At 69.3% G+C, this 461,373-nt stretch carries 379 protein-coding genes, 6 tRNA genes, 3 rRNA genes, 14 pseudogenes and 1 riboswitch (2 of these 403 cut by a window edge); of the genes and pseudogenes, 267 read left to right on the forward strand and 135 right to left on the reverse strand.

Annotated features, from left to right (window positions below; genetic code table 11):
- Window positions 1-151, reverse strand: partial view of an esterase family protein gene (locus tag QQY66_RS35670; protein WP_301984449.1) — the 5' end (the start) only. It extends 1,058 nt beyond the left edge of the window; 151 of the gene's 1,209 nt are visible here — the first part of the coding sequence; it begins with the start codon at window positions 149-151; its stop codon lies beyond the left edge, outside the window.
- A 145-nt stretch (window positions 152-296) separates the two neighbouring features.
- Here QQY66_RS35670 and QQY66_RS35675 point away from each other — a divergent pair, with 145 nt between their 5' ends.
- Window positions 297-1,157, forward strand: a complete 861-nt coding sequence (locus tag QQY66_RS35675; protein WP_301984450.1) for a thioesterase family protein — start codon at window positions 297-299, stop codon at window positions 1,155-1,157.
- A 189-nt stretch (window positions 1,158-1,346) separates the two neighbouring features.
- Entirely contained in the window at window positions 1,347-1,667 is a 321-nt protein-coding gene (locus tag QQY66_RS35680; RefSeq protein ID WP_301984451.1) for a hypothetical protein, read from the forward strand.
- 64 nt (window positions 1,668-1,731) lie between these two features.
- On the opposite strand, the gene QQY66_RS35685 is transcribed toward QQY66_RS35680, so the two are convergent.
- The gene (locus QQY66_RS35685) at window positions 1,732-2,358 is read right to left on the reverse strand and encodes a TetR family transcriptional regulator (protein ID WP_301984452.1); all 627 of its coding nucleotides are present in this window, start codon (window positions 2,356-2,358) and stop codon (window positions 1,732-1,734) included.
- Window positions 2,359-2,478: 120 nt separating this feature from the next.
- Here QQY66_RS35685 and QQY66_RS35690 point away from each other — a divergent pair, with 120 nt between their 5' ends.
- From QQY66_RS35690 to QQY66_RS35700, 3 genes are all read left to right on the forward strand, one after another.
- Complete coding sequence (locus QQY66_RS35690; RefSeq protein ID WP_301984453.1) at window positions 2,479-2,646, forward strand: hypothetical protein; 168 nt, start codon at window positions 2,479-2,481, stop codon at window positions 2,644-2,646.
- Between the two features lie 32 nt (window positions 2,647-2,678).
- Entirely contained in the window at window positions 2,679-2,945 is a 267-nt protein-coding gene (locus tag QQY66_RS35695) for a DUF4190 domain-containing protein (RefSeq protein ID WP_301984455.1), read from the forward strand.
- Window positions 2,946-3,098: 153 nt separating this feature from the next.
- Window positions 3,099-4,268, forward strand: coding sequence for a cysteine desulfurase family protein (locus tag QQY66_RS35700; RefSeq protein WP_301984456.1), 1,170 nt, complete (start codon window positions 3,099-3,101; stop codon window positions 4,266-4,268).
- A gap of 24 nt (window positions 4,269-4,292) precedes the next feature.
- Here the strand turns inward: QQY66_RS35700 and QQY66_RS35705 are convergent, their stop codons facing one another.
- A complete protein-coding gene (locus tag QQY66_RS35705; protein WP_301984457.1) occupies window positions 4,293-5,036 on the reverse strand; it encodes an N-acetylmuramoyl-L-alanine amidase in 744 nt (247 codons plus the stop codon).
- 60 nt (window positions 5,037-5,096) lie between these two features.
- Here QQY66_RS35705 and mnmA point away from each other — a divergent pair, with 60 nt between their 5' ends.
- Entirely contained in the window at window positions 5,097-6,227 is a 1,131-nt protein-coding gene (gene mnmA, locus QQY66_RS35710) for a tRNA 2-thiouridine(34) synthase MnmA (RefSeq protein WP_301984458.1), read from the forward strand.
- A gap of 64 nt (window positions 6,228-6,291) precedes the next feature.
- On the opposite strand, the gene QQY66_RS35715 is transcribed toward mnmA, so the two are convergent.
- Both QQY66_RS35715 and QQY66_RS35720 read right to left on the reverse strand, forming a co-directional pair.
- Window positions 6,292-7,071 carry an alpha/beta fold hydrolase gene (locus QQY66_RS35715; RefSeq protein ID WP_301984459.1) on the reverse strand — a complete coding sequence of 260 codons (780 nt, stop codon included), beginning with the start codon at window positions 7,069-7,071 and terminating at the stop codon, window positions 6,292-6,294.
- A gap of 51 nt (window positions 7,072-7,122) precedes the next feature.
- Window positions 7,123-7,446, reverse strand: a complete 324-nt coding sequence (locus QQY66_RS35720; RefSeq protein WP_301984460.1) for a DUF427 domain-containing protein — start codon at window positions 7,444-7,446, stop codon at window positions 7,123-7,125.
- A 50-nt stretch (window positions 7,447-7,496) separates the two neighbouring features.
- On the opposite strand from QQY66_RS35720, the gene QQY66_RS35725 reads away from it, so the two are divergent.
- The 9 genes from QQY66_RS35725 to gatB all read left to right on the forward strand — a co-directional run bounded on the left by QQY66_RS35725 (window position 7,497) and on the right by gatB (window position 18,314).
- On the forward strand, window positions 7,497-8,036 hold the full coding sequence (locus QQY66_RS35725; protein ID WP_301984461.1) for a TIGR00730 family Rossman fold protein: 540 nt from the start codon (window positions 7,497-7,499) through the stop codon (window positions 8,034-8,036).
- A gap of 7 nt (window positions 8,037-8,043) precedes the next feature.
- Entirely contained in the window at window positions 8,044-8,742 is a 699-nt protein-coding gene (locus QQY66_RS35730; RefSeq protein WP_301984462.1) for an SDR family oxidoreductase, read from the forward strand.
- A gap of 31 nt (window positions 8,743-8,773) precedes the next feature.
- Window positions 8,774-9,781: a methionine synthase gene (locus QQY66_RS35735; protein WP_301984463.1), complete on the forward strand. Its 1,008-nt coding sequence runs from the start codon at window positions 8,774-8,776 to the stop codon at window positions 9,779-9,781.
- Between the two features lie 15 nt (window positions 9,782-9,796).
- Entirely contained in the window at window positions 9,797-12,025 is a 2,229-nt protein-coding gene (ligA, locus tag QQY66_RS35740; protein WP_301984464.1) for an NAD-dependent DNA ligase LigA, read from the forward strand.
- Window positions 12,026-12,294: 269 nt separating this feature from the next.
- A complete protein-coding gene (locus QQY66_RS35745; protein ID WP_301984465.1) occupies window positions 12,295-14,538 on the forward strand; it encodes a bifunctional diguanylate cyclase/phosphodiesterase in 2,244 nt (747 codons plus the stop codon).
- 206 nt (window positions 14,539-14,744) lie between these two features.
- The gene (gene gatC, locus QQY66_RS35750) at window positions 14,745-15,041 is read left to right on the forward strand and encodes an Asp-tRNA(Asn)/Glu-tRNA(Gln) amidotransferase subunit GatC (RefSeq protein WP_007384860.1); all 297 of its coding nucleotides are present in this window, start codon (window positions 14,745-14,747) and stop codon (window positions 15,039-15,041) included.
- Window positions 15,042-15,048: 7 nt separating this feature from the next.
- Window positions 15,049-16,548 (forward strand): Asp-tRNA(Asn)/Glu-tRNA(Gln) amidotransferase subunit GatA, encoded by a 1,500-nt coding sequence (gene gatA, locus QQY66_RS35755; RefSeq protein ID WP_301984468.1) that lies wholly within the window; start codon window positions 15,049-15,051, stop codon window positions 16,546-16,548.
- Window positions 16,545-16,784, forward strand: a complete 240-nt coding sequence (locus QQY66_RS35760; protein ID WP_301984469.1) for a hypothetical protein — start codon at window positions 16,545-16,547, stop codon at window positions 16,782-16,784. Before gatA ends, QQY66_RS35760 begins: the two co-directional genes overlap by 4 nt.
- Window positions 16,785-16,799: 15 nt before the next feature.
- Window positions 16,800-18,314, forward strand: a complete 1,515-nt coding sequence (gene gatB, locus QQY66_RS35765) for an Asp-tRNA(Asn)/Glu-tRNA(Gln) amidotransferase subunit GatB (RefSeq protein WP_301984470.1) — start codon at window positions 16,800-16,802, stop codon at window positions 18,312-18,314.
- 54 nt (window positions 18,315-18,368) lie between these two features.
- Here the strand turns inward: gatB and QQY66_RS35770 are convergent, their stop codons facing one another.
- Window positions 18,369-19,172 (reverse strand): cyclopropane-fatty-acyl-phospholipid synthase family protein, encoded by an 804-nt coding sequence (locus QQY66_RS35770; protein ID WP_301984471.1) that lies wholly within the window; start codon window positions 19,170-19,172, stop codon window positions 18,369-18,371.
- Window positions 19,173-19,360: 188 nt separating this feature from the next.
- Between QQY66_RS35770 and QQY66_RS35775 the strand changes: the two genes are divergently transcribed.
- The 8 genes and pseudogenes from QQY66_RS35775 (at window position 19,361) to QQY66_RS35810 (ending at window position 27,276) form a co-directional block, all read left to right on the forward strand.
- Window positions 19,361-19,648: a hypothetical protein gene (locus QQY66_RS35775; RefSeq protein ID WP_301984472.1), complete on the forward strand. Its 288-nt coding sequence runs from the start codon at window positions 19,361-19,363 to the stop codon at window positions 19,646-19,648.
- Between the two features lie 194 nt (window positions 19,649-19,842).
- Window positions 19,843-22,077 (forward strand): MMPL family transporter, encoded by a 2,235-nt coding sequence (locus QQY66_RS35780; protein ID WP_301984473.1) that lies wholly within the window; start codon window positions 19,843-19,845, stop codon window positions 22,075-22,077.
- Window positions 22,055-22,627, forward strand: coding sequence for a GNAT family N-acetyltransferase (locus QQY66_RS35785; protein WP_301984474.1), 573 nt, complete (start codon window positions 22,055-22,057; stop codon window positions 22,625-22,627). The genes QQY66_RS35780 and QQY66_RS35785 overlap by 23 nt, the downstream gene beginning before the upstream one ends.
- A gap of 35 nt (window positions 22,628-22,662) precedes the next feature.
- On the forward strand, window positions 22,663-23,250 hold the full coding sequence (locus QQY66_RS35790) for a hypothetical protein (RefSeq protein ID WP_301984475.1): 588 nt from the start codon (window positions 22,663-22,665) through the stop codon (window positions 23,248-23,250).
- A 196-nt stretch (window positions 23,251-23,446) separates the two neighbouring features.
- Window positions 23,447-23,632, forward strand: coding sequence for a hypothetical protein (locus QQY66_RS35795; RefSeq protein WP_301984476.1), 186 nt, complete (start codon window positions 23,447-23,449; stop codon window positions 23,630-23,632).
- A 131-nt stretch (window positions 23,633-23,763) separates the two neighbouring features.
- Window positions 23,764-26,820 carry a helix-turn-helix transcriptional regulator gene (locus QQY66_RS35800; protein WP_301984477.1) on the forward strand — a complete coding sequence of 1,019 codons (3,057 nt, stop codon included), beginning with the start codon at window positions 23,764-23,766 and terminating at the stop codon, window positions 26,818-26,820.
- A 29-nt stretch (window positions 26,821-26,849) separates the two neighbouring features.
- Window positions 26,850-27,044, forward strand: a complete 195-nt coding sequence (locus QQY66_RS35805; RefSeq protein WP_301984478.1) for a type II toxin-antitoxin system RelE/ParE family toxin — start codon at window positions 26,850-26,852, stop codon at window positions 27,042-27,044.
- A gap of 35 nt (window positions 27,045-27,079) precedes the next feature.
- A pseudogene (locus tag QQY66_RS35810) lies at window positions 27,080-27,276 on the forward strand (DUF6191 domain-containing protein).
- A gap of 9 nt (window positions 27,277-27,285) precedes the next feature.
- Here the strand turns inward: QQY66_RS35810 and QQY66_RS35815 are convergent.
- Together QQY66_RS35815 and QQY66_RS35820 are read right to left on the reverse strand one after the other, a co-directional pair.
- A complete protein-coding gene (locus QQY66_RS35815; protein ID WP_301984479.1) occupies window positions 27,286-28,494 on the reverse strand; it encodes a sorbosone dehydrogenase family protein in 1,209 nt (402 codons plus the stop codon).
- Window positions 28,495-28,607: 113 nt separating this feature from the next.
- Window positions 28,608-29,606, reverse strand: coding sequence for an aldo/keto reductase (locus tag QQY66_RS35820; RefSeq protein ID WP_301984480.1), 999 nt, complete (start codon window positions 29,604-29,606; stop codon window positions 28,608-28,610).
- A gap of 161 nt (window positions 29,607-29,767) precedes the next feature.
- Here QQY66_RS35820 and QQY66_RS35825 point away from each other — a divergent pair, with 161 nt between their 5' ends.
- The 6 genes from QQY66_RS35825 (at window position 29,768) to serA (ending at window position 39,805) form a co-directional block, all read left to right on the forward strand.
- The gene (locus QQY66_RS35825; RefSeq protein WP_301984481.1) at window positions 29,768-30,766 is read left to right on the forward strand and encodes a 2-hydroxyacid dehydrogenase; all 999 of its coding nucleotides are present in this window, start codon (window positions 29,768-29,770) and stop codon (window positions 30,764-30,766) included.
- 384 nt (window positions 30,767-31,150) lie between these two features.
- On the forward strand, window positions 31,151-34,192 hold the full coding sequence (locus QQY66_RS35830; RefSeq protein ID WP_301984482.1) for a bifunctional diguanylate cyclase/phosphodiesterase: 3,042 nt from the start codon (window positions 31,151-31,153) through the stop codon (window positions 34,190-34,192).
- Between the two features lie 224 nt (window positions 34,193-34,416).
- Window positions 34,417-36,273, forward strand: a complete 1,857-nt coding sequence (locus QQY66_RS35835; protein WP_301984483.1) for an acetolactate synthase large subunit — start codon at window positions 34,417-34,419, stop codon at window positions 36,271-36,273.
- Between the two features lie 22 nt (window positions 36,274-36,295).
- A complete protein-coding gene (gene ilvN / locus QQY66_RS35840; RefSeq protein ID WP_187821043.1) occupies window positions 36,296-36,820 on the forward strand; it encodes an acetolactate synthase small subunit in 525 nt (174 codons plus the stop codon).
- 118 nt (window positions 36,821-36,938) lie between these two features.
- Complete coding sequence (gene ilvC, locus QQY66_RS35845; RefSeq protein ID WP_301984484.1) at window positions 36,939-37,940, forward strand: ketol-acid reductoisomerase; 1,002 nt, start codon at window positions 36,939-36,941, stop codon at window positions 37,938-37,940.
- Window positions 37,941-38,215: 275 nt separating this feature from the next.
- On the forward strand, window positions 38,216-39,805 hold the full coding sequence (serA, locus tag QQY66_RS35850) for a phosphoglycerate dehydrogenase (RefSeq protein WP_301984485.1): 1,590 nt from the start codon (window positions 38,216-38,218) through the stop codon (window positions 39,803-39,805).
- A gap of 7 nt (window positions 39,806-39,812) precedes the next feature.
- On the opposite strand, the gene QQY66_RS35855 is transcribed toward serA, so the two are convergent.
- Window positions 39,813-41,351 (reverse strand): MFS transporter, encoded by a 1,539-nt coding sequence (locus QQY66_RS35855; protein ID WP_301984486.1) that lies wholly within the window; start codon window positions 41,349-41,351, stop codon window positions 39,813-39,815.
- 84 nt (window positions 41,352-41,435) lie between these two features.
- Here QQY66_RS35855 and QQY66_RS35860 point away from each other — a divergent pair, with 84 nt between their 5' ends.
- Window positions 41,436-42,014, forward strand: coding sequence for a TetR/AcrR family transcriptional regulator (locus QQY66_RS35860; RefSeq protein ID WP_301984487.1), 579 nt, complete (start codon window positions 41,436-41,438; stop codon window positions 42,012-42,014).
- On the opposite strand, the gene QQY66_RS35865 is transcribed toward QQY66_RS35860, so the two are convergent.
- The 5 genes from QQY66_RS35865 to QQY66_RS35885 all read right to left on the reverse strand — a co-directional run bounded on the left by QQY66_RS35865 (window position 41,968) and on the right by QQY66_RS35885 (window position 48,149).
- Complete coding sequence (locus QQY66_RS35865; RefSeq protein WP_301984488.1) at window positions 41,968-42,705, reverse strand: dipeptide/oligopeptide/nickel ABC transporter ATP-binding protein; 738 nt, start codon at window positions 42,703-42,705, stop codon at window positions 41,968-41,970. The two genes, QQY66_RS35860 and QQY66_RS35865, sit on opposite strands and share 47 nt — an antisense overlap.
- Window positions 42,662-43,621: an ABC transporter ATP-binding protein gene (locus QQY66_RS35870; protein ID WP_301984489.1), complete on the reverse strand. Its 960-nt coding sequence runs from the start codon at window positions 43,619-43,621 to the stop codon at window positions 42,662-42,664. Before QQY66_RS35870 ends, QQY66_RS35865 begins: the two co-directional genes overlap by 44 nt.
- Window positions 43,590-45,359: an ABC transporter permease subunit gene (locus QQY66_RS35875; RefSeq protein WP_301984490.1), complete on the reverse strand. Its 1,770-nt coding sequence runs from the start codon at window positions 45,357-45,359 to the stop codon at window positions 43,590-43,592. Before QQY66_RS35875 ends, QQY66_RS35870 begins: the two co-directional genes overlap by 32 nt.
- Window positions 45,356-46,843, reverse strand: a complete 1,488-nt coding sequence (locus QQY66_RS35880; protein WP_301984491.1) for an ABC transporter substrate-binding protein — start codon at window positions 46,841-46,843, stop codon at window positions 45,356-45,358. The genes QQY66_RS35875 and QQY66_RS35880 overlap by 4 nt, the downstream gene beginning before the upstream one ends.
- 88 nt (window positions 46,844-46,931) lie before the next feature.
- Window positions 46,932-48,149 (reverse strand): CdaR family transcriptional regulator, encoded by a 1,218-nt coding sequence (locus tag QQY66_RS35885; RefSeq protein ID WP_301984492.1) that lies wholly within the window; start codon window positions 48,147-48,149, stop codon window positions 46,932-46,934.
- Between the two features lie 106 nt (window positions 48,150-48,255).
- Here QQY66_RS35885 and QQY66_RS35890 point away from each other — a divergent pair, with 106 nt between their 5' ends.
- From QQY66_RS35890 to QQY66_RS35900, 3 genes are all read left to right on the forward strand, one after another.
- Window positions 48,256-49,182, forward strand: coding sequence for a proline dehydrogenase family protein (locus QQY66_RS35890; RefSeq protein WP_301984493.1), 927 nt, complete (start codon window positions 48,256-48,258; stop codon window positions 49,180-49,182).
- Between the two features lie 253 nt (window positions 49,183-49,435).
- Window positions 49,436-51,067, forward strand: coding sequence for an L-glutamate gamma-semialdehyde dehydrogenase (gene pruA, locus QQY66_RS35895; protein ID WP_301984494.1), 1,632 nt, complete (start codon window positions 49,436-49,438; stop codon window positions 51,065-51,067).
- A gap of 87 nt (window positions 51,068-51,154) precedes the next feature.
- Window positions 51,155-51,310 carry an alpha/beta fold hydrolase gene (locus QQY66_RS35900; RefSeq protein ID WP_301984495.1) on the forward strand — a complete coding sequence of 52 codons (156 nt, stop codon included), beginning with the start codon at window positions 51,155-51,157 and terminating at the stop codon, window positions 51,308-51,310.
- A 272-nt stretch (window positions 51,311-51,582) separates the two neighbouring features.
- Here the strand turns inward: QQY66_RS35900 and QQY66_RS35905 are convergent, their stop codons facing one another.
- A complete protein-coding gene (locus QQY66_RS35905; protein WP_301984496.1) occupies window positions 51,583-51,789 on the reverse strand; it encodes a DUF5988 family protein in 207 nt (68 codons plus the stop codon).
- A gap of 328 nt (window positions 51,790-52,117) precedes the next feature.
- On the opposite strand from QQY66_RS35905, the gene QQY66_RS35910 reads away from it, so the two are divergent.
- Complete coding sequence (locus QQY66_RS35910; protein ID WP_301984497.1) at window positions 52,118-52,249, forward strand: hypothetical protein; 132 nt, start codon at window positions 52,118-52,120, stop codon at window positions 52,247-52,249.
- 66 nt (window positions 52,250-52,315) lie between these two features.
- Here the strand turns inward: QQY66_RS35910 and QQY66_RS35915 are convergent, their stop codons facing one another.
- Window positions 52,316-53,887: a metallophosphoesterase family protein gene (locus QQY66_RS35915; protein WP_301984498.1), complete on the reverse strand. Its 1,572-nt coding sequence runs from the start codon at window positions 53,885-53,887 to the stop codon at window positions 52,316-52,318.
- Window positions 53,888-54,030: 143 nt separating this feature from the next.
- On the opposite strand from QQY66_RS35915, the gene QQY66_RS35920 reads away from it, so the two are divergent.
- Both QQY66_RS35920 and QQY66_RS35925 read left to right on the forward strand, forming a co-directional pair.
- Window positions 54,031-55,083, forward strand: a complete 1,053-nt coding sequence (locus QQY66_RS35920) for a 3-isopropylmalate dehydrogenase (protein WP_301984499.1) — start codon at window positions 54,031-54,033, stop codon at window positions 55,081-55,083.
- A 236-nt stretch (window positions 55,084-55,319) separates the two neighbouring features.
- Entirely contained in the window at window positions 55,320-56,408 is a 1,089-nt protein-coding gene (locus QQY66_RS35925) for a branched-chain amino acid aminotransferase (RefSeq protein WP_301984500.1), read from the forward strand.
- A gap of 62 nt (window positions 56,409-56,470) precedes the next feature.
- Here the strand turns inward: QQY66_RS35925 and QQY66_RS35930 are convergent, their stop codons facing one another.
- The gene (locus QQY66_RS35930; protein WP_301984501.1) at window positions 56,471-57,598 is read right to left on the reverse strand and encodes a serine hydrolase; all 1,128 of its coding nucleotides are present in this window, start codon (window positions 57,596-57,598) and stop codon (window positions 56,471-56,473) included.
- Between the two features lie 121 nt (window positions 57,599-57,719).
- Here QQY66_RS35930 and QQY66_RS35935 point away from each other — a divergent pair, with 121 nt between their 5' ends.
- The 4 genes from QQY66_RS35935 to QQY66_RS35950 all read left to right on the forward strand — a co-directional run bounded on the left by QQY66_RS35935 (window position 57,720) and on the right by QQY66_RS35950 (window position 61,943).
- Window positions 57,720-58,295, forward strand: a complete 576-nt coding sequence (locus QQY66_RS35935) for a hypothetical protein (protein WP_301984502.1) — start codon at window positions 57,720-57,722, stop codon at window positions 58,293-58,295.
- Window positions 58,296-58,301: 6 nt separating this feature from the next.
- The gene (locus QQY66_RS35940; protein WP_301984503.1) at window positions 58,302-58,472 is read left to right on the forward strand and encodes a hypothetical protein; all 171 of its coding nucleotides are present in this window, start codon (window positions 58,302-58,304) and stop codon (window positions 58,470-58,472) included.
- A gap of 285 nt (window positions 58,473-58,757) precedes the next feature.
- Window positions 58,758-60,362: a citramalate synthase gene (gene cimA, locus QQY66_RS35945; RefSeq protein WP_301984504.1), complete on the forward strand. Its 1,605-nt coding sequence runs from the start codon at window positions 58,758-58,760 to the stop codon at window positions 60,360-60,362.
- A gap of 93 nt (window positions 60,363-60,455) precedes the next feature.
- On the forward strand, window positions 60,456-61,943 hold the full coding sequence (locus tag QQY66_RS35950) for an ATP-binding protein (RefSeq protein ID WP_301984505.1): 1,488 nt from the start codon (window positions 60,456-60,458) through the stop codon (window positions 61,941-61,943).
- Between the two features lie 14 nt (window positions 61,944-61,957).
- Here the strand turns inward: QQY66_RS35950 and QQY66_RS35955 are convergent, their stop codons facing one another.
- From QQY66_RS35955 to QQY66_RS35965, 3 genes are read right to left on the reverse strand one after another with little or no spacing between them, the layout of a single operon-like run.
- Window positions 61,958-64,777 carry a hypothetical protein gene (locus QQY66_RS35955; RefSeq protein WP_301984506.1) on the reverse strand — a complete coding sequence of 940 codons (2,820 nt, stop codon included), beginning with the start codon at window positions 64,775-64,777 and terminating at the stop codon, window positions 61,958-61,960.
- A 6-nt stretch (window positions 64,778-64,783) separates the two neighbouring features.
- A complete protein-coding gene (locus QQY66_RS35960; protein WP_301984507.1) occupies window positions 64,784-64,975 on the reverse strand; it encodes a DUF397 domain-containing protein in 192 nt (63 codons plus the stop codon).
- Entirely contained in the window at window positions 64,972-65,793 is an 822-nt protein-coding gene (locus QQY66_RS35965) for a helix-turn-helix transcriptional regulator (protein ID WP_301984508.1), read from the reverse strand. Before QQY66_RS35965 ends, QQY66_RS35960 begins: the two co-directional genes overlap by 4 nt.
- Before the next feature lie 176 nt (window positions 65,794-65,969).
- Between QQY66_RS35965 and QQY66_RS35970 the strand changes: the two genes are divergently transcribed.
- From QQY66_RS35970 to QQY66_RS35980, 3 genes are all read left to right on the forward strand, one after another.
- Window positions 65,970-66,359, forward strand: coding sequence for an ATP-binding protein (locus QQY66_RS35970; RefSeq protein WP_301984509.1), 390 nt, complete (start codon window positions 65,970-65,972; stop codon window positions 66,357-66,359).
- A gap of 46 nt (window positions 66,360-66,405) precedes the next feature.
- Entirely contained in the window at window positions 66,406-69,417 is a 3,012-nt protein-coding gene (locus QQY66_RS35975) for a glycoside hydrolase family 3 N-terminal domain-containing protein (protein WP_301984510.1), read from the forward strand.
- Between the two features lie 84 nt (window positions 69,418-69,501).
- Window positions 69,502-70,848, forward strand: a complete 1,347-nt coding sequence (locus tag QQY66_RS35980) for a hypothetical protein (RefSeq protein ID WP_301984511.1) — start codon at window positions 69,502-69,504, stop codon at window positions 70,846-70,848.
- A gap of 162 nt (window positions 70,849-71,010) precedes the next feature.
- Here QQY66_RS35980 and QQY66_RS35985 read toward each other — a convergent pair whose 3' ends face one another.
- Both QQY66_RS35985 and QQY66_RS35990 read right to left on the reverse strand, forming a co-directional pair.
- On the reverse strand, window positions 71,011-71,793 hold the full coding sequence (locus QQY66_RS35985; RefSeq protein ID WP_301984512.1) for a serine protease: 783 nt from the start codon (window positions 71,791-71,793) through the stop codon (window positions 71,011-71,013).
- A 151-nt stretch (window positions 71,794-71,944) separates the two neighbouring features.
- The gene (locus tag QQY66_RS35990; RefSeq protein WP_301984513.1) at window positions 71,945-73,087 is read right to left on the reverse strand and encodes a Cmx/CmrA family chloramphenicol efflux MFS transporter; all 1,143 of its coding nucleotides are present in this window, start codon (window positions 73,085-73,087) and stop codon (window positions 71,945-71,947) included.
- A 253-nt stretch (window positions 73,088-73,340) separates the two neighbouring features.
- On the opposite strand from QQY66_RS35990, the pseudogene QQY66_RS35995 reads away from it, so the two are divergent.
- Window positions 73,341-73,727: pseudogene (locus QQY66_RS35995) on the forward strand (YdeI family protein); the annotation flags it as partial.
- 76 nt (window positions 73,728-73,803) lie between these two features.
- Here the strand turns inward: QQY66_RS35995 and QQY66_RS36000 are convergent.
- On the reverse strand, window positions 73,804-74,412 hold the full coding sequence (locus tag QQY66_RS36000; protein ID WP_301984514.1) for a YceI family protein: 609 nt from the start codon (window positions 74,410-74,412) through the stop codon (window positions 73,804-73,806).
- Window positions 74,413-74,814: 402 nt separating this feature from the next.
- Here QQY66_RS36000 and QQY66_RS36005 point away from each other — a divergent pair, with 402 nt between their 5' ends.
- Together QQY66_RS36005 and QQY66_RS36010 are read left to right on the forward strand one after the other, a co-directional pair.
- The gene (locus tag QQY66_RS36005) at window positions 74,815-76,410 is read left to right on the forward strand and encodes an acyl-CoA carboxylase subunit beta (protein ID WP_301984515.1); all 1,596 of its coding nucleotides are present in this window, start codon (window positions 74,815-74,817) and stop codon (window positions 76,408-76,410) included.
- 57 nt (window positions 76,411-76,467) lie between these two features.
- A complete protein-coding gene (locus tag QQY66_RS36010) occupies window positions 76,468-76,662 on the forward strand; it encodes an acyl-CoA carboxylase subunit epsilon (protein WP_301984516.1) in 195 nt (64 codons plus the stop codon).
- Between the two features lie 108 nt (window positions 76,663-76,770).
- Here the strand turns inward: QQY66_RS36010 and QQY66_RS36015 are convergent, their stop codons facing one another.
- The 8 genes from QQY66_RS36015 to QQY66_RS36050 form a co-directional block, all read right to left on the reverse strand.
- Entirely contained in the window at window positions 76,771-77,352 is a 582-nt protein-coding gene (locus QQY66_RS36015) for an ATP/GTP-binding protein (RefSeq protein WP_026243582.1), read from the reverse strand.
- Window positions 77,333-77,911 (reverse strand): DUF742 domain-containing protein, encoded by a 579-nt coding sequence (locus tag QQY66_RS36020; protein WP_301984517.1) that lies wholly within the window; start codon window positions 77,909-77,911, stop codon window positions 77,333-77,335. Before QQY66_RS36020 ends, QQY66_RS36015 begins: the two co-directional genes overlap by 20 nt.
- Before the next feature lie 94 nt (window positions 77,912-78,005).
- Window positions 78,006-78,419, reverse strand: a complete 414-nt coding sequence (locus QQY66_RS36025; protein WP_033321188.1) for a roadblock/LC7 domain-containing protein — start codon at window positions 78,417-78,419, stop codon at window positions 78,006-78,008.
- Window positions 78,420-78,429: 10 nt separating this feature from the next.
- Window positions 78,430-81,708 (reverse strand): nitrate- and nitrite sensing domain-containing protein, encoded by a 3,279-nt coding sequence (locus tag QQY66_RS36030; RefSeq protein ID WP_301984518.1) that lies wholly within the window; start codon window positions 81,706-81,708, stop codon window positions 78,430-78,432.
- 388 nt (window positions 81,709-82,096) lie between these two features.
- On the reverse strand, window positions 82,097-82,672 hold the full coding sequence (locus QQY66_RS36035) for an ATP/GTP-binding protein (protein WP_301984520.1): 576 nt from the start codon (window positions 82,670-82,672) through the stop codon (window positions 82,097-82,099).
- Window positions 82,653-83,048: a DUF742 domain-containing protein gene (locus QQY66_RS36040; RefSeq protein ID WP_210577342.1), complete on the reverse strand. Its 396-nt coding sequence runs from the start codon at window positions 83,046-83,048 to the stop codon at window positions 82,653-82,655. The genes QQY66_RS36035 and QQY66_RS36040 overlap by 20 nt, the downstream gene beginning before the upstream one ends.
- 112 nt (window positions 83,049-83,160) lie before the next feature.
- The gene (locus QQY66_RS36045; protein ID WP_030231800.1) at window positions 83,161-83,574 is read right to left on the reverse strand and encodes a roadblock/LC7 domain-containing protein; all 414 of its coding nucleotides are present in this window, start codon (window positions 83,572-83,574) and stop codon (window positions 83,161-83,163) included.
- 9 nt (window positions 83,575-83,583) lie between these two features.
- Window positions 83,584-87,315, reverse strand: a complete 3,732-nt coding sequence (locus QQY66_RS36050) for a nitrate- and nitrite sensing domain-containing protein (protein ID WP_301984522.1) — start codon at window positions 87,313-87,315, stop codon at window positions 83,584-83,586.
- A gap of 549 nt (window positions 87,316-87,864) precedes the next feature.
- On the opposite strand from QQY66_RS36050, the gene QQY66_RS36055 reads away from it, so the two are divergent.
- From QQY66_RS36055 to QQY66_RS36095, 9 genes are all read left to right on the forward strand, one after another.
- Window positions 87,865-88,053: a hypothetical protein gene (locus QQY66_RS36055; protein WP_301984523.1), complete on the forward strand. Its 189-nt coding sequence runs from the start codon at window positions 87,865-87,867 to the stop codon at window positions 88,051-88,053.
- 113 nt (window positions 88,054-88,166) lie between these two features.
- Entirely contained in the window at window positions 88,167-88,943 is a 777-nt protein-coding gene (locus QQY66_RS36060) for a fumarylacetoacetate hydrolase family protein (RefSeq protein ID WP_301984524.1), read from the forward strand.
- Window positions 88,936-90,429: a glutamate--tRNA ligase gene (gene gltX / locus QQY66_RS36065; protein ID WP_301984525.1), complete on the forward strand. Its 1,494-nt coding sequence runs from the start codon at window positions 88,936-88,938 to the stop codon at window positions 90,427-90,429. The genes QQY66_RS36060 and gltX overlap by 8 nt, the downstream gene beginning before the upstream one ends.
- A gap of 82 nt (window positions 90,430-90,511) precedes the next feature.
- Entirely contained in the window at window positions 90,512-91,243 is a 732-nt protein-coding gene (locus QQY66_RS36070; protein WP_301984526.1) for an HAD family hydrolase, read from the forward strand.
- Between the two features lie 91 nt (window positions 91,244-91,334).
- Window positions 91,335-91,406 (forward strand) — tRNA-Gln (locus QQY66_RS36075).
- A gap of 21 nt (window positions 91,407-91,427) precedes the next feature.
- Window positions 91,428-91,500, forward strand: a tRNA-Glu gene (locus QQY66_RS36080).
- A 29-nt stretch (window positions 91,501-91,529) separates the two neighbouring features.
- Window positions 91,530-91,602 (forward strand) — tRNA-Glu (locus QQY66_RS36085).
- A 20-nt stretch (window positions 91,603-91,622) separates the two neighbouring features.
- Window positions 91,623-91,694: transfer RNA gene (locus QQY66_RS36090), tRNA-Gln, on the forward strand.
- 43 nt (window positions 91,695-91,737) lie between these two features.
- Window positions 91,738-91,810: transfer RNA gene (locus tag QQY66_RS36095), tRNA-Glu, on the forward strand.
- 50 nt (window positions 91,811-91,860) lie between these two features.
- On the opposite strand, the gene QQY66_RS36100 is transcribed toward QQY66_RS36095, so the two are convergent.
- Complete coding sequence (locus QQY66_RS36100; protein ID WP_301984527.1) at window positions 91,861-92,505, reverse strand: MerR family transcriptional regulator; 645 nt, start codon at window positions 92,503-92,505, stop codon at window positions 91,861-91,863.
- Between the two features lie 326 nt (window positions 92,506-92,831).
- The gene (gene ndgR / locus QQY66_RS36105) at window positions 92,832-93,548 is read right to left on the reverse strand and encodes an IclR family transcriptional regulator NdgR (protein ID WP_007384919.1); all 717 of its coding nucleotides are present in this window, start codon (window positions 93,546-93,548) and stop codon (window positions 92,832-92,834) included.
- A 197-nt stretch (window positions 93,549-93,745) separates the two neighbouring features.
- Here ndgR and leuC point away from each other — a divergent pair, with 197 nt between their 5' ends.
- The 4 genes from leuC to QQY66_RS36125 all read left to right on the forward strand — a co-directional run bounded on the left by leuC (window position 93,746) and on the right by QQY66_RS36125 (window position 97,078).
- A complete protein-coding gene (gene leuC, locus QQY66_RS36110) occupies window positions 93,746-95,179 on the forward strand; it encodes a 3-isopropylmalate dehydratase large subunit (protein ID WP_301984528.1) in 1,434 nt (477 codons plus the stop codon).
- Between the two features lie 11 nt (window positions 95,180-95,190).
- Window positions 95,191-95,784, forward strand: a complete 594-nt coding sequence (gene leuD / locus QQY66_RS36115; RefSeq protein WP_301987611.1) for a 3-isopropylmalate dehydratase small subunit — start codon at window positions 95,191-95,193, stop codon at window positions 95,782-95,784.
- Between the two features lie 286 nt (window positions 95,785-96,070).
- Window positions 96,071-96,301, forward strand: coding sequence for a hypothetical protein (locus tag QQY66_RS36120; RefSeq protein WP_210577360.1), 231 nt, complete (start codon window positions 96,071-96,073; stop codon window positions 96,299-96,301).
- A 138-nt stretch (window positions 96,302-96,439) separates the two neighbouring features.
- A complete protein-coding gene (locus tag QQY66_RS36125; protein WP_301984529.1) occupies window positions 96,440-97,078 on the forward strand; it encodes an HU family DNA-binding protein in 639 nt (212 codons plus the stop codon).
- Window positions 97,079-97,153: 75 nt separating this feature from the next.
- Here QQY66_RS36125 and QQY66_RS36130 read toward each other — a convergent pair whose 3' ends face one another.
- Together QQY66_RS36130 and cofC are read right to left on the reverse strand one after the other, a co-directional pair.
- A complete protein-coding gene (locus tag QQY66_RS36130; RefSeq protein ID WP_301984530.1) occupies window positions 97,154-97,357 on the reverse strand; it encodes a cold-shock protein in 204 nt (67 codons plus the stop codon).
- Window positions 97,358-97,448: 91 nt separating this feature from the next.
- Window positions 97,449-98,087, reverse strand: coding sequence for a 2-phospho-L-lactate guanylyltransferase (gene cofC, locus QQY66_RS36135; RefSeq protein WP_301984531.1), 639 nt, complete (start codon window positions 98,085-98,087; stop codon window positions 97,449-97,451).
- A gap of 140 nt (window positions 98,088-98,227) precedes the next feature.
- Between cofC and QQY66_RS36140 the strand changes: the two genes are divergently transcribed.
- The 3 genes from QQY66_RS36140 to QQY66_RS36150 all read left to right on the forward strand — a co-directional run bounded on the left by QQY66_RS36140 (window position 98,228) and on the right by QQY66_RS36150 (window position 101,235).
- Window positions 98,228-99,004 carry a 1-acyl-sn-glycerol-3-phosphate acyltransferase gene (locus tag QQY66_RS36140; RefSeq protein ID WP_301984532.1) on the forward strand — a complete coding sequence of 259 codons (777 nt, stop codon included), beginning with the start codon at window positions 98,228-98,230 and terminating at the stop codon, window positions 99,002-99,004.
- A complete protein-coding gene (locus QQY66_RS36145) occupies window positions 99,001-100,011 on the forward strand; it encodes an NAD(P)H-dependent glycerol-3-phosphate dehydrogenase (protein ID WP_301984533.1) in 1,011 nt (336 codons plus the stop codon). Before QQY66_RS36140 ends, QQY66_RS36145 begins: the two co-directional genes overlap by 4 nt.
- 69 nt (window positions 100,012-100,080) lie before the next feature.
- Complete coding sequence (locus tag QQY66_RS36150) at window positions 100,081-101,235, forward strand: D-alanine--D-alanine ligase family protein (protein WP_301984534.1); 1,155 nt, start codon at window positions 100,081-100,083, stop codon at window positions 101,233-101,235.
- Window positions 101,236-101,253: 18 nt separating this feature from the next.
- Here the strand turns inward: QQY66_RS36150 and QQY66_RS36155 are convergent, their stop codons facing one another.
- Window positions 101,254-101,736 (reverse strand): DUF3515 domain-containing protein, encoded by a 483-nt coding sequence (locus tag QQY66_RS36155; protein ID WP_301984535.1) that lies wholly within the window; start codon window positions 101,734-101,736, stop codon window positions 101,254-101,256.
- 20 nt (window positions 101,737-101,756) lie between these two features.
- Entirely contained in the window at window positions 101,757-101,990 is a 234-nt protein-coding gene (locus tag QQY66_RS36160) for an Lrp/AsnC family transcriptional regulator (RefSeq protein WP_003997603.1), read from the reverse strand.
- A 206-nt stretch (window positions 101,991-102,196) separates the two neighbouring features.
- Here QQY66_RS36160 and QQY66_RS36165 point away from each other — a divergent pair, with 206 nt between their 5' ends.
- Entirely contained in the window at window positions 102,197-103,162 is a 966-nt protein-coding gene (locus QQY66_RS36165) for a thiamine-phosphate kinase (protein WP_301984536.1), read from the forward strand.
- On the forward strand, window positions 103,159-103,956 hold the full coding sequence (gene thiD, locus QQY66_RS36170; protein WP_301984538.1) for a bifunctional hydroxymethylpyrimidine kinase/phosphomethylpyrimidine kinase: 798 nt from the start codon (window positions 103,159-103,161) through the stop codon (window positions 103,954-103,956). Before QQY66_RS36165 ends, thiD begins: the two co-directional genes overlap by 4 nt.
- A 119-nt stretch (window positions 103,957-104,075) precedes the next feature.
- Here thiD and rpmB read toward each other — a convergent pair whose 3' ends face one another.
- On the reverse strand, window positions 104,076-104,261 hold the full coding sequence (gene rpmB, locus QQY66_RS36175) for a 50S ribosomal protein L28 (protein WP_003993230.1): 186 nt from the start codon (window positions 104,259-104,261) through the stop codon (window positions 104,076-104,078).
- A 255-nt stretch (window positions 104,262-104,516) separates the two neighbouring features.
- Here rpmB and QQY66_RS36180 point away from each other — a divergent pair, with 255 nt between their 5' ends.
- Window positions 104,517-106,253, forward strand: a complete 1,737-nt coding sequence (locus QQY66_RS36180; protein ID WP_301984539.1) for a DAK2 domain-containing protein — start codon at window positions 104,517-104,519, stop codon at window positions 106,251-106,253.
- Between the two features lie 20 nt (window positions 106,254-106,273).
- On the opposite strand, the gene QQY66_RS36185 is transcribed toward QQY66_RS36180, so the two are convergent.
- Entirely contained in the window at window positions 106,274-109,606 is a 3,333-nt protein-coding gene (locus tag QQY66_RS36185) for a tetratricopeptide repeat protein (protein WP_301984540.1), read from the reverse strand.
- On the reverse strand, window positions 109,603-111,432 hold the full coding sequence (locus tag QQY66_RS36190; RefSeq protein WP_301987612.1) for an HSP90 family protein: 1,830 nt from the start codon (window positions 111,430-111,432) through the stop codon (window positions 109,603-109,605). Before QQY66_RS36190 ends, QQY66_RS36185 begins: the two co-directional genes overlap by 4 nt.
- A gap of 168 nt (window positions 111,433-111,600) precedes the next feature.
- On the opposite strand from QQY66_RS36190, the gene QQY66_RS36195 reads away from it, so the two are divergent.
- The 8 genes from QQY66_RS36195 (at window position 111,601) to mutM (ending at window position 120,079) form a co-directional block, all read left to right on the forward strand.
- Window positions 111,601-114,867 (forward strand): helicase-related protein, encoded by a 3,267-nt coding sequence (locus QQY66_RS36195; RefSeq protein WP_301984541.1) that lies wholly within the window; start codon window positions 111,601-111,603, stop codon window positions 114,865-114,867.
- A gap of 73 nt (window positions 114,868-114,940) precedes the next feature.
- Window positions 114,941-115,564, forward strand: a complete 624-nt coding sequence (rsmD, locus tag QQY66_RS36200; protein ID WP_301987613.1) for a 16S rRNA (guanine(966)-N(2))-methyltransferase RsmD — start codon at window positions 114,941-114,943, stop codon at window positions 115,562-115,564.
- Window positions 115,565-115,590: 26 nt separating this feature from the next.
- On the forward strand, window positions 115,591-116,070 hold the full coding sequence (coaD, locus tag QQY66_RS36205) for a pantetheine-phosphate adenylyltransferase (RefSeq protein WP_301987614.1): 480 nt from the start codon (window positions 115,591-115,593) through the stop codon (window positions 116,068-116,070).
- Between the two features lie 158 nt (window positions 116,071-116,228).
- Entirely contained in the window at window positions 116,229-117,293 is a 1,065-nt protein-coding gene (locus tag QQY66_RS36210; protein ID WP_301984542.1) for an ATP synthase F0 subunit B, read from the forward strand.
- 144 nt (window positions 117,294-117,437) lie between these two features.
- Window positions 117,438-118,088 (forward strand): DUF177 domain-containing protein, encoded by a 651-nt coding sequence (locus tag QQY66_RS36215; RefSeq protein WP_301987615.1) that lies wholly within the window; start codon window positions 117,438-117,440, stop codon window positions 118,086-118,088.
- Window positions 118,089-118,090: 2 nt separating this feature from the next.
- Window positions 118,091-118,264 carry a 50S ribosomal protein L32 gene (gene rpmF / locus QQY66_RS36220; RefSeq protein WP_007493396.1) on the forward strand — a complete coding sequence of 58 codons (174 nt, stop codon included), beginning with the start codon at window positions 118,091-118,093 and terminating at the stop codon, window positions 118,262-118,264.
- Window positions 118,265-118,283: 19 nt separating this feature from the next.
- Entirely contained in the window at window positions 118,284-119,138 is an 855-nt protein-coding gene (gene rnc, locus QQY66_RS36225; protein ID WP_301987616.1) for a ribonuclease III, read from the forward strand.
- Between the two features lie 80 nt (window positions 119,139-119,218).
- A complete protein-coding gene (gene mutM / locus QQY66_RS36230) occupies window positions 119,219-120,079 on the forward strand; it encodes a bifunctional DNA-formamidopyrimidine glycosylase/DNA-(apurinic or apyrimidinic site) lyase (RefSeq protein WP_301984545.1) in 861 nt (286 codons plus the stop codon).
- Window positions 120,080-120,093: 14 nt separating this feature from the next.
- Here the strand turns inward: mutM and QQY66_RS36235 are convergent.
- Together QQY66_RS36235 and QQY66_RS36240 are read right to left on the reverse strand one after the other, a co-directional pair.
- Window positions 120,094-120,329 (reverse strand): annotated as a pseudogene (locus QQY66_RS36235) (winged helix-turn-helix transcriptional regulator); the annotation flags it as partial.
- 49 nt (window positions 120,330-120,378) lie between these two features.
- Window positions 120,379-121,476: a CAP domain-containing protein gene (locus tag QQY66_RS36240; RefSeq protein WP_301984546.1), complete on the reverse strand. Its 1,098-nt coding sequence runs from the start codon at window positions 121,474-121,476 to the stop codon at window positions 120,379-120,381.
- A 160-nt stretch (window positions 121,477-121,636) separates the two neighbouring features.
- On the opposite strand from QQY66_RS36240, the gene QQY66_RS36245 reads away from it, so the two are divergent.
- The 4 genes from QQY66_RS36245 to QQY66_RS36260 all read left to right on the forward strand — a co-directional run bounded on the left by QQY66_RS36245 (window position 121,637) and on the right by QQY66_RS36260 (window position 128,017).
- Window positions 121,637-121,918, forward strand: a complete 282-nt coding sequence (locus tag QQY66_RS36245; protein ID WP_301984547.1) for an acylphosphatase — start codon at window positions 121,637-121,639, stop codon at window positions 121,916-121,918.
- A 381-nt stretch (window positions 121,919-122,299) separates the two neighbouring features.
- Window positions 122,300-122,533 (forward strand): hypothetical protein, encoded by a 234-nt coding sequence (locus QQY66_RS36250; RefSeq protein WP_301984548.1) that lies wholly within the window; start codon window positions 122,300-122,302, stop codon window positions 122,531-122,533.
- Between the two features lie 217 nt (window positions 122,534-122,750).
- Complete coding sequence (gene smc, locus QQY66_RS36255; protein WP_301984549.1) at window positions 122,751-126,374, forward strand: chromosome segregation protein SMC; 3,624 nt, start codon at window positions 122,751-122,753, stop codon at window positions 126,372-126,374.
- A gap of 224 nt (window positions 126,375-126,598) precedes the next feature.
- On the forward strand, window positions 126,599-128,017 hold the full coding sequence (locus QQY66_RS36260; RefSeq protein WP_301984550.1) for a sugar porter family MFS transporter: 1,419 nt from the start codon (window positions 126,599-126,601) through the stop codon (window positions 128,015-128,017).
- Window positions 128,018-128,047: 30 nt separating this feature from the next.
- Here the strand turns inward: QQY66_RS36260 and QQY66_RS36265 are convergent, their stop codons facing one another.
- Window positions 128,048-129,028: an LLM class flavin-dependent oxidoreductase gene (locus tag QQY66_RS36265; RefSeq protein WP_301984551.1), complete on the reverse strand. Its 981-nt coding sequence runs from the start codon at window positions 129,026-129,028 to the stop codon at window positions 128,048-128,050.
- Window positions 129,029-129,336: 308 nt separating this feature from the next.
- Here QQY66_RS36265 and ftsY point away from each other — a divergent pair, with 308 nt between their 5' ends.
- Window positions 129,337-130,548 (forward strand): signal recognition particle-docking protein FtsY, encoded by a 1,212-nt coding sequence (gene ftsY, locus QQY66_RS36270; RefSeq protein ID WP_301984552.1) that lies wholly within the window; start codon window positions 129,337-129,339, stop codon window positions 130,546-130,548.
- Between the two features lie 66 nt (window positions 130,549-130,614).
- On the opposite strand, the gene QQY66_RS36275 is transcribed toward ftsY, so the two are convergent.
- Window positions 130,615-131,280 (reverse strand): bifunctional DNA primase/polymerase, encoded by a 666-nt coding sequence (locus QQY66_RS36275; protein WP_301984553.1) that lies wholly within the window; start codon window positions 131,278-131,280, stop codon window positions 130,615-130,617.
- A 434-nt stretch (window positions 131,281-131,714) separates the two neighbouring features.
- Here QQY66_RS36275 and QQY66_RS36280 point away from each other — a divergent pair, with 434 nt between their 5' ends.
- From QQY66_RS36280 to ffh, 5 genes are all read left to right on the forward strand, one after another.
- Entirely contained in the window at window positions 131,715-133,190 is a 1,476-nt protein-coding gene (locus QQY66_RS36280) for a hypothetical protein (protein WP_301984554.1), read from the forward strand.
- 305 nt (window positions 133,191-133,495) lie between these two features.
- Entirely contained in the window at window positions 133,496-134,839 is a 1,344-nt protein-coding gene (locus QQY66_RS36285) for an ammonium transporter (RefSeq protein ID WP_301984555.1), read from the forward strand.
- Window positions 134,836-135,174, forward strand: coding sequence for a P-II family nitrogen regulator (locus QQY66_RS36290; RefSeq protein ID WP_003997576.1), 339 nt, complete (start codon window positions 134,836-134,838; stop codon window positions 135,172-135,174). The genes QQY66_RS36285 and QQY66_RS36290 overlap by 4 nt, the downstream gene beginning before the upstream one ends.
- A 24-nt stretch (window positions 135,175-135,198) precedes the next feature.
- Complete coding sequence (locus tag QQY66_RS36295; protein ID WP_301984556.1) at window positions 135,199-137,649, forward strand: [protein-PII] uridylyltransferase; 2,451 nt, start codon at window positions 135,199-135,201, stop codon at window positions 137,647-137,649.
- A 159-nt stretch (window positions 137,650-137,808) separates the two neighbouring features.
- Complete coding sequence (gene ffh, locus QQY66_RS36300; protein ID WP_301984557.1) at window positions 137,809-139,359, forward strand: signal recognition particle protein; 1,551 nt, start codon at window positions 137,809-137,811, stop codon at window positions 139,357-139,359.
- A gap of 452 nt (window positions 139,360-139,811) precedes the next feature.
- Here the strand turns inward: ffh and QQY66_RS36305 are convergent, their stop codons facing one another.
- Entirely contained in the window at window positions 139,812-140,450 is a 639-nt protein-coding gene (locus QQY66_RS36305) for a TetR/AcrR family transcriptional regulator (RefSeq protein ID WP_301984558.1), read from the reverse strand.
- 122 nt (window positions 140,451-140,572) lie between these two features.
- Between QQY66_RS36305 and QQY66_RS36310 the strand changes: the two genes are divergently transcribed.
- The 3 genes and pseudogenes from QQY66_RS36310 to QQY66_RS36320 all read left to right on the forward strand — a co-directional run.
- Window positions 140,573-141,361: an SDR family NAD(P)-dependent oxidoreductase gene (locus QQY66_RS36310; protein WP_301984559.1), complete on the forward strand. Its 789-nt coding sequence runs from the start codon at window positions 140,573-140,575 to the stop codon at window positions 141,359-141,361.
- A gap of 90 nt (window positions 141,362-141,451) precedes the next feature.
- Window positions 141,452-142,048, forward strand: a pseudogene (locus tag QQY66_RS36315) (transposase family protein); the annotation flags it as partial.
- A gap of 272 nt (window positions 142,049-142,320) precedes the next feature.
- Window positions 142,321-142,518, forward strand: a pseudogene (locus tag QQY66_RS36320) (cell division protein FtsH); the annotation flags it as partial.
- A gap of 21 nt (window positions 142,519-142,539) precedes the next feature.
- On the opposite strand, the gene QQY66_RS36325 reads toward QQY66_RS36320, so the two are convergent.
- On the reverse strand, window positions 142,540-143,397 hold the full coding sequence (locus QQY66_RS36325) for a class I SAM-dependent methyltransferase (protein ID WP_301984560.1): 858 nt from the start codon (window positions 143,395-143,397) through the stop codon (window positions 142,540-142,542).
- Window positions 143,398-143,596: 199 nt separating this feature from the next.
- Between QQY66_RS36325 and proS the strand changes: the two genes are divergently transcribed.
- From proS to QQY66_RS36415, 18 genes are all read left to right on the forward strand, one after another.
- Entirely contained in the window at window positions 143,597-145,012 is a 1,416-nt protein-coding gene (gene proS / locus QQY66_RS36330) for a proline--tRNA ligase (RefSeq protein ID WP_301984562.1), read from the forward strand.
- A 251-nt stretch (window positions 145,013-145,263) separates the two neighbouring features.
- Entirely contained in the window at window positions 145,264-145,860 is a 597-nt protein-coding gene (locus QQY66_RS36335; RefSeq protein WP_301984563.1) for a hypothetical protein, read from the forward strand.
- Between the two features lie 386 nt (window positions 145,861-146,246).
- Entirely contained in the window at window positions 146,247-146,666 is a 420-nt protein-coding gene (gene rpsP / locus QQY66_RS36340; protein WP_301984564.1) for a 30S ribosomal protein S16, read from the forward strand.
- A gap of 2 nt (window positions 146,667-146,668) precedes the next feature.
- Window positions 146,669-146,908 carry an RNA-binding protein gene (locus QQY66_RS36345; RefSeq protein WP_007384965.1) on the forward strand — a complete coding sequence of 80 codons (240 nt, stop codon included), beginning with the start codon at window positions 146,669-146,671 and terminating at the stop codon, window positions 146,906-146,908.
- 88 nt (window positions 146,909-146,996) lie between these two features.
- Entirely contained in the window at window positions 146,997-147,542 is a 546-nt protein-coding gene (gene rimM, locus QQY66_RS36350) for a ribosome maturation factor RimM (RefSeq protein WP_301984565.1), read from the forward strand.
- Window positions 147,539-148,372, forward strand: coding sequence for a tRNA (guanosine(37)-N1)-methyltransferase TrmD (gene trmD, locus QQY66_RS36355; RefSeq protein ID WP_301984566.1), 834 nt, complete (start codon window positions 147,539-147,541; stop codon window positions 148,370-148,372). The genes rimM and trmD overlap by 4 nt, the downstream gene beginning before the upstream one ends.
- A 136-nt stretch (window positions 148,373-148,508) precedes the next feature.
- Window positions 148,509-148,859, forward strand: a complete 351-nt coding sequence (gene rplS / locus QQY66_RS36360; protein ID WP_031485105.1) for a 50S ribosomal protein L19 — start codon at window positions 148,509-148,511, stop codon at window positions 148,857-148,859.
- Between the two features lie 45 nt (window positions 148,860-148,904).
- Window positions 148,905-149,621, forward strand: a complete 717-nt coding sequence (gene lepB / locus QQY66_RS36365) for a signal peptidase I (protein ID WP_301984567.1) — start codon at window positions 148,905-148,907, stop codon at window positions 149,619-149,621.
- Entirely contained in the window at window positions 149,614-150,705 is a 1,092-nt protein-coding gene (lepB, locus tag QQY66_RS36370; protein WP_301984568.1) for a signal peptidase I, read from the forward strand. Before lepB (QQY66_RS36365) ends, lepB (QQY66_RS36370) begins: the two co-directional genes overlap by 8 nt.
- Entirely contained in the window at window positions 150,596-151,579 is a 984-nt protein-coding gene (gene lepB, locus QQY66_RS36375; protein ID WP_301984569.1) for a signal peptidase I, read from the forward strand. The genes lepB (QQY66_RS36370) and lepB (QQY66_RS36375) overlap by 110 nt, the downstream gene beginning before the upstream one ends.
- A gap of 69 nt (window positions 151,580-151,648) precedes the next feature.
- A complete protein-coding gene (lepB, locus tag QQY66_RS36380; RefSeq protein WP_301984570.1) occupies window positions 151,649-152,425 on the forward strand; it encodes a signal peptidase I in 777 nt (258 codons plus the stop codon).
- Window positions 152,426-152,429: 4 nt separating this feature from the next.
- Entirely contained in the window at window positions 152,430-152,939 is a 510-nt protein-coding gene (locus tag QQY66_RS36385) for an NUDIX hydrolase (RefSeq protein ID WP_301987617.1), read from the forward strand.
- Window positions 152,940-152,995: 56 nt separating this feature from the next.
- Entirely contained in the window at window positions 152,996-153,304 is a 309-nt protein-coding gene (locus QQY66_RS36390; RefSeq protein WP_003993268.1) for a DUF2469 domain-containing protein, read from the forward strand.
- A 77-nt stretch (window positions 153,305-153,381) separates the two neighbouring features.
- Entirely contained in the window at window positions 153,382-153,774 is a 393-nt protein-coding gene (locus tag QQY66_RS36395; protein WP_301984572.1) for a YraN family protein, read from the forward strand.
- A gap of 1 nt (window position 153,775) precedes the next feature.
- A complete protein-coding gene (locus tag QQY66_RS36400) occupies window positions 153,776-155,401 on the forward strand; it encodes a YifB family Mg chelatase-like AAA ATPase (RefSeq protein WP_301984573.1) in 1,626 nt (541 codons plus the stop codon).
- Entirely contained in the window at window positions 155,398-156,558 is a 1,161-nt protein-coding gene (gene dprA / locus QQY66_RS36405) for a DNA-processing protein DprA (RefSeq protein ID WP_301984575.1), read from the forward strand. Before QQY66_RS36400 ends, dprA begins: the two co-directional genes overlap by 4 nt.
- A 270-nt stretch (window positions 156,559-156,828) precedes the next feature.
- Window positions 156,829-157,671 (forward strand): RNA polymerase sigma factor WhiG, encoded by an 843-nt coding sequence (gene whiG, locus QQY66_RS36410; protein ID WP_301984576.1) that lies wholly within the window; start codon window positions 156,829-156,831, stop codon window positions 157,669-157,671.
- An 83-nt stretch (window positions 157,672-157,754) separates the two neighbouring features.
- Window positions 157,755-158,312, forward strand: coding sequence for a TetR/AcrR family transcriptional regulator (locus tag QQY66_RS36415; RefSeq protein ID WP_301987618.1), 558 nt, complete (start codon window positions 157,755-157,757; stop codon window positions 158,310-158,312).
- Window positions 158,313-158,407: 95 nt separating this feature from the next.
- On the opposite strand, the gene QQY66_RS36420 is transcribed toward QQY66_RS36415, so the two are convergent.
- The gene (locus tag QQY66_RS36420; RefSeq protein WP_301984577.1) at window positions 158,408-159,013 is read right to left on the reverse strand and encodes a M23 family metallopeptidase; all 606 of its coding nucleotides are present in this window, start codon (window positions 159,011-159,013) and stop codon (window positions 158,408-158,410) included.
- 272 nt (window positions 159,014-159,285) lie between these two features.
- Here QQY66_RS36420 and rpsB point away from each other — a divergent pair, with 272 nt between their 5' ends.
- From rpsB to QQY66_RS36475, 11 genes are all read left to right on the forward strand, one after another.
- On the forward strand, window positions 159,286-160,230 hold the full coding sequence (gene rpsB, locus QQY66_RS36425; RefSeq protein WP_301984578.1) for a 30S ribosomal protein S2: 945 nt from the start codon (window positions 159,286-159,288) through the stop codon (window positions 160,228-160,230).
- 195 nt (window positions 160,231-160,425) lie between these two features.
- Window positions 160,426-161,262: a translation elongation factor Ts gene (tsf, locus tag QQY66_RS36430; protein ID WP_301984579.1), complete on the forward strand. Its 837-nt coding sequence runs from the start codon at window positions 160,426-160,428 to the stop codon at window positions 161,260-161,262.
- Between the two features lie 186 nt (window positions 161,263-161,448).
- On the forward strand, window positions 161,449-162,207 hold the full coding sequence (gene pyrH, locus QQY66_RS36435; protein WP_301984580.1) for a UMP kinase: 759 nt from the start codon (window positions 161,449-161,451) through the stop codon (window positions 162,205-162,207).
- Window positions 162,208-162,337: 130 nt separating this feature from the next.
- Entirely contained in the window at window positions 162,338-162,895 is a 558-nt protein-coding gene (frr, locus tag QQY66_RS36440; protein ID WP_301984581.1) for a ribosome recycling factor, read from the forward strand.
- Window positions 162,895-164,043, forward strand: a complete 1,149-nt coding sequence (locus QQY66_RS36445) for a phosphatidate cytidylyltransferase (protein WP_301984583.1) — start codon at window positions 162,895-162,897, stop codon at window positions 164,041-164,043. The genes frr and QQY66_RS36445 overlap by 1 nt, the downstream gene beginning before the upstream one ends.
- Window positions 164,044-164,222: 179 nt before the next feature.
- A complete protein-coding gene (locus QQY66_RS36450) occupies window positions 164,223-164,672 on the forward strand; it encodes an SRPBCC family protein (RefSeq protein WP_301984584.1) in 450 nt (149 codons plus the stop codon).
- Window positions 164,673-164,715: 43 nt separating this feature from the next.
- Complete coding sequence (rlmN, locus tag QQY66_RS36455; protein WP_301984585.1) at window positions 164,716-165,861, forward strand: 23S rRNA (adenine(2503)-C(2))-methyltransferase RlmN; 1,146 nt, start codon at window positions 164,716-164,718, stop codon at window positions 165,859-165,861.
- 49 nt (window positions 165,862-165,910) lie between these two features.
- Window positions 165,911-166,029, forward strand: a riboswitch (TPP riboswitch).
- Complete coding sequence (locus QQY66_RS36460; RefSeq protein ID WP_301984586.1) at window positions 166,027-167,103, forward strand: thiamine ABC transporter substrate binding subunit; 1,077 nt, start codon at window positions 166,027-166,029, stop codon at window positions 167,101-167,103. (Overlaps the previous riboswitch by 3 nt.)
- 74 nt (window positions 167,104-167,177) lie before the next feature.
- Complete coding sequence (locus QQY66_RS36465) at window positions 167,178-168,779, forward strand: iron ABC transporter permease (RefSeq protein WP_301987619.1); 1,602 nt, start codon at window positions 167,178-167,180, stop codon at window positions 168,777-168,779.
- The gene (locus QQY66_RS36470; protein ID WP_301984587.1) at window positions 168,779-169,801 is read left to right on the forward strand and encodes an ABC transporter ATP-binding protein; all 1,023 of its coding nucleotides are present in this window, start codon (window positions 168,779-168,781) and stop codon (window positions 169,799-169,801) included. The genes QQY66_RS36465 and QQY66_RS36470 overlap by 1 nt, the downstream gene beginning before the upstream one ends.
- A 22-nt stretch (window positions 169,802-169,823) precedes the next feature.
- A complete protein-coding gene (locus QQY66_RS36475; protein ID WP_301984588.1) occupies window positions 169,824-170,621 on the forward strand; it encodes a maleylpyruvate isomerase family mycothiol-dependent enzyme in 798 nt (265 codons plus the stop codon).
- Window positions 170,622-170,694: 73 nt separating this feature from the next.
- Here QQY66_RS36475 and QQY66_RS36480 read toward each other — a convergent pair whose 3' ends face one another.
- The 6 genes from QQY66_RS36480 to QQY66_RS36505 form a co-directional block, all read right to left on the reverse strand.
- Window positions 170,695-171,396, reverse strand: a complete 702-nt coding sequence (locus tag QQY66_RS36480) for an LAETG motif-containing sortase-dependent surface protein (protein WP_301984589.1) — start codon at window positions 171,394-171,396, stop codon at window positions 170,695-170,697.
- 147 nt (window positions 171,397-171,543) lie between these two features.
- Window positions 171,544-172,668: an LOG family protein gene (locus tag QQY66_RS36485; RefSeq protein WP_301984590.1), complete on the reverse strand. Its 1,125-nt coding sequence runs from the start codon at window positions 172,666-172,668 to the stop codon at window positions 171,544-171,546.
- A gap of 146 nt (window positions 172,669-172,814) precedes the next feature.
- Window positions 172,815-173,222 (reverse strand): VOC family protein, encoded by a 408-nt coding sequence (locus tag QQY66_RS36490; protein ID WP_301987620.1) that lies wholly within the window; start codon window positions 173,220-173,222, stop codon window positions 172,815-172,817.
- A 108-nt stretch (window positions 173,223-173,330) separates the two neighbouring features.
- Window positions 173,331-174,713, reverse strand: coding sequence for a hypothetical protein (locus QQY66_RS36495; RefSeq protein WP_301984591.1), 1,383 nt, complete (start codon window positions 174,711-174,713; stop codon window positions 173,331-173,333).
- Entirely contained in the window at window positions 174,695-175,435 is a 741-nt protein-coding gene (locus QQY66_RS36500; RefSeq protein ID WP_301984592.1) for an ABC transporter ATP-binding protein, read from the reverse strand. Before QQY66_RS36500 ends, QQY66_RS36495 begins: the two co-directional genes overlap by 19 nt.
- A 231-nt stretch (window positions 175,436-175,666) precedes the next feature.
- Window positions 175,667-177,106, reverse strand: coding sequence for a gamma-aminobutyraldehyde dehydrogenase (locus tag QQY66_RS36505; protein WP_301984593.1), 1,440 nt, complete (start codon window positions 177,104-177,106; stop codon window positions 175,667-175,669).
- A 168-nt stretch (window positions 177,107-177,274) separates the two neighbouring features.
- On the opposite strand from QQY66_RS36505, the gene QQY66_RS36510 reads away from it, so the two are divergent.
- The 3 genes from QQY66_RS36510 (at window position 177,275) to QQY66_RS36520 (ending at window position 180,392) form a co-directional block, all read left to right on the forward strand.
- Entirely contained in the window at window positions 177,275-177,772 is a 498-nt protein-coding gene (locus QQY66_RS36510; RefSeq protein WP_301984594.1) for an Lrp/AsnC family transcriptional regulator, read from the forward strand.
- A 19-nt stretch (window positions 177,773-177,791) separates the two neighbouring features.
- Window positions 177,792-179,156 carry an aspartate aminotransferase family protein gene (locus tag QQY66_RS36515; RefSeq protein ID WP_301984595.1) on the forward strand — a complete coding sequence of 455 codons (1,365 nt, stop codon included), beginning with the start codon at window positions 177,792-177,794 and terminating at the stop codon, window positions 179,154-179,156.
- A 195-nt stretch (window positions 179,157-179,351) separates the two neighbouring features.
- Entirely contained in the window at window positions 179,352-180,392 is a 1,041-nt protein-coding gene (locus tag QQY66_RS36520) for a glycoside hydrolase family 5 protein (RefSeq protein ID WP_301984596.1), read from the forward strand.
- A gap of 51 nt (window positions 180,393-180,443) precedes the next feature.
- On the opposite strand, the pseudogene QQY66_RS36525 reads toward QQY66_RS36520, so the two are convergent.
- The 4 genes and pseudogenes from QQY66_RS36525 to QQY66_RS36540 all read right to left on the reverse strand — a co-directional run.
- Window positions 180,444-181,002 (reverse strand): annotated as a pseudogene (locus QQY66_RS36525) (hydrolase); the annotation flags it as partial.
- 71 nt (window positions 181,003-181,073) lie between these two features.
- Window positions 181,074-181,619, reverse strand: a complete 546-nt coding sequence (locus tag QQY66_RS36530) for a PadR family transcriptional regulator (RefSeq protein ID WP_301984597.1) — start codon at window positions 181,617-181,619, stop codon at window positions 181,074-181,076.
- Window positions 181,620-181,767: 148 nt separating this feature from the next.
- Window positions 181,768-183,783: an NADPH-dependent 2,4-dienoyl-CoA reductase gene (locus tag QQY66_RS36535; protein ID WP_301984598.1), complete on the reverse strand. Its 2,016-nt coding sequence runs from the start codon at window positions 183,781-183,783 to the stop codon at window positions 181,768-181,770.
- Between the two features lie 72 nt (window positions 183,784-183,855).
- Window positions 183,856-184,986 carry a serine hydrolase gene (locus QQY66_RS36540; RefSeq protein WP_301984599.1) on the reverse strand — a complete coding sequence of 377 codons (1,131 nt, stop codon included), beginning with the start codon at window positions 184,984-184,986 and terminating at the stop codon, window positions 183,856-183,858.
- A 267-nt stretch (window positions 184,987-185,253) separates the two neighbouring features.
- Between QQY66_RS36540 and QQY66_RS36545 the strand changes: the two genes are divergently transcribed.
- Complete coding sequence (locus QQY66_RS36545; protein ID WP_301984600.1) at window positions 185,254-186,924, forward strand: sigma-70 family RNA polymerase sigma factor; 1,671 nt, start codon at window positions 185,254-185,256, stop codon at window positions 186,922-186,924.
- Here QQY66_RS36545 and QQY66_RS36550 read toward each other — a convergent pair.
- On the reverse strand, window positions 186,869-187,633 hold the full coding sequence (locus tag QQY66_RS36550; RefSeq protein ID WP_301984601.1) for a glycerophosphodiester phosphodiesterase: 765 nt from the start codon (window positions 187,631-187,633) through the stop codon (window positions 186,869-186,871). The genes QQY66_RS36545 and QQY66_RS36550 overlap by 56 nt on opposite strands.
- A 44-nt stretch (window positions 187,634-187,677) precedes the next feature.
- Window positions 187,678-188,790, reverse strand: coding sequence for an adenosine deaminase (locus QQY66_RS36555; protein ID WP_301987621.1), 1,113 nt, complete (start codon window positions 188,788-188,790; stop codon window positions 187,678-187,680).
- Window positions 188,791-188,888: 98 nt separating this feature from the next.
- Here QQY66_RS36555 and QQY66_RS36560 point away from each other — a divergent pair, with 98 nt between their 5' ends.
- The 9 genes and pseudogenes from QQY66_RS36560 to QQY66_RS36600 form a co-directional block, all read left to right on the forward strand.
- Window positions 188,889-189,746, forward strand: a complete 858-nt coding sequence (locus QQY66_RS36560) for a DUF4190 domain-containing protein (RefSeq protein ID WP_301984602.1) — start codon at window positions 188,889-188,891, stop codon at window positions 189,744-189,746.
- A 293-nt stretch (window positions 189,747-190,039) separates the two neighbouring features.
- Window positions 190,040-191,569: a gamma-aminobutyraldehyde dehydrogenase gene (locus QQY66_RS36565; RefSeq protein ID WP_301984604.1), complete on the forward strand. Its 1,530-nt coding sequence runs from the start codon at window positions 190,040-190,042 to the stop codon at window positions 191,567-191,569.
- A 54-nt stretch (window positions 191,570-191,623) separates the two neighbouring features.
- Window positions 191,624-192,871, forward strand: a complete 1,248-nt coding sequence (locus QQY66_RS36570) for a spermidine/putrescine ABC transporter substrate-binding protein (protein WP_301984605.1) — start codon at window positions 191,624-191,626, stop codon at window positions 192,869-192,871.
- Window positions 192,868-194,022 (forward strand): ABC transporter ATP-binding protein, encoded by a 1,155-nt coding sequence (locus tag QQY66_RS36575; RefSeq protein WP_301984606.1) that lies wholly within the window; start codon window positions 192,868-192,870, stop codon window positions 194,020-194,022. Before QQY66_RS36570 ends, QQY66_RS36575 begins: the two co-directional genes overlap by 4 nt.
- Window positions 194,022-194,948: an ABC transporter permease gene (locus tag QQY66_RS36580; RefSeq protein WP_301984607.1), complete on the forward strand. Its 927-nt coding sequence runs from the start codon at window positions 194,022-194,024 to the stop codon at window positions 194,946-194,948. Before QQY66_RS36575 ends, QQY66_RS36580 begins: the two co-directional genes overlap by 1 nt.
- Complete coding sequence (locus tag QQY66_RS36585; RefSeq protein WP_301984608.1) at window positions 194,949-195,749, forward strand: ABC transporter permease; 801 nt, start codon at window positions 194,949-194,951, stop codon at window positions 195,747-195,749.
- 29 nt (window positions 195,750-195,778) lie between these two features.
- A complete protein-coding gene (locus tag QQY66_RS36590; protein WP_301984609.1) occupies window positions 195,779-197,206 on the forward strand; it encodes an FAD-binding oxidoreductase in 1,428 nt (475 codons plus the stop codon).
- Window positions 197,207-197,336: 130 nt separating this feature from the next.
- Window positions 197,337-197,780: a hypothetical protein gene (locus tag QQY66_RS36595; RefSeq protein ID WP_301984610.1), complete on the forward strand. Its 444-nt coding sequence runs from the start codon at window positions 197,337-197,339 to the stop codon at window positions 197,778-197,780.
- A gap of 188 nt (window positions 197,781-197,968) precedes the next feature.
- Window positions 197,969-198,260, forward strand: a pseudogene (locus QQY66_RS36600) (carbohydrate binding domain-containing protein); the annotation flags it as partial.
- Window positions 198,261-198,534: 274 nt separating this feature from the next.
- On the opposite strand, the gene QQY66_RS36605 reads toward QQY66_RS36600, so the two are convergent.
- The 3 genes from QQY66_RS36605 to QQY66_RS36615 all read right to left on the reverse strand — a co-directional run bounded on the left by QQY66_RS36605 (window position 198,535) and on the right by QQY66_RS36615 (window position 202,108).
- Window positions 198,535-199,380, reverse strand: coding sequence for a phosphatase PAP2 family protein (locus tag QQY66_RS36605; RefSeq protein ID WP_301984611.1), 846 nt, complete (start codon window positions 199,378-199,380; stop codon window positions 198,535-198,537).
- Between the two features lie 197 nt (window positions 199,381-199,577).
- Complete coding sequence (gene gabT / locus QQY66_RS36610) at window positions 199,578-200,912, reverse strand: 4-aminobutyrate--2-oxoglutarate transaminase (protein WP_301984612.1); 1,335 nt, start codon at window positions 200,910-200,912, stop codon at window positions 199,578-199,580.
- Window positions 200,913-201,010: 98 nt separating this feature from the next.
- On the reverse strand, window positions 201,011-202,108 hold the full coding sequence (locus QQY66_RS36615) for a hypothetical protein (protein ID WP_301984613.1): 1,098 nt from the start codon (window positions 202,106-202,108) through the stop codon (window positions 201,011-201,013).
- A gap of 174 nt (window positions 202,109-202,282) precedes the next feature.
- On the opposite strand from QQY66_RS36615, the gene QQY66_RS36620 reads away from it, so the two are divergent.
- From QQY66_RS36620 to QQY66_RS36630, 3 genes are all read left to right on the forward strand, one after another.
- The gene (locus QQY66_RS36620; RefSeq protein ID WP_301984614.1) at window positions 202,283-204,415 is read left to right on the forward strand and encodes an ATP-binding protein; all 2,133 of its coding nucleotides are present in this window, start codon (window positions 202,283-202,285) and stop codon (window positions 204,413-204,415) included.
- 118 nt (window positions 204,416-204,533) lie between these two features.
- A complete protein-coding gene (locus QQY66_RS36625; protein ID WP_301984615.1) occupies window positions 204,534-206,111 on the forward strand; it encodes a PucR family transcriptional regulator in 1,578 nt (525 codons plus the stop codon).
- Window positions 206,112-206,358: 247 nt separating this feature from the next.
- Entirely contained in the window at window positions 206,359-207,804 is a 1,446-nt protein-coding gene (locus QQY66_RS36630; protein ID WP_301984616.1) for an aldehyde dehydrogenase family protein, read from the forward strand.
- Window positions 207,805-207,901: 97 nt separating this feature from the next.
- Here QQY66_RS36630 and QQY66_RS36635 read toward each other — a convergent pair whose 3' ends face one another.
- Window positions 207,902-210,721, reverse strand: coding sequence for a glycoside hydrolase family 3 C-terminal domain-containing protein (locus tag QQY66_RS36635; protein ID WP_301984617.1), 2,820 nt, complete (start codon window positions 210,719-210,721; stop codon window positions 207,902-207,904).
- 288 nt (window positions 210,722-211,009) lie between these two features.
- On the opposite strand from QQY66_RS36635, the gene QQY66_RS36640 reads away from it, so the two are divergent.
- The 6 genes from QQY66_RS36640 to QQY66_RS36665 all read left to right on the forward strand — a co-directional run bounded on the left by QQY66_RS36640 (window position 211,010) and on the right by QQY66_RS36665 (window position 219,789).
- On the forward strand, window positions 211,010-212,701 hold the full coding sequence (locus tag QQY66_RS36640) for an extracellular solute-binding protein (protein WP_301984618.1): 1,692 nt from the start codon (window positions 211,010-211,012) through the stop codon (window positions 212,699-212,701).
- A gap of 27 nt (window positions 212,702-212,728) precedes the next feature.
- Window positions 212,729-213,772 (forward strand): sugar ABC transporter permease, encoded by a 1,044-nt coding sequence (locus QQY66_RS36645; RefSeq protein WP_301984619.1) that lies wholly within the window; start codon window positions 212,729-212,731, stop codon window positions 213,770-213,772.
- Window positions 213,769-214,704 (forward strand): carbohydrate ABC transporter permease, encoded by a 936-nt coding sequence (locus QQY66_RS36650; RefSeq protein WP_301984620.1) that lies wholly within the window; start codon window positions 213,769-213,771, stop codon window positions 214,702-214,704. The genes QQY66_RS36645 and QQY66_RS36650 overlap by 4 nt, the downstream gene beginning before the upstream one ends.
- Before the next feature lie 126 nt (window positions 214,705-214,830).
- Window positions 214,831-216,810 carry a beta-galactosidase gene (locus QQY66_RS36655; protein WP_301984621.1) on the forward strand — a complete coding sequence of 660 codons (1,980 nt, stop codon included), beginning with the start codon at window positions 214,831-214,833 and terminating at the stop codon, window positions 216,808-216,810.
- On the forward strand, window positions 216,807-219,011 hold the full coding sequence (locus QQY66_RS36660; RefSeq protein ID WP_301984622.1) for a glycoside hydrolase N-terminal domain-containing protein: 2,205 nt from the start codon (window positions 216,807-216,809) through the stop codon (window positions 219,009-219,011). The genes QQY66_RS36655 and QQY66_RS36660 overlap by 4 nt, the downstream gene beginning before the upstream one ends.
- A gap of 58 nt (window positions 219,012-219,069) precedes the next feature.
- Window positions 219,070-219,789: a hypothetical protein gene (locus QQY66_RS36665; protein ID WP_301984623.1), complete on the forward strand. Its 720-nt coding sequence runs from the start codon at window positions 219,070-219,072 to the stop codon at window positions 219,787-219,789.
- Window positions 219,790-219,819: 30 nt separating this feature from the next.
- Here the strand turns inward: QQY66_RS36665 and QQY66_RS36670 are convergent, their stop codons facing one another.
- The 3 genes from QQY66_RS36670 to QQY66_RS36680 form a co-directional block, all read right to left on the reverse strand.
- Entirely contained in the window at window positions 219,820-221,007 is a 1,188-nt protein-coding gene (locus QQY66_RS36670; RefSeq protein WP_301984624.1) for a sulfotransferase, read from the reverse strand.
- A gap of 144 nt (window positions 221,008-221,151) precedes the next feature.
- Window positions 221,152-223,203 carry a TIM-barrel domain-containing protein gene (locus tag QQY66_RS36675; RefSeq protein WP_301984625.1) on the reverse strand — a complete coding sequence of 684 codons (2,052 nt, stop codon included), beginning with the start codon at window positions 223,201-223,203 and terminating at the stop codon, window positions 221,152-221,154.
- A gap of 62 nt (window positions 223,204-223,265) precedes the next feature.
- Window positions 223,266-224,279 (reverse strand): LacI family DNA-binding transcriptional regulator, encoded by a 1,014-nt coding sequence (locus tag QQY66_RS36680; protein ID WP_301984626.1) that lies wholly within the window; start codon window positions 224,277-224,279, stop codon window positions 223,266-223,268.
- Between the two features lie 350 nt (window positions 224,280-224,629).
- Between QQY66_RS36680 and QQY66_RS36685 the strand changes: the two genes are divergently transcribed.
- From QQY66_RS36685 to QQY66_RS36695, 3 genes are all read left to right on the forward strand, one after another.
- Window positions 224,630-225,058, forward strand: a complete 429-nt coding sequence (locus QQY66_RS36685) for a hypothetical protein (protein WP_301984627.1) — start codon at window positions 224,630-224,632, stop codon at window positions 225,056-225,058.
- 400 nt (window positions 225,059-225,458) lie between these two features.
- A complete protein-coding gene (locus QQY66_RS36690; RefSeq protein ID WP_301984628.1) occupies window positions 225,459-225,605 on the forward strand; it encodes a hypothetical protein in 147 nt (48 codons plus the stop codon).
- 139 nt (window positions 225,606-225,744) lie between these two features.
- Window positions 225,745-227,685, forward strand: a complete 1,941-nt coding sequence (locus QQY66_RS36695; protein ID WP_301984629.1) for an acyl-CoA dehydrogenase family protein — start codon at window positions 225,745-225,747, stop codon at window positions 227,683-227,685.
- A 14-nt stretch (window positions 227,686-227,699) separates the two neighbouring features.
- Here QQY66_RS36695 and QQY66_RS36700 read toward each other — a convergent pair whose 3' ends face one another.
- The gene (locus QQY66_RS36700; protein WP_301984630.1) at window positions 227,700-228,155 is read right to left on the reverse strand and encodes a lamin tail domain-containing protein; all 456 of its coding nucleotides are present in this window, start codon (window positions 228,153-228,155) and stop codon (window positions 227,700-227,702) included.
- A 438-nt stretch (window positions 228,156-228,593) separates the two neighbouring features.
- Here QQY66_RS36700 and dxr point away from each other — a divergent pair, with 438 nt between their 5' ends.
- The 6 genes from dxr to QQY66_RS36730 all read left to right on the forward strand — a co-directional run bounded on the left by dxr (window position 228,594) and on the right by QQY66_RS36730 (window position 236,349).
- The gene (dxr, locus tag QQY66_RS36705; RefSeq protein WP_301984631.1) at window positions 228,594-229,799 is read left to right on the forward strand and encodes a 1-deoxy-D-xylulose-5-phosphate reductoisomerase; all 1,206 of its coding nucleotides are present in this window, start codon (window positions 228,594-228,596) and stop codon (window positions 229,797-229,799) included.
- 8 nt (window positions 229,800-229,807) lie between these two features.
- On the forward strand, window positions 229,808-231,100 hold the full coding sequence (locus QQY66_RS36710) for an RIP metalloprotease (protein ID WP_301987622.1): 1,293 nt from the start codon (window positions 229,808-229,810) through the stop codon (window positions 231,098-231,100).
- A gap of 168 nt (window positions 231,101-231,268) precedes the next feature.
- Window positions 231,269-232,426, forward strand: a complete 1,158-nt coding sequence (gene ispG, locus QQY66_RS36715; protein WP_301984632.1) for a flavodoxin-dependent (E)-4-hydroxy-3-methylbut-2-enyl-diphosphate synthase — start codon at window positions 231,269-231,271, stop codon at window positions 232,424-232,426.
- A 695-nt stretch (window positions 232,427-233,121) separates the two neighbouring features.
- On the forward strand, window positions 233,122-233,970 hold the full coding sequence (locus QQY66_RS36720; protein ID WP_301984633.1) for a GNAT family N-acetyltransferase: 849 nt from the start codon (window positions 233,122-233,124) through the stop codon (window positions 233,968-233,970).
- Window positions 233,971-234,006: 36 nt separating this feature from the next.
- Window positions 234,007-234,573 carry a GNAT family N-acetyltransferase gene (locus tag QQY66_RS36725; protein WP_210578958.1) on the forward strand — a complete coding sequence of 189 codons (567 nt, stop codon included), beginning with the start codon at window positions 234,007-234,009 and terminating at the stop codon, window positions 234,571-234,573.
- Between the two features lie 72 nt (window positions 234,574-234,645).
- A complete protein-coding gene (locus tag QQY66_RS36730; protein WP_301984635.1) occupies window positions 234,646-236,349 on the forward strand; it encodes a proline--tRNA ligase in 1,704 nt (567 codons plus the stop codon).
- 140 nt (window positions 236,350-236,489) lie between these two features.
- Here QQY66_RS36730 and QQY66_RS36735 read toward each other — a convergent pair whose 3' ends face one another.
- Genes QQY66_RS36735 through QQY66_RS36745 form a run of 3 tightly spaced genes read right to left on the reverse strand, consistent with a single transcriptional unit; the run spans window position 236,490 to window position 238,378 of the window.
- Window positions 236,490-237,380, reverse strand: a complete 891-nt coding sequence (locus QQY66_RS36735; protein WP_301984637.1) for an aminoglycoside phosphotransferase family protein — start codon at window positions 237,378-237,380, stop codon at window positions 236,490-236,492.
- 30 nt (window positions 237,381-237,410) lie between these two features.
- Window positions 237,411-237,872: a ferritin-like domain-containing protein gene (locus tag QQY66_RS36740; protein ID WP_301984639.1), complete on the reverse strand. Its 462-nt coding sequence runs from the start codon at window positions 237,870-237,872 to the stop codon at window positions 237,411-237,413.
- On the reverse strand, window positions 237,869-238,378 hold the full coding sequence (locus tag QQY66_RS36745; RefSeq protein ID WP_301984640.1) for a hypothetical protein: 510 nt from the start codon (window positions 238,376-238,378) through the stop codon (window positions 237,869-237,871). The genes QQY66_RS36740 and QQY66_RS36745 overlap by 4 nt, the downstream gene beginning before the upstream one ends.
- A gap of 194 nt (window positions 238,379-238,572) precedes the next feature.
- Between QQY66_RS36745 and rimP the strand changes: the two genes are divergently transcribed.
- From rimP to QQY66_RS36790, 9 genes are all read left to right on the forward strand, one after another.
- Window positions 238,573-239,082 (forward strand): ribosome maturation factor RimP, encoded by a 510-nt coding sequence (gene rimP, locus QQY66_RS36750; RefSeq protein ID WP_301984641.1) that lies wholly within the window; start codon window positions 238,573-238,575, stop codon window positions 239,080-239,082.
- 2 nt (window positions 239,083-239,084) lie between these two features.
- Complete coding sequence (nusA, locus tag QQY66_RS36755; protein WP_301984642.1) at window positions 239,085-240,083, forward strand: transcription termination factor NusA; 999 nt, start codon at window positions 239,085-239,087, stop codon at window positions 240,081-240,083.
- Window positions 240,084-240,184: 101 nt separating this feature from the next.
- Complete coding sequence (locus tag QQY66_RS36760) at window positions 240,185-240,496, forward strand: YlxR family protein (protein ID WP_301984644.1); 312 nt, start codon at window positions 240,185-240,187, stop codon at window positions 240,494-240,496.
- A gap of 147 nt (window positions 240,497-240,643) precedes the next feature.
- Window positions 240,644-243,760, forward strand: coding sequence for a translation initiation factor IF-2 (gene infB, locus QQY66_RS36765; RefSeq protein ID WP_301984645.1), 3,117 nt, complete (start codon window positions 240,644-240,646; stop codon window positions 243,758-243,760).
- A gap of 194 nt (window positions 243,761-243,954) precedes the next feature.
- On the forward strand, window positions 243,955-244,248 hold the full coding sequence (locus QQY66_RS36770; protein WP_301984646.1) for a DUF503 domain-containing protein: 294 nt from the start codon (window positions 243,955-243,957) through the stop codon (window positions 244,246-244,248).
- Between the two features lie 39 nt (window positions 244,249-244,287).
- Entirely contained in the window at window positions 244,288-244,734 is a 447-nt protein-coding gene (gene rbfA / locus QQY66_RS36775) for a 30S ribosome-binding factor RbfA (protein WP_301984648.1), read from the forward strand.
- Window positions 244,731-245,636, forward strand: a complete 906-nt coding sequence (truB, locus tag QQY66_RS36780; RefSeq protein ID WP_301984650.1) for a tRNA pseudouridine(55) synthase TruB — start codon at window positions 244,731-244,733, stop codon at window positions 245,634-245,636. The genes rbfA and truB overlap by 4 nt, the downstream gene beginning before the upstream one ends.
- Before the next feature lie 252 nt (window positions 245,637-245,888).
- Entirely contained in the window at window positions 245,889-249,293 is a 3,405-nt protein-coding gene (locus QQY66_RS36785) for a trypsin-like peptidase domain-containing protein (RefSeq protein WP_301984651.1), read from the forward strand.
- A 131-nt stretch (window positions 249,294-249,424) separates the two neighbouring features.
- Entirely contained in the window at window positions 249,425-250,384 is a 960-nt protein-coding gene (locus QQY66_RS36790; RefSeq protein WP_301984653.1) for a bifunctional riboflavin kinase/FAD synthetase, read from the forward strand.
- A 125-nt stretch (window positions 250,385-250,509) separates the two neighbouring features.
- Here the strand turns inward: QQY66_RS36790 and QQY66_RS36795 are convergent, their stop codons facing one another.
- From QQY66_RS36795 to eccE, 3 genes are all read right to left on the reverse strand, one after another.
- Window positions 250,510-253,473 (reverse strand): SCO5717 family growth-regulating ATPase, encoded by a 2,964-nt coding sequence (locus QQY66_RS36795; protein ID WP_301984654.1) that lies wholly within the window; start codon window positions 253,471-253,473, stop codon window positions 250,510-250,512.
- Window positions 253,474-253,657: 184 nt separating this feature from the next.
- Window positions 253,658-254,488 carry a hypothetical protein gene (locus tag QQY66_RS36800; RefSeq protein ID WP_301984655.1) on the reverse strand — a complete coding sequence of 277 codons (831 nt, stop codon included), beginning with the start codon at window positions 254,486-254,488 and terminating at the stop codon, window positions 253,658-253,660.
- On the reverse strand, window positions 254,488-255,801 hold the full coding sequence (eccE, locus tag QQY66_RS36805) for a type VII secretion protein EccE (RefSeq protein ID WP_301984656.1): 1,314 nt from the start codon (window positions 255,799-255,801) through the stop codon (window positions 254,488-254,490). Before eccE ends, QQY66_RS36800 begins: the two co-directional genes overlap by 1 nt.
- A gap of 385 nt (window positions 255,802-256,186) precedes the next feature.
- Here eccE and eccB point away from each other — a divergent pair, with 385 nt between their 5' ends.
- The 10 genes from eccB (at window position 256,187) to QQY66_RS36855 (ending at window position 266,620) form a co-directional block, all read left to right on the forward strand.
- Window positions 256,187-257,779 carry a type VII secretion protein EccB gene (gene eccB, locus QQY66_RS36810; RefSeq protein ID WP_301984658.1) on the forward strand — a complete coding sequence of 531 codons (1,593 nt, stop codon included), beginning with the start codon at window positions 256,187-256,189 and terminating at the stop codon, window positions 257,777-257,779.
- Window positions 257,780-258,022: 243 nt separating this feature from the next.
- On the forward strand, window positions 258,023-258,334 hold the full coding sequence (locus QQY66_RS36815) for a WXG100 family type VII secretion target (protein ID WP_301984659.1): 312 nt from the start codon (window positions 258,023-258,025) through the stop codon (window positions 258,332-258,334).
- Between the two features lie 107 nt (window positions 258,335-258,441).
- Entirely contained in the window at window positions 258,442-258,732 is a 291-nt protein-coding gene (locus QQY66_RS36820; protein WP_301984660.1) for a WXG100 family type VII secretion target, read from the forward strand.
- A 326-nt stretch (window positions 258,733-259,058) separates the two neighbouring features.
- Window positions 259,059-260,330, forward strand: coding sequence for a type VII secretion-associated serine protease mycosin (mycP, locus tag QQY66_RS36825; protein WP_301984661.1), 1,272 nt, complete (start codon window positions 259,059-259,061; stop codon window positions 260,328-260,330).
- Between the two features lie 78 nt (window positions 260,331-260,408).
- A complete protein-coding gene (locus QQY66_RS36830; protein ID WP_301984662.1) occupies window positions 260,409-260,756 on the forward strand; it encodes a hypothetical protein in 348 nt (115 codons plus the stop codon).
- Between the two features lie 42 nt (window positions 260,757-260,798).
- Window positions 260,799-262,241, forward strand: coding sequence for a hypothetical protein (locus QQY66_RS36835; protein ID WP_301984663.1), 1,443 nt, complete (start codon window positions 260,799-260,801; stop codon window positions 262,239-262,241).
- Between the two features lie 31 nt (window positions 262,242-262,272).
- The gene (mycP, locus tag QQY66_RS36840; RefSeq protein WP_301984664.1) at window positions 262,273-263,682 is read left to right on the forward strand and encodes a type VII secretion-associated serine protease mycosin; all 1,410 of its coding nucleotides are present in this window, start codon (window positions 262,273-262,275) and stop codon (window positions 263,680-263,682) included.
- A gap of 768 nt (window positions 263,683-264,450) precedes the next feature.
- A complete protein-coding gene (locus QQY66_RS36845; protein WP_301984665.1) occupies window positions 264,451-264,753 on the forward strand; it encodes a hypothetical protein in 303 nt (100 codons plus the stop codon).
- A 19-nt stretch (window positions 264,754-264,772) separates the two neighbouring features.
- Window positions 264,773-266,071, forward strand: coding sequence for a putative T7SS-secreted protein (locus QQY66_RS36850; RefSeq protein ID WP_301984666.1), 1,299 nt, complete (start codon window positions 264,773-264,775; stop codon window positions 266,069-266,071).
- A gap of 36 nt (window positions 266,072-266,107) precedes the next feature.
- Window positions 266,108-266,620: a hypothetical protein gene (locus tag QQY66_RS36855; RefSeq protein ID WP_301984667.1), complete on the forward strand. Its 513-nt coding sequence runs from the start codon at window positions 266,108-266,110 to the stop codon at window positions 266,618-266,620.
- A gap of 66 nt (window positions 266,621-266,686) precedes the next feature.
- Here QQY66_RS36855 and QQY66_RS36860 read toward each other — a convergent pair whose 3' ends face one another.
- Window positions 266,687-267,412: a hypothetical protein gene (locus QQY66_RS36860; RefSeq protein ID WP_301984668.1), complete on the reverse strand. Its 726-nt coding sequence runs from the start codon at window positions 267,410-267,412 to the stop codon at window positions 266,687-266,689.
- A 526-nt stretch (window positions 267,413-267,938) separates the two neighbouring features.
- Between QQY66_RS36860 and QQY66_RS36865 the strand changes: the two are divergent.
- The 3 genes and pseudogenes from QQY66_RS36865 (at window position 267,939) to QQY66_RS36875 (ending at window position 270,252) form a co-directional block, all read left to right on the forward strand.
- Window positions 267,939-268,784: pseudogene (locus QQY66_RS36865) on the forward strand (IS5 family transposase).
- A 128-nt stretch (window positions 268,785-268,912) separates the two neighbouring features.
- A complete protein-coding gene (locus QQY66_RS36870) occupies window positions 268,913-269,293 on the forward strand; it encodes a YrdB family protein (protein ID WP_301984669.1) in 381 nt (126 codons plus the stop codon).
- Window positions 269,294-269,359: 66 nt separating this feature from the next.
- Window positions 269,360-270,252 (forward strand): annotated as a pseudogene (locus QQY66_RS36875) (IS982 family transposase).
- A gap of 27 nt (window positions 270,253-270,279) precedes the next feature.
- Here the strand turns inward: QQY66_RS36875 and QQY66_RS36880 are convergent.
- The gene (locus tag QQY66_RS36880; protein WP_301984670.1) at window positions 270,280-271,122 is read right to left on the reverse strand and encodes a DUF6461 domain-containing protein; all 843 of its coding nucleotides are present in this window, start codon (window positions 271,120-271,122) and stop codon (window positions 270,280-270,282) included.
- A gap of 293 nt (window positions 271,123-271,415) precedes the next feature.
- Between QQY66_RS36880 and QQY66_RS36885 the strand changes: the two genes are divergently transcribed.
- Complete coding sequence (locus QQY66_RS36885; protein WP_367667023.1) at window positions 271,416-271,769, forward strand: hypothetical protein; 354 nt, start codon at window positions 271,416-271,418, stop codon at window positions 271,767-271,769.
- A gap of 859 nt (window positions 271,770-272,628) precedes the next feature.
- On the opposite strand, the gene QQY66_RS36890 is transcribed toward QQY66_RS36885, so the two are convergent.
- On the reverse strand, window positions 272,629-273,036 hold the full coding sequence (locus tag QQY66_RS36890) for an ATP-binding protein (protein ID WP_301984671.1): 408 nt from the start codon (window positions 273,034-273,036) through the stop codon (window positions 272,629-272,631).
- Window positions 273,037-273,270: 234 nt separating this feature from the next.
- Here QQY66_RS36890 and QQY66_RS36895 point away from each other — a divergent pair, with 234 nt between their 5' ends.
- The 4 genes from QQY66_RS36895 (at window position 273,271) to QQY66_RS36910 (ending at window position 275,555) form a co-directional block, all read left to right on the forward strand.
- Window positions 273,271-274,122, forward strand: coding sequence for a helix-turn-helix transcriptional regulator (locus QQY66_RS36895; protein WP_301984672.1), 852 nt, complete (start codon window positions 273,271-273,273; stop codon window positions 274,120-274,122).
- Window positions 274,123-274,130: 8 nt separating this feature from the next.
- A complete protein-coding gene (locus QQY66_RS36900; protein ID WP_301984673.1) occupies window positions 274,131-274,340 on the forward strand; it encodes a DUF397 domain-containing protein in 210 nt (69 codons plus the stop codon).
- A 206-nt stretch (window positions 274,341-274,546) separates the two neighbouring features.
- Window positions 274,547-274,756: a hypothetical protein gene (locus QQY66_RS36905; RefSeq protein WP_301984674.1), complete on the forward strand. Its 210-nt coding sequence runs from the start codon at window positions 274,547-274,549 to the stop codon at window positions 274,754-274,756.
- Window positions 274,757-274,937: 181 nt separating this feature from the next.
- The gene (locus QQY66_RS36910; RefSeq protein WP_301984675.1) at window positions 274,938-275,555 is read left to right on the forward strand and encodes a hypothetical protein; all 618 of its coding nucleotides are present in this window, start codon (window positions 274,938-274,940) and stop codon (window positions 275,553-275,555) included.
- Window positions 275,556-275,983: 428 nt separating this feature from the next.
- On the opposite strand, the gene QQY66_RS36915 is transcribed toward QQY66_RS36910, so the two are convergent.
- The gene (locus tag QQY66_RS36915) at window positions 275,984-276,571 is read right to left on the reverse strand and encodes a hypothetical protein (protein ID WP_301984676.1); all 588 of its coding nucleotides are present in this window, start codon (window positions 276,569-276,571) and stop codon (window positions 275,984-275,986) included.
- A 647-nt stretch (window positions 276,572-277,218) separates the two neighbouring features.
- Here QQY66_RS36915 and QQY66_RS36920 point away from each other — a divergent pair.
- Window positions 277,219-277,659, forward strand: a complete 441-nt coding sequence (locus QQY66_RS36920) for a hypothetical protein (protein WP_301984678.1) — start codon at window positions 277,219-277,221, stop codon at window positions 277,657-277,659.
- Window positions 277,660-278,042: 383 nt separating this feature from the next.
- On the opposite strand, the gene QQY66_RS36925 is transcribed toward QQY66_RS36920, so the two are convergent.
- The 6 genes from QQY66_RS36925 to QQY66_RS36950 form a co-directional block, all read right to left on the reverse strand.
- Complete coding sequence (locus QQY66_RS36925) at window positions 278,043-278,594, reverse strand: hypothetical protein (RefSeq protein ID WP_301984679.1); 552 nt, start codon at window positions 278,592-278,594, stop codon at window positions 278,043-278,045.
- Entirely contained in the window at window positions 278,591-279,181 is a 591-nt protein-coding gene (locus QQY66_RS36930) for a hypothetical protein (RefSeq protein WP_301984681.1), read from the reverse strand. Before QQY66_RS36930 ends, QQY66_RS36925 begins: the two co-directional genes overlap by 4 nt.
- A gap of 230 nt (window positions 279,182-279,411) precedes the next feature.
- Window positions 279,412-280,026, reverse strand: a complete 615-nt coding sequence (locus QQY66_RS36935) for a hypothetical protein (RefSeq protein ID WP_301984682.1) — start codon at window positions 280,024-280,026, stop codon at window positions 279,412-279,414.
- 65 nt (window positions 280,027-280,091) lie between these two features.
- A complete protein-coding gene (locus QQY66_RS36940; RefSeq protein ID WP_301984683.1) occupies window positions 280,092-280,619 on the reverse strand; it encodes a hypothetical protein in 528 nt (175 codons plus the stop codon).
- A 2-nt stretch (window positions 280,620-280,621) separates the two neighbouring features.
- Window positions 280,622-282,031, reverse strand: a complete 1,410-nt coding sequence (locus QQY66_RS36945) for a putative T7SS-secreted protein (protein ID WP_301984684.1) — start codon at window positions 282,029-282,031, stop codon at window positions 280,622-280,624.
- Window positions 282,028-282,354 carry a WXG100 family type VII secretion target gene (locus QQY66_RS36950; protein ID WP_301984685.1) on the reverse strand — a complete coding sequence of 109 codons (327 nt, stop codon included), beginning with the start codon at window positions 282,352-282,354 and terminating at the stop codon, window positions 282,028-282,030. The genes QQY66_RS36945 and QQY66_RS36950 overlap by 4 nt, the downstream gene beginning before the upstream one ends.
- A 130-nt stretch (window positions 282,355-282,484) precedes the next feature.
- Here QQY66_RS36950 and QQY66_RS36955 point away from each other — a divergent pair, with 130 nt between their 5' ends.
- The 7 genes from QQY66_RS36955 to QQY66_RS36985 all read left to right on the forward strand — a co-directional run bounded on the left by QQY66_RS36955 (window position 282,485) and on the right by QQY66_RS36985 (window position 288,095).
- Window positions 282,485-282,763 (forward strand): ribosomal protein L7/L12, encoded by a 279-nt coding sequence (locus tag QQY66_RS36955; protein WP_301984686.1) that lies wholly within the window; start codon window positions 282,485-282,487, stop codon window positions 282,761-282,763.
- A 470-nt stretch (window positions 282,764-283,233) separates the two neighbouring features.
- Window positions 283,234-283,596 carry a hypothetical protein gene (locus QQY66_RS36960; RefSeq protein WP_301984687.1) on the forward strand — a complete coding sequence of 121 codons (363 nt, stop codon included), beginning with the start codon at window positions 283,234-283,236 and terminating at the stop codon, window positions 283,594-283,596.
- Window positions 283,597-283,647: 51 nt separating this feature from the next.
- Window positions 283,648-284,475, forward strand: coding sequence for an HMG-box domain-containing protein (locus QQY66_RS36965; protein ID WP_301984688.1), 828 nt, complete (start codon window positions 283,648-283,650; stop codon window positions 284,473-284,475).
- A gap of 615 nt (window positions 284,476-285,090) precedes the next feature.
- Window positions 285,091-285,396, forward strand: a complete 306-nt coding sequence (locus QQY66_RS36970; RefSeq protein WP_301984689.1) for a hypothetical protein — start codon at window positions 285,091-285,093, stop codon at window positions 285,394-285,396.
- A 5-nt stretch (window positions 285,397-285,401) separates the two neighbouring features.
- Window positions 285,402-286,703 (forward strand): PspA/IM30 family protein, encoded by a 1,302-nt coding sequence (locus QQY66_RS36975; RefSeq protein ID WP_301984690.1) that lies wholly within the window; start codon window positions 285,402-285,404, stop codon window positions 286,701-286,703.
- The gene (locus QQY66_RS36980) at window positions 286,700-287,461 is read left to right on the forward strand and encodes a hypothetical protein (RefSeq protein ID WP_301984691.1); all 762 of its coding nucleotides are present in this window, start codon (window positions 286,700-286,702) and stop codon (window positions 287,459-287,461) included. Before QQY66_RS36975 ends, QQY66_RS36980 begins: the two co-directional genes overlap by 4 nt.
- Window positions 287,462-287,474: 13 nt before the next feature.
- Window positions 287,475-288,095 carry a hypothetical protein gene (locus QQY66_RS36985; RefSeq protein ID WP_301984692.1) on the forward strand — a complete coding sequence of 207 codons (621 nt, stop codon included), beginning with the start codon at window positions 287,475-287,477 and terminating at the stop codon, window positions 288,093-288,095.
- A gap of 574 nt (window positions 288,096-288,669) precedes the next feature.
- Here the strand turns inward: QQY66_RS36985 and QQY66_RS36990 are convergent.
- From QQY66_RS36990 to QQY66_RS37020, 7 genes are all read right to left on the reverse strand, one after another.
- Window positions 288,670-289,188: a hypothetical protein gene (locus QQY66_RS36990; protein WP_301984693.1), complete on the reverse strand. Its 519-nt coding sequence runs from the start codon at window positions 289,186-289,188 to the stop codon at window positions 288,670-288,672.
- A 309-nt stretch (window positions 289,189-289,497) separates the two neighbouring features.
- Window positions 289,498-291,384: an ATP-binding protein gene (locus tag QQY66_RS36995; RefSeq protein WP_301984694.1), complete on the reverse strand. Its 1,887-nt coding sequence runs from the start codon at window positions 291,382-291,384 to the stop codon at window positions 289,498-289,500.
- Window positions 291,385-291,447: 63 nt separating this feature from the next.
- Window positions 291,448-291,774 (reverse strand): hypothetical protein, encoded by a 327-nt coding sequence (locus tag QQY66_RS37000; RefSeq protein ID WP_301984695.1) that lies wholly within the window; start codon window positions 291,772-291,774, stop codon window positions 291,448-291,450.
- A 49-nt stretch (window positions 291,775-291,823) separates the two neighbouring features.
- Window positions 291,824-292,681 carry an immunity 49 family protein gene (locus tag QQY66_RS37005; RefSeq protein WP_301984696.1) on the reverse strand — a complete coding sequence of 286 codons (858 nt, stop codon included), beginning with the start codon at window positions 292,679-292,681 and terminating at the stop codon, window positions 291,824-291,826.
- Window positions 292,659-297,941, reverse strand: a complete 5,283-nt coding sequence (locus QQY66_RS37010) for a toxin glutamine deamidase domain-containing protein (RefSeq protein WP_301984697.1) — start codon at window positions 297,939-297,941, stop codon at window positions 292,659-292,661. The genes QQY66_RS37005 and QQY66_RS37010 overlap by 23 nt, the downstream gene beginning before the upstream one ends.
- 205 nt (window positions 297,942-298,146) lie before the next feature.
- Complete coding sequence (locus QQY66_RS37015; RefSeq protein ID WP_301984698.1) at window positions 298,147-298,797, reverse strand: hypothetical protein; 651 nt, start codon at window positions 298,795-298,797, stop codon at window positions 298,147-298,149.
- A gap of 84 nt (window positions 298,798-298,881) precedes the next feature.
- Window positions 298,882-299,538, reverse strand: coding sequence for a hypothetical protein (locus QQY66_RS37020; protein ID WP_301984699.1), 657 nt, complete (start codon window positions 299,536-299,538; stop codon window positions 298,882-298,884).
- Window positions 299,539-299,682: 144 nt separating this feature from the next.
- Here QQY66_RS37020 and QQY66_RS37025 point away from each other — a divergent pair, with 144 nt between their 5' ends.
- Window positions 299,683-300,111, forward strand: coding sequence for a hypothetical protein (locus QQY66_RS37025; RefSeq protein WP_301984700.1), 429 nt, complete (start codon window positions 299,683-299,685; stop codon window positions 300,109-300,111).
- 32 nt (window positions 300,112-300,143) lie between these two features.
- Here the strand turns inward: QQY66_RS37025 and QQY66_RS37030 are convergent, their stop codons facing one another.
- The 3 genes from QQY66_RS37030 to eccCa (QQY66_RS37040) form a co-directional block, all read right to left on the reverse strand.
- Window positions 300,144-300,464, reverse strand: coding sequence for a DUF397 domain-containing protein (locus QQY66_RS37030; RefSeq protein WP_301984701.1), 321 nt, complete (start codon window positions 300,462-300,464; stop codon window positions 300,144-300,146).
- A gap of 143 nt (window positions 300,465-300,607) precedes the next feature.
- Window positions 300,608-301,006, reverse strand: coding sequence for a hypothetical protein (locus QQY66_RS37035; protein ID WP_301984702.1), 399 nt, complete (start codon window positions 301,004-301,006; stop codon window positions 300,608-300,610).
- 196 nt (window positions 301,007-301,202) lie between these two features.
- Window positions 301,203-305,147: a type VII secretion protein EccCa gene (gene eccCa / locus QQY66_RS37040; protein ID WP_301984703.1), complete on the reverse strand. Its 3,945-nt coding sequence runs from the start codon at window positions 305,145-305,147 to the stop codon at window positions 301,203-301,205.
- A 271-nt stretch (window positions 305,148-305,418) separates the two neighbouring features.
- Here eccCa (QQY66_RS37040) and eccD (QQY66_RS37045) point away from each other — a divergent pair, with 271 nt between their 5' ends.
- The 6 genes from eccD (QQY66_RS37045) to QQY66_RS37070 all read left to right on the forward strand — a co-directional run bounded on the left by eccD (QQY66_RS37045) (window position 305,419) and on the right by QQY66_RS37070 (window position 312,526).
- Entirely contained in the window at window positions 305,419-306,876 is a 1,458-nt protein-coding gene (gene eccD / locus QQY66_RS37045; protein WP_301984704.1) for a type VII secretion integral membrane protein EccD, read from the forward strand.
- Between the two features lie 193 nt (window positions 306,877-307,069).
- Entirely contained in the window at window positions 307,070-307,357 is a 288-nt protein-coding gene (rpsO, locus tag QQY66_RS37050; RefSeq protein ID WP_210582679.1) for a 30S ribosomal protein S15, read from the forward strand.
- A 319-nt stretch (window positions 307,358-307,676) separates the two neighbouring features.
- Window positions 307,677-309,914 (forward strand): polyribonucleotide nucleotidyltransferase, encoded by a 2,238-nt coding sequence (locus QQY66_RS37055; RefSeq protein ID WP_301984706.1) that lies wholly within the window; start codon window positions 307,677-307,679, stop codon window positions 309,912-309,914.
- Entirely contained in the window at window positions 309,911-311,290 is a 1,380-nt protein-coding gene (locus tag QQY66_RS37060) for a pitrilysin family protein (protein ID WP_301984707.1), read from the forward strand. The genes QQY66_RS37055 and QQY66_RS37060 overlap by 4 nt, the downstream gene beginning before the upstream one ends.
- A 34-nt stretch (window positions 311,291-311,324) precedes the next feature.
- Entirely contained in the window at window positions 311,325-312,077 is a 753-nt protein-coding gene (gene dapB, locus QQY66_RS37065; protein WP_301984709.1) for a 4-hydroxy-tetrahydrodipicolinate reductase, read from the forward strand.
- A 5-nt stretch (window positions 312,078-312,082) separates the two neighbouring features.
- Window positions 312,083-312,526: a hypothetical protein gene (locus QQY66_RS37070; RefSeq protein ID WP_301984710.1), complete on the forward strand. Its 444-nt coding sequence runs from the start codon at window positions 312,083-312,085 to the stop codon at window positions 312,524-312,526.
- A 95-nt stretch (window positions 312,527-312,621) separates the two neighbouring features.
- On the opposite strand, the gene QQY66_RS37075 is transcribed toward QQY66_RS37070, so the two are convergent.
- Both QQY66_RS37075 and QQY66_RS37080 read right to left on the reverse strand, forming a co-directional pair.
- A complete protein-coding gene (locus tag QQY66_RS37075; RefSeq protein WP_301984711.1) occupies window positions 312,622-313,173 on the reverse strand; it encodes a hypothetical protein in 552 nt (183 codons plus the stop codon).
- A 91-nt stretch (window positions 313,174-313,264) separates the two neighbouring features.
- Window positions 313,265-313,504, reverse strand: coding sequence for a hypothetical protein (locus QQY66_RS37080; RefSeq protein WP_301984712.1), 240 nt, complete (start codon window positions 313,502-313,504; stop codon window positions 313,265-313,267).
- Between the two features lie 250 nt (window positions 313,505-313,754).
- On the opposite strand from QQY66_RS37080, the gene thyX reads away from it, so the two are divergent.
- From thyX to QQY66_RS37120, 8 genes are all read left to right on the forward strand, one after another.
- Window positions 313,755-314,495 carry an FAD-dependent thymidylate synthase gene (gene thyX / locus QQY66_RS37085; protein WP_301984713.1) on the forward strand — a complete coding sequence of 247 codons (741 nt, stop codon included), beginning with the start codon at window positions 313,755-313,757 and terminating at the stop codon, window positions 314,493-314,495.
- A 211-nt stretch (window positions 314,496-314,706) separates the two neighbouring features.
- Entirely contained in the window at window positions 314,707-315,606 is a 900-nt protein-coding gene (gene dapA / locus QQY66_RS37090; RefSeq protein WP_301984714.1) for a 4-hydroxy-tetrahydrodipicolinate synthase, read from the forward strand.
- Between the two features lie 153 nt (window positions 315,607-315,759).
- A complete protein-coding gene (locus QQY66_RS37095) occupies window positions 315,760-317,445 on the forward strand; it encodes a ribonuclease J (RefSeq protein ID WP_301984715.1) in 1,686 nt (561 codons plus the stop codon).
- A gap of 520 nt (window positions 317,446-317,965) precedes the next feature.
- A 16S ribosomal RNA gene (locus QQY66_RS37100) occupies window positions 317,966-319,492 on the forward strand.
- 298 nt (window positions 319,493-319,790) lie between these two features.
- A 23S ribosomal RNA gene (locus tag QQY66_RS37105) occupies window positions 319,791-322,911 on the forward strand.
- Between the two features lie 72 nt (window positions 322,912-322,983).
- Window positions 322,984-323,100, forward strand: a 5S ribosomal RNA gene (gene rrf, locus QQY66_RS37110).
- Together the 16S, 23S and 5S rRNA genes form the textbook arrangement of a ribosomal RNA operon.
- A gap of 114 nt (window positions 323,101-323,214) precedes the next feature.
- On the forward strand, window positions 323,215-323,877 hold the full coding sequence (locus tag QQY66_RS37115) for a DegT/DnrJ/EryC1/StrS family aminotransferase (RefSeq protein ID WP_301987623.1): 663 nt from the start codon (window positions 323,215-323,217) through the stop codon (window positions 323,875-323,877).
- 83 nt (window positions 323,878-323,960) lie between these two features.
- Window positions 323,961-324,036, forward strand: a tRNA-Thr gene (locus QQY66_RS37120).
- 47 nt (window positions 324,037-324,083) lie between these two features.
- Here the strand turns inward: QQY66_RS37120 and QQY66_RS37125 are convergent.
- Window positions 324,084-326,836, reverse strand: a pseudogene (locus QQY66_RS37125) (SpoIIE family protein phosphatase).
- A 374-nt stretch (window positions 326,837-327,210) separates the two neighbouring features.
- On the opposite strand from QQY66_RS37125, the gene QQY66_RS37130 reads away from it, so the two are divergent.
- The 10 genes from QQY66_RS37130 (at window position 327,211) to QQY66_RS37175 (ending at window position 342,131) form a co-directional block, all read left to right on the forward strand.
- Window positions 327,211-332,700, forward strand: coding sequence for a HAMP domain-containing protein (locus tag QQY66_RS37130; protein WP_301984716.1), 5,490 nt, complete (start codon window positions 327,211-327,213; stop codon window positions 332,698-332,700).
- A 318-nt stretch (window positions 332,701-333,018) separates the two neighbouring features.
- Window positions 333,019-333,702, forward strand: coding sequence for a two-component system response regulator (locus QQY66_RS37135; RefSeq protein WP_301984717.1), 684 nt, complete (start codon window positions 333,019-333,021; stop codon window positions 333,700-333,702).
- Between the two features lie 141 nt (window positions 333,703-333,843).
- On the forward strand, window positions 333,844-336,558 hold the full coding sequence (locus tag QQY66_RS37140; RefSeq protein ID WP_301984718.1) for a DNA translocase FtsK: 2,715 nt from the start codon (window positions 333,844-333,846) through the stop codon (window positions 336,556-336,558).
- 263 nt (window positions 336,559-336,821) lie between these two features.
- Window positions 336,822-337,655 carry a helix-turn-helix domain-containing protein gene (locus QQY66_RS37145; protein ID WP_301984719.1) on the forward strand — a complete coding sequence of 278 codons (834 nt, stop codon included), beginning with the start codon at window positions 336,822-336,824 and terminating at the stop codon, window positions 337,653-337,655.
- A 93-nt stretch (window positions 337,656-337,748) separates the two neighbouring features.
- Window positions 337,749-339,221 carry a 30S ribosomal protein S12 methylthiotransferase RimO gene (gene rimO, locus QQY66_RS37150; protein WP_301984720.1) on the forward strand — a complete coding sequence of 491 codons (1,473 nt, stop codon included), beginning with the start codon at window positions 337,749-337,751 and terminating at the stop codon, window positions 339,219-339,221.
- Window positions 339,218-339,955, forward strand: coding sequence for a CDP-diacylglycerol--glycerol-3-phosphate 3-phosphatidyltransferase (gene pgsA / locus QQY66_RS37155; RefSeq protein WP_301984721.1), 738 nt, complete (start codon window positions 339,218-339,220; stop codon window positions 339,953-339,955). The genes rimO and pgsA overlap by 4 nt, the downstream gene beginning before the upstream one ends.
- Window positions 339,952-340,497 carry a CinA family protein gene (locus QQY66_RS37160; RefSeq protein ID WP_301984722.1) on the forward strand — a complete coding sequence of 182 codons (546 nt, stop codon included), beginning with the start codon at window positions 339,952-339,954 and terminating at the stop codon, window positions 340,495-340,497. Before pgsA ends, QQY66_RS37160 begins: the two co-directional genes overlap by 4 nt.
- A gap of 109 nt (window positions 340,498-340,606) precedes the next feature.
- Window positions 340,607-340,987 (forward strand): helix-turn-helix domain-containing protein, encoded by a 381-nt coding sequence (locus QQY66_RS37165; protein ID WP_301984723.1) that lies wholly within the window; start codon window positions 340,607-340,609, stop codon window positions 340,985-340,987.
- Window positions 340,988-341,173: 186 nt separating this feature from the next.
- Entirely contained in the window at window positions 341,174-341,644 is a 471-nt protein-coding gene (locus tag QQY66_RS37170) for a Dps family protein (RefSeq protein ID WP_301984725.1), read from the forward strand.
- Between the two features lie 211 nt (window positions 341,645-341,855).
- Window positions 341,856-342,131 carry a hypothetical protein gene (locus QQY66_RS37175; RefSeq protein ID WP_301984727.1) on the forward strand — a complete coding sequence of 92 codons (276 nt, stop codon included), beginning with the start codon at window positions 341,856-341,858 and terminating at the stop codon, window positions 342,129-342,131.
- On the opposite strand, the gene QQY66_RS37180 is transcribed toward QQY66_RS37175, so the two are convergent.
- The 3 genes from QQY66_RS37180 to QQY66_RS37190 all read right to left on the reverse strand — a co-directional run bounded on the left by QQY66_RS37180 (window position 342,082) and on the right by QQY66_RS37190 (window position 348,863).
- Entirely contained in the window at window positions 342,082-342,846 is a 765-nt protein-coding gene (locus QQY66_RS37180; protein ID WP_301984728.1) for an SDR family NAD(P)-dependent oxidoreductase, read from the reverse strand. The two genes, QQY66_RS37175 and QQY66_RS37180, sit on opposite strands and share 50 nt — an antisense overlap.
- A 78-nt stretch (window positions 342,847-342,924) precedes the next feature.
- Window positions 342,925-343,764, reverse strand: a complete 840-nt coding sequence (locus tag QQY66_RS37185) for an Fpg/Nei family DNA glycosylase (RefSeq protein WP_301984729.1) — start codon at window positions 343,762-343,764, stop codon at window positions 342,925-342,927.
- Window positions 343,765-343,874: 110 nt separating this feature from the next.
- A complete protein-coding gene (locus QQY66_RS37190) occupies window positions 343,875-348,863 on the reverse strand; it encodes an ATP-dependent helicase (protein ID WP_301984730.1) in 4,989 nt (1,662 codons plus the stop codon).
- Between the two features lie 116 nt (window positions 348,864-348,979).
- Between QQY66_RS37190 and QQY66_RS37195 the strand changes: the two genes are divergently transcribed.
- Genes QQY66_RS37195 through QQY66_RS37205 form a run of 3 tightly spaced genes read left to right on the forward strand, consistent with a single transcriptional unit; the run spans window position 348,980 to window position 350,894 of the window.
- Window positions 348,980-349,942, forward strand: coding sequence for an AraC family transcriptional regulator (locus QQY66_RS37195; RefSeq protein ID WP_301984731.1), 963 nt, complete (start codon window positions 348,980-348,982; stop codon window positions 349,940-349,942).
- Entirely contained in the window at window positions 349,843-350,589 is a 747-nt protein-coding gene (locus QQY66_RS37200) for an AzlC family ABC transporter permease (RefSeq protein ID WP_301984732.1), read from the forward strand. The genes QQY66_RS37195 and QQY66_RS37200 overlap by 100 nt, the downstream gene beginning before the upstream one ends.
- Entirely contained in the window at window positions 350,586-350,894 is a 309-nt protein-coding gene (locus QQY66_RS37205) for an AzlD domain-containing protein (protein ID WP_301984733.1), read from the forward strand. The genes QQY66_RS37200 and QQY66_RS37205 overlap by 4 nt, the downstream gene beginning before the upstream one ends.
- A 6-nt stretch (window positions 350,895-350,900) precedes the next feature.
- Here the strand turns inward: QQY66_RS37205 and QQY66_RS37210 are convergent, their stop codons facing one another.
- The gene (locus QQY66_RS37210; RefSeq protein ID WP_301984734.1) at window positions 350,901-351,845 is read right to left on the reverse strand and encodes a hypothetical protein; all 945 of its coding nucleotides are present in this window, start codon (window positions 351,843-351,845) and stop codon (window positions 350,901-350,903) included.
- An 80-nt stretch (window positions 351,846-351,925) separates the two neighbouring features.
- Here QQY66_RS37210 and QQY66_RS37215 point away from each other — a divergent pair, with 80 nt between their 5' ends.
- The 4 genes from QQY66_RS37215 to recX all read left to right on the forward strand — a co-directional run bounded on the left by QQY66_RS37215 (window position 351,926) and on the right by recX (window position 355,790).
- Window positions 351,926-352,120, forward strand: a complete 195-nt coding sequence (locus tag QQY66_RS37215) for a DUF3046 domain-containing protein (RefSeq protein WP_301984735.1) — start codon at window positions 351,926-351,928, stop codon at window positions 352,118-352,120.
- A 60-nt stretch (window positions 352,121-352,180) separates the two neighbouring features.
- On the forward strand, window positions 352,181-353,431 hold the full coding sequence (locus QQY66_RS37220) for an AI-2E family transporter (RefSeq protein WP_301984737.1): 1,251 nt from the start codon (window positions 352,181-352,183) through the stop codon (window positions 353,429-353,431).
- A gap of 264 nt (window positions 353,432-353,695) precedes the next feature.
- Window positions 353,696-354,823 (forward strand): recombinase RecA, encoded by a 1,128-nt coding sequence (recA, locus tag QQY66_RS37225; RefSeq protein WP_301984738.1) that lies wholly within the window; start codon window positions 353,696-353,698, stop codon window positions 354,821-354,823.
- 4 nt (window positions 354,824-354,827) lie between these two features.
- Window positions 354,828-355,790 carry a recombination regulator RecX gene (recX, locus tag QQY66_RS37230; protein WP_301984740.1) on the forward strand — a complete coding sequence of 321 codons (963 nt, stop codon included), beginning with the start codon at window positions 354,828-354,830 and terminating at the stop codon, window positions 355,788-355,790.
- A 263-nt stretch (window positions 355,791-356,053) separates the two neighbouring features.
- On the opposite strand, the gene QQY66_RS37235 is transcribed toward recX, so the two are convergent.
- From QQY66_RS37235 to QQY66_RS37265, 8 genes are all read right to left on the reverse strand, one after another.
- Complete coding sequence (locus QQY66_RS37235; RefSeq protein ID WP_301984741.1) at window positions 356,054-356,473, reverse strand: rhodanese-like domain-containing protein; 420 nt, start codon at window positions 356,471-356,473, stop codon at window positions 356,054-356,056.
- Window positions 356,470-357,012, reverse strand: coding sequence for a cysteine dioxygenase (locus QQY66_RS37240; protein WP_301984742.1), 543 nt, complete (start codon window positions 357,010-357,012; stop codon window positions 356,470-356,472). The genes QQY66_RS37235 and QQY66_RS37240 overlap by 4 nt, the downstream gene beginning before the upstream one ends.
- Window positions 357,013-357,090: 78 nt before the next feature.
- Window positions 357,091-357,243, reverse strand: a complete 153-nt coding sequence (locus QQY66_RS50555; protein WP_367667024.1) for a putative leader peptide — start codon at window positions 357,241-357,243, stop codon at window positions 357,091-357,093.
- A gap of 50 nt (window positions 357,244-357,293) precedes the next feature.
- Entirely contained in the window at window positions 357,294-358,916 is a 1,623-nt protein-coding gene (locus QQY66_RS37245; RefSeq protein ID WP_301984743.1) for an FAD-dependent monooxygenase, read from the reverse strand.
- 182 nt (window positions 358,917-359,098) lie between these two features.
- Window positions 359,099-360,001 carry an amino acid ABC transporter permease gene (locus QQY66_RS37250; RefSeq protein ID WP_301984744.1) on the reverse strand — a complete coding sequence of 301 codons (903 nt, stop codon included), beginning with the start codon at window positions 359,999-360,001 and terminating at the stop codon, window positions 359,099-359,101.
- Complete coding sequence (locus tag QQY66_RS37255; RefSeq protein WP_301984745.1) at window positions 359,998-360,666, reverse strand: amino acid ABC transporter permease; 669 nt, start codon at window positions 360,664-360,666, stop codon at window positions 359,998-360,000. The genes QQY66_RS37250 and QQY66_RS37255 overlap by 4 nt, the downstream gene beginning before the upstream one ends.
- Window positions 360,667-360,741: 75 nt before the next feature.
- Window positions 360,742-361,587: a glutamate ABC transporter substrate-binding protein gene (locus QQY66_RS37260; RefSeq protein WP_301984746.1), complete on the reverse strand. Its 846-nt coding sequence runs from the start codon at window positions 361,585-361,587 to the stop codon at window positions 360,742-360,744.
- Window positions 361,588-361,669: 82 nt separating this feature from the next.
- Window positions 361,670-362,446 carry an amino acid ABC transporter ATP-binding protein gene (locus QQY66_RS37265; RefSeq protein WP_210576832.1) on the reverse strand — a complete coding sequence of 259 codons (777 nt, stop codon included), beginning with the start codon at window positions 362,444-362,446 and terminating at the stop codon, window positions 361,670-361,672.
- A 289-nt stretch (window positions 362,447-362,735) separates the two neighbouring features.
- Between QQY66_RS37265 and QQY66_RS37270 the strand changes: the two genes are divergently transcribed.
- Entirely contained in the window at window positions 362,736-363,422 is a 687-nt protein-coding gene (locus QQY66_RS37270; protein WP_301984748.1) for a response regulator transcription factor, read from the forward strand.
- A gap of 9 nt (window positions 363,423-363,431) precedes the next feature.
- Window positions 363,432-364,841: a HAMP domain-containing sensor histidine kinase gene (locus QQY66_RS37275; protein WP_301984749.1), complete on the forward strand. Its 1,410-nt coding sequence runs from the start codon at window positions 363,432-363,434 to the stop codon at window positions 364,839-364,841.
- Between the two features lie 189 nt (window positions 364,842-365,030).
- Here the strand turns inward: QQY66_RS37275 and QQY66_RS37280 are convergent, their stop codons facing one another.
- On the reverse strand, window positions 365,031-366,029 hold the full coding sequence (locus QQY66_RS37280) for a TAXI family TRAP transporter solute-binding subunit (RefSeq protein WP_301984750.1): 999 nt from the start codon (window positions 366,027-366,029) through the stop codon (window positions 365,031-365,033).
- Between the two features lie 108 nt (window positions 366,030-366,137).
- Between QQY66_RS37280 and QQY66_RS37285 the strand changes: the two are divergent.
- A pseudogene (locus QQY66_RS37285) lies at window positions 366,138-366,512 on the forward strand (hypothetical protein); the annotation flags it as partial.
- A gap of 197 nt (window positions 366,513-366,709) precedes the next feature.
- Here QQY66_RS37285 and QQY66_RS37290 read toward each other — a convergent pair.
- Both QQY66_RS37290 and QQY66_RS37295 read right to left on the reverse strand, forming a co-directional pair.
- Complete coding sequence (locus QQY66_RS37290; RefSeq protein ID WP_301984751.1) at window positions 366,710-367,963, reverse strand: cation:proton antiporter; 1,254 nt, start codon at window positions 367,961-367,963, stop codon at window positions 366,710-366,712.
- A 4-nt stretch (window positions 367,964-367,967) separates the two neighbouring features.
- The gene (locus QQY66_RS37295; RefSeq protein WP_301984752.1) at window positions 367,968-368,453 is read right to left on the reverse strand and encodes a cation:proton antiporter regulatory subunit; all 486 of its coding nucleotides are present in this window, start codon (window positions 368,451-368,453) and stop codon (window positions 367,968-367,970) included.
- Window positions 368,454-368,640: 187 nt separating this feature from the next.
- On the opposite strand from QQY66_RS37295, the gene QQY66_RS37300 reads away from it, so the two are divergent.
- Together QQY66_RS37300 and QQY66_RS37305 are read left to right on the forward strand one after the other, a co-directional pair.
- Window positions 368,641-369,585, forward strand: coding sequence for a sensor histidine kinase (locus QQY66_RS37300; RefSeq protein ID WP_301984753.1), 945 nt, complete (start codon window positions 368,641-368,643; stop codon window positions 369,583-369,585).
- A complete protein-coding gene (locus QQY66_RS37305; RefSeq protein ID WP_301984754.1) occupies window positions 369,585-370,268 on the forward strand; it encodes a response regulator transcription factor in 684 nt (227 codons plus the stop codon). The genes QQY66_RS37300 and QQY66_RS37305 overlap by 1 nt, the downstream gene beginning before the upstream one ends.
- A 46-nt stretch (window positions 370,269-370,314) precedes the next feature.
- Here QQY66_RS37305 and QQY66_RS37310 read toward each other — a convergent pair whose 3' ends face one another.
- On the reverse strand, window positions 370,315-371,898 hold the full coding sequence (locus QQY66_RS37310; protein WP_301984755.1) for a carboxylesterase/lipase family protein: 1,584 nt from the start codon (window positions 371,896-371,898) through the stop codon (window positions 370,315-370,317).
- Window positions 371,899-372,017: 119 nt separating this feature from the next.
- Between QQY66_RS37310 and miaB the strand changes: the two genes are divergently transcribed.
- Window positions 372,018-373,538: a tRNA (N6-isopentenyl adenosine(37)-C2)-methylthiotransferase MiaB gene (miaB, locus tag QQY66_RS37315; protein ID WP_301984756.1), complete on the forward strand. Its 1,521-nt coding sequence runs from the start codon at window positions 372,018-372,020 to the stop codon at window positions 373,536-373,538.
- An 84-nt stretch (window positions 373,539-373,622) separates the two neighbouring features.
- Window positions 373,623-374,354, forward strand: coding sequence for a class III extradiol dioxygenase subunit B-like domain-containing protein (locus QQY66_RS37320; RefSeq protein WP_301984757.1), 732 nt, complete (start codon window positions 373,623-373,625; stop codon window positions 374,352-374,354).
- 98 nt (window positions 374,355-374,452) lie between these two features.
- Here QQY66_RS37320 and QQY66_RS37325 read toward each other — a convergent pair whose 3' ends face one another.
- Window positions 374,453-374,725: an antitoxin gene (locus QQY66_RS37325; protein ID WP_301984758.1), complete on the reverse strand. Its 273-nt coding sequence runs from the start codon at window positions 374,723-374,725 to the stop codon at window positions 374,453-374,455.
- A 25-nt stretch (window positions 374,726-374,750) separates the two neighbouring features.
- Window positions 374,751-374,927 carry a gliding motility protein gene (locus QQY66_RS50560; RefSeq protein ID WP_367667025.1) on the reverse strand — a complete coding sequence of 59 codons (177 nt, stop codon included), beginning with the start codon at window positions 374,925-374,927 and terminating at the stop codon, window positions 374,751-374,753.
- A gap of 284 nt (window positions 374,928-375,211) precedes the next feature.
- Between QQY66_RS50560 and miaA the strand changes: the two genes are divergently transcribed.
- The 6 genes from miaA (at window position 375,212) to hflX (ending at window position 383,298) form a co-directional block, all read left to right on the forward strand.
- Window positions 375,212-376,150: a tRNA (adenosine(37)-N6)-dimethylallyltransferase MiaA gene (miaA, locus tag QQY66_RS37335; RefSeq protein ID WP_301984760.1), complete on the forward strand. Its 939-nt coding sequence runs from the start codon at window positions 375,212-375,214 to the stop codon at window positions 376,148-376,150.
- Window positions 376,151-376,258: 108 nt separating this feature from the next.
- Window positions 376,259-376,756 carry a hypothetical protein gene (locus QQY66_RS37340; RefSeq protein ID WP_301987624.1) on the forward strand — a complete coding sequence of 166 codons (498 nt, stop codon included), beginning with the start codon at window positions 376,259-376,261 and terminating at the stop codon, window positions 376,754-376,756.
- A 34-nt stretch (window positions 376,757-376,790) separates the two neighbouring features.
- Window positions 376,791-377,660, forward strand: coding sequence for a diaminopimelate epimerase (dapF, locus tag QQY66_RS37345; RefSeq protein ID WP_301984761.1), 870 nt, complete (start codon window positions 376,791-376,793; stop codon window positions 377,658-377,660).
- Window positions 377,661-377,939: 279 nt separating this feature from the next.
- Complete coding sequence (locus QQY66_RS37350) at window positions 377,940-380,057, forward strand: bifunctional (p)ppGpp synthetase/guanosine-3',5'-bis(diphosphate) 3'-pyrophosphohydrolase (RefSeq protein ID WP_301984762.1); 2,118 nt, start codon at window positions 377,940-377,942, stop codon at window positions 380,055-380,057.
- A gap of 120 nt (window positions 380,058-380,177) precedes the next feature.
- A complete protein-coding gene (locus QQY66_RS37355; protein WP_301984763.1) occupies window positions 380,178-381,641 on the forward strand; it encodes a M1 family metallopeptidase in 1,464 nt (487 codons plus the stop codon).
- A gap of 163 nt (window positions 381,642-381,804) precedes the next feature.
- Window positions 381,805-383,298, forward strand: a complete 1,494-nt coding sequence (gene hflX / locus QQY66_RS37360) for a GTPase HflX (protein ID WP_301984764.1) — start codon at window positions 381,805-381,807, stop codon at window positions 383,296-383,298.
- A 77-nt stretch (window positions 383,299-383,375) separates the two neighbouring features.
- Here hflX and QQY66_RS37365 read toward each other — a convergent pair.
- Window positions 383,376-383,631 (reverse strand): annotated as a pseudogene (locus QQY66_RS37365) (hypothetical protein); the annotation flags it as partial.
- Window positions 383,632-383,662: 31 nt separating this feature from the next.
- Window positions 383,663-384,877, reverse strand: coding sequence for a serine protease (locus QQY66_RS37370; protein ID WP_301984765.1), 1,215 nt, complete (start codon window positions 384,875-384,877; stop codon window positions 383,663-383,665).
- A gap of 279 nt (window positions 384,878-385,156) precedes the next feature.
- On the opposite strand from QQY66_RS37370, the gene QQY66_RS37375 reads away from it, so the two are divergent.
- The 4 genes from QQY66_RS37375 (at window position 385,157) to QQY66_RS37390 (ending at window position 392,774) form a co-directional block, all read left to right on the forward strand.
- Window positions 385,157-386,848 carry a diaminobutyrate--2-oxoglutarate transaminase family protein gene (locus QQY66_RS37375; protein ID WP_367667026.1) on the forward strand — a complete coding sequence of 564 codons (1,692 nt, stop codon included), beginning with the start codon at window positions 385,157-385,159 and terminating at the stop codon, window positions 386,846-386,848.
- 399 nt (window positions 386,849-387,247) lie between these two features.
- Window positions 387,248-389,161: an IucA/IucC family siderophore biosynthesis protein gene (locus QQY66_RS37380; protein WP_301987627.1), complete on the forward strand. Its 1,914-nt coding sequence runs from the start codon at window positions 387,248-387,250 to the stop codon at window positions 389,159-389,161.
- 464 nt (window positions 389,162-389,625) lie between these two features.
- Window positions 389,626-390,324 carry a GNAT family N-acetyltransferase gene (locus tag QQY66_RS37385; RefSeq protein WP_301987628.1) on the forward strand — a complete coding sequence of 233 codons (699 nt, stop codon included), beginning with the start codon at window positions 389,626-389,628 and terminating at the stop codon, window positions 390,322-390,324.
- Window positions 390,325-390,812: 488 nt separating this feature from the next.
- Entirely contained in the window at window positions 390,813-392,774 is a 1,962-nt protein-coding gene (locus QQY66_RS37390; RefSeq protein WP_301984766.1) for an ATP-dependent DNA helicase, read from the forward strand.
- A 137-nt stretch (window positions 392,775-392,911) separates the two neighbouring features.
- Here the strand turns inward: QQY66_RS37390 and lexA are convergent, their stop codons facing one another.
- Complete coding sequence (lexA, locus tag QQY66_RS37395) at window positions 392,912-393,691, reverse strand: transcriptional repressor LexA (RefSeq protein ID WP_301984767.1); 780 nt, start codon at window positions 393,689-393,691, stop codon at window positions 392,912-392,914.
- A 565-nt stretch (window positions 393,692-394,256) separates the two neighbouring features.
- On the opposite strand from lexA, the gene nrdR reads away from it, so the two are divergent.
- Both nrdR and QQY66_RS37405 read left to right on the forward strand, forming a co-directional pair.
- A complete protein-coding gene (nrdR, locus tag QQY66_RS37400) occupies window positions 394,257-394,811 on the forward strand; it encodes a transcriptional regulator NrdR (RefSeq protein ID WP_210576854.1) in 555 nt (184 codons plus the stop codon).
- 164 nt (window positions 394,812-394,975) lie between these two features.
- Entirely contained in the window at window positions 394,976-397,870 is a 2,895-nt protein-coding gene (locus QQY66_RS37405; protein ID WP_301984768.1) for a vitamin B12-dependent ribonucleotide reductase, read from the forward strand.
- Window positions 397,871-397,937: 67 nt separating this feature from the next.
- On the opposite strand, the gene QQY66_RS37410 is transcribed toward QQY66_RS37405, so the two are convergent.
- Window positions 397,938-398,471 carry a TerD family protein gene (locus tag QQY66_RS37410; RefSeq protein ID WP_301984769.1) on the reverse strand — a complete coding sequence of 178 codons (534 nt, stop codon included), beginning with the start codon at window positions 398,469-398,471 and terminating at the stop codon, window positions 397,938-397,940.
- Between the two features lie 148 nt (window positions 398,472-398,619).
- Between QQY66_RS37410 and QQY66_RS37415 the strand changes: the two genes are divergently transcribed.
- From QQY66_RS37415 to QQY66_RS37425, 3 genes are all read left to right on the forward strand, one after another.
- Complete coding sequence (locus QQY66_RS37415; RefSeq protein WP_301984770.1) at window positions 398,620-399,225, forward strand: YdbC family protein; 606 nt, start codon at window positions 398,620-398,622, stop codon at window positions 399,223-399,225.
- A gap of 118 nt (window positions 399,226-399,343) precedes the next feature.
- Complete coding sequence (locus QQY66_RS37420; RefSeq protein ID WP_301984771.1) at window positions 399,344-400,003, forward strand: histidine phosphatase family protein; 660 nt, start codon at window positions 399,344-399,346, stop codon at window positions 400,001-400,003.
- 12 nt (window positions 400,004-400,015) lie between these two features.
- A complete protein-coding gene (locus QQY66_RS37425) occupies window positions 400,016-400,921 on the forward strand; it encodes an ADP-ribosylglycohydrolase family protein (RefSeq protein WP_301984772.1) in 906 nt (301 codons plus the stop codon).
- A gap of 262 nt (window positions 400,922-401,183) precedes the next feature.
- Here the strand turns inward: QQY66_RS37425 and QQY66_RS37430 are convergent, their stop codons facing one another.
- Window positions 401,184-402,731, reverse strand: coding sequence for an MFS transporter (locus QQY66_RS37430; RefSeq protein ID WP_301984773.1), 1,548 nt, complete (start codon window positions 402,729-402,731; stop codon window positions 401,184-401,186).
- A 188-nt stretch (window positions 402,732-402,919) separates the two neighbouring features.
- Between QQY66_RS37430 and QQY66_RS37435 the strand changes: the two genes are divergently transcribed.
- From QQY66_RS37435 to QQY66_RS37445, 3 genes are all read left to right on the forward strand, one after another.
- On the forward strand, window positions 402,920-403,543 hold the full coding sequence (locus QQY66_RS37435; RefSeq protein ID WP_301987629.1) for a TetR/AcrR family transcriptional regulator: 624 nt from the start codon (window positions 402,920-402,922) through the stop codon (window positions 403,541-403,543).
- Between the two features lie 82 nt (window positions 403,544-403,625).
- Window positions 403,626-404,327: a ribonuclease HII gene (locus tag QQY66_RS37440; protein ID WP_301984775.1), complete on the forward strand. Its 702-nt coding sequence runs from the start codon at window positions 403,626-403,628 to the stop codon at window positions 404,325-404,327.
- A 68-nt stretch (window positions 404,328-404,395) separates the two neighbouring features.
- Entirely contained in the window at window positions 404,396-405,031 is a 636-nt protein-coding gene (locus tag QQY66_RS37445; protein WP_301984777.1) for a hypothetical protein, read from the forward strand.
- Between the two features lie 425 nt (window positions 405,032-405,456).
- On the opposite strand, the gene QQY66_RS37450 is transcribed toward QQY66_RS37445, so the two are convergent.
- A complete protein-coding gene (locus QQY66_RS37450) occupies window positions 405,457-406,086 on the reverse strand; it encodes a hypothetical protein (RefSeq protein ID WP_301984778.1) in 630 nt (209 codons plus the stop codon).
- 356 nt (window positions 406,087-406,442) lie between these two features.
- On the reverse strand, window positions 406,443-408,608 hold the full coding sequence (locus tag QQY66_RS37455; RefSeq protein ID WP_301984779.1) for a RecQ family ATP-dependent DNA helicase: 2,166 nt from the start codon (window positions 408,606-408,608) through the stop codon (window positions 406,443-406,445).
- 140 nt (window positions 408,609-408,748) lie between these two features.
- Between QQY66_RS37455 and QQY66_RS37460 the strand changes: the two genes are divergently transcribed.
- The 11 genes from QQY66_RS37460 to QQY66_RS37510 all read left to right on the forward strand — a co-directional run bounded on the left by QQY66_RS37460 (window position 408,749) and on the right by QQY66_RS37510 (window position 422,953).
- Complete coding sequence (locus QQY66_RS37460; protein WP_301984780.1) at window positions 408,749-410,419, forward strand: DUF4192 domain-containing protein; 1,671 nt, start codon at window positions 408,749-408,751, stop codon at window positions 410,417-410,419.
- A gap of 269 nt (window positions 410,420-410,688) precedes the next feature.
- On the forward strand, window positions 410,689-412,863 hold the full coding sequence (locus tag QQY66_RS37465) for a glycogen debranching N-terminal domain-containing protein (RefSeq protein WP_301984781.1): 2,175 nt from the start codon (window positions 410,689-410,691) through the stop codon (window positions 412,861-412,863).
- Window positions 412,864-412,994: 131 nt separating this feature from the next.
- Window positions 412,995-413,753: an NUDIX hydrolase gene (locus QQY66_RS37470; RefSeq protein ID WP_301984782.1), complete on the forward strand. Its 759-nt coding sequence runs from the start codon at window positions 412,995-412,997 to the stop codon at window positions 413,751-413,753.
- A gap of 112 nt (window positions 413,754-413,865) precedes the next feature.
- The gene (locus QQY66_RS37475) at window positions 413,866-416,034 is read left to right on the forward strand and encodes an ATP-binding cassette domain-containing protein (protein WP_301984783.1); all 2,169 of its coding nucleotides are present in this window, start codon (window positions 413,866-413,868) and stop codon (window positions 416,032-416,034) included.
- Window positions 416,035-416,197: 163 nt separating this feature from the next.
- The gene (locus QQY66_RS37480; protein WP_301984784.1) at window positions 416,198-417,085 is read left to right on the forward strand and encodes a FadR/GntR family transcriptional regulator; all 888 of its coding nucleotides are present in this window, start codon (window positions 416,198-416,200) and stop codon (window positions 417,083-417,085) included.
- A gap of 428 nt (window positions 417,086-417,513) precedes the next feature.
- On the forward strand, window positions 417,514-419,052 hold the full coding sequence (locus tag QQY66_RS37485; protein ID WP_301984785.1) for an RNA polymerase sigma factor: 1,539 nt from the start codon (window positions 417,514-417,516) through the stop codon (window positions 419,050-419,052).
- A 114-nt stretch (window positions 419,053-419,166) separates the two neighbouring features.
- Entirely contained in the window at window positions 419,167-420,063 is an 897-nt protein-coding gene (locus QQY66_RS37490) for a tyrosine-type recombinase/integrase (RefSeq protein WP_301984786.1), read from the forward strand.
- 454 nt (window positions 420,064-420,517) lie between these two features.
- Window positions 420,518-420,796 (forward strand): hypothetical protein, encoded by a 279-nt coding sequence (locus QQY66_RS37495; protein ID WP_301984787.1) that lies wholly within the window; start codon window positions 420,518-420,520, stop codon window positions 420,794-420,796.
- Window positions 420,793-421,110 (forward strand): hypothetical protein, encoded by a 318-nt coding sequence (locus tag QQY66_RS37500; protein WP_301984788.1) that lies wholly within the window; start codon window positions 420,793-420,795, stop codon window positions 421,108-421,110. The genes QQY66_RS37495 and QQY66_RS37500 overlap by 4 nt, the downstream gene beginning before the upstream one ends.
- A complete protein-coding gene (locus QQY66_RS37505; protein WP_301984789.1) occupies window positions 421,107-421,913 on the forward strand; it encodes a bifunctional DNA primase/polymerase in 807 nt (268 codons plus the stop codon). Before QQY66_RS37500 ends, QQY66_RS37505 begins: the two co-directional genes overlap by 4 nt.
- Window positions 421,910-422,953, forward strand: coding sequence for an AAA family ATPase (locus QQY66_RS37510; RefSeq protein WP_301984790.1), 1,044 nt, complete (start codon window positions 421,910-421,912; stop codon window positions 422,951-422,953). The genes QQY66_RS37505 and QQY66_RS37510 overlap by 4 nt, the downstream gene beginning before the upstream one ends.
- 170 nt (window positions 422,954-423,123) lie before the next feature.
- On the opposite strand, the pseudogene QQY66_RS37515 reads toward QQY66_RS37510, so the two are convergent.
- Window positions 423,124-423,332, reverse strand: a pseudogene (locus QQY66_RS37515) (hypothetical protein).
- A gap of 172 nt (window positions 423,333-423,504) precedes the next feature.
- On the opposite strand from QQY66_RS37515, the gene QQY66_RS37520 reads away from it, so the two are divergent.
- The gene (locus QQY66_RS37520; RefSeq protein ID WP_301984791.1) at window positions 423,505-424,431 is read left to right on the forward strand and encodes a hypothetical protein; all 927 of its coding nucleotides are present in this window, start codon (window positions 423,505-423,507) and stop codon (window positions 424,429-424,431) included.
- A 730-nt stretch (window positions 424,432-425,161) separates the two neighbouring features.
- Here QQY66_RS37520 and QQY66_RS37525 read toward each other — a convergent pair.
- A complete protein-coding gene (locus QQY66_RS37525) occupies window positions 425,162-425,833 on the reverse strand; it encodes a hypothetical protein (protein ID WP_301984792.1) in 672 nt (223 codons plus the stop codon).
- Between the two features lie 195 nt (window positions 425,834-426,028).
- On the opposite strand from QQY66_RS37525, the gene QQY66_RS37530 reads away from it, so the two are divergent.
- The 5 genes from QQY66_RS37530 to QQY66_RS37550 all read left to right on the forward strand — a co-directional run bounded on the left by QQY66_RS37530 (window position 426,029) and on the right by QQY66_RS37550 (window position 428,161).
- The gene (locus tag QQY66_RS37530; RefSeq protein ID WP_301984793.1) at window positions 426,029-426,277 is read left to right on the forward strand and encodes a hypothetical protein; all 249 of its coding nucleotides are present in this window, start codon (window positions 426,029-426,031) and stop codon (window positions 426,275-426,277) included.
- The gene (locus QQY66_RS37535) at window positions 426,274-426,789 is read left to right on the forward strand and encodes a DUF6879 family protein (RefSeq protein ID WP_301984794.1); all 516 of its coding nucleotides are present in this window, start codon (window positions 426,274-426,276) and stop codon (window positions 426,787-426,789) included. The genes QQY66_RS37530 and QQY66_RS37535 overlap by 4 nt, the downstream gene beginning before the upstream one ends.
- 11 nt (window positions 426,790-426,800) lie before the next feature.
- Window positions 426,801-427,649, forward strand: a complete 849-nt coding sequence (locus QQY66_RS37540; RefSeq protein WP_301984795.1) for a helix-turn-helix transcriptional regulator — start codon at window positions 426,801-426,803, stop codon at window positions 427,647-427,649.
- Window positions 427,650-427,739: 90 nt separating this feature from the next.
- The gene (locus tag QQY66_RS37545; protein WP_301984796.1) at window positions 427,740-427,943 is read left to right on the forward strand and encodes a hypothetical protein; all 204 of its coding nucleotides are present in this window, start codon (window positions 427,740-427,742) and stop codon (window positions 427,941-427,943) included.
- Window positions 427,940-428,161, forward strand: coding sequence for a hypothetical protein (locus QQY66_RS37550; RefSeq protein WP_301984797.1), 222 nt, complete (start codon window positions 427,940-427,942; stop codon window positions 428,159-428,161). Before QQY66_RS37545 ends, QQY66_RS37550 begins: the two co-directional genes overlap by 4 nt.
- Window positions 428,162-429,066: 905 nt before the next feature.
- Here the strand turns inward: QQY66_RS37550 and QQY66_RS37555 are convergent.
- Both QQY66_RS37555 and QQY66_RS37560 read right to left on the reverse strand, forming a co-directional pair.
- A complete protein-coding gene (locus tag QQY66_RS37555) occupies window positions 429,067-429,258 on the reverse strand; it encodes a hypothetical protein (RefSeq protein WP_301984798.1) in 192 nt (63 codons plus the stop codon).
- 197 nt (window positions 429,259-429,455) lie between these two features.
- Window positions 429,456-429,749 carry a hypothetical protein gene (locus tag QQY66_RS37560; RefSeq protein ID WP_301984799.1) on the reverse strand — a complete coding sequence of 98 codons (294 nt, stop codon included), beginning with the start codon at window positions 429,747-429,749 and terminating at the stop codon, window positions 429,456-429,458.
- A gap of 83 nt (window positions 429,750-429,832) precedes the next feature.
- Between QQY66_RS37560 and QQY66_RS37565 the strand changes: the two are divergent.
- Window positions 429,833-430,109 (forward strand): annotated as a pseudogene (locus tag QQY66_RS37565) (histidinol phosphatase); the annotation flags it as partial.
- A 63-nt stretch (window positions 430,110-430,172) separates the two neighbouring features.
- On the opposite strand, the gene QQY66_RS37570 reads toward QQY66_RS37565, so the two are convergent.
- From QQY66_RS37570 to QQY66_RS37615, 10 genes are all read right to left on the reverse strand, one after another.
- Window positions 430,173-431,567, reverse strand: coding sequence for a DUF6177 family protein (locus QQY66_RS37570; protein ID WP_301984800.1), 1,395 nt, complete (start codon window positions 431,565-431,567; stop codon window positions 430,173-430,175).
- A complete protein-coding gene (gene eccCa, locus QQY66_RS37575) occupies window positions 431,564-435,559 on the reverse strand; it encodes a type VII secretion protein EccCa (protein WP_301984801.1) in 3,996 nt (1,331 codons plus the stop codon). The genes QQY66_RS37570 and eccCa (QQY66_RS37575) overlap by 4 nt, the downstream gene beginning before the upstream one ends.
- Window positions 435,556-436,677, reverse strand: a complete 1,122-nt coding sequence (locus tag QQY66_RS37580) for a hypothetical protein (RefSeq protein ID WP_301984802.1) — start codon at window positions 436,675-436,677, stop codon at window positions 435,556-435,558. Before QQY66_RS37580 ends, eccCa (QQY66_RS37575) begins: the two co-directional genes overlap by 4 nt.
- Window positions 436,678-436,692: 15 nt before the next feature.
- The gene (eccD, locus tag QQY66_RS37585; RefSeq protein ID WP_301984803.1) at window positions 436,693-438,030 is read right to left on the reverse strand and encodes a type VII secretion integral membrane protein EccD; all 1,338 of its coding nucleotides are present in this window, start codon (window positions 438,028-438,030) and stop codon (window positions 436,693-436,695) included.
- 58 nt (window positions 438,031-438,088) lie between these two features.
- Window positions 438,089-438,379: a hypothetical protein gene (locus QQY66_RS37590; protein ID WP_301984804.1), complete on the reverse strand. Its 291-nt coding sequence runs from the start codon at window positions 438,377-438,379 to the stop codon at window positions 438,089-438,091.
- Window positions 438,380-438,438: 59 nt separating this feature from the next.
- A complete protein-coding gene (locus tag QQY66_RS37595; protein WP_301984805.1) occupies window positions 438,439-439,299 on the reverse strand; it encodes a pentapeptide repeat-containing protein in 861 nt (286 codons plus the stop codon).
- 1 nt (window position 439,300) lies between these two features.
- Window positions 439,301-442,087, reverse strand: coding sequence for a hypothetical protein (locus tag QQY66_RS37600; protein WP_301984806.1), 2,787 nt, complete (start codon window positions 442,085-442,087; stop codon window positions 439,301-439,303).
- Window positions 442,084-442,476: a DUF6507 family protein gene (locus QQY66_RS37605; protein WP_301984807.1), complete on the reverse strand. Its 393-nt coding sequence runs from the start codon at window positions 442,474-442,476 to the stop codon at window positions 442,084-442,086. Before QQY66_RS37605 ends, QQY66_RS37600 begins: the two co-directional genes overlap by 4 nt.
- A 53-nt stretch (window positions 442,477-442,529) precedes the next feature.
- Window positions 442,530-442,841 (reverse strand): pore-forming ESAT-6 family protein, encoded by a 312-nt coding sequence (locus QQY66_RS37610; RefSeq protein WP_301984808.1) that lies wholly within the window; start codon window positions 442,839-442,841, stop codon window positions 442,530-442,532.
- A 71-nt stretch (window positions 442,842-442,912) separates the two neighbouring features.
- Window positions 442,913-443,245, reverse strand: coding sequence for a hypothetical protein (locus QQY66_RS37615; RefSeq protein WP_301984809.1), 333 nt, complete (start codon window positions 443,243-443,245; stop codon window positions 442,913-442,915).
- A gap of 449 nt (window positions 443,246-443,694) precedes the next feature.
- Between QQY66_RS37615 and QQY66_RS37620 the strand changes: the two genes are divergently transcribed.
- From QQY66_RS37620 to QQY66_RS37670, 11 genes are all read left to right on the forward strand, one after another.
- Window positions 443,695-444,471, forward strand: a complete 777-nt coding sequence (locus tag QQY66_RS37620; RefSeq protein WP_301984811.1) for a class I SAM-dependent methyltransferase — start codon at window positions 443,695-443,697, stop codon at window positions 444,469-444,471.
- 5 nt (window positions 444,472-444,476) lie between these two features.
- Window positions 444,477-447,122 (forward strand): SUMF1/EgtB/PvdO family nonheme iron enzyme, encoded by a 2,646-nt coding sequence (locus tag QQY66_RS37625; protein WP_301987630.1) that lies wholly within the window; start codon window positions 444,477-444,479, stop codon window positions 447,120-447,122.
- 29 nt (window positions 447,123-447,151) lie between these two features.
- A complete protein-coding gene (locus QQY66_RS37630; protein ID WP_301984812.1) occupies window positions 447,152-447,385 on the forward strand; it encodes a hypothetical protein in 234 nt (77 codons plus the stop codon).
- On the forward strand, window positions 447,382-448,665 hold the full coding sequence (locus tag QQY66_RS37635; protein ID WP_301984813.1) for a hypothetical protein: 1,284 nt from the start codon (window positions 447,382-447,384) through the stop codon (window positions 448,663-448,665). Before QQY66_RS37630 ends, QQY66_RS37635 begins: the two co-directional genes overlap by 4 nt.
- 830 nt (window positions 448,666-449,495) lie before the next feature.
- Window positions 449,496-451,112 carry a hypothetical protein gene (locus QQY66_RS37640; protein ID WP_301984814.1) on the forward strand — a complete coding sequence of 539 codons (1,617 nt, stop codon included), beginning with the start codon at window positions 449,496-449,498 and terminating at the stop codon, window positions 451,110-451,112.
- A 436-nt stretch (window positions 451,113-451,548) separates the two neighbouring features.
- Window positions 451,549-453,096: a class I SAM-dependent DNA methyltransferase gene (locus QQY66_RS37645; protein WP_301984815.1), complete on the forward strand. Its 1,548-nt coding sequence runs from the start codon at window positions 451,549-451,551 to the stop codon at window positions 453,094-453,096.
- A complete protein-coding gene (locus QQY66_RS37650; RefSeq protein WP_301984816.1) occupies window positions 453,093-454,631 on the forward strand; it encodes a class I SAM-dependent DNA methyltransferase in 1,539 nt (512 codons plus the stop codon). Before QQY66_RS37645 ends, QQY66_RS37650 begins: the two co-directional genes overlap by 4 nt.
- Window positions 454,628-455,842 carry a restriction endonuclease subunit S gene (locus QQY66_RS37655; protein ID WP_301984817.1) on the forward strand — a complete coding sequence of 405 codons (1,215 nt, stop codon included), beginning with the start codon at window positions 454,628-454,630 and terminating at the stop codon, window positions 455,840-455,842. The genes QQY66_RS37650 and QQY66_RS37655 overlap by 4 nt, the downstream gene beginning before the upstream one ends.
- Before the next feature lie 25 nt (window positions 455,843-455,867).
- Complete coding sequence (locus tag QQY66_RS37660) at window positions 455,868-458,837, forward strand: type I restriction endonuclease subunit R (RefSeq protein ID WP_301984818.1); 2,970 nt, start codon at window positions 455,868-455,870, stop codon at window positions 458,835-458,837.
- 122 nt (window positions 458,838-458,959) lie between these two features.
- Window positions 458,960-460,198, forward strand: coding sequence for a DUF262 domain-containing protein (locus tag QQY66_RS37665; RefSeq protein WP_301984819.1), 1,239 nt, complete (start codon window positions 458,960-458,962; stop codon window positions 460,196-460,198).
- Window positions 460,195-461,373: the 5' portion of an AAA family ATPase gene (locus tag QQY66_RS37670; protein ID WP_301984820.1), read on the forward strand. Its footprint extends 300 nt past the window's final position; only the first 1,179 of its 1,479 coding nucleotides appear in the window; its start codon is at window positions 460,195-460,197; its stop codon lies off the right edge, out of view. The genes QQY66_RS37665 and QQY66_RS37670 overlap by 4 nt, the downstream gene beginning before the upstream one ends.

The raw sequence follows: 461,373 nt of genomic DNA on the forward strand, positions 1-461,373 counted from the left end.
TGCCCTGGGCGAACAGCAGCATCAGCATCCGGGCCAGCGCGCGCAGGGCTCGGGGGCCGCGGATCCGCGACCAGAGGACGAGCGGCAGCGCGATGGCGACGAGGGACAGCGCGACCAGGGTGTAGAGGAACGGGGTCCCGGTGAGGCTCATGTCCCTACAGAGGGGAAGGGACGGCCTGAGGTTGACGGACCAGTACGGACACTTACCGAGAAATTGTGCGGTCCTCACCAGGAGAGGACTGCCCGGGATCCGGGAAAAGCTACCGCTTAGTAGTTACCTGTTGTAGCGTTCAGCCATGCCAGAAGCAGCCTCCGCCCCGGCCGCACGGGCCACGATCGGCGACAGCGAGTTCGACCGCGACACCGCGCTCACCCCACGCGGACCCGGCCTGTACGACATCGACCTCTCCGCCGGCTGGACGATCCTCAACGCCGTCAACGGCGGCTATCTGCTGGCCGTCCTGGGCCGCGCCCTCGCGGACACGCTCCCGCACGGCGACCCCTTCACCATCTCCGCGCACTACCTCACCGCCTCCCGCCCCGGCCCCGCGATCGTCCGCACGGACATCGTCCGCACCGGCCGCACCCTCTCCACCGGCCAGGCCTCCCTCTTCCAGTACGACGACGAGGGCCGCGAAGTCGAACGCATCCGCGTCCTCGCCTCCTACGGCGACCTCGACACCCTGCCGGACGACGTCCGTACGACGGCCCTGCCGCCCGCGATCCCGCCCATGGGTCAGTGCTTCGGCCCCGAGGACGGACCGGCCCCGGCCTCCGGCAGGCCCGCGATCGCCGACCGGCTGATGATGAAGCTCGACCCCTCGACCCTGGGCTGGGCGCTCGGATCCCCGTCCGGCAAGGGCGAGATGCGGGCCTGGTTCGGGCTGGCCGACGGCCGGGACGCCGACCCCTTCGCGCTGCTCCTCGCGGTGGACGCGCTGCCGCCGACCGCCTTCGAGATCGGCCTCGGCGGCTGGGTCCCCACGGTCGAGCTGACCGTCCACGTCCGCTGCCGCCCCGCACCGGGCCCGCTGCGGGTGTCCATCACCACCCGCAACCTCGCCGGCGGCTTCCTGGAGGAGGACGCCGAGGTCTGGGACAGCGCGGACCGACTGGTGGCGCAGTCGCGGCAGTTGGCGCGCGTACGGCTCCGATGACGCTTCTGTCACGGGGCTGTACCAGCGAGTGGGCCCGTGCCTGTCGGGAAGCCGCAGGTCAGCGCGTTGAGTTGAGACGAGCTTTGCCGGATTGACAGGCCGCGTACAGGGCGGCCCCAAGGAAGCCCCAAGCGCCGTTGATTGAGTGCCCGCCTCAGGACTCCCTCATCGTTCTTGGAGTTGATTCTCATGAAGCGTGCGCGCCTCGCCCCCGCCGTGGCCCTGCTGGCACTGTCGCCGCTGCTGCTCACGGCCTGCGGCGGTTCGGACGACTCGTCGTCCACCTCGAACAGCGGCAACTCCGGCCAGCAGGCGGCCTGTCCGTCCGGCAACCCGTCCGGGATGCCGAGCGGCAACCCGTCCGCCATGCAGAGCGGTGCGCCCTCGGGTATGCCGTCCGGTGCTCCTGGCGGCGGGCAGGGTGCCGGCTGTGGTGGCGGCCCGGGCGGGGGCGGCATGCCCAGTGGTCAGCCGAGCGGTCAGCCGACCGCTCAGGCCACGAAGAGCTGACCACGGATCTCGTACGACGAAGGCGGCGCCCCCGGTGAACGGGGGCGCCGCCTGTCCGTGTGTGTCAGTCGAGCCAGTGCTGCCGGCCGATGCTGATGAGCCGCAGTTGCCGGGTCGCGACATGGGCGACGCGCTCGCGCTCCTCCGGCGGGGCGTCCAGGGCTTCCAGGAAGAGGGAGGCCGTGAACAGCATCTGGTCGACGTAGAGGCTGGCGAGCATCGACAGGTCGTCGTCCGTCCACCCCTCGGCCTGGGGGTCCTTGACCAACTGGGCCTTCACCTCCTCGGTGAACCGGGCCAGTTGGTCGCGGATCGCCTCGCGCACCGGCCGGACCCCGCCGCTGCGCTCACGGGCGATGAAGCGGATGTGGGCGGGGTGCGCCTCCACATGACCGACGATCAACTCGATGGCGCGGGCTATGCGTTCGTCGGGGTCGTCCGTCGCGGACACGGCCATCCGGATCGTCGGGTGCAGACTGCCGAGCGCCTCCTCGACCAGTGCGACGCCGAGGTCCGCGATGGAGCGGAAGTGCCGGTAGAAGGCGGTCGGGGCGACGCCGACCTCGCGGGTGACCTCACGCAGGCCCAGGCTGCTCAGGCTCTGCTCCTCCAGCAGTCCCAGGGCGGCGTCCAGGAGCGCCTGCCGGGTCTTCTGCTTCTGGGCCTGTCGGACGCCGAGGGTGTGACTCATGCCATGCAGTTAACAACTGTTCTCCGTAATTGGAAAGCCGCACGACGCGCTAGACTTGCAAGTCAGTGAACACTTGTAACCACAATCGTTCACTGAACCGTAACGGAGGGGAACCCACCCATGCTGTTCATCGTCGCCGCACTTCTGCTGCTGGGCGTCGTGCTGGGCACCGTGGCCCATGCACCGCTCACCTTCACCGCCGTCGCCGCCGTAGTGATCGCCGCCTGGCTCGGCATCTTCGCGCTCCGCGAGCGGCACGGCCGCCGGCGCGCGTCATCCGTCAACTGACCGCTCATCCAGCCCGTCGGGAGCTGACCACCATGCAACTCACCGCATCTGCAACCCCTCAGACCACCGCCCGCGACGCCGACGGCATGGCCGTCGCCGCCTTCATCCTCGGTCTCGTGGGCCTCCTCGTCCTCAACGTCTTCCTCGGCCCGATCGCCATCGCCCTGGCATCCGCAGCCCTCTGGCGCGGCACGGCCCGCAAGGGCCGCGCATACCTGGGCCTGGGCCTCGGAATCGCCGACCTCCTGGTCCTGGTGGCCTTCATGCAGGCGGACAACACGGTGTCGTGGAGTTTCTGAGGTAACGGCTCGAGATGCCGCTACCGCTGTGGGCAGGCGTTCCGCAGGGCGAAACGGTGGGCACAGCCTGCAGCGCCGGGCGCGTCGCAACGGGGTCCAGGCACAACCTGCGGCCCAAGCCCAACGCAGCGGACCCGTAGAATCGGCGTCACCATGGCATACCTCGACCACGCCGCGACCACCCCGATGCTCCCCGAGGCAGTCGAGGCACTCACCACGCACCTCGGCGTCACCGGCAACGCGTCCTCCCTCCACGCATCGGGCCGCCAGGCAAGGCGAACGGTGGAGGAGGCCCGCGAAACCCTCGCGGAAGCCCTCGCCGCCCGCCCCAGCGAGGTCGTCTTCACCTCGGGCGGCACCGAGGCGGACAACCTCGCCGTCAAGGGCCTGTACTGGTCCCGCCGAGACGCCGACCCGGCCCGCACCCGGGTCCTCGTGAGCCCCGTCGAACACCACGCCGTCCTGGACGCCGTCCACTGGCTCGGCGAACACGAGGGCGCCACGGTCGAGTACCTCCCGGTCGACCCCTTCGGCCGGGTCCACCCCGAGGCGCTGCGCGAAGCCATCGCCCGCAACCCCGACGACGTGGCCCTGGCCACCGTCATGTGGGCGAACAACGAGATCGGCACGGTCATGCCGATCCGCGAACTCGCCGAGACCGCCGCCGAGTTCGACGTCCCCCTGCACGCCGACGCCGTCCAGGCCTTCGGCCAGGTCCCCGTCGACTTCGCCGCCTCCGGCCTCGCCGCGATGACGGTCTCGGGCCACAAGATCGGCGGCCCGTACGGCATCGGTGCCCTGCTCCTCGGCCGTGAGTACACGCCCGTACCGGTTCTGCACGGCGGCGGCCAGGAGCGCCACGTCCGCTCCGGCACCCTCGACGTCCCGGCCATCGCCTCCTTCGCGGTCGCCGGCCGCCTCGCCGCCGAACAGCGCGAGTGGTTCGCACGGGAGATCGGCGGCCTGCGGGACGACCTGATCGAGGCGGTGCGTACGGCGGTCCCGGACGCGATGCTCGGAGGGGACCCCGCACGGGAGGGCCGCCTCCCGGCGAACGCCCACTTCACCTTCCCGGGCTGCGAGGGAGACTCGCTGCTCCTCCTCCTGGACGCCCAGGGCATCGAATGCTCCACCGGCTCGGCCTGCACCGCCGGCGTCGCCCAGCCCAGCCACGTCCTCCTCGCCACCGGCACCGACCCGGACCTCGCCCGCGGCACCCTCCGCTTCTCCCTCGGCCACACCTCCACGGAAGCCGACGTGGAGGCGCTGGCCAAGGCCATCGGCCCGGCGGTGGAACGGGCCAGGGCAGCCGGCCTCAGCTGACGTCGGACCGAGCTGACGCGGGAGTCAGCTGACGCCGGACCGCCCCTGAGCCCCGGCCTGGCCCTGGCCCGTCGTGCCGGCGCTCGCCCTGCGCACCAGCCGCATGTACCGGTCCCAGTCCCAGCCCTCACCAGGGTCGGTGTGGTCCGTGCCCGGCACCTCCACATGCCCGATGATGTGCTGCCGGTCGACGGGGATGCCGTACCGCGCGCATATCCGGGCCGTGAGGCGCGCCGAGGCTTCGTACATCTCGTCCGTGAAGTCCTCCGGCTTGTCCACGAAGCCCTCGTGCTCGATGCCGACGCTGCGTTCGTTGTAGTCGCGGTTCCCCGCGTGAAACGCCACGTCCAGCTCGCGGATCATCTGCGCGATGTGGCCGTCCTTGCGGACGATGTAGTGCGCCGCCGCCCCGTGCCCCGCATCCTGGAACACCTTCACCGCGCTGTCGAAGCTGCCTTGCGTGACATGGATGATGACCATGTCTACGCCGTAGTCGTCGGGCCGGTCCGCGCGCCGCCAGTTCGCCGAGGACGCCGCCACCCACTTCGCGCCCGTGTAGTCGACCGCGCCCGCCTTGCGCGGCTTCTCCACACCCGGCACCCGCCACCACAGGCGCCCCAGCTCGTCGCGCGCCAGCACGGCCGTGCCCACCGCGGCCGCGGCCAGGCCGGTCAGCAGCGCCCGCCGCCCGATGCGCCGGTCGCCGTCCCTGCCCCCGGAGTTCTCAGCCGTGGTCCCGGAGTCCTTGGTTGCTCTTCTCGCCCCCATGTGATCGTGAACGGATACTCGTCGGCCTTGGTTCCCGCGGGCCCTTACCCTGGAAGGGTTATGACTGAGACCCCGCAGCGCCCCCGCCCCCTCCGCGTACTCGCCGCCATGTCGGGCGGCGTGGACTCCGCCGTGGCCGCCGCCCGCGCGGCCGAGGCGGGCCACGACGTGACCGGCGTCCACCTCGCGCTCTCCGCGAACCCGCAGTCCTTCCGTACGGGCGCGCGCGGCTGTTGCACCATCGAGGACTCCCGCGACGCCCGCCGCGCGGCGGACGTCATCGGCATCCCCTTCTACGTCTGGGACCTCGCCGACCGCTTCCGCGAGGACGTGGTCGAGGACTTCGTCGCCGAGTACGAGGCGGGCCGTACCCCCAACCCCTGCCTGCGCTGCAACGAGAAGATCAAGTTCGCCGCCCTCCTGGACAAGGCCCTCGCGCTCGGCTTCGACGCGGTGTGCACCGGCCACTACGCCAAGGTGATCGTGAACGAGGACGGCGCCCGTGAGCTGCACCGCGCCTCCGACATGGCGAAGGACCAGTCGTACGTCCTCGGCGTCCTCGACGACCGGCAGCTCGCCCACGCGATGTTCCCGCTCGGCGACACCGTGACGACGAAGGACGAGATCCGCGCGGAGGCCGAGCGCAGGGGGCTTGCGGTGGCCAAGAAGCCCGACTCGCACGACATCTGCTTCATCGCCGACGGCGACACCCAGGGCTTCCTGGCCAACCGGCTGGGCAAGGCGGAGGGCGACATCGTCGACGAGTCGGGAGCGAAGCTCGGCACGCACGAGGGCGCATACGGCTTCACCATCGGTCAGCGCAAGGGGCTGAGGATCGGCCACCCGGCACCCGACGGCAAGCCGCGCTACGTCCTCGACATCTCCCCGGTGGACAACACGGTGACCGTCGGCCCCGCCTCCGCCCTCGATGTCACCGCACTGACCGCGATCAAGCCCCGCTGGTGCGGCGCGGCCCCCTCAGGCCCCGGCACCTACACGGCCCAGCTCCGCGCCCACGGCGGCGAGACCGAGGTATCGGCCGAGCTTGTCGACGGCTCCCTGGAAGTCACGTTCGTAGAGCCGGTCCGGGGCGTCGCCCCCGGCCAGGCGATCGTCCTGTACGACGGCACGCGCGTGGTGGGCTCGGCGACGATCGCGTCGACGACGCGGGCGAGGGCCGTACCGGCGTAACCCGCGCGGGACGTACCGCGTAACCGCCCTCCACGCGCGCGTGCCCCGTCGGCGGGTTGCCCGTCTACTGTGCGTAGAACTCGGCGAGCACCGGACCGAGAACCTGCGGATCCACCAGGTGCGTCTGCCCCTGAAGGCTCCGGTATGTCCCGTCGGGCACCCCCTCCGCGACCGCCCGCGCCGCCTCGCGCAGCCACGCGGGGCTCTCTCCGCCCGCGACGGCCAGGACGGGGACGGTGATCGCGGCCAGCCGGTGCCGGGGGACGAGTCCGTCGCCCATGACGGCGTTGTCGTACGCCAGGCTCGGTGCGATCGACTCCATGCCGGCCCAGATGGGGGACTGGCGGGCGCCCTGGATCATCTCCTCGGCAAGCCCGGTCAGCCTCAGGAACAGCTCGACGGCGTCCCCGCGCCTGCCCTCCGCCAGTGCCTGAGTCAGCCGCTCGGTGTACTCGGCGCGCTCCTGCGCACCGCCCTCGTACACCGCGAACGGCGTCTCGTACACCGCGACCTTGCTGACCGGCAGCCCGCTCGCCGCCGCTTCGAGGGCCAGCGCACCACCCGACGAGATGCCGTACAGCGCCGTCTGACCGCCGACCGCCTCGATGAGCGCCGCGAGATCCTCGACCTCGCGCTGCACCGCGTACGGCAGCGTGTCTTCGCTCTCGCCGCGCCCCCGGCGGTCGTACACGACGACAGTGAAGCCGTCGGAGAGCTGCCCGGCCAGCGGTGCCACCGTGTGGCCGGTGGACATCGCGCCGCTCACGAGGACGACCGCCGGGCCCCGGCCCGTGCGTTCGTATGCGATCGGGGTGCCGTCGCGTGAAAGCGTCTTTTTGTCCATGCCGGGAAGACTGCCACCCGGCGGTGAACTAGTCAGTCACGACACTGCTCCTCACACCACTTCGACGTCGTAGAAGCAGAGATGGTCCTTGATCCGGGAGACGTCCGGCTTGGGGTCGGGGTAGGACCAGACGAGGTCGGCCGCGTCGGGCAGCGACCAGTAGGAGGCGGTTCCCTTGAAGGGGCAGTAGGTGTGGGTCTGCGAGGGGGTCAGGAGGTCGAGGCGTACGTCCTCGGCGGGGAGGTAGTAGCGCGCGGGACAGCCGGTCTCGCGCAGGATCAACGGGCGGTCGGACTCCGCCAGTACCTGGTCGCCGCTGACCACCCGCACGCGCTGGGTGCCCTGTTCGATCGTGATCGTGTGTCCATCAGCCATACCGGGGAAGCACGCGCGGGGCGCCGGTTCTTCCCGCGTACGGTGACTCCATGCGAATCTGCGTCTTTCTCTCCGCCGCCGACCTGTCCGACCGTTACACGCGTCCCGCGCGGGAGTTCGCGAAGCTCATCGGCAAGGGCGGCCACACGCTGGTGTGGGGCGGCTCCGACGTCGGTCTCATGAAGGTGGTCGCCGACGGCGTGCAGGAGGCGGGCGGGCGGCTGCTCGGGGTCTCCGTGGACTTCCTCGCCGCCAAGGCGCGCCCGGGCGCCGACGAGATGGTCATCGCGAAGGACCTCGCCGAGCGCAAGAAGCTGCTCCTGGAGAAGGCCGACGCCGTGGTGATCATGGTGGGTGGTACGGGAACGCTGGACGAGGCGACCGAGATCCTTGAGCTGAAGAAACACGGGCACACCGACAAGCCGGTTGTCCTGCTCAACACCGCGGGCTTCTACGACGGCCTCAAGGAACAGTTCCGCCGCATGGAGGACGAGGGTTTCCTGCCCCGTCCGCTGACCGACCTGGTGTTCTTCGCGGAGGAGCCGGTGGGGGCGATGGCGTACCTGGAGGAGAGCCGGGGCGTGGCCTGATGCGACCATGGCGCACATGGCTACACATGTGATCACCGGGGCGGGCAGCGGCATCGGTTCGGCCGTCGCCCGCCGCCTCCACGCGCGCGGGGACGAACTCGTCCTGCACGCGCGCGACGCGGGCCGCGCGAAGGAACTGGCCGCTCAGTTCCCGGGCGCCAGGACACTGGTGGGCAACCTGGCGGACCCGGACAAGCTGAGCTGGGCCTTCTCCCACCAGACGCTGCCCGACCGGGTGGACTCCCTGCTGCACATCGCGGGCGTCGTCGACCTCGGCCCGGTCGGCGACCTGACCCCCAAGTCCTGGCGCCACCAGCTCAACGTCAACCTCATCGCCCCCGCCGAACTGACCCGCCACTTCCTGCCCCAACTCCGCGCCACCCGCGGCCACGTGGTGTTCGTCAACTCGGGCGCGGGCCTCAGGGCGAGCGCCGACTGGTCCGCGTACGCCGCCTCCAAGCACGGCCTGAAGGCCCTCGCGGACGCGTTGCGCAACGAGGAGCACGACAACGGCGTCCGCGTCACCTCCGTCTACCCCGGCCGTACGGCGAGCCCCATGCAGGCCAAGGTGCACCAGCAGGAGGGCAAGGAGTACGACGCCGCACAGTGGATCGACCCCGAGTCGGTGGCGACGACGATCCTGATGGCGCTCGACCTGCCCCGCGACGCGGAGGTCAACGACCTGACGGTGCGGCCGGGGCGCTGACCTCCGCCGGGCGGTTCCGTAGGCTTTCGGCGTGAGTGAAAACAGCCAGTTCACCTTTGGTCCCGCCACTGGCGTGGGCTCCATGCCCGGCGGCGATGCCCGCGAGGCCGCCAAGACCGTCACCGGGAGCTTCGACGACTTCCCGTTCCTGCCGGAGCTGCCCGCCCGCGGCCCCGGCGCGGACATGATCGGCCGGACCGCCGGGCTGCTCGTCGAGATGTACGCGCGCGTGGAGCCCAGCGGCTGGCGGATCGGGGACCGGCCGGGTCGGGACACCAAGCGGGCCCGGTCCTGGCTCGGCCAAGACCTCGACGCCCTGGAGGAGTTCACGCAGGGGTACGAAGGGCAGCTGAAGGTGCAGGCCGTCGGCCCCTGGACACTGGCCGCCGCGCTGGAGTTGAAGAACGGCGAGTCCGTACTGTCCGACCCGGGTGCCTGCCGCGACCTCGCCGGTTCGCTCGCCGAGGGGTTGCGGGAGCATCTCGCGGAGGTCCAGCGGCGCGTACCCGGCGCCCAACTAGTCCTCCAGATCGACGAACCCTCCCTCACCGCCGTGCTGCGCGGCCAGGTGAAGACCGCCAGCGGATACCGCACCCACCGGGCCGTCGACCGGCAGGTCGTCGAGGCCGCGCTTCGCGAAGTGGCCGGGGTTCACGAGGGCGGGCCGGTCGTGGTGCACTCGTGCGCACCGGACGTCCCGTTCGCCCTGCTGCGCCGGGCGGGCATGACCGCGATCTCCTTCGACTTCTCCCTCCTCACCGAGCGTGATGACGACACGATCGGTGAAGCGGTGGAAGGGGGCACCCGGCTCTTCGCCGGTGTCGTCCCGGGCACGGACGGCCCATTGTCAGACCTTGCCGGTAGCGTCATGGGTGTCAGGACGCTCTGGCGCAGGCTGGGGCTGTCTCCCGCGCTTCTCGCGGAGGCGGTCACGGTCACGCCGTCGTGCGGACTCGCGGGGGCTTCCCCCGACTACGCACGCAAGGCCCTCGCCCACTGCGTCCAGGCGGCGAGATCCCTCGCGGACAACCCAGAGTAACGGGAGGACAACACGGTGGCCGGCGACAAGCAAGCGGAGACGACGGTGCCCGCCGAGGCACGGGAGCAGCACGCGCAGCTCGCTGAGCAGATCGAGGAGCACCGTTTCCGGTACTACGTGAAGGACGCTCCCGTCATCAGCGACGCGGAGTTCGACCAGCTGCTGCGCACCCTGGAAGCGCTGGAGGAGGAGCATCCCGAGCTGCGCACACCGGACTCGCCGACCCAGAAGGTCGCCGTCGAGTACGAGACCGACCTCGCCGAGGTCGAGCACCGCGAGCGCATGCTCTCCCTCGACAACGTCTTCGACGACGAGGGCCTCGCAGCCTGGGCCGACCGCGTCGCCAAGGACGTCGGCACCCCCGACTACCACCTGCTGTGCGAACTCAAGGTCGACGGCCTCGCGGTGAACCTGACCTATGAGGACGGCCGGCTCACCCGGGCCGCCACCCGCGGCACCGGACGGATCGGCGAGGACATCACGCCGAACGTCATGACGATCGCGGAGATCCCGCACCGGCTGAAGGGCGACCGCGTCCCCCGGCTCGTCGAGATCCGCGGCGAGGTCTACTTCCCGATGGAGGCGTTCCAGGACCTCAACGCACGCCGCGTGGCCGCAGGTGAGAAGCCGTACGCCAACCCCCGCAACTCCGCCTCGGGTTCCCTGCGCCAGAAGGACCCCAAGGTCACGGCCACCCTGCCGCTCCACATGGTGGTCCACGGCATCGGCGCCCTGGAGGGCTTCGACGGCCTCACCCGCCTCTCCCAGGCGTACGACCTGCTGAAGACCTGGGGCCTGCCCACCTCCACGCACAACAAGGTGGTCGACGGCCTGGACGGCGTAAGGGAGTTCATCGCCCACTACGGCGAGAACCGCCACTCCGTGGCGCACGAGATCGACGGCGTGGTCGTCAAGCTCGACGAGATCGCGCTCCAGGGCCGGCTCGGTTCCACCTCACGTGCGCCGCGCTGGGCGATCGCGTACAAGTACGCGCCGGAAGAGGTCAACACCAAGCTCATCAACATCCGCGTGGGCGTGGGCCGTACGGGCCGGGTCACGCCGTACGCCCAGGTCGAACCGGTGACGGTGGCGGGCTCGGAGGTCGAGTTCGCCACCCTGCACAACCAGGACATCGTCAAGGCCAAGGGCGTCCTCATCGGTGACACGGTGGTGCTGCGCAAGGCCGGTGACGTCATCCCGGAGATCCTCGGTCCGGTCGCCGACCTGCGCGACGGCAGCGAGCGCGAGTTCGAGATGCCGGCCGAGTGCCCCGAATGCGGTACGGCACTGAGGCCGATGAAGGAGGGCGACGTCGACCTGCGCTGCCCGAACGCCCGCACCTGCCCCGCCCAGCTGCGTGAGCGCCTGTTCTACCTCGCCGGCCGCAAGGCGCTGGACATCGAGCACTTCGGCTATGTCGCCGCCGCCGCGCTCACCAAGCCGCTGGAGCCCTCCCCCACTCTCGGCTCCGCTCGAGCGGGGGGACCCCCACCGCCACCGCTTCTCGACGAGGGCGACCTGTTCGACCTCACCATCGAGCAACTGCTGCCCATCAAGGCGTACGTCCTCGACCAGGACAGCGGTCTGCCCAAGCGCGATCCGAAGACCGGCGAGGAGAAGATCGCCACGGTCTTCGCCAACCAGCAGGGTGAGCCGAAGAAGAACGCGACCGCGATGCTGGAGAACATCGCCGCGGCCAAGCAGCGCCCCCTCGCCCGTATCCTCACCGGCCTGTCGATCCGTCATGTCGGCCCGGTCGCCGCCGAGGCGCTGGCCCGCAACTTCCGCTCGATCGACCGCATCGAGCAGGCCACGGAGGAGGAGCTGGCGAACACCGACGGGGTCGGCCCGATCATCGCCGCCTCCCTCAAGGAGTGGTTCGCCGAGGAATGGCACCAAGAGATCATCCGTAAGTGGAAGGCGGCAGGTGTCCGTACGGAGGAGGAGGGCGCCGGCGAGGACCAGGGCCCGCGTCCGCTGGAAGGACTCACCGTCGTCGTGACCGGCACGCTCGAACACTTCACACGGGACGGAGCCAAGGAGGCGCTCCAGGACCGGGGAGCCAAAGTGACCGGTTCTGTATCGAAGAAGACGTCTTTCGTCGTTGTGGGTGACAATCCTGGTTCTAAGTACGACAAGGCGATGCAGCTGAAGGTGCCGGTTCTGAACGAGGACGGATTCAACGTCCTGCTGGAACAAGGGCCGGACGCAGCCGCCGAAGTCGCCCTCCCGGCAGAGGAGTAGCGGTTGAAGGCCGCCCGATCGGCGCATACCAGATGCATACGGGTGGCCGGGGCGCAATCGGGCAACCGTCGACGACCGCTGCCCGTGGAAGCCTTCTGCGGCCTACTGTTGAGGGGTGCGCCTGCCGTGCCCAGCTGCGGTTGGGGCATCTCCTTGCTCAGAGAGGGCCTTGAAGGGCGAGGGGAAGGGTTTTCTGACGCGGCGCCGCTGAGGGATGTCCGGCACCGGGCCGCGTGGCGTGGGCACCGCCGGCTGTGAGAGGGACGGGAATGGAACCGACCGAGAGCGCCGCCCCATACGCGCGGCTGCGCCTGCGCCGGGTCGCCGACGCATGGCGGGCGAGCCGATGGGGCGGGCGGTCCGGGGGGCGTCCGGACACGGGGGAGCGCACCGCCGGGCAGCGTCCCGCGGCCGACGCGAAGAACACCGCACAGCTCACCGCCGACCGGTCGCACAGCGCACTGCCGGGCACCGACGCGGAACGGCACACATCCTGGCCCGCACTGCCCGCCGCGGTCGTGGCGGCGGCCGGATTCGTCCTGGGCGGCGGCTTCTTCCGCGCCTTCACCCTGGATCACGCCCTCTTCCCGTCCGGCGCCGTCGGCTGGTCGCTCGCCGTGCTGACCGGCATCATCGTCGGCCATCTGGTCGCCCTCGGCCGCGCCCGTTGGTGGGGCGGCACCGGCTCCGGCGCCGCCCTCACCCTCGCCGTCCTGATGCTGTACGGCTGGGTGCCCGCCGGAATGGTCAGCCTCACCGTCGTCGTCCTGGTCGGCGTGGCCCGCCGCAACCGCTGGCGGCAGGGCCTGCTGCACGGCGCGGTGGACATCCTCGGCATCGGCGCCGGCGCCCTGGTCCTGGCCGCCTTCGGCCGGGTGCCGTCCGTCGAGACCCCCTGGAACCCCGACACCTGGACCTTCTACACCGCCCCCGAAGTCATCCTCGTCGCGGTCGCCTACCTCGCGGTCACCCGCACCCTGCTCTGGTATCTGCACGCCCCGCGCACCGGCGGCCTGCCCACGGTCGCCCGCACCGCCCTGGTCAGACAGGGCCTGGTCACGGTCGCGCTGCTCGGCATCGCACCACTCGTGTGTGTCGTGGCCGTGGCCAAGCCGGTGCTGCTGCCGCTGTTCTCGATCCCGCTCATCGCCCTGGACTTCACCCTCTGGATAGCCAGGGCCCGCGCCGAGGAGCAACTGCGCGACCCGCTCACCGGGCTGCCCAACCGGCAGTGGCTGCTGGAGCGCATCTGGACCGCGTTGGACGACGCCGAGCGCATCGGCGCACGGTCCGCCCTGATGCTGATCGACCTCGACCGCTTCCGGTCGGTCAATGACACGCTCGGTCATCTCGCCGGTGACCGGCTGCTGCTGCAGATAGCCGACCGGCTGCGGGTGGCGCTGCCGCGGGGGGCGGAGGCCGCGCGGCTCGGCGGGGACGAGTTCGCCGTATTACTGCCGGTCGCCGACTCCACGACGTCCGCGACCCGTATCGCCCGGGCCCTGGTCGCCGCGCTCAGCTCACCGCTCGACCTCGACGGACTCACCCTCGTCCTGGAGGCCAGTGCCGGAGTCGCCGTCTTCCCCGACCACGCGCTCGACGCGGAGGGCCTGCTGCGCCGGGCGGACGTGGCGATGTACCAGGCGAAGCGGGACCGTACGGGCGTAGAGGTCTATGAGTCCAAGCGGGACTCCAACACCCCGGACCGCCTCGGCCTGTTGGGCGATCTGCGGCGTGCGCTCGACGCGCACGAGGTGGAGCTGCACTACCAGCCCAAGGTCCGCTTCGACGGGCAGGTCGCCGGTCTTGAGGCGCTGGTCCGCTGGGTGCACCCGGAGCGCGGGAAGGTGCCGCCGGACGAGTTCATAGCGATCGCCGAGTCGTCCGGGCTGATGCCGCATCTCACGGAGTACGTGCTGGACACGGCGCTCGCGCAGGTCGCGCGGTGGCGGGCGCAGGGGCTGTACGTACCGGTCGCGGTGAACGTGTCCCCGCGCGACGTCCACACCCCCGGGTTCGCGGGTTCGGTGGCCGCACGCCTCGCCCGGCACGGCGTCCCGGCGGGCTCGCTCCAGCTGGAGATAACGGAACATGTGCTCCTGGAGGATCCGCAGCGGGCCGCCGACACCCTCGCCGGACTGACCGGGCACGGCGTGAAGATGTCGCTGGACGACTTCGGCACCGGGTACTCGTCGCTGGTGCATCTGCGGCGGCTGCCGGTGAGCGAGCTGAAGATCGACCGTTCCTTCGTCGCCCGGCTGGCCTTCGACGTCGAGGACGCGGAGATCGTGCGGTGCACGGTGGATCTCGCTCACTCGCTGGGTCTGCTCGTGGTGGCGGAAGGCGTCGAGGACGACGAGACGTGGGAGCGGCTGCGGGATCTGCGCTGTGACGCGGTACAGGGGTGGCTGGTCGCGGCGGCCATGCCGGCGGAGGAGACGACGGCGTGGTTGCGGGCGCGGGGGTCGCGGGGGTGGCAGCGGCCGCGGGCGGCGTTGCCTGCGGCTGACTAGGTTCTTTTGTCGCCGGCCCGCCGTGGGGGTTTTCGTCGTTGGCGGCTGCGGCGCCGTTGTGGCTTGTCGCGCCCACGCGGCGGAGCCGCATATCGATACAGCCCCGCGCCCCTGAAGGGGCGCTCTCGAAACCGTTTCACTGACATGGGTCCCCGCCCCATAGGATTGGCCCCAAACCACACGCACTCACCCCAGAGGATCGCTGCATGCCTGGCATCACGCGCGAGGAGGTCGCCCACCTCGCCCGGCTGGCGCGTCTGGAGCTGAAGCCCGAAGAGCTCGAGCACTTCGCGGGACAGCTGGACGACATCATCGGCGCGGTCGCACGCGTCAGTGAGGTCGCCGACCAAGACGTACCGCCGACCTCGCACCCGCTCCCGCTGACGAACGTCATGCGGGCGGACGAGGTCCGTCCGTCGCTCACCCCCGAGCAGGCGCTCTCCGGCGCCCCGGCCCAGGAGCAGCAGCGTTTCAAGGTGCCGCAGATCCTGGGGGAGGACTAAGACCACCATGACGGACAACAGCATCATCAAGCTCACCGCCGCCGAGACCGCCGCGAAGATCGCCTCCGGTGAGCTCACCGCGGTGCAGGTCACCGAGGCCCACCTGGCCCGTATCGAGGCCGTCGACGAGAAGGTGCACGCCTTCCTGCACGTCGACCGCGAGGGCGCGCTGGCCCAGGCCCGCGCCGTCGACGAGAAGCGGGCGGGGGGCGAGAAGCTCGGGCCCCTCGCCGGCGTTCCCTTGGCGCTGAAGGACATCTTCACCACCCAGGGCATCCCGACCACCGTCGGCTCGAAGATCCTCGAGGGCTGGATCCCGCCGTACGACGCGACGCTCACCAAGCGGCTGAAGGCCGCCGACGTCGTCATCCTCGGCAAGACCAACATGGACGAGTTCGCCATGGGATCGAGCACCGAGAACAGCGCCTACGGGCCTACCGGCAACCCCTGGGACCTCACCAAGATCCCCGGCGGCTCCGGCGGCGGTTCCTCCGCCGCGCTGGCCGCGCACATGGCCCCCCTCGCCATCGGCACCGACACCGGCGGTTCCATCCGCCAGCCGGCCTCCGTCACCGGCACGGTCGGTGTGAAGCCGACGTACGGGGCGGTCTCCCGCTACGGCATGGTCGCGTTCTCGTCCTCCCTCGACCAGGGCGGGCCCTGTGCCCGTACGGTCCTGGACGCGGCGCTGCTGCACGAGGTCATCGCCGGGCACGACCCGATGGACTCCACCTCGATCGACGCACCCGTCCCGCCGGTCGTCGAGGCCGCCCTGAGCGGCAGCGTCGAGGGCATGCGCGTCGGCGTCGTCAAGCAGTTCCGCGGTGAGGGCTACCAGGCCGGTGTCATCCAGCGCTTCGACGAGTCCGTCGCCCTGCTCAAGGAGTTGGGCGCCGAGATCGTCGAGCTGGACTGCCCGTCCTTCGACCTGGCGCTCTCCGCGTACTACCTGATCGCGCCCTCCGAGTGCTCCTCCAACCTCGCCCGCTTCGACGGCCTGCGCTACGGCCTCCGTACCGGCGACGACGGCGCGCACTCCGCCGAGGAGGTCACCTCCCTCACCCGCGAGGCGGGCTTCGGTCCCGAGGTGAAGCGCCGGATCATGCTCGGCACGTACGCGCTGTCGAGCGGCTACTACGACGCGTACTACGGCAGCGCCCAGAAGGTCCGTACGCTCATCACGCGTGACTTCGAGAAGGCCTTCGAGCAGGTCGACGTGATCGTCTCGCCGACGACGCCGACCACCGCCTTCCCGATCGGCGAGCGTGCCGACGACCCGATGGCGATGTACCTCGCGGACCTGTGCACCATCCCGACCAACCTGGCGGGCAACGCGGCCATGTCGCTGCCCTGCGGTCTCGCGCCGGAGGACAACCTCCCGGTCGGCCTGCAGATCATCGCCCCGGCGTTGAAGGACGACCGCCTGTACAAGGTGGGGGCAGCCGTCGAGGCCGCCTTCGTGGAAAAGTGGGGGCACCCGCTTCTGGAGGAGGCACCGTCGCTGTGAGCAAGCTGTCCAAGGCCAAGGACTTCAAGAAGTCCAAGTCCGGTACGTACCTGTCGATTGCCACCACCGCGTTCGGCGCGATCGGTGTCGCCAAACAGATCAAGAAGGCCCGCGCCGAGCAGGACACGCTCCGGCTGATCGACGCCACCGTCTCCGCGGTCGCGGTCGTCACCGGCCTCGCCATCCTGTACCGCGAACTGAAGCGGCTGGGCGACGACGACGTCCTGCTGGGCTGAGAGGGAAGTTTCACCGTGACCACCACGACCGACCTGGTGTCGTACGAGGACGCTCTCGCGTCGTACGACCCCGTCATGGGCCTTGAGGTCCATGTCGAACTCGGCACCAAGACCAAGATGTTCTGCGGCTGTTCGACCGCGCTCGGTGCCGACCCGAACACCCAGACCTGCCCGGTCTGCCTCGGCATGCCCGGCGCGCTCCCGGTCGTCAACGCGACCGGCGTCGAGTCCGCGATCAAGATCGGTCTCGCGCTGAACTGCGAGATCGCCGAGTGGTGCCGTTTCGCCCGGAAGAACTACTTCTATCCGGACATGCCGAAGAACTTCCAGACCTCCCAGTACGACGAGCCGATCGCCTTCAACGGCTATCTCGACGTACAGATGGAGGACGGCGAGACCTTCCGCGTGGAGATCGAGCGCGCCCACATGGAGGAGGACACCGGCAAGTCGACGCACGTCGGCGGCGCGACGGGCCGTATCCACGGGGCTTCGCACTCGCTGCTCGACTACAACCGCGCCGGCATCCCGCTCATCGAGATCGTCACCAAGCCGATCGTCGGCGCGGGCGAGCGTGCTCCCGAGGTGGCGAAGGCGTACGTCCGTGAGCTGCGCGAGCTCATCAAGGCGCTCGGTGTGTCGGAAGCCCGCATGGAGATGGGGCAGATGCGCTGCGACGTGAACCTGTCGCTGCGCCCGCACGGCCGGGAGAAGTTCGGTACGCGGTCCGAGACGAAGAACGTCAACTCGCTGCGTTCCGTGGAACGTGCGGCCCGTTACGAGATCCAGCGGCACGCGGCCGTCCTCGGCGGCGGCGGGACGATCATCCAGGAGACCCGGCACTTCCACGAGGACACCGGGTCGACGACCTCGGGCCGCGTGAAGGAAGAGGCCGAGGACTACCGGTACTTCCCGGAGCCCGACCTGGTGCCGGTCGCCCCGACCCGCGAGTGGGTCGAGGAGATCCGCGCCGGGCTGCCCGAGCTGCCGCTGGTGCGCCGCAACCGGCTCCGCGAGGAGTGGGGGATCTCGGCGACCGAGATGCAGGCGATCCTCAACGCCGGTGCGCTGGAAGCGATCGTCGCCACGATCGAGGCCGGTGCGGACGCCGCCTCCGCCCGTAAGTGGTGGATGGGCGAACTGGCCCGCAGCGCCAACGAATCCGGCAAGTCGCTGGACGAGCTGGCCATCACGCCGGTGCAGGTCGCCCGGGTCGCCGAGCTGGTCTCGAAGGGCGACCTGAACGACAAGCTGGCCCGCCAGGTCATCGAGGGCGTCCTCGCGGGCGAAGGCACCCCGGACGAGGTCGTCGACAAGCGGGGTCTGAAGGTCGTCTCCGACGAGGGCGCGCTCGGCCAGGCCGTCGACGACGCCATCGCCGGCAACCCGGGCATCGCGGACAAGATCCGCGGCGGCAAGGTGGCCGCGGCCGGCGCCCTGGTCGGCGCGGTCATGAAGGCGACCCGGGGGCAGGCGGACGCGGCTCGCGTCAAGGAGCTGATCCTGGAGAAGCTGGGCGTCAGCGAGGGCTGAGCCCACACTCGTAGTACGGCCCCGGAGGCAAGTCCTCCGGGGCCGTCGCCTTGCCTACTTGCGGCGCCCCACGAGCCGTACGAAGCCCAGCGCGCGGCCCTCGTCCACCCGCACCATCTCGCCGACCCGGCGGGCCATCGAGCGATGGAACTCCTTGGGGCTCTCCTCGGCGACCACGTCGCACCACAGCAGCCAGTCCCGCCAGCCCTCGTCCAGCCAGTCGGCCGCCTCCACCTCGACGGCGCCACCGCGTGTCCAGTGCCGTCGCCACCAGTCGGCGGTGTGGAAGCACCAGAAGTCGGGCTCCCAGTAGGGCTTGAGATGTTCCGGGGGCTCCGTGCCCTCCGGCTCCTCCCGCAGTGCGGGCACGACGACACCGATCCGCCCGCCGGGCTTCAACAGCCGTGCCAGGGTGGGCAGATACAGATCATTCGTACCGAAGTACTGGTACGCGTCGATGCTCACGATCGCGTCGAAGCTGCCCTCGGCGAACGGCAGGTCGTGTGCCTCCACGCGCACAGGCAGCACACGGTCGGCGAAACCGGCCTCGGCGATCCGCCGGGCGTTGTCGTCGGGGTCGATCCACAGGTCGGCGGCGGTGACCTGGGTGTCGTACTCCCTGGCCAGGAAGACCGAGGTCATGGCCCGGCCGCAGCCGAGATCGAGGACACGGGCGCAGGGGCGGAGGGTGTCCAGGCCGAGGGCGGGGGCCAGCCACTCCAGCAGCCACAGCGCGTTCGGGCCCATCTGGTTCTCGACGACCCAGCGGACGTCGTAGCTGTTGCTGCGCGGGTAGCGGGCGTGGGTCAGCCGCTTGGTGAGGTCATCGTGGGACGTCCTCGGGGTGATGTCTGGCATCGGTGAACGGGCTCCTTGAGTCCTGGGAAGCGGAGAGGGATACGGAGGAGCTCGGTCGGACGCTCAAACAATGCACCTGCTTCGGCCGGCGGCGAGGTGCCGCGAGAAGGGCGGACCTTCGGAAGCTAACAGCCGCATCCAGCACTCCGCACCCGATTTCTCAGCCGGAGGCGCTACGCTCGCGCGCCATGAACGGACGCGGTGAATCCGAGACCCCCGAGGACTCCGTGCAGGAGGTGCGACGGGCCCGCTGGACGGCGGCCGGGACCGGGGCGCTGCTCGCCCTCGCCGGTCTGGCCGCGTCGGCGCTCCGAGCCGGCGGCTCCGCGCCGACGGTCGTTCCGGCGGCGTACGCCTTCGGTGCGCTCGTGTGCGCGCTCGCGTCGGTCCTGGGGTCCCGGGGGCGTACCCGAAGGGCGTTGTGGCTGCTGATCATCGGGGCGATGGTGATGGCGCTGGGCGACCAGTTCGACTGAGGTGACAGAGCGGCCGTTACTGTCCTGTGATCTGCCTCCCACTCCTGTGAATAAGCCCACGAACGCGATAAACGATCACTTCTGCCTGCAAGAGTGGTCCTCGCATTGCTCATACGTTCTTTGCGGGCCGTTCACGTCCTGAACGACTGTTCCCGGTCAAAGATCCACAAATCGTCACCCCTGGGAGCACGTTCGTGGCAGCCCTTGCACGCTGGTGTGTCCAACGCCGCCTCGTCGCCGTTCTGCTGTGGCTCCTCGCCTTCGGCGGGGTGACCGCGGGCGCCGCCGTCGCCGGCGCCGCGTACTCGAACGACTACCAGGCTCCCGGCACCGAGTCCGGGCGCGCCACCCAGCTGCTGCAGGACGGCTTCCCCGAACTCGGCGGCGACAGTGACACCGTTGTCTGGCACACCGCGTCCGGCACCGTCCGCGCCGCCGACGTCGAACAGACCATGACCCGCACCCTGAACGAGATCGCGGAACTGCCCGGCGTGGCCACCGTGATCAGCCCGTACGACGGCCAGGGCGCGGCGCAGATCAGCGGCAACGGACGTACGGCCTACGCGACCGTCACCTTCGACGACCCGGTCGAGTCCATCGACAGGTCCGAGGCACAGGCCGTCGTCAGCGCCGCCAAGTCCGCGCAGTCCGACGGGCTTCAGGTGGAGCTGGGCGGCAGTGCCATCGCGCTGACCGAGTCGTCCGGCGGGCACCTCGCGGAGATCGTCGGGGTGGCGGTCGCCGCAGTCGTGCTGTTCCTCGCCTTCGGCTCGCTCGCCGCCTCGCTGCTGCCCATCGCCACCGCGCTGGTGAGCGTCGGCACGGCGTACGCCGGGATCGTGCTGCTCGGACATGTCATGACCGTGGCCGACTTCGCGCCCATGCTCGGCATGCTGATCGGGCTGGGCGTCGGCATCGACTACGCGCTCTTCATCGTGACCCGACACCGCCGCGGCCTGAAACGCGGGCTGTCCGTCACCGAATCGGTCACCGGCGCCGTCGCGACGACCGGGCGCGCGGTGGTCTTCGCGGGCGCCACGGTGTGCATAGCCCTGCTGGGCATGCTGATCCTGCGGCTGAACTTCCTGAACGGCGTCGCGATCGCCGCCTCGCTGACCGTGGTCCTCACGGTCGCCGCCGCCGTGACCCTGCTGCCCGCCCTGCTGTCCTTCATCGGCACACGGGCGCTCAGCCGTCGTGAGCGCCGCAGGCTCGCCGAGCACGGTCCCGAGCCCGAACTGCCGACCGGGTTCGCGGCTCGCTGGTCGGCCTTCGTGGAACGGCACCCCAAGAAGCTCGGCGCGGTCGCCCTCGCCGTGATCACGCTGCTCGCCCTGCCCACACTCGGGCTCCGCCTGGGCACCTCCGACCAGGGCAACAACCCCGGGACGACGACCACCAGGCAGGCGTACGACCTGCTGGCGGGCGGTTTCGGGCCTGGCGTCAACGGGCCGCTCACCCTCGTCACCGCCGTCGACGGAGCCGAGGACAAGCTCGCCCTCGACAACCTCGACGCCACCCTCCGCACCACCGAGGGCGTCGCGTCCGTGACACCGGTGACCTACAGCTCCGGCGGCCACACCGCGTATCTGACCGTCGTGCCGCAGTCCTCGCCGCAGTCGCAGAAGACCAGCGCCCTCGTCGACCGGCTGCGCACCGAGGTGCTGCCGCGTGCCGAGACGGGCACCTCGCTGGATGTGCACGTCGGCGGAGTGACGGCGGCCTACGACGACTTCGCCGAGGTCATCGTCGGCAAGCTGCCGCTGTTCGTGGGCGTCGTCGTCGGCCTCGGCTGTCTGCTGCTCCTGCTCGCCTTCCGGTCCGTCGGCATCCCGCTGAAGGCCGCCGCGATGAACGTGGCCGCCGTCGCCGCCGCGTTCGGTGTCGTCGTCGCGATCTTCCAGTGGGGGTGGGGGAGCGAGCTGCTGGGGCTGGGGCGGGCGGGACCGATCGAGCCGTTCCTGCCGGTCATCATGGTGTCGGTGCTGTTCGGCCTCTCCATGGACTACCAGGTCTTCCTGGTCAGCCGGATGTACGAGGAGTGGCTGGAGACCGGCGACAACCGGCGGGCCGTCCGTATCGGCCTCGCCGAGACCAGCCGGGTGATCAACTCCGCCGCCGTCATCATGATCTCGGTCTTCCTCGCCTTCGTGCTCAGCGGCGACCGCGTGATCGCCATGTTCGGCATCGCGCTGGCCGCCGCGGTCGCCCTCGACGCCTTCGTCCTGCGTACGTTGCTGGTGCCGGCCCTGATGCATCTGCTCGGCGGCGCCAACTGGTGGCTACCGCGCCCGCTGGAGAAGTACCTCCCGCGCATCAGCATCGAGCCGCCCGAGTCCCGCGCCGCCCATGAGAGGCTCGCCGACGTCGACGTCGTGGAGCAGCTGGAGAAGGAGCGGGATCAGGATGTACGCGATATCCCTGGGTGACGACGCTGAACTGCGGCCCCTGGAGCCCTGGCACGCCGAGGAGTTCCTGGCTCACCTGGAGCGCGGGCGGGAGTTCATCAACCAGTACGTCCCCTTCGGCTCCAAGGCCACGGACGTGCCGTCCGCCCGGCAGGCGCTCCAGCGGTACGCCGACATGCGCGCCGCCGACACCGGTTCCCTGCACGGCATCTGGCTCGACGGCAAGCTCGTGGGCGGCGTGCTCTTCCTGAACTTCGACGCCGAGCACGGCAACGGCGAGGTCGGCTGCTGGCTGGAGCCCGCCGGTACGGGCCGCGGGCTCGTCACGCGCGCGATGCGGGTCCTCATCGAGTTCGCCGTCGAGCAGCGCGGCATCCACCGGATCGAATGGGTGGCGGCCGCGGGCAACACGGCCAGCCTGAACGTGGCCCGGCGGCTCGGAATGACCCGCGACGGCATACGGCGGGAGGCGCACCCCTATCGTGGCGTACGGCACGACCTGGAGGTGTGGTCGATCCTCGCCCCCGAATGGCGTGAAGCACGCGCGCGTGCCACTGACAGCGATCATTAAGAGACTTCTCAGACAGGATCCGTACGGTGCGCAGCATGGGAACCAAGACAGACGACGAAACCGGTGTCGAGACGGGCACCGAGGCCACGACCGACCAGGAGAAGGTGGACGTCACCAAGGCCGACGAAGAGACCGGGACCGAGGGCGCGGCCGAGCCGTCCGACATCGAGTCCGCCGAGGACGAGGACGGTGACGAGCTGCCCGAGGCCCAGGTGAAGGAGTCGTCCGGAGTGGGTCAGGGCGTCGGCGCCATCGTCTCCGCCGCGCTCGGCGTGGTCTCGCTGACCGGCAGCTGGGTCGGCACGGTGGCCTCGGCGAGCGAGGAGATCCACGGCCAGCTGGAGATGCAGGCCGCGTCGAACGCGAGCGTCGCCACGCAGCTTCAGGCGGTCTACGGCGACGCCTGGGAGGCCACCGCGCTGTGGGGCGGGGCCTTCGCGCTGGTCGCGCTGCTCATCGGCGTCGCGGTCCTCGCCCGGCCGGCGTTCGGCGTCCCGGGCAAGCCGCAGCCGGTGTGGATCAAGTCGGTTTCCTGGGCGGGCGTCTCGCTCGGCGTCATCGGGCTGCTGCTCGCCGTCCTCACGTACACCGACGTCCTGGTCGGCCTGCCCTCCACGAGCTGAACCATCGCAGGTCCTGAGGGGTCTTAGGGCATCCGTAAGCACCTTACGGAGTTCCTGGGACCCCTCACGCACGTCTAAGGCACCGCCCACCGCCGAAGATGCGGAACTCTCCCGATGTGGCGGACCCCCCTGGGAGACGAAGGTTGAGGCATCGCAGAAAGCGAGACCCGAAACCGACTCTCACCAGGGAGACACCATGTACGAGTACGAGATGCTGCAGCTCCGTTCCGCCGAGCTCATCCGCCAGGCAGAGCGGGAGCGGCTTGCCCGCGAGGCCGTCCGCGCTCGCCGCGCCGCCCGCCGCGAAGCGGCCCGACGCACCGCCGAGCCGGACAGCCATACCCACCGCCCACGCCGGCACCGGTTCGCCCGGGTCGCATGAGCGCGGGGGAGGGCGGGGGTGCAGGGGCCGTACCGACCAGCGGTACGGCCCTCGCTCGCACTCCGGCTCGGACCACTGTCCCGACGACCACCTCGAAGAAAACCGGTCCCGCGTTGTCGGACCCCCGTGCGATGCTCGGGGCTGTGGAGACCAGGTCCGTAAGTCCCGTTTTCGTCGGCCGTGGTGACGAGCTGGACATGCTGAACGACGCGCTCGCCGGCGCCGCTGCCGGCGAGCCGCAGGCGTTACTGATCGGCGGTGAGGCCGGGGTCGGCAAGACGCGGCTCGTCGAGGAGTTCGCCACCGCGGCGTGCCGGCAGGGCGCGGTCGTCGCGCTCGGCGGCTGTGTCGAGATCGGCGCCGACGGACTGCCTTTCGCCTCCTTCTCCGCCGCCCTGCGTGCCCTGCGCCGCGCCCTGCCCGAGGAACTGGCCGCCGCGGCCGCCGGACAGGAGGAGGAACTGGCCCGGCTGCTGCCCGAGATGGGCGAGACACTCACCGCGCGGGCCACGAGCCGGGACGACGAGGAGGCCATGGCCCGCCTCTTCGAACTCACCGCCCGCCTGCTGGAGCGCGTCGCCGCCGACCACACCGTCGTCGTCGCGCTGGAGGACCTGCACTGGGCCGACGCCTCCGCCCGCCACCTCCTCGCCTACCTGTTCCGCACGCTGCGCACCGGCCGCCTCGTCGTCCTCGCCACCTACCGCTCCGACGACATCCACCGCCGCCATCCACTGCGCCCCCTGCTCGCCGAACTCGACCGGCTGCGCACGGTCCGCCGTATCGAACTCAGCCGCTTCAGCCGCGAGGAAGTGAGCCGCCAGATCGCCGGCATCCTCGCCGCCGAGCCCGACCCCGCCCAGGTCGACGAGATCTTCCAGCGCTCCGACGGCAACGCCTTCTTCGTGGAGGAACTCGCCGTCTCCGCCGCCGAGGGCTCTCGCACCGGGCTCACGGACTCCCTGCGCGATCTGCTCCTGGTCCGGGTCGAGGGCCTGCCCGAGAGCGCCCAGCGGGTCGCCCGGATCGTCGCCGAGGGCGGCTCCGCCGTGGAGTACCGGCTGCTCGCCGCCATCGCCGGGCTCGCCGAGGACGACCTGATCGAGGCGCTGCGGGCCGCCGTGAACGCCAACATCCTCAGCGCCGCCCCCGACAAGGACGGCTACCGCTTCCGCCACTCCCTGGTCCGCGAGGCCGTCGGCGACGATCTGCTGCCCGGCGAGCGCTCCCGGCTCAACCGCCGCTACGCCGAAGCCCTGGAGGTCGACCCCACGCTCGTCCCCGTCGACGAGCGCGTCATGCGCCTGGCCAGCTACTGGTACCACGCTCATGACGCCGCCAAGGCCCTGCCCGCCGTCCTCGCCGCCTCCGTCACCGCCCGCCGCCGGCACGCCTACTCCGAACAACTCCGGCTGCTGGAGCGGGCGATGGAGCTGTGGGACACCGCCCCCGAGGAGATCCGCGCCACGCTGCGCCCCGTCGACTACACCGAGGTCTATCCCCCCTGCGGCTGCGATCCCGCCACCACCCCGCTGCGCTCCCTCGACCTGATGGCCGAGGCCGCCGTCGCCGGGCGGCTGTGCGGGGAGCGGGAACGCGCCCTGAAGATCACCAAGCGGGCGATTCGGCTGCTGGAGGACGAGGGAGACTCCCTGCGCGCAGCCTGGTTCTGGAACCAGCGGGCCCGGCTGATCCAGGCCCTCGGCCGCGGCGACGGATGGCAGGAACTGGCCACCGCCCAGAACCTCGTACGCGGCCTGCCGCCCTCCGAAGTGCATGCCGAGGTCCTCTCCTCGGTCGCCAACTGGTCGATGCTGCACAACCCCGGCCCCGACGCGCTCACCGCCGCCGAACGCGCCGTGGAGTACGCCCGCATGGTCGGCGCCCGCGACATCGAGATGAACGCACGGCTGACCTTCGGCGGACTCATGATCGACTCCGGTGACATCGAGCCCGGGCTCGCCCAGGTGTACCGGGTCAAGGAGCAGGTGGCCACGCTCGGCGACGTCTCCGTGATGGGCCGCGCCTTTGTGAACCTGCCCTCCCACCTGGAAGGCATAGGCCGCTCACAGGAGGCCGTCGCCGTGCTCCAGGAAGGCGTCGATTTCGCCCGGGGACTGGGCCTGCCGGACACCGAGGCCTGGGTGTGGGGCAATCTCGCGGACTCCCTCCACTCCCTGGGCCGCTGGACCGAGGCGGCCGAAGCCGCCGACACTTCGGAGCGTGTCGGCCAGAGCGCAAAGCCCCGCGGCTTCCGCGCCAAGACGCATGCCCTGCTCGCGCTCGCCCGCGGTGACCTGGCCGAGGCCGGCCGCCAACTGTCCGCGGCCCGCGGGCACTTCGGCACCCACGACAACGTGCCCCAGCTCGAGCTGCCGCTGGTCCGCATCGCGATCGGCATCGCCGTCGCCGAGGGCCGCCTCCTCGACGCCCGCGCCGAACTCGAGCGCGTCCTGGACACCGGCTTCCCACCCGGCACCCAGCGCTACGCCTGGCCCCTGCTCCTCACCGCCGCCACCGCGGAGGCCGACGCCCGCGGCCTGTCCACCGCCGATGCGGGCCGGGCCGAGATCCTCGACCGCATCCGCACCGCCACCAAAACCTTGGCGACGAACGTCCCCGTCTGGCAGGCGTACGAACGCTGGGTCCGCGCCGAACTGCTGCGGGCCGAGGCGCGCGGCACCCCGGACGACTGGTCCGAGGTCGTCGCCGCCTTCGAATGCCTCGACCGGCCCTACCATCTCGCCCGCGTCCGGTACCGCCTCGCCGAGGCCCTGCTGCCGTCCGGCGGCGACGACGAACGTGACCGGGCCGCCGAGCTGCTCCGCCTCGCCCATGCCGTCGCCGACCACCTCGGCGCCCGCCCACTGGCCGACGCGACCGCCCTGCTCGCCCAGCGCGCCCGCCTCGCCCTGACCCACACCCCCAAGCAGCCGCTCGCCCCCGCCGACCCGGCCGACGCCCTCGGCCTCACCGGCCGGGAACGCGACGTCCTGCGCCTGGTCTCCGCCGGCCGCACCAACCGCCAGATCGCCGAGGAACTCTTCATCTCCCCGAAGACCGCCAGCGTCCACGTCTCCAACATCCTGTCCAAACTCGGCGTCTCGGGCAGGGGAGAGGCGGCGGCGGTGGCGCATCGGCTGGGGCTGTTTCCGTCGGGGCATGAGGACCGGCTCGCCGCGCGATAATGGAGGTCGGCCACTCGGGAGGAGCCGTCTTGTACCAGATTGAGTTCACCGAGCGTGCTGCGGCACAGCGAGATGCGCTCCCCGAGGACCGACGCAAGCTTCTGGAGCGCGGGCTCTTGAGACTCGCCGAGGACCCTTTCACGACGGTGTCGCAGGCCGTCAGCGGTGAGGACATCCGGATCGTCTCCGTGGCGGTCCTCGATCAGTCGCTCATAGACGAATAATCACCGCTGCCACGTGGCCCGGGGAAGGAAGAACCATGTTCAACGCCTTCGAGGAACTGTTCTCCCCGGGCCGCAAGCACACCCGTGACGAGCAGAACCGGCTGGAACTGACCCGGGAGGATGTCGGGGACGGGCCCCCGGGCGCGGTCCGATAGATCTTGCGTCCGGGAAGGTCGTCGTACGGCAGTCGACGCCGGATGAGGACGACACGGAGTCCGCCGCCGGGGAGTGAGAGGCGGGCCTACTTCACCTGCACCTCCAGGATCCGGTCGTCGCCGCCGGACGGGGAACCGCGCCCGTCGGTCTCACTGGTCACCAGCCACAGCTTGTCGCCGCCCGCCGAGACCACTGTGCGCAGCCGGCCGTACTCGCCTTCGAGGAAGGCCTGGGGGTCGGCCGAGGCCTCCGTGCCCTTGAGGGGGATGCGCCACAGGCGTTCGCCCCTCAGGCCCGCCATCCAGACGGAGCCCTCGGCGTAGGCGATGCCGCTGGGGGAGGCGTCCTCCGTGCCCCACTGGGCTATGGGGTTGTGGTAGGCGGAGTTGTCGGACTTGCCCTCGGCCTCCGGCCAGCCGTAGTTGTCGCCCGGCTTGATCGCGTTCAGCTCGTCCCAGGTGTTCTGGCCGAACTCCGCGGCGAACAGCCGCTGTTTGGAGTCCCAGGCAAGGCCCTGCACATTGCGGTGGCCGTAGGAGTACACGGGCGAGTTCGAGAACGGGTTGCCCGGTGCCGGGTCGCCCTCCGGGGTCAGGCGGAGGATCTTGCCGCCCAGGGAGTCCTGGTCCTGGGACAGCCCTTCCTCACCGCTCTCGCCCGTGCCCGCGTACAGCATCTTGTCCGGGCCGAAGGCGATCCGGCCGCCATTGTGGATGAAGCCCTTGGGGATGCCCCGGAAGATCGTGTTGGGCGCGCCGAGCTGTTCGCCGGACGGTTTCCCCTCCTCGTACAGCATGCGGACGATGCGGTTGTCCGAGGCCGAGGTGAAGTACGCGTAGATCATGTGGTCCGAGGCGTAGTCCGGGGAGAGCGCGAGGCCCATGAGGCCGCCCTCTCCCGCCGGGGACACCCCGGGCACCTCGCCCAGCTCGGTCTTCTTGCCCGTCTCCGTGTCGACCCGGGTGACCGTGGCCTCGTCGCGTGAGGAGACCAGCAGGTCGCCGTCGGGGAGCGGGGCCAGGCCCCACGGGGTGCTCAGGTCCTCGGTGACCGTGCGCACGACCTTCACCGAGCCCTTCGCGGGCGGGGTGGCCTCGGCGGCCTGTCCCGAGGGCGATGACTGCGGGCTCGTACCACCCGCTGAAGCGCTCTCCTCGCCGCCCGACGATCCCGAGCCTCCGTCGTCGGAGGAGCAGCCGGCCGTCAGCAGGAGTGTGGCGGCGGCCAATACGGCCGCCACAGCTCGACGTTGCACGATCATGGTCCCTTCGACGCGGCGAGTTCTACTTGTCATACACCGCTCGCGCCCCACAGGTTCCCGATCAGCCAATCCCGAATCACCCCAGGGCCAACCAAGCTCCGGACATCGGCACCAGAACGTCCCGAAACGTCCGCAACCCGCCGCGTTCAGTCCCAGGACCCCTGCGCCCCCGGCAGCTCCGCCACCTCCGCCAGGTCCCGCGCCGTGAGCCCCACCCCGGCCGCCGCCGCGTTCTCCGCCACCCAGCGCTCCTGCTTGGCGCCCGGCACCGCGACCGCATGGCGTCCCTGGGCCAGCACCCATGCCAGGGACACCTGGGCGGGTGTGATGTCCTCGCCATGGCGGCGCGCCACCCGGCGCAGACCGGCCACGATCGGCTGGTTCGCGGCCATCATCTCGGCCGTGAAGCGGGGGTGACGGGCCCGGACGTCGTCCGGTTCGAAGCCCTCGCCGGGTGTGAGCGTGCCGGTCAGGAAGCCGTTGCCGAGCGGCATCGCCGCCAGGAAACCGACGCCGCGCGCCTCGCACCACGGCAGCAGCGTCTCCAGCGCCTCCGGCGACCACACCGACAGCTCCGCCTGCACCGCGCTCACCGGGAAGACCTGCTGCACCCGCTGCAACTGCCGGACCGTCGCGTCGTGCAGCCGGGCCCCCGGCCGCCGCCCGGAGCGCGCGCCCACCGCGCACAGCCCCAACGCCCGTACCTTTCCGGCCTGGACCAGCTCCGCCATCGCGCCCCAGGTCTCCTCGACCGGAACCTCCGGGTCCGCTCGGTGCAGCTGGTAGAGGTCGATGTAATCGGTCTGCAGTCGCCGCAGCGACGCGTCGCACGCCCGCTTCACATAGCCCGGCCGCCCGTTGGCCACGACGTGCTGCTCGCCGACCAGCAGGCCGACCTTCGTCGACACGAAGGCGTCCTCGCGGCGCTCCTTCAGCACCCGCCCCACCAGCAGCTCATTGGTGAACGGGCCGTACATGTCGGCCGTGTCGAGCAGGTTCGTGCCCAGATCGAGCGCCCGGTGCACGGCCCTGAGCGACTCGTCGCCCCGCTGCCGCGAGCCGCTGTACGCCCAGCTCATCGGCATGCACCCGAGTCCGACGGCCCCCACCACGAGCGCCGCCGCGCCGATCGTCCTGCGCTCCACCTGCCCGTAACCCTCCCTCTTCCGCGCCCCCAACCTAACCTCTGAGCCCTCGCACCCCTGACCTAGGGCCTGTCCCGCGGATCCTGCCGCAGACGCGGGGCTGATCAGGCACCGCCGCCTCCCTCCGACCTGATCCGCCGGACAGGCCCTAGCCTCCTGGCATGACTGCTGACGTGTGGCTGCCCATCCCGCCGGAAGAGATCGAAGGGCTCCCGGAAGGGCCGAACTACCGCTACTGGAACGGTGGCGAGGACTTCCCCGCGGACCCTGCCGACTGCGTCTACTACGTGGTGCCCTATATGAAGGCGCCCGAGATCGGGCAGCGCCCGCTGCCCGAGATGACGTCCCTCCAGGTCGTGCAGACCCTGTCCGCCGGCATCGACCACGTCGAGCCGGGGCTGAGGCATCTGCGTTCCGGCGTACGGCTGTGCAACGCGCGCGGGGTGCACGAGGCGAGCACCGCCGAGCTCACGCTCACCCTGATCCTCGCCTCGCTGCGCGGTGTCCCCGACTTCGTGCGGGCGCAGGACCGGGGCGAGTGGCTCGGCGGGTTCCGGCCGGCGCTGGCCGACAAGAACGTGCTCATCGTGGGATACGGCTCGATCGGCGCCGCCATCGAGGACCGGCTCGCGCCTTTTGAGCTCGCGCGGGTGGCGCGCGTCGCGCGCTCTGAGCGCACCACGGCGCGCGGCCTGGTGCACCCGCTCACCGAACTGCCCGCCCTGCTGCCCGAGGCGGACGTCGTCATCCTGTCCACGCCCCTGACCGAAAACACCCGCCACCTGGTCAACTCCGACTTCCTGGCCCGGATGAAGGACGGCGCGCTCCTCGTCAACGTCGCCCGCGGCGCGGTCGTCGACACCAAGGCCCTGCTCGCCGAACTGGAGAGCCGTCGCATCACCGCCGCCCTCGACGTCACCGACCCCGAACCGCTGCCCCGCGAACACCCCCTGTGGCACGCGCCCGGCGTGCTCATCAGCCCCCACGTCGGCGGGCCCACATCCGCCTTCCTGCCGCGCGCCAAGCGGCTTCTCACGGACCAGTTGAGCCGTTTCATGAACCATGAGCCGCTGCGGAACGTGATCCTTACGACAGGCGCGACCGGCATACGCGCGACGGATGCCGCGAGCGCACAGGAGCCGGACGAAACGGGCGTGTAATCCGCTTCGAGTACCCTCCGCAATCCTCCGAACGCGGTACGTGCCCACATCGTCGCTGGTCGTCACGGAGCGTAGAGAGGCTATGTCCCTGAGTGACGAGACTGGTGTATCGTCCCGACAGGGGATGCGCCGCGCACCGTTCGGCGCCGGGGATGGACATTTCAGACTGTGAGGGGGGCGACGGGCGATGCACGGCCTATGGACGAACGATCCGACGCGGCGAGGCCGCCGGCGGCGACCCTGGGGCACCGCCGCGCGCAGACGCGGCCACCACGCCAATCACCACAGCCATCATCACCGCAGGCACAGCAGCCGCAGGAGGCATGCGCACCCGGCGCACTGGGACCCCCGGGACCCCGGAGCGGTGTGGACCGGGAGGGCCCGGTGACCTCGCCGCTGCCCACCACGACCACCCTCGACGGAGCGCTGCGCGCGCAGCGCCCGACGCGGGCGCTGCTGACCCGGCCACCGTCCTCCGGCGGCGCGTCGAGCCCGGTCCTCCAACTGTCACTGGCCCTGGTGTGCGCGGGATACGCCGTCGGTTCCGCGCTCGGCTGGGGCTCACACCAAGTCGCGCTGATCATGGGCGACTTCGGTCTGAGCGCCGCGGCGGCCGCCGCGGCCGTGTCCTGCTTTCTCTATGCCCGAAGCCGGCGCATCCGGTTTCGGCCCGCCTGGCTGCTGTTCGCACTCTCCTCGGCGATGGCAGCCCTCGGCAACCTGGTCTGGGGGTGGTACGAGGTGGTCCTCGGACAGCCCGTGCCCAGCCCCAGCTACGCCAACCTGTTCTTCCTCTGCTTCGCACCGCCCGCCATCGTGGGCCTGCTGGTCCTCGCCAAACGGCCGGTGACGAAGGCGGGCTGGGTCTGCCTGGGCCTCGACGCCTGGCTGATCGGCGGCTCGCTGCTGACGCTGTCGTGGAGCCTCGCGCTCGCCCAGGCGGCGAAGTCCGAGGGATCGAGCGTGGCGCACACCGCGCTGTCGCTGGCCTACCCGCTGATGGACATCGCCCTGGTCAGCATGGTGCTCGCGCTGCACTTCCGGCGCTCCTCGGGGAACCGCACCGCCGTGAACACCGCGATCGGCGCGCTCGCCCTGACCGTGATGTGCGACGCCCTGTTCACCTCACCGCTGCTGCACTACACCTACCGTTCCGGCCAGTTGCTGGACGCGGGGTGGTTCGCCGGCTCGCTGCTCCTGGCGTACGCCCCCTGGGCCGCACCGCGGCACGGGCAACCGGAGGACGAGGGGCACACGCGCGTGGTGCACGAGCACCTGCCCGGACAGCGTGGCGGCGGCCACCACCACACACCTCCGCAGGGAGGTGATCACAGCCGGTATCCGGCCGCCCGGCCCATCGCCGGTTCGCTGGCCGCCCTCACGCCGTATCTCGCCGCCGCGGTCTGCACCCTGGGGATCCTCTACAACGTCCTCAACGGCCGCAGCGTCGACCGCGTGGTGCTCCTCACCGGCGGCACGGTCGTGCTCGCCCTCGTGGTGCGCCAGGGCATCATGCTGCTCGACAACATCACCCTCACCCAGGAACTGGCGCAGAAGGAGAACCACTTCCGCTCCCTGGTGCAGGGCTCCAGCGACGTCATCATGATCGCCGCACCCAACGGCATCCTCCGGTACGTCTCCCCGGCCGCCGCCGGGGTCTACGGCCGCCCCGCCGAGGACCTCGTGGGTACGGAACTGGCCGATCTCATCCACCCGGAGGATCTGGGCTGCGTGGTGCACGAGGTGCGCCGCTTCCTCGCCGCCAGCCCGCTCGAAGAACCCACTACGCGCATCGAGTGCCGCTTCAAGGCCGGCGGTGGGGGCTGGCTCAATGTCGAGTCCACCGTCAACCGCCACCACGGCGGCCTCATCTTCAACAGCCGGGACGTGACCGAAAGAGTGCGCCTGCAGGCGCAGCTCCAGCACAACGCCGAACACGACCCGCTCACCGACCTGCCCAACCGCGCCCTGTTCACCCAGCGCGTCCAGCAGGCCCTGTCCGGCCGTCGCGCCTCCGACCGGGGCGCCGCACTCGCCGGTACGGCCGTCCTCTTCATCGACCTCGACGGCTTCAAGGCGGTCAACGACACCATCGGGCACCAGGCCGGGGACGAACTGCTCGTCCAGGCCGCCCGCAGACTCCAGGACGGCGTCCGCCAGGGCGACACCGCTGCCCGCCTGGGCGGCGACGAGTTCGCGGCCCTGATCGTCGGGGACGGCACCCGTGACCGCGCCTCCCGCGAACGTCACATACTGGAGCTCGCCGACCGCCTCAGGGTCACGCTCTCGCAGCCGTATCTCATCGACGGCAACGACGTCCGGGTCAACGCGTCCATCGGCGTGGCCTTCGCCGAGGCGGGCCTGGGCGCGGGCGAGATCCAGCGCAACGCCGACCTCGCCATGTACCGCGCCAAGGCGGCCGGCAAGGGCCGCGTGGAGTTGTACGCACCGCAGATGCAGCAGGACGTCGTACGGAAGGCGGAGCTGGCCACGCGCCTGCGGGCCGCGCTGCACGACGGCGAGTTCGCGCTGCTGCACCAGCCCGTCGTCTGTCTCGAGAACGGCCGGATCACATCGGTCGCCGCTCAGGCGCGCTGGCGATCTTCGCAGGGGGTGCTGTTCACCCCGGCCGAGTTCCTGCGGGTGGCCGAGGACAGCGACAAGACGCAGGAGCTGGGCCGCTGGGTGCTCGAGGAGGCCGTCGAGCAGGCAGCCGAGCGGGCCGCGACGGGGTCGGCCGTCCCGGTGACCGTACGGGTGAGTGCCCGGCGGCTGCTGGACCGGTCGATGCCGCTCGGCTCGATCGAGGCGCTGCTCACCCGGCACGGGCTGCCGTCCGGGGCGCTGGTGATCGAGCTGGCGGACACCGATCCGCGCGTGTCCCTGGACGAGCTGGAGCGACGTCTTGGGGTGTTGCACCGGCTGGGTGTCCGGATCGCGCTCGACGGCTTCGGCAGCGGATACGGGGCGATCACCGCGCTCAGGCGGCTCCCCGTCGACGTACTGAAACTCGACCGCTCGCTGGTCGAGGGCGTTGTCGAGTCGGCTCGGCTGCACAAGATCACCAGTGGGCTGCTGCGGATCGCCGGTGATCTGGGGCTGCAGTCAGTGGCGGACGGCGTGGACCTTCCGGAGCAGGTCGTGGCCCTGCGCGCGATGGGCTGCACACATGGGCAGGGCATGGCGTTCTCCGGTCCGCTGGACGAGTACCGGCTGCGCCGAGCGCTGGCTTCCGGCCACTATCCGGTGCCGCACGGCCCGGCCGAGCCCGCGTTCGCGGGTGGCGTGAGAGAACCGCAGTGGCGCCCCGGAGGTGAACGAACAATGGAAGGGGCCTCGGGGGTGTACACCGGTGGTGTCCCCGCTGTTCTCGGAGGCGGCAGTGCCCTTCGCTCACATAATGAGACTCCCGTCCCACCGCCTTGACATGCGGTGCGTGCCGGGGGGAGGGTCAGTGCCATGCGCACCCGAATTCTCGTACTTGGAAAGCGCGTCGGCTGAAGCTGAGCCCCAGACCGCTCAGCGACCCCTCCCGGCGCGCTCCCCTCGCTTGCCTTATGGCACGAGGGGTTTTTTGTTGCACAGGCACCTGTCGTACAGCAGCCGCACACCGCACGAACTTCGCAAAAACCCTCAGCATCGAGAAGAGAATGCCGATGACCGAGCAGGCCACCGGGGCCCATCATCCGCAGCCGCGGCCCCGTTCCGGAGGACACCAGTCCGCCCCCGAGCAGGTGACGGGTGCGCAGTCCCTCATCCGCTCTCTCGAGGAGGTCGGCGCCGACACGGTATTCGGCATTCCCGGCGGCGCGATCCTTCCGGCGTACGACCCGCTCATGGACTCCGCCAAGGTCCGCCACGTCCTGGTCCGCCACGAGCAGGGCGCCGGCCACGCCGCCACCGGTTACGCGCAGGCCACCGGCAAGGTCGGTGTCTGCATGGCGACCTCCGGCCCCGGCGCCACCAACCTGGTCACGCCGATCGCCGACGCCCACATGGACTCCGTGCCGATGGTCGCGATCACCGGGCAGGTCGCCTCCAAAGCGATCGGCACGGACGCCTTCCAGGAGGCGGACATCGTCGGCATCACCATGCCGATCACCAAGCACAACTTCCTGGTCACCAAGGCCGAGGACATCCCCCGGGTGATCGCGCAGGCGTTCCACATCGCCGCCACCGGCCGCCCGGGGCCGGTCCTGGTCGACATCGCCAAGGACGCCCTCCAGGCGCAGACCACCTTCTCCTGGCCGCCCAGCATGGACCTGCCCGGCTACCGGCCCGTCACCAAGCCGCACGCCAAGCAGATCCGTGAGGCCGCCAAGCTGATCACCTCCGCCAAGCGGCCCGTGCTCTACGTCGGCGGCGGCGTCCTCAAGGCGCAGGCCACCGCCGAGCTGAAGGTCCTCGCGGAACTCACCGGAGCGCCCGTCACCACCACCCTGATGGCGCTCGGCGCATTCCCCGACAGCCACCCGCTGCACGTGGGAATGCCGGGCATGCACGGTGCGGTCACCGCCGTCACCGCGCTGCAGAAGGCCGACCTGATCGTCGCCCTCGGAGCCCGCTTCGACGACCGCGTCACCGGCAAGCTGGACAGCTTCGCCCCGTACGCCAAGATCGTCCACGCCGACATCGACCCGGCCGAGATCGGCAAGAACCGCGCCGCCGACGTGCCGATCGTCGGTGACGCCCGCGAGGTCATCGCCGATCTGGTCCAGGCCGTGCAGAGGGAGCACAGCGAGGGCAGCACCGGCGACTACAGCGCCTGGTGGAAGGACCTGAACCGCTGGCGCGAGACCTACCCGCTGGGCTACGAGCAGCCCGACAACGGCTCGCTCTCCCCGCAGCAGGTCATCCAGCGCATCGGTCAGCTCGCGCCGCAGGGCACGATCTTCGCCGCGGGCGTGGGCCAGCACCAGATGTGGGCCGCGCACTACATCGAGTACGAGCAGCCCGCGACCTGGCTCAACTCCGGCGGCGCCGGGACGATGGGCTACGCGGTCCCGGCCGCGATGGGCGCCAAGGCCGGAGCCCCGGACCACACGGTCTGGGCGATCGACGGCGACGGCTGCTTCCAGATGACCAATCAGGAACTCACCACCTGCGCCCTGAACAACATCCCGATCAAGGTCGCCATCATCAACAACGGCGCCCTCGGGATGGTCCGCCAGTGGCAGACCCTCTTCTACAACCAGCGCTACTCCAACACCGTGCTGCACAGCGGCCCGGAGGCCGACGGCAAGCAGCCCAGCGCCGGCACCCGCGTCCCCGACTTCGTGAAGCTGTCCGAGGCCATGGGCTGCTACGCGATCCGCTGCGAGGACCCGGCCGACCTGGACAAGGTCATCGAGGAGGCGAACTCGATCAACGACCGCCCGGTCGTCGTCGACTTCATCGTCCACGAGGACGCGATGGTGTGGCCTATGGTCGCCGCCGGTACCTCGAACGACACGATCATGGCCGCCCGGGACGTCCGCCCCGACTTCGGCGACAACGAAGACGACTGAGCGAGAGAGACGTAAAAAGACCATGTCCAAGCACACGCTCTCCGTCCTGGTGGAGAACACGCCGGGCATCCTCGCCCGGATCGCCGCCCTGTTCTCCCGTCGCGGCTTCAACATCGACTCGCTCGCCGTCGGCGTCACCGAGCACCCCGACATCTCCCGCATCACCATCGTGGTGGGCGTCGAGGACCTGCCGCTGGAGCAGGTGACCAAGCAGCTCAACAAGCTCGTCAACGTGCTGAAGATCGTTGAACTGGAACCCGGTTCGGCCGTTCAGCGCGAACTCGTTCTGGTGAAGGTGCGCGCCGACAACGAGACGCGCTCCCAGATCGTCGAGATCGTCCAGCTGTTCCGCGCCAAGACCGTCGACGTCTCCCCGGAGGCCGTCACCATCGAGGCCACCGGCAGCAGCGAGAAGCTGTCCGCCATGCTCAAGATGCTGGAGCCGTACGGCATCAAGGAGCTGGTCCAGTCCGGCACGATCGCGATCGGCCGCGGTGCGCGTTCGATCACGGACCGGTCGCTGCGCGCCCTGGACCGGTCGGCATAACGACGGACACGGGCGGCCGGGGGACACCGGCCGCCCGTATACCGAGACCCGCAGACTTCCCTTCAGCCCGCCGTCATACGGTGGGACGCAACACCTGCACACAAGGAGAGAACCCAAAGTGGCCGAGCTGTTCTACGACGCCGACGCCGACCTGTCCATCATCCAGGGCCGCAAGGTCGCGGTCATCGGTTACGGCAGCCAGGGCCACGCCCACGCGCTGTCGCTCCGTGACTCGGGTGTCGACGTCCGGGTCGGTCTGCACGAGGGCTCCAAGTCCAAGGCGAAGGCCGAGGAGCAGGGGCTGCGCGTGGTGACCCCGGCCGAGGCCGCCGCCGAGGCCGACGTGATCATGATCCTGGTCCCGGACCCGATCCAGGCCCAGGTCTACGAGGAGTCCATCAAGGACAACCTCAAGGACGGCGACGCCCTGTTCTTCGGCCACGGCCTGAACATCCGCTTCGACTTCATCAAGCCGCCGGCCGGCATCGACGTCTGCATGGTCGCCCCCAAGGGCCCGGGCCACCTGGTGCGTCGCCAGTACGAGGAGGGCCGCGGCGTTCCGTGTATCGCCGCCGTCGAGCAGGACGCGACGGGCAACGCCTTCGCGCTGGCCCTGTCGTACGCCAAGGGCATCGGTGGCACCCGCGCCGGTGTCATCAAGACGACGTTCACGGAGGAGACCGAGACCGACCTGTTCGGTGAGCAGGCCGTCCTCTGCGGTGGTACGGCCGCGCTGGTCAAGGCCGGTTTCGAGACGCTGACCGAGGCGGGCTACCAGCCGGAGATCGCGTACTTCGAGTGCCTGCACGAGCTGAAGCTGATCGTCGACCTCATGTACGAGGGCGGCCTGGAGAAGATGCGCTGGTCCGTCTCCGAGACCGCCGAGTGGGGCGACTACGTCACCGGCCCGCGGATCATCACCGACGCCACCAAGGCCGAGATGAAGAAGGTCCTCGCGGAGATCCAGGACGGCACCTTCGCGCGTGAGTGGATGGCCGAGTACCACGGCGGTCTGAAGAAGTACAACGAGTACAAGCAGCAGGACGCCGAGTCCCTGCTGGAGACCACCGGCAAGGAGCTGCGCAAGCTCATGTCGTGGGTGAACGACGAAGACGCGTGAGCCGAGCGCTCCGCGACGGTGCGGCCGGTTTCGGGGCGCCGTCGCGGGGCTCTGCCCCTGACCCCGCTCCTCAAACGCCGGAGGGGCTGAATTGATGGACGCCACGTCCGGGTGATCCTTCCGCAGAGCCGTAAGACGACCTCCGCCGCGCCACTACACTGCCGTACTACATACGCGTCAGGCCCACAGCGTCGTGCGTCTCCACGCGGCCAAGCACCCCTCCACCGCATGCGGCCGTCGGGACGGCCGTCCGCATTGGACATGTGAGGACTCACGTGAGCTCGAACCCCGTCGTACTCATTGCTGAAGAGCTGTCGCCCGCCACCGTCGACGCGTTGGGACCGGACTTCGAAATCCGGCATTGCAACGGAGCAGACCGAGCCGAACTGCTCCCCGCCATCGCCGACGTCGACGCGATCCTGATCCGCTCGGCCACGAAGGTGGACGCCGAGGCGATCGCCGCCGCGAGCAAACTGAAGGTCGTCGCACGAGCCGGCGTCGGCCTGGACAACGTGGACGTCTCCGCCGCCACCAAGGCCGGCGTGATGGTCGTCAACGCCCCCACCTCGAACATCGTGACCGCCGCCGAGCTGGCCTGCGGTCTGATCCTCGCCACCGCCCGCAACATCCCGCAGGCGAACGCCGCGCTGAAGAACGGCGAGTGGAAGCGCAGCAAGTACACCGGCGTGGAGCTGGCCGAGAAGACCCTCGGCGTGGTCGGGCTCGGCCGCATCGGCGCGCTCGTCGCCCAGCGCATGTCGGCGTTCGGCATGAAGGTCGTCGCCTACGACCCCTACGTGCAGCCCGCGCGGGCCGCGCAGATGGGCGTCAAGGTGCTGTCGCTGGACGAGCTGCTCGAGGTGTCCGACTTCATCACCGTCCACCTGCCCAAGACGCCCGAGACCCTGGGGCTGATCGGCGACGAGGCGCTGCGCAAGGTCAAGCCGAGCGTGCGCATCGTCAACGCCGCGCGCGGTGGGATCGTCGACGAGGAGGCGCTGTACTCCGCCCTCAAGGAGGGCCGGGTCGCCGGTGCCGGTCTCGACGTGTACGCGAAGGAGCCCTGCACGGACTCGCCGCTGTTCGAGTTCGACCAGGTGGTCAGCACTCCGCACCTCGGTGCCTCCACCGACGAGGCGCAGGAGAAGGCCGGTATCGCCGTCGCCCGCTCGGTGCGCCTCGCGCTCGCCGGTGAGCTGGTCCCGGACGCGGTGAACGTCCAGGGCGGCGTCATCGCCGAGGACGTCAAGCCGGGCCTCCCGCTCGCCGAGCGCCTCGGCCGGATCTTCACCGCGCTCGCCGGTGAGGTCGCCGTCCGCCTCGACGTCGAGGTGTACGGCGAGATCACCCAGCACGATGTGAAGGTGCTGGAGCTCAGCGCCCTCAAGGGTGTCTTCGAGGACGTCGTCGACGAGACCGTGTCGTACGTCAACGCCCCGCTGTTCGCCCAGGAGCGCGGCGTCGAAGTGCGGCTGACCACCAGCTCGGAGTCCCCCGACCACCGCAACGTCGTCACCGTGCGCGGCACGCTCGGCAGCGGCGAGGAGGTCTCGGTCTCCGGCACGCTGGCCGGTCCCAAGCACCTGCAGAAGATCGTCGCGGTCGGCGACTACGACGTCGACCTCGCGCTCGCCGACCACATGGTGGTCCTGCGCTACGAGGACCGGCCGGGTGTCGTAGGCACCGTCGGCCGTATCTTCGGCGAGGCGGGCATCAACATCGCCGGCATGCAGGTGTCGCGGGCCGTCGCCGGTGGTGAGGCGCTGGCCGTCCTGACGGTCGACGACACGGTGCCCTCCGGGGTGCTGGCCGAGGTCGAGGCGGAGATCGGGGCGACGTCCGCTCGCGCGGTGAACCTGGCCTGAGGTTGTCTCAAACGCCGGACGAGCTGAGGTTTCTCGGCTCGTCCGGCGTTTCGCATGCCCGCTCCCGCAGCTCGACCCGCCGCAGCGTCACCGCCGCCAGCCCGGCCGCACCGGTGAGCACCACCGCTCCCGCGATCGCCGCGCCCTGCATCCCGCTGGTGAACGCCTCCCGCGCGGCCGTGGCCAGCCCCGGGGCCCGGTCGGCGACCGCCAGCGCTCCGCCCAGCGTCTCCTGGGCCACATCGGGTGCCGAGGCCGGGATCTCGTGGCGGTAGACCGCCGTACCGATGGAGCCGAGGACGGCCATGCCGAGGGCGCCGCCGAACTCTCCGGCGGTCTCCATCAGGGAGGAAGCGGAGCCCGCCCGCTCCACCGGGGCGGCGCCCATCGCCAGGTCCATGATCTGGGACATCACCACGACTCCGCCGACGGCGAGCACCGCGCACGCGGCCAGCACCAGCCACAGTGAGTCCGTACCGGCGAGGGACAGCAGTCCAAAGCCCGAGGCGGCGATCACAAAGCCCCCGGTGACGACATAGCCGCGGTCCACGCCCTTCTGCACCAGCTGGGTCGCGACCGGTGCCGCCGCACCGATCGGCACCGACGGCAGCAGCGCCCACAGGGCCGCCTCCAGCGCGCTCTTGTCGAGCACCGACTGCAGATACTGCGTGGTGAAGTAGGCCGAGCCCATCACCCCGAACATGCAGGCCAGGTTGAGGCCCACGGAGGGTGCGAAACCCCGTCCGCGGAACAGGGCCGGGGAGATCATCGGCGCCGCGGCCGTGCGCTGGCGGTGGACGAAGAGGGCCGCGAAGAGCAGGCCGACGGTGATCGAGACGACGTAGCGGACGTTCCAGCCCTCGGACGGGATCTCCTTCAGGCCGTAGATCACGGGGAGCACGGCCGCCATGGACAGCGGGATGCTCAGCCAGTCGAACCGGCCGGGAGAGGGGTTCCTCGACTCGGGGAGCAGGATCGGGCCGAGGGCCAGCAGCAGGGCCATGGCGGGCAGGTTGACCAGGAAGACCGAGCCCCACCAGAAGAACTCGACCAGCACCCCGCTCATCACCGAGCCGAGCGCGATCCCGGCCGTCATCACGCCGGACCACATGCCGATCGCCTTCGCACGCTGCCCGGGGTCGGTGAACATCGTGCGCAGCAGGGCCATCGTCGACGGCATCAGGGTCGCGCCGCCGATGCCGAGGAGCGCGCGGGCGGCGATCAGGGTCTCCGCGCTGTTCGCGTACGCCGCCACCAGCGAGGCGGTGCCGAAGGCGGCGGCGCCGATCAGCAGGAGTCGGCGGTGGCCGATGCGGTCGCCGATCGAGCCCATCGTCATCAGCAGGCCGGCCAGCACGAACGCGTAGATGTCGAAGATCCACAGCTGCTGGGTGCCGGTCGGCTCCAGGTCCGCGCTGATCGCCGGGATGGCGAAGTAGAGGACCGAGACGTCCATCGACACCAGCAGCAACGGCAGCATCAGCACGCCGAGCGCCGTCCATTCGCGGCGGCCGGCACGGGTGGGTGGAGTCGTGTTCGTTGTCATGCCGGTGAATGTACGCACGTCTTAAACGTTTGTCTATGACGGCTGTATAGGACGGGTGTATGGATCCGGGGTAATGTGGGCGTCATGGGACACCGTGAGGATCTGCTCGAAGGCGCCAAGCGCTGCCTGCTGGCGAAGGGATTCGTGCGCACGACCGCGCGCGACATCGTCAAGGAGTCGGGGACGAACCTGGCGTCGATCGGTTATCACTACGGCTCGAAGGGCGCGTTGCTGGTGCAGGCGTACGTGGCGCTGGTCGAGGAGATGGGCGACGCCTTCGAGGGTGACGGGACCGTCGGGAGTGCCACCGAGGCCGGCTCGGTCGACCGGTTCCAGGAGGTGTGGGCGAACATCATCGGCACCCTGAGGGATCCGATGTGGCGGCTCAGCACGGAGGTGATCACCATGGGCAACCAGTTGCCCGAGGTTCGCGATCACCTGGCGCGCGCCCAGCGGGAGGCCGGGCGCGGCCTGATCCCGCTGCTCATGGGCGGGCGTGAGGAGGATGTCCCGGACGAGACCGCGGACACCCTCGGCATGTTCTACGTGACCTTGATGACGGGCCTCATCGCCCAGTGGACCTTCGACCCCAAGACCGCGCCCGGCGCGGAGCAACTCACCGAGGGACTGCGTCAGGTGATCGAGGCCGCCACTCGGAAGTGACTCGCCCGTCCCGCATCTCCACGACCCGGTCCGCGAAGTGCCGTACCACCGCCCGGTCATGGCAGATGAACAGGTAGCCGAGGCCGAGGTCGTCCTGGAGGTCGGCGAGCAGGTTCAGCACGCCGGCGCGGACGGACGGGTCCAGGGCCGACACCGGCTCGTCGAGGACCAGCAGGCGTGGGTCGGAGGCCAACGCGCGGGCGATTCCGGCGCGTTGGCACTGGCCGCCGGAGAGTTCGTGCGGGTGGCGGTCGCCGTACGAGGCGTCGAGGCCGACCCGGTCGAGGAGTTCGGCCACCCGGGCGGGGCCGTCGGTGGCGGTCCAGCGGCCGTGGATCTTCAGGGGCTCGGCGATCGCGTCGCGGATGCGGTGGCGGGGGCTCAGGGAGCCGTACGGGTCCTGGAAGACCGGCTGCATCCGGGGGCGCAGAGGGCGCAGTTCGCGGTCCGTCAGGCCCGTCAACTCCCGTCCTTCGAAGTGCACTTCGCCGCCGTCGGGGCGGCGCAGCTGGAGCACGGCCAGCGCGGTGGACGACTTGCCGCAGCCGGAAGGGCCGTTCAGGGCGAGGGTCTCGCCCGCCTCCAGCGCGAAGGACAGGCGGTCCACCGCCGTGACCGTGCCGTAGCGGACGACCAGGTCGCGGACGTCAAGAAGAGGCACGGTGCGTCTCCTGGAGCAGGTCGGGGACATCGGCCCAGTGGTGGCAGGCGATCAGCCGCCCCTCAACCTGCTGGGGCTCCGGTTCTGTCTCGTGACACGCGTCCGCCGCGAGCGAGCAGCGCGGCGCGAAGGCACAGCCGGGCGGGAGGGCGCCCGGAGCGGGCGGGGTGCCCGGGAGGGCGGGGAGACGGCGACGCCTGGGTGCGCCGTCCGGGAGCGAGGCCAGCAGGCCCGCCGTGTACGGGGCCCGGGGACGCGTCAACACCTCGTCCGCCGGGCCGAGTTCGGTGACCCGCCCGGCGTACATCACCAGCACGCGGTCGGCGTGCTCCCGTACGACGTCCATGTCGTGTGTGACCAGCACGAGCGCCGCCCCGACCGCCTCGCGTTGCTCGCCGAGCACCCGGAGCACCTGGTCCCGGTGCTCCTCGTCGAGCGCGGTGGTCGGCTCGTCGGCGACGACGATGTCCGGTTCGTTGACCGTGGCCATCGCGATGACCGCGCGCTGACGCATGCCGCCGGAGTACTCGTGCGGATACGCCCGCGCCTTGCGTCCGGCATCAGGGATCCCCACCCGGTCGAGCGCCGCCACCGCCCGTGCCCGTGCCTCCTTGCGGGAGACGCGGGCCACCGACCGTACGGCGGCGGCGAGTTGGTCGCCCACCGGGTGCACGGGGGAGAGGGCGGAGAGGGCGTCCTGCGGGACGAGCGCGATACGGCGCCCGCGCTGGGCCGTGAGGTCGGGCCGGATCGTGCCGCTCGTCGTCGCCTCCGCCGGCAGCATGCCCAGCAGCGCCCGCGCCGTCAGCGACTTGCCCGCGCCCGACTCGCCCACCACGGCGAGCACCTCACGCGGGCGCACGTCGAAGGACACCCCGCGCACGGCCTCCACCCCGTCGAAGGCGATCCGCAGATCACGCACCGACAACAGCACGTCCGACTCCACCGGAGGCCTCCTTCCTGACACGGGTCACACGGTTCACACGGGTGACTTGCCTTCCCTGCGCATACGACGCTCCCGACACCGCGAGCCCCGCCAGCAGGGCCAGCGCCACGGCGGGCGCGAGCGCGGCCCACGGCGCCCGTTCCACGTAGGCGCGCGACTCGTCGAGCAGCAGACCCCACTCGGGCGCCGGCGGCTGCGCGCCCAGGCCCAGAAAGCCCAGCGAGGCCAGGGCGAGGGCCATGCCGGGCAGCCGCAGCAGGGCGTGCCGGGCGACCGGCGCGGCCACGGACGGCAGCACATGCCGGGTCAGGATCCACCACGGCGTCGCCCCGATGGCCCGCTGGGCGGTGAGGAACGCCGACGCGCGCACCTCCTGCACCAGCGCCGCCGCATGGGCGGCCAACGGCGGCCAGGAGATCAGCGCGACCGCGAAGGCCGCACCGCCGGTGCCGGGCCCGGCGGCAGCCGCGACCAGGATCCCGACGATCACCGGCGGCAGCGCGTTCGCGATGTCGGACGCGCCCGCCGCGACACCCGGCAGGAAGCCGAGGGCCAGCGCGAGCAGCAGGCTGGCCAGGCATACGGCCGCCGCCGTGCCGACCGTCGGAGCGGCTCCGTGCCCGAGCCGGGCCAGTACGTCACGGCCGAGTCCGTCGGTGCCGAGCGGGTGCGCCCAGGAGGGCGAGGCCAGCCGGGCGGCGGTGTTCACGGCGTACGGGTCGCGCAACAGGCCCCAGACGATGGCCACGGCAAGGACCGCGAACAGCGTCAACGGGATGGCCGGATGGGTACGGACCGGCCGGACCGGCGGCAGGGAGAGTTCGGCGTCACGCAGCGCGGGCCCCAGCAGCCGACGCCGCAGCAGAGCCGCGACGGCACCCGTCACCAGCCCCAGCGCCAGCAGGGCCAGCACCGCCCCCTGGAGCAGCGGCAGGTCCTGCGACTTGGCGGCCCCGAGCGCCGTACGCCCGATGCCCGGCACCGCGAACACCGTCTCCACCGCGACCGCACCCCCGGTCAGACCGACGGCGGCCATCCCGAACTGCGGTACCAGCGGCGGCAGTACACGCCGCAGGGCCGCCGCCGAGATGCGCGCCCTGCTCACCCCGGCGCCCCGCCACAGCTCCACCCACCGCTCGTCCAGCACGGCGGGCAGCGCGTCCGCGACCAGCCGGCCGAGGACGCCGCCCGCCGGGACGCCGAGGGCGAGCGCGGGCAGGACCATGTACTCCGGCCCCTGCCAGCCCGAGGTCGGCAGCCAGCCCAGCCACACCCCGCAGACCAGCAACGCCACGGTGGCCAGCAGGAATTCGGGTACGGCGGCCAGCATCGCGGCCCCCGCCCCGGCCGACCCCCGCCCCCGTACCAGCACCGGCGCGACCAGCACGCAGGCCAGCACCACCGCGAATCCGAAGGCCGCGCCCATCAGCCCCAGCGACACCTGGAGCCCGGCGGTCACCGACGGCAGGACCTCGGTGCCGGACACCCACGACAGACCGAGGTCCCCGCGCAGCAGATCGGAGGCCCAACTCCCCAGCAGCGAAAGGGGGCCGGCATCCAGCCCGAGATCTTGTCGTACGGCGTCCAGCGCCTCCTTCGTCGGCTCCTGCTCGGCGGAGCGGGCCCGCAGGACCGTCAGCGCGGGGTCCCTGCCGGAGAGCCAGGGCAGCAGGCCTACGGCGGCCAGGACCGCGACGAGACAGAGAACCCGGGTCACCCCGGCGGCGGTCGGCCTCACTTGACGTACGTGTCCGCCGTGACCAGCTCACGCTCGCGCGGGTCGTGCGCGGCGTCCACGACCCCGGCGGCGTCGCCCTGGATCACACGCTCGTGGAGCATCGGGACGGCGGCGTCGGTGGCCAGCACGGCGGCCTCGGCCGCGATGACGGCCTTGCGGCGCGCGTCGCCCACCGCGGTCTCGCCCGCGCTCTTCAGCGCCTTGTCCACGGAGTCGTCCGCGAGCTGGGAGAGGTTGAAGGAGCCGTCGGAGGCGAAGTCGCTGTAGAGGTACGCGGTCGGGTCGCCGGAGTCGAGGACGGTGGCCCGGGACAGGATGAACGCGTCGAACTCGCCCGCCAGCGCGTCGGATTCGATGTTGGCGTACTCCCGGACGTCCAGCTTCACCTTGAAGCCGGCCTTCTGGAGCTGCTGTTGCAGGGTGGCGGCGACCTCGGGCAGTTCGGCGCGGTCGGTGAAGGTGCCGATGGTGACGGTCTGGCCGCTCGCCTTCTTCGCCGCCGTCCGCTTCACCTCGGTGCGCAGGCCGGCGGCCCACGGCAGCGCGGGCCCGAGCAGCCCCTCGGCGACATCGGCGCGCCCCTCGTACACGCCCTTCACGATCGACTCGGCGTCGATGGCCTCGCGGGCGGCGGCGCGCAGGGAGGCGTCCTTGAAGACGCCCTTCTCGGTGTTGAGATACAGCGTGTTGGTCCGCGGCATCGGCACCTCGGTGATCAGCTCTTCGTCCAGGAGCGCCGCCTGCGACACCGGCACGGCCTCGACGATGTCGGCCTCGCCGCTGCGCAGGGCGGCGGCGCGGGCGGTGCCGTCCGGCACGAACTTCACGTCGATACCGGCGGCCTTGGCCTTCTCGCCCCAGTAGTCGTCATAGCGGTCGAGGGAGGCGGACACGGTGCCGTTGACCTTCGTCAGCTCGAAGGGGCCGGTGCCCGCGCCGAGGGGATCGACCGTCTTTCCGGTGTACGCCTTCGCGGCGAGGATCGACAGCTGGGGCGAGCTGAGCCGCTGCGGGACGAGGGGGTCCTCGTCGGCGGTGGTGACCGTGACGGTGTCGGAGCCCCGCGCCTTCACGGTCAGCTCGACGCCGTCGAGGATGCGGGGCTTGGGGGAGGCGGCGGCCGCGGCGGTGAGCGACCGCACGACGGCCTCGGCGTCGAGCTCGGTTCCGTCGTGGAAGGTGACGCCGTCGCGTATCTCGAAGGTCCAAGTCCGTCCGGACTGCTTCCACTCGGTGGCCAGCGCTGGTTCTGCGTCGCCCTCCGCGTCCAGCTTCACCAGCGTCTCCGCTGCCGACCAGCGCGACAGCTTGAAGGCGTCGTTGGAGAGCGGGGAGAGGCCCGAGCGGGGCGGCTGCATCATCGCGACGCGGACCCGCTTGCCGTCATCCCCGGCGGAGGCCCCCGAGCCCGAGAAACATCCGGTGAGCAGCGCGGAGGCGGCAGAGACCGCGGTGAGGGACAGCAAGCGGGCAGGGACGCGCACGGGGACACTCCGAGTAAAGGGGTGGTCAAAGGTTGAACGTGCGACGACCGTAGCATGATGACAATCGTTTTCAGAAGCGTGCCTGGATCTACAGCCTCGCCACTTTCAGCGCCATGTGCAGCAGCAGCCGGTCCTCGCCGTCGTCCAGGTCGAGGCCGGTCAGCTTCTCGACGCGGGACAGGCGGTAGTAGAGCGTCTGCCGGTGGATGCCCAGTTCGGCGGCGGTGCGGCCGGCCTGGCCGGCGCAGTCGAGGTAGACCTCGGCGGTGCGGGCGAGGTCGCGGTGGGCGGGGGTGAGGAGAGGGGTGACGGCCGGGTCGTGGGCGGTGTCCGGGGGCAGCGAGGTGAGCAGCCGGTACGGTCCGATGCGGTTCCACTCGGCCACCGGCCCGAACCGGGGTTCCGCGAGGGCGGCGCGCGCGGCTGCCGAGGCCTCCTGCCAGGCGGTGCCCAACTCGGCGAGACCGGTGCGCGGTTCGCCGACCCCGGCCGCGCCCGCCCCCTCCTGGAGCAGCCGCGTCGCTGCCGCGAGCGCCGGGGTCCGGGCGTCCGGTGACCGCAGCCGGACCAGTACGGCGAGGCTCTGGCCGGCGGTGCCCCACGGGACCGTGCACAACGCCGTCGCGTGCGGGACCGTACGGGCCGACGGGCCGTCGTCCGGGTCGGCCGACGGCCAGGGCGCGATGCATACGACGGTGTGCAGGCCTTCGCCGCGCGGGCCGAGGGCCGTACGCAGTGCCGCCACCGCCATGTCCCGCTGCCAGCCGCGCTCGGCGGTCAGCACTTCCCGCAGTTCCCGTGTGAGATCCGCGCCCGCCTGCGCCTCGTCGGCGAGCAGCGCGCCGATCCGTCCGGTCACGTCCATCGCGGCGGCGAGCTGCTGCTCGGTGGGGCCCGTCTCGCCTTCGAGCAGCCAGACGTAACCGAGGACGACTCCCCTATGGCGTACGGGGAGACAGATCCGTCCCCGGTGGACCCCCGCCTCCGGAGTGGGCGGGATACGGACCGGGGCGGTCGCGCGCGTGATGCCGAACCCCTCGAACCACGCCCGGACCGCCGCCGTCGAGCGCCGGGTCAGGATCGAGCGGGCACGCACCGGGTCCAGGGCGGACGCATCCAGCTCGTCCTCGCTGTCGTACGCGCCGAAGGCGATCAGCTCGAAGTCGCGGTTCTCCAGCGTCGCGGGGACGCCGAGCAACTCGGAGATCTCGTCGACCAGCTCCTGGTAGTCGTCCCCTCGGTTAAAAGATGGAGTGTCGGCTGTCACGGGGGCATTCTCCCGCAGAATCACCGGCCCTTCATACATCTGTCTGAGATCTGCGGCACGGATGCGTGACAGCTGTCGATGGCCGACGATCGGAGGGATCCTTAGGTTTCACGGTGGTTCTATCTGCTGTTTGTGGAGGTGCCCCGTGCTGGGTCCCGTGATTCTTGCCGCGTCGCGCAGCGACCGGATGCGACGCCTGATCTCGGCGGCCCCGGTGACCAAGCAGGTCGTCGACCGCTTCATCCCGGGCGAGACGGTCGACGATGTCGTGCCGATCATTCAGGACCTGACCTCCAAGGGTCTGGAGCTGACCATGGACGTCGTCGGTGAGGACATCACCACCCCCGAGCAGGCCGAGGCCGCCCGCGACGCCTACCTGACGCTCATCGACCGGCTCAAGGAGCTGGAGCTGGGCACCCGTGCCGAGATGTCCGTCAAGCTGTCGATGTTCGGCCAGGCGCTGGCCGGCGGTCACGGACTGGCGCTCGCCAACGTCCGTCCCGTCGTCGAGGCCGCCGCAGCCATCGGCACCACGGTCACCCTGGACGCGGAGGACCACACCACCCTCGACTCGATGTTCGCCATCCATGACGAGCTGCGGAAGGACTTCCCGCAGACCGGCTGCGTCATCCAGGCCTACCTCTTCCGCACCGAGGCCGACGCCCGCCGCCTCGCCGCGAACGGCAGCCGCGTACGGTTGGTGAAAGGCGCGTACAAGGAGCCCGCCGAGGTCGCCTACCAGCACAAACACGAGATCGACAAGGCGTACGTCCGCATCCTCAAGGTTCTGATGGAGGGCGACGGGTACCCGATGATCGGGTCCCACGACCCGCGCCTGATCTCCATCGCCCAGGAACTGGCCCGGCGCGCCGGGCGCAAACCCGACGAGTACGAGTTCCAGATGCTGTACGGCATCAGGAGCGACGAACACCGACGGCTCGCCGCCCAGGGCCACCGCATGCGCGTCTACACCGCCTACGGCACCGACTGGTACGGCTACTTCATGCGGAGGCTGGCAGAGAAGCCGGCCAACCTGCGTTTCTTCGCCCGCTCGATGGTCAGCAAGGGGTGATGCGCTGGATGAGCGGCGGCTGTCGGTCTCCGAGGAGTGTTCGGAGACCGACAGCCGCCGCCCCACGGCCGGCTGAGCCGGACCGGTTCCGTGGAAAGGAGTTACGGAACCTGTGACTCCGCCCCCCGAAGGGGCTTCTCACGAGCCCGCCGCGGCGAGTTCGTGATGGTCAAGCCCTGACCGCTGCTCACCATACGCAACCGCTTCAGCTCCCCCCGGCTGAAGCCCGGGAATCACTCGGAAGAGGTAACCCATGGACGCTGTGACCCAGGTCCCCACCCCCGTCAACGAGCCGGTGCACGGCTATGCCCCCGGCTCGCCCGAGCGTGCCCGGCTGGAGGCCAGGCTCAAGGAGCTGGCCGAGAATCCGGTCGACCTGCCGATGACCATCGGCGGCGAGAAGCGGATGGGCGGCGGCGAGCGGTTCGACGTCGTGCAGCCGCACAACCACAAGGCGCGCCTCGGCACGTACGGCAACGCCACCCAGCAGGACGCCCAGGACGCCATCGACGCGGCCCTCGCCGCCGCGCCCGCCTGGCGTGCGATGTCCTTCGACGACCGTGCCGCGATCATCCTGCGCGCGGCCGAGCTGCTGTCCGGCCCGTGGCGCGAGACGCTGGCCGCCTCCACCATGCTCGGCCAGTCCAAGACCGCCCAGCAGGCGGAGATCGACTGCCCCTGTGAGCTGATCGACTTCTGGCGCTTCAATGTCGCCTACGCCCGCGATCTGCTCGCCGAGCAGCCGGTCGCCAACTCCCCGGGCGTCTGGAACCGCCTCGACCACCGCCCGCTGGAGGGCTTCGTCTACGCGATCACGCCGTTCAACTTCACGGCGATCGCGGGCAACCTGCCGACCGCGCCCGCCCTGATGGGCAACGTCGTCGTCTGGAAGCCGTCCCCGACGCAGACCCACGCCGCCGTGCTGCTGATGCAGTTGCTGGAGGAGGCGGGCCTGCCCAAGGGCGTCATCAACCTGCTCACCGGCGACGGCATCGAGGTCTCCGAGGTCGCCCTCGAGCACCGCGACCTCGCCGGAATTCACTTCACCGGCTCGACCAAGACCTTCCAGTACCTGTGGAAGACGGTCGGCGCCAACATCGAGAAGTACCGCTCCTACCCGCGCATCGTCGGCGAGACCGGCGGCAAGGACTTCGTGGTCGCCCACCCGAGCGCCGACCCCGCGATCCTGAGGACCGCCCTCACCCGCGGCGCCTTCGAGTACCAGGGCCAGAAGTGCTCGGCGACCTCCCGGGCGTACATCCCGGCGTCGATCTGGAACTCCGGCTTCCGTGACGCGCTCGCGGCCGAGGTCGACGGCATCGCCATGGGCGACGTCACCGACCTGTCCAACTTCATCGGCGCGGTCATCGACGAGCGCGCCTTCGCCAAGAACAAGGCCGCGATCGACCGGGCGAAGGAGGACTCGGCATGCACGATCGTCGCGGGCGGCTCCTACGACGACTCGGTCGGCTACTTCGTCCGCCCGACGGTCGTCGAGTGCACGGACCCGGCCAACGAGGTCTTCACCACCGAGTACTTCGGCCCGTTCCTCGCGGTGCACGTCTACGAGGACGAGCGGTACGAGGAGATGCTGACCCAGATGGAGTCGGTCACCGACTACGCGCTCACCGGCTCGGTCATCGCGGGCGACCGCCAGGCCGCGGCGTACACGATGGACAAGCTGCGCTACGCGGCCGGCAACTTCTACATCAACGACAAGTCGACCGGCGCCGTCGTCGGCCAGCAGCCCTTCGGCGGCGGCCGTGCCTCCGGCACCAACGACAAGGCCGGCGCCCCGCAGAACCTGATGCGCTGGACCCTGACCCGCGCCATCAAGGAGACGCTGGTCCCGCCGACCGACTACACCTACCCGCACATGGGCTGACGGCCCCGGCGAAACTCCGCCCCCGTTCCGGATCCCCCCTCCGGAGCGGGGGCGGTTTCCATGCGCCGGTGGGCACACTGGACACCCATGGAGACCGTCACGACGGACGACGGCGTACGACTGTGGGCGAGCCGGTCGGGCCGGGGCGAGCCGCTGGTGCTGTGCCACGGCGGGCCCGGCCTGTGGGACATGTTCGAGGACGTGGCCGCCCTGCTCGCCGACACGGCCACGGTCGTGCGCTGAACGGGTCGATGCGCTGATCTACGTCAGCGGTACGGGCATCGTGCCGGAGTCGGACTGGCACGGCCCCTACGAGGAGAACTTCCTCGCGCGGCTCGGTGAGGATCCCGAAGCGGGCGCTGGAGCATGCCGGGCGGATGGCCGACCCCTGGTTCGGCGTCAACGCCGAGTGCAACACGGCCCTGAACGCCGAGAGCCGGCGCACCTGGGGCGCCCCTCAGCTGTACGACGCCTGCCGCGCTTCCGGGAAGCGGTGGTGTCGGCGCTGCGGTGACCTACTCGGCGATCTCCGTCCGCTCCCACCACTCGTACACGGGCACCCGGCCCTCCGTCGTGTCCTCGTGCCGCTCGGTCGCCCGGAAGTGCTCGTACCCACCGCGCAACTTGATCTTCACATCCATCCCCGGGGGCGGGGCCGGAACGATCCGCTCGGGCAGATCGTCCGGGCCGCCCGCGAGCAGTGCCTTGGCCGTGTCACTCATGAGGTCACGGGTTCCCGCTGCCGCGGGACGAAGTCGCGTACCGCGAAAAGGATCAGTCGTGTGGGGGACGGGGGTCCGGTGAAATCCCAGGTCAGCCCCGTGTGACGTAATCCGCCGTCTCAGATAGTAGGAAGTCCGAGTAATTGTGGAGACAGACGCTCCGTCCTCCCCTAACTTTGTAGGAGCCGAACGTCTCGCTCGATCAAGCGAATGGCGGACGTGAGCCGGGCCCCGTGCAGGCAACCCCTGCGGCCACCGCTCCCCGCCCCACCCGGCGTCTCGTAACCCCTGCCTGAACTCCAGGATTATTCGAAGGAGTCGATTTCTCATGGCCGAGACGACCGCCCGCCGTCGAGTCCGTCACCTCTCCCGCACGAGCGAGTCCGACCGCAAGAACGCGGCCGCCGCCCTCCAGCGCGCCCTCGACCGCCGGGACAACGGCGGCGCGACGGGCCACTGAGCCGACCTGCCGCGCAAAGAAACCCTCATACCGGGAGCCGCGCCCGTACGGGGTGCGGTGCGGGGCCTACGCTCCGCGCCGCACCTCGAAGTGGTCGATGCGCTCGCCGCTCGGCGCCAGCGCCGACACCTTCAGCCGGGGCGCCGCACCGCTCTCCGCCTCCACCGAGAGGAAGGAGAAGCCCCGGTAGCGCACCCGCGACCACTCCACGGTCTCCGCCTTGGCGAGCCGTGACTTGGTCCACTGGAAGGTCGTCACCGACTCGCGCTCGCGGACATGGCCCTCGTAGCTCTCCTCCGCGCCGACCGGAAAGCCGTACAGATCCTTGCCGCCGCCGCCCGCGGTGACGTACACGATCCCGTCCCGCGTCGGATCCGTCGACTCGCCGATCGGCACCGGCTTGCCGACCTCGCCGTTCTTGATGGCGTCCGTCCGCTCGTAGACATGGTTGTGTCCGTTGATCACCAGGTCCACCTCGTACCGCGCGAAGAGCGGCAGCCACTCGGCGCGCACGCCGCCGTCGGAGGCATGGGTCGACGTGGAGTACGCGCAGTGGTGGAAGAAGACGACGATGAAGTCGACGTCCGCGGACGACCGCAGTTCACGCAGCTTCTCGTCCAGCCACTTCGTCTGCCTGCCGTCCGTGTAGCCGAGGTTGGCCGGGATCTCGTACGACACGTCGTTCGCGTCCAGTGCCACCACGCCGACGTTTCCGTAGGTGAACGCGTACACGCCCGGGGCGGTGCGCGGGTCGAAGCCGTTGTCCGGGAGGGAGAAGCGGGCGGACTGGCCGCCGTAGCCGTCCGGCGAGTACCAGGCCTCCATGTCGTGGTTGCCGGTGGTCACCATCCACGGCACCGATCTGGCCACTGTCTCCGTCTGCTTGAGGAACAGGTCCCACTGTCCGGGGTCGTAGGAGTCCGACTCCTTGCCCCGGCCGTTCACGTTCGCGTAGCAGATGTCACCGGCGTGCAGATGGAACGCGGGGTCCTGGCGGAGCAGTACGTGGTCGTTGGCTTCCGCGTCCTTGCCCACGCCCTGGTCGCCGAACGCGGTGAAGACGAAGGTCTCCGGGGTCGCCGGCGCCGTGCGGAAGGAGCTGATCGTCGAGCGGCGGTCCGGGGAGGCCGGGTCGAAGCCGTCGTGGCCGACGCCGTAGTAGTACGTGGTGCCGGGGCGCAGGCCGTCCAGGGCCGCGTGCACGTAGTACTGCTCGAACGCCGGGCGCACGCCCTGGAGTTCGGGGGTGTGCAGATCGCGCACCTCGGCCTCGATCTTCCGGCTCAGCTCCTCGGGCCGGGTGCCGATGCGGACGTACGGCTTCTTCACCGCGGCCGGGACCTGCCAGGAGATCCGCATCTGGGTCTTCGCGTCGGAGCCGAAGGCGAGATGGCGGCCGAAGGGGGTGACGACGGAGCCGGGGACCTTCGGGGTGGCGGACTTCGTGGTGGCGAAGGGGGACGGCTTTGCCGTCGTCGTTCCCGATTCCGAGCATCCGGTGAGCAGTCCGCCCGCCACCGCGCCCGCCGTCACCAGCGTGCGGCGGCGGGTCATTCCGGTGCGCAGGTACTCGTGCTGCTCGGCCATGCTCATCCGGCGCGCGAGCTGCGGCGGAATACCGAAGTCGGGAAGGTCCATGGCTGTGAACTTCCCAGCGAAGCCCAACACCCGCCCTACGTACGGGTGAACGCAAACCGACGCCGCGGTGTTGCCGTCGGCCCGGGTGTCCGTATCCCGGACGCCTTGTGTCATCCCATGGGACGAGGAGTAGGGTGCTGCGCATGTCGGTAAGCTCTCGCATCCTCAATCTCGCAGTGATTCCCGGTGACGGCATCGGCCGGGAAGTCGTGGCCGAAGGCCTGAAGGTCCTCTCCGCCGTCCTTCCTGAGGATGTGAAGCTGGAGACCAAGGCGTACGACTTCGGCGCCAAGCGCTACCACGCCACCGGTGAGACCCTCACCGACGCGGACGTGGACGCCCTGAAGAAGCACGACGCCATCCTGCTCGGCGCCATCGGCGACCCGTCGGTCCCCTCCGGCGTGCTGGAGCGCGGCTTCCTGCTGAAGCTCCGCTTCCTCTTCGACCACCACGTCAACCTGCGGCCGTCGAAGCTGCTTCCGGGTGTGGACACGCCTTTGAAGGGTGAGCCGGCCATCGACTTCGTCGTGGTCCGCGAGGGCACCGAAGGCCCGTACACCGGCAACGGCGGCACCATCCGCAAGGGCACCGAGCACGAGGTCGCCACCGAGGTCTCCGTGAACACGGCCTTCGGTGTCGAGCGCGTGGTGCGCGACGCGTTCGCCCGCGCCCAGGCCCGTCCGCGCAAGAAGCTCGCGCTGATCCACAAGAACAACGTGCTGGCCTTCGCGGGTCACCTGTGGACCAACATCTTCAACAAGGTGGCCGAGGAGTTCCCCGACGTCACCACCGAGTACATGCACGTCGACGCGGCGACGATCTACCTCGTCACGCAGCCCGAGCGCTTCGACGTGATCGTCACCAACAACCTCTTCGGCGACATCATCACCGACCTCGCCGCGGCCGTCTCCGGCGGCATCGGCGTCGCCGCGAGCGGGAACATCAACCCGTCCGGCGAGTTCCCCTCGATGTTCGAGCCGGTCCACGGTTCCGCGCCCGACATCGCAGGCCAGGGTAAGGCCGACCCCACCGCCACGGTCCTGTCCGTCGCCCTGCTCCTGCGCCACCTCGGCTACGAGGCCGAGGCCGCCCGTATCGACGAGGCGGTCTCCGTCGACCTGGCCGAGCGCACCGGCAAGCCCGCCCGCAGCACAGCCGAGATCGGCGACGCGCTCGCGGTACGAGTAGCCGGCTGACCCGCCCGCTGCAACAAGCCGCCGGGTCTTCAAGTACCCGGCGGCTTTTCTATGTCCCCGCCGGGTGCCACCATCATCCTCTGGGTTGCATTCACGCCGATTTCTTCCACGGCCCGCGCTTGCGATAATCGAACGCGGAGCCGCCGTATGAGGGAATGCTCGGACGTCCTAGCACTGGCCACTGGCAGTACTGGCGTGAGCGCGGCCCGTCACACACAACCGGTGAAGGACAACTCATGACGACGCCCACGATCGAGCTCAAGCCCTCGGCCTCGCCACTCTCCGACGCGGAGCGTGCGGCCTTCCTGGCCAACCCCGGGTTCGGCCGCCACTTCACCGACCACATGGTGGTCATCAAGTGGACGGCGGGCCGCGGCTGGCACGACGGCCAGCTCGTCCCGTACGCGCCGCTCTCCCTCGACCCGGCCACCATGGTCCTGCACTACGCGCAGGAGATCTTCGAGGGCCTGAAGGCCTACCGCCAGCCCGACGGCTCCGTGGCCATGTTCCGCCCGGACAAGAACGCCAAGCGCTTCCAGGCGTCGGCCCGTCGCCTCGGCATGCCGGAGCTGCCGGTCGAGACGTTCATCGCGGCGTGCGACGCGCTGGTGAAGCAGGACGAGGCCTGGGTTCCGGCGCACGGCGGCGAGGAGTCCCTTTATCTGCGCCCGTTCATGATCGCCACCGAGGTCGGGCTGGGCGTGAAGCCGGCCGGCGAGTACCTCTTCCTGGTCATCGCCTCTCCCGCGGGCGCCTACTTCCCCGGCGGCGTGAAGCCGGTCTCCATCTGGCTCTCCGAGGACCGCGTCCGCGCCGTCCCCGGCGGCATGGGCGACGCGAAGACGGGCGGCAACTACGCGGCCTCCCTCCTCGCCCAGGCCGAGGCCGCCGCCAAGGGCTGCGACCAGGTCTGCTACCTCGACGCGGTCGAGCACAAGTGGATCGAGGAACTCGGCGGCATGAACCTGTACTTCGTGTACGGCGACCGGATCGTCACCCCTGCCCTCACCGGTTCCATCCTGGAGGGCGTCACCCGCGACTCCCTGCTCACCGTCGCCCGCGACCTCGGCTACACCTCCGAGGAGGGCCGCGTCTCCATCGACCAGTGGCAGCGCGACGCCGAGAACGGCACGCTCACCGAGGTCTTCGCCTGCGGCACCGCCGCCGTCATCACCCCCGTCGGCACCGTCAAGCGCGAGGGCGCCGAGTGGCAGCAGTCGGGCGGCGAGCCGGGCGAGGTCACGCTGAAGCTCCGTCAGGCGCTGCTGGACATCCAGCGGGGCGTCACGGAGGACAAGCACGGCTGGATGCACCCGCTGGGCTGAGCGCACACCGCGGACGTCGAAGCTCGCCCCGGCAGGTCGTGTCCGGGGCGGGCTTCGCGTTCTCAGGAACTCCCGGCCCGCATCCGGTCGAGGATGCCCTCGGTCAGCTCTCCCGCCCGGTCATCGAGGTTCCACTTCCCTTCCCGGTAGGCGTGGTTGCTCACCCAGAAGACGAGGACGCCGTCGCGCAGCGAGCGGCCGAGCAGCGCCAGTGACCAGTCGTTGCCGCCGTCGTGCCAGGCCAGCGGGCCGTCGGGGGTGTCGCTGATGGTCCAGCCGTAGCCGTACGAGTCGTCCGAGTCGGGCTCCGGCACATGCGGCTCGAACAGCTTGTCCCTGGCCCGCGCCGGCAGGATCTCGTCGCCCAGGAGGGCACGGTGCCAGCGGAGCATGTCGCCCGCGGTGGAGAGCATGCCGCCGTTGCCGCGCAGGTTCCAGTACGGCCCGTCGGCGGCCCAGGGGTGGTCGAAGGGCCTGCCCTGGCTCCGGCCCGCGCTGTCGTACTCCACGGCGACCAGATGCCGTGGCCACCGGGGCAGCACGTACCCGGTCCGGGTCATGCCGGCCGGGGCGAAGAGATGCCGGGACAGAAACGGCTCGTAGCCCTCCCCGGACGCCTTCTCGACGATCGCGGCGAGCAGGCTGTACCCGGTGTTGGAATAGGAGAACTCCGCTCCCGGCGCCGACCGGAGCTTCGATGCCAGCGCCCCGCGCACCAGTTCGTCGCGCGAGAGGGGGTCGTAGTCGTCGCCGAGCCCTTCGACCAGGCCCGACGTGTGGGTGAGCAGGTGCTCGACCGTGATGTCGCGCTTGTCGTCCGGCACCGGCCCGAGGTACCGGCTGATGCGGTCGCTCACCCGGAGCCGGCCCATCGCCTCCAGTTTCACGATCGCGGCCGCTGTGAACTGCTTGGTGACCGACCCGACGTCGTACACCGTGCGGCAGCTCGCGGGGGTGCCGGCGGCACGGTTCGACGCGCCGAACCCGGCGCAGTACGCGAGCTCGTCACCGTGTGCGGCGAGCACGGTGCCGCCGGCGCCCTTGGGCCAGGTGCGGTGGACGAAGTCGGCGACCGAGTCGCCGTCGTGCGGCGGCCGTGACTCGGCCGGGGGAGCGCCGAGCAGCAGCAGCGCCAGTACAGCGGCGGCCGCACCGGCGAGGCGGTGGCGGGAGCGGTGAGACGGACCCATGTGACCTCCAACGGCGGGAATCCGCACCGAGGTTGACCGCCGCTCTCGCCGTTGCTCAAGCTGTCAGGGCGTTCGAGTTTGTGCGAGCCTGTGTACGTCCAGCTCACCTGGGGGGATCACGATGACCACCGCACCGCCCACACCGCCCGACACCGACGCCGCCGCCTTCGTCGCCGCGCTGCGCCGCCTCAAGGCATGGTCGGGCCTGAGCTACCGCCGGCTGGAAAGCCGTGCGGCGGACGCGGGCCACGCCCTGCCGTACTCCACGGCGGCGACCATGCTCGGCCGGGAACGGCTGCCCCGTGCGGAACTCGTCGCCGCGTTCGTGGCGGCATGCGGGGTGCGCGGGGCGGAAGCCGAGGCGTGGGCGGACGCGCGCAGCCGCATCGCGTGCGGCGCGGCGGACGCGGGGAGCCCCGCCGGGCGTGCTGGGGTGGGCGGGGGGAGTCCCGCCGGGTGTGCTGGGGTGGGCGGGGGGAGCCTCGCCGGGCGTGCCGCGGTGGTGACGTCGCCGGCCTGGAGCGGGCCGAGGGAGGCCGTGCCGGTGCGGCGCCCGAGGCCACGGCGGTGGGCGCCGGTCGCCGCCGCCGTGCTCCTGACCGCCCTCCTCGGCGGGGCACTGGCGAGCGGCGGTCTCACCGACGACGAGGAGATACGGCAGTCGCGGACCGCCTACGACGTCATCGAGGCGCGCTGAGCCTTGGTGCCCTCGACGCCTTCGGCGGCCACCGGCGTACGAGCCGCCCGCGAGGTCAGCGCCAGTAGCCGATCCCTCCCACCGCACCCGACGCTGATCCCGGCCGACGGCACCAACGACGGCGCCGACGCGTTCGTACGTCACCCTGCGGTGATCAACCGGCTGTTCGCATCCTGAGACGGACGGTGAGCGCGGGGAAAGCTGTGCCAGACTGCCCCCGTGCTCTCGTTCGCCATGATTATTGGCAGCAGGCGCGCCGGTCCGCAGTGACCGCCACGTACGACCAGGTACGGGCGGACACCGTCGTCCTCGACCCGCGCGCAGACCTCTCGCACCCGCGAGGGGTTTTTCGCATTTCTGGCCCACCTACAGCCGGGAGCGCAGCGCGAGGGATCATTGGAGGACGGTGGAGCCGGTCATTCCGGTAACGACCGAGATCCATTCATCAGGAGCCAACAGATCATGACGGAAACCAGCGAGCTCGACGACTCGTTCCACGTCTTCGACACCACCCTGCGCGACGGCGCGCAGCGGGAGGGCATCAACCTCACCGTCGCGGACAAGCTGGCCATCGCACGGCACCTGGACGACTTCGGCGTGGGCTTCATCGAGGGCGGCTGGCCCGGCGCGAACCCGCGGGACACGGAGTTCTTCGCACGGGCGCAGGCGGATATCGCCTTCCAGCACGCCCAGCTGGTCGCCTTCGGCGCCACCCGTCGCGCAGGCGCCAAGGCGAGCGAGGACCACCAGGTCAGGGCGCTGCTGGAATCCGGCGCCCCGGTGATCACCCTGGTCGCCAAGTCCCACGACCGGCACGTCGAACTCGCGCTGCGCACCACGCTCGACGAGAACCTCGAGATGGTCCGCGACACGGTCTCCTTCCTGAAGGAGCAGGGCCGCCGCGTCTTCGTCGACTGCGAGCACTTCTTCGACGGCTACCGCGCCAACCCCGAGTACGCCAAGGCCGTCGTCCGCACGGCGTCGGAGGCCGGCGCCGACGTCGTGATCCTCTGCGACACCAACGGTGGCATGCTCCCGGCCCAGGTCCAGGCGGTCGTCTCGACGGTCCTGGCCGACACGGGCGCCCGGCTCGGCATCCACGCCCAGGACGACACCGGCTGCGCCGTCGCCAACACCCTCGCCGCCGTGGACGCGGGCGCGACCCACGTCCAGTGCACGGCGAACGGCTACGGCGAGCGCGTCGGCAACGCCAACCTCTTCCCGGTCGTCGCGGCCCTGGAGCTGAAGTACGGCAAGAAGGTCCTCCCCGACGGCCACCTCCGCGAGATGACCCGTATCTCGCACGCGATCGCCGAGGTCGTGAACCTCACCCCCTCCACGCACCAGCCCTACGTCGGCGTCTCCGCCTTCGCGCACAAGGCCGGACTGCACGCCTCCGCGATCAAGGTCGACCCCGACCTGTACCAGCACATCGACCCCGAGCAGGTCGGCAACACCATGCGCATGCTGGTCTCCGACATGGCGGGCCGCGCCTCCATCGAGCTCAAGGGCAAGGAACTCGGCGTCGACCTCGGCGGCGACCGCGAGCTGGTCGGCCGGGTCGTCGAGCGGGTGAAGGAGCGGGAGCTCAAGGGCTACACGTACGAAGCGGCCAACGCGTCCTTCGAGCTGCTGCTGCGTGCCGAGGTCGAGGGCAGGCCGCTGAAGTACTTCGAGGTCGAGTCCTGGCGCGCGATCGTCGAGGACCGCCCCGACGGCACCCACGCCAACGAGGCCACCGTCAAGCTGTGGGCCAAGAGCGAGCGCATCGTCGCCACGGCCGAGGGCAACGGCCCGGTCAACGCCCTGGACCGCGCCCTGCGGGTCGCGCTGGAGAAGATCTACCCGCAGCTCGCCAAGCTCGAACTCGTCGACTACAAGGTCCGCATCCTCGAGGGCAAGCACGGTACCCAGTCCACGACCCGTGTCCTCATCGCCACCTCCGACGGAGAGGGCGAATGGTCGACGGTGGGCGTCGGCGAGAACGTCATCGCCGCGTCCTGGCAGGCGCTGGAGGACGCCTACGCCTACGGGCTGCTGCGGGCGGGCGTGGAGCCGGCGGAGTGACGTAGGAGAGTGACCATCCGGACCCGGCCTCGTTTAGGGAAACATAGTTCCCGGAAGTGTAGTTCCCCTAACGCGGGTCCCCGGAGGTCGCTCATGCCGCGTAAGCCCGTTGTTCTCGCCAAGCCCTCGGACATGTTCGACCGCGCCTGGGAGTGGAGCGAACTGACGGCGTTCGCCACGGATGACGGCCCGGAAGCCACGATGGCCGTTGTGTCCGGGCGGCGCCGTCAGGGCAAGTCCTTCCTGCTCGACTCGTTGGCACGGGCAGCCGACGGCTTCTACTTCTGCGCGTACGAGGCCACGGAAGCGGAGTCTCTGAGGCGCTTCGGCGAGGAACTCGCGCTGTACACCGGTGCCGTGGCGCCCATGCGGTTCGACCGGTGGGAGCATGCTGTCGACGCTCTCCTCGCGCTCGGCCGCGACCGCCCCGTGCCTGTGATCCTCGATGAGTTCCCCTACCTCGCCCGCGCGACGCCGTCCCTGCCCTCCATCGTCCAAGTCGCTTACGGGCCGCGCCGCCCTGAACGCCTCCAGTCGCGGACCAGGCTGCTGCTGTGCGGCAGTTCGCTCTCGTTCATGGGCAAGCTGCTGAGCGGTACGTCGCCGTTGCGCGGCCGCGCGGGACTCGAACTCGTCGTCCACCCACTGGACTTCCGGCAGGCGGCTGCCTTCTGGGGCATCACGGATCACCGCCTCGCGCTGCTCGTCCACAGCGTCGTCGGCGGTACGCCTGCCTACCGCAGGGAATTCGTCCGCGACGACGTCCCGGACGGCCTCGCCGACTTCGACGCCTGGGTCTGCCGTACGGCGCTGTCCCCACGCTCGCCCCTCTACCGTGAGGCCCGCTACCTCCTCGCCGACGAGTCCGATCTCCGCGACCGGGCGCTGTACCACTCGGTCCTCGCCGCCCTGGCCGCCGGAAACGCGACGGCGGGCGGCATTGCCGGCTGCCTGGAACGGCCGACCAGCGACATCACCCACCCGCTGACCGTCCTCCAGGACTGCGGTCTCGTACGACGAGAAGTGGACGCATTCCGGCGCAACCGGAGCGTCTACCGGGTCGGCGAACCGCTGATCGCGTTCGACCATGTCATCGCGCGGCCCCGACTCCCGCTCCTGGACCGGGGGCTGGCGGAGCAGGTCTGGCACGACGCGCGAGACCGTTTCCAGTCGGGCGTCGTGGGCCCGCACTTCGAGCAGGTCTGCCGCGACTGGGTCCTCCACTTCGCCGCGCCGGAGACCTTCGGCGGGATGCCGATCGACGTCTCGTACGGCACGGTCGCCGACCCGCACACCCGCACCAGCCACGAGGTCGACGTCGTGGTGCGCGGAGCGGTGGGCCAGGACAACGGCGTGCTGCTCTCCCTCGGGGAAGCGAAATGGGACCGGATCATGGGCATCGGCCACCTCGACCGGCTCCGCCACATCAAGTCCCTGCTCGCGGGGCGCGGCCAGGACACCTCGGCGGTACGCCTGGCCTGCTACAGCGGCGTCGGCTTCACCGACGACCTGAGGGCCGCGGCCGACGCGGCCGGTGACGTGGTGCTGGTGGATCTGGGGCGGCTGTATGGCGGGGAGTGACGGGGCAGAGCTGGTCAGGTGATGGAGTGATGCACCGCGCAGGCCGTGCCGCGCGGCGGAGGGATCACGACCGTTGGCTGTGGCCCCCGGGCGGACACCGGTTCCAGCTCCCAGGCAGCGCGGATTCCGTCGACGACCGCGCGTGCGCTGTAGGGCGACACGGCCAGCTCCTGGCGGGCCTCGGCCAGCAGATCGAGGTGCCCGTCGGGGCGGCGCGCAGCCGTCGCCCGGCGCCGATTGAAGTCGGGTCGGCCGAAGACGTCCAGCAGAGTGAGTGAGAAGTACGCGTACGCTGTGGCCTCGTCGATGAGCCGACCCGACTCCTCGGGGAGGCCGACGACCTCATACGCAGCGAAGTGCCCCAGCGCGCCCCGCAGTTGGTCGGCCGGCTCCGGGCAGGGACAGGCGGCCCGGAGGTGCGCGGCGAGGCTGCGGAACGACCTGAGTACCCCTGCGGTGTCGGGCTTCCACTGCTGTTTGGCGAGCAGAGTACGGAAGCCGGAGAGCGTCTCGGACAGTTCCTCGATGATCAACGCCTGGGCGACGTCGGACAGTTCGCGCTGCTCCGTGGTCGTCTGGATCTTCATCAGCCGTCGGCCGTAGCGGATCAGGTCCCGGGGAATGCCCCCCGACAGCGTGTGGGCCAGGGCGATGTACGCCTCGCCGATGTCCTGCGCCCGCTTCAGCAGGATCCTCGTCGACTCGTCAAGCGTGCACGGGCGCACATGCAGTACGTCGTCCAGGGAGCTGTCGGTCACGTCACGGCTCGGCAGCCCGCGCCGGACGAAGGCAGCGCCCACGTCCTCGGCGACGGAGATCAGGTAGTGCACGTGCGACACACCGAGGATCGCCTTGATCTCGGCGAGGAACGCGAGGGCCTGGGTGTCCGTGCCGAGCCGGTCGACTTCGTCGATGGCGATGACGACCCGGTTGCCCTTGCGGTGCTCGTCCTTCGCGATCGTGCCGAGCAGCGCCCTGAACTCGGAGACGAGAACGGGGTAGTTGGGCGGTACGGAGGTGAGGGCGCCGGTGTGGGTGCCGCCGAGGGCGAGGAGTTGGGTGGCGCCGGTCGTCATGGCGGCGGTGGAGCTCTGGACCGTCTGCAGGCGGTAGAGGTGGTTGCGGCAGGCGGTGACGAGTCTGGGCGTGCTGCGCAGGATCGGCCGTGATCGGCGGGTGACTCTGTAGAGCAGCAGCCCGAGAAGGAACGCCCCCAGCCGGAACGGGGTTTCGTCGTCGGTGAGTATCGGGCGGAGCGGCTCGGCGGCAACGATCCACGCGAGGAGCAGGAAGGGGATCAGCACAACGAGTGGGCGGAGCAGCCGTTTGAGGCTCACGGACCATGTGCCGACTCGCAGCCTTACCCGTTCGATGGGTACGTACCTGTAGTACAACGTGCCCAACCCCGCACCCATGACCGAGGTCAAGTAGAGAACTGACAGGAATTTGGCACTGCGACTCGGTGCGTCGGGCGGGCTGTCGAAGTGATGCCGGAGGTCGGGGTCGAGGAAGAACGAAACGACCGGGGAGACTAAGAGCGCGGCGGTGGTCGCCGCGACTACCGCGGTACTGAGCCTCTTTGCCAGCCAGGAGAAGGAGCTGGAACGGCGCAGTTGCCACAGGAGCGCACCCGCGATGGCGATGAGCAGTGCGGCTTGCGGCGCTGAGCCGTCCGTGACGTCCCGGACGAAGCCGGTGGCCCGGTCGATTCCGGAGTCGACGTACTGCCATCCCCAGAGACCGTCTGGTGCTTCGATCGACTCCTTGGTGGCCGCGAACATGCCGAGACAGAGAAGGCCAGCGGCGGGCAGCGCATAGGGGAGCAGGCGCAACAGCCCGCTGAGCGGCCCCGCCACGCGGCGCCGTACGCGGTGGGCATACGACAGCCGCACCAACTCCGGTGCTTCGTGTCCTGCCCTGACGATGTACTGCCGACACACGCTGACGAACATCGAGGTCAGGAAGTCATGTGGGGCGTAAGAGGCGGGCGCGTGCGTGAACACCGAGAAGTCCCCCGGCCTTACGGCACTCCTTATGAGCGTCGTCTTGCCCACCCCGCGCGGACCGCTCAAGGCGATGGTGCCGTCCGCCAACTGGTCCATCTTCTGGCGCAGTTCGTCCGTGGAGCGGTTGTCGACGAAGTACGAGGTCTGGTGGTGGGAGCGCAGTCCCTCGTGGCCGCTGGTCACCAGGAGGGTGCCGAGGTCCTCACCGATGAGGTCCTCGACCGCGCGTGCCACCTGCTTCTGCAGCCCTTCGCGATGCAGCTCCGTGGCCCAGGCCAACCCACTCGCCCACTCCGCGAGCCACAGGACGGACGTGACGGGTGCCAACAGTGCGAGTCGGACCGCAGGGAACCATCTTGGGGAGGTACCTGTGGGAGGCGAGCTGGGTACGACTCGCCGTACGAAGGCCAGCGCCGGAACAGTGAACAGGAGGAAAGGAACGCCCGGGAACAGGTAAGGCGAATTGCCGGCGTACATGAGGAAGAGGGTCACGGCCCAGTAGGCGACCGCGCCGACGCGCCAAGGCTGGAAATCCGCGTTCTGCTTGATCTCGCGAAGTGACAGATATGCGGGCAGGGCCCAGTGGTACCGATCACTGTAACGACGGAAGTCCCGGTAGGACGAATGGTGGGGCGTCGGTTTGCCGCTGCCCAACACCCTCTCGACATACGGAGAGGAACACATCGCCTCCGCCACGGCCTCAGGTGTGACCTCCGGCCGCCGCTCCAGGAGTTCGCGCAGCCGAGGCTCCTCAAGACAGCCTCGAACCGCCTGCTTGAAGAACTCTTTCTCGGGCTCACTCGCCCACGCGTACTCCCCGTTGGCCATGGACGGCTACTCGTGTCTGTCCTGCCGCGCGAGCCCGAGGAAAGCGACCCAAGTGCCGGGGGCGACGGTGAGGGTGGGGCCGGTGTTCTTGGAGTCACGGACGTGGATGGCGGCGGGGTGGGCGGAGACCTCGATGCAGTCGCCGCCCTGGCTGCCGCTGTAGCTGGACTTGAACCACTGAAGTGCGGTGCTGCTCATCGGTCTCCTAGCAATCCGTGCAAGAGGCGCACGCTCTCATCCGGCGAGAGGGCCTGTGACCGCAGCATTCCATACTGGAGGTTGTAGTCGCTGACTTCATCCGGGTCATCGACGAGAAAGCTGGCGCGCTGGACTTCCAGATAGACAAGCAGTTCGTGCCCGGGTGTCTCAAGCAGCACCATGGGGCCGTCAAGACAAGCATGCGGCGCCCGATCCATCGGCATGATCTGAAAGCTCATGTGGATGGGCTCCGTGTACTCCAGGATCTGGCGGAACTGCTCCCGCATCACCTCCGAACCGCCGACCTGCCGCCGCAGGATGCTCTCCTCGATGATGAAGTGGCACACGGGAGGCCGCTCTCGCTCCAGGACCAACTGCCGCTCCATGCGGGCGTCCACCCACTGCTCGGCCGTCTCACTGCCGATGGCCGGGTACCGATAGTCGAAGACGGAGCGGCAGTAGTCGCGGGTCTGGAGCAGTCCGGGAATCGCCAGGCTCTGGTACGACAGGATCCCCACCGCCTCCTGCTCCTGATCCACCAGCGACTGCGCGAACTGCACCACCTTCTCCCGCACCGGCATCTGATCCACCAGCACGGCCAACACCCCACCCGTACCCAGCAGTTGATCGAGCTGCTCCGCCCGATCCGGCTGGAGCGCCAGCCTCCCCTGCTCGATCGATCTCACCGTGTCCACGCTGATGTTCGCCTGCTCGGCGAGCTGCTCCTGGGTGAGCCGGGCCTGCTTGCGGCAATGAGCCACGAGCACCCCCACCGCACGCCACGAACTGACCTTCCTGGGCTTCTTGGCCGTGTGCATGGCTGACCTCTTCCCCCGTCGACCCGCGAAGTCCTCGTAGTGAGGTCGTAGCAATCAGCACTACGACCTCACTCACTGCCTCAAGATAGTCACCACCTGTGACAGTCGCCCCATGAACCCCCCAACCCCAACTCCTCCGCGCGCGCACCGCCTTGTACCCCCGAGACCGCAGGTCGGTGGCCGTCGCCCGAGACCTCACCCGCATCACCCTCACGGAGTGGGGAGTGACCCACCGCCACGAAGACGTACTGCTCTGCGTGAGCGAACTCGCCACCAACGCCCTCCTGCACGGCGTCCCGCCGAACCGCTGCTTCCGCCTCGGTCTGAACCTCACCACCGACGGTGTCCTCCGCGTGGAGATCCACGACAGCGGCCCTGGCGAGGTCCGCACCCCGGACGCCGACCCCGAGTCGGAACACGGCCGCGGCCTGCTGTTGGTGGCCGCGCTGGCCGACAAGTGGGGCGTGGGGGAGCGGGATCCGGGCAAAGTCGTCTGGTGCGAGTTCAGGGTTGCCAGGTGCCTTGACGGCTCTCTGGGGCACCAGTTCACTCACGCCGTGAGGTAAGCCACGAGTGGACTACGAGAGCCAAGGGGGAAGCTCTATGCGTTCCATGCGAAGAACCGCCCTGCTCGTCTCCGCCGCCCTGCTGACCGGATTGCTGCCGCTGACCGCCGCGAGTGCGGCTGCCGGCGCCGATGAGCCCGCGCCCGTCCCCGTCGACCGCTTCGAGGGCGAGGTCCCCTTCGCGAGCCCGCCCGCCGAGGGCCTCTTCACCTGGGGCAGCGACACCGACGACCCGCCCACCCTCCAGCTCAGCCCAAGACCAGACGCCCCCGAGGGCGAGAAGGTCCTGTCCGGTACCTACGACATCAGCGGCTACGGCGGCTTCACCCACAGCTTCGCCTTCGACGAGCCCGCCCGCGACTGGTCGGCCAGTAAAGGCATCCGCTTCTGGTGGGACGGCCGGAACAACGGCAAGAAGATCGCCTTCGAGCTCAAGGACGGCGGCGCCAACGGCGAGACCTCCGAGCTGTGGACGACCTCTTTCACCGATGACTTCAGTGGCTGGAAACAGATCGAGATCCCCTTCACCGACTTCACGTATCGCACGGACTACCAGCCCGTCGGCGGCATCGACCAGGTCCTCGGCCTCACCGAGATGTGGGGATACGCCGTCACGCTCCCGGTCGGCGTCAAGGGCGACTTCGCCATGGACGGCATAGAGCTCTTCGGCAAGGCGGACCAGTCGCTGCGCGCGTCCGTCACGACCGGCGCCGCCGTGTACCCGGTGAAGGAGGGCGGCACGGCGGGCGTGAAGATCTCCGTCGTCACCACCGGGTCCGCTCCGATCGACGAGCCCGTGACGGTCGCCTACGAGACAGCGGGCGGCACCGCCGACCCCGGCAAGGACTACACCTCGGTCACCGGCACGATCACCTTCCCCGCCGGCACGGCCTCCGGCACGACCCGCACCGTCCAGGTCCCCACCCTCAAGGACAGGTCCGCCGAGTCCGCGGAGACGGTCCCGCTGAAGCTGACGGTCACCGATGCCAAGGCCCCGGCAGAAACCGCGCAGGTCGTCGTCGACGCGCACGGTCTGCCGTACCTCGACAGCAGGTTGCCGCTGAAGAAGCGCGTCGCCGACCTCCTGTCCCGGATGACCCTCGCGGAGAAGGCCGGTCAGATGACCCAGGCCGAACGCGGAGCACTCACCGCGCCGGGTGACATCGCGACGTACGACCTCGGCTCGCTGCTCTCCGGCGGCGGCTCGACGCCGACGCCCAACACCCCCGAGGCCTGGGCGAGGATGATCGACGGCTTCCAGCTCCGGGCGCAGGCGACCCGCTTCCAGATCCCGCTGATCTACGGCGTCGACGCGGTGCACGGCCACAACAACCTGGTCGGCGCGACGATCATGCCGCACAACATCGGTATCGGAGCGAGCCGCGATCCCCGACTCGCCCACAAGGCGGGCGCGGTGACCGCCGCCGAGGTCCGGGCCACCGGCATCCCGTGGGACTTCGCCCCCTGCCTGTGCGTCACCCGCGACGAACGCTGGGGCCGCTCCTACGAGTCCTTCGGCGAGGACCCCGCCCTCGTCGAGTCCATGGAGACGGTCATCCAGGGTCTCCAGGGCCGTGCGGACGGACGGGACCTGGACCGGAACGACAAGGTGCTCGCCACCGCCAAGCACTTCGTCGGCGACGGCGGCACCGAGTACGGCTCCTCCACCACCGGCACCTACACCATCGACCAGGGCGTCACCAAGGTCACCGAGCGGGAGCTGGAGGCCGTCCATCTCGCGCCGTACCAGGACGCGGTGGACCGGGGCGTCGGCACGGTCATGCCGTCGTTCTCCTCCCTCGACCTCCTCGGCGACGACGAGGGCCCGGTGAAGATGCACGCGAGCGCCGACATGATCAACGGCGTGCTCAAGGACCGGATGGGCTTCGACGGCTTCGTGATCAGCGACTGGCAGGCCATCGACCAGATCCCGGGCGACTACCCGTCCGACGTCCGTACGTCGGTCAACGCGGGCCTCGACATGATCATGGTCCCGTACGCGTACAAGGACTTCCACACCACGCTGGTCGACGAGGTCGAGGCGGGGCGCATCAGCGAGAAGCGGATCGACGACGCCGTCTCCCGCATCCTCACGCAGAAGTTCCGGCTGGGGCTCTTCGAACAGCCGTACGCCGACACCAGCGGCGCCTCCAAGATCGGTTCCGCCGGTCACCGGGCCGTGGCGCGCCAGGCGGCGGCCGAGTCGCAGGTGCTGCTGAAGAACGCCGGCTCCGTCCTGCCGCTGAAGAAGTCGCAGAAGGTGTACGTCGCCGGGTCCAACGCCGACGACATCGGCAACCAGACCGGCGGCTGGACGGTCACCTGGCAGGGCTCGTCCGGGGACATCACCGAGGGCACCACGATCCTGGAGGGGATGCGGAAGAACTCCGCGCAGCTGACGTACTCGAAGGACGCGTCGGCGCCGACGACCGGCCACGACGTCGGTGTCGTGGTCGTCGGCGAGACCCCGTACGCCGAGGGCGTCGGTGACGTCGGCAACGGCCACGACCTGGAGCTGACCGACGCCGACAAGGCAGCCGTGGACAAGGTGTGCGCGGCGATGAAGTGCGCGGTGCTGATCGTCTCCGGGCGCCCGCAGCTGATCGGCGACCGGCTCGGCGACATCGACGCGCTGGTGGCGTCCTGGCTGCCGGGCACGGAGGGCGACGGAGTGGCGGACGTGCTGTACGGCAGGCGGCCGTTCACCGGACAGCTTCCCGTGACCTGGCCGAAGTCGCAGGCGCAGCTGCCGATCAACGTCGGCGACTCGGCGTACGACCCGCAGTTCCCGTACGGCTGGGGCCTGACCACGCTGACGAAGGTCCCGCAGGGCGGGGCGACCACGCTGAAGGCGCTCGGGATCGCGGCGGCGGCGGCCGAGCGGGCCGGGGCGGACGAGGCGGGTCGTGCGCTGGTCACGAAGGCGAGGCTGATCGTCCAGCAAAAGGCGATCACGCCGGCCTCCGCCAAGCCCTTCGCCGAGGCGGACCGGCTGCTGACGCGGGGGCGGTACGGGACGGCGGTGGAGAAGCTGACCGCGGCCTACCGGGCGGGCTGAGCCCGTCGTGCGGCACCGGGTCCGGCGGATTTTGCCTCCGTCGGACCCGGTCCGTTTGCCCGATTCGTCAGGTAGCGTCGAAGTATGAGGACTCCGTTGCTCCGGGGCCTTGTGCGCTGGGCCCTCGTCCCGGTCGCCGCCACGCTGGCGGTGCTGACCGCCGGTGTGCCCGGCGCGTCCGCCGCCGCGGATCTGTCGACAGTCGCCGAGGCGCTGCGCGAGGACCCCGTCTATGTGGACCCCGCCGCCTCCGACCAGCTGTCGTCGGCGGACGCCGAGGCGCTCGCCGACAAGATCAGGGACGCCGACAAGCCCGTCTTCGTGGCGGTTCTGCCGGCTGATCAGCCTGAGAACGACCTCTTCATGAACCTCCGTACGGAGACCGGGATCACCGGCTTGTACGCGATCCGCAGCGGTGACCGCTTCGGTGCTCAGGCCGACTCCTCCGTGCTGCCCAACCAGGCCGTGGACAACCTGGTCACGGCCGCCGAGAGCACCGACGATCCCAAGGCCCAGCTGAACGATTTCGTCGACTCCGCCCTGCGGAACGTGGGCGGCTCGGCGCCGTCGTCCTGGGACTCCACGACGACGGACGACGGCGTGCCGGTCGCCGGTCTGGTCACCACCGGTGTGGTGCTGGCAGCGGGCGGTGCGGGCGCCTACGCGCTGGTGCGGCGCCGGCGGCTGATGCACGAGCGGGAGCAGCGGGCCGCGCTGGAGAGGCTGCGGGTCGTCGTCGACGAGGACATCACCGCCTTCGGCGAGGAGCTGGACCGCCTCGACTTCCACCCGGGCGAGCCCGGCGCGGACGACGCCATGCGGGAGGACTACGAGCACGCGCTCGACGCCTACGACAAGGCGAAGACGCATATGGCGGAGGCGGAGAAACCCGAGCACGTCCGTGCCGTCACGCAGTCCCTGGAGGACGGCCGCTTCTCGCTGGCCCGGCTGGCGGCCAGGCGGGAGAAGAGTCCTCTGCCCGAACGCCGTCCGCCCTGCTTCTTCGACCCGCGGCACGGTCCGTCCGTCGCCGACGAGACCTGGACGCCGTCCGGCGGCGCACCCCGCGAGGTGCCCGTCTGCGCAGACGACCGGTCCCGGCTGGCCGACGGCCGCGATCCGATGGTCCGCGAGGTGGACACCGACTCCGGCCGCCGCCCCTACTGGGACGCGGGACCGGCGTACGGCCCCTGGGCGGGCGGCTACTTCGGCGGCGGCATCCTGCCCGGCCTCCTGATCGGCACCATGCTCGGCAACATGATGGCCGCCCCCGCCTACGCGGCGGACTACGGCTCCGGCTACGGCGACTTCGGCACCGGCGGCTATGAGGGCGGCGACGTCTCGGGCGCCGACTTCAGCACGGACGACTTCAGCGGCGGCTTCGGCGGAGGCGACTTCGGGGGAGGCGGGGACTTCGGCGGCGGGTTCTGAAGACGCTCGGTTCGGAAGCGCCCCGAAGGGGCGCGGGGAACTGCGCGACAAGCCACGACGGACCCGCAGCCGACCGACAACCGATCGCGGCACCACCCGCGGAGCGAAGGGCCCCGGCGCACAGAGACACCGGGGCCCGTCAAGCCGTACGAGACAGGGAACTCAGAGCGAGGACGCGGCCGAAGCGATCGCGGAGGCGAAAGTGGAGACCTCGGTGTAGACACCCGGCGCGTTCGGGCGGGCGCACCCGATGCCCCAGCTGACTATGCCGACCTGGATCCACGCGTTGGACGCGTCACGGCGGAACATGGGGCCGCCGGAGTCGCCCTGGCAGGTGTCGACGCCGCCGGAGGCAAAGCCGGCGCAGATCTCCTCGTTCGCGACGAGGCCGCTGTAGCCGCTGTAGGTACGGCAGGTGGCGTCACTGACGAACGGCACGGTCGCCTTGAGCATGTACCGCTGCTGGCCGCCGCCCTCGCTGGCGGCGCCCCAGCCGGCGACGGTGAAGGTGCCGGTGTTGTACTGGTTGGTCGTGGCGATCTTCAGCGTGGGCAGGTTGATCGGCTGGGCGAGCTTGATGAGGGCCCAGTCCTTGCCGGTGCCGTTGTAGCCGGGTGCCCGGTAGACGTATGTCGAGCGGACCTGGACGCGGCCGGAGGTGGACTGGAGGTCCACGACACCGGCGGTGGCGGTGATGCTGGTGTTGCGACCGGTGGAGCCCACGCAGTGCGCGGCGGTGAGCACGATCTGCTGCGTGTAGAGCGCGCCGCCACAGCCCATGGAGAGCCGGACCATGAACGGGAACTCGCCCTGCGCGGCGCGGGTTCCGCCGACGACGGGCGCGGGCGCGGCCTGCGCCGCGGACACGGGCTGAAGGCTGACGACCGCGAGCACGGCCGCACCGGCGACCGCGCATCTCTTGAGGGTTTTGAGGAGAGTCTTCAACGTGACGCCTTCCGTGGGGGGTTGGCAATCGGCCGGCCCACGCCCATTCATGTCTGACATGAAGGTTCTGGCATGGACCGGTCAATTTCTGGTTGCTGGATTATGAGAACGCTGTGAGCGCGTGCACAAGGACCGAAAACCGGCCAACCACCTAGTTCCTCCGTGGCCTGATCGCGACGGCCACGATCAGCGCGACCGCCACCAGGGCCGCGCTGATCCACAGGGGCGACCGGTAGCCGAGCCCGGAGCCGATCGCCGTACCGCCGAGCCAAGGGCCCAGGGCGGCACCGACGTTGAACGCCGCCGTGGCGAAACCGCCCGCGAGCGTGGGCGCGCCGGACGCGGCATAGAGCGCCCGGGAGATGAGGGTGGACCCGACACCGAAGGCGAGCGCGCCCTGCACGAGGACAAGGCCGAGCACCGCGCCCGGGTTCCCGGCCCCGAGCGCGAACGCACCCCATCCGACGCCCAACGCGACACCGCCCGCCCCCAGCACCAGAGCGGGCCGCCGGTCCGCGAGCCGCCCGCCGACGCTCACCCCGACGAACGAGCCCAGGCCGAACAGCGCGAGCACGACGGGCACCGAGCCGCCCGGCAGCCCGGTGACGTGGGTGACCAGAGGCGCGAGATAGGTGAACGAACAGAAGGTCGCGCCGTTCACCAGGGCGCCCAGCAGCAGCGTGACCAGGAGCCGGGGACGGCGCAGCGTGCGCATTTCCAGGCGTAGCGAGGGACGCGTGACATCGGCGGCCCCGGCCGGCACCGACCTCGCGACCGCCGCCAGCGCCGGCACCGACAGCAGGGCCACCGCCCAGAACGCCGAACGCCAGCCCCACAGCTGACCGAGCAACGCACCCGCCGGCACCCCGATCACACAGGCGAGGGTGACCCCGCCCAGCAGCGTGGACGTGGCCCGCCCCTTGGCATCGGGCTCCACCATGTCGACGGCGGCCACCAGGGCCACGGCCAGGAACCCGGCGTTCGCGAGCGCGGCCACGACCCGTGTGGCGAGGAGCACGCCGAAACTGTCGGTGACCGCACCGACGACATGGACGACGAGAAAGGTGCCCAGAAATCCCAGCAGCGCTCCCCGCCGCGACCAGCGTCGGCCGAGCCCGGCCATCAAGGGCGCGCCGACGACCATCCCCACGGCGAAAGCCGAGGTCAGCGCACCCGCGGCGGGGACGGAGACGTGCAGATCCCGGGCGATGTCCGGCACCAGTCCGGACAGCATGAATTCAGAGGTCCCCTGGGCGAAGACGGCAACGCCCAGCAGAAGAAGAGCGAACGGCATGAAGAAACTCCGCAACCCGAAGTCGAAGTCGGACACGACACGTCGGACGGCAGTCCGGCGGCGTGACGACGCGACGACATGACGGATCGCGGCAGGCGACGCGGAGCGCGCCTGCTCAGCCCGAGGTCACGAACAGCCACCGGAGAGCCGGTGGCCGGAGTCTGGACGCTTCGGGGCTGGACACGAGACGCACGCTAGCAGCCCGCGCGAGGCCGGCTCCACCGGTTTTCCCGTCGGACCCCACCCCTTCGCCTCCGCCGCCGACGTCAATGACATGGCGTTCTGCCACGGCTGGATCACGGGTCAGCGCAGGGCGCTCGACGACTCGTACTTCCTCCAGAGGATCACTCCGCGCAGGCCGGGCAGCCTCTGGTCGATGGTCAACGTGCGGCGGGTGGCGGAACTGACCGCGGCCAAGGCGGACGGGCGTTGGGCGGCGGCGTACGAGTCGCAGCAGAACGCCGCCGTACCGGAGGACCTGGCGCGGGAACTGGAGCGGAACCCACGGGCCAAGGCCGCCTTCGACCGGCCCGGCAGGACGGACCGGTACCTCGTCATGCTCGGCCTCCTCCAGGCCCGTACGCCTGAGAGCCGAGCGGTCCAACTCGCCGCGGCGAACGCAAAGTTGGAAGCGGGCTGAACGCCGCACGCCCGCCCTCCCGCTACGACGGGTGGAGGGCGGGCGTCAGGAAACCCCGTTCAGGCCGAGCGCAGCGTCACGCGTTCTTGATCGCCGAGATGTCGAAGTTCAGCTTGATCTTGTCGGAGACCAGGACACCGCCGGTCTCCAGCGCCGCGTTCCAGGTCAGGCCCCACTCGGAGCGCTTGATCTCCGCCTTGCCCTCGAAGCCGACGCGCTCGTTGCCGAAGGGGTCCTTCGCGGCGCCGTTGAACTCCAGGTCGATGGTGAGCGGCTTGGTGACGCCGAGGATGCTCAGGTCGCCGGTGATCCGGTAGTCGTCGTCGCCGAGGGCCTCCGCCTTGGTGGAGCGGAAGGTCATCGTCGGGAACTCCTCGATCTTGAAGAAGTCGGAGCCCTTCAGATGCCCGTCACGGTCCGCGGAACCCGTGTCGACGCTGTCCATCTTGACGTCGATGGAGGCCGTGGACTGCGCCGGGTCGGTGCCGTCCAGGTGCAGCGAGCCGGTGAAGTCGAGGAATTTGCCCTTGACGTTCGTGACCATGGCGTGGCGGGCGACGAACCCGATCGAGGAATGTGCCGGGTCGATGGTGTAGTCGCCGGTCAGGGCGGCCAGGTCGGGGGCCGCCGCGGCGGTCTCGGAGGCGGTCTCGGTGGTGTCTTCCTTGCGGCCGAAGATGCCCATGATCTGCTCCAAGGGGGACGGGTCGCGGCTCCAAGGGAGACCACGGCCGATGATGTTGAATGTTCAACGAGGTCAACACGGCCGACCGTAGACCTATTCCGTTCGAGCTTCAATGTCTTCCGTGCCGTGTTCTTGAAACGCCGCCGGGCGGTCACCTCGGGTACATTCGACCGGCCGCCGAACCACGCCCGAATTTCACTCCGGCGATGGCATGTGCCACACATGAATGTGAGGTGGCTCTCGGCTGACGACTTTGTGCGACCTCTACAAGCCGGATCCCCTCTGACCAGTCGGAACGGCTGCATGTCGTCGAGGTTCTGTTCAGGGGTACCAGGAAAACGGGCCGGAGACTGTACGGAGTCGACGGCCCGGTTTCCTTGCTGTCCTTCGTAAGGTCGCTACATGACCGTTTTGGATGAGGCGCCGGGTGAGTCCACGAGCGAGCCGACCGACGCCCGCGGGCGTGTGGCCGAGCTGCACGAGATCCGGGCGCAGGCGGTGGCCGGGCCGAGCGAGAAGGCGACCTCGGCGCAGCACGCCAAGGGCAAGCTGACCGCCCGGGAGCGGATCGAGCTGCTGCTGGACGCGGGTTCCTTCCGGGAGGTCGAGCAACTGCGCCGGCACCGGGCGACCGGCTTCGGTCTGGAGGGCAAGAAGCCCTACACCGACGGTGTCATCACCGGCTGGGGCACGGTCGAGGGCCGCACGGTCTTCGTCTACGCCCACGACTTCCGCATCTTCGGCGGCGCGCTGGGCGAGGCCCACGCCACGAAGATCCACAAGATCATGGACATGGCCATCGCGGCCGGGGCGCCGCTGGTGTCGCTGAACGACGGCGCGGGGGCCCGTATCCAGGAGGGTGTCAGCGCGCTTGCCGGGTACGGCGGCATCTTCCAGCGCAACACCAAGGCGTCCGGGGTGATCCCGCAGATCTCCGTGATGCTGGGCCCGTGCGCGGGCGGCGCGGCCTACAGCCCCGCGCTCACGGACTTCGTGTTCATGGTCCGCGAGACCTCCCAGATGTTCATCACCGGCCCGGACGTGGTCAAGGCGGTCACGGGCGAGGAGATCACGCAGAACGGCCTCGGTGGCGCGGACGTACACGCGGAGACCTCCGGCGTGTGCCACTTCGCCTACGACGACGAGGAGACCTGCCTCGCCGAGGTGCGCTACCTGCTGTCGATGCTCCCGCAGAACAACCGCGAGAACCCGCCCCGGGTGGACTCCACGGACGCCCCGGACCGCCGCAGCGACGTGCTCCTTGACCTGGTCCCGGCGGACGGGAACCGGCCGTACGACATGGCGAAGGTGATCGAGGAGATCGTCGACGACGGCGACTTCCTCGAGGTCCACGAGCGCTGGGCCCGCAACATCATCTGCGCGCTGGCCCGGCTCGACGGCCAGGTGGTCGGCATCATCGCCAACCAGCCGCAGACGCTCGCCGGGGTCCTCGACATCGAGGCCTCGGAAAAAGCTGCGCGCTTTGTCCAGATGTGTGACGCTTTTAACATTCCGATCGTCACTTTCCTGGACGTCCCGGGGTTCCTCCCCGGTGTCGACCAGGAACACGGCGGGATCATCCGGCACGGAGCGAAGCTGCTCTACGCCTACTGCAACGCGACCGTGCCGCGGATCTCGCTGATCCTGCGCAAGGCCTACGGAGGTGCGTACATCGTCATGGACAGCCAGTCCATCGGTGCCGACCTGACGTACGCCTGGCCGACGAACGAGATCGCGGTGATGGGCGCGGAAGGCGCGGCCAACGTCATCTTCCGCCGGCAGATCGCCGATTCCCCGGACCCCGAGGCGATGCGGGCGCGGATGGTCAAGGAGTACAAGTCCGAGCTGATGCACCCGTATTACGCGGCCGAGCGCGGTCTGGTCGACGACGTGATCGACCCGGCGGAAACCCGCGAGGTCCTGATCAAGTCCCTGGCGATGCTGCACACCAAGCACGCAGACCTGCCCTCCCGCAAGCACGGCAACCCTCCGCAGTAACCCAGCGGACCCTCCGCGCTACCCGCGCGGAAACCTCTCTCACGGAGACTGAGACCTATGAACACCCCTGACATCCGCGTCGAGAAGGGCCACGCCGAGCCCGAGGAAGTCGCCGCCATCACGGCCATCCTCCTCGCCCGCGCCGCCGCCCAGCCGCCCACCGAGCCGACCCACCGAGGCCGCGCCAAGGCCGGCTGGCGCCGCCTGGAGCGCGAGCCCGGCTTCCGGGCTCCGCACAGCTGGCACGGATAGGCTGCGCCGCTGGGCCGGTTTCTGATCAGCCGGATCAGCCGGTTGCCGCATACGAGAAGGGCCCCTCCGCGAGGAGGGGCCCTTCTCGGTGTCTGCGACGGGGTGTTGCTACCGGAGCCGCGCCATCAGTGCGTGCTCCACGAGCGTGATCAGCGTCGACTTCGCGTCAGCCCGGTGACGGGCGTCCGTCGTGATGATCGGGGTGTCGGGGCCGATCTGGAGGGCCTCGCGGACCTCGTCCGGATTGTACGGCTGCTGTCCGTCGAAGCCGTTGAGGGCGATGACGAACGGGAGTCCGCTGTTCTCGAAGTAGTCGACCGCGGGGAAGCAGTCGGCGAGACGGCGGGTGTCGACCAGGACGACCGCGCCGATGGCGCCGCGCACCAGGTCGTCCCACATGAACCAGAACCGGTCCTGACCGGGGGTGCCGAACAGGTACAGGATGAGGTCCTGGTCCAGGGTGATGCGGCCGAAGTCCATGGCGACCGTCGTGGTCGTCTTGTCCCCGGTGTGGGTGAGGTCGTCGATGCCTGCCGAAGCAGACGTCATGACGGCCTCCGTGCGCAGCGGGTTGATCTCCGAGACGGCGCCGACGAACGTGGTCTTGCCCACGCCGAAGCCGCCAGCCACCACGATCTTCGCGGACGTGGTGGAGCGGGAAGGCCCTCCGCTAGAGCTTGCGAAGTCCACTGAGCACCCTTTCGAGCAGTGTCACGTCTGGCTGGCCGCCGGCGTTCTCGTCGCCGCCGGGCTGATGGATGGCGACCAGGCCCGCCTCCGCCAAGTCGGCGACGAGGATCCTGGCCACGCCGAGGGGGATCGTGAGGAGAGCCGAGACCTCGGCCACCGACTTGATCTCTCGGCAGAGGTTGCAGATCCGCTGATGCTCGGGCAGCTGGCCCTGCATCTGATGCGGCTGCGCGGTGGTGTGCACCAGTGCCTCGATGGCGAGCTGGTAACGCGGGCGCGTCCGGCCGCCGGTCATGGCGTACGGGCGCACCAGGGGGTTGTTCGACGCCCCGGCGGGCGCCTGCTCAGGGGCGCGGCGCTGCGGCTGCACCGGCTGGATGCGCGGCTGATGCGGCTGGTCGTAAGGCCCGGGACCCTGCGGCCCCTGAGGCGTGTACGGCTGCCGTCGCTGGCTCGGTGCGGAGGGGAAGTTGTACCGGTTCGCCGACCCGTCGTCCGGGCCCTGGGCAGGGCCGTATGACCAGTTGCCCGAAGACGAACCGCCTGGGGGTGTTGCCACTTTCTCCTCCTCCGACTGTGCCTGGCACCCATCACTGTGGAGCCGCGTCCCGAAACCTTACGGCCACGGGACGCCAAAACGCACCGTCTGACTGTTAGTTGAGAAGGCTCCCTTGGAGCTCCGCACGCAGATCAGGGGTCAGGACCGTACCGGCACGGTCCACCAGAAGCGCCATCTCGTACCCGACGAGGCCGATGTCCGCCTCCGGGTGTGCAAGAACTGCGAGCGACGAACCGTCGGAGATGGACATGATGAAGAGGAATCCCCGCTCCATCTCCACAACCGTCTGGTTCACACTGCCGCCCTCGAAGATGCGCGAGGCGCCGGCGGTCAGTGAGGTCAGACCGGAGGCGACCGCCGCGAGCTGGTCGGCGCGGTCGCGCGGAAAGCCTTCGGACATCGCCAGAAGGAGTCCGTCGGCGGAGACCACCACCGTGTGGGACACCCCGGGGGTGTTGTCCACGAAGTTGGTGATCAACCAGTTCAGGTTCTGCGCCGCCTGGCTCATCGGGCTCACACTAACGCTCCTGGTTGTAGGTGCTGTCAGGACCACTGTGTTGATTCCTAGTGGCCTGGCCGTTCGTTTCACTTCCCGCGCTGCGTCCCCGCTGGACACCGCGGCGCAGGTTGCTCAGCCTGCCCCGGACGTCCTCGGGAGCGCGGGAGACCTGTGGGCCACCCTGAGGGGTCGCTTCGGCGGTGCCCTCGACCAGGTTGGCCTTGGGTACCCGCCGCGGCAGGCCGGAGGCGGTCACTCCGCCCGCCTTGGGCTTACGGAGCTGTGCGGCCTGCTGCCAGCGCGCGTCGTTCGCCGAGCGCCAGTCGCCGTTGCCGCTGCCGTTGTTTTCCGGTGCGGAGGCCGGCTGCTCCTGGTTCACGGGCCGCGAGCCGTTGCCGTTCGCGGGGGTGGACCCGCGGCGGGGCAGTCCGGCGTCGGTCAGATCGTGAGACGCGGAGGGGGCCGGCCCCGGATGGTCGAAGCCTACGTGGTCGCTTTCACTCACGTCAGCGGCCTGCGCGGACTCCGGTTCCGGAGCGTACTCGGAGCCGTAGCCGTTCGGGTAGCCGTTCTGCTGCGGCCAGTCGTCCTGGTAGCGCCGCTCCTCGAAGGCCGAGAACGTCTCCGGCGCGGAGCCGCGGCCCGCCGAGGGGTCCTCCTGGACCGGCTCCGGATAGGAGGGCTCGGGGTAGCCGCCGTTCGACGAGAACGTGTCGCTCTGCGGCAGGCCCCCGTTCGGCGCGTAGTACGACTCGTCGTACGCCGGACGCTGCTGCTCCTCGTACGGCGTCTGCTGCGGCTCGTCGTACGCCGTCTGCTGGTCGTACGAGCCGGGCTGCTCGGGATAGCCGCCCTGGCCGCCCTCGTAGGGCTGCCGGTCGTCGAACGCGTCGGCGTACGAGGGGGCGGAAGCGTCCTGGGCGGGCTGTTGGCCCGGGTTCTGCGGGTTCTGGGTCTCCAGGGCCGCCCGGCGCTCCTCGCGCATCAGGGAGCGGCCTACGGGGTCCAGCTCGCGTATGTCGTCCGGGACCTCGGAGTAGCGGCTGTCGTCGAAGCCGAGTTCCGCGGCCGTGCGCAGCGGCTGGCGGTTGAAGTCCTCACCCTGGAAGCTGCGCTCCGGGATGATCTGGGAGACCGTGAACTCGTCCGGGGCGGACTGGTAATCGCCGCCACCACCGTGGGTGATCGCGTCGGGCAGCATGACCAGGGAGGTCGTACCGGCCTGCTCGCCGGAGGGGCGCAGCTGGACGCGGATGCCGTGCCGGTCGGACAGCCGGCCGACCACGAAGAGGCCCATGCGCTGGGAGATCGCGGCGTCCACGGTCGGCGGGTTGGCCAGCTTGTGGTTGATGTCCGCGAAGTCCTCGGCGGTGAGGCCGATGCCCTTGTCATGGATCTCGATCATGATGCGGCCGTCGGGGAGACGGGTCGCGGTGACGCGGACCTTGGTCTGCGGGGAGGAGAACGTGGTGGCGTTCTCAAGGAGCTCGGCCAGCAGGTGCACGAGGTCGGTCACGGCGCGGCCGTGGATCTCGGCCTCCGGGACACCGGACAGCTCGATGCGCTCGTACTGCTCCACCTCGGAGGAGGCGGCGCGCAACACGTCGACCAGCGGGACCGGCTGGTCCCAGCGGCGGCCGGGCTCCTCGCCGGCGAGGACCAGGAGGTTCTCGCCGTTGCGGCGCATACGGGTCGCGAGGTGGTCCAGCTTGAAGAGGTTCTCCAGCTGGTCCGGGTCGGCCTCGTTGTTCTCCAGGTCGGTGATCAGGGTCAGCTGGCCCTCGATCAGTGACTGGTTGCGGCGCGACAGGTTGGTGAAGATCGCGTTGATGTTGCCCCGCAGCAGGGCCTGCTCGGCGGCCAGTCGGACCGCCTCGCGGTGGACCTGGTCGAAGGCCCGGGCGACCTCGCCGATCTCGTCGGTCGAGTTGATCGGGATCGGCGCGACCCGGGTGTCGACGCGGCCGGGGTCGGTGCGCGAGAGCTGGTCGACCAGCATCGGCAGCCGCTGCTCGGCGATGCCGAAGGCCGCGTTGCGCAGCTGGCGCATCGAGCGGGACATCTGGCGGGCCACCATGCCGGCCAGGATGAACGCGGCGAGCAGGGCGACCACGACGGCGGCACCCACGATGAAGGTGTCGCGCTTGGCGTTGTCGGCGATCGTCGCGGCCTCGTTCACCGCGGTGTCGGCCAGGTTCGTCTCGATCTGGCGGTAGGCGTTGTACTTGAGGGTGTTGACCGCCCACCAGTTCTGGGCGGTGATGCCCTTCTCGCCGAGGGCCTCACGGACGGAGGGGTCCATGCTCTGCATCGTCGCGATCGCCGAGACCATGGTGGTCGGGTCCGACGGCGGCGGCACGTACTTCTCGCCCTGCGCGGCGGCGTCCGTGGCGGCCTGCTTGGCCATCGCCGCACCCTCGGCCTTGATCTGCGCCTCGGCGTCCTTGAGCTTCTGCGCGTCCGCCTCGGTACCACCGCCGATGTACTCCTCGACGGCGATGCCCTCCAGGTACGCATAGGAGGAGAGGGCGACGCGCTGCTTGCCGAAGCCCTCGGCGTCGGGGCCGGGCTTGATCAGCAGGTGCATGCCGATGGAGCGCTGCAGCGACAGGGCGGCCTTGGTGAGCTCGATGGCGTAGACGGTCCGGCCGTAGCTGGTGATGTTGCCGGTGCCCAGACCGAGCTCGTTGGCGAACTCGGTGAGGGGGTGCGCGACCTCGACGTAGCCCTCTTCGGTCTGCACGCCGGTGAGCTTGCTCGTGTACGCGGCCGCTCGCAGCTTGTCGAGCTTGGGCTCCTCGTCGCGGAACAGCTTCAGGCGGCGCTCCAGGCCGGCCTTCTGCGGCATGTTCTGGGCCGCTTCGTCGAAGGCGTCGGCGGCCTTGTCCGTGGCCCCGCGCGCCTTGGTGACGGTCGCCTTGTCCTCGGCGTTCTGTGCGCTGCCCTTCAGCAGGGGCGCCGCGGTGGTGTCACGCTCGATGTAGAGCGCGTCGGCGTAGTTCAGGGAGGCCCGGACCAGGCGCGCGGTGTTCTCCGCGTCCTCGGCCTCCTGCCAGGTGTCGATCGAGCTCTTCACCTGGAAGCCGCCCATGACCAGGCCGACCACCACGGGTATGAGCAGGATCGCGTTCAGCCGGGTCGGCACGCGCCAGTTGCGTGGGGAGAAACGGCCGCCGCTTGGAGCCGGCGGGGCCGTTGGCTCCGATCCGGGCACATGGGCGGGCGCCGCTCCGCGCGGCGGCGGGGTGAAGTTGCCCCGCGCCGACGACGGCTCGGGACCGTTCTTGCTTCGCCTCACTCGACCAACAACCTCTCGGCGGTCGGCACCTTCGTTGTGCCGCAGTGTCTCAGAGCCCTGTTCGCCATCGACTGATGAGTACGTCTTTGACTATTGGGCAGTTCAGGCATTCCAGCACGTGGCCGTGCGCTCTTCCAAACAGTGGAAAGCGATCATTACAAGCGATGTAAGCCCCAGATAAAACGGTCATAAAGAGCGAGCCCCGTCAAATGACGGGGCCTTTGTGTGCGCAGCGACACGAGTCGACCGCGACGCGTGGCGGTACCACCCGATTCCTCTGCCGAAACGTTATGAACACCGTGGCCGACCGTGTCAAAGGACACAGTCGGCTCCGGGACATCTACGACAACTGCCGTATGGCGCTTCCGACTTGAGTGTGGCCCAAGCGCTACCTCAGACGAGCCATGAGAGCGTGCTCGACCAGTGTGATCAGGGCACTCTTCGCATCCGACCGGTGTCGGGCATCCGTCGTGATGATCGGAGCGTCCGGACCGATCTGCAGCGCCTCGCGCACCTCTTCCGGAGCGTACGGCTGGTGTCCGTCGAAGCCGTTGAGCGCGACGACGAACGGCAGACCGCTGTTCTCGAAGTAGTCGACCGCGGGGAAGCAGTCCGCCAGGCGCCGGGTGTCCACCAGGACCACGGCACCGATGGCACCGCGCACCAGGTCGTCCCACATGAACCAGAACCGGTCCTGACCCGGCGTACCGAACAGGTACAGGATCAGGTCCCGGTCCAGCGTGATACGGCCGAAGTCCATGGCCACCGTGGTGGTGGTCTTGTCCCCGGTGTGGGTGAGGTCGTCGATGCCCGCGCTCGCGGACGTCATCACGGCCTCGGTGCGCAGCGGGTTGATCTCGGAGACGGCGCCGACGAACGTCGTCTTGCCGACGCCGAAGCCACCGGCCACCACGATCTTCGCGGAGGTGGTGGCCCGGCCTCCGTCAGAGCTTGCGAAGTCCACTGAGCACCCTTTCGAGCAGTGTCACATCGGGCGCGCCGGTGCTCTCGTCGCCGCCCGGCTGATGGATGGCGACAAGGCCGGCCTCGGCGAGGTCGGCGACGAGGATCCTCGCCACGCCCAGCGGCATGGCGAGGAGAGCCGACACCTCGGCGACCGACTTCACCTCACGGCACAGATGGCAGATGCGCTGGTGCTCCGGGAGGAGTCCCATGAGTGCTGCCGGGTCGGCCGTGGTGCTGATCAGGGCCTCGATGGCGAGCTGGTAGCGCGGCCTGGTCCGGCCGCCGGTCATCGCATAAGGACGAACCAGCGGCTCGTCGCCTTCGTCCCCGTACGGCTCCGCGTACGGATCATGAGAGGCGGTGGGCGGGGTCATGAATCCTCCGGGCGGGACAGCAAGTTGGTCAGTCGAGCCGTCTGACGGTGGCCGGTGGGGGGATTGTGTCGGCCGGACGGTGATTTGGTGAGACGGGTGGATCCGGGGCGGGTCAGTGGAGCAGACTGCCTTGCAGTTCGGCGCGCAGGTCGGGCGTGAGCACTGCGCCCGCGCGGTCGACCAGCAGCGCCATCTCGTAGCCGACCAGGCCGATGTCGCACTCGGGGTGGGCCAGGACGGCCAGGGACGAGCCGTCCGAGACGGACATCAGGAACAAGAAGCCGCGTTCCATCTCGACGACCGTCTGTGCCACGTCGCCCCCCTCGAAGATCCGGGAGGCCCCGGCCGTCAGCGAGGTGAGACCCGACGCGACGGCCGCGAGCTGATCGGCCCGATCGCGCGGGAAGCCTTCCGACAGCGCCAGAAGGAGACCGTCGGCGGACACGACGACGGTGTGGGACACCCCTGGGGTGTTGTCCACGAAGTTGGTGATCAACCAGTTCAGGTTCTGTGCCGCCTGGCTCATCTGCCTCAACTAACGCTCCTGCTGGTGAGTGGGGTTCGGGAAGCTGCCGGTCTGACCGCTACCGGCCTGGCGACCCTGCGAAATACCCCGACGGAGATTGGTCAGCCGGCCGCGTACGTCATCAGGCGCACGGGAGACCTGCGGACCGCTGTTGTGCTGTTGCTGCTGAGCCGTACCCGGGACGAGGTTCGCCCTGGGTACCCGGCGCGGCAGGCCGGAGGTGGTGACTCCGCCCGCGGCCGGCTGCCGTACGCGCTCTGCCTGCCGAATGAGGTCGTCATTCGGCGAGCTGCGCCAGTTGCCGGTTGCGGGACGCTGGGGTGCGGGAGCGTGCTGCGGCTGCGGCGGGGCGGCCGGCGGGGGAGCCGAGCCGTTGCCCTGCTGCGGTCCGTCCTGGCTGCCCTGACCGTGGAACCAGTTGGTCTCGAGAGTGTCGTACAGCGGCGTACGTCCGTCACCCGGGCCGGAAGCCGGCGGCAGGGCCTCGGGCTCCTGGCGGGTGGGCCGCTGCTGCGGACGCGGCGGTACGGGCGGACGCCCGGCACCGTAGCCGTTGGTGCCGTTGCCGTTCGCCGGGTTCTGCCGACCGGGCTGCGGGTAGCCGTAGCCGCCCGTGGAGCCGTTGTCGTACGCCTGCGGGACCGGCTGGTTCCCGGTCGGGCCGAAGACGTCCGGGCGGACGAACTGGCCCGTGTCCTGGCCGGAGCCGGGGTTCTGCGGAACCGCTCCGGGGCGCGGGAACTCACCGGAGTTCTGGTCCGGCCGGGCGAACTCACCGGTGTGGTGCGGGGCGCCGGCGCCCGGACGCGTGAACTGCCCGGTGTTCTGCGGCCCGTTCGCGCCCGGCTGCTGCGGGGCGCCGAAGTCCTGGCCACCGAAGTCCGCGGGGCCCTGCCGGTCGTCGATCCGTGGCATCGGCGCGGTCTGCGACGGGTCGCGCTGCTCGTCGTGCCCGCGCGGGGTGTCGAGCGAGGCGCGCGACACCGACGGCTGCGCGTTCTCGTCGCTCCAGCTCGGCGTGCGCGGCTGCTGCGCGTTGCCGCCGGGCAGCTCGGCCCGAGCCCCGCCCCGCGGCGGCAGCTGCGGCCGACGGCCACGACGCCCACCACGTCCGGATTCCTTGTTCGATACGGCGTCCTGCGCGTTCTGACCCTGCGACGGCCCGCCCGTGCCCGCGGCCGTCAGGCCCTGCGGGGCACCCGGCGCCTGGCCGCCGAAGCCGGCACCCGCACCGGCCGGAGCCGGCCGGCCGCCCTGCTGAGGCGCCGACGGACCCTGCGGCCCGCGCGCACCCGGCTCGGGACGGCCACCCGCACCGCCACCGCTGCCCGGCAGCGCGGCCCGCGGCCCTGGAGCGGCACCGAGCCGCCCACCGGGAGCACCCGCGTCGGCACCGAGAGCGCCGGCGCCCGCACCGGCGCCAAGAGCACCGCCGTCCTGACCCGCGCCTCCGCGACGAGCGGCCGCGACACCGGCGGCGGCCTGCGCTGCGGCCGGACCGCCGGAGGAACCGGAGCCCCCCTGACCGGGCTTGGGCTGCGGCTTCTTGCCGCCCTGGGCGACATCGACGGGCAGCATGACCAGCGCGGTCGTACCACCGGAGTCGGACGGGCGCAGCTGAATGCGGATGCCGTGCCGCTGCGACAGCCGGCCGACCACGAACAGACCCATGCGGCGGGAGACCGACACGTCCACGGTGGGCGGCGAGGCGAGCCGCTCGTTGATCGCGGCGAGGTCCTCGGGGGAGAGGCCGATACCGGTGTCGTGGATCTCGATCAGCACGCGGCCGTCGGGCAGCGCGTGACCGGTGACCTTGACCTTGGTCTGCGGCGAGGAGAACGAGGTCGCGTTCTCCAGCAGCTCGGCGAGCAGGTGCACGAGGTCGTTGACCACGCGGCCGGCCACTTCGGTGGTCGGCACGGAGGCCAGCTCGATGCGCTCGTACTGCTCCACCTCGGAGGCGGCGGCGCGGAGCACGTCGACCAGCGGGACCGGGCGGGTCCAGCGGCGGCCGGGCTCTTCACCGGCGAGAACGAGAAGGTTCTCACCGTTACGGCGCATGCGGGTCGCGAGGTGGTCGAGCTTGAACAGCGAGGACAGCTGGTCCGGGTCGGCCTCGCGGGACTCCAGCTCGGAGATCAGCGACAGCTGGCGCTGGATCAGACCCTGGGAGCGGCGCGAGAGGTTGGTGAACATCGCGTTGACGTTGCCCCGCAGCAGGGCCTGCTCGGCGGCGAGGCGGACCGCCTCGCGGTGCACGTCGTCGAAGGCCGCGGCCACCTTGCCGATCTCGTCCCGGGAGTGCACACCGACCGACTCGACGGAGGTGTCGACGTCCTGCGGGTCGGACTCGGACAGCTGCTTGACCAGCTCGGGCAGGCGGTCCTGGGCGACCTTGGTCGCGGTCTCCTGCAGCCTGCGCAGCGAGCGGATCATGGACCGGGCCACGACGAACGCGCCGACCAGCGAGACGCCGAGCACGAGCAGGATCAGCGCACCGGAGATGATCGCCTCGCGCTCCGACTCCTTGCGCAGCTCGCGTGCCTTCTGCTCCATCTGCCCGAGCAGCGTGGTCTCGATCAGTTCCATCTGGTCGATCTTGGACGAGCTGGCGTCGACCCAGTCCAGGTACGACCGCTTCTCCAGGTCGGCCAGGCCGTTCGCCTGGCTGAGCGCACGGTCGGCGTAGGTGTCGGCGGACTCGATCGTCGGGTTGCCGTCTTCGATCGGCTGGAGCAGCGAGGCGGCGCCGTCCGCTCCGTAGATGCTCCGGAAGCTCAGCAGCTCGGACTTCTCGCTCTCCAGCGCCGACTCGGCGTACAGCCGGTCGTTCTCCGAGAGGTTGCTGTTCGAGCTCTTGGGGTCTTGCGGCAGCGCCGCGGCGATGACCGCGCGCTGGACGGAGGCGTACTCCTTGGCGGAGGAGAACGAGGCCAGCGCACGGGTGCGCTGGATCATCTCGGGGTTGCTGGTGGCCTCCGCCATGTCCTGCGAGAGGTCGAGCAGGTGGGTGATCAGACGGTGGTAGGCCTCGACCGTCTGGGTGGAGTTGCGCTCGGCCTCGAAGGCGTTGTCGCGGATCTTCGCCAGGTTGCTCAGATCGCCGACCAGACCGACGAGGCTGTCGCGGACGCCGTGGAGGTTACCGTCCTTGCTGGAGGCGTCGATCTCTTCCGAGGCGTCGAGGAAGTTCTCCAGGGAGCGGTCGGTCTTGACCCGCAAGCCCTTGACCCCGACGTCGGTGGTCGCGTTCGCGCCGTGCGCGAGCGGGCCTGCCGTCTGGTCGCGCTCCTCCTGGAGCGCGGAGGCCAGTTCGGTGGCCTGCTTGGTCATGTCCGTCAGCAGCTTCATGTTGTCGAGCTGCTGGATGTCGTTCATGTTGTCGCTGATGCGCAGTGCGCCCAGCGAAGTGGCCGCAACCACCGGGAGCGCGAGCAGCGACACCAGACGCGTGGAGATGCGCCAGTTGCGCAGGGCTATTCGCGATCCGGGGCCGGAGGCGCCCTTCGGCGGCTTCACGGTCGGCGCCGCGGAGCCCGGAGTGCCCGGGGAGCCCGTGGCTCCGGTGGACGCCGTGGCGCCGGAAGCTGCGGACGCACCGGCACGCCCGCCGTCGCCGGACGCGGCTGGGCCCGGGTTCTGGGCGTGCTGGGGCGAGGAACTGCCGGCATTGGGGCCAGTCCCGCCGTGCGGCTCCGGCTCCGCCGAAGCACTGCCATCCCTCTTGAAACGTCCCTGCACTAGCGTCGCAACCTCTGGACCAGGCGCCCCTCCGCGTGAACGGAAGGACGGTGTCGGCGTCGTAGGGGGCGCCCTGAATTTGCGCCCCCCGATGGTCGTGAGTGACCGGCGCTGGCTCCCCCTTCTCGCCGCCACTCGGCGCTCGTCGCGCCCCCTGTGCGCCGGCTAGGTCCTGCGGCGGTCCGTGGAATTCCAGCACAGTGCAGGATCTCCAACAAGGCCCGTGGGTCAGGCTGTGACCTCCGTGACACCACGTGAGGGCTGTGTCACCGGACGTAGAAAGTGATCCGCCCCAAAGCGGACTTAACGCAACGAGTCACCGGTCAGCGGGGGAGTCCCAGTCGCCATGATCAGGAGCGGAATGCAGGCTTCAGGCCGCCAATGTCCGTTTCGTAGGGGTCGATTGCAGGCCTGAAATGACCGGTTTGCCCATGGATTCGTGAGCAAACTCACACGGTGATCAAGGGGTCTGGATGTCTTCGGAAGGGAAGCGCATGTTTAGCCTGACGCTTTACAACAGCAGCCCAACTGTGAAGGCACCTGACACCCGTGAAGACGACGATGATGTTCCGCACGATAGCCAACCCGCGGCGCACGACGCTGGCGCACCTCGAGGACGCCGACGACCTGCACACCCCGGACCACCCGGAGCACTCCGTCGACCTCCCCGCCCACACGGCCAACCCCCGCCGCACCGTCCTCATGGACATCCCGGCCCAGGCAACCGCCGCGCGGTAACCGGTCCGTACAACACCCAGGGCGCCCGCGACCACGCGCGAGGCGCCCGCCCTTTGCCGCGCTAGCCTGGAGCGTCAGACTTCAGTCAGTTCAGTCAAGGGGCCAAGCATCCCGTGCGCATCGCCAGATTCTCCATCGACGGGAACGTCGCCTTCGGCGTGGTCGAGGGTGACAAGCCGGACGAGCTCGTCCTGGACATCATCAAGGGCATCCCGTTCACGGACTTCGAGCTCTCCGGTACGAAGGTGCCGCTGAGCAAGGTGAGGCTGCTGCCGCCGGTGCTCCCCAACAAGGTCGTGGCCTTCGGACGCAACTACGCCGAGCACGCGCGCGAGCTGGGCAACGAGGTGCCCGACGCCCCGTTCGCCTTCTTCAAGCCGTCCACCTCGGTGATCGGCCCCGGCGACGAGATCCAGTACCCGTCCTTCTCCGAGGACCTCCACCACGAGGCCGAACTGGCCGTCGTCATCGGCCGCATGTGCCGCGAGGTCCCCCGTGAGCGCGTCAAGGACGTCATCCTCGGCTACACCTGCGCCAACGACATCACCGCCCGCGACGTGCAGAAACGCGAGAAGCAGTGGGCCCGGGCCAAGGGCTTCGACACCGCCTGCCCACTCGGCCCCTGGGTGGAGACCGACCTCGACCCCAGCGACCTCACCATCCAGCTCACGGTCAACGGCCAGCAGCGCCAGCTGGGCCGCACCACCGAGATGATCCACCCGATCGAGGATCTGATCGTCAACATCTCCGAGGCCATGACGCTGCTCCCCGGCGACGTGATCCTCACGGGCACCCCGGCAGGGGTCGGCCCCCTCGGCGTCGGCGACGAGGTCGCCGTCACCATCGAAGGCATCGGCACTCTCACCAACAAGGTTGTCAAGCGTGGCTAGCGCACCCGGCTCCCCCGTACGCGTCCGTTTCTGCCCCTCGCCCACCGGTAACCCGCACGTGGGCCTGGTCCGCACCGCCCTGTTCAACTGGGCGTTCGCCCGCCACCACGGCGGCAGCGGTGCTCGATTCGTATTCCGCATCGAGGACACCGACGCGGCCCGCGACTCCGAGGAGTCCTACACCCAGCTGCTCGACTCGATGCGCTGGCTCGGCTTCGACTGGGACGAGGGCCCCGAGGTCGGCGGCCCGCATGCGCCGTACCGCCAGTCGCAGCGCATGGACCTCTACAAGGACGTCGCGCAGAAGCTCATCGACGCCGGGCAGGCCTACTACTGCTACTGCTCCCAGGAGGAGCTGGACACCCGCCGCGAGGCCGCCCGCGCCGCCGGCAAGCCGTCCGGCTACGACGGCCACTGCCGCGAGCTGACCGCACAGCAGGTCGCCGAGTACCAGGCCCAGGGCCGCACGCCCATCGTCCGCTTCCGCATGCCCGACGAGACGATCACCTTCACGGACCTGGTCCGCGGCGAGCTGACGTTCACCCCGGAGAACGTCCCGGACTACGGGATCGTACGAGCCAATGGCGCGCCCCTGTACACGCTCGTGAACCCGGTCGACGACGCCCTGATGGAGATCACCCACGTCCTGCGCGGCGAGGACCTGCTCTCCTCCACCCCGCGGCAGATCGCCCTGTACAAGGCGCTGATCGAACTCGGTATCGCCAAGGAGATCCCGTCCTTCGGTCACCTGCCGTATGTGATGGGCGAGGGCAACAAGAAGCTCTCCAAGCGTGACCCGCAGTCCTCGCTCAACCTCTACCGCGAGCGCGGCTTCCTCCCCGAGGGCCTGCTCAACTACCTCTCCCTCCTTGGCTGGTCACTCTCCGCCGACCAGGACATCTTCACCATGGACGAGATGGTCGCGGCCTTCGACATCACGGACGTGAACCCCAACCCGGCCCGCTTCGACCTGAAGAAGTGCGAGGCGATCAACGGCGACCACATCCGCCTGCTGGATGTGAAGGACTTCACGGAACGCTGCGCGCCATGGCTGCGGGCCCCCTTCGCACCGTGGGCTCCGGAGGCCTTCGACGAGGCGAAGTGGCTGGCGATCGCGCCCCACGCGCAGACCCGCCTGAAGGTGCTGTCGGAGATCACGGACAACGTCGACTTCCTGTTCCTGGCGGAGCCGGTCGCGGACGAGGCGTCGTGGGCCAAGGCGATGAAGGAGGGCAGCGACGCGCTGCTGCGTACGGCCCGCGAGAAGCTGGAGTCGGCGGACTGGACCTCGGCGGAGTCGTTGAAGGAGGCCGTCCTGGCCGCCGGCGAGACCCACGGCCTCAAGCTCGGCAAGGCCCAGGCCCCGGTCCGCGTCGCCGTCACCGGCCGCACGGTCGGTCTCCCGCTCTTCGAATCCCTGGAGATCCTGGGCAAGGAGAAGACCCTCGCCCGCATCGACGCGGCCATGGCGAAGCTCACGTCGTAACGCCGTCACGGAACACCGGACGGGCCGCCCGGCACCGGGATAACCCCCGAATCCCCAGCCGTCCGGCTGTACCGTCAGTGTCATGGTGATCAGAGCTGTTGTCTGGGACGTCGACGACACCCTCTTCGACTACACCACGGCCGACCGTGCCGGAATGCGCGCGCACCTTGTGGCTGAGGGCCTGCTCGGCGGAGCCGAGTCCGTGGAGCAGGCCCTGGTGCGTTGGCGGGAGGTCACGGACCGGCAGTGGGCTCGGTTCGCCGCGGGGGAGGCGTCGTTCGAGGGGCAGCGGAGGGACCGGGTGCGGGTGTTCCTGGGCGAGGAGCTGACCGACGCCGAGGCCGACGCCTGGTTTCTGCGGTACATCGCGCACTACGAGGCCGCCTGGGCGCTCTTCCCGGACGTACTGCCCGCCCTGGACGCCCTCGCCGCCAGCCACCGGCACGCCGTGCTGTCCAACTCCAGCCTCACCGTCCAGGACCGCAAGCTGCGCATGCTCGGTGTGCACGACCGCTTCGAGGCCATCCTGTGCGCCGCGGAACTCGGTGTCTCCAAGCCGGAGGCCGGCGCCTTCCACGCGGCCTGCGAAGCCCTGGACCTCGCCCCGCGACACGTGGCGTACGTGGGCAACCACCCGGAGATCGACGGGCAGGGCGCCGCCGACGCCGGACTGCTGTCGGTGTGGATCGACCGCGCCACCGCGCACACCGGCGACGACAGGCCCGCCGGCCCGCACCGGATCGCCTCGCTCGCCGAACTCCCCGCGCTGCTCGGCGCGGATACCCGTTTTGGAGCCCCGTCCACCTTCAGGTAATGTTCTTCCTGCGCCGCCGGAGAGCGGGCCGAGAGGCCGGGAACCGGAGGCGCAAGCTAGAACGAGATCCCCTGAGGGGCTTGCGTTCCAGTGGCCTATGGTGTAATTGGCAGCACGACTGATTCTGGTTCAGTTAGTCTTGGTTCGAGTCCAGGTAGGCCAGCTCGCAGAGCTCATCTGCAAAGCCCCCGTTGTGTAGCGGCCTAGCACGCTGCCCTCTCAAGGCAGTAGCGCCGGTTCGAATCCGGTCGGGGGTACGGCGATCTCCTTCGAGATGATCGCTAGGGCCCCCGTTGTGTAGCGGCCTAGCACGCCGCCCTCTCAAGGCGGTAGCGCCGGTTCGAATCCGGTCGGGGGTACAAACTGGTCTAAACCACATTGGTCTATGGTGTAATTGGCAGCACGACTGATTCTGGTTCAGTTAGTCTAGGTTCGAGTCCTGGTAGACCAGCTCGGATCTGCGGCGGTGTAAATTAAACGCTTGCAAGATCCTCGCCCCCGTTGTGTAGCGGCCTAGCACGCCGCCCTCTCAAGGCGGTAGCGCCGGTTCGAATCCGGTCGGGGGTACACACAGTGAAGGCCCTCCACTTCGGTGGGGGGCCTTCGTCATTCCCGGCTCACTCGAAGCCGTAGCGCCGCGCCGCCTCCTCCTCCTGGGCGACCCGGCGCAGGGTGTGCAGCACCGGCTCCAGCAGAACCGTCCCCAGGACCGCGATCTCGACCTTCTCCGCCTCCGACGAGTGGGTCTCCACGAAGTTCAGGTCGAGTACGGCCACCTCATGCATCAACCGGGCGTACGGCAGCGTAAGTTCGATGTCCCAGGTGTAGCCGAGACGCCGGAATGCCGCCAGCCCCACCACCAGAGAGCGGTAGGCGGGAGAAATGGTGCTCAGCGCCTGGGCGTTCGACCAGCCGAGGCGCTCCAGCAGCTGCTCCACCTCGCCGCGAGCCGACTGTACGAACTCGTCGTCCTCGTCCGGCTCGGGAACCTGCGGCAGTGCCCACAGTGCCGCGCCCATGCGGATGGTCCGGCCGAGGGAGTCGTCGTCGATGTGCCCCAGTACCTCCCGGGCCGTCGCCACCGGGAGCCGGCCGATCTGGATCAGCGCCCGGACCACACGCAGTCGGCGAAGGTGATCCTCGTCGTACTCGGCGGTCCTCGCGTTGATCTGGCGACCCGGCGCCAACAGCCCTTCGCGCAGGTAGTACTTGATGGTCGCGATGGGCACACCGCTGCGCTTGCTCAACTCCGCCAGCCGCACCTCTTGCGCCTCTCCTTGGAAACTGCCACTATCCAACCATTGCTCAGAAGGATAGCGCCGGTATCCAACCAGGGGCTACGGGGGTTGCCATGTTCGCAAAGCCGGTTCCAGCACCAGTGGCTGCCGGTCTTCCTGTCGATGTTTCGCAGGTGCCGGTCGAGCGGCGGGGGCGGTTCGTGAAGGACCGCTTCGCGCACCGCTCGTCGCGGGCGCGGAATCCGCAGGCGGAGAAGTCGCAGGTGGAGCAGGAGACTGCCTGACCGGGGGGATCGGGGAGGGTCTGCCGCGGCGTTGAGGCGGACCCTCCCCGAGGGCGTCCCCGAACCTCAGCCCGTGCGGCGCAGGGCCTCGGAGAGGCGGGCCGCGGCATCGATGACCGCCTGGGCGTGCATACGGCCCGGGTGGCGGGTGAGACGCTCGATGGGGCCGGAGACCGAGACGGCGGCCACTACTCGGTTGGAGGGGCCGCGTACGGGCGCGGAGACGGAGGCGACGCCCGGCTCGCGCTCGCCGATGGACTGAGCCCACCCCCGGCGTCGTACGCCCGAGAGCGCGGTGGCGGTGAAGCGGGCGCCCTGGAGGCCGCGGTGCAGGCGCTCCGGCTCCTCCCAGGCCATGAGGATCTGGGCGGAGGAGCCCGCCTTCATCGTGAGCGTCGAGCCGACCGGGACCGTGTCCCGAAGACCGGACAGACGTTCCGCCGCGGCGACGCAGATACGCATGTCGCCCTGGCGGCGGTAGAGCTGCGCGCTCTCGCCCGTGATGTCCCGGAGGTGGGTGAGCACCGGGCCCGCGGTGGCGAGGAGACGGTCCTCGCCCGCGGCCGCGGCCAGTTCTGCCAGGCGCGGGCCGAGAATGAAACGGCCCTGCATGTCGCGCGCCACCATACGGTGGTGTTCCAGAGCCACGGCCAGGCGGTGCGCCGTGGGTCGTGCCAGCCCGGTCGCCGCGACCAGACCCGCGAGGGTGGCCGGACCGGACTCCAGGGCGCTCAGGACAAGGGCTGCCTTGTCCAGAACGCCGACGCCGCTGCTGTTGTCCATGAAACGATACTCGCGTCTCACTCTGTGAAACGCAAGTTCAATTTTCCGTGGAACACGCCACTCTGGAAGACACGAAGGCACAGCGGCCCGCGGACCAACGGGCCCGGCGGTGGGCGTCCGCGAACAGGGGCGCGGGCGCTGCCTCCTCAAGATCTCTAGTTGGGTCGGCGCAACTCTGGCCGGCCGGAGGGAAAGCGATGGGTAGGACACTCGCGGAGAAGGTCTGGGACGACCATGTCGTCCGGCGCGCCGAGGGCGAGCCCAACCTCCTCTTCATCGATCTGCACCTGCTGCACGAAGTGACCAGCCCGCAGGCCTTCGACGGCCTCCGGCAGGCGGGGCGTCCGGTGCGCCGCCTCGACCTCACCATCGCCACCGAGGATCACAACACCCCGACCCTCGACATCGACAAGCCCATCGCGGACCCGGTCTCCCGGGCCCAGCTGGAGACGCTGCGCAAGAACTGCGCCGAGTTCGGTGTGCGTCTGCACCCGCTGGGCGACGTCGAGCAGGGCGTGGTCCATGTCGTCGGACCGCAGCTGGGCCTCACCCAGCCCGGCACGACCGTCGTGTGCGGCGACTCCCACACCTCCACGCACGGTGCCTTCGGCGCGCTGGCGTTCGGTATCGGCACCTCCCAGGTCGAGCACGTACTGGCCACCCAGACGCTGCCGCTGGCCCGCCCCAGGACCATGGCCATCACCGTCGAGGGCGAACTGCCCGACGGCGTCACGGCCAAGGACCTGATCCTGGCGATCATCGCCAGGATCGGTACGGGCGGCGGCCAGGGCTACATCCTGGAGTACCGCGGCTCCGCCATCGAGAAGCTTTCGATGGAGGCCCGGATGACCATCTGCAACATGTCGATCGAGGCCGGCGCCCGCGCGGGCATGATCGCCCCCGACGAGACCACCTTCGCGTACCTCAAGGGCCGCCCGCACGCGCCCGAGGGTGCCGACTGGGACGCGGCGGTGGAGTACTGGAAGACGCTGCGCACCGACGAGGACGCCGTCTTCGACGCCGAGGTCCTCATCAACGCCGACGAGCTGTCCCCGTTCGTCACCTGGGGCACCAACCCCGGCCAGGGCGCGCCGCTTTCGAGCGCGGTCCCCGACCCTGCTTCGTACGAAGACGCTTCGGAGCGCCACGCCGCCGAAAGGGCCCTGGAATACATGGGGTTGGAGGCCGGGCAGCCGCTGCGCTCCATCAAGGTGGACACCGTCTTCGTAGGCTCGTGCACCAACGGCCGTATCGAGGACCTGCGCGCGGCCGCCGAGATCCTGAAAGACCGCAAAGTCGCCGACGGCGTACGGATGCTGGTCGTCCCCGGTTCCGCGCGGGTCGGTCTGCAGGCCGTCTCCGAGGGCCTGGACCTCGTCTTCAAGGAGGCCGGTGCCGAATGGCGGCACGCGGGCTGCTCGATGTGTCTGGGCATGAACCCCGACCAGCTGGCGCCCGGTGAGCGCTCCGCGTCCACCTCCAACCGCAACTTCGAGGGCAGGCAGGGCAAGGGCGGTCGTACGCACCTGGTGTCGCCGCAGGTCGCCGCCGCGACCGCCGTGCTCGGCCACCTGGCATCCCCCGCCGACCTGAACGACCAAGCTGCCGTCCGTACGCCCGCTGGAGTCTGAGAACGATGGCCATGGAAGCATTCACCACCCACACCGGCCGGGCCGTCCCGCTGCGTCGCAGCAACGTCGACACCGACCAGATCATCCCTGCTCACTGGCTCAAGAAGGTCACGCGGGACGGTTTCGAGGACGGGCTGTTCGAGGCCTGGCGCAAGGACGAGAACTTCATCCTCAACCGGCCCGAGCGGCAGGGCGCGACCGTTCTGGTCGCCGGCCCCGACTTCGGCACCGGCTCCTCGCGCGAGCACGCCGTCTGGGCGCTGCAGAACTACGGCTTCAAGACGGTGATCTCGTCCCGCTTCGCCGACATCTTCCGCGGCAACTCGCTCAAGAACGGCCTGCTCACGGTGGTTCTGGAGCAGAAGGTCGTGGACGCGCTGTGGGAACTCACCGAGAAGGACGCGACTGCTGAGGTCACTGTTGACCTTGAGGCACGTGAGGTGCGCGCCGAGGGCATCACCGCCTCCTTCGAGCTGGACGAGAACTCCCGCTGGCGGCTGCTGAACGGGCTGGACGACATCTCCATCACCCTCCAGAACGAGGCCGACATCGCGGCGTACGAAGCCAAGCGCCCGTCGCACAAGCCGTGGACGCTGAAGGTCTGAGCCGAGCGCCGGAAGATCTGAGCCGAAGGCCCGGCGCAAGTCGAGTTTCGGCCACCACAACACCCCCGCTGTACCCCCGATCAGCCCGATCGGGGGTACAGCCTTGTCTGCACCCGAACGGCCCTGCGTGGTTCGGCGGGTGCCTTCAACTTCCCACGTTAGAGCGGTTGTTGCCGGGGTACGCGAACCTTGTAGCCGTGGCTTTCGCGCGTGCTCGGAAGGCCGTTTGAGGCGGCAGTTGCACCCTGGGCAGGCGACAACTCGCCCCAGATGGCACAATCTGTGCATGGAACACGACGGCCAACTCGAGCTCTATGCGGCAGTCGCGGGCCAACTGAAGGAAGCGCACGCAAGGGTGCGCGCACTGCAAGTCCCGGAGGGCGTACGGATGGCGCTGACCCGGAAGCTGCTGGTCATTACGGCCGCGGCCAAGCACGATCTCGCCGATGCGACAAGGCGTCTGGAGCGGTTCACTGCCGACCTCGACGAGGGTCGATTCCCCGAAGAGGAACGCTGAACAGCCCTTAAGGCCGTCGAGTCCGCTGCGGCACAAGGGTGATAAGCCCGTTTCGTGTTTGATTTGCGGTATATATCTGCCTAACGTGCGAAAAAGCTTGAACACTTTCGTTCTGGCGATGTCTCCGAAGGGGAAGACGTGAACAAGGCGCAGCTCGTAGAAGCGATTGCCGACAAGATGGGCGGCCGCCAGCAGGCCGCCGATGCTGTCGACCACGTACTGGACGCGATCGTCCGCGCGGTCGTCTCGGGTGAGCGGGTGTCGGTCACCGGCTTCGGTTCGTTCGAGAAGGTCGACCGTCCCGCCCGTTACGCCCGCAACCCTCAGACCGGCGAGCGGGTCCGGGTCAAGAAGACCTCCGTGCCGCGCTTCCGCGCGGGCCAGGGCTTCAAGGACCTGGTGAGCGGCTCGAAGAAGCTCCCGCGCGGTGGCGAGGTCGCCGTCAAGAAGGCGCCCAAGGGCAGCCTGACCGGCGGTGCCGCGGCCACGGTCAAGAAGGCCGCGGCCAAGAAGACCACCAAGGCGGCCGCCGCGAAGAAGACCACGGCGAGGAAGGCGGCGGCGAAGAAGACCACACCGGCCGCCAAGAAGACCACGGCAAAGAAGACGACCGCGAAGAAGACCACCGCGGCCGCCAAGAAGACCACGGCGAAGAAGACCACCGCCAAGAAGGCGACGGCCAAGAAGGCTCCGGCGAAGAAGGCGACGGCCAAGAAGGCCCCCGCCAAGAAGTCGTCCGCGCGCAAGACCACCGCCAAGAAGGCCACCGCTCGCTAGTAAGCGGGGCACAGGGGTACTCACGTGCCGGGCCGGACTCCCTCATGGAGTCCGGCCCGCGGCGTTTCTACGCGTTCACAGCGTCTGGAGCGTCACCAGCGTGATGCGCGGGCCGTCCTTGGGGCCCTCCACCTCGATCCGCACGCGCTGCCCGGGGCGCAGCAGTCGCAGGCCGCCCGCGTCGAAGGCGGCAGCGTCGAAGGGGATGGGTGTGCCGTCGTCGAGCAGCACACTGCCGGTGCGGGTGTCGGCGTCGTAGGTGTATGCGGTGGCCTGCATGCTCAGAGAGTATGCGCTTCCGAGGGTTGTTCGTTGACTGCGGCGCCGTTGGGGCTGGTCGCGCAGTTCCCCGCGCCCCTTTGGGGCGCTGCTACAACCCTGTGATCAAGAGGCGGGCGGTTGCCGTTGCCGTTCTTGGGCCCACCCCCAGTGCCAGTGCCGCGCGCAGGTCCTCGCCGGTGTCCACGTCCTGGCGTACGGAATCCACCGCGTCGAGGGTCAGTTCCACCGCGCCGGAGGAGTGGTGGCGGGCTCGGGAATCGGTGCCGAATTGTGGGTGCAATTCACGGCCGGGGGTGGCGGCCAGCAGAGTTGTGCCGATTGCCGCCGCATCCGGGAGAAAAGCGCGGGGGAATTCCGCGGCCGCGTCCAGGACTCGGGCCAATTCCGTTGGGCGCAGGGCGGGAAGATCGGCGTTGAGCGCGGCCAGGGCGGTTCGGGGGCGGGATGCCCGTACGACCGTCGCGGCGTGCGTCAGAGCCGTGTTCAGGCCGCCTGCGGGTTCGTCGGGAACGATACGGGCACCCAGTTCGGCCAGCTCCCGGCCGGCCAGGGCGTCTCCCGTGACGACCGCCACATCACGGACCGCCGGGCAGGCCAGCGCGGCCGCCACGGTGTCCTGGGCGAAGGCGAGGGCGAGGCCCGGGCGCAGCCCGTCGGCGGCGGTGTCCGAGAGCCTGCTCTTGGCGTGTGCCAAAGGCTTCAGGGGTATCACCAAGGTCCACTGCACGAGCGTTCGTCCCTCTCTTGTCGCGGCCATTGTCACCTGCCATCTGGCGGGGGTGTGCTCGGGGCGTACGGTGTTCTCGACAGACCGGCGGCCTGAGGCGACACTTGTGCGGCCCCCAGGCCCTAGAGGAAGGTGTCCGCGTGCCCCGCCGCAGAATCGGCTTCTGGTACCGCTTCGCAGCGGTCCTCTGCAAACCGCCGCTGGTGGTTCTGATCAAGCGGGACTGGCGTGGAATGGAGCACATTCCGGCCGAGGGCGGATTTATCACCGCGGTGAACCACAATTCGCACATCGATCCCTTCGCGTACGGACACTTCCAGTACAACACCGGCCGTGTTCCGCGATTCCTCGCGAAGAGCGGCCTTTTCAAGAAGGGATTCGTCGGCGCCGCGATGCGCGGCACCGGGCAGATCCCCGTCTACCGGGAAACCACGGACGCGCTCAGTGCCTTCCGGGCCGCGATCGCCGCCGTGGAGCGCGGCGAGTGCGTGGCGTTCTACCCCGAGGGAACGATCACTCGCGACCCGGACCAGTGGCCCATGACCGCCAAGACCGGTGCCGCGCGCGTCGCCCTGCAGACCAAGTGCCCGGTGATTCCCGTCGCCCAGTGGGGCGCCAACGAACTGCTGCCGCCGTACGCCAAGAAGCTCAACGTCCTTCCGCGCAAGACCCACCACGTGCTCGCGGGTCCGCCCGTCGACCTGACGCGCTTCTACGACGAGGAGATGACCCCGGAGCTCCTGAAGGAGGCGACCGAGGTCATCATGGCCGCCGTCACTCGCCAGCTGGAGGACATCCGCGGCGAGAAGGCGCCCGAGACGCCGTACGACCCGCGCCAGGAGCGGATCGAGCAGCGGCGCAGGAGCAGGGTCCAGGCGGAGGGCAAGGCCGTACAGGAAGAGGGGCAGAGCACGTGAGCAAGCCGGTCAAGGCGGCTGTCTTCAGCGCCGGTTCGTGGGGTACCGCCTTCGGTATGGTGCTCGCCGACGCGGGCTGCGAGGTCACCCTCTGGGCGCGTCGGCCGGAGGTCGCCGACGCCATCAACTCCAGCCGCATGAACCCCGAGTACTTCCCCGGCGTCGAGCTCCCGGAGAACCTGCGGGCCACCACCGACCCCGCCGAGGCGGCGGCCGGCGCCGACTTCACGGTCCTGTCCGTCCCCTCGCAGACCCTGCGCGGCAATCTCGCCGAGTGGGTGCCGCTGCTCGCACCCGGCACGATCCTCGTCTCCCTCATGAAGGGTGTCGAACTCGGCACCGCCATGCGGATGAGCGAGGTCATCGAGGACGTCGCCAAGGTGGGCCAGGACCGTATCGCCGTCGTCACCGGACCCAACCTCGCCCGTGAGATCGCCGCCCGGATGCCGGCCGCCTCGGTCGTCGCCTGCACCGACGAGGCCGTCGCCCAGCGGCTCCAGGCCGCCTGCCACACGCCGTACTTCCGCCCGTACACGAACACCGACGTGGTGGGCTGCGAGTTGGGTGGTGCCGTGAAGAACGTCATCGGCCTCGCCGTCGGCATCGCGGACGGCATGGGGCTCGGCGACAACGCGAAGGGGTCCTTGATCACACGCGGTCTCGCCGAGACCACCCGGCTGGGCCTCGCGATGGGCGCCGACCCGCTGACGTTCTCCGGACTCGCGGGCCTGGGCGACCTGGTGGCGACCTGCTCCTCGCCGCTGTCCCGCAACCACACCTTCGGCACCAACCTCGGCAAGGGCATGACCCTTCAGGAGACCATCGCGGTCACCAAGCAGACCGCCGAGGGCGTCAAGTCCTGTGAGTCCGTGCTGGATCTGGCCCGCAGGCACGGCGTCGACATGCCGATCACGGAGACGGTCGTCGGCATCGTGCACGAGGGCAAGCCTCCGGTGGTCGCCCTCAAGGAGCTGATGTCGCGCAGCGCGAAGCCCGAACGACGCTGAGCGACGCCCGGGCAACACCGGGATGCGGACGCTGTGTCCGGCGCTACCAACGGGTACCCTCAACGCGATATGAGCACCGAGAACCTCCCCCAGAGCCCCCAGCAGCCGCCTCGCAAGCCGCGCGTGGCCGTCGTGTTCGGCGGACGCAGCTCCGAACACGGGATCTCCGTGGTCACCGCCGGCGCCGTCCTCAAGGCCATCGACCGGACCAAGTACGACGTCCTGCCGATCGGCATCACCCAGGACGGCCGCTGGGCGCTCACCGCCGACGAACCGGAACGCATGGCGATCACCGAGCGCCGTACGCCCAACGTCGCGGAGCTCGCCGAGTCGAGCGAGGGCGGTGTGGTGCTCCCCGTCGACCCGGGAAACCGCGAAGTCGTCTACAGCGAGCCCGGATCGGTACCCAAGGCGCTCGGTGAGGTCGACGTCGTCTTCCCCGTCCTGCACGGCCCGTACGGTGAGGACGGCACCCTCCAGGGTCTCCTGGAGCTGTCCGGAGTGCCGTACGTGGGCTCGGGTGTGCTCGCCTCGGCCGTGGGCCAGGACAAGGAGTACATGAAGCGGGTGTTCACGTCGTTCGGGCTCGCGGTCGGGCCGTACGTGGTGATCCGGCCCCGTGAGTGGCAGCAGGACGAGTCGGCCGCCCGCAAGAAGATCGTCGACTTCGCCGGTGAGCACGGCTGGCCGCTCTTCGTGAAGCCCGCGCGCGCGGGTTCGTCGATCGGCATCACCAAGGTCGACGATCTGGCCGGGCTCGACGACGCGATCGCCGAGGCCCAGCGCCACGACCCCAAGATCCTCGTCGAGGCCGCGCTGCGCGGCCGTGAGATCGAGTGCGGGGTGCTGGACTTCGAGGACGGCCCGCGGGCCTCGGTGCCCTCCGAGATCCCCTCGCCCGAGACCCACGCCTACTACGACTTCGAGGCCAAGTACATCGACTCCACACCGGGCATCGTCCCCGCGCCGCTCACGCCGGAAGAGACGGCCGAGGTCCAGAAGCTCGCCGTCGACGCCTTCGAGGCAGCCTCCTGCGAAGGCCTGGTCCGCGCCGACTTCTTCCTCACGGACCAGGGCTTCGTCATCAACGAGATCAACACCATGCCCGGCATGACCCCGATCTCGATGTATCCCCAGATGTGGCAGGCGAGCGGAGTCAGCTACCCCGAGCTGGTGGACAGGCTGATCCAGGCGGCGCTGCGCCGTTCAACGGGCTTGAGGTGACCGAGGTTCCCCCGGCGCTCAGTCGGCGATTCCCTCCGGCACCGCCTTCTTGATGGCAGGCGCGAGATCAACCAGCGGCGCCATGCCGTCACCCGTGCGGTCCTTGGGGATGGTCACCTCCACGTATGCCTTGCGCAACGTCGTGATGAACAGGAAGTCCCCGTTGTCCTGCTCCTGCAGCAACCACCCAACGCCGTTCACATCGACCCCGTCGGCCTTGGAGTCGTTCATCTCCGCAGGCCGCTCAACACCGCACCGCAGTATGATCGCCGGGTCCCCCCACCCCGCGGTCAACGCGGAGGCAGGTTCGGGATCCCGGCGATCCTGACCGTCGACCTTGGACGGCAACACCGTGTCCAGGTTTCGGCACAGCTTCGTGACCTTGGTGCCCGGACCGGGAACCGCGGCCCGGGCACTGTCGTCTGCTGAGGAGCAGCCTGCGACGGTGATCAACACAGCGACGGCGGGCAGTCCGATGAGCCGGTGGGGGAAGAAGGTCACCGGCCAAGGGTAGACGGGGGCTACAGATGAACGACCGGGCAGGTCAGGGTTCGTGTGATGCCGTCCACTTGCTGGACCTTGGCGACCACCATGCGGCCGAGGTCGTCGACGGTGTCCGCTTGCGCACGCACGATCACGTCATAAGGTCCTGTCACATCCTCGGCCTGGATCACCCCAGGAATCTTGCTGATCGTTTCGGCGACGGTCGACGCCTTGCCGACCTCCGTCTGGATCAGGATGTACGCCTGTACCACGGAACCTCCAGGGCGGCCACGAGGATCATGTGGGGAAAAGGAACGCCACGGTATCGCGTCGCCGCTCGCCGCGGGGAGACCTGCGGGGACCGGAGCTCGCGCGCCGGGGTGCAGGCACGACAGAAGTTGACGGTCAACTCGACCGTATCGAGGACACTGGTGACGCGCGACTGGGCACGGACAGGTACAGAAGGGGCGAAAGGACAATGAAGGGCACTGTTGGTGAGCTGGGGGAGTTCGGGCTCATCAGGGAGCTCACCTCCCGTCTCACCACCACCCCGGCGGTCCGGGTCGGCCCCGGCGACGACGCCGCGGTGGTCGCCGCACCAGACCGCAGGGTCGTGGCGAGCACCGACATCCTCGTCGAGGGGCGGCACTTCCGCCGCGACTGGTCCACGGCCTACGACGTGGGCCGCAAGGCCGCCGCACAGAACCTCGCGGACATCGCGGCCATGGGCGCCGTACCGACCGCGCTGCTGCTCGGCCTGGTCGTTCCGGCCGAACTCCCGGTGGCCTGGCCGACCGAGATGATGGACGGACTGCGCGACGAGTGCCAGGTCGCGGGGGCATCGGTGGTCGGCGGGGATGTCGTACGAGGCGACACGATCGTGGTGTCGATCACCGCGCTCGGCGATCTGCGCAACCAGGAGCCCGTGACGCGGGGCGGTGCGCAGCCCGGGGACATCGTCGCGGTGACGGGCTGGCTGGGCTGGTCGGCAGCCGGGTACGCGGTGCTGTCGCGCGGGTTCCGTTCACCGCGGGCCTTCGTGGAGGCGCACCGGCGCCCGGAGCCGCCGTATCACGCGGGGCCGGCCGCGGCCGGGCTCGGCGCGACCGCGATGTGCGACGTGAGCGACGGGCTGATCGCCGACCTCGGGCATATCGCGGAGGCCAGCAAGGTCCGTATCGACATCCGTTCCGGCGCGATCGACATCCCCTCCCAGATGAACGACATCGGGCAGGCCGTCGGCGTCGACCCCATGCAGTGGGTGCTCACCGGGGGAGAGGACCACGCGATCGTGGCGACCTTCCCGCCGGACGTGAAGCTGCCCGCCCGCTGGAAGGTCATCGGTGAGGTGCTCAACCCCTCGGCGCTGCCCCAGGTGACGGTCGACGGGGCGCCGTGGACCAGCAAGGGCGGCTGGGACCACTTCGGGGACATCGAGTCGTGAGCGCGCCGCCGAAAGTGCTGACGGTCGCGGGCTCCGACTCCGGCGGAGGCGCCGGGATCCAGGCCGACTTGAAGACGATGCTGGCGCTCGGCGTGCACGGCATGAGCGTCGTCACCGCGGTGACCGCGCAGAACTCCCTGGGCGTGCAGGGGGCTTGGCCGCTGCCCGTGGAGGCGGTGCGGGCCCAGTACCGGAGCGTCGTCGACGACATCGGCGTACAGGCCGTGAAGACCGGGATGCTCGCGTCCGCCGAACTCGTCGAGGCGGTGGCCAAGTTGATCGCCGGTACGGATGCTCCGGCCGTGATCGACCCCGTGGGTGTCTCCAAGCACGGGGACTCGCTGCTGGCTTCGTCCGCGCTGGATTCCGTACGGACGAAACTGCTGCCGGTCGCCACCGTGGCGACGCCGAACCTTGACGAGGTGGCCCAACTCACGGGCGTGCGCGTCGAGTCGGAGGAGCAGATGCGGGGGGCTGCGGCGGCCGTTCTGGCGTACGGGCCGCGCTGGGTGCTGATCAAGGGTGGGCATCTGCCCGGGGACGCCGTGGATCTGCTCACCGACGGGGCGCAGGAGCACTGGCTGCGGGCGCCCCGGCACGACAACCGGCACACGCACGGCACGGGCTGCACGCTTGCCTCGGCGATCGCTTCAGGGCTGGCGAAGGGGCTGCCTGTGCCGGAGGCGGTGGCGGCGGCGAAGGAGTACGTCACCGGGGCGATCGAGGCGGGGTTCGCGCTCGGTGGGGGGATCGGGCCGGTGGATCATGGGTGGCGGTTCAGGGCGGACGTCTAGGTCCCGGAGGGCACAGCGGGCACATTTTCGGGCACAGCGGGCACAGCAAAAAGCCGGTCCACCAGAGGTGGACCGGCTTCTGCAGCGAACCAGCAGTGGCCGCGCGCTACCGCGTAGCGTCAGCGCGAGACCTTGCCGGCCTTGATGCACGAGGTGCAGGCGTTCACGCGCTTCGGCGTCCCGCCGACCACGGTACGGACGCGCTGGATGTTCGGGTTCCAGCGACGGGACGTACGGCGGTGCGAGTGCGAGATGTTGTTGCCGAAGCCCGGCCCCTTGCCGCAGACGTCGCAGTTGGCAGCCACGGGTCACTCCAAAGACTTCAGATGCACTTACGGTTGAACCCGGCAGGCCGGGATCAGGATCGCAGGATAGAGATCTGAGTGGCGTTGCCAGGGAAATGGCCCGATGTGGATCGGGCAACCGGAGCAGCATACAACGACTGCGCCAGTACAACGAAACTACCATGGCTGCTCAGGGCCCCGCTCCGGCCCACTTCCGGCGCACACCGGCCCGGGGTCTACGCTGCGTCCCACGTCCAGCAGCTCAAGGAGGCGCAGGTGGCGCAGGTGCCGCAGACATTCTTCGATGCTCTCGCGGTGCGTACCTGGTGCGGTCTCGCGCTGGAGGCGCTGGGGCGGTCGCGTGAGGAGATCGACGCGATCAACGTCTACCCGGTGGCCGACGGGGACACCGGCACGAACCTGTATCTGACGGTGGAGTCGGCGCTCGCCGCGGTCGAGGCGGTCTTCACCGGCCACGAGGTCGGGGGCGGTGCGGGGGCGCCGCCGCTGGCCGACACCGTGCAGGCCATGGCGCACGGCGCGCTGATCGGGGCGCGCGGGAACTCCGGAACGATTCTGGCGCAGCTGCTGCGGGGGATGGCGCAGGTGCTCGCTGGTGGTGCCTCGTCCTGTGGTGAGACCCCTCACAGTGCCGCCCGGGGGCTGCGGCTCGCGCTCCGGCATGCGGCCGACTCCGCCCGGCAGGCCGTGGCCCACCCCGTGGAGGGCACGGTTCTCACCGTCGCCTCGGCCGCCGCGGACGCCGCCACGGGTGCCGAGGGGGACTGCGGGACGGTCGCGCGGGCGGCCTACGAAGGCGCACGAGCGGCTCTCGCCGCGACACCGGGCCAGCTGGCCGTCCTGGAGCGCGCGGGCGTCGTGGATGCGGGCGGGCGGGGGCTGGTGGCGGTGCTCGGGGCGCTGGTGGAGACGTTCACGGGGGAGCGGCCGGCGGCGGTGGCCGTGGCGTCGCCGGTGGACGCGGGGCACGCGCGCGTGGATGACATCGGCGCGCGGGACGGGCACGCGCGCGTGCCCGCCGAAAGCCTCGCTGACTGCCTGGACGGGGCAGCGGTCCTGGAGGAGGGCGGGCCCGCCTTCGAGGTGATCTACCTGCTGGAGGCCGAGGACGCGGCCGTGACCCGGTTGCGGGAGCGGCTCGACGCGCTCGGGGACTCGCTCGTCGTGGTCGGCGGCGACGGGCTGTGGAACGTCCATGTGCACGTGGACGACGCGGGCGCCGCCGTGGAGGCGGGCGTCGAGGCCGGTCGGCCGTACCGGATCAGGATCACGCACTTCGCTGTCGGAGACGTGCACACCACCGGCGGCGGACGCCCGCCCCGGGAGCGCGTCCAGCGTGCCGTCGTGGCCGTGGTGCCCGGCGAGGGGCTGGCCGGGCTGTACACCGAAGCGGGCGCGACCACGGTGCTCGCTCGCCCCGGGGAGCCGCCCGCGAGCGGGGAGCTCGTCGACGCCGTACGACGGGCCCACGCACTCGAGGTCGTCCTGCTGCCCAACGACGCCGACCTGCGCCACACCGCCGCAGCGGCGGCCGAGCAGGCACGCACGGAGGGCATCCGGGTGGCGCTGATCCCGACGCGCTCCGCGGTGCAGGGGATCGCGGCGCTGGCCGTGCACGAGCCGGACCGCCGGTTCGACGAGGACGTCGTCCAGATGACCTCGGCGGCCGGCGCGACCCGCCACGCCGAGGTGACCGTCGCCGAACGCCAGTCCTGGACCACGGCCGGGATCTGCCAGGCCGGTGACGTCCTCGGCCTCATCGACGGCGACGTCGCCGTGATCGGCTCGGACGTCACGGCCACCGCCGAGACCGTCATCGACCGCATGCTCCAGGCGGGCGGCGAGATGGTCACCCTCGTCCTCGGCGACGAGGCGCCCGACTCCATCGCCGAGCGTGTCGAAGCACGCGTGCGTGAGGTGTACCTCGCCGTCGACACGGTGGTGTACCGGGGTGGGCGGCAGGGTTCGCTGCTGCTCATCGGCGTCGAGTAGGCCGTGTTCCTCCAGAGGCCCTATTCCTCCGTCTGTTCCTGCTGTTCCTGCATCAGCTGGAGCATCTGCTCCGCCTCCGCCCGCCGGGCCTGCACCGTCTCGTCGACGTCGTCGGCACAGTCGTACGCGACCAGCACGGCACGCGCGCGTGCGGCGGCCTGTGCGGGGCGGCTCAGGTCTGCCTCCAGCCAGCCGGCGGCGAGTTCGGCGCCGGTGCGGGCGTGCAGGACGTCGTCACCTGCGGCGGCGAACACCGTGACCGCGTCGAGCATCTGGCACAGGGCTTCTTCGAGAGTGGCCCGGATCGAGTCGTCCTCGGCGTCCTCGGTGGCGGACCGGGCGAGCAGGTCGCCGAACTGCCGGTGGGTGTGGCCGAGTTCAGCGGTGAGGCGCTGCCGTGACTCCTCGTCGGCGGTCGCGTCCCGTGCCGTCGCGCAGTCGTGGACCGCGTCCGTCATCAGCTCCCGTGCCCCGTCCGGCCCGTCCTGCGTGCGCAGCGCGAGCCAGGCGCGGGCGCGCAGGGAACGCACCAGGCCGTGCACGTTGCCGAGCTCGCGCCACAGGTCGCCCGCGCGCGCGTAGGCCCGGTCGGCCTCGTCGTGCAGCCCCGCGTGCCCCAGGGACTCCGCGGCGAGATGGGCGAGCGTGGCGTGGTCGTGCTGCTCGGGCCAGTGCAGGGCGATCTCGGCCGCCTGCAACCGCCGTTCGGCCGCCGCGCGGTGCTCGCCGAGCTCGCTCAGGCAGTCGCCGAGCCACCACTGCGTCTGTACGACCGCGCCGTCGCCGTGCGTTTCGGCGGTCAGGTCGGGCAGCGCCGACTCCAGCACCTCCGCGGCCTCCGCCCACCGTCCCTGGCGCAGCAGGAACCCGCCGAGCTGGTGCCGGGCCCAGGCGCCGAGTGTCGGGCCCTCGCCCGCCTCGTCGGCCCAGTGCGCCGCGTCCAGGGCGTGTTCGGCGGCCTCCGCGGACCGGCCCCTGCCGCCCAGCACCTCGGCGAGCTGAAGGTGCAGCTGGGCGCGGCCGACCGGCTCCAGGTGCGGTCCGCCGTGCTCCAGCGCCGCCCGCAGCGCCCGCTCGGCCTCCGCCGTGTCGCCCAGGTGGTGCGCGAGCCCCGCCAGCCGGGCCTCGTACTCCACCGCGAACCACGGCAGCCCCGCCCCGACGAACGCCGCCGCGGCCCGAGCGAACAGCTCCGCCGCTCCCTCCACGTCCCCGGCATGCGCGGCCAGCTCCGCGAGCATCGCCTGCGCCTCCGCAGCCCGCGAGGCAAGCCGCACATCGTCCCCGGCACGCCCTTCGACCAGCGCGAGCACCTCCCGTGCGGCGGCTTCGGCGTCGACGAAGGCCCGCTCGGCCGGTGAGCCGCCGAGCCCATCCGACGAGGAGCGGCCGGCGGACGCATCCCACGCCGAGCCGCGGGCCGCCACCTCGCCGCCCGGGAAGCCGTCGTCCCCGGTCGCGTCCGGTAGGGGATCTGGGTTGTGTGGGGAGCCGTGGGCCGGTGGTTCGCTGTTCGGGGAGGCGTGGTCCTTGGCTGCGTCCGGTAGGGGGTCTGGGGCGTGTGGGGAGCCCTGGGCCGGCGGTTCGCCGTCCGGGAAGCCGTAGGCCGGTGGTTCGCTGTTCGGGGAGGCGTCGCCCCTGGCCGCGTCCGGCACGAAGCCCGCGTCCTGCGGGGAGTCGTAGCCCCGTGGTTCGCCGCCCGGGAAGCCGTCGCTCGCATCCGGCGGCGAGTCGTCGTCCGGGGCTGCGGCACCCGCCGAATGGTCCGCCTCGTGCACCCGCCGCATCAGGATCCGGGCCTTGCCCATCAGCACCGACGCCGTCTGCGGGAGGCCGGTGCCGCCCTCGGCGTAGAGCGCCAGGACCTCGTCGTAGGGGCCTGCCACGGCGGTGAGCGCGCCGGCCGTGTCGCCCTCAAGCGCGCGCATGTACGCCGCACGCGTGCGTGCCGCCAGGGCTTCACCGGGGTCGCCCGCCTCCGCGTACAGCTCGGCCGCGCGCTCGAACAGGTCGATGCCCTCGGGCCCCAGGTCCATCGCGCGATGGTCGGCGATCTCGGCGCGGTCCCGGGGGTCCAGTTCGACCCCCTCGGCGGCTCGGGCGACCGCCGCCCATGCCTCGATCGCGTTCGGCTGCAGGGTGTCCGACAGCCGCCGGGCCTCGGCGAGCAGCGCGGGCAGATCGGGCTTCACGGCCTCATCGTGCTCCGGAACCGGCGGGACGGGAACCGCCGCGGGACGTGCCGACCGCACCCCGAGCGGCAGTCGCTCCACCAGTGGCCGCTGCTCCATACGCGCGCGTGCCCGCTCGCTCACGTGCGCCGTGCCGTTGCGCTGGTCGAACCGCCCCGCCAGCGCGAGGGCCTCCACGCGCGCGTGGGCGGCGAGTTCGCCCGCCGTCCACTCCCGCCCGGCCGGCCCCGGCACCCGCTGGCCGCCCAGCCCCAGCGCGGTCAGCCGGTCCATGAGCAGGGCCACGACACTCATGAAGTCCAGCCTGCTGCGCGGATGCCCGGTGTCGGTGAAGTACGCCGGCCGCTCCGCGAGCATTTCCAGGCCGCGCGCCTCGTTGCCGGTCAGGGCACAGAACTCCACATGGTCCGCGTAGGCGCCGCGCATGCTCTCCATGGCCCGTACGAGCCGGAAACCCCGCAGATGGTTGGCCCGCGCCTCGTCCAGGCGGCCCAGCCGCAGCAGGGGCACCAGGGACGACGCCAGGACCGTGTGCGGTTCGTGGGCGCAGGTGAACTCACCCTCCAGGACGGGCGCCCACAGCTCCAGCGCCGCCGTGTCCCGCCCCCGCTCCGCCTGCCACCACCCCTGCCCGTGCAGCTCGCACGCGTGGCAGTCGGCCATGCTGTCTCGGTCGGCGGCCAGCCACGCGGCGTACGCCCGCTCGGCCCGGTCGACGTCCCCGATGTGCGCGGCCACACTGAACTCGGCGCTGCGCACGGCCCGTTCGGAGTGCCCGGCGAGCCGGTAGCGGTGTTCCATCTCGCCGAGCCACTTCTCGACGGACGCGAGCGGGATGTGCGGCTGGTCGAGCATGCCGGACGACATCCACTTGAAGACCCAGTGCAGCGAATGGGTCTCGTACTCGTCGAAGTCCTCGGGGTGTTCGTCCCACATGCGCAGCAGGCGCGCGAAGGGGACGAACATCTTGTCCTTCTCGGAGCTGTAGTTGTAGACCTTCAGCTGGTGCCCGAGCGCCTCGATCACCGCAAGGGGGATGTTCAGCTTCTCGGCCTCCGCGAGCAACTGCTCCGCGCGCGCGTTGCGGGCCGGGCCCTCCGGCTGCTCGCCGTTCTCCGCCATCGCCCGGCGCAGGGAGTCGAAGTCCGTGATCTCACTCATCGCTGACCGTCCTCGCTGTGCGTGGCCCACTCCAGGAGGCCGATGAACGCCCGGTTCAACAACGCCGAGTCGGCGGGCCTGAGCGGCCGCTGTGCCATCAGCAGGGCCTGCCCGTACAGCGACTCCGTGGCGGTGCCGATCAGCTCGGGGTCCCGCAGGGAACTGATCCTGCGGATCAGCGGGCTGAGATGGTTGAGCACCAGCCGCGCGCGTGGGGCGCTGCCGCGCAGCGAGCCGAGGATGCCCGCCCAGAGGTCGTCGGCCTGCTCCTCGGCCTCGGCCCGGGCCTGCTCGTGCCGGGCCGCACGGTCGTCCAGGTGCAGTGCGGGCACGGACAGGGGATGGAAAGCGCGCAGTACTATGTCACATCCCAGTGGGTCCAGCGTCGCCCGCGCCGCCGCCAAGAACCCCGCCAGCGCCAGCTCCTCCGCCGGATCGACCGCGTCCAGATGGGCGGTCACCGTGTCGGCGTCCAGCTCGGCGACCACCGTCCCCGGCCGCACCGACGGCAGCGCCTCGACCAGCTCACTGTCGTACGTGTAACCGCCGTTGATCACCCCGACGCCCTGCGCGGACGCGATCGGTGCGACCTGCCGGTACTCCTCGACGGTCCGGGTGAAGTGCACCACCGGGTGCCGCTGCGCGAACTCCTCCAGGGACAGCCGCCCGTCGGTCGTCTCGAAGGGCAGCCACGGCAGCATCGTGCGCAGCATCTCCTTGTCGTGCCGCGCAAGGGACTTCACGCCCAGGTAGTGCACGGACAGGAAGGCCGCCAGCCGCTCCGGATCACCGGCAGCCAGCCCGGTGAGCCACGAGCGAATCCTTTCCCCGAGAGCTTCCCGTACGGCGGCGAGGGTCTCGTCCTCGTACAGCGACTCGCGCGAGGCCGTGGGCCGCAGACTGTCGGTATCGAGCACACAGCGCACGAAGAACGCCCAGTCGGGCAGCAGCTGTTCGGCCCGCTCGGTCAGCAGCATGCCCTTGAGGTGCACGCGATGACTCGCCCGCTGTGCCGGGCTGACCGCGGACGGCAGCACGTACGCCACACCCCGGACACCGGCGAGCGGAACGTTCAGCTCGATCGCGTCCAGCGGAGTGAAGCCGAACAGATCGTGGCAGTGCCGCGCCAGGGCCACCCTGCGGGTGGCGGGGGAGGGGTACGTACGGTCCCAGGGCGCGGGCAGGTCCGTGACCGCCTCGTCGCCGACCCGGACGTCGTACGGCAGCAGGGACCCGAAGTCCCGGGCCAGCGCGAGCACCCGCTCCTCGGTGAGCCACTCCCCGGCGCCGGGCCGCGCCACCAGATGCACGGTGGTGCCCGGTTCGGTGCGGGCGTCCGGCGGCAGGCTCCGTACGGTGTACGAGCCGTCGTCCGCCGCGGTCCACTCCACGGGCGCCGCACCGGGCGTACGGGCGCTCAGACTGACGACCCGGATCCGCTCGGCGACGACGAAACAGGCCAGCAGGCCTATGCCGAACTGGCCGAGGAACTCGGACCGGGCCTCCTGCAACCCCTCCGCCCGCTTCGAGCTGCGGCCGATCGTGGCGAGGAGGTTGTGCACATCCGCTTCGGTGAGCCCGATCCCGGAGTCCGCCACGCGCAGGGTCCCGCCCTCCGCGTACAGCCGCACGCGGGCAGGGGAGTCGGGCTGTTCGGCACGTCTCGCCGTGATGGCGTCGACGGCGTTCTGCAGCAGTTCCCGCAGGTAGACCTTGGGACTGGAGTAGAGGTGATGAGAGAGCAGGTCCACCAGACCGCGCAGGTCGACCTGGAACGTATGAGGTGGCTGGGGTGCCTGGGATGACTGTGAGGTCTGGGAGTCCATCGTCACGGCGCCGGTGGGGGGACGGGCGACGGCGCGGGGTCGGGCGGTCCCGGTTGAGGCGGTGACCGCGGAAAGGATGGCCGGAGCGCGTCATCCTATGGCCCGAACGAGCCGTCTGACCAGGGGTTTCCCGAGACGTATACGGCATTGTCAGTGGTGTGGTGTGCAATGGATCTCGTGCCCGCACTGGAAGAACCACTGAAGAAGGTGCTCGGCCCCGCCACCGCGAAGGTGATGGCCGAGCATCTCGGCCTGCACACCGTCGGCGACCTTCTGCACCACTACCCGCGCAGATATGAGGAGCGGGGCCAGCTCACGCACCTGGCCGACCTCCCCATGGACGAGCACGTGACGGTGGTCGCCATGGTCGCCGACGCCCGTCTGCACACCTTCGCCTCGTCCAAGGCTCCCCGGGGCAAGGGCCAGCGCCTGGAAGTCACCATCACCGACGGCAGCGGCCGACTCCAACTGGTCTTCTTCGGCCACGGCGTTCACAAGCCCCACAAGGAGCTGCTGCCGGGCACACGCGCGATGTTCGCGGGCAAGGTCTCCGTCTTCAACCGACGCCTCCAACTGGCGCATCCGGCGTACGAGTTGCTTCGCGGCGACGCGGAGGAAACCGTCGAGACGTGGGCCGGCGCCCTCATCCCCATCTACCCCGCCACCGCCAAACTGGAGTCCTGGAAGATCGGCAAGGCGATCCAGACGGTCCTGCCCAGCGCCCAGGAGGCCCTCGACCCCCTCCCGGACACCCTCCGCGAAGGCCGCGGCCTGGTTCCCCTCCCCGAGGCCCTGCTCAAGATCCACCGCCCCCACACCAAGGCGGACATCGCCGACGCCCGCTCCCGCCTCAAGTGGGACGAGGCCTTCGTCCTCCAGGTCGCCCTCGCCCGCCGCCGCCACGCCGACGCCCAACTCCCGGCAGTCGCCCGCAAACCCAAGCCGGACGGCCTCCTCACGGCCTTCGACGACCGCCTCCCCTTCACTCTCACCGAAGGCCAGCAGAAGGTCTCCAAAGAGATCTTCGACGACCTGGCGACCGAGCACCCGATGCACCGGCTGCTCCAGGGAGAGGTGGGTTCGGGCAAGGCCCAGCCTCTCGACTCGCTCGTGCTCACACCTGCCGGTTTCCGCCGCATGGGCGACATGGAGGTGGGGGACGAAATTGTCGTTCCCGACGGTGGGATCGCACTTGTCGACGGGGTCTTCCCACAGGGCGAGCGCGATGTCTGGCGCCTGATCCTTTCTGATGGGGCCTACGTCGAGTGCGATGACGAGCATCTATGGATCGTTGGCACCAGTTGCGGGTGGCACCGGGGACAGACTCCCAAGGTCATGACGACTCGCGAGATTCGCATGGACACCTTCAAAGCAAACGGATCTTCGAAGTGGTACCTCCCGGCTGCTGCCCCAGTCGATCTCGGAGGCGATTCCGGACTGCCCCTCGATCCGTACCTGTTTGGTCTCCTGCTGGGAGACGGCTCATTCCGGCACAACCTGCGACTGTCCACGATCGACGACGAGCTCCGTGATGCCGTGGCGGCGAGTGTGGCTCCTGAATGCCGACTGGTTCCGGTGGAGGGTTCGCGTTGTGACTTCACGATTCAGCTGACGCGCCGCGCTGGAGGTGTCCGTAACCCCGTCATCCAAACCCTGCGTGACTTGAACCTGTGGGGCGTGACGTCACACGGAAAGTTCGTTCCTGACGAGTTCAAGAACACTTCGATCAAGAACCGCCTGGCTCTTCTCCAGGGACTTCTGGACACTGATGGCACGGTCCAAGCGGATGGGCTGAGCATCTCGCTCTGCTCAGCTTCGCGCCGGCTTGCGGACGACGTTGCCTGGCTCGTGCGCTCGCTCGGTGGCCGGGCGCGGGTTCTCCCGAAGAAGGCCGCCTTCAACGTCTCGGTGGCCCTGCCTGACGAATACGCCCCCTTCAGGCTGAGTCGCAAGGCCGAGCGTGTACGGTCCAGGCCGAAATACAACACGTTCCGACGCGGAATTCGCGCGGTGGAGTACGTGGGAAGAAAGCCCGTCCAGTGCATCAGTGTCGCCCACCCGGGCCATGCCTACGTCACAGACCACTTCACAGTGACCCACAACACGATGGTGGCCCTCCGCGCCATGCTCGCCGTCGTCGACGCGGGCGGACAGGCCGCGATGCTCGCCCCCACCGAAGTGCTCGCCCAGCAGCACCACCGCTCGGTCGTCGAGATGATGGGCGAGCTGGCCAGTTGGGGGCTGTGGCGCGAAGCGCCTCCGCAGAAGGGCGGTGGTGGGCAACGGGAGGGAGGGATGCTGGGCGGTGGCGACGAGGGGACCAAGGTCGTACTGCTCACCGGCTCGATGGGCGCCGCCGCCCGCCGCCAGGCGCTGCTCGACCTGGTCACCGGTGAGGCCGGGATCGTGATCGGCACGCATGCGCTGATCGAGGACAAGGTGCAGTTCCACGACCTCGGCCTGGTCGTCGTCGACGAACAGCACCGCTTCGGCGTCGAGCAGCGCGACGCCCTGCGCGGCAAGGGCAAGCAGCCGCCCCACCTCCTCGTCATGACCGCCACGCCCATCCCGCGCACGGTCGCCATGACCGTCTTCGGCGACCTGGAGACCTCCGTCCTCGACCAGCTCCCCGCCGGGCGCTCACCGATCGCCAGCCATGTCGTCCCGGCCGCCGACAAGCCGCACTTCCTCGCCAGGACCTGGGAGCGGGTGCGCGAGGAGGTCGGCAAAGGGCATCAGGCGTACGTCGTGTGCCCACGGATCGGCGACGAGGAGGAGGACCCGAAAAAGAAGAAGTCCCCGGAGGGCGAGGCCGAGAAGCGCCCGCCGCTCGCCGTCCTGGACGTGGCCGACCAGCTCGCCAAGGGCCCCCTGCAAGGCCTCGGGGTGGAGGTCCTGCACGGCCGTATGCACCCCGACGACAAGGACGCGGTCATGCGCCGCTTCGCCGCCGGCGAGACCCATGTCCTGGTCGCCACCACGGTCATCGAGGTCGGCGTGAACGTCCCCAACGCCACCGCCATGGTGATCATGGACGCCGACCGCTTCGGCGTCTCCCAGCTCCACCAGCTGCGCGGCCGAGTGGGCCGAGGCTCCGCGCCAGGGCTCTGCCTCCTGGTCACCGAGATGCCGGAAGCGAGCGCGGCCCGCCAGCGCCTGAACGCCGTGGCCGCCACCCTCGACGGCTTCGAACTCTCCCGCATCGACCTTGAACAACGCCGCGAGGGCGACGTCCTCGGCCAGGCCCAGTCCGGCGCCCGCACCAGCCTGCGCATGCTCGCCGTCATAGAGGACGAGGAGATCATCGCGGAGGCGAGGGACGAAGCGGCGGCGGTAGTGGCGGCCGACCCGGAGCTGAGCCAGCTCCCAGGCCTACGAACGGCTCTGGACGCCCTCTTGGACGAGGAAAGAGAGCAGTACTTGGAAAAGGGGTGAAGGAAGGGACACCTCAGGGGCGCGGGGCTGTAATCCATATGCGGCTACCGCCGCGCGGGCGCGACCAGCCACACTGAACCTAAAGTCGCCCACGACCAAGGACCCAAAGATGACCCGCGTGATCGCCGGCGCAGCCGGCGGACGTCGCCTGGCCGTCCCGCCAGGGACCCGCACACGCCCCACCTCCGACCGCGCACGCGAAGGTCTCTTCTCCACCTGGCAGTCCCTCCTCGGCGGACCCCTGGCCGGAGAGCGGGTCCTCGACCTGTACGCGGGATCGGGCGCCGTGGGCCTGGAAGCCCTGTCCCGAGGCGCGGGCCATGTCCTCCTCGTCGAGGCGGACGCCCGTGCCGCCCGCATCGTGCGGGAGAACGTGAAGAACCTCGGCCTTCCCGGCGCCGAAGTCCGGGCAGGTAAAGCGGAACAGATCATCCGCACAACGCCGCCTGAACAGCCGTACGACATCGTGTTTCTCGACCCCCCGTACGCCGTCTCGGACGACGATCTTCGGGAGATTCTGCTCACACTCCGTACGGAGGGCTGGCTCGCGACGGAGGCGCTCGTCACCGTGGAGCGCAGCACCAGGGGCGGCGAGTTCGGCTGGCCGCCCGGCTTCGACGCGATCCGGGCCCGTCGTTACGGCGAGGGGACGTTTTGGTACGGTCGCGCCGCCTCTACGTGCGAAGACGCACGATGACCGGACCGGAGAGCGAGGGATCTCAAGTGCGCCGCGCCGTCTGTCCCGGGTCGTTCGACCCGATCACCAACGGACACCTCGACATCATTGGCCGCGCCTCCAGGCTGTATGACGAGGTCTACGTCGCGGTGATGATCAACAAGTCCAAGAAGGGCCTGTTCGAGATCGAGGAGCGGATCGACCTGATCCGCCAGGTCACCGCCGAATTCGAGAACGTCCGGGTCGAGGCCTTCCATGGCCTGCTCGTCGACTTCTGCAAGGAACGCGACATCCCGGCCATCGTGAAGGGCCTGCGCGCGGTCAGCGATTTCGACTACGAGCTGCAGATGGCCCAGATGAACATCGGCCTCTCAGGCATCGAAACGCTCTTCGTGCCGACCAACCCGACCTACAGCTTCCTGTCGTCCTCCCTGGTCAAGGAGGTCGCGACCTGGGGCGGAGACGTCTCCCACCTGGTCCCGCCGGTGGTCTTCGAGGCCCTTGCCGAACGCCTGAAGAAGGACTGAGCGGGCCGTATCACGGGCGCCCGGAAAGCCACTCCGGAAACCCCCCGGAAAATCCCCCGGAAGCTGACAATCCGTCACCCGCTGTCCGGCGGGCACCCCATGGCCGTACAGTCGACCCGTCCGTCTCCATCACAGCTGTAGAGAGTGGCGAGCACACGGTGGACGTGCAGAAGAAGCTCGACGAGATCGTCGCCGCGGTCTCCAGTGCCCGGTCGATGCCCATGTCGGCCTCGTGCGTGGTCAACCGCGCCGACCTGCTCGCGCTGCTCGAAGAGGTGCGTGAGGCGCTGCCCGGCTCCCTCGCGCAGGCCCAGGAGCTGATCGGCGGCCGTGAGCAGATGGTCGAGCAGGCCCGCCAGGAGGCCGAGCGGATCATCCAGACCGCGCACGCCGAGCGGGGCTCGCTGATCTCCGACACCGAGGTCGCCCGCCGCTCCCAGAACGAGGCCGACCGCATCCTCGCCGAGGCCCGCAAGGAGGCCGAGGAGATCCGCGCCGAGGCCGACGACTACGTCGACTCCAAGCTCGCCAACTTCGAGGTGGTCCTCACCAAGACCCTCGGCTCGGTCGGCCGGGGCCGCGAGAAGCTCCTCGGCACCGGACCCGGCCTCGACGAGCAGGGCTACGAGGACGAGGACGCCCCCGAGCGCAGCCACGACCCCGAGACCCTGCGCCGCACCGCCGACGAGTACGTGGACGTCAAGCTGGGCGCCTTCGAGGCGGTCCTCGCCAAGACCCTGGAAGCCGTCGGCCGCGGCCGGCAGAAGCTGCACGGCCGTATCGCCTCGGACGACCTCGGCGCCCTCGCCGACGACATCAGCACCGTCCAGCACTCCAGCGACGCCGACTACCTCTCCGGCCTCGCGGCCCTCGCCGAGCAGGACACCCAGGCCCAGCAGCAGCCCGAACAGCCCCAGCAGCCGGACTACGGCCAGCCGCAGCCGGCGTACGGCTACCAGCAGACCGCGCAGCAGGACCCGTACGGCGGCGGCTACCAGCAGCAGGCCTACGCCCAGCAGGAGGCTTACGGCTACCAGCAGGCCGACCCGTACGCCTATCAGGGCTACGACGCCCAGCAGCAGGCGTACGACCCGAACCAGGTGCCGCAGCAGGCCCAGCAGGCCCAGCAGGGCTACGCGCTCGACGAGACCAGCCTCTTCGACACCGGCATGATCAGTGCCGAGCAACTGCGGGCCTACGAGCAGGGACGCGGCAACGGCTGAGGCCCCGGTGCCCAGCGGATTGGGCCGAGAGCGAAAGGTCCAGTATCCTGGCTCTTCGGTCGCGTGTACGTCCGCGATCCATGCTGCCCGGGAAACTTCAAGGGCGGCGTCCCTCTGAGCTCGAAGATCGAAAGCAGGAACGGCGTGACAGCCCGCCTCGACCACCGCAACCCTCTCGTGTTCGACACGCACGAGCTGGGTCGGCGGCCTGGTGCGCTGCAGCGCCTGACCCGCGAGATCGGCGCTCCCAAGGATCTCGGGATCCAGGGAGTCATCGGAGTGCCGGAAGGCGCCCCGGTGAAGCTCGACCTCCGGCTCGAGTCGGTCATGGAAGGGGTGCTTGTCACAGGCACCGCCCGTGCACAGGCCGAGGGGGAGTGCGTAAGGTGTCTGGAGCCGCTTGAGCTGGCGCTCGAAGCGGACTTCCAGGAGATGTTCTCGTACCCTGACGCCGATGACCGGGGCCGCGTCAAAGCGGAGCCGGCCGACGACGCCGAGGAAGACGAGGACAGGCTCTTCATCGAGGACGGCCTGTTCGACCTCGAGCCCGTGCTGCGCGATGCGGTGGTGCTCGCACTGCCGATGCAGCCGGTGTGCCAGGAAGACTGCCCAGGTCTGTGTGCCGAGTGCGGCGCACGCCTTGCGGACGACCCGGACCACCACCACCACGACGCCGTCGACATCCGTTGGGCGGCACTGCAGGGACTCGCCGGTTCACTCGGAGACGGCGAGAAGGACGAGATGAGCGGCGGCGCGCCTCAGTCAGCACGCGCCGACGAGAAGCAGGAGAAGTAGCCGTGGCTGTTCCGAAGCGGAAGATGTCGCGCAGCAACACGCGCCACCGCCGGTCGCAGTGGAAGGCTGCGGTCCCCACCCTGGTTGCGTGCGAGCGCTGCCACGAGCCCAAGCTGCAGCACATCGCGTGCCCGTCTTGCGGCACTTACAACAAGCGCCAGGTCCTCGAGGTCTGAGCGGCTGGTGAGAGGCACTGTGTCCACGCCGAAGAAGAACTCTGCGGAGACCACGGCCTCGTCCCACACGCTGTTGGAAGGGCGGCTCGGGTACAAGCTCGAGTCCGCCCTTCTGGTGCGTGCGCTGACCCACCGGTCCTACGCATACGAGAACGGCGGTCTGCCGACGAACGAGCGGCTGGAGTTCCTGGGGGACTCCGTGCTCGGCCTCGTCGTCACGGACACGCTGTATCGCACCCACCCCGACCTGCCCGAAGGCCAGTTGGCCAAGTTGCGGGCCGCGGTGGTCAACTCGCGTGCGCTGGCGGAGGTCGGCCGCGGTCTCGACCTGGGCTCCTTCATCCGGCTCGGCCGCGGTGAAGAGGGCACGGGCGGACGGGACAAGGCATCCATCCTCGCCGACACCCTGGAAGCGGTGATCGGCGCGGTCTATCTCGATCAGGGTCTGGACTCGGCCTCTGAGCTGGTCCACCGTCTGTTCGACCCACTGATCGAAAAGTCCTCGAACCTCGGAGCCGGCCTGGACTGGAAGACCAGTCTCCAGGAGCTCACCGCGATCGAGGGGCTCGGCGTACCCGAGTACCTGGTCACGGAGACCGGCCCCGATCACGAGAAGACCTTCACTGCTGCCGCCCGCGTCGGAGGCGTCTCGTACGGCACCGGCACCGGCCGCAGCAAGAAGGAGGCGGAGCAGCAAGCCGCTGAGTCCGCGTGGCGGTCCATCAAGGCCGCAGCGGACGAGCGTGCCAAGGCTGCCAAGGCCGCAGCGGCGGAAGCCGAAGCGGTCAGGGCCGAGGTGGCGGAAGCCGAAGCGGTCAAGGCCGAGGTGGCGGAAGCCGCCGGAGGCGCCGACGAGGCGCAGGCCTCCGCCTGACGAACAGCGCAGGACGAGCGCCCGCCCCGCCTTGTGGGGCGGGCGCTCGGCTCGTACACCGGCTCGATACGGGAGATCCCATGCCCGAGTTGCCCGAGGTCGAGGTCGTACGGCGGGGCCTTGCCCGGTGGGTCGCCCATCGCATCGTCGCCGAGGCCGAGGTCCTCCACCCGCGCGCGGTTCGCCGCCATCTCGCCGGCGCCGACGACTTCGTGCACCGCCTCAAGGGCCACCGCATCGGCACCCCAAGCCGCCGCGGCAAGTACCTGTGGCTGCCCCTGGAGGACACGCACCAGTCGATCCTGGCCCACCTCGGCATGAGCGGCCAGCTGCTGGTCCAGCCGCAGTCGGCACCCGACGAGAAGCACCTCAGGATCCGGGTGACATTCGCCGACGACCTGTCCACCGACCTCCGCTTCGTTGACCAACGCACCTTCGGTGGCCTGTCGTTGCACGACAACACCCCCGACGGCCTGCCCGACGTCATCGCGCACATCGCCCGCGACCCGCTCGATCCGCTCTTCGACGACGAGGCCTTCCACCAGGCGCTGCGCCGCAAGCGCACCACCGTCAAACGGGCCCTGCTCGACCAGTCGTTGATCAGCGGCGTCGGCAACATCTACGCGGACGAGGCCCTTTGGCGCGCCCGCCTCCACTACGAGCGCCCCACCTCGACCTTCACCCGCCCGCGCACCGCCGAACTCCTGGGCCACGTGCGGGACGTGATGAACGCGGCCCTCGCGGTGGGCGGCACCAGCTTCGACAGCCTCTATGTCAACGTCAACGGGGAGTCGGGCTACTTCGACCGATCGCTCGACGCGTACGGCCGTGAGGGACTGCCCTGCAAGAGGTGCGGTACGCCGATGCGCCGCCGCGCGTGGATGAACCGGTCGAGCTACTTCTGCCCGAAGTGTCAGCGGGCGCCGCGCGTCTCGTCGTAGCGCGCCCGTGCGGCTACCTCGCGGCCGAGCGGGGTCAGTTCGTAGTCCACGCGGGGCGGGTTGGTCGGCTGGGCCTCGCGGTGCACCAAGCCGTCGCGCTCCAGTGCGTGCAGCGTCTGGGACAGCATCTTCTCGCTCACGCCGTCCACGCGGCGGCGCAGCTCGTTGAAGCGCAGCGATCCTCGTACAGCGCGCCGAGCGTCAGTCCGCCCCAGCACTGCTCCGCCGTGCGCTCCTGCATGATGTCCATGCCTCAGGCGTACTCGGGTGCAGCGCTAACCAGAAGTTAGTGCTAGGTCTCAGTACCCGAAGTCCTGCGTCCACCACGGCCCACCGGGCCCGAGGTGGACACCCACGCCCAGCGTCTTGAAGTCGCAGTTCAGGATGTTGGCCTTGTGCCCGGGGCTGTTCATCCAGGCCTCCATGACGGCGGCCGCGTCGGCCTGGCCGCGGGCTATGTTCTCGCCGCCGAGGTCGGCTATCCCGGCTGCTTCGGCCCGGTCCCACGGAGTGGCGCCGTTGGGGTCGGTGTGGTCGAAGAAGCCCAGTGCGGCCATGGCGTCGCTGAAGTCCCGGGCCAGCTCGGCCAGCGCGCTGTTCGCGGAGACCGGGCTGCAGCCCACCTTCGCCCGCTCCTGGTTGACGAGCTTGAGCACCTCGGCCTCGGCCCTGGCCTCGGCGGACACCGTCACCGGGGCGCTGGTGTCCTTCTCCGGCGCCTTGGTGGCCGGGCGCGACGGGGTGGGGGTGGGCTTCGGCTTCTTGGTCTTGGCCGGCGGGGCCTTCGGCTCCTTCGACGGAGTCTTGGCCGGCGCCTCGGAGGACGCCGACGCGGACGGCGTCGGCGAGGCCGAACGCTCGTCGCCCCGGCTCGCCGACTCGTCGGTCTCGCGGCTGTCGGCGGCGCCGGACGTGCCGCCCTGCTCCGTCGCGCTGTTCGAGGGCGTGTCCACGGCCTGCACGTTGTCGGCGCCGTCGCTGCCGCCGCCGAGCTTGTAGTTCTCCACGCCGGGCACCACACCCGTGGCGACCGCGACCGTGCCGATGGCGACCGCGGCGGAGACGCCGAGCAGTCCGGCGCGCACCGGACGCGCCGCCTTCTTCTTGCGGCGGTGCCCAGCGGCTCGCCGGCCACCCCCGCCGGGTGCCGCTTCAGGGAAGACGACGCGGTAGTCCTCGTCCGAGGCGAAGAGGTAGCGCTCGCTGCGCGCGGTGGTCTCGGCGTACGCCTCGGTGCTGAGGTAGGGCGCCATGCCCGTGGTGGAACGGTCTGCCGCGTACGCGTCGTACGAGTCCTGCGGGTCGTGGCTCCCTGTGCGGGAACCGTACGTTTCTGTGACCCCCGTGGCGCGGCCCGTGGCGGCGCGGCCGGCGGCTGAGCGTCGGTGGCGTCCCATGTCCTTGCCTTCCTCGTCCTGTGCGGTCGACTCGCCCGTGCGGTCAACGCAACTCACTCGATCGAGTGAGTTTCATATGAGATTCATTGGGGCTGGACGGTACCGCATGGTGCTGGGTGAGGAAGTGCCCAGAGAGACATTGGCCCATTAGGTTGCACTCATGAGCGAGGATGTGCGGTTGGTCGCCTGGGTGCGTGGACGCGTCCAAGGTGTGGGTTTTCGCTGGTTCACCCGGGCCAAGGCGCTCGAGATCGGCGGCCTGAGTGGTTTTGCTCTCAATTTGGAGGACGGACGGGTCCAGGTGGTTGCGGAGGGCCCGCGCGGAGCGTGCCAAGGGCTCCTCGACTGGCTCGGGGGCGCCGACACGCCCGGCCGCGTCGACGGAGTCACCGAGATCTGGGACACACCCCGCGGCGGCTACGACGGCTTCTCGATCCGCTGAGCGATTTCTGTAAAGCGGCCCAGGCGGAAGCGGAGGGACATGCCACCGGCAGCTGCCCCGAGCAGAAAGGGCCTGGTGGTTGCCAAGAACCGGTTGCCGTGGCAGGCTCCGCAGGCAAAGATGATCGTCACGCCCTGAGGGGCCCGCAGGAGCAGCAGCGCCGCCGCTTTCACGGCCGCGCGCCCCCGGGATGCCCGCCAATGCAGGGCGTGATCGTGTTGACCGTCAAACTTTTTGGTGAGACGCTGAAAGCCCCGCGCACCTTAGCTGTTTGGCATGGTTGAACGGCAGCACAACTCAACAGTGCCAAGCACCGCGGGTGCGAATCCCTCACGACCCACACCGCATCGGTCGGTCACTCATTGTGGAGGACCATCCATCATGGCAAAGGCGCTTCTCGGTTACGTCGGCGGCTCCGACCCTCGACTCCTCGCCGAGATGCGACGGCTCCAGCAGCGTGTCCAGGACCTGGAATCCGAGCTCGGACGAATCCAGGCGGAGAACGACGCGCTGACGGCTGCCGCTTCTCACGACAGGATCATGGAGAGCATGGACTCTCACGACAGGGTCATGGAGAGCATCGACGCACACCAGGCGGAGCCTGCGCTCACCTGATCACTGCATCACACAACGACAGCAGTGGTTGGGCTGCCCGTATCAACCGCTAAGTTGTCAGAGTTTGCAAGGGACGCTTCGGCGTCCCTTCTTCTTGCCCCCGCGCATCCTTTCACCCTCTTTAACGTCTGGTGTGCCCTGCACGTTCATGGGTGAAACCGCGGGGTGCCCCAGGGTTCGGCGTCTGAGATACCGGCGGGAGGTAGAGTCCAGCGGCGTGCACCTCAAGGCCCTGACCCTCCGTGGGTTCAAGTCGTTCGCCTCGGCGACCACGCTCCGGTTCGAGCCGGGGATCACGTGTGTCGTCGGACCGAACGGCTCGGGCAAGTCCAATGTGGTGGACGCACTCAGCTGGGTCATGGGTGAGCAGGGCGCCAAGTCGCTGCGCGGCGGCAAGATGGAGGACGTCATCTTCGCCGGCACCACCGGCCGCCCGCCGCTGGGCCGCGCCGAGGTGTCCCTGACCATCGACAACTCCGACGGGGCGCTGCCCATCGAGTACGCCGAGGTCACCATCACGCGGATCATGTTCCGCAACGGCGGCAGCGAGTACCAGCTCAACGGCGACACCTGCCGCCTGCTCGACATCCAGGAACTCCTCTCCGACTCCGGCATCGGCCGCGAGATGCACGTCATCGTCGGCCAGGGCCAGCTCGACTCCGTACTGCACGCGGACCCGATGGGGCGCAGGGCCTTCATCGAAGAGGCCGCGGGTGTGCTGAAACACCGCAAGCGCAAGGAGAAGGCTCTCCGCAAGCTGGACGCGATGCAGGCCAACCTCGCGCGCGTGCAGGACTTGACCGACGAACTCCGAAGGCAGCTCAAGCCCCTGGGCCGCCAGGCCGCCGTCGCGCGCCGGGCCGCCGTCATCCAGGCCGACCTCCGCGACGCCCGCCTCCGCCTGCTCGCCGACGATCTCGTACGACTCCGAGAGGCACTCAAGGCCGAGGTCGCCGACGAGGCCGCGCTGAAGGAACGTAAGGAGGCCGCCGAGCTGGAGCTGAAGAAGGCGCTTCAGCGGGAGGCGCTCCTGGAGGACGAGGTACGGCAGCTCACGCCGCGACTCCAGCGCGCCCAGCAGACCTGGTACGAACTCTCCCAGCTCGCCGAACGCGTCCGCGGCACGATCTCGCTGGCCGACGCCCGGGTGAAGAGCGCCACCTCCGCGCCGCCCGACGAGCGCCGGGGCCGTGACCCCGAGGACATGGAGCGCGAGGCCAACCGGATCCGTGAGCAGGAGGCCGAGCTCGAAGCGGCCCTGGAGGCGGCCGAGCGCGCGCTGGACGACACGGTCGCGCACCGCGCCGAGCTGGAGCGCGAGCTCGCCATGGAGGAACGGCGCCTGAAGGACGTCGCCCGTTCCATCGCCGACCGCCGCGAGAGCCTCGCCCGGCTGAACGGCCAGGTCAACGCGGCCCGTTCGCGTGCCGCCTCCGCCCAGGCCGAGATCGACCGCCTCGCCGCCGCCCGCGACGAGGCCCAGGAACGCGCGGTCACCGCCCAAGAGGAGTACGAGACCCTCAAGGCCGAGGTCGACGGCCTGGACGCGGACGACGCGGAACTCGGTGAGCAGCACGAAGCGGCCAAGACAGCGCTGACCGAGGCGGAAGCCGCCCTGACGGCGGCCCGCGAAGCGGCCACAGCAGCGGAACGCCAACGCGCCGCCACCCGGGCCCGCCATGAGGCACTGGCGATGGGCCTGCGGCGCAAGGACGGAACCGGCGCACTGCTCGGCGCGAAGGACCGGCTCACAGGCCTGCTCGGTCCGGCCGCGGAGCTGCTAACGGTGACGCCGGGCTACGAGGTACCGCTGGCCGCTGCCTTCGGAGCGGCGGCGGACGCGATCGCAGTGACGTCCCCGTCAGCCGCGGCGGACGCGATCCGACTGCTACGCAAACAGGACGGCGGAAGGGCTGCGCTGCTACTCGCGGGTGAGCCAGAGGCGCCCCTCAGGGGCGCGGGGCTGTGTCTGACATGCGGCTACCGCCGCGTGGGCGCGACCAGCCACAACGAACCCGCAGCCGAAAGACAACCCCTCCCCGCACCCTCCGCCGCTGACATGGTCCGCGGCCCCGCCGAACTCATGCCCGCCGTACGACGGCTGCTCCACCGCATCGTCGTCGTCGGCACCCTCGAAGACGCCGAGGACCTCGTCTACGCCCACCCCGACCTCACCGCCGTGACCGCCGAAGGCGACCTCCTGGGCGCCCACTTCGCGCACGGCGGGTCCGCCGGAGCACCCAGCCTCCTCGAAGTGCAGGCTTCCGTGGACGAGGCCGCCGCCGAGCTGGAAGAGCTGGCCGTGCGGTGCGAGGAACTCACCGAGGCCCAGCACGCCGCGACCGAGCGCCGCAAGGAGTGCACCGCACTCGTCGAAGCCGTCGGGGAGCGGCGCAGGGCCGCCGACCGGGAGAAGTCGGCCGTGGCGCAGCAGCTCGGACGGCTCGCCGGTCAGGCGCGCGGCGCCGCCGGCGAGGCCGAGCGGTCCACCGCGGCGGCGGCGCGGGCGCAGGAGGCGCTGGACAAGGCCGTACAAGATGCCGAGGAGCTGGCCGAACGGCTCGCCGTCGCCGAGGAGATGCCGGTCGAGGAGGAGCCGGACACCTCCGTACGGGATCGGCTCGCCGCCGACGGCGCCAACGCACGCCAGACCGAGATGGAGGCCCGCCTCCAGGTCCGTACGCACGAGGAGCGGGTCAAGGGGCTCGCCGGCCGCGCCGACTCCCTCGACCGCGCCGCCCGAGCGGAGCGCGACGCACGCGCGCGTGCCGAGCAGCGGCGGGCGCGGATGCGGCACGAGGCGGCCGTCGCGGAAGCCGTCGCCTCCGGTGCGCGGCAGCTGCTCGCGCACGTCGAGGTCTCCCTCACCCGTGCCGACCAGGAACGCACCGCCGCCGAGACCGCCAAGGCGCGGCGTGAGCAGGAGCTGACCGTCGCCCGTAACGCGGGGCGCGATCTCAAGGCCGAGCTGGACAAGCTGACCGACTCCGTCCACCGCGGCGAAGTGCTCGGCGCCGAGAAGCGGATGCGGATCGAGCAGCTGGAGACCAAGGCGCTGGAGGAGCTGGGTGTCGAGCCGGCCGGGCTCGTCGACGAGTTCGGCCCGCATCAGCTCGTCCCGCCCTCGCTCCCGGCGGAGGGGGAGCAGTTGCCGGAGGACCCCGAGCATCCCCGCAACCAGCCCAAGCCGTTCGTCCGGGCCGAGCAGGAGAAGCGGCTCAAGTCCGCCGAGCGGGCCTATCAGCAGCTCGGCAAGGTCAACCCGCTGGCGCTGGAGGAGTTCGCGGCGCTGGAGGAGCGGCACCAGTTCCTCAGCGAGCAGCTGGAGGACCTGAAGAAGACCCGCGCCGACCTGCTCCAGGTCGTCAAGGAGGTCGACGAGCGCGTCGAGCAGGTCTTCACCGAGGCCTTCCGGGACACGGCCCGTGAGTTCGAGGGCGTCTTCAGCCGGCTGTTCCCGGGTGGTGAGGGGCGGCTGATCCTTACCGATCCCGACAACATGCTCACCACAGGCGTCGATGTCGAGGCACGTCCCCCGGGCAAGAAGGTCAAGCGGCTCAGCCTGCTCTCCGGTGGCGAGCGTTCGCTGACCGCCGTCGCGATGCTCGTGTCGATCTTCAAGGCCCGGCCCAGCCCGTTCTACGTGATGGACGAGGTCGAGGCCGCGCTCGACGACACCAACCTGCAGCGGCTGATCCGCATCATGCAGGAGCTGCAGGAAGCCTCGCAGCTGATCGTGATCACCCACCAGAAGCGGACGATGGAGGTCGCCGACGCTTTGTACGGCGTCTCCATGCAGGGCGACGGTGTGTCGAAGGTCATCTCCCAGCGGCTGCGCTAGATGCGTGCCGCCTACACCGGTTCTGACCAGCGGTTGGGGATCATTCCTTCAAGTCTTGAACGCAAAGCCCTTACGTGTGCGGTGCATTCTCTTAACAACGTCATATTGACTTCGAAACTTGAAGGCATAGCCTGAGCGACGTTGTTCTTACCTTCAGGTACCTTCTGGTGGACCTCGAAGGGCTGACCCGACCGGCAGCGTTGCCGGTAGCCCGAGGAGTACACGTGACCAGCACAGCGCAGGCACCCAAGTCAGGAGCCGCTTCGGCTCACCCCGAACATCTCGGGCGCGTCGTCTTCATCGCCGCGGCTGCCGCGATGGGCGGCTTCCTCTTCGGCTACGACAGCTCCGTGATCAACGGCGCCGTCGAGGCCATCCGCGACCGCTACGACATCGGCTCGGCGGCGCTGGCGCAGGTCATCGCCATCGCCCTGATCGGCTGTGCCATCGGCGCCGCCACCGCCGGCCGGATCGCCGACCGCATCGGCCGTATCCGGTGCATGCAGATCTCCGCCGTGCTGTTCACCGTCAGCGCCGTCGGCTCGGCGCTGCCCTTCGCCCTGTACGACCTCGCCTTCTGGCGCGTCGTCGGCGGCTTCGCCATCGGCATGGCCTCCGTGATCGGCCCGGCCTACATCGCCGAGGTCGCCCCGGCCGAGTACCGAGGACGGCTCGGCTCCTTCCAGCAGGCCGCGATCGTCATCGGCATCGCCGTCTCCCAGCTGGTCAACTGGGGTCTGCTGAACGCCGCCGACGGCGACCAGCGCGGCCAGATCCTGGGCCTGGAGGCCTGGCAGGTCATGCTCGGCGTCATGGTGATCCCGGCCGTCATCTACGGCCTGCTGTCCTTCGCCATCCCCGAGTCCCCGCGCTATTTGATCTCCGTCGGCAAGCACGAGCAGGCCCGCGAGATCCTCGCCGAGGTCGAGGGCAAGGACGTCGACTTCGACGCCCGGATCGCCGAGATCGAACACGGCATGAACAGCGAGCACAAGTCGAGCTTCAAGGACCTGCTCGGCGGCTCCTTCTTCTTCAAGCCGATCGTCTGGATCGGTATCGGCCTGTCGGTCTTCCAGCAGTTCGTCGGCATCAACGTCGCGTTCTACTACTCGTCGACCCTGTGGCAGTCGGTCGGCGTCGACCCGACGGACTCGTTCTTCTACTCCTTCACGACGTCGATCATCAACATCGTCGGCACCGTGATCGCGATGCTCCTCGTGGACCGCATCGGCCGTAAGCCGCTGGCCCTCATCGGCTCCGTCGGCATGGTGATCGGCCTGGCGCTGGAGGCCTGGGCGTTCTCCTTCAACCTCGTCGACGGCAAGCTGCCGGCCACGCAGGGCTGGATCGCCCTGATCGCCGCCCATGTCTTCGTCCTCTTCTTCGCCCTGTCCTGGGGTGTGGTCGTCTGGGTCTTCCTCGGCGAGATGTTCCCGAACAAGATCCGCGCCGCCGCCCTGGGCGTGGCCGCCGCCGCACAGTGGATCGCCAACTGGGCCATCACCGCGAGCTTCCCGTCGCTGGCCGACTGGAACCTCTCCGTGACCTACGTGATCTACGCGGCCTTCGCGGCGCTCTCCATCCCCTTCGTCCTCAAGTACGTGAAGGAGACGAAGGGCAAGGCACTGGAGGAGATGGGGTAACCGTCCCCGTACGAGACGTACCGCCCCGGCTCAGCCTTCGAGGTCATTGAGCCGGGGCAGCACGTTTTCGCAGAACAGCCGCAGGCTGCGCCACCCCTCCTCCACCGGCATCCCGCCCGACAGCGGATGCAGCACATGGTTGTCGAGCCCCTGCGTCACGCACTCGTCCGGCGTGAGAATCCGGTAGACGCCCTCGGCGCGCAGCTCGTCCACGGTCGTGGCCGCCGACTTCACCGCGGACCGTATACCGCCGGACTGCCAGGAGGCGTACGTCCGCGCCTCATGCAGGAAGTGGCCGCCGTACTCGCTCCACGCCCGGTCCGGGTCCTCGGCGATGTGCAGCAGCGGCTGCTCGGTCGCGGGCATCATGGTCCAGCCCTCGGTGCCGTACTCGACGAGCCGTTCCTTGTAGTACGTCTCCAGCTCCGGCAGATGCGCGCTGGGGAAGAAGGGCAGGCCGAGCCGGGCGGCCCGGCGGGCGGCGGCCTGCGAGGAGCCGCCGACCAGGAGGAGGGGGTGCGGATCGGTGAACGGGCGCGGGGTGACCCGGACCGTACGGCCCCGGTACTCGAACTCCGCGCCGGTCCAGGCCTTGAGGAGGGTTTCGAGGAGTTCGTCCTGGAGCCGCCCCCGCCGCTTCCACTCCACGTCGAACAGGGCGTACTCCTCCGGCCGGTAACCGATCCCGGCGACGGTCACCAGCCGTCCGCCGCTCAGCAGATCCAGTACGGCGATGTCCTCGGCCAGCCGCAGCGGGTCGTGCAGCGGTCCGATGATCGCCGAGACCGTGACCGCGATGTTCCGGGTGGCGCCGAAGACGGCTCCCGCGAAGACGAAGGGCGACGGCAGCCAGTTGTTCGCGGCGCCGTGGTGCTCTTCGGTCTGCACGGTGGTGATGCCGTGCTCGTCGGCGTACCCGGCCATCTCCAGCGCCGCCTTGTAGCGGGTGCTGAGCGAGGCGGGGGTCGCGCCGGGCTCGACGAGGTTGAAACGTACGACCGTGACGGGCATGGGAAGTCCCCCTTCAGCGGGCGGGCGTGCGGGGAACATAGCTGACGGGTCGTCAGACTGCCAGAGGTTCGCCTTCCGACCGTGAGGAGGGTGTGTCACGGCCCACCGCATGAGCCGTGACACACCCTGGGGACGCTGCAATGCGCACCCGACGAGTCCAAGCTGATACTGGACGCGTTGTGGCTCCGCCCCTGAGGGGCTTCCGGCCGACGCGAAGTCGACCGCGGGCCAGCCCGGCTCGGCGGGGACCGCAGCCCCGCGTGGACAGCGAACGGCCGAGCGGGAGGTCGCGCCATACTGGACCTGTTATGGAAACCGTCATCCTTGCTGTAGTCATCGCCGTGGTCGTGCTCGGTGCGCTCGGCGGGCTCATCGTCGGCAGCCGGCGCAAGAAGCCGCTGCCCCCGCCGCCGCCCGCCGCGCCCGACATCACCGCCCCTCCGGCCGAGCCGCACGTCGGCGACGAGGCCGAAACGCCGCGCGAAGAACCGCGCCGCACGATAGAGGAGGTGGACCTTCCCGGCGGCTCGGCCCCGGCCGCCGTCGAGGAACCGCCCGTCGTCGAAGAGCTTCCGCCGACCGAGATCGAGGTCCCGGAACCCACCGCGGGGCGCCTGGTGCGCCTGCGCGCCCGTCTCTCCCGCTCCCAGAACGCCCTCGGCAAGGGGCTGCTCACGCTGCTCTCGCGCGAGCACCTCGACGACGACACCTGGGAGGAGATCGAGGACATCCTGCTCACCGCCGACGTCGGTGTGCAGCCCACCCAGGAGCTGGTCGACGGGCTGCGTGAGCGCGTCAAGGTGCTCGGTACCCGGACGCCGGAGGAACTGCGCGGCCTGCTGCGCGAGGAGCTGCTCAAGCTGGTCGGCACCGACATGGACCGCGTCGTGAAGACTGAGCCGGAGGACCGCAAGCCCGGCATCGTGATGGTCGTCGGCGTCAACGGCACCGGCAAGACCACCACCACCGGCAAGCTCGCCCGGGTGCTCGTCGCCGACGGCAACAGCGTCGTCCTGGGCGCCGCCGACACCTTCCGTGCCGCCGCCGCCGATCAGCTGCAGACCTGGGGTGAGCGGGTCGGCGCGTACACCGTGCGCGGGCCCGAGGGCGGCGACCCCGCCTCCGTCGCCTTCGACGCGGTCAAGGAGGGCAAGGAGATGGGCTCCGACGTCGTCCTCATCGACACCGCCGGGCGCCTGCACACCAAGACCGGCCTCATGGACGAGCTCGGCAAGGTCAAGCGGGTCGTGGAGAAGCACGCTCCGCTGGACGAGGTGCTGCTCGTGCTGGACGCCACCACCGGCCAGAACGGTCTGGTGCAGGCCCGCGTCTTCGCCGAGGTCGTCGACATCACCGGCATCGTCCTGACCAAGCTGGACGGTACGGCGAAGGGCGGCATCGTGGTCGCCGTGCAGCGCGAGCTGGGCGTGCCGGTCAAGTTGGTCGGTCTCGGCGAGGGCGCTGATGACCTGGCGCCGTTCGAGCCGGAGGCGTTCGTGGATGCGCTTATCGGAGAGTGAGTGCCGCGTCGGCCGTACCAGAGCGCCCGCCTCAGAAGCTGGAGGCGGGCGCTTCACTGTGTACGCCTACGCCCGGGACCTGTGCGCCACGTACGCCAGCGTGCCCAGCAGCAGTCGGGCCTCCGGCGGCCGGGTCGCCGAGTCCAGCTCGGGGGAGCGCAGCCAGCGCACCGGACCCAGGCCGGCTCGGTCGGACGGCGGAGCGGTGATGTACGTACCCGGGCCGAGGCCGTGCAGGTCGAGGGAGGTCGGGGCGTCCCAGCCCATGCGGTAGAGCAGCTCGGGGAGGTCGGTGGCGGCGCCGGGGGCGACGAAGAAGTGCGTGCGGCCCTCGGGGGTCGCCGTGACCGGGCCGACGGGCAGGCCCATGCGTTCCAGCCGGGCCAGGGCATGGCGTCCGGCGGGCTCGGCGACCTCGATGACGTCGAACGTCCGGCCGACCGGCAGCATCGCCGAGGCGCCGGGGAACTCGCCCCAGGACTCGGTCACTTGGTCGAGGGTTGCGCCGGCGGGTACCTCCGGCGCGAAGTCCAGCGGGTGTGCGCCCGGCGCGCGGCAGTCGGAGTGGCCGCAGGAACAGGCGCCCGCCGCGGCCCGCGCGCCCGGCACCACGTCCCAGCCCCAGAGCCCGGTGAACTCGGCCACGGCGGTGCACTCCGACGTGCGGCCGCGGCGGCGCGAGCCGGACCGGATGTCGCGGATGCCCCGACTGCTGCCGATCGTGAAGCCCATGCCCCCTCCAACGGGTCCGACGCACCGGTGGTTACGAGACCACCCGGAATGTGACTGACCGTGTTCTCGCCTCCGTGCCGAGCGGCGCCTTCGAGCGGCTCGGGTGGTGCGCCCGGCTGCGTGCACCCCTGAGTGCACCGTTCCGCCCACTCCTGGCCGTCCTATGTCAAGTGAATCGCGTACGAGCGACCGTGAGTTCATTCGAAGGGGTGGCGAATGGTGGCGTTTCCGGGATCGCCATGGCTGGAGGCGTGATCGTAGGATTACTTTGAGTGCACGAGTCCTGGGGGCACATGCACTTGTGGGTATGCCGGAGGCAACTCGGCTTTCCGTTCGAAGGGTGACAACTACCGGACAGACGGCCGTATTTACCGGCATTCTGATAGGGCTTGGCGCACTCGACGACAAGTGGTCTCAGGGATGGGGGCGTTCCAGTGGGCGGCAACGGCGGAAGCGGTACGAACGCTGACAAGCGCCCCAATGAGCTGCTCGGCTCGTGGTTCGTGCGCAGCGGCTGGTCCAAGGGCGAGCTTGCGCGGCAAGTGAACCGCAGGGCGCGTCAGTTGGGGGCCAACCACATCTCCACCGACACCTCGCGGGTACGTCGCTGGCTGGACGGCGAGAATCCGCGCGAGCCGATCCCCCGGATCCTGTCCGAGCTGTTCTCCGAGCGGTTCGGATGTGTCGTCTCCGTCGAGGACCTGGGACTGCGCGCCGCCCGCCAGTCACCGTCCGTGTCCGGAGTCGACCTCCCCTGGACGGGCCCGCAGACCGTGGCCCTGCTCAGCGAGTTCTCGCGCAGCGACCTGATGCTGGCGCGGCGCGGCTTCCTCGGGACCTCGCTGGCCCTCTCCGCGGGCCCGTCCCTCATCGAGCCGATGCAGCGCTGGCTGGTGCCGGCGCCGCAGGCCCCGCAGCAGGAGGCCGGGGCCGTCCCGTCCTCACGTGCGCGTGGCCGGCTGTCCAAGCCCGAGCTGGAGCTCCTCGAGTCCACCACCGTGATGTTCCGCCAGTGGGACGCCCAGTGCGGCGGCGGCCTGCGCCGCAAGGCCGTCGTCGGCCAGCTGCACGAGGTGACCGACCTCCTCCAGGAGCCCCAGCCCGAGTCCACCACCCGCAAGCTGTTCAAGGTCGCCGCCGAGCTGGCCGAGCTGGCCGGCTGGATGTCGTACGACATCGGACTCCAGCCCACCGCGCAGAAGTACTTCGTCCTCGCCCTGCACGCCGCGAAGGAAGCGGGCGACAAGCCGCTCGGCTCGTACATCCTGTCCAGCATGAGCCGCCAGATGATCCACCTCGGGCGGCCCGATGACGCGCTGGAGCTGATCCACCTCGCGCAGTACGGCAGCCGGGACTGCGCGAGCCCCCGCACCCAGTCGATGCTGTATGCGATGGAGGCCCGGGCCTACGCCAATATGGGCCAGCCCGGCAAGTGCAAGCGGGCGGTGCGGATGGCCGAGGACACCTTCGGAGAGGCCGACGAGTGGGACGAGCCGGACCCCGACTGGATCCGCTTCTTCTCCGAGGCCGAGCTGTACGGCGAGAACTCCCACTCCTACCGCGACCTCGCCTATGTGGCGGGCCGCAGCCCCGCCTACGCGTCCCTCGCCGAGCCCCTGATGCAGCGGGCCGTCGACCTCTTCGCCAAGGACACCGAGCACCAGCGGTCGTATGCGCTGAACGCGATCGGGATGGCCACCGTGCATCTGCTGCGACGGGAGCCCGAGCAGGCCTCTGTCCTCGCCGCCGAGGCCATGCAGATCGCCAAGAAGGTCCGCTCCGAGCGCGTGAACACTCGTATCCGAAAGACGGTCGACACGGCCGTACGCGACTTCGGGGATCTCGCCGAGGTCGTGGACCTCACCGACCGGCTCGCCATCGAGCTGCCCGAGACCGCCGAAGCGGTCTGACACCCCAGAACCCCGGCCGCGGCCGGCCCTCCCGACTGCCCGACTCGGCTCCCCCATGCCAGGTCATCGGAGGACCAGCCGTGGCCGGACCCTGAAGGTTGCGCCACGATAACGATCGCGCGGCCGGGCATCCGGCAGTTCATCGACGCGTAACACACAGGGCGTCTTCGTCACGGCGGCGAAACAACGAGGGGCTTCCAACGAAACGGCGCTGCGCCAATCTCATGGCGCATAAACCGGCCCACCCCTCAAATCCGCTCAAGGCTTCGCCCGCACGGGGCCGTACCAACGACGAGGAGACGCCGATGGCATCAGCCGCCATCACGCTAGCCGCAGACGCTCCCACGCTGTCTGCCGCAAACACCGGGTTCATGCTGATCTGTTCGGCTCTGGTGTTGCTCATGACCCCCGCTCTCGCCTTCTTCTACGGCGGCATGGTCCGGGTCAAGAGCACCCTGAACATGCTGATGATGAGCTTCATCAGCATCGGCATCGTCACCATCCTGTGGGTGTTGTACGGCTTCTCCCTCGCCTTCGGCACGGACAGCGGCAGCATCATCGGCTGGACCTCGGACTATGTCGGACTCAGCGGCATCGAGACCGGTGACCTGTGGGGCACCTACAACATCCCGGTCCTCGCCTTCCTGGTCTTCCAGCTGATGTTCGCGATCATCACCCCGGCTCTTATAAGCGGTGCTCTCGCGGACCGCGTGAAGTTCACGGCCTGGGCGCTGTTCGTCGCCCTGTGGGCCACGATCGTCTACTTCCCTGTCGCCCACTGGGTCTGGGGCGAGGGCGGCTGGGCGTTCGACCTGGGCGTCATCGACTTCGCCGGTGGTACGGCGGTCCACATCAACGCCGGTGCCGCCGCGCTCGGTGTGATCCTGGTCATCGGCAAGCGCGTCGGCTTCAAGAAGGACCCGATGCGCCCGCACAGCCTGCCGCTGGTCATGCTCGGCGCCGGTCTGCTGTGGTTCGGCTGGTTCGGCTTCAACGCCGGCTCCTGGCTCGGCAACGACGACGGCATCGGCTCGCTGATGTTCGTCAACACGCAGGTCGCCACCGCCGCGGCCATGCTGTCCTGGCTGATCTACGAGAAGATCCGCCACGGCGCGTTCACCACGCTGGGCGCCGCCTCCGGCGCGGTCGCCGGTCTGGTCGCGATCACCCCGTCCGGTGGCGCGGTCTCCCCGATCGGCGCGATCGCCGTCGGTGTCGTCGCCGGTCTGCTGTGCGCCATGGCCGTCGGCCTGAAGTACAAGCTCGGCTACGACGACTCGCTCGACGTCGTCGGCGTCCACCTCGTCGGCGGTGTCGTCGGCTCCCTGCTCATCGGCCTCCTGGCCAGCGGCAAGGGCCAGTCCAAGGTCGAGGGCCTCTTCTACGGCGGCGGCATGACGCAGATGTGGAAGCAGCTCGCCGGTGTCGGTGCGGTTCTCGCCTACTCCCTGATCGTCTCCGCGATCCTCGCCTTCCTCCTCGACAAGACCATCGGCATGCGGGTCTCCGAGGACGAAGAGGTGGCCGGCATCGACCAGGCCGAGCACGCCGAGACCGCATACGACTTCAGTGGCGCCGGTGGCGGTGCCGCCAAGTCCGCCGTCGTACCCCCGGCCCCCGCAGCCACGAGCAAGAAGGTGGACGCATGAAGCTCATCACCGCCGTCGTCAAGCCCCACCGGCTCGACGAGATCAAGGAAGCCCTCCAGGCCTTCGGGGTCCACGGACTGACGGTCACCGAGGCGAGCGGCTACGGTCGTCAGAGGGGCCACACCGAGGTCTACCGGGGCGCCGAGTACACGGTCGACCTGGTCCCCAAGATCCGTATCGAGGTCCTCGCCGAGGACGACGACGCCGAGCAGCTGATCGACGTCATCGTCAAGGCGGCCCGTACCGGCAAGATCGGTGACGGAAAGGTCTGGTCCCTCCCGGTCGAGACGGCCGTACGGGTCCGGACCGGCGAGCGCGGGCCGGACGCGCTCTAAAAGAAGAGGAACAGGAGTCGCTGGGTGACGAGTACGGATGTACGGGAAGAAGCAGAGGACTCGGGACCCAGCGGCTACGCGGCGGCCCGGCTGCGCCTCCTCCAGGAGGGGGCGCGGTCCGGGCCGCCGCGCCGTACGGCCCTCGCCGAACTGACCGACGACTGGCTGTCGGGGCTGTTCGGCGCGGGCGCCGACGGGCTCAAGGGCGCCTCCCTGATCGCGGTCGGCGGCTACGGCCGCGGCGAGCTGTCTCCCCGCAGCGACCTCGATCTGCTCCTGCTGCACGACGGCAGTGACTCGGACGCGGTCGCGGCGCTGGCCGACCGCATCTGGTACCCCGTCTGGGACCTGGGCCTGGCCCTCGACCACTCGGTGCGCACACCGGCCGAGGCCCGCAAGACCGCCGCTGAGGATTTGAAAGTCCAACTCGGTCTCCTGGACGCCCGGCACATCGCCGGCGACCTCGGCCTGACCGCAGGACTGCGCACGGCCGTCCTCGCCGACTGGCGCAACCAGGCGCCGAAACGTCTCCCCGAGCTCCAGGAGCTGTGCGCCGAGCGCGCCGAGCGCCAGGGTGAGCTGCAGTACCTGCTGGAGCCGGACCTGAAGGAGGCCCGCGGCGGCCTCCGTGACGCCACCGCCCTGCGTGCCGTCGCCGCCTCCTGGCTGGCCGACGCCCCGCGCGAGGGCCTCGACGACGCCAGGCGCCGACTGCTCGACGTACGCGACGCCCTGCATCTGGCGACGGGCCGGGCCACCGACCGGCTGTCCCTCCAGGAGCAGGACCAGGTCGCTGCCGAGCTGGGCCTCCTCGACGCCGACACTCTGCTGCGGCAGGTGTACGAGGCGGCGCGCGTCGTGTCGTATGCAAGCGATGTCACCTGGCGCGAAGTGGGGCGCGTGCTGCGGTCGCGCGCGGTGCGGCCGCGGCTGCGCGCCATGCTGGGCGGTGGCGGGAAGCCGGTCGCCGAGCGGTCCCCGCTGGCCGAGGGTGTGGTGGAACAGGACGGCGAGGTGGTGCTCGCCCGCGCCGCGCGCCCCGAACGCGACCCCGTGCTGCCCCTGCGCGCCGCTGCCGCCGCCGCGGAGGCCGGCCTGCCGCTCTCCCTGCACGCCGTACGGCGCATGGCGGCCACCACACGCCCCCTGCCCACGCCGTGGCCCGCCGAGGCACGTGAGCAGTTGGTCACCCTGCTGGGCTCCGGCCATCCCACCATCGAGGTGTGGGAGGCGCTGGAGGCCGAGGGCCTGATCACCCGCATGCTCCCCGACTGGGAGCGGGTCCGCTGCCGCCCGCAGCGCAACGCCGTGCACATCTGGACCGTCGACCGGCATCTCATCGAGACGGCCGTCCGCGCCTCCGACTTCGCCCGCCGGGTCAGCCGCCCCGACCTGCTCCTGGTCTCCGCGCTGCTGCACGACATCGGCAAGGGCTGGCCCGGCGACCACTCGGTGGCCGGCGAGATCATCGCCCGCGACGTGGCGGCCCGGATCGGCTTCGACCGCGAGGACGTCGCCGTGCTCGCCACGCTCGTACGGCATCACCTGCTGCTCGTCGAGACGGCCACCCGGCGCGACCTGGAGGACCCGGCCACCGTGCGCTCGGTCGCCGAGGCGGTCGGCACGCAGGGCACGCTGGAGCTGCTGCACGCGCTGACCGAGGCGGACGCGCTGGCCACCGGCCCGGCCGCCTGGTCGTCCTGGCGCGGATCCCTGGTCGCCGACCTGGTGCGGCGGGTCTCGGCGGTGCTCGCCGGGGACGTTCCGGAGGAACCGGAGGCCGCCGCGCCCACCGCCGAGCAGGAGCGACTCGCCATCGAGGCGATCGCGACCGGCAGCCCCGTGCTGTCGCTGCGCGCGCAGACCGAGCCGCCGACGGAGGACCAGCCGTCCGGCGAGCCCGAACCGCTCGGCGTCGAGCTGCTCATCGCCGTACCGGACCAGAAGGGCGTGCTGCCCGCCGTGGCCGGTGTGCTGGCGATGCACCGGCTGACGGTACGGACCGCGGAACTGCGGGCCCTGGACCTGCCGGACGGCGTCGAGGGGTCCGTCCTGCTGCTGGACTGGCGGGTCGCCGCCGAGTACGGCTCCCTGCCGCAGGCCGCCCGGCTGCGCGCCGATCTGGTACGGGCCCTGGACGGTTCCCTGGACATCGCGGGCCGCCTCGCCGAGCGCGATGCGGCCTATCCGCGGCGCCGGGGCGTCGTGGCGCCGCCGCCCCGGGTGACGGTCGCACCCGCGGCATCGCGGCTTGCGACGGTGTTCGAAGTGCGCGCCCATGACGCGCCTGGACTGCTGCACCGGATCGGGCGCGCGCTGGAGGACGCGGGAGTGCGGGTGCGCAGCGCGCATGTGTCGACGCTGGGCGCGAACGCGGTGGACGCCTTCTACGTGACCGGCCAGGACGGCGCACCGCTGCCGAGCGAGGAAGCGGGAGCGGTGGCGCGGAAGCTGGAGGAGACGCTGCGGGCGTGACCTCGCGGTCATGTCAATGCGTTTACTGAATGTGGTTCCCGCCGACGCGGGGTTTCCGTCCCCGTCCGCCGACAACGCGGGCGGGGGCGATTTGCTTGCGGGGCCAGATACCCTGGAGGACAGCCCAAAACGACCCCGACTCCGAGGACCGACGCCACCGTGTTCGATACCCTCTCCGACCGCCTCAGCGCGACTTTCAAAAACCTCCGCGGCAAGGGCAGGTTGTCCGAGGCGGACATCGACGCCACGGCGCGTGAAATCCGGATCGCGCTCCTCGAAGCGGACGTGGCCCTACCTGTCGTCCGCACGTTCATCAAGAACGTCAAGGAACGTGCCCTCGGCGCCGAAGTCTCCCGCGCGCTGAACCCGGCCCAGCAGGTCCTCAAGATCGTCAACGAGGAACTGGTCACCATCCTCGGCGGCGAGACCCGTCGTCTGCGCTTCGCCAAGCAGCCGCCCACCGTGATCATGCTGGCGGGTCTGCAGGGCGCCGGTAAGACGACCCTCGCGGGCAAGCTCGGCCACTGGCTCAAGGAGCAGGGCCACTCGCCGCTGCTCGTCGCCGCCGACCTCCAGCGCCCGAACGCCGTGAACCAGCTCAGCGTCGTCGCCGAGCGCGCCGGTGTCGCGGTCTTCGCGCCGGAGCCGGGCAACGGCGTGGGTGACCCGGTGAAGGTCGCCAAGGACTCCATCGACTTCGCCAAGACCCGGGTCCACGACATCGTGATCGTCGACACCGCTGGCCGCCTGGGTATCGACCAGGAGATGATGCAGCAGGCCGCGGACATCAGGGACGCCGTCAGCCCCGACGAGATCCTCTTCGTCGTCGACGCGATGATCGGCCAGGACGCGGTCAACACCGCCGAGGCCTTCCGTGACGGCGTCGGCTTCGACGGCGTGGTGCTCTCCAAGCTCGACGGTGACGCCCGTGGTGGTGCGGCCCTGTCGATCCGCCAGGTCACCGGCAAGCCGATCATGTTCGCGTCGAACGGCGAGAAGCTCGACGACTTCGACGCCTTCCACCCTGACCGGATGGCCTCCCGCATCCTCGACATGGGTGACCTGCTCACCCTGATCGAGCAGGCGGAGAAGACGTTCAGCCAGGAAGAGGCCGAGAAGATGGCCTCCAAGCTGGCGTCCAAGAAGGGCCAGGACTTCACCCTGGACGACTTCCTGGCCCAGATGGAGCAGGTCAGGAAGATGGGCTCCATCTCCAAGCTGCTCGGCATGCTGCCCGGCATGGGTCAGATCAAGGACCAGATCAACAACCTCGACGAGCGTGACGTCGACCGCACGGCCGCGATCATCAAGTCGATGACCCCGGCCGAGCGCCAGGAGCCGACGATCATCAACGGCTCGCGGCGTGCCCGTATCGCCAAGGGTTCCGGTGTCGACGTCAGCGCGGTCAAGGGCCTGGTCGAGCGGTTCTTCGAGGCCCGCAAGATGATGTCCCGCATGGCTCAGGGCGGCGGTATGCCCGGTATGCCGGGCGTCCCGGGCATGGGCGGCGGCCCTGGCCGGTCGAAGAAGCAGCCCAAGAAGGCCAAGGGCAAGCAGCGCTCCGGCAACCCGATGAAGCGCAAGCAGCAGGAGCAGGAGGAGGCCGCCCGCCGCGCCGCCGCCGCTCAGGGCGGCAACGCGTTCGGAGTGCCGCAGCAGGGGGCGCAGGACTTCGAGCTGCCGGACGAGTTCAAGAAGTTCATGGGCTGACGGTTCGGTCTGTACAGCTTGGTTCGTACGACGCTGGGGGCGCCCTTCGCCAGGGGCGCCCCCAGCGTCGTATGCGCACGCAGCAGAGCTTCATCAGTTCGGTGTCGCCCGCGCCCTGAGAGCGTCGCTCACGCTCCGTCTCACCTCCCCTCAGGACCTCTGGACGGCGAGCGTTTCCCGCAGATGCTCGAGCCGCTCGCTCTGTGGCAAACCTCCTGAGCGTCCGGCGAGCCGACAGCGTCACGCAGGCCCGGCTTCGGTATCAAGAGCAGGGCTGTCCCGCAATCGGCCTTCGGCTGGGGTCGACTGCAGGGCCGCGGGCTATCGGGCGCGCCTCCATCGCGAAGGCGGCAGTTCCAAGGAGCTCCGGCACTGTGTGTCCGACGGGGTCGAGGGCCTGCCTGTGCGGGAGATGTCGGGTGGTTACGCAGAGCGGTTGGGTGCCTGGTGCCTCAGGCACCGGGGGTCCCCGGCGCGCCGTATCGGGCGAGCATGGTCAGCACCGCTTGGTCGACCGCGTTGGTGATGGCGGAGTCGTCGGGCTCCCAGCGCGCGAGCAGCATCCGCGGCCAGAACACGTAGTTGGAGATCATTCCGAGGAACTGGGTCGCCGCCATCTCCGCATCGTCAAGCCGTGCCGCACCAGCGGCGTTTTCCGCTTCCAGGTAGCGGCGGACCGATTCGAAGTAGGGCATCTTGCCGAGCTTGAACTGGGTCTCGCCGAGCTCGGGGAAGCGTGGTACCTCGGCGATGACGATGCGGAAGAGGGCGGCCATGCCGGGCTGGGTGAGAAGGTCCACGTATCGGCGTCCGATGGTCTCAAGCCCTGCGCGGAGGTTCCCTGGCTCGGGGAGGGGAGCCTCCTCGTCGTCGACCTTCCAGTATTCGGTGACGATCGCCTCGAACAGGGCCGCCTTGGTGGTGAACTGCTTGAACAGAGTCGCCCTCGACACTCCGGCCGCCTCGGCGATGCGGGCCAGCGAGGTGCCGTCGTAGCCGGAGTCGAGGAACAGCTTCGTCGCTGCCTCGATGATGGACGTCCGCTTCTGCGCTGCCACGCGCCGGTGGTATTCCGAAGGCTGTGCCGTCATGCCCTCCAGTATGCCTCTCGCTGCGAGGTGAGTCACTTGACTCACCTCTAGCCCTGCTCTTACCTTGAGAGAGGAGGTGAGTCACTCGGCTCACCATTAATGTGAGCCTGGAAGGATGCATCGTGGGACGCTTTGAGGGCCAGACCGTCATCGTCACGGGCGGCAGCGGGGGCATGGGCAGCAGTCATGTGCAGGGCTACCACGCCGAGGGGGCGAACGTCGTCATCGCCGGCCGCGACGACGCCGCCGGCCGCGATCTCGCTGCTCAGCTCAGTCATCGGGCTCTGTCCGTTCACCTGGATGTCGCCAGCGAGGACGACTGGGCGGCGGTGGTGCGAGAAGTCGAAGGCCACTTCGGGCCGGTCACCATCCTGGTGAACAACGCGGGCGTCCAGAATCCGGCGGCCCCTGTCGAGCACACCGAACTCCGCACCTGGGAGCACACCTTCAGCGTCAACGTCACCGGCCAGTTCCTCGGCATCAGGGCCGTGGCTCCGTCGATGCGCAGGAGCGGTGGCGGAAACATCGTCAACATCGCTTCGACCATGGCCCACGTCGGCACGGCCTTCTACGCCCCCTACACCGCCAGCAAGTGGGCCGTGCGCGGGCTGACCAAGACGGCCGCGCTGGAGCTGGGGCGGGACAACATCAGGGTCAACTCCATCCACCCCGGCGTCGTCTCCACACCGCTGATCAACGAACCCACCGTCGCAGGCCAGCCGGCCATCGCCGACTTCTACTCGCCCGATCCCTTCGCCATCCCCCGCCTCGCCGAACCCTCTGACATCACCCGCCTGTTGCTCTTCATCACCTCCCAGGACGCATCTTTCGCTACGGGCTCGGAATTCGTCCTGGACGGGGGCCTGCTGCTCGGCCCTGCACTGCAACCCGAAGCCGACATCGCAGCTTGAGCCGGCATTGCAGTACGGAGCGTGCAGTCGCGGGCGCCCATCTTGTCTTGTTCAAGGCGAAGCGATCTTGCCTTGCGATGACGACGGGCGGTGGCAGTTGTGATCACGGCGTCCGAGCCGTCCTGGACAGCTCCATTCACCGGGCTGAGCCCGCGCTGCTTCGGCAGGTTGGTGGCCGCGTTGCGACGGGAGGGCGCGGATGCGGTGCGGCGGGGCCGTCCGTGGAGTCTGCCGCTGGAAGACCGCGTGCTGCTCGTGACAACGTACTGGCGCACAAACTTGACGATGCGCCAGCTTGCCCCGCTCTTCGGCATCTCGAAGTCCGCGGCCGACCGCATCATTGACCATCTCGGCCCCCGGCTCGCGCTCCAGCCTCGTCGGCGGTTCCGCAAGGACACCGTGCTCATCGTGGACGGCACCCTGGTGCCCACTCGCGACCATTCGATCGCCGGACAGTCCAAAAACCACCGCTACTCGACTGCCCATCAGGTCGTGATCGACGCCGTCACCCGCTTGGTCGTCGTGGCCGGCCGACCGCTGCCCGGCAATCGCCATGACTCTCGCGGCTGGGAGGGATCCGGCGCCAAGGCCGCCGTGGGCACCACCACGACGATCGCCGATGGCGGCTACCAGGGCACCGGACTGGTGATACCGCACCGGCGAGCGGCCGGGCAAGCCGAACTTCCGGCCCGGAAAAGGGCCGGCCAAGGCACCGCCGGCTGGCGCGTGTTCGCCAAGACGTCCTCCCCGGCAGACAAGGCGGTACGCGTCGACGACGTCGTCCTCCTGCAGAACGCCTACAACAGCAACGGCGGCTTCCTGGTGGCGGTCAGAGGCCGTCCGGAGCGGCCTGGGGGACCGTCACCGGCCTCGCCCAGTCCATGCCCAGCTCCGCGAGTGCGGCGAGCTGGTCGGCGTCCAGCCGGTCCCTTCTCGATTTCGTGTCCGAAATCCATACCCAGACCGTCGATGTGATCGACGGCGAGATGCGGCGGATCGTCGACGAGTGCTACGACGTGGCGTGCCGCAAACTCCGCGACCACCGCGGCCAGTTGGACGCCCTCGCCCAGGCCCTCCTGGAGAACGAGACGCTGGAGGAGGCGGACGCGTACCGGATCGCGGGGATCACGCGCCTGGCGAAGGACGTGGACACCTAGGGCGTAGGGGCGAGTGGTCGCCTAGGGCGTACGGGCGATCAGATACCGGAACACGTTCGGCATCCACACCGTCCCGTCCCCCCGCAGATACGGATGCAGGGCTTCCGTCAGCTCCTTGTCCACCTGCGCCTGGTCCGTCGCGGTGATCGCCGCGTCGAAGAGCCCCGTGGACAGCAGTCCGCGCAGCGCGCTGTCCATGTCGGCGTAGCCGAAGGGGCACGCCACCCGGCCCGAACCGTCGGGCTTGAGGCCGGCCCGCTGGGCGACCTCCTCCAGGTCGTCGCGGAGGGCGGGGCGCCAACTGCCCGCGCTGCGCAGCGGATCCGCCAGCTTGGCGGCCACCCGCAGCACGGACGACGTGGTGCATCGTTCCGGCGGACCCCAGCCGGCCAGCACCACGGGCGCCCCCCGCGCGGCGAGCGGTGCCGCTGCCTCGATCAGCCCGCCGAGTCCCGCCGAGTCACCCGCGAGACACCCGATGGGCTCGAAAGCGGTCACCAGGCTGTACGCGGGCGTCTCCGCGTCGGTCGCGTCCCGCGGTGAGCCGTCGACGAGCCGGGTGTCCGCACGCGCGCGCGTGCCCCACGCCTCGGGCCGCAGCCGCTCCCGCGCGAGGGCGAGCCGTTGCGGGGAGGAGGGTTCGACACCGGTGACGGCGGCGCCTCTGGAGGCTGCCATCACCAGGGCCAGCCCGGATCCGCAGCCGAGGCCGAGGAGCCGTGTGCCGACGCCCACTTGCAGTCGCTCGTAGACGGCCTCGAAGAGCGGAACCAGCATCCGCTCCTGGATCTCGGACCAGTCACGCGCGCGTGCACACAGGTCCACGCGTGGCGCGGGGCCCGCAGGAGACAGGTGCTGCCGCACGAGCGTAGGTGTCATGTAAAGCGCCCCAATCAGACGAGAGTTGCCGCTGTGCCCGATTCCATAGCCCCCGTGACATGAGCTCGCTGTCCCCCCGTATGCCAGGAAACTCCGCGTCCGACGCCTCGTCCAGAGGGTTGTGCCGCCCGGCTTGTGGGTTCGCTGTACGAGTGGCGAGATTTCACATTCCGGCAACGTGGGCCCGTACCATCTCGTCATGGCAAAGGCACCCGTACTCACCCCGCGGGCGGACGACTTCCCGCGCTGGTACCAGGATCTGATCACCAAGGCCGAACTGGCCGACAACGGTCCGGTGCGCGGCACCATGGTGATCCGACCGTACGGGTACGGGCTGTGGGAGCGGATGCAGGCCGAGATGGACGCCCGCATCAAGGAGACGGGCACCCAGAACGCGTACTTCCCGCTGCTGATCCCGCAGTCGTACTTCGCCAAGGAGGCTGAGCACGTCGAGGGCTTCGCGCCCGAACTCGCCGTCGTCACGCACGGCGGCGGCAAGGAGCTCGAAGAGCCGGCCGTGGTCCGTCCCACCTCCGAGATGATCATCAACGACTACTTCTCGAAGTGGGTGCAGAGCTACCGCGATCTGCCGCTGCTGATCAACCAGTGGGCGAACGTGGTCCGTTGGGAACTGCGGCCCCGCCTCTTCCTCCGTACGACCGAATTCCTGTGGCAGGAAGGCCACACCGCGCACGCCACATACGAGGACGCCCGCGACTTCGCCGCGCACATCCACCGCAAGGTCTACGAGGACTTCATGGTGAACATCCTCGCCATGGACTCCGTCCCCGGCCGCAAGACCGTCAAGGAGCGCTTCGCGGGCGCCCTCAACACCCTCACCCTCGAAGCGATGATGGGCGACGGCAAGGCCCTCCAACTGGCCACCAGCCATGAGCTGGGCCAGAACTTCGCCAAGGCCTTCAACACCCAGTACCTGTCCAAGGACGGCACACAGGAACTGGTCTGGCAGACGTCCTGGGGGTCCACCACCCGCATGATCGGCGCTCTGGTGATGACTCACGGAGATGACAACGGCCTGCGGGTCCCGCCTCGCCTCGCCTCGGTACAGGCCGTCGTCCTCGCGATCAAGGGCGACGACGCGGTTCTGGCCAAGGTCCGCGGGATCGGCGACCAGCTGAAGGCGGCGGGCATCCGCGTCCACGTCGACGAGCGCACGGACACCCCCTTCGGGCGCCGGGCCGTCGACTGGGAGCTGAAGGGCGTGCCGGTCCGGATCGAGGTCGGCCCCCGTGACCTGGAGAACGGCACCGCGATGCTGGCCCGCCGGATCCCCGGCGGCAAGGAGCCGGTGGCCATCGACTCGCTCGTACGGCTGCTACCCACGATCCTCGAAGAGGATCAGGCGCTGTTGCTGACCCAGTCCCGCGAGCGCCGTGAGTCCCGTACGTCCGACGTGTCGAGCATCGAGGAGGCCGTCGACGCGACGACCGCCGGAGGCTGGGCGCGCATCCCCTGGGCGGCCCTCGGCGAAGAAGGCGAGGCCAAGCTGGGCGAGCACGCGGTGACCGTACGGTGTCTGGTCGCCGAGGACGGGTCGGTGCCTGACGCCGATGACGCACCCGGTAACGTCGCGATCGTCGCGCGGGCTTACTGAGCCATGGGCGGAGTCGACCGAAACGCCTCTTGCGCGTCGCGCGAACACACGTGCCCCGGCGCGCGGACAGGCTCTACACGCCGGGTCGTACGTCAGACTACGACCCGGCTTGGTATGAGCTGTGAGGCTTCTCCGCAGATCAGCGCACCCGCCCTCGTCCGGACGCATCAGCGGCAACTGACGGGTACGTGCAAATTATTTGGGATGCCCCGGAATAGGAACACAGCGGCACTCTGGCTCGTTGTCATTACGTGAGCACGACACAGACACCACCTGTTCTCGCCGCAGAGCTGGCGCAGGCGTGGGCCGACATTCAGCGGTACCACCCCGAACTGCCGGATCTTGCCGCGCCCGAGTCACTGATCGGGGAGTCGTCGTCCGCCTGCGGGCACGCGCTCTCCTTCGAGCGACTGCTTCATGAGGCAGTCCACGGCATCGCCGCCGCCCGCGGAATCCGCGACACCTCGCGCGCCGGCCGATACCACAACCGCAGATTCCTCGCGATCGCCGAGGAGCTGGGCCTGGACCACCCGGAGGAACCGCACCCCAGCAGCGGCTTCTCCCTGGTCACGCTCAACCCCGAGGCGAAGAGGCGCTACCGCCCGACGATCGAGCGGCTCCAGCGCGCCCTCAAGGCCCACACCGCAGCGACCTCGGCCGACACATCCCGGACCTTCCGCGGCCCGGCGGCCCGCCATGGCTCCTCCGGCGGTGGCGTCCGCGTCAAGGCCGTCTGCGACTGCGGGCGCAACGTCCGCGTCGTCCCGTCGGTCCTGGCCCAGGCCCCGATCGTCTGCGGCGGCTGCGGCAAGCCGTTCCGCATCCCGGAGGTCGTGGGCGTGGCGTAGCCACGGGGCGTTGAGCACCGGCATCTCGTGGCTGCCGGTCGGAACGCGTGGTGATGGGTGCCGCCGTGACCCGCCCAGCCTGCGGGCAGTCGTGCCGCTGGGGCGGCACGGGTGGGCGCAGGCGGCACCCCGTAAGCGCCGGGTTGCGACTCCCCTCAAGGGCACCCTCGATGCCGGGTGCCCCCTCAGCCATGCCCAGGCACACCTCACCGCGACCTCGGCTCAAAGCGACCCGCAGGGTGTGGCACAATGGCTAGCTGTACTCGACAGCCGCACAGGACCCCTCTCTCCTCCGGCTGACGCGTCCATCGGGCACTCGGGTACCGCAACCCCACGCGGCCATCTCGCCGTGCCCAACCACGTCAAATCCAGGAGAACCCACTCCCGTGGCAGTCAAGATCAAGCTGAAGCGTCTGGGCAAGATCCGTTCGCCTCACTACCGCATCGTCGTCGCCGACTCCCGCACTCGCCGTGACGGCCGTGCGATCGAGGAGATCGGTCTGTACCACCCGGTGCAGAACCCCTCCCGCATCGAGGTCGACGCCGACCGCGTGGCGTACTGGCTCTCTGTCGGCGCCCAGCCGACCGAGCCCGTCCTCGCCATCCTGAAGAAGACCGGCGACTGGCAGAAGTACAAGGGCGAGCCCGCCCCGGCGCCGCTGCTGCAGCCGGCCGAGAAGGCGGCGCGTCCGTCCTTCGAGGCTCTCGGTGGCGACGACGAGGGCAAGGGTGAGGCGATCACCCAGAAGAAGAAGGCTGAGAAGAAGGACGAGGCTCCCGCCGCGTCCGAGTCGACCGAGGCCTGAGCATGCTCGAGGAGGCTCTCGAGCACCTCGTGAAGGGCATCGTCGACAACCCTGACGATGTGCAGGTCGCCTCGCGCACCCTGCGCCGCGGACGCGTGCTCGAGGTCCGGGTCCACCCGGACGACCTCGGCAAGGTCATCGGCCGCAACGGCCGTACCGCACGCGCTCTGCGTACCGTCGTGGGCGCCATCGGCGGACGCGGTGTCCGCGTCGACCTCGTCGACGTGGACCACGTCCGCTGACGCCAATCGCAGCACCGGCTCGGGCCGGGGAGGGCCACTGGGCCGTCCCCGGCCCGCAGTCGTACGTACGACAGGAGATCTTCGAAAAGTGCAGCTCGTAGTCGCCCGGATCGGCCGCGCCCACGGCATCAAGGGCGAGGTCACCGTCGAGGTACGTACCGACGAGCCGGAACTCAGGCTCGCCCCCGGCGCCGTACTGGCCACCGACCCCGCCTCCGTGGGCCCCCTCACCATCGAGACCGGCCGGGTGCACAGCGGCCGCCTCCTGCTGCGCTTCGAGGGCGTACGCGACCGGAACGGCGCGGAGGCCCTGCGCAACACCCTCCTGATCGCTGAAGTGGACCCGGAGGTGCTCCCTGAGGAAGAGGACGAGTACTACGACCACCAGCTGATGGACCTGGACGTCGTCACCAAGGACGGCACGGAGGTCGGCCGGATCACGGAGATCTCGCACCTGCCTTCGCAGGACCTGTTCATCGTGGAGCGCCCCGACGGCAGCGAAGTGCTGATCCCCTTCGTGACGGAGATCGTCACCGAGATCGACCTCGAAGAGCAGCGCGCCGTCATCGACCCGCCGCCGGGTCTGATCGACGACCAGGCAGAGGTCGTCTCGTCGAGGGATCCCGAAGCATGAGACTCGACGTCGTCACGATCTTCCCCGAGTACCTGGAGCCCCTGAACGTCTCCCTCGTCGGCAAGGCACGCGCGCGTGGACAGCTGAATGTGCACGTGCATGATCTGCGGACCTGGACGTACGACCGCCACAACACGGTCGACGACACCCCGTACGGCGGCGGCCCCGGCATGGTGATGAAGACCGAGCCCTGGGGCAACGCCCTGGACTCCGTCCTCGCCGACGGCTACGAGACCGGCTCCCACGCCCCCGCCCTCCTCGTCCCCACGCCCAGCGGTCGCCCCTTCACCCAGGAACTCGCCGTCGAGCTCTCCGAGCGCCCCTGGCTGATCTTCGCGCCCGCCCGCTACGAGGGCATCGACCGCCGTGTCATCGACGAGTACGCGACGCGGATGCGTGTCTACGAGGTGTCCATCGGCGACTATGTCCTCGCCGGCGGCGAGGCGGCCGTACTCGTCATCACGGAAGCCGTCGCGCGTCTGCTGCCCGGCGTCCTGGGCAACGCCGAGTCCCACCGGGACGACTCCTTCGCGCCCGGCGCCATGGCCAGCCTCCTGGAGGGGCCCGTCTACACCAAGCCGCCCCAGTGGCGCGGCCGGGAGATCCCGGAGGTGCTGCTCAGCGGCCACCACGGCAAGATCGCCCGCTGGCGCCGGGACGAGGCGCTGAAGCGGACGACGGCCCATCGGCCCGACCTCATCGAGCGCTGCGACCCCAAGGTCTTCGACAAGAAGGACCGCGAGATGCTCTCCATCCTGGGCTGGATGCCCGACCCGGAGGGCGAGCCGTACGGCCGATTTTGGCGCAGGCCACAGGGCGTGGAAGAATAGGCCGCTGCTGTGCGCCGTCCGGCGTGCGCCCCTGCCACAGGGGGACACGACGCCCGCCCCGACGAGCACGGCTCTCATTCCAGGAACACCTAGTTTCCGTTGATGACCTGTGGCATCAGCGAAGAAAGCAGACGAAATGTCTCACCTGCTCGACTCCGTCGACGCCGCGTCGCTGCGCAGCGACGTCCCGGCCTTCCGCCCGGGCGACACGGTCAACGTCCACGTCCGCGTCATCGAGGGCAACCGCTCCCGTGTGCAGCAGTTCAAGGGCGTAGTCATCCGTCGCCAGGGCGCCGGTGTCCGCGAGACCTTCACGGTCCGCAAGGTCTCCTTCTCCGTCGGCGTCGAGCGCACCTTCCCGGTGCACACCCCGATCGTCGAGAAGATCGAGCTCGTCACCAAGGGTGACGTGCGCCGCGCCAAGCTGTACTACCTGCGCGACCTGCGCGGCAAGGCCGCGAAGATCAAGGAGAAGCGCGAGAACTGAGCGCTTCTCGGAGGTCACAGCGGGGCCGGATAGCATCTGGCCCCGATGGACACCGAAGCACAGCCGACGGAGCGCGACCGCTCCTCCCGCCCTTTCCCATCCGAGGAGATCTCGGACACAGAGGGGCAGGAGGGACGGTCGCGTTTCGCGTTGGTCTCGCGGATCACCGACTGGCTCCCCGGCGGGCGGATCAGCCTGACCCTGCTTGTCTGCCTGCTGTTTCTCCTGCTGCTCAACGCGTTCGTGGTGCGGCCGTTCCAGATTCCCAGCGGATCCATGGAGCGCGGATTGAGGATCGGCGACCGCGTTCTCGTAAATAAGTTGGCGTACCGTTTCGGTGCTCAGCCGCAGCGTGGCGATGTGATCGTGTTCGACGGAACGGGGTATTTCGGGGACGCGGACTACATCAAGCGCGTTGTCGGTGTGGGGGGAGACCACGTGGTCTGCTGTGACAAGGAGGGGAGGATCGTGGTGAACGGCCGGTCGGTCGACGAGTCGTCGTTCCTGTACCCCGGTGACAGCCCGTCCACGGTGCCCTTCGACGTCGTCGTGCCGGAAGGCACCCTGTTCGTCCTCGGCGACCACCGCAGCGAGTCCAGCGACTCCCGCGACCACCTCGGCTCACCGGGCGGCGGCATGATCCCCGTGGACGACGTCGTGGGCCGGGCCGACGGGATCGTATGGCCCGCGGGCCACGCCACCCGCCTGCACCGCCCCGACGCCTACGCGCGCGTGCCCGCCGCGGGGGATGGCCATGGGTAACCGCGGCAGGCCGCGCGGTGTCTCCGCTCAGGCGGCCGACAATCTGCTGCCCACCGGCGTCCGGCGGGCATCGTCCCCGGCCGGCGGCCGTACCCGGGCCGAGCGGCGCAAGCTCCAGCGCAAGGTCAAGCGGCGCCGCAGGCGCTCGGCCGCCAAGGAGATACCCCTCCTCGTCGGTGTGGCCGTCCTCATAGCCCTCGTCCTGAAGACGTTCCTCGTCCAGGCCTTCGTGATCCCGTCCGGCTCCATGGAGCAGACGATCCAGATCGGCGACCGCGTCCTGGTCGACAAATTCACCCCGTGGTTCGGCTCCAAGCCGCAGCGCGGGGACGTCGTCGTCTTCAAGGACCCCGGCGGCTGGCTCCAGGACGAGCAGAGCACCACCAAGAAGGAAGACCCCATCATCGTCAAGCAGGTCAAGGAAGGGCTCACCTTCATCGGCCTGCTGCCGTCCGACAACGAGAAGGACCTCATCAAGCGGGTCGTCGGAGTCGGCGGCGACCGCGTCAAGTGCTGTGACACGCAACGACGGGTGACCGTCAACGGCGTTCCGCTGGAGGAGGGTGACTATCTCTATCCCGGCGACGCCCCGTCCCAGAGGGAGTTCGACATCACCGTCCCGCAGGGACGGCTGTGGGTGATGGGCGACCACCGCAGCAACTCCGCGGACTCCCGCTCGCACCAGGACCAGGAATACGGCGGCACGGTCTCCGAGGACGAAGTGGTGGGCCGGGCCATGGTCATCGCCTGGCCCTTCAACCACTGGAACTCCCTGAACGAACCAAAAACCTACGCTTCCTTGACCGACTCGACGCCCGGGGCGACCGCGGCTCCCCAGCTGTCGCATAGGGTTGCACCCGACGATCCGAACGGAACGATCCAGCTCCCGACCCCTGCGGAACTCCCGCTCGTTATGGGAGTGGTGGGCCTGCGCCGCGCATGGGGCAGGCGGCGGCACAGAGTAAGGAGTTGGCGTGGGGGATGTGGCGGTTGGCGCACGGTCCGGACAAGACGGCGAGGACCGCGGACGCCCCGTGGAAGCACCTGTCCCGGCCGCGGACAGCGCCGTGACCTCCGGGAATGACTCCGGGGCGGCCGACGACGGCACAACGGCGGACCAGCAGAACCTGACCGGGACCCGGGGGCCGGGCGACTCGACCCCCCAGGCGAAGAAGCCGCGCTCCTTCTGGAAGGAGCTTCCCATCCTGATCGGTATCGCGCTGGTACTCGCGCTGCTGATCAAGACCTTCCTGGTGCAGGCGTTCTCGATCCCCTCCGACTCGATGCAGAACACCCTCCAGCAGGGTGACCGCGTCCTGGTCGACAAGCTCACCCCCTGGTTCGGCTCCGAGCCCGACCGCGGCGAGGTCGTCGTCTTCCACGACCCGGACAACTGGCTGGCGGGCGAGCCCACGACCGACCCGAACGCGCTGCAGACCTTCCTCAGCTGGATCGGCCTGATGCCGTCCGCGGAGGAGAAGGACCTCATCAAGCGCGTGGTCGGCGTCGGCGGCGACACCATCGAGTGCAAGGGCACGGGCCCGCTGAAGGTCAACGGCAAGGCGCTGAACGAGTCGTCGTACGTCTACCCGGGCAACACCCCGTGCAGCGTCGACGACCAGGGCGGCCAGTTCAAGGTGAAGGTCCCCGAGGGCTTCATCTGGGTCATGGGCGACCACCGGCAGAACTCCCGCGACTCCCGCTACAACACGTCGGACGAGAACAAGGGCATGGTCCCGGTGGACAAGGTCGTCGGCCGCGCCATCGTCAAGGCCTGGCCGATCAACCGCTGGGGCACGCTCCCGGTCCCGGACACCTTCGACCAGCCCGGCCTGAGCGCCCAGGCGGCGACCGCGGTCACTTCGCCGGGTGCCCTGGCGCTCGTAGTGGCTGTGCCGCTGGTTCTGGTGCGGCGGCGACGGAAGGCGGCCGAGTACCGGAAGGTCTCGGACGACTGAGGCCTCAGTCGTCCGTGTACCAAGACTTGGGCTGACCCGGCGCCGTACCCCCGGGTAGGGTGCGGACCCATGGGTGGCGAGAGCACGACACGTACGGCCCCGCGCAGCGGTGGGGTGGACAGGAGCCCGGCGGGCGGCCGGATCGGACAGCGGTTGTCCGGAGTGGCCGTGGCGCTGGGCCTTGTGCTGTTCCTCGGCGGATTCGCCTGGGGCGCGGTCGTCTATCGGCCGTACACCGTGCCCACCAGCTCGATGTCGCCGACGATCGACATGGGCAACCGGGTGCTCGCGGAGCGGGTCGACGGCGCCGACGTACGCCGGGGTGACGTCGTCGTCTTCCGGGACAAGACCTGGGTGACCAACGCGCCCGTGGTCAAGCGGGTCGTCGCCGTCGGTGGGGACACCGTCGCCTGCTGCACCGATGGCAAGCTGACCGTCAACGGCAAGCAGATCGACGAACCGTATCTGCCCAAGGGCAGTGCGGCCGAGATCTCGGACTTCCCGACCGTGACGGTCCCCGAGGGGCGGCTGTTCCTGCTCGGCGACGAACGACAGGGCTCCCTGGACTCCACCGCCCACCTGACCGACGCCGCCAGCGGCACGGTGGCGCGCAGTGCCGTCAGCGCCCGGGTCGACGCGGTCGTCTGGCCCATGGACGGCATGCTGCAGAGCCCCAGCGGCTTCGAGACGCTCGGCGCCCTGTCCTCGCCGGGACCGCTGCGTACGATCGTCGCGCTGGTGATCGTCGGCGGTGTCCTCGTCCTCGGCGGTGGCGCGTACGGCCCGATCGCCAAGCGGTTCGGCTCCCGCAACCGGACGAGCCCGGAGTCGGCCGGTGCCCGCTGAGGCGATGGACGTCGGCGTGGAATCGTACGGAGGCGGGCTGCGCAAGGTGGCCCGGGTCGTCCTCCTCGACCCGGACGACCGCATCCTGCTGCTGCACGGCCATGAGCCGGACGATCGGGCCGACGACTGGTGGTTCACGCCCGGGGGCGGTCTGGAGGGCGATGAGACCCGTGAGCAGGCCGCTCTGAGGGAACTCGCGGAGGAGACCGGGATCACCGAGGTCGAGCTCGGTCCGGTGCTGTGGCGGCGGAAGTGCTCGTTCCCGTTCGCGGGCCGACGCTGGGACCAGGACGAGTGGTACTACCTGGCCCGCACGACACAGACGGCCACGCGGGCCGCGGGCCTCACCGAGCTGGAGCGGCGCAGTGTCGCCGGAGCACGTTGGTGGACCTGTGAGGAACTGACCCGGGCGCATGAGACGGTGTATCCGACCAGACTCGCCGAGCTGCTGCGCAGGCTGCTCGACGAAGGTCCCCCGGCCAGGCCCGAGATCCTTGACACAGAAATCGTCTAGGGGCTCACGGGACTGGCGCACAATGGTGGGATCGCACGGCTGAAGGGGAACATGCCATGAGCGCCGAGGACCTCGAAAAGTACGAGACCGAGATGGAGCTGAAGCTCTACCGGGAGTACCGCGATGTCGTCGGTCTGTTCAAATACGTGATCGAGACCGAGCGGCGCTTCTACCTGACCAATGACTATGAGATGCAGGTGCACTCGGTCCAGGGTGAGGTGTTCTTCGAGGTGTCCATGGCGGACGCCTGGGTGTGGGACATGTACCGGCCGGCACGGTTCGTGAAGCAGGTCCGGGTGCTCACATTCAAGGACGTGAACATCGAGGAGCTGAACAAGAGCGATCTGGAACTGCCGAGTGGGTGAGCGTCCTCCGCAGGGGTGACGGAGTTTTCCACAACCGGTGAGTAATCCACCAAGATCAACTTGATCTGCTCGATTGCGTGACGGTTGGCGCCGGAGGTGGTGCCGACATGAACGCACGAGGTGGACTCGGCAGGTACGGCGAAGACCTGGCCGCACGGCGACTGGCCGCGGTCGGGATGACGGTCCTGGAGCGCAACTGGCGCTGTGGACGCACAGGTGAGATCGACATCGTGGCGAGGGACGGCGACGTCCTGGTGCTCTGTGAGGTGAAGACCCGCAGGGCCGGGCCCTTCGAGCATCCGATGGCGGCGATCACGCCTGCTAAGGCCGATCGCCTACGCCGCCTGGCGGAACGCTGGGTGCAGGAACACGGAGGAGCCCCGCCGGGAGGCGTCCGCATCGACCTCATCGGAGTCGTCCTGCCCCGCCGCGGCGCTGCCGTCGTCGAGCACGCGCGGGGGGTGGCCTGACATGGGGTTCGCTCGTACGTGCTCGGTGGCACTGGTCGGCGTCGAGGGCGTCGTCGTCGAGGTCCAGGCCGACCTGGAACCCGGGGTCGCCGCGTTCACGCTGGTGGGGTTGCCGGACAAGAGCCTGACGGAGAGTCGGGATCGGGTTCGGGCTGCGGTGGTGAATTCGGGGGCGGAGTGGCCCGCCAAGAAGCTGACGGTGGGGCTCAGCCCGGCGTCGGTGCCGAAGGCGGGCAGCGGCTTCGATCTGGCCGTCGCATGTGCCGTGCTCGGCGCCGCCGAACGGATCGACCCACGCGTGCTCGCCGACATCGTGATGATCGGGGAGCTGGGGCTGGACGGCAGGGTGCGCCCGGTGCGGGGCATCCTGCCCGCCGTGCTGGCCGCGGCCGACGCGGGCTATGAACAGGTGGTCGTTCCCGAGTGCGCCGCCGCCGAGGCCACCTTGGTGCCAGGCGTGTCCGTACTGGGTGTACGCAGCCTGCGCCAGCTGATCGCCGTTCTCGCCGACGAGCCCGTGCCGGAGGAGGAACCGGACGAACAAGGCCGCCCGGACCCGCTCCTGGCCGGCCTGCGCGTACCCGGCACAGGTGCGGCCACGGGCATGCACAGCATGGGCACCGCGCAGCCCGACCACGGCCATGACCTCGCCGATGTCGTCGGCCAGATCTCGGCCCGCACGGCAGTGGAGGTCGCCGCGGCGGGCGGCCACCACCTGTTCCTCGAAGGGCCGCCCGGCGCGGGGAAGACCATGCTCGCGGAGCGGCTGCCCGCCATCCTGCCTCGGCTCAGCCGACAGGAGTCGCTGGAGGTCACGGCGGTGCACTCGGTGGCGGGTCTGCTGCCGCCGGGCAAACCCCTGATCGATGTCGCCCCGTATTGCGCCCCGCACCACTCGGCGACGATGCAGGCACTCGTCGGTGGCGGCGCCTCCATCGCCCGGCCCGGTGCGGTGTCGCTCTCCCACCGGGGCGTGCTCTTCCTGGACGAGACGCCGGAGTTCAGCAGTCAGGCCCTGGACGCCCTGCGGCAGCCGCTGGAAGCGGGGCACGTCGTGATCGCGCGCAGTGCCGGCGTCGTGCGCTTCCCGGCGAAGTTCCAGATGGTGCTCGCGGCCAACCCCTGCCCGTGCGGGCGCTTCTCCGTGAAGGACGACTTCTGCGACTGCCCACCGTCGTCGATCCGCCGCTACCAGGCCAGGCTGTCCGGCCCGCTGCTGGACCGGGTTGACCTCCGGGTCGAGGTGGACCGCGTCACGAGGGTGCAGCTGACCGAGCGCGGCGCCCGGGGCGAATCCACTGCGACGGTCGCCGATCGGGTGCGCAGCGCCAGGGAACGGGCGGCGACCCGCCTGGCCGGCACGCCATGGCGCACCAACAGTGAAGTCCCCGGACGTGAGCTGCGCAGCAGGTGGTATGCCGTCCGCGGCGCCATGGACGAGGCGGAACGGAACCTCGAGCGGGGCGTACTCACCGCACGCGGACTCGACCGTGTGCTGCGCGTCGCCTGGACCGTCGCCGACCTCCTCGGCCACGACCGGCCCGATGCGACGGACGTCGCCCTGGCCCTGCAACTGCGCACCGGGGTGCCCCGCGGCGTGCCCATGGCCATCGGGGCCATGACGTGAACGGTGACGACGACCCGGCCGACGAACTGCTCGCCCGTGTCTTCCTCACCCGCGTCATCGAACCCGGCGACGAGGTCGGTGGGCGGTGGGTGCGGGAGTTGGGGGCCGTGGAGGTGGCGCGGGTGTTGCGGGAGGGCGGGGCGCAGCTTGCCGGGGTCACGGACAAGCGGTGGGCCGGGCTGCGGGCCAGGGCTCAGGCGGCCGAGCCTCGGCGGGATCTCGGCGTTGCTCGGGACGCCGGGGTGCGGTTTGTGTCGCCGGGGGATGCCGAGTGGCCTGGGCAGTTGGATGATCTGGGAGATGCCCGGCCGCTGGGGCTGTGGGTGCGTGGGCGGCCCAGCCTGCGGATATGGGCGCTGAGGTCGGTCGCCGTGGTGGGCGCGCGGGCCTGCACGGAGTACGGCGCGCACATGGCCGTCACGCTCGCCGCCGGGCTGGCCGAGCGCGGATGGGTGGTCGTGTCCGGCGGAGCCTACGGCGTGGACGGCGCCGCACACCGCGGTGCCCTCGGCGCCGGCGGTGCCACCGTCGCCGTACTCGCCTGCGGAGTCGACCGGCCCTATCCGCGGGGACACACCGAGTTGATCACCAGGATCGCCGAACAGGGGCTGGTGATCGGCGAGTTGCCGCCCGGTGATCATCCGACGCCGAGCAGATTCGTGTTGCGGAACAGGGTGATCGCCGCGCTCACCCGGGGCACCGTGGTCGTGGAGGCCGCCTATCGGAGTGGATCGCTGGTCACGGCACGGGCCGCGCAGCGGTTGGGGCGATTCACGATAGGCGTACCCGGGCCGGCCACCAGCGGACTCTCGGCAGGGGTGCACCAACTTCTGCGCGCAGACGCCGTGCTGGTCACCGACGCCGCGGACGTCGTGGAGCTGGTCGGCGACATGGGCGAGCTGGCCCCGGACCGGCGAGGACCCGTGCTGCCGCGGGACCTGCTGGAACCGGGCGCCCGCCGGGTGCTGGCCGCCCTGCCCGCCCGCCGTGCCGCGGCGGCGGACGAGATCGCGCGCGGCGCGCAGACGACTCAGGACGACACGATCGCGAGACTGTACGAACTCCGAGCACTTGGTTACGTCGAACGACACGGCGACGGCTGGAAGTTGACACGCCAGGCAATGATCTCCGTCCGTGACGGTCGACACGGCTGCTGACCGAGCGTGTTCGGCCGTCCGGGGGAACCCCGACGGCCTTGGGATTTCCCGCAGTTGGCGCCCGCCGGTGATCACGTAGAGCGATCACCGTGACCCGGCGGTGCGTCCAGCGGAACGTATCTGCGCACGCCTTCCGCCTCGCCGTTCGCGCACTGCGACACTTCAGTCACGCTACGCTCACGAGATCCGGGCGCAGACCGGCAACTCCACATCAGACCGACAGCTCACCCAGGCACCCCCACTTCACGGCAGAACGGCACAAGGCAACGAATGCCCCAGCACACTTCCGGGTCCGACCGGGCGGCGATCCCCCCAGCCGCCCGTGACGGTGGCAGCGTGCGGCCGCCCGCTCCCTCGACGCTCGACGAGTTGTGGCGGTCGTACAAGGCGACGGGGGACGAGCGGCTGCGCGAGCAGCTGATCCTGCACTACTCGCCGCTCGTGAAGTACGTCGCCGGCCGGGTGAGCGTGGGGCTGCCGCCCAATGTCGAGCAGGCGGACTTCGTCTCCTCCGGGGTGTTCGGGCTGATCGACGCGATCGAGAAGTTCGACATCGACCGGGAGATCAAGTTCGAGACGTATGCGATCACCCGGATCCGGGGCGCGATGATCGACGAGCTGCGGGCACTGGACTGGATTCCGCGGTCGGTGCGGCAGAAGGCGCGCAACGTGGAGCGGGCGTACGCGACGCTGGAGGCGCGGCTCAGGCGGACGCCGTCGGAGGGGGAGGTGGCCGCCGAGATGGGGATCGCGGTGGACGAACTCCACTCGGTCTTCAGCCAGTTGTCGCTGGCGAACGTGGTGGCGCTGGAGGAGCTGCTGCATGTGGGGGGTGAGGGGGGCGACCGGCTGAGCCTCATGGACACGCTGGAGGACACCGCCGCGGACAACCCCGTGGAGGTGGCCGAGGACCGGGAGCTGAGGCGGTTCCTGGCGCGGGCGATCAACACGTTGCCCGAGCGGGAGAAGACCGTGGTCACGCTGTACTACTACGAGGGCCTCACGCTCGCCGAGATCGGGAACGTGCTGGGGGTGACCGAGAGCCGGGTCAGCCAGATCCACACCAAGTCCGTGCTCCAGCTGCGGGCGAAGCTGGCGAGTTTCGGCCGCTGAGCGGGGGAGCGGGCGGGAGTGACTCCCCTCGCGGGCGGTGCGTCCGTACAGTGTTTGACGTGCCAAGGATTCGAGCGGCCTCTGTGGCCGAGCACCGGTCGATGCAGCGAGCCGCCCTGCTGGACGCGGCTCGGTCTTTGCTGTCCGAGGGTGGGACGGAAGCGCTGACCTTTCCGGCCCTCGCCGAGCGAACGGGGCTTGCGCGGTCGTCCGTGTACGAGTACTTCCGGTCGCGGGCCGCCGTGGTCGAGGAGCTGTGCGAGGTCGACTTCCCCGTGTGGGCGGCGGAGGTGTCCGCGGCCATGGAGCGGGCCGGTACGCCCGAGGGCAAGGTCGAGGCGTATGTGCGGCAGCAGCTGGCGCTGGTCGGGGACCGGCGGCATCGGGCCGTGGTCGCGATCTCCGCGAGTGAGCTGGATGCGGGGGCTCGGGAGAAGATCCGGGCTGCGCATGGGGGGCTGGTCGCGATGATCGTCGAGGCGTTGGGGGAGATGGGGCACGCGGAGCCTCGGCTTGCTGCGATGTTGCTGCAGGGTGTGGTGGATGCGGCTGTGCGGCGGATTGAGCTGGGGGCTGCGGAGGAGCCTTCGGCGATTACGGATGCAGCTGTGGCCATGGCGTTGCGGGGTGTGTGCGGCTAAGTGAGGGCTGGGCGAGGGTGGGTCGCGCGGCCCGGCGCTTGCGGGGTGCCGCCTGCGCCCACCCGTGCCGCCCCAGGCGGCACGACTGCCCGCAGCTAGGGCTGGGGTAGAGGTGCGTCCAGTACCGGAAGTAGTCTCGATGGGCCCCTGTGCAGAAGCCAGGGTGGCAGTAGCTTCAGTGGGTCCAGGTATGTCTCGCCCCTGAGCAGGCCCCAGTGCATGCATCGCGTCGTGCAGTGCGAGCCGCCCACCTCCACCGTCCCGACCACCTCGCCTGCCTCCACCTCGTCGCCCTTCTTCACTGAAGGGCTCACCGGTTCGTAGGTCGTTCGCAGGGGTGGGTCGCCCGTTTCTGTCAGTTCCACCGAGACGGCTCCCTTTCCGGCCACTCGGCCCGCGAAGGACACCCGGCCCGGCGCCACCGCTCGTACGGGTGTGCCGGGGGTGGCGGTCAGGTCGACGCCCCGGTGGCCGCGGCCGTACGTCGTCGCCGGAGGTTCCCAGCCCCGTACCACCGAGGGGCGTACCCCCAGCGGCCAGGTGCGGGCGATGGCCGGAACCGTGTGGTCGGGGGCCGGAGGTGCCGCGGGCACGGCGGTCGGGGTGTCGGCCCATGCGACGGGCGTCAGGGCCGCAAGGGTCAGGGCGAGCAGAAGGCCCGCCCAGGTGACCGCAGATCGTTTCGCTTGCGCATGTGACATGGGAGAACGGTCCCGCACAGTGGCCGATCACGGCCGGGACCTGTGGATTACTCCCGGGTTGTGGACAGCGGCGTCACCCCGTACCCCGCGGGTCCCGTACACTTCTTCTGGCGATCCGGGTCACCGGGTCGACTTCGCACGCCCCGACACGGCGACCGGAAACGGTCCCTGTCAGCGCTCCTCGGTCCTTCGCGGCACGGCGCATGTGGGCGTCAGGCGCGAGTGCTGATCCGGCACCCGCGGCACAACCGAGAAACTCAAGGAGAACGGCCATGGCCGTCGTCACGATGCGGGAGCTGCTGGAAAGCGGCGTCCACTTCGGTCACCAGACCCGTCGTTGGAACCCGAAGATGAAGCGCTTCATCTTCACGGAGCGCAACGGCATCTACATCATCGACCTGCTCCAGTCGCTGTCGTACATCGACCGCGCCTACGAGTTCGTCAAGGAGACCGTCGCCCACGGCGGCACGGTCATGTTCGTCGGTACGAAGAAGCAGGCGCAGGAGGCCATCGCCGAGCAGGCCACCCGCGTCGGCATGCCCTACGTCAACCAGCGCTGGCTGGGCGGCATGCTCACCAACTTCTCGACCGTCTACAAGCGTCTGCAGCGCCTCAAGGAGCTCGAGCAGATCGACTTCGAGGACGTCGCGGCCTCGGGTCTGACCAAGAAGGAGCTTCTCGTGCTCTCGCGCGAGAAGGCCAAGCTGGAGAAGACCCTCGGCGGTATCCGCGAGATGCAGAAGGTGCCCAGCGCCGTCTGGATCGTGGACACCAAGAAGGAGCACATCGCGGTCGGCGAGGCCCGGAAGCTGAACATTCCGGTCGTCGCCATCCTCGACACCAACTGTGACCCCGACGAGGTCGACTACAAGATCCCGGGCAACGACGACGCGATCCGCTCCGTCACCCTGCTCACCCGTGTGATCGCCGACGCCGTCGCCGAGGGCCTCATCGCCCGTTCCGGCGTGGCGACGGAGGGCAAGGGCGAGAAGGCCGCGGGCGAGCCGCTCGCCGAGTGGGAGCGCGACCTGCTCGAGGGCGAGAAGAAGGCCGAGGAGGCCGCTCCGGCTGCCGAGGCCGCTGCTGAGGCCCCGGCCGCCGAGGCTGAGGCGCCTGCTGCTGAGGCCCCCGCCGCCGAGGCCGAGGCGCCTGCTGCTGAGGCTCCCGCCGCCGAGGTTGCTGAGGCTGCTCCGGCGGCCGAGGGCGAGCAGGCCTGACCCTCTGGGTCGTAGGGCCGTATGGCTGAAAGTGACGGCGGGTGGCGTCGACCACGCCACCCGCCGTTCACCCACAGCCTCTAGATCTGCAGAGTCCGCAGATCTTCGTAGCCCGTAGATCTTCGGCGTACGCCGCTCAAGCCGCGGCCGCCGCCGACTTCGAGACTTCGAACTCCGAGAAGAGATTCACAGATCATGGCGAACTACACCGCCGCCGACGTCAAGAAGCTCCGTGAGCTCACCGGCGCCGGCATGATGGACTGCAAGAAGGCGCTGGACGAGGCCGAGGGCAACGTCGAGAAGGCCGTCGAGGCGCTCCGTATCAAGGGCCAGAAGGGCGTCGCCAAGCGCGAGGGCCGCTCCGCCGAGAACGGCGCCGTGGTCTCCGTCATCGCCGACGACAACTCCTCCGGTGTCCTGGTCGAGCTGAAGTGCGAGACGGACTTCGTCGCCAAGGGTGACAAGTTCCAGGCCGCCGCGAACGCGATCGCCGAGCACGTCGCCAAGACCGCCCCGGCCGACCTCGATGCGCTGCTCGCCTCCGAGATCGAGCCCGGCAAGACCGTTCAGGCGTTCGTCGACGAGGCCAACGCCAACCTGGGCGAGAAGATCGTCCTGGACCGCTTCGCGCAGTTCGCCGACGGCTTCGTGACGGCGTACATGCACCGCACGATGCCCGACCTGCCGCCGCAGATCGGTGTCCTCGTCGAGCTCGACAAGCCGAACGCCGAGGTCGCCAAGGGCGTCGCCCAGCACATCGCCGCCTTCGCGCCGAAGTACCTCTCCAAGGAGGACGTCCCGGCCGAGGTCGTCGAGTCCGAGCGCCGTGTCGCCGAGGAGACCACCCGCGCCGAAGGCAAGCCCGAGGCCGCCCTGCCGAAGATCGTCGAGGGTCGCCTCAACGGCTTCTTCAAGGACGCCACGTTGCTGGGCCAGCCGTACGCGCTCGACAACAAGAAGTCCGTCCAGAAGATCCTGGACGAGGCCGGTGTCACCCTGAAGCGCTTCACGCGCATCAAGGTCGGCATCTGAGTCCGTACCGCGATCGACGCGCGACCCCGATAGGGTCGACAGCAGTCGTCCGCGTACGACGTCGCGCACGTGTGCGTGGCGGACGACAGCAGATCTGACGAGGAGGCCATTGCCGCACATGGGAGCACACACCCCATCGGCAGTGGCCTTCTTCGTATGTGCGACACGTTAAGAGGCGAGATCTCCATGACCACCAAGCCCCTGAAGAGCGACGACGGCAAAGTACGCGGCCGGTTCATGCTGAAGCTGTCCGGAGAGGCCTTCTCCGGCGGCGGGGGCCTGGGCGTCGACCCTGACGTGGTGCACAAGATCGCCCGCGAGGTCGCGGCCGTCGTGCGCGACGGGGCGCAGATCGCGGTCGTCATCGGCGGCGGCAACTTCTTCCGCGGCGCCGAACTCCAGCAGCGCGGCATGGACCGGGCCCGCTCCGACTACATGGGCATGCTCGGCACCGTGATGAACTGCCTCGCCCTCCAGGACTTCCTGGAGAAGGAGGGCATCGACAGCCGGGTGCAGACCGCCATCACCATGGGGCAGGTCGCCGAGCCGTACATCCCGCTGCGGGCCGTACGGCACCTGGAGAAGGGCCGCGTGGTCATCTTCGGCGCCGGTATGGGCATGCCGTACTTCTCCACCGACACCACCGCAGCCCAGCGCGCCCTGGAGATCGACGCCGAGGCGCTGCTGATGGGCAAGAACGGCGTGGACGGGGTCTACGACTCCGACCCGAAGACCAACCCGGACGCCGTGCGCTTCGACTCCCTCGGCTACGGCGAGGTCATCACCCGCGACCTCAAGGTCGCCGACATGACCGCCATCACCCTGTGCCGCGACAACAAGCTGCCGATCCTCGTCTTCGAGCTTCTGGCCGAGGGCAATATCGCGCGCGCCGTCAAGGGTGAGAAGATCGGCACGCTTGTGGGTGACCAAGACAGCCAGGGCTGATGACCCTGACCGGGGGATGGACAATGTTCTGCCGGTCGGGAACCGTGCAGAAGGAAGACGCGACGCAGCCGGCCGCCGCCCCCCGCAAGGAACCGCAGCCGGGCCTACTCAAGACACGCAGGAGCAAGTGGTGATCGAAGAGACCCTCCTCGAGGCCGAGGAGAAGATGGAGAAGGCCGTCGTGGTCGCCAAGGAGGACTTCGCCGCGATCCGCACCGGCCGTGCGCACCCGGCGATGTTCAACAAGATCGTGGCCGACTACTACGGCGCGCCGACGCCGATCAACCAGCTGGCTTCGTTCTCCGTGCCGGAGCCGCGCATGGCGGTGGTGACCCCGTTCGACAAGAGCGCGCTGCGCAACATCGAGCAGGCGATCCGCGACTCCGATCTGGGAGTCAACCCGAGCAACGACGGCAACATCATCCGAGTGGTGTTCCCCGAGCTCACCGAGGAGCGCCGCCGCGACTACATCAAGGTCGCCAAGGGCAAGGCCGAGGACGCGCGGGTGTCCATCCGCTCCGTCCGCCGCAAGGCCAAGGACGCCGTCGACAAGGCGATCAAGGACGGCGACATCGGCGAGGACGAGGGCCGCCGTGCGGAGAAGGAGCTCGACGACACCACCCACAAGTACGTTGCGCAGGTGGACGAGCTTCTCAAGCACAAGGAAGCGGAGCTGCTCGAGGTCTGATGAACGACTCTTCCTGGGGGGCGCCACCACAAGCCGGGTACTGGGTGCCGTCCGACCGCGGGCCTGTCCAGGGGGCTGCCCCGGCGGGTCCCGCGTACGATGCGCACAACGCGCAGCAGACTCGCCCCATGCCCATCGTGCCCGACGTACCCGCGTATGGCGGAGACCAGGATGACGACCGGGGGGCCGCTCGGCTGGGCGGCCCCTTGTTCCGCGACGACACGCCGCAGACGTCGTCCTATGGGACGCCCGAAGGGACGTCCTACCGGACGGCGCAGCAGAATCCGGAGCCCATGCCCGACGCCCCGCAGCCGGCGCCCGCACCGCAGAAGAAGAGCGCGGGCAGGGACCTGGGTGCGGCCATAGGGGTCGGGGTCGGGCTCGGTGCGGTGATCATCGCGTCGCTGTTCGTCGTCAAGGCCGTGTTCGTCGGTGTGATAGCGGTCGCCGTCGTGGTGGGCCTCTGGGAGCTGACGTCCCGGCTGCAGGAGCGCAAGGCCATCAAGGCGCCCCTCGTGCCGCTCGCGGTCGGCGGTGCGGCGATGGTCGTCGCCGGGTACGTCCGCGGTGCCGAGGGCGCGTGGGTGGCGATGGCGCTCACCGCGCTGGCGGTGCTGGTCTGGAGGATGACGGAACCGCCCGAGGGCTACCTCAAGGACGTCACGGCGGGCGTCTTCGCGGCCTTCTACATCCCGTTCCTCGCCACGTTCGTGGCCATGATGCTCACCGCGGACGACGGTGCGCGGCGGGTGCTCACGTTCCTGCTGCTGGCCGTCGTCAGCGACACGGGCGCGTACGCCGTCGGCTGGCGCTTCGGCAGGCACAAGCTCGCTCCGCGCATCAGCCCCGGCAAGACCCGCGAGGGCCTGCTCGGCGCGGTCACCTTCGCCATGGCGGCGGGCGCACTGTGCTTGGAGTTCCTGATCGACGACGGCACCTGGTGGCAGGGCCTGCTGCTAGGCCTCGCCGTCGCGGCCAGCGCCACGCTCGGCGACCTCGGCGAGTCCATGATCAAGCGGGACCTGGGCATCAAGGACATGGGCACGCTGCTGCCCGGCCACGGCGGCATCATGGACCGGCTGGACTCGCTGCTGCCGACGGCTCCGGTGGTGTGGCTGCTGATGGTGCTGTTCGTCGGATCCGCCTGACGGCACAGGAGTTTCGCGGAGCCCTCGTCCCGGCACAGGGGCGAGGGCTCCGGCCTTCTTGTTCCTGCCCTCGGCCTTCTCCTTGGCGTGCCGGTCCGTGCGGTGGGACGATTCGGTTGTAAGCCCTCGAAGAGGGTCACTCCGGAACCCTCGAAGGGGCCGCCCTGAAAGGGGGCACCATGTCAGGCTTCCGAGAAACGATCGTCGTCGACCGCAGTCCCGAAGAGGTCTACGCGTACCTCAGCGACCCGTCCCACCTGCCGGAATGGCAGGAGAGCGCAGTCGCGGCGGAGCAACTCGAGGAGGGCCCGCTGGGTCTCGGTTCCCATCTGAGGGTCACCCGGCACATCGGCCGCCGCGACATTCCGATGACCATGGAGGTCACCGAGTACGAGCCGCCGCGCATCTGGGGTCTGCAGGGTATCGACGGGCCCGTCAGGGGCCATGTCCACGGTGAGATAGACCCGCTCGACGAGGGGCGCCGCTCCCGCGTGACCTTGGAGGTCGACGTCGAAGGGCACGGCATCGGCAAGGTCCTCGTGCCCCTCGTGGTCCGCCCGCAGGTCCGCAAGGAGCTCCCCCGCAACGAGCAGCACCTCAAGGATCGGCTGGAAAACCCCACCCCATAGCCCGTCCGGGGGCACGTAAACGATCTGCGACACTTGAGAAACCATGCCCAAGCCCGGAGAACTCACTTTCGTCGCCCCCCGCGGAGCCCAGAAGCCGCCGCGGCATCTCGCCGATCTGTCGCCTGCCGAGCGCAGGGAGGCTGTTGCCGCGATCGGGGAGAAACCGTTTCGCGCCAAGCAGCTCTCGCAGCACTACTTCGCGCGGTACGCGCACGACCCGGCGCAGTGGACCGACATCCCGGCCGCGGCACGCGGCAAGCTGCAGGAGGCGCTGCTTCCGGAGCTGATGACGGTCGTACGGCATCTGTCGACGGACCAGGACACCACGCGCAAGACGCTGTGGCGGCTGTTCGACGGGACGCTGGTCGAGTCGGTGCTCATGCGGTATCCGGACCGGGTGACCATGTGCATCAGCTCGCAGGCGGGCTGTGGCATGAACTGCCCGTTCTGCGCCACCGGGCAGGCAGGCCTCGACCGGAATCTGTCCACCGCCGAGATCGTGCACCAGATCGTGGACGGGATGCGGGCGCTCAGGGACGGCGAATTCGGGGGGTCTGGGGGGTCGTCCCCCGGGAAAGGGAACAGCCCCGGGGGTCCGGCCCGGCTGTCCAACATCGTCTTCATGGGCATGGGCGAGCCGCTCGCCAACTACAAGCGTGTCGTCGGGGCGATCCGGGCGCTCACCGACCCCGAGCCGGACGGGCTCGGGCTGTCGCAGCGCGGTATCACCGTCTCGACCGTCGGGCTCGTCCCGGCCATCCACCGGTTCGCCGACGAGGGCTTCAAGTGCCGGCTCGCGATCTCGCTGCACGCGCCGGACGACGAGCTGCGCGACACCCTCGTACCGGTCAACACCCGGTGGAAGGTCCGCGAGGTGCTCGAGGCCGGATGGGAGTACGCGGCCCGGTCCGGGCGCCGGCTGTCCATCGAGTACGCGCTGATCCGGGACATCAACGACCAGGCCTGGCGCGGTGACCGGCTCGGACGGCTGCTCAAGGGCAAGCCGGTGCATGTGAATCTGATCCCGCTGAACCCGACGCCGGGCTCGAAGTGGACGGCCTCCCGTCCGGAGGACGAGAAGGCCTTCGTCGAAGCCATCGCCGCGCACGGTGTGCCGGTGACGGTCCGGGACACCCGTGGTCAGGAGATCGACGGGGCGTGTGGTCAGCTCGCGGCCACCGAGAGGTAGTCTGATCGACGTCAGTTCATCGACGTCGGTACAACTTCATATCCGATTCATTTTCCGACAGGGGAGCGCCACAGCGCTGAGAGTGCGGCAGCCATAGTTCCGGCCGGCCGCAGACCCTCTGAACCTCGCCCAGGTCATTCTGGGTAGGAAGTTCGGTCTTCACTCATGAGAACCACGAACAAGTACATAGCCGTGGCCGTCGGGCTGGGCCTCGTCACGCTGTCCGCGTGCGGATCGTCGTCCGACTCCGCCGGCGGTGACTCCAAGACCGTCACGCTCGTCAGCCACGACTCCTGGGCCGTCTCCAAGAGCGTCATCGCCGAGTTTGAGAAGAAGTCCGGGTTCAAGGTCAAGGTCCTGGAGGACGGCGACGCCGGGCAGGCCGTCGACAAGGCGATCCTGACCAAGGACAACCCGCAGGGCGACGTCTTCTTCGGCGTCGACAACACCCTGCTCTCGCGGGCTCTCGACAACGACCTCTTCCAGTCGTACGAGCCGAAGGGCTCCGACCTGATCCTCCCCGAGTACCGGGTCGACCAGGACAAGCACCGCGTCACGCCGATCGACACCGGCGACATCTGCGTCAACTACGACAAGGCGTACTTCAGCAAGCACAAGCTGACCCCGCCCACCTCCTTCGACGACCTGATCAAGCCCCAGTACAAGAACCTCCTCGTCACCGAGAACGCGTCCACCTCCTCACCGGGACTGGGCTTCGTCCTCGGCACCGCCGCCCAGTACGGCGACGACGGCTGGCAGGACTACTGGAAGAAGCTGAAGGCCAACGGCGTCAAGGTCGTCGACGGCTGGGAGCAGGCGTACAACGAGGAGTTCTCCGGTTCCGCCGGCGGCAAGAAGGCCAAGGCCGACCGGCCGCTCGTCGTCTCGTACGCCTCCTCGCCGCCCGCCGAGGTCATCTACGCCGACCCGAAGCCGGCCACCGCGCCGACCGCCGTCGCGACCGGTACGTGCTTCCGGCAGGTCGAGTACGCGGGGCTGCTGAGCAACGCGGGGAACACCGAGGGCGGCAAGGCGCTCCTCGACTTCATGCTCACCAAGACGTTCCAGGACGACATGCCGCTGAACATGTTCGTCTACCCGGTGCGTGAAGGCGCCCAGGTGCCCGAGGAGTTCACGAAGTACGGTCCGCAGGCCGAGGACCCCGAGACCATGGACCCGGCGAAGATCGCCGACAACCGTGACGACTGGGTCAAGTCATGGACTTCGCTCGTACTGAAGTAGCTGAAGCGGCTGACGTAGCTGAAGCAGCCCGCCGCAAGGGACGCACGGGCGGCACGGCGGTGCGGCTCGGGCTCATGGCCGTGCCCGTCGCGTTCTTCGCGGTCTTCTTCGCCTACCCCGTCGCCGCGATCCTCGCGCGCGGGCTCCATGTCGACGGAGCCTGGCAACTCGCCCGGATCTGGGACGTGGTGGCGCAGTCGGACATCCGTCATGTCCTGTGGTTCACGACCTGGCAGGCCCTCGCCTCCACCGCGCTCACCCTGCTCGTGGCGCTGCCCGGCGCCTACGTCTTCGCCCGTTTCGACTTCCCGGGCAAGCACGTCCTGCGGGCGATCGTCACCGTCCCCTTCGTGTTGCCGACGGTCGTCGTCGGTACGGCGTTCCTGGCACTCGTGGGCCGTGGCGGGCTGCTGGACGAGCTGTGGGGCGTACGGCTGGACACGACCGTATGGGCGATCCTGCTGGCGCATGTCTTCTTCAACTACGCGGTCGTCGTACGGACGGTCGGCGGGCTCTGGGGGCAGCTCGACCCGCGGCAGGAAGAGGCCGCGCGGATGCTCGGGGCGTCGCCGCTCAAGGCCTGGCGTCAGGTCACCCTCCCGGCCCTGGCGCCGGCCGTGGCCGCCGCCGCGCTGATGGTGTTCCTGTTCACCTTCACCTCCTTCGGTGTGGTGCAGATCCTCGGTGGACCGGGCTTCTCGACGCTGGAGGTCGAGATCTACCGGCAGACCTCGGAGATCTTCGATCTGTCCACAGCCGCGGTGCTGACGATCATCCAGTTCGTCGCGGTCGGTGCGATCCTCGCGCTGCACGCCTGGACCGTACGGCGGCGGGAGAGCGCCCTGCGGCTTGTGGACGCGTCGGTGACGGCCCGGCGACCGCGCGGGGCGGGCCAGTGGGGGCTGCTGGCGGGCGTCCTCGCCTCCGTCGTCGTACTCCTGCTGCTGCCGTTGGCCGTGCTGGTGCAACGGTCGTTCGACGCGCCGGACTTCGGGTACTACCGGGCGCTGATGTCGTCCGACGGGGGCGTCTTCCTGGTGGCGCCGATCGAGGCGATCGGCAATTCGCTGCAGTACGCCGTCGTCGCCACCGTCATCGCCGTGGTGATCGGCGGTCTTGCCGCCGCCGCGCTCACCCGGCGGGACGCGGGCCGGTTCGTGCGCGGGTTCGACGCGCTGCTGATGCTGCCGCTCGGGGTGTCGGCGGTGACGGTCGGTTTCGGGTTCCTGATCGCGCTGGACGAGCCGCCGCTCGATCTGCGGGCTTCCTGGATCCTGGTGCCGCTCGCGCAGGCGCTGGTCGGTGTTCCGTTCGTCGTACGGACCATGCTGCCGGTGCTGCGGGCGGTGGACGCGCGGCTCAGGGAGGCGGCGGCCGTGCTCGGGGCGTCGCCCTGGCGGGTGTGGCGTGAGGTCGATCTGCCGATGGTGCGGCGGGCGTTGCTGATCGCGGCCGGGTTCGCCTTCGCGGTGTCGCTCGGGGAGTTCGGGGCGACCGTGTTCATCGCGCGGCCCGACAACCCGACGCTGCCGGTCGCGGTGGCCAAGCTGCTCGGGCGGGCCGGGGAACTCAACTACGGCCAGGCGATGGCCCTTTCGACGATTCTGATGGTGGTGTGCGCGGTGGCGCTGCTGGTGCTGGAGCGGCTGCGGACCGATCGGACGGGGGAGTTCTGATGCTGCTGGCCATCGACGACGCGACCGTACGGTTCGGCGGGCGGGCCGTGCTCGACGCGGTCGGCCTGGGGGTCGCCGAGCACGAGATCGTGTGCGTGCTCGGGCCCAGCGGCAGCGGCAAGTCGACGCTGCTGCGGGCGGTGGCGGGGCTGCAACCCCTCGACTCCGGGCGGGTGTTGCTCGACGGGCGCGATCAGTCGGGGGTGCCCGCGCATCGGCGTGGGGTGGGGCTGATGTTCCAGGACCATCAGCTGTTCCCGCAGCGGGACGTGGGCGGCAATGTTGCCTTCGGGTTGCGGATGCACGGGGCGTCGAAGGGGCAACAGGCCGAGCGGGTACGGGAGTTGCTGGACCTCGTCGGCCTGCCGGGCGCCACGGGCCGGGCCGTCGCGTCCCTCTCCGGGGGTGAGCAGCAGCGGGTGGCGCTGGCCCGTGCGCTCGCGCCGCAGCCCCGGGTGCTGATGCTGGACGAGCCACTGGGGCAGCTCGACCGTTCGCTGCGGGAGCGGCTGGTCGTCGAACTCCGGGAACTCTTCGGCCGGTTGGGCACGACTGTGCTCGCCGTCACCCACGACCAGGGTGAAGCCTTCGCGCTCGCCGACCGGGTCGTGGTGATGCGGGACGGGCGGATCGCCCAGACCGGGACGCCGCTGGAGGTCTGGCAGCGGCCGGTGGACGAGTTCGTGGCGCGCTTCCTCGGCTTCGACAACGTGGTGCGGGGAACGGTCAGCGGGGCTGCCGCGGACACACCCTGGGGCAAGGTGCCGGTCGGTGAGAGCGCCGCGCAGGGGACACGGACGCTCCTCGTACGGCCCGCCGGCGTACGGCTGGTCTCCGCCGACGCGGGTCTGCGCTGCACAGTGACCGCCCGCACCTTCAAGGGCACCCATGTCGCCGTCCACCTCCAGCCGGCGGACGCGCCGCGGCTCGAAGCGGCGTGCGCGCTGCGGGAGGCGCCGGAGATGGGGGACTCGGTCGGGGTGGAGTTCGACGCGGCCGAAATCGTCGTGCTCGACCGGTAGCGGGACCTCTAGGGTCGGCGGCATGACGCTGCTTGCGCATGACCGCTACTGCGATGAGATTGCCCACCAGGTGGGCCGGTTGAGGGCGGTGGTGACATCCGGGGCCGACCTCTCCGCCACCGTGCCGACCTGTCCGGAGTGGTCGCTGGAACATCTCGTACGGCATACGGGTGGTGCCCTGCGCTGGGTCGAGCTGCTGGTGCGGACGCGCGCGCCGGAGGAGATCCCTGAGGACGAGGTGCCGCTGGTCCATGGTCCCGAGGCCAGCGGCGACCCCGACGCGCTGGACGCCTGGCTCGCGGAAACCGGCGAGATGGTGATCGCCGCGCTGCGCGAGGCCGGCCCCGATGCGAAGGTCTGGGCGTGGGCCGGGATCCACACCTCGGGCTTCTGGGCGCGCCGGATGACCCACGAACTCACCGTCCACCGCGCCGACGCCACGCTCGCCGCCGGACTGCCCTACGAGGTCGCGCCGGACGTGGCGGCCGACGCGATCGAAGAGTGGCTGCGGATCATCGAGTTCGTGCAGCGGACGATGCCGCACGACGCGGCGGTGGAACTGCGCGGGCCCGGTCGCAGCATCCACCTGCACGCGACCGACATGACCCCCGAGGTGAACGGCGAGTGGGTCATCGAGCTCGGCGAGGAGGGCGTCTCCTGGCGGCGTGGGCACGAGAAGGCGACGGTTGCCCTGCGCGGCCCGCTCACCGCCGTACTGCTCGCCTTTTACCGACGGCTGCCGCTGGACAGCCCGGAGTTGGAGGTCCTCGGGGAGCGGGAGCTGCTGGAGTTCTGGCTGGAGCGGGCGACGTTCGGGTGAGGTGACATGGGGCATGGGTGTGGCCCGTCCCGAGTGCGGGACGGGCCACAGTGGTGCGGTGGTGCCTGGGGTGTCAGCGGCCGCTGTTCGCCCCGCGGCGGCGGAAGCCGAAGTAGACGGCGGCGCCGCCCACGGCGACCAGGGCTGCCGCGATACCGGCGATGATGCCGGTGTTGGAGTTGGCGCCGGTCTCGGCGAGGTTGGAGTCACCGGCCGCCGGGGACGGGGCGTTGCTCGGGGTGTCCGCGGGCGGCGTGCTGTCGCTCTCCGAGGCCGACGGGGTCGGGGTGGGCGTGTCGGACTCGGCCGGAGTGGAGGGGGCCTCCGACGGCGTCGGCGTGGCCGGCGGGGTCGGGTTCTCCTCCTTCTTGCAGGCCGTGGCCGGGGTGACGAGGTTGGGCTTGATGTCCTCGTCCACGTAGGGCGCGGCGTCGACGTGGATACGGTACTCCGCGTTCGGCTTCCAGTTCTCGGTGAAGGTGATGGTCACACCCTCGCGCGAGCCCTTGACCACCTGCTCGCCGACCTTCTTCAGGTCGGCGCCGTTGTTCTGCAGGTACACGGTGACGGTCGCCGGAACACCCGCGGGGTCCACGTCGGTGACGGTGATGACACCCTTGTCACCGTCGCACTTGGCTGCGGCCGAGAACTCATTGATGTTGCAGGCGAGGGCGTTGCCCGCGGAACCGAGCGCAAGCGCGGCCGAGGCGGAGGCGACACCGAGGATGCGCACGGAACGTGCGACGGTACGGCGGGATAGGGACAGGACTGCCACGTTTGTCCTTCATGTGATGCGTAAATGCGGGGGGCTGAAGGGGTGTTGATGGGACACCAACACTCCCCGGAGTCTCACAGATGTATAAGCGCCGCATAAGCAGTGTCAACGCATATGCGCGACACGGCCCTCGGCTTTGCCTTCTTATTAACCGCCGACACGTTTCAGTGCCGCCGGCGCGTCCTCGATTCGGTCGACCAGGGCGATTCGGGCCTCCATCGACCGGCCCCGCGCCAGCGCCTGCAGCAGCGGCCAGGTCGGCAGCCGCTCCGTCCAGTGCGCACGGTTCACCAGCACCATGGGCGTGGGCTCGCCTCGCGACTCGTAGTAGTTCGGCGTCGCGTTGTCGAAGATCTCCTGTACGGTCCCGGCGGCGCCCGGCAGGAAGACGACACCCGCGGTGGAGCGGGCCAGCAGGCCGTCCTCGCGGGTGGCGTTGGCGAAGTACTTGGCGATGTGCGCGGCGAACGCGTTGGGCGGCTCATGGCCGTAGAACCAGGTCGGGATGCCCACCGAAGAACCGCCGTCCGGCCAGCGCTCACGGACCTCGAACGCGGCGCGCGCCCAGTCGGTGATCGACGGGACGAACTTCGGGGTCTTCCCGAGGAGTTGGAGCGCTTCGGTGAGCATCTCGTCGCCGAAGGGGGCCGCGTACGCGCCGAGATTCGCCGCCTCCATCGCGCCCGGCCCGCCGCCCGTGGCGACGGTGAAACCGGCCCGGGCCAGCTCGCGGCCGAGACGTGCGGCACCGGCGTACTCCTCGGTGCCGCGCGCCATGGCATGCCCGCCCATGACGCCGACCACCCGGGCGCCGACGAGGAGTTCGTCAAGAGCGTCCGAGACCGCGTCGTCGTGGATGGCGCGCAGCATGGAACCGAATATGTCGCCGTCCGACTTGGTCCGCTGGAACCAGGCGTACGAGAGGGCGTCCGGTGTCGCCTCGTAACCCTTGTCGAGCGAGGCGAACAACTCGGCGGGCGAGTAGACGAAGCCGCGGTACGGGTCGAAGGGGAGGCCCGGGACCGGCGGGAAGACCAGGGACCCCGAGGCGCGCACCTGAGCGGCGGCCTCGGGGTCCATCGGGCAGCCGAGGAAGACGGCGCCCGTGGCGTCCACGGTCAGCAGGACGTCCGTACGGTCCGTCAGATCGACGGCCTGGACACGGTGATGGGCGAGCGAGCCGACCGTTGCGACCACCTCGTCGAACTCGGCGAGGGACTCGATCTCACGGTCGTGGGAGGGGTCGAATGTATGGGCGGGTGTCGAGTGCACGCGCCTATGCTAGGTGCTCCGCGGTGTGCCGGGATGGGTCGTCTTTCGGCTGCGGGTCCGTTGTGGCTGGTCGCGCCCACGCGGCGGAGCCGCATATCGATACAGCCCCGCGCCCCTTGGGGCGTTGCAGCGCCGCAGCCGACTGGTCAGCCTTCTACCGCTGCCGGGTCCATCCAGATGACCTCCCAGGTGTGGCCGTCGAGGTCGTCGAAGGCGCGGCCGTACATGAAGCCCTGGTCCTGGGCCTCGCCGGTGGGCGAACCGCCCAGGGCGATCGCCCTGTCGACCAGTTCGTCGACTTTCTCGCGGCTCTCCGCGCTCAGCGCGATCAGAACCTGGCTGGTCTTCGTGGCGTCCGCGATCTCCTTCTTGGTGAAGGTCGAGTAGAACGACTTCTTGAGCAGCATCGCCACGATCGTGTCGCTGATCACGACCGAGGCCGCGTTCTCGTCGCTGAACTGCGCGTTGATCGAGTAGCCCAGCTCCGTGAAGAACTTCTTCGAGGCGTCGAGGTCGTTCACGGGCAGGTTCAGGAAGATCATCTGCTGGTACATCGTGGTCTCTCCCATCGAGTTCGTGTCGTTACGTGGGGGTAGACCCAAGGGTCGCGCAGAAATCATCGCCGTATGACGACTTTTTTCGTACGTCTTCTCGTACGAGGCTCAGCCGACGGCCATCGGCAGCGCCGCCAGCTCGGCGACGATCAGGGTGAGCGGGCCGAACAGGGCCAGCAGGGCGCCGGCGCGGAGGGCGGCGGCGCTGCGGAGCATGGCGGCGGGGGCACCGAGGCGCAGGAGGGCGGCGGTGGTGTCGGCGCGGGCCTGCTTCGCCTCCACGGCGGCGGTGAGGAGGGTGGCCGCGGTGCAGCCGACGACCACCAGGGCGCCGAGGTCGGTGAGCGAGCCGAGGGGCTGGACCTCGGTGTCGTGGACGAGGGCGGTCGTGTACGCCGCCGAGGCCACGGCGCAGACGATGCCCAGGGGGCGGCCGATGCGGGCGGACTCCTCCATGAGGACGCGGCCTGCGAGGAGGCGCAGGGCGCCGGGGTGGGCGGACTGGAGGAGGCGGCCGCAGAGGTGGGTGAGGCCGGGGGCGGCGAGGGCGAGGCCGAGGGCGGTGAGGGCCCAGCCCGCGAGGAGGCCGGGGGAGGTGGGGTCTGCGGTGCGGCTGGCGTAGGCCTCTACGGTGAGGCCCGCGGCGAGGACGGTGATGCCCCAGGGGAGGCCGCGGGGTGCTTCGCGGGGGGCCGGGGGGTCGAGGTGAGCGTCGACCGGTGCGGCGTCCGGCGTTGCTGCTGGGGGGTCGGTCGCGCTGCCCGGCGCCGGCGGGGTGCCACCTGCGCCCACCGGTGCGGCCCCAGCGGCACGACTGCCCGCAGCCTGACGGCTGTCTGCGGCTTGATGGGTGTCTGCGGCCTTTCGCCCTAGGCGCGCGCCGAATCTTCCGTACGCTCCGAACGTCTCCCGTGCCCCCGCCAGCCCGTACGCACCGAAGCGGCCGTATTTCCTCGGGGCTCCGTGGTGTGCGGGCCTGCGTGGGTCCTTTGGGCGGAGGGCCAGGGCTGTGGAGAGGGAGGCGATGGCCGGTACCAGGGTGAGCAGGGTGAGGGTTGCCGGGAGGGGGAGGGGCTGACCGGTGGCCAGGTAGTCGGTTGCCGCGCCGGCGAATGGTACGCCCGTGAGGTCGCCTCGTAGGTGGAGGAAGGCCAGGAGGGCGAGGAGGGAGCCGACGGTGGTGGCGAGGGCCGTTGTGAGGGCGGAGGTGATCATCAGGCGGCCGGGGCCCAGGCCGATGGCGGAGAGGCCGGGGCGGGGTTTGGTTCCCGGGTCCGTGCGGGCCACCGCCACGGCGAAGTAGACGGTGGTCGCGAGGGGGGCCGTGCACCAGGTCAGGCGGAGGGTCGACGCGGCGGGGTCCTGGTGGGACATCGCGTGGCCCAGGGCGGAGAGAAGCAGGAAGCCCGTCGCGGCCGAGGCCGCGGCCACCGCGAGGCGGCGCAGATGTACGGCGGGCTGGGCGACGCGGGTCAGACGGAGAGCGAGCACGCGGCCCGGCCTTCCGACTCGGTGACCGGGGGCAGATGCACCGTGGTCACGCGCCGGCCGTCCAGGAGGGAGACCGTGCGGTCCGCGACCGCCGCCGTTTCCGCGTCGTGCGTCGCCAGGATCACGGTGATGCCGTGCGAGCGGGCCGCCGTGGTGAGCGTGCGCAGGACGTGGCCGCGGTCGGCGCGGTGCAGGGGGGCCGTCGGTTCGTCCGCGAACAGGACCGTGGGAGTCGGGGCCAGGGCCCTGGCGATCGAGACGCGCTGGCGTTCCGCCTGGACCATCTCGTGCGGCCGCTTACGGGCACGGTCGCCGACGTCCAGGCGCTCCAGCCACTCCATCGCGGCCACCTTGGCGCGACGGCGACTGGTGCCGCGGAGCATCAGCGGCAGGGCGGCGTTCTCCCAGGCGTTGAGTTCGGGGACGAGCAGCGGGGCCGGGTCGACCCAGGCGAAGCGGTCGCGGCGCAGCCGTTCACGGGCGAGCGGGCCCATGGTGTGCACCGGCAGGCTGTTGAACCAGACCTCGCCGCGCAACGGTCGTACCAAACCGGACAGACATCTCAGCAACGTCGTCTTGCCGCTGCCGCGCGGGCCGCTCACCGCGACGATCTCGCCCTCCTGGACGTGGAGGGAGACGCCGCCGAGCGCGGGTGAGCCGTCGTCGTGCTGGAAGTGCAGGGCGCGTGCCCAGAGAACGTCGTTGTCCGGCGGGGCCACCATGGGCGTACACCTCGTTCAGATCCGTAATTCCCGGTGCCGATCCCCCAGGCGGGGGAACGAAGGCAGGGCCGGCCAGCTACAAGGCACGCTAGGGATTTGGGGCAGCAACGCCGGACAGCACGCGGCCCGGGTGCACCCTTCTCACTCGCATGGGTGCACCCGGGCCGGACAAGCGCCGGGGGCGTGGGGACTGCGCGACCAGCCCCCACGCCCCCGCAGCCGAACAACGGCCTACGCGTCCAAGGACGTCATCACATGCTTGATCCGCGTGTAGTCGTCGAACCCGTACGCCGAAAGATCCTTGCCGTACCCCGACTTCTTGAACCCACCGTGCGGCATCTCCGCAACCAGCGGAATATGCGTGTTGATCCACACGCACCCGAAGTCCAGCGCCTTCGACATCCGCATCGCACGCGCATGATCCTTCGTCCATACAGAGGACGCGAGCGCGTACTCGACCCCGTTCGCCCACTCGACCGCCTGGTTCTCGTCGGCGAAGGACTGAACGGTGATGACCGGCCCGAAGACCTCCTTCTGGATGATCTCGTCGTCCTGCTTGACGCCGGAAACGACGGTCGGCGCGAAGAAGTACCCCTTGTCGCCGACCCGCTTGCCCCCGGCCTCCACGCGCGCGTGCGCCGGCAGACGCTCGATGAACCCACTCACCTGCTTCAGCTGGTTCGGGTTGTTGAGCGGCCCGAACAGCACGTCCTCATCGTCCGGCTGCCCCGTCTTCGTATCGGCCGCGGCCTTCGCCAGCGCCGCGACGAACTCGTCGTGGATCGCCTCGTGGACGAGGACGCGGCAGGCCGCCGTACAGTCCTGCCCGGCGTTGAAGAAGCCCGCGACGGAGATGTCCTCGACGGCCTTGGCGATGTCGGTGTCCTCGAAGACGACGACCGGCGCCTTGCCGCCCAGCTCCAGGTGGACCCGCTTGACGTCCTTGGACGCGGACTCGGCGACCTGCATGCCGGCGCGCACGGAACCGGTGATGGAGGCCATCGCCGGGACGGGGTGCTCGACCATCATCCGCCCGGTCTCACGGTCGCCGCAGATGACGTTGAAGACCCCCTTGGGCACGATCGAGCCGATGATCTCGGCGATCAGGACCGTCGAGGCCGGGGTCGTGTCGGACGGCTTCAGGACGACCGTGTTACCCGCGGCCAGCGCCGGCGCGAACTTCCATACGGCCATCATCATCGGGTAGTTCCACGGCGCGACCTGCGCGCAGACGCCGACCGGCTCGCGCCGGACGATCGAGGTCAGCCCCTCCATGTACTCACCGGCGGAACGGCCCTCCAGCATCCGCGCCGCGCCGGCGAAGAACCGGATCTGGTCGACCATCGGCGGGATCTCCTCGGACCGGGTGAGCCCGATCGGCTTGCCGGTGTTCTCCACCTCGGCCGCGATCAGTTCCTCCGCCCGCTCCTCGAACGCGTCCGCGATCTTCAGGAGGGCCTTCTGCCGCTCGGCCGGGGTGGTGTCGCGCCAGGCCGGGAAGGCCGCGGCGGCGGCCGCCATCGCGGCGTCGACGTCCGCCTGCCCGGACAGCGGCGCGGTCGCGTACGCCTCGCCCGCCGCGGGGTTGACCACCTCGGTGGTCCGTCCGTCGGCGGCGTCCCGGAACTCACCGTCGATGTAATTGCGCAGACGACGCAGCTCGGTGCTCACTGCCGGCCTCCTGTCAGGTCGAACTGTCCATTGACTGAGACACCCACCCTAGTCCCGCGTTCCACGTTTTCAACAGCCCGGATCGCGCCGTTTCTGCGAAATCCGCAAGTCCAGGCTGCATAAACAACGAATTTCATCGCCTCGGCCTTGCGGAACTGTCGAGACGTCGTGCACAGTGAAGTCGTGGCCAGTCGAAGCGCAGATCAGCGGAACGGCAATCCCCAGCTGGATGCCGTCTCCCTCGCCATCATCGAACAGCTCCAGGAGGACGGCCGCCGGCCGTACGCCGCGATCGGCAAGGCCGTCGGCCTCTCCGAGGCGGCCGTGCGTCAGCGCGTCCAGAAGCTGCTCGACCAGGGCGTGATGCAGATCGTCGCCGTCACGGACCCGCTCACCGTGGGCTTCCGCCGGCAGGCGATGGTCGGCATCCATGTCGAGGGCGACGTGGAGTCCGTGGCCGACGCGCTGACCGCCATGTCCGAATGCGAGTACGTGGTGATGACCGCAGGCTCCTTCGACCTGATGGTGGAGATCGTCTGCGAGGACGACGACCACCTCCTGGAGGTCATCAACCGACGCATCCGGGCCATCCCCGGAGTGCGCTCGACCGAGAGCTTCGTCTATCTGAAGCTCAAGAAGCAGACCTATATGTGGGGAACCCGATAACCGTGAGGACCCGATAACCGTGAGCACCAAGGACCTCAGCCAGACCGCGTACGACCACTTGTGGATGCACTTCACCCGCATGTCCTCGTACGAGAAGTCCCCCGTCCCCACGATCGTCCGGGGCGAGGGCACCTACATCTACGACGACAAGGGCAAGCGGTACCTCGACGGTCTCGCCGGTCTGTTCGTGGTCCAGGCGGGCCACGGCCGCGTGGAGCTGGCGGAGACCGCCTTCAAGCAGGCCCAGGAGCTGGCGTTCTTCCCGGTGTGGTCCTACGCCCACCCGAAGGCCGTCGAGCTGGCCGAGCGCCTCGCGCACCACGCCCCTGGTGACCTGAACAAGGTCTTCTTCACCACCGGCGGCGGCGAGGCGGTGGAGACCGCCTGGAAGCTGGCCAAGCAGTACTTCAAGCTGGTCGGCAAGCCCACCAAGCACAAGGTGATCTCCCGCGCGGTCGCGTACCACGGCACCCCGCAGGGCGCCCTGTCCATCACGGGTCTGCCGGCCCTGAAGGCCCCCTTCGAGCCGCTGGTCCCGGGCGCGCACAAGGTCCCGAACACGAACATCTACCGGGCTCCCTTGTTCGGTGACGACCCGGAGGCCTTCGGCCGCTGGGCCGCCGACCAGATCGAGCAGCAGATCCTCTTCGAGGGCCCGGAGACGGTCGCGGCCGTCTTCCTGGAGCCGGTGCAGAACGCGGGCGGCTGCTTCCCGCCCCCGCCCGGCTACTTCCAGCGCGTGCGCGAGATCTGCGACCAGTACGACGTACTGCTGGTCTCGGACGAGGTCATCTGCGCCTTCGGCCGCCTCGGCACGATGTTCGCCTGCGACAAGTTCGACTACGTCCCGGACATGATCACCTGCGCCAAGGGCATGACCTCGGGCTACTCCCCGATCGGCGCCTGCGTCATCTCCGACCGGCTGGCCGAGCCGTTCTACAAGGGCGACAACACCTTCCTGCACGGCTACACCTTCGGCGGCCACCCGGTGTCGGCCGCGGTCGGCCTCGCCAACCTCGACCTCTTCGAGCGCGAGGGCCTCAACCAGCACGTCCTCGACAACGAGGGCGCGTTCCGGTCGACCCTGGAGAAGCTGCACGACCTGCCGATCGTCGGCGACGTCCGCGGCAACGGCTTCTTCTACGGCATCGAACTGGTCAAGGACAAAGCCACCAAGGAGTCCTTCAACGACGAGGAGACCGAGCGCGTCCTGTACGGCTTCCTCTCCAAGGCGCTCTACGACAACGGCCTGTACTGCCGTGCCGACGACCGAGGCGACCCGGTCGTCCAGCTCGCCCCGCCGCTGATCTCCAACCAGGAGACGTTCGACGAGATCGAGCAGATCCTGCGCGCGACGCTGACGGAGGCGTGGACGAAGCTGTAACCGTTCCCACACGGATCGCGTCCGGTGGAACGCGATCGCGGGGTTGTAGGCGTGGGCGTCATCCTGCGTTCTTGATGAAATTTGGTGTGCAGATGCGTTGACCCTTGTTCGAAGTCTCTTCTACTTTGCGGGAGCCACAGAGCCGCTGACCTGCTTGCAGGGTTTCGCGGACGTAACTGCCCAGAAAGGGACGTCGTGTCAAGAAAGAACCGTCGCGGGACAGCTTGCCTGGGGGCATTGCTGGCCGGCGCCACGGCATTCGGCGGGGCCCTCGCCTCCCCCGCGTCCGCCGCTCCCGCAGCCGCCTCCACCCACGCTTCCCCGCCGCCCGTCAGCGACTTCCGCGGCGTCAACTGGGCCGACCCGCGCGACAATTACGCAGACGACGCGGTCGTGCCCTCGGGCCTGTCCACTTCCGACAGTTACTCCACGACCTACGCCAAGTCCAGGGCGATCATCGGCGGGTTCGCCGGGCTCGGCGCCAACACGGTCCGCCTTCCGGTCAATCCCACCTCCGTCAACGGCCCCTTCTGGAAGTCGTACCGAGGCGCGATCGACGCCGCCACCGCCAAGGGCTTCAAGGTCATCCTGGGCTACTGGGAGGCCGACAACGCCAAGGACGGCAAGATCGACGACCAGGCCTCCTGGGACCGGATGTGGGCTCGGATCACCTCCGCCTACGCGCGCAACTCCAAGGTGTACTTCGAGCCGATGAACGAGCCGTTCGGCTACACCGCCCAGGAGTGGACCGACATCGCAGCGAAGTGGGTGACCACCCACCGCGATGTGCCCCGCGACCGGATGCTGATCGGCGGGTACAAATACAGCGAGGACGTCAAGCCGGTGTGCGCCGACCCGCGCCTCGACGGCACCCGCATCGCCCTGCACAACTACGGCTTCTGGCACACCGACTGGACCAGCGTCGACCAGTGGAAAGCGGACTTCAAGGAGCGCATCGGAGAGTGCGCCTCGCGCACCATCCTCGACGAGTTCGGCGCCTCCATGACGACCGGCCTCGACTACAACGGCCCGGTCAACGGCTCCAACGAGGTCGCCTACATCCAGGCAGCGACCGACACCATCCGGGAGCTGGGCCTGGGCTCGGTCTACTGGCCCGGTCTGCGCAACGGTGACACCTACTCCCTCACCACCCTCCAGGGCACGGGCACCAAGCTCAGCCTGAAGGTGAACAACCAGAGCGGTCTCGACCGGCTGCACTGGGCCTGGAGGAAGTGACAGCGGTGCGATAGCCGTGGTGCGTCCCTTCCGGGTTCGGTGCCTCAGGGCAACCGACTCCGGAAGGGTGGTGCCCGCGCTGCGGTATGCCGTCAGCCTTGTGGCGACCTGCGTCGGCGTGAGGACCTGATCCTTGACGTGGAGGACGTAGCACCAGGTCGTGCCGGCCGGCGTAGCTCTGGCGGCTCTCGGTGTGCTGGTTGACCGCCACCCACGGGTCGGCTTGGTAGGTCTCCCAGGACGTCGTGTAGAGGATGTTCGACGGCTCGCCCCAGCCGCCGTTGGGCAGGTACTCGAAGTCGTACTCGGCGTAGTCGTCCGCCATCGGTGCCGTGAGGTCGTTGATGGTGAAGCTCGGTGCTTCCCGCGGTGCCGGCGGTCGAAGTCTCCAGGTTCATGAGGGAGTTGCCGCCCGCGCTGGAGAAGGTGACGTTCTCGGGTGCCCGGGTGGCGCCGGGCACGCCGGGGCCGCCGGAGTTGGAGCGCACGCTCCAGCCGTGCGCCGAGATCTTCGGGTCGCTGTGGCTGCTGTAGTTGAAGTCGTCGAACAGCGTGGCACCGTCGGCTCGTTGCCCGCGGGAGCCGTGCCCCACAGGGTGGCGCCGGCCAGCGCCACAGTCCGGCGCCGTGCGCCGTGATCACGGCAACGCCTTGAAAGGGCGGGGGGTTCCAGCCGAGCGCTCAGCCGTGATCCGGCAGCCCGGCGACCTCCTCCAGCGCGTGCGTCAGCCACCCCGTCCAGAAGTTCTCCAGGTCGATGCCCGCCCGCAGCACCAGATGCCGCAGCCGGTCCTCGGGGCTGTCCTTGCCGGGCGGGAAATCGCGCTGCTCGATCTCCTCGTACTCGGTCAACTGCCGCCGGTGCAGCTCCAGATGGCGGCGCAGATCGGCCTCAAGACCCTCCGTGCCGACCACGGCCGCCGCGCGCAGCCGCAGCAGCAGGGCGTCCCGGTGCGGCTTGGGGTCCTGGGCGGTGGCCGTCCAGCGGGCCAGTTCGGCGCGGCCGGCGGGCAGCACCTCGTAGCTCTTCTTCTGTCCACGGGCCGGCTGTGCGGCGGGCAGGGCCCGGATGGAGCCCTCGGCCTCGAGTTTCCCCAGCTCGCGATAGATCTGCTGATGCGTCGCCGACCAGAAGTAACCGATCGACCGGTCGAACCGCCGGGTCAGCTCCAGCCCCGAGGACGGCTTCTCCAGCAGGGCGGTCAGAATCGCGTGCGGCAGGGACATGGGCACATCCTAGGGACGGTGCAGCAGCGCCCTTAAGGGGCGCGGGGCTGCATCGATGTGCGGCTCCGCCGCGTGGGCGCGACCAGCCACAACGGACCCGCGGACAGAAGCCCGGCGTCCCAGCGGAGCTACCGGCGTCCCAGCGGAGCTAAAGCGTCGCCGCCAGCTCCGTCCCCTGCTTGATCGCCCGCTTGGCATCCAGCTCGGCGGCAACGTCGGCACCCCCGATGAGGTGCACGCTGCGCCCGGCGGCGGCCAGGGCGTCGTACAGCTCCCGCCTCGGCTCCTGCCCGGTGCACAGCACGATCGTGTCGACCTCCAGGACCGTGCTGGTGTCGCCGACGGTCACATGCAGTCCGGCGTCGTCGATCCGGTCGTAGCGCACACCCGGGACCATGCGGACGCCGCGGTGCTTGAGCTCGGTGCGGTGGATCCAGCCGGTGGTCTTGCCGAGGCCCGCGCCGACCTTGGACGTCTTGCGCTGGAGCAGATGGACCGTGCGGGGCGGGGCGGGGCGCTCGGGGGCGGTGAGGCCGCCGGGGCCTTCGTACGTCATGTCGACGCCCCAGTGACGGAAGTACGTCGCCGGGTCCTCGCTCGCCTTGTCGCCGCCGTCGGTGAGGTATTCGGCGACGTCGAAGCCGATGCCGCCCGCGCCGAGGACCGCGACGCGGTCGCCGACGGGGGCGCCGTCGCGCAGGACGTCGAGGTAGCCCACGACGCTCGGGTGGTCGACGCCGGGGATGTCCGGGGTGCGGGGGGTGACGCCGGTGGCGACGACGACCTCGTCGTAGCCGGACAGATCGCCCGCGGAGACCCGGGTGCCCAGGCGTACGTCGACACCGTGGGCGTCGAGTTGGTGGCGGAAGTAGCGCAGCGTCTCGTCGAACTCCTGCTTGCCGGGCACCTTGCGGGCCACGTTGAGCTGGCCGCCGACCTCGCTCGCGGCGTCGTACAGCGTCACCTCGTGGCCACGCTCGGCGGCGCTCACCGCGCAGGCGAGTCCGGCTGGTCCGGCGCCGACGACCGCGACCCGTTTGCGCCGCCGGGTGGGGGAGAGCACCAGCTCGGTCTCGTGGCAGGCGCGCGGGTTGACCAGGCAGGAGGTGATCTGCCCGCTGAAGGTGTGGTCGAGGCAGGCCTGGTTGCAGCCGATGCAGGTGTTGATCGCCTCGGGGCGCCCTTCGGCCGCCTTGTTCACGAACTCCGGGTCGGCGAGCATCGGCCGGGCCATCGACACCATGTCCGCGCAGCCGTCGGCGAGCAACTCCTCGGCCAGCTCAGGGGTGTTGATGCGGTTGGTGGTGACGAGAGGGACCGAGACCTCGCCCATGAGCCGCTTGGTGACCCAGGTGTACGCGCCCCGCGGCACGGACGTGGCGATCGTGGGGATACGGGCCTCGTGCCAGCCGATGCCGGTGTTGATGATCGTCGCGCCGGCCGCCTCGACCGCCTTCGCGAGGGCCACCACCTCTTCGTGCGTCGAGCCGCTCGGCACCAGGTCCAGCATCGACAGCCGGTAGATGACGATGAAGTCCTCGCCGACCGCCTCCCGCACCCGCCGCACGATCTCCACGGGGAACCGCATGCGGTTCTCGTACGAGCCGCCCCAGCGGTCGGTGCGCTGGTTGGTCTGCGCCGTGATGAACTCGTTGATCAGATAGCCCTCGGAGCCCATGATCTCGACGCCGTCGTACCCGGCCTGCCGGGCGAGACGGGCGGCGCGCGCGTAGTCGTCGATCGTCCGCTCCACGTCCTCGTCGCTGAGCTCGCGCGGCCGGAAGGGGCTGATGGGCGCCTGGAGCGGACTCGGGGCGACGAGGTCCTGGTGGTACGCGTACCGGCCGAAGTGCAGGATCTGCATCGCGATCCGCCCGCCCTCGCGGTGCACGGCCTCGGTGATGACCGTGTGCTGCTCCGCCTCGGCGTCGGTGGTCAGCTTCGCGCCGCCCTCGTACGGCCGTCCCTCCTCGTTGGGCGCGATGCCCCCGGTGACGATCAGTCCGACGCCGCCCCGGGCGCGGGCGGCGTAGAAGGCGGCCATCCGCTCGAAACCGCGCTCCGCCTCCTCCAGGCCGACGTGCATGGAGCCCATGAGCACGCGGTTGGGGAGGGTGGTGAAGCCCAGGTCGAGGGGGGTCAGCAGATGCGGGTAACGGCTCATTCGACTGTTGTAGAGGACGGGCCGCCGATTATGCAACTAGTTGCACAAGTGGTACCGGACACGTACCCAGGGCTACTTGAGTGCCGCCAGGACGATCCGCTGTGCGACCGGGTTCATCGCATAGTCCTTGGCGTTCGTGTCGCTGATCGAATACACCAGCGTGCGGCTCAGATCGCGGCTGGCGGCGAGCGCCGAGCTGTAGCCGTACCGGGCGCCCGACTTGGCCCAGAAGACCCGGTCCTCGTTCTCGAAACGCTGCAGTCCGGCGCTGTAGGTGGCGCCCTCGATGTCCGGCACCGTGAACATCTCCCTCAGCTGCGGCCCGGGCACGATCCGCCCCCGGAAGAGGGTGGTCAGCAGCCGCTCCAGGTCGGCGGTCGTGGAGATCATGTCGCCCACCGCCCAGCTGCTCGCCTGGTTCCACTCCGTGACGTCGACGAGTCGGCTCGTCCCGTCCGGGCCGACGAGCTCCTGGTAGCCGCGGTTGTGCGGGCCGTGGATGCGGGGATCGGTGCCGGGGAAACCGGTGTGCCGCATCCCCGCGGGGCGCAGCACACGCCGCGTGGCCTCGGTGTCGTACGACTGCCCGGTCACCTTCTCGATGAGCATGCCGAGCACCGTGTAGTTGATGTCCAGGTAGTGCTGCCGCGTTCCGGGCGCGAACTCCGGTCCCTTCGCCGCCGCCGATGCCACGAGCTGCTGCGGAGTCAGTGTGTCGAAGCGGTGTGCGTACGGATCGGCGAAGCCGTCGCCGGGCTGGATCCCGCTGGTGTGGTTCAGCAGCTGTCGTACGGTGATCGACTTGAAGCGCTTGTCCAGCAGGCCGGGGAGGTAGTGCTGCACCGGCCGGTTCAGGTCGGCTTTCCCCTCCGCCACCAGTTGAAGTACGACGGCTGCTGTCACCACCTTCGTCGTCGAACCGGCCCGGAAGCGGGCGTCAGGGTCCGCCGCCCTGCCGCTCTTCAGGTCATGCACGCCCGCGCTGCCGCGCCAGCTGCCGTCCGTGCCGCCGACCCGGACCAGCGCCGCGGTTGTCTCCGCGGCCACGTCCGGAAGCCCGGCGATCGCAGCGGACAGCGCCTTCGCGTCCGGGCCCGCCGTGGCGCGGGCGGAGGCCGGCGGGGGCGCGGCCAAGGCGGGCGCCGCCAGGGGGCCGGCGGTGAGCGCGACGGCGACACAGGCGGCGAGGACAGAGGTGCGCATGGGCTGCTCCTGGGGGAGGCGGGGTGTTTGTGATGATCCTCTGCGCGTACGACGGTGCCCGAATCGTCGCCGGGGAGGGCACCCACCCTGGTGGAACCCCGAGCAACTCCCTCCCCCAGCACTGGAGTTGCCAGGGATCGCCCCTACGGGACCGGCACCGGCACCGAAAAACTGTTATCGGGGCCGCCTTCACCTCGTCTCCGTATCTGTGATCTTCCTCATGGCGAGCCACACAGTCACGGCTGAGAAGGTGCACACGGACACGGAATGACACAGGAGAGGACGATTGTGGAAGGGCGGCAGTGGCGATCCACCATCGCGGCGGCGCAGGCCGGTGACCGGCAGGCGCTGGACGAGCTGGTCGCGGGGTGGCTGCCGCTGGTCTACAACATCGTCGGCCGCGCCCTGAACGGTCATGCCGATGTCGACGACGTCGTCCAGGAGACGATGCTGCGGGCCGTCGACAACCTCGGCTCGCTGCGCGACCCGGACAGCTTCCGGTCCTGGCTGGTGGCGATCGCCATGCGGCAGATACGGGACCGGGCACGCCGCAAGCAGCCCGACCGGCTGGACGAGTCCGCCGCGCACGAGGCCACCGACTTCGCCGAACTCACCGTTCTGCGGCTCCAGTTGGAGGGCCAGCGGCGCGAGGTCGCGGAGGCGGTGCGCTGGCTCGACGACGAGGACCGGCAGCTGCTGTCGCTGTGGTGGCTGGAGGTCGCCGGCGAACTCACCCGGCGTGAGCTGGCCTCGGCCGCCGGCATCAGCCGCCAGCATGCCGCCGTCCGCGTCCAGCGGCTGAAGGAACGCCTGGGGACCGCGCGCGGCATCGTGCGCGCCCTGGACGGCGCCTGCCCCGAACTGCGCGAGGTGACGAACCGCTGGAACGGCCGCCCCGACTCCGTCTGGCGCAAGCGGCTGGCCCGGCACATCCGTGGCTGCGGCTACTGCGGCGACTCCCGCCAGGCCGTCGTACCGGCCGAGCGGCTCCTCGTCGGGATCGCGCTCGTGCCGCTCCCGGTCGGCTTCACCCTGTCGCTGGCCTTCGGCGGCAAGACGGCCGTGGCCGCCACCTCCGTCGGCTGGTCCGCGAAGGTGCTGGGCGCGCTGACCAAGCCCGCCGTCGCGATGACGGCCGGCGCGACCATCGTGGCGGGCGGCGCGTACGTCGTCACCCAGCCCCCGGCCGACCCGCCCCCGCGCGCCGCCGCCCCGACCGCGGCGAGCACGGCCCGCCCGCCGGCCCCCTCCGCGCCCGCCTCGCCCACGCCGTCACCCTCACCGTCCCCGACGCGCCGGCCCGACCTGTACGGCACCGTCGTGGACGCCGTCGACCAGGCGCCGGACCCGAACGCCCGGCCCGCCGCCCTCCCGCACCGCCCCGAGTCCGGCATCACCAGCAGCGGCGGCGCGAGGGCCGTCATGCAGCACCGCGGGGAGAGCGTCACGCTCAGCGGGCAGGGGTATGTCCTGGTGCGCTGGCAGATCTCGCCGCACGACCGGCCCGGCGGGCTGGCCATGCCGACCTGGACCGGACTGAAGGGCAAGATCTTCCACGTTGCCTCCGGTGGCGGCCGTCGTATGGACGACGTCATCGGGGACGGCTCCGACCGCGGCTACGTCACCGGCATGGGCGGCCCGGACATCGGCTACACGGTCCTGCCGGACGGCGCCCAGCAGATGTGGCAGAACGAGTTCTACTACGTCGACGGAACCGTCACCCTCAACCTGAACGAGCGCGGCGCCTCCTACGGCCTGGCCGTCTTCCCGTCCAGCTGGGACAAGGTGACCGAGGACATCCAGCACGGCCCCGACCAGGGCGTCATCCGCTACGGCCTGGTCCGCGACAACGGCAAGGACACCGCTCCCGTACCCCAGTACGTCACGCGAGCGACCCCGGCCGACCCGGCGACGGTGGCTCAGCGATCGCGCGTGTAGTACCCCTGGGGCCGCGTGTAGTGCCCCTGGGACCGCGCAGGGTACACAGCGCGTCGATGCGGTTCGTCGTGATCGAGTCGACGCCGATGTCGACGAGCCGACGCATGGAGCGGCGGGTGTCGGGGGTCCAGACGGAGACCAGGTAGCCGTCCGCGTGGAGGCGGGCGGCGAGGTCGCGGTCCACCAGCGGGAAACGGTAGTTGAGCCACCGTGGCCGCACCGCGTCCAGCAGGACGGGCCGCGCCGGCGCCAGCGTCGTCCAGGTCAGCGCGATCTCTGCGGCCGGGTCGGCGGCGCGCACGTTGAGCATGGCGCCGGCGTCGGCGCAGTAGTACACGCGGTCGGCCGCCCCCGACTCCCGTACGACGCCCACGACCCGGCGGACCGCCTTCGCACTCGGCCCGCCGGGCAGGTCGAGCATGACCCGGTGGCCGTCGGTGGCGGAGAGGGCCTCCGCCAGCGTCGGCACCCCGCCGTCCGTGAGCCCGTGCACCTCGGCCGCCGACAGCGAGCTCAGCGGCCGGTCGTGCTCCCACAGCCGCTTGAGCGTGTCGTCGTGCAGCAGCACGGGCACGCCGTCCCGGGTGAGCCGTACGTCGATCTCGACCGCGTCCGCGCCCTGCCTGAGCGCGGAGCGCAGCGAGCCGAGCGTGTTCTCGCGGAGCCGGTAGGGGTCGCCGCGGTGCGCCACGGCGGTCACGTTCTGCATGGGCCTCATTGTGGCGGTGTTCGCGTCCGGGCTGTCAGCGGGCTTCAGGAAGCGAGCCAGGTCGAGGTGTAGGTGTCGATCTCGTCCTTGATGCGTGCCTTGCCGGGCTCGTCCAGGAAGGACACCTCGACCGCGTTCTTCGCGAGGTCGGCGAGGCCGCGCTCGTCGAGTTCGAGGAGCCTGGCGGCGACCGCGTACTCGTTGTTGAGGTCGGTGCCGAACATCGGCGGGTCGTCGGAGTTGATGGTGACCAGGACGCCGGACCGCACGAACTCCTTTATGGGGTGCTCGTCGAGGGTGCGGACCGCGCGGGTGGCGATGTTGGAGGTCGGGCACACCTCCAGCGCGATGCGGTGCTCGGCGAGGTGCGCGAGCAGCTTCGCGTCCTCGGCGGAACTGGTGCCGTGCCCGATGCGGTCGGCACGCAGTTCGGTGAGGGCGTCCCACACCGTCTCCGGACCGGTCGTCTCACCGGCGTGCGGCACCGACCGCAGCCCGGCGGCCAGCGCGCGGTCGAAGAACGGCTTGAACTGCGGCCTCGGCACGCCGATTTCGGGTCCGCCCAGCCCGAACGACACCAGCCCCTCGGGGCGCAGCCGGTCGTCGGTGGCCAGCCGCGTCGTCTCCTCGGCGGCTTCGAGACCCGCCTCGCCGGGAATGTCGAAGCACCACCGCAGTACGGTCCCGAAGTCGGCCTCCGCGGCCTTGCGGGCGTCCTCGATGGCGTCCATGAAGGAGCCCTCGTCGATGTTGCGCCGGGTCGAGGAGTACGGCGTGATGGTCAGCTCGGCGTAGCGCACCTGCTGCCGGGCCATGTCACGGGCCACCTCGTACGTCAGCAGACGTACGTCCTCCGGCGTGCGGATCAGGTCGACGACGGACAGATACACCTCGATGAAGTGGGCGAAGTCCGTGAAGGTGAAGTAGTCGACCAGGGCCTCGGGGTCGGTGGGCACCTTGGAGTCGGGGTGGCGGGCGGCCAGTTCGGAGACGATCCGGGGGGAGGCGGAGCCGACATGATGCACATGCAGTTCGGCCTTGGGCAGTCCGGCGATGAAGGCGTGCAGGTCGCGCGGGGCGCCTGCGGCAACGTGCTGGGTCAAGGTTCCTCCCCGGGAACGGCGTCCCCGGCCGGTGTCAGGCGGGACGCGGGTGATCGGCTGATCGATGACTCGGGGATCATCGTAGGCCGGACCTCTGCCGTCATGGCACGGGCCTTAGCATGACGGCACGCACGACAGAGGGGACCCCGCGCATGTCCGACGACGCGCAGACGCCGGAAGCGCGTGAGAACGCCGCAGCACTCTGGCCGACGCCGCCCGACGCGACGGAGGTGCCGTTGGCCGAGGGTCCGGAGTCCGCGGTCGACCTGGGGAAGGCGGACCCGGCGAGCAGCCCTTCCGACGCCCGTCCCGAGCCGAACCCATGGGCTCCGCCCGCGGACGACACCGGCCCCGGCACCACCGGCGCGTCAGGCCCCTCCGTCCACGATCAGCAGACAGTGACGTCGGTCCCCTCGATGGGCACACCCCCGGCCAACGGCTCACCCAACCCCTTCGCCCCACCTGCACCGCCCGCCCCGGCCACCCCGCCCGCCCACGGCGAGCCCGTCCCCCCGCCGCCCATGGCCCCCGACGGCCCTGGCCAAGTCGCGTACGGCTACCCGGCGGGCTACAGCCACCCGGTGGGCCACGGCTACCCGGCCGGTCAGGGCTACCCGCCCGGTTCGGGCTACCAGGCTGATCCCGCCTACCAGGCTGGTCCCGGATACCCCGCCGGTCCCGGATACCTGGCTGGTCCCGGATACCCCGGTCCCGGATACCCGACCCCGCCCGGCGCCGGTTACTACGGCTGGCCCGGTATGCAGCCCGCGCCGGCCAACGGGATGGGCACGGCGAGCCTCGTGCTCGGCATCTGCGCGGCCGTCGGCTTCTGTCTGTGGCCGCTGGCCATCGTCCTGGGCATCCTCGCCGTGATCTTCGGCGTGCTCGGCCGCGGCAAGGCCCGCAAGGGCGAGGCCACGAACGGGGGCCACGCCCTGGCCGGCATCATCTGCGGTGCGGTCGGCATCGCCCTGGGCCTCGGCATGATCGTCCTGGTGTTCTCCCTCTGAGCACTCGCGTTTGCGTCCAGCAGTCTTCGCCCGGCCGGCCGGGCACCTGATTGCCCTCGTCGCAGCTCCGACACAGTGATACCTCGGCGCTCCCCGGAATCCACTGACAATCCGTCCCCCCTTTCCCATGCCGACTCGACACCTGGTCGACAGATTCCGTCGCGTAACCAAAAGGCAACAACGGAATCACTTGTTGCACGCCCACAGCTCTGTCAGGATCGGCACTCAAATCGAGCTGAAGCTACGCCACCCACCCCTGATCACCAGGGGCGACGGCGGAGGAGAGCGACGACATGCACAACCCGGGAACCCTGGACCGATTCCCCGCGCAGGAGCGCCTCGCGGCCGGTGCGCAGTTCATCGCGGGCCGTCTGACGAAGGGCACCTCAGGTCGTACGCACGCAGTCGTCGACCCGGCGACCGGCGAGGACGTCTACACGTACGAGCCGGCGGGCACGGACGACGTCGACGCGGCTGTCGCTGCCGCGCGCGCCGCCTTCCCGGGCTGGGCCGCGACCACACCGGGCGAGCGTTCCGACGCGATGCACCGCTTCGCCGCCGTGCTCGCCGACCGCGCCGAGGAGTTCGCACGCGCCGAGTCCCTGCAGTGCGGTAAGCCGCTGAAGCTGACGCGCGAGTTCGACGTGCCGGGGACCATCGACAACACCGCGTTCTTCGCCGGGGCCGCCCGGCATCTCCAGGGGCAGTCGGCGGGGGAGTACTCCGGCGACCACACGTCGTACATCCGGCGTGAACCCATCGGCGTCGTCGGCTCCATCGCGCCCTGGAACTACCCCCTCCAGATGGCCGCCTGGAAGGTTCTCCCGGCGATCGCCGCGGGCAACACCATCGTCCTGAAGCCCTCCGAGCTCACCCCGCTGACCTCGCTGCTCTTCGCCGAGGCCGCCACCGAGGCCGGTATCCCGGACGGCGTCATCAACATCGTCACCGGGACCGGCAAGGAAGCCGGTGAGCATCTCGTCGGCCATCCCGACGTCGCCATGACCTCCTTCACCGGCTCCACCGCCGTCGGCAAGCGCGTCGCGGAGATCGCCACCGCCACCGTCAAGCGCATCCACCTGGAACTGGGCGGCAAGGCCCCCTTCGTCGTCTTCGACGACGCCGATCTGGAGGCGGCCGTCAACGGCGCCGTCGCGGGCGCCCTCATCAACACCGGCCAGGACTGCACGGCCGCCACGCGCGCGTACGTGCAACGGCCCCTCTATGAAGCCTTCGTGCAGCAGACCGCCGCCCTCATGGACACCGTCCGCCTCGGCGACCCCTTCCGGAGCACCACCGACCTCGGCCCCCTCATCTCGCACGTCCAGCGCGACCGCGTCGCGGGATTCGTCGACCGGGCGCGTGCCTACGCGCGCGTGGTCACCGGCGGTGAGGCACCGCAGAACGACCTCAAGAACGGCGCGTTCTATCGGCCCACCCTGATCGCCGACGCGTCCCAGGACAGCGAGATCGTCCAGTCGGAGATCTTCGGCCCGGTCCTCGTCGTCCTCCCCTTCGACAGCGACGACGAAGGCATCCGGCTGGCCAACGACACCCCGTACGGTCTGGCCGCCTCCGCGTGGAGCAGGGACGTCTACCGGGCGAACCGCGCGACCCGCGAGATCAAGGCCGGCTGTGTGTGGGTCAACGACCACATCCCGATCATCAGCGAGATGCCGCACGGCGGCTACAAGGCGTCCGGCTTCGGTAAGGACATGTCAACCTACTCCTTCGAGGAGTACACCCAGATCAAGCACGTCATGTTCGACAACACGGCGGTGCCCAGGAAGGACTGGCACCGCACGATCTTCGGGGACCGCTAGCAGACAGGCCGCCCGACCCGCGGCCGCCCATCCTCCCGAAAGGGCACCAAGCGCATGGAGCAGTACGAGCCCGAACCGCTGACTCCGGTCCAGCTGGCCGCCATGCGGCGCAGCCTCCGGAACGGCAGGGCCGCCCTCACCCGTCGTTCGCTGCTGCGCGCCTCCGCGGGCGGCGCGCTCGCGGTCGGCGGCCTCGGGGCGCTGAGCGCCTGCGGGATCCCCGCGGCGGGCAAGTCGGAGGGCGGCACCTCCGCGGAGGACTACTCGGCGAAGGAGAAGGAGGTCAGCTTCTCCAACTGGACCGAGTACATCGACATCGACGAGAGCGAGAAGCACCACCCCACGCTCGAGGCGTTCACCAAGCGGACCGGCATCAAGGTCAAATACACCGAGGACATCAACGACAACAACGAGTTCTTCGGCAAGATCAAGCCGCAGCTCGCCGCGGGCCAGGACACCGGCCGCGACATCATCGTCCTCACCGACTGGCTGGCCGGGCGCCTCATCCGCCTGGGGTGGGTCCAGAAACTGGACCCGGCCAACCTGCCGCACGCCTACGCCAATCTGTCCAGCCAGTTCCGCAGCCCCGACTGGGATCCCGGACGCGCCTACTCGTACCCCTGGCAGGGCATCTCGACCGTCATCGCGTACAACAAGAAGGCGCTCGACGGCATCGAGGTCAAGTCGGTCTCCGACATGCTCGACAACCCCAAGCTCAAGGGCCGCATCGGCTTCCTCACCGAGATGCGCGACAGCATCGGCATGACGCTGCTGGACATGGGCAAGGACCCGGCGAAGTTCACGGACGACGACTACGACGCGGCCGTGGCCCGGCTCCAGAAGGCCGTCGACAAGGGGCAGATCCGCCGCTTCACCGGCAACGACTACACGTCCGACATCACCAGCGGCGACTTCGCGGCCTGTATCGCGTGGGCCGGTGACGTCGTACAGCTCAAGGCGGACAGCCCGGACGTCGACTTCGTCATCCCGGACAGCGGCTACATGACGTCGACCGACAACATGCTGATCCCCAACAAGGCGCGCCACAAGACGAACGCCGAGCGGCTCATGGACTACTACTACGAGCTGGAGCCGGCCGCCCAACTGGCCGCCTACATCAACTACGTCTGTCCCGTGGACGGAGTGAAGCCCTATCTCGCGAAGATCGACGAGGGCGCGGCGGACAACCCGCTGATCATCCCGGACAAGGAAATGGCCGCGAAGTCCCATGCCTTCCGCTCGCTGAGCTCGAAGGAAGAGACGGCCTATGAAGAGAAGTTCGCGAAGCTGACAGGGGCGTGACGACGATGACGAACGACAGCAGCGGCGACGTCCGCCTCTCCGGGATCAGCAAGACCTACGGCTCCTTCACCGCCGTACACCCGCTCGACCTGACCGTGCCGCAGGGCTCCTTCTTCGCCCTGCTCGGTGCTTCCGGCTGCGGCAAGACCACAACCCTGCGCATGATCGCGGGACTTGAGGAGCCGACGAGCGGCACCGTCCACCTCGGCGACCAGGAGGTCACGCACCTGCCGCCGTACAAGCGGCCGGTGAACACGGTCTTCCAGTCGTACGCCCTCTTCCCGCACCTCGACATCTTCGAGAACGTCGCCTTCGGCCTGCGCCGGCGCGGCATCAAGTCGGTGAAGAAGCAGGTCGGGGACATGCTCGACCTGGTCCAGCTCGGCGAGCAGGCGCGCAAGAAGCCGCATCAGCTCTCCGGCGGCCAGCAGCAGCGTGTGGCCGTGGCCCGTGCGCTGATCAACACCCCGAAGGTGCTTCTTCTCGACGAGCCCCTCGGCGCCCTCGACCTCAAGCTGCGCCGGCAGATGCAGCTGGAGCTCAAGCGCATCCAGACCGAGGTCGGCATCACCTTCGTGCACGTCACGCACGACCAGGAGGAGGCCATGACGATGGCCGACAGGGTCGCCGTGATGAACGCGGGCCGAGTAGAGCAGCTGGGTTCGCCCACGGACCTCTACGAGAACCCCAAGACCACCTTCGTCGCCAACTTCCTCGGCACGTCCAACCTGATCGAGGCCGAGGTCGACAACAAGACCGGCGGCGAGATCGTCGTCCGGGCCGGCGGCGGCAAGCTCGTCCTGCCCGAGGTGCGCTGCTCCGCGCCCACGACGACCGGCGGCAAGGTGCTGGTCGGCGTACGCCCGGAGAAGATCACTCTCACCCACGCGGACGACGCGGGCGAGATCCCCGAGGCCCGCAACCGCATCACCGGCAAGATCGCGGCCACGTCGTTCATCGGGGTCTCCACGCAGTACGTCATCGACAGCCCGGTCTGCCCCGAGTTCGAGGTCTACGCCCAGAACATCGACCGTGACGCCCGGCTCGTGCCCGGCGCCGACGTCGTCCTGCACTGGAGCCCGGCGCACACCTTCGGTCTCGACGCGGCTCAGGACATCGACGCGGGGATCGAAGAAGAGGCGGCGGTCTGATGGCGTCCCTCACCGAGGCGCCACCGCCTCTCGCGCCGGCCCCGGAGAAGAAGCCCCCGCGCAAGCGTGGCCGCTGGACGCCGTACTGGCTGCTCCTGCCCGGCATCCTCTGGCTGCTGATCTTCTTCGCGATGCCGATGATCTACCAGGCCTCCACGTCCGTGCAGACGGGCTCCCTGGAGGAGGGCTACAAGGTCACCTGGCACTTCGCGACCTACTGGGACGCGCTGTCCGAGTACTACCCGCAGTTCCTGCGCTCGGTGCTGTACGCGGGCGCGGCGACGATCCTGTGTCTGGTCCTCGGCTACCCGCTGGCGTACCTGATCGCGTTCCGTGCGGGCCGCTGGCGGAACCTGATCATGATCCTGGTGATCGCGCCGTTCTTCACCAGCTTCCTGATCCGTACGCTCGCCTGGAAGACGATCCTCGCGGACGGCGGCCCGGTCGTCGGCGCCCTCAACACGCTGCACGTCCTGGACGTCACCAGCTGGCTCGGCTGGACCTCCGGCGACCGCGTGCTGGCGACTCCGCTGGCGGTCGTGTGCGGTCTGACGTACAACTTCCTGCCGTTCATGATCCTGCCGCTGTACTCCTCGCTGGAGCGCATCGACGGGCGGCTGCACGAGGCGGCGGGCGATCTGTACGCCAAGCCGGTCACGACCTTCCGGAAGGTGACCTTCCCGCTGTCGATGCCGGGTGTCGTCTCCGGCACGCTGCTGACCTTCATCCCGGCGGCCGGTGACTACGTCAACGCCGATCTGCTCGGCTCGACCGACACCCGCATGGTCGGCAATGTCATCCAGACCCAGTTCCTGCGGATTCTCGACTATCCGACGGCCGCGGCCCTCTCCTTCATCCTGATGGCCGCGATCCTCATCATGGTCACCCTCTACATCCGCAGGTCCGGAACGGAGGATCTGGTTTAAATGGCCTTCGTCACCTGGCTCAAGCGCCATTTCGTCGTCATCGCGGGACTGCTGACCCTCGGCTATCTCCTGCTGCCGAACGTCGTCGTCACGGTGTTCTCCTTCAACAAACCGAAGGGGCGCTTCAATTACGAATGGCAGGAGTTCTCCACCGACGCCTGGAAGGACCCGTGCGGTGTCGCCGACATGTGCGGCTCGCTGTCGGTCAGCCTCCAGATCGCGTTGTGGGCGACGCTCGGCGCCACGCTCCTCGGCACGATGATCGCCTTCGCGCTGGTCCGCTACCGGTTCCGCGCGCGGGGTGCCGTCAACTCGCTGATCTTCCTGCCGATGGCGATGCCCGAGGTCGTCATGGCGGCCTCGCTGCTCACCCTGTTCCTCAACATGGGTGCACAGTTGGGATTCTGGACGATCCTGATCGCCCACATCATGTTCTGCCTCAGCTTCGTCGTCACGGCCGTCAAGGCGCGCGTGATGTCGATGGACCCGAAGCTGGAGCAGGCGGCGCAGGATCTGTACGCCGGACCGTTCCAGACGTTCGTCCGGGTCACCCTGCCGATCGCGGCCCCGGGAATCGCCGCGGGCGCGCTGCTCGCCTTCGCGCTCTCCTTCGACGATTTCATCATCACCAATTTCAACGCGGGCTCGACCGTCACCTTCCCCATGTTCGTCTGGGGCTCGGCACAGCGCGGCACACCCGTTCAGATCAATGTCATCGGTACGGCCATGTTCCTGGTCGCCGTACTGCTCGTGCTGGCCTCCATGGTCATCAGCAATCGCAGAAACAAGCAAAAGGCATAACCGAAAAACCCCTGTAGGGAGTTGAAATCATGGCCCCAAGCGCCATGAGCCGTGGCAGCAACTGGACAAAGGCACTCTCTGAAGCCCGGCCGGTCTCGTACTGGCTGGACGACCCCGGCAAGCCCCACCCCGAGCCCACCCTCACCGGCGCCGAGACCTGCGATCTGCTGGTCGTCGGCGGTGGCTACAGCGGACTGTGGACCGCGCTCATCGCCAAGGAGCGCGACCCGCAACGGGACGTGGTGCTGGTGGAGGGCCGCGAGGTGGGCTGGGCCGCCTCGGGCCGCAACGGCGGCTTCTGCGCCGCCTCGATCACGCACGGCCTGGCCAACGGGCTCGCCCGCTGGCCGGACGAGATCCACAAGCTCCAGGAGCTGGGCGCCCGCAACCTCGACGAGATCGAGGCGGCGGTCGCCCGCTACTGCATCGACTGCGACTTCGAGCGCACCGGCGAGATCGACGTCGCCACCGAGACGTACCAGGCGTGGGAACTGCGCGACTGGTACGAGGAGATGGAGCAGCGGGGTCTGGCTGACGGCGTCGAGTTCCTGGACGCCGAAGCGGTACGGGCACAAGTCGACTCACCGACATTCCAGGCGGGCCTGTACGACCGCCGCGGCGTCGCCATGCTCCATCCGGCCAAGCTCGCCTGGGGCCTCAAGCGCGCGTGCCTCGAACTCGGCGTCCGCGTCTACGAGCACACCCCCGCGCTCACCCTGAAGCCGTACGGCGCCGGTATGGCCGTACGCACCCCCTACGGCTCCCTCCGCGCCCGCCACGTCGCGCTCGGCACCAACATCTTCCCCAGCCTGGTCAAGCGGGTACGGGCGTACACCGTCCCGGTCTACGACTACGCCCTGATGACGGAGCCGCTGACGGCCGATCAACTCGCCTCCCTCGGCTGGAAGAACCGCCAGGGCCTCGGGGACTCGGCGAACCAGTTCCACTACTTCCGGCTGTCCGCCGACAACCGCGTCCTCTGGGGCGGTTACGACGCGGTCTACCCGTACGGCGGCCGGGTGCGCGCCGAGTACGACGACCGCCCGGAGACGTACGCCAAGCTCGCCCGGCACTTCTTCACCTGCTTCCCGCAGCTGGAGGGAGTGCACTTCACGCACGCGTGGGGCGGCGCGATCGACACCTGCTCGCGCTTCTCGGCGTTCTTCGGCACCGCGCACCAGGGGAAGGTGGCGTACGCGGCCGGGTTCACGGGCCTGGGCGTCGGCGCCACCCGCTTCGGCGCCGACGTGATGCTGGACCTGCTGGCGGGGGAGCGCACGCAGCGCACGGAACTCGACATGGTGCGCAAGAAGCCGCTGCCGTTTCCGCCGGAGCCCTTCGCCTGGACCGGGATCGCGCTGACGAAGTGGTCGCTGGCCCGCGCGGACGCGCACGGCGGGCGGCGCAATCTGTGGCTGAGAACCATGGACAGGCTGGGGCTCGGCTTCGACAGCTGACGGTGATGCGGACACAAGCCTGTGATTCAGTTCACTCCGACGGATTGAGCGAACCCGCGTAATGCCGCCGGGAGACCTCCCTCTCCCTCGTGACGCGTTCTGCGTCGACGAGAGACAAGGAGGTCTTCTCATGACAGGGGCCAAGACGGCGGTCGAGTGGCTGGCGTCCGTCGCACCGGACCCCGAGGCCTGCCGCTGGGAGTGGGAGCGCAACCCCCTCGGGGTCGCGCTGCTCCCGGCCGGCAAAGCCTGGGACGTCCTGATCCTGCCGGGTGAACTCGGCTACCCCACCCTCGACGTACTGACCCGGATCCTCGACCAACTCGGGCCCGTGCTGGTCGACTTCGGCGACGCCCGGATGGGCTTCTTCGTGCCACCGGGCACGGCCGCCCGCTGGCTCGGCACGGGCATCCGCACGGCGGGGGCGGGCACGTGGATCGTCGTGCCGTATCCGGGACGCGCCACCGGGGGAGTCCGCTGGCTGGTCCCCCCGGACGGCTCCGGCACGCTCACTGACCCGGCGCTGCTGGAACTGGCTATGCATGAGGCTGCGGCCGGCTCGGCCGACGACTAAGGGGGTGTCGCCAGGTGTTGTCGGTCGACTGCGGCGGTGTCGTGGCTGGTCGCGCAGTTCCCCGCGCCCCTTCAGGGCGCTGCCGGGGCCGGCTGTCAGACCGTTGCTGGAAGTCTTGACAAGCTGATTGGTCTGGACCAAATTGTGCGGCGCTCCACCCTCCAATTCCCCCATGCCCGGAGGTCTTTGTGGATCGCGCCAGACCCTTCGTCGGCGCCCTCACGGCCACCGTCCTGGCCGTGCGGCATCACCGCACTCTCGTCGGCCGCCCGTGCGGCCGACGCGGACCTCGCCCGCCACGGAGGTTTTGAATCCGCCCTCGACGGCTGGACCTGCGCCTCCGGTACGACGGTCAACTCACCCATACGCACGGGCAGTTCCGCGCTCCAGACAACCCCGGCCGGCAGCGACAACGCCCGGTGCGCGCAGACGGTGACCGTGAAACCCGACTCGCAGTACACGCTCTCCGGTTACGTCCGCAGCCCCGTGTGAAACCGGGTCCACCGGCGAACCGGAGTTGTGCCCTCGGGGGCTCCCGCGTGGGACTCGTAACGTCCCACTCCATGGGCGGCGCCGACTTCCACGTCGCCATGACCGACATGCTGCTCACCGGCTTCCCGGTCGCGGGCAATGGCTACGTGGCCCCCGCCGAGGTCGTGAACACCCTCGACGGCCTGACGAAGAAAGAGCAACTGCGGCTCGTACACCACCCACTGCACCTGGCCCGCCCTGCGCGGCCTGATGACGTGGTCGATCAACTGGGGCCGCTCTGCGAACTGGGAGTTCCAGCGGACCTTCGACGGCTACTTCCGCTGACGCCCAGGCGCACGCACAGCACGAACGTCGTCAGCAGCACCGCACCGAGGCACCAGCTGGCCACCACGTCCAGTGGCCAGTGGTAGCCGCGGCGGACCAGACCGAAGCCGACGCCGGCGTTGACGGCGGCGCAGAGCAGGACGAGGGCGCGGCGGGCCCGGGCCGTGCGGAGCCAGGGGAGGAGGAGCAGGGTGGCACAGCCGTAGGCGATCGCGGCCGTGGCCGTGTGGCCGGAGGGGAAGTAGCCGGTGGCGGGCGGCACGGCCGGGGTGCCAGGGCGGTCCGTCAGTACCTTCAGTGGGACGACCAGAGCCGGGACGAGCGCCATCAGGACGGCCGCCGCGGTGGCCGGCAGCCACCAGCGGTCTGTACCACTGCGGCGGGCGCGCCAGGCGGCGTACCCGAGGGCGACCGCGAGAACCGGTACCGCGACCGGGACACCGCCCAGGTCAGCGAGGAGTCCGGAGATCCGGTCCGGGTGGACGAGGGCCCGGCTGGCGCGCGAGTCGAGGCGCAGCAGCGGGCCGTCGACGACGACCTGCCAGGTGATCAGCGCGAAGAGAAGGGCCGGAAGGCCGAGAAGGAGAAGGAAGGAGGCCGGCCGCCCCGGAACAGGGGGGGTGGTTCCGGGGCGGCCGATCAGATCGGATGGTCGGCCGCCCCGGGGGGTTTGGGGCGGGCGACTGTCCGATCGGTGAGGAGATCCAGAGCCGGAGGCTCCGGTTGTGTGCGCGAGGGCACGACCAGGTCGAAGCTGGGGAGGCCCCGGCCTGTTGCCACCCACAGTCCCCTGTGGGCGGGGTGTATCTCTCATCTGGGTAGAACCTACGGCAGGGGGTGGGCGTAAGACAGACGGAATCGCGTCCCGTCATCCACCTCGCACACGTTCTTCACACGCTCTGACGGCCGCCGTCCCGGCCCTGGAATCCCGGTGGACGACAGGGCTGGGACGAGTGGGGTTCATGAGGTGTGCGCGGCGGCTCAGATGCGGGCGAAGGCCTGCTCGATGATGTCGAGGCCCTCGTTCAGGAGGTCCTCGCCGATGACGAGCGGGGGCAGGAAGCGGAGCACATTGCCGTAGGTGCCACAGGTCAGGACCAGTAGCCCCTCCTGGTGGCAGGCCTTGGCGAGCGCGGCGGTGGCCTCCGGGTTCGGCTCCTTGGTGGTGCGGTCCTTCACCAGCTCGATGGCGATCATGGCGCCACGGCCGCGCACGTCGCCGATGATGTCGAACTTCTCGGCCATCGCGGACAGCCGGGCCTTCATCGTCGCCTCGATCGCCTTCGCCCGGGCGTTGAGGTCGAGCTCCTTCATGGTCTCGATCGAGCCGAGCGCACCGGCGCAGGCGACCGGGTTACCGCCGTAGGTGCCGCCCAGGCCACCGGCGTGCGCGGCGTCCATGATCTCGGCGCGACCGGTCACCGCGGCGAGCGGGAGGCCACCGGCGATGCCCTTCGCGGTCGTGATCAGGTCGGGAACGATGCCCTCGTCCTCGCAGGCGAACCACTGGCCGGTACGGCAGAAGCCGGACTGGATCTCGTCGGCGACGAAGACGATCCCGTTGTCGGCGGCGAACTTCCGCACGGCCGGGAGGAAGCCCTTCGCCGGCTCGATGAAGCCGCCCTCGCCGAGCACCGGCTCGATGATGATCGCGGCGATGTTCTCCGCCCCGACCTGCTTGGACATCTGGTCGATGGCCTGCGCGGCGGCCTCGGGGCCCGCGTTCTCCGGTCCGGTCGGCCAGCGGTAGCCGTACGCCACCGGCACGCGGTACACCTCGGGCGCGAACGGCCCGAAGCCGTGCTTGTACGGCATGTTCTTGGCGGTCAGCGCCATCGTGAGGTTCGTACGGCCGTGGTAGCCGTGGTCGAAGACGACGACGGCCTGCCGCTTGGTGTACGCACGGGCGATCTTGACGGCGTTCTCGACCGCCTCGGCGCCGCTGTTGAACAGCGCGGACTTCTTGGCGTGGTCGCCCGGCGTCAGCTCCGCCAGCGCCTCCGCGACCTCGACGTACCCCTCGTACGGCGTGACCATGAAACAGGTGTGGGTGAAGTCGGCGAGCTGCGCGGACGCCCGGCGTACGACAGCCTCGGCGGACGCGCCCACGGACGTCACGGCGATGCCCGACCCGAAGTCGATCAGCCGGTTCCCGTCGACGTCCTCGATGATCCCGCCGCCCGCCCGCGCGGTGAACACAGGCAGCACGGAGCCCACGCCCTGCGCGACCGCGGCGACACGGCGGGCCTGCAGCTCCTGCGACTTCGGACCGGGGATGGCGGTGACGACGCGGCGCTCCTGCGGAATTGCGGTCATGAGGGGCTCCTGGGGTGTTGCGGACGCTTTGGCGTTCTCTTCTTTTCTCGCAGGCTAGGACCGGGAGCGGGGGGCGGGCATGCTCCATGTGGGCGTTGTCAGGGGTTCCGGTTGTCCGCGGTGGACATAGCGACGCCGAGCGGACGGGCACCGCCGGGGACGGAGACGACGCGGCGGGGGTGCGGATCGCCCGCCATCCACAGTCTGGTGGCGGTCGAGTCCACGTACACCCGGAACGGGCTCGGCGTCAGGACACGTCCGTCGACCCGGATCACCTGCTGCCTGCCGCGCATACGGACCTCGCAGTCGACCGGACGCCAGGGGTGCGCGGCCAGCGTGCGGGCCATGCGGCGCGTGGCCACGATCACGTAGACGTGGAAGGGGAGGACTGTCACCTCGAGGATCAGGGCCACGACGAAGACCCCGATCTTGTCGTGGTCCTCGTCGGCGACCACCTGGGCGATCTGGACCGCGAGCAGGGCCGGCCAGACGACGCAGAGCAGGGCGACGCGGGTGAGGAGCCGGCGGCGCATCGTGCGGCGGGTAGGGGGATGTGACATGGCACTGAGGGAGCCGTCGGGGGCCTCCACGTCACGGCGGCCGGGGTTCGCCGGCATCGTGCCGTGGCGCAGATACCGGTGGCGCAGACGGTGCGGGGCCTTCTCGTCGGCGCGCGAGGCGGCGATGACCATCTGGCCGTCGGGGATGCCGCTGTACCAGAGGCGGGCTATCTGGGCCTTGCGGTCAGGGCCGGCGGTGGGGCGCATACGGCCGTGCCACCACATCGGTACATGGCCGAGGACCAGAGGGAGCCGGCGTCCGGGAGTCGCCGGGTCCGGGACCTCGAACCATGCGCTGCGGCTGTCCTTCGCCTTGGGGTGGTCGGCGACGCCGCGGCGGGGGTTCTCGGCGATCTGCCACGGGTGGGCGCGCAGGACACGGCGGACGCGGTAGGCGTTGGGGAGTTCACCGAGCAGTTCCACGGGGACGCGGAAGCCGGTGAGGAGGAGGAACACGACGTTCAGCCAGACCGCCCCCTCACGCACCGGGATGCCGACGCGGGAGTACCAGACCCACCAGGCGGCGCAGCAGCCGACGAGCAGAAGACTGCGCCCCACCTGCCACCGCCACGCCCGTCGAGTCGCGGGGTCGTCCCACGCGAAGTCCCCCTCACCGACGGCCACTTGATCTGTCACCTGCGCATCCCCGTTTCGTCCACCGCGTCCGATATGAAGGGACGACGATATCCGGAGCACCTTGGTCCGCTCCGCGCGCCGGACGGCACTAGCGGTGAACTCCCCTTGCCGGGGCGTTAGATTGACTCGCGGATGGTGGACGTGGACGGAACGGCTGCTCAGGGGGCAAGCGCGATGGACAGCGACGGGACGCAGGACGCGCGGGGTACGCATGCGAATCCTGTGCCGCGTCCGGCGGGACCGCCGGCCGTGCCCGCGGTGCCGCCGCGGCCTGCGGAGGCACCGGGCGTGCCGCCACGGCCGGACGGCTCGGCGTTCCTGGCATGGCTGCGGGCACCCCGGCCGGAGGCGGCGCCCGGAGTGTGGCGGTTCGGACATCGGCCGCGGCCGGCGGAGGAGCCGGAGGTCATTCCGGGGCGGCAGTTGATCGGCGGGGCGCTGATCGCGTTCCTGGTCGGCTGGCTGATCTGGTCGTTGCTGCAGAACGGCTACCTCGGCACCTGGTGGTGGGTTCCGCTGTTCCTGCTCACCCCTGATTCCTGGCGCGGCAGTGACAGTCAGCTCGGCGAGGTCGGCAGTGCCCTCGTCTACCGGGGCTACGAGGTGATCATTGCCTTGATCATCATGGTCGCAGTAGGCAGGCTCGGCCGCTGGGGTGAGGTATGGCGCCGCTTCGTGGCTCCACACATGCGGCGTCGACAGCCCCAGGATGCGGCCCCCGCCCTCGCGGACGACCCTGCCCAGTGGAATCAGCTCAGGGGCGCTGGTGCCGTCGAGGCCGCCGAGCGGCTCGCGAGCGACGCGCGGGACGGGCTCATGCGGGACGTGGACCACGCCCGGATCGCCCGCGCCTGGCAGGGTGTACGCACCGGTCGGCACAGTCTCGCCACCTTCACCGGCGCCGTGCTGAAGGACGGTGCCGCGGCCTGTCTGCACCCCTCCGGGGCGCGTGATCTGCCGACCCGGGTGGCCCGGCACGACCTGCTCACCGGCCAGGTGCGGCTCGGTACGACGGCCGACGACGCGCGCAACCCGTATGCCTACCGAGGCGCCGGCCTGGGCCTCGGTCCCGAGTTGCTCGGCACGTCGCTGCTGGCCGTGGGGCCGGCGGGTTCCGGCAAGACCGGGAGTGTCGTCCGGCCGGTCGCCGAGTCGCTGTGCCTGCACGCACTCGCCGGGCGGGCCGCCGTCGTCGTGGTCGGCGGGGCGGGCGCGGGGCTCGGCCCGGCCGACGCGTATGACGTCGTCGTACGGATCGGGAATTCGGAATCCGTGTACGACCTGGACCTGTACGGCGGGACCACGGACCCCGATGAGGCCGCGGCCGTGCTCGCCGAGGCGCTCGTGGGGGATCTGGCCGATCCGCATCCGGGCAGTGACAGCCGCCGGTCCACGACGGTGCTCGCGCAGTTGCTCGGGCCGTTCCGGGCGGTCCACGGGCGCTTTCCCTCCGTGCCGGAGCTGCGGCAGCTGCTCGACGGGGCGCCCGGCCCGCTCGATGCGCTGCGTACGGGCCTCCAGGGCTCCGGTCGGGAGTCGCTGCTGCGTGAACTGGACGCGCGGGCGCGGCAGATGGGGCAGCCGGGTGATGTGGCCGGGGTCCTCGCGGACCGGGTGGCGCTGCTGGACCGGCCGGCGTTCGCGGGGTTCTTCGACACGTCCGGGCGGTCGCGGCCGTTCTCGCTGAAGGCCCTCGACCATCCGGTGCGGGTGCGGATCGATCTGCCCGAGCGCGGGCATGCGGACGCCTCGCGGATGCTGGCGCGGCTGGTGCTCGCGCAGTTCACGGCGAGTGTGGCGGTGCGGGAGGACCGTTCGCTGTTCGCCTGTCTGATCCTGGACGACGCCTCGGGTGTCGTCACACCCGAAGCGGTACGAGGCATTCAGCGGCTGCGATCCGCGCATGCCGGAGTCGTACTGACCCTGCGCACCCTCGACGATGTACCGAGGCCGCTGCGCGGTCCGCTGCTCGGGGCCGCCGGATGCCGGATGGCGCTGTCCGGGCTGACGCCGTGGGACGGGCAGGACTTCGCCGAGGTGTGGGGCAAGGAGTGGACCGAGGCGCGGGACGTGACCGACCGGCAGATCATCGCCGAGACCCCGGCCGGGAAGGCCGTGCACATGCTGCGGCGCGTGATCACCGGCAAGGCGCCGACCGCGCGGGCGGTGACCGTGCGGCAGGTCGAGCGGGAGCGTTGGTCCGCGTCCGAGCTGGCGCACGGCGTGCCGCCGGGGCATGCGGTGCTGTCGCTGACCACTGTGCAGGGGGAGCATGCCCCGCCGCTGCTGGTGGACCTGCGGGACTGACAGCCGAATAAGGGGGAGTGCGGCGACCGTACGGTGAGGCAGAATCGGCATAGGCCGTTCATACGTGGCGGCCAAAGGATCACAATGATCACGTAACCCTCACCTACCTGAAGGCTCCATGCCCCCCACGCTCGCCTCCCTCGTCCACCACTCCGCGCTCAAGCTGACCGTGCGCGCGGGCGAGGAGCGGCTGGACGTGCCCGTCCGCTGGGCGCATGTCAGCGAGCTGGCCGATCCCGTGCCGTACATGGAGGGCGGGGAGTTGCTGCTGGTCACCGCGTTGAAGCTGGACGCGGAGGATCCGGAGGCGATGCGGCGGTATGTGAAGCGGCTGGTGGGGGCGGGGGTCGTCGGGCTCGGCTTCGCCGTGGGGGTCAACTACGAGGAGACCCCCAAGGCACTCGTCGACGCGGCGCAGGAGGAGGGCCTGCCGCTGCTGGAGGTGCCACGCCGTACGCCGTTTCTCGCCATCAGCAAGGCCGTCTCGGCGGCGATCGCGGCCGACCAGTACCGGGCGGTGACGGCCGGGTTCGCGGCACAACGCGAGCTGACCAAGCAGGCGTTGACGGACGGGCCCGAGGGGCTGCTCGGCTCGCTCGCCTCGCAGGTCGACGGGTGGGCGGCGCTGTACGACGCCTCGGGCGCCGTCGTCGCCACCGCGCCGGAGTGGGCGAGCCGCCGGGCCGCGCGGCTGACGGCGGACGTGGAACGGCTGCGGGAGCGGCCCGCGCCGGCCTCCTCGGTCGTGGGCGGGCCGGAAAACGAGGACCGGGTCGAGCTGCACTCCCTGGGCACGGGCCGGCGGCCACGGGCGGCGCTCGCGGTGGGTACGGCGGCGGCGCTCGGGACGGCCGAGCGGTACGCCGTCCACTCGGCCATCGCCCTGCTGACGCTGACGACGGAACGGTCCCGGTCCCTGCATGCCGCCGAGCAGCGGCTCGGGGCGGCGGTGCTGCGGATGCTGCTCGCCGGGGAGCCGGACCATGCCCGTGCGGTGGCCGGGGATCTGTACGGCGGTCTCCTCGACGCGCCCTTCCGCGTGATCGTCGCCGAGCCTGCCTCCGCCGACGGGGCGGCGCTGGCCGGACTCGCCGAGGTCATGGAGTCGGCGGGCGCGCGGGCGGGTGAGGCCGTGCTGGTGGTGCCGGAGGGGGAGCGGCTGGTGGCGCTCGCCGCGGACGGCGGGGCGGCGGTGGCCGCGTGCGGGGAGTTCGCGGCGGCCCTGGAGGCGGCGCGGGGTGCGGGGTCGGAGCAGCCGGTGCCCGACGAGGACGAACTGGTCGTGGGTCTGTCGGCCCCCGTCGGGCCGATCGCCGCCGCGGCTGGCTACAAGCAGGCCGAGCAGGCGTTGTCCGTGGCTCGGCGGCGGGGGCGGGTGGCCGTGGAGCATGAGCAGTTGGCGGCGGGGTCCGTGGTGCCGTTGCTGGCGGACGACGCGGTGAAGGCGTTTGCGGACGGGTTGCTGCGGCCGCTGTACGAGCACGATGCGAAGGGGCGGGGGGATCTGGTCGCCTCGCTGCGGGCGTGGCTGTCGCGGCATGGTCAGTGGGACGCTGCGGCTGCTGACCTGGGGGTTCATCGGCACACGCTGCGCTATCGGATGCGGCGGGTGGAGGAGATCATCGGGCGGTCGCTGGATGATCCGGATGCGCGGATGGAGCTGTGGCTGGCGCTGAAGGCTACGTTGGCTGAATAGTGCGCGGGGTTGGTGCGGGGCGGGGGTGGGTCGCGCGGCCCGGCGCTTGCGGGGCGCCGCCTGCGCCCACCCGTGCCGCCCCAGGCGGCACGCATGCCCGCAGCTCAGCTGAAGTCTGATCTGCCAATCCGGCGCACCCCACCGCCCGACCACTACGCCCCGGACAAACGCCTCCTCCCCTCACCACCCCTACCGTGGACCCCGAACACCAAGAACCATCCCCCTACGCGGAAGGGCCGGGACTCACATGACTTCCACCCACGCCTTCTGGCTCGCCGGTCGCCAGGTTGTCGGTGAGGCTACGTTCGATGTCACCTCGCCGTGGGACGGGCGCCTGGTCGGCAAGGTGAGTGTGCCGACGGATGCACAGGTCGAGGAGGCTGTGGCTGCCGCGTATGCCGTGCGGGACGAGTTCGCCGCAAGCCCGGCTCATGTACGCGCCGCCGCTCTCGACCACGTCAGCCGGCGTCTCGTCGAGCGCACCGAGGAGATCGCGCAGCTGATCTCCGCGGAGAACGGCAAGCCGATCAAGTGGGCCCGGGGCGAGGTGGGCCGGGCGGTGTCGGTGTTCCGGTTCGCCGCTGAGGAGGCCCGGCGTTTCAACGGGGGAGAGGCCCAGCGTCTCGACACCGACCTCGGCGGGCAGGGCCGGCTCGCCCTCACCCGCCGGTTCCCGAAGGGGGTCGTGCTGGGCATCGCGCCTTTCAACTTCCCGCTGAACCTCTGCGCCCACAAGATCGCCCCGGCGATCGCGGCGGGCGCGCCGATCATCCTGAAGCCGGCTCCGGCGACCCCGCTCTCCGGCCTGATCATCGGCGACCTGCTCGCCGAGACGGAGCTGCCCGCCGGTTCCTGGTCGATCCTCCCGGTCTCCAACGACCGTATGCCCGCCCTCGTCCAGGACGAGCGGCTGCCGGTGATCTCCTTCACGGGTTCCGAGAAGGTCGGCTACGCGATCATGGACTCGGTGCCGCGCAAGCACTGCACGCTGGAGCTGGGCGGAAACGGTGCGGCCGTGGTGCTCGGTGACTACGCCTCCGACGCCGACCTCGACTGGGCGGCCACCCGCATCGCCACGTTCTCGAACTACCAGGGCGGCCAGTCCTGCATCTCCGTGCAGCGGGTCATCGCCGACGCGTCCGTCCACGACCGCCTGCTGCCGCGCATCGTCGCCGCCGTCGAGGCCCAGGTCACCGGCGACCCGAGCGACGACACGACCGACGTCGGCCCGCTGGTCAGCGAAGATGCCGCCAAGCGGGTGGAGGCCTGGGTGCAGGAGGCCGTCGACGCCGGTGCCACTCTCCTCACCGGTGGCAAGCGCGACGGCGCCTCGTACGCGCCGACCGTCCTCACCGACGTACCGGCCGACACGGCGATCTCCTGCGAGGAGGTCTTCGGGCCGGTTCTCACCGTCCGGAAGGTCGATGGGGAGGCCGAGGCCTTCGCCGCCGCCAACGACTCCAAGTACGGCCTCCAGGCGGGCGTCTTCACCCATGACCTGCAGGTCGCCTTCCGGGCCCACCGCGCCCTGGAGGTCGGCGGTGTCGTCATCGGCGACGTGCCGTCCTACCGCGCCGACCAGATGCCGTACGGCGGAGCCAAGCAGTCCGGTGTGGGCCGTGAGGGCGTGAAGTTCGCGATGGACGACTACACCTACGAGCGGGTGCTGGTACTCACGGGCCTCGCCCTCTAGCTCATGGGAACCATTTTCATATAGAGTTCCCGAAGGGGTCCGGCACCGATGCCTTCCGGTGCCGGGCCCCTTCTCTGTGCCGGCCTGCTCCGGACCCTCAACCGGAGAAGCCGACATGCGCGAGCCGCAGCGGGCCGCGCAGCCTGAGGTGCACGTCGTGCACGCCCGCGGCGACCAGACCGGCGCCGAGAGTGGTGTAGTCGTACGGGCCCGATCCCGCCACCGCTTCCAGGACCGCCAGTGCGGCGCCGCCGTCCAGCGACACCTCCACCGCGCCCACGCCCGCCACCGTCGCACTCACCTGCGTGACACCCGTCCCGAAGTCGCAGGCACGGTAGACGAGTTCGGCCGCTGAGCTGCCCGCAGGTGTCACCGCGTCGCCCGCCACCTTCGTACGGTCGACGATCATCGATCCGCTCTGCTCGTCGAAGTCGGCCGCGTCCAGGCCGAGTCGGGTGACCGGGCGGGGCGTGGCGGGCTCGCCGTCGAGGACGAGGGTCGTCCGCAGGCGGATGTCCTCGCTGGACGCGCCGACGAATACGTCGTACGGGCCCGGCTCGCGCCGCCACCTCCCGTGCGCGACGTCCCAGAACTCGAAGGCGGACAGCGGGACTTCGAAGGCCAGTTGCTCACTCGACCCCGGGGTGAGCGTGATGCGGCGGTGGGCGACCAGTTCGCGGCGGGGGCGCGGGACCGACGGGTCCACGGCGCGGGTGTAGAGCTGGGCGACCTCGTCGGCGGTCACATCACCGGTGTTGGTGACGCTGAAGGAGACATGCACCGCCTCGCCCTCCGCCCGGACCGACAGATCGGTGTACGAGAAGGACGCGTACGACAGGCCGTGGCCGAAGGGGAACAGGGGCGTGCCCTCGAAGTAGAGGAAGGTCTGGCGGGCGCCGATCACGTCGTAGTCGAGCAGGTCGGGAAGGTCGGCGTCGTCGGCGTACCAGGTCTGCGGGAGGCGGGCCGCGGGGGAGACGTCACCGGCGAGGACCCGGGCCAGGGCGGTACCGGCCGCCTGGCCTCCGTGTGCGGTCCAGAGCAGGGCGGGGAGGGCGGCCGTCTCGACCGTGTACGGGTAGGCGGAGACCAGCGTCAGCACCGTGGCGGGGTTCGCGGTACGGGCCGCGCTCAGCAGGCGCTCCTGGTGGTCGGGCAGGCGCAGCGTCGTACGGTCCTCGGTCTCGCGGCCGTTGATGTGCGGGTCGTTGCCCGCGACGACCACGACCACGTCCGCCTGCGCGGCGACGCGTGCCACCGCGTCCTCGCCGCGCTCGACGATCTCCAGCCGGAAGATTTCCGGGTTCTCCTCGGCAACCTTCACCCCGTCGGCGGCGACAGAGACGTGGCGACCCGTACCGACGTGCCTGAGGAGGTGTCCGTTCTCGTGCGGTTCCAGACGGAACGTCTCCTGGACGACCCAGCCTCCGGGCTGGTCGGCGGAGGCCCGCACGCAGCCGTCGTCGGCGACCGACAGGTAGCGGCCGTCGGGGGCGCGCAGGGTCAGGATGCCCTCGCCCCAGTCGACGAGGGCGAGTTCGGTGCCGGTGGCGTCGGTGGTGAGCGGCGGGAGGTCCGTACGGCCCGCGAGCAGCGCGGGGTCCAGCGCGCCCTCGGCGCCGCGGACTTCGTCGACGCCGTCCGCGGGTGGCACGTGCAGGTAGGAACCGTCGGACGTCCGCAGCCGTACGCGGTCCACCCCCTCCGCGAACTCCACCCGGTCGGCGCCGAACCGCTCGTACAGGCCCTCCAGCGGTGTCGAGCGGTGCAGGAGCGTGCCGCTGTACCAGTCGAGCTTGCACTCGTCGGCGAGCAGACCGACGACGGCGAGGCGGGTGTCGGGGGCGAGAGGGAGCAGGCCGTCGTTCTTGAGCAGGACGATCGCCTGCTCGGCCGCCTCCTGCGCGAGCGCCCGGTGCTCCGGGGTGTCGAAGGCGCCGGTCTCGTCGTACGAGTCGAACTCGCCGAGCCGGAAGCGGACCGAGAGCTGGCGGCGGACCGCCGCGTCGATGTCGGCCTCCGTCAACAGGCCCTGGTCCAGGGCGCCTTGGATGCGGGCGACGATCTGCGAGCTGTCCGTGCCGTGGTCGGTGAAGCTGTCCACGCCGGCGAGGAGCGCGGCGGCGGTCGCCTCCTCGTGGGTGTCGAAGTAGTGCTCGTGGTCGACCAGGTTGGAGGGCGCGCCCGCGTCCGAGCAGACCAGCAACTCGTCCTCGCTCCAGGCGCGCAGATGCTCGCGCAGATACGGCGAGACGTGGTTCGGACGGCCGTTGACCAGGTTGTACGCCGGCATGACCCCGGCGACCGCGCCCGCCTCCACCGTTTCGCGGAAGGCGCGCAGGTCGTACTCGTGCAGGACGCGCGGGCGGACGGAGGACGAGGCGACGGCGCGGTCCGTCTCGTTGTTGTGGGCGAGCCAGTGCTTGAGGACCGGGGCCGTGCGCCAGTACGTCGGGTGGTCGCCGCGCAGGCCGTGCGTGTACGCGGTGGCGATGGCGGAGGTGAGCTTCGGGTCCTCGGAGTAGCCCTCCTCGTTGCGGCCCCACAGGGGGTGGCGGAGGAGATTGACGGTCGGGGACCAGACGTTCAGGCCCACGCGGTCGTCGCGGACGCGCATCGCCCGGGTCTCCTTGGACACGGCCTCACCGACCCGTCGTACGAGATCCGGGTTCCAGGTCGCGCCCAGGCCCACCGCCTGCGGGAACACCGTCGCCGGGCCCATCCACGCCACGCCGTGCAGCGCCTCCTGGCCGGTGCGGAAGGCTGCGACGCCGAGCCGTTCCACGGCGGGCGCGAACTGGTGCAGGAATCCGATCTTTTCGTCGAGGGTCAGCCGCGACAGTAGATCGTCGATGCGCTTCGCGAAGGGCAGACGCGGATCGCGAAAAGGCGGCGTGTGCGGCGTGTGTGCGGTCACGTGGAGAACCCCTTGCGATGGATCGGCTCGGCTCTTTCGAAGCGCTTCGATGCTGGTTCGACGCGAGGCCGGGTGTCAAGACATCAACACTGTCAGTTCAAGCGGTGCATAACAAAAGGTCGACCACCAAGCGTCGGAGGAATCTTGGAAGTGACTCTTGTGCACCCCTGGGCGTTCACTTAACCTCACAGCAACATCGAAGCGCTTCGACTACAGCCAGTTCCACTCAAGACACCGCAGCCGACGGCCCCCGCCGGGTGTCCTGGTGCGCCATGAAGGGTTGACGCAATGACGCCGAACGCCGCTTCCGCCTCCGCCGCCTCCAGCCGGAGAAGCTTCCTCGCCAACACAGCGGTCGCCGCTGTGGCGGTGGGTGGGGGGATGCCGCTGCTTGCCGCTTGCGGCGGGTCGGAGAATGAGTCGCGGGAGGGGACCACGTCGGGCAAGGACGCGAAGAAGATCCTGCCGGCCTACGTCGCCAGCAATGTCGTGGTGCCGGACATCCCCGCCAAGAACGGCTCCGCGATCGGCTTCACCAGCAAGCTGGACCTCGCAGAGCTCAAGACCTCGGTCCCGAAGAAGCTCGGCAAGGGCTCCAAGGTCACCATCATGTCGCCGTTCTGGGGCTCGCCGCCGAAGGGCAACAACCCCTACTACACGGGGATGAACGACCTGATCGGTGTCGACGTCCAGTGGCAGAACCAGGACGGCAACACCTACGACCAGAAGCTCGGCGCGGTGCTCGCCTCCAGCGACATCCCGGACGTCGTGGTGGTTCCCGGCTGGAACATGGGCGGCAAGATACCCAGCGCCATCATCAGCAAGTTCGCCGACCTCGGCCCCTACCTGTCCGGCGACGCGGTCAAGGAGTACCCGAACCTCGCGGCGATCCCCACGGACGCCTGGCGGCGCTCCATCTTCGGCGGCAAGCTGCTGGGCCTGCCGATGCCGGCCCCGTGGGCGCCCAGCATCGTGCCCCTGTACCGCCAGGACATCTTCGACAAGGAGGGCTACGAAGTCCCGAAGTCCTGCGACGAGTTCATGGCGCTGGCCAAGGAGATCACCAACGCCAAGGCCAAGCGCTGGGCGTGCCTGGACATGAAGTGGACCGCCTTCCAGGCCTTCGGTGTCTTCTCCGGCAGCGAGAAGCCGCTCTGGTGGAACATGGTCGACGGCAAGCTGGTCAGCCGCATCGAGACCGAGCAGTACCTCGAAGCGCTGGAGTGGTCCCGCAAGCTCTTCGCGGCGGGCGTCGTCCACCCCGACTCCAATCTGGGCAAGAACGCCCCCGACCCGGGCCCGAAGTTCGCGGCGGGCGAGTTCCTGATCTACCCCAACAACATCACCCAGTGGTGGAGCCGCACCGCCGAACAGGCCGTCCAGAACCCGGACTTCAAGATCTGGGGCATGGACGTCTGGGGCCACGACGGCGGCAGCCCCACCATCTACGCCGAGCAGCCCGCCGGCATCTTCGCCTTCGTCAACAAGAAGGCCTCCGAGTCGGTCATCCGCGACGTGCTGGCCGTCGCGAACGTCACCGCGGCGCCGTACGGCACCAAGGAGTACATGATGACCAACTACGGCGTGGAGGGCACCCACTACACCGTCAAGGACGGCGTCCCCACCAAGACCGACAAGGGCAACATCGAAGTGCTGAACGCCTACGTCATGGTGGCGAGCCCCGCCGCGACCCTCGCGCACCCCGACTTCCCCGAGGTTGCCAAGGGCCAGGTCGAGTGGCAGCAGCGGATGGGTGCCTTCACCAAGAAGTCCTCCTTCTGGGGCATGCAGATCACCGAGCCCACCCGCTACACCAACCTCGGCAACGACATGGAGCAGATGGAGGACGACGTCGTCCGCGGCCGCAAGAAGATCAGCGACATGCAGCAGTGGGTCTCCGACTGGAAGAGCAAGGGCGGCGACAAGCTGCGCGACTGGTACCAGCAGATCCTCGACGAGAACGGCTCCGCGGCCAACTGACCGGGCACTGAGGCAAGGAGAACGGCCGTGTCCCACAGCACGGTGCCTCGGAGCAGGGCCGAGGCCGACACGACGGCGAAGACCCCGGTGGCGTCCGGCGGCGCCACCGAATCCACGGGGTCACCGGGGAAACGCCCCACGGGCAAGCTGAGCCTGCGACTGAGGTTCCGGCGCGATCGCATCCTGCTGCTGATGACGCTGCCGGCCGTCGTCCTGGTCCTGCTCTTCAACTACGTGCCGATCCTCGGCAACGTGGTCGCCTTCCAGGACTACGACCCCTACATCAGCGAGAACGGCATCGTCTCCATCCTGAACAGCCCATGGGTGGGAGTGGAGAACTTCCAGCGGATCTTCGCGGACTCCGCCTTCTGGCAGGCGCTCGAGAACACCCTGGTGCTGTTCTTCCTCCAGCTCGTGCTGTTCTTCCCGATCCCGGTCCTGCTCGCGCTGCTCATCAACAGCGTGGTCAGGCCCCGGGTGCGGGCGATCGCGCAGGCCGTTCTCTATCTGCCGCACTTCTTCTCCTGGGTGCTGGTCATCGCCGTCTTCCAGCAGCTGCTCGGAGGCGCCGGGCTGCTCTCGACACTGCTGCGCGACCACGGCTACGACGGCCTGAGCGTCATGACCGACCCGGAGACCTTCAAGTTCCTGGTCACCGCCCAGACCGTGTGGAAGGACGCCGGCTGGGGGATCATCGTGTTCCTCGCCGCGCTGGCCGCCGTCAGCCCTGATCTGTACGAGGCCGCCGCGATGGACGGCGCGAACCGCTGGCGCCGCATGTGGCATGTCACCTTGCCCGCGCTGCGGCCGGTGATCGCGCTGCTGCTGGTGCTGCGCGTCGGCGACGCCCTCACCGTCGGCTTCGAGCAGATCCTGCTGCAACGCGACGCGGTGGGACCGGGCGCCGCGGAAGTGCTCGACACCTTCGTGTGGTGGAACGGCGTCCGCAACCAGGACTTCGGCTACGCGGCCGCCGCCGGACTCGTCAAGGGCGTCGTCAGCATCGGACTGGTCCTCGCCGCGAACAAGGTGGCCCATCTCATGGGCGAGCAGGGGGTGTACAAGAAGTGACCGCCGTCATCGACAAACCCGTGCGCAGGCCCGGCCGTTGGGCCGCACCTCCCCGGTCCGTGTGGGAGGAGGAGCCCACCAAGGTGGGGCTGGCGGGCAAGGGGCTGGTCCTGGGGCTTGCCTGCTTCGCGATTCTCTTTCCGTTGTGGATCGTGGTGGTCACCAGTCTGTCCACGCGTAAGACCATCGACGAGGCCGGCGGGATGGTGATGATCCCCAAGGACATCACCTTCATCGCCTACCAGGAGCTGCTGAGCGGCGGTCAGGTCACGCGGGCCGCGATCATCAGTGTGCTGGTCACGCTGGTCGGTACGGCCTTCTCGATGACCGTGTCCGTGCTGTGCGCGTACGGGTTGTCCCGGACCGGGTCGCTGGCGCACCGGTGGATTCTGATGACGCTGCTGGCGACGATGTTCTTCAGTGCCGGGCTCATTCCTACGTATCTGCTGGTGCAGACGCTCGGGCTGACCGACACGTATCTCGCGCTGATCCTGCCGAGCGCGATCAGTGTCTTCAACATCCTGGTGCTGCGAGGATTCTTCATGGGGATCTCGCAGGAGCTGATCGACAGTGCGCGGATCGACGGGGCGGGGGATTTCCGGATTCTCTGGCAGATCGTCATGCCGTTGTCGCGGGCCGTCATCGCGGTGATCACGTTGTTTTATGCGGTGGGGTACTGGAGCGCTTGGTTCAATGCGTCGCTGTATCTGAACGAGCAGGACATGATGCCGTTGCAGAACGTCATGATTCAGCTGGTGCAGAAGCAGGAGGCACCGGTGGGATTGGGGCAGGCCATCAAGACGGGGCAGTTGTCCGGGCTCGCTGTGCAGATGGCTGTGATGGTGATGGCTCTGTTGCCGGTGGCTGTGCTTTCGCCGTTCGTGCAGCGGCATTTCAAGAAGGGCATGCTGACCGGGGCGGTCAAGGGGTGACCGGGCGCCTATTCAAAGGGGGCTGCGGACCGTCTGGCGGCTGCGGGTCTGTTGTGGCTTGTCGCGCAGTTCCCCGCGCCCCTTTGGGGCTCTCCAGTCCCCCTCTTTCATAGAACGAGGTGTGTCATGCGCACGTCCCACGTGCCCGCGCTCAGTGATGTCACCCGCGGTCGCGTCCTCTACGGCGGTGACTACAACCCCGAGCAGTGGCCGGAGGAGGTCTGGCTCGATGACGTACGCCTGATGAAAGAGGCCCGCGTCAACTCCGTCACCCTCGGTGTCTTCTCCTGGGCGAAGCTCGAACCCAGGCCGGGGGTAAGGGAGTTCGGGTGGCTCGACCGGCTCATGGATCTGATGCACGACAACGGCATCGGCGTGGTCCTCTCCACGCCCACCGCCTCGCCCCCGCCCTGGCTCGGCCGCCTCCATCCCGAGACCCTGCCCCGTGACGAGGACGGCCGCGTCGAATGGTGGGGCGGGCGTCAGCACTTCTCGCACTCCAGCGAGGCGTATCGCCGCTATGCCGCCGCCATCACCGAAGATCTCGCCGCCCGCTACGGCAGCCACCCCGCCCTCACCCTGTGGCACATCAACAACGAGTACTGCACCTACGACTGGAGCGACGAGGCCGCCGCCCGCTTCCGTCGGTGGCTCCAGGGCAAGTACGGCACCCTCGACGCCCTCAACACCGCCTGGGGTACCGCCTTCTGGAGCCAGGGCTACGGTCAGTGGGACGAGGTGCTCCCGCCGCGCCACGCCCACTACCTCAAGAACCCCACCCAGGTACTGGACTTCAAACGCTTCACCTCCGACATGCTCCTGGAGTGCTACGTCGTCGAGCGGGACATCGTCCGGCGGCACACCCCGCATATCCCGGTGACCAGCAACTTCATGCCTCTGTGGGTGGGGCAGGACGCCTGGCGCTGGGCGGACGAGGAGGACGTCGTCTCCGTCGACCTCTATCCTGACCCGCGTGATCCGTACGGCGCCCAGAGCGGTGCCCTCGTCCAGGACATGACCCGTTCGCAGGCCCGCGGCCCCTGGATGCTGATGGAGCAGGCGGCCGGACCGGTCAACTGGCGGGGCGTCAACCACCCCAAGCCGCGCGGACTGAATCGCCTCTGGTCGCTCCAGGCGGTGGCCCGCGGTGCCGATGCCGTCTGCTACTTCCAGTGGCGGCAGTCCCGCCAGGGCGCGGAGAAATTCCACTCCGGGATGGTCAGCCACGCGGGGGAGGAGGGTCGTACCTATCAGGAGGTCAAGCGGCTGGGGGCTGAGCTGCACAAGATCAGTGGTGAGGTGACGGGCGGTCGAATCACGTCCGACATCGCCCTCCTTCACGACTGGCACTCCTGGTGGGCCGGCGCCCAGGACGGCCGGCTCTCCACCCAGGTCGACCACCCCGACATCCTCCGCGCCTGGCATCGCGCCCTCTGGGAAGCCCACCTCACCACCGACTTCGCCCACCCCGAGCACGACCTCACCCGGTACAAGCTCGTCGTCGCCCCGCAGCTCTACCTCCTCACGGACACGGCGATCGAGAACCTCCTCGCGTACGTCCACGGCGGCGGCACCCTCGTCTGCGGCTTCCTCACCGGCATCGCCGACGAGGACGACCGGGTACGCCCCGGCGGCATGGACGCCCGGCTGCGCGAGCTGTTCGGCATCCGCACCCTGCACGAGTGGTGGCCGCTGGACGCGGGGGAGACCGTCGAGTGCGACGGGTTCCGCGGGACGCTGTGGTCGGAGGAGATCGAGGCCGGAGGCGGCGCGACGGCCGTCTCGTACAAGGGCGGCGAACTCGACGGCCTGCCCGCCGTGCTCCACAAGGATCGCGCCTGGTACGTCTCCACCCTCCCCGAGCCGGACGCGCTCCGCGACCTGCTCTCCCGGATCGCGGCCGACGCGGGCGCCCGGCCCGTGCTCGACGGACTGCCCGCGCGCGTGGAAGCCGTCCGCCGCGGTGACCTGCTGTTCGTCCTCAACCACGGTCGCGAGCCGGTGACCGTCGACGTCCCCGGTACCCACCACGACCTGCTCACGGGGGAGCCGTGCACGGACCAACTCACCCTCGGCCGCTACGGAGTGGCGGTGCTACGCCCATGACAGCCCATGCCGCCGCCGGCCCCGTCCACGGCACCTGGGAGCCCACCCCCGCCACCCGCTGGGAGGACGGCTACCTCAGCGGCAACGGTCACCACGGCGCCCTTGTGTTCGGTGATCCGGACGACGAGCGGGTCGTCGTCACTCACCACACCCTCGTCCGCCCCAATGGCTGCGAGCGCGCCCGTCCGCCCGAGCTGGCCTCTCGGCTCCCCGAACTCCAGGACCGGTTGCTCGCCGGGGAGGTGCGGGCGGCGGAGACCTTCACGGACGGGCGCGACCTCCAGTGGGTGCAGCCCTTCCATCCGGCCTTTCAGATACGGCTGCGGAGGGCGGCCGGCGTGGGCAGGCACTACCGTCGCTCGGTCGACTTCACCACCGGCGTCACCCGAGCCGAAGGCGACGGCTGGGACAGCCGCGTCTTCGTCTCCCGCGCCGACGACGTCATCGTCCAGCAGGTCACCGGCGCCGAGCTGACCATCGACCTCGACCACCGCCTCCCCGGCGCCCCGCACGACCTCGCCGTCGGCCACGGCGCCGTCCTCACCCCCGACGGTGCCCTGCTCAACCTGCGTGCCCGCTATCCCGGCAGCGACCGCGCGTACACGGGCATCACGCTGGTCATCGTCACCGGCGGCCGTACCGCGCTCACGCCGCTCGGTCTCCAGGTGACCCGCGCCGACTCGGCCCTGCTGCTGACCCGCGTGCTGCGTCACACCGGTGAGCCCGACGTGCAGGCCCACTCCCGAGCCCTGCGAGACCTGGTACCGGAAGGCGACGACCCGTACACCCACCTTCTCGACCGCCACACCGCCCTCCACCGCACCGCCTGCACGCGCATGACGCTCGACCTGGACGCCGACCCCGCCGAACGTGCCTTGCCGGGCTCGGAGTTGATCGAGCTGCCCGAGAGCCCGGCCTTCCTGGAACGCCTCTTCGCCGCCGGCCGCTACCACCTGCTCTCCGCCGCGGGCCTGTTCCCGCCCCGTCTCACCGGCCTGTGGACCGGCGACTGGAACACGGCGTGGTCGGGGGCGTTCACCAACGACGCCAACGTCAACCTCCAGACCGCATCGGCCGCAGCCGCCGCACTCCCCGAAGTCACCGACGCCCTCGCCACCCTGATCGGCCGCCAGCTTCCGGACTGGCGTGAGAACGCCCGCGCGATCTTCGGTGCCCGGGGCGCCGTCGCCCCGGCCCACAGCGACGGCGAGTGCGGACTGACGTACCACTTCAGCCGCCCATACCCGCTGCACCTGTGGACCGCCGGCGCCGACTGGCTGCTCAAGCCGCTCGTCGACCACGACGAGACCCGCGGCGAACGCGACCCGCGCACCGCCGACGCGCTCGCCGAAGTCGCCCTGTTCTACGAGGATTTCCTCACTCGCACCGATGACGAGGGACACGTCATAGTCGTCCCCTCCTACTCACCCGAGAACCGGCCCGCGAACGCGAGCTGGGGCGCGATCAACGCGGCGATGGACCTCTCCGCGGCCCGGCACGCCCTGCGCACGGCCGCCGAGTACCACCCGGAGAAGGCAAAAGCGTGGCGTGCCCTCGCCGACCGGCTTCCGCCGCACCGGATCAATGACGACGGCGCGCTGGCGGAATGGGCCTGGCCCGGCCTCGACGACACCTACGACCACCGGCACCTCAGCCACCTCTACGGCGTCTGGCCGCTCGACGAGATCAACCCCTACGACACCCCGGACCTCGCCACCGCCGCACACCGCGCCCTCGAACTCCGCGGCGCCGAGAACGACTCCGCGCACGGCCACCTCCACCACGCCCTCGTCGCGGCCCGCCTGCGCGACGGCGACCGGGTGGCGCATGCCCTCGGCCAGGTCCTCAAGGGCGACTACTTCCATGCCTCGCTGATGAGCTCGCACTACCCGAACCTCGACGTCTACAACGCGGACGCCGCCCACACCCTGCCCGCGGTCGTGATCGAGATGCTCGTGCAGTCGACCCCGGACCGGCTGGTGCTGCTGCCCGCGCTTCCGGCGGCGTATCCGAAGGGCGAACTCACCGGCATCCGCACGAGGTTCGGGGCGGAAGTCGACCTCCGCTGGAGCCCGCGACAAGCGACCGCAGTCGTACGCCCCACCCGCACCCACCGCGTCGAACTCCGGACTTCCTCCGGCGCACGGCCGCTCGAACTCGTCGCCGGAGAAGACCACGTCCTCACCCTGGAGACGTGGTGAATCACCGCTAGTCCCCTGCTAATCCCGTGCTAATCCCCCCACCCATGGAAGGGACCCCATGGCAACAACCCGCACACTCAGCAGAATCACCAAGGCCCTGCTGGCCCCGGCCCTCGCGCTCGGCGCCACCGTCGGTCTCGCCTCCGCCCCCGCCCAGGCCGCCGTCTGGAACTCCTGCGACCAGTGGGGCAACACGAACCTGAACGGCTACACGCTGTACAACAACATCTGGGGCTCCGGCGCCGGCAGCCAGTGCATCTGGGCCAACTCCGGCACCAACTGGGGGGTCTGGGCCAACCACCCCAACACCGGCGGCATCAAGTCGTACCCCAACTCCAAGAAGGTGATCAACAAGACGATCGCCTCCATCGGCTCGCTCACCAGCAACTACAACGTCACGGTCCCGTCGTCCGGCGCGTACAACACGTCGTACGACATCTGGGACACGGACTACGACTACGAGATCATGCTCTGGGTCAACTACAACGGAGCCGTCGGTCCGCTGGGCACCTCGCAGGGCAGTGCCACCCTCGGCGGCCACACCTGGAACGTCTACAAGGGCAACAACGGCGCCAACGAGGTGTTCTCGTTCCTGCGGACGTCCGACTCCAGCTCCGGCAGCGTGAACATCAAGCCGATCCTCAGCTGGATCTCCGGCACCAAGGGCTGGATGTCCAGCAGCGAGACCATCGGTGACGTCCAGTTCGGCTACGAGATCACCTCGTCGTCCGGCGGGCTCGACTTCCGCACCAACAACCTGACGGTCAGCAGTAGTTGACCGGCGCCGGGCCGGGGCCGGTCCGTGCCGTCAGGCGCGGTCGACCTCGGCCCGCAGTGCGTTGTAGCCGGTGAAGGCGGACTCGATGTCGGCGCGGGTCAGGCCGTAGCGGGACAGGTCGTAGGTGTGGCGGCGGGTGCCCTTGGGGCGCGCGGTGATGCCGGGGAGCCGGGCGGCGTCGGCTTCGGTCCAGCGGGCGCCGATGGCCGCGAAGAGCTTGGGGGCGCCGGTGGCCGGGTCGGTGCCGAGCCAGGAGTACGGCACGTCGACCAGGGACTCGCGGGGGATGGCGGCCCGGGCGGCGACACCGCGCGCGGCGGAGCGGCTCAGCAGTTCCAGCCAGGTCGCGCCGATGCCGTGCAGGTCGAGGGGGCGGTTGCTGACGGACATGCCGTGCTCGACCAGACTGCAGAAGGACGCCACGGCGGTGGCCGGGTCGCGGTGCGTCCAGACGATCGTCGCGTCGGGGAAGGCCGTGCGCAGCGCGTCGAGGTTCTCCAGGTGCATGGGCGACTTCAGGATCCAGCGGCGGCGGGGGCGGCCGTACTGCAGGACCTGGAGGACCTGCCTGAGGTAGCGGTAGTCGGGGACGAAGTCGTGCTCGTAGTGCCAGGCCTGGTACGCGGGGATGCGGGCCTGGGCGAGCGGTGTCTGGGCGTGCGGCAGGACGAAGGTGCACTCCTCGGGGCCGTCGGCGACCATGGGGTGGATGTCACGGAAGCGCGGGGAGAAGAGGTTCGTGCCCGTGACCAGCCACCGTGCCGGTGCCGTCGCCTTACGTCGTCGTTCGGCCGGTATCTCCAGGCCCGGCCTGAGCAGTTCCCACAGCAGGGGACATCGGTGCTCGGCCGAGAGGGACAGCACGCCGTGGGTGAGCGTGGTGGCGGTGCGCGGCAGGCCCACCACGAACACCGGCCTGTCGAGGGGCTCCCGCTCGATCCCGGGGTGCTCGGCGATCAGCTGCCGGATCGTGGCCCGGTTGAGCAGATGCCGGCGCACATGGGCCTGCGCGGCCGCCCAGCCGACCGGGGTGAGGTGCTGGGCCGCGGCCCACCATCCCAGCAGTTGCCGGAAGCCGTCGACGAACTCCTGGTCGCCCTCCGCCTGTCCGGTCCCGGCGAGGATCCGGTCGAAGACCCGGTCCGGCCGGTGACGGGAGCGGAACGCCGGCCGCAGCAGCAGATTGGCCAGCGTGAGGGGGAGGGGGGACGAGGACACGGGGCACCCTTCGGCAGACGGGACGGTGCGGAACGGAGGGACCCTACCCAGCCCAACTCGTCTGCCACACAGAGAAGTTGAGACGGCAGCCCCGGTGAAACGGAGGTGGCCGGAACCGTCAGGCTCCGGCCACCTCCCGCCCGGCTACTCCCCTATCGGTAGCCGCGCGCCGTCCCGCAGAAACAGCGGGATGCGGTCCAGTGGGGCGTCGACCGTCACGGCCGTACCGCCCTCGTACGTCGCACCCGTCCACGCGTCCGTCCAGGTCGCGCCCGCCGGGAGATACGCCGTGCGGGCCGTGGCGCCCGCTGTGAGTACCGGCGCGACCAGCAGATCCCGGCCGAAGAGGTAGGAGTCGTCGACCGACCACGTCGCCTGGTCCTCGGGGAACTCCAGGAACAGCGGGCGCATGACCGGCAGGCCCTCCTCGTGGGCCTCGCGCATGACCTCGAGGACGTACGGCTTCAGGCGCTCGCGCAGCCGCAGGTACCGCTCCAGGATCGCGCCGGCCTGCTCGCCGTAGGACCAGACCTCGTTCGGGCCGCCGGTCATCTTCGGGCCCAGCGGCATGCCCGGGTCGCGGAAGCCGTGCAGACGCATCAGCGGGGACAGCGTGCCGAACTGGAACCAGCGGACCATGACTTCCTGGTACGCGGGGTCGGTGGGGTCGCCGCCGTGGAAACCGCCGATGTCGGTGTTCCACCAGGGGATGCCGGACAGGGCGGTGTTGAGGCCTGCCGCGATCTGGCGGCGCAGGGTCGGGAAGTCGGTGCCGATGTCGCCGGACCACAGGGCGGCGCCGTAGCGCTGACTGCCCGCCCAGGCCGAGCGGTTGAGGGTGATGACCTCGGACTCGCCCTCCGCGACCAGCCCTTCGTGGAAGGCGCGGGAGTTCTCGGCCGGGTACATGTTCCCGACCTCCAGGCCCGGGCCCGCCCAGTAACGCAGGTTCTCCTGGAAGCCCGGCTTCAGCTCCGGCTCGCAGGCGTCCAGCCAGAAGGCGGTGATGCCGTACGGGTCCAGGTAGTTCGCCTTCACCTTCGACCACATGAAGTCCCGCGCCTCGGGGTTCGTGGCGTCGTAGAAGGCGACCTGGACGGTGGAGGCGACCTCCTTGTCCGGCCAGTCGGCGTGCGCCATGGGGCCGTACTGGGTGCCGATGAAGTAGCCGCGCTGCTCCATGACAGGGTGGTTCTCGCTCAGCGGGGACACCGACGGCCAGACCGACACGACGAGCTTGATGCCGAGTTCCTCCAGCTCCCGCACCATCGCCGCCGGGTCCGGCCACTCCTTCGGGTCGAACTTCCACTCGCCCAGATGGGTCCAGTGGAAGAAGTCGCAGACGATGGCGGAGATGGGCAGGCCTCTGCGCTTGTACTCCCGGGCCACGGCCATGAGTTCGTCCTGCGTGCGGTAGCGCAGCTTGCACTGCCAGAAGCCCGCCGCCCACTCCGGCAGCATCGGGGTGCGGCCGGTCACCGCGCTGTAGCGGCGCTGGGCGTCGGCCGGGGCGCCGGCGGTGATCCAGTAGTCGATCTGGCGGGCCGAGTCCGCGACCCAGCGGGTGCCGTTGCCCGCCAGCTCGACCCGGCCGATCGCCGGGTTGTTCCACAGCAGGGTGTAGCCGCGGCTGGAGGTGAGGACCGGGATGCCGACCTCGGCGTTGCGCTGGACCAGGTCCACGACCAGGCCCTTCTGGTCCAGGCGGCCGTGCTGGTGCTGGCCGAGACCGAACAGCTGCTCGTCGTCGTAGGCGGCGAAGCGCTGCTCCAGGCGGTGGTGGCCGTTGCCGACGGTCGTGTAGAGACGGGGGCCCGGCCACCAGAAGTGGGCGCGTTCCTCGGCGAGGATCTCCGAGAGGTCGTCCGTCCGCAGGAACCGGATCATCCCCTCGGCGTTGACCTCGACGGTCAGTGCGCCGACCGTCAGCCGGCCCTCTCCGTCCCCGACCTTGACCGTGGACTCGGTCGCCGGGGCCTCGTCCAGGAGCGCGCCGGGCAGCCCCTCCAGGACCGGGCCGCCGAGCCTGGCGCGGACCCGCACCGCGTCCGGGCCCCACGGCTCGATGCGTACGGTCTCCTGGCGGCCGCTCCACTCCAGCGCACCGCCCCGCTCACGGAACGTGCCGACGGTGGGTGACGACTGCGCGAGGCTGACCGCGCCGGTCGGGGTCTGGCTTTCGGCAGGCTGGTTCACGACGCGTACTCCTCAGGACATGGGGAGCCCCGGTGGGGGCCGACACGTGGAAGGGGTGGTGGTCAGGACCCGGCCGGAGCCGGACCCGTGCTCGCCCGAACCGTCAACTCGGGTGCGATCAGCAGGACTTCGTCGGTACCGCGCCCGTCGAGCTTCGCGACCAGGTGCTCCACCGCGTGCCGGCCCATCTCCTGCGCGGGGATGGCGACCGAGGTGAGCCGCACCGAGGCCTGGGTGGCGACCTGGTCGGGGCAGATCGCGACCACCGACACGTCCTCGGGGATGGCACGGCCCTGCTGGCGCAGCAGACCGAGGAGCGGTTCGACCGCCGACTCGTTCTGTACGACGAACCCCGTGGTGCCGGGGCGCTCGTCGAGGATGCGGGCGAGGGTCACGGCCATCGCGTCGTACCCGCCGTCGCAGGGGCGGTGCAGCAGCCGTACGCCCAACTCCTGGGAACGGCTGCGCAGTCCGTCCAGGGTGCGCTCGGCGAACCCGGTGTGCCGTTCGTAGACCGCGGGGGCCTCGCCGATGACAGCGATGTCGCGGTGCCCCAGCGTCGCCAGATGTTCCAGGCACAGTGCGCCCGTCGCCCTGAAGTCCAGGTCGACGCAAGTGAGGCCGGTGGCGTCGGCGGGCAGCCCGATCAGCACGGACGGCTGGTCGGTGCCGCGCAGCAACGGCAGCCGCTCGTCGTCGAGTTCGACGTCCATCAGGATCATCCCGTCGGCGAGCCCGCTGCCGGTGACACGGCGGACGGCGTCCGGGCCCTCCTCGCCGGTGAGCAGCAGGACGTCGTATCCGTGTGTACGGGCCATGGTGGCCACCGCGATGGCGATCTCCATCATCACCGGTACGTACATGTCCGTGCGCAGCGGGATCATCAGCGCGATGATGTTCGACCTGCTGCTGGCCAGGGCACGGGCGCCCGCGTTCGGGTGGTAGCCGAGATCGCGGATGCTCTGCTCGACCCGCTGCCGCGTGGTCGTGGAGATGGACCGCTTGCCACTGAGGACATAGCTCACCGTGCTCGCCGAGACTCCGGCGTGCTGGGCGACCTCGGCGAGGGTGACCATCCAGCTTTCTCCAAGTTTGTGAAGCGCTTCGACAGTGCGCAGTGCGAATATGGGCGGGTGGGGGTGGTTCGACAGTAGCCCTACCGGGAGTGGGTGTCCATAGGTTGTCGAAGCGCTTCGACGCAGACTTGCGGGACGGGGCCGCGGCTGGGGCGGTTCGTCCCGGAACGGCCTTCCCGAGGTGCGGCTCCCTGCCTACCATGACCGGCCGTGGGGGGGCCATGGAACGGGGGCGGAGGAGCCGGTCCGGCAGACAGGGCCGTACCGGATCGTCGCACCGCTCGGCGAGGGCGGGATGGGCGCCGTCCATTCATCGGCCATTCATCGGCTACGAGCGGAAGCACGGCCTGATGCACTACGGCGCCACCGGCTCCGAGGACACCATGCCGGCCGCCACCGGGCGAACGTATCTGCCGGTGCCCGCGGAGACGGCGGGGGAGTTCCTGCCCGTCTTCGACGAGAAGGACGCCCGGTCTCCCAGCAGGTCTACACGTTCGGCGAGGGCCGTATCGAGGCGGCGCCCCTGCGCGAGAACAAGCTCCTGTGGCGACTCGACCTCAGCTCCGGCCCGTCTCCGGCGACCCCCCGGCGGTCAACACGCCGAGCGTGGCGAAGGTTCCCGCCTGGGCACCGTCCTCTGCACCGGCGACACCACCTGCACGGTGTACGCCATCGACCCGGCTCGCGGACGCGAGCTGTGGCGCCGCACCCGCACGCTGCCGGCGTACGGGCGCGGCGCCGGAGTGGTGGCGCTGAACGCGTACAGGCGCGGTGAGTGAACCTTCCAGTCGAACCAGACGGCCAACTCGCTCTACCACGCCTACATCGTGGACGACAGGGACCTGGCCCTGATCGCCAACGGCCCCTCCCTCTTCGCCTTCCCGGTCGGGTGACCGCGATGCCGCTGCACCCTCTCACCGCCGTCCGGCCGCACCTCGCCCTCAAGGCCGCGCACCCGGCACTCGCCGCCGACCCGGAGTTCGTGACGCGGTTCAGCCGGGAGACCGAGACGGTACGGGCGCTCGGCGCACTGCCGTCCGTAGCGACCGCCGCAAGCCCCTGTGGAACTGGGAGCGCCCCGGCACCATCGGCTCCGGCGCGGCCCCGCCCTCGCTGCTCGCGGGCGGCTACGTCTTTTTTCCCCGGACCGCCGTCAACCTCACCTCCCCCGAGGAGGACGTGGTCGCGGTCGACCTGCGCACCCACCGCACGGCCTGGACCCTCAAGTCCATCGACAGCGCCGCCACCGAGCCCCGACTCCTCGCCGACGACCGGACCCTGTACGTCCTGCGCGGCAACCGCCTCAGGGCGTACCCGCAGACCTGAACCAGGGCGACATCGGCCGATCGGGGTCCGGGGCCGCGCGAGGGGTGGTGGGGTCGTCCGGTATCGGGTACTAACGATCCAGTAGCACCAGTCAGTAACGTGCGGCCCCAAGATCCCTATTCGCGGCGAGGTGAGCCTCATGTCCGCAGCACCCACGTCATCGTCTCGACCTTCTGTCACTGAGCGCGAGGCACGCCAGGTGGCCGAGGCCGCCCGAGAACAGGACTGGCGCAAGCCCAGCTTCGCCAAGGAACTGTTCCTGGGCCGCTTCCGGCTCGATCTGGTCCACCCGCACCCCACCCCGCCGGCCGAGGACGCGCAGCGTGGCGAGGAGTTCCTGGCCAAGCTGCGCGACTTCTGCGAGACCAAGGTGGACGCGGCCCTGATCGAGCGCGAGGCCAAGATCCCCGACGAGGTCATCGACGGGCTCAAGGAACTCGGCGCCCTCGGCATGAAGATCGACACGAAGTACGGCGGGCTCGGCCTCACCCAGGTGTACTACAACAAGGCGCTGGCCCTGGCGGGCTCGGCCTCTCCGGCGATCGGGGTGCTGCTGTCGGCGCATCAGTCGATCGGCGTACCGCAGCCGCTGAAACTGTTCGGCACACAGGAGCAGAAGGAGCGGTTCCTGCCGCGCTGCGCCCGCACGGACATCAGCGCGTTCCTCCTCACCGAGCCGGACGTCGGCTCCGACCCGGCACGGCTCGCGACGAGCGCGGTCCCCGACGGGGACGAGTACGTCCTCGACGGCGTCAAGCTGTGGACCACCAACGGCGTCGTCGCCGACCTGCTCGTGGTGATGGCCCGGGTGCCGAAGAGCGAGGGCCACAAGGGCGGCATCACCGCCTTCGTCGTGGAGACCAACTCGCCCGGCGTCACCGTCGAGAACCGTAACGCCTTCATGGGCCTGCGCGGCATCGAGAACGGCGTCACCCGCTTCCACCAGGTCCGGGTCCCCGCCGCCCACCGCATCGGCCCCGAGGGCGCGGGCCTGAAGATCGCGCTCACGACGTTGAACACCGGGCGCCTCTCGCTGCCCGCGTCCTGCGTGGCGGCCGGCAAGTGGTGCCTGAAGATCGCCCGCGAGTGGTCGGCCGCGCGTGAGCAGTGGGGCAAGCCGATCGCGCACCACGAGGCGGTCGGGTCGAAGATCAGCTTCATCGCGGCGACGACCTTCGCACTGGAGGCCGTGCTCGACCTGTCGTCGCAGATGGCCGACGAGGACCGCAACGACATCCGTATCGAGGGCGCGCTGGCCAAGCTCTTCGCCTCCGAGCAGGCCTGGCTGATGGCCGACGAACTCGTCCAGATCCGCGGCGGCCGGGGCTTCGAGACGGCCGAGTCGCTCGCCGCCCGCGGCGAACGTGCGGTCCCCGCCGAACAGGTCCTGCGCGATCTGCGCATCAACCGGATCTTCGAGGGCTCGACCGAGATCATGCACCTGCTGATCGCCCGCGAGGCGGTCGACGCCCACTTGTCGGTCGCCGGCGATCTGATCGACCCCGACAAGTCCCTCCAGGACAAGGCGAAGGCGGCCGGGAACGCCGGTGTCTTCTACGCCAAGTGGCTGCCGAAGCTGGTCGCGGGGCCGGGCCAGAACCCGCGCGCGTACGCCGAGTTCAACCGCGGCGTCGACCTCTCGCCGCATCTGCGGTACATCGAGCGCACCTCGCGCAAGCTCGCCCGCTCCACCTTCTACGCCATGTCCCGCTGGCAGGGCCGGATGGAGACCAAGCAGGGCTTCCTGGGCCGGATCGTCGACATCGGCGCGGAGCTGTTCGCGATGAGCGCGGTGTGCGTCCGGGCCGAACTCCTGCGCGGCAAGGGCGATCACGGCCGCGAGGCCTACCAACTCGCCGACGTCTTCTGCCGCCAGGCCCGCATCCGGATCGACGAACTCTTCGGCCGCCTGTGGACCAACACGGACGACCTGGACCGCAAGGTCGTCAAGGGAGTCCTCGGCGGCGCCTACACCTGGCTCGAGGAAGGCATCGTCGACCCCTCGGGCGAGGGCCCGTGGATCGCGGACGCAACCCCCGGGCCCTCACAGAAGGAGAACGTGCACCGACCGATCAGGTAGGCGTCAGCCGGTCCTCAACACCACTTGTCGCTGGGGTTGGCCGTCGTCCAGGAGCAGGCGTCGACCTTGGCGCCGTTCGCCTTGGTCAGGGTCGCCGTGTCGCTGGTGTTGTTCCAGACGTACCAGCTGCGGTCCTGGTACTTGTTCACCGTGGTGTCCCTGCCGACGCCGGTCTTCACCTTCATCGTCTTGCCCTTCCCGATCCTCACGTTCGGGAAGACGTACCGGTGATTGGCCTTGTCCTTCAGGATCCAGCCCTTCAGCGAGATCGCCGCACCGCTGGTGTTCTTGATCTCCACCCACTCGCCGTTGAGGCTGAGGTTGGAGCCGTTGTCCGAGCCCGGGCTGTCGAACCACACGTGGCGGATGACCACGCCCCCGGCGGCCTGGGCCGGAGTGCTGAGCACGGAGCCGGTGAGGGCCAGGGCACCCGCGAGTGCGGGCACGGCGAAAGCGGCGCGTATGCGCATGGAGAGATCCCCCTGGATGTCTGCCGATGGCCGGTCGTCTGCCAGCCAGGACAGAAGAGTTATCACATGACCTTCACGAGAGCTTCACAAAGGGGGAAGTTGCCCCGATCGCCGCCAAGAACCGATAAGGCACCCTCCCGAGGGATGCCCTGTCCTTCCGCACACCCGATACGGCCACAATGGAGGAATGAGCGACAGTCCAGCCCCCCAGGGCACGGGCCGGAAGCCCCGTCTGCCCCGCGACGCCATGCACGCACTCTCGCCGCACCGGGCGCCGACCCAAGTACATCCGGTACGAGGGCCAGTGCCCGGCACGCCGAGAGCACGCACCTGCTGTCGACATCAGCCGCTCCGCGGCGGGCGCAGGGCCCGCCCTCCGGGCGGACGACGGGGCTTCCGGCCCGCGCCCTGGCCGACCCACACCTCGTCTACGACCCGGTGACGGGCGACGGTCCGAAGGACGTGGTCATCCTCGGCTCCACCGGGTCGATCGGCACCCAGGCCATCGACCTCGTACTGCGCAACCCGGACCGGTTCCGGGTCACCGGACTCTCCGCCGCCGGCGGACGGGTCGCCCTCCTCGCCGAGCAGGCGCACCGGCTGCGCGTCCGCACCGTTGCGGTCGCCCGTGAGGACGTCGTACCGGCGCTGCGCGAGGCCCTCGCCGCCGCGTACGGCGCGGGGGAGCCGCTCCCCGAGATCCTCGCCGGACCGGATGCGGCCACCCAGCTCGCCGCCTCCGACTGCCACACCGTGCTGAACGGCATCACCGGCTCGATCGGCCTCTCCCCGACCCTCGCTGCCCTGGAGGCGGGCCGCACGCTCGCGCTCGCCAACAAGGAGTCGCTCATCGTGGGCGGTCCGCTGGTCAAGGCGGTCGCCAAGCCCGGCCAGATCATCCCGGTCGACTCCGAGCACGCGGCGCTGTTCCAGGCGCTGGCGTCCGGTTCGCGGGCCGACGTACGGAAGCTGGTCGTCACGGCGTCCGGTGGACCCTTCCGCGGCCGCACGAAGGCCGACCTGGACCGGGTGACCGTCGAGGACGCCCTCGCCCACCCCACCTGGGCGATGGGCCCGGTGATCACGATCAACTCCGCGACCCTGGTCAACAAAGGGCTGGAAGTCATCGAGGCACACCTCCTCTACGACATTCCCTTCGACCGCATTGAGGTGGTCGTGCATCCCCAGTCGTATGTCCACTCGATGGTTGAGTTCACCGACGGATCCACGATCGCCCAGGCGACGCCCCCCGACATGCGCGGGCCGATCGCCATCGGCCTCGGCTGGCCGGAACGCGTCCCCGACGCCGCGCCCACGTTCGACTGGAGCACGGCGTCCACCTGGGAGTTCTTCCCGCTCGACACCGACGCGTTTCCGTCGGTCGGACTCGCCCGGCATGTGGGGCAGCTCGCGGGCACGGCCCCGGCGGTGTTCAATGCCGCCAACGAGGAGTGCGTGGAGGCCTTCCGGGCCGGCGCACTGCCGTTCAACGGGATCATGGAGACTGTGACGCGCGTGGTCGAGGAGCACGGCACACCGCGTACGGGAACTTCACTCACCGTCGCGGACGTCCTCCAGGCGGAGGCCTGGGCGCGGACCCGGGCGAGCGAACTGGCGGCACAGACGGCGGAGGCCCGTGCATGACGACCTTGATGTTCATCCTCGGCATAGTGGTCTTCGCGTTCGGCCTCCTGGTCTCGATCGCGTGGCACGAACTGGGGCACCTGTCCACGGCCAAGCTCTTCGGCATCCGCGTACCGCAGTACATGGTCGGCTTCGGCCCGACGATCTTCTCGCGCAAGAAGGGTGAGACCGAGTACGGCATCAAGGCCATCCCGTTCGGCGGCTACATCCGCATGATCGGCATGTTCCCGCCCGGCCCCGACGGCCGCCTCGAAGCCCGCTCCACCTCACCGTGGCGCGGCATGATCGAGGACGCCCGCTCGGCGGCCTTCGAGGAACTGCGGCCCGGCGACGAGACCCGGCTCTTCTACACGCGCAAGCCGTGGAAGCGCGTCATCGTGATGTTCGCGGGCCCCTTCATGAACCTGATCCTGGCGGTGGCGCTCTTCCTCACCGTCCTGATGGGCTTCGGCATCTCCCAGCAGACCACCACCGTCAGCTCCGTCTCCCAGTGCGTCATCGCACAGACCGAGAACCGCGACACCTGCGAGAAGTCCGACCCCGCCTCCCCGGCCGCGGCCGCGGGTCTGAAAGCGGGCGACAAGATCGTCTCCTTCGGCGGAGTGCGCACCGACGACTGGAACCAGCTCTCCGACCTCATCCGCGCCAACCCCGGCAAGGACGTCCCGATCGTCGTGGACCGCGACGGCGAGGAAGTCACCCTGCACGCGAAGATCGTCGCCAACCAGGTCGCCAAGAAGGACTCCAGCGGCCAGATCGTCCAGGGCGAGTTCGTCTCGGCGGGCTTCCTCGGCTTCAGCGCCGCCACCGGCATCGTCAAACAGGACTTCGGCGACTCCCTGACCTGGATGGGCGAGCGGGTGGGCGACGCCGTCGACTCCCTCGCCGCCATCCCCAGCAAGGTCCCCGCGCTGTGGGACGCCGCCTTCGGTGACGGCGAGCGCGAGGCGGACTCCCCGATGGGCGTGGTGGGCGCGGCCCGCGTCGGCGGCGAGATCTTCACCCTCGACATCCCGCCGACGCAGCAGCTGGCGATGGCGTTGATGCTGGTGGCAGGTTTCAACCTCTCCCTGTTCCTCTTCAACATGCTCCCGCTGCTGCCGCTGGACGGCGGCCATATCGCGGGCGCCCTGTGGGAGTCCCTGCGCCGCAACCTGGCGAAGGTGCTGCGCCGCCCCGACCCCGGCCCGTTCGATGTGGCGAAGCTGATGCCGGTGGCCTATGTGGTGGCCGGGATCTTCATCTGCTTCACGCTGCTCGTGCTGGTGGCGGACGTGGTTAACCCGGTGAGAATCTCCTAGTCATACGGAGTTCGTGGCGGCCCGGCACGATCTGTGCTGGGCCGTTCTCCATCGAGTGGGTTTACGAGCGCGATGTGCCCGGGCCCAGGCAGGTGCCGTAATCTCGAAGCCTGGAGCCCGCCCTCGACGGGAACCGGACTTGATCCACGACTTGGGGTTGCACAGCAGATGACTGCGATTTCTCTCGGCATGCCGTCCGTTCCGACCAAGCTCGCCGAACGCCGGAAGAGCCGGCAGATCCAGGTCGGATCCGTGGCGGTCGGCGGAGACGCTCCCGTGTCGGTCCAGTCGATGACCACGACCCGTACGTCGGACATCGGCGCCACGCTCCAGCAGATCGCCGAACTCACGGCGTCCGGCTGCCAGATCGTGCGCGTCGCCTGCCCCACGCAGGACGACGCCGACGCCCTCGCGACCATCGCCCGCAAGTCGCAGATCCCGGTGATCGCGGACATCCACTTCCAGCCGAAATACGTCTTCGCCGCCATCGAGGCGGGCTGCGCCGCGGTCCGCGTCAACCCCGGCAACATCAAGCAGTTCGACGACAAGGTCAAGGAGATCGCGCGGGCCGCGAAGGACCACGGCACGCCGATCCGTATCGGCGTGAACGCGGGCTCGCTGGACCGCCGCCTGCTCCAGAAGTACGGCAAGGCGACCCCCGAGGCGCTCGCGGAGTCCGCCCTCTGGGAGGCGTCCCTCTTCGAGGAGCACGACTTCCGGGACATCAAGATCTCGGTCAAGCACAACGACCCGGTGATCATGGTCGAGGCGTACCGTCAGCTCGCCGCCCAGTGCGACTACCCCCTCCACCTCGGTGTGACGGAGGCGGGCCCGGCCTTCCAGGGCACGATCAAGTCGGCGGTGGCCTTCGGCGCCCTTCTCTCCCAGGGCATCGGCGACACGATCCGCGTCTCGCTGTCCGCGCCTCCGGTGGAGGAGGTCAAGGTCGGCAACCAGATCCTGGAGTCCCTGAACCTCAAGCAGCGCGGCCTGGAGATCGTCTCCTGCCCGTCCTGCGGCCGCGCCCAGGTCGACGTCTACAAGCTCGCCGAGGAAGTCACCGCGGGCCTCACCGGCATGGAGGTCCCCCTCCGCGTAGCGGTGATGGGCTGCGTGGTGAACGGCCCCGGCGAGGCCCGCGAAGCCGACCTCGGCGTCGCCTCCGGCAACGGCAAGGGCCAGATCTTCGTCAAGGGCGAGGTCATCAAGACCGTCCCGGAATCCAAGATCGTAGAAACCCTCATCGAAGAGGCCATGAAGCTGGCCGAACAGATGGAGGCGGACGGGACCGAGTCCGGAGAGCCGTCGGTGTCGGTGGCAGGCTGACGGGGGTTGGGGGCCGACACGTCTCGGGGCCGGCCACTTCCCTCAGCCCATCCGGCGCGCGAGAACAAGTGACCCCATCCCTAACCCCAGCCCTCCGCTGGAGGGCTGCCCCCTCGACGCCGATCGGGACGCAATCCCACCGGTCCGGCGTCCGCGGACGAGGGCTGCGATCCCCAGCCCCCACCCACCCGCTGGGCCTGACCTCTCGACGCCGGTCTCTGCAATCCGGCCGGTCTGGTGTTTGCGGACGGGGGCTGCGATCCCTGGCCCCTACCCGTCCGCTGGGGCCTGGCCTCTCGGCGTCGGTCTCTGCAATCCGGCCGGTCCGGCGTTCGCGGACGAGGGCTGCGATCCCTAGCCCCCACCCGCCCGCTGGGGCCTGCCTTCTCAACGTCGGCGCGCATCACTCAGCTCGTCCGGCGTTGGGGCGGCAGGGGACGCCGTCCCCATTCCTAGCCCCTCCCGTCCGCTGGGGCCGACCTCTTGGGTGCCGGTCGGCATCATTCAGCCCGTCCGGCGTTTGAGGACGAGGCCGTTCAGGCCGAAGCGGGGGTCTGGGGGCGGCAGCCCCCAGGGGCGGTCACCTCAACGTACGGTCGGAGGGAAGCAGGCGGCCACCTCCACGGGGGCGGCGCGGCTCAGCTTCCGCAGGTACAGTGCGGAGATCAGCAGACCTTAGGGTGAGGGCCCCGCACGTGTTGACCCAGACCACCTCCCGGGTTCTCGAACCGAGCGACCTGGACGCCGCGCTCGCCGTTCTCGACCGCGAGCCGGTCGCGAACGCCTTCGTGGCATCCCGGGTGCAGATCGCGGGCCTGGACCCGTGGCGGCTCGGCGGCGAGATGTGGGGCTGGTACGAGGACGGCATGCTGACGTCCCTCTGCTACGCGGGCGCCAACCTCGTCCCGATCTGCGCGACACCGAGGGCCGTACGGGCCTTCGCGGACCGGGCGCGAAGGGCCGGCCGCCGCTGCTCCTCCATCGTCGGCCCCGCCGAGGCCACCGCCCAGCTGTGGCGCCTGCTCGAACCGGGCTGGGGCCCGGCCCGCGAGGTCCGCTCCCACCAGCCCCTCATGGTCGCCGACCGCCTCCCCGCCGACATCTCCCCGGATCCGTACGTCCGCCGCATCCGCAAGGACGAGATGGAGACGATCATGCCGGCGTGCGTGGCGATGTTCACCGAGGAGGTCGGCATCTCACCCATGGCCGGCGACGGCGGCCTCCTCTACCAGGCCCGGGTCGCCGAACTCGTCGGCTCCGGCCGCTCCTTCGCCCGTCTCGGCCCCGACGGCAAGGTCGTCTTCAAGGCGGAGATCGGCGCCGCGACGGACCGGGCCTGCCAGATCCAGGGCGTATGGGTGGCCCCCGAGTACCGGGGGAGGGGCATCGCGGCCCCGGGCATGGCGGCGGTACTGCGCTACGCCCTGGCGGACGTGGCCCCGGTCGTCAGCCTCTACGTCAACGACTTCAACACGGCGGCGAGAAGGGCGTACAGGCGCGTGGGCTTCCGGGAAGTCGGAGCGTTCATGAGCGTGCTCTTCTGAAACCGACGACTCGAACCCCCCTGTAGTCTCCCCGACATGCTGCGTTTTCCCGGTCACGGCCACCGCCACCCCGAAGACATCGTGATCGGCCCCCTGGACCTCCCCGCAAGGATCGACGAGGCACTCGCAGTCCAAGCAGTTGCGTTCGGACTCGGTTCCGACGAGGTCGCCGTACGCCGCCAGATCGTCCTGCGGCACATGACCTACCCAGGGGCAAGGGCGTTCGGCGCCACCGCAGCGGATCGTCTCGTCGGGTTCGTCTACGGCATGCCCAACGACCGCTCCCACTGGTGGTCCACGGTCGTGGAGCCGTACCTCCGCGCCCAGGGCCACGCCGACTGGCTCGACGACTCCTTCGTGATCACCGAGCTGCATGTCCACCCGCGTTACCAGAACCGCGGCATCGGCCGCTCCCTGATCACCACGATCACGGACACCGCCGACGAACCCCGCTCGATCCTCTCCGCGATCGACACCGACAGCCCGGCCCGCGGCCTGTACCACTCCCTCGGCTACCAGGACCTGGCCCGCCAGGTCCTCTTCCCCAGCGCCCCGAAGCCGTACGCCGTCATGGGCGCCCAGCTTCCCCTCCGCCGCCGCTAACCGATTTCCACCGCCCCGCACCGCCCGGCTAACCTCCTGGCATCACCCTTACGCAGCAGGAGTACGAGAAACATGGCGAACGCACCGGTCCAGCGCATGTCCCAGTTGATGGCGAAGACGCTGCGCGACGACCCGGCGGACGCCGAGGTCCTCAGTCACAAGCTGCTCGTCCGCGCCGGCTATGTCCGCCGTACCGCAGCCGGCATCTGGTCCTGGCTGCCCCTCGGCAAGAAGGTCCTCGCCAACGTCGAGCGCATCGTCCGCGAGGAGATGGACGCGATCGGCGCCCAGGAGGTACTGCTTCCCGCACTGCTGCCTCGTGAGCCGTACGACGCGACGGGCCGCTGGGACGAGTACGGCCCCGAGCTGTTCCGCCTCCAGGACCGCAGGGGCGGCGACTACCTCCTCGGCCCGACCCACGAGGAGATCTTCACCCTGCTGGTGAAGGATCAGGCGTCCTCCTACAAGGACCTGCCGGTGATCCTCTACCAGATCCAGCACAAGTACCGTGACGAGGCCCGCCCCCGCGCCGGCATCCTGCGCGGCCGTGAGTTCCTGATGAAGGACTCGTACTCCTTCGACACGGAGGACGAGGGCCTCGCCCAGTCGTACGCCCTGCACCGCCAGGCGTATCAGAAGGTGTTCATGCGTCTCGGCCTCGACTACCGCATCTGCGCCGCGACCGCCGGCGCGATGGGCGGCTCGAAGTCGGAGGAGTTCCTCGCTCCCGCCGAGGCCGGCGAGGACACCTTCGCGGACTGTCCGAACTGCGACTTCGCGGCCAACACCGAGGCGATCGCATACGAGCTGAAGCCGGTGGACGCCGACGGCGTGCCCGCCCTCGAAGAGATCCCGACCCCGGACACCCCCACCATCGAGACCCTCGCCGCCCACCTCGGCGTCCCGGCCTCCGCCACCCTGAAGAACCTGCTCGTGAAGGTCGGCGGCGAGATCGTCGCCGTCGGCGTCCCGGGTGACCGTGAGGTCGACATGGACAAGGTCGAGGCGCACTTCGCCCCGGCCGTCGTCGAGATGGTCACCGAGGCGGACTTCGCGGGCCGCTCCGACCTGGTCCGCGGGTACGTCGGCCCGCAGGGCCTGGGCGAGAAGATCACGTACCTCGCCGACCCGCGCGTGGCCCCCGGCACCTCCTGGATCACCGGCGCCAACAAGGAGGGCATGCACGCGAAGAACGTCGTCGCGGGCCGTGACTTCGAGGTCGACACGTACGTCGACGTCGTGGTCGTCCAGGAGGGCGACCCCTGCCCGAAGTGCGGCACCGGCCTCAAGCTGGACCGCGCCATCGAGATCGGCCACATCTTCCAGCTGGGCCGCAAGTACGCGGATGCGCTGAAGCTCGACGTCCTCGGCCAGAACGGCAAGCCGGTCCGCGTGACCATGGGCTCGTACGGCATCGGGGTCTCCCGCGCGATCGCCGCACTCGCCGAGCAGTCCGCCGATGACAAGGGCCTGTGCTGGCCGAAGGAGGTCGCCCCGGCCGACGTGCACGTGGTCGCCGCGGGCAAGGCGCTCCAGACCGAGCTGGCCCTCGACGTCTCGGCGAAGCTCGCCGCGGCCGGCCTGCGCGTCCTGGTCGACGACCGTGCGGGCGTGTCCCCGGGCGTGAAGTTCACGGACTCCGAGCTGATCGGCGTACCGCAGATCCTGGTCGCCGGACGCCGGTCCGCCGAGGGCGTCCTCGAACTGAAGGACCGCAGGACCGGCGAGCGCGAGGAGCTGACGGTCGACGAGGCGATCGCCCGTCTGTCCGCGTAAAGCACGCCAATAGGAAGTCTCACAGGCTTCTCTCAGGCCGTTCCCCCGCCCCGGCTTTGAACTGACGACCAGGTGACGCCGCCAGGGGCGCGGGGAACTGCGCGACCAGCCCCCACGCACCCGCAGCCAACACACAACCCCTAAAGCCACCCGGCAAATTCAAGCAACAGCTCCGCATCCCGAGGCCGCCCCACCCGCAGCGCCCGAACCCCCGACTCCACCGCCCGGAACAACGTCCACCCCCGCAACCGCTCCTGCTCCACATCCAACGACTCCGCAAGCCGCTTGACCCGCCGCCGGGTCGTCGCCGCCCCCGACGGCGAGGCAATGAGGTCCTCCACCCGATCCCGCACCAACCGCGCCAGATCGAACGCACATTCCCCGACCACCGGATCCGGCCCCACCGCCAACCACGGCATCCGCTCCCCGGCCAGCACCTTGCTCTGCCGAAACGTCCCATGCAGCAACCGCTCCTCGGGCGGCGCGGCCAGCAGTGACTCCCGCGCGTCGAGAGCCGCGCTCACCAGTGCCGAAAACTCCGCTGACGCACCCCGCATCGCCACGGCCTGCCGCTCCGTCCGCTCGGCCACGGTCTCGAAGGAATGCTCACCGGGCGGCTCCACCCACAGCCGCCGCAACGTCCCCGCCGCCTCAAGCAACGCCTTCGCCTCCGGCAACGACCGCACCGACACATCCGGATGCAGCCGTTCCAGCAGGAGCACCCCCTCGGGGGTGAAAGGCTCCAGCAGTTGTACGGCACCCAGACCGCCCCAGTGGGCAAGTGCGGCCCGCTCGCTCTCCGGCCGCGCCCGGCGTGGGGCGAGCTTCAGCACCGCGGGCGTACCGTCCGGCAGCCGTACCAGCACGACCAGGCTGCTGCGTCCACCGGGCACCTGCACCCGCTCCACGGTCAACTCGCGTAGCGCGACGGCCTGTTGAGCCTTCTGGGGCAGCTTCTCCAGCCAGTCGTCACCTTCCGGTGCCGTCTCACCGAACGCCCTGACCAGACGCCGCGGCGGTTCGAAAGCCATACGCGAGCCGTCCCCTTTCCGTTCCAGGCGTCACGCCGTGGGCGTCGCCGACGCCGTCGCGGTGGTCCGCTCGGTGAGCCCAGGGAAGGCTACGCTCTCGCCGCGCCAGCGCACCGCCCGCACCGCCGCTTCCCGCAGGGCCTCCGCGGCCGTGCGCCGCCGCTCGCCGTCGGTGGCGCGCACCAGGTCCGAGTAGACCCCGGCCACCCGGTCCTCCAGCTCCGCGGCGAGCCGGACGGCCGCCGTGGAGTCCGGCACCGCGAAGGGCAGTGCATAGCCCGCGGCGGCGGCCACCGGCGTCCCGCCCAGGTCCCGCACCGCGCGCGCCAGCGCGTCCCGCCGGGCCCGGTGGGCGTCGTACGCCGCCCTGGCCTCCGTACGATGTCCTTCGTCGATCCGTCCGCCGACGACGCCGTAGCCGTACACGGCGGCATGCTCGGCCGCCAGTGCCGCCTGGAGCGCCTTCAGGTCCCCGTCCTTGGCCTCGCTCACTTCACGCCCTCCGTCAGCAGATACGCGTGCGCCGCCCCGGCCGCCGCCACGGACGCCAGCAGCCGCGCCAGTTCGCCCGGCATGTCCAGCAGCGTCTCGGCCCGCCGGTCCGCGAGGGCTCGCTCGGCGGCGGCGAGCTCGGCGAGGGCGGCCTTCTCTTCGGCGGGGACGGCGGCCGGCGCGGACGCCGAAGCCGTCGGCGAGGCGGACGTGGCTCCCGTCGCCCCGAACGCCTCCGCATGCCGCACCGCCTCCGCCCGCAGTGGTCGCAACCGCTCCGCCAGCGCCGGATGTGCGGTGATCACGGCGTCGTACCGCGCCACCAGCCCCTCGCTGTCGCGGGCCGCACGCGCGCGTGCCCGGTCGGCGGCCGACGGGCTGCCGCCGGTGCCGCCGGCGTCGGACTCGGCCGAGCAGCCCACGAGCAGGGCGGTCCCTGCGACCGAGATGAGCAGGCTCCTTCTTCGCGGCCCGGATGGGGTGCGCGGCAGCGGGGGGTACGGCACGGCAGATGTCCTCGGGGGCTCGTACGAAGGGGAGGGCAGCACGCCCGTGATCACGGTACCCGCGCATACGTCCGATACCACTCACCGGCACCCGCCCGAGTTCCGGTGGACGGCAACACCTCCTGTGACCGGATACCCTTTGACCAGACACGCGACCTAACCACAACAGCACACGCGGCCGAGGAGTCACCCGGATGAGCACCACCCAGAGCGAGAGGCTGCGAGAACTGCTCGAACCGCTCGTCACCTCCCAGGGCCTGGATCTCGAAGAGATCGCAGTGGACTCGGTCGGACGCAAGCGGGTGCTGCGCGTGGTCGTCGACTCCGACGAAGGCGCCGATCTGGACGCCATCGCCGATGTGAGCCGTGAGCTCTCGGCGAAGCTCGACGAGACGGACGCGATGGGCCAGGGGGAGTACACCCTCGAGGTCGGAACCCCCGGTGCCGAGCGCGAGCTCAGAGAACACCGCCACTATGTGCGTGCCACAGGCCGCCTGGTGAAGTTCCAGCTCGCCGAGGACGGGGAACTGGTCGCCAGACTCCTGACCGTGGACGACGAGGGCGTGGACGTCGAAGTACCCGGTGTGAAGGGCCGCAAGGCCACCACGCGCAGGCTCGCCTTCGCCGACATCGTCAAGGCCCGGGTACAGGTGGAGTTCAGCCGCAAGGACAAGAAGGACATGAAGGAAGAGGAGGAGGCGTAGCCGTGGACATCGACATGAGTGCCCTGCGGGGCTTGGTACGGGAGAAGGAGATCTCCTTCGACCTGCTGGTCGAGGCGATCGAGTCCGCCCTCCTCATCGCCTACCACCGCACCGAGGGAAGCCGCCGCCACGCGCGCGTGGAGCTCAACCGGGAGACCGGGCATGTGACCGTGTGGGCGAAGGAGGACCCGGAGGACCTCGAGGAGGGCCAGGAGCCCCGCGAGTTCGACGACACCCCGTCCGGCTTCGGCCGTATCGCCGCCACCACCGCCAAGCAGGTCATCCTGCAGCGGCTGCGCGACGCCGAGGACGACGCCACGCTCGGCGAGTACGCGGGGCGCGAGGGCGACATCGTCACCGGCGTCGTCCAGCAGGGCCGCGACCCGAAGAACGTCCTCGTCGACATCGGCAAGCTGGAGGCCATCCTGCCGGTGCAGGAGCAGGTCCCCGGCGAGACGTATCCGCACGGGATGCGGCTGCGGTCGTACGTCGTTCGAGTGGCCAAGGGCGTCCGCGGTCCCTCCGTCACCCTCTCCCGCACGCATCCCAATCTGGTGAAGAAGCTCTTCGCCATGGAGGTGCCGGAGATCGCCGACGGTTCGGTGGAGATCGCGGCCATCGCGCGTGAGGCCGGCCACCGCACCAAGATCGCCGTCCGTTCCACCCGGAGCGGCCTGAACCCCAAGGGTGCCTGCATCGGCCCCATGGGGGGCCGGGTGCGCGCGGTGATGGGCGAGCTGAACGGTGAGAAGATCGACATCGTCGACTGGTCGGACGACCCGGCCGAGATGGTGGCGAACGCGCTCTCGCCGGCCCGGGTCTCCAAGGTGGAGGTCGTCGACCTCGCCGCCCGTTCCGCGCGCGTGACCGTGCCCGACTACCAGCTGTCCCTGGCCATCGGCAAGGAAGGCCAGAACGCCCGCCTCGCGGCCCGGCTCACCGGCTGGCGGATCGACATCCGTCCGGACACCGAGCAGCCGTCCGAGCAGGGCCGGGAATAGATCCAAGCCGTTGGTGGCTTAGATCACGACAGATCCATGTGAAGAACCGTTCGATTCTTGCCCCAAAGGGGTGAGGTCGGCACGGGGAGGTAGACTTAAGAGTGTCTGGCCGGACGCGAGCCCGCGCATGCCCTGAGCGCACCTGTGTGGGGTGCCGGGAGCGAGCGGCCAAGACTGATCTGCTGCGCATCGTGGTGATCAAGGATGCATGCGTCCCTGATCCACGCGGTACGCTGCCCGGCCGGGGTGCCTATGTACACCCCGCCCTGGTCTGTCTCGACCAGGCGGTACGCCGCCGGGCGTTCACGCGGGCGCTGCGCGCCCCGGGAGCGCTCGACACAAAGGCGTTGCGCCACTACGTCGAGCAGACAGAAGGTTGCCAGCAGCACATTGCTGAGCAGGCAACACCGTAAGAAGCGTCGTGCGGAACCCCCGCGCGGCCCAGGTACCCCGCGAGTTGGAAGTAGGTCGAGATTGCGATGAGCACTCGATGAGCACGCGATGAGTACGCCCATGAAGTAGCGACGGTCCGGCCGCAACCCGGACCTAAAAGGAGCGAAGTGGCTAAGGTCCGGGTATACGAACTCGCCAAGGAGTTCGGGGTGGAGAGCAAGGTCGTCATGGCCAAGCTCCAAGAACTCGGTGAATTTGTCCGATCTGCGTCCTCGACGATCGAGGCGCCCGTAGTACGCAAACTGACTGACGCGTTCCAGGCCGGTGGTGGCAACGGCAAGTCCGCCGCCAAGCCCGGTGCCCCCAGGAAGGCCGCCCCCAGGCCCGCCGCGCCCTCTCCGGCGCAGGCGGCACGTCCGGCTGCTCCCAAGCCGCCGGCGCCCAAGCCCGCAGCGGCCGAGCGGCCCGCTGCCCAGTCCCCGTCGGCGCCCGCGCCGACGACTCCGCGCCCGGCGCCGGGCCCGAAGCCCGCGCCGCGTCCGGCCCCCGCGGCGCCCACGACCCCGGAGTTCACCGCTCCGCCGTCGGCTCCCGCCCCGTCCGCGCCGCGTCCCGGTGCGCCGAAGCCCGCTGCCCGTCCGAGTGGACCCGGTGAGCGGCGCGGTGACCGCGGTGACCGTGGCGACCGTCCGGGTGGCCAGCGTCCCGGCGGCCAGGCTCCGCGTCCGGGTGGCCAGGCTCCGCGTCCGGGCGCTCGTCCGGCCGGTCCCCGTCCGGGCAACAACCCCTTCACCTCCGGCGGCTCCACCGGCATGGCGCGCCCGCAGGCGCCCCGTCCGGGCGGTGCGCCCCGACCTGGCGGTCCCGGCGGCCCGGGTGCCCCGCGTCCGCAGGGTGCGGGCCAGGGCGGTCCGCGTCCCCAGGGCGCGGCCGGCGGCGGTCCCCGTCCGCAGGCTCCGGGCGGTAACCGTCCGAGCCCGTCGGGCATGCCCCGTCCGCAGTCCCCGCGTCCCGGCGGCGGCCCCGGCGGTCCGGGCGGCAACCGCCCGAACCCCGGCATGATGCCGCAGCGTCCCGCTGCCGGCCCGCGTCCCGGTGGCGGTGGCCCCGGCGGCCGCGGTCCCGGCGGCGGAGGTCGTCCCGGTGGTGGCGGTGGCGGCGGTCGTCCCGGTGGCGGCGGCGGCTTCGCCGGTCGTCCCGGCGGCGGTGGCGGTGGCGGCTTCGCCGGTCGTCCCGGCGGTCCGGGTGGCGGCGGTGCCGGTGGCGGCTTCGCCGGTCGTCCGGGCGGTCCCGGTGGTGGCGGCGGTGGCCGTCCCGGCTTCGGTGGTCGTCCCGGTGGTCCCGGTGGCCGTGGTGGCACGCAGGGCGCCTTCGGCCGTCCCGGCGGTCCCGCGCGTTGCGGTCGCAAGTCGAAGCGGCAGAGGCGCCAGGAGTACGAGGCCATGCAGGCCCCGTCGGTCGGCGGCGTGATGCTGCCTCGCGGCAACGGCGAGACTGTTCGCCTGTCGCGCGGTGCCTCCCTCACCGACTTCGCGGAGAAGATCAACGCCAACCCGGCGTCCCTCGTCGCGGTCATGATGAACCTCGGCGAAATGGTCACGGCCACCCAGTCCGTCTCCGACGAGACGCTGGAGCTCCTCGCCGGCGAGATGAACTACACGGTTCAGATCGTCAGCCCCGAGGAGGAGGACCGCGAGCTGCTCGAGTCCTTCGACATCGAGTTCGGCGAGGACGAGGGCGGCGAGGAAGACCTCGTGATCCGTCCGCCGGTCGTGACCGTCATGGGTCACGTCGACCACGGTAAGACCCGGCTCCTCGACGCCATCCGCAAGACGAACGTCATCGCGGGCGAGGCCGGCGGCATCACCCAGCACATCGGTGCCTACCAGGTCGCGACCGAGGTCAACGACGAAGAGCGCAAGATCACCTTCATCGACACCCCGGGTCACGAGGCGTTCACCGCCATGCGTGCCCGTGGTGCCCGGTCGACCGACATCGCCATCCTGGTCGTCGCGGCCAACGACGGTGTCATGCCGCAGACGATCGAGGCCCTCAACCACGCCAAGGCGGCGGACGTCCCGATCGTCGTCGCGGTCAACAAGATCGACGTCGAGGGTGCCGACCCGACCAAGGTGCGCGGTCAGCTGACCGAGTACGGCCTGGTGGCCGAGGAGTACGGCGGCGAGACGATGTTCGTCGACATCTCCGCCAAGCAGGGTCTGAACATCGACTCCCTGCTGGAGGCCGTGGTCCTCACGGCCGACGCCTCGCTCGACCTGCGGGCCAACCCGAACCAGGACGCGCAGGGCATCGCGATCGAGTCCCGTCTCGACCGCGGCCGCGGTGCCGTGTCCACGGTCCTCGTCCAGCGCGGCACGCTGCGGGTCGGCGACACCATGGTGGTCGGCGACGCGTACGGCCGAGTCCGGGCGATGCACGACGACAACGGCAACAACGTCGCCGAGGCGGGCCCGTCGACGCCGGTCCAGGTCCTGGGCCTGACCAACGTCCCGGGTGCGGGCGACAACTTCCTCGTCGTCGAGGAGGACCGCACGGCCCGCCAGATCGCCGAGAAGCGTGCCGCCCGCGAGCGCAACGCGGCCTTCGCCAAGCGCACGCGCCGCGTCTCGCTCGAGGACCTGGACAAGGTGCTCAAGGCCGGCGAGGTCCAGCAGCTCAACCTCATCATCAAGGGTGACGCTTCTGGTTCCGTCGAGGCTCTCGAGTCCTCCCTGCTCCAGCTGGACGTCGGCGAAGAGGTCGACATCCGCGTCCTGCACCGCGGCGTCGGTGCGGTCACGGAGTCGGACATCGACCTGGCGATGGGCTCGGACGCCATCGTGATCGGCTTCAACGTCCGTGCGGCCGGCCGTGCCGCGCAGATGGCCGAGCGCGAGGGCGTGGACGTCCGGTACTACTCGGTCATCTACCAGGCGATCGAGGAGATCGAGGCGGCCCTCAAGGGCATGCTCAAGCCGGAGTACGAAGAGGTCGAGCTCGGTACGGCGGAGATCCGCGAGGTCTTCAAGTCGTCCAAGCTGGGCAACATCGCGGGTGTGCTCATCCGCTCCGGCGAGGTCAAGCGCAACACCAAGGCACGCCTCGTCCGCGACGGCAAGGTCATCGCGGAGAACCTCAACATCGAGGGTCTGCGTCGCTTCAAGGACGACGTCACCGAGATCCGTGAAGGGTTCGAGGGCGGTATCAACCTCGGCAACTTCAACGACATCAAGGTCGACGACGTCATCGCGACGTACGAGATGCGGGAGAAGCCGCGGGTGTAATGCCAACGGTTCGATGCCGGCCGGCGGGACCTCGGTTCCGTCGGCCGGCTCGCATGTGTGAACGGACCCTCCAAGGTCTACGGAGCGTAATATCCGTCGATCGGCCCGGCCCTTCGATGTACCGTTCTTGATGTCCCGCCCATCCGGTAGGCGGGGCCATCGATCCCGTACCGGCGGGTGAACCGGTTACACACATGTATGTGGGGACGCTGTCCTTCGACCTGCTCCTCGGCGACATACGGTCGCTCAAGGAGAAGCGCTCCGTAGTCCGCCCGATCGTCGCAGAGCTGCAGCGGAAGTACGCCGTGAGCGCGGCGGAGGTGGATCACATGGACCTTCATCGCAGGGCCCTCATCGGCCTCGCGATGGTGTCCGGCGACGCGGGGCATCTGACCGACGTACTGGACCGGTGCGAGCGGCTGGTCGCCGGACGCCCCGAAGTGGAACTGCTGTCGGTGAGACGGCGGTTCCACGGCGACGACGACTGACCTAGAGAACCAAGACAGGAAAGAACGGGAGACGGACCAGTGGCCGACAACGCGCGCGCCAAGAGGCTGGCGGACCTCATCCGAGAGGTGGTGGCCCAGAAGCTGCAGCGTGGGATCAAGGACCCGCGGCTCGGCTCGCACGTCACCATTACGGACACCCGGGTGACGGGCGACCTGCGGGAGGCGACCGTCTTCTACACCGTGTACGGCGACGACGAGGAGCGGGCTGCCGCCGCGGCCGGTCTGGAGAGCGCCAAGGGCATCCTGCGCTCCGCGGTGGGTGCGGCGGCGGGCGTGAAGTTCACGCCGACCCTCGCCTTCGTCGCGGACGCCCTTCCGGACACCGCCAAGAACATCGAGGACCTCCTCGACAAGGCGCGTGCCTCCGACGCGAAGGTGCGCGAGGTGTCCGCGGGTGCCGCGTACGCCGGTGACGCGGATCCGTACAAGAAGCCGGGTGACGACGAGGACGACGCCGCCGAATGACGCAGAAGAACCGGACGCCCGACGGCCTTGTCATCGTCGACAAGCCGTCGGGCTTCACCTCGCACGACGTCGTCGCCAAGATGCGCGGCATCGCGAGGACACGACGTGTCGGCCACGCCGGCACCCTCGACCCCATGGCGACGGGCGTGCTCGTCCTCGGCGTCGAGAAGGCCACCAAGCTCCTCGGCCACCTCGCGCTGACCGAGAAGGAGTACCTCGGCACGATCCGCCTCGGCCAGACGACCCTCACCGACGACGCCGAGGGCGAGATCACGGGGTCGGTCGACGCCTCGAAGGTCACCCGCGACGCCGTCGACGCCGGGATCGCCAAGCTCACCGGCGAGATCATGCAGGTGCCGTCCAAGGTCAGCGCCATCAAGATCGACGGGGTGCGGTCGTACAAGCGGGCCCGCGACGGCGAGGACTTCGAGATCCCGGCCAGGCCGGTCACCGTCTCCTCCTTCGCCGTGTACGACGTCCGGGACGCCGTCGCCGAGGACGGCACCCCCGTGCTCGACCTGGTCGTCTCGGTGGTCTGCTCGTCCGGCACCTACATCCGGGCGCTCGCCCGTGACCTGGGCGCCGACCTGGGCGTCGGCGGGCACCTCACCGCGCTGCGCCGGACGCGCGTCGGACCGTACAAGCTGGACTCGGCCCGGACCCTGGACCAGCTCCAGGAGGAGCTGACCGTGATGCCGATCGCCGAGGCCGCCGCGGCGGCGTTCCCGCGCTGGGACGTGGACGCCAGGCGGGCCCGGCTGCTGATGAACGGCGTGCGGCTGGAGATGCCCGACGAGTACGCGGGCAGGGGCGCCGTGGCCGTGTTCGACCCCGACGGTGGATTCCTCGCGCTCGTCGAGGAGCAGAAGGGCAAGGCGAAGAGCCTCGCCGTCTTCGGCTGAGCAGCCCTTTTCCCTTGGCTGCCCGTGGAGCGGCGGGCACGGGGTCGTACTCTGCCTGCCGCTCCACGGTCCCCCTCGGTTCCCCCACCCCTAGGGTGTATCCACCGGCCCCCTCCTGTTCACCCGTCCGAGCAGGCGCTCGGAGTGAACCGAGGGAGCGGAAGGGGGCGCGTTCGCCGCGCGATCTGTCCCGCTGATCATCTTGTGTCTACGGTCGAATACGAGCACGGGTGTACGCGGGGAGGTTCGACCATGGCGGGACGGGGCCCGCGGACCGGAGGGGGACGCCGGACGCAGACCGGCGCGGGCGACGACACGGACGTGGAGCGCGGGCGCGACGAAGTCCTCGTTCGCATCCACGACTTGGCGGGACGCCCGCGCGGCACCGGATTCGTCGCCGACCACGAGGGCACGGTCGTCACCAGCCACGAAGTCGTGGACGGCCTGACCCGCCTCGTGGTGCACGCCGCCGACGACCGCACCTGCCTGGTGACCGCCGACGCGGTGACCCCGCTGCCATCCCTGAACCTGGCCCTCGTCCACACCGAGGGACTCGGCGTCGACCCGCTCCCCGTCTCGGTCCGGGACACGGTCGAGACCGGCAGATACGTCCGCCTCCTCGCCGGATGCTGGCGCGAGGCCCGCGTCCTCGACGTGACCGCCGTGACGTACACGGCCACCGACCGCTTCCATCTCCTGGACGGCGCCCTGGAGTTGGCGATCGGTACCGCCGGCCGCGACGCACTCCGCCTCGGCGGCGGCGCGGCCGGGGGACCGGTCCTCGACGCCACGACCGGCGCAGTCCTCGGCGTCCTCGGCACGGCTCTCCAGTCCGGCCACCGCGACGTGGGTTTCGCAGTCCCCCTGCGCCGCACCACCGAAGGCCCACTCGCCGACCTGCTGGCCCGCAACGCGGCGACGGTCCCCGCCTACGGCGCCGACCTCAACCTGGCCGGAGTACTGCACCTCACGGCCACCTCGCTCGGGCAGGCCGCCCCGCCGAGCCCCGTCGAACCGGTCGAACGGGCGGCGACGGCAAGGGAGTTCGCCGCCTTCACACAGGCGTCGGCCTCCGTCCTCGCCCTCGTCGGCCCACCGGGCACCGGCCGTACGACAGAACTGGCGTCCCTGGCCACCCGCCGCCACCTGGCCCCCACCCTCTGGCTCCGGGGCGCCGACCTCCACCCCGAAGACACATCCATCGCGGACGCGGCCCGCCGGACACTTCAACGAGCGCCCCGAACCGTCACCCCGGAACACCTCGCCCAGGTGGCCCACAACGCCGACCGCCCCCTGCTCCTCCTCCTGGACGACCCCGAGCACATGCCACCACCCCTGGCCGACCGACTCCCCGAGTGGACGGAGGGAACGGTGAGGTGGCTGAGAGAGACCGGGACGCAACTGGTGTTGGCGTGCAGGGAGGAGTACTGGGAGACGGCGGGCCTCACCTTCCCGGCAGCACTGCTGCACCAATCAGCCCGTCCGGCGTTCGAGGACGAGGCCGAAGGCCGATCGGGGGTCCAGGCTGGGCGGCCACCACGACCCCACCCGCACCTGCCACCCTGCATCCACCTCAGCGACCTCACCGACGACGAGTCAGCCCAAGCCCGCACCCGCTACGCCGTCCCCGACGGCACCCTCACCACCCCCGACGCCCACCACCCCCTCACCCTCCGCCTCCTCTCCGAGGTCCAGTCAGCCCTCCCCGACGTCCACATCCACACCCCCACCACCCCCCTCGACCGCAACGACGTCTTCACGGCCTACCTGGACCTGATGAGCCTCCGCATCGCCACCCGCCTGGCCACCGCAGCCGCCCTGCACGGCACAGCCGTACGCAGACTCGCCGCAAAGGTCTCCGGCCGGATCCACGAAGCCGCCCGCCACAGCCTCGGCCCGGGCCAGGGCGGACTGGACAGGGAGTCGTTCGAGGCCCTGTTCCCCCATGGCTCCGGCTGGGCGCCCGCCGTCCTCACCGAGGGACTCCTCGTCCCCGCCGGCCCCGGCTACCGCTTCGCCCACGAGGAACTGGCCGACTGGATCCAGGGCATGCACCTCGACCTGGACGAAGCCCTGCACACCCTGATCAGGCACCCGCAGGACCCGCACCACCGCATCGGCCCGGTGGTGCAGTCCCTGCTCCACCTCGCCCGCCAGCAGGGCGCCCCCGAACTCGCAGCCCGCCTCCAGGAGTTGGTCGATGCCCTGGACAGCGACCCGCACTCCTGGTGGCCCGCCCGCCTCCTCACCGAGGTCCTGCCCCGAGTACCCGACGCGACCCCGTACACGGGTGTTCTGCGGCTGCTCGCCGACCGAGTCGTGGCATGGCGCCGGCAACACCCCACCGTTCCGGGCGACTTCGGCCCCGCCTTCTGGACCGCCCTCGCCCTGCCCGAGGTCACCCGCTTCGACCTCCTGCGCCGACTCCTCCTCGCCGACCCCGCCCCGGACGACACCGACGGCCCTCGCTACCTCGACGCCGCCGCACACCTGCTCGCCGCTGCCCCCACCGCCGTACAACCGCATCTCACCCGCTGGTTCGACGACGAGCGCCCGATTCCCGCCACCCCGCACGCGACCGTCGCGAAGGCGGCGCAGGCGCTGCTGCACACGCATCGGCACCGGGCCCTGGACGACCTGATGGAGGTGCTCGTCGACTGTGCGCACCGCCGCGCCGAGGAGCTGCTGGATGTGCTGGCGGAGGACGAGCCGTCGGCGGTGTGCCGGGCCGTCGACCGATGGGCGCACGACGAGCGGCCCGCGCGGCGGGCCGCGGCGGCGGTGTGCGGGCTGCGGGCCGCGCCCCATGTACGTACGGAGGCCGACCGCGAGCTGCTCCGCTACGCGGCCCTCGCCCTGCTCGCCCACCCCGCCGACCGCACCCTGCGCGGCGGCGCGCTCGCCCTCCTCGTACGGGATCCGCGGGCCCGGGCCCGTCATCTCCCGCAGGCGCTACGGCACTTCGCGTCCGGAGACCCGCAGTTCCCGCCCAGCGCGCTGGTCGGTGCCCTCGCAACTCATCCCGATCCGGTGCTGGACGCCTTCCGGGAGCGGCTGCGCCGGCCGGGCGGCGGGGAGGCGCTGCGTACGCTCGCCGATGTCACGACTCCGACCTTGGCGCGCCGGGTCGCGGGCCTCGTAGGGGAGGCGGTGCAGCGGCGCCCGGAGACGGCGGCGGACGTGGCGGCGTACGTCGACCGGCGCCTCGACCAGGGGCCGGTCGCCCGGTCCGTACTGTTCCCGCTGGTCACCGGTCTGCTGGACGGCGGTCCCGATCAGGTGCGGGCCGCGCTGGCCGCCGTACTGGCCGCTCGCGGCACCCCCGCCTCCCGCCCCCTGCGCCGCGAACTGCTCGACTTCCTGCTGGCCCACGAGCACACGCCGGCCGTCCTCGACGCCCTCCTGCACGCCGCCGCCCGGCACGGCGGCCCCGACCTCCGGGACCTGGTCCGCCACATCGGTATCCTCCTCGTCCGCACCCCGGACGGCGCGGCCCGCTTCGACCGCGGTCTGGTCGACCTCGGCCGCCATGTCCCGGGCTTCGCCGCGCTGGTCGCGGGCTGGCTCACCGACGCGCCCGCGGCATGGGCGGCGCTCGTCGGCCCCAGCGCGCGCCGCATGATCGAGAACCTGGCAGGTGTCCGCGTCCCCGTGTGAGCGTGCGCCCTGTCACAGCCCAGATGCCGATGCGGGCCGGGCGGACGCGGCATGGCACCCTTAGACCTGCGTAGGAACAGGCACAGACACGGACACGGGTTCGACGAGTGTGCGAACAAGGAGCAGACACAGTGCAGCGCTGGCGTGGCTTGGAGGACATCCCCCAGGACTGGGGGCGCAGCGTCGTCACCATCGGGTCCTACGACGGAGTTCACCGCGGACACCAGCTGATCATCCGGCATGCCGTGGAGCGCGCCCGCGAGCTGGGCGTCCCCTCCGTGGTCGTCACCTTCGACCCGCACCCCAGCGAGGTCGTCCGCCCCGGCAGCCACCCGCCGCTGCTCGCACCGCACCACCGCCGCGCCGACCTGATGGGCGAGCTGGGCGTGGACGCGGTGCTGATCCTCCCCTTCACGACCGAGTTCTCGAAGCTGTCGCCCGCCGACTTCGTCGTCAAGGTCCTGGTCGACAAGCTGCACGCCAAGGCGGTCGTCGAGGGCCCCAACTTCCGCTTCGGCCACAGGGCCGCGGGCAACGTGGAGTTCCTCGCCGAGCAGGGCAAGGTCTACGACTTCGAGGTCGAGGTGATCGACCTGTACGTGTCCGGTGAGGCGGGCGGCGGCCAGCCGTTCTCGTCGACCCTGACCCGGCGTCTGGTCACCGAAGGGGACGTCGAGGGCGCCGCCGAGATCCTCGGCCGCCCGCACCGCGTCGAGGGCGTCGTCGTCCGCGGCGCCCAGCGCGGCCGCGAACTCGGCTTCCCCACGGCGAACGTCGAGACCCTCCCGCACACCGCCATCCCGGCCGACGGCGTCTACGCGGGCTGGCTGCACGCACAGGGCGAGGCCATGCCGGCCGCGATCTCCGTAGGAACCAACCCGCAGTTCGACGGCACCGAGCGCACGGTGGAGGCGTACGCCATCGACCGGGTGGGGCTGGAACTGTACGGGCTGCATGTGGCCGTGGACTTCCTCGCCTATGTGCGCGGGCAGCAGAAGTTCGACTCGCTCGAGGCCCTGCTGGAGGCCATTGCGGGCGATGTGAAGCGCTGCCGTGACCTGATCGGGGCTGCGGAGGGACCTGCCGTCTGAGCCCGGCGGGCCTTGCCGTCTGAGCCTGGTGGGGCCTGCCCTCTGAGCCTGGCGGGACCTGTGCGAACGCCGGAGGGCCGGCACCTTCGTGGTGCCGGCCCTCCGGCGTTGTCTGCCGCTGCCGCCTACTGCTGGGTCCAGCCCGGCGGTACGCCGCCGTCCTGCTGCGGAGCCTGGGGCGGCGGCGCGGGCTGCTGTTGCTGCCATCCCTGGTCCGGTCCGGGCTGCTGCTGCGGAGGCTGTTGCCACTCCTGGCCCGGCTGGGGGGCACCGCCCGGCTGCGGATAGTGCTGCTGGGGCTGCTGCTGGGGCGCGTACCCCTGCTGGGGCTGCTGGTACTGCATGTTCGGGTTGCCGAAGCCCTGCTGGGTGCGCGCGATGTCCTCGGCGATGAGGGCGGCGAGGTCGAAGTAGGCCTCGCGGGTCTTCGGCCGCATCATGTCGAGGTCCACCTCTGCGCCCGCCGCGAGGTGCTCGTCGAACGGGATCACCACGACACCGCGGCAGCGGGTCTCGAAGTGCGCGACGATGTCCTCCACCTTGATCATCTTGCCCGTCTCACGGACACCGGAGATGACCGTGACCGACCGCTGCACGAGATCGGCGAAGCCGTTCGCCGACAGCCAGTCCAGCGTCGTCGAGGCACTGCTCGCACCGTCCACCGACGGGGTGGAGATGATGATCAACTGGTCGGCGAGGTCCAGCACTCCGCGCATCGCGCTGTAGAGCAGACCGGTGCCCGAGTCCGTCAGGATGATCGGGTACTGGCGGCCCAGCACGTCCAGCGCGCTGCGGTAGTCCTGGTCGTTGAAGGTGGTGGAGACGGCCGGGTCCACGTCGTTGGCGATGATCTCGAGGCCGGACGGCGCCTGCGAGGTGAAGCGGCGGATGTCCATGTAGCTGTTCAGCTGCGGGATCGCCTGCACCAGGTCGCGGATGGTCGCGCCGGTCTCGCGCCGGACCCGTCGGCCGAGCGTGCCGGCGTCCGGGTTGGCGTCGATCGCCAGGATCTTGTCCTGCCGCTCGGTGGCGAGCGTGGCGCCCAGCGACATGGTCGTCGTGGTCTTGCCGACGCCGCCCTTGAGGCTGATCACCGCGATCCGGTAGCAGGACATCACCGGCGTACGGATCAGCCCCAGCTTCCGCTCCCGCTCCGCCGCCTCCTTCTTGGCGCCGAGCTTGAAGCGGGACGGGCCCTGGTTGTTCTTACGGGCCTTGGGCTGGTTGCGCAGGAGCCGGTCGGAGGACAGCTCCACGGCGGCGTTGTAGCCGAGGGGGGTGCCGGGGGCGGCTTGCTGCTGCTGGGGGGCGCCGGGGCCGGCCTGGGGGCCGGGTGGGGCGGTCCAGCCCTGGTTGCCCGGGTTGGGCTGGTTGCCGTAGGGGGCGGGCGGGGCGGGGTGCTGTTGGGGTGCTTGCGGGGGTGTCTGCTGCTGGGCCTGGGCCGCCGGGGCCGGGGGCTGCTGGTTCGGTGCGGGCGGCGGGGCGGGCTGCTGGTAGGGCGAGGGCTGCTGCGGCGGCTGGGGTGCCTGCGGGTAGCCGTAGCCGGGCTGGGGCTGCGGCTGCGCCTGGGGAGGCTGGGCCGGGTTCTGGGGGTAGCCGTACCCGTCGGGCTGGGGTTGTCCGGGCTGGGCCGGCTGCTGGGGGTAGCCGTATCCGGCGGCCTGCGGGTGGCCGGGGTGCGGCTGGGGCTGCGGGGGGTGCGGCGGCTGGGGCGCCTGTCGTGGGTCGGCCGGTGCCGGGTGTGCGCCCTGTGCCGGGTAGCCGGGCTGCTGGGCCGGGGCCGGCGGCTGGACCGGGCCGAACGAGCCCTGCGGTGGGGCTTGGTGCGGGGGCTGGTGCGGCGGCTGGGCGGGGTTCTGGGGGTAGCCGTAACCGGCGGGCTGGGGTGCCTGCTGCTGCGGTACGCCCTGTGCGGGGTGCGCGGGCACGTAGCCCGGCGGCAGCGGGGGAATCGCCTGGCCGGCCTGCGGCATGGGGGCCGGCATGGCGGGGTCCCCCTGCGGCGGCTGCCCCTGAGCGGCCGGCGGGGCTTCGGGAGCTGCGGGCTGCGGCTCGGCTTCCGGTCCTGCTTCCGCCGTTGCTGACGCCGTGTCGGTGTCGGTCTGCGAGGCGGGGGCGCCCGCATCGGACTGAATGACCGCGTTCCCCTGGCCGTCCGTACCGTCCGTGTCGGCCGTGCCGTCAGCCTCGGGCGCCGACCCGGCGGAGCCGTCCGGCTCGGCCTCGTCGCTGCGCTCCTGCTCCGGCTCCTCGTCGTCGGAGGACTCGCCGAACAGCCGCGCGGCCTCGGCGTCGGCGGCGGCGTGGTTGAGGTCGGGCAGCGGCTCACCGGGGGCGGGCTCGTCGGGGGCGCTCGCCGCGGGGGCGGTGGCCTGGGACGGGCTGCCCTGGGAGTCCTCGTCGACCGGACGCAGCACCGGGAAGCCGGGCGCTGCGGGAGGCGGGGTCGACGGCTGCTGCTGAGCCGGGACGTGACCGCCCGACGTGTCCTGGCGCTGCTGGGGCACGCTCGCTGACGCCTGCTGGGGGTAGCCGTATCCGCCGGGCGCCGCGGTATCTCCGGCCGCGGGGGCGGCGGTGCCCGGCTGCTGCTGCTGCGGTGGCTGTGGCGGTTGCGGCTGGGCGGGCTGGGGCTGGCTGGGCTGGGGCTGGCTGGGCTGCGGTGGGGCGGATTGCGGCTGGCCCGGTTGCGGCTGGGCCGGCTGCGGGTACCCGTAGCCGTCGGTGCCACCCGTGCCGGACTGGTTCGCGCCGGGCGCGTCCGACGTGGGCTGCTGCGGTGCGGGTGCGCGATAGGTGTACGGCTGGGGCTGGGCCGGCGCGGGAGCGTTGGGTGGGGGAGCCTGCGGTGCGGGAACGCCGGGTGGTCCGGAGGACGGCACTGCGGGCGATCCGGTCGGCGGCGGAGGCGGCGGTGAGGCCTGCCCGGGGTTGCTCGGTTCGTCGTTCGCGGAGCCACTCTGCGGCTTCGGGGCGTACCAGGCGGGAGGCGTGTAGACGATTTCGAACTCACCGGTGAGTTCGGTCTCGTGCTCGTCCCCGTCAGAGGACGGGCCGCCGCCGTTGTAGTCGGACCGATCCCTGTTCACTGCTTGCCTCCTGGTCAGCCACTGCTGCTGAGTTGGTCGTCGCGGCCGGGCGGACCGAGTGGCGAACCCCACGCGGCTGCGATCGTCACCGCATCACCAGAAGCCTAATCACTCGCAACGCGCTAGGGAAAAGCGCCCACGGGCACGGCCGGTTCGCACCCCATGCCCGGAAACGAAGACGCGTTCAGTCCATCCGACGGGCCACGCCGAGCAGGCCCGTCTCCGCGTCCGTGGGTTCGGTCATCACGAAGGTGCGGTGCTTGCGAGTGCACCACAGGGCGACGCTGTCATGAAGGTTCGACAGATACTGCAACGGCTCGTCCGGGATGCCCAGAGTGTCCCGTACGATCTCGGTCTCCTCGGGCGAAATGCGCTGAATGCCGACCAGTTGGGCCTGGGCCAGCCAGCGCGGTGCGTGCTCGCTGACGAAGGGCAGCACCGTCACCACGGCCTGCCACGGCAGCGCGGTCACCCGGCCGCGCGGCGGACGGATGCCGCAGTCCCGGATCAGCACGACCGGGCTGGAAACGGAGGGGCCCTGAGCGGGCACCCGTCCCACCGGATACACCGTCACGCACTGCTGGCCGCCACCCGCCGACTGGGCCAGCTGCTGCCACGCCTGCGGCCGACCGGTCTCCACGCCCACCCGGGCCCCGGTCGCGGCGACCCGCAACGCCAGCACCTGGGCCAGCCAGAGGCCGCCCACGAGTACGACGTCGAAGGGGGTGGGGCGGGACAGGCCGAGCACGGCGGGCTGCGACGCCCGGTCGGTGCCGATGATCACGCCGTCGTCGCCGATCGGCATGCTGATCGCCGGAAGCTCGTCGACGGTGACGACATGGCGGTTCCGGCGCGGCCCGCGCAGCCCGAACCCCGGGCTGAAGACGCGCCGTTGCTGCCGCGGCTCCGGCTGCCGGATGATCGGGATCATGCCGGTGTCGGAGGGCGAGGCCACGTGCGCGGGGGTGGCCCGGCCCGGTTGGCCCGGGGGCATGGTCGGTGCGGGGTGGGACATCAGTACGTACCTCCGAGCGGCAGAGTGGCGAGGGCTCCCGGGACCTGCTCCCGGTCGAGGCGGACCAGACCGACCTTCGCGGCACTCGCGGTCCGCTCCAACTCCCGTCCCACCTGGCCGAGTTCGCTGTCACCCCGGGCGGTGACACGGATGTGCCCCGCGAGGGAGACACCCCGGCTGCCGGCCTTGCTCAGGGTCACACTGAACGTCGTGGCGAGCACCGGGAGAGAGGTGAACCGCGTCACCAGTTCGGGCAGCGCCACACCGCCGCTTCCCAACTGCGGCCAGCGGGACACCCAGTACGTCGTGTGCCACCGGTCGTCGACCCGCCACGTCCGTACCGATTCGACCGAACGGCGCTGGGTCCGCCCGTCCTGGCCGTGCTGCGCGTTGGCGCGCGGGTTGAGGCAGCTGGACGTCGCCAGCGCCTGCACCAGCTCGGTCTCGTCCAGGATGGTCGCCTTGAACCCGGCCCCGGCCAGTCGGCTGGTCAACTGGTCCGCCACCCGCAGCAGGGCGCGCTGCGCACCGGGAACACCGTCGCCGCGCGCCTGAACCGCCTCCGGGCACAGCTCCGGGTCCAGCTTGAGGGCGACCCAGGTGAGCCGGAGCGCGGGCGAACCGGTCTGCGCCTGCAGTGGGCCGTACGACCGCGCGGCGATCGACTGCTCGGGCAGATGCGGTGCGGGCGCCGGCTGGGTGTGCTGGACCACCTGGGCGGAGGCGAGCCGGATCCCGTCGACCTCCAGCGCCTCCTGGATCAGCTTCAGCGGCAGCTCCCGCCCGGCGCCCCCGGGACGCAACGGCTGGTCCGCCGGCTGCACGAAGAGCACCGCGGTCAGGAAGGTCCCGTCGCCGATCAGACCGATCGAACGGTCGTCACGAGACAGGAACTCATGGGTCCGCAGCGCCGGGTCGCACTCCACGACCGGAGCCAGCATCGCGTCCGTACCCGGTGGCACGGGCAGCTTGGCCTCGCGCTGACGGCGCCTCAGCGCGCGCGCCGTGTCGTACCACTCGGCCAGCGGCCGACGGCCCCGGCGCAGGACCGCGAGAAGCAGCAGCAGCGCCGCCACGGCACCCGCGGGGGCCAGCAGCCAGGACACGTCGGTGACCCACGCGACGAGCATGACGGCCGCCGCGAGTTCCACCAGGATCAGCTGCTGCAGCCGTACCGGGCCCATACCGCCCGGGGTGGGCAAGGTGCGCGGCGACGCGGCGGCGGGGGCCGGAGTCGACACGCGTCCACGGTCCGGACCGTCCGGTTGCTGCTGTGCGCGGCGTCCGCGCCGAGTGCTCGTAGCGCTGGTCATCCCCCGGGACATCCCTTTCGCGAAGTGGTGGCCGTTCGTCGGGCGTCCATTGGCCCACATCGTCCATACGAGTGGCTCACGGTACCCGCTGCCGGGCACAGACGGCACAGCGGCGCAGGGGACACCGACCCCGGGTGGCCAGCCTCGCACGGACCGGGCCCGCATGGTGGAGCGCTGTCGTGAAGCTCTGTGAAGATGATCTGTGAAGATGCGGGGACGGCCGTACCCTGATGGACCGCCGCACCGCGGCGCAGTGCATAGTGGATGCCTGCTCGGCCGGAGCGGCGGCCTCGCGTTCCACGGTCAGGCCTCACGATTCGCGGTCAGGCACGATCGGGCACGGTCGGGCACCATCGGGGACCAGAATTCGGGAGACACGGGGACCATGGCAAAGCAGCGTCGGGATGAGCTCGCCGCCTACACGTTCGCTCGCAAGCGCACCGTCGCGGCGTTTCTGGCGCCGTCCCCGGGAGGCTCCGAAGAAGGCGCACCGCGTCCGGTTCGTACGGTGATGCCCAGCCTGGCGGTGGGCATCGTGCTGGTGATCGGCTTCATCGCCTGGGGCGTGATCAAGCCCAGCGCGCCCAAGGGCTGGGACACTCCCGGCGAGTACATCATCGTCGACAGCGACTCCACGACGCGCTACGTCGTCCTCAACGACGAGACGTCCAACGGCAAGAAGACCAAGACGCTGCACCCCGTCCTCAACTACGCCTCCGCCAAGCTCCTCCTGGACAAGGGCAAGGGCAGCGTCATCGAGGTCCCCGGCAAGGAGATCGACAAGAGCGGCATTCCGCACGGCGCGACCCTCGGCATTCCGTACGCCCCCGACCGGCTGCCCGCCAAGGACGACGCGGAGAAGGCGAAGACCTGGGCGGTGTGCGAGCGCCCGGCCTCCGGCTCCGGAACGGACGACGCCATCGACCGTGCCGTCTTCGTCCTCGACGCCGACGACGCGAAGTCGCTGGGCGGCGCGGGGAAGGTCGACCCGCGCGAGGCCCTGTACGTCAAGGACCCCAAGACCGAGCAGGAATACCTGGTCGACGGCAAGGGCAACCGCTTCCTGCTGGGCGGCCCTTCGGGTCTCGACGAGACCACCATGGAGCAGCTGCGCGCCGCCGTCATCGGCACCACGGCCGAGGCCCAGCCGGTGAGCCAGGAGTGGCTGCGCACCCTCAACGAGGGCGGGGTCATCACCTTCCCGACGGTTCCGTCCGCCGGCGAGACGACCGCGGTCCAGGGACTCCCCGCCGCGGCGGCCACCGTGGGGCAGGTACTCAAGGCACAAGAGGCGCAGGGCCCCCAGTACTACGTCGTCCTCCAGGACGAGATCGCCCGCATCACGCCGTTCGTCGCCGCGCTGCTCCAGGTGAAGGACGGGGTCGACCCCATCGAGGTCGACACCCGCGACATCATCGAGGCCAACGGCGGCCCGGCGGACAAGTTCTATGCGGACAAGGGCTGGCCCGAGACCGTTCCGCGCCAGGCCAACCCCGCGGCCACCGCGACCGGCGAGGCCCGTACCACCTCGTGCAGCGTCTACGACGGCACCATCGGCGCGGACAACAAGCCGCAGCTCGCCGCCTGGGCCGGAACGGCGTACCCCAAGAAGGTCGTCGCCGAATCGCTGAGCGCCTACGTCTCCTCCGGTTCGGGCCTCCTCTTCCAGGAGGTCACCGGTGCGGCGGGCGGCGGCGGTGCGACGTATCTGCTGACGGACACGGGTCTGCGGTACTCGCTGCCGACGAACAACGACAGCGAGGCGGAGGCGGACGCGGAGGGAAGCGGCAGCGGTTCGTCGTCGTCCTCGTCGTCGGAGGGCGAGTCCGGCGGCGCGAGCGAGACGGCGAAGGCGCGCACGCGGCTGGGCTACGAGGACGTCTCCAACCCGGCGTTCGTACCGCAAACTTGGGCGACATTCATCCCGAAAGGCCCGACCCTGGACACGGGTAGGGCGGCGCAGCCGCAGAGCCAGTGACGTGCTGAGTGATGCGCTAGGTGATGCGTTGAGTGACGCACCAACGGGGTTGCGGGCGAGGGGACTTGACAGCAACCGTCCACGCGCGCATCGCACAGGTGTGTTGATGCTGTAACTGAAACACCTTGCCTGTGGGTATGTGACAGGCGGAGGATAGAGTGCTTCCAGCGTTCACGAACGGAACGCAACTCCGGGACTGGTAAGGGATTCCCGGATCAACGACGACATGGGGGAAGGTTCAACATGGCCGGCCAGTTCCGGGTAACAGAGGACGAGCTGACCAAGCTCTCCGGTGACATCACCACGGTGAACGGTCAGCTGCAGGGCGAGGTCCGCCGTCTCAACGGAGTGATCGACCAGATCGCCGGCGGCTGGCAGGGCCAGGCGGCTCAGTCGTATCGCCAGCTGCAGGAGCGCTGGAACGCGGACGCGAAGAGGATGAACGACATCCTCAACGACATCAAGGAAGCCGTGGACTCCACGCGGAGCAACTACACCGCGTCGGAAGAGCAGCAGAACTCCGAGATCAGCAAGATCATGTCGGACTTCGGCTGATCGAGCCGTAGGGCAGCCGCTTCGGCGCGGCTCTGCCCATCTCTACAGCTTCTGCTTCCCACCGATTTCCGCAGACTCTTCCTGAGTCGGACTCTTCCTGAAAGGGAATGACGATGTCGATCCTCGTCAATTACGCAACCATCACCAACGCCTCCACCGACGTGAAGACGACCGCCGGTCGCATCAAGCAGCAGCTCGACGACCTCGAGGCCGCGGTCAAGCGCGTCGCCAACACCTGGGAAGGCGAGGCGCAGGAGGGCTACCAGCGCAAGCAGCGCGAGTGGGACCGCACCGCCGCCGACCTGCACGCGACCCTGCTGAAGATCTCCACGGCCCTGCAGAGCGCGGCCGACAACTACCAGGCCACCGAGAAGAGCAACGCCAACACCTGGGGCTGAGCCCGTCGGCGGCCCGAGAGTGTGCGTGAATGCGGAGGATCGGCCCAGCAGACGCGAAGGCGTCAGCTGGGCCGCCCCTTTCTGAGGGGCCGCACACAACACATCCCGCGAATCTTCACATTCGCGGACGGGTTGTTAACGCGCATGCTTCAGCGTCGAAGCCTTCGCGGCCTTCGCATTCGTCGAAGTCAACGAAGCAGGCGCGGCAGACGTAGTACATCGAGTGAGTGACGTAGCAGTCGAAGTGAGCGACGTAGCAGTCGAAGCAAGCCGGCAAGCCAACAAGTGAGCATGCAGGTAAGCAAGGAAGCCCTGGGAGCCTGGAGATGAAGGGCCTGGACGTGGAGGGCCTGACAGCCCGTTCGCGCAGCGGCAAGAGTGGAACCCGCGCACTGCAGCGGGCCTTTGGCGTGCTCGCGGCGATGGGAATCTGCCTGGCATCCGCTCCACCGGCACTGGCGTCCGACAAGTCGGGCAATCCAGACTTCGGCTTGGCGGCCAGCTCGGAGTGCGTCTTCGGCGGCGACGTCATCAAGTCCACGCCGTGGTCACTCCAACGTGTCCTCCTGGATCAACTGCGCGAACAGGCGACGGGCAAGGGCGTCACGGTGGCGGTGATCGACACCGGGGTCGACGACTCGAACCCTCAACTCCGCGGAGCCGTAGCCGCCGGCAGCAAGACCTTCGTAGACGGCCCCGCCACCGATGACCTCGAAGGCCACGGCACGAGGGTGGCGGGCATCATCGCCGCGCGCCCCCTGAAGGGTACGGGCTTCGTGGGCATCGCACCCGACGCCAAGATTCTGTCCTACCGCTACACGGGCGGGGAGGAGAAGCAGGGCAACTCGGGCACCATGGCATCGGCCATCGACGCTGCGGTCGCCGCGGGCGCCGACATCATCAACATCTCCTCGGACACCGCCGACAAGTCGGACAACCTGACCCTGGGGACCGCCGTGGCGAACGCGGTGCGCAAGGGCGCGCTGATCGTCGCGGCCGCCGGCAACGACGGTGCGGACGGTAAGTCGGCGAACACATATCCGGCTTCGTACGACGGCGTCCTGGCGGTAGCAGCCTCCGACCGCAACGACGAACGCGCCTTCTTCTCCCAGTCCGGCGACTTTGTCGACATCGCCGCACCGGGCGTCGGCATGGTCTCCACCGTCCCGAAGGGTGGGCAATGCACGGCGGACGGCACGAGCTTCGCGGCGCCGTATGTCGCGGGCGTCGCGGCCCTGCTGAAGCAGAAGCACCCGGACTGGAAGGCGTCCCAGATCGCCACCCGCCTTGAGGAGACGGCTCAGCGGCCGGGGCGGGGGCCCAACCGGTTCATCGGGTGGGGTGTTGTGGATCCGGTTGCGGCGTTGTCGGACGATTCGACGCCGGGGACTTCTCCGAAGCCGGATCCGGTGGTGGCGCCTGGAGCGGGCGGGGTTGTTCCCATGGCAGTGACCATGGGGGAGACCGAGGCTGAGCGGGAGCGCCGGATCGCCATGTATGTGTTGGGCGTTGGGGCGGCTCTGGCGTTGGTGGTTGCGGGGGGTGGGGTGGCTGTGCGGGACTGGCGGGCGCGGCGGGGTGGTCGGGCTGGTGGGTAGTAGTTCGGGTTGGGCGATGGCTTGGGCGCCGAGTGGGTGCGCTGACAACTTGAGGAACAGGGGAGAGGACAACGGGGTATGAGTAACGGGATGCGGGTCGATCTGAGCGCGCTGGATGAGGTCATCCGGAAGCTCTGGACGTTGCTGGACGATATGGACAAGGCCGGGCAGACGTCGCGGTACAACACGGAGATCCCGATGGATGCGTTCGGGAACTCGTGCCTCTTTTTGGAGGCGGGCGATCTGCACGCGGCTCACAAGAATATGAAGACCGATCTTGAGGCTGCGATCAAGAGCCTGCATGGGTTGATCGACAAGTTCGGCACGAGCACCTCCAAGGTCAAGGACAAGTACAGCGAGCAGGAGTACGCGAACAAGCAGCAAATGGGTGGTAACTCCGGGGCACCGAGCGGTAAGTGGGACTAGTCGTACCGGATCGAGAATCACCTACCAAAGGAGGAGTTCAAAATGGCCGGTGACAAGGACCTGCCCCAGCCCGAGATCGTGAATGACACCTGCGTTGCGGACCCTGGGCGTCCTCAGACCAAGACTCAATTCATCAATTACTCGCTCAAAGAGCTCAAGCAGATGCTTGACCTCACCAACCCGGGAGCGATCGAGGATGTAGGCCGCCACTGGGGCAAGGTTAACGAGCTGCTTTCCGGTGGCGAGGGAGGCGGGATCGCCGGTCTGCTCGACAAGGCGGTCGACAACGTCCTGGAGCACTGGGAGGGGGAGGCGGCCCAGAGTTTCGAGAAGAAGGCTCGAGAAATCTCTCAGAGCATCAGGAACGCGGCTTGGCACGCCGACCTCAACAGCTCCCAGATGGCTGACGCTGGCTCGCAGTTGCGCAGGTTCAAGGCGCAGTTGGACCAGATCGAGGAGCCCAGTGGTTGGGCCAAGCTCGGTGACGCTCTGAGTGACTGGAAATGGGACAACGGCGAAGCAGTCGCTAGCGATCTCCAGGACCGCAAGCTGACCGCCAAGGAAGTAGCGGAAATTAACGAGGGCAAGATCGGGGCGAGTCGGGAGGCTCAACTCAACGGGGTTGCCGTCATGGAGAACCTGGCGGCCCAGTACATCCGGGTTAAGGGAAACCTGGATAGGAATCGTGTCCTGATGGATGACAGGGGCAACATCAAGGAACCCAACGGCAACGTGGAATACCCGCCGCCCGTCGTGCCAGGTGGCGTCGGTGCGTCCCGACCTGGCGTCTCGGGATCAGGCAGTAAGCCGTGGAGCGCAGGTCCGACCACGAGCGTCAAGCCGGCCCCAACGGTGCCCCGCGACCAGGGAATCACGGGAGGCGCACAGCTCCCGACCACCAAGACGAAGGTGGACAGCATCTCGCCCGGTCTGACGGGTACCGGTCCCAGCACTAGCACCGGGGGCCCCGGCGTCGGCGGGGGTGGCGTTGGGACCGGAGGGGCGCAAGGCCCGGGCATCGTGGCTCCTGGCGGAGGCACCGGCGTCGGACGTGGTGCGGCCGGACGCGGCGGCATCGGTGTCGCGGGCGGCGGTCGCGCGGCTGGTACTGGTGCGGGAGCAGGCCGCGGTGCCGGAGGCCGAGCCGGTATGGGCGGCATGGGCGGCGCGGGAGCCGGCGCAGCTGGCCGAGGCGGTGCTGGCGCTGGCGGACGTGGAGCCCTTGCAAAGTCCCGCGGCGGTGTGGTCGGTGCGGCCAAGGGCATCACAGGCAAGGGCACTGGTGGCGGTGCGGGCCTGCACGGCAGCCGCGGCGGAAGCCAGCGCGGAGCCGGTGCAATGGCTGGCGGCATGGGCGGTCGCAACGGTCGACGGCCCAACGACGAGAATAGCCAGGGCGAGCGTCCCGACTACCTGGTCGAGGACGAAGAGACCTGGATCTCGGAAGAGGACCGCAACCGGAACGTACCGCGAACGATCGAGTAGACAAGTCGGCGAGCCGCACGGAACGGAGCGTGTGGCTCGCCTGCATGAAAGGCTGGCGAGCCAGTCGTATTTGAGTGAGGAGCAGGAAGTGGGTTTCAAGCGAGTCTGGTCTGCGGCGGGAGTCGTGGCATTGACAGGGGCTTTGCTCCTCACTGCGGCCCCAGTCGCCTCAGCTGACTACGTCAGGGATCAACAGTGGGTCTTGGACGTATTCGCGATGGAAGACACCTGGGCAGAGACTCAAGGGGAGGGGGTGACTGTCGCCGTAGTAGATTCCGGCGTGGACGGCAGTCACCCGGATCTAACCGGACAGGTCCTTGAGGGTAAAGACTTCACTGGCGGAGGTAACGCCCAGAAAGACGTGGACGGTCATGGGACGAGCATGGCGAGCCTCATCGCTGCGCACGGCCATGGCGCTGGAAATGCGTCTGGCATGGTCGGGTTCGCACCAAAGGCGAAGATTTTGCCCCTTCGTGTCATTCAGACGCAGAAGGACCCTAATCATGATGAGACCTGGGCCGCAGCGGTTCGATACGCAGTGGACCATGGCGCGAAGGTTATCAATCTCTCTTTCGGTAACGATGGCGGCAAGACTCTAAGTGACGGTCGTGCCGCCATCGCGTATGCGCAAGCCCACGATGTCGTAGTCGTTGCATCCGCAGGAAATGAAGGGTCTATTGCTGTCGACGAGCCGGCAGCGCTGCCCGGCGTTGTCTCTGTCGGTGCTGTAGACGAAGAGGGCAACCGCTGGGATGGCTCCAACACCGGAAAAGGGCTAACCCTAATGGCTCCTGGTGCTCAGATTCTCGCGGCGGATACGACGCGGTCGCAGCAGTACAGCATGTCAACCGGCACATCGGATGCCACAGCCTACGTATCCGCCACTGCCGCCTTGGTCCGCTCAAAGTTCCCTGACCTCACGGCAGGCCAGGTCATCAACCGCCTCATCAAGTCGGCCTCGTTCCTCGGTCACAAGGGACTTAAGGCACCCGACGAGGAGTATGGCTACGGGATTATCCGCCCCCGCCAGGCGGTCACAATGGACATCCCCGCTGGCCCCAAGGAGAACCCTCTCGGCCAGCTCCAGTCGGCAAGCTCCACTTCCGGCAAGGCATCCGAGGGGACGGGCACGTCAACCCAGGCCAAAAAGAAGAAGTCCTCATCGAGCAATATCCTCGTGCTTGCTGGTGGTATCGCCGCCGTTGTGGTCATTGGTGCGATCGTCTTCGCGGTAATTCGCAGCCGCCGCAACGGCGGTAACGGTGGCCCAGGCTCGGGCGGTGGAACCCCCGCTTATGGCTCGGGATACCCGACTCAGCCTCCGATGGGCCACCAGCCGTATCCCAACGCCGCCCCCAACCAGGGGTACCCCACTGCTCCAGGCCAATCCCCGCAGCACCCCAACCCCTACGCCCAACAGCCCCCGCACCAAGGCCAGTAGGAGTAACTCCCCATCCACGGGTGGAGGGCGCATCGCTGCTGCCTCTTCATTCATGGATGCTTGCGCAAACGGTCATGGCTGACTGCCTGAGGAGGCATTCGAGGACGCGGCCAGCGCAGCGAATCAGTCTGAGAACGAGAGGGGACCCTCTTCAGTGGGCGCCATCGTCCTGATCGTCGGCGTGATCGGCATCGGAGCCGTAATTGCCGCCGTCATCGTATTTGCCGTAACCCGTAGCCGACGCAACTCCGGTACCGGCCCGGTCAGCCCTGGTGCCGGAACTTACCCGCAGAACACGGGTTACCCGCCCCAGCAGCCGATCTACCCGCCCGCCCAGCAGCCGTACTCACCAACTCCCCATCAGGGCTACCCTACTCCTCCGGGTCAGCCGCCCCAGCACCCCAATCCCTACCCCCAGCAACCCCCGTACCAGGGCCAGTAAGAGGGGGGCGCTGGCCGAATCGTCGGCGGCAAGCTTGCCAGCCAACTGAGCGGCAGAGCTGGGAAGTCGGAACACCCATGATCGGGAACCTCGCGGAGCGTGACAGACGGAACCGCGGCAGGCGAGGCTGTGATCGCACTGGGGGTAATGCGAACACCGACGCCGTCGCTCAAGCCGTGGCCATGACGAAAGGGTCCGTGGCCGCGTGAAAGGTGGCGTGAATAGGTGGTGAGGGCGCATCCTTTGGGATGCGATCTTGGTGATAACGTATGGGGGATGGTGCTAATGCGGCTGGGTACAGGCGGAGTTAAAAGGGGGATCTTGCGGTGACTGATCTCGAAGTAGACCCCGAGATCCTGAAAAAGGGCGCGTCGGGCATTCTGGAATGTCTCACGCCGGTCGAGAAAGTGGATCTGGAGCCTCTGGCTAAGCAGGGGTCATCGATCGGGGTTGATTCGGCGACTGCGGCATTGGTGACATTCTGTGCGACGTGGCAGTCGGGCGTCGAGTTCCTCGCGGATTGCGCCGCGACCCTGGCAGAAGGGTTGAACTCAGCCAGCAACAACTACGCAGCCACGGACGAGGCCATCCATGACGCTGTGAATTCGGTCAAGTCGGACTTGAGTTAGGGACAAGGAATCCGCATTCATGGCTGCTGCGCTCGGGGAGACGACTGACCCGAAGGAACTCATCCCGGGAGACGTCGAGAAGCTTGGTGAGCTCACCACCGCCCTTACCAACTGGTCGGACAAGCTCGATGGAATCGGTGACGGTCTGGGTGGCCTGCGCATCCCAGGCTGGACAGGTAAGGCCAGTGACGCCTTCTGGCCCACCCTGTCCAAGGAGAAGACCAACTGGTATCTCGCTTCCGACGCGATGTCGGGAGCGGCCAAGGCGGTCACGTCGTACTCCTCCATGCTGAGCTGGGCGCAGCAGCAGGCTGCAACAGCGATCGCGCAGTGGGAGGGCGGCCAACACGATTCGGCGGAATCGGTGCTGAAGGGGGCGCGTCAGCAACTTCAACACGAGGCCGAGATGTTGGGCAAGAAGCTTGACGACCTTGCAGGGGGTGCCTCCGACAGCCCCGGCTGGCTCGCAGAGGCCAGGGACTGGGTTGACGCCAAGCAGTGGACCGACGAGCACGGGGTCGGCAAGTCGACGCAAAGCCATTTGCTGTGGGAGAACGAGAGATGGCGGCCCAGAGGCGAGGACGGCCACTGGCGCACGGATAAGGAGTGGGGCAAGGACGAGAACGGCAACTGGTATATCCGAGACAAGGCTGCACAGCCTGCAGACGGGGATCCGGCGGATCCGGCCACTGGCAGGAAGACCGACGTCAATATCAAGCTCGCCGAGTTCTCCGGAGGCGCTAGTGCGTGGTCCGCAGGCGCCTCCGGAGAGACGACGGCGGGTGGCACCACACTGAAGGGCGCGGCAGGGGTTTCAGCACTCGGAGTAGACGGATCTGCTGCTGCCAGCGTTACAAACGGGAGACTGCAGGCCGGAGTCTCGGGGAGCGCCTACCTGGCGCAGGCTACCGCGAGCGGCAAGGTGGAATACGGCATCGCTGCAGCACAGGCCGAGGGAAAGGCCTTTGCCGGTGCCGAAGCCTCGGCGAACCTGTCCGCCGGCAAGGACGGACTGCACGCCGGAGCGGAGGCATTCGCCGGAGCCAAGGCCACGGGGTCCGTTTCCGCTGACGTCGGCGGTATCGGCGCCGGTGTCGGCGGAGAGGCCTGGGCAGGGGTGGGGGCTGCCGGTCATGCCGACATAGGCATGAAAGACGGCAAGTTCACCATTGGCGGAGATGTCGGAGTCGGTCTGGGTGTCGGGGGCAAGGTCTCTGTTGATGTCACCATCGATCCCGGCAAGATGGTCGACTCGGCCGGCGACGCGGCTGACGCGGTGGGCGATGCCTGGGACAGCACGGTCGGTAGTTGGTTCTAGCCTGAGCTGACGCTCATCAAGGAAGTGAAATTCACGATGGCCACCACGTTGCCGATCAAGATCTCGTTCTCGCTACCGGACGGCTGGCAGTCGGCGCCGCCGGACGAGGTGGGGGCACCCGGCGTAGCCTTCGTCGCGCTCCATCTCGCCTCCGTGGGCGATTTCACGGCGAACATCACCATCGCGGGTCGCATGCGGAACGACAGTGCATCCTTGTGGCAGATCGCCGACGAGTCGGTGCGGCAGCTGCAGCAGGCAGGGCCCGTGGAGGTCATCAAGAAGACCGAAGTGGGTACACCGGATGTCCCAGGCCTGACGGACTCCCCTGGGGTGGTTCAGAATCTCCGCCTCTCCACGACCCTGAGGGGAGAGCCTCTGGAATTGCTCCAGAGCCAGGTGTACCTCAGCATGGAGGACGTCAAGAATCCGGCGAAGCGTGTCGTCATCGAACTTGTCCTCACCGCCAAGCCGAGCCAACTCGACCAGGTCATTGAAGACTTCCAGCAGTTCATCAGGACTGTGCGACCGGCTGATGATGCTCCGGCCTAGCCGAATTGAATGTCCCTCGCCCTGGTGAGCCTTTACACCGGGGCGAGAGGCATTCTGGTTGCTTGCTCAGGCAGTAGTCCAAGCCTGTTCCGGAATACGGTCGAGCACATCGCACAGGTAGTTCAACTTCTCGTCCACGGTCTGCGGAGACAGGGTACCTGTGTACCAAGTGATGAGTTCGTCGTCGCGGAACCGAAGAGGGGCCCTCTTGGCTCGGGGGTCCGCGAGCATAAAGGACGCGATGTCGCCGTTCAATGCGCTCCGGAAGAACGTCTCATCCTTGGCAAGAACCCGAAATTCCTTGTCGAACTCCGGTACACCGAGAGGCTTCCCGGGCCGCCCGTCCGCCAGTGCGCCCAGCTTGCTCCTACGAAGGATCTCCATGTACGACCCCGAGCCGGGCGCCGTGACGATGAAGACTGCCTTGATGACGAGACGCCTGTGGTCCCCAAAGTCGCTAACGTCACCATCCACCGCGGATCGCTTGTAGCGGTACTCGAAATACTTGAAGGAACGTCCGCGGAACTCGCCTGTGGTGTAGTGCCAAGCGGCCTGATTCTCGCCTTTGTGCAGAATGGGACCCATGCCGCCGTACTGGTCAATCTGCCCTCGCGTACATGGATCGTACGTCCAGCCGCGTTCCGGAGCGATCTGGGCGATCTGCGACCATTCGTTCCTGATCCGCGCATCCTCCCTGCGTCTGCGCATGAACATGCTGATCACCAAGGTGAACATGCCTGCGATGAAGGCGAAGAGCAACGCCTTGATCAGTATCCCTGCCAGTGGCTCCATGGCTCAAGATTATGACGGACGCGTGACGGCAAATGGATCGGGGTGGCTCCTGATCATGGAAGGTGTGCACCGGTGACTGGCGGCAGCATGGCAGAGCTCGCAATCGATGAGTGAGCTGAACCGCGCGGCCGTTGATGGTTGTTGCAGGCGTGCATCTTGTTCTCGGATTCCCGTCGCAGTCAATGGTTTTTTCGGTTCCTCCTTACGGGTGAAGTTAATTTAGAGGTAAAGTGAAGAGGTCATGATGCAGCGCAAGTTGCTCTGACTGAGCTGGTATGCGGCTATCTCTGTGCGCGCCCATCTTTCCTGAGCGCGGCGCTCGAGGTAGACCGACCTTTCCGTCACGCAGCGAATGTGCTCCGGCCTATGTCCTGAGCGGTCCCGTCAAGTATGCTTCGGGGTGCTTTATCTTGACAGCGGCACATCCTGCACCGTCAATCCGACTCTCTATAGAGTTCGTAACAAGATCTTGTTGAGGTGCCCTGGTCGGGCATAACCGATGTGATGATCCGGCCGTTTGCGTCGTGTGACGACTCGGCCGTGGATCGTGGACGACGACTTCTGGGCATGGTCGAACCGCTGCTGCCACCCTGGCCCGAGCGGTCACCAGGGCCGAAGCCGGTACCAGACCGGTTGTGCCTGCAGGGCATCTTGTACGTCTTGTGTCAGGACATCGCCTGGCAACTCCTGCCGCTGGAGCTCGGGTTCGGCTCCGGACAGACCTGTTGGCGACGCCTGGACCGCTGGCAGAAGGCCGGAGTCTTCGAGCAGCTGCACCGCATCCTGCTCGCCGAACTGCACGCGGCCGGCGAACTCGACTGGACGCGCGCGTGCGTGGACGGCTCTCACGTCCGCGCGAAAAGGGGGTGCCGCAACTGATCCGTCGCCGGTCGACCGGCGGAAGACAGGCAGCAAACACCACTTGATCTGCGACGGACGCGGCACCCCGCTCCGGGGCATCACAACTGCCGCCAACGTCAATGACATCACCCAAACCCTCAACCTGGTCGACGGCATCCCGCCCGTCGCCGGACGAACCGGCCGCCCACGAAGGCGACCCGACTCCGTCCTGTGCGACAAGGCATACGACTCATGCACTGTGCGCCGTGAACTTCGGCGCCGCAGGATCCTGCCGGTGATCTCCCGCAGAGGCGCCCCGAACCTCAAGGGCCTGGGCAAGCTCCGCTACGTGGTCGAGCAGACCTTCGCCCTGCTGCACCAGTTCAAGCGCCTGGCTGTGCGGTGGGAGCGACGCCTCGACCTCCACGATGCCTTCGTCTCACTGGGCTGTGGCCTCATCTGCCGGCGACGGCTCAAGAAGTCTGCCGGACCATCTTCGCTGAAGACCCCGTGGCGGCAAGTTCCCTTGTAGAGGGCGGCGAGTACACCGGGGCACCCTTCACGCGCTAGACGAGTAAGTGCGATGTCTGATCAGGTTCGTGAGCCTCCCGTGCGGCGGTCTGTGATCATGGAGGGGTTGCGACAGAAGGAACTGCGCGTATGTCGTCCAGGTATGGCTTTCACCCATTGGCTCTCGGTGTGAGGTTTGTGTTGGAGCTGGTAGCTCTGGCGTGCTTCGGGCTCTGGGCATGGGTTACCGCGTCTGCTTCCCTGCGGTACGTCTCCGTGGTTGCCGTTCCCCTGGTCGTGGCTGTGCTGTGGGGAGTGTTTGCCACCCCAGACGATGCGTCCCGGTCTGGTGGGGCGGTGATTGCGACACCTGGTCCGCTGCGGTTCCTGCTGGAGCTGGCTGTGTTCTTCGGTGGTGCGGCGGCGTTGTACGCGGCAGGATTCCGCGCTCTCGCCGTGGTACTCGCCGGTGTGCTGTCCGTGTACCACCTTCTGTCGTGGGACCGGGTTTTGTGGTTGCTCAGGCATTGAGCCCGCCCACCCGTATCAGGCGGGCGGTGCGTTCGGGAGCACAGAGAGGACGTCCAAGATCGTTGCGTGGCGAATGACCTGGACACTCTGCTGATCGCGCTGTATGTGAAGGTCGATGACGAGCTGGAAGCCAGCCGTTGGATGGGGAGGCCACCGCAGCTGACCGATGCCGAGCTGGTCACCCTCGCGGTCGCGCAGGCGCTGCTCGGCTTCCATTCCGAGACGCGCTGGTTGCGGTACACGCACGCGAACCTGGCCGCGATGTTCCCGTACCTGCCGCAGCAGTCCGGGTACAACAAGCGCCTCAAGGCGGCATTGCCACTGGTGAAGAAGTCGATACGGATGCTTGCCGTGGACACGGACTTCTGGTTGACAACCACTGGATCGTCGACTCGACACCGGTGCCGTGCGGGATGTCCCGGCCGACAGTGAAACGCTCGGTGATGGCCGGCTGGGCCGGATATGGGTACTGCGCGTCGCACTCCCGGTTCTTCTGGGGCCTTCGCCTGTATCTGGTCTGCACCCCGGCCAGCATGCCGATCCTGCGAGCCCTCGCGAACCCGAAGATGGATGAGCGCGAAGTGCTACAGGCCATGCTCGATATCGAGGCCAACCTGATCACAGACAGGCCCGGACTCCTCCTGATCTCCAACAAGGGCTTCGCCTCCAAGGAGTTCGAAAACGACCTCGCGATGCGCGGCATCCAGCTATTGAGGCCGTCGTTCAAGCGGGAGAAGAAGCGCAAGGGCGAGGGACTGCTCAAGCCCGTACGCCAGCTAATCGAGTCCGTGAACGACACACTCAAGGGCCAGTTGGACCTGGAACAGCACGGCGGCCGCACTCACGAGGGTGTCGCCGTCCGCATCGCCCAGCGCATCCTTGCCATGGCCGCTGAGATTTGGCGCAACCACAAGACCGGAGCACTCATCATGCGCTCCCTCATCGCATTCGATCACTGAACACATCGGACTTACTCGTCAAGCTCGCTACTCACCTGTCTCGTGCTCCGAACGATCCATGGCCGGCGGCTCGTTGTAGGTGATCACGACCGGCGCGTTTGCCTCCGCCCGTACGCGGTCCGACGCCGTCGCGATCTCCTCGTAGGTCCATTCCCTGTGCAGGCGCTCCCCGTGGGCATCGGTGATGTCGATGACCACGCTGGTCCACTCTTCGGCGGGCTGTTCGGGGACGAGTCCCAACTCGTACGTAGCGTCCTGGAGAAGGGATTCAGTGACGCGTATGCCGGTGAGTCTCTCGGCCAGAGCGAGGACCGCCGCCTTCCGGTCGACGTCCGGGACGCTCTCGTCGTGCTCTCCCTTGGAGGTCAGAGGGAAGCCGACTTCCCGCAGCAGGGGGACCAGTTCATCGGGGGTGTTGCCGTCGCGCGACGAGGGGCCCTCGAACGTCGTACGGAGCTCACCGTCCTCGAACCAGTGGAAGAGGTGGATGGGCTTGCCGCCGTTGGTCGAGTGCGCCACGACCCGGCCGCCCCTCGACAGCGTCTCCACGCACGGTGCCGCGATCCCCAGGCCGCCGTCGAAACCGAGGACGAGTGTCCAGTCGCCGTTCTCGCCCGGAGCGCTGAAGGCGCCCGCGACGCAGGACTCGTCCCAGTAGTCGTAATCCACCTCGGCGCGGTGAGCGTCGTCCGCCTCGATCAGCCCGGCCGTTCCCTCCCCGGTGCCGCGTGGTTCCGACTCCATCGCGCGCAGCACCTCGCGCGGGGTCCGCCCCCGTATCAGTGTCAGGGTGTATCCGCTCTCCATCATGTGGCGGAAGAGCGGCGAGGTGCGGATCCAGGCGTAGTCGTGCGCGGTCACCAAGTTCATACGGCGAAGTGTGCCTGACGCCTCTGACAACGCCCGGTGCAAGCCGGTTCTTACAGCTGGAGCTGGTCCTCGGGCCGCGCCGTCGAGTCCGTGTTAGCAACATGATCTGTTACGAGCTCATAGGTTGATTTCATGGGACTCTTCGACAAGCTCACCGGAACCAAGCACCCCGCCGATGGTGTTGCTCCACGATCCGCCGCTGAGATCCACGCGGCTCTGCTCGGCCTCAATCGCCCCGACGTCCCGTACGTCATCCGGGACGGCAGCGCGGAGGGCGCCGACCTCGTGGCGGAGTGGCGCCTCCTGGACCCGGCCTGGCAGACCTTCTTTGTCCGCACGCAGGTGAGCCGAGTGTTCCAGGTCCGTATGCGCTCCTGGTCCCGGAGAAGCACGAAGTCCGCTCCCTCGACCAGCAGTACGAGGTCACGTGGGTCGGCGACACCCCTAGTCTGGCCATCGCGGCCGAGGCCCAACGCGGCCAGGTACAGACGGTCTCGAAGCGCTGGACGCTCGGCGGGGGCGAAAACGGCGGCACCGAAGCGACCGAGACGTTCAGCTTCGACAGTTCTGACCTGAAGAATCCCCTGCAGGAGGCCGTCCTGGGCGCGGGGTGGACCTGGCGCGGAGTCATCACCGGCAAGCTGTGAGATTGGCTGGACCACACCCGCTTGCCTGACTATCTGCACATCATCTACCTGATAGGCGGCCCGCCACGGGTGGGCAAGAGCACGCTCGCATGGATGCTGCTGGACCGGGATGGCATCCCGGGATGCCCGACCGACGCTCTGGTTTCGATGCTGCAGCGCGCTGCGCCCCAGCACGGCGTGCGGCACGGTACGCATCCGGACAAGGCTGTACGGGTGCAGCCCTTCCTCGTGGAGTTCATCCGTGCCACCGCGGAGGGGCTCGATGCATCCGATCCCCTGGACGGTTATGTGGTCGAGGGGGACATCGTCACGCCGGCGGCGGCCGCAGCCGCCACCGGTCTCGGGATGCCATTGCGCTCCGTCTTCCTGGGAAACACGGAGCTGACCACCGAACACTTGAGGGCCGCCCCGGACTGGCTCGATGGAGCCGATGACGCCACCTGCCGGGAGATCGCCGCGTGGGTCAGGGAACAGAGCTCTGCCTTACGTGAGGCTTGTGCGGCCGGCGGGGCACGTCTATGTCGAGTTGGGGGGCCGGCTACACGCAGGGCCTCGAGAGGGCCTACTCGGCACTGGTGGAGAGGGCCTGACCGTCCACGTTCAGCGCCCGCGAAGACCCGCTCAAGGTAATTGCCGGACAGCTACTAGGGCGGCACCCAACGCGGTGCCAAGCTCTACACCCGCGGTCAACACGACGGAATGATGCGCGCGTCAGTGCGTTACCGGATCCGTCCCTGGCCCAATTGAGTCAAGGATGGCGTCGCCGGCGGCTCTCTGGCGGCAATGTCTCCGGAGGCCCGCGACGAGGGATCGCCTGCGAGTACGGGATGGCCGACTCCCGCTGACCTGACTGCGCGACCTACGCGGCAGCGAGTTCGCACCACACGTACTTGCCCCGGTTGCCATTTCTGGCCAGCGGCTGCCACCCCCATAGGTCGGCGCAGGCGCGGACCAGTGCGAGACCGCGGCCCTCCTCCGCGTCGACCAAGTCGCCCAGCTTCGAAGGAGGTTCGGGCGGCTCGGGGTCAGCGTCCCAGGCGCCGATACGCAGCACGCCGCCGCGCCACCGCAGGCGCAGCGCGGCGGGCCCTTTGGTGTGGCGTACGGCGTTGGAGATCAGTTCCGCCGCGAGGAGTTCGGCGGTGTCGACGAGGTGGATCAAGCCGTGCATCGCGAGGGTCAGACGGACAGTGCGACGACGGATGGTGACAGCGGGTGGGTCGTTCGGGATGTAGAGGGAGTATTCCCAGGGTTCGTTTTCCGGCATGACGGAACTCCTATTGAAAGAAGGGGAGTTGGCGAATTCGCCGCAGGGCGGGCGGTGGCAGTGCCGCAGCCGTCATGGCAGGACGGAGCGGTGCGCTTCCGGGGTCCCGAAGTTCGCAGCGTGTGCGTCGCGTCACTGACGGTAGGTCTGAAACTTAGTACCTTGCAAGTCGTTCGCGTAATCTGACATCCGAACGGGGCACCCCGGCCAGTGAGTTGAACCAGGGAGCTGTACATGGCGACACGGCGACATCCCACTGCACGCCAGGCGCGTCTGGGTGCCGAGTTGCGCAAGCTTCGCGATGCCGCAGGGCTCAAGGCCACCGAGGCGGCGACGCTGCTGGGGGTGAGCTCGGTCCAGATGAGTCAGATCGAGTCCGGCGTCGCAGGCGTCAGTGAGGAACGCGTACGTCGCCTCGCGGCCAACTATGCGTGTTCACACGCTGAGTTGATCGACGCTCTGGTGGCCATGGCCACTGATCGGACCCGCGGCTGGTGGGAGGAGTACCGGGGCACTCTTCCGGCTGCCTACTTGGACCTTTCCGAACTGGATCACTTCGCGACGTTCCGCCACGACGTGTCGATCATCCATGTGCCCGGGCTCTTCCAGACGGACGCCTACGCGCGCGCCCTTTTCTCCTACATGAACCCGGAGTTCCCAAGGAGCGAGGTGGAGCATCGGGTGAAGCACAGGATGAGGCGGAAGGTCATTATCGAAGGCCCCGACCCCATTCCGTACGAGACCGTGATCCACGAGGCGGCCCTCCGTATCCAGGTGGCCGGCCGTGCGGCGTCTCGGGCTCAACTGGCCCGTATTCTCGAGCTGTCCGATGCGGATCACGTGACTGTGCGAGTCATCCCGTTCGGATTGGACGACTTTGCCGGAGCCGGAAGCGCGATGGTGTACGTCGGTGGAGCGGTGTCCTGTTTGGACACCGTCGTGCGCGATGCCCCGCACGGCACGGGCTTCATCGACTCCGAAGCCCAGCTGGAGCACTTTCGAAGACTCTTCCGTAGGGTGAAGGAAGCGTCGCTTACCCCCGAGCAGTCACGCGACCTCATCAACCAGATGGCCAAGGAACTGTGAGGACAGCCATGACCGCCCCCGCTCAGTGGAAGAAGTCGTCCTTCTCCGGCGGGGGTGAGGGCAACGACTGCGTAGAGATAGCGAACCTCCACACCCGAGTCGCGATACGCGACTCGAAGACCCCGGCCCAGGGCACGCTCTTCTTCCCGGTCGGCACCTTCACGGTGTTCATCAGCGACATCAAAGCCGACACCGGCCGTGGCACTGAAGGCCCGTAGCGTAGCGTGTTGCTGGTCATGATTCCTGGCGTCGCCAGTTCGCCGACCTGTGCCCGGCGCGGATTTTCGACGCGTCGTCGGCGCCGTCGCCGATCTGCGTGAGCCGCTGGCGCGGCAGCGGCCGCCGCCGAGGGCGCCTTGGCAGCCACCCGAATCGCTAGCGTGGTGGCACGGCTCGCCCAGAGCTGAGGAAGATCGCGGATGCCATGAAGGCCCTCAAGGCGCTCGCCAAGACGAACAGGTTCAGCACGGCCAAGCCGTGGACCTGGAAGCACGTCGGCGACTTGAAAACCGCCGATGGACTGACAGCCTTCGCCGCCCATCCGACCGTGAAGACCGTTGGAAAGGCCGCGCTCGGCGCGGCCGGCCTCACCGGTGACCCTGTCGGGCAGACTGCTCAGGAGGGTGCGGAATGAGCCGCGGGCATCGCTGCCGAAGAAGTCGACGACCGGCTGGCGGGAAACCACAACCCAAGCACGTCCGCTCGTGAGGAGTTGGGGATCGCCAATCCATCCGACAATGATCGGCGGACGGTGGAACCTCGATATTGGGACAACCCCTTCGGCTGGCCATTCATCTGATCGGAGGGAACGCAGGATGAACAAGGACTGCCGTGACCAGGTCCAACCGCATCTCCAGCCCGGAGAGCGGCTACTCGCGGTATGTGAGTGCGAGACGGCTCCTGGTGTACCGGAGCGGCCGGTCTGGCTACGGCAGCCGCCCAGGGAGTCAGAGCTGGAGCGCCGACTCAAGTCCCGCCTGCCCGGGGCAGTGCAGAGGTTCCTGCGGCCGAGCGAACCGAAGCCCGTCACTCGGTTCGAGCGGACGATGGAAGGCGCTGAACAGACGGTCGAGAATGCCCTCACCCGGGGAGCCCACGGCGAGGGCATGCACGGCGGATGGGAGAGCCAGGCAGGGCAGTTCTTGGTGACGCACTACACGGCCGCATGTCTGCCCGCCACGACGCTGGCGGTCGTGTTCACCGAACGCCGGGTGCTTGTACTCGCGGACCGCGCAAAACTCTGGCAGACGGATCGCGCGTACGAACTTCAGTGGGAGGCCCCACGGTCTAGTGTCCTTGGAGTCCGCGCGAACCTCAAGGGCGTTTTCCAGCGTGGCCGGTTCGAGCTGGTGTTTGCGGACGGGTCGTGGATCACATTGGTGGCGTCGGTGCCCACACATGCGGAGTCGTTCGCTGCGCAAGTAGGCGGCTGACGCGTGACGGTCATGGCACCACCGTCAGGAACATTCCGAAGCTGATTCCGGTAGTGGGCTGGTCGAGCTCCGCGTGGACAGTGGTCGGCTGAGACTTCACTTCCTATTGTCCGATCACCGGCAAGCTTCGCCCCGACGCGCGCCTTGCTGGCATCCTCTTCGTGGCGGAGCTCGGGCAGCGGGACGAACCAGCGGGGCGACGACGGGAAGACCGCGGACACCGCGTCGAACAACTCCTCGTATCGCCGTCTCCATGCCGTGTACCCACGCGAACGGGATATGGATCCCAGGACGGGTCGCGGTGCATGAGGTACTCCCGGGCACCGAGGGAACAGGCGGACATTGTCTACAGGGGCGAGGGCGGCCCGGCGACGCCGCGAGCGTGTGTGCCAGGCGTCGCCGGGGAGGCGGGAGTCTGACGCCAGGACCTAGGAGGCAATCGACACCGCGAGGTTGGCGATCCAGCCGAGGATGCCCACAGCGACGCAGACGATGACAGCGCCGCCCATGTTGTCGGCCGCTCTCTCGCGCCGGGAAGGCTCTCGGCTCCGGTTCGGCTTGTCCGACTTGGGCGGCCTGATCACCAGGTACGCGAGCCAGGTGAGAGCGGCCACGGCGAAACCAACTTGCCACAGCTCGCCCACGATGCCCCGGATCCCGGTCCGCTGGATCGTCTGCGGCTCGAGCCCTTGCTGTGCGTCGAACTCGGTGCCGTCCGGGTAGTCGTGCCCCGTGTCGTCGAGGTGTACGTAGACGGCGTCGTCGGCTGTGCCGCCGTCGGGTGTGAAGTCGCCGTAGCAGTCGTAGTCGGACCGATTACGGCGGTGGTTGGTGTCGTAGCAGCTCTCCACCTTGTACGTGCCCGGGGTGCCGTAGACGCCCACGGACAGTGCGAGATCGGCGGTCGAGGTGACGGCCCAGAACGCAGCGACGAAGGCGGCGATGCCACCGCAGATCCAGCCGCAGATCCGGAGGATCATCCGGGTCACAGGGCCCCGAGTGCGGGAGTCGGTCATGCGGAGCTAGATGATCCTTCGCGTGAGGCCGGCGTCCTGGGCCCGGGTGACGCGGTCGGGGGTCGCCTGCTTGCGGTCGTGCGCGGTCGCGTTCCAGTCCTCGGGCTGGATGAGGAAGAACGCTCCGCAGGGTCTTCCCTGCTACTGAACTTGATTGAGTGATGTCGGGACGGTTCGCCCGACAGCGGCCTGCTGGCTCCGGTAGCTCCTGGGGAGTCATCAGCTGCCGACCGCCACGAGTACCCGAATCGTCACTCATCCCAGACCCGTGACCTGCGATTTCACGATGCACACCACTCACTGGACATCAGCGGCCAGGCCATCCACCACAACCTGGCGACGGCCGGCACCTCGGTGGCGCCTTCAGGTGGCACTCCGGTCGGGACGGGCGGTGTGAGGAAGTCCCAGCTCGCTGCCGATCGCGCCCGGGCCGCCCTCACCGACGGTACGGCGCACCTGGTGCGCGGATGACCGCCGCTGACCGGCCCGCAGTCGTCACCCGTCTCGCCGAAGCAGGCCGAGTGCTGTGCTCCGGCGGATAGGAGGACCCTGGAACGTTGCAGGTTCCCCGCATTCTCACCACGAATGAGGATGTCTCCGGCACCTCCACAGAGCACCAACTCGACCGATGGAACGGAGACCAAGAGATGTCTGGATTCACTGGACGGCTGGCTGTCAGCTGCCTTGCAGCCTGCGGCGCCCTCGCCATCACCGCCTCCCCTGCGGCGGCTTCATCGAAGCAGGACTTCGATGTCTGCGCCTACACCTGCAGCAGCAACAGCGGCTTCACCTACGGCACCATTACCTGGTACAACCGCACCGCAGGAATCACGGGTTCTGTGTGGGACAACGGATACAAGGACGTGCCAACCGTTGCCTACTTCGAAGCCTATGCAGGGTCAGTGAAGATTGATTCCGAGACCAGGACCGCCAACACAGACACTGACCTCGGCGCCGTCCGCGGCTTCAACTTCACGATCGGCGACACGAACCTCGTCGGCGGAATCGACCGGATAAAGATCACTGCCTGCGAGGTTTACAGCGCCACCCAGAGATTGTGTTCGGCATCCGTGAACTACAACAAGTGACCATTTCCCAGATGCGGCGCCACCGACCGCCGCGCAGCGCCGACTCCACGATCGACTTCCGCCGGGCAGTGGGGTGACGGAGGCAGAGTGGGCTCCTTCTGCCGCTCTAGCCGCGATCTTTCGCGAGGGTCCGCCGACGGAGCCGGTGGACCCTTTCGCTCTCCGGAGCTGACGGTGGGCAGGCCGACGGCCCGGTTGTCGCGCCGGGTGGGCGCCGCGTTCCACTGGCCGGGGTGGGTGATGTTGTCGTCGGGACGGTGGAAGGTTGCTGGTCAGTCGGGTGTGGGCAGGAGCGCGAGCCGTCCGAGGGCGGTGGTGCTGGGCAGAGGCACTTTCTGCTTTCCTGGCCGCTCGACGACAGCCCACTTCATCAAAGTGCGAGGCTAGGGGCTCGGCTCCGCGACCATGGCGATCCAGCTCAGGATGCCCACAGGGATGGCGACCAAGACGGCGTAGCCCACACGATCGGCCACCTTCTGGCGCCGTGAGGGCTCCCGGGGGTAGGACTCACGGCGTTGTGCCTCGCCGCGCGGCTTGATCGCCTGGTGCGCGAGGATCGCGAGGACGGCCACGCAGACTGCGACTTGCCAGAGCTCGCCCACGACGCCCCAGAACCCGACCCGTTGAATTGTCTCCGGCTCTATCCCCTGTTGGGCGTCGAACTCGGTGCCGTCCGGGTAGTCGTGCCCGGTGTCCTCGAGGTCGACATAGAGGGCGTCATCGGCGGTGCCGCCGTTCGGCGTGAAGTCCCCGTAGCAGTCATAGTGGGAGTTCTTGCCGCTGGAGTTGGTGTCGTAGCAGCGTTCCACCTTGTACGTGCCTGGGGTGCCGTACAGCCCTGCGGACAGTGCGAGGTCGGCGGTCGCGGTGACGCACCAGAACGCGGTGATGAGGGCGAGGATGACGCCGGCCACCCAGCCGAATGCGCGCTTCATCCGCCCACCATGATGTTCGGCTCCTTCTCCAACAGCCTGGAGATACCGGCCTGTTCGGCAAGGGCCCTGCGCTCCAGGTCGGCCTGGGCGCGCTCTTGCTCGTACTTCTTCCAGTCCGCGGGCTGCACGAAGAGCATGTCCTTGCCCGCCGGCACGATCACGACGCCGCCGAAGGCAGGGTCACCGGCGAACCAGGCGCCGCCTTCCTCGGCGTCCTTCGGCCAGCGGCGCACCGTCGAGGCGTTGATCGCACGCAGCGAAGGGGCGCCGTGCTGCCCGCGTACCGTCAGCCTGACGGTGTGCACATTGCCGAGGTACTTCCACTCGGAGGCCTTCCTCACCATCCGGGTGCGGTACTCCAGGGGGTAGGTGTGCAGCACCTTCTCGCACACCTTGAGCCGCGACCCGTGGCGCAGTCGGAGCGCCAGGAAGATCACCACGAACAGGGCTGCCGGGATGCCGAACGCGGGCAGGGCGGCGTCATAGCCGACCAGGTGAGCCGCGTACGGCATCGCGAACAGGGCCACGGCGAGCGCCAGGCGTGTCGCTACGTGCTGGTACAGCAGCGCGCGGTTGTGCTTCAGCACCTGCGCAACGTCAGGTGGCGCGGGCGGATTGTCCATGAGGTGGCTTCGTCCCTATCCGAAATCGCTGCTAATGGCCGTCCGGCCGAGCCCACTCGCGGCCTACGTCGCAGCGCAGGGCTCGGCGGTGCAGCTGACCGTGAGAGACGGCTTGTTGTTTGCTTCCTGCTGGTCCGGCGACGACTTGAGGTTTCCCCCGGCCTCCGTTCTCCTCGGCCAGCAGGTCTGGACTGTTACCCGAAGTCGGCCGTGACCTGCTCGACGATGGTGCTTTTCCTGCCATTCTCGTTCTCGCTGTCTGGGCCGGGCTCAGTCGCTGTTCCGCTGGTGACGGTCAGGTCGTGGGCCGACTTGGACAACAGCGAGACGTAGAAGGGGAGGTTGGGCAGGGACGGGGTGGTGAGGCTCAGGACTAGCAGCCGCCCCATCCGAGGCAGGGGGAGGTAGACGTCGACCCGGGCGAGGGGCAGGGACGGTGCCGTGTCGTCCTGTGGGTCCGACTGCCATTGCAGCCCGCATAGTACGAGGACGCCGGGCCCCGCCGGGACGCGTATCTGCTCGACCGAATTGTTTTCGTTGACTGACAGCGACTCGAACAGGCCGCGGGCTGAAAGCTCCGCATCCGGCTCATCGAGCGGATCGAGCCGGGCAAGCAACGATGCCGTGGTCATGCGGCCGTCCGGCGTCTCGTCGAGGCAGAATCCCGCATAGAAGGACTTCTCAGCGAGGGCAAGTTCGGCCATTTCGTGGTAAGTGCGAAAAGTAACCTCTCGCTGAAAGTCGGTGCCGTGCGGCCAGACCTCCTCGGCGATGGACCAGAGTTGTTCTTGGCGCTCCTCATCGTCCAAGTCGAGTCCCAGTGAGTGAAATCCACCGGGCATGTCCAAGTGCAGCTCGCTACTCGGGGCGGACATCAAAGAGTCTTCCTGTGGGTTGGCCGCAGACTCACGCCGCGACGCAGGTCCGTCGGTACGTCCAGTTCGAGGTGGTGCTGGTGTGCCAGCCGCGTCAGCACACTGACCGGCGTCCCCCGGAATTCACGAGGATGAAGCGCGACACCCTTCAGGCGTCCGCCGTCACGCGTGGGGACCAGTGTGACGAAGTGGTAGATCGTTGTGCGCCAACCGAATTGCTGTCGCTCGAGCTCCCCGGCCAGCCGGGCGAACTCCCGGTCCAAGGAAGCCTCGTGCTTGGTTGGGTTGCGCGAGAGGCGGAGCGCCAGCTTGCCAGGTGAGATGAACCGGGCAGGAGCGTTGAGGAGCCGCATCAGATCGTCCTCGTGGCCATCTCCGAAGATGACCGCGAGCAGCCAGACGAGTTTGGCAACGAATTCCACCGGAATGAGGATCCACTGCAGCACGAACCACAGCAGAAGTCCCAGCCTCGAAGGAAACGGAAGGACCGGGTCGGCGACCGAATCGGAATGCGGCGTGACTGCCACGGCTATTCTCCCGTCACGCTGTCGTAAATGCCGCTGGCAGTGCCCGGGACCTGCTTCGCGAGCTGGGGGCCCTTCGACCACCAGGACGTCGGGTCCAGGGTTCCGTCGGCACGTATCGCTGCTTGCAGGGACTCAAGGTTCCTGATCCCTGGAGTGTTGGCGACAAGGGTGTTCAGCCCCGTCTCGCCGATCGAGGCACCCATGTTCTTGGCTACCGAATTCTCCCAGGCGAGCTTCACCTTGTTCGCGGCGCCTTGAGCCTCGAAGACCTGGCCCTCAGCGCCACGGAGGATTCGGTTACCCGCTCGGCTGAAGTCCTCCGCTGTCGCGGCACCGTCGTCCACGAGCTTGCCCAGCCGGGCAGCCCTTGCCGCGCAGTCGACCGATGTCACCAGCTCGCCCGCCTTCTCCGCGCGTACCACGACCTTCGCTGTGCCGGTGATGGCTGTCTTGGCGAAACCCGCGCCCGGAATGACGCCGAGGGCGTCGCCCGCCAGGTCCATCAGCCCGATATCGGCTCCACCGATCTTGGCCGCACCATGGGCCAGGAGTGCCCCCGCCGAAAAGCCCGCGCTCGCCAGCGCGAGCGCCCCGGACAGTGGTGGGCACCACAGGGTCAGCAGCGCCAGGACGCCGAGGACGGCGGAGATATTGCTCAGCCAGTCGCCGATCGTCTTCAGCAGGTCCTTGTGCCGGGCGCACCACTCCTGGATCGCGTGCCCGAGCTTCTGGAACTGATCGCCCAGCTTCTCCCAGAAGCCGGGGTCCGGTGCGCCATCGGTCGCTTTACGGAGTTGGCCCGCAACCCCACGGGCCTGTGCCTGATGCTCCTCGAGCAGCCGCTCTGCGCGCTTGATGATCTCCTCGAGTTCACGCTCGGCCTGGTCCAGCCGTGTCGAGGCTGCCGACAACTCGCCGTCGGCCTGCTGCAGCCGGGCGCCCGCCGCGTCGATCTTCGCCTGGGCGTCTTGCAACGCGGGGCCTGTGAAGTACTGGCCGCTGAGGCGGAAGGCAGGATCGGACGCCGCCTGGTTGTAGCGGTTCGTCGAGGCGTCCTTGGCCCTTTCTGCGGAAGTGACCTGGCCCTTGGCTTCCTTGGCCTGGACCTCGTACGTACGCGCTGTGTTCTGGTAGTCGGCCAGCGCCGCACGCCACTTCGACAGCTCTGACGATGCTGTGCTCATCGCCTCGTGGCTGTCTTTCAGGTAGCGGGGGAGTTCCCCAACCTTCTTCGAGAACGCGGAGGCAGCGTCACCTGCCCAAGTGACGTTCCCCGTGAGGCGCTTGATGCTGTTCTGCGCGTTGTCGAGTGCGGCTGCCGCCCTCTTGGTGCGGGCGGCGAGTGAGTCCACGTTGCCGGGGTTGCCCGGAGCCGGGTCGAAGCCGAGCGCGGGGTACGAGTCGTTGCTCACTGGGCGCCGCCCTTGCCGGCGAAACCGTCACGCAGGGCCGTCTCGACATCCCGGTAGGTGTCGCGGGTCTTCTTCAGCCCGTCCTCGATGGCCTGCGTGCCCTCGGCGATCTTCGTGATCGCGTCGTCCCAGCTGTCGTGGAACTCGTCGCAGGCGTTGTCGAGTTCTTTGCTCCCTGTGGTCTTCGGGCCGGTGTCACGCAGTGCGTTCAGCGCCGAACGCATCTCGTCCTGGCTCCGGTGAAGTTCCCTGACCAACGTGTCCAGCTCGGATATGTCTACCTTGAAGCCCGCTCCCATGGCGCCGGCATCCCCCTGTCTCACGTGGCGCGATCATTCGCTGCTGCAACAAGATATCCAGCAGGCGTCGAGCGGCCCGACGGGGGGCACCGTTGAATCGGACGTAGCCACGCGATCGCCGGTGAAGTGGGGCAGGCGGCTAGGGTTGCGGCCCATGGACATGACCGTGCTTTTGTGCGTCTTCCTTGCCCTCCTCGCGCTGTGGGGCACCGTAGAGGCCAGAGTCCGTCGCATCGACCGGAGAACTGCCCACCTGGAGCGGAAGGTTGATCTCCTCCTTGAGCAGTTGGGCGTCCAGGATGCCGGACCGGCGGAACTGAGTGAGGTCGGTGTTCTCGTGAGGCAGGGAAAGAAGATCCAGGCGATCAAGCGCTACCGTGAGATCACGGGGGCCGATCTGATCGAGGCCAAGGCCGCGGTTGAGCGTATGTAGGCAAGTCCACGAATCTCTGCTGCGACAGCGTGCCCACCTGGGAAGGTCTGCTCTGCTCACCTGAAGTCGGCCTCTGCCCGGTTGGAGACCGCCAGGTCTGCGCAGCGTTCGGCAACGGCGAGACGTAGTAGAGGGGGAGGCGCCCTCCCGCGCGATCACCCGTCGGTCGGCTCGATCTCCGTGGCATCCAACACCCGAGCCCACCATGCAACTTCTTCCCGGAGTCGCTCCACCCGCACGCGGGCACTCGCGGCTCCATACGTCCGGCATCCCAGCGCCGATGCCACCGCGTGCCCCTCGGTCATGAAGTGGCCACAAGGCGCCACATTCATCCCTCAGACTCGTTTCAGCTCGGCTACTCTGAGGCGCTCGAACTCATGGGCGAGCATGAACAACGGGTTGTCCTATGTCGTCTTGTACCGGCCTGCCATGCCTTGAAGGGCATAGGCGCTGGTCAAGCAGGAGTCGTCGTGTCCTCTGACTTCTCACGGCTGATGAAGCAGGACTTCTCCGACCTGGAAGCCGCGGCCAAAGCCTGGCGCGTGCTGTCGACGACCATGGACTCCCTCACCGACCGCCACCGTCGGCAGGTCACCGGGCCACTGCATCAGTCCTGGACGGGCGACGACGCCGACGCGGCGCTCTTCTACCTGGAGGACGTCGAATCGCGGATCGGTGTGGTCGAGACGGAGGCCATGGCCATCGCCTCCGTCCTGGATTCCACCAGGTTCTGGATGGAGCAGGCCCAGACGGAGCTCCGCAACGCGGTGCGGCGTGCGGAGCAGGACCACTTCGAGGTTTCGACGGCGACGGCTGGGCCAGCGATCCGATGACCACGGACCTTCCCCGTCAGGATCCCGACGCGCAGGCGATCATCGCGGACCGTGGCCCCCCTACTCGGGGAGCACCGTGCGGCTGTCGACGAGGCCCTGACCGCCGCTCTGAAAGCTGGCAACGACGGCGCGAAGGCCCTTGCGGAACTGAACGGCGACATCCTCACCGACCCGTTCAGCCATGACGCGGCAGCGGAATCCGCCCAGGACGTCAAGAACGCGATGAAGGCCCTGGGTGAGCAGCCCCCGCAGATCCCTGAGGACGATCCCAAAGCCGCTGCCGAGTGGTGGAAGGCCCTCAGTCCCGAGGAGCGTCAGACCTACACCACGCTCTATCCCAAGGAGATCGGCGCGACCGACGGTCTGCCGACGGACGTACGCGACGACGCCAATCGGACGGCCCTCGCCCAGGAGCTCAATCTGCTCCAGGAGGGCAACTACGACGAAGGGTTCCCAGGCGAGAGCGATGAGACGGTCAACAGGCGCCTGAACAACCTCCAGCTGCTCAACGACAAGATCGAGGCCCGGGACGGCGCGCCGAAGGGCAAGGAGTTGTACCTCCTCGGCTACGACTCCAAGGACGACGGCCGGGCCGTCATCGCCAACGAATTAGGAACCGGACGTGTCCCAGCGCACCGATGTCGCCCCGGCCGAGCTACGCGCCTCAGCCGGAGCCTGCGACGACATAGCGCGAACGATGAAGGGCCCTGCCGACAAGGCGGTCAAGGAGGCCGGGACCGCGGGCGGTTCGCTCACCGGTTGGGCGATCGGGCCCGCCCTGACGGAGATCGCCGCCAGCTGGAAGCCCGCGCTCGACGGTCTGCACGCCCGCGTCCAAGTCGGCGGGGCCAACCTCAGGTCGTCGGCGGACGGTCATGAGTGGAACGACGAGCGGGTTTCCCAGGACTTCGAGAAGACCGGCACGGACACCGCGACGCAGGCCACTCCGGTGAGATGCCCGCGGTGCTGCGTCCGAGCGGGGGCGAGCGCCATCCCGTCGGGCACCCGGGCAGCGCTCCGGGCATCGACCCCGGCGGCCGGCCGTCCGGCGGCGGAGCACCGGACCCGCGCACCTCGTAGGGCACCACAATGCCGACGTACGACGAGACCATCGGCACCCGTCCTACGCCCGGCACGAACGACTTCGGCTGAACAGCCACGTCTGGGACGACCGGGCGGGGTGCACGACGCGAAGGCCCGGCCAGGGCAAGCTCTCCCACCCGGTCGCGCGCCTCACCTGCAGCGCCGATATGAGCAGCAGAGCCGCCGGGCCGCACATACGAGTGGACGGCCCCAGGTAGCGGCAGATCCGCCGAGGGAGCTACCAAGGCCGGCACCAGCAGGGGCCCGGGACCACGTGGGGGGTGGCGATGGCCGGCGTGGAGGTTTCGTATGTTCTGGCTGTCTGTTTGCCGCCCTATGGCATCATCGGCCCGTCCAATTGCTGTGGTCGTTTGCCGATGCGACCACTGATGTGCGAACGGGGAGGCCTGCGTGGGGGACCACTTCAGGACTGACATTGATCAGCTCGCCACTTTCACCAAGGATCTCAAGGGAGCCCATGACTCCCTTGAGCAGGTGCGGACTGCTCTGCAGCATGTGCGGGCGGACCAGATCGGGACGCCGGAGCTGGATGAGGCGTGCGACGCGTTCCAGGAGCGTTGGAAGTACGGCAACGAGCAGATCAAGGAGCGCATCGGCAAGCTGACCGAGGGTCTTCAGAAGAATACGGACAGCTACCGCGAAGTGGAGACCTCCCTGGAGGAGAGCTTCAAGCGGGCCGCGGCTGCGGGGAAGTGATTGCGGTGGCACAGAATCCGTATGTGCACCTCGGGTGGAACCCCGTGCCGGGAGAGCCTGGCGAGGTCGAGAAGCTCCGTACGCAGCTCGTCAATTCGGCGAGCGCGCTGCAGACGGCGTACCAGAAGATCGACAAGCTGCTCGGTGAGTCCAGCTTCTGGGAGGGCGACGCTGCCGTCGGCTTCCGCGAGGCTCTCGACGGTGACCTGCCGAAGTACATGAAGGACGCGCACAAGTCGCTGACCCTGGCCGCCGGTCACCTCGGGGCCTGGCACGGTGGGCTGAGCAGCCGCAGGGAGCTGGCGCAGAAGTACGACGTCGAGGCGGCCGACCACCAGGGCGACCTGAAGACCGCCAACTCCCAGCACGAGACGGCCAAGCAGAACCCCGACCTGAAGCTCGCGGGGCAGACCTTCCAGGAGGGCCCCGAGCTGGAGTCCGCCCAGGCCCGGCTGAATGCCGCCCAGGCCCGGCTCAACGACGCCGTCACCGCCGTCAACAACGCGCAGGGCGCCCTGGACGGGGTGATGCGCAAGGCGCGCGAGCTGGAGGGGACGCACGAGGCGGAGGCGCGGGACCTCGCGAAGAAGCTGAAGGACTCCACGAAGGATCTGGCGCCCGAGGAGCCGGGGTGGCTGAGCAAGGCGCTCAGCTGGATCGGGGACAACCTCACGAACATTCTGAGTGTGCTGGCGGCGGTGGCGGGGTTGTTGGCGCTGATCTGCACCGGCCCGGTCGGGATCGCGTTCCTGCTTGCCGCGGGTGCGCTCAGCCTGGCCACGATGGCGTCCCGGCTGTCCAACCCGCAGGTGCGCGCCTCGCTCGCGGACGGCTTCACCAAGGGCGAGTTCGACTCCGATTTCTGGGAGAACTCCGTTGGGCTCGTCGGCGACGCGCTGGGTGCGGTGCCGGCTGTGGGAGCCGTGACGCGTGGCCTCAACGGTGCGATTCAGTCGACCCGTTTCGCGAGCGAGTCGGTGAGCGTGGGCCAGTTCCTCGGCCGGTTCGGCGATGACACGGTCACGGCCGCCGGCCGCCTGCTGCCCACCGCGACCGACGCCGGGCCCATCGGAAATCTGATCGTCCGCGGGGTGGGCGGCGGCGAAGGCCTCACCAAGGCGCTGGCCTACGCCTCACCGGTCGCCGGTGTGGGCACGGCCGGGTTCGGGCTCGCCGCCGACCAGATCGACGCGCTCAAGCCCGGCAAGGACGGGGCCACCGGCATCGACGGCGGTCGCGCGGGCCTCTTCGACGCACCCGGCGCGATCGGCCCGATCCAGGCCACGCTGCGGGCGGTGCTGCGATGACAGAGCAGACGGACATGGCTGCGAGCACGACCGAGCGGCCATTGCGCCTGGTGATCGACGACTCCGCCCGGGACACGACCGCCAAGCTCTGGTACGCGCTGCCCGACGGTTACCTCGACGTACCGCTCGAAGCGCTCGACCCGGAGCCGGGCACGGAGTACGAAGAGCAGTTCACGAACGTCATGGCCCTGATCCTGAGCTGTGTGCCCGAGGAACAGCGCGACAGCTACGTGGGCGCGTTGCGGGACATGCGGTTCATGGTGACGCAGATGCTCAGGGAGGGTGTCATCGGCTGCTCGCTCGGCATGCACTTCGCCGGCGACGGCTCATCGGCCATGTCCACGATTACGGTCGCTCTGCGGGACATCGAGTGGGCGCCCCCGAAGCTCACGGCGGTACGGGCGGTCTCCCTGCGGGAAAGCGCGACGAACGTGAAGCTCCTGACGCTGCCCGGCGGTCGGCCCGGTTCGATCAGCGACACCCTGGTGACCGCGCCGGCCGTGGCGGGGATGCCCGCTCAGGACCTCTATCAGTGCGATGTGTACATCCCCGCGCCGTCCGGCGCGCAGTTGGCAGTCCTCACCCTGAGCACCACGGCCGTGTCCGCCCGCACGCACTACCGTGAGTGGATGGAGGCCATCGCACACACCGTGGCCTTCCACGACCCGCTGCCGGACATCGAGCGGACCGTGCGCGGCGACGAACCGGACGCGGGATCGGACCGCATCAAGGACGGCATCACGGCCGACTTCGGATGACCGAGGTGAGTGAATGAACACGTACTCGCAGCAGAGCGGCTTCGACGGCCCGGTGGCCTGGGACACGCCCGGCACGGGCAGCGCGCTGTCCCGTTGGGCCGTAGGGCAGTTGGCCAGATTCCTCGGCTGGGTGGCGCTGTGGTGGGGCGCGGTGTTCGTCACGGTCGGGCTGCTGCCCGTGGCGGCAGTGGTGCCCATGACGGTTGTGCTGGCCGTGCTCATGTACAACGCAGTCATGTCGCTCATAAAGCTGTGCAGATTCGGGCGGATGCGCCGGATCCTGAGGGTCTACCCCTGGCGTCAGCAGCCCGGTGGCGTTCGGTACGACGCACGGGGGCGCAAGGCTTCTTTCGTCCTGCCCGACCCCGACCGGCCGGAGAAGACGGTGTCGCCGAAGATCTCCGGATTCTTCTTCCGGCCCTGGGACCGCATCGCACGCAAGGGCTTCGACGGTGACCTGTGGTACGCGGGCGATCCCCGCTTCGCTTGCGTCATCGCCAAACCCGGCCTCAAGGCGCTGATCTACGCTGCCCAGCCGACCGCGTTCGACTCCCGCACCGACCCCCGCCGCAAAGGCCTCAGCCCCGAAGCCCGAGACCGCGCCCGGGCGATCGGTGCGCGGGTCGGCGACTGACGCGGCCCGAGCACAACCAACGAGCGCCCCAAGTGAGTTGGTACCGGCATAGAAGGGCGCTCGCGTCAGCGCTCAGCGCTTGTGGGTGGTTGTCGACCGATAGGCTCGGTTGCCATGACAACGCATGGCGATGAGGTGGCGAACGGGCCGGACGGGACGGGTGGGCGGCCGCTGGCTTCTGGGGTGAGCGCGGACGAGTTGCGGGCGCGGTTTGAGGCTCAGGGGCAGCCGGGGCTTGCGGAGGAGCGGCGGCGGGATGCGCGGCAGGCGCGTGGGTTGTACGCGGTTTTCGCCGGGTTGGTGGCCGTTGCCTGCCTTGTGCTGATTGTCGTACGCCTTGGTCAGGGCGATGCGTTGGGGGTCTGGGTCGCCACGTATGCCGTGGGTGTGGCCTGTGGTGGGTGGGGTCTTGTGCTTGCCCGGAGCGGCCACACGCGCTGGGCGATGATGGTCACCTGTATTGGGGTCGCGTTGGCGGGTGTCGGCGACAGTCCCGCTTTCCGCTGAGACGCGCCGAGTTGGGACTTACGACCAGTACCAGTCGTCAACCCGGGCACCCGGCGTCTGGCGAGCGTCACAGTCGGCGGCGCCTGTTGCCGATCAGATAGGCGAGACCCCACGCGGCGGCTGCCGCGAGCAGGAGGCCGAGCGGGGAGAACCAGTCGACTCCGCCGTCGATTTCGTTGTTCCACCAGGCCTTGGCCGGGATGAAGGGGTCGGCCTCCATCATGTCGCCGATGGCGCTGGGGGATTGGCTCTCGGCGATGATGAGCGGGACGGCGTTGGTGAAGCCGAAGAAGGCGCCGAGCGCGGCGATGACGGCCCCACCGACATGGGCGCCGGCGCTGCGGTGAGCCACCGAGCCGACCAGGCAGCCGACGATCGCTCCGTTGACCAGCGCGTGGGCCAAGTAGAGGGTGTGGGCGGTGGTGAGCGACTGGTCCTTGTACGTCGCCAGGGTCAGACCGCTGTAGAGCAGCGAGACGATGACCGAGGCGAAGAGGCCGAGGAAGACCGCGCCGACCGGATGACCGCCGGTGTTCGGCTGTTGCCCGAAGGGGGGTGCCTGGAACGGCGGCGGTGCGGCGTGCATCGGGTGCATCGGTTGGGCCGGCGGCATTCCCGGGTACGCCGGTGCCGGGGGCTGCCCAGGGGCAGGCGGCGGGCCGAACCCCGCTGACTGCTGCGGCGGAGCGGGCTGGTTGTACGGGTTGTACGCGTTCTGGGGCTGCTGTGGTGGCTGCGACGACAGTGGTGGCTGCGGTGGCTGCGGTGGCGGTTGGTACGGCGGCTGGCTCATCGGTTTCCCCCGGAGTGAACAGGTAGAGACAGGAAGTTATCAGTGAGGTCAGGAGGGGGTCGTGGGAGCCTGAGCGGGTCGCCTCAAGGGTGCTGAGTGCGGCTACGGCAGGATGCGGAGGGCCTTCGCCCCGCGTTCGGTGGCCACGAGGAGGATGCCGTCGGGGGAGAGGTCTGCGGCGGTGACGGGTGTGTCGGACAGCAGCGTGGCCACGATCTCCCCGCTCGCCCGGTCCCAGACTCGTAGGTGGTCGGTGCCGCGGGTCAGTTCCAACGGGGTGGCGGCCCGCTCCTCCTCGGACAGGCGCAGGATCTGTTCGGTGTCGGTGTCGCCGAGGTGATCAGGCTGTACGAGACCCAGGACGAGCACCGCGGAACGGGACCCCTCGCCGGGCGTGCCCGCGGGTACGTCTAGGACGGCGACGGGAATGGCCGGTCCCTCGCGGCGAGGCAGGCTGCCGACGCTCACGGCGCTGATGCCGGGGACGGGCCGGCTCCACAGGGTCTGCCAGGGGAGGTTGAGGCCGAGGCGGTGTATGGCGTCGGCGTACTCGGGCAGGCCGTCCTCGACGAACGCGGTCTCCAACAGGGCGGCGCGCTGCACGGCGGGTGCCTGGGTGCGGGTCAGCAGGGGGGCCGTACGGAGGTACGTACGGGCCGGGGCGCCGAGTTCCCCAGTCGGCACGGCTTCGATGGCGGCGCGCAGCGGCACCGGGTCGGCGTGTACGAACAGCCCCGGGTCCGTGAGGAGTTGGGGCAGCAGGCCTGCTTCCAGGGTGTGGCCCGCGATGTGGTCACGTACGTAGGCGTCGGCCTTGCTCCAGTCCTGCTCGGGCACGGCCTCCAGCAGGGCCATCGCGAGCTGGGTCTGAGCGGTGCGGATGTTGGGCAGGCCGGCGCGGATCTCGTCAGCGATGGCCGGGTGCAGCAGCTGGAGCAGCGTATGCGGGCCGTCGTCCCCGTCGCGCTCAAGTGACCGGACGAACGGTTCAGTCAACGCGCTGCCACCCGCGATGACTCCACTCATGTCCTTGCCCGCAAGGGTGTTGACGAGCCGCGGCCAGAGCTCGACGGGCAGACCGTCGCCCTCCGCGAGGGCCAAGGGTGCCAGGAGGTGACGTAGCGTCTGTGGGTCGGCTTGGAGGCGGCGGGCGTGCAGGTCGAGTGCCTGGCCGATGGACGAGGGGAGCGGGGCCTCGTCGTGCGGGGTGAAGGTGTCCGGGCTCGTCAGGATGCTCTGCACGGCCAGTTCCACGGTGAGCGGACTGGTCCCGGCCCGGCGGCCGATCGCCTCGGCGAGGGAGCCTCGCGTCGGGGCGTCGGTGGTGAACGGTAGGTCCGGCGCACCGAGTTGGGGGTTGAGCAGTGCCTCGGCCTGCAGTACCAGGCCCTGCGGGTCTGCCCACTGCGGTGCATCGAGGTCGATGACTTGTACGGTGCCGACAGGCAGGCCCGCTGCGAACTCCTCCGCGAGCTCGCGAGGCATCTCAGTCAGCAGGTGGACCGTCTCGATGGCGGCGAGAGGCTTGAGTACCTCGCGCGTTAGCCGGGCCGGTTCTCCTGCCGTACGTACCGGTCCGGCCCGATCGACGTCCGGCACGACCACGGTCACCGGGGCCGCGAGGGTGGCCAGCTCGGTGAAGACGTCCGTTACGTCGTCGGCCTCCAGGCCGAAATGATCAGCGAGGAGCCAAGCGACCTGGGCCGCGGTCATCCCGGCCGCGCCCGGCACGGCGGGGGCGGGCAGTTCGGACGGTACGGTCGACGGGTCTAGGTCGTCCAACGGCAGCCGCTTGCGGTACTCCGGGTCGCAGAGCATCAGGAACCCGGTGATCAGATGCGATCGACCACAGCCAGGGTTTCCCGTCAGGACCAGGACGCGCGGGGTACCGGGCCACTTCATCCGCCAGGCGGCGAGGGCTCGTAGCACTGCGGTGCGGCCGCCTATGTAGGGGTGCGGTGCGTAGCCGTCGGTTGCGTCGTCGGTCATGGGTGTCAGTCCTGGTGGGGTGGTCGGGGGACAGAGCGGTGCTGCGTGGGGTCGGCCCGCCGTCTACGTGTTGCGTGCGCGGTTCTTCCGGTACAGCGCGATGGCCTGCTCGATCGGGTAATTGGGGACGGTGATGGTTTCGCCGGTCTCCTTCGACACCACGATCTTGGCTCCGCCGGGTGGGGCGGGCTGGGGGCGGCCGGCAGGGTCGGTGCGGGGCGGGAAGACCGCGTACACCAGGTAGCCGATGTCGAACTCGTGCACGTTCAGTTCGGCGGGGGTGCCGTCGGGGAGTTTGGGGTGGGCGTAGCGGGCGCGGACGATTTCGAGGGCTTGGTCCGGGGTGGTCGGTGGGCTTTGTGGTGCTGGGGTGGGGGTGTCTGGTGGCATGTGCTGTCTTTCTGCCGGTTGGGCTGTCGGTGGGGTGGCCCGGTGGGGTCTAGGTGGGGAATTCGTTGACCCAGCCGCCGTCGAGCAGGAACTTGGGTAGATATTCGGACTCGACGGTGAGGGTGAATCCGGCCTCGACCGCCAGGCAGGACATGGCCAACGGGCCCAGGGCGATGGCGCCCTCCGGGTCCAGAGCGCGGTCCTCGTCTCGGGTCCAGTACTCCTTGTGCCACTCCAGAGCCTTGGCCAGTTCGGTGTTGAATTTGTCCTGGTCGCCGCGTGCCAGCTGGGTCAGGAGGTTCATGGGGGGATACATGATCTGGAGGACGCTGTCGCGCGGCGCATGGCGCAGGACCTCGGGGTCGGTCCCCTCTACCGCTGCCACCAGCTTGTCGCCGAACTCCGGGCGCTTGAGCCAGTAAGCCTGCAGCGCCTCCACCCAGGTGTAGATGTATGCATCCAGTTCCCCTTCGGCTTCTCGCATCCGCGCGACAGGGAACTGGCACAACTTCGTCATCCGCTTCTTCTCGCGGCAGATGCAGGCCAGCCAGAAGGCGGTGAGCCAATTGCCGGCGTGGGCGCGAGGGAGGGCGCCGGCGCGGATGGTGCACATCTTGTGGTCGATGCGGCATTCGATGGTGTCGGTTGTGGCCTGGGCCGACTCGAAGAGGGCGGAGCCGATCTGCATGGCGGTGACGCAGGCTTCCCAGGTTTCGACCTTGTCAGCTTGTGGATCCACATCACAGCGCACGTCGAGGATCGAGACCGCCGTGGCAAGCGCGTTGGAAAACCACTCGGGCGTTTTCTTCAGGAACCCGACCAACTGCCACAAATCGCTGTTCAGGATTTCCAGCTGAACGTCTGCGTGACTCGTCGTGCGTGTGTCATGCCTCGGGATCTTGAGCATTGTCCGCGTCTTTCTCCTCTTGCGTTCTGATGTCGAACTGGTGCATCTCGTAGCCATTGTGCCGCTCGCCGTCGGAGTGGCCCTTGACGAGGACGTACGTGACGCGCCCTGCTTCCAAGGCTGTTCTCAGCTGCTGCGCCAACCGCGCTTCGTCGGCAGCCGCCTGCATTTGGGCAGCGGTCGCCTTCGGGTCGTTGAGCACCCTCATCGAACGACTGCGCATCTCGTGCAGAATCGTCTCGAAGTAAGCCCGAGTGCCTTGCCTCACCTTCGCCGCTCCAGGACGCGGGTCGTCCTGTGCGGTCTGGTCGCCGTCGGCGTTTCTGCCGCTCTGATCCTGGCCGACGTTCTGCGGTGTATCGGTCTCGCCCGCCACGCCGACGGGCGGGATGCCGCGGCGGTCGCCGAGGTCGGCTTGGGCTGACCCCTTCGCCTCCACGACGACGAACTCGGGCGGGTCGGTGTTTGGATCGACCCATATCTGGTCGAAACGATTGTTGCCGGTCGCTCGATCGTCGATCCGGGTGTGATCGGGGAAGTGCCGGGGCATGGCGTGGAACTCGGCGACTGCCTCGCCGTAGTCCTCGCTCGCTCGAGTCATCTTTCCGTGCAGCGGGCTGTGCTTCGCGTCTGCTTCCTCGAACTTCTGCTTGTTCTCGGAAGTCTTGTTCGCCTCGTACGTGTCCTTGGCGGCCTTGCGGTCTCTGTGCGGTTGCCGGTCCGCGTCGATCGCCTGCTGGCGGGCCTTTGCGGCTTCGTCCAGCCGCTTCAGGTTCTCATCAGAGATCTCGGTGTTCCGCTCTCCCGACCTTGAACCCTCGGTGATGTACTCCTCCGGTTCGGCGTCCGGTGTGTCGTTGGCCAGCATCCAGGGAGCATTGGGATCCCCGGTCGGGTGCAGTTGGGGGACTGGACGCCCGTCTTCAGCGGGGGCTGTCCTGCTCCTGCGGTAGCCGCTCTTCGGCCAGTAGTGCTTCTCGAACCAGTCCCTGTCCTTCGGGTCCTTCGAGTTGGCGCGCGCAAGCATCGCCAGATCACGCTGCCGACGGCTTTCGGGGTCGGTGGCGTTGGGGGAACCGCCTGCCGGATCTTCCGGACCGGAGGGCCGCTCGGGATGCGCCGGCCGGGACGTCTGCGTCGGATTCTCGGCCGCGATGTCGCCGTACAGCGGCTTCTTCCCGTTGACGGAGTCCTTCACGTAGCCGGCCGCATCGGCGTTCTTGCCGTCCGGCAGGCTCTCGCGTGTGGGGACCGCGGAGTCCTTGGTCATGTCGCTCGGGCGGTCGCTGCGGTCACTGCGGTCGTCGGACGGCGACTGATTCAGGTCGTCGGGGCGTGTCGGGTCCGGGGTCGGGGTCTCGGACCTGTGCTGGTCGGGTGTGTCCGACCGCGGATCATCGACATGATCGGGGTGCGTCTGGTCCGGTCGTGGGGGGGTGTTCGGGTCTTGGCCGTGCGGGCGCCCGTTGGTCTCCGGCTTCGGTTGCGTCGGTGTGTCCCGATGGGGATCCGATGTGCGGGGGTCGGACGTGCGCGGATCAGTGGTGCGGGGATCCGCGGTGCGCGGGTCGGTGGTCTGCTGGTGCGGGATGGACGTACGCGGGTCTGAGGGCGTGGTGGTCTGCTGAGGCGCGTCCCGGCTGGTCGTGGGGTCGCTCGGGGTGCCCGTCGCAGTCGGGGTGGGGGGCGTGCCGTTGTCGGTGTTGTCGGGGGTTGTGTGGGTGGAGGGCTGCCGGCCCTCCGGGCTGTCCTGGGACGGCTTCCGGCCATCAGGCGTGCTGTCCGGTTCGGTCGGCTTGCTGCTCTCGCTCCCGGGCCGACCGTTCTCGTTTGCAGGCTCGTCGTTCGTCGGGTCCTGCGTGGTTTTCGTCGGGTCCGGCGACGTGTTCGGGTCGGCCGTCGGCGGCTGCGCGGAGGCCGCGTCGTTCGATACGTCCGGGGTCGCCGGGTCCGCCTGAGTACGGGAGGTGGCTCCCGCTTCGGTGTCGTCGCCCTGCTTCGCGGTGTCGCCCGAGACGTCGTTCTCCGGCTGCCCGTTGTTCACGGAGGTCTCGGAGGTCTCCGAGGTCTCGGACTTCTCCGGCTGGGACGCGTCGTCCTGCTGGTTCTGCGACTCGTCGCTCTGGCTCTCGGAGTCCTCCGCGTCGGGCTGCGTGAGGTCGATCGGGTTGCGGTCGGCGTCCAGCGGGATGTGCCAGACGTGTGCGGCGTTGTCGAGGTGGAGGGGGTCGTGGCTGACCTCTCCGCTCTGGGTGTCGATCCAGATGATGTTGCCGTTGTGGTTGACGGCGTTGAAGGCGTGGCCGCCTCCGCCGGGCCAGTCGACCTGGACGATGGCCGCTGAGCCGGGGCCGGCTTGCTGGAGGACCGAGGCGATGTTGTTGGCGGTGTCTGGGTCGTTGCCGGGGCCGGCGTATGTGTGTGCGGCGCCCGTCCAGCGGATCTGGTTGTCGTTCGCGTTGTCCTCGGGGGACCAGGGGTCGGGGTTGCCGTGTTCGTCGGTGTCGAGGGTGCGGGGAGCTGAGACCTGGGGGTTGCCGTACCAGGTCTCCAGGAAGGAGCGGGAGCAGTCGGCGCAGTTGTTGCTGCGGCCGGGGACTTCGTTGCCGCCGTCGTTCTGGAGCTGGGTCCAGGGGCCGAAGGGGTCGGGGAACCGTTCCGGGGTGCCGTCCTCGTTGTGCGGGACCGTGTCGGCCAGCGCCTGCTGGTCGTCGGGGTCGGGCTCGGACAGGCCTCCCGGGTAGTGGTCCAGGTCGGCGCGGATGTCGTCCAGGCTGTCCTGCTGGGCGTGTTGCTGATCCTTGACGGTCCCGGGGTCGGCCTGCGGCGAGCCGGGCGGCTGCGGCGTGGCCGGGGTCGCGTGTGACGGCGGCGTCGAGGAACTTGGAGTGGTGATGACGGTGTGGATCGGGACCGCCGTCACCTGCTGTTGCTGGTGATGCTGCGGGTTGGGCGGCGTGTTCTGAGGCTGCGCGGCTGGCTGCTGAGGGGTGTTCGGAGCGTTGGGCGGCGGGCTGCCCGCGGGCTGCTGGGGAGGCCTGGTGGGAGCGGCGCCATGGCCCGGCTGGTGCTGGTTGCCGGGCGTGCTGGGTGTGCTGGATGTGCTGGGTGTACCAGTCGTGCCAGGGGTGCTCGTGCTGGTGGCGGGGCTGGGCCGTGCTGAAGAACCCGGGGTGTCGCCACTCGGTGTCGAGGGCGTCGTAGTCGATGTGCTGCTCGTGGACGGCGATGCGGTCCTGGGCGGAGTCGACTGGGCCGGGGTCTGGTTCGGGCCGGCAGTACTCGTCGTGCTCGGGTTCTGCCCCGGTGCGGGAGTACGGGTGCCGCCGGTCGGGTCCGGACTGTTTCGGGCAGGCGTACGGTCCCCCGGCGTCGTACCGGGCGAGTCGCGTGGCGGAGTACGGTCCCCCGGCGTCGTACCAGGACCGCTCCGCGGCGGCGTGCCGTCGCCCGCAGGCGTCCCGGGCGTGCGCTGGCCCGGCGTTCGACCATCCGGCGTGCCAGGGCTACGACCGTCCGCCGTACCGGGATTGCGACCGTCCGCCGTACCAGGAATGCGACCGTCCGGCGTCGGCGTGGGCGTACTCCGGGGCGTCGTAGGAGACGTGGGGTTCGGCGTGGACGCAGGTCCGGTTCCTGTGGGGGAGGGCGTACCCGGCGTACTGGCGGAAGGGTTCCTCGCCGCACCCGAGTTGGGGGTCGGGCTGGTCGCGGAGGGCGTGCTGCCGGACGTACTCCCGGCGTGGTGGGAGCCGGCCGTACCGCCCGCGGTGGATGGCGCCACCGGCGACGTCGGAACGGCCGAGCCGCCATCCGTACGACCCCCCGACCCTGCGGGCGATGGGTCACCCGTCGTCGGCGTGGGCGCCGCGTTGGACTGGGTGGGGACGCTGGTAGCCAGACTGTCGATCTGGGTGCCGATCGCGCCACCCCCCGACGAGGACGACGGGCCGCCGGTCGATGCGGGGGTGGGTGCGGACTGCGGGGTCGGTGAGGAGAGGCCGGAGACGGAGGGGCCGCCGTTGGTACCGGGCGAGCTGTTGGTGCTCTGACCGCTCGGCGAGGCTCCGCCGGGCGACGGGTCGTCGAAGTCCGACAGGGACGGCCCTGACAGTGACGGCGCCGGCCTCGAATACGGCGAGTCCGAAGAGGACGGACCCTGCCCGGAACCGGAACCGGCGTTGGAGCCCGAGCCCGACCCGGAATCAGGGCCGGACCCCACATCCGGTCCACCGATGCCCGCCCCGCCGGCATCCGCGGATATCCCACCGCCGATGTTCGCCCCACCGATGTTCACACCCGGACCGCTGCCAGTGCTCGTACGCGTAGAACCGGACGAGTCCGACCCCGACGAGCCGGAGTCCGAGGAGGAGTTGGAACTCCCCGAATCGGAACTCCCCGAGCCGGAGTTCCCAAAGCCGGAGTCGCCGCTGCCGTCGCCGCCACGGCCCCCGCTACCCCCGTCCCCGCCGTCGCCGTTGCTCCCCGGAGCCCCCGACGGCCCGCCATACCCGTCAATACGGCTGTCCACCGCGTGATGCACGCGATCCCCCGCCCTCTTCCCCAGGCTGTCGCGCACCCCCTCGGCCAGCGTCTGCGGGGACTGCTTGAGGGCCTCCAGGCCTGCCGTGCCGCCGGTCTTCATGGTGTGGGCGAGGTCGTAGCCCTGCTGGGCGCCGAAGCCGACGTTCACCGTCTGGCGGATGAGGTCGGAGATGATCGCCTCGATCGCCGAGATCGCCGGCTCCTTCATCGCCTCCACGATCGCCTCGAGCAACGCCTGTTTCAGCTCGTCGAGGAGGCGCCGGACGATCAGGCGGGCGGCCTGGGTGGCGCCCATTCCCGCTACCGAGGACAGACCGAAGGTGAAGGGTGCGGCGGCCGCGGCGGCGGCGATCTGGATGGCGAGGGCGATCAGCTGGGCGATCACCGCCCATTTGGCGAACTCGACCAGGTAGGCGCAGGCCTCCATCACGTTCGCGATGATGTGGGCGGCCTGCGCGGCGTTCGCGAGGTAGCCGTCGGAGCCGTCTCCGCCGTCGAACTTCTTGTAGGTCTTGGAGAACTTGTCGATCGATTCGCCGGCGTTGTGGGCGGTCACCATGCGGGCGCTGCTGTTCGCCGAGGTGTGCAGTCCGGTGACGTCGTCGCCGAACTTCCGCCACAGTGCGGCCGAGTCCCTGAGCTTGTCCTCGTCAGCCGTCGGCCAGTTGAAGCCGAGCATCTGGAGAACCCATTCGAGCTCGTCCGGCAGCATCATCGACACAGCAGAAAGCACCCCCGTCGGACCACACGGCCGTACAACTCCCTCACTCATCAAGGGAAATCACTCAGCTGTACAGCCGTGCGCACAGCTTACGGACTCACCCGCAGGCAACTTCAGAGGATTGCCGTCACAAATTCGTTGCAGGTCAGCGCTGTTGTCCGGGGCGGCAGCCCGCGGCCCGGGCGCCGGTGACGTCGTGTCACGGCGTACGGCCCTGAGTGCGCTGCCGGTGTCCCTTCACGTCGGGGCGGCCGATGTGGCCGGCCGCGCGCTCGGACTCGCCGAGCCAGAGGTGCGGGACGTACTGCTGGACCGCCGCGACCACCTGCTGACGGTAGGGGGTCGGGAAGGGGAGGCGGTAGCGCAGGCGGGGCAGGCCGGGGTGCAGCGGCTCCTCGTCGCGGACCAGCGTCCACAGCACCGGGTCGTCCCGGTCGATTGGGCCGGTGGGGAACAGCTCCAGGGAGTAGAGCTTCTGGCTGCGGCCGAGCTTGCTCCAGTAGAGGCCGACCCCGGCGAGCGTCTGCCAGGGGATGACGTTCCGAACGTTTCCGTTTGCGACCCACAGGCCCGTGTGGTCGACGAGGATCCGGCTCCGGCGGTTCGCCCAGTTGGAGAGGAAGAGGAACACGCCGAGAACACCGAGAGCCAGCATGAAGACGAGGCCCGCGAACTCCGCGACCGTGGACTCGCCCTTCTGGTTCCCGGTGGCGATCACGACAGCGCCGAAGACGCCGACGGCACCCATCGCGATGAGCAGGACGGAACAGGGCAGTCCCACCATGAGGCTGCGGCGGCCGGTCCGTATGACCATGGCGTCCGGGGCGGGGGAGAGGGTGTGCGGTGGCATGGTGCGTGAGCCTAGCGAATCGCTGGCGCCGTACGGCAGTTGCGGCTGCGGCACGTATCCCGCGAACCGAGTAGTACCCGCGCCTCAGAAGAAGTAGCTGACCAGGAAGGACACACCCGCACCCACAAGCCCCACCCCGACCATCCCGATCACAGCGGCCCGCGTCACTCCCCGCCCCGCCGCCTCCCACGCCGCGTCGAACGAGATACGGCTCCGGCCGAACGGGGCGAAACCCGTGGCGAGGCAGAAGACGCCGAGGCCCGTGAGGACCCAGCCGCCGAAGAAGGCGCCGAACCAGCGCCACGCCCGGTCCATGCCGCTCTGGACGTAGTCGGCATCGCTCGCGCCGGCCGCCGTCGGTGGCTCCGTCTGCTGCACCGACAACTCGGTGCCCTGCGCGTACCGTTGCCTGACCTGCACCGCGGAGTCGGGGTCCGTGCTCTTGCCGCCGTCGGCGACGAAGGTGCCCTGGCAGCGGACGGGCCGGCGGTTCTTGCGGCTGCTGCGCGAGGCGTTGTTCGGGTAACTCACCTCGCACTGCTGCACGGTCAGGGTGCCGTGCGTCCCCGCCCAACCCGCCGCGTACGCCCCCTCATACGCGCCGAATCCGCTCAGGGCGAGCCCCGCCAGCAGGAAGACCAGGCCGCCCGCGCGCCCGAGGCGGCCGAAGGCCCGTCCGACGAGGCCGGTGGCGGAACGGTCGGATCCGGTGCCCTTGCCGGTGGCTTGCGTCCGAGCCATGACAATCTGGTCCTTCTCTCCCGCGGCGGCCAGTGGCGGGCCAGTGGCGGTCTGTGGCGGTCTGTGAGGGCCAGCATGGCATCCCGTGCGTGACGAGAGATACTGCGGGTGGCCGAGAGGCGACGAGTAGCGAGGAGACGCGACATGACCAGTCGACCCGACAACTCACCCAATCCGCCCGGCTCTTCGCCGGACCGCGGTGTGCTGGACGAGGCACTCGAACCGGAGCAGATCCGTTCTCTGAACTCCGCCCTTCGCAAGCTGTCCCAGTCCGACGGTGTCAGCAAGGACATGCAGGAGGCGGCCAAGAGGCTGCTCTCCGGCCGCCTTGCCCTGCGTGACGCCCTCGACGACCCCGCGGTGGCCCGCGCGCTGGGCTCAGGCATGTCGTCCCTGCGCGGTCAGTGGGAGTCGCTGTCGGAGGAGGAGCGCGAGCAGATCAGGCGCGGGGAGGCGGGGGAGAGCGGAGACTCCTCCTCCGGGCCGTCCGAGCCGAGGCGCTCGGAGGGCGAGGGCGCCCAGCCCGGAAAGAAGAACCAAGGGCGCCACAGCGGCGGGTTCTCGCTGTACTGACGCCCTCGCGGACGATCGGACGACCGGACGACCTACTTCTCCGCCGGCATCCCACCATTGTGCGGCGCGGGCTCCAGGTCGAACTCCCCGTCCCGCGCGCCGAGTACGAACGCTCGCCACTCCGCCTCGGTGTACCGCAGCACGGTGTCGGGATCGAGGGACGAGCGCATGGCGACCGCGCCCTGCGGCAGATACGCGATCTCGACGCGCTCCTCGTGCGTCTCGGTACCGGGCGCGGAGTGCCACTCGACCCCCGAGATGTCGAGCGCGTAGAGCTCGTCCCGCTCCCGCTCCTTGCGCGCCTTGACGTCCTCGGCCTGAGTCTCGACCTCGTTGTCCCGTGCCTGGGTCATGCTGCTGGGCCTCTTCCTGACGTGCCTACGAAGTGTGCGTCTCAGCCTACTTGCGTGGATGGCGCTCACGCTGCGGAACGGTCAGGTCACCCACGGCGCACGGAGCCGGGTCAGGGCCGCCTACGACTGCCTACGACGTCAGGTCACTCCTGCCGGCGACGCTCATGGTGCACGCCGGTCACCATCTCCACTTGGCCGTCGTACTTGGAGGTCAGATCCCGCCAGGCGGCGTCCTCGTTGCCCTCGTTCAGCTCGTGCCGCACGCCCATCTCCGTGAACGCCAGCCCCATCCCCGCGATCCGCTCCGCCAGGCTGCCCATGGACTGGTACATGCCGTCGCGCAGACCCTCGTAGGCGACCCCGAACTTCTCGCCGATGTCGTCGTCGCCCCAGGGCGGAGTGGTACCGCTGCCGCCCTCCAGCGCGGTCAGGCCGTTCTGCAGGGCCTGCACCGCCTTGCCGAAGTCCAGGCCGACCGAGAACATGTTGAAGCCCTCGGTCTTGAGGACTCCAGGATCGGCGCGCATCCCGTCGTTGGCCACAACTGCCCCCCCGTGACTCGGCTCTTCTGTCGCAGCGTCACCTTAACGGGCCCGCCATGGCGCGAACCAGACCCACCCGCACACGGCGGAGGGGCGGCCCCCACCCGGGTGCCGCCCCTCTCGTCGCTCAGTCGTGCACAAGGCACTCAGCCGTGCAAGGCACTCAGCCGTGCAAGGCAACTCAGCCGCGCACAGGTCAGTGCCGCGGCGGCAGCCACCCCGTCTGGATCAGCTGCCCGCTCCGGCGCCGGGTGTGGAAGTGGCCACGCCCGGGCGGCAGTTGCGACGGCGTGATGTTGCCGAGCAGTGCCCCCTCGGTCCGGTCGCCGGAGAGCACGATGCCCTGGGCGCCGAGCTCGCGCAGGCGCTGCATCACCGGCTCGTACAGCGACCGGCTGGCGCCGCCCGAGGCGCGCGCGATGATGATGCGCAGGCCGATGTCACGGGCGAAGGGCAGGTACTCGAGCAGCGGGGACAGCGGGTTCATACCGGTCGCCACCAGGTCGTAGTCGTCGATGATGACGAACGCGTCCGGGCTGCTGTACCAGCTGCGGTTGCGCAGCTGCTCGGGCGTCACGTCCGGGCCCGGCATCCGGCGGCCGAGCGAACCGGCCAGGCCCTCCAGCGTCTCCGCCAGCGCGGGCGCCGCCGCGCAGTACCGGGACAGGTGCGACTCGGGCACGCCCTCCAGGTGGGCGCGCCGGTAGTCACCCATGACGATCTTCGCCTGCTGCGGCGTGTAGCGCTCACAGATCTGCTTGATGAGCATCCGCAGCATCGCGGACTTACCGGACTCGCTCTCACCGAACACGATGAAGTGCGGGTCCGTCTCGAAGTCCACGAAGACCGGTGCGAGCGACGACTCGTCGATGCCGATGGCGACACCGCGGTCCGGGTGCTCGAAGCCCTTGGGCAACCGGTCCCAGGGCAGCATCGTGGGCAGCAGTCGTACGGCCGGGGCGGGGGCGCCCTGCCAGTTGTCGTTGATGCCCCGGACGAGGATCGCCGTCGCCTCCGACAGGTCCTCCGTCTCCGAGGAGCCGTCGACCCGCGGCAGGGCGGTCATGAAGTGCAGCTTGTCCGGCGTCAGACCGCGGCCCGGCACGGTGGCCGGCACGTTCTGCGCGACCTTGCGGTCGATCTCCGACTCGGTCGGGTCACCGAGCCGCAGCTCGATGCGGTTCTGCAGCATGTCCTTGAGCGCGGGCCGCACTTCGGTGTAGCGGCTCGCGGTGAGGATCACATGCACACCGAAGCCGAGGCCACGCGTGGCGATCTCGGTGACGGTGGACTCGAGCAGCTCGTAGTCCGTCTTGAAGGTGGCCCAGCCGTCGATGACGAGGAAGACGTCACCCCAGGGCTGGTCGGGCAGCTGGCCCGCGTTCCGGCGCTGACGGTAGGTCTGCACCGAGTCGACGTTGTTCGCGCGGAAGTATTCCTCGCGCGCGTTGAGGATCCCCTCGACCTCGCTGACCGTACGGCGCACCTTCTCGGCGTCGAGCCGGTTGGCGACCCCGCCGACGTGGGCCAGCTCCTCCATCGAGATGAGACTGCCACCGCCGAAGTCCAAGCAGTAGAACTGCACTTCGGCCGGTGTGTGGGTGAGCGCGAAGGACGAGATCAGCGTGCGCAGCAGCGTCGACTTGCCGGACTGCGGACCACCGACGAACAGACCGTGGCCCGCACCACCCGAGAAGTCCCGGTACAGCACGTCGCGCCGCTGCTCGAACGGCTTGTCGACCAGGCCGACCGGCACGTTGAGCCGGCCGAGCGCCGTGTAGTCGGGCGCGGTCAGGCCGCGTTCCGGGTGGACGGCGAGCTGGGGGAGGAGCTGCTCCAGCGAGGGCGCCTCCTCCAGCGGGGGCAGCCACACCTGGTGGGCGGGCGGGCCCTGGTTGACCATCCGGCTGACGAGGACGTCCAGGACGGTGTCGGCGAGCGCGTCGTCCACCCTGTTGTCGGGCTCCGGCTCGTCGATCACCGGCTGCGGCGGCAGCGCCACATGCTCCGCCGTGAACAGCGCGGGCCGCAGCTGCGTCGAGCGGTGCACCCGGGACGGGCCCTCGCCGTGGTACGGCCCCGACACGTACGCCGCCTTGAAGCGGACCATGGTGTCGGTGTCGTACCGCAGATAGCCGGAGCCGGGGATCGACGGCAGGTGGTAGGCGTCCGGCACACCGATCGCCGTACGGGACTCGGCGGCGGAGAACGTCCGCAGACCGATCCGGTACGACAGATAGGTGTCCAGGCCGCGCAGCTTGCCCTCCTCCAGGCGCTGCGAGGCCAGCAGCAGGTGGATGCCCAGCGAACGGCCGATACGGCCGATCTGGATGAACATGTCGATGAAGTCGGGCTTGGCGGTGAGGAGTTCGGAGAACTCGTCGAGCACGATCACCAGCGAGGCCATCGGCTCCAGCGCGGCGCCCGCCGCCCGGGCCTTCTCGTAGTCGTGCAGGTTGGCGTAGTTGCCGGCCGAGCGCAGCAGCTCCTGACGGCGCTGCGTCTCACCCATGATCGAGTCGCGCATACGGTCGACGAGGGTGAGGTCGTCGGCGAGGTTGGTGATGACCGCCGCGGTGTGCGGCATGTCCGCCATACCGGCGAAGGTCGCACCGCCCTTGAAGTCCGCGAGGATGAAGTTCAGCGTCTCCGAGGAGTGCGTCACCGCGAGACCGAGCACCAGCGTGCGCAGCACCTCGGACTTGCCGGAACCGGTGGCGCCGACGCACAGACCGTGCGGGCCCATGCCCTCCTGCGAGGCCTCCTTGAGGTCCAGCATGACCGGCTCGCCGTTCTCGCCGACACCGATCGGCACCCGCAGCCGCTCGTGCAGCGTGCGGGGCCGCCAGGTGCGGGAGACGTCGACGGCGCCCGCGTCGCCGATGCCCATGAGGTCGGTGAAGTCCAGGTTGGACAGCAGGGGTTCGCCCTCCTCCGCGGAGCCGACCCGGAAGGGGGCGAGCTGCCGGGCCAGGGACTCGGCCTGTGCCGGGTTCAGCACGTCGGGCTTGCCGGTGTACGCGGACTCATGGCCGACGAACAGCCGCATCCGCTCCGGCTTGACGTAGACCGTGAGGCCCGCGCGCAGCTCCTCCTCCAGCTCGCCGGGGGAGATCTCGAGGAACGTGACGCCCTGCAGGCCCTCGGCGCTGGCGAGTTCGGAGTCCGGCGGTACGGTGCCGCCGTCGAGTACCACGATCAGATGCGGCTGGTCGTAGACCGGGTTGGCGTCCCGGTTCCAGCGCGGCCGGTCGTCCAACTGGTCCGCCAGCGCCTCCTCCAGCTCCCCGAGGTCGTCGAAGAGGAGCCGGGTCGAGCCCGCGCCGTCCTTGGCCTTCGGGTGCTGGCTGTGCGGCAGCCACTTGATCCAGTCCCAGTCCGCCGTCGCCGAGGGGTGCGCCACCACGGCGATCATCAGGTCCTCGGGCGAATGCAGCGTCGCCAGCTGGGCCAGGGCGGCGCGGGCACTGCCGTAGACCGTGTCGGTCTCTCCGCACACCGTCACGTGGTAAAAGGCGCGAAGCGAGACGGAGACGGGCAGGTCGGAAAGGCTGCCGTGCGCGTCGAGGAAGGCCTTCATCGCCGCCGCGGTCAGCGGCTCCAACTCGTCCTTGGGCGCCGTCTCCGGGGCGACGAGCGGAGTGTTCAGCTGCTGGATGCCGCGGCCGATGCGTACGGAGGCGAAGTCCGCGTCGGTCGGGCGCCGCTCCCACAGACGCTTGCCGTCGGCCGCCACCGCCCACAGCTGTTCCGGGTCGGGATGCTGGAAGAGCTGGCTGCGCCGCTGCAGTTCGGCGGTCTTGTGCACGTCCTTGCGGACCTGCTCGAGATAGCGGAAGTAGTCACGCCGGTCCTGCGCCATCCCCGCGCCGCCGCCCTGCCGGGACTTGGCGAACTGGGCGATGGCCATGGCCAGCGTCGAGGCCAGCATGAGCCCGCCCACCACCCTCATGTACGAGGGCAGGTTGGGCATGAAGAAGAAGCCGACGGAACCCAGCATGCCCATCATGGGCAGCATGTTCATCAGCATGCTCTCGTCGCCCTCACGAGGGATCTCGGGGGGCGTCTCCAGTTTGACCTCGCCGTCCGGGACGGCCGGGGGCACTATCCGCGGTGGTCGCTTGATGATGACGACGCTCACCGATGCACTCATCCTTCGCGATTGATACGTCCTGGCATCGACGCCCCCGTGTACCGCGACGTGTTCTCGTTCGCGTAGGCGCCATACGTGTGGGCGTCGATCCTACTGATGCACCCAGTGCCCGAGGGAGCCAGGAGGATGGAGATGCCGAGGGGGCCCGGGGAGGAAACGGGGGAGGTGGGCCCTGCGCCCCCCATGGCAACGGATATGGTGGCGCTCCGCGTCGTACGAGCGGCGCGAGGAAGCCTTGTCCAGCAGGGGGAAGTACCAGGTGAGCACGGGGACGTCGACAGGTTTCTGCCGAATCACGATCGCGGCGCCGGACAGCCGGGTCGATGTCGCGCTACCGGAGGATCTGCCGATTCAGGACCTTTTTCCTGAGATCGTCAGGCTCTCGGGCCTGGCCCGGCCGGACGCCGATCCGGCCGGCTACCACCTCGTCACCCGCGAGGGCCAAGTACTCGACGCCAGCCGCTCGTTGCTCGAGCACCGGGTCAGGGACGGCGACGTGCTGCTGCTGCGCACCTTCGCCGACTCCCTGCCGCCGGCCGTGCACGACGACGTCGTGGACGCGATCGCCGCCGCGGTCAAGCAGGACATCCGCAGCTGGAACGACAACCTGATGCGCGTGGCCGGTCTCGTCTCCGGCGCACTGCTGCTGGTCATGCTCGGCTTCGTCTTCTGGTTCGCGGATCCGATACGGCACGACATGCACGGCCTGCAGGGCATCCTCGCCGGCGTGGTCGCCCTGGCCCTGACGGCACTCGCCGGGGTACGGGCCCGGGTGTACGACGACCGTGGTTCCGCCGTCGCACTCGGCATCTCGGCACTTCCGCACGCGCTCATCGCGGGCTCCGGCGTCATCCCCCAGGACGCGGGCGAAGGCCCCGGCCGGATCCAGTTCCTCGTCGGCTGTGTCGCCGTACTCCTCCTCTCGGTCGTGCTGATCATGCTGCTGCCGCAGGGCGACGCCCCGTTCGTGGCCGCCGCGCTGGCCGCCGGGATCGGCACGCTCGCCGTGTTCTGCGGGGTGCTCACCGAGGCGGAGCCGCGGGAGATCGCCGCCGGCACCTCCGTCGTCGGCCTGGCGGTCGTCGGCTTCCTGCCCGGCTGGTCCGCCCGCTTCGCCAAGCTGCCGATCGGCTTCCGCAACCCGGAGGACCTGGCCCGGGCCCGTCGTGAGGGCCGCGAGGGCGACCTCGAAGCAGTCGACGTCCAGCGCATCGTCGCCCAGACCAGCCGGGGCCACGAACTGCTGCTCGGCCTGGTCGGAGGCTGTGCCGCCGTCATCGTCGGCGCCGGTGGCGCGGTGCTCGGCTTCAGCGACGGGGGCTGGGCCCAGCTGCTGGCCCTGTGCACCGGCCTCGCCGCGATGCTGCGCGCACGTCTCTTCCGGTACACCGCCCAGGTCACCTGCCTGTTCGTGGCCGGTGTCAGCACGATCGCGCTGCTGGTGCTCGGCCTGGCCATCTCGCCGCCGGCCGGCATCGTCGTCGAGCTCCTCAAGGGCGACTCCAGCGCCGTCGACATCCGGACCCTGTGGCTCGCCGCCACGGTCGGGGTGGGCGTGCTGGTCCTGATCGCGATCGCGCTGATCGTGCCGCAGAAGGGGCTCTCCCCGTTCTGGGGCCGCATGCTCGATCTCGCCGACTCGCTGGTGCTGCTCTCCCTGGTCCCGATCTGCCTGGCCGTCCTCGATGTCTACGGCAAGGTCCGCGGCGGCATCTGACCGGCGCAGGACGCCTGTCAAGAGCGCGCTCGTCTGCTGGTACGCTGTGTGACGGCCGTTCGTGTACGCACCCCCGGAGCCCCTGGCTCTGGAGGCCGCGCCCAGCGGATCCCCGCCTCCCGAGTAATGGAAGCTCCCCCGAGAAGTGGACCGGGGGCACTCGGTGGCCCTTCACAGACTACGAGGAGTACGCGTGTCGCTCGACGCCGCTACGAAGAAGCAGATCATCACCGAGTTCGGTACCAAGGAGGGCGACACCGGCTCTCCCGAGGTCCAGGTCGCGATGCTCTCGCGCCGTATCTCGGACCTGACCGAGCACCTCAAGACCCACAAGCACGACCACCACTCCCGTCGTGGTCTGCTGATCCTGGTCGGTCAGCGCCGTCGGCTGCTGCAGTACCTGGCGAAGAAGGACATCGCGCGCTTCCGTGCGCTGGTCGACCGCCTCGGCATCCGCCGCGGTGCGGCGGGCGCCAAGTAAGACGCCGTGAAGGGAGCGGTTCCCGAGACGATCGGGGGTCGCTCCCTTTGCCGTACGTGCGGAAACGTGCGGAGTGTCACACCCGCTTTGTAGTGTGGTAGCAGAACGCAATACGCACGACACAGCACAACCCGAAAGAAAAGAGAGGAGAAGCGCGCCTCGCCGCCGCCGGTCCTCGGTAGTGGCCCCCGGGGGAAAGCGAGCCCCGGGTGCTTCGATCGAAGACCGGCCCGCACCAGACGGAGCGCTTCTCCGCAACCGTCCCCCTGCCACACGGGCAGCCACGGGACAAAGACGACAAGTAACGGAGAAAACGCTAGTGGAGAACGAGACCCACTACGCCGAGGCCGTCATCGACAACGGCTCCTTCGGCACCCGCACCATCCGCTTCGAGACGGGCCGCCTGGCCAAGCAGGCCGCCGGCTCCGCCGTGGCGTACCTGGACGACGACACCATGGTGCTGTCGGCCACCACCGCCTCCAAGAACCCCAAGGACCAGCTCGACTTCTTCCCCCTGACGGTGGACGTCGAGGAGCGGATGTACGCCGCCGGCAAGATCCCCGGCAGCTTCTTCCGCCGTGAGGGCCGGCCGTCCGAGGACGCCATCCTCACCTGCCGCCTCATCGACCGCCCGCTGCGCCCGTCCTTCAAGAAGGGCCTGCGCAACGAGATCCAGGTCGTCGCCACGATCATGGCCCTCAACCCCGACCACCTGTACGACGTCGTGGCGATCAACGCCGCCTCCGCGTCCACGCAGCTGGCCGGTCTGCCCTTCTCCGGCCCGATCGGCGGCGTCCGCGTCGCGCTGATCAACGGCCAGTGGGTGGCGTTCCCGACGCACACCGAGCTCGAGGACGCCGTCTTCGACATGGTCGTCGCGGGCCGCACCCTGGAGGACGGCGACGTCGCGATCATGATGGTCGAGGCCGAGGCCACCGAGAAGACCATCCAGCTGGTCAAGGGCGGCGCCGAGGCGCCGACCGAGGAGGTCGTCGCCGCCGGTCTGGACGCCGCGAAGCCCTTCATCAAGGTCCTCTGCAAGGCCCAGGCGGACCTCGCCGCGAAGGCCGCCAAGCCGACCGCCGAGTTCCCGATCTTCCTGGACTACCAGGACGACGTGCTGGAGGCTCTCACCGGCGCCGTCAAGCCGGAGCTCGCCCAGGCGCTCACCATCGTCGGCAAGCAGGAGCGCGAGGCCGAGCTGGACCGCGTGAAGACGCTCGCCGCCGAGAAGCTCCTGCCGGAGTTCGAGGGCCGCGAGAAGGAGATCTCCGCCGCGTACCGCTCGCTGACCAAGTCCCTGGTCCGTGAGCGCGTCATCAAGGAGAAGAAGCGCATCGACGGACGTGGCGTCACGGACATCCGTACGCTCGCGGCCGAGGTCGAGGCCATCCCGCGGGTGCACGGTTCCGCCGTGTTCGAGCGGGGCGAGACCCAGATCCTGGGCGTCACCACCCTGAACATGCTCCGTATGGAGCAGCAGCTGGACACCCTCTCCCCGGTGACCCGCAAGCGCTACATGCACAACTACAACTTCCCGCCGTACTCCACCGGCGAGACCGGCCGCGTCGGCTCCCCGAAGCGCCGCGAGATCGGCCACGGCGCCCTCGCCGAGCGTGCCCTGGTCCCGGTCCTGCCGACGCGTGAGGAGTTCCCCTACGCGATCCGCCAGGTCTCCGAGGCGCTCAGCTCGAACGGCTCGACGTCCATGGGCTCGGTCTGCGCCTCCACCATGTTGCTGCTGAACGCCGGTGTGCCGCTGAAGGCCCCGGTCGCCGGTATCGCCATGGGCCTGATCTCCCAGGAGATCGAGGGCGAGACGCACTACGTCACCCTCACCGACATCCTCGGTGCGGAGGACGCCTTCGGCGACATGGACTTCAAGGTCGCCGGCACCAAGGAGTTCGTGACCGCCCTCCAGCTCGACACCAAGCTGGACGGCATCCCGGCCTCCGTCCTGGCCGCGGCCCTCAAGCAGGCCCGTGACGCCCGCCTCCACATCCTCGACGTGATGATGGAAGCGATCGACACGCCGGACGAGATGTCCCCGAACGCCCCGCGGATCATCACCGTCAAGATCCCCGTGGACAAGATCGGCGAGGTCATCGGCCCCAAGGGCAAGATGATCAACCAGATCCAGGAGGACACCGGCGCCGAGATCACGATCGAGGACGACGGCACCATCTACATCGGTGCCGCCGACGGCCCGGCCGCCGAGGCCGCCCGCGCCACGATCAACGGCATCGCCAACCCGACGATGCCGGAGGTCGGCGAGCGCTACCTGGGTACGGTCGTGAAGACCACCACCTTCGGCGCGTTCGTCTCCCTGCTCCCCGGCAAGGACGGTCTGCTGCACATCTCGCAGATCCGCAAGCTGGCCGGCGGCAAGCGCGTGGAGAACGTCGAGGACGTCGTCGGCGTGGGCCAGAAGGTCCAGGTCGAGATCGCCGAGATCGACTCCCGCGGCAAGCTCTCCCTGATCCCGGTCATCGAGGGTGAAGCGAGCGACAGCGAGGACGACGAGAAGGACGACCAGAAGGACGACACCAACCAGTGACGTCGAGCAGCTCCACGGCGACGGCCCGCACCTCTTCGGAGGCGCGGGCCGTCGCCCGTACCCAAACCCTGATCAAGGGCGTCAACGGCATCGGTACGGTCCGTAAGACCACCCTCCCCGGAGGCCTCCGGGTCGTCACCGAAACCCTCCCGTCCGTGCGCTCCGCCACCTTCGGCATCTGGGCGCACGTCGGCTCCCGCGACGAGACGCCGGCGCTGAACGGCGCCACGCACTACCTCGAGCACCTCCTCTTCAAGGGCACCACCCGCAGGTCCGCACTGGACATCTCCTCCGCCCTCGACGCGGTCGGCGGCGAGATGAACGCGTTCACGGCCAAGGAGTACACGTGCTACTACGCGCGCGTGCTCGACGCCGACCTGCCGCTCGCCATCGACGTCGTCTGCGACATGCTCACGGGCTCCCTCATCCTCGAAGAGGACGTCAACGTCGAGCGGGGCGCGATCCTCGAAGAGATCGCGATGACCGAGGACGACCCGGGCGACTGTGTGCACGACCTGTTCGCGCACACGATGTTCGGCGACAACCCCCTCGGCCGCCCCGTCCTCGGCACGGTCGACACGGTCAACGGCCTCACCGCCGACCGCATCCGCCGCTTCTACAAGAAGCACTACGACCCGACCCACCTGGTGGTCGCCTGCGCCGGCAACATCGACCACAACAAGGTCGTACGACAGGTCCGCGCCGCCTTCGAGAAGGCGGGCGCCCTCAAGAGCCTGGACGCCACGCCCATCGCCCCGCGCGACGGCAGCCGGACCCTGCGCACCGCCGGCCGTGTCGAGCTGATCGGCCGCAAGACGGAGCAGGCGCACATCGTCCTCGGCATGCCGGGCCTGGCCCGCACGGACGAGCGCCGCTGGGCGCTGGGCGTGCTGAACACGGCGCTCGGCGGCGGGATGTCGTCCCGCCTCTTCCAGGAGGTCCGCGAAAAGCGCGGGCTGGCCTACAGCGTGTACTCGTACACCTCCGGCTTCGCCGACTGCGGCCTCTTCGGCGTGTACGCGGGCTGCCGCCCGTCCCAGGTGCACGACGTGCTGAAGATCTGCCGGGACGAACTCGACCAGGTCGCCGAGCACGGCCTGCCCGAGGACGAGATCGACCGCGCCATCGGCCAGCTCCGTGGCTCCACGGTCCTCGGCCTGGAGGACACGGGCGCGCTGATGAACCGTATCGGCAAGAGCGAACTGTGCTGGGGCGAGCAGATGTCCGTCGACGACATGCTGGCCCGGATAGCCTCGGTCACCCCGGACGACGTCCGCGCGGTCGCCCGCGACATCCTGGGACAGCGGCCCTCGCTGTCGGTCATCGGCCCGCTGAAGGACAAACAGGCGTCCCGTCTGCACGAAGCGGTCGCGTAAGTCCTCTCCTGAAGGAACTGAAGGAAGCAAGAACATGAGCAAGCTGCGCGTGGCGGTCCTCGGTGCCAAGGGCCGGATCGGATCCGAGGCGGTACGGGCGGTCGAGGCCGCCGAGGACATGGAGCTGGTCGCCGCCCTCTGCCGGGGCGACAAGCTGGAGACGCTGGCCGAGTCCGGCGCTCAGGTCGCCGTCGAACTGACCACGCCGGCCTCGGTGATGGGCAACCTCGACTTCTGCGTACGGCACGGCATCCACGCCGTCGTGGGTACGACGGGCTGGACCGAGGACCGTCTCGCGCAGCTCAAGGGCTGGCTGGCCCAGTCCCCGGAGACAGGCGTGCTCATCGCGCCCAACTTCTCCATCGGGGCCGTCCTGACGATGAAGTTCGCGCAGATCGCCGCGCCCTACTTCGAGTCCGTCGAGGTCGTCGAGCTGCACCACCCGAACAAGGTGGACGCCCCCAGTGGCACCGCCACCCGCACGGCCCAGCTCATCGCCGAGGCGCGGGCGAACGCGGGCTCCGCCCCGGCGCCGGACGCCACGGTCACCGCCCTGGACGGCGCCCGCGGCGCGAACGTCGACGGGGTTCCGGTCCACGCGATCCGGCTGCGCGGTCTGCTCGCCCACCAGGAGGTGCTGCTGGGCGGCGAGGGCGAGACGCTGACCGTCCGCCATGACTCGCTCCACCACAGCAGCTTCATGCCGGGCATCCTGCTCGGCGCCCGCCGCGTGGTGACCACTCCGGGCCTCACCTTCGGCCTGGAACACTTCCTGGACCTCGGCTGACCGTCATGCGCGCGAAGATCACTTATGCCGTCACGGCTGCCGTCCTGGTCATCTACTTCGTCCTGGTCGGCAGCCGCGGCGTCATGCTCATCCAGGCCGACACGGCCCTGACCGTCACCTTCGGTGTGGCGGTGCTGATCCTGCCGGTGATCGGCCTGTGGTTCCTCTGGAAGAACACGGAGTTCGTCCGCAAGGCCAACCGGCTCGCCGCCGAACTCGACGCCGAGGGCGGCCTGCCCGTCGACGAACTCAAGCGCACCCCTGGCGGACGCATCGACCGGGACTCGGCCGACGAGGTCTTCGCCAAGCGCAAGGCCGAGACGGAGGCCGCCCCCGACGACTGGCGCAGCTGGTTCCGCCTCGCCGTCGCCTACCACGACGCCCGCGACACCCCACGCGCCCGCAAGGCGATGCAGCGCGCGATCACGCTGAGGGAGACGGCGCGCTGAGGAGCGCCCCGAAGGGGCGCGGGGCTGTGTCAATATGCGGCTCCGCCGCGCGGGCGCGACCAGCCCTCACCGGCCCGCAGATTCTCACGTTGCTCCTAGCTGCGCGCCTCCGCGGCCCACGCCTCGATCGTGTCCGCGGCCCGGTCGAACGCCTCCGGCCGCGCCAGGAAGTCGGCGTTGTGCGTGGTCAGCAGAGGATGCTCGTCCTCCGGAGCCCGCCCCTGTCGTACGAGGGTCAGGGCCTGCCCCTGAACCGTGCGCGGCAGCCCGAGCCAGCGCACCGGCTGCTGCACCGTCCGCACGGCGACGATCCGGTTCCAGGCCACCGTATGTGTGCCGAGGAAGCCCACCCGGCGCAGACCGCGCACGCTCACCCACACGCCCATGCGCAGCATCCGCAGGGCGGCGACGATCACGGCCAGCGCGATGCCGAAGACGACTCCGGACTCGGTGAGTGTGCCGGTCAACGCGATGATGACGGCCGCGAACAGCACATACGAGGCGAGCAGCAGCAGAATCGCCGCCACGCCCACCCGGCAGGGCCCGGGACGGTAGGGACGCCGCCAGCGGTCGCGGTCGTCGAACGGCAGCGGGACATCCTCCGCTGCTTCGTATGCGCGGTCGGCCGTCAGGAAGGGCAGGGGCACGGCTGGTCCTCACTCAATCCATGCATGGGCTGTGCCCGGTGAGGTTATCGACCCGTGTCCCCGCTCACCACCCTCGGGGGTCCGGATGGGGTCAGTGCCCGCTGTCCGCCTGCGACTGCTCGGGCTGCGTGGACGACTGGTCCTGGGACAGCGCCGGCATGCCGAGCACCAGGGACCCGACCAGCCCCGCCACGATGGTGAGACCCAGCAGCCAGCGCCCGGCTATCTGCCCCGCGGACGCCCGCTCACGCGGTGGAGGCGCGACATTGCTGCGATACCTGTCGGACTCGGCGACGAAGGCGAACGGGACGGTTTCGCGCCGACGAAACATCAGAGGCACCTCTCCTCTCGGGGACCCCGGGCCTCTCGGGGCTCTCAGGGATCGAACGAATCGCTGTCACCAAGACAGACGAGCGAACGCCTCAAAAGGTGCCCGATTTCCCCGACTTCGCAGAAGTTCGCCAAAGTTCGCTGTTGTTCGCGACCGAATGTCGCAGCCCGGCACCGAACGCCCCGTTGTCAGTGCCGGGCCGTAGAGTGGGCGCCGCCCCAGAGAAGTGATGGAAGGGACCCTCCGAGCCGTGACCGACACCCCCGCCGACGACCTCAAGCCCAGCTTCCGCGGTGACGTCACCGTCGAGCTGGTGAAGCACACCGCGTCCGACGCCGACGTGCTGTTCGCCGCCCGCGTCTCGACCATCGGCGAGCAGTCCCTGGACGAGCTGGGCAAGGACCCCGAGCGCTCCAAGGGCCTGATCAACTACCTGATGCGGGACCGGCACGGCAGCCCCTTCGAGCACAACTCGATGACCTTCTTCATCAGCGCCCCCATCTTCGTCTTCCGCGAGTTCATGCGCCACCGCGTGGGCTGGTCGTACAACGAGGAATCGGGCCGGTACCGGGAGCTCCAGCCGGTCTTCTACGTCCCCGACGAGTCCCGCAAGCTGGTCCAGGAGGGCCGCCCCGGCAAGTACGTCTTCGTCGAGGGCACCCAGGCCCAGCAGGAGCTGGTCGGCCGTGTGATGGAGGACTCGTACCGACAGGCGTACGAGTCCTACCAGGAGATGCTCGCCGCCGGCGTCGCCCGCGAGGTGGCCCGCGCGGTCCTCCCCGTCGGCCTGTTCTCCTCCATGTACGCCACCTGCAACGCCCGCTCGCTGATGCACTTCCTGGGCCTGCGCACCCAGCACGAACTGGCGAAGGTCCCGTCCTTCCCGCAGCGCGAGATCGAGATGGTCGGCGAGCAGATGGAGGCGGAGTGGGCCAAGCTCATGCCGCTCACGTACGCCGCGTTCAACGCCAACGGCCGCGTCGCGCCGTAACGCACTGATGCTGCCCTGCCGGGCACAGATGTACGGGGCAGCCGGGCGAAGTGTCCGTATTGCGGCATTTAGAGAAGTTCATCTAGCCTGATCAAACGGACCCGGCACTGCTTGAACCCCCGAGCAGGCAGTGCCGGGCTCCACTTTTGTCATAACTTGTCGCCTGCCCCGAGGGCAGACCCCGCATTGAGCAGCGAGTAGCGTGTTACCCATGGCTCCGACCTCCACTCCGCAGACCCCCTTCGGGCGGGTCCTCACCGCCATGGTCACGCCCTTCACGGCGGACGGCGCACTCGACCTCGACGGCGCGCAGCGGCTCGCCGCCCACCTGGTGGACGCAGGCAACGACGGCCTGATCATCAACGGCACCACCGGCGAGTCCCCCACCACCAGCAATGCGGAGAAAAAGGATCTCGTACGAGCCGTCCTCGAGGCGGTCGGCGACCGGGCCCACGTCGTCGCCGGTGTCGGCACCAACGACACCCGCCACAGCCTCGAGCTCGCCCGCGAGGCCGAGGAGACGGGCGCGCACGGCCTCCTGGTCGTGACGCCGTACTACAACAAGCCCCCGCAGGACGGCCTCTACCGGCACTTCACAGCCATCGCCGACGCCACCGAGCTGCCGGTCATGCTCTACGACATCCCCGGCCGCAGCGGCGTCCCGATCAACTCCGAGACGCTGGTCCGTCTCGCCGAACACCCGCGCATCGTCGCCAACAAGGACGCCAAGGGCGACCTAGGCCGGGCCAGCTGGGCCATCGCACGCTCAGGCCTCGCCTGGTACTCCGGTGACGACATGCTGAACCTGCCGCTGCTCTCCGTGGGCGCAGTCGGCTTCGTCTCCGTCGTCGGCCACGTGGTCACCCCCGAGCTGCGCGCCCTGGTCGAGGCGTACACCGCGGGCGACGTCCACAAGGCGACCGAGATCCACCAGAAGCTGCTCCCGGTCTACACCGGCATGTTCCGCACCCAGGGCGTCATGACCACCAAGGCTGCGCTCACCCTCCAGGGCCTGCCCGCCGGACCGCTGCGCGCACCGATGGTCGAGCTCACTCCAGAGGAGATCGAGCAGCTCAAGATCGATCTTGCCGCGGGCGGGGTACAGCTCTAACACCAGACTTCGCGCGAGTGCTCGCGCAACGAAACTCCACAACTGAATAGCAGGCCACCGGTGCCTGCACCCGACAACGACAACTGCTACTGCACGAACGTCATGCGCGCCACGTGCCCACCGGTACGTGGCGCGTGTGGTGAGGAGAGTCTTTTGAGTCATCCGCATCCCGAACTCGGCCCGCCCCCGTCGCTTCCCGACGGCGGCCTACGGGTCACCCCGCTGGGCGGCCTCGGTGAAATCGGCCGGAACATGACGGTCTTCGAATACGGCGGCCGCCTCCTGATCGTCGACTGCGGAGTGCTCTTCCCCGAGGAGGAGCAGCCCGGAATCGACCTGATCCTGCCGGACTTCTCGTCCGTCAGAGACCGCCTCGACGACATCGAGGGCATCGTCCTCACCCACGGCCACGAGGACCACATCGGCGGCGTCCCCTTCCTGCTCCGCGAGAAGCCGGACATCCCGCTGATCGGCTCCAAGCTGACCCTCGCCCTCATCGAGGCCAAGCTCCAGGAGCACCGCATCCGCCCGTACACCCTCGAGGTGGCGGAGGGGAACCGCGAACGCATCGGCCCCTTCGACTGCGAGTTCATCGCGGTCAACCACTCCATCCCGGACGCGCTGGCCGTGGCCATCCGCACCCCGGCCGGCATGGCCGTGCACACCGGCGACTTCAAGATGGACCAGCTCCCGCTGGACGGCCGGCTCACGGATCTGCACGCGTTCGCGCGTCTGAGTCAGGAGGGCATCGACCTGCTCCTCTCCGACTCGACGAACGCCGAGGTCCCGGGCTTCGTCCCGCCCGAGCGCGACATCTCGAACGTCCTGCGCCAGGTCTTCGCGACCGCCCGCAAGCGGATCATCGTGGCCAGCTTCGCCAGCCACGTCCACCGCATCCAGCAGATCCTGGACGCGGCCCACGAGTACGGCCGTCGCGTCGCCTTCGTCGGCCGCTCCATGGTCCGCAACATGGGCATCGCACGAGACCTCGGCTACCTCAAGGTCCCGCCCGGCCTGGTCGTCGACGTCAAGACCCTCGACGACCTCCCGGACGACGAGATCGTGCTGGTCTGCACGGGCTCACAGGGCGAACCCATGGCCGCCCTGTCGCGGATGGCGAACAGGGACCACCAGATCCGCATCGTCGAAGGCGACACGGTGATCCTTGCGTCGTCGCTGATCCCCGGCAACGAGAACGCGGTCTACCGCGTGATCAACGGCCTGACCCGCTGGGGCGCGGACGTCATCCACAAGGGCAACGCCAAGGTCCACGTCTCGGGACACGCCTCCGCCGGCGAGCTCCTGTACTTCTACAACATCTGCCGACCGAAGAACCTGATGCCGGTGCACGGCGAATGGCGCCACCTGCGCGCCAACGCCGAACTGGGCGCCCTGACCGGCGTCCCGCACGACCGCATCGTCATCGCCGAGGACGGCGTCGTCGTCGACCTCGTCGAGGGCAAGGCCAAGATCTCCGGCAAGGTCCAGGCGGGCTATGTCTACGTCGACGGCCTCTCCGTCGGCGACGTGGGCGAGCCGGCTCTCAAGGACCGCAAGATCCTCGGCGACGAGGGCATCATCTCGGTCTTCGTCGTCATCGACGCGTCGACCGGCAAGATCACGGCCGGACCGCATGTCCAGGCCCGTGGCTCCGGCATCGAGGACTCGGCCTTCAGCGACGTCCTCCCGAAGGTCACGGAAGTCCTGGAGCGCTCCGCCCAGGACGGCGTCGTGGAGCCCCACCAGCTGCAGCAACTCATCCGACGCACGCTGGGCAAGTGGGTCTCGGACACGTACCGGCGCAGGCCGATGATCCTCCCTGTCGTGGTGGAGGTCTGACCCGCGTACGACCCCTTAGTACGTGCCAACCTGGAGCGGGGCGCCTCGATTTGCATCGAGGCGCCCCGCTCCAGTACGTTTACGGCTCCTCCTCACGGGAACCCGGCCACTTCGTGGGCCGGAACCAGTCCCCGAACGGGATGGGAATTCCGACTCAGAATCTCTGATAAAGTCGGAGCCGCCGGAAAGGGAAACGCGAAAGCGGGAACCTGGAAAGCACCGAGGAAATCGGATCGAGAAACGATCTGATAGAGTCGGAAACGCAAGACCGAAGGGAAGCGCCCGGAGGAAAGCCGCGAGAGTGTCTCTCGGGTGAGTACGAAGGAAGCGTCCGTTCCTTGAGAACTCAACAGCGTGCCAAAAATCAACGCCAGATATGTTGATACCCCGTCCGTCGGAAATCTTTTTCGATGGTCGTGGTTCCTTTGAAGAAATACACAGCGAGGACGTTGTGAACGGTCGGGCTTATTCCGCCCGACGGTTCCGCTCTCGTGTGTGTTGACCGGATAACCGGTACACATTCACGGAGAGTTTGATCCTGGCTCAGGACGAACGCTGGCGGCGTGCTTAACACATGCAAGTCGAACGATGAACCACTTCGGTGGGGATTAGTGGCGAACGGGTGAGTAACACGTGGGCAATCTGCCCTTCACTCTGGGACAAGCCCTGGAAACGGGGTCTAATACCGGATAGCACTCTCACGGGCATCTGTGGGGGTTGAAAGCTCCGGCGGTGAAGGATGGGCCCGCGGCCTATCAGCTTGTTGGTGAGGTAATGGCTCACCAAGGCGACGACGGGTAGCCGGCCTGAGAGGGCGACCGGCCACACTGGGACTGAGACACGGCCCAGACTCCTACGGGAGGCAGCAGTGGGGAATATTGCACAATGGGCGCAAGCCTGATGCAGCGACGCCGCGTGAGGGATGACGGCCTTCGGGTTGTAAACCTCTTTCAGCAGGGAAGAAGCGCAAGTGACGGTACCTGCAGAAGAAGCGCCGGCTAACTACGTGCCAGCAGCCGCGGTAATACGTAGGGCGCAAGCGTTGTCCGGAATTATTGGGCGTAAAGAGCTCGTAGGCGGCTTGTCACGTCGGGTGTGAAAGCCCGGGGCTTAACCCCGGGTCTGCATTCGATACGGGCTAGCTAGAGTGTGGTAGGGGAGATCGGAATTCCTGGTGTAGCGGTGAAATGCGCAGATATCAGGAGGAACACCGGTGGCGAAGGCGGATCTCTGGGCCATTACTGACGCTGAGGAGCGAAAGCGTGGGGAGCGAACAGGATTAGATACCCTGGTAGTCCACGCCGTAAACGGTGGGAACTAGGTGTTGGCGACATTCCACGTCGTCGGTGCCGCAGCTAACGCATTAAGTTCCCCGCCTGGGGAGTACGGCCGCAAGGCTAAAACTCAAAGGAATTGACGGGGGCCCGCACAAGCAGCGGAGCATGTGGCTTAATTCGACGCAACGCGAAGAACCTTACCAAGGCTTGACATACGCCGGAAACGTCTGGAGACAGGCGCCCCCTTGTGGTCGGTGTACAGGTGGTGCATGGCTGTCGTCAGCTCGTGTCGTGAGATGTTGGGTTAAGTCCCGCAACGAGCGCAACCCTTGTCCTGTGTTGCCAGCATGCCCTTCGGGGTGATGGGGACTCACAGGAGACCGCCGGGGTCAACTCGGAGGAAGGTGGGGACGACGTCAAGTCATCATGCCCCTTATGTCTTGGGCTGCACACGTGCTACAATGGCCGGTACAATGAGCTGCGATGCCGTGAGGTGGAGCGAATCTCAAAAAGCCGGTCTCAGTTCGGATTGGGGTCTGCAACTCGACCCCATGAAGTCGGAGTTGCTAGTAATCGCAGATCAGCAGTGCTGCGGTGAATACGTTCCCGGGCCTTGTACACACCGCCCGTCACGTCACGAAAGTCGGTAACACCCGAAGCCGGTGGCCCAACCCGTTTACGGGAGGGAGCTGTCGAAGGTGGGACTGGCGATTGGGACGAAGTCGTAACAAGGTAGCCGTACCGGAAGGTGCGGCTGGATCACCTCCTTTCTAAGGAGCACCTGGCCCCTTCTGGGGGTCCAGACACCAGAACGCGAGCGTACGTCTCGCGCTGGTTGCTCATGGGTGGAACGTTGATTATTCGGCACGGTTCAGGATGGATCAGGCGCTAGTACTGCCCTCGGGCGTGGAACGCTGATCTGGTCGACTGACCGTGCCGGGCACGCTGTTGGGTGTCTGAGGGAATGATTTCCTTCAGGTGCCGGCCCCAGTGAACTCGGATCGTAGGTCCGGGGTGGTGGGTGGCTGGTCGTTGTTTGAGAACTGCACAGTGGACGCGAGCATCTGTGGCCAAGTTTTTAAGGGCGCACGGTGGATGCCTTGGCACCAGGAACCGATGAAGGACGTGGGAGGCCACGATAGGCCCCGGGGAGTCGTCAACCAGGCTTTGATCCGGGGGTGTCCGAATGGGGAAACCCGGCAGTCGTCATGGGCTGTCACCCATACCTGAACACATAGGGTATGTGGAGGGAACGCGGGGAAGTGAAACATCTCAGTACCCGCAGGAAGAGAAAACAACCGTGATTCCGGGAGTAGTGGCGAGCGAAACCGGATGAGGCCAAACCGTATGCGTGTGAGACCCGGCAGGGGTTGCGTATACGGGGTTGTGGGATCTCTCTTTCACGGTCTGCCGGCCGTGAGACGAGTGAGAAACCGTTGATGTAGGCGAAGGACATGCGAAAGGTCCGGCGTAGAGGGTAAGACCCCCGTAGTCGAAACGTCAACGGCTCGTTGGAGAGACACCCAAGTAGCACGGGGCCCGAGAAATCCCGTGTGAATCTGGCGGGACCACCCGTTAAGCCTAAATATTCCCTGGTGACCGATAGCGGATAGTACCGTGAGGGAATGGTGAAAAGTACCGCGGGAGCGGAGTGAAATAGTACCTGAAACCGTGTGCCTACAAGCCGTGGGAGCGTCGGAACGAGGCTTGCCTTGTTCTCGTGACTGCGTGCCTTTTGAAGAATGAGCCTGCGAGTTTGCGGTGTGTTGCGAGGTTAACCCGTGTGGGGAAGCCGTAGCGAAAGCGAGTCCGAACAGGGCGGGATAGTAGCGCGCTCAAGACCCGAAGCGGAGTGATCTAGCCATGGGCAGGTTGAAGCGGCTGTAAGAGGTCGTGGAGGACCGAACCCACCAGGGTTGAAAACCTGGGGGATGACCTGTGGTTAGGGGTGAAAGGCCAATCAAACTCCGTGATAGCTGGTTCTCCCCGAAATGCATTTAGGTGCAGCGTCGTGTGTTTCTTGCCGGAGGTAGAGCACTGGATAGGCGATGGGCCCTACCGGGTTACTGACCTTAGCCAAACTCCGAATGCCGGTAAGTGAGAGCGCGGCAGTGAGACTGTGGGGGATAAGCTCCATGGTCGAGAGGGAAACAGCCCAGAGCATCGACTAAGGCCCCTAAGCGTACGCTAAGTGGGAAAGGATGTGGAGTCGCACAGACAACCAGGAGGTTGGCTTAGAAGCAGCCACCCTTGAAAGAGTGCGTAATAGCTCACTGGTCTAGTGATTCCGCGCCGACAATGTAGCGGGGCTCAAGCGTACCGCCGAAGTCGTGTCAATCCAGCATAAGGGCTAACGCCTGCTGGGTTGGGTAGGGGAGCGTCGTCTGCCGGGTGAAGCAGCCGCGGAAGCGAGTTGTGGACGGTTGACGAGTGAGAATGCAGGCATGAGTAGCGATTCACACGTGGGAAACGTGTGCGCCGATTGACTAAGGGTTCCTGGGTCAAGCTGATCTGCCCAGGGTAAGTCGGGACCTAAGGCGAGGCCGACAGGCGTAGTCGATGGATAACCGGTTGATATTCCGGTACCCGCTGTAAAGCGTCAAACATTGAATCCAGTGATGCTAAGCCCGTGAAGCCGTTCCGGACCCTTCGGGGAATGGAAAGTGGTGGAGCCGGTGACCCTAGTTGGTAGTAGGTGAGTGATGGGGTGACGCAGGAAGGTAGTCCATCCCGGGCGGTGGTTGTCCCGGGGTAAGGGTGTAGGACGTCAGGTAGGTAAATCCGCCTGGCAGTAGTCTGAGACCTGATGCCGAGCCGATTGTGGTGAAGTGGATGATCCTATGCTGTCGAGAAAAGCCTCTAGCGAGTTTTATGGCGGCCCGTACCCTAAACCGACTCAGGTGGTCAGGTAGAGAATACCGAGGCGTTCGGGTGAACTATGGTTAAGGAACTCGGCAAAATGCCCCCGTAACTTCGGGAGAAGGGGGGCCATCACCGGTGAGAGCACTTGCTGCTTGAGCTGGGGGTGGCCGCAGAGACCAGCGAGAAGCGACTGTTTACTAAAAACACAGGTCCGTGCGAAGCCGTAAGGCGATGTATACGGACTGACGCCTGCCCGGTGCTGGAACGTTAAGGGGACCGGTTAGTCCTGTTTCGACGGGGCGAAGCTGAGAACTTAAGCGCCAGTAAACGGCGGTGGTAACTATAACCATCCTAAGGTAGCGAAATTCCTTGTCGGGTAAGTTCCGACCTGCACGAATGGCGTAACGACTTCTCGACTGTCTCAACCATAGGCCCGGTGAAATTGCACTACGAGTAAAGATGCTCGTTTCGCGCAGCAGGACGGAAAGACCCCGGGACCTTTACTACAGTTTGATATTGGTGTTCGGTTCGGCTTGTGTAGGATAGCTGGGAGACTGTGAACTCTGGACGCCAGTTCAGGGGGAGTCGTCGTTGAAATACCAGTCTGGTCGTGCTGGATGTCTAACCTGGGTCCGTGATCCGGATCAGGGACAGTGTCTGATGGGTAGTTTAACTGGGGCGGTTGCCTCCTAAAGAGTAACGGAGGCGCCCAAAGGTTCCCTCAGCCTGGTTGGCAATCAGGTGTTGAGTGTAAGTGCACAAGGGAGCTTGACTGTGAGACCGACGGGTCGAGCAGGGACGAAAGTCGGGACTAGTGATCCGGCGGTGGCTTGTGGAAGCGCCGTCGCTCAACGGATAAAAGGTACCCCGGGGATAACAGGCTGATCTTCCCCAAGAGTCCATATCGACGGGATGGTTTGGCACCTCGATGTCGGCTCGTCGCATCCTGGGGCTGGAGTCGGTCCCAAGGGTTGGGCTGTTCGCCCATTAAAGCGGTACGCGAGCTGGGTTTAGAACGTCGTGAGACAGTTCGGTCCCTATCCGCTGCGCGCGCAGGAACATTGAGAAGGGCTGTCCCTAGTACGAGAGGACCGGGACGGACGAACCTCTGGTGTGCCAGTTGTTCTGCCAAGGGCATGGCTGGTTGGCTACGTTCGGGAGGGATAACCGCTGAAAGCATCTAAGCGGGAAGCCTGCTTCGAGATGAGTGTTCCCACCCCCTTTGAGGGGTTAAGGCTCCCAGTAGACGACTGGGTTGATAGGCCGGATCTGGAAGCCCTGTAAGGGGTGGAGGTGACCGGTACTAATAGGCCGAGGGCTTGTCCTCAGTTGCTCGCGTCCACTGTGTTAGTTCTGAGGCAACGACCGTGTCATGTTTCCGGTTGGAACTTCATAGTGTTTCGGTGGTCATAGCGTGAGGGAAACGCCCGGTTACATTCCGAACCCGGAAGCTAAGCCTTACAGCGCCGATGGTACTGCAGGGGGGACCCTGTGGGAGAGTAGGACACCGCCGAACAAAACTTGAATGGGTTGGACCCGGAACTTCGGTTCTGGGTCCAACCCTTTTTTGTTCTGCGTTACTTGACGTTCACGTTGCGCAACAAGCATCCGCAGCATGGGTACTGCTGCAATGCTCCGGGCTGCCGGCGTCGGAGTCGGTGACGAGGTCGTCGTCCCGGCGTTCGGGAACGTGGAGGTCGCCGAGGCCGTGGCGATGGCTGGTGCGCTGCCGGTGTTCGCCGATATAGACCCGGTGACGTACTGCCTGGACACGTCCGCCGTCGAGGCGGCCGTAACTCCGCGGACAGTGGCCCTGGTTGTCGTACACCGCTTCGGTCGGCCGGCGGACATCGCGCGGCTGCATGAGCTCGGGCAGCGGCATGGGCTGCTGGTGCTGGAGCAGGGGGAGTCCGAAGTGCCGTACGACGAGGTTGCTCAGCGCAGGGAGCGTGCCTCCTATCTCGATGCGAAGTTGAAGGGCGTGCTGACGCCCGATGGTGGTCACGGGCACACCTATCAGCAGTACGTCGTGAGGGTGCCGGGGAACGGGCGGCCCGACCGGGACGCCTTCGCTCGGGCCTTGAGGGCCAGGGGCGTTGAGTGCCGGGTGCCGGTGAAGACGCCTGTGCATCGGCTGCCGGAGTTCCGTCGGTGTGTGTCTCTTCCGGAGACCGAGCGGGCCGCGGACGAGACGTTGGCGCTGCCTGTGGAGGCGTCGTTGACGAAGCGGGACATGCAGCGAATAGTGTCCGCGTGCAATGCCCTCGGGGGACTGCTTCAGCCTGCCTTCTGACAGGAAGAGCTGGTTGGGAGCACAGGTTCGTTCGGGGTATGATCTATTCCGTTGCCGCGAGGGAAACCTCGAGAACGCGACAGGCCCCTATAGCTCAGTCGGTAGAGCGTCTCCATGGTAAGGAGAAGGTCAACGGTTCGATTCCGTTTGGGGGCTCCAGTGGAAAGGCCTCCCGCCCATCGGCGGGGGGCCTGCTTGTTGTTGTCCTAGTCCTTGTGGAGTCCCGGGACCCGCATCGCCAGGATCGCCATGTCATCGGACGGGGCGTCGGATGCGAAGCGCTCCACCGCGCGCATGATGCGGGCCGCGACGGCGCCGGCCGTGAGGCCCGTACAGGTGGTGAGGACGTCGGTGAGGCCGTCGTCGCCCAGCATGCGGCTGCCCTCGCGGCGTTCGGTGACGCCGTCCGTGACGCACAGGAGGACGTCGCCGGGGTCCAGGGTGACCGTCTGCTCGTACAGCTCGAGGTCCTCCATGACACCGAGGAGCGGCTGGGGTTCGGCGGCCGGTTCGACCGTGCCGTCCTGGCGGAGTCGGAGGGGGAGCGGGTGGCCGGCGCAGACCACCTTCAGCTCCGCGCTGCCGTCGTCCTGGGGGCGCATCTCGCCGTACAGGAGCGTCAGAAAGCGGCTGCGGGCGCCCTCGTCGAGGATGGCGGAGTTCAGGCGCTCCAGGACCGCAGGGCCGCTCAGGCCCTCGCGAGCGAGGAGGCGCAGGGCGTGCCGGGCCAGGCCCGTGACCGCCGCCGCGTTCGGGCCCGTACCGCAGACGTCGCCGATGGCGAAGCCGTAGGCGCCGTCGCTGATGGGGAAGACGTCGTAGAAGTCGCCGCCGACCTCGTTGCCCTCGCCGGCCGCGCGGTAGATGACTTCGACCTCGACGCCCTCGATGTCGGGGAGTTCGGGCGGCAGGAGGCTGCGCTGGAGGGACTGGCTGATGGCTGTGCGCTCGGAGTAGAGGCGGGCGTTGTCCAGGGCCAGGGCGGCTCGGCGGGACAGGTCCTCGGCCAGCTCCAGGATTTCCTGGCGGAAGTGTTCGTCCGTCGGCTTGCCGAGCGTCAGCATGCCGATCACGCGGTTGCGGGCCACGAGGGGCAGGACCACTGTCTCGCCGCCGACCGCCGAGGCCGTGGCCAGCGTCGGGCCGATGCCCGAACTGACCCGAGGGATGGGCTCGCCCAGGCCGAGGCTGCGCATGGACGTGCGCAGCGCCGCCTGGTGGGCCGACTCCGCGGGGGCCGACCAGACGCGGGCGCCGGGGGTGGGCACGGGATCCGGCGGGGCGATCTTCGAGAGCAACGACTTGATACCGTCGATGAGTTCCTCGTCCTCGTGCAGGACGTACGACAGGTACGGCTCCGAGGCCTGATCGGCGATCGTGTAGACCGCACACCAGGTCGCGAGGGTCGGGACCGTCATCTGGGCCATGAGGGCGAGCGTCTGGTCGCGGTCGAGCGTGCCGGCGAGCAGGTCGGAGGCCTCGACCAGGAAGCTCAGCGAGCCTCGGCGCAGGCGCTCCAGTTCACCCAGACGGGCCGACTCGACGGCCAACGCGATGCGGTCCGCGGCGAATTGGAGGCGCAGCGCCTCCTCGTTCGAGTATCTGCCGGGGCCCTCCGCGGCGACGCCCAGGGAGCCGGTGAGGCGGCCCTCGACCTTCAGCGGGACGGTGACGACCGAGCGCATACCGGTGCCGTTCAGCAGGGGTACGGCGCCGGGGACCATGGTGAGGTCCTCGTGGACCGCCGGCATGCGGGCCGAGCCGTAGCGACCCGGGCCCGCCTCGACGGGAACGCGGGCGAAGCGCTGGCGGGCGGAGGGCAGGCCGGTGGAGGCGCGGACCTCCAACTCCGTTTCGTCGTCGGTGGCGAGGAGCAGGAACGCGCTGTCGCCGTCGAGCATGTCGCGGGCGCGTTCCACGGTGCGCTGGAGGAGGCCGTCGAGGTCGTCCGGGGGCGGGGAGCCGATGAACACCTCGAAGGGGTCGGTGTTCTGGCCGTCCGCGCCGGTGGCGGAGTCGGAGGAGGGGTGGCGCAACGGCGTCTGCAGGACGGCGCGTTCGTGGTCCCGTACGAGAAGGCAGACCGTGGACGGCTCGCCGCCGGTGTCGCGGACCCGGAGGTGGGAGGCGTACACCGGGGTCACCCTGCCGTTGGCGCCGCGGATGCCGTAACTGCCCTCCCAGCGCGAGAGTTGAAGTGCCTCCGCGACGCCGGTGCTGGTGCCCGGGGTGTGCGGCCAGGCCGTGAGGTCCGTGAGGGGCTTGCCGTTGACCTGTTCGGAGGCGTAGCCGAAGAGTTCCTCGGCGTCCTCGTTCCAGGCGGAGATGCAGCCCGTACGGTCGATCTGGACGACGGCGACGCGGACGCGGCCGTCGGCGAGGGGCAGGAGGTCTGCGGGGAGCGAGGGGCCCGCCGCGCGGGTGCCCACCGCACGCTCGGGGAGGTCGAGTTGGAACCAGACCTGCTTGTGGGTGGGCGTGTACTCGACGCCCCAGCGGCCGGCCAGCGCCGCGCACAGCTGGAGGCCGCGGCCGCCCTCGCGGTCCGGGCTGCCCATGTTGACGGCGGAGCCCTGGAGCGGGATCTCGCGCTCCGGGTAGCGGTCGGCGACTTCGATCCGGACGCCGTCGTCACTGCGCAGGCACAGGACGTCCGCGGAGGTGCCCGCGTGCACGACGGCGTTGGTCACCAGCTCGCTGGTGAGGACCACGGCGTCGTCGACGATGTCGGCGAAGCCCCAGCCCTGGAGCGTGTCGCGGACGAAGGCGCGGGCGGTCGCGACCGATCGCCCGACGGGCTCGAAGCTGGCGGCCGCGCGCGCGGTGATCACAGAACTCCTCGACCGGTTGTCGACGTGCAGGGCTCCCTGGCCGACCGGCTCCCGTCGCGTTTGCGACGGCAGGCCGTCGGTCGGCCGGGGGTCCGGGGGGTGTCCCCGGGGATCAGTCCGGTGGTCATGGTGCGGCCGCCCCTCCGATGCCCGCTCGTTCTCGTGCCACCGCCCAGGCCGGACGGACCGGCGCGGCTGGACAGCCGCATGCAAGGTTACTTACCTTCCCCGTCCATGCGGATGCCGGTCTGCAGTGTTTCCGTCCGGAGGGTGTGCGGACGGTGTGGGAAGCTGCCGAACTGTTATGGCCGGGTTCAGTGAGGGTGAAACACTGGGCAAGCTTCTTGTGAAGGTCCGGACAGGCAGAGTGAGATCCGCCTCCGGCGGGCAGCAGCCCCGGGTGTGGCCTGGTATATCCGGCAGGAATACGCAGTAGTAACTGGTACGCCGAGTAGTAGTACCGGAGCACAGCAGCAACGGTCGACCCCTGCGGGAGGGACAAGTGGAGTCTGGCGCAGCGACGCGGGGCACTAAAACGCGCGCGAAAGGCGGACAGTCCCTGAGTAACCAGCGCAAACCGCGGGGTGGGACCACCGCGGTCGACACGGCGTCCCTGGACAGACTGCTGGCGGCCCTCGTGTCGATGCGGGACGGGAACTTCCGCAAGCGGCTCACGGTGTCCGGGGACGGCGTGATGTCCGAGATTGCCGCGGTCTTCAACGAGGTGGCCGACCGCAATCTGCACTTGACGGGTGAGCTGTCGCGGGTGCGGCGCATGGTGGGTCGTGAGGGCAAGCTCACAGAACGGCTGGAATCAGGGGCCTGTGAGGGCTCCTGGGCGGCCGCCATCGACCACTCGAACGCCCTGGTCGACGATCTCGTACGACCGGTCTCCGAGGTCGGCCGGGTGCTCTCGGCGGTGGCCGAGGGTGATCTGTCGCCGCGGATGGAGCTGCGGACGCAGGCGCCGGACGGCACCACGGGGCAGCCGCTGCGCGGGGAGTTCCTGAAGGTCGGGCGGACGGTCAACAATCTGGTCGACCAACTGTCGACCTTCACCGACGAGGTCACGCGTGTGGCCAGTGAGGTCGGCACCGAGGGCAAGCTGGGCGGGCAGGCCCAGGTGCGCGGTATGTCGGGTTCGTGGAAGGACCTCACGGATTCCGTCAACACCATGGCGTACCGGCTGACGGCCCAGGTCCGGGACATCGCGCTGGTGACGACCGCGGTCGCGAAGGGTGACTTGTCCCGGAAGGTCACGGTTCATGTGGCCGGCGAGATGCTGGAGCTGAAGAACACCGTCAACACGATGGTGGACCAGCTGTCGTCCTTCTCCTCCGAGGTGACGCGAGTCGCACGTGAGGTGGGCACCGAGGGCGAGCTGGGCGGGCAGGCGCAGGTGCCGGGTGTGGCCGGTGTGTGGAAGGACCTCACCGATTCGGTGAACCTCATGGCCGGCAACCTGACGGCCCAGGTGCGCGGTATCGCGCAGGTGACGACGGCTGTCGCCAACGGTGATCTGTCGCGGAAGGTGACGGTGTCGGCGCGCGGCGAAGTTGCGCAGCTCGCGGACACGATCAACCAGATGACCGAGACGCTGCGGATCTTCGCCGACGAGGTCACGCGTGTGGCCAACGAGGTCGGTGCCGAGGGGCGGCTCGGCGGCCAGGCGAATGTGCCGGGCGCGGCGGGGACGTGGAAGGACCTGACGGACTCCGTCAACACGGTCTTCCGGAACCTGACCACCCAGGTGCGGGACATCGCCGCCGTGACGACGGCCGTGGCCAGCGGTGACCTGTCGCAGAAGGTCACCGTCGACGTGGCCGGCGAGATGCTGGAGCTGAAGAACACCGTCAACGGGATGGTCGACCAGCTGTCGTCCTTCGGTTCCGAGGTCACGCGCGTGGCGCGGGAGGTCGGTGTCGAGGGTGAGCTGGGCGGGCAGGCGCAGGTGCCGGGGGCGGCGGGGACGTGGAAGGACCTGACGGACTCCGTCAACACCGCGTTCCGGAATCTCACCGGACAGGTGAGGAACATCGCGCAGGTCACGACCGCGGTGGCCAACGGTGACCTGTCACAGAAGGTCACCGTGGACGTCTCCGGCGAGATGCTTCAGCTGAAGAACACCGTGAACACGATGGTGGACCAGCTGTCGGCCTTCGCGGATCAGGTGACCCGGATGGCCCGGGACGTGGGCACGGAGGGCCGGCTGGGCGGGCAGGCCGTCGTGCCGGGCGTGTCCGGTACGTGGAAGGAGCTCACCGACTCCGTCAACTTCATGGGCGGCAACCTCACCTCGCAGGTGCGGCAGATCGCCCAGGTGACGACGGCGGTGGCCCGGGGTGACCTGTCCCAGAAGATCGACGTCGACGCGCGCGGCGAGATCCTGGAGCTGAAGAACACCATCAACACGATGGTCGATCAGCTCTCCGCCTTCGCCGACCAGGTGACCCGGGTCGCCCGCGAGGTGGGCACGGAAGGCCGCCTCGGCGGTCAGGCGCAGGTGCCCGGCGTCGCCGGTGTGTGGCGTGACCTGACCGACTCCGTGAACGGAATGGCAGGAAACCTCACCGCCCAGGTGCGCAACATCGCGCAGGTCGCGACGGCGGTGGCGCGGGGTGACCTGTCCCAGAAGATCACCGTGGACGCGCGCGGCGAGATCCTGGAGCTGAAGAACACGCTGAACACGATGGTGGACCAGCTGTCGTCGTTCGCGGAGGAGGTCACCCGGGTCGCCCGTGAGGTGGGCACGGAGGGCGAGCTGGGCGGTCAGGCCGAGGTGCAGGGCGTCTCCGGCACCTGGAAGGACCTCACCCAGTCCGTGAACTTCATGGCGAACAACCTGACCATCCAGGTGCGTCAGATCGCCGAGGTCACGACCGCGGTCGCCAAGGGCGACCTGTCGAAGAAGATCACTGTCGACGCGAAGGGCGAGATCCTCGAACTCGTCACCACCGTCAACACGATGGTCGACCAGCTGTCGTCCTTCGCCGAGCAGGTGACCCGTGTGGCCCGCGAGGTGGGCACCGAGGGCATCCTGGGCGGCCAGGCACACGTACCGGGCGTCACCGGCATCTGGAAGGACCTCAGCGGCAACGTCAACCTGATGGCCAAGAACCTGACCATGCAGGTGCGGAACATCTCCCAGGTCGCGGCGGCCGTCGCCAACGGTGATCTGACGCGGACGGTGACGATCGAGGCGCGCGGCGAGGTCGCGCAGCTCGCGGACACCTTCAACACCATGGTCAAGACGCTGAGTTCGTTCGCCGACCAGGTCACCAAGGTGGCCCGCGAGGTGGGCACGGACGGGATCCTCGGCGGGCAGGCGCACGTACCGGGCGTGGCCGGCACCTGGAAGGACCTCACCGAGTCCGTGAACCAGATGGCGTCCAACCTGACCGGTCAGGTGCGCAACATCGCCATGGTCACGACCGCCATCGCCAAGGGTGATCTGACCAAGAAGATCGACATCGACGCCCGCGGCGAGATCCTCGAGCTCAAGACGACGATCAACACGATGGTCGACCAGCTGTCGTCCTTCGCCGAGGAGGTCACCCGAGTCGCCCGTGAGGTGGGTACCGAAGGCCAGCTGGGCGGTCAGGCACGCGTGCGTGACGTCGACGGAACCTGGCGCGATCTCACCGAGTCCGTGAACGAAATGGCAGGAAACCTTACTCGGCAGGTGCGTGCCATCGCGCGCGTGGCGACCGCGGTGACCCGTGGTGACCTGAACCTGAAGATCGACGTCGACGCCTCCGGCGAGATCCAGGAACTCCAGGACTACATCAACAAGATGATCGCCAACCTGCGCGACACCACGATCGCCAACAAGGAGCAGGACTGGCTCAAGGGCAACCTCGCCCGTATCTCCGCGCTCATGCAGGGCCGCCGCGACCTCGACGACGTGGCCTCGCTGATCATGAGCGAGCTGACGCCGGTGGTCTCCGCACAGCACGGCGCGTTCTTCCTCGCCATGCCGCTGCTCGACGGCAAGGACATCAGCAGCGGCCGGGAGGACGCGTACGAGCTGCGCATGCTCGGCTCGTACGGCTACTCGATGGGCTCCATGCCGACGTCGTTCCGGCCCGGTGAGGCGCTGATCGGGACGGCCGCCCAGGAGAAGCGCACGATCCTCGTGGAGAACGCGCCGAGCGGCTATCTGAAGATCTCCTCGGGGCTCGGCGAGGCGCCGCCCGCGCAAGTGATCGTGCTTCCGGTGCTGTTCGAGGGCAAGGTGCTCGGCGTCATCGAGCTGGCCTCCTTCACGCCCTTCACGCAGATCCAGAAGGACTTCCTCAACCAGATCGCCGAGATGATCGCGACCAGCGTCAACACCATCTCCGTCAACACCAAGACCGAGGTGCTGCTGAGGCAGTCGCAGGAGCTGACCGAGCAACTCCGCGAGCGGTCGGCGGAGTTGGAGAACCGGCAGAAGGCCCTCCAGGAGTCCAACGCCGAACTGGAGGAGAAGGCCGAGCTGCTGGCCCAGCAGAACCGCGACATCGAGGTGAAGAACACGGAGATCGAGGAGGCGCGGCAGGTCCTGGAGGAGCGTGCCGAGCAACTCGCCGTCTCCATGCGCTACAAGAGCGAATTCCTGGCGAACATGTCGCACGAGCTGCGTACGCCGCTCAACTCGCTGCTGATTCTGGCCAAGTTGCTCGCCGACAACGCGGACTCCAACCTCACTCCCAAGCAGGTGGAGTTCGCCGAGACGATCCATGGCGCCGGTTCCGACCTGCTCCAGCTGATCAACGACATCCTCGATCTGTCGAAGGTCGAGGCGGGCAAGATGGACGTCTCGCCGACGCGTATCGCGCTCGTCCAGCTCGTCGACTACGTGGAGGCCACGTTCCGCCCGCTGACCGCGGAGAAGGGCCTCGACCTGTCCGTACGGGTGTCTCCGGAACTGCCCGCGACGCTGCACACCGACGAGCAGCGGCTGCTCCAGGTGCTGCGCAACCTGCTGTCCAACGCGGTGAAGTTCACCGACTCCGGATCGGTCGAGCTGGTGATCCGGCCGGCCGGCGCGGACGTCCCGCTGGCGATTCGCGAGCAGCTCCTGGAGACAGGCTCCCTGCGTGACGCGGACGCGGATCTGATCGCGTTCTCGGTGACCGACACCGGCATCGGCATCGCGGCCAGCAAGATGCGGGTGATCTTCGAGGCGTTCAAGCAGGCGGACGGCACGACCAGCCGGAAGTACGGCGGTACGGGCCTGGGGCTGTCGATCTCGCGGGAGATCGCCCAGCTGCTCGGCGGTGAGATCCACGCGCAGAGCGAGCCGGGCCGCGGCTCGACGTTCACGCTGTATCTGCCGCTGCACCCGAGCGAACTGCCGCCGCAGGGCTACCAGCAGGGGCTGCCCGTGCTGGAGGCCGGCGACCTGGTGGCGTCCGCGTCCCGGGCCGCGGCCGACCTGTCGGAGCTGTCCGAGGTGGAGGTCGAGACGCCGGCCGAGGTGAGGTCGTACCGCGAGACGCAGAACGGCGCCGCCGCGCTCTTCCGGCGCCGGCGCAGGACCACGCCCATCGCGGCGGCCGAGCAGCCGGGACAGGAGCGCTGGCCCGCCGACGACCAGGACACGGCGCCACGGTCGCACCGGGGCATCCGGTTCGGCGGGCAGAAGGTGCTGATCGTCGACGACGACATCCGCAACGTCTTCGCGCTCACCAGCGTCCTGGAGCAGCACGGCCTGTCGGTGCTGTACGCCGAGAACGGCCGTGAGGGCATCGAGGTCCTGGAGCAGCACGACGATGCGGCGGTCGTCCTGATGGACATCATGATGCCCGAGATGGATGGGTATGCGACGACGACGGCGATCCGCAGGATGCCGCAGTTCGCCGGGCTGCCGATCATCGCGCTCACCGCGAAGGCGATGAAGGGCGACCGGGAGAAGGCGATCCAGTCGGGTGCCTCCGACTATGTGACGAAGCCGGTCGACCCCGACCATCTGCTGGCGGTCATGCAGCAGTGGATGAGGGAGGAGTGACGAGAACCGTCGGGGCGCGAGGCGAAGCGGCGGGGAAGTAGTGGGAACCTTCGGTGTTCACCCGGAGTTGCTGACGCAGTGTGGCCGAAGCCGTGTAGAAGTACGGGATACGGGGAACCTTCTGGTCTCCTGCTGCGTTTCTGCTACGTGCACAGTGACATCGCGGTGACAGGGTGTGGCGACAGGCGGGGTGCGGCTACCATGACCGGCACAAGGACGGGCGGCGCAAGGGAGTCGTCCCCTGGGGCGGCGCGCACCGGCGTCACCCCAAGTCCTGAGGACAGGGGAGGCCCCAAGCCGGGGCGAGGAGGGCGGGCCATGGTGCAGAAGGCCAAGATCCTCCTGGTCGATGACCGGCCGGAGAATCTGCTGGCGCTGGAGGCCATCCTCTCTGCGCTCGATCAGACGCTGGTGCGGGCATCGTCCGGGGAGGAAGCGCTCAAAGCACTGCTGACGGACGACTTCGCGGTCATCCTGCTGGATGTCCAGATGCCGGGCATGGACGGTTTCGAAACCGCCGCGCACATCAAGCGGCGAGAACGAACCCGGGACATCCCGATCATCTTCCTCACCGCCATCAACCACGGCCCGCATCACACCTTCCGCGGCTATGCGGCGGGCGCGGTCGACTACATCTCCAAGCCCTTCGACCCGTGGGTGCTGCGTGCGAAGGTCTCCGTTTTCGTCGAGCTCTACATGAAGAACTGCCAGCTCCGGGAGCAGGCGGCCCTGCTGCGGCTCCAGTTGGAGGGCGGCGGCAAGACCGCGGTCGGCGAGGCGAAGGAGCCGGCCGGGCTGCTCGCCGAGCTGTCGGCGCGGCTCGCGGCCGTCGAGGAGCAGGCCGAGGCACTGTCCAAGCAGCTCGACGACGAGTCCGCGGACGCGGCGGCCGTGGCCACGGCCGCGCACCTCGAGCGCAAACTCACCGGCCTGCGCCGGGCGCTGGACGCTCTCGAGCCGGGCACGGGCAGTGGAGCTCCGTCGGTGCCCTCGCAGAACTGACGGCCGCGGCAGACGTAGTTGTAGCCGCGTGCACGTGGTGTTTGAGCGCGCGTCAGTTTCCCGCCCCGCCAAGGGCGACACGAACGGGTGAAGCAGTAGGCACACGTGTCCGCTGCCGTCTCCACCGGTAACCTCACACCTATGGCCTCACGTCCCTCCGCAGCCAAGAAGCAGCCCTCGAAGAAGGCTGCCGCTTCGGCGAAGGCTCCGGCGAAGAAGGCCGCCGCCAAAAAGGCCCCGGCGAAGAAGGCGCCCGCCAAGAAGGCCGCGGCCAAGCCGGCGCCCAAGCCGGCGCCGAACCCCACCGGGGGCATCTTCTGGCTCGTGCGCACGATCTGGCTCGGCGCCGCGCATGCCGTCGGCGCGGTCTTCCGGGGCATAGGGCAGGGCGCGAAGAACCTCGACCCGGCGCACCGCAAGGACGGCATCGCCCTGCTGCTGCTCGGACTCGCGCTGATCGTGGCCGCGGGGACCTGGTCCAACCTGCGCGGTCCCGTCGGCGACTTGGTCGAAATTCTGGTCACCGGCGCCTTCGGCCGCCTCGATCTGCTGGTGCCGCTGCTGCTCGCCCTCATCGCCGTGCGCTTCATCCGGCATCCCGAGCAGCCCGAGGCCAACGGCCGCATCGTGATCGGCCTGTCCGCGCTTCTCATCGGCGTGCTCGGCCAGGTCCACATCGCCTGCGGCGCGCCCGCCCGCAGCGACGGCATGCAGGCCATAAGGGCAGCCGGCGGTCTCATCGGCTGGGGCGCGGCGACCCCGCTGACGTACACCATGGGCGAACTGCTCGCCGTACCGCTGCTCGTGCTGCTCACGGTCTTCGGGCTGCTGGTGGTCACGGCGACCCCGGTCAACGCCATCCCGCAGCGGCTGCGGCTGCTCGGCAGGAAGCTCGGGCTCCTCCACGACCCGGCCGACGACGAGGACGAGTTCTCCGACGACGACGAGCGCTACGACGACCAGTGGCGGGACGCGCTGCCCGCGCGCCCGCGCAGGCGCGGACCCAAGCCCGAGGCGTACGACCCCGACAGTGCGGAGCAGGAGGCCCTCTCGCGGCGTCGCGGTCGCCCGAGGCGCTCCGCGGTGCCCAAGCCCGCGATGGATCGGCAGATGGACGCCGTGGACGTCGCAGCCGCCGCCGCTGCCGCGCTGGACGGCGCCGTCATGCACGGCATGCCGCCCTCGCCGATCGTCGCCGACCTCACCCAGGGCGTGAGCGTGGGCGACCGCGAGGCCACGCCGACCCCCACCCCGACGCCCGTCCCGGCCGCCCGGCCGAAGCAGGAGAAGCTCAAGGCGGACGTACCGGATCTCACGAAGTCCGCCCCCGACGAGATCCGCGATCTGCCGCCGCGCGCCGAGCAGCTTCAGCTCTCCGGAGACATCACCTACTCCCTGCCGTCGCTCGACCTCCTCACGCGCGGGGGCCCCGGTAAGGCGCGCAGCGCCGCGAACGACGCCGTCGTCGCCTCGCTCACCACCGTCTTCTCCGAGTTCAAGGTCGACGCAGCCGTCACCGGCTTCACGCGCGGGCCGACGGTCACGCGGTACGAGGTCGAGCTCGGCCCCGCGGTCAAGGTCGAGCGGATCACCGCGCTGACGAAGAACATCGCGTACGCCGTCGCCAGCCCGGACGTGCGGATCATCAGCCCGATCCCCGGCAAGTCGGCGGTCGGCATCGAGATCCCGAACACCGACCGGGAGATGGTCAACCTCGGGGACGTACTGCGGCTCGCGGCGGCGGCCGAGGACGACCATCCGATGCTGGTCGCGCTCGGCAAGGACGTCGAGGGCGGCTACGTGATGGCGAACATCGCGAAGATGCCGCACGTCCTGGTCGCCGGAGCCACCGGTTCGGGTAAGTCCTCGTGCATCAACTGCCTGATCACTTCCGTCATGGTGCGCGCGACCCCCGAGGACGTGCGCATGGTCCTCGTCGACCCCAAGCGCGTCGAGCTGACCGCCTACGAGGGCATTCCCCACCTGATCACGCCGATCATCACCAACCCGAAGCGGGCCGCCGAGGCGCTCCAGTGGGTCGTACGGGAAATGGACCTTCGGTACGACGACCTGGCGGCGTTCGGATACCGGCACATCGACGACTTCAACCAGGCCATCCGCGACGGCAAGCTCAAGACGCCGGAAGGCAGCGAGCGGGAGCTCAAGACCTATCCGTATCTGCTGGTGATCGTCGATGAGCTCGCCGACCTGATGATGGTCGCGCCGCGGGACGTCGAGGACGCGATCGTGCGGATCACCCAGCTCGCGCGCGCGGCCGGCATCCACCTGGTGCTGGCCACGCAGCGGCCGTCGGTGGATGTCGTGACCGGTCTGATCAAGGCCAACGTGCCCTCCCGGCTCGCCTTCGCGACGTCGTCACTGGCGGACTCGCGGGTCATCCTCGACCAGCCCGGTGCCGAGAAGCTGATCGGCAAGGGTGACGGCCTGTTCCTGCCGATGGGGGCGAACAAGCCGACCCGTATGCAGGGCGCCTTCGTGACCGAGGAAGAGGTCGCCGTCGTCGTCCAGCACTGCAAGGACCAGATGGCGCCCGTCTTCCGGGACGACGTCACCGTGGGCACCAAGCAGAAGAAGGAGATCGACGAGGACATCGGCGACGACCTCGACCTGCTGTGCCAGGCGGCCGAGCTGGTCGTCTCCACGCAGTTCGGGTCCACCTCGATGCTCCAGCGCAAACTGCGCGTCGGCTTCGCCAAGGCGGGCCGGCTGATGGACCTCATGGAGTCGCGGGGGGTCGTCGGACCGAGCGAGGGATCCAAGGCTCGTGACGTTCTTGTGAAACCTGACGAGCTGGATGGCGTGCTGGCCGTGATCCGTGGGGAGTCTGACGGGTAGGAACCAGGTCGCAGTGGTCACCTTGCGTGCGGATGCGCGGCGGGCCGATGTTCAACCGTGACCCGCCCGTAAGGGATCATTGAGCAACCGTTTCCCTTCGGCGTACGTCAAGTTGAGGTAAGCGAAAAGCTTGTGCCCCACCATCGGGATGCCCGGCCATTCCGATGGCGTACAAAGTCCCACCGCCCGGTTGCCCCACCCTTTCGCACCCCCCCTAGACTGAACCTCCAGCACAGGTGGCTATACGCTCGAAAGGCGCCCCCGTGTCCATCGGCAACTCCCCTGAAGACGAGCGTCCGTTCGAAGACGACCGTGAGGAAGCCCGCCTTTCGATCGGCCGTGCCCTTCAGCAGGCACGCATCGCGGCCGGGCTGACCGTCGACGACGTCACCAACGCCACCCGGGTCCGCCTGCCCATCGTGCACGCCATCGAGGCGGACGACTTCGGCCCCTGCGGCGGAGACGTCTACGCCCGCGGTCACATCCGGACCCTGGCCAAGGCCGTCGGTATCGACCCGGCCCCGCTGCTCGCCCAGTACGACGCCGACCACGGCGGGCGTCCGGCGCCGACCCCGGCGGCCCCGCTCTTCGAGGCGGAACGCATCCGCCCCGAGCGGCGCGGGCCCAACTGGACCGCGGCCATGGTCGCCGCGATCGTCGCCGTGGTCGGCTTCGTCGCGTTCACCGCGTTCAAGGGCGGTGACGGCGGCGGCGACAAGACCCAGGTCGCCGAGGGGTCCACGCCCTCGACCGGCAAGACCCCCTCGCCCACGCCGACCAAGCCCGACGAACCCAAGCCCGACCCGACGGACAGCGCCATCGCGGCCGCGCCCCAGGACAAGGTGACCGTCCAGGTCAGCGCCGCCGACGGCCGCAGCTGGATCTCGGCCAAGGACCACAACGGCCGGCTCCTCTTCGACGGTCTCCTCAAGCAGGGCGAGTCCAAGACCTTCCAGGACAGCGAGAAGATCAACCTCGTCCTCGGTGACGCCGGCGCGATCCAGCTCTACGTCAACGGCAAGAAGATCGACGAGGACTGGCAGCCGGGGGCGGTCGAGCGGCTGACGTACACGAAGGGCGATCCGCAGGTCGGATAAGCGGTCGCATCGGGTTAAGCACTCACGGGGTTGGCCAAGATCGGCCAACCCCGTCGACGTGGGGTGTCAGTGGGACGAAGTAGTCTTGAGCCCATGCCTGAACGCCGTACCGTCGCACTCGTCACCCTTGGCTGCGCCCGTAACGAGGTGGACTCGGAGGAGCTCGCAGGCCGCTTGGAGGCGGACGGCTGGGAACTCGTCGAGGACGCTGGGGACGCGGATGTCGCCGTCGTCAACACCTGTGGCTTCGTCGAAGCCGCCAAGAAGGACTCCGTCGACGCCCTGCTCGAAGCCAATGACCTCAAGGGGCATGGCAGAACCCAGGCCGTCGTGGCGGTGGGCTGCATGGCCGAGCGGTATGGCAAAGAGCTGGCGGAGGCCCTGCCGGAGGCCGACGGTGTACTCGGCTTCGACGACTACTCGGACATCTCCGACCGGCTCCAGACCATCCTGAGCGGCGGCGTCCACGCCGCCCACACCCCGCGTGACCGGCGCAAGCTGCTGCCGATCAGCCCGGCGGAGCGCCAGTCGGTGTCCGACGTCGCCCTCCCTGGCCACGGCGCTCCTGCCGACCTGCCGGAAGGGGTTGCTCCGGTCTCCGGTCCGCGTGCGCCCCTGCGCCGCCGGCTGGACGGCTCCCCGGTCGCCTCGGTGAAGCTTGCCTCCGGCTGCGACCGGCGCTGCTCCTTCTGCGCCATCCCGTCCTTCCGCGGCTCCTTCATCTCGCGCAGGCCCAGCGATGTGCTGAACGAGACGCGGTGGCTGGCCGAGCAGGGCGTCAAGGAGATCATGCTGGTCTCCGAGAACAACACGTCGTACGGCAAGGACCTGGGCGACATCCGGCTGCTGGAGTCCCTGCTGCCGGAGCTCGCCGAGGTCGACGGCATCGAGCGGGTGCGCGTCAGCTATCTGCAGCCGGCCGAGATGCGCCCCGGACTCATCGACGTCCTGACGTCGACTCCGAAGGTCGCGCCCTACTTCGACCTGTCCTTCCAGCACTCCGCCCCGGACGTGCTGCGTGCGATGCGCCGCTTCGGCGACACCGACCGCTTCCTTGAGCTGCTCGACACCATCCGGAGCAAGGCTCCGCAGGCCGGCGTGCGCTCCAACTTCATCGTGGGCTTCCCCGGTGAGACCGAGGCCGACCTGGCCGAGCTGGAGCGATTCCTGAACGGTGCGCGGCTGGATGCCATCGGCGTCTTCGGCTACTCCGACGAGGAGGGCACCGAGGCGGCGACGTACGACCACAAGCTGGACGAGGACGTCGTCGCCGAGCGACTGGCACAGGTCTCCCGGCTGGCCGAGGAACTCGTCTCGCAGCGTGCGGAGGAGCGCGTGGGCGAGACCGTGCATGTGCTCGTGGAGTCGGTCGACGACGAGGAGGGCGCGTACGGCCGCGGGACGCACCAGGCGCCGGAGACGGACGGCCAGGTGCTGCTCACGAGCGGCGAAGGCCTCGGCGTCGGTCGTATGGTCGAGGCGAAGGTGGTCGGTACGGAGGGTGTCGACCTGGTGGCCGAGCCGTTGCAGGGCTCGCTCGGATACGGAGAGGAGGCGACCAGATGACCGGAGTCCCGGCGTCCGCCGCGGGCGGCTCCGCCAAGGCGAAAGGACCGGTGACCTCGGCCGGGTCCGTCTCCGGGGGTGCCTCCGGTGCATCGGGCGGTGCCAAGTCGGCGCGGAGCGGAAAGCTGGCCGCCGCAGCCGTCGATCAGGCCAGCGTCTGGAACATCGCCAACCTCCTGACCATGCTCCGGCTGGTCCTCGTCCCCGGGTTCGTCGCGCTGATGCTGGCCGACGGCGGCTACGACCCGGCGTGGCGCTCGCTCGCCTGGGCAGCCTTCGCCATCGCCATGATCACCGACCTGTTCGACGGTCATCTCGCGCGCGCGTACAACCTCGTCACCGACTTCGGGAAGATCGCCGATCCCATCGCCGACAAGGCGATCATGGGCGCGGCGCTGATCTGTCTGTCCGCCCTCGGTGATCTGCCGTGGTGGGTGACGATCGTCATCCTCGGCCGGGAACTCGGGATCACCCTGCTGCGTTTCATCGTCATCCGGTACGGCGTCATTCCGGCGAGCCGGGGCGGCAAGGTGAAGACCCTCACCCAGGGCGTCGCGGTCGGGATGTATGTCCTGGCGCTCACGGGATGGCTCGCCACCCTGCGGTGGTGGGTGATGGCGGCGGCGGTGGTTCTGACCGTGGTGACCGGGCTCGACTATGTGAGACAAGCCATTGTGCTGCGCAGGCAGGGAATCGCCGAGCGCAGGGCCGCGTCGGAGGAGGCGGACGCATGAATTCCGCAGCTGCCGAGCTGGTGCGACTACTCACTGTGAGGGGTGAGACGCTGGCCGTAGCAGAATCCCTGACCGGCGGGCTGGTTGCGGCGGAAATCACAGCGGCACCAGGAGCGTCCAAGGCCTTCCGGGGATCGGTGACCGCCTATGCCACCGAGTTGAAGCATGAACTGCTCGGTGTCGACGCCACCCTGCTGGCGCAGCGGGGAGCGGTGGATCCGCAGGTCGCGGCACAGATGGCGGCGGGAGTGCGCAAGGCGCTGGGCGCCGACTGGGGCCTCGCGACGACCGGTGTCGCCGGTCCGGAACCCCAGGACGGGCAGCCGGTCGGCACGGTTTTCATCGCCGTCGACGGCCCTTTCGCAGCGGACTCCACGGCTACCGGTGGCGGGAAAGTGGCCTCGCTGCGGTTGAACGGCCAGCGGGCGGAAATTCGTATGGAGAGTGTACGGAGCGTACTCGCTCTGCTCCTGCAGCAGCTTGCGAGCGAACAGACTGGGAATGAGCGGGCACAGGATACGGAACAGAACGGGGGGTTTTGATGTTTGCAGCCCTGAGTGAACACGACATCGCTCCCCGCACGGCCGCGGCGCAAGGCGGTACGGTGGGGCGTGAAGGATGCGGCTACGCGGTCCGAGGAGGGAGCCACCGATGATTCTGCTCCGTCGCCTATTGGGTGACGTGCTGCGTCGGCAGCGCCAACGCCAGGGCCGTACTCTGCGCGAAGTCTCCTCGTCCGCCCGAGTCTCACTCGGCTATCTCTCCGAGGTGGAGCGGGGGCAGAAGGAGGCTTCCTCCGAGCTGCTGTCCGCCATCTGCAACGCGCTGGACGTACGGATGTCCGAACTCATGCGGGAAGTGAGCGACGAGCTCGCACTCGCCGAGCTGGCCCGGTCCGCTGCGGCCACTTCGAGCGAGTCCGTACCCACGTCGGTGCGTCCGATGCTGGGTTCCGTATCGGTGACCGGTGTGCCACCGGAACGGGTGACCATCAAGGCGCCCGCCGAGGCCGTGGACGTGGTTGCCGCGTGAGTCATGCGCCTACGCGCATGAGCTGACGAAGTGTGTGAAGCCCCGGTCGGGGCTCTTCCGGGAAGACCCGGGGGAGCGCTGCCGGGGTTTTCTCGTTCCCTATATGTTCCTTTTGGTCCGTTTGCCGGTGTCGGGTGGGGCGGTCATGGTGGAGAGATGTGACGGGGCAACCCAACGGAGGTTCGGATGTACGTCGTCAAGAGCCCGCTGTCCGACGCGGATCTGAAGACCGTGTCCGAGGCGCTGCAGGGCGCCCTCGTCGACCTGGTGGACCTCGCCCTGGTGGCCAAGCAGATCCACTGGAACGTGGTCGGCCCGCGCTTCCGTTCCGTCCATCTTCAGCTCGACGAGGTGGTGGCCCTGGCCAGGACGCACTCCGACACCGTCGCCGAGCGCGCCTCGGCGCTGGGTGTCTCGCCGGACGGGCGCGCCGCGACGGTGGCGGTCGGCAGCGGCATCGGTCCGGTGCGCGAGGGCTGGGTCACGGACGGCGATGCGGTGGCTGCGCTGGTCGATGCCCTGGGTGCGGTGATCACTCGCATGCGGGAACGGATCGGGACGACCGCCGAGCCCGATCCGGTCAGCCAGGACATCTTCATCGGGGTCACCGCGGACCTGGAGAAGCATCACTGGATGTTCCAGGCCGAGAACGGGTGACGTGGTGGTGCTTGCGGGATGTTCCGAGCCGCAGGTCTGTGACGTGGTCGTGCTCGCGGGATGATCCGGGCCGCGAGCTTGAGGGCGCCGTGCTTGACGGGGGTCGTGCCTCCTGGGTGTGACGGTACTGGCCTGTGCTGCATCCGTGTGCCGTGGGTGCGCCCTTCCGGCGGGTGAGGTGGCCCTCTAGCGTCGGGCCGGAGGTGGTGCCATGACGGGGTCGATAGTGCGCTGGGGGGCGGCCCTCGGGCTCGGGGTGCTGTGGTGGTGGGCAGTGCTGCGGCTCGCCCTGGCGCCCGATGTCGGGGTGCTGGAGGGCGCTGTCGCCGCCGGGGGATGGGGACTGAGTCTGCTGCCGGTGCACTGTGTGCCGAAGGAGCGGGCGGCAGGCGCCGTGCGGGCCGGACGCTGGCGGGAGGCCTGGCGGGTGGCCCTCGCTACCAGGGCATCGCCACCCCGCCGTTCGGGCGCAGGATCTGGCCCGTAGTGAAGGCCGACGCGTCCGACGCCAGATGCAGGACCGCGTGGGCCACGTCCTCCGGCTCGCCGACCCGGCCCAGTGGCGACCTCCGGGCCATCAGCGACTCGGTGTGCGCCTGAGCCTCGCTGTCGTGGCGGTCCGTCATGGGCGTACGGATCCAGCCCGGAGCGACCGCGTTGACGCGAATGCCGTGCCGGCCGACCTCGGCTGCCAGTGTCTTCGTCAGCTGGACCACGGCCGCCTTGGCGGCGCCGTAGCAGAGCAGGCCGGGGCCGCCGGTGTCGACGGCTCCTGACGCCATGGTGATGATGCTGCCCCTGATCTGCTGGGCGAGCATCAGCCGGGCGGCCTCCTGGCAGGCGTACAGCACGCCTTTGAAGTTGACGTTCAGTACGCGGTCGAGGTCTTCGTCCCTGGTGTCCAGGACGGGGCTGCTGTGCATGATTCCCGCGACCGCGGCCATGACGTGCAGATGCTCGCAGGAGTGGACGGCCTGCTGGAGCCGCGTGCGGTCGGTGACGTCGAGGGCGTGGGTGTGGGCGGTGCCACCGGTGTCCTTGATCAGGGTCGCCGTCTCGTGCAGGCCCTGTGTGTCGCGGTCCGCGCAGTGCACGGTGGCTCCCGCCTCCGCGAGCAGGACCGCCGAGGCCCGGCCGATTCCGCCGGCGGCCCCGGTGACGAATGCGGTGCGTCCGGTGAGGTCGTACGCCTTGACGGGCATGAAGGGACGGTACGAGGGTTTCTGACGGCCCGTCAATTAGTTGTGCGGGGGCGGGTGCGGTCGCATCGGCCGGTTCGTTCAGTCGTACGAGGGTGGGTTCCGTCTCCTGCGAGAGGTGCCGGGCGCCGGGACGGGGCCGGCCTGGCACGTCGGGCACCAGTACGTGGGGCGGTCGCGGCGGCCGTCGCCCTGGTCGGCCACGCGGATCGGGGTGTGGCAGCGGAGGCAGGGGCGGGGTGCGCGGCCGTACACGAAGAGGTCCTGGCCGCGGCGGCCCGTGGTGGTGCGGGCAGGGCGGTCGCGGTTGGCCTCCAGGAGCTGCTTGGCGAGGGCGGGCAGCTGTGCGGCGTGCTCGGTGGGGAGGGCGCCGATGGGAAGCCAGGGGGTGGCGCGGAGCAGGAAGCAGAGCTCGCTCTTGTAGACGTTGCCGATACCGGCCAGATTGCGCTGGTCGACCAGGGCCTCGCCGAGGGGGCGGGCGGGGTCCGAGAGGAGGTTGACCAGGGCGCGGTCGGGGTCCCAGTCCGGGCCCAGGAGGTCGGGGCCGAGGTGGCCCACGGCGCGGTGCTCGTCGGTGGTGCGGAGGAGGTCCAGGACGGGGAGGCGGTAGCCGACGGCTGTGTGGGCAGCTGCGCCGAGGATGGCGCGGATCTGGTGGGCGGGGCCGCCGGTCCAGCGCTGGCCCGCGTCGAACACCTTCCAGGAGCCGTCCATCCGTAGGTGCGAGTGGAGGGTCAGGCCGCCCTCGATGCGGGCGAGCAGGTGCTTGCCGCGGGGAGTGACCTCCAGGACGGTCCGGCCGGTGAGGTCGACGGTGGCGAATTTGGGGACCCGGAGTTCGCTCCGGGTCAGCATCTGGCCCGCGAGCGCGCCGTGCAGGCGCCTTGCGGCTTGCCAGACGGTGTCTCCTTCGGGCATGTCGGTCCGTCTCTCCTTCGGGGGCGTCGTCCTTGACGGGGGTTGCCGTGTTGCTCCGACGAGGGTTGCCGTCGTGGTGCTGTGATGCCGTGCACGTGCGTGCGGGTGGGTCAGGCCCGCAGTCTGAGGCCCCTGGGGGTGGCGATGAAACCGGATCCTTCCAGGAGGCTGCCGAGGGGGGAAGTCAGGGCCGAGGCGCCGTTGACGCGTTCCACCGTGACCGTGCCGAGGGAGCCCGCGCGGGCGGCCGTGGCGAGCGCGTCCGCGGCCTCCCGCAGGCGTGGGTCGTCCGTGGCCGCGCTGTCCGGGGTGGAGGGCCAGGCCAGGAGCGTCTTGCCGCCTCGCTCCATGTAGAGCGTCAGCTCGCCGTCGACGAGGACCACGAGGGAGCCCGCCTTGCGACCCGGCTTGTGCCCGGCGCCTGTCGGAGGCTCGGGCCAGGGAAGCGCGGCACCGTACGCGTTCGCGGGGTCGGCGGCGGCGAGGACGACGGCTCGGGAGTCGGGTGTGGTGCGGGTGCGGTGCGGGGTCGTACGGGGTGGGGGGAAGTCGCGCGGTGATGTGTACTCGTCGCGGGGGCGGGGGGAGTTGGGGCGGGAGGCGTGGGAGCGGGGGGTGCCGAAGCCGTCTTCGAAGCCGGGGGTTCCGAAGTCATGGCCGGGAGTGGAGCCGTAGTCATGGCCGGGAGCGGAATCGTAGTCACGGCCGGGAGTCGAGCCGTCGGTTTCCTCGAAGCCGTCCGCTGTGGAGCCGTCGGACGCGTCGAAGCCCTCCGGCGTGAAGCCGTCCAGCGGCTCGAAGGCACCGGGCGGGAAGCCGTGGGAGGCGTCGTACGGCTCGGGTGGCAGGGCCTCGCCCCGTTCTCGGGCGGACGCCACCGCGCGGAGGCGATCGACCGCGCCGTCCATGGCGAACTGGGCGGCGCCCAGGCCCTCCACCACGTAGCCGCGCCTTGCCTGGCCGCTCTCCTCGAAGGCGGACAGGATGCGGTACGTCGCCGAGAAGCCGCCCTCGACGCCTTCGGCGGAGACGGCTCCCCGTGTCACCACGCCATGCCGGTCGAGGAGGGTGCGGGCCAGGGCGTGGGCGCGGACGGTGGTGTCGGGCTCGCGCTCCGGCAGCAGGGACCAGCGGCCGGCGACCGTCGGGGGGCCGGTGCGGGAGGCGGGGCGGGCGGCGGCGGTCAGCGAGCCGTAGCGACCGCGTGGGACCGTGCGCTTGGCGCGGTGGGCCGTGGAGCCCGCGGTACGGCCCGAGCCCAGGAGGGAGCGCATGGGGGTGAGGGTGTCGTTCGTCAGGCGGCCCGACCAGGCGAGGTCCCAGATGGCGTCGGCCAGTTGGGGGTCCGTGGCGTCGGGATGGGTGGTGGCCCGGACCTGGTCGGCGATCTGGCGGAAGAACAGGCCGTAGCCCCCGGAGAGGGCGTCCAGGACGGACTGATGGAGTGCGGTCAGTTCCAGGGGATGCGGGGGCGGCAGGAGCAGTGGGGCCGCGTCCGCGACGTAGAGGGACACCCAGCCGTCCTTGCCGGGGAGCGCGCCCGCGCCGGCCCAGACGATCTCTCCCGTGGCGGTGAGTTCGTCGAGCAATGCGGGCGTGTAGTTCGCGATGCGGGACGGCAGGACGAGCTTCTCCAGTGCCGATGCCGGTACGGACGCGCCCTGCAACTGCTCCACGGCACGCACCAGTCCGTCGATGCCGCGCAGTCCGTGGCCCTTGCCGATGTGCTGCCACTGGGGCAGGAACTGGGCCAGCGCGGGCGGCGGTACCGGCTCCAGTTCATGCCGCAGCGCGGCCAGCGAACGGCGCCGGAGACGGCGCAGGACCGCCGCGTCACACCACTCCTGACCGATGCCGGCGGGGTGGAACTCCCCCTGTACGACCCGGCCGTTCGCCGCCAGGCGCTGCAACGCGCCCTCGGTGACCGCCACGCCCAGACCGAAGCGGGCCGCCGCGGTGGCCGATGTGAACGGGCCGTGGGTGCGGGCATACCGGGCGAGGAGGTCGCCGAGCGGATCCTTGACCGGCTCGGTGAAGGCCTCCGGGACGCCGACCGGCAGCGCCGTGCCCAACGCGTCGCGCAGGCGGCCCGCGTCCTCGATCGCCGCCCAGTGGTCGGCGCCGGCGATCCGGACCCGGATGGCGCGGCGCGCACCGGCCAGGTCCTGGGCCCACTGCGGTTCGGCGCCCCGCTCGGCCAACTCGGCCTCCGTCAGCGGGCCGAGCAGGCGCAGCAGATCGGCGACGCTCTCGGCGTCCTTGGCGCGGCGGTCCTCGGTGAGCCACTGGAGTTCCTTCTCCAGCTCGGTGAGAACCTCGGCGTCGAGCAGCTCGCGCAGCTCCGCCTGGCCGAGCAGCTCGGCCAGCAGCCGCGAGTCCAGGGAGAGGGCGGCGGCGCGGCGCTCGGCGAGCGGGGAGTCTCCCTCGTACAGGAACTGTGCCACGTACCCGAAGAGGAGGGAGCGGGCGAAGGGGGAGGGCTCGGCGGTGGTGACCTCGACCAGGCGGACCTTGCGGGACTCCAGGTCGCCCATCAGCTCGACGAGTCCGGGGACGTCGAAGACGTCTTGGAGGCACTCGCGGACCGCTTCCAGGACGATCGGGAACGAGCCGAACTCGCTGGCCACCTGGAGCAGTTGGGCGGCGCGCTGACGCTGCTGCCACAGCGGGGTGCGCTTGCCGGGGTTGCGGCGCGGCAGCAGCAGCGCGCGGGCGGCGCACTCGCGGAAACGGGACGCGAACAGCGCCGAGCTGCCCACCTGGTCGGTGACGACCTGGTCGACCTCGCCCTTGTCGAAGACCACGTCCGCCGCGCCGACCGGCGCCTGCTCGGCGTCGTACTCCGTGCCTGCCTTCATCGGTGCCTGGTCGAGCAGGTCCAGGCCCATGATGTCGGCGTCGGGCAGGCGCAGCACGATGCCGTCGTCGGCGTGCATGACCTGGGCGTCCATGCCGTACCGCTCGGAGAGCTTGGCGCCGAGCGCCAGGGCCCAGGGGGCGTGCACCTGGGCGCCGAAGGGGGAGTGGACGACGATCCGCCAGTCGCCGAGCTCGTCGCGGAACCGCTCCACGACGATCGTGCGGTCGTCCGGGATGTGGCCGCAGGCCTCGCGCTGTTCGTCCAGGTAGGACAGGACGTTGTCCGCGGCCCAGGTGTCCAGGCCCGCGGCGAGCAGGCGGAGGCGGGCGTCGTCCTTGGGCAGGGAACCCACCTCGCGGAGGAACGCGCCGACCGCGCGGCCCAGTTCGAGCGGGCGGCCCAGCTGGTCGCCCTTCCAGAAGGGGAGCCTGCCCGGTACACCCGGCGCGGGGGAGACCAGAACGCGGTCCCGGGTGATGTCCTCGATGCGCCAGGAGCTGGTGCCGAGGGTGAAGACGTCCCCGACGCGGGACTCGTAGACCATCTCCTCGTCGAGCTCGCCGACCCGGCCGCCGCCCTTCTTGGGGTCGGCTCCGGCAAGGAACACTCCGAACAGGCCCCGGTCGGGAATCGTGCCCCCGGAGGTGACGGCTAGACGCTGGGCGCCGGGGCGGCCGGTGATCGTGCCGGCGACGCGGTCCCACACCACGCGCGGACGCAGCTCCGCGAAGGCGTCGGACGGATAGCGGCCCGCGAGCATGTCGAGCACGGCTGTGAACGCCGACTCCGGGAGCGAGGCGAAGGGTGCGGCCCGGCGGACCGTGGCGAGGAGGTCGTCGAGCTGCCAGGTGTCCAACGCCGTCATGGCGACGATTTGTTGGGCGAGGACGTCCAGTGGATTGGCCGGCACCTTCAGCGACTCGATCGAGCCGGTGCGCATGCGCTCGGTGACCACGGCCGCCTGGACGAGGTCGCCGCGGTACTTCGGGAAGACCACGCCGGTGGAGACGGCGCCGACCTGGTGTCCCGCGCGGCCTACGCGCTGGAGGCCGGAGGCCACGGACGGCGGGGATTCGACCTGGACGACGAGGTCGACGGCGCCCATGTCGATGCCGAGTTCGAGACTGGAGGTGGCGACCACGGCCGGGAGCCGTCCTGCCTTGAGGTCCTCCTCGACGAGGGCGCGCTGCTCCTTGGAGACCGAGCCGTGGTGGGCGCGGGCGATGACGGGTGGGGCGCCCTGGGCTGCTCCTGAGCCGCCCATGAGTTCGGCGGGGGCGTGGTGCTCGTCCAGGGGTTCGCCGGTGGCCCGCTCGTAGGCGATCTCATTGAGCCGGTTGCACAGACGTTCCGCGAGGCGGCGGGAGTTGGCGAACACGATCGTCGAGCGGTGGGCCTGCACCAGGTCGGTGATGCGCTCCTCCACATGCGGCCAGATCGACGGGCGTTCGGCCCCTTCGCTGCCGTCGGCCACCGGGGAGCCGCCCAGTTCGCCCAGGTCCTCGACCGGGACGACGACGGAGAGGTCGAACTCCTTGCCGGACTTGGGCTGGACGATCTCCACCTTGCGGCGGGGGGAAAGATAGCGGGCCACCTCATCGACCGGGCGGACGGTGGCGGAGAGGCCGATACGGCGGGCGGGCTTCGGGAGCAGTTCGTCGAGGCGCTCCAGGGAGAGCGCGAGGTGGGCGCCGCGCTTGGTACCGGCCACCGCGTGCACCTCGTCCAGGATCACCGTCTCGATGCCGGTCAGCGCATCGCGGGTGGCCGACGTCAGCATCAGGAACAGGGACTCCGGGGTGGTGATCAGGATGTCCGGGGGGCGGGTGGACAGGGCGCGGCGCTCGGCGGCCGGGGTGTCGCCCGAGCGGATGCCCACCTTGACCTCCGGCTCGGGCAGGCCGAGGCGCACGGATTCCTGCCGGATGCCGGTCAATGGACTGCGGAGGTTGCGCTCGACGTCGACCGCCAGGGCCTTCAGCGGAGACACATAGAGGACACGGCAGCGCTTCTTCGGGTCGGCCGGCGGGGGTGTCGAGGCGAGCTGGTCGAGGGCGGCCAGGAAGGCGGCCAGGGTCTTGCCGGAGCCGGTGGGGGCCACCACCAGCACGTCCGAGCCCTCCCCGATGGCCCGCCACGCGCCCGCCTGGGCCGCGGTGGGCGCGGAGAAGGCCCCCGTGAACCAGCCGCGGGTCGCGGGGGAGAAGCCGTCCAGGGCTCGATGTGCGGAGCTGACCATGCGTCCATCCTGCACCCGGCCACTGACAATCGCTCTGACCTGCGACGACATATCCGGCGGCGAGGTGGGGCGGGGTCGTGGTGAGACGTTGGCGGGGTCGTGGTGAGAATGGGGGCATGGCCGGTTCGGGTGAGCGGGCGCGGCACTGGCAGTACGCGGAGCTGCCCGGTGTCGATCTGCTGCGGGCCCGGTACATCCACAAGACCTTCGTGCGGCACACGCACGAGAACTTCGTCATCGCCGCCATAGCCGAGGGCGTGGAGGTGTTCCACCACCGCGGTGCCGACGAGTACGCCGGCCCCGGCGCGCTCGCGCTGGTCAACCCGGACACCGCGCACACCGGCCGTGCGGGCGTGCCCGAGGGATGGCGGTACGGCGCCGTGTACCCCTCGCCGGAGGTCGTGGCCGAGATCGCCGCGGAGACCACGACGATCCGCGGTACCCCCGGCTTCATCAGCCCCGTGGTCGACGATCCGTACACCGTGAGCCTGGTGCATCAGGTGCTCCGAGCCGCCGACGAGGGCAACGCGCTGGCCGCCGACACCCTGCTGAGGGTCGCGGTGACCCGGCTGCTCAGGCTGAACGGCGGGCCGCTGCCGCGGCGAGACCCGCGGACGGCAGGCGCGCGGATCGCGGCACGCGCGCGTGCCGTGCTGGAGGAGCGGATGGCCGAGCCGCCGACTTTGGAGCGGCTGGCGGCCGAGTTCGGAACCAGTCCCTTCGCCCTGCTTCGGGCTTTCCGGGACGCCTACGGGATGCCGCCGCATGCCTGGCTCACCGACGCGCGCGTGCGGCGGGCGCGACGCCTCCTGGACGCGGGTTCGACGCCCGCCGAGGCGGCCGTGGCGGTGGGGTTCACCGATCAGCCCCACCTGAACCGCCACTTCAGCCGGATCGTCGGGGTCCCTCCGGGGGCGTACCGGCGTGAGCGCAAGAACGTACAAGACGCGCAGCAGGGGCTGCGCCTACCGTCCCAGGCGTGGCAGACCATACAGCTCTCCCGGAGATACGCGCCGGAGCAGAAGACAGGGCCGACGCCGCCGTCGTCCGCGACGCCCTCGGAGTCGGGGTCGCCGTAGGACTGTCCGGGTTCGCCTTCGGGGTGACCTCGGCCGGAAGCGGGCTCACGCTCCTGCAGACCTGTGCGCTGAGCCTTCTGGTGTTCACCGGCGCGTCCCAGTTCGCGCTGGTGGGGGCGCTGGCGGCGGGCGGCAATCCGTTCACGGCAGCCGCGGGTGCCTTCTTCCTTGGCGTGCGCAACGCCTTCTACGGGCTGCGGCTGTCGCAGTTGCTGGCACTCCCGCGCGCGGTGCGGCCGTTCGCCGCCCAGTGGGTCATCGACGAGACGGCGGCCGTGGCGCTCGCGCAGCCGACGCGACGCAGCGCCCGTATCGGCTTCGCCGTCACCGGACTGGCCCTGTACGTGCTGTGGAACCTCACCACGCTGCTCGGCGCGCTGGGAGCCGAAGCCATCGGCGACACGGACGCGTGGGGGATCGACGCGGCAGGGCCGGCAGTCTTCCTGGCACTGCTCGCGCCGATGCTGAAATCCACCACCGAGCGGGCCGTGGCCGCTCTCGCCGTCCTCCTGGGCCTTGGCCTACTGCCTGTCCTGCCCGCCGGAGTGCCGGTCCTGGCGGCCGCGCTCGCGGCACCGGTGGTGCTCTTCCTGGAGGGGCGGCGCAGGGGCACCGTACGCGACGAGGCGGAAGAGGAGGCCCGTTGAACATCTGGATCGCGATCGCCGCGACCGCCGTCGGCTGCTACGCCGTCAAGCTCGCCGGACTGCTCGTGCCCGCGGGTGCCCTCGAGAGGCCGCTTGTCAGGCGCCTGGCAGCCCTGCTGCCCGTCGCCCTCCTCGCCGCCCTCACGGCCCAGCAGACCTTCGACGACGGCCGCGCTCTGGTGCTGGACGCCAGGGCCGCCGGTCTCGCCGCAGCCGCTGTCGCACTGGTGCTGCGCGCTCCGTTCCTGTTGGTCGTCGCGGCGGCCGTGGTGGTGACGGCCGGGGTGCGCGCCGTGGGCGGGTGACCGGGCTCAGCCGATGGTCCGGCCGTACGCCCTGAGGGTGCGCAGCGCCTCGATCGTCACCATGGGGCGTGCCTCCAGTGCTGTGCCCGGTGCCCACTGGCGCCAGGTGATCGGCCAGCCGCCGTCCTCCTGCTGCCGGCTCGCCAGGTGGTCCAGGGAGCGTTCCATCTCCTCGTCGGTGAACCACGCGCGCGCGAGAGAACCTGGGGTCCTGGCGTAGTCGTACGGGAAGTGGTGTTCCTCCGGGGCGTAGCCGGGCGCGACCGGGAAGGCGTCGAGGTGCTCCGGGTCCAGTGCCGCGAGCCGGTGCTCGCGTACCAGGCGGCCGAGGCGGTCGGCGGCCGCCTCCGCGCGCGGGCGGTCGGGCGCGGAGTCCAGGAAGGCCACGGCCGCCTGGATCTCGTACGGATGGGACTGCTTCAGGGACTCGACCGTGTGCCAGCAGAAGTCCGTGGCCCGGAACAGCCAGGCGTGCCACACCTCGTTGCGGTGCAGCAGGCCGACCACCGGTCCGGTGGCCAGGAGTTCGCTGGGTGGGTCGTCGACGATCGGCACGAAGGGGGCGGTGGGGTAGCCGCGCTGGGCGGGGTGGACGGACGGCAGTGCGCCGTCCGGAGTGGAGACGGACGTCAGATAGCGGCACACGCGCTCCACTCGCTGCCCGGCGCAGCGTCCGATGGAGTCCAGCACACGCAGGGCGTGACCGGTGTGCAGGGGCTGGCTCACGGGGCCGCGCAGATCGGGTTCCAGCGCATGGCCGTACCCGCCGTCCTCGTTGCGGTAGGCGTCGAGCGCGGCCTCTACGGGGTCGGGGCTGCCGTGCAGGAAGTGGTGGGCGAACAGGCGCTGTTCCAGCACGCGCGCGGTGAGCCAGACGAACTGCTCGGCGCGGAAGAGCGGGGAGTGCGCCGGGGGCGTCGGGGGGAGTGGGGAAGCTCCGGATTCGGCCATGCGACAGACCGTAGGGCGCAACGCGGTCCCGGCGAGGGCTCCCGGCCGAGGCCCACTCTCAGGGGCGGGATACTGGAGTCATGCGGTTGACGGTCTTCTGGCAGCGGATGGCTGACCACTTCGGTCAGGGATACGCCGATACGTTCGCGCGCGACCACGTGATGGCGGAGCTCGGCGGGCGCACGGTGTACGGGGCGCTCGATGCCGGCTGGGAGGCCAAGGACGTATGGCGCGTGGTTTGCGCGGTCATGAACGTGCCACAGGACAAGCGCTGACAGGTCACGAAGATCGCAGCACGGGGTCCGATTGTCGGTGCCGTGGGCGAGACTTGCTCCGTGGCACGCACTGACGAGACCGGCCAGGTCACCCCGCAGGCATCCCCGTTGGGCACGACGCCGCCCACCCGTCCCCCGGCCGACGGCGCCGGGTCGAACGCCCGCATGCCGCGCTGGCTGCCGCGCGCCATGGTGCTCGCGCTCACCCTCTTCGCCGTGTTCCAGTTGGGCAGTTGGGCCTTCCATGAGCTCACCGGCCTGTTGATCAACATCCTCATCGCCTTCTTCCTGGCCCTGGCCATCGAGCCCGCGGTGAGCTGGATGGCCGCGCGCGGGATGCGCAGGGGACTGGCCACCTTCCTCGTCTTCTTCACCGTGATGATCGCGGCCGCGGGGTTCGTCACGCTGCTCGGTTCGATGCTCGCGGGGCAGATCATCAAGATCGTCGAGGACTTCCCGAACTACCTCGACTCCGTGATCAACTGGGTCAACGCGCACTTTCACGCCGATCTGAAGCGGGTGGACATCCAGGAGGGTCTGCTCCGTTCCGACTGGCTGCGCAGCTACGTGCAGAACAGCGCCACCGGCGTCCTGGATGTATCCACCCAGGTCCTGGGAGGCCTGTTCCAGCTGCTGACGATCGCGCTGTTCTCGTTCTACTTCGCCGCGGACGGCCCCCGGCTGCGGCGCGCGATCTGCTCGGTGCTGCCGCCCGCCCGGCAGGCCGAGGTGCTGCGCGCGTGGGAGATCGCCGTCATCAAGACCGGTGGCTATCTGTACTCACGCGGCCTGATGGCGCTCGTCTCCGGAGTCGCGCACTACATCCTGCTCCAGATACTGGACGTGCCGTACGCGCCCGTGCTCGCCGTGTGGGTGGGCCTGGTCTCGCAGTTCATCCCCACCATCGGCACCTATCTCGCGGGCGCCCTGCCGATGCTGATCGCCTTCACCGTCGATCCCTGGTACGCGCTGTGGGTGCTGATCTTCGTCGTGATCTACCAGCAGTTCGAGAACTACATGCTGCAGCCCAAGCTGACCGCGAAGACCGTCGACATCCACCCCGCGGTCGCCTTCGGCTCGGTCGTCGCGGGCACTGCCCTCCTCGGTGCCGTCGGCGCGCTGATCGCCATTCCGGCGGTCGCCACGCTGCAGGCGTTCCTCGGGGCCTATGTGAAGCGGTACGACGTCACGGACGACCCCCGTGTCCATGGGCATCGGAGAGGGGAGTCCGGGCCCGGCCTGTTCATGCGGGCGCGTGAGCTGTGGGCGACCAGGCCCCGGACGAGCGCTGACTCCCGGACGGAGCGCTGAATCCCGGGCGGATCCGGCGAATTCGGGGCGTTGTCGGGCCGTGAACGTAGGCTCGGAGGTGTCGCGTGGTGTGCTTGACACAAAAATCGAACATCCATTCTCATGGAGGCTCCGGCGAGGCTCTCGACGGGGATTTCCACCGGGTTTGGATGGAGAAGTGCCCGAGTTATCCACAGGCCGGACGGGCGTCGGGGCGCATTGTCAGTGGCAGGCGTTAGCGTCTTTGACGTGAAGCGATCGACTCAAGCAAACCGGGTGGAACCCATGGCAGGTACCGACCGCGAGAAGGCCCTGGACGCCGCGCTCGCACAGATTGAACGGCAATTCGGCAAGGGCGCGGTCATGCGCCTGGGCGAGCGGCCGAACGAGCCCATCGAGGTCATCCCCACCGGGTCGACCGCGCTCGACGTCGCCCTCGGCGTCGGTGGCCTGCCGCGCGGCCGCGTGGTGGAGGTGTACGGACCGGAGTCCTCCGGTAAGACCACGCTGACCCTGCACGCGGTGGCGAACGCTCAAAAGGCGGGCGGCCAGGTCGCCTTCGTGGACGCGGAGCACGCCCTCGACCCCGAGTACGCGAAGAAGCTCGGCGTCGACATCGACAACCTGATCCTCTCCCAGCCGGACAACGGCGAGCAGGCGCTGGAGATCGTGGACATGCTGGTCCGCTCCGGTGCCCTCGACCTGATCGTCATCGACTCCGTCGCCGCGCTCGTCCCGCGCGCGGAGATCGAGGGCGAGATGGGCGACAGTCACGTCGGACTGCAGGCCCGTCTGATGAGCCAGGCGCTGCGGAAGATCACCAGCGCGCTCAACCAGTCGAAGACCACCGCGATCTTCATCAACCAGCTCCGCGAGAAGATCGGCGTGATGTTCGGCTCGCCGGAGACCACGACCGGTGGCCGGGCGCTGAAGTTCTACGCCTCGGTGCGGCTCGACATCCGTCGCATCGAGACCCTGAAGGACGGCACCGACGCGGTCGGCAACCGCACTCGCGTCAAGGTCGTCAAGAACAAGGTCGCGCCGCCCTTCAAGCAGGCCGAGTTCGACATCCTCTACGGCCAGGGCATCAGCCGCGAGGGCGGCCTGATCGACATGGGCGTGGAGAACGGCTTCGTCCGCAAGGCCGGCGCCTGGTACACGTACGAGGGCGACCAGCTCGGCCAGGGCAAGGAGAACGCGCGCAACTTCCTCAAGGACAACCCCGACCTGGCCAACGAGATCGAGAAGAAGATCAAGGAGAAGCTGGGCGTCGGCGTACGCCCGGAGGAGCCGACCGCCGAACCGGGCGCGGACGCAGCGGTCTCCGCCACCGCTGACGACGCCGCGAAGACGGCGCCCGCGCCGGCTGCCGCCAAGGTCGCCAAGACCAAGGCCGCGACCGCCAAGAGCTGACGCCGTGACACGACGAACCGACTGGGCCGAGTACGTCTACCCGGACGCTCCGCGTGAGCGGCAGAGACCGGGTGTCGGAGGCTCTTGCGCGGCGGACGACCGCGGGGACCGTGACGCGGCCGTGCTGTACGACCATGCGGAGCGGTATGGCACGGGCGGGGAGTACGGCGCCGAGCCGGGCGGTGCGGCGTGGCCGGACGGGGGAGAGTCGCCGGACGGTGGCGCGGTGCCCGGCGCGGGTTCGGCGGGCGGTTCACGCCGCCGTGGCCGGTCTCGTCGCCCGGGCGGCGGGGATCGTGACGCGGGCAGTGGGGCTCGGGACGCGGATGGCGGAGTCCGCGACACGGGCGGCGGAGCTCGTTCCGCGGGCGGTGGACGCGGGCGCCGACGGCGTGGCCGCGTGGAGCCGTTCGGTGAGGACGAAGGCGCCTCCTCCTCGTCGAGGGCCGAGCGGGAGGAACCTTCAGGGGACCCGGTGGAGCGGGCGCGGGCGATCTGTCTGCGCCTGCTCACCGGGACCCCGCGCACGCGAAAGCAACTCGCGGACGCCCTGCGCAAGCGCGAGATTCCCGACGATGCCGCCGAGGAGGTGCTGTCGCGGTTCGAGGAGGTCGGGCTGATCAACGACAGCGCGTTCGCGGACGCCTGGGTGGAGTCCCGGCACAACGGCAGGGGCCTGGCCCGGCGCGCCCTCGCACAGGAACTGCGGACCAAGGGCGTCGACTCCACACTGATCGACGCGGCCGTGTCGCAGCTCGACTCCGAACAGGAAGAAGCGACCGCACGCGAACTCGTCGCCCGCAAACTGCGCGCCACCCGCGGCCTCGACCGCGACAAGCGACTCCGCCGCCTCGCGGGCATGCTCGCCCGCAAGGGCTACCCCGAGGGCATGGCCCTACGGGTGGTCCGGCAGGCGCTCGAAGAGGAGGGCGAGGACACGGAGTTCCTCGGCGATGAGGGGTTCTGAAGACGAACGGGTCCTGAAGACGACGGGTTCTGAAGACGACGGGTTCTGAAGGGGCTCTCCGCGGGGGAGTGCTCCCGGCACGTCGGCCCTGGACACGGTGGACGCGCGGGGGCGCCCATCGCGTCCAGGGCCGCACATGCCGTACGAACTCGCCCAGCGGTTCCGCGTGATGGACGGCATCATCGCTCGGCACGTCGGCACGTCGGCACGTCGGCACGGGCTCGCAGCAGCTCGGCTCGGTAACAGCCTCGCCCGCAAGTCGCTCAACCCCGCCGCGAGGTCACCGGAAGCCCCGCATCCCGCCAGGCCTGGAAACCGCCCACCAGATCAGTGGCCCGCCGCAACCCCAGCCGATGCAGGGATGCGACCGCCAGACTGGAGGCGTACCCCTCGTTGCAGACCACGACCACACGCAGGTCGTGGCTCATGGCCTCGGGTGCGCGATGGCTGCCCTGGGGATCGAGGCGCCACTCCAGTTCATTGCGTTCGACGACCAGCGCGCCCGGAATCAGACCGTCCCGCTCGCGCAGGGCCGAGTACCGGATGTCCACCAGCAGCGCCTCACCGGCCTGGACGGCGTCGTAGGCATCCTGCGGCTCGATGCGGCCGTAGCTTTCGCGGACCCGCTCCAGCAACTCGTCGATGCCGACCGGCCGTTCGCTCGTACTGCTGCCGCCGCTCACTGCCAGTCCTCCGGGCGTTCGACCTGCTCCAGGCGCAGGATCGGCCCGGTGCGGCTGTAACGGCGGATCTGTGGCAGGGGCGGATAGTAGGCGTGGACGGAGATGGCGTGCCGGTCCGGCGACTCGTTGAGGACTTCGTGGACGTGGTGGTGGCCGAAGGAGCGGCCCTGGCCGGCCGGCAGTCGGCGCTCCCGGTCCACGTCCTCGCTGAGTTCCAGGGTCTTCCAGCCGTCGGTGGGCAGCCGGGCGGCGAGCGAGTTCTCCTTGAGCTCGCCGGCGGCGGTCAGGAAGGCACCGACCGAGTCGGCATGGTCGTGCCAGCCGGTGCCCGTGCCGGGCGGCCAGCCGATCAGCCAGGCCTCACTGCCGCCGGGCCCCTCCAGCCGCACCCAGGTGCGGCCTTCGGGGTCGAGTGGAAGCGAGGCGATCAACTCGGCGTCGGCCGCCGTATGCCGTACGAAATCGAGAAGGTCCGCCTGGGTCGGCGCAGTAGGCGCTGAGGCAGGGACAGAGCTGGAGAGAGAGGGGGAGACAGACACGTACACCGTCCTGATGAGCGTTCGCGGGAGCGCGCGGCTGCACTTCGGTGGCGCGCGCGGATGAAGAGGGATGCGAATTCAGCAGGACCGGGTACACATGCAACCCGCATAGCGGACGAGGTCCATATGGACCCTCCGCCACAGGTGCACACACGTGTCGATCACGATGCGGAGTACACCATGTCGTTGTGGACCGGTCAACTCACCGTCACTATGTGGACCGGACGGCATCGGGTGCCGCTCACACTATGCGGACCGGATCGGATGACGCCGGGTGCCGCTCAGCGCGACCCCGCCGTGGCCTCCGCTTCTGCCTCTGCCCCCGCCCTCGCCTGCACCGGCCCGCCCAATGTCGCCTCGGCCGCTGTGTACAGGTCGGCCGGGCGCACGCCGTTCAGCGCGGTGACCAGGTGCCCATCGGGCCGCACCAGCAGCACCGTGTGCGCGGCCGCCCCCGGGTAGCTCTCCGTGACCAGCAGCTCGGCCGGGTGTGGCAGTGCGGTCACGGCCGCCGCCAGCCGGGGCATGATCCCGGCGGTCACCCAATGCCGCCGCTCCCACACGCCCGTGCCCGGCGCGACCAGCACGACGAGCAGCGCGCCACGGCCGAGCCGGTCCCGCAGCCGTACGAAGGAGCCGTCCTCCGCGGTGACCCGGACGTCGGTGACCTGTGCGCCGGGCAGTGTGTCCACGACGGTCTCGCCCTCGAGGGGCCGGGGCGCGAGCGGTGAACGGTCGTACGCCCCCGTCGCACCCAGTGCTCCCTGCCCCAGGTGGCCGTCGGTGAGCAGGCCGTCATGGCCCCGGGCCGATCCGGGGACGTACGACCGCAGCCCTCCGCCCCCGCGCACCAGGGGCAGGGCCTGGTCAGCGGCGCGCAGCCGGGTGGCGACGATGCCGCGCCGCTCGGCCTGGTAGCTGTCGAGCAGTGCCTCGTGCGGCCCGTGGTGCCAGGCCAGCGCCAGCTTCCAGGCGAGGTTGTCGGCGTCCCTCAGCCCCTCGTCCAGCCCCTGCGTGCCCAGCGCACCGAGCAGATGGGCGGCGTCCCCCGCGAGGAAGACCCGGCCCGCTCGCCACCGCCGGGCCAGGCGGTGGTGGACGATGTGGACTCCGGTGTCCAGCAGCTCGTACGGCGGTGTGGAACCGCCCGTCCAGCCCGCGAGCGTTTCCCGGACTCGGGCCACCAGCAGCTCCGGCGTGACCAGGTCCTTGCCGGGCGGCAGCAGCCAGTCCAGCCGCCAGACACCGTCCGGCAGCGGGCGTCCGGTCACCTCCCCGGCCGAGGGGCCCGACGTCCGCCACGGCGGCATCCGATGGAGCAACGCTTCGTCGGGCCACGGAAGTTCCGCACGCAGCGCGGCCACGGCGTGTCGCTCCACCGCCGTACGGCCGGGGAAGCGGATGTCCTGGAGCTTGCGCACGGTCGAGCGCGGGCCGTCGCAGCCGACCAGATAACTGCCGCGCCACCACGTTCCCTTGGGGCCGCGGGTGTGGGCGGTGATGCCTGAAGGTTCCTGCTCGATGGTGTCGAGGCGGCTGTCCGTCGCGATGTTGACCAGCCGTTCGCCGGTGACGGCCGCGCGCAGGGAGGCCGTCAGCACGTGCTGTGCGATGTGCAGCGGGGCGTCCGGCCCGGTCTCGTCGAAGGTGACCGCCCGCATCACCTGCTTGCGGCGCATCGACCGCCATCCGGCCCAGCGGCAGCCGGCCTCGGCCGACGGGACGCCGGTGAGGCGTTCCACGAGAGCGGCTGTGTCCTCGCGCAGCACGACGGTGCGTGCGGGACGCGGCTCGTCCTTGCCCGGGCCCTCGTCGAGGACCACCGACGGCACTTCCTGACGCGCCAGCGCGAGCGCGAGCGTGAGCCCGACGGGCCCCGCCCCGACGATGATCACCGGGTCCACGGCGCGGCGCCCCCTGCCCGCAGCGGTGTCCTCAGGGACGTGTGTGAACAGGAAGTTGGAGCAGGGTGCACGATCACAGAACGTATGCAACCTATTGCCGGTGCTTGCGTCAAGTGACGGAGGGCAGTGGCGATCATGCCACTGCCCTCCGCGCCGTTCACGCTAGTTGACTGCTCATCAGGTCATGCGGATGCGCCCGTCCCGTAGGAGCCACCGACCTCGGCCGCGTTGAGGTCCTCGACATCCTCGGCGCCGAGCACCGCGCCCGTGCTCCGCTTGCTGCGCCGCAGCCTGCCCTCCAGCCAGCTCGCGAAGCTCGTCAGGATGAAGTTCAGGACGATGTAGATAATGGCCACCACGATGAAGCTCGGGATGACGGTCGCGTAGAACGCCGCGAGTGTGCCGCGCGAGTTGAGCAGCTCGGTGAAGCCGATCATCACGCCGCCCAGCGCGGTGTCCTTCACGATGACGACCAGCTGGCTGACGATGGCCGGCAGCATCGCGGTGACGGCCTGCGGCAGCAGGACGCTGGTCATCGTCTGGCCCTTGCGCAGGCCGATCGCCTGGGCCGCCTCCGTCTGCCCCTTGGGCAGGGCGAGGATGCCGGCTTTGACGATCTCGGCGAGGACCGAGGCGTTGTAGAGCACCAGACCCGTGACGACCGCGTACAGCGGACGGTCGTCGGTGCTGACGTCCGTGTAGCTGGAGTAGAACTGGTTGGCGAACAGCATCAGCAGCAGTACCGGGATCGCCCGGAAGAACTCGACCACCGCACCGGCCGGGATCCGCACCCATCGGTGGTCGGACAGGCGGGCGATGCCGAAGATGGCGCCCAGCGGAAGGGCGATGACCATGGAGAGTGCGGCGGCCTTCAGGGTGTTGGCGAGGCCGGGCAGCAGATACGTCGTCCAGGCTTCGGACTCGGTGAACGGCTCCCACAGGGCCCACTTCAGCTGGCCCTTGTCGTCCATCGTCTTGTAGATCCACCACGCGAGCAGGGCAAGGAGGGCGAAGAACACCACCGAGAGAATGATGTTGCGCCGCTTGGCCCGGGGGCCGGGAGCGTCGTAGAGGACCGAGGTCATCGCTTCACCGCCAGTCGCTTGCTCAGCCAGCCGAAGAAGAGGCCGGTGGGCATGGTCAGAACCACGAATCCGAACGCGAAGACGACGCCGATGAGCACCACCTGCGCCTCGTTCTCGATCATTTCCTTCATCAGCAGGGCGGCCTCCGCCACACCGATCGAGGCTGCCACGGTGGTGTTCTTGGTCAGCGCGATCAGCACGTTGGCCAGCGGGCCGATGACCGAACGGAAGGCTTGTGGCAGCACGATGAGCCAGAGGATCTGGGAGAAGCTCAGCCCGATGGCACGGGCCGCCTCGGCCTGCCCGACGGGCACGGTGTTGATGCCCGAGCGGATCGCCTCGCAGACGAAGGCCGCGGTGTAGGCGACGAAACCGAGGATCGACAGCCGGAAGCTCAGGGCCTCGAAGTCGTCGGCGGCGCCCAGCGTCACCCTGAAGATGTCGGCGAGGCCGAGTGAGGTGAAGACGATGATGACTGTCAGTGGGATGTTCCGGACGATGTTCACGTACGCGGTGCCGAACCCGCGCATGAGCGGGACGGGACTGACCCGCATGGCGGCCAGCACGGTGCCCCAGATCAGCGAGCCGACGGCGGAGAGGACGGTGAGTTGCACCGTCGTCCAGAACGCCCCTAGGACGTCGTAACCTTCAAGAAAGTCGAACACGATCTCCCGCGCTTCCGGGTGTAGAGATGCCCGGGTGCGCCGCCCCGCCGGGCGGCGCACCTGTCAGGCGCTGCTTCAGCTCTTGATGTCGCCGATCTTCGGGGCGGGCTCGTTCTTGTAGTTCGCCGGACCGAAGTTCTCCTTGACCGCGGTCTCCCAGGCGCCGTCGCTGACCATCTTCTCGAGGGCGGCGTTGATCTTGTTGACCGTCTCGGTGTCGCCCTTCTTGACGCCGATGCCGTAGTTCTCGTTGCTGAGCTTCAGGCCGGTCAGCTTGAACTGGCCCTTGTACTGCTCCTGCGCTGCGAAGCCCGCGAGGATCGAGTCGTCGGTGGTCACCGCGTCCACGGCGCCGCTCTGCAGACCGGCGATGCACTCCGAGTAGGTGGGGAGCTGCTTCAGCTGGGCCTTGGGAGCGATCTCGGCCTTGACGTTCTGCGCCGAGGTCGAGCCGGTCACCGAGCACAGCTTCTTGCCGTTGAGGTCGGTGCCCTCGGCGATGTCGGAGTCCGCCTTGACCAGCAGGTCCTGGTGGGCCAGCAGGTAGGGGCCGGCGAAGTCGACCTTCTGCTTGCGCTCGTCAGTGATCGAGTAGGTCGCCGCGATGAACTTCACGTCGCCGCGGGCCAGCGCCGTCTCACGGTCGGCGCTCTTGGTCTCGACGAACTCGATCTTGTCGGGCGCGTAGCCGAGTTCCTTCGCCACGTACGTTGCCACGTCCACGTCGAAGCCCGAGAAACCGTTGGGCTCCTTCAGACCGAGACCGGGCTGGTCGTACTTGATGCCGACCTTGATCGTGCCGCCGCCGTCGGTGGCGCCCGACCCGGCGTCGCCGTTGCCGTCGTCGCCCCCACAGGCCGTCGCGGTCAGGGAGAGGACGAGCGCAGCCGCGGCCGCTGCGGTGACCTTGCGGAGCTTCATGGTGAACATCCCTTGGTGTGATGAGGAGAATGCCGTTTGGTGCGGGTGACGCAGCTCGTCGCGCGGGCGCGACGGGTGGGGGTCAGTGGTGGAGGATCTTCGACAGGAAGTCCTTGGCACGGTCGCTGCGCGGGTTGCTGAAGAACTGGTCCGGCACAGCTTCTTCGACGATCTTGCCGTCGGACATGAAGACCACCCGGTTGGCGGCCGAACGGGCGAAGCCCATCTCATGGGTGACGACGATCATGGTCATGCCGTCGCGGGCGAGCTGCTGCATGACCTCGAGGACCTCGTTGATCATCTCCGGGTCGAGAGCCGACGTCGGCTCGTCGAAGAGCATGACCTTGGGGTCCATGGCGAGGGCGCGTGCGATGGCGACACGCTGTTGCTGGCCGCCGGAGAGCTGCGCGGGGTACTTGTCGGCCTGGTTGGCCACCCCGACCCGGTCGAGCAGCGCGCGGGCCTTCTCCTCGGCCTTCTTCTTGTCCGCCTTGCGGACCTTGATCTGGCCCAGCATCACGTTCTCGAGCACCGTCTTGTGCGCGAAGAGGTTGAAGGACTGGAAGACCATTCCGACGTCGGCGCGCAGTCGGGCGAGCTCCTTGCCCTCCGCGGGCAGCGGCTTGCCGTCGATGGCGATCGCACCGGAGTCGATCGTCTCAAGGCGGTTGATGGCGCGGCACAGGGTGGACTTCCCGGACCCGGAGGGCCCGATGACCACGACGACTTCGCCGCGGGCGATCGTCAGGTCGATGTCCTGGAGTACGTGCAACGCGCCGAAATGCTTGTTGACGCTCTTCAGGACGACCAGGTCGCCGGTTGCGGCCACATCTTCCTTGGCCACCGATACTTTGGTCATCGCACTCAGGCTCCGTCCTCCTCGGTTTCCGGAGGACAGTAATAACCCTACGCGAACTGCGTCTCTACATCTGAGGGGAATCTGAGCATCACGATCCGATAGCAATCGGATACCTGTCGTAGCAGTTGTGACCTGGGCGGGTTTCTTCCGGGTAACGGATACGCCGCGCAACCGGAACCCTCTTGACGCCGTCCTCATCCATCAGCGTGACTGCAACGTGCGCACGCGCGCGTGCCCGCGTTTTTCTACACACCGTCACCGTACGGCCGATGAACTGAAGGGAGCCGGGATGAGACTGCTCCTCGTCGAGGACGACAACCACGTCGCCGCCGCTCTGTCCGCGGTCCTGGCCAGGCACGGCTTCGACGTGACGCACGCCCGCAGCGGCGAGGAGGCTCTCCAGGCGCTCGTTCCCGAGGGCGCCGGTTTCGGTGTCGTACTGCTCGACCTGGGCCTGCCCGACCAGGACGGCTACGAGGTGTGCGGCAAGATCCGCAAGCGCACCAGCATCCCGGTGATCATGGTCACCGCGCGCTCCGACGTCCGCTCCCGTATCCACGGCCTCAACCTGGGCGCCGACGACTACGTGGTGAAGCCGTACGACACCGGAGAACTGCTCGCCCGTATCCACGCCGTCAGCCGGCGCACCGTCCACGAGGACGCCGCGGCCGGCGGAGAGAGCGTGCTGAAGCTGGGCCCCATGCACATCGACCTGCCCACGCGACGGGTCAGTGTGGACGGTTCGGTTGTCCAACTGACCCGCAAGGAGTTCGACCTCCTCGCCCTGCTGGCCCAGCGCCCCGGGGTGGTTTTCCGGCGCGAGCAGATCATCAGCGAGGTATGGCGAACCAGCTGGGAGGGGACCGGGCGCACCTTGGAGGTGCATGTCGCGTCCCTGCGCGCCAAGCTGCGCATGCCGGCCCTGATCGAGACCGTGCGCGGCGTCGGCTACCGGCTCGTCGCCCCCACCCCGTAGCGGGCAAGGGTGCGCACTCGTCTCCTCCCGCTGCTCATCGTCCTGATGGCGGCCGTACTGCTCGCCCTCGGCTTCCCGCTCGCCGTCAGCGTGGCCGGAGCCCAGCAGCAGAAGGTGGTCGTCGACCGGATCGACGACACGGCACGCTTCGCCGCCCTCGCCCAGTTCGTCACCGACACGCCCAGCGGGCGGACCGGCACCACGGTCGTCGACGAACGCCAGGAGGTCCTCAAGCGCGAGCTGCTCAGCTACTACGAGGTCTACGGCATTCGTGCCGGTGTCTTCTACCGCAACGGCACCCCCATGGCCAGTGCGCCGACTAGTTGGGACCAGCCGGAAAAGGGCGAGGTACGTGATGCCTTCGGTGAGGCGCTGCTCAGCCGCCGCAGCCACGACCCGCGGCAGGTGTGGCCCTGGCAGCGCAACCGGCTGGTCGTCGCGTCCCCGGTGATCAGGGACGGTGACGTCGTCGCCGTCGTCGTCACCGACTCGCCCACCGGGCAGATGCGTTCGCGGATCCTGCACGGCTGGCTGATCATCGCCGCGGGCGAGAGCGCCGCGATGCTGCTGGCGGTCGGCGCGGCGCTCCGACTGACCGGCTGGGTGCTCCGGCCCGTACGGGTCCTGGACGCCACCACCCACGCCATTGCGAGCGGCAGCCTGAAGTCCCGGGTCGCGGCGGCGGGCGGGCCGCCGGAACTCCGCAGGCTGGCCCGGTCGTTCAACGAGATGGCGGACAACGTCGAGGGCGTCCTGGAGCAGCAGCGCGCCTTCGTCGCCGACGCCTCCCACCAGCTGCGCAACCCCCTCGCGGCGCTGCTGCTGCGTATCGAGCTCCTCGCCTTCGAGATGCCCGAGGGCAATCAGGAGATCGCCTCCGTACAGACCGAGGGCAAGCGGCTGGCCCAGGTCCTGGACGACCTGCTCGACCTCGCCCTGGCCGAGCACGCCGAGGCGGACCTCAGGCTCACCGACATCGGCGGGCTGGCCGCCGAGCGCGTCGCGGCCTGGTCGCCGACCGCCGAGGCCAAGGGTGTACGGCTGGTGGGGGACTGCCCGCCCACCACGGCCTGGGTCGACCCCGTCGCCCTGTCCAGCGCGCTGGACGCGGTGATCGACAACGCGGTGAAGTTCACGCCGAAGGACGAGCGGGTGGAGGTGACCGTCACGGCCAACGGCGACACCGCGACCGTCGTCGTCACCGACAACGGCCCCGGCCTCACCGACGAGGAGCTGGCCCGCATCGGCGACCGCTTCTGGCGCAGTGGCCGCCACCAGAACATCAAGGGCTCCGGCCTCGGCCTGTCCATCACGCGTGCGCTGCTGGCGGCGGCAGGCGGCTCGATCTCGTTCGGCCATCACGAGCCGCGGGGACTGACGGCGACGGTGACGGTGCCGAGGTCGGAGCCGGTGTCCTGAGCGGGCCCGGGGTAGTCCGCTGCGGTTCGGCAGCGCCCCGAACGGGCGCGGGGCTGTATCCATATGCGGCTCCGCCGCGTGGGCGCGACCAGCCACGACGGTGCCACAGGCGACCGACGGCACAGCGCGGCACCGCCCGGCGGAGCGCTTGGTGGCCCTCACACCCCACGGCTCGACCGACAGCCGGCCCTACGGCTTGACGGACCGGTAGTAGCGCCGCGCGCCCTCGTGCAGCGCCAGCGGGTCCGTGTAGATCGCGGTGCGTACGTCGACCAGCTGGGCCGAGTGGACGTGGTTCCCGATGCCATCGCGGCTGTTGATCACGGTACGGGTCAGCCAGTCGGTGAGCCGGGGATCCATGTCGGCCCGGGTGATCAGCAGGTTGGACACGGCCATCGTCGGCACGGCGTTGCCCTTCTGGATGCTGGGATAGGCCGACTCCGGCATCTCGGTGGCGCGGTAGTACCGGGTGGCACCGCCCTTGGCATGCACCTTGGCGACAAGATCGGCGTCGATCGGCACGAACCGGTAGGCCAGGCTGTCGGCAAGATTCAGCAGGCCCTCCGTCGGCAGCCCGCCTGACCAGAAGAACGCGTCGATCTCGCCCTTCTCGAGCCGGGCGGGCCCGGTGTCGATGCCGTCGGACAGCGGCGTGATGCCCTTCTCCGGGTCGATGCCGGCCGCCTCGAGCACCCGGTTGGAGATCAGCCGTACGCCCGAGTGAGCCGGCCCTATGGCCACCCGCTTGCCCCGCAGATCCGCCACCGAGTCGATGCCCGCGCCCGGCCGGACGACGAGCTGCACATAGTCGTCGTACAACCGCGCAACACCGCGCAGCCGGTCGGCGCCGGGCCTGCCGGCCAGCTCGTACGTCTCCACGGCGTCGGCCGCCGCGATCGTGAAGTCCGCCTTCCCGGTCGCCACGCGCGCGACGTTCTCCTGCGAGCCGTCGCTGGTCGTGAGCCGCACGTTCAGGTTCGGCATGTCCTTGTCCAACTCGGTGCGCAGCAGCTCGCCGTACTTCTGATAGACGCCCGCCGGCGTCCCGGTGCTGAACGTGATCGTCCCCCCGGGCGGATCCTCCCCGAGCGGCAGCAGCCACCACAGGAGCAGCCCGAACACGACAAACCCGGCAGCCGCGCCCTGCAGGGCCCGGCGCCTGCCGATACGGGGGAAGACCTGGGACATGCGGGCGATCCTGCCAGCACGAATGCGGTGCTGACCAGGGCCGGGGTCACAGGCCGGCGACGGCGCCGCCCCGAGGGACTGTCAGTGGCGGTGGCTGGAGTTCCCTGCATGAGCTCTTCGCCCGCCGACCTGGTCCGTGCCTTCCATCGCGCCGTCGGGCTGGACGTCCGCAGTAACCCGACCGAGGTGTCTGCCGAACTGGCGGCGCATCGGGGCGAGTTGCTCGCGGAGGAGGCCGCGGAGGTCGCCGAGGTCTCGGTCACCGGCCCGCTCGCGCACGAACTGGCGGACGTGGTCTACGTGGCGTACGGCACGGCGCTCGTCCATGGGATCGACCCCGACGCGGTGATCGCCGAGGTCCACCGCTCCAACATGAGCAAGCTGGGCCCCGAAGGCCGTGTCGCCCGCAGAGCGGACGGCAAGATCCTCAAGGGCGAGCACTACGAGGCGCCTGACGTGTCGGGGGTGCTGCGCCGCCAGGGCTGTCCGGCACCGTCTGACGGCCGGGGGCGCGCCGCTGTGCACGTCGGTGCTGCCCTACGGCGTGCCCCTCAGCACAGGTCACTGACGATGCCCCGCATGGACTGCCCCCTTGTAGCGGCCGCTGACAGCAACTCCCCGTCCATCCGCCCACCGGCGCCGCGCCGCCGCGGCCCCTACGAACCCCCGGCCCCGACGCCTCAGTGACCCTTCGCTGAGTCCATGGCGTCCGCCGAAGCGGTCACCCCCGGCGACTCCGTCGCCGTAGGCGGACTCTCCGGCGCGTCCCGGCGCTCGCCCCCACGGCCGCCCCACCACATAGCCACCGGTTCGGTGTAACGCGCGGTCAGCGGGCCGAGGACGACCAGGATCAGGACGTACGCCGTCGCCAGTGGGCCCAGGGACGGCTCGATGCCCGCGCTGACCGCCAGGCCGGCGATGACGATCGAGAACTCGCCGCGGGCCACCAGGGCGCCGCCCGCGCGCCAGCGGCCCTTGACGGAGATGCCGGCGCGCCGGGCTGCCCAGTAGCCGGTGGCGATCTTCGTCGCGGCGGTGACGACGGCGAGCGCGAGGGCGGGGAGCAGGACGGGCGGGATGCTGGCGGGGTCCGTATGCAGCCCGAAGAAGACGAAGAACACGGCGGCGAACAGGTCACGCAACGGACTCAGCAGGGTGTGCGCGCCCTCCGCGACCTCCCCGGACAGCGCGATGCCGACCAGGAACGCGCCCACGGCCGCGGAGACCTGGAGCTGCTGCGCCACGCCCGCGACCAGGATCGTCAGCCCGAGAACCACCAGCAGGAGCTTCTCCGGGTCGTCGCTCGACACGAACCGGGAGATCACCCGCCCGTACCGCACGGCCACGAACAGCACCAGCCCCGCCGCGCCCAGCGCGATCGCCAGCGTCACGCTGCCCGCCAGCAGTCCGGCCCCGGCCACCAGCGCCGTGACGATCGGCAGGTACACCGCCATCGCCAGGTCCTCCAGCACCAGCACGCTGAGGATCACCGGGGTCTCGCGGTTGCCGACCCGGCCCAGGTCGCCGAGCACCTTCGCGATCACCCCGGACGACGAGATCCAGGTGACGCCGGCCAGTACGACAGCGGCCACCGGCCCCCAGCCCAGCAGCAGTGCGGCCAGGGCACCCGGCACGGCGTTCAGGGCGCCATCGACCAGCCCCGCCGGGTAGTGGGACTTGAGGTTGGTGACCAGATCGCCGGCCGTGTACTCCAGGCCGAGCATCAACAGCAGCAGGATGACGCCGATCTCGGCACCGATGGCGATGAACTCCTCGCTCGCGCCCAGCGGCAGCAGCCCGCCCTCGCCGAAGGCGAGCCCGGCGAGCAGGTACAGCGGGATGGGCGAGAGCCGGAAGCGGGCGGCGAACCGGCCGAGCAGGCCGAGGCCGAGGATGATGGAACCGAACTCGATGAGCAGGACCGCGGAATGCACCCGTTCACTCCCGCCCGAGTATCGCCGCGGCCGCGTCGACGCCCTCGCGGGTGCCGACGACGATGAGCGTGTCACCGCCCACGAGCCGGAAGTCCGGTGCCGGGGACGGAATCGCCTCGGCCCGCCGCAGCACCGCCACCACGGACGCGCCCGTCTCGGTCCGTATCCGGGTGTCGCCCAGCACCCGCCCGTTCCAGCGTGAGGTGGCGACCACCTCGACCCGCTCGGCGACCAGCCCCAGGTCCGAGGTGTACAGCAGGCTCGCACTGTGGTGGGACGGCTTGAGCGCATCGATCAGCGAGCCCGCCTCGGCGCCGGTCAGCCGTAGCGACTGGGCGCAGGAGTCGGGGTCGTCGGCCCGGTACACGCTCACTGTGCGGGCGCCGTCGCGGTGTGCCACCACGGACAGATGGCGGTTCTCGCGCGTCATCAGGTCGTACTGGACCCCGATGCCCGGTAGCGGCGTGGCCCTCAGGCGTGGAGCGGACACGTTTCTTCTCTTTCTCTCGTCCCGGTGCCGGCCGGCTTGATCGGTTTCAGGCCGACGCGGCCATGCTGTCACTCCCGCATACGGTGGCGACATGGGTGCTGTGACGGATATACGTGGCCGCGGGCGATCGGCGAGTCTGGTACGGGCGCAGAAGTGCCGACTGATCGGACGGAGCGGAGCCGGGAACGTGTCGCTGTTCTGGCGGATCTTCTCGCTCAACGCCGCGGGCCTGATCGTGGCCGCCGCGCTGCTGTTGGGCCCGGTCACCGTCTCGACCCCCGTCCAGCCCGCGGAGGCGCTCGTCGTCGCCGCCGGACTTGCCGTGCTGCTGGCCGCCAATGCCGTCGTCCTGCGCGTCGGACTGGCCCCGCTCCAGCGGCTGGGCCGGGCCATGGCCACCGCCGACCTGCTGCGCCCGGGCGCCCGTGCGGTGGTCGCCGGTCCGGCGGAGACTGCCGAGCTCATCACGACGTACAACACGATGCTCGACCGTCTGGAGGCCGAGCGCGCCGCCGGTGCCGCCCGTGCGCTGTCCGCGCAGGAACGTGAACGCCACCGCATCGCCCGCGAGCTCCATGACGAGGTCGGCCAGACCCTGACCGCCGTCCTCCTCCAGCTCAAGCGCGTCGCCGACCGCGCCCCCGTTGACCTGCGCGCGGAGGTCGGCCAGGCCCAGGAGGCCACCCGCGCCGGCCTCGACGAGATCCGCCGCATAGCCCGCCGGCTGCGCCCGGGCGTCCTGGAGGAGCTGGGCCTGTCCAGCGCCCTGCGCTCGCTGGCGACGGAGTTCACCGCGCACGGTCTCGCGGTGCGCCACCGCATTCCCGGCGACCTGCCCGCGCTGCCCGAGGAGGCGGAACTCGTCGTCTACCGGGTCGCCCAGGAGGCCCTCACCAACACCGCCCGGCACGCCGGAGCCGATCGCGCCGAGATCCGGTTCCGGCGGATCGAGGACGGCGTCGAGCTCGTCGTGGGCGACAATGGCAAGGGCGTCGGTACGGCGGCGGAGGGCGCCGGGATCGGTGGCATGCGTGAGCGGGCGCTGCTGATCGGCGCGGAACTCGCCGTGCGGCCGGGGCCCGAGGGCCGGGGGACGGACGTACGCCTGTGCATACCGGCCGGAGGCCGCTGATGTCCGCATCGGAACACGGCATCCCCGCATCGGACGACCGCGTCCGCGTCCTGCTCGCCGACGACCACACGCTCGTACGCCGTGGTGTGCGGCTGATCCTCGACGGCGAGGACGACCTGACGGTCGTCGCGGAGGCCGGCGACGGCGCCGAGGCGGTCGCGCGGGCCCGTGACACCGAGGTGGATCTCGCCGTCCTGGACATCGCCATGCCCCGGATGACCGGCCTGCAGGCGGCCCGCGAACTCTCGCACCGGATGCCGGGGCTGCGGATCCTCATCCTCACGATGTACGACAGCGAGCAGTACTTCTTCGAGGCACTCAAGGCGGGGGCCAGCGGCTATGTCCTGAAGTCCGTCGCCGACCGAGACCTGGTCGAGGCGTGCCGGGCGGCGATGCGCGACGAGCCGTTCGTCTGTCCGGGCGCCGAGCGGGCCCTCGTTCGCTCCTACCTGGACCGCCTGCACCGGGGCGACGACCTGCCCGCGCGAGCCGTCACCGACCGCGAGGAGGAGATCCTGAAGCTGGTCGCCGAGGGGCACACCTCCAAGGAGATCGGCGAACTCCTCTTCATCAGCGCGAAGACGGTCGAACGGCACCGGGCCAATCTGCTGCAGAAGCTGGGCATGCGAGATCGCCTGGAGCTGACTCGGTATGCGATACGGGCAGGGCTCATCGAGCCGTGAGGCCCAGGTATGGACTAAGTCCGGGCGGCGCGTCATCATGCCGTGTTCACCGGCCGGGTGGGGTCGGCTCGGACGCCGGACGTGCTGTACCGCCGGAAGGTGAGCTGAGCAGCGGCAGCGGGTCGAAGGCGTGGTGCTGCCAGAGGAGGCGTGAGGTCTCCTCCGGGTAGCGGGTTACGGTCGGCCGGACGTCGTAGAGCTGCACCAGGCGCTGTTCCGTGTCGTACGCGGGCCAGCCCGGATCGCCTTCGACGGCGAACCGCGTCCACGCCGCGCGCATGCCTGCGGACAGCGCTTCTGCTTCGGGGGACGGGCCGTCGCCGAGCAGCACGGCGGGCCGGCCGCGGTCCAGGTTCCCGAAGACGAGCGGTACGTCGAGGCCGTGGCAGGCGCCGAGGACGCCGCCTATGCCCGGGGTGGGCCAGGTCAGCTCGTAGACGTACGCCCGGCCGTCGGCGGCGTGCTGCTCGTGGGCGAGGCGGAGGCTCGGCATGCGGAACAGCCAGTCCGAAAGGACCAGTTCGTGCAATGCGTCGGGGCCTGCGTCGGGGAAGCCGTCGCGGAAGCGGCGTGCGCCGTCCGGACCCGGGGCGAGGATGCGCAGCGCCCCCTCGGCCTGCTCCTCCGTGACCTGACCGAGCGTCCCGTCGAGCAGGCTGAGCAAACGCTGCTCTTCGCGCGCGTGCCCGACGAGGAGGTCGATGCCCCGGCCCGCGCCGTCGGCCAGTGCCTGCCAGGGCGTCATGGGCAGGACGTCACCGTCGACGACGGGCGCGTACATGATCGACCGGTACGCGGCCCGGCCCCACCGCTCGACCGACGCGGGCATCCGGGCGGTGACCGCGTCTCCGGCGGCGGCCAGCAACTGCGGGTCCACGGTGGACAGCTCGGCCACCGTGGGACGCAGGCCCAGCTCGGACGCGCATACGGTGGCGATGTCGGCGGCGAGTTCCGGCGAGAAGAACGTGCCCTGCACGCTCTGCGCGACCGCCCTCCGGAAGAGCCCGGCGGCACGCGGTATCGCCAGCAGCGCGGCGACGGAACCGGCGCCCGCCGACTGGCCGAAGACGGTGACGCGGTCGGGGTCGCCGCCGAAGCCCCGGATGTTGTCGCGCACCCACTCCAGGGCCGCGACCTGGTCGAGCAGGCCGCGGTTGGCAGGCGCCCCCTCGATCTGCGTGAAACCCTCCACGCCGACTCGGTAGTTGAAGGTCACCACGACGACGTCCTCGGCGAGACGAGCACCGTCGTACTCGGGAAGGCCGGACGTGCCGAACGTGTAGGCGCCGCCGTAGATCCACACCATCACCGCACGCCCCGCGCCGGGGTCAGGTTCGGGCGTCCAGACGTTGACCGTCAGCCAGTCGTCGCCCCGCGAGTCCGCCGCCGTCGCGTCCATGCCCTGCGGAGGCGGCGGCCCGAAGTCCAGGGCGGGCCGCACTCCGTCCCACCCGCGCACGGGCCGGGGTGCGGCGAATCGGAGGGCGCCGACCGGCGGTTCGGCGAAGGGAATGCCGCGGAAGACCGCCACATCGCCCTCCTGGATGCCGCGCAGCGTCCCGGCGGTCGTGCGTACCAGTACGGGCAGAGGTTCGGGTACGGGCTGAGGCTCGAGCGAGGCGAAGGCCATTTCCGGATCCTCCCGTCGTGCCACGCTGTGTGCCATTCATTTATGGCGGCCCAGGGCTGCGGCTCCCTGCCCTCAGTACTGGGGCCGAGGGTTCTGCCGGGACCGCCTACCCTTGAGGAATGACCAGCAGCAGCGACCGGAGCCAGGCAGTGGACGTGAAGACTTACGAAGTGCGCACCTACGGGTGCCAGATGAACGTCCACGACTCCGAGCGATTGTCCGGGCTGCTCGAAGAGGCCGGTTACGTGCGCGCCCCCGACGGCTCCGACGGCGACGCGGACGTCGTCGTCTTCAACACCTGCGCCGTCCGTGAGAACGCCGACAACAGGCTGTACGGCAACCTCGGCCGCCTCGCCCCGAGGAAGGCCTCGCGGCCCGGCATGCAGATCGCCGTCGGTGGCTGCCTGGCGCAGAAGGACCGCGACACGATCGTGAAGAAGGCGCCCTGGGTGGATGTCGTCTTCGGCACGCACAACATCGGCAAGCTTCCGGTCCTGCTGGAACGCGCGCGCGTGCAGGAAGAGGCGCAGGTCGAGATCGCCGAGTCGCTGGAGGCGTTCCCGTCGACGCTGCCGACCCGGCGCGAGAGCGCGTACGCGGCCTGGGTGTCGATCTCCGTCGGCTGCAACAACACCTGCACCTTCTGCATCGTCCCGGCCCTGCGCGGCAAGGAGAAGGACCGCCGGACCGGCGACATCCTCGCCGAGATCGAGGCCCTGGTCGCCGAGGGCGTCTGCGAGATCACGCTGCTCGGCCAGAACGTCAACGCGTACGGCTCCGACATCGGCGACCGCGAGGCCTTCAGCAAGCTGCTGCGGGCCTGCGGAAAGATCGAGGGCCTGGAGCGCGTCCGCTTCACCTCCCCGCACCCGCGCGACTTCACCGACGACGTCATCGCCGCCATGGCCGAGACGCCGAACGTGATGCCGCAGCTGCACATGCCGCTGCAGTCCGGCTCGGACACGGTCCTGAAGGCGATGCGCCGCTCCTACCGCCAGGAGCGCTACCTGGGGATCATCGAGAAGGTCCGCGCCGCCATCCCGCACGCCGCGATCACCACCGACATCATCGTGGGCTTCCCCGGCGAGACGGAGGAGGACTTCGAGCAGACGCTGCACGTCGTCCGCGAGGCCCGCTTCGCGCAAGCGTTTACGTTCCAGTACTCCAAGCGGCCCGGCACGCCCGCGGCGACCATGGACAACCAGATCCCCAAGCAGGTCGTCCAGGCGCGCTACGAGCGTCTCGTCGCCCTCCAGGAGGAGATCTCCTGGGCGGAGAACAAGAAGCAGGTCGGCCGCACCCTGGAGCTGATGGTCGCCGAGGGCGAGGGCCGCAAGGACGGCGCCACCCACCGCCTCTCCGGCCGCGCCCCCGACAACCGCCTGGTCCACTTCACCAAGCCCGACCAGGACGTCCGCCCCGGCGACGTCGTCACCGTCGAGATCACGTACGCCGCCCCGCACCACCTCCTCGCCGAGGGCGCCGTCCTCGACGTGCGCCCCACGCGCGCGGGCGATGCCTGGGAGAAGCGCAACGCCGCCGAGGCGGCCGAGCCGGCCGGCGTGATGCTCGGCCTGCCGAAGATCGGCGTCCCCGAGCCGCTGCCGGTGGCCACGGGCAGCGGCTGCGGCTGCGACTGACCTGAGGCGGCGGTCCGAGCGAGGGGCGCGGTCCTGAGTGAGCGCGCAGCCCGGTCACAGCTGTACGGGGTTAATCTGCCGACCATGCTTGTCGCCGCCGCCGTCTGCCCCTGCCCACCGCTCCTCGTGCCCGAGGTCGCCGCGGGCGCCGCGCCGGAGATGGACACCGCGCGCGCCGCGTGCACGAACGCGCTCGGCGTCCTCGCCGCCGCCCGGCCCGACCTGCTCATGGTGCTCGGGCCGGCGGAGCAGAGCGGGCGCGGAACGCACCCGGAGGGCACACGCGGCTCCTTCCACGGCTTCGGCGTGGATCTCGACGTACGGCTGGGCAGCGCCAAGGGCGACGACGACGCGGCCCCGGCAGAGTCGGAGCCCCGGCTTCCGGCCTCGCTCGCCGTGGCCGGATGGCTGCTGGAGCGCATCGGATGGTCGGGCGCCCCGATCGAGGGACTCGGTGTGGGGGAACCGCTGGCGGCCGAGCGGTGTATTGAAGTGGGAAGGGCGATCGCCGCGCGTGCCGAGCGGGTGGCGCTGCTGGTGATGGGCGACGCCAGCGCGTGCCGCACGCTGAAGGCCCCTGGCTATCTCGACGAGCGGGCGGCGCCCTTCGACGCGAAGGTCGCGCGTGCGCTCGGGTCGGCGGACGTGGCGGCGCTGAAGGCGCTCGACGTGGAGCTGGCGTATGAGCTGAAGGCATCGGGGCGTGCCCCCTGGCAGGTCCTTGCGGGAGCGGCCGAGGAGGCGCAGCTGCAGGGTGCGCTGCTGTACGAGGACGCGCCGTACGGCGTCGGGTACGTGGTCGCGACCTGGTCGTAGAGCCGCATCGGTACGGCAGGGGGGCATCGGCTCTGCGTGGGTGAAACGGCGGACGGCCGGGAGCTCATCCGCTCCGCGGCCGTCCGTCGGTGTGCCGTTCAGGAAGTCGGCGGCGGCGAGTCCGGCGGCGGCGTCGTGGGTGCGTCGCCCGTGCCGGTGTCGTCCTTGTGCGCGAGTCGGTCCATGGCTCCCTTGGCCTTGCCCGTACCCGACTGGATCTTGTCGCTGTACTTGCCCTTGGTCTTCTTGTCGACAGTCTCTGCGGCCTTGTCGAGGCCGTGCGTGATCTTGTCCCCGTGCTGCTGCGCGAGGCCCGAGACCTTGTCCTTGGCCGGGGCGAGTTTGGCCTTCATTTTGTCCAGGAGACCCATGGTCCACCTTCCCTCGCGGGAGCAGTTACGTGCGGGCGCCCTCGCCGGCCTCCCGGTCGGCAGCTTCCTCCGAGGACTGCTTGGGGATGTCGTGCTTGGGGACCTCGACACCCTCCGCGGCGGTGGCCTCGACGGTCTCCGCCGCCTCCTCCGTGGCCTCGGACGGCGCCTTCGGCTCCGCCGCCTCAGTGGCCTCCGTCACGTCCGCCGTGGTTTCGGCCGTCGGTGTGTCGGCCTGTGCCTCGGCGGTTGACGTCTCCTCCGCAGTCTTCGACCTTCGGAGAAGTCGTGCAAAAACGCCCATATCTACTCCATACGTTACTCGTGCGGGCGAATTCCCGCGTAGCCCGGTGCGCCCGTTTGTGCCGCCCCGGTCACCGCCTCTCGAAATCGGCGGCGAAAACCTCGCAACAGGGAACGACCCCGGGCCCGTGCCGTCACGTAACTCGTTCGAGGCGCCGGCCGGAGGTTTGCGAGACTGGGGCGGTGAGCAGTGCACCCCCCGCCCCCCGCGTCATCGCCGTCGTCGGACCCACCGCGGCCGGAAAGTCCGATCTGGGCGTCTTTCTGGCCCAGCGTCTCGGCGGCGAGGTCGTCAACGCCGACTCCATGCAGCTCTACCGAGGGATGGACATCGGCACCGCCAAGCTGACGCCCGAGGAACGCTCCGGAGTCCCGCACCACCTCCTGGACATCTGGGACGTGACCATCACGGCGTCCGTCGCCGAGTACCAGAGACTCGCGCGAGAACGGATCGACGCACTGCTCGCCGCCGGACGCTGGCCGATCCTGGTCGGCGGCTCCGGCCTGTACGTCCGCGGCGCCGTCGACAACCTGGAGTTCCCCGGCACGGACCCCGACGTCAGGGCCCGCCTGGAGGAGGAGCTCACGCTCCGCGGCTCCGGCGCGCTGCACGCCCGGCTGGCCGCCTCCGACCCCGAGGCCGCGTACGCGATCCTGCCCAGCAACGGCCGCCGTATCGTCCGGGCCCTCGAGGTGATCGAGATCACCGGCAGGCCCTTCACCGCCAACCTTCCCGGCCATGACTCGATCTACGACACCGTCCAGATCGGCGTGGACGTGACACGCCCCGAACTCGACGACCGCATCGCCCGCCGGGTCGATCGGATGTGGGAGGCGGGGCTCGTCGACGAGGTACGCGCGCTGGAGGCGCAAGGGTTGCGGGAGGGGCGTACGGCCTCGCGTGCGCTCGGCTACCAGCAGGTGCTCGCCGCGCTCGCGGGGGAGTGCACGGAGGAGGAGGCGCGCGCCGAGACCGTCCGTGCCACCAAGCGCTTCGCGCGCCGACAGGATTCATGGTTCAGACGCGATCCCCGGGTGCACTGGCTGAGTGGGGCGGCGGCGGATCTCACAGAACTTCCGCACCTCGCGCTGGCCTTGCTCGAACGACCGGTTACAGCCTGATCACGTCATGGCATCGGGACGCTCCGGCCACCATCCCGGCCTCCGGCGCCGTGCCATCATCGAGCTTCGATCGACCAAGTGGAGTCCGAGTTGGGAGGGCGCGTGGCGATGGAGGCCGGCCCTCGCGACACCGCACAAGACACCGAACCTCTCACCGCCGACAGCGGTGAGCAGGCACAGGACGGCGACCGTCTGAGCCCGGACGGGCCCGACGAGGACGGTGTGACCGACGACGGCCCGGAGCCCGACGAGATGTTCGCCGGCGGCCCGGAGGTCGAGGTCGAGCTGCGGCCGCAGCGCCGCCTGCGCATCTGGCAGCTCGCCCCCATCGTCGCCCTCGCCGCGGTCGGCTCCCTGATGTTCGCCTTCCCCTTGGCCTTCGACTTCGGCGACAGCGGCGCCGTGATCGCCATGCTGGGGCTGCTGATCTGCTCCTGCGCGGCCGGCTGGGGCATGATGGCCGCCCGCCGCGTCGGCTACACCTGGCCCGGCCTGCCTCAGCGTGGCTCGGGCCGCCGCCCGGACTGGCGGGTCGTGATCGCGTACGTCGTGGTGGTCGCGGCCGTTGTGGTGCTGGCCGTCTGGCGAGTGGCCCGGCTGCGCTGAGCCCGGTGTCGTACCCACCCCTTACGATCGAGGAATGAGCACGCGGATCGCCTTCCTCAAGGGGCACGGCACGGAGAACGACTTCGTGATCGTCCCGGACCCCGAGAACGCCATCGACCTGTCCCCGGCCGCCGTCGCCGCCCTGTGCGACCGCCGCGCGGGCATCGGCGGCGACGGGCTGCTGCATGTCGTACGGTCCGCCGCGCACCCCGAGGCCAAGGACATGGCGGCCGAGGCGGAGTGGTTCATGGACTACCGCAACGGCGACGGCTCGATCGCCGAGATGTGCGGCAACGGAGTGCGGGTGTTCGCGCGCTACCTCCAGCGTGCCGGACATGTCGCCGAAGGTGACCTCGTCGTCGCCACGCGCGGGGGCGTGAAGACCGTGCACATCGCGAAGGACGGTGCCGTCACGGTCGGCATGGGCAAGGCGCGTCTGCCCGAAGGGGACGTCACCGTGAGTGTCGGCGAGCGCAGCTGGCCCGCGCGGAACGTGAACATGGGCAACCCCCACGCGGTCGCCTTCGTGGAGGATCTCGCGCACGCGGGCGACCTGTTCACCCCGCCGCCCTTCAGCCCGGCGTCCGCCTACCCGGACGGGGTGAACGTCGAGTTCGTGGTCGACCGCGGCCCGGCCCACGTCGCGCTGCGCGTGCACGAGCGCGGCGCCGGCGAGACCCGCTCGTGCGGCACGGGCGCGTGTGCCGTCGCCGTGGCCGCCGCCCGCAGAGACGGCGCCGACCCCGCGGTCACCGGCACCCCGGCGACATACACCGTCGATGTCCCCGGCGGGACCCTGGTGATCACCGAGCGGCCCGACGGCGAGATCGAGATGACCGGACCCGCGGTGATCGTGGCCGAGGGAGAGATCGACGCGGAATGGCTGGAAAACGCGGTTCGGTGACCGTCCGTAGCGCAGCCCTCGATGCCGGAAGTCCTGGTTTCAGGGGCTCGTGAGGTCTGGAACTGCCGTCGGCCGCAGGTCACATGGCGCGAAATCGCAAACGTCCAGACCATCGCTCGAATGGGTGATCCGTTTCACGCTCGGCGAGAGGCGGTCAGTCACGCGTGATGGGCTCGGTAGCATCAAGCACCGGCCCGGACGGGGGAACGAAGCCATACCCTGAGTCGCCGTCCGCCATGGGGCAACCCCGTCCGCCGGTCCACGCAGCCGGAGGTGCCCATGAGTGCGGAGGCAACGAACCCTGCCGCAGGTCCCGTAGCCCCCACCGGGCCTCGTAGGAGGTCGCTCCCCAGGATCGACCTGCGCCGCCTGGGCCGCGCCGCGCTGCTCGGCCCCACCGCCCGTGACCGGCTGCCCGACGCCATCGGCCATGTCGTAGAGGCCCACCGCGCGCACTACCCCGACGCCGACATCGAACCCCTGCGCCGCGCCTATGTGCTGGCCGAGTCCTCGCACCGCGGGCAGATGCGCAAGAGCGGCGAGCCGTACATCACACACCCGCTCGCCGTGACCCTGATCCTCGCCGAACTCGGCGCCGAGACCACGACCTTGACGGCCTCTCTGCTCCACGACACCGTCGAGGACACCGAGGTGACCCTCGATCAGGTCGGGGAGCAGTTCGGCGCCGAGGTCCGCTATCTCGTCGACGGCGTCACGAAGTTGGAGAAGGTCGACTACGGCGCCGCAGCCGAACCCGAGACCTTCCGCAAGATGCTCGTCGCCACCGGCAGCGACGTCCGCGTGATGTCGATCAAACTCGCCGACCGGCTGCACAACATGCGCACCCTCGGCGTGATGCGCCCCGAGAAACAGGCACGCATCGCCAAGGTGACCCGGGACGTGCTCATCCCGCTCGCCGAACGCCTCGGCGTCCAGGCCCTGAAGACCGAACTGGAAGACCTCGTCTTCGCGATCCTGCACCCCGAGGAGTACGACCGCACACGCGCGTTGATCGCCGACAACGCGGCGCTGCCCGACGACCCGCTCGCCGAGATCGCCGAAGAGGTGCGCACCGTCCTGCGCGACGCCGGCATCCAGGCCGAAGTCCTCATCCGGCCCCGGCACTTCGTCTCCGTGCACCGCGTGGCCCGCAAGCGGGGGCGCCTCAGGGGCTGTGACTTCGGCCGGCTGCTGGTGCTGGTGGGCGAGGATGCGGACTGCTACGGCGTGCTGGGCGAGCTGCACACCTGTATGACGCCCGTCGTCTCGGAGTTCAAGGACTTCATCGCCGTCCCCAAGTTCAACCTCTACCAGTCGCTGCACACCGCCGTCGCCCGGGAGGACGGCCAGGTCGCCGAAGTCCTCATCCGTACGCACCAGATGCACAAGGTCGCCGAGGCCGGCGTCGTCGCGCTCGGCAACCCCTACGCCCCCGCCCCCGAGGACCCGGCCGACGGCGAGCGCGTCGACCCCACCCGGCCCGGCTGGCTCTCCCGCCTGCTCGACTGGCAGGAGGGCGCTCCCGACCCCGACACCTTCTGGTCCACCCTGCGCGAGGACCTCGCCCAGGACCGCGAGATCGCCGTCTTCCGGCCCGACGGCGGCACGCTCGGTCTGCCCGACGGCGCGACCTGCGTGGACGCCGCGTACGCGCAGTACGGCGAGGACGCGCACGCCTGCATGGGCGCCCGCGTCAACGGCCGCCTGGCGACGCTGAGCACGGTCCTGCGGGACGGCGACACCGTCCAGCTCCTCATGGGTCAGGACCCGGCCTCCGAGCCTTCCAGAGAGTGGCTGGAGCACGCGCACACACCGGCGGCCAGGATCGCGATCCAACGGTGGCTCGCGACCCACCCTTCGCAGGAGGCCGAAGTCGAGGCCGAGCGCGGTCCCGAGGCGCCCTCCGCGGCCCCGCGGCCCGCCGCCGACGTCCCCGCCACCCGGCCCGGCGCCGCGAACGCGGTCGTCGACCAGCCCGGCGCGACCGTACGGCTCGCGGGCTGCTGCACGCCCGTACCGCCCGACGACGTCACCGGATTCTCGGTCCGCGGGGGAGCGGTGACCGTGCACCGCGTCGAGTGCGCCGCGGTGGCGCGCATGAAGAGCTCGGGGCGCGCGGAGGTCGGCGTGCGCTGGGGCGACACCACCGAGTGCCGGGTCACTCTGGTCGCCGAATCGTTCGGCCGCCCTCATCTCCTGGCCGACCTCACGGAAGCCATCGCCCTGGAGGGCGCGGAAATCGTGTCGGCGACCGTCGAACCCCCGAGCCAGCAACGCGTCCGCCACACCTACACCCTCCAACTCCCGGACGCCGCCCACCTCCCCGCCCTCATGCGGGCCATGCGGAACGTGCCAGGGGTGTACGACGTGGGACGGGTCCAGACACCGGGAGCGTAAGGGGCGGGACGACGGCCCACGCGCGCGTGCCGCACCGTACGACGTCCTTCAGCACCCCATTCGAGTGGGCCGGACGCGCGTCGTCACCGTGCTCCGGGTGAGCCCTGGTAGCCGTGGTCCATGCTGCTCACCCTCCGCACCCCCCGACGGCTGAAGGCGGCCCTGCTCGCCTCTGCCGTGTCCGTCTGCCTCGTCGCGGCAAGTGCCCCGCCGACCCCCCTCGGCGTCGGCGACCGCCTCTTCCCGCACCTGGGCAACCCCGGATACGACGTGGCGTCGTACGACCTCTCGTTCACCTATCCCGGCACCAACAGCAAGCCCCTCCAGGCGGTCACGACGATCAGCGCCTGGACGACCACCGCACTGGACCGCGTCAACCTCGACTTCGCGCACAGCAAGGTCAAGTCGGTCGAGGTCAACGGCGAAAAGGCGACCTTCTCCAGCGCGGAGGAGGACCTGGTTGTCACCCCGGCGAAACCGCTGCCCGCCGGCAGTTGGATGCGGATCACTGTGCGGCACACCAGCGATCCCCGACCGGCGGCCGGGGGCCGGGACGGAGGCTGGGTGCGGACCGCCGACGGGCTCGTCATGGCCAACCAGGCCGACGTCGCCCATCTGGTGTTCCCGTGCAACGACCACCCCTCGGACAAGGCGATGTTCACCTTCCGGGTCACCGCACCCGACGGCCACACCGCCGTCGCCAACGGGATGCCGGCCGGCGTCGACCGCGCGCGCGGGAAGACGACATGGACGTACCGGACCCGGCACCCCATGGCCACCGAACTCGCGCAGGTCTCCATCGGCCGCTCCACGGTGCTGCACCGCACCGGGCCGCACGGCATGCGGATCCGGGACGTCGTCCCCACCAAGGACCGCAAGCTGTTCGAGCCGTGGCTGAAGAAGACCCCTGCTCAGATGAAGTGGATGGAGGGCAAGGTCGGGCCGTACCCCTTCGAGACCTACGGCCTGCTCATCGCGGAGGCGGACACCGGGTTCGAACTCGAGACGCAGACCCTCTCTCTCTTCGAGAGAGACCTGTTCACCGAGTCCGGCTTCCCCGAGTGGTTCGTCGACTCGATCATGGTCCATGAGCTGGCCCACCAGTGGTTCGGCAACAGCATCGGCCCCCGCACCTGGTCCGATCTGTGGCTCAACGAGGGGCATGCCACCTGGTACGAGGCCCTGTACGCGGAGGAGAAGGCGGACAAGAAGGTTCAGACCCGGATGAAGGCTGCGTACCGCTCCTCCGATGGCTGGCGTGCCGCCGGCGGACCACCGGCCGCACCCAAGGTGCCCGAGCCAGGCCAGAAGATCGGCATCTTCCGCCCGAACGTCTACGACGGCGCCGCGCTCGTCCTGTACGCGCTGCGCGAGAAGATCGGCCGCCCGGCGTTCGAGCGCCTGGAGCGGACCTGGGTGCAGCAGCACCGGGACGGATCGGCGACCACGGCCCAGTTCGTGCAGCTCGCCTCCGAGGTGTCCGGACGTGACCTCGGCGGGTTCTTCCAGGACTGGCTGTACGGCACGAAGACCCCGCCGATGCCAGGTCACCCGGACTGGAAGTCGGAAGCGCCCGGCGCCTAGCGCCTGACCCGTGGCGCCCGACGAATAACCGAGTGACGAGACGCCCCGTGCCGTGCGACCATCGTCAGGTCGGCGGGGTACGGGGCGCGGGAATCTCCCGGAGTGCTCGTACGTTGTGCTCAATGACCGCCGAAAATGGCATCTCCAACGACGTAAGGACCCAATGACCTCCTCTTCTTCCCCTTCCCAGGACACTGAGCGCCTCGCGCACGCCTATCCCGAAGGTCTTCGGGCCGATGCCCTGATGGAAGAGGACGTCGCCTGGAGCCACGAGATCGACGGAGAGCGGGACGGCGACCAGTTCGACCGCTCCGAGCGTGCGGCCCTGCGCCGCGTCGCCGGCCTCTCCACCGAGCTCGAGGACGTCACCGAGGTCGAGTACCGACAGCTCCGTCTGGAGCGGGTCGTGCTCGTCGGCGTCTGGACCACGGGGACCGCGCAGGACGCGGAGAACTCCCTGGCAGAGCTCGCCGCTCTCGCGGAGACCGCGGGCGCGCTCGTGCTCGACGGTGTGATCCAGCGCCGAGACAAGCCCGACGCGGCGACGTACATCGGCTCCGGCAAGGCCGACGAGCTGCGGGACATCGTCCTCGACTCGGGCGCGGACACCGTCATCTGCGATGGTGAGCTGAGCCCTGGGCAGCTGATCCACCTCGAAGACGTCGTCAAGGTCAAGGTCATCGACCGTACGGCCCTGATCCTCGACATCTTCGCCCAGCACGCCAAGTCCCGAGAGGGCAAGGCGCAGGTCGCGCTCGCGCAGATGCAGTACATGCTGCCGAGGCTGCGCGGCTGGGGTCAGTCGCTGTCCCGGCAGATGGGCGGCGGCAAGGGCGGCGGCCTCGCCACCCGTGGTCCCGGTGAGACCAAGATCGAGACGGACCGGCGCCGGATCCGCGAGAAGATGGCGAAGATGCGCCGGGAGATCGCGGAGATGAAGACCGGCCGTGAGATCCAGCGCCAGGTGCGCCGGCGCAACAAGGTGCCCTCGGTCGCCATCGCGGGCTACACCAACGCCGGCAAGTCCTCGCTGCTCAACCGCCTCACCGGCGCCGGCGTCCTGGTCGAGAACGCCCTGTTCGCGACCCTGGACCCGACCGTGCGCCGGGCCGAGACGCCGAGCGGCCGGCAGTACACGCTGGCGGACACCGTCGGCTTCGTCCGGCATCTGCCGCACCACCTGGTCGAGGCGTTCCGCTCCACCATGGAAGAGGTCGGCCAGTCCGACCTGATCCTGCACGTGGTCGACGGTTCGCACCCGAACCCGGAGGAGCAGCTGGCCGCCGTACGCGAGGTGGTCAGGGACGTCGGTGCCACGGACGTACCCGAGATCGTCGTGATCAACAAGGCCGACGCGGCGGACCCGCTGACGCTCCAGCGGCTGCTGCGGATCGAGAAGCGCTCCATCGCCGTCTCGGCCCGCACCGGCCGGGGCATCGCCGAGCTGCTCGCCCTCATCGACAACGAGCTGCCGCGGCCGTCGGTCGAGATCGAGGCGCTTGTGCCGTACACGCATGGCAGGCTGGTCGCCCGCGCCCACACCGAGGGTGAGGTGATCTCCGAGGAGCACACCCCGGAGGGCACCCTGCTCAAGGCGCGGGTGCACGAGGAACTGGCGGCGGATCTCACGCCGTACGTTCCGGCGCCGCTCGCCTGATACGCCGTACGAAACACAAGGCCCGCCCCTGCTTCTTGCGGGGGCGGGCCTTCCGCGTGCGCGGGCGGGCTGCCGGGTCATTGACCGCCGTATGCCTTGCTCATGTTCTCGTAGAGTTCCTGGTCGCTCGCGCCGAGCTGCGGCCCGCGAGCCAGGCGCTGTCGGCCGGGCCGATGGAGGTGTGGGAGACCAGTACATCGTCGGCAGGCCGGCGCTCAGCGGGAAGCAGCCGGGCCGGTCGATGCACTTGAGCATCTGCAGGCTGTTCAAGCGCGGAGCGGCCGGATAGGCCCAGGCGCCCATGCTGGACACCTCGGTCGCCGACGGGGCGGAGACTCGTCCGACGTGGAGCCGCCGTCTCACATCACTGGCCGGCGAACTTCTCGCTCACCGAGGCGTACACGCCCTTGGCCTCCTCACCCAGTCGCGGACCCGCCAGCCAGCCCGCGGTCACCGGGCCGATCGAGGTGTTGGACACCAGCGTCTCCTCGCCGTCCGCACCCGTGGTGACCCAGCCGCCGCCGGACGAACCGCCGGTCATGGTGCAGCCGATGCGGTACATCGTCGGGTCGGAGGCGTTGATCGACAGCCGCCCGGGCTTGTCCTGGCACCGGTACAGCGTCTGGCCGTCGAACGGCGCCCCCGCCGGGTAGCCGGTCGCCGTGATGCTCTCCACCTGCTGCACGGCCGGAGCCTCGAAGTCCACCGGCAGCGCCGAACCGACCGTCTCCTCCAGCGACTTGCCGTCGCCGCTCTCGGGCGTCACATGGATGACGGCGAAGTCGTACGACGCACCGTCCCCGCCCGTCGCACCGCCCTGCTCGATCCACTGATCCGAGGTCTGCACCCAGTCGCCCCACCAGACACCGTAGGGAGCGACCTCCTCCTTGGTGGCGTTCTCCAACTCCGCGGCCGACTTGCCCGAGTCGTTGTACGACGGCACGAACGCGATGTTGCGGTACCAGCCGCCGCTCTTGCCCGCATGCACACAGTGGCCGGCCGTCCACACCATGTTGGACTTGCCGGGGTTGGCCGGATCCTGCACGACCGTCGCCGAGCAGACCATCGTGCCCTCGGGGGAGTCGAAGAACACCTTTCCTGCCGTGGCGGCGTTGTCGTGGTACGTAGGCGGTACGGCCTCGGCGTCCACCGGCTCGGGCGTCGGGTCGGTCACACCCTGGTCACCGGCGAGGTCGCTGTCGTCGACGCCCTGGTCCGGCTCTTCGGCATCCCGCATCCGGTCCGGGTTCCACAGGTCCTCGATGATGGGGTTGACGAAGTCCTCGGCCTCACGCAGCCAGTCGTCCTTGTTCCAGTTCTTCCAGGCGCCGTTCTTCCAGTTGTCCATGTCGATCCCGTGCTCTTTGAGCCGGTCCTTGATGTCGTCCGGGATCGTGATCTTGCCGTCGCCCTCGGCAGAGGCCGAGGCCTGGCCACCCGCATCGGCGTCGCCCGACTCGCAGGCGGTCGCGGTGAGCACGAGCGCGGAGGCGAGCGCAACGGCGGCCAGTACGGGGGAGGTTCCGCGGCGCGCGCTCCCTTCTCGGCGAGCGGTGAACGAAGGCCTTGTCGATCGCATGATCTGACTCCCCCTGAGGTAACGAATGCGGCGCTGCGACGTGCTCTGGCGCGGAGCCCACTTGATGCCGGCTGACGCCACGGCGTCCAGGAACGGCAACTCACACTATGCGCTCGCTGTGGGGGACTTCCGACGGAACAGCAACAGTTCCGTCACGGGAAGGATCTTGAGGCAACCCGTAACCCGGTCAGCAGTGCGCGGTTGGTAGCGGTGGGGGTCGGCCTGCTGTCTGCGTGTGCGGTCCCCAGCGCTGAGTGCGCATTGCCAAGTGTACGAAAAATGTCGGGTGTCGGGTGTCGGGCGGTTGATGCCGAGACCCGGGCGCCCTGGACAGCGGGAGGACAGGGAGCCGTGACCGTGACCGAGTCTGCGCCCGGGGGGACTGCAGAGCCGCCGGGGGTGTCTGTGGCGCGGCATGCCGCGGGGACGCGCTCCGTGCACGAGGGGATCCTGCGGCGCCAGTCGGCACGCGAGTCGGCGGCACGCACCTACGCGCGTGCCCTGCCGATCGTGCCCGTTCGGGCACGCGGGCTGACCATCGAGGGTGCGGACGGACGCCGTTACCTCGACTGTCTCTCCGGCGCCGGAACCCTCGCCCTGGGGCACAATCACCCGGTCGTCCTGGAGGCCATCCGCAAGGTTCTCGACTCCGGCGCACCGCTGCACGTCCTCGACCTGGCGACGCCCGTCAAGGACGCGTTCATCACGGAGCTGTTCCACACCCTGCCGCCCGGCCTCGCCGACCACGCGCGCGTGCAGTTCTGCGGACCGGCCGGCACGGACGCGGTGGAGGCGGCCTTCAAGCTCGTACGGTCCGCCACCGGGCGCACCGGGATGCTCGCCTTCACCGGTGCCTACCACGGGATGACCGCCGGCGCCCTCGAAGCGTCCGGGCACGCCTGCGACGTACGAGTCACACGGCTGCCCTACCCGCAGGACTACCGCTGTCCCTTCGGCATCGGCGGCGCACACGGTGCCGAACTCGCCGCCCGCTGGACCGAGTCCGTCCTCGACGACCCCAAGTCCGGTGTGCCGCGCCCCGCCGGGATGATCCTCGAACCCGTACAGGGCGAGGGCGGGGTCATCCCCGCGCCGGACACCTGGATGCGCCGCATGCGGGAGATCACAGCCGCCCGGTCCATCCCGCTGATCGCCGACGAGGTCCAGACGGGCGTCGGGCGCACCGGTGCCTTCTGGGCGGTCGAGCACAGTGGAGTCACCCCCGACGTGATGGTCCTCTCCAAGGCCATCGGCGGCAGCCTGCCCCTGGCGCTCGTGGTCTACCGAGACGACCTCGACGTCTGGCAACCCGGCGCCCACGCAGGCACTTTCCGCGGCAACCAACTCGCCATGGCAGCGGGGACGGCGACGCTGGCACACGTCCGCGAGAACCGACTTGCCGAACGGGCGGGCGATCTCGGCACCCGGATGCTCTCCCAACTTCGCTCCCTTGCTGATGAGTTCTCCTGCGTGGGTGATGTGCGGGGGCGGGGGCTGATGATCGGCGTCGAGGTGGTGAATCCGGAGGCGGGTGCGGAGCCGGAACCGGGTGCTGACGGTGAGGTAGATGGAGGCGCCGCCTGGGCGGGACTTGACCCGGCGGGAGGCGGAGGGGGACTGGCGGGCGGTTCGGATGGTTGGGACCGTGCCAGTGGTGAGGCGCACGCGGGTGGGACCGCGCATGACCGTGCTGCCAGGGCAGTTGGCCGCCCTGCGGATGCGCTGGCACCCCTTCGCGGTCCTCACCCGGCTGCTCCCGAACTCGCGGCCGCCGTACAGCGGGAGTGCCTGCGCCGCGGCTTGATCGTCGAGCTCGGTGGACGGCACTCGAGTGTTGTACGGCTCCTGCCACCGCTGACGATCAGTGACGAGCAGGCGACCGCGGTGCTCGACCGACTGGCCGATGCTGTGGCCGCGGTGGCCCGCGAACGTCATCCGTCCCGACGAGAGACACCGATCGCGCCGACGTGATGGCGAACCCGCCCAGCGAACAGGGTGGGTCGGTGACCGGGGCGGGTTCGCCTGAACGTCCGTGCGTCTGCCGCTGCAGGGGCACCGATTCGCCGCCCAGCCGGCTCTTTCGCCCATGCCATCTCACCTCCAGAGCTCGTCGCGCAACGAGCCAGAACCGCCTAACGAGGAACAGCGTTGAACACCACTCCCGCACCCGGCGCCCACGCCCCCACGGATCTGCCAGGCCCCGCCGAACCCGGATCTCCCCTGACGGCCACGGCTGAGCCGACCTCCCCGTCATCCGCCGAGCGCCCGGAACGGGTCCCGGAACAGGGCGGCGCTCCCGATAGGGAACGCCGACCCGAACAGGACGCAGCCTTTGCCGCCGGACGGCCACACGGGGGCACCGCCGACCTCCTGGAACATCCCGACCCGCATACGGCGGCTCAGTCCGCGGCTGTGGAGAACCTGCTGCGCTGCTGGACGCGCGAGACCAACCTCCCCTCTCCCGACAACGGCACCCTCCGCATCCCCCTGCCGGCCAGCGGCACGGCCCTGCTCGTCCCGGTCCACTACTGGTCCCCGACGGGTTGCCACCGCTTCGGCCTTCCCCGCTTTGCCGACGCCCCGGAGGCATCCCCACCGGCCGACGCGGTCACGGTCGCGGCCCTGCTCACCAGGGAGACGTCTCTGATGGCGGGAACGACCGATCTGCCTGCCAGGGCTGCCGAGTCGAGCCTCGGCCCTTCCCAGCGAGCCGCCTCCGATGCAGACAGGCCCACCATCCCTGGCACAGGCGATCGCGCCGCCCCCGACGCAGCCGATCGCACCACGCCCGACGCAGCCAGCCGCACCGACCTCGTCTCCCGTGTCGCCGACTCCGTCCGACTGACCACCTCCTTCATCAAGGACCGTCGGCAACACCCTTCCGACGCACCCGACCTCTTCCTCGCGGCTGAGCAAGCGCTCCTCCTCGGTCACCCACTGCACCCGACCCCGAAGAGCCGCGAGGATCTTGCAGAGCGCGAAGCACGGTGGTACTCACCCGAGTTGCGCGGCTCGTTCCCCTTGCACTGGCTCGCTGTCGCCCCCTCCGTCCTCGCCACCGACTCCGCCTGGACCGAACGGGGCCGCCCTGTCCCGGCACTGCAGCTCACCGCACGACTGGCCGAGGCGGAACTGCCTCTGCCCGACGGCTATGCCGCCCTCCCGCTGCACCCCTGGCAACTGCGCGAGGTCCAGAGGCGCCCCGAGACCGTGGCTCTGCTCGACGCAGGATTGCTCCGCGACCTCGGCGAGCACGGCACCCCGTGGCATCCCACCTCCTCCGTGCGAACCGTCTACCGCTCCGACGCCCCCGCGATGCTCAAGCTGTCCCTGGGCCTGCGCATCACCAACTCCCGCCGGGAGAACCTCCGCAAGGAGCTCCATCGCGGCGTCGAGGTTCACCGGCTGCTGCGCAGTGGCCTGGCCAAGCAGTGGCAGGCGGTCCACCCAGGCTTCGACATCGTCCGCGACCCGGCCTGGCTCGCAGCCGACACGCTGGACGGCAACCCCGTGCCCGGCCTCGACGTGATGATCCGGCACAACCCGTTCAGCCCCTCGGACGACGTCTCCTGCGTCGCAGCACTTGTCTCCCTCCGGCCGTACCGTCCATCGGGCACGGTCGCACGCTGCTCCGAGTCCGGCGCCCCATCGCGATGGCCATACGTCAAGTCCCGTCTGGCAGAGGTGGTCACACGTCTCGCCGACCGGACCGGCCGACCTCTCGGCGCGGTTGCCGCCGAGTGGTTCCTCCGCTACCTCGAGCAGGTCGTCCGACCTGTCCTGTGGCTGGACGCGGAGGCAGGCATCGCACTGGAGGCACACCAGCAGAACACGCTGCTTCTGCTGGACGCCGACGGCTGGCCGACTGGCGGTCGCTACCGCGACAACCAGGGCTACTACTTCCGTGAGTCCCGGCGCGCGGAACTCGAGGCCCGGCTGCCCGGCGTCGGCCGGCACAGCGACACCTTCGTCTCTGACGAGGTCGCCGACGAGCGCTTCGCCTACTACCTGGCGATCAACAACGTGCTCGGCCTCATCGGTGCGTTCGGCTCCCAGCGCCTCGTCGACGAGCAGCTGTTGCTCGCCGCCTTCCGCCGCTTTCTCGGCGAGGTCGCTGTCGGCCCAGCCCGCTTGCGCAGCGCATTGCCCACCCAGCTGCTCGACTCACCCGTGCTGCGCTGCAAGGCCAACCTGCTGACCCGGCTGCACGGCCTCGACGAGCTGATCGGCCCGATCGACACCCAGTCCGTCTACGTCACCATCGCCAACCCCCTCCACTTCTGACCACCACCAACTCCCTTCACTTCCGAGGAACATGCCCCACTCCTTCTCCTGAGAGGAGCGTCACAATGCCTCCCACCGACGCGAGCGCCGATGCCGGTACCGCAGCCGTCACTGACGTTGGTCCCGCCCCCGCCGACGAGAGCGCCACCCGTCCGAGCCCTGATGCCGACGAGAGCAGGACCGGAACGGACGCCTGTTCGGAGGCGGACTGCGAGGACACCCTCGACCTGCGCCTGCCCGACGAGTTCATCGCGCTTCTCGCGAAGGACCGGGCCCCCGCGGAGGAACGGGCCGTCACGGAGGAGCAGACCGATGTGCACGAGCAGGCTGACGTCGGGGCGCAGACCGGCGCGCGGGAGCAGGCCGGCGCCGGGAGGCAGACGGCGGGGGAGCACGGCGTCAGTGACTGGCAGACGGACGCGCAGGAGCGGGCCGACGCCGACTGGCAGGCCGACGCGCACGGGCTGACCCACTCCGCGAGTCACGCGGACGCGCTTGAGCGGGCCGCGACGGGGCGGCAGGCCGGCACGGATGGGAAGCGGAGCCGCGGTGGGGACGCGCCTCATTCCGTCTCTTCCGTACAGGCCGACGACGACCTGCTCGACCACGTCGCCGACTGGGGGCCGACCGTCACACCAGCAGGCGTGTTCCGGCTCGTCCCGGTGGACCTGGAGCAGGACCTGCCGCTCATCAGCCGCTGGATGAACGACCCCGCCGTGGCAGCATTCTGGGGGCTGGAGGGCGCCCAGAACACGACCGAGGACCATGTGCGTGCCCAGTTCGCCGGAGACGGCCGCAGCATCCCCTGCCTCGGCGTGCTGGAGGGCACGCCGATGAGCTACTGGGAGGTCTACCGAGCGGACCTCGACCCGCTGGCCCGCCACTATCCCGCTCGACCTCACGACACTGGAATCCACCTCCTCATCGGTCGAGTCGCCGATCGCGGGCAGGGACTCGGCGGCACCCTGCTCAGAGCCGTCGCCGACCTCGCGTTCGACAAGCGGCCCGCCTGCGCACGCGTCGTCGCGGAACCCGATCTTCGCAACACCCCCTCCGTAGCCGCATTCCTGAGCGCAGGCTTCCGGTTCTCCGCCGAGATCGACCTGCCTGCCAAGCGGGCCGCCCTGATGGTCCGAGACCGTTCCCTTCGCCATCTGCTGTAGCGCCGCGCCATCACGCTGTCACTTTTGGTACACCGCTCGAGCCGATCCGGTTCCCACTCCCACCGGACCGAGTCGGTCGTCGGCCGGCCTGTCTGACGCCGATGGGCTCCCTGCTCAGGGCCAGTCCGCGCCTGCCCAAGGCTGGTCGATGCCGTAAACCGGGGCCGGTCTTCGGCCATCGACGCGATCCTCCGCTCGACCGGTCGGTGCTTGACCACGGACCGGCATCGTTCCTGCATACCTGACCCGACAGCACCCCGACTTTCCGCAGAACCGCGCCCGCTGTTGCCCACGCGACCAAACCCGCCCCCGCCCACAACCGAACCGATCCGAGCCACCCTGTGACGCACCTCCGCCCCGATCAGGTCACTCCCGACCGGCAACCGATCCGATCCGATCTCCAACCGCGCAGCCCACGGTCTTGATCCAGCCCCTCGCCCCGCCTTGACCGCTCGTTTGTCAGTGGTGGGCCGTAGGGTGGTCGCGCTATGACGAAGCCCTCACTCCCCGAACTCCTGCATGCTGCCGTCACTGCCGTCGGCGGTACGGAGCGCCCCGGTCAGGTGACCATGGCCGAATCCGTCGCGAAGGCGATCGACGACGGCTCCCATCTGCTGGTCCAGGCCGGCACCGGCACCGGAAAGTCGCTCGGCTATCTCGTGCCCGCGCTCGCGCACGGAGAGCACGTCGTCGTGGCGACCGCCACGCTCGCACTGCAGCGCCAACTCGTGGAGCGGGATCTGCCGCGCACGGTCGATGCATTGCACCCACTGCTGCGCCGCCGTCCGGAGTTCGCGATGCTCAAGGGCAGGTCGAACTACCTGTGTCTGCACCGTCTCCACGAAGGCGTTCCGCAGGACGAGGAAGAGGGCCTCTTCGACCAGTTCGAGGCAGCCGCGCCCACCAGCAAGCTGGGCCAGGATCTGCTCAGGCTGCGCGACTGGTCCCAGGACACGGAGACCGGTGACCGCGACGACCTCACCCCCGGCGTGTCCGACCGCGCCTGGGCGCAGATTTCGGTCTCGTCGAGGGAATGCCTGGGCGCCACGAAATGCGCGTACGGCGCCGAGTGCTTCGCCGAGATGGCCCGCGAGCGCGCCAAGCTCGCCGAGGTGGTCGTCACCAACCACGCGCTGCTCGCGATCGACGCCATCGAGGGCGCCCCGGTCCTCCCGCAGCACGAGGTGCTGATCGTGGACGAGGCGCATGAACTGGTCTCCCGGGTCACCGGTGTGGCCACCGGTGAGCTCACCCCCGGCCAGGTCAACCGCGCGGTGCGGCGCGCCGCGAAGCTCGTCAACGAGAAGGCCGCCGACCAGCTCCAGACCGCCGCGGAGGGCTTCGAGCGGCTGATGGAACTGGCCCTGCCTGGTCGTCTCGAGGAGATCCCGGAGGATCTCGGCTACGCGCTCATGGCACTACGCGACGCCGCCCGTACGGTCATCTCCGCGATCGGAGGGACCCGCGACAAGTCGGTCCAGGATGAGGACGCGGTCCGCAAACAGGCCCTGGCCTCCGTGGAAACCGTGCACGACGTGGCGGAGCGGATCACCAACGGCTCCGAGTGGGACGTCGTGTGGTACGAGCGCCATGACCGCTTCGGCGCCTCACTGCGCGTCGCCCCGATGTCCGTGTCGGGCCTCCTCAGGGAGAAGCTCTTCACCGACCGCTCGGTCGTCCTGACCTCCGCGACCCTGAAGCTGGGCGGTGACTTCAACGGCGTCGGTGCCTCCCTGGGACTGGCCCCCGAGGGCACGGAGGGCGACGATCTCCCTCAGTGGAAGGGCCTCGACGTCGGCTCACCCTTCGACTACCGAAAGCAGGGCATCCTGTACGTGGCCAAGCACCTGTCCCGCCCCGCGCGCGACGGCGACCGCGCGGACATGCTGGACGAGCTGACCGAACTGATCCAGGCGGCCGGCGGCCGTACCCTGGGCCTGTTCTCCTCGATGCGTGCCGCCCAACTGGCCGCCGAGGAACTGCGCTCCCGTATCCCCGAGTTCCCGATCCTCCTCCAGGGCGAGGAGACGCTCGGTGAGCTGATCAAGAACTTCGGAGCCGACCCCAAGACGTGCCTCTTCGGCACGCTGTCGCTGTGGCAGGGGGTCGACGTCCCCGGCCCGAGCTGTCAGCTGGTCGTCATGGACAAGATCCCCTTCCCGCGCCCGGACGATCCGCTGATGAGCGCCCGCCAGAAGGCGGTGGAGGACAACGGCGGCAACGGCTTCATGGCAGTCGCAGCCACACACGCGGCCCTGCTCATGGCCCAGGGCGCCGGCCGCCTCGTACGGGCGTCGGGAGACCGTGGCGTGGTGGCCGTACTGGATCAGCGACTGGCCACGGCGCGATACGGCGGCTATCTGAAGGCGTCACTGCCCGACTTCTGGTACACCACGGACCGCAACCAGGTCCGGAAGTCGCTGGCCGCGATCGACGCGGCAGCGCAATAGGCGACTGCGCAACAGGCCGGATGAGAACCGGCTCCGCCCATCGGAGTGGAGCCGGACAGCACAGGGCCCCGGAACCGGCGCAGGGGTCCCGGGGCCCGGTCAGGGGGCGGGGCTGGTCGGCCCGCCCGCCGCAGCCGTCACACGCGCCGCAGCACAGCCACCACCTTGCCGAGGATGGTGGCGTCGTCGCCCGGGATCGGCTCGTACGCCGAGTTGTGCGGGAGGAGCCAGACATGGCCGTCCTCGCGCTTGAAGCGCTTGACAGTGGCCTCGCCCTCGAGCATGGCGGCCACGATGTCGCCGTTCTCGGCGACGGGCTGGCGGCGGACCGTGACCCAGTCGCCGTCGCAGATCGCAGCCTCGATCATCGAGTCGCCGACGACCTTCAGCACGAACAGCTCACCGTCACCGACCAGCTGGCGGGGGAGAGGGAAGACATCCTCGACCGACTCCTCGGCGAGGATCGGGCCACCGGCGGCGATGCGGCCGACCAGCGGCACATACGACGCGGCCGGCTTGCCTGCCGTGTCCGTGGGCTGCACGGAGGCCGCCTGGTCCGAGCCTCGCACTTCGTACGCGCGCGGACGGTGCGGGTCGCGGCGCAGGAAGCCCTTGCGCTCCAGTGCCATCAGCTGGTGTGCGACGGAGGAGGTGCTGGAAAGGCCGACGGCCTGCCCGATCTCCCGCATCGACGGCGGGTAGCCGCGCCGCTGCACAGAGTCCCTGATGACCTCGATGACGCGGCGCTGCCGGTCTGTGAGGCCCGAGCTGTCCGCTCGGATCCCTGGAGGTCGGCCCGGTAGGGAGCGCTTGTGCCCCTCGGGATTGGTGGCTTCGTTCATCGCATGCACCGGCTCGAGTCGGCCCTGGGAGCGGTCCTGGGCAGTGATGGTGGCACTGTCTGCGGTGGTGGTCACGTCGGCCCCTCTCGATGGTCTCCCTGCTGGACAACGGTAGTTGCTTTCGAAAGGTTGCGCCAAACACACGTTCGAGTGAAAAATCGCGAATCACCCGCCGCGATCATGTGTCTGGGTGTATGGCTAACGCGACACCTGGCGGACAAAAGTGCCCATTGTTGTACTCTTCGCCACCGAGGAGCGACCTCTTGGGTCGATGCCCCAGTCTGCCATCCGGCATCCGGTCAACACGGAACCGACCCTCATCTGTGCGGGAGTCGCACGACCTCTCCCTGCGGTGCCCACGGTATCCCCGCATGTGCCTCGGCGGTACGGCTGTGCACGCACGCGTGCCGATGTGGCGGTGTTGCCGTACGGCATGTGCCCCTGCGGGCGCGACACGCGCGAACGGTGTGCATGTATGAGCCAATCCCCACATCTAGTGGTTGGATTGCAGCAGCAGCCCAGAAGTTGTGGTCCCCCGGGTCTTCGGGCCCTCGATCATCGCCTATGCTTGGGGCTGCTTCGAGGGGCCCAAGTGGTCTTTTGAGGCTATTGAGTCTGCTGTGAGGAGGGTTGGAAGATCATGCACTGCCCCTTCTGCAGGCACCCCGACAGCCGTGTCGTCGACAGTCGTACGACCGACGACGGCACGTCGATCCGCAGACGCCGCCAGTGTCCGGACTGCTCCCGTCGTTTCACGACCGTGGAGACGTGCTCGCTCATGGTGGTCAAGCGGTCCGGAGTCACCGAGCCTTTCAGCCGTACCAAGGTCATCAACGGCGTGCGCAAGGCATGCCAGGGGCGACCTGTCACCGAGGACGCGCTCGCCCAACTCGGCCAGCGGGTCGAGGAGGCGGTGCGGGCCACCGGAAGCGCCGAGCTGACCACCCATGATGTGGGGCTGGCCATACTCGGCCCGTTGCAGGAGCTCGACCTCGTCGCCTATCTGCGATTCGCCTCCGTCTACCGGGCGTTCGACTCGCTGGAGGACTTCGAGGCCGCCATCGCGGAACTCAGGGAAGAGATGCGACGTCCCGGCGCCGACGACGACGAAGACGCGCGCGCGGGGAGCCAGGAAGACGATCGCGGGCCCGGAGGGACCACTCAGGTCCCCGTGCCCGCCAACGCCGCCGACTGACAGGCGGACCGGACCCGGGCCCCAGGGCTCCGGGCCGGTCGGTCGGCGGCGAGCGAAGACCTGTTGCGGGCGGCAGCGAGAGATGCCCGCAGCACCAGACAGAACACCGTGCCACGGGAACATCGTGGCACTTCAGGGCGTTTTAGCCCGTACAGGGAGGCGGCATGACAGAGACGGCGAGCGGTCCGGCACGAGGTTCCCGAACCAAGGGCACCAAGGCGAGCAAGGGCCTGCGTATCGAGCGCATCCACACGACCCCCGGCGTACACCCGTACGACGAGGTGGCCTGGGAGCGCCGTGACGTCGTCATGACCAACTGGCGCGACGGCTCGGTCAATTTCGAGCAGCGTGGCGTCGAGTTCCCCGACTTCTGGTCGGTGAACGCGGTCAACATCGTCACCAGCAAGTACTTCCGGGGTGCCGTCGGCACCCCGCAGCGCGAGACCGGCCTCAAGCAGCTGATCGACCGCATCGTGAAGACGTACCGGAAGGCCGGCGAGGACCACAAGTACTTCGCCTCGCCCGCCGATGCCGAGATCTTCGAGCACGAGCTGGCATACGCCCTCCTGCACCAGATCTTCAGCTTCAACAGCCCCGTGTGGTTCAACGTGGGCACGGCCCAGCCGCAGCAGGTCTCGGCCTGCTTCATCCTGGCCGTCGACGACTCCATGGAGTCGATCCTCGACTGGTACAAGGAAGAGGGCATGATCTTCAAGGGCGGCTCCGGTGCCGGCCTGAACCTGTCCCGTATCCGCTCCTCCAAGGAACTCCTGTCCTCCGGTGGCAACGCCTCCGGCCCGGTCTCCTTCATGCGCGGCGCCGACGCCTCCGCAGGAACGATCAAGTCGGGCGGCGCCACCCGCCGGGCCGCCAAGATGGTCATCCTCGACGTCGACCACCCCGACATCGAGGACTTCATCGAGACCAAGGTGAAGGAGGAGGAGAAGATCCGCGCCCTGCGTGACGCGGGCTTCGACATGGACCTCGGCGGCGAGGACATCACGTCCGTCCAGTACCAGAACGCCAACAACTCGGTCCGGGTGAACGACGAGTTCATGAAGGCCGTGGAGAACGGCGACAAGTTCGGCCTGCGTGCCCGTATGACCGGCGAGGTCATCGAGGAGGTCGACGCCAAGGTCCTCTTCCGCAAGATGGCCGAGGCCGCCTGGGCCTGCGCCGACCCCGGCATCCAGTACGACGACACCATCAACCACTGGCACACCTGCCCGGAGTCCGGCCGTATCAACGGTTCGAACCCCTGCAGCGAGTACATGCACCTGGACAACACGTCCTGCAACCTCGCCTCGCTGAACCTGATGAAGTTCCTGAAGGACGACGGCAAGGGCAACCAGTCCTTCGAAGCCGAGCGCTTCGCCAAGGTCGTCGAGCTCGTCATCACCGCGATGGACATCTCCATCTGCTTCGCGGACTTCCCGACCCAGAAGATCGGCGAGAACACGCGCGCGTTCCGCCAGCTCGGCATCGGCTACGCCAACCTCGGCGCCCTGCTGATGGCGACCGGCCACGCATACGACTCGGACGGCGGCCGCTCCCTCGCCGGCGCCATCACCTCCCTGATGACCGGCACGTCGTACAGGCGCTCCGCCGAACTCGCCGCGGTCGTCGGTCCGTACGACGGCTACGCCCGCAACGCGCAGCCGCACCTGCGGGTCATGAAGCAGCACTCCGACGCCAACGAGAAGGCCGTCCGCGTGGACGACCTGGACACGCCGGTCTGGGCCGCGGCCACGGAGGCCTGGCAGGACGTGCTGCGTCTTGGCGAGAAGAACGGTTTCCGTAACTCTCAGGCGTCCGTCATCGCGCCGACCGGCACCATCGGTCTGGCCATGTCCTGCGACACCACCGGCCTCGAGCCCGACCTCGCCCTGGTCAAGTTCAAGAAGCTGGTCGGCGGCGGCTCGATGCAGATCGTCAATGGCACGGTCCCGCAGGCTCTGCGCCGCCTGGGCTACCAGGAGGAGCAGATCGAGGCGATCGTCGCCCACATCGCCGACCACGGCAATGTGATCGACGCCCCCGGTCTCAGGCACGAGCACTACGAGGTCTTCGACTGCGCCATGGGCGAGCGCTCCATCTCCGCGATGGGCCACGTCCGCATGATGGCCGCGATCCAGCCGTGGATCTCCGGCGCGCTCTCCAAGACGGTCAACCTGCCGGAATCGGCGACCGTCGAGGACGTCGAAGAGGTCTACTTCGAGGCCTGGAAGATGGGCGTCAAGGCGCTCGCGATCTACCGCGACAACTGCAAGGTCGGCCAGCCGCTCTCCGCGAAGACCAAGGAGAAGGAGAAGGCCGAGATCACCGAGAAGACCGAGGAAACGATCCGTACCGCGGTCGAGAAGGTGGTCGAGTACCGCCCGGTCCGCAAGCGCCTCCCGAAGGGCCGTCCCGGCATCACGACCTCCTTCACCGTCGGCGGCGCCGAGGGCTACATGACCGCCAACTCCTACCCGGACGACGGTCTCGGCGAGGTCTTCCTGAAGATGTCAAAGCAGGGCTCGACCCTCGCGGGCATGATGGACGCCTTCTCGATCGCTGTCTCTGTGGGCCTGCAGTACGGCGTGCCGCTGGAGACGTACGTCTCGAAGTTCACGAACATGCGCTTCGAGCCGGCGGGCATGACGGACGACCCGGACGTGCGGATGGCGCAGTCGATCGTCGACTACATCTTCCGCCGCCTGGCGCTGGACTTCCTGCCCTTCGAGACGCGCTCCGCGCTCGGCATCCACTCCGCGGAGGAGCGCCAGCGTCACCTGGAGACCGGTTCGTACGAGCCGTCCGACGACGAGGTCGACGTCGAGGGCTTGGCCCAGTCGGCGCCGCGCGCCCAGGAGCTGAAGGCCGTAGCGACGCCGAAGGCCGTCATCGAGGCGGCCAAGCCCGCCCCGCAGCAGGCCCACACCAGCGCCGAGCTGGTGGAGATGCAGCTGGGCATCCAGGCCGACGCCCCGCTGTGCTTCTCCTGCGGTACGAAGATGCAGCGGGCCGGCTCCTGCTACATCTGCGAGGGCTGCGGCTCGACCAGCGGCTGCAGCTGACCCCAGTTGACAGCCAGGCCCTGAAACAGAGGGGCGCCGACCACGTGCCGGCGCCCCTTCGGGCTGTTCAGGACCAGCGTGTCTTGCCCATGACCTGGGTGAATGTGGCCGGGTCGTCCTCGAAGCCGTGGATTCCCGCGTGGAAGTCCCATGTGCCGGATCCTTCGCGCACGAATTCCCCGACCGCTGCTGCTGTCGCCGCGAGCACCCCGCCGAAGTCGTCCTGGGCCAGGACGTCATAGCCCTCGCTGATGCGCAGGTTCGGCTTGAGCACGCTGACGAAGGTCCGGTGTGCGGGGCGCTGTTGGATGATCACGCCGACGACCACGCGCGCGTACCGGCTGTCGAGCCGGTCGAGCTCCAGGGTCATGACCTCGTCCCAGCCGAAGCCCTTGCCGTCCTTGCTGTCCCGGTTGAGCGTGATGGTGCCGTCGGGAGAGCGGCTGCCGAAGTACACCGCATAAGCGGGATCGCCGTACGGATCGCTCGCCAAGTAGGTCGCGGCCACGATGTCCAGATCCGTGGGCGGTTGCCCCGCAGGACTCGGGTCCCACTTCAGTGCGACCTCGGCCCTCCGAATCCCTTTGCTGAGCCCGTTCACCAGACGTCCCCTTACCCGTGTGGACCTGCCCCAACTGCCGGACAGTCAGGGTTGGTTGTCCATCGTGCCACGCGGGCGTGGGCAGGTGCGCGGATGCGGCCCGCGCGAGCGTGACCGAGGCCACGCTCCGTGGCCTTACGATGGCGCGGTGCTGGTCAAGTGGATTCGCTGCACCGTGGTGGACCGCCGCGGCTTCGAGCGGGGGCAGCGAAAGTGGGCGGGGCTTCTGGGAGAGCCGGGGTTTCGAGGGCAGGGCGGAGGCTGGAGTCGGGGGCGGCCCTCCGTCGCGCACATCTTCGCCTTCTGGGAGAGCCGTGCCTTCTACGACTCCTTCATGGCCCGTTCCCACGACCGGCTCGCGGCGGCCCAGTCGGGTACGTTCAAGGACTCCCAGGTCAAGCTGTTCGACTATCGCTTCGACGTGAAGACGGGCTTCGAGCCGCGTTTCACCGACGCCGATCTGCTCCGGGTCGCCCATTGCCGCGTCCACGAGGACCGCGCCGAGCACTTCATGCTGATGCAGGAGAAGGTGTGGAACCCCGCGATGGCCGGCTCGCCCGGCATGATCCGCGGGCTGTTCGGTGAGGCGCCCGGGAGCGAGTTCCTGGTGCTGTCGATGTGGCAGTCGGCCGCCGAGCACGGCAAGTACCGCACCGAGCGCGTGGAGCGGCTCGCCCTGCGTGCTCAGACCGAGGCGGACATCGCGGCCCTCAGAGGTGACATCGTGGGGTTGGAATCGACCTGGATAGTTTGAGATCTGGACGCACCCTTCGTGTGCCCAGTGTGGCCCATGGTGCAAGAAATGTGTGACCTACGCTGTATGGAGCCCGTACGAGTGCTCGATGGGCCGTCACTCGATCTAGGGTTTTGGCATGGCACGACCACGGCGCATCGTCCTTGTCCGGCATGGTGAGTCAACCGGCAATGTTGATGACACCGTGTACGAACGTGAGCCCGACCATGCCCTGGCGCTGACCGAGCGGGGCTGGCGGCAGGCCGAGGAGACGGGAAAACGGCTGCGCGAGGTGTTCGGCCGCGAGCGCATCAGCGTGTACGTCTCCCCGTACCGCCGTACGCACGAGACGTTCCGCGCCTTCCACCTCGACCCCGAGCTTGTCCGCGTGCGCGAGGAACCCCGGCTGCGCGAACAGGACTGGGGCAACTGGCAGGACCGGGACGACGTCCAACTCCAGAAGGCCTACCGGGACGCGTACGGTCACTTCTTCTACCGCTTCGCCCAGGGCGAGTCCGGGGCGGATGTGTACGACCGGGTCGGCGGCTTCCTGGAGAGCCTGTACCGCAGCTTCGAGGCCCCCGACCATCCGCCGAACGTGCTGCTGGTCACTCATGGCCTGGCGATGCGGCTGTTCTGTATGCGCTGGTTCCACTGGACGGTCGCGGAATTCGAGTCGCTGTCGAATCCGGGGAACGCGGAAATGCGGATGCTCGTTCTCGGGGAGGACGGCAAGTACTCGCTCGACCGGCCGTTCGAGCGCTGGCGAGATCCGGAACCGTATGGGATCACCGGATAGAGTGGCAGAGCGATGACCGCTGACTCCTCTCCCGACGGGCGCCTGGACCGCGCCCTGGCCAGCCTGCGTGGACTCGCGGTCGGGGATGCCCTGGGCTCGCAGTTCTTCGTGCCGGTGAACTACCCGCTGCTGAAGCGCCGCGAGCTGCCACAGGCTCCCTGGCAGTGGACGGACGACACGGAGATGGCGTGCTCCGTCGTGGCCGTCCTCGCCGCCCACCACCGCATCGACCAGGACGCCCTGGCCCGCTCCTTCGCCGAGCACCACGACTTCGACCGCGGATATGGTCCGGCGGTCAACCGTCTACTGCGGCTGGTCCGTGAGGGCGGCGACTGGCGTGAGCTCGCGGCTGCGCTCTTCAACGGACAGGGGTCCTGGGGGAACGGCGCAGCGATGCGGATCGCCCCTCTTGGCGCCTGGTACGCGGACGACCCGGAACAGGCGACCCACCAGGCCGAGATCTCGGCGTACCCCACGCACCAGCACCGTGAGGCCGTGGTCGGCGCCATGGCCGTCGCCGCTGCCGCCTCCATGGCCGCGGCCCCCGGCGGCCCGCCCAGTGCCGAGGTACTCCTGGACGGCGTCATCGCGCTCGTTCCCAAGAGCGCTGTCGGAGCCGGCTTGCGGCGCGCCCGCGACATGCTCGACTACGCCGACGCGGCCACGGTGGCAGCGGTGCTGGGTTGTGGGCGGCGTACGACGGCGCACGACACCGTGCCGTTCGCACTCTGGTCCGCCGCGCGTGCCCTCGGTGACTACGAGGAGGCGTTCTGGACCACCGCCCAGGTCGGCGGGGACGTGGACACGACCTGCGCGATCGTGGGCGGGGTGATCGCCGCCGGGAAGGCGGGGACGTCGCCCGGCGCCTGGGTGGAGCGGACGGAAGCGCTGCCGGAGTGGATGCCCACGTCGGCGTAGCGCCTCGAAGATGCCGGTGCAAACTCTCTGTGCATGTCGGGAACTCTGCGTAAACGCGTGCTCGTTGTCGTGGCAGTTGCTGTGCGACGCATGAGCCGGCGCATGCAGATGGCACGCGAGGGGTGGTGGGGTGGTCGTGGAGTTCTTGGCGCTGCTGTTCACGCTGCTTGTCGCGGCGGCCGTGATGCCCTGGCGTTCACGTGCCGTCAGGGGGCGCGACATCGCGCCCCCTGACATCGTGCCCGGTGCGGGCCGGGCCGGGTCAGCCGGCCATCGGGCCCGAGGTACCTGCGAGGGCTTCCAGGTCGCTCTTGCGGACCCGGATCACCAACCACGCGGTGATCAGCGCCAGTACGGCCATCGACGCTGCCGCGACGAAGCCCATCGAAATACCATGGGTGAGCACGTCGTGCCCCCAGGGCGCGGGCAGCTGCTGCGTCTTGGCGAACTCGGCCTTCTGCTCGGCCGAACCGTCGGCCATGAACTTCGGCAGCTGCTTCTCCGCCTCGTCCTTGCTGGCCGAGCCGAACACCGTCGTCAGGATGGACAGGCCCAGCGAACCGCCCACCTGCTGCGTGGCGTTGAGCAGTCCGGAGGCCGCACCCGCCTCGTGCTGGGCGACGCCGGACACCGCGGTGACCGTCAGGGTGACGAAGTTCAGGCCCATGCCGAAGCCGAACACCAGCATCGGCCCGAGCACCCCGCCGACATACGAGCTGTCGGAGCTGATCAAGGTCTGCCAGACCAGGCCGATCACGGCGAGCGCCGAGCCGACGAGCATGAACGGCTTGGGGCCGAGCACCGGCAGGAACCGCTGCGACAGTCCCGCGCCGATCGCGATCACCACTGTCACCGGCAGGAAGGCCACACCGGCCGCGATCGGGCTGTACCCCAGCACGTTCTGCACGAACAGCACGATGTAGAAGAACATGCCGAACATCGCCGCTGCCAGGCTCAGCATGATCACGTACGTGCCCGAGCGATTGCGGTCGGTGAACATGCGCAGCGGGGTGATCGGGTCCGCGGCCCGGGTCTCGACGAAGGCGAAGGCAAGCAGCAGGACCACCGCGGCGCCGAAGGAGCCGAGCGTCATGCTGTCCCGCCAGCCCTCGTCGGCCGCACTGATGAACCCGTAGACGAGCGCTGCCATGCCGAGCGTCGACGTGAGCGCGCCGGCAATGTCGAAGCGCCCGGGGTGCCGTTCGGACTCGCTGATGTACAACGGCGTGAGGACAGCGATCAAAACGCCGATCGGTACGTTGACGAAGAGCACCCACCGCCAGTCGAGCCACTCGGTGAGCATGCCGCCGGCGAGCAGACCGACGGCACCGCCGCCCGCGGAGACGGCGGCGAAGACTCCGAACGCCCGGTTCCGTTCCGGGCCTTCGGGGAACGTGGTGGTGATGAGCGCCAGCGAGGTCGGCGACGCAATCGCGCCACCCACGCCCTGAAGGGCGCGCGCGGCCAGCAACTGCCAGGGTTCCTGGGCGAGTCCGCCGAGCAGCGAGGCGAAGGTGAACAGCAGGATGCCGGTCATGAACACTCGGCGGCGGCCGAGGATGTCTCCGGCCCGGCCGCCGAGCAGCAGCAGGCCGCCGAAGGTGAGCGTGTAGGAGCTGACCACCCACGTGAGGTCGGTGGTGCTGAACTTGAGTGCGTCTTGAATGTGCGGGAGAGCGATGTTCACAATCGTCGCGTCGAGTACCACCATGAGTTGGCAGGCCGCGATGACGGTGAGCGCGATACCGGGATGTCCTTCCCGGCGTGCCGCACCTGGCTTCCGATCCTTGATCAACTGAGAGGTTGTCACTATGGGTCCCCCACAAATGCCTTAGTGAACGCTCGCGTTCACTGTTGCGGCAACCGTAGTGAGTCCCCGACAGTGAACGCAAGCGTTCACTTAGCTTTGTGTCGCGAGGCGTTTCCCCCTTTGATGCCGCGCGGCATGTCCCCCCTTCTCCGGAATCATCGCTTCCGCTGTTCGTTGGAGACGATCAGATGGTTACTTCGCGCTGGACGGCCGCCCCCGCTCAGACGGCTTCCTTCCGCCGGCGCGGCGCCGTGCTCGAACGAGCAATCCTCGACGCCACGTTGGATCAGCTCAGTACGGTCGGCTGGAACGGCCTCACGATGGAGGGTGTCGCCGCGGGCGCCCAGACCGGAAAGGCCGCGGTCTACCGTCGCTGGCCGTCCAAGGAGGATCTCGTCGCGGATGCGCTGAGGGCCGGGCTGCCGAGCTTCGAGGCGGCGCCCAACCTCGGGAGCGTGCGCGACGATCTGCTGCAGCTGTGTCGCCAGGCGCGCGACGCGATGTACTCGCGGCCCGGTTTCGCCTTGCGTTCGGTGATTCACGAATGCGACAACATTCAGGCGGAGCGCTTCCACGGGGTGATCATCAAGGGTGTCGTGGAACCGACCATCCAGTTGCTTCGAGAGGTCATCGACCGTGGAATCGATCGAGGCGAGGTGCGGGCCGACGCGGCCAACGGATACGTCGTCGACGCCATCCCGGCGATGATGATGTACCGATCGAAGATGTGCGCAAGCGAATGGAATGATCATGAGATCGAGGAGATGGTCGACCAGCTGATGGTCCCGCTGCTGCGGCCGTACGGGCTCTGACTGCGAGGTTCGCGGATGGCGAAGTCGCCCGCGTGAACCAGGGTGTCGCCGGGGGATCCGGGCGGCGTAGGCTAAGGGCGCCATGCCGTACGAACCACCTACTCACACCGTCGAGCGCTCCCTTCGCGCCACGACCGGAGCGAAGGTCATTGCCGGTGTCGACGAGGTGGGGCGCGGCGCGTGGGCCGGCCCCGTCACCGTCTGCGCCGCGATCACCGGACTGCGGCGGCCCCCCGAAGGCCTCACCGACTCCAAGCTGCTCACCGTCAAGCGCCGTGCCGCACTTGCCGAGGTGCTCCTCAAGTGGGTGACGTCGTATTCCCTGGGGCACGCCTCTCCTGAGGAGATCGACGAACTGGGCATGACGGCAGCGCTACGCCTGGCGGCGCTGCGCGCGCTGGAGAACCTGCCGGTCCGTCCCGAAGCCGTGATTCTCGACGGGAAGCACGACTATCTTGGCGCGCCCTGGAAGGTTCGCACGGTGATCAAGGGGGACCAGTCCTGTGTGGCGGTTGCGGCGGCCTCGGTGATCGCCAAGGTTCAGCGCGACAAAATGATGGCCGAACTGGGTATCGACCATGCAGACTTCGGTTTTGCGGACAATGCCGGGTACCCGTCGCCCGTGCACAAGGCCGCGCTGGAGGAGCGGGGACCCACCCCGTACCACCGGTTGTCGTGGGCGTATCTTGATGCGCTGCCCCAGTGGCGGCACCTCAAGAAGGTCCGCAACTGGGTGGACGGAAGCGTTCCGGAGATCGAGGGGCAGCTCGGCTTCGACTTCTGACGATTCCGCTCGCACGGATGTGCCACCCGCCGACGCGAGCCGTACCAACGTTTGATAAACATCAGCTCATGCCTCTCATTCCCGAGGAGCCTCAGATTCACGAGAGTGCCCAGGGTCCCCGTGCCACTCCGGCCAGTGGCCGTACCGCGCCGACCCCTCGTCCTGTACCCGGCCCCCGCCCCGCGGCTCCGTCGCGTCCCGGTCGTCCTGGGCCCCTCAGGCCCACGCCGCCGGTGCAACGTACGCCGCGAGACGTGGCCAAGCCCGGACCGTCGGGCCCGGCCGCCCATGCCGCCTCCGATGCGGCCCCGGCGACTCCGCAGATCCAGCTGATCCCGGCCTCGGCGGAAGGCGCCCTCGACGCCGCCGAGGAGGCCGTGGATCTGCTGCTGGACTCGGGTCGCGCCCCCAGTGACGTGCTGGTGATCACCACCGGCGAACAGCATCCATGGGCCGCTCACGAGCTGTCCTTCGGTGAAGCCGCCTATTGGGCGCAGCATGACTCCGGTGACGACGTCTTCTATGCGGACGCCGCCGTCGCGAGCCGTGCAGTCTCGCGTCCGGTGGTCGTCGTCGCCGTCAACGGCGGCCCGGATGCCGCTGCCGCCACCGCTCTCCCCCTGGCCCTCACCCGGGCCGGCGCACTGTTGATCGTCTGCGGCGACCCGCAGCAGATCAACTCGGTGCTGGGCGCGGGCGTCTGAGCCCATTCCCCAACCTCCGGGGGATGGCGGGGCGATGGTGATGTCGCCGCGGCGGTGTTTGCACGGTGGAGGGTTTGGCGTGCACGGGTGAGTGGGGCTCGTGGGGCACGTGTGCCGCTTGTTCGAGACGGTCGATCCGCTTTCGTGCCGCGGCGTGAGACGGGCGTGGCAGGGCGGACGACGGTGCGGCTCGTGTCCCGGGGCGTCGACTCCGGTAGGGGTAGGGCGGTCGCGGGCCGCGCGTGATCCTGGCCGTCGTATGAGCTCTGCGGGCTTGTCCTGCACGCCCTGGGTGGGGCCGTACATGGCGCGGCGTGCGGTCGGGCCCGGGGCATTCGGTGGGGTCGAGGCTGGAGCGTACCGATCTCGGCTCCGCCGAAGCGTTCCGTCAGGTTCCGTCAGTGTTTCCTCAGGGAACCGCGCACTCAGCGAGCCGCCGCGCGGCGCAGGACGTCCGAGGCTGCTCCGCCGGTCTGCGGCTTCGGCGGTGGCACCTCGGACGTGGCGAAGGGTTCCGGGGTGGAATCTGCGCTGGGTCGGCGTCCGCCGCGGCCCTCGCCGAGTACCTGCCAGCCGTCACGGGTCAGCGTGATGTACGCCCCGCAGCGCAGCCCGTGCAGAGTGCAGGCGTCACGCAGCCCCCACATCCATGCGCCGTCCTCCTGCGTCCAACGCGCGTCGCCCTCACGGCAGTACAGCAGCACTGCGGTGCGCACCGGCGTGCGGCGCCGCAGGTCGTGGGGGATGACCCGACGCAGTTGGGCGAGCAGGACGTTGCGGAACATCCAGCCGTCGGCCGGGGCCGGGCGGCGGGCGAAGGAGGCGCTGGCGCAGAGCCGTTCGTCCGGGTCGAGGACGGCCACGATGGCGGTCGCCGGCCGGGGGTGGTGCCGGGAATGCAGCCCGCTGACAACTTCCCGTGGGTTGCGCAGGAGGGGGATGCCGGCCGCGGCCCACTCCGCGGGTTCGAGCATGCGGGCCATAGGGTTGGCGGACGCGGCGGACAGGTCGGACGACGTGGATGCCGCGGGGGACGGAGCGAATCCGAAGGTCACGGTCCTCCCTTCGGCTACGCGCCCACACTGCGGGCGGGGTCGGATTCGGGGGAGCGCACACCGCAGCGGAGCCCTGCCGGATCACGGCGAGCCGTGCGGGAGCGGACCTCAATTCTTCCTGTCGAACGTGGATGCGGCAACGAGCAATTGGGGCCACCGACCGATATCTGATGGTGCGTGGTTTATATCCCCACCAGGTGTCTCATCTGCGACGCATGGTGCGACCTTGCCTCAGGGGCGGACGCCGTTTTGAGAGAGGGGCCAGGTAATCGGCCTGCCTGGCGGAGCGGCTCGCGAGGGGCCACCGTTCCCGCCAGTGCACGCGTGCATGGAGCTGCCCGTCACGATGGATGTGATCAACCCTGGACTGCCAGGACCAGCGGTAGCACTCCCTGGGCGCCGGCACGCCGGAGCATGCGGGCTGCGACCGCGAGTGTCCAACCGGTCTCGGTGAAGTCGTCCACCAGGAGGACGGGACCCCCGATGCCGGACAGGGCAGAGGCGAGGGCCGGTGGCACCGTCAGCACGCCGTCGAGTGCCTTGAGCCGCTGGGCGCTGTTGCTCCGTGATACCTGATACCCGTCGCCCGTGTACTCGACGGAGCCCAGCAGTGGCAGTCGGCCCACCTCCGAGATGCGTACGCCGAGGGAGTTGATCAGTTGCGGCCGGGAGCGCGAGGCCATGGTGACGACACCGACGGGACGCGCCTGGGCATCCGTCGCCCCGGGGGCCCAGCCGCCGGGCCCCTTGGCCCAGTCGGCCAGCACGCCGACGACAGCCTTTGCCACGTCGTCCGGTACCGGGGCGTCCGAGGCGTGCGGGGCCAGCATCGGCCGGAGTCGGTTGCCCCAGCCGATGTCCGACAGCCGTCCGAGAGCCCTGCCGGGCGCGGCCTGCTCACCGACGGGAATGCGGCCCTTGAGATCGACGCCGATCGTCGGCAGCCCGGTCGGCCACATCCTGCGCGGTTCCACCTCGACACCCGCCCGGCCGAGGTCGTCGCGCGCGGCGTCCAGAGCGGCCGGGGACATGTCGGCGGTGAAGCGCGCGCCCGCGCAGTTGTCGCAGCGTCCGCAGGGCTTTGCCCCTTCGTCGTCCAGCTGGCGTTGCAGGAACTCCATACGGCAGCCTGTCGCCGACGCGTACTCACGCATCGCCTGCTGTTCGGCCTTGCGCTGTCGGGCCACCCAGTCGTACCGCTCCGCCTCGTACGTCCACGGCTGCCCGGTCGCGATCCAGCCGCCCTTGACCCGCTTGACCGCCCCGTCCACGTCGAGGACCTTGAGCATGGTCTCCAGGCGGGACCGGCGCAGCTCCACCAACGGCTCCAGAGCGGGCAGCGAAAGAGGGCGCTCCGCACGCGCGAGGACGTCGAGCGTGCGCCGCACCAGGTCCTCCGACGGGAAGGCGAGCGAGGCGAAGTACTCCCAGATCGCCTCGTCCTCCTTGCCCGGGAGCAGGAGTACTTCGGCGTGCTCGACGCCGCGTCCCGCTCGGCCCACCTGCTGGTAGTAGGCGATGGGCGACGAGGGCGAGCCCAGGTGCACCACGAATCCGAGGTCGGGCTTGTCGAAGCCCATGCCGAGCGCGGAGGTGGCGACCAGCGCCTTGACCCGGTTGGCGATCAGGTCCTCCTCGGCCTGCTGCCGGTCGGCGTTCTCCGTCCTGCCCGTGTACGGGGCGACGGTGTGTCCGCGCTGTCGCAGGAAGGCGGTGACCTCCTCGGCGGCGGCCACGGTGAGCGTGTAGATGATTCCGGAGCCCGGCAACTCGTCGATGTGGTCGGCGAGCCAGGCCATCCGGTGCGCGGCATCCGGCAGCCGGAGCACGCTCAGGCTCAGGCTCTCCCGGTCCAGCGGCCCGCGCAGCACCAGGGCGTCCGACGTGCCCCCGGTGCCGAGTTGTTCGGCGACGTCGGCGGTCACACGGGCGTTGGCGGTGGCCGTGGTCGCGAGCACCGGCACACCGAGCGGGAGGTCCATCAGCATCGTGCGAAGCCGTCGGTAGTCCGGGCGGAAGTCGTGACCCCAGTCGGAGATGCAGTGCGCCTCGTCGACCACGAGGAGTCCGGTCGCGGCGGCGAGTTTGGGCAGCACCTGGTCGCGGAAGTCCGGGTTGTTGAGCCGCTCCGGGCTGACCAGCAGGACATCGACCTCGCCCGCGGCGATCTCGCTCTGGACCATGTCCCATTCCTCGGTGTTGGAGGAGTTGATGGTCCGCGCGTGGATACCGGCACGGGCCGCGGCCTCGACCTGGTTGCGCATCAGCGCGAGCAGCGGGGAGACGATCACGGTGGGGCCGCTGCCCCGGGCGCGGAGCAACGAGGTAGCGACGAAGTACACCGCCGACTTGCCCCACCCCGTGCGCTGGACGACGAGGGCCCGGCGTCTGTCCGCCACCAACGCCTCGATCGCCCGCCACTGGTCCTCGCGCAGCCTGGCCGCGCCTGTGGCGTCCCCGACGAGGCGGGCGAGGACCGCGTCGGCGGCCGCCCGGAGATCCGCGTTGCTCGTGTGCTCCATGCGTCCCATACAACAGGACGGCGCTGACAATCCGGGGCGGCTGTGGACGATGAGGGTCTGTCCGACCGGATTGACGTGTCCCTGGCCGGACTTATCCACAGGCCGAAGCGGAGGCCTGCAATCCGGGAGATGGTCGGCGCATGACGAATCACAGCGAAGCGACTGGATCTCCTGAAAACGAGGACATGGCCGGGCATGAGGGGCTCGATGCGCACGGCGCGAGGGACGAGCCCGGCGGAGGACACGATCCCTTCGGCCCCGGCCAGACCCGCGGCCCCCACGGCCCTGACGGGTGCAACGCACCTGAGGCGTACAGCGCCCCTGACGCGCACAACCCACCCGACCTGTGCGACGGCCATCCCGGCGAGCACCAGGTCACCCTCCGCACCCCGGCCGAACTGGCCGACGCCCTGCCGTATCTGCTCGGCTACCGCCCAGAGGACAGCGTCGTCCTGGTCGCCCTCCACGACAGGGGCGGCCGCGGACGCTTCGGCGGCCGGGCCCGACTCGGCATTCCCGCGAACCCGGACGACTGGCCGTCCGCGGCCCGGCAGCTGGCCCACGGGCTGGTGACGGGCAGCGAGCGCCGGGGCGCCCGCCCGGAACAGTTGGTCGCCTACGTCTGCCAGGAACCGGCGAACGGGGAATCCGGCCGCCAGGTCATGGAACGCCTGCAGCCGCTGGCTCAACGTCTGCGCGTCGAGTGCGGTCTGCTGGATGTGCCGGTGATCGAGGCACTGTGCATCTCGGACGGTCGCTTCTGGTCGTACTGCTGCGTGAACAGGCGATGCTGCCCGCCTGAAGGCACGCCCATGGGCCTGCCAGGGACCTCCGTGCTGGCCGCCGCTGCCACATATGCGGGCCTCCAGGTACGCGGCTCCCTGCGCGAACTGCGGGCCAGGCTCCTGCCCTGGGAAACGGCGGCCGCTCTGGAGCAGGAGGTTGCTCTGGACGCCGCCGGTATGAGCCTCGTCCCCCGAATCCTCGACGACGAGAGCAGGGCGGGTGTGGCCCAGGAGACGCTCGATCTTGCCCGGCAGGTCATGAGCCGTCTGGCCGAAGCCCCGTCCGTGTCCGGCACGGTCATGGCCGACCTGCGCGACGACGGACTGCTCGGACACGACGAAGCCGCGACGCTGATTCTCGGCCTGCAGGACCGTACGACGCGTGATCGAGCGGCCGAGTGGATGGAGGGCGACGAGTCCGGTCCGGCGCTGCGCCTCTGGCGAGCCCTGGCCCGCCGCTGCGTCGGCCCGTACAGCGAACATGCCGCGGCGCCGCTCACGCTTGCCGGGTGGGTCGCCTGGTCGACGGGCGACGACCTCGAGGCCAGGGAAGCCCTCGCGATGGCGCTCGGCGCGGACCCCGGTTACCTCTTCGCCCGTCTGCTGCACCAGGCCTGCAACGAGGGGCTGGACCCGGAGTCGATCCGCCGCTGCCTGCGTGCGGAACGCGATGGTCGTGAGCCGATGCGAGCCGGCAGCGCGGAGGTCACGCAGGAGCCGGCGCTGAGCGAGGCCGCCGAGCCGGACCCGTGCGCCGCTCCCACATCGGCGTCAGCCTCACGCCGCCGACGCCGTGCAAGGCCTGCGAGTGCAAGCGACGACTCACCTCGCTCCGCGAAGCCCAAGGCGCGAGAGCCGAGGCCGAAGCCCTCCCGGCCGCGCACGACGGCTGCGGGGGTTACGCGCCAGGTGGCTGCTCGTGCGGGCGGCACGCGCACGCGTGCCTCAGCCAAGGGAACGGCCCATGGCACCGGCAATCCGGGAGACCTGCGTGCCGAGGGCGACAGCCAAGAGGGAGACACGTGAGCGGAAGCACGGGTGGCTGCACTCGGACGGACGGCAGCAGCGGAGTGAGGACGGTTCGACAACCGGGGCAGTTTGCCGTGGGCGGCCCAGTCCGCCATCACTCGCTCCAGTCGCCCTGCCGAGGGCGTTACCCCGAATAGCCCCATGCCGTTCACCTGAGTGGCGGAACGCCTGGACGCGCATGGCCGCCGCACCACCCGTGTCACTCCGGACGCATCCAGCACGGCGCCAACACGCCCGAGGAGCACAGAGCGCAGAAGGAGCCGCCCATGCATCAGCCGACTCCGCCCGCCACCGTTGTCGACGACGAGCGCCGCACGCACGGCGGGTCCGCTCCGGGCGCTGGTCCACCGTCGTTCGCGGACAGTGCCGGCGCCCGCAGGTCCGGGTTCCCGAGCGGTTCTCATGGCTGGGCACCGTCCCGGCCCCAGGCTCAGGCACGCGGTCCCGCCACGATCCCGTCTCGCGCCGCCCCACTGCCGACCCCGGCAAGGCCCCTGGACCTGCCGCCCGCCCACACCGCTCTGGTCTGCGTCGCGCTCCCCGGTTTCGCCATCTCCACGGAACAGGGGCAGCTGACCGGTCGCGGGCTGGAGGGCTTCTACCGCGCGGGCCGGCGTGTGCTCTCCCGTTGCCAGGTTCGGGTGGCCGGCCGCGAGCCACTCGCGGTGCAGGCCAGGATGACCGCGGCCGACACCGCCCGGTTCGTGGGCACCCTGCGCACGTCCGCCCACACCGGTCCGGACCCGGACGTCGTCGTCGAGCGCATCCGCGGCGCGGACGGTACGGAGCGGATCACCTTGCACAGTGCGGCGCTCCGTCCACTGCGCCTGTCCGTCGAGGTGGCCCTCGGCACGGATCTGGCCGACCTGGCCACGATCGCGAGCGGCAACTCGGGGCACGAACTGCCGGCCAGCGTCCACGACTCCGGGCTGCGCTGGTCCTGCGCCACCGGGAGGTCCTCGGTCACGGCCGACCCGCCGCCGCACGATGCACTGGCCTCCGCAGGGCTGCTGCGCTGGGAACTCGAACTGCCCCCGGGCGGCAGCACGAGCGTGGAGCTGCGGGTACGACCCGACGGAGCGGGGCCCCTCCGGGCCGTGGGCCGCGCGGCAACGAACCCCCTGTCTCCCGCCCGGGCGGCGGGAGACAACCCCGGAGTACAGGCACTCCTGCGCACGAGCATCGAGGACCTCCAGTCCCTGCTGCTGCGCGACCCCGCCCACCCAGTGGACACGCACCTGGCCGCCGGCGTGCCGTGGCGCTGTGGACTTGCTCCGGCGGAGGCACTGGCCGCCGCCCGAATGACGCTGCCCCTCGGCACCCGGCTGGCCGCGGGCACACTGCGCACCCTCGCCCGCACCCAACTCGACGGCCCGGGCACCCGTTTCGGCATGATCCCGGGCCCACGACGGGACGCGGGCCCTCATCTGCCGCCGGCCTGTACGGGCACGGAGGCCACGCTCCTCTTCCCCGTGCTCCTGGCCGAGGCCCGCCGCTGGGGCCTGTCCGAACACGAGACACAGGAACTGCTCCCGGCGGCCGACCGCTGTCTGACCTGGCTGCGCACCACGGTGGGCGACGGCACGTATCTACGCGACCCGTACCCTGGCGGGCCCTTCCGCTGCGAGACACAGGCGTACGCCCACCGCGCCGCACTGCTCGGCGCCGATCTGCTCGACGACTCCGGCAGACCGGGCGGGGCGGGGCTGAGACAGTGGGCCGAGGCCTTGCGGACGGCGTTCCGGTCGGATTTCTGGGTCGACGACCTGGGCGGCGGCCGCCCGGCAGCCGCGCGTACCCCGGACGGCCGACTCGTGCCGCACCTGGGCGCGTCCGCCGTCCACCTCCTCGACACCGGCCTGAGCGGCGGAGGTCGGCAGGCAGCCGGACTGCTCGACAAGGTGCAGACCGAACAGCTCGCCCGGCTGCTCGGGGGCCCGGCCATGGACTCGGGCTGGGGTCTGCGCGGGCTGGGCGCGAAGGAGCCGGGGTACAACTCGTTCGGCCACCGTACCGGGGCCGTGCGCGTCCAGGAGACGGCCGTCGCTGTGGCGGGGCTGACCGTGGCCGGGTACGAGAAGGAAGCGGGAGCCCTGTTGCGGGGCGTACTGTCCGCGGCCGAGACCTTCGGCCACCGCCTGCCCGAGATGTACGCGGGGGAGCAGCGCACCGACGGGAGCGCCCCCCTCCCGCACCCCGCAGCCTGCCGCCCGGCTGCCACGGCCGCGGCTGCCGGTGTGCTGCTGCTGACCACCCTCGCCGGCATCCGCCCCGACGCACCCGCCGGCACGGTCACGCTGCGCCCCATGGGCAGCGCACCCCTGGGAGAGGTCGTCCTGACCGGACTGCGTGTGGCGGACGCCCCCTTCTCCGTACGGGTCAGCAGACTCGGCCTCGCCATGGTCGAGGAGGCGGCCGACCAGCTGCAATTGGGAGGGTGACCTCGTATGCCGCGGCACCGCGCGACTGCCGGGAGAGCAGGGTGAAACCCATACCGAGCCAAAGTGGATCAGCAATCGATGCGGCCGACGAAGGGAGTGTTTATCGTCAGGCAGACGACTATGATCGCCGCATGCCCTACGACCCGTCAGCCTTTCCGCCCTTCGCCGTCACCGTGGACCTGGTCGTGCTGACCGTGCGCCGTCATGCCCTGTGCGCGCTGGCGGTACGCAGGGGCGAACCGCCGTTCCAGGGACGCTGGGCGCTCCCTGGAGGCTTCGTACGGGCCGACGAGGACCTGGCGCAGGCGGCAGCCCGCGAGCTGGCCGAGGAGACCGGGCTGCGCGCCCATGATCCGGCTGTCCCCGTCCAGGACAACGGCGCCCACCTCGAGCAGCTCGCGACGTACGGCGACCCCAAGCGGGATCCCCGGATGCGGGTGGTCAGCGTCGCGCACCTGGCGCTCGCCCCCGACCTGCCGGCCCCCCGAGCGGGCGGCGACGCCAGCAATGCCCGCTGGGCGCCGGTCGAGGAACTGCTGCAGCAGAGCGGCTACGGCCGCGACGGCGAACCCGTGGCGCCGCTCGCCTTCGACCACGCACAGATCCTTTCGGACGGGGTGGAGCGCGCCCGATCCAAGATCGAGTACTCCTCCCTGGCCACGGCGTTCTGCCCCACCGAGTTCACCGTCGGCGAGCTGCGCCGTGTCTACGAGGCGGTGTGGGGCGTCGCGCTCGACCCGCGCAACTTCCACCGCAAGGTGACGGGCACACCAGGGTTCCTCGTTCCCACCGGCGGCACCACCACACGCCAGGGCGGTCGCCCGGCCCAGCTCTTCCGGGCCGGCGGCGCCACGCTGCTCAACCCTCCGATGCTGCGCCCCGAGGTGTGACGCCGGGCACCGGAATTGAAGGGTGGACGGAAGTCCGATCCGTCCGACCATCGCCGGTCGGCAGGCTGTGGCATGCCCGTAAAATCGGACATGGCGCGCTATCTTGCTGCGGGTGATCGAGGTCTTCGGATTGACCAGCAACCCCCGCAAGGAGCTTCCGCCCGCCGTCGACGACGTCACCTTCGAGGCGCGCGCGGGCCACGTCACCGCGCTGCTCGGCGCGTCGGGGGCAGGTAAGACGACGGCGCTCAGACTGATGCTCGAACTTCAACAGGGCCGCGGAATCACCTACTTCAGGGGCCGCCCCCTGCACCGCATCGCCCATCCCTCGCGTGAGGTCGGCGTACTCCTCGGCGACGTCCCCGGACACCCCGCCCGGACCGTACGAGGGCACCTTCGCATGCTGTGTGCCGCCGCGGGCCTTCCCGTGCGCCGCGCCGACGAGGTCCTTGAGGTGGTCGGCCTGGTCAGCCTGCGTGACGAGCGTCTCGGCACCCTCTCGCGCGGCATGGACCGCCGCCTCGGCCTCGCCTGTGCCCTGCTCTCCGACCCGCACACGCTCGTGCTCGACGACCCCGCCGACGGCCTCACCGCCCGCGAGATCCGTTGGCTGCACGCCATGCTGCGCGCGCACGCCTCCCAGGGGGGCACGGTCCTGCACACCACTGCCGACCCCAAGGAAGCCGCGCGCACCGCCGACCGCGTCGTCACGCTGGAGCAGGGCAGGCTCGTCGCAGACCAGGAGGCCGCCGAGTTCGCCCGCACCCGGCTCCGCCCCCGGGTCGCCGTCCGCAGCCCGCACGCCGCACGCCTCGCAGCCCTGCTCACCAAGGAGGCCCGCACCGGGCAGCGCTCCGTCGAGGTCGTGCGCGAGGGAGGCAACCGGCTCTCCGTGTACGGCAGTACCTGCGCCGACGTCGGCGAGACCGCGTTCCGCCACGGCATCCTCGTACATCAACTCGCCGATGAGATCGGGGACATGGGGGCCGGTGCGGCGGCCGTACCCGCACAGGAACCGCAACCCCCCCGCCAACCGCACCTGGTCGCGGCCGATCGTGCACCGGACGTGCCGCGGCAGACCGAGAACTCTCCGGCGCCGCCTGAGCCGTCGCTGGACGCCGGGGATGCGTCGCCGGCGCCGCTCGACACCGGGGACGCACCGGGAGCGCCACTCGACGCCTCGCAGGACTCCGCTGACGCACACCGGCCTGCCCTCGATGCGTCAAAGAGCGCCGTGGGCGCGCCCCGGGCGCCTCTCGACGCGTCGCGGAACGCAGACGACGCACCCCGGGCAGCTGTCGACGCACCGCAGGCCGCCTCCGAGCCTGTCGACGCGTCACCCCCCTCGGCCGACGAGCCGCAGATCTCCACCGAAACGACCGCGGCAGCGCAGGTCTCCGACGACGCGCGCGTCGCGCCCAGCCGCGCGCGAACGCGCTCCCACAGTTCCGGCGAAGCCCGCATCCTCGACGCCCCGCCCGCGCTGCCACCCCCCATCTCCGTCCGACCCTCGCCCAGTCCCCTCCGCCCGCTCCGCTACGAGCTGCGCCGCGCCGCCGGCATCAGCACGGGGTTCATCGCCGGGGCCGTCGTACTCGCTGTGTCCGTCCTCATCGCCGTAATCCTGGCCCGCATCGGGCACACTCCGCAGCCGCGTCTGCTGGCCGCGTGGCCGCAGGAGCTGCCGCTGCCGCCCGCGGCGCTCGGCGCGGGACTGCTCGGCGCGCTCTCCTTCGGCGACGAGTTCCGCCACCCCGCCCTGGCGGCGGACCGCGGCACCGTGCCCCGCCGACTGGGGCTGCTCGCCGCCAAACTCCTCGTCACCGCGGCCACGGCGCTGCTGCTGGCCTTCCTCACGGTCGGCTGCAACGCCGAAGCGCTCTATCTCGTATACGGACGGGAGCTCGCACAAGTTCCCGCCGACTGGCTGTCGCTGAGCGCGAGTTGGCTCGGTCTCGTGGTCGGCTGCGCCTGGGCCGGTGTGCTGGCCGCCGGTATCTTCCGGTCCACCACGGCCGGGCTCGCCGCCCTGGTCTCCGTACCGATTCTCGTCGTACCTCTCGTACACAAGGTCCTGGAGGGACCGGCTGTGCGAACGGCGGCCGGTTTTCCCATGCGGCTGCGCGAGGTGCTCCTTATGCAGTGGCCCTTCGGGGGAGAGCGATATCTGGCCGCAGCGGCCCGGACGGTCGGTCAACCCGTGGGCGGCGCATTGGCGTTGTCACTGTCCGTCCTGCTCTGCGCATATCTGCTCACGACCCTGCGCAGCAGGGTCCGATGACGACCGTCCGAGCCCTTCCGATCCCGCCCTGCACACAACTCCCCCGGGGAAAGCCCATTTCTTTCCGATAAGGCGTCAATTGCGACGGGGTGAGCGATCACCCTTTCGTGTGCTTTTCACCAAAGACCTCAAGGGAGTTGGAGACGGCGCCGACAAAGGTTTCGTGAGTACCCTTGCGCACACCATGATGACCGCCGCCCGCTCCGCAGACTCCGGTCTCGCCGGCCCGGGCGAACTCGACCGCTATCCCTACGCCGAGGCGCCCCCCGCCGACCGTGTCGGGGCCCCCGCCTGGGACGGCGCCGATCCGGAGCTGGGCCGGGTGGGTCGGCGCGCCGCCGGCAGCCGCGGACGCGGGCTGCACGGCCAACTCGTCCAGCAGCTCGGCCAGATGATCGTCTCGGGCGATCTGGGTGCCGACCGTCCGCTGGTGCCCGAGGAGATCGGCCAGCGCTTCGAGGTCTCCCGCACCGTCGTCCGTGAGTCGCTCCGCGTCCTGGAGGCCAAGGGCCTGGTCAGCGCCCGCCCGAACGTCGGCACGCGCGTGCGTCCCGTCAGTGACTGGAACCTCCTCGACCCGGACATCATCGAATGGCGCGCCTTCGGGCCGCAGCGCGACGACCAGCGACGCGAGCTGAGCGAACTGCGCTGGACGATCGAGCCGCTGGCCGCGCGCCTCGCCGCCGGGCACGGGCGCGAGGACGTCCAGCAGCGGCTCGCGGACATGGTCGAGATCATGGGCCACGCCATGGGACAAGGGGACGCGCTCACCTTCTCGCGCGCGGACGCCGAGTTCCACTCCCTGCTCATCCAGGTCGCGGGCAACCGCATGCTGGAGCACCTCTCCGGGATCGTGTCGGCCGCCCTCCAGGTTTCCGGCGGCCCCGTCACGGGTTGTGACAGGCCGAACGAGACGTCGCTGGCGCATCACGGCAGGATCGTCGACGCCCTCGCCACCGGTGACGGCCCGGCCGCCGAGACCGCGATGCGCCAATTGCTGACCGTCCACCCCGAGGTGGAGCGCGTGGTGCCCGCGCCGCGCGAGCACTGACGCGCACCACGGGCGGCGCGGACCGGGATTGCCTCCCCCTCCTGTGGCAATGCCGGTCGGCGGACCGCCCCCTGTCGGACCCCGCAGGACCCCTCGGGTTCCTGCGGGGTCCGACGGCGCGAAATCGGGCGGAAAGGCACACGGCATGGGTCCGTCACAGGCACGAGTGACCCCCTATGTCCGTGTCTGATCGCTTTTGAGTGCTTACGGGGTGTGACTCGGGCCACGCAGATTGGGCGTAACGCTCGTGGGAGCAGTGCGATGACCTAAGAGGTGACAGCCGCGGAGGGAATACGGACGCCGTTCAAGGCGCTGTGCATCTTCCCGGCCCCCGCCCGCACCGTCGGCTCATCCCCCAGTCGGCGGTCGGCTCCTGTCCGCCGTGGACGGGGCCGGAAGCCGTTTTCCAACGTTCCGAGAGGTTGTTCGTGTCGGCCAGCACATCCCGTACGCTCCCGCCGGAGATCGCCGAGTCCGTCTCTGTCATGGCGCTCATTGAGCGGGGAAAGGCTGAGGGGCAGATCGCCGGCGATGACGTGCGTCGGGCCTTCGAAGCTGACCAGATTCCGGCCACTCAGTGGAAGAACGTACTGCGCAGCCTCAACCAGATCCTCGAGGAAGAGGGTGTGACGCTGATGGTCAGTGCCGCGGAGCCCAAGCGCACCCGTAAGAGCGTCGCAGCGAAGAGTCCGGCCAAGCGCACCGCCACCAAGACGGTCGCGGCGAAGACGGTGACCGCCAAGAAGGCCACCGCCACCGCCACGCCGACGGCACCTGTCGTCGACCCGCCCGTCGAGGACGAGGCGTCCGCGACGAAGGCCGCTGCCAAGAAGACGACCGCCAAGAAGGCGGCCGCGAAGAAGACCGTCGCCAAGAAGACGGCGGCCAAGAAGACCACGGCCGCCGCCAAGAAGGACGACGCCGAGCTGGGCGAAGAGGAAGTCCTCGAGGAAGCCGCCAAGCCGGGTGAGGAGCCCGAGGGCGGCGAGAGTGCCGGGTTCGTGCTGTCCGACGAGGACGAGGACGACGCGCCCGCGCAGCAGGTCGCCGCGGCCGGTGCCACGGCCGACCCCGTCAAGGACTACCTCAAGCAGATCGGCAAGGTCCCGCTGCTCAACGCCGAGCAGGAGGTCGAGCTCGCCAAGCGCATCGAGGCCGGTCTGTTCGCCGAGGACAAGCTGGCCAACGCCGACAAACTCGCCCCCAAGCTGAAGCGCGAGCTTGAGATCATCGCCGAGGACGGCCGCCGCGCCAAGAACCACCTCCTGGAGGCCAACCTCCGCCTGGTGGTCTCCCTGGCCAAGCGCTACACCGGCCGTGGCATGCTCTTCCTGGACCTCATCCAGGAGGGCAACCTCGGTCTGATCCGCGCGGTCGAGAAGTTCGACTACACCAAGGGCTACAAGTTCTCCACGTACGCCACCTGGTGGATCCGCCAGGCGATCACCCGCGCGATGGCCGACCAGGCCCGCACCATCCGTATCCCGGTGCACATGGTCGAGGTCATCAACAAGCTCGCGCGCGTGCAGCGCCAGATGCTCCAGGACCTGGGCCGCGAGCCCACCCCGGAGGAGCTGGCCAAGGAGCTCGACATGACCCCGGAGAAGGTCATCGAGGTCCAGAAGTATGGCCGCGAGCCCATCTCGCTGCACACCCCGCTGGGCGAGGACGGCGACAGCGAGTTCGGTGACCTCATCGAGGACTCCGAGGCCGTCGTCCCGGCCGACGCGGTCAGCTTCACGCTCCTCCAGGAGCAACTGCACTCCGTCCTCGACACCCTGTCCGAGCGCGAGGCGGGCGTCGTCTCCATGCGGTTCGGTCTCACCGACGGTCAGCCGAAGACCCTCGACGAGATCGGCAAGGTGTACGGCGTCACGCGCGAGCGCATCCGCCAGATCGAGTCCAAGACCATGTCGAAGCTGCGCCACCCGTCCCGTTCGCAGGTGCTGCGCGACTACCTCGACTGAGTCAGATCCACCGAGGCGCCCCTGACCTGCTGCTTTGCAGGTTTGGGGCGCTTTTGCATGCCAGTGCAGCGCTGCTACTCCAGATATCACCTCTTGTCGTCATATGCTTTCGGCATGGTCATATATCTGGACATAGCATCACTCCTCGACTCCTGGCTCCTCCACCTCGCCGCTGAGCGGAAAAGCGCGCAGACCCTGAAGACCTACGGCGACGGGGTGCGCGCCTTCCTGCGGTGGTGTGAGGGGGCAGGCCGTGCCCCGGTTCTCGACCGGCCAACGGTCAACGCCTTCGTCTCCGCCGTGCTGGATGGGGGTGCGGAGGCGTCCACCGCGCGGTCCCGGCAGCTGGCCGTGCGTCGTTTCAGTGCGTGGTTGGCCGACGAGGGTGAGATCGATACCGACCAGCTCCTGAACCTGAAGCCGCCGAAGCTCGATCACAAGGTGGTCCCGGAGCTGGATGACGACCAGCTCCGAGCGCTGATCAAGGCCTGCAAGGGCAATGATCTTCGCGATCGGCGCGACGAGGCGATCGTCCGATTTATGGCTGAGACCGGGGCGCGAGCCGGGGAGATCGTCGGCATGAGCGTCGCTGACATCGACCTAAAGCGGGGAGCGGCAGTCGTGCGGCGGGGCAAGGGAGGAAAGGGCCGTACAGTGCCTGTCGGCCCGCAGGCCGCCCGAGCTCTCGACCGGTACCTTCGGGCCCGCAGGACGCATCGGCTCGCCCAGACGCCAGCCCTGTGGCTCGGCGACCGGGGCAAGGGCTTCACCTATGATGGCCTGTACGTTGCGCTGCGACATCGCGCGGAGCTGGCCGGCATCCCGGACTTCCACCCGCACGTGCTTCGGCACACCGCTGCCGGGCGTTGGCTTGCGGCTGGGGGGTCCGAGGGCGGGCTGATGGCTGTGGCCGGATGGTCGCGCCGCGACATGATCGACAGGTATACCCGCGCTACGTCCGAACGCCGTGCGGCGGAAGAGGCGCGGCGCCTCAACCTGGGGGAGCTGTGAGTACACGGCGACTTCCCGAAGCGTGGCGACTTCCCGAGGGGTGGAAAGGAGCGGGCGTGGTCCTCGTATGCACCGGCCGGGGCAGCCACCCGGAGCGGCGCCTGAGCGGCGTACTTTGGGATGAACGCGGTGTTCTCTGCGACTGGGGTGGCCGAGTCCTGGGAGTCGTTATTGGCCAGGGCATTGGGCGCATGACCGTGACCAACCAGTGTCCAAGTTGTTCGAGTAACACTCCGCTGCGGGACGACACCCTCGAACGGCTGCTACCCCAAGCTCAGGAGTGCGCAAACGAGGGCCAGGCATTCGTCCTGGACTTGTCCTACAAGCGCTGAGCTATGGTTGGTGGTGCGCCCGACCTCCGACGGCCGGGTGCCGTCTGCTCGGCGAGCCGAAGTACGCCGGGGCAAGGCTCCTCCACCGAGGGGCAGGTTAGTCATGCCCCGGAGGACCTCCCGTGTCTCTCACTCCCGAGCAGCGCCGTCTGCGCGCACAGATCGCCGCCCACGCGATGTGGGCCAACTGCGATGACCCTGTAGTCCACACCGCACCTGCCCGCGAGGCCGCCCAGAAGCGCTTTGAGCGCCTGGTCGACCCCGAGGGCACCCTTGCCCCTGAAGAGCGCGCACGCCGCGCCGAGCACGCCCGCAAGGCCCACTTCAAGCGGCTCGCCCTGGCTAGTTCCAAGGCCCGTGCTGCCAGGGCCGCTGCCCGCCGGGGTGGTGAGGCGGCGTGAATAGGGGACAGGGCCCCGGTGGCAAGGGCCCCATCAACAGCGACGACATCACCGTAACCCGGCTCGGCGGCCAATGGGCACTGGTGGTCCAGCCGGTCATCCCTGATGACGCACCGGGCCCGTTCAAGAACGCCCTCGCCGTCCGCCGGGCCGCGAACACCACCGGCGTCTGCCCCGGCTGCGGCGCCCGGATGGCGATGCCGAACCGCGCAGCTCGGCGTGCGGCGGCCACGGCGGGGCGCGTGGTCATCGCAACGTTCGTCCATGACGACGACTGCGCTGTCCTCTGCGACGGAGACGGGGGTACGTCTTGAGTGCCCTCACAGCTGCCCTGACTTACACCGCTCGCGGCTGGCGCGTCATCTGGGCGCCGCCCGGCAGCAAGCACCCGACCATGAAGGGCTGGCCGGACCTAGCCACCACCGACACCGACACCAGCGTCCAGTGGTGGGCGGCGAACCCTGCGGCCAACGTGTGCATCGCGACCGGCCGTGCATCAAACCTGTGGGTCCTCGACATCGATGACAAGGACGACGCCAAAGGGTCGGCGACACTGGCCGCCCTGGAGCGCGAATACAGCGAACTGCCGCTGACCTACACCATTGGTACCGGCTCTGGAGGTGTCCACCACTACTTCACGTACGACGGCATCGACTTCCACCTCGGCAACTCGGCCAAGAAGCTCGGTCCCGGCCTCGACACACGGGGCGAGGGTGGGCAAGTGGTCGCGCCGCCGTCGCGGGTGGACGAGCCGGCGCACACCATGTCCTACGTCGTTCTCGTGGACGTGGCGCCGGTCGTCGCATCGGCATGGCTCGTGGGTCTGCTGAGGCCGCCGGCAGCACCGAGGCCGATGACCCCGTCGACTCCATTCACTGGCCCCCGACGGGGCGACGTGGGCGGCATCCTCGGGTGGCTCGCCGGGGTACAGCCGGGTAACCAAGATCAGGCGCTTGCGTGGGTCGTCCGGGCCATGAGGGACGGGGGGCTGAGCCCGCAGAAAGTCGGTGACCTGATCTGGCCGGTGATGTCGTCGTGGCCGTGCTCGCGAGGGCCGTGGACGGAGGCTGACATCGAACGGCACCTCCGCTCGGCGTACCGAGGGGTGGCGGCATGAACGAGAGGCTGTGGGACCCGACCGGCGGATCCGAGGTCGGGCATGTGGGGGCGCCACCACCGTCGGAAAACCCCACGCAGGCCCGCCTCGCTGACCTGCGCGGGCAACTGCTGGGCAGCGCCGAGCTGGACCAGAGGCCCGACCCCGTGCCGCTGATCTCTGGGGTGCTGTACCAGGACTCGATCGCCTGGATGTACGGCAAGCCGGGGTCGGGCAAGTCGTTCGCGGCCCTCGACATGGCGTGCTGCGTCGCTGCCGGCGGCATGGCGTGGCAGGGGCACCCGACGGAGACCGGGCCCGTCGTCTTCCTGGTCGCTGAGGGAATCTCCGGGACGGGGAAGCGGAAGCGCGCGTGGGAGGAGGAGCACGGCATTACAACCGGCGTACTCTTCCTGCCGGTGCCTGTGCAACTCCTCAACGGGATCGACCTGGGCGCGCTACTGCTCCTGCTGACGGAGATCCAGCCAGTTCTCGTTGTCATCGACACACAGGCTCGCTGCACGATCGGCGTGAACGAGAACGACAACGGCGCGATGAGCAATGTCGTGGCAGCGGTTGACCAGATCCGGACGGCCACTGGTGCTTGCGTGTTGCTCGTCCACCACTCGGGACGGTCCGGCGAAAACCTGCGGGGAGCGTCCGCTCTCGACGGCGCGGCCACCACTGTGATCAAGGTGTCGAAGGACAGCATGTACATCGAGCTGGTGTCGGAGAAGCAGAAGGACGTGCCCGACTTCGAGCCCGTTCTGCTGCGGACCAAGCCGGTCGGTGAGTCGCTCGTCCTGGAGTCTCGAGGCGGGGGAACTAACACAGAGTCAGAAGAGACGGTTCTGCACACTCTGCGGGACTGCTTTGGGACTACCAGTGCGACGGGCACGAAGCTGCTGGAGGAGAGCGGGCTGAAGAAATCGACCTTCTACCGGGCACTGAATGCACTGCTCAGGAAGGGTCTCGTCCAGAACATCGGCACCCAGAAGCGGCCCGTCTACGCCCTGCCAAAAGGGCAGGAGATGCTACCGAGTCCCAGTAGTCCTACCTAGTCCCGTCCCAGATTCCAGAGTCTCTCCCACCACCCCCCTCTTAGGGGGTGGGACTGGGACTTGGGAACGACGCCCGACGACTTCGCCGACGGCGACACCTGGCTTCGTTCCTGATCTTGACACGAAAAGGAAAGATCAATGATCCCCGTAACTATCCAATACGACGCCTTCTACAAGATCGACGGCGACATTAAATCCATCCCCGTCGCCGACTGGTCGGACGACGGCGACTGGATCTCGACGAGGGTCGCGTGAGCCTGCATGTTTAGTCCATGGTCGGTCGGGGTCTCACCCTGCACCAGGATTGTGCCTCGGTCCGTCTGGTAGATGGTCGGGCAGTCCGCTTGTCGCAGGTCGTCGCAAGCATGGTCACCTGCACGAGCGTTCCCCTTGCCGTGGTTGCTGCCTGTCTCGTTTGATCGTTCCGGCGAGGGTACTGCTGAGGCAAGGGATTCGAGTTTCCGGAACAGGCGGGGAGCTCGAGAGCTTGGCAGCGGCCGAACCTTAAGAATCTGATCGCACCTGTAGGGCGGAGCGGCTAACGTCCCATCATGGACGATTCGCTCTCGTTCGAGAGTTTCCTCAGCGGCGCCGGGAAGGCCGCGTACAAGGCCATGGAGGACCACGGGCGCGGCGAGTACGACGAGTTCGCCCTGCACGCCGGTGTAGCCGTCGAGCGGCTCGCTAAGGCGGCACTGGTCAAGAAGAATCCGCTGTACTTGGTCGAGATGCGCAACGGCAACTCCGACATGCTGCTGTACTTCGGTGGCGACCTGGAAATGGACGGAGAGAGGGTCCGTACCGTTGGCGCCAATGAGGCTCTCAAGCGACTCCGACGCATGGGCGTGCTGCCGCTCGACCCTAAGCTCGACCTGCTGATTGAGTTGCGTAACGGCACTGCACACACGACAGTCGGTGACCAGGCAAAGGCACTCCTGCCCACGCTGGCCGAGGCCGTCGCCATCCTGTTGAGGGACGTCGGTATCTCGTTCGACCAGTTCTGGGGACGGTGGTCGAGCGCCGTGTACGTGGCCATCGACAAGCACCGGGGCGAGGTCCAACGTGATGTCGAGGTTCGGATCAGGCAGGCCCGGCACCTCTTCGAGGACCGCTTCAAGGGCCTCCCGCCAGGAGCCAAGGAACGGGCACTGACGGTGCCGCAGTCTCGCCTCTCGGAGTGGATCGAGACGGTAGAGATCAGGACGGGCGGCGTTCCCATCCTCAAGACCTCAGGCGGCGACTGTCCCGCCTGCGGCAGTCGGGGCATCCTCACGTTCGAGCCGACGCACCAGACAGCCACGGACACGCACTACAGCGCGAACGGCTTCGCCTGCTCCCTGTGCACGTTCGAGGTGAGCGGTCCCGACGAGATGGCTGCTCTGCGGAAGGCCAATACCCCCGCCATGGTGACCACGATGTCCGTCACCCACGGACCCACCCTCTCTCCGGAGGAGCTGAAGTCCGGCGAGACCAGCTGAACATCTCACGTGGAAGGTTCCCGGCTTCTCCTGGTCGCAACCTCTCCACTGTCAGATGGGCCTGGCGAGCCAGCTTTTCGAGTTGCGGGAAAAGACCAGTCGAGGTCGGGAAAGGTGCGGGGTCACCAGCGAGCCGATAACTTCGTTAGCATGCCACTCCCCCGTTACCATTGAATGAACGGGGCCGTGACCAGAAAATACCAGGCCCTTCGCAATTCTGGATATGGGCGGGGAATACCAAGGCGACTGCAATGGGAAATGTGTGTGGGGCTGTGGCTGCAGCGTAGAGGCCGTGGGTACTAAATACGCGGGTCGACGGAGGCGCATCTCCGCCACTTCGGCACACTCCCCGCCTAGCCGCACAGTGAATTGCGGGCGGCTTGAGGGGGAAGTACGCGCTCTGTCTGGAAGGGATAGGCCGATACCCCACCCCTCCCCATAGGGTGCGACCCCCTATATCCTTATGTGTATGCACCACATCCACATACGCAAACATGCCCACAGCAACACAATAAACAAATAAAGAAAAAATCAAAAAAGAAAAAATAATTTAAAGGAAATTTCCTCTCGCCGACCCCATCCTGCCCTTGCTGTTCCTGGTGGAATGCCATCCATGCCGGGGGGTGGGGTGCGCATGTGACTATTCGGCGCGGCGGCGGACCGGACCTCTTCCGTATCCCTCTCTACGCTTTTTATGCTGTAAATGCGCAGGTCGGAGGGTTCGGCGAGATCAGTCCTCTGCCTGGGCGAGGTCGTCAAAGGAGAGTTGTCCCGGAATGGTGGCCTGTTTATTTGCGAACTCGGCCACGTCTTGGGAGACGCGGTCATTCTCTTTCGCGAGTTTCCGGAGGGAAATGGGGTGACTGTAGATCTCTCTGCCGTTGGTGAGTGTTACCCGAAGTTGCAAGGAGGTGGCCACCGAAAAGAGGAAATCGGGCAACCCTTTTTCGATCCATGTTGTGGCCATGGCGCTCAGTTTGTCCTGGAGGATCCATCGCGCCCCGCCGAACGGTTCAATCTTCTTTCTATCCCCTCCTTCCAGGAACTCTATACCCGTCCAGGAGTCCAGTTCCGGGTAGTTTAGGAGTTCCCTGTTTATAAGGCTTCGCAAGATGGGGTTGTAAGGAATAATTGTCAGCCGTGTCAGGTGTGGGATTACCTGAACTTTCTCCACCTCTATGCTGGCTGAACTGCGGTTGACCACGTGGACGTGATATGACATGCGCCACTTGGTCTCATTCCCGGCCAGGTACGCGTCATAGAGCTTGTAGGGGCGTCTGGTCACTCGCACTTTGAGCCGGGGTCCCCCGCGCCGGTACGTAGCAAGCGTGACAAGCATGTTGCAGGCCGTGAAAAGGGCGCTGGCAGCGGCGACCGCGATCGCGATGACAGGTAGCGACATGCGCCGAGTCTTCACAGCGGCACGGGCCTTGGCATCCCGTTTGAGCTACATCTGCGCAACAACAGGCTCAGGAGCCAGTGCCCATCGCTGCTCTTACGCCGCCAAATGGCCTGCACACCGGCCCTCTTGACGCCCTCCATCGCGAGGGTGAGAGTCGTGCAATCGAGCGCAATCGCATCGACGGACGGAGATGGCATGCGGCTACGGTTCCTGGGGATCATCCCGAACACGCCCGACACCGATTCGCCCACGATCTGGCTGGACGACGACACGGGAGACCTGCTGATCCAGTCGTACAGGGCCACGGAGGAAGAAGTGAAGGCGTGCCAGGAGATCGGATCCATTCCCGGCCACTCCACAGACGTGCCGGACCACGAGACGGTCGTCAGGCTGCCCAAGGTTATGTTGCAGTACATCCCGCGCCCGGAGGAACAACGCCCGTGACAAACCCCGTGCTTGAGGGGCTGGCCAAGGCCAGGCACTCGGCCGTGCACCTCGAACTCCGGGACGCCTACCAGCCCAGCGACCCTGAGTTCATCGCGTGGCAGAACGGCAAACGCCTGGACCCCGCTGCCGACCGGTCGACGTGGTGGCGTCCGTTCCTGGACGTGGTGGCCGAGACGACGGCACGCGGCGTCGTGATGAGGCGTGCCCGGATCGTCAGTGAACCGGTGACGCCCTATATCAAGTACGAGTTCGACGTGACGTTCCCGAACGTCACGGCGGGCGAGTTGGTCCGCTGGCTGCCCCGGCGCAAGGCGGCGGACATCCCGCTCCCCGGAACCGACCTGTGGGCCTTCGACAACTCCTCGGTGCTGTTCACCTACTTCTCCGGAATCGGGGAGGTGGTCGACCGCGAATGGTGCACCGAGCCGGCCGTCGTGGACATGGTCAGGACCGCGTTCGAGACGGTCTGGGAACGGGCCACGCCTCACGAGGAGTACAAGCCGGTCTGACCGGTCGCGCCATGCCCGTATCAGGATCATCAAGCGTTCAGGCCGCCCGGCAAGTCCTTGCCGATCGCCTCCGGGAGATCTGCAAGGACGCCGGGCTGGACGGCAAGCGGCTCGCCGAGGTGTGCGGGTGGCATCCGTCCAAGGTGTCGCGGATCTCCACCGCGAAGACCTCACCGACCGCCGACGACATCCGGGCGTGGTGCCGTGCGTGTGACGCGGACGACCAGACAGAGGATCTGATCGCGTCTCTGCGGGCCGTAGAGGGCATGTGGGTGGAGTGGCGCCGGATGGAGCGTGCCGGGCTCCGAAGGGCGCAGGAAGCCCGTCTGCCGCTGTACGAGCGGACACGTTGGTTCCGGGCATACTCGCCGGGCCTCGTTCCCGGACTGATCCAGACGTACGGCTACACGGAGGACGTACTGCGGGCCGTCCAGCGGCGGCGTGTCGAGATCGACGATGTGGCCGACGCCGTGGCCGCGCGCATGGAGCGTCAGCGCGTGCTGTACGAGGGGTACCGCCGTTTCGCGTTCCTGATCGAGGAGGCCGTGCTGGGCAACGCGCCGGGCGATGTGGACACTCAGCGCGAGCAGCTTGAGCATCTGCTGACGGTCGCCGCCCTGCCCAACGTCAGTCTGGGCGTGGTACGCACGCGACTTGGCCGCTCACGGATGCCGGTGGAAGGGTTCTGGATCTACGACACGGCTCAGGTCAACGTCGAACTGGCCTCCGGTTACCTGACTATCACGCAGCCCCGCGAAGTCGCCGTGTACGCCGACACGTTCACCGAACTGGCCGACAACGCGGTGGACGGCGCGAAGGCTCACGCCCTGATCAGGGCCGCTATGGACTCGGTGAGGTAATCGCCTTGCAATCACGTGCAATCGGCTGGGAGTTGGGGTGCATGGGTTCCTAGCGTTGGCGTCATCGAGACGACGCCAAGGGGTCCCGCCATGACCGTGTCCAAGACCTACCCCAGTCCACCCGTTGAGCTGCCGCTTCCCATCGCACCCCCGGAACCGGTGTCGAACTGCGACGTGTGCACCGCGCTGGTCCAGCAGAGGCAGGAAGCGCGCGACAGAGGTGACCTGTCGGCTGCGACCGACGCTGACGTGGAGATCCGCAACCACCCGCACCGCACGAGGGGGCGACGGTGACTCGCTCGATCCTGCGCTACGTGCGACACAGGATCACGCAGCACCCGGACACGGACGTGACGTTCGAGGCCGAGTGCCTGAAGTGCGAGTGGCAGGCAACACCCTCCACCGACGACGCAGCCGTTGACGTCGAGTGCATGCGGCACACGGGCATGACCGGGCACGGTGGCTTCCGACGCATCTGCACGTCGTTCGCCCTGGTTGAGCGTGCCGAGTAGGGCTCTGAGGGCCCTGAGCGGCGGTGGCACCTGAAGCAGTAGCTTCTTTCGGGGATCGATCACATACTGGTGTGAGGTGAGCGAGTCAAGGAACGACAGGAGTGGGCGATGGTACGGACACGCTCTGGAGAGTTCACCCCCGAAGAGATCAGCCACGAGCAGGCTTCCAAGATCTTTGACGAGGTTGCTCAACGGAATCTTGGTGTGTCAGGGGATATCTTCCTGAAGGATTGGGACGCAGGTCGGTATGCGAACACCCCGAAGGAGGACATACGAGCGCAGGAGGTAGCCATGCTTATCCCCCTCGTGCGCGCACACGATGCCCGGTAGGACTCCAAAGGAGGCCGTTGAAGCGTTTCTCGTTCCATTGAATGAATCCACGCTTTGCATGTTCCCTGTTTGCTGGTCATGCAAGAGCCCAGACCAAGAGAAAGTCGGCGGCGATTACGTAGCCTTGCTGAACTGGGGCAGTCCGGTGCGGCCTGACGGGCTTGAAGGCGCGGGCGTTGAGGGAAAGATGCGGTTCACGGTAGTGGATCAAGCAAGAGATTTCCCTGAGATGCCAAAGAGTAGGCAGTACAAGGTAGAGATGAAGAAGTACTCACATGCCTTGCGTCGGCAGGGTAGCGAGGTCATTTCGTTTCACTGGCATCCTGACACGCCGAGTCCAGCAGGACGTGATCCCCATCTTCATCTGGGTACGGCGGAACTTAGCCGAGATGGTCTGCTGTGCAAGAAGGATCACCTGCCATCAGGGCGGATCGCTTTCGAGCAGTTTCTGATCATGCTTCATGGCCTCGGTGCTCGGCCTCGGCGATCAGACTGGGACGAGGTCATTCGTCGAAACCTCAACTTGTTTGTGCAGTGGCGCAGCTGGCATTGATTGCACGTGAATGCTGGCCCCGTCATTGATAGGCCGCGCCGCCGTCCAGCCGCCGGAGGTCGCGGCAGACGGCCACGACCATCCTGCACTTATCGATCAGATCGAGAGCGTCCTCAGGCGGCATGGTCTGGCAGTACTGGCGGATCTCGGCGAGGATCTGCGCCAGCTCGGGATCAATCTCTGCGAACGCGAGTTCTTCGTCGTCGCTGGCCATGTTGAATCACTTCTTCGCGGGTGCTGTACCTCCAGTGTGACGCTTTGCCCCTGCTCGAAGCCCTCGCGATGGCCCTGAACCCTGCCGATCTCCAGCCCTTGCTTGAACAACGGAGGGGATCTGGGCATGGTGCGCGGACGCGGCATGGCTGAGCCCCGGCCCGGACGCCGATGCCGGGCCGAGGCTCGCGTCGATGATCACTGGCTCGTGAAGGGCGTGAACCAGTCCGGGTGCTCGCGCGCGGAGACCGCCGCCGCCCAGCGCCGCTCACCTTCGTCGGCCGCCTCCAGCAGCAGCCGGGCAAGCCTGCGGGCGTCATCGGGGGAGGCATCCGAGAGAACGCCGGCCACGGAGATCACCGGAGCTTTCTCCAGGACCCACGGCCCCCTGTCGACGCCAAGGCTTTCGCGGCACGCCCACACAGCGTCGACCTCGAAGGGGTCTCCGTCTTCGGAGGCAACCCAGGTGCCACGGTCTGCGAGATGGCCCATGTTGATCACTTCTTTGCGGGGTCTACAGGTCCAGTGTGACCTGTTAGGTATCGAGTTATCCTGTGGGTGAATCTGTGATCTCAAACTCCGACTGGCCGGACGGAGGCAACCCGACTCGAGGAGATGGGCAGGGCCTCGGCGCAGGCCTCGGGCACGAGTGGGCGGTGCTGACCGACCGCTTGCCGCGCCTCACCCTCGCCCTCGGACTGTCGGCCGAGCGGTTGCGTGACGGAGCTGAACGCGACCCGGGCTCCGTTCCGACTGCTCACCGGAATCGAGTGCGACATCATCGGCGACGGTTCGCTCGACCAGGAGCCGGAGCGGCTCGACGTCATAGTGGTGTTGGTGCACTCCAAGCTGCTCCACAGCCGGTGACATGATCGCGGCGCCTGACTTCCGCCACCCAGAGCATGGGGCTGGCGGTCACGCCTGATTCAGGTGGCGGGTGAGGTGCTGGAACGTGGTCCAGGCCTGAGGGTCGGTTCCGTCACCCAGGGGGTAGTGGAGAGCAGTTTGAGCCGTGAGGCCGAGCTGCACGGGCGTGCCCTGGGGCGGGTGCTCGGCGCGGGCCGGGCCGATGCGCTCGGCCTCGTCGTGTCCGAGCGTGAACGCTACGGGGATCGGCGGGTGTTCGAGGCGCGGGGGGACGGTCAAATCGCGGCGGGCCGTGCGGAGAGCGGTGAGCAGGGTGACGAGGCCGTGCTGGGCGTCGAGTTCGGCAGCGAGTTCTTCGATCGCGGCCAGGGGCGGTGCCTCGCCCTTGGCGTAGCCGAGCGCAAGGGTGACGTTCTCCTCGACGCCCGCCGGTGTGCGGAGCACGCGCGCGGTGGCGAGGGCGGGTCGGTTGGGGGACCCGACGGCGATGAACCAGGTGGGGTGGGGGGCGCGTGAGCGGGCCAAGTCGGTCAACTCCCGGTTGGACCAGGGGAGGTTGACCGGTTCGGCAGTGCTCCATCCCGCGGGTGGGGCGCCGGTGAGGTGCTGGAAGGCGGTCTCCAATGCGCGGCCGAGGACGAGGTCCTTGTCGGCGAGGTGGCGAGTGCGCAGGGTGAGGAGCAGCTGGCGGTCACCGGTGTCGGGAGTGGGGGTGAAGGCCGCGGCGACCCGGGGGGTGCCCTGCTCGTCGTGTACGGGTGTGAAGCTGCCGTTCTTCCAATGGAGTACGGCCCCGGACAGGCCGTCGTAGTAGCCGTGCTCGGGGTCCTGGACGACCCAGCGGTTGGGCAGGCCCTGCAGGGCTGTGCGGGTGGGCAGGGTGAGGCGCGTGGTGGGCGGGGTGACGATCTGCAGGGCGCGGTCGGCGGTGGTCGCGGTGCGCAGGGCATCGGCCAGCCAGCTGGCCATGGCGACCAGGGGGCGGTCCTGGATCACTACGGCCGTCGTGGCGGTGAGGACGTCTACGGCGGGGGCGTCGGTGGCGGGAACCGGGAGCGCCGAGACGTCGGTAGTGAGGGGGACGACGTCGGTGGTGGCGGCCTCGGGCGGCCAGACCGTTCCGCCGAGCACGGTGGCCAGTCGTCCGGCGAAGGAGCCGGCGAGCCGACCGGCCTCGGCGACGGCGGTGGAGGCGCGGGCCTCGGTCCACCACACCGGCCCGTCGACCGGGTGGTCCAGCAGGCGGGCGGTCTCGCCGGGGACCTGGACCAGGATCGGCGCCTCCACAGAGACGAGGGGGCGGCCGTCGGGGGCGCAGAGCTGGATGACGGCGCCGTCGGCCAGGGTGTTCACGCCGAGGTCGGGGCCGCCGGCGTAGAGGCCCGCGAGCAGGGTGCGCAGGTCCGGCATCTTGGGGGTGAGGGCGATGACGTCCTTGGTCACAGGGCTTCTTCGGCGCTTTCGTCGGCTTCGCTGGTGAGGGCTGTCTGGATGAGCTGGTGGGGGCGTCCTCGGCGCACGAGTGTGCCCCGGCCGGGCGGCTGCTGGGAGGCGTACAGGCCGGGGAAGAGCTGGCCTTCGGTGCGGTCGCCGGTCATGAGGAGCGCGGTGGTGCCGGTTTCGCGTAGAGCGGTCAGCAGAGGCTCGTACAGTGCGCGGGAGGAGCCTGCGGTGCGGCGGGCGAGGACGAAGTGCAGGCCGATGTCCTGGGCGGAGGAGATGTACGGCAGGAAGGGCGCCAGGGGCTGCTGGCCGGCGGTGGTGAGGATGTCGTAGTCGTCGATGAGGATGACGATCCGCGGTCCGGTGAAGGCGGGCTCGCCGGTTTCCGGCGCGTCGGGGTCCGTCGTCTCCGGCAGGCGCTTTTCCAGCTCGGTGGCGATGCCGGTGGACAAGGCTGCGGCGAGCTTGGCGTTGTGGACGTAACCGCCGCGGTAGGGCTCCGGGATCACACCGCGCAGGCCGCGGCGCGGGTCGAAGACGCCGAAGACGAGTTCCTTGTCCGAGTGGCGCTGTACGAGCTGGCTCGCGATCAGCTTCAGCAGGTTGGTCTTGCCGCACTCGTTGTCGCCGAGGATCAGCAGGTGCTGGTCGGTGGCGAACAGGTCGAGAAGGACAGGGGAAAGGGTGTCCTGGTCGACGCCAAGGGGGATCTTCGCCGGTTCGGCAGTCGGCGAGGGCAGCTTGGCAACGGGCAGGCGGGTGGGCAGCACCCGTACAGGTGGGGCGAGTTCGCCATGCCAGGAGGCGCGGATCGTGCGGACCGTGCGTTCGAGGGCCGGGCCCAGGTCGCCTGTCGCCGGGCGGCTGTCGATGCGGGGCAGGGCCACCTGGGCGAACAGTTTGCCGTCGGTCAGCACCCGGCCGGGCACGTCCGGGGTGAGGGTCTCGGACAGCTTACGGTCGACGGAGGAGTCGGCCGGATCGTTCAGGCGCAGCTCGATGCGGGTGCCGAACATCGACTGGGTGGCGATGCGGACGTCATTCCAGCGCAGCATGCCGGCCACGACGTGGATGCCGTAGCCGCCGCCGCGCTTGAGCAGGTCGGCCACCGGGTCGTCGAGATCGGCGAACTCGTCGCGCAACGCCCCGAACCCGTCGATGAGGAGCACCACATCCGTGGCGCCGAGCTGAGGCAGCTTGCGCTGTGCGCGGAGGTGGCGCAGCTGGTCGACGGAGTCGATACCAAGCTCGCGGAACAACTCCTCGCGCTCGCCCAGCATGGTGCACACCTCGGCGACCGTGCGGGCGGCGCGCTGGTGGTCGGCGCGTGAGGCGATGCCCCCGACATGCGGGAGCCCGGAGAGAGCGGACAGGCCGCCGCCGGCCAGGTCGAGGCCGTACACGGCGACGTCGTAGGGCGTGTGGGTCAGGGCCAGGGAGAGGGCGAGGGTGCGCAGGAGCGTGGTCTTGCCGGACTGCGGGCCACCGATAATGGCCGCGTGCCCGCCGGAGACAGTCAGATCCAGGAGCCACGGCTGCTGCCACTGCCGGGCCGGGTCGTCGAGGATCCCGAGCGGGGCGCGCATCGGGCCGCCTGCGTGGGCGAGGCGTACACCGTCCGTGTCGGCCTGGAGAGGGCCGGCGGCCACGTCCAGGGTGGTGGCGTCAGGCAGCGGGGGCAGCCAGATGCGTCGTACCGGTGGTGCAGCCGTGGTGAGTTGGTCGACCATGACGGACAGGACGGTCGGCCCGGTCTCTCTCTGAGTAGCGACGGGCTCCTCAACGACCTCGCTGTCTTGCCGATGGGAAGTGTTGAACGTCGGGTAGGGCCGGGCGAGGGACTCGTCGTCACGCTCCTTCCGCAGGGCGGGGCCCTGATAGGCGCCGGAGACGTAACCAGCCTTGAAGCGCTCGTACGTGGACGTGTCGACCTTGAGGAAGCCGAAGCCCGGCAGCGGCGGCAGATGGAACGCGTCGGTGGTGTCGAGGACCGTGCGCGACTCGTCGGCGGAGAAGGTGCGCAGGCCAAGTCGGTACGACAGGTAGGTGTCCAGCCCTTTGAGCTTGCCGCCCTCGATGCGCTGACTGGACAGCAGCAGATGAACGCCGATGGAGCGCCCGATGCGCCCGATGGACAGGAACAGGTCGATGAAGTCCGGCTTGGCGGTGATCAGTTCGCCGAACTCGTCGATGACGACGAACAGATGCGGCAACGGGTCCAAGTCGGGGCGCTGCGTGGCGCGCAGGGTGGCGTAGTGGCCGATGTCGGCGACGTTCCCGGCGTCCTTGAGTACCTGCTGGCGACGTTTGACCTCGCCGGCCAGGCTGGTGTGGACGCGTTCGACGAGCCCGGCCTGGTTCTCCAGGTTGGTGATCACCCCGGCCACGTGTGGAAGTTCGGCGAAGGGGGCGAAGGTGGCGCCGCCCTTGTAGTCGACCAGGACGAGGGCCAGGTCTTCCGGGGAGTGGGCGGCGGCGAGCGCGAGCACGAGGGTGCGCAGCAGTTCGCTCTTGCCCGAGCCCGTGGCGCCCACGCATAGACCGTGAGGTCCCATGCCAAGCTGGGAGGACTCCTTCAGGTCCAGCAGCACCGGCTCGTGCCGGTCGGTCAGGCCGATCGGGACGCGCAGGAAGTCCCGCTCGCCGCGGGGTGCCCACAGACGGTGCAGATCCAGGTGGGCCGGGTCGTCGATGCCCAGCAGGGCCGGGAAGTCGACCGGCCCTGACACTGGGGTACCCTCGGCCACCGACTCGGCAGACAGGCGCAGCGGGGCCAGCATGCGGGCGATGCCCTCCGCACCCGGCGAGCTCACCGCATCCACTGTGCCCTGGGAGACGTTTCCACGCAGGTCGTCCACGGTGATCCGGTCGCCGTCCACGGTGATGCGCACGCTCACCTGGTCGGGCTCGTGTACCTGCTGCTGAAGCAGGTACAGCACGGTGACCCCCATCTCCGGCAAGCCGATCGCCGAGTCCGGGCGAGGGAGTTCGGCCGCGGTTTCACCGTATGAGTCGTTGATCACGAGCATGCGGGACATCAGGCGTAGAGCGTCCTTGCCCCTGCCGGACAGTCCGCGGCGCACCTCGGCCGCGTACCCGGCGCGCTGCCGCAGGTCGCCGGCGCACAGCCGGGCCAACTCCGCCAGGCCGGGGGCGATCCTGCGGGCGGCCACCGGGCCGTCGTATATCTGTGGATCGAGCGCGTGCGGCAGCCACTTGGCCCACGTCCAGGCGGACTCGTCGGTGGTGCCGAGGGCGACGGCGACGTCGTCGGGAGCGTGTGTCACGGCGGTCTGCAACAGGAGGGCGCGGGCGACCCGGAGGACGCCTTCGCGGTCGCCGACGATGCTGACATTCCCGGCCCTGTCGAGCGGCACGGTGAGCGGGAAGTCCGTGGCGGTGCCGAAACGGCTCTGCAGGGCGCGTGCCTCGTTCAGCATGAACGGGTCCGGCGGGGTGAGGACACCGCCGGTGCTGTTCTGCGCGATGTCTAGCTCCTGCGCCGGTACGTCACCGGTGCCCGCCCGCACCGAGAGGAAGTCGGCGTCCGGACGGCGGCGCTCCCACAGCCGTGCCGGATCCCTGACGAGGTCGTAGAGGGCCTCGGGCGGCGGGTTCAGCTCGCGCGCCGCTCGCCGCCGGCCCCGCTCGCCAGCTCCCAGCTCCTCACGCAGTTCCTCCAGGTACTCCAGATACCGCTCGCGCTGGACGCGTCGGGTGCGCTGGGCCTTGCCGCGCTGGGACAGGAACAGCGCCACCGCCCCGAGCAGGGCGACGAGCAGCACGATCGCCCCGATCGCGGCGAACTGGCTGTTGCGGATGACCGTCATCAGCACGACGGAGCTGACGACCCCGGCCATGGGCAGCAGTGCGGTGGCCGCGCCTCCGAGCTTGCCCTCCGGGAGGTTCGGGGGCGCCTCGATGGTCCGGGGCGAGGCGGGGGCGAGGGGGCGGGTGCTGCGGGCAGGCCGGTGGACCACTTGCTGCGTCATCGCACCCTCACCGCCTGCTGCATCACCTCGGCCGCCAGACGAACGGCCGCGTCACGGGTACTCCGGCCCAGCATGGCGGTGTGGATGGGGCCTCCTTGGGCGAGATGACGGTCGTAGGGAAGCAGGACGACAGGCACACCGGGCTCGCGCAGGTGCGCAGCGGCGGCCTTGGCGTCGAGGGTGGCGTCAGGCGTGCTCGCGCTGAGGGCGACCACGGTGGTGGCCAGGGCGGAGTGCGGAAGTTGCGCCAGCCAGTCCAGGACCTGCCGGGTGCCGTGGATGCCCTCGGCGGTCATCGGGGCGACGACCACCCGGGCGTGGGCGGTGTCCATCGCCGTACGGGCCACCTCGCCGGGCAGCGTCTCGCAGTCCACCACCGTCACCGCGAAGTACCGCCGAAGAGCCAGCGTCACCGTCATGTAGGTGCGCATGTCCAAGGGGGCGCCCACGCGGCCCTGGCCCGCGGGCAGCAGCCAGCCGCCGTCCGTCACGGGTACCAAGTAGCCGGTGACGTCGGTGAGTTGCATCGAGGGCGTGAGGATTCGGGCGAGGTCGGCGCAGGACCAGCGCACCGTGTCCGCGCCCATGCGCACCGGGAGCGTGCCCAGGGCCGCGTCGGCCTCCAGGGTGAGTACCGGGTCGTGCCGGTAGTGGTTGAACGTGCGGCCGAGCAGCGCGGTGACCGTGGACTTGCCGACGCCGCCGCGGATCGAGGTGACGGCGATGACCCGTCCGGTGGTGACGGGCTGCTGCAACTCTTGGGCGAAGCGGATCTGCTCGGAGACTTCCTCGGTGGCGGAGGCGGTGAGCCTGCGCAGGGAGGCTCCGGCCCGGCGCGCGACCGAGTCGCCGTGCTGCGGGCTGCCCAGGGCGTGGGCGAGCCGGGGGTCGATGGTGGGGAGGGACTCGGGGGTCGGAGCGGAGACGCGAGGGTCATGTGCCCGGCGAGGAGCCGGGGGCGATGGCGGGGGCGGCTCGGAGGCAGACCGGGAGGGCGGCTGAACTGGCTCGGTGGCAGCCTGCACTGTCGGCCCGGGCACAGCAGGGGCCACCGGGCGCGGGGCACCGTCGGCCAGCTCTTGCAGCACGTCGCGCTGCCAGTCTGCCCCCTCTGCCATGCCGATCACCACGCCCTACGCGAAGGTGTCGAGCAGTCGCCCGTACACCCCGAACATGCCGATCACCAAAGGGAACAGGGCGATCACGGCTGCGGACTCCAGAACATCTCCGGCGCGCCGCAGTCGCACCCGCACATGCTCGGCCGGCTCCACGGCCAGCACCAAGAGAGGTACGACGGCGAGGAAGCCGAGCGCGGCAACGGGACCGGCAACTGCGGCATGCTCGCCCCACACCACGGCGAGCCGCACCGCGACGAGCCCCGCGGCGACGAGCAGCCCCACGACCTCGGCGGTGAGCGGGAAAGCACGCGCGCGCAGCGCGAGGACCACCATCACGAGGACGCCGAGCGACACTGTCCACACCGACACCGTGCGCAGTACGAGTACTCCGGCCGCGCCCGCTGAGGCGGCGAGTACGACCGTGGCCAGCGCCAGCCCGCGGTGGGTGGCCGCGAGCGCCGTACCCACCTGGTACCGGCTCACCGACACCCCGCCCGTACGCCGGTCGTCCAGCCCGGTCAGTCCCGACGCCATCAGGGCGAGCCGCGGCAGCACTCCGAGGGCGACGACGGAGACGATGGCGAGCAGCGCACCGACCCGGGCCTGCTGGGCCGCGGTCCCTGCCCCGTCCTGCAGCCCAATGGCGACTTCCCACACCACAAGGCAGCCGGCAACCGCTCCCCCACCGATCGACGCCCCACGCCCCGAGGGGGTGAACGACCCGGCCAGCAACAGCGCGAGCGCTACCGCCCCCGCAACACCCGCCAGCCGCACTGCGCTGTTCCAGCCGTAGGCGTCAGCGCACGTCCAGACACCCAGGACGGCGAGGACTGCGGCCGTCGCGATCAGGGTGGCGGCGAGCGCGTGCCGCCGTGCCCGCCCGCAGAGGAGACCGGCAGCGGCACAGCCCAGCGCCACGGCGAGAAGTGCCCCACCGACTGCGGACAGGTCGAAGTGGTTGCGGGCCAGCACACCAGCGGCCAGGGCCCAGAGGACGGCGGCGCATCCGGCGACAACACGCCGCACCGCCGACCGCCAGCGCCAGGCCCGTACGTCGAGGTCATCGGCAACTTCGTCGGTGACGTCATGGACGATGGGAGCGGAGGGAGCGTCCTCGACCCGCACGAGCCGCAACACCGCCCCGTCGGCTACGCCGGCCGCCTCCAGGGTGCTGTCCTGCGCGAGTGCGGACCCGTCCGTGGTGACCAGATGCCGCAGCTCGGGTCGGTCCCCGACGCGGTCCTCCAGCAGCCGCATGACCTCCGGCAGCAGAACTCCGACGGGCTCCCGCGACGGCAGTACGAGGTCGACCCGACGCCGCTCTCCGACCAGGGTGACCCGGCTGAGCGCCACACGACTGGTGGTCGCCGAACGACTCAAGGACCCCGTGGATATCACGCGTTTGAACCTATCACCGGGATGAAGGGGCAGAAGGGGAGGGAGCGGTGGGAGGGGACTGGCTCGAGGGGGACACAGACGTGCCGTACGGGCTCTTTCCGATGACCCTGTGCGACACGAACGACCACCCCACGCACCCGGCACACACCACCGCCGCGATCACCACTCCTGCGAACACCTTCCCGACCCGCTCGTCCAGCGACCGCCGCTGGCGCTGCGGGCCGAACAGCAGAGCGTCGCGGAGACGACGGCGGCGTACGGACACCGACTCGAGGAGCTGACTGTCGTAATCCTGCGCTGCCACGGTTGCCTGCCATCCGCCCTTCGCTTCCCGGCTGTCATGACTTGTGCCTGCTGGGCCGACTACGTGTTCTGTCCCGTGACCTCTTCGATGAATGCGACCGCTTCCGCTTCACTGATCTCCACATGGTCGACCTCGTTGTGCCCCAGCTCGTAAAGCCGCAGGTACTCGGTCGGTTCCCAGCGAAGGTTCCTGGTGAACGCCTCATCATGCGCTACGCCGTTCACCATGCGGCGCCTGACGATTCCCTGAGGATTGCTGCGCGAGTAGCCCTCGCTGAACTTGGCGTAGTAAGTGATGTCACCAGAGCGCGGGTCGAGAACACGGACCTCCGCTCCGCGGCTGTTCAACCACCGCTCGAGTTCCAGTCCGTTGATCTCGCGGCGCACGCCTGCCTGGTCGATGACCGCAGGGCCGAAGATCGTGCCGGAGAGCCCTCGTACGACTGTGTGCTCATCGAGTGCTGCCTTCAAGGACGTCTCACGCACTGACGCGTTGGTGAGATCGGCCCCCTCCAGCTTGACGTCGATCAAGGAAGCGCCGTCGAGCTTCGCTGCCCGGAAGCGAGCCGACCGAGCATCGACCGCGTAAAGGCTGGCACTTCCCAGGTCGGCTGCGTCGAGAGCGGCGCCCCGAAGGGAAGCCTCATCCAGTTCAGCCTTGACCAGCGACGCGCTGGAGAGGTCGGCGTCATCCAGCACAGCGCCTTCCAAATGGGCCCTATAGAGGTCGGTCCCGACGAGTCTGGCGCTTCGGAGGACGGTCTGCGTCAGGAGTGCCATAGCGAGGTCCGCACCTGACAGGTCAGCCTGGGACAGGTCGAGTGCCGAGACGTCCAGAAGCGAGTCCGCTTGCTCCACCCACTCCTGTAGAGCGGCAGCGGCCTCCCCATCAGGCGGCATCATCCGGACGATTCGGTTCACGTCACGGATACCAGACAACTCGATCACTCCACCCGTGCTGCTCGACGATCGACTTCACGTCATCGATCGCCGCTTGGTTGGCATTGCGCATGTCGATGATAACTATGCGCCCCCTGGTGACAATCTGGTCCTCCAGCTTGCGCACCCACCCCTGGTTGTTCGCCGGGTTGTAGGCCCCCTTGAACGGCAGAGACTTGTCACGGACGTTGTTGAGTGGGGGCCAGTCCGAGTGCACTCCCTTAATGTCGTAAAACTCTCCGATGCTCGGAGAATATAGATCGCCCTGGTTGGCGCCAGGGGGGCGCTGGATGTCGGTAGGGACTTTCCCGGTTTCGCGCAGATCCAGCGCAACACGGGCTTCGTCCATTTCCGACGGCTTCACCTTCCCCTTGTGATCGGGGTCCTGCTTGAGCTGGTCGAAGTCGTTGCTGTGCTGACGCGCAAGATCATTCAGGTGTGCATCGTGAGCTGTGCGCTGCTCTGGGGTGAGTTCCGGCGGTGGCCCGTTCCCATGCACGGACTCGTCGCCGTGCCAGGTCAGGTCGACGTCGGGGGCGTCGGCAGATCCTGTGCCATGCAGGTCATGGTCGAGGCGGATCGAGTCAGCTCCACGAGGGACTGGGACCTTGTCGAAGAGATCGTTCTGCGCGGCCTGAATAGCGGCGAATTCATCGCTGGAGATGCCGGGCAGGCGACCCTTCTCGTAGAGGACGTGGGTGTCCATCTTGGCGACGAAGCTCTCAGGGGTGTGGAACTGCACCTCGAAGATTTGACCAGTCGAGGGGTCCCGCCATGTGGAATTGATGCCCTTGTATCCCGAGCGCTCCCAGGTGTTCTTGAATGTGACATTCTCGAATCCCCGGGCACGCAGTTCGTCGACTGCCTGCTGCACGCCGTGTGAGTAGTCCCTGGTGGGGATCTCAACCGTGTATCGAAGCGAATCCCTGATGTTGGCCAGAGCGCGGTCCGGCGTCAGTCGGGCGTCCTCGAGCAGGACCGTGGCGACCTTGCGCTTGAGGGAATCCTCGCCCTTCAGGCGGTACTCGAGACCGTTGAGCTGCCCGTGTTCCACATGGCCGGAAGCGGCTCGAATCGCCTCCGTGATGCGCGGCTCGGTCGCCAGGGCTCGGTCCATGAACTGGCCGGTGGCGGCATTCTCCTCCGGGCTCAGTCTCAGCCCCTGCGGCCCTTCCCAGGAGCCGTCTGGCAGGTTGCCCCGAGGCTCCATCGGGCCGTCCGGCAGATGTGAACCTCCGCCGAGCGGCGGGCCTCCAGCGTCACCGCCACCGCCGCCTGACCCGGAGCCGTGCGAGTCGGCGCTGCCGGTCCCGTCAGGGATGTCGCGGCTGTGCCCCGAGGAGGTCTCACCAGCGCCTGCCGCCCCGTGACCTGACGTCGGCGATGTGCCGTCGCCGACGTGAGCCGTGGCTTCAGAAGCACGTGACCCTGCACCAACACCGGAGAGTTCCCTCTGTGGCGGTGTCTGGTTCTGAACGGCGCGTACGTCGGCGGGGAGCTCCCGGCGCGGAGTGTCGCCAATGGCGTTGCCGTCACGGTCGAGCGGGATGAACTCACCGTTCTCGATGCGGACCTTGGAACCGTCGGAGAGTTCCAGGACGCTGTGCGGGGCGCGCAGGTCCGGGATGTCGTTCATGCCGCGCAGGTTCTCCGTGACCTGCGCGATCCTGGGCATCGCATGGCCCGTCACCCTGACTGCGGCGCCGATCGGGTCGATGGCGTCGCCGACCTTCGCGACCGTGGAGGCGACCTTGGCGGCGGTGCCGGCCTTGCCTACGGAGGCGACCTTGAGCGGGCCGGCGCCCAGGGTGAGCCCGTTGAAGACGACGGTGGCCGCGGCGCGGGCCGGGTTCTCCTTCCACATGTCCCAGGCGACGAAGGACTTGGCGAACTCCTTGGCCTGTCCCTTGCTCTCCTGAGCAAAGTCGGATGCGAAGACACCGCTGGGCTTCTGGCCGCCGGACTCCATGAGGTAGGTCTCGGCCCCGACCACCACCCGGACCAGGCCTTCCCAAGCCTGCTTGGCCTTGTCCCCGCCGTGGACGCCGAACAGGGTCGCGAGGCCGTCCACGGTGCCCCAGACGTTGTCGACGATCAGCCCGTCCCAGAAGAAGCTCTTGGCGTAGTAGCCGAGGTCGTCCGGGTCCCACCAGTCGTGGGACTGGGTGACCGGTGTCCCCCAGGGGAGTTCCTTGGCATGGTCCAGCACCTCGGCGCTGTAGCCGTAGAGCTCCGCGCCACGCGGGATGAACTGCTTGGCGCCGGTGTTCATGACGTACTGGGTGCCGCCGACCAGCGCCGTGATCTTGTTGTTGCAGGCGATCTCGGCGGCGGTGAACGCCGCCTGCGCGAGGGCCACGTCATGCATCAGGGCCTGGTGCTTCTCGACCTTGTCCGCGTCATCGGTCCAGTTCTCGTCGAACTCCCCGTTGTCCGTCTTCAGCCCGGCCACGAACGCAGTCGCCTGGCTCTGAAGGTGCTCCAACCGCTTGGCGATCGGCGCAACTTCGGCGGCGTACGCCCGTAGGGCGTCGGCCACCGTGGCGACCTTGTCCCCGAAACTGTCGGCGGCATTGCGTGCTGGCGCGGTGGAGGCGAAGAGATCCTCCGCCTCCGGGGCCTCGTAGAAGGCCGACAACCCCTGGAACTGCCGATGGGCCTCCCCGCCAGCCCTGCGGATGCCGTCCGCCTCTTCCCGCAGGGCGTCGATGTGCTGTTCCAACTGGCCGAGATCGCCCGTGAATAGTGGGATGGACTCCGGCTGGATCACTGGCGGCCTACCTTCCAGCCGCCCGGCATATCGGGCTGGATCAGTCCTGCCGCCCGGTGCTGCAGTTCGGCCGCCATCTCCAGGTCACCCTCCTGGTACGCCACGGTGGCCTCCACCGCACCGTTGACCGACTTACCGATACGCACACCGATGAACTGCAGTTCGTCTGCCGTGCCTTCGATGAACTCCGCGAGGGCGGCGGCCACCAACCCGGTCTGCCCCTTGTGTTCCCCGCTCGCGCCACCTGGAGCGAGTGTCCCGGCCGAGGTGGCCGCGCCTTCCAGGTCACCCGAGTACGCCTGGACGATGTCGTCCAGGACCTTCATGACGGCCCCCATGTTCGAGACCACACTTCCGACCCCGGCCGGAGAGATGTCCCATCCCGGCATGCGTCAGTCCCCGTTTCCCTCTCCCCGTTACTGCTGTCGCTGCGCGTCCAGCGTCAGCCGATGTTGTCGACGGCCGCCCGCGCCTTGCCCAGGGTCGACTGCGCGGTCCCGTCGTTCTGCTCCATCGTCGTACGGACCAGCCGGATGATCTCGCGAACCTCGCCGGCGGCGCGGTTCCAGCGCATCTCCTTGCCGTGGTACTCGTCGGCGACACCGTCGGCAGTGAAGTCGGCCATCGCGGCCTTTACTGCGCGGTCCCGGTCCGTCAGTACGCGCTCCAGTTGGCCGATGATGCCCTGCAGGCTTGTCTGCACTTCGCCGGAGGCGCCGGTGTCGTACGAACGGCGGTCCTGGTTCTGCCCCATGATCGGTTCCCCCTTGAAAACGATGACGCCGAAGGTGATTTCGGCGGACGAGCGCGGCCTCGCTCCCGCGGTTACCGTGCGCCGAAGCGAGCCGCGTCGAAGTTGGCGGCACCCATGTTCTGGTTGGCGTTGTCTTCCAACTCCACGTCACCGGTCCCGAACGCGTTGTCCATGCCGGACTGACCGCCCAGGATCGCGCTGAGCGAGCTGTTCAGCGCATTCGTGATCTCGTCGGCATGGATCTTGAATGTGTCGAACGCGGCCTTCCCAGCCCCGTTGAACTTGCCTTCCAGCGGCTCCGCCGCCTGGATCAGCCACGTGATCAGTGTGCCCAGGTCCTCGCTGGAACCGACTGTGCTCTTGCCGAGATCCGACAGGGTCGTCGACCCCATGTCGAACTTCATCAACCTACCCCCGTAAGCGTGTTGTGCACTGCGGTTGCTCGATTGCGGCGGCGTGGTCGCGTGTCACGCACACCTCATAGCTTGTCAAGTATCCTCTCGCATCACGCGTTGCAGGCGCAACGCGGAAGGGGTTGAAGTGGCGTGATCTGGTGCATGCGCGTCGTGAGGACCAACTAATCCCGCATCTCTTGGATCTCCTCCGTAAACAGCCTGCTCGCCTTCAGACAGGCAGGGGTGTCGGTAACGGCTGACATTGAGCCGTTGCCGACACAGGGGTGGCGCTGCTCGGAGGGCCCTCACCTCAACGGTCGGCTGCGAGACGATCTCTTCTCGGTCTCGGAGGCGCTGCTCCCAACCAACGTCCTATTACAGCCTGTTGCCGATCAAGTACCCGGGATAGGCTGACCTGTGCCCTGTACGGCACAACCAGGCGGCACGCGAGGGGGATCGTGGAAGGGCGCGACGCGCGTGGGCACTACGAGGGGTTGGCGACCGAGTACGACGAGCACTGGGTCTACGGTCCGGACTACGTTCCCTGGATGTCTGGCCGGATCGCTGAGGCATTGCGGCTCGGCCCCACGGACCGGATCGCCGACATCGGCTCCGGTACGGGCTTGTTCGCCCGGGAAGTGGCCAAGCAGCTCCAGCCTCGCCATCCTATTCTGTGCGTGGATCCTTCCGAAGCAATGCTCGGCCAGCTCGGCACGCCGCATCCGGCCGATCTGACGCCTGTCGTTGCTTCTGCCGAGGACCTCGCCGGAGGACGTACTCATCTGCCGTACGAGCAGCTCGATGCGATGTGGTTGAAGGAGTCGGTGCACCACGTGGCCGATCCGGCGCGCACGCTGCGCAGCCTGGCCGACCAGCTGGCGCCGGGAGGCCGGCTGCTGGTGGTGATGCTTCCGGCCACGATCCAGTACCCGCTGTTCGAGGCGGCCCTCGCGCGCTTCGAGGAGCTGCAGCCGGACCCGGCTGTCATCGAGGGGCACCTGCGAGCTGCTGGCCTGGAGGCCGGTCTCACTCATGTCGAGCATGAGCTGCGCATCGACCGGGACAAGTACCTCGGCATGGTGCGCGCCCGCTACATGTCCCTGCTCTCCACCTTCAGCGACAGCGAGATCGAGAAGGGCATCGAAGAGATGCGAGTCGCCCATCCGGAGCCTGTGCTGGTGTTTCCGGACCGGTTCGCGTTCGTCCTCGGCCGGCGAGGTGGGGAGCCCGAGTGAGCACCATGGTCGATGAACGGCTGCGGCGCCTGCGGAGTGAACTCGACGACCACTCCCGGATCGCCGATCGGCTGGGGCTTGATCTGGAACGGCCGTTACGGTCCCTCAACGACGGCTATCCCGAGAACGCAGTCGCCCTGGTCGGGAAACTGACCGAGAAGCTGCTCAAGGAGCTGTGGCGCCACCACGGCATCGAGGGCGACCCGTCGACAAAAGCCCTGAACGATCTGGTCAAGCGTTGTCGTCCGTACATCCGCAGCAGCACGGTTGTGGATGCGCTCGAAGACATTCGGCGGCTCCGTAATCGGTCCACGCACGACGGGTACGACATAAGTGACGAGGACGGGCTGCTGGCGGTCCGCAGGCTCGTGGACGTGCTGGTCTGGTTCACCAATACCGGCAGTGCGGCCCTTCTCGGGGGCGAGCCCGACATGGCGCCGGAGGTGGCGCGCCGCTGCGAGTTTCTTGCCGGGCTTTACGTCACTCTCGGCTACCGGCAGGCGAAGCGGTTCGTCCTCAGCCCGGACACCGTGTACCAGTTGTTCTGCCGCGAGTCGGGGATGCGGCTGGAATACGTGGAGCTGATGCTCTCCCGGGACGCCGACGACCTGCGTATGGTCCTTGACTCCAGTGGTGGGGAGCTGTTGCGCACCCGGCTGCCCAAGCTCACCCGGTTCGTCGTGCTGGACGACGACGGCGGCGGTGCACCCGGCGCCCTCCATCACATGTTGGGGCTGGACTTCCGTGTCGTGCGTTACGACGGCTTCGTCGACACCATCATCAATCTCGACACCCACCTCGCCGATCTCACCTCCGCCGGCAACCCGGAGGAGCCGAGGGTCGCTGTCGCCGCGGCGGCGCTGACCACCGACCCTCGCACCGGCGAGTCGAGGATGGAGCAGTCCGGCGACGCGGCGGAGCTCCTGACGCGTCTGGCGCGCGGCAGTGCGAACGTCCTGGTCACCGGTCGTCCGGGGAGCGGCAAGAGCACGCTCCTGCGCTCGCTGGCTATCAACCCGGAGATCCGCCGCTTCCGCTTCTACTTCGACCTCGGTCTCAAGCCGAAGGATGAACCGTTCTCGGAGTACGCGGCCCGCCTCCTCGCACCGGTCATGACGTCGGACCGCTCGCGCGCTTACGAACTCTTCCTCTACCTCATCCGTTCGGGGACCGCGTTGTGCGTGCTGGATGCCGTCGACGAGGGCGTCGATGAACCCAGCGCTGCCGGTTTCCTGCGGCTCTTCACCGACCTCGCGGCCGTCCTGTCCGCCGAATCGGCGGTGGTGTTGAGTTCGCGGGTGTCCTTCCTCGCGGACTCGCCCCAGGTACGTCAGCTGCTGGACAGTGGCGCGGGCCGCTCCGAGCAGCTGGTCGAGCAGATGTACGCGAACGGCGTCGACCCATCCCGCGTGCCGCACTTCCACGTCGTACGCCTGGCCGAGCCCGAGGCAACCCCTCTCGAGACGCGCCTCACCACGGCGCTGAACCTTCCCGCAGGGAAGCCGCTTGCGGACATCCTCGGCGCTCACATCACCCGGACTCTGGCCGAGGGTGGGCAGCCCGATCTGGAGCAGCGGCTGCCCGCCGTGTTCGGACATGCTTTCCTCACCGACCGCACCGTGTTCTCCCTCCTCGACATCCACCGGCAGATGGGGGTCAGCGCCTTCACGGACGGAAGCCTCGATCTCGGTGCCTGTGTCCTCGCTCCGCTGCTGCGGCCCGCCGGGCCCGATCACGTCGCTTTCGTGCATACGGCGTACCAGGAACTGCTGGCTGCCAGGTTCCTCGCCGAGCCGGCGAACCGGGATCTGGCAGTGGATCTTCCTGGCAGCGCCTTCCTCACTGAGCAAGTGCGCGCATTCCTCGCTGGAATGCCCGGCAGCCTGGCGACGGACGACTGTGTGCTGCCTGCCGGGGCGTACCTGGTCGGTCCGGCCGAACGGCTGCTGATCCGCCGCGTCGAGCGTCCCGTACGCTTCGACCGCCATGCCGTGACCGTGGCCCGTTACCGCCGCTTTCTCGGCGCCCTCGACGCGGACGGCACCTCGCGGTGGGACCATCCCGACCAGCCGGCCGGCGTCACGCACCGCCCTTGGACCGACCGGCTGCGGCGGCCCGACTACTACGAGAATCCGCGCTACGACGCTCACCCGGCCATCTGCGTCAACTGGTGGAGCGCATACGCCTTCGCCGCGTTCGAAGGCAAGCGGCTGCCGACCTCCCTGGAGTGGGAGGCCGCCGCCCGTGGCACCGACGGGCGCCTCTTCCCTTGGGGCGACACACCCGATAGCGTCCGGGTCAACTGCGCCGACACGTGGGTCGGCCGGCCTGTTGTGACGTATCAGGCGTGGTATCGGGACTTCGCGGGTGACGCCGTCCGGCGGGCCGGGGCGACTCCTGTCGATGAGCGGCCGGGCAACCGTTCCCCGTTCGGTGTCCTCGACATGGTGGGCAACTGCTGGGAATGGACATCCACCAGCCTGGACGACCCCGGCGAGGCCGTCATCTGCGGTGGCAGCTACGACAACCCGATGCGTGCGGTGCAAGCCAGCAGCAAGGGCATTTACCGCAAGCGCGGCGGGAGCAACGCGGTCGGCTTCCGGTGCGTGCAGGACATCGACACATCCGGGACGGAGGGGGCGACGGCATGAGCGGTGGCGGGCCGCGTCACGGAACCATCGTGGACAGGCGTCCGAGTGGCGGAGGGCTGAGCGGTGCGCTCGGCACCTATGTCGTCCAGGACGACGAGGATGACCGGTACTACGGCTTCGACTACCGGCAGATCGTGGCTGAGGGTTTCCGGACCATCCGCACGGGCGAGCGCGTCCGCTTTCATGTCAGCGCCGAAAGCCCCGACCGGGCCGAGTTCGTCATTCGCCTCGACCAGCCCGACCCAGGCGAGTACTACCGGTGACCGTTCATGGGGTTCCGCTCCTTGAGCAAGTCACCGGGGCACGCCAGGAACTGACCGTCGTGCTGCCGGTGCGGCTGCTGCGCGTCCCGGACTGGCCTGAGGGTCCCTTCCCGTTCGAGCTGGGTAGCCGCCGCACCGACGCCGATACTCGGTCCACCTACTTCGCCCCTGCCTCCGCCCGTGCACTGTACGGGGCGCCTGGACGGCCGCGTCGCTGGCACCTGCCGTTGGACGTCAAGCAGGACGGGCTGCACTTGCTGGGCATGGAACTTCTCCGTGCGGCCACCGCTCGCAATCCCGAACACGCCCTCGTTGTCTTGCACTTGAGCGTGGAGAGACCACTACTGCCCATACTGCGGGCCCTGTCCGGGCGGCGGCCGAACCCCGCCGACGAACCGCTCACCTGGCCCTTCGACCCGGCCAGACTTCTCGCCGGTATCGCCGACGTCCGGGATTCCGACCAGCCGTTCGCCATAGCGCGGCCCTACACCGTCGCCTTCATGACTCCCACGGCGCGGCATACCCCCGCCCTCCGCGCCGGCGCCGAAGGGCCACTGCCCGCCAGCGCGGACCGCTGGCTGTGGCAGCTGGCGTCGCGCTCGACACCGGAGGACTTCCCTGTGCCTCCGGAGACCGCCGGTGAGCAGCTCAAGGACGCCGTCAGAATCTCGGCGGACTGGAGCGCCCTGGTGCTGCGCCAGGGCGCCGCCTTCCTCGGCCACCGCCCCGACACCGGTGCGGGCGACTTCTTCGAATTCGGCGCGCTGCACTCTCGTACCGTCTATCTCGACGCCCTGCTCCTCGGCTCGCTCCAGCGCGATCACATCGACGAGCTCACCGACGAACTCTCCGAGGTATTCAACTCCTCACGAATGGCACGCCGCGTCGCCACGCTGGAGCGGAACATCGCCGTCTTCCGCAGCACCTACTGGCGACAGCACCTCACCGCACACGGCGCGGCCAACGATCTGCTCCTCGCCTTCCAGAACCAGCACAGGCTGCCCGCACGTTTCAACGAAATCCTGGCCGAAGCAGCCGACTACAGCAGGCTCGTACAGACACAGGAGAGCCAGCAAATCAGCGGAGCCCTGGGCGTTCTCACCATTCTCGGCCTGCCACTTGGCACCGCTCTCAGCATCCTGCAAGTCCTCGATGACAACTCCACGACACACCTACTCATCGCGCTAGCGCTGTCGGTCGCCGCCACAGCCGCAGCCCTCACCACACGGTATGGGCGGCTGGTCCTTTCCTCCCTGCAAGGCGGGGGCGGCAAGGCGTAGGACGCCGCGACCGGGGGGCGTGTGCCCGTTGAGGTTCACGAAAGGCTGCCAGTCGGGGAACCGCTCGGTGAGCACGTGGCCGGCGTGCACGGCGAAGGTGGTCTTGCCGACGCGGGGCATGCCGTCGATCACGTGGACCGGCAGGCCCTCGCCGGACTGCTGCGCGGCGTGGACCCGAGCGCACCATGGACTCCGGTCGGCGGTGCGGTTGGTGAATGCGGTGGTGTCGCGTGGGAGGGAACAGGACGAGAGCGGCGCCGGGCGGGCCTGCGCCGTCGTCCGGACGGACCGTCGGCTCCGGATTCCGATCCGGTGCACGGCGGTCGTCCAACGCGGCGAGCAACGCCGTGAGCCCGGCCGTGACCATCCTCAGCACGACGAACGACAGCCAGGGGTGCTCTTGTAACCAGCCCAGCCAGGAGGGCCAACGCGACTGCTCCGACACGGCGTTCGTGACCAGTACCACGAGCATCGTGGTGACGGCGCAGCCTGCGGCCACGATGCCAATCGCGATCCCGCGTCTGAGTCTCATGCGCGCGCGTCCCCACAGCCGACGGGAACGGCCTATTCCACTCCGCTCCCCCTGACGAGACAGCGCGCACCGACAACCGACCTGCTCACGAAAGCCCCCCGCATCCGACGCCCAAACTCCACCGGCTGAACAGCCCTCATGGACCTTGGTCAAGGGCGCGCCTCTGCGCCACAGAAGCGCCACGGAGGAGGCTGGCCGGATGTCGGCTCTCCAGCACCGGTCACTGCAACGGGCGCTGTCAGCCAGCTGCCCCTGCCAGGGCTAGGATTCCTGTGTTTGTCGATCAAGGGGGCGCACTGTGGGCGACATCGAAAGGCCCGAACTCCTGCCAGACTGCGAGGTGCCTGCTCGCTACAGGCAACCTGACGAATTGATTCTGGACTGCCTCACCAACTTGACTGACGAGTCGCTCGCGGACAACCGGCGGATCAGTAGTCTGGACGCATGCGGCATCCGCGGCGGCGCGGATCTAGCGGCTGCGACGTTCATGGTTAAGACCCCGGGGCCCTGGCATGGGGACCTGCAGCGCATTCTCCGCGCTTCGCACGTTAACGTCGATCGCCCCCGCTTCACGCACGGCGATTACGTCCTCGGCCTTTGCTATGTGGCGGGCGCCAAGGGGCTACCAACGGGCATGAGACATAGGGCAGTTGATGACCTAGTATCCCGTTTCCGCGACAACGTGGGCTACGCGGAAGCCCGTCACCTGTTGTCCAAGAACGACTGGGACTGGCTGGCGGACGCCGTCCGCGAAGGATGGGCTGTCTGGACTGCGCAGCTCTTTGCAGGCGACGAGACGGCTCCGCTCAAGACTCGCATGAGAGTCGGGCTGGCACTTGCCGAGCACGAGACTCCGGCGGGCTATGTGCCTGAGGCTGTGGCGCAGCTCGTGGCGCAGCCAGGCGGCGCGAGCAGCGATCGCCTGGCCATGGCGGTGGCCGTGGCACGTCGCGATCCCAAGGCAGGACTCGACCTGCTGTGCCGCGTTGCGTCAGATCCGGTGGTTCAGGCCGGGCACCGGATGCAGGCCATCGAGTTGCTGGACGAGTCCGCCCCGGCCAAGGCCCAGGAGATGAGGGCACTCCAAACCCGACTGCCCTCGGGCCGGGAGGCTCGCGACCGACAGCGGGAGGCTGTCGAGCGCGCCCAACGCGAGGAAACCGCTCGCCGGGAACGGGAGACCCCGGAGGCCGTCATTGAGCGGCTCGACGCCGAGATTGAAGAGATTCTGGACAGCTTGCGCGTCCGGGACTCGGACGACGATTTCGGCGGCCGTCTCGACAACCACCTTGCCGAGACCGACTGGGAAGGCGTGGCTCAGGACATCGTCGACATCTTTGACCCGGTCGGTGACGAGGAAATCGACGTCTCCGTTCGCCTTCTGGCGACCATGACTCGCATCAGGTACGGGGACGAGATCGAAGCGGTCCCGGACGAGTCCGTGCCCGACGATCCGGACGCCGACGGCATTCCACGGCTCACTCGCGAGGAACTGGAGGCGTACGCGAAGGAGCACGCGGAGCGCTCGTGGACGACTTGGAAGGAACTCGTCGAAAAGCACGGCTGGGATGACGACGATCGGACCGGCGAAGTGGAGCGTCAGGCCGACGAGACCACGCGGCACGTGGACGACATGGTCCTGCAGAAGGCAAGCGATCACCTGCGGGACCTCGAACAGCATCTGATGTGGGAGGTCTGGCCAGCCTTTCTGGGCGCCGCAGCGGAAAGGAAATACGCCACCGCCCTGCATCACCTGGCGACGGCCCGTCTTGTTGCTGACGAAGCCGAGCACGCCGAGGTCTTGTGGAAGGACGCGACGGTGAAGAGCTATTCCTTCGATCCGCTGTCGATGTCCTGGCCGCGCGAGTTCTGGCTGGTGCTGGAGGAGTGGCGGCATGGTGCAACCGGACGGTGAGGTGCGGTTGATACTGCATCCGCACCTCACCGGTCTCAGTGGGAGAAGCAGGCAGGAACGGCAAGAGCTCCGCCAACGTCCGTTCTGTACCGGGCAAGTCCCCCCTCGCGCAGGCGATTTGGCACCACGAGCGCCGCAGTGGTCGGAGCCGGGCAACCGTGAGTCAGGCGGGCGCGAGACACGACCGGCAGAGTCGACCTGTGGCACGCACAGGGAAGGTTCGTGATCCCGAGAATAGAGGAAAACGCCAGAGCGAATCGCCTTGCCGCTTCCCCTGATGTTCTATTCCCTACCTCCCGGCCCGGCTCAAGCCCCGGCCCTGATCGACCGCTGATGGCTTCCGGGAGATACCCTGACGGGCGGTCCGGGAGACAGCAACCAACCGCTACGCTTCGGGCATCTTCACTTACCCTACGTTGCAGAATGGAGTCTCGCTGTGGCCCAGCAGGAAGCGTCTGAGCAGCTGGAACTGCTGCCAGATGCGGCCGGAGGGCTCACGCTCAGTGAGCTGGAGTCGCATTTGCTCGGCGCTGCCCATCTCCTGCGGGGGCTGGTCGACCAGGCAGATTTCAAGAGCTACATCTTCCCGCTGCTCTTCTATAAGCGTCTGTGCGATGTCTACAGCGAGGAGTTCGACGACGCTCTCGCACATTCCGATGGGGACCGTGACTTCGCGGCCAAGGCGGATCAGCACCGTTTCGTCATCCCGGAGGGCCATCGCTGGGACGATGTCGTAGCGGCGCCTGATGAGAAGCTCGGCCGTGCGCTCCTTGACGCGCTCCGCGCGATCGAGAAGGCCAACCCGAACACCCTCGACGGAATCTTCGGTGACACACCGTGGACCAACCGTGATCGGATCCCGCCCCACGTGCTGCGAGCGCTCCTCAACCATTTCTCCGCACGTTTCCTCGGCGATGCGCAGGCCGACGCAGATCTTCTTGGTCAGGCGTACGAGTACCTGATCAAGAAGTTCGCGGATCTGTCCAACAAGAAGGCCGGCGAGTTCTATACGCCTCGCGCCGTGGTCGAGCTGCTGGTGAACATCCTCGCCCCGGAGCCGGGCGAGACGGTGTACGACCCGGCATGTGGTACCGGTGGGATGCTGATCGAGGTCGCCCACCACTTCGCTCGAAAGGGAGTGGCACTCCAACGGCTGTATGACAAGGTCTTCGGCCAGGAGAAGAACCTCACGACCTCGGGCATCGCCCGCATGAACCTCATCCTGCACGGGATCGATGATTTCCGGGTGGAGCGCGGAGACACCTTGCGCGAGCCCCGCTTCTTTGCCTCGGATGGGGGCCTGCGGACCTTTGACTGCGTGATCGCGAACCCTCCGTTCTCGCTGGAGGCGTGGGGCGAGAAGGGGTGGGCGTCGGACCCCTACGGACGCGGTGAGACAGGCGTTCCGCCGCGCAGCACGGCCGACTGGGCCTGGGTCCAGCACATGCTCGCCTCGATGCGGCCCGGCACTGGCAGGGCAGTTGTCGTACTGCCGCAGGGCATCCTCTTCCGGGACGGCGCCGAAGCCCGTATCCGCAGGAAGATCATCGAGTCGGACGCGATCGAGGCGGTCATTGGACTGGGGGAACGCCTCTTCTACGGCGCGGAACTGGCTGCCTGCGTTCTCGTGCTGCGCGCGCAGAAACCGAAGGACCGACGAGAGAAGATCCTCTTCATCGATGCTTCCGACCAGCTGCGCAAGGCGAGCAAACAGAACGTGCTGGAAGCCGAACACACCTCCCGCATCCTGGGCTGGTACCGCGCCTTCGCGGACATCAAGGAGCGCAGCCGCTTGGTGGGTCTCTCGGAGATCGAGAGGAACGACGGCAGCCTCAGCATCCCGCTCTACGTCGGAAAGGACCGCGCGGCCGGACTGCCCCCGTTGAGTGAAGCCGTCGCTGTCCTGGAAAGCGCCCTGACGGACGCTGTGGCGGCCGAGAACGAACTGCGTGGCCAGCTCAAGGAATGGGGGCTCCTCGGATGAGCAACGCCAGGAGCGCGGCGGACGTGCTGCCCGGTACGAATGTGACGGTGGGGCAGTTGGACCAGCGGGAGCTGGAGAACTATCTGTGGGGCGCGGCGGTCCGGCTGCGGGGACTCATTGACGCGGGTGACTACAAGCAGTTCATCTTCCCGTTGCTCTTCTTCAAGCGGATCTGTGACGTGCACGACGAGGAGCGCAAGCAGGCCCTTGCCGATTACGACGGGGACGCGGAGCTGGTGGTGAAGGAGGAGAACTACCAGTTTCAGATCCCCGAGGGCCACCACTGGGCAGACGTCAGGGAGGCCCGTTCTGGGCTCGGCTCGGCACTCGCCCAGGCCATGAAGGCCATCGAGAAGGCCAACCAGGAGCAGCTCTGGGGAGTCTTCGGGGATGCGCAGTGGACGAACACCGAACGACTCTCCGACGCCACACTTCGTGACCTGCTGGAACACTTCTCCACCCAGGTGCTCTCCCTGGCCCGGGTCCCAGAGGATGAACTCGGACGAGGGTATGAGTACCTGATCAAGAAGTTCGCGGACGACTCCGGGCACACGGCTCAGGAGTTCTACACGAACCGGACACTGGTCCAGCTCATGACCCGGATGCTCGAACCAGAGCCCGGGGAGACGGTCTACGACCCCACGTGCGGCACGGGCGGCATGCTGGTCACCGCGGCGGCCGAGTTGAAGCGCCAGGGGAAGGACCATCGCCAGCTCACCCTGTACGGGCAGGAGTTCAACGTGATGACCTCCTCGATCGCCCGCATGAACCTCTACCTGCACGGCATTGAGAACTTCCGCATCGAGCGCGGTGACACACTCGCCGAACCGCTGTTCTTCGAGGGTGACCAGCTGCAACGCTTCGACGTGGTGCTCGCCAACCCCCCGTACTCGATCAAGCAGTGGAACCGCCCGCTCTTCGCCAAGGACCCCTACCAGCGCAACATGTGGGGCGTACCGCCCCAGGGGAGAGCGGACTACGCGTTCTTCCAGCACATCGCCGCCTCACTGGACCCCGAGACGGGCCGGTGCGCCATCCTCTTCCCCCACGGTGTGCTCTCCCGGGAGGACGAGCGGGCCATGCGGGAGAAACTGATCGAGTCCGATCTCCTGGAGTGTGTGCTAGGGCTCGGGCCGGGGCTCTTCTACAACTCGCCGATGGAGGCGTGCGTGGTGGTGCTGCGCACCCGAAAGAGGCCGGAGCGGGAGAGGAAGGTCCTCTTCATCGATGCGGCGCACCTGTTCGAGCGAGTGCAAGGCCAGTCATTCCTGAGCGAGGAGCACATCGCGGAGATTCTGGCGGCGTATCGCGATTGCCAGAACATTGACGGCTTTTCGCGGGACATGGACCTGGACATGCTGCTCAGCAGAGAGGCCGACCTGGCTCTAAACCGCATCATCGGCACGCCACCGTCAGACAGTACGAGTGACGAACAGGTGCCCCTGCGACAGGCACTCGCGGAGTGGGAGGCACGCACCACCAACGTGGCTCGTCACGTGACCGGGCTGATCGCGCAGTTGAAGGGAGGGGAGTGAACGTGCAGCAAGGGGCTTGGCCCACCGTGCGGTTCGGATCGCTGGTCCGGCAGGTGAAGGACTTGACGGATCCCGTGGCAGACGGGTTGGAGCGGTTCGTGGCCGGGGAGCATATGGACTCCCGGCAGCTGCATATCGCCCGTTGGGGAGACGTGAAGGGGAGCTCCCTCGGACCTGCGTTCCACCGCAGATTCCGCCCAGGTCAGGTGCTCTACGGATCGCGACGGACTTATCTACGCAAGGTCTCCTACGCAGAGTTCGAGGGGGTCTGCGCGAACACCACGTTCGTGCTGGAAAGTGCGGAGCCAGGTGAGCTTCTCCCGGAGATGCTGCCTTTCTTGATGACGGCAGATTCCTTTCACCGTCATTCCGAGTACTGGTCACGCGGGTCAGTCAACCCCTATGTGAACTGGCCTGACATCGCCAAGTACGAGTTCCCTCTCCCGCCGCCGTCCGAGCAGCGGCGGATCGCTGACCTTCTGTGGTCGTTCGAGCGCACCGCGCGGGCGAAGGCCACCGCGCTGGAGGCCGCGCGGCAGGCAGAGCTCGTGGCACTCGCGGAGCTGTATGACGAACCGGGGTGGCCTGTGCAGCGAGTGGGTGAGGCGGGGGAGGTGCAGCTGGGGCTCATGCGATCGCCCAAGGTGCACGCAGGTGCAGACATGCGCCCGTACCTCCGTGTCGCAAATGTCGGGGACGACGAGCTATTTCTGGATGACGTGCTGGAGATGAACTTCGCTTCCGCTGCCTTCGCTAAGTATGCGCTGCGGCCGAAAGACGTACTGCTGGTTGAAGGTAACAGCAGCCGTGATCAGGTCGGGCGAGCAGCAATGTATGGAGGGGAGATCGAGAACTGCTGTTTCCAGAAGACGTTGCTGCGCTTCCGTGCGGGCGATGACGTTCTGCCGGAGTTTGCGCTTGGCTGGTTCCGCCGCTGCCAGCATTTTGGGGCCTTCGCCAGGGTGTCCGCCGGGACTAACATCGCCCACCTCCCCGCCGGCCTCCTCTCGGCCCAGCCGATCCCCGTCCCCCCTCTCTCCATCCAGCAACGTGTGGTCGAGCGGCTCGAAGCCGCCCGCGAACTGCGCACCACCCTCGCCGAGGACCTGACACAGACGCGTAATCTGATGCAACGCACCTTGAACGTGCTGTTGCAAGGCCCTGGCGCGTCGGCGGAAACAAGGACGGCGGCGGTCGACTGCAGCGCGTGAGATATGGAGTGAAGGACGACTGAGGGTGAGCGAGGGGCGGGGGATGTTCAGCGAGAAGGACACAGTCCAGGCATTCGTGACCGACCGGCTCACCGCCCTGCCGGAGCTCGCGTGGGTCCAGCAGGACACTCAGCCGGACCGGGCCGAGCAGGATGTCCTCGTCGAGTCCGAGCTGCGCGACGCCCTGGTTCGTCTCAACCCGGCCATCTCGGCCGATCCCGAGCTCGCCTACGAGGTGTTGTACCAGCTCACCGCGCTGATCCGGTCGGCACGTGGTGAAGGCGTGGTGAAGGCCAACGAGAACTTCCGTTCCTGGTTGCTCGGCGAGAAGTCGATGCCCTTCGGGCCGGACCACGAGTATGTCTCCGTCCAGCTGGTCGACTTCGATGACCCCACCCGCAACCGCTACCACCTCAGCACGGAGGTTGCCTTCTGCCGCGGTGCCACCCGGCGCCGTTTCGATCATGTGCTGTGGGTCAACGGGATTCCCCTGGTCGTGGGTGAGGCGAAGTCCGCCACACGTGCTGGCATAACCTGGGCCGACGGGGCACTCCAACTCGACGGTTACCAGGCCGACGTACCGGAGTTCTTCGTCCCCAACGCCCTGTGTTTCTCCATCGACGGACGCGATCTGCGCTACGGCAGCCTCCGGCTGCCCCTTCACCTGTGGAGCCCGTGGTGGTCCCCGGGGCTGCGGAAGCAACATCCCGAGCCCGGCCCCGACTACCTCCGTCAGGCCGTCGACGGTCTACTGAGTCCGTCGACGGTTCTGGACATCATCCGGAACTTCACGGTCTACAGCACTGACGACCGTCACCGGAAGATCAAGAACATCTGCCGCTATCAGCAATACGAGGCTGGCAGGCGGATGGCCGACCGTGCCGCCGCCGCGGCGCACGACCCGGACGCGCCCCGGCAGGGACTCGTGTGGCACTTCCAGGGTTCTGGCAAGTCTCTGCTGATGGTGTTCACAGCTCAGGCGCTGCGCACCGATCCGCGCACCGGTGCGCCCACGGTGCTGATAGTGGTGGACCGGCTGGACCTCGACACCCAGATCACTTCCACCTTCGGTGCCTCGGACATCCCGAACGTGGTCACGGCGGGCTCCGGTGACAATCTCGGGGAGATGCTCGCGACGGGCCAGCGGAAGATCATTGTCACCACGGTCCACAAATTCAAGAGCCTTGACCGCGTCCTGTCCGCACGCCGTGACATCGTCTGCCTCGTCGATGAGGCGCATCGCACCCAGGACCGGGATCTGGGACAGCGAATGCGCGAGGCCCTGCCCAACGCGGTCTTCTTCGGTCTGACCGGCACCCCAATCAACCGAACCGACGTCAACACCTTCAAGACGTTCGGTTACAAGGAGGACGAGGGCCGCTACCTCTCGCGGTACACCCAGGCCGATTCACTGCGTGACGGGACGACGCTCCCGCTGCATTTCGAGCCGCGTGACGCGCGCTTCCAGATCGATGGCGATGTCATTGACGCTGAGTTCAAGAAGCTCGCCGAGCGTCTGTCCCCGCGTGAGAAGGCCGCCGTGACTAATCGGGCCGCTCGTATGGGGTGGTTGATCAAGGCCGATGGGCGGATTCGCATGGTGTGCGAGGACATCGCACGTCACTTCAGGGAGAAAGTGGAGCCCGAGGGCTTCAAGGCGCAGGTTGTCGTCTTCGACCAGGAAGCGTGCGTCCTGTACAAGAAGCAACTGGACGCGTTGCTGGGACCGGAGACCAGCGAGGTCGTGATGTCCACCCAGGGGCAGCCTGAGGAGATCCAGGAGCGCTTCGGGCGGGACAAAGACGAGGAGGCGGCGCTGCTGGACCGCTTCCGCCACCCGGACGATCCGCTGAAGATCCTCATCGTGACGGCGAAACTCCTCACCGGTTTCGACGCCCCGATCGCCCAGACGATGTACCTGGACAAGGTCATGCATGACCACACGTTGCTCCAGGCCGTCTGCCGGGTGAACCGCCCGTACCGGCGGCCGGGCAGCGATCAGGCGAAGTCACACGGTCTGATCGTGGACTACCTCGGTGTCTTCGCCCGCCTCGGGCAGGCAATGCGCTTCGACGAGCGGGCTGTCGAGCGTGCGGTTACCAGCATCAAGGAGCTGTGGGATCAGTTCCCCGGCGCCCTTCGCAAGTGCCTGGACTTCTTCCCCGGGGTCGACCGTACCGAGGACGGTTACGAGGCCCTTTTCGCGGCTCAGGACAAGCTGCCCGACGACGGGACACGACAGGCTTTCGCAGAGGCGTTCGCCCGACTGTCCCGGCTGTGGGAGGCGCTGGCCCCGGACGAGCGGCTGAGCGCGCACGTTGCCGACTACCGCTGGCTTGCGAAGGTGCACCACTCCGTACGGCCCAGCAACGCCACGAGCCCTCTGCTGTGGCGGGTGCTCGGCCCCAAAACGCGCGAGCTGGTCAACGCCCACATTCACGCGGACGTGCCACCCCAACGGCTCGAGACACTCGTCATCGACGCCAAGATGGCCGAGTACCTGCAACGCGTCCCCGACCGGGGGATCCGGCAGCTTGAGCCCCGGCTTCAGGACCGGCTTGGTCGTCGCCGCGGTGAACCGCGTTTCGACTCCCTGGCACAGAAGCTGGAGCGACTGCGTCAGCAGTACGAGGCGGGTCAGCTGGTGAGCCGTGAGTATCTCTACCAGTTGCTGGGCCTGGCGGAACAGACCGCGCGGGCAGAAGCTCAGGCAGAGGCTGATGAGAAGGAGCAGGATCCGAGGGAACGGGGCAAGCACGCTCTCACCCGGCTGTTCGAATCGTCTCGCCCGGAGGGCACACCTGTGGCGGTGGCGAAGCTCGTCGAGGAGATCGACAGCATCGTCGACGCGGTGCGGTTCCCGGGGTGGCAGCACACTGCGGGCGGTGAGCGCGAGGTGAAGAAGGCGCTGCGCCGCACACTGGTCCGCTACCAGCTGCAACGGGACGAAGAGCTGTTCCAGAAGGCGTACGACTACATCCGGCAGTACTACTGAGGCGGCCCTCGGATCATGACCCACCGGATGTCAGTGCTCGGCCGTATCGTGCCATCAGGCATGGACTTCACCCGCGCCTTCCAGGCCGGCACCCAGCCCAGACGCGAGAGGAGGCGACTGTCATGACCCCGGCTCACGACCTGCGCGCGTCGGCAACCCGGCCCACCGTCGTGACCGTGCGCGAGGCGCTCGCCCAGCTCCGCGACGGAAGTCTGCGCCAGACCTCCGAGCCGTCCAGTAGCGCAGAGTGGTCGGACCACCGCAAGCACGTGCTCCTTGACTCCGTGCTGCGCGGCTGGCCCATCGGCACGCTGCTCGTTGCGCGTGAAGCGGACGGATCACGAGTCCTGCTCGACGGTCAGCGACGTCTGGCGGCGCTAGAGGAATTCGTACGCGGCGACCTACTGGTCGACGGCCGCCTCACCCCTCCGGCGCGTGCCTTGCGGGAATCCGATGGACAGACATACGACGCCCTGCCGCAGGGGCTGCGCACCGCGATCGATGACTACCCTTTGGTGCTCCTGGAGCTCGACGAACTGCCACCCGCTGAGTTGCGTACCGCCCTGCTGCGGCTCAACTCCGAAGCAGGACTGACCGAAGCGGGACGCAAACTCGTCGAATCAGGTTCGTTCGGCGAGCAGGTCCGGGTCCTCGTGGTCTCGGCGGCCGACTGGGGCCTGGGGGAAGAGCGCATTGGCTTCGGCAACGTCGGCCTGGCCTACGAGGACGTGATCAGCAGAGTGCTGGTCGCCGTAGAAGCAGGCAGCGTCCAGGCCGCGGCAGTCGGCAGCGAGCAACTGAACCACCGCCTGCGCTCCGGTGACGCGGTGGCCGACCGCACCCGAGATGAGGTGGCTGACGCACTCAAGGGACTGTTGTCACTGCCCGCACTCGACATGCCTGCCGTTCGATTCACCAAACCGACTCTGCTGAGCTGGATGCTGGTGATGGTCCGGGCCCGGCGTGCGTTCGGCCCTGGCGCCGAACATCACCTCGGGTTTCTCCTCGAATGGCTGGAGCCGGAACGTCGGAGGCGAGCCGCCGAGCTCGGGCCCGGAGCGACTCCACCACTCAGGACCGCCTTCCGTGAACTGCCGTACGATGCCCTGCTAGAACGGTTCAACGAAGTGGCCGCGGTGGGCGCCCACACACCCGAGTCGACGGTGCTGCGGGATGCCATCGGCTGGCTGTTCCTTGTGGCGACAGGCGGCGCCCCGTCGCGCCGGACTTCCCCCGTGCCGGACGTGCTGCGCATGTACGCGGCGCTGACCAGCGCAGATGACGCACCGTTCACAGAAGACAGGATCGACCAAGTGCTGTGGGAAGACGGGGCACTGAAGTCCTGGGGGGAGTGGAGTTGAGCCGGGACGCAGAGGATGAGGAGGTCCTCCGCCGGGCCCAGATCAATAACCACTACCGCAAACTGGCCAGTGGCCAGGTGCGTTCACCCCTGCGCAGGGTCGAGATCGACGGGCACGCGCACCTCGGCTCGCTCACTGCCGAGATGGCGCCGGGCATTACCCTCCTGTGCGGGGTGAGTGGCGCTGGCAAGACACAGTTCCTGCGAACGCTTGCACGCCATCTGCGGCAGCAGGCCCCGTCGGACGGCGTGCCGCACCCCACTGCCGTGCGGCTGACGGGCCAGTCACGGCACCAGAAGAGCGACCGCAACGGACCGGCGACGGGCGACGTGGAACTCGCCGACGCCAAGGCCCCGTGTGTGTACATCGACACCGCACGGGAGTGCTTCGATGTGCTGACCCAAGTGAGCCGAGTTCCGGCACACGAGCTCGAAAGCGAGCGCGCCACGGCCGAGAAGGCCCCCCGCAGCGCCTGGTTCGACCATGCACTGGGCACCATCATGGGACGCCCTTATGACCTGGCCACCCACCAGGAGCTGGACCGCCGCTCCCCTGCCTCCGGCGAGCCACCCACCTGGTTCTACTACGAGCTCGGCCGTCACGGCGACACATACGGTCCCGAACAGATGAGCCTGGGGGAGCTCGCCTCCTGTGTCATCCTGCGCGCCCTGCGCGGGGTCGGGCGGGGCAGCATCGTGCTGCTCGACGAGCCCGAGAACTTTCTCTCACCCCGCGCTCGCGAACGACTGCTCGACATCATCGTCGCCCGTGCGGTCAAAATGGAACTGTCGGTCGTCCTTGCCTCGCACTCCCCGGAGTTCGCCTACCGCCTGCCCAGCACTTCTCTTCGCACACTCGAGCGCGGCGTGGGCGCCGCGGCTCAGGCGACCATCTCGGCCGGCGCCATTCCTGCTCAGGTCAGCCGGAAGCTGGGCATGGCTCCGCGGACCGAGGCAGTGCTGCTGGTCGAGGACCGTTTCGCCCGGCTGATGCTGGAGGAACTGCTCCGCTGTCACCTGCCGGAGCTGGCCCCGCATCTGTGCGTGCAGGACGTGCGCGGCGCCGACACCGTCGCAACCGTGGCTCGTGTCCTCGGACCGACCAGACCGGCCGTGGCATTTCTCGGCGTGCTGGACGGAGACACACGCTCTGAACCGGGTCGTCAGGGAGAGTGG

Source organism: Streptomyces sp. DG2A-72 (genome assembly GCF_030499575.1).
In the GTDB taxonomy this organism is placed as follows: Bacteria; Actinomycetota; Actinomycetes; order Streptomycetales; family Streptomycetaceae; genus Streptomyces.

What these genes read in the sequence shown, in the direction of transcription:
- QQY66_RS35675 (WP_301984450.1), top strand. Translation starts at nt 297, where the DNA reads ATGCCAGAAGCAGCCTCCGCCCCGGCCGCACGGGCCACGATCGGCGAC.
- QQY66_RS35680 (WP_301984451.1), top strand. Translation starts at nt 1,347, where the DNA reads ATGAAGCGTGCGCGCCTCGCCCCCGCCGTGGCCCTGCTGGCACTGTCG.
- QQY66_RS35685 (WP_301984452.1), bottom strand. Translation starts at nt 2,358, where the DNA reads ATGAGTCACACCCTCGGCGTCCGACAGGCCCAGAAGCAGAAGACCCGG.
- QQY66_RS35690 (WP_301984453.1), top strand. Translation starts at nt 2,479, where the DNA reads ATGCTGTTCATCGTCGCCGCACTTCTGCTGCTGGGCGTCGTGCTGGGC.
- QQY66_RS35695 (WP_301984455.1), top strand. Translation starts at nt 2,679, where the DNA reads ATGCAACTCACCGCATCTGCAACCCCTCAGACCACCGCCCGCGACGCC.
- QQY66_RS35700 (WP_301984456.1), top strand. Translation starts at nt 3,099, where the DNA reads ATGGCATACCTCGACCACGCCGCGACCACCCCGATGCTCCCCGAGGCA.
- QQY66_RS35705 (WP_301984457.1), bottom strand. Translation starts at nt 5,036, where the DNA reads ATGGGGGCGAGAAGAGCAACCAAGGACTCCGGGACCACGGCTGAGAAC.
- mnmA (WP_301984458.1), top strand. Translation starts at nt 5,097, where the DNA reads ATGACTGAGACCCCGCAGCGCCCCCGCCCCCTCCGCGTACTCGCCGCC.
- QQY66_RS35715 (WP_301984459.1), bottom strand. Translation starts at nt 7,071, where the DNA reads ATGGACAAAAAGACGCTTTCACGCGACGGCACCCCGATCGCATACGAA.
- QQY66_RS35720 (WP_301984460.1), bottom strand. Translation starts at nt 7,446, where the DNA reads ATGGCTGATGGACACACGATCACGATCGAACAGGGCACCCAGCGCGTG.
- QQY66_RS35725 (WP_301984461.1), top strand. Translation starts at nt 7,497, where the DNA reads ATGCGAATCTGCGTCTTTCTCTCCGCCGCCGACCTGTCCGACCGTTAC.
- QQY66_RS35730 (WP_301984462.1), top strand. Translation starts at nt 8,044, where the DNA reads ATGGCGCACATGGCTACACATGTGATCACCGGGGCGGGCAGCGGCATC.
- QQY66_RS35745 (WP_301984465.1), top strand. Translation starts at nt 12,295, where the DNA reads ATGGAACCGACCGAGAGCGCCGCCCCATACGCGCGGCTGCGCCTGCGC.
- gatC (WP_007384860.1), top strand. Translation starts at nt 14,745, where the DNA reads ATGCCTGGCATCACGCGCGAGGAGGTCGCCCACCTCGCCCGGCTGGCG.
- gatA (WP_301984468.1), top strand. Translation starts at nt 15,049, where the DNA reads ATGACGGACAACAGCATCATCAAGCTCACCGCCGCCGAGACCGCCGCG.
- QQY66_RS35770 (WP_301984471.1), bottom strand. Translation starts at nt 19,172, where the DNA reads ATGCCAGACATCACCCCGAGGACGTCCCACGATGACCTCACCAAGCGG.
- QQY66_RS35775 (WP_301984472.1), top strand. Translation starts at nt 19,361, where the DNA reads ATGAACGGACGCGGTGAATCCGAGACCCCCGAGGACTCCGTGCAGGAG.
- QQY66_RS35785 (WP_301984474.1), top strand. Translation starts at nt 22,055, where the DNA reads ATGTACGCGATATCCCTGGGTGACGACGCTGAACTGCGGCCCCTGGAG.
- QQY66_RS35790 (WP_301984475.1), top strand. Translation starts at nt 22,663, where the DNA reads ATGGGAACCAAGACAGACGACGAAACCGGTGTCGAGACGGGCACCGAG.
- QQY66_RS35795 (WP_301984476.1), top strand. Translation starts at nt 23,447, where the DNA reads ATGTACGAGTACGAGATGCTGCAGCTCCGTTCCGCCGAGCTCATCCGC.
- QQY66_RS35800 (WP_301984477.1), top strand. Translation starts at nt 23,764, where the DNA reads ATGCTCGGGGCTGTGGAGACCAGGTCCGTAAGTCCCGTTTTCGTCGGC.
- QQY66_RS35815 (WP_301984479.1), bottom strand. Translation starts at nt 28,494, where the DNA reads ATGACAAGTAGAACTCGCCGCGTCGAAGGGACCATGATCGTGCAACGT.
- QQY66_RS35825 (WP_301984481.1), top strand. Translation starts at nt 29,768, where the DNA reads ATGACTGCTGACGTGTGGCTGCCCATCCCGCCGGAAGAGATCGAAGGG.
- QQY66_RS35835 (WP_301984483.1), top strand. Translation starts at nt 34,417, where the DNA reads ATGCCGATGACCGAGCAGGCCACCGGGGCCCATCATCCGCAGCCGCGG.
- ilvN (WP_187821043.1), top strand. Translation starts at nt 36,296, where the DNA reads ATGTCCAAGCACACGCTCTCCGTCCTGGTGGAGAACACGCCGGGCATC.
- QQY66_RS35855 (WP_301984486.1), bottom strand. Translation starts at nt 41,351, where the DNA reads ATGACAACGAACACGACTCCACCCACCCGTGCCGGCCGCCGCGAATGG.
- QQY66_RS35860 (WP_301984487.1), top strand. Translation starts at nt 41,436, where the DNA reads ATGGGACACCGTGAGGATCTGCTCGAAGGCGCCAAGCGCTGCCTGCTG.
- QQY66_RS35865 (WP_301984488.1), bottom strand. Translation starts at nt 42,705, where the DNA reads ATGTCCCCGACCTGCTCCAGGAGACGCACCGTGCCTCTTCTTGACGTC.
- QQY66_RS35885 (WP_301984492.1), bottom strand. Translation starts at nt 48,149, where the DNA reads ATGTATGAAGGGCCGGTGATTCTGCGGGAGAATGCCCCCGTGACAGCC.
- pruA (WP_301984494.1), top strand. Translation starts at nt 49,436, where the DNA reads ATGGACGCTGTGACCCAGGTCCCCACCCCCGTCAACGAGCCGGTGCAC.
- QQY66_RS35900 (WP_301984495.1), top strand. Translation starts at nt 51,155, where the DNA reads ATGGAGACCGTCACGACGGACGACGGCGTACGACTGTGGGCGAGCCGG.
- QQY66_RS35905 (WP_301984496.1), bottom strand. Translation starts at nt 51,789, where the DNA reads ATGAGTGACACGGCCAAGGCACTGCTCGCGGGCGGCCCGGACGATCTG.
- QQY66_RS35910 (WP_301984497.1), top strand. Translation starts at nt 52,118, where the DNA reads ATGGCCGAGACGACCGCCCGCCGTCGAGTCCGTCACCTCTCCCGCACG.
- QQY66_RS35915 (WP_301984498.1), bottom strand. Translation starts at nt 53,887, where the DNA reads ATGGACCTTCCCGACTTCGGTATTCCGCCGCAGCTCGCGCGCCGGATG.
- QQY66_RS35920 (WP_301984499.1), top strand. Translation starts at nt 54,031, where the DNA reads ATGTCGGTAAGCTCTCGCATCCTCAATCTCGCAGTGATTCCCGGTGAC.
- QQY66_RS35925 (WP_301984500.1), top strand. Translation starts at nt 55,320, where the DNA reads ATGACGACGCCCACGATCGAGCTCAAGCCCTCGGCCTCGCCACTCTCC.
- QQY66_RS35930 (WP_301984501.1), bottom strand. Translation starts at nt 57,598, where the DNA reads ATGGGTCCGTCTCACCGCTCCCGCCACCGCCTCGCCGGTGCGGCCGCC.
- QQY66_RS35935 (WP_301984502.1), top strand. Translation starts at nt 57,720, where the DNA reads ATGACCACCGCACCGCCCACACCGCCCGACACCGACGCCGCCGCCTTC.
- cimA (WP_301984504.1), top strand. Translation starts at nt 58,758, where the DNA reads ATGACGGAAACCAGCGAGCTCGACGACTCGTTCCACGTCTTCGACACC.
- QQY66_RS35950 (WP_301984505.1), top strand. Translation starts at nt 60,456, where the DNA reads ATGCCGCGTAAGCCCGTTGTTCTCGCCAAGCCCTCGGACATGTTCGAC.
- QQY66_RS35955 (WP_301984506.1), bottom strand. Translation starts at nt 64,777, where the DNA reads ATGGCCAACGGGGAGTACGCGTGGGCGAGTGAGCCCGAGAAAGAGTTC.
- QQY66_RS35960 (WP_301984507.1), bottom strand. Translation starts at nt 64,975, where the DNA reads ATGAGCAGCACCGCACTTCAGTGGTTCAAGTCCAGCTACAGCGGCAGC.
- QQY66_RS35965 (WP_301984508.1), bottom strand. Translation starts at nt 65,793, where the DNA reads ATGCACACGGCCAAGAAGCCCAGGAAGGTCAGTTCGTGGCGTGCGGTG.
- QQY66_RS35975 (WP_301984510.1), top strand. Translation starts at nt 66,406, where the DNA reads ATGCGAAGAACCGCCCTGCTCGTCTCCGCCGCCCTGCTGACCGGATTG.
- QQY66_RS35980 (WP_301984511.1), top strand. Translation starts at nt 69,502, where the DNA reads ATGAGGACTCCGTTGCTCCGGGGCCTTGTGCGCTGGGCCCTCGTCCCG.
- QQY66_RS35990 (WP_301984513.1), bottom strand. Translation starts at nt 73,087, where the DNA reads ATGCCGTTCGCTCTTCTTCTGCTGGGCGTTGCCGTCTTCGCCCAGGGG.
- QQY66_RS36000 (WP_301984514.1), bottom strand. Translation starts at nt 74,412, where the DNA reads ATGGGCATCTTCGGCCGCAAGGAAGACACCACCGAGACCGCCTCCGAG.
- QQY66_RS36005 (WP_301984515.1), top strand. Translation starts at nt 74,815, where the DNA reads ATGACCGTTTTGGATGAGGCGCCGGGTGAGTCCACGAGCGAGCCGACC.
- QQY66_RS36010 (WP_301984516.1), top strand. Translation starts at nt 76,468, where the DNA reads ATGAACACCCCTGACATCCGCGTCGAGAAGGGCCACGCCGAGCCCGAG.
- QQY66_RS36025 (WP_033321188.1), bottom strand. Translation starts at nt 78,419, where the DNA reads ATGAGCCAGGCGGCGCAGAACCTGAACTGGTTGATCACCAACTTCGTG.
- QQY66_RS36040 (WP_210577342.1), bottom strand. Translation starts at nt 83,048, where the DNA reads ATGACCCCGCCCACCGCCTCTCATGATCCGTACGCGGAGCCGTACGGG.
- QQY66_RS36045 (WP_030231800.1), bottom strand. Translation starts at nt 83,574, where the DNA reads ATGAGCCAGGCGGCACAGAACCTGAACTGGTTGATCACCAACTTCGTG.
- QQY66_RS36070 (WP_301984526.1), top strand. Translation starts at nt 90,512, where the DNA reads ATGGTGATCAGAGCTGTTGTCTGGGACGTCGACGACACCCTCTTCGAC.
- ndgR (WP_007384919.1), bottom strand. Translation starts at nt 93,548, where the DNA reads ATGGACAACAGCAGCGGCGTCGGCGTTCTGGACAAGGCAGCCCTTGTC.
- leuC (WP_301984528.1), top strand. Translation starts at nt 93,746, where the DNA reads ATGGGTAGGACACTCGCGGAGAAGGTCTGGGACGACCATGTCGTCCGG.
- leuD (WP_301987611.1), top strand. Translation starts at nt 95,191, where the DNA reads ATGGAAGCATTCACCACCCACACCGGCCGGGCCGTCCCGCTGCGTCGC.
- QQY66_RS36120 (WP_210577360.1), top strand. Translation starts at nt 96,071, where the DNA reads ATGGAACACGACGGCCAACTCGAGCTCTATGCGGCAGTCGCGGGCCAA.
- QQY66_RS36130 (WP_301984530.1), bottom strand. Translation starts at nt 97,357, where the DNA reads ATGCAGGCCACCGCATACACCTACGACGCCGACACCCGCACCGGCAGT.
- QQY66_RS36150 (WP_301984534.1), top strand. Translation starts at nt 100,081, where the DNA reads ATGAGCACCGAGAACCTCCCCCAGAGCCCCCAGCAGCCGCCTCGCAAG.
- QQY66_RS36165 (WP_301984536.1), top strand. Translation starts at nt 102,197, where the DNA reads ATGAAGGGCACTGTTGGTGAGCTGGGGGAGTTCGGGCTCATCAGGGAG.
- QQY66_RS36185 (WP_301984540.1), bottom strand. Translation starts at nt 109,606, where the DNA reads ATGAGTGAGATCACGGACTTCGACTCCCTGCGCCGGGCGATGGCGGAG.
- QQY66_RS36190 (WP_301987612.1), bottom strand. Translation starts at nt 111,432, where the DNA reads ATGGACTCCCAGACCTCACAGTCATCCCAGGCACCCCAGCCACCTCAT.
- QQY66_RS36195 (WP_301984541.1), top strand. Translation starts at nt 111,601, where the DNA reads ATGGATCTCGTGCCCGCACTGGAAGAACCACTGAAGAAGGTGCTCGGC.
- mutM (WP_301984545.1), top strand. Translation starts at nt 119,219, where the DNA reads ATGCCCGAGTTGCCCGAGGTCGAGGTCGTACGGCGGGGCCTTGCCCGG.
- QQY66_RS36240 (WP_301984546.1), bottom strand. Translation starts at nt 121,476, where the DNA reads ATGGGACGCCACCGACGCTCAGCCGCCGGCCGCGCCGCCACGGGCCGC.
- QQY66_RS36245 (WP_301984547.1), top strand. Translation starts at nt 121,637, where the DNA reads ATGAGCGAGGATGTGCGGTTGGTCGCCTGGGTGCGTGGACGCGTCCAA.
- QQY66_RS36250 (WP_301984548.1), top strand. Translation starts at nt 122,300, where the DNA reads ATGGCAAAGGCGCTTCTCGGTTACGTCGGCGGCTCCGACCCTCGACTC.
- QQY66_RS36265 (WP_301984551.1), bottom strand. Translation starts at nt 129,028, where the DNA reads ATGCCCGTCACGGTCGTACGTTTCAACCTCGTCGAGCCCGGCGCGACC.
- ftsY (WP_301984552.1), top strand. Translation starts at nt 129,337, where the DNA reads ATGGAAACCGTCATCCTTGCTGTAGTCATCGCCGTGGTCGTGCTCGGT.
- QQY66_RS36275 (WP_301984553.1), bottom strand. Translation starts at nt 131,280, where the DNA reads ATGGGCTTCACGATCGGCAGCAGTCGGGGCATCCGCGACATCCGGTCC.
- QQY66_RS36285 (WP_301984555.1), top strand. Translation starts at nt 133,496, where the DNA reads ATGGCATCAGCCGCCATCACGCTAGCCGCAGACGCTCCCACGCTGTCT.
- QQY66_RS36290 (WP_003997576.1), top strand. Translation starts at nt 134,836, where the DNA reads ATGAAGCTCATCACCGCCGTCGTCAAGCCCCACCGGCTCGACGAGATC.
- QQY66_RS36305 (WP_301984558.1), bottom strand. Translation starts at nt 140,450, where the DNA reads ATGACGGCACAGCCTTCGGAATACCACCGGCGCGTGGCAGCGCAGAAG.
- QQY66_RS36325 (WP_301984560.1), bottom strand. Translation starts at nt 143,397, where the DNA reads ATGACACCTACGCTCGTGCGGCAGCACCTGTCTCCTGCGGGCCCCGCG.
- proS (WP_301984562.1), top strand. Translation starts at nt 143,597, where the DNA reads ATGGCAAAGGCACCCGTACTCACCCCGCGGGCGGACGACTTCCCGCGC.
- QQY66_RS36345 (WP_007384965.1), top strand. Translation starts at nt 146,669, where the DNA reads ATGCTCGAGGAGGCTCTCGAGCACCTCGTGAAGGGCATCGTCGACAAC.
- trmD (WP_301984566.1), top strand. Translation starts at nt 147,539, where the DNA reads ATGAGACTCGACGTCGTCACGATCTTCCCCGAGTACCTGGAGCCCCTG.
- rplS (WP_031485105.1), top strand. Translation starts at nt 148,509, where the DNA reads ATGTCTCACCTGCTCGACTCCGTCGACGCCGCGTCGCTGCGCAGCGAC.
- lepB (WP_301984567.1), top strand. Translation starts at nt 148,905, where the DNA reads ATGGACACCGAAGCACAGCCGACGGAGCGCGACCGCTCCTCCCGCCCT.
- lepB (WP_301984568.1), top strand. Translation starts at nt 149,614, where the DNA reads ATGGGTAACCGCGGCAGGCCGCGCGGTGTCTCCGCTCAGGCGGCCGAC.
- lepB (WP_301984570.1), top strand. Translation starts at nt 151,649, where the DNA reads ATGGGTGGCGAGAGCACGACACGTACGGCCCCGCGCAGCGGTGGGGTG.
- QQY66_RS36385 (WP_301987617.1), top strand. Translation starts at nt 152,430, where the DNA reads ATGGACGTCGGCGTGGAATCGTACGGAGGCGGGCTGCGCAAGGTGGCC.
- QQY66_RS36390 (WP_003993268.1), top strand. Translation starts at nt 152,996, where the DNA reads ATGAGCGCCGAGGACCTCGAAAAGTACGAGACCGAGATGGAGCTGAAG.
- QQY66_RS36400 (WP_301984573.1), top strand. Translation starts at nt 153,776, where the DNA reads ATGGGGTTCGCTCGTACGTGCTCGGTGGCACTGGTCGGCGTCGAGGGC.
- whiG (WP_301984576.1), top strand. Translation starts at nt 156,829, where the DNA reads ATGCCCCAGCACACTTCCGGGTCCGACCGGGCGGCGATCCCCCCAGCC.
- QQY66_RS36420 (WP_301984577.1), bottom strand. Translation starts at nt 159,013, where the DNA reads ATGTCACATGCGCAAGCGAAACGATCTGCGGTCACCTGGGCGGGCCTT.
- rpsB (WP_301984578.1), top strand. Translation starts at nt 159,286, where the DNA reads ATGGCCGTCGTCACGATGCGGGAGCTGCTGGAAAGCGGCGTCCACTTC.
- tsf (WP_301984579.1), top strand. Translation starts at nt 160,426, where the DNA reads ATGGCGAACTACACCGCCGCCGACGTCAAGAAGCTCCGTGAGCTCACC.
- pyrH (WP_301984580.1), top strand. Translation starts at nt 161,449, where the DNA reads ATGACCACCAAGCCCCTGAAGAGCGACGACGGCAAAGTACGCGGCCGG.
- QQY66_RS36445 (WP_301984583.1), top strand. Translation starts at nt 162,895, where the DNA reads ATGAACGACTCTTCCTGGGGGGCGCCACCACAAGCCGGGTACTGGGTG.
- QQY66_RS36450 (WP_301984584.1), top strand. Translation starts at nt 164,223, where the DNA reads ATGTCAGGCTTCCGAGAAACGATCGTCGTCGACCGCAGTCCCGAAGAG.
- rlmN (WP_301984585.1), top strand. Translation starts at nt 164,716, where the DNA reads ATGCCCAAGCCCGGAGAACTCACTTTCGTCGCCCCCCGCGGAGCCCAG.
- QQY66_RS36460 (WP_301984586.1), top strand. Translation starts at nt 166,027, where the DNA reads ATGAGAACCACGAACAAGTACATAGCCGTGGCCGTCGGGCTGGGCCTC.
- QQY66_RS36465 (WP_301987619.1), top strand. Translation starts at nt 167,178, where the DNA reads ATGGCCGTGCCCGTCGCGTTCTTCGCGGTCTTCTTCGCCTACCCCGTC.
- QQY66_RS36470 (WP_301984587.1), top strand. Translation starts at nt 168,779, where the DNA reads ATGCTGCTGGCCATCGACGACGCGACCGTACGGTTCGGCGGGCGGGCC.
- QQY66_RS36475 (WP_301984588.1), top strand. Translation starts at nt 169,824, where the DNA reads ATGACGCTGCTTGCGCATGACCGCTACTGCGATGAGATTGCCCACCAG.
- QQY66_RS36490 (WP_301987620.1), bottom strand. Translation starts at nt 173,222, where the DNA reads ATGTACCAGCAGATGATCTTCCTGAACCTGCCCGTGAACGACCTCGAC.
- QQY66_RS36500 (WP_301984592.1), bottom strand. Translation starts at nt 175,435, where the DNA reads ATGGTGGCCCCGCCGGACAACGACGTTCTCTGGGCACGCGCCCTGCAC.
- QQY66_RS36530 (WP_301984597.1), bottom strand. Translation starts at nt 181,619, where the DNA reads ATGTCCCTGCCGCACGCGATTCTGACCGCCCTGCTGGAGAAGCCGTCC.
- QQY66_RS36535 (WP_301984598.1), bottom strand. Translation starts at nt 183,783, where the DNA reads ATGAGCCGTTACCCGCATCTGCTGACCCCCCTCGACCTGGGCTTCACC.
- QQY66_RS36540 (WP_301984599.1), bottom strand. Translation starts at nt 184,986, where the DNA reads ATGCGCACCTCTGTCCTCGCCGCCTGTGTCGCCGTCGCGCTCACCGCC.
- QQY66_RS36545 (WP_301984600.1), top strand. Translation starts at nt 185,254, where the DNA reads ATGACACAGGAGAGGACGATTGTGGAAGGGCGGCAGTGGCGATCCACC.
- QQY66_RS36550 (WP_301984601.1), bottom strand. Translation starts at nt 187,633, where the DNA reads ATGCAGAACGTGACCGCCGTGGCGCACCGCGGCGACCCCTACCGGCTC.
- QQY66_RS36560 (WP_301984602.1), top strand. Translation starts at nt 188,889, where the DNA reads ATGTCCGACGACGCGCAGACGCCGGAAGCGCGTGAGAACGCCGCAGCA.
- QQY66_RS36565 (WP_301984604.1), top strand. Translation starts at nt 190,040, where the DNA reads ATGCACAACCCGGGAACCCTGGACCGATTCCCCGCGCAGGAGCGCCTC.
- QQY66_RS36570 (WP_301984605.1), top strand. Translation starts at nt 191,624, where the DNA reads ATGGAGCAGTACGAGCCCGAACCGCTGACTCCGGTCCAGCTGGCCGCC.
- QQY66_RS36580 (WP_301984607.1), top strand. Translation starts at nt 194,022, where the DNA reads ATGGCGTCCCTCACCGAGGCGCCACCGCCTCTCGCGCCGGCCCCGGAG.
- QQY66_RS36585 (WP_301984608.1), top strand. Translation starts at nt 194,949, where the DNA reads ATGGCCTTCGTCACCTGGCTCAAGCGCCATTTCGTCGTCATCGCGGGA.
- QQY66_RS36590 (WP_301984609.1), top strand. Translation starts at nt 195,779, where the DNA reads ATGGCCCCAAGCGCCATGAGCCGTGGCAGCAACTGGACAAAGGCACTC.
- QQY66_RS36595 (WP_301984610.1), top strand. Translation starts at nt 197,337, where the DNA reads ATGACAGGGGCCAAGACGGCGGTCGAGTGGCTGGCGTCCGTCGCACCG.
- gabT (WP_301984612.1), bottom strand. Translation starts at nt 200,912, where the DNA reads ATGACCGCAATTCCGCAGGAGCGCCGCGTCGTCACCGCCATCCCCGGT.
- QQY66_RS36620 (WP_301984614.1), top strand. Translation starts at nt 202,283, where the DNA reads ATGGACAGCGACGGGACGCAGGACGCGCGGGGTACGCATGCGAATCCT.
- QQY66_RS36625 (WP_301984615.1), top strand. Translation starts at nt 204,534, where the DNA reads ATGCCCCCCACGCTCGCCTCCCTCGTCCACCACTCCGCGCTCAAGCTG.
- QQY66_RS36630 (WP_301984616.1), top strand. Translation starts at nt 206,359, where the DNA reads ATGACTTCCACCCACGCCTTCTGGCTCGCCGGTCGCCAGGTTGTCGGT.
- QQY66_RS36640 (WP_301984618.1), top strand. Translation starts at nt 211,010, where the DNA reads ATGACGCCGAACGCCGCTTCCGCCTCCGCCGCCTCCAGCCGGAGAAGC.
- QQY66_RS36655 (WP_301984621.1), top strand. Translation starts at nt 214,831, where the DNA reads ATGCGCACGTCCCACGTGCCCGCGCTCAGTGATGTCACCCGCGGTCGC.
- QQY66_RS36660 (WP_301984622.1), top strand. Translation starts at nt 216,807, where the DNA reads ATGACAGCCCATGCCGCCGCCGGCCCCGTCCACGGCACCTGGGAGCCC.
- QQY66_RS36665 (WP_301984623.1), top strand. Translation starts at nt 219,070, where the DNA reads ATGGCAACAACCCGCACACTCAGCAGAATCACCAAGGCCCTGCTGGCC.
- QQY66_RS36680 (WP_301984626.1), bottom strand. Translation starts at nt 224,279, where the DNA reads ATGGTCACCCTCGCCGAGGTCGCCCAGCACGCCGGAGTCTCGGCGAGC.
- QQY66_RS36685 (WP_301984627.1), top strand. Translation starts at nt 224,630, where the DNA reads ATGCACTACGGCGCCACCGGCTCCGAGGACACCATGCCGGCCGCCACC.
- QQY66_RS36695 (WP_301984629.1), top strand. Translation starts at nt 225,745, where the DNA reads ATGTCCGCAGCACCCACGTCATCGTCTCGACCTTCTGTCACTGAGCGC.
- QQY66_RS36700 (WP_301984630.1), bottom strand. Translation starts at nt 228,155, where the DNA reads ATGCGCATACGCGCCGCTTTCGCCGTGCCCGCACTCGCGGGTGCCCTG.
- QQY66_RS36710 (WP_301987622.1), top strand. Translation starts at nt 229,808, where the DNA reads ATGTTCATCCTCGGCATAGTGGTCTTCGCGTTCGGCCTCCTGGTCTCG.
- ispG (WP_301984632.1), top strand. Translation starts at nt 231,269, where the DNA reads ATGACTGCGATTTCTCTCGGCATGCCGTCCGTTCCGACCAAGCTCGCC.
- QQY66_RS36725 (WP_210578958.1), top strand. Translation starts at nt 234,007, where the DNA reads ATGCTGCGTTTTCCCGGTCACGGCCACCGCCACCCCGAAGACATCGTG.
- QQY66_RS36730 (WP_301984635.1), top strand. Translation starts at nt 234,646, where the DNA reads ATGGCGAACGCACCGGTCCAGCGCATGTCCCAGTTGATGGCGAAGACG.
- QQY66_RS36735 (WP_301984637.1), bottom strand. Translation starts at nt 237,380, where the DNA reads ATGGCTTTCGAACCGCCGCGGCGTCTGGTCAGGGCGTTCGGTGAGACG.
- rimP (WP_301984641.1), top strand. Translation starts at nt 238,573, where the DNA reads ATGAGCACCACCCAGAGCGAGAGGCTGCGAGAACTGCTCGAACCGCTC.
- QQY66_RS36770 (WP_301984646.1), top strand. Translation starts at nt 243,955, where the DNA reads ATGTATGTGGGGACGCTGTCCTTCGACCTGCTCCTCGGCGACATACGG.
- truB (WP_301984650.1), top strand. Translation starts at nt 244,731, where the DNA reads ATGACGCAGAAGAACCGGACGCCCGACGGCCTTGTCATCGTCGACAAG.
- QQY66_RS36785 (WP_301984651.1), top strand. Translation starts at nt 245,889, where the DNA reads ATGGCGGGACGGGGCCCGCGGACCGGAGGGGGACGCCGGACGCAGACC.
- QQY66_RS36800 (WP_301984655.1), bottom strand. Translation starts at nt 254,488, where the DNA reads ATGTCCCACCCCGCACCGACCATGCCCCCGGGCCAACCGGGCCGGGCC.
- eccE (WP_301984656.1), bottom strand. Translation starts at nt 255,801, where the DNA reads ATGACCAGCGCTACGAGCACTCGGCGCGGACGCCGCGCACAGCAGCAA.
- eccB (WP_301984658.1), top strand. Translation starts at nt 256,187, where the DNA reads ATGGCAAAGCAGCGTCGGGATGAGCTCGCCGCCTACACGTTCGCTCGC.
- QQY66_RS36815 (WP_301984659.1), top strand. Translation starts at nt 258,023, where the DNA reads ATGGCCGGCCAGTTCCGGGTAACAGAGGACGAGCTGACCAAGCTCTCC.
- QQY66_RS36820 (WP_301984660.1), top strand. Translation starts at nt 258,442, where the DNA reads ATGACGATGTCGATCCTCGTCAATTACGCAACCATCACCAACGCCTCC.
- mycP (WP_301984661.1), top strand. Translation starts at nt 259,059, where the DNA reads ATGAAGGGCCTGGACGTGGAGGGCCTGACAGCCCGTTCGCGCAGCGGC.
- QQY66_RS36830 (WP_301984662.1), top strand. Translation starts at nt 260,409, where the DNA reads ATGAGTAACGGGATGCGGGTCGATCTGAGCGCGCTGGATGAGGTCATC.
- QQY66_RS36835 (WP_301984663.1), top strand. Translation starts at nt 260,799, where the DNA reads ATGGCCGGTGACAAGGACCTGCCCCAGCCCGAGATCGTGAATGACACC.
- QQY66_RS36850 (WP_301984666.1), top strand. Translation starts at nt 264,773, where the DNA reads ATGGCTGCTGCGCTCGGGGAGACGACTGACCCGAAGGAACTCATCCCG.
- QQY66_RS36855 (WP_301984667.1), top strand. Translation starts at nt 266,108, where the DNA reads ATGGCCACCACGTTGCCGATCAAGATCTCGTTCTCGCTACCGGACGGC.
- QQY66_RS36860 (WP_301984668.1), bottom strand. Translation starts at nt 267,412, where the DNA reads ATGGAGCCACTGGCAGGGATACTGATCAAGGCGTTGCTCTTCGCCTTC.
- QQY66_RS36870 (WP_301984669.1), top strand. Translation starts at nt 268,913, where the DNA reads ATGTCGTCCAGGTATGGCTTTCACCCATTGGCTCTCGGTGTGAGGTTT.
- QQY66_RS36880 (WP_301984670.1), bottom strand. Translation starts at nt 271,122, where the DNA reads ATGAACTTGGTGACCGCGCACGACTACGCCTGGATCCGCACCTCGCCG.
- QQY66_RS36890 (WP_301984671.1), bottom strand. Translation starts at nt 273,036, where the DNA reads ATGCCGGAAAACGAACCCTGGGAATACTCCCTCTACATCCCGAACGAC.
- QQY66_RS36895 (WP_301984672.1), top strand. Translation starts at nt 273,271, where the DNA reads ATGGCGACACGGCGACATCCCACTGCACGCCAGGCGCGTCTGGGTGCC.
- QQY66_RS36900 (WP_301984673.1), top strand. Translation starts at nt 274,131, where the DNA reads ATGACCGCCCCCGCTCAGTGGAAGAAGTCGTCCTTCTCCGGCGGGGGT.
- QQY66_RS36905 (WP_301984674.1), top strand. Translation starts at nt 274,547, where the DNA reads ATGAAGGCCCTCAAGGCGCTCGCCAAGACGAACAGGTTCAGCACGGCC.
- QQY66_RS36910 (WP_301984675.1), top strand. Translation starts at nt 274,938, where the DNA reads ATGAACAAGGACTGCCGTGACCAGGTCCAACCGCATCTCCAGCCCGGA.
- QQY66_RS36915 (WP_301984676.1), bottom strand. Translation starts at nt 276,571, where the DNA reads ATGACCGACTCCCGCACTCGGGGCCCTGTGACCCGGATGATCCTCCGG.
- QQY66_RS36920 (WP_301984678.1), top strand. Translation starts at nt 277,219, where the DNA reads ATGTCTGGATTCACTGGACGGCTGGCTGTCAGCTGCCTTGCAGCCTGC.
- QQY66_RS36925 (WP_301984679.1), bottom strand. Translation starts at nt 278,594, where the DNA reads ATGAAGCGCGCATTCGGCTGGGTGGCCGGCGTCATCCTCGCCCTCATC.
- QQY66_RS36955 (WP_301984686.1), top strand. Translation starts at nt 282,485, where the DNA reads ATGGACATGACCGTGCTTTTGTGCGTCTTCCTTGCCCTCCTCGCGCTG.
- QQY66_RS36980 (WP_301984691.1), top strand. Translation starts at nt 286,700, where the DNA reads ATGACAGAGCAGACGGACATGGCTGCGAGCACGACCGAGCGGCCATTG.
- QQY66_RS36985 (WP_301984692.1), top strand. Translation starts at nt 287,475, where the DNA reads ATGAACACGTACTCGCAGCAGAGCGGCTTCGACGGCCCGGTGGCCTGG.
- QQY66_RS36990 (WP_301984693.1), bottom strand. Translation starts at nt 289,188, where the DNA reads ATGCACGCCGCACCGCCGCCGTTCCAGGCACCCCCCTTCGGGCAACAG.
- QQY66_RS36995 (WP_301984694.1), bottom strand. Translation starts at nt 291,384, where the DNA reads ATGACCGACGACGCAACCGACGGCTACGCACCGCACCCCTACATAGGC.
- QQY66_RS37000 (WP_301984695.1), bottom strand. Translation starts at nt 291,774, where the DNA reads ATGCCACCAGACACCCCCACCCCAGCACCACAAAGCCCACCGACCACC.
- QQY66_RS37005 (WP_301984696.1), bottom strand. Translation starts at nt 292,681, where the DNA reads ATGCTCAAGATCCCGAGGCATGACACACGCACGACGAGTCACGCAGAC.
- QQY66_RS37010 (WP_301984697.1), bottom strand. Translation starts at nt 297,941, where the DNA reads ATGATGCTGCCGGACGAGCTCGAATGGGTTCTCCAGATGCTCGGCTTC.
- QQY66_RS37015 (WP_301984698.1), bottom strand. Translation starts at nt 298,797, where the DNA reads ATGCCACCGCACACCCTCTCCCCCGCCCCGGACGCCATGGTCATACGG.
- QQY66_RS37020 (WP_301984699.1), bottom strand. Translation starts at nt 299,538, where the DNA reads ATGGCTCGGACGCAAGCCACCGGCAAGGGCACCGGATCCGACCGTTCC.
- QQY66_RS37025 (WP_301984700.1), top strand. Translation starts at nt 299,683, where the DNA reads ATGACCAGTCGACCCGACAACTCACCCAATCCGCCCGGCTCTTCGCCG.
- QQY66_RS37030 (WP_301984701.1), bottom strand. Translation starts at nt 300,464, where the DNA reads ATGACCCAGGCACGGGACAACGAGGTCGAGACTCAGGCCGAGGACGTC.
- dapB (WP_301984709.1), top strand. Translation starts at nt 311,325, where the DNA reads ATGAGCAAGCTGCGCGTGGCGGTCCTCGGTGCCAAGGGCCGGATCGGA.
- QQY66_RS37070 (WP_301984710.1), top strand. Translation starts at nt 312,083, where the DNA reads ATGCGCGCGAAGATCACTTATGCCGTCACGGCTGCCGTCCTGGTCATC.
- QQY66_RS37080 (WP_301984712.1), bottom strand. Translation starts at nt 313,504, where the DNA reads ATGTTTCGTCGGCGCGAAACCGTCCCGTTCGCCTTCGTCGCCGAGTCC.
- dapA (WP_301984714.1), top strand. Translation starts at nt 314,707, where the DNA reads ATGGCTCCGACCTCCACTCCGCAGACCCCCTTCGGGCGGGTCCTCACC.
- QQY66_RS37115 (WP_301987623.1), top strand. Translation starts at nt 323,215, where the DNA reads ATGCTCCGGGCTGCCGGCGTCGGAGTCGGTGACGAGGTCGTCGTCCCG.
- QQY66_RS37135 (WP_301984717.1), top strand. Translation starts at nt 333,019, where the DNA reads ATGGTGCAGAAGGCCAAGATCCTCCTGGTCGATGACCGGCCGGAGAAT.
- QQY66_RS37140 (WP_301984718.1), top strand. Translation starts at nt 333,844, where the DNA reads ATGGCCTCACGTCCCTCCGCAGCCAAGAAGCAGCCCTCGAAGAAGGCT.
- rimO (WP_301984720.1), top strand. Translation starts at nt 337,749, where the DNA reads ATGCCTGAACGCCGTACCGTCGCACTCGTCACCCTTGGCTGCGCCCGT.
- pgsA (WP_301984721.1), top strand. Translation starts at nt 339,218, where the DNA reads ATGACCGGAGTCCCGGCGTCCGCCGCGGGCGGCTCCGCCAAGGCGAAA.
- QQY66_RS37160 (WP_301984722.1), top strand. Translation starts at nt 339,952, where the DNA reads ATGAATTCCGCAGCTGCCGAGCTGGTGCGACTACTCACTGTGAGGGGT.
- QQY66_RS37165 (WP_301984723.1), top strand. Translation starts at nt 340,607, where the DNA reads ATGATTCTGCTCCGTCGCCTATTGGGTGACGTGCTGCGTCGGCAGCGC.
- QQY66_RS37170 (WP_301984725.1), top strand. Translation starts at nt 341,174, where the DNA reads ATGTACGTCGTCAAGAGCCCGCTGTCCGACGCGGATCTGAAGACCGTG.
- QQY66_RS37175 (WP_301984727.1), top strand. Translation starts at nt 341,856, where the DNA reads ATGACGGGGTCGATAGTGCGCTGGGGGGCGGCCCTCGGGCTCGGGGTG.
- QQY66_RS37180 (WP_301984728.1), bottom strand. Translation starts at nt 342,846, where the DNA reads ATGCCCGTCAAGGCGTACGACCTCACCGGACGCACCGCATTCGTCACC.
- QQY66_RS37185 (WP_301984729.1), bottom strand. Translation starts at nt 343,764, where the DNA reads ATGCCCGAAGGAGACACCGTCTGGCAAGCCGCAAGGCGCCTGCACGGC.
- QQY66_RS37190 (WP_301984730.1), bottom strand. Translation starts at nt 348,863, where the DNA reads ATGGTCAGCTCCGCACATCGAGCCCTGGACGGCTTCTCCCCCGCGACC.
- QQY66_RS37195 (WP_301984731.1), top strand. Translation starts at nt 348,980, where the DNA reads ATGGCCGGTTCGGGTGAGCGGGCGCGGCACTGGCAGTACGCGGAGCTG.
- QQY66_RS37210 (WP_301984734.1), bottom strand. Translation starts at nt 351,845, where the DNA reads ATGGCCGAATCCGGAGCTTCCCCACTCCCCCCGACGCCCCCGGCGCAC.
- QQY66_RS37215 (WP_301984735.1), top strand. Translation starts at nt 351,926, where the DNA reads ATGCGGTTGACGGTCTTCTGGCAGCGGATGGCTGACCACTTCGGTCAG.
- recA (WP_301984738.1), top strand. Translation starts at nt 353,696, where the DNA reads ATGGCAGGTACCGACCGCGAGAAGGCCCTGGACGCCGCGCTCGCACAG.
- QQY66_RS50555 (WP_367667024.1), bottom strand. Translation starts at nt 357,243, where the DNA reads ATGCCGTCCGGTCCACATAGTGACGGTGAGTTGACCGGTCCACAACGA.
- QQY66_RS37250 (WP_301984744.1), bottom strand. Translation starts at nt 360,001, where the DNA reads ATGACCTCGGTCCTCTACGACGCTCCCGGCCCCCGGGCCAAGCGGCGC.
- QQY66_RS37260 (WP_301984746.1), bottom strand. Translation starts at nt 361,587, where the DNA reads ATGAAGCTCCGCAAGGTCACCGCAGCGGCCGCGGCTGCGCTCGTCCTC.
- QQY66_RS37265 (WP_210576832.1), bottom strand. Translation starts at nt 362,446, where the DNA reads ATGACCAAAGTATCGGTGGCCAAGGAAGATGTGGCCGCAACCGGCGAC.
- QQY66_RS37270 (WP_301984748.1), top strand. Translation starts at nt 362,736, where the DNA reads ATGAGACTGCTCCTCGTCGAGGACGACAACCACGTCGCCGCCGCTCTG.
- QQY66_RS37280 (WP_301984750.1), bottom strand. Translation starts at nt 366,029, where the DNA reads ATGTCCCAGGTCTTCCCCCGTATCGGCAGGCGCCGGGCCCTGCAGGGC.
- QQY66_RS37305 (WP_301984754.1), top strand. Translation starts at nt 369,585, where the DNA reads ATGTCCGCATCGGAACACGGCATCCCCGCATCGGACGACCGCGTCCGC.
- QQY66_RS37310 (WP_301984755.1), bottom strand. Translation starts at nt 371,898, where the DNA reads ATGGCCTTCGCCTCGCTCGAGCCTCAGCCCGTACCCGAACCTCTGCCC.
- miaB (WP_301984756.1), top strand. Translation starts at nt 372,018, where the DNA reads ATGACCAGCAGCAGCGACCGGAGCCAGGCAGTGGACGTGAAGACTTAC.
- QQY66_RS37320 (WP_301984757.1), top strand. Translation starts at nt 373,623, where the DNA reads ATGCTTGTCGCCGCCGCCGTCTGCCCCTGCCCACCGCTCCTCGTGCCC.
- QQY66_RS37325 (WP_301984758.1), bottom strand. Translation starts at nt 374,725, where the DNA reads ATGGGTCTCCTGGACAAAATGAAGGCCAAACTCGCCCCGGCCAAGGAC.
- QQY66_RS37340 (WP_301987624.1), top strand. Translation starts at nt 376,259, where the DNA reads ATGGAGGCCGGCCCTCGCGACACCGCACAAGACACCGAACCTCTCACC.
- dapF (WP_301984761.1), top strand. Translation starts at nt 376,791, where the DNA reads ATGAGCACGCGGATCGCCTTCCTCAAGGGGCACGGCACGGAGAACGAC.
- QQY66_RS37350 (WP_301984762.1), top strand. Translation starts at nt 377,940, where the DNA reads ATGAGTGCGGAGGCAACGAACCCTGCCGCAGGTCCCGTAGCCCCCACC.
- QQY66_RS37355 (WP_301984763.1), top strand. Translation starts at nt 380,178, where the DNA reads ATGCTGCTCACCCTCCGCACCCCCCGACGGCTGAAGGCGGCCCTGCTC.
- hflX (WP_301984764.1), top strand. Translation starts at nt 381,805, where the DNA reads ATGACCTCCTCTTCTTCCCCTTCCCAGGACACTGAGCGCCTCGCGCAC.
- QQY66_RS37370 (WP_301984765.1), bottom strand. Translation starts at nt 384,877, where the DNA reads ATGCGATCGACAAGGCCTTCGTTCACCGCTCGCCGAGAAGGGAGCGCG.
- QQY66_RS37375 (WP_367667026.1), top strand. Translation starts at nt 385,157, where the DNA reads ATGTCGGGTGTCGGGTGTCGGGCGGTTGATGCCGAGACCCGGGCGCCC.
- QQY66_RS37390 (WP_301984766.1), top strand. Translation starts at nt 390,813, where the DNA reads ATGACGAAGCCCTCACTCCCCGAACTCCTGCATGCTGCCGTCACTGCC.
- nrdR (WP_210576854.1), top strand. Translation starts at nt 394,257, where the DNA reads ATGCACTGCCCCTTCTGCAGGCACCCCGACAGCCGTGTCGTCGACAGT.
- QQY66_RS37405 (WP_301984768.1), top strand. Translation starts at nt 394,976, where the DNA reads ATGACAGAGACGGCGAGCGGTCCGGCACGAGGTTCCCGAACCAAGGGC.
- QQY66_RS37420 (WP_301984771.1), top strand. Translation starts at nt 399,344, where the DNA reads ATGGCACGACCACGGCGCATCGTCCTTGTCCGGCATGGTGAGTCAACC.
- QQY66_RS37425 (WP_301984772.1), top strand. Translation starts at nt 400,016, where the DNA reads ATGACCGCTGACTCCTCTCCCGACGGGCGCCTGGACCGCGCCCTGGCC.
- QQY66_RS37435 (WP_301987629.1), top strand. Translation starts at nt 402,920, where the DNA reads ATGGTTACTTCGCGCTGGACGGCCGCCCCCGCTCAGACGGCTTCCTTC.
- QQY66_RS37440 (WP_301984775.1), top strand. Translation starts at nt 403,626, where the DNA reads ATGCCGTACGAACCACCTACTCACACCGTCGAGCGCTCCCTTCGCGCC.
- QQY66_RS37445 (WP_301984777.1), top strand. Translation starts at nt 404,396, where the DNA reads ATGCCTCTCATTCCCGAGGAGCCTCAGATTCACGAGAGTGCCCAGGGT.
- QQY66_RS37455 (WP_301984779.1), bottom strand. Translation starts at nt 408,608, where the DNA reads ATGGAGCACACGAGCAACGCGGATCTCCGGGCGGCCGCCGACGCGGTC.
- QQY66_RS37460 (WP_301984780.1), top strand. Translation starts at nt 408,749, where the DNA reads ATGACGAATCACAGCGAAGCGACTGGATCTCCTGAAAACGAGGACATG.
- QQY66_RS37465 (WP_301984781.1), top strand. Translation starts at nt 410,689, where the DNA reads ATGCATCAGCCGACTCCGCCCGCCACCGTTGTCGACGACGAGCGCCGC.
- QQY66_RS37470 (WP_301984782.1), top strand. Translation starts at nt 412,995, where the DNA reads ATGCCCTACGACCCGTCAGCCTTTCCGCCCTTCGCCGTCACCGTGGAC.
- QQY66_RS37490 (WP_301984786.1), top strand. Translation starts at nt 419,167, where the DNA reads ATGGTCATATATCTGGACATAGCATCACTCCTCGACTCCTGGCTCCTC.
- QQY66_RS37510 (WP_301984790.1), top strand. Translation starts at nt 421,910, where the DNA reads ATGAACGAGAGGCTGTGGGACCCGACCGGCGGATCCGAGGTCGGGCAT.
- QQY66_RS37520 (WP_301984791.1), top strand. Translation starts at nt 423,505, where the DNA reads ATGGACGATTCGCTCTCGTTCGAGAGTTTCCTCAGCGGCGCCGGGAAG.
- QQY66_RS37525 (WP_301984792.1), bottom strand. Translation starts at nt 425,833, where the DNA reads ATGTCGCTACCTGTCATCGCGATCGCGGTCGCCGCTGCCAGCGCCCTT.
- QQY66_RS37530 (WP_301984793.1), top strand. Translation starts at nt 426,029, where the DNA reads ATGCGGCTACGGTTCCTGGGGATCATCCCGAACACGCCCGACACCGAT.
- QQY66_RS37540 (WP_301984795.1), top strand. Translation starts at nt 426,801, where the DNA reads ATGCCCGTATCAGGATCATCAAGCGTTCAGGCCGCCCGGCAAGTCCTT.
- QQY66_RS37545 (WP_301984796.1), top strand. Translation starts at nt 427,740, where the DNA reads ATGACCGTGTCCAAGACCTACCCCAGTCCACCCGTTGAGCTGCCGCTT.
- QQY66_RS37555 (WP_301984798.1), bottom strand. Translation starts at nt 429,258, where the DNA reads ATGGCCAGCGACGACGAAGAACTCGCGTTCGCAGAGATTGATCCCGAG.
- QQY66_RS37560 (WP_301984799.1), bottom strand. Translation starts at nt 429,749, where the DNA reads ATGGGCCATCTCGCAGACCGTGGCACCTGGGTTGCCTCCGAAGACGGA.
- eccCa (WP_301984801.1), bottom strand. Translation starts at nt 435,559, where the DNA reads ATGACGCAGCAAGTGGTCCACCGGCCTGCCCGCAGCACCCGCCCCCTC.
- QQY66_RS37580 (WP_301984802.1), bottom strand. Translation starts at nt 436,677, where the DNA reads ATGGCAGAGGGGGCAGACTGGCAGCGCGACGTGCTGCAAGAGCTGGCC.
- QQY66_RS37605 (WP_301984807.1), bottom strand. Translation starts at nt 442,476, where the DNA reads ATGCCGGGATGGGACATCTCTCCGGCCGGGGTCGGAAGTGTGGTCTCG.
- QQY66_RS37610 (WP_301984808.1), bottom strand. Translation starts at nt 442,841, where the DNA reads ATGGGGCAGAACCAGGACCGCCGTTCGTACGACACCGGCGCCTCCGGC.
- QQY66_RS37615 (WP_301984809.1), bottom strand. Translation starts at nt 443,245, where the DNA reads ATGAAGTTCGACATGGGGTCGACGACCCTGTCGGATCTCGGCAAGAGC.
- QQY66_RS37625 (WP_301987630.1), top strand. Translation starts at nt 444,477, where the DNA reads ATGGTCGATGAACGGCTGCGGCGCCTGCGGAGTGAACTCGACGACCAC.
- QQY66_RS37650 (WP_301984816.1), top strand. Translation starts at nt 453,093, where the DNA reads ATGAGCAACGCCAGGAGCGCGGCGGACGTGCTGCCCGGTACGAATGTG.
- QQY66_RS37665 (WP_301984819.1), top strand. Translation starts at nt 458,960, where the DNA reads ATGACCCCGGCTCACGACCTGCGCGCGTCGGCAACCCGGCCCACCGTC.